This window comes from Capnocytophaga canimorsus (assembly GCF_002302565.1).
Classification (GTDB): Bacteria; Bacteroidota; Bacteroidia; order Flavobacteriales; family Flavobacteriaceae; genus Capnocytophaga; species Capnocytophaga canimorsus.
The window spans coordinates 195,001-656,373 of sequence record NZ_CP022382.1 but is presented as its reverse complement, the minus strand read 5'-3'; the positions used below and the strand labels follow the sequence as shown (position 1 = coordinate 656,373).

The following is a 461,373-nucleotide window of genomic DNA, read 5'->3' as shown; positions in this document are numbered from 1 at the left end:
ATCGGCATTTCCTCGAAAGCCGTGTTCAGGAGCAAATACTTTTACAATGTTGATTTTGTGTTGCAATAAGGTATCCACCAAATGTGTGTATGTTCCCAACTGAGTTTTTACCACTCCCGTTTGATTGGTAACAATGGCTATGTTTTTATTTTTGAGTTCCGATAGGTACAATTCCATACGGTTAGCGCCTAATATCAATTCCGAAGGTGTGGGTGGATTGGCTACTGAAGTATTTTTTTGTTGATTTTGTCCATTATTTTTGCACGAAACCATCAAAAGTAAGCAAAAAAATGTAATTTTGGGTTTTATTAAAAATCTTGAAACATTGAATTTTGAATATTTCATAGCGAAACGAATTATTTTCTTTAGAAAGGATAAAGATACAGTATCTTCTCCGATTATCAAAATGGCTGTGGCTGCCATTGCTTTAGGGATTGTGGTTATGCTCATTGCCATTGCTACAGGAGGAGGCTTACAACAAAAAATTCGTGAAAAAATAACCACCTTTAATGGTCATATCCAGATTTTTAAGTATGATGCTAACCATTCGGAAGTGTCGGTAAAACCTGTTTCGATACATCAAGATTTTTATCCTAATTTTTCAGATATTCCTCAGGTGAAACACATTCAAGCCGTAGCATCAAAAGGAGGGATTATTCGTACCGAAAATACGTTCGAGTCCATCATAGCTAAAGGGGTAGGAGCAGATTATAATTGGGATAATTTTCGCCAATATATCACCTCAGGTCAAATCCCTGATTTTAAATCCGATGAAATTAGTAATGAAATTATTATTTCCGAATATTTAGCCAACAGATTAGGATTACAATTAGGCGATTTTTGCAATACCTTATTTCTTAAAGATGAAAATTCACAAATGCCTAATCAGCGTAATTTTAAAATTTCAGCACTTTACAGTAGCGGATTTCAAGATTTTGATGCACTATATCTTTTTACCGATTTGAGGCAAATTCAGCGTATCAATCGTTGGCAAAATGATGAAGTGGGTGGTTTTGAGGTATTTATAGATGATTTTGACCAAATAGAAATCATAGGGCAACAAATTTATGAGCAAACCCTCTCCACGTTGGATACTCAAACCATCGTACAGAAATTTCCTTTTATTTTTGAATGGCTCGGAATGTTCGACTTTAATATATATCTGATTATCATTATTATGGTTATCGTTGGCGGATTTAATATGATAACAGCTATTCTCGTCTTAATTCTGGAAAAAACACCAATGATAGGGATTTTGAAAAGTTTGGGAGCTTCCAACAAAAGCATTCGGAAGATATTTTTATTCAACGCTGCTTACATCATTTCCTTAGGATTATTTTTTGGTAATGTTATAGGGCTAATATTGTTATATTTACAACATAAATATGGCTTTATAAAATTAGATCCTAACACCTATTATGTTTCACAAGTTCCCATAGATATCCATCCTTTAACTATTGTTATTTTGAATGTAGGAGTACTGATAATCTGCTTATTGATATTGTTACTACCCACTTATATTGTTGCTAAAATTTCTCCTGCCAAAACAATGAAATTTTCATAAATGTTTTATTTCCAGCAATTTTCAGCACTTTTTTCGCCCCATATAAGTGTTGCCAAATACGGATTGTCAATAAACGGATTACGATTGCCTTGTGCGGCTTCAATAACGTTATTTCTATTTTTTTCGATGTATGAAACAGGGTCTTCTGCGTTCCATTTTAGTAATAATTCTATACTTCCTGTTGAAATATCGCTTCCCATATTTTCGTTGTATCTGATATTCAAGTAGAGTACCATTCTGGCTACATCGCCTTTCCATTCATCACCAGGATACCAACCTCCCCCGATTTGTCTTGCTTGTCCTTGTCCTTGAGTGAAAGGTAAATTACCACGATTGCTATTGACCTTAGTATCACAAGCGCGTAGATGATGTAAGTCAGCCTGGGCGGTGCTTTCTATTTTTGATCTTGGATACACGTGTTCAGTATTGAAAGTTTGTGGGTGATAATTACTTCCTTCGTACTCCTTCCAATAACGTTTCTCTCCTGTATATAATAGTACTACCTGATTTTCATTGTCTTGTGAACGATCTGCTTTATAAAGATAAGCGTGTCTTTCAGGATATTTCAAAAAGGTAGCGTGTTTGCCGATGGTTAGTGTAGCGAGTGCATCGCGTAGTTCTTGGTTTCTTTTGGAAAAATCAACGTCTTTGTAATAAGATTTCAATTCAGAAGGAATATTAAAAGAGGTAGAGGTGTTCCCATTTGAAGAAGTAGTAAACGAAAAATCTACTTTGGTGTTGCCTCCTTTGCCATCGGTTGCTGTGACAAATCCTTGGTAGGTTTTGTTTTGAGTTAAATGAGTGAATGTATAGTTTAATCGGTTAATTGTCGCGATGTTTTTTCCTTCCAGCTCGATGATATATTGCACATTATCGCCGTCAGGGTCAACCGATTGGCTCCACGAAATGGTAGCCACTTCTTGGTTTACAATTGTATTTTCAACACGAAACGATTCAGGGGCTCGATTATTTTGTTGTTCATTGCTGTTACAAGCAATGGCAAAAATTACTATAAAGTAAAAAATATTTTTCATATCAATTTTATGGTTTGCATTGCAAAGATATGAAAAAGGATTTTAAGAAAAAGCCCCGCAGATAGGCGAGGCACTAGATGTTTTCACAACGGAATAATCCTTATTGTAAATTGCTTTCTGCCGCAAAGATAGAAAAAAATAATTGAATATCAAAAATAATTAACTTTTTATTTGTATTTTCATACCCGTTGATTTTTAAACTATTAACTATGAAACACATACTAGGTCTCGATTTGGGGACCAACTCTATCGGTTGGGCGTTGATTGAAAGAAATATCGAAGAAAAATACGGAAAAATCATTGGAATGGGAAGCAGAATTGTTCCCATGGGAGCGGAATTAAGCAAATTTGAGCAAGGTCAAGCACAAACCAAAAATGCTGACAGAAGGACTAATAGAGGAGCAAGGCGACTTAATAAAAGGTATAAGCAAAGAAGAAATAAACTGATTTATATCTTACAGAAGTTAGATATGTTGCCTAGTCAAATAAAGTTAAAAGAAGATTTTTCAGATCCTAATAAAATAGACAAAATCACAATTTTATCTATAAGCAAAAAACAGGAACAGCTTACAGTTTTTGATTTGGTAAGTCTTAGAGTTAAAGCTTTGACTGAAAAAGTAGGCTTAGAAGATTTAGGTAAAATTATTTATAAGTATAACCAACTTAGAGGCTATGCGGGAGGTAGTCTTGAACCTGAAAAGGAAGACATTTTTGATGAAGAACAAAGCAAGGATAAGAAAAATAAAAGTTTTATAGCTTTTTCTAAAATCGTTTTTTTAGGTGAACCTCAGGAAGAAATTTTTAAAAATAAAAAACTAAATAGGAGAGCAATAATAGTAGAAACAGAAGAAGAAAATTTTGAAGGGAGTACATTTTTAGAAAATATAAAAGTAGGAGATTCTTTAGAACTTCTGATTAATATTAGTGCAAGTAAATCAGGAGATACAATAACCATAAAACTTCCCAATAAAACAAATTGGAGAAAGAAAATGGAAAATATAGAAAACCAACTCAAAGAAAAATCTAAAGAGATGGGGAGAGAATTCTATATTTCGGAGTTTCTATTGGAACTTCTCAAAGAAAACCGATGGGCTAAAATTAGAAACAATACGATTCTTAGAGCTAGATATGAGTCTGAATTTGAAGCCATTTGGAATGAACAAGTGAAACATTATCCATTTTTGGAAAACCTTGACAAGAAGACATTGATAGAAATAGTATCATTTATCTTTCCAGGGGAAAAAGAAAGTCAAAAGAAATATCGTGAATTGGGACTTGAAAAAGGATTGAAATATATAATAAAAAATCAAGTTGTTTTTTATCAGAGAGAGCTGAAAGATCAGTCTCATTTGATTTCAGATTGTAGATATGAGCCTAATGAAAAAGCTATTGCCAAAAGCCATCCTGTTTTTCAAGAATATAAAGTTTGGGAACAAATTAACAAGTTGATTGTTAATACCAAGATAGAGGCAGGAACGAATAGAAAAGGAGAAAAAAAGTATAAGTATATTGATAGACCTATTCCGACAGCTTTGAAAGAATGGATTTTTGAAGAGTTACAAAATAAAAAAGAAATCACTTTTTCTGCGATTTTCAAGAAATTAAAAGCAGAGTTTGATTTGAGGGAGGGAATTGACTTTTTGAATGGAATGAATCCTAAAGATAAGCTAAAAGGAAATGAAACTAAATTACAACTTCAAAAAAGCTTGGGTAAATTGTGGGATGTACTAGGACTTGATTCTATAAATAGGCAAATAGAACTGTGGAATATTCTTTACAATGAAAAAGGAAATGAATATGATTTGACGAGTGACAGAACTTCCAAGGTCTTAGAATTTATTAATAAATATGGTAATAATATTGTGGATGATAATGCCGAGGAGATTGCTATTAAAATATCGAAAATAAAATTTGCGAGAGCTTATTCTAGTTTAAGTCTTAAAGCGATAGAGAGAATTTTACCTTTGGTAAGGGCAGGAAAGTATTTTAATAATGATTTTTCACAACAATTACAATCTAAAATTTTAAAACTTCTCAATGAAAATGTAGAAGATCCTTTTGCAAAAGCAGCTCAAACTTATTTAGACAATAATCAATCCGTTCTTTCGGAAGGGGGGGTAGGAAACTCTATTGCAACTATTCTTGTGTATGATAAACATACCGCTAAAGAATATTCACACGATGAGTTATATAAAAGTTACAAAGAGATTAACCTATTAAAACAAGGAGACTTAAGAAATCCTTTAGTAGAGCAAATAATCAATGAAGCACTTGTTCTTATAAGAGATATTTGGAAAAATTATGGTATAAAGCCTAATGAAATAAGAGTAGAACTAGCAAGAGATTTAAAAAATAGTGCAAAAGAACGAGCTACAATCCATAAAAGGAACAAAGATAATCAAACGATAAACAATAAAATAAAGGAAACACTTGTAAAAAACAAAAAAGAATTGTCTTTAGCTAATATAGAAAAAGTAAAACTTTGGGAGGCACAGAGACATTTATCTCCTTATACAGGGCAGCCGATTCCTCTTTCAGATTTGTTTGACAAAGAAAAATATGATGTAGACCATATTATCCCCATATCTAGATATTTTGATGATTCTTTTACAAATAAAGTTATTTCTGAAAAGTCTGTAAATCAAGAAAAAGCAAACAGAACAGCAATGGAGTATTTTGAAGTAGGTTCTTTGAAGTATTCTATTTTTACAAAAGAACAATTTATAGCTCATGTAAATGAATATTTTTCAGGGGTAAAGCGTAAAAATTTGTTGGCAACTTCTATCCCAGAAGATCCAGTGCAGCGACAAATAAAAGATACTCAGTATATTGCAATTAGAGTAAAAGAAGAATTAAACAAAATTGTAGGGAACGAAAATGTTAAGACAACCACAGGGAGTATAACAGATTACCTTAGAAATCATTGGGGACTAACAGATAAGTTTAAATTACTTTTAAAAGAAAGATATGAAGCTCTATTAGAGAGTGAAAAATTTTTGGAATCAGAATATGATAACTACAAAAAAGACTTTGATTCTCGTAAAAAAGAATACGAAGAAAAAGAGATTTTATTTGAAGACCAAGAGCTTACAAAAGAAGAGTTTATAAAAGAATACAAAGAAAACTACATAAGATATAAAAAAAATAAACTTATCATTAAAGGATGGAGCAAGAGAATAGACCATCGTCATCACGCCATTGATGCACTTATAGTGGCTTGTACGGAACCTGCTCATATAAAAAGATTGAATGACTTAAATAAAGTTTTGCAAGATTGGCTTGTTAAACATAAGTCTGAATTTATGCCTAATTTTGAGGGTTCTAATTCTGAATTGTTGGAAGAAATTTTAAGTTTACCAGAAAAGGATAGAAGGGAAATTTTTACGCAAATAGATAAATTTAGAGCTATTGAAATGCCTTGGAAAGGTTTTCCAGAACAAGTAGAACAAAAATTGAAGGAAATTATCATCTCACATAAACCTAAAGATAAACTTCTATTGCAATACAATAAGGCAGGGGATAGGCAAATAAAACTTCGTGGACAATTGCATGAAGGAACACTGTATGGAATTTCGCAAGGAAAAGAAGCCTACAGAATTCCTTTAACAAAATTTTCGGGAAAAAAATTTGCAACCGAAAAAAATATTCAAAAAATAGTTAGTCCTTTTTTAAGTGGATTTATAGCAAATCATCTGAAAGAGTATAATAATAAAAAAGAGGAAGCTTTTTCAGCAGAAGGAATTATGGATTTGAATAATAAATTGGCACAATACAGAAATGAAAAAGGAGAATTGAAACCTCATACCCCGATTTCTACTGTAAAAATCTATTATAAAGATCCTTCTAAAAATAAAAAGAAAAAAGATGAAGAGGATTTGTCTTTACAAAAATTAGATAGAGAAAAAGCATTTAATGAAAAATTGTATGTAAAAACGGGAGACAATTACCTTTTTGCTGTGATGGAGGGGGAAATAAAAACTAAGAAAACATCACAAATAAAAAGATTATATGATATCATATCATTTTTTGATGCTACAAATTTTTTAAAAGAAGAATTTAGAAATGCCCCTGACAAAAAAACTTTTGATAAAGATTTGTTATTTAGACAATATTTTGAAGAAAGGAATAAAGCAAAATTACTATTCACCTTAAAACAAGGGGACTTTGTGTATTTGCCTAATGAAAATGAAGAGGTAATTTTAGATAAAGAAAGCCCTTTATACAATCAGTATTGGGGAGATTTAAAAGAGAGAGGTAAAAATATTTATGTAGTGCAAAAGTTTAGTAAAAAACAAATATATTTTATTAAGCATACTATTGCGGATATTATTAAAAAAGATGTTGAATTTGGTTCTCAAAATTGCTATGAAACCGTAGAAGGTAGATCGATAAAAGAAAACTGTTTTAAACTCGAAATAGACCGTTTAGGAAATATTGTTAAAGTAATAAAAAGATAAAAATCAAAATAATGAGTGCAGAATTGAATATCACAGGAAAATGCTTTTTTTTGTGAAGAGTTGGTTGCTAAAAGTAACATCAATACCCACCTTAAAAAGCATTTAAAAGAATTGTCAAAAACGGAAAGTGATCAGGATAAAAAATCATATTTGTTAAAGATATTTACTTATCCTAATTACAAAAATTCCAATTATTTTCTTTATCTGTTGGTAGATGGAGAGACTACGATGAAGAAAGTAGATCGTTTTTTGAGGGATATTTGGTTGGATTGTTGCGGTCATTTGAGTGCTTTTGCGTATAAGGGGGGAGGAAAATTAGGAATGTCCAAAAAACTTAAAGACGCCTTAAATAAAGGTGATGTATTGGAATATGAGTATGATTTTGGTTCTACAACAGATCTCCAAATAAAGGTGGAAGAAGAATATCCTATGGGGGTAAAAAGTAAAGTTTTGCTTTTGAGCAGAAATGAACCTTTAGAAATTTATTGTCAAAAATGTAAAAAACTTCCAGCTGTTCATTTGTGCGTGGCTCATTTGTATGAAGACCAGTCTCATTTTTTCTGTGAATCTTGTGCTGAAATTCACGAAAAAGAATGTGAAGGTTTTTTAGATTATGCTTCTATGCCTGTTGTAAATTCACCAAGAATGGGGGAGTGTGGCTACGAAGGAGGTTTCATTGATTTAGAAAGAGATGGTGTTTTCGAGATTAAAAAATAGAAACCTATGCTCTACCGCTCCATTTACATTGGCAATCCAGCATATTTGAAGTTGAAAGACCAACAGATGAAAATCGTTTGTCCTGAAACCAAAGCAGAGAAAGGGAGCGTTCCGGTAGAAGATTTGGGTTTGTTGATGCTCGACCACTTTCAGATTACCATTTCCCATCAGCTGATACAGTGGCTGATGGGAAACAATGTGGTGATTATCAGTTGCGATACCCATCATCTCCCACACGGACAAATGCTACCGCTCCACGGAAATGCGATTCATACCCAACGCATAAAAGACCAGATAGAAGCCAGTGAACCGCTCAAAAAACAGCTGTGGAAACAAACCATAGAATGCAAAATAGCCAATCAAGTCGCTGTTTTGGAACGACTTGGAACTTACTCCAGTCCGATGTATGAGTATCTCAACCAAGTGAAATCGGGCGACACCAGTAATATGGAAGGCATCGCTGCACAGCACTATTGGAAATACCTCATTCACCCCGATTTTTTACGCGAACGCTACGGCGATTCGCCCAATCAGTTTTTCAATTTTGGTTATTCCGTATTGAGAAGTATCGTGGCAAGAGCCATTGTAGAAACAGGTTTATTGCCCGTTTTGGGGATTTTTCACAAAAACAAATACAATGCTTACTGCTTGGCAGATGACCTAATGGAACCTTACCGTCCTTTTGTGGATTTATTGGTCATCCGATGGTTGGAAAAGAATCCTGAAGCCGAAGAACTGACCAAAGAAGCGAAAGCCTATTTTTTACAAATCGCTACCAAAGATGTGAAAATAGACGAGCAGGTGCGTCCGCTATTAGTTGCGGTAAAATCTACCGTTTCCTCTCTTTACAAATGCTATACGGGCGAAAAAAGACAAATTTCTTATCCTAAAATGTTATGAATTCCGAACGATTTAACGCTTATAGAATTATGTGGGTAATGGTTTTATACGATTTGCCAACCGAGACCAAGGCAATGCAAAAAGCAGCCAATCTCTTCCGAAAACGCTTGGAAGATGATGGATTTTCTTTATTTCAGTTTTCTATCTATTTGAGGCACTGTCCGAGTAGAGAAAATGCAGAAGTGCATAAAAAACGAGTAAAAATGATGCTTCCCAAATACGGGAAAGTAGCCGTAATGACGATTACAGATAAGCAGTTTGGTGATATGGAAATATTCCATTCTAAAGTACGCGAAGATCCGCCACCTACTTACCAGCAGCTCGAGTTATTTTAGAAATAGAATGAAAAAAATGGATTTACTCAGCCCGATTTATTCTTTTTTTGCTCAATTTTTTATTTCTAAAAATAAAAATAATCCTCTGACAGACAGAGGATTATTTTTTGAGGTTGTAACTAATCACAAAGTTACGGAAAATTGAAAGCAATTTACAACGCCAACTTAAGTAGTTTTGATACCGAATTAGTTGTAACTAATCACAAAGTTACGGAAAATTGAAAGCAATTTACAACCAGAGGCGAAATCAATGCTTTATCTCTGTTGTTGTAACTAATCACAAAGTTACAAAATTTCAATTCCGATAGCACTCACTGAATATCATTGAAAAAACTAATGAAGTAAAGCAATTTACAACGTTCTTGGGGAAAAGCCCCATAAGGTACTCGTTGTCTTTATCCGCCTTGTAACCAAGTTCTAAAAATCTGATATAAATCAATGGTTTTACTTATAAAGATTTCGATGATTTTACTTTTTCATTGCAAAAAGAATTCCTAAATTTGCATACTTCTTTATTGAAAAGGAATTTTTTACTTATCTGTTTAATCATTTTTAATAAATTTTAATTATAAACAATGAATAAATCGGTTTATATAATCACTCCTGATGCTTATAGCGGCAAGTCGTTGGTAAGTTTAGGGGTGATGCAAATGGTTATGCGTAATACACCTAAGGTAGGTTACTTTAAACCCATTTTGGAGAGTAAAACCCAGAAAGATAATCATATTGCTACAATGCTCGCCCATTTTAATATCGAAATGGAATACGATGAAGCCTACGTATTTACCCGTGCGGAGGTAGCCGCAATGAAAAATAAGGGGAAGATAGGAGAGGTGTACGATACCATCATCAAGCGTTACAAGGCTTTGGAAAGTCGTTTTGACTTTGTCTTGGTAGAAGGTACCGATTTGGTAGAGGAAAGCAACGTATTTGATGTTAATTTCAACGCTCTTTTAGCACAGAGCTTAAACATTCCAGTTTTGGCGGTGCTTAAAGATAATTTTTCATCGGAGCAGGAACTCATCGAGCACGTTCAGATGGAAATCAATAGCCTTTTGGAAGCCGAAGTACAAGTCATTGGGGCTTTTATCAATAAAGCTAAAAATGCCGATGAGGATACTAAAGCCAAACTACAACAAACCTTTAAAGAGATTCTTTTTTCGGTAATTCCTAATGAAGAGGAGCTGGGCAGACCAACCCTAAAAGAAATTGCTGAAGCTCTTGAAGCCACTTTTCTTTATAAAGGCGAAAATATCAATGTAACCACACAAAAAACCATCGTTGGGGGAATGCAGTTGCACAATTTCTTGCAACATATTTCCGAGAATTGTTTGGCTGTAATTCCTGCTGACCGTTCTGATTTGATTGTAGGTACAGTAACGGCAAGTAATTCCACCAATTACCCACGTGTGGCTGGAATTGTACTTTATGGTGGTTTCTCTTTAGAAAAATCTATTGTTAAGATTTTAGACGGGACTCACAAAATAATGCCCATTATGCTGGCTAAAAGCGGAACTTTTGAAACTGCCAATCGTATCGGCAAAATAAAATCGAAAATCTATCCAGAAAACACCGAAAAGATACGTTTAAGCATTCAATTGTTTGAAAAATATGCTGAAGTGGACGGACTCAACGAGCGTATTTCAGCTTTCAAATCCGATACCATTACCCCACGAATGTTCCAATACAATATGGTGCAAACCGCACGTAAAGCTCAGAAACACATCGTGCTTCCTGAAGGAACGGACGACCGTATTCTGATTGCTGCTTCACAATTGGCAACCGATGAACTGGTGTATCTGACCATTTTGGGTAATAAAGAGAAAGTTATCGACCGTGTTAATGCACTTGGGCTGAAATGGGACGAACGTCGCATATCGATAACCAATCCTATCGAAAGTCCTAAATACAAGGCGTATGCCCAGAAATTGTATGACTTGCGTAAATCCAAAGGAATGGAACTCCCTCAAGCGGAAGACCTTATGCTTGATGTTTCTTATTTCGGAACGATGATGGTCTTTATGGGCGATGCCGACGGTATGGTATCGGGAGCGGTGCATACTACGGCACATACCATTCGTCCGTCTTTACAATTCGTTAAAACCAAACCTGGAGTAAATACGGTTTCTTCCGTATTCTTTATGTTGTTGCACGACAGAGTATTGGTCTATGGCGATTGTGCCATTGTGCCTAACCCTACTGCCGAGCAACTTGCCGAAATAGCTATAACTTCTGCCGATTCGGCAAAGGCTTTCGGTATAGAGCCTCGTGTGGCGTTGCTTTCGTACTCGTCAGGAAGTTCAGGCAGTGGTGCTGATGTAGATAAGGTACGTCAGGCTACAGAAATAGTCAAAACTCAACGTCCTGATTTGTTAGTAGAAGGTCCTATTCAGTATGATGCTGCCGTTGACCCCAAAGTGGGTAAAAGCAAAATGCCTGATTCAAAAGTAGCAGGACAAGCTAATGTGCTTATTTTCCCTGACTTGAATACTGGAAATAATACCTATAAAGCTGTACAACGTGAAACGGGCGCTCTTGCTATTGGTCCGATGCTACAAGGTTTGAAAAAGCCAGTAAATGACCTAAGTCGTGGGGCTACCATTCCTGATATTTACAATACGGTGCTTATTACCGCTATTCAATCGGTAATGAAAGAATAACATAGCGTTTTCATTTTATAATTTATTTTTATAGTTGAAATGACAAAGGCAACAGCGATGTTGCCTTTGTTGATTTTAATCATTAGCGTATCAGTTTTAAGGTAATAGGCAATAGGTGATAGGCATTAGGCAATAGTAGTTAGTGATGAATAGTAACCTTTTGCTTGAGGCTTTTTTCTTTTTCTTTTAAGTATTTCTTTCTCTTTTACACTTTTAGTAAATTACTTACTATCAAGCTGAGCGAAGTCGAAGTTTTAAAATAGTTTGAAGATAATAGGCATCAGTGACAAATAGTAGTAACTTTTTCTTTGAAGCTTGTTTCTTTCTCCTTATATCAAGCTTAAAGGTCGAAATATGAAGTAAAAAGCGAAGAACACCGAGCTTTTAGCTTGGAATATCAAGCCTAAAGCTTAAAATTTTTAACAAAAAGGTAGAATCATTAAGCTAAAAGCTCAAAGTTTTAAGCTTTTTGGTTAAAGCTTTGAGTTCAAAGGTTAAAATTTTAACGAAAAAGCTTAGTGTTTCAAGCTTTAAGCTTGAAACACTAAGCCAAAAGCTACGAATTATAACTAAATGACTTTTAAAAACATCCTCCGTATCTTTGGTACATACCCTATTTTTACAGATTTCCTCTTTTCAAAGAGGAATTTTAGAGTGCGACCAAACTATATAGATTCAGCTATATAAGTTTAGGCGAGGAAGTGACAGAAGTGAAGAGTATCATAGCTAATGGCTAACTGCCTTATTTTTAAGGTATATTTAACAATAAGATGTTTAAAAAAGACTTATTTTTGTTACAATTCTAAAAAAAAATAATATTATGAGAAAAACAAATTTCCGCAGTATGCTTGCTATCGGTATGATAGCCGTTGCACCGTTAATGAGTAGTTGTAATAAGAGTGATGAGTCAACCCCAGTGGTAGAAATTACCGAAGTACAAATCAGTAAGCCTGACTTTACGATGCTAATAGGCGAAACTACCACCATCGTCCCTACGATAACTCCTGAGAATGCCACCGACAAAAAACTTACTTGGGTAAGTTCTGCTCCTAATGTAGCTGAGGTAGATGTTAATGGTAAAATCTTTGCCAAATCCAGAGGGCGAGCCGAAATTACCGCTACTACGACAAATGGTAAAACCGCCACGTGTAAAGTTATTGTACTAAATGCCAGAATCAACTCTGTGGAAGCTGAAGACGGCTATATGATTTTAGAAACTGGAAAATCGGTAGGAGAGCAGATAGCACTTTATATCAAAGCAGACCCCAAATACCGATATGGTATATGGATAGACCTTAATAATGATGGAGAGAAACAACATAGTGAAACAAATATAACTTTTGATCAAGAAAAGAACTATACCTTAGGGGCAAGAACTATAACCATTTACGGAAAAATAACTACCTTGAATTGCTCTAATGGCAAACTATACAACTTGAGTGTAGAAAATAATAAGGCTTTGGAGGAGTTGAATTGTTTAAATAATTCGCTAACTATTTTAGATGTAAGCCAAAATACAGCTTTACAGAATTTGTGGTGTCAAATGAATTTCCTAACTATTATAGATGTTAGTCAGAATAAGGCTTTGAAAAAATTGGAATGTTACTATAACAGACTTACTACTTTGGATATTAGTCAAAATAAATCTTTAGGATGGCTAAGTTTTGATAACAATCAAATCAAAAAGGCGGCAATGAATGCCGTGTTGGGTGCTTTGCCTGAACGTAGTACCAGTGATGAAGCGAAGGTTTATATCCAAATGAAAGATAGTGCTGAGGAAGGTAATGAGCTTCCAGACGCTGCGAAAGTAATTGAGGCAAAAATGAAAAACTGGAAAGTATATCAGTTTGAAAACGGTAAAGATAAAGAATTGTAATAAGTTATGAGTGATTGACTTTTAGCAATTGGAGATTAGGGGATAGATAAGTTGGGAGTTAAGGAAGAATGAAGGATAGTATTTGAAGTTTAGGATTTTTAATTTTGTCTATGTATAAAGACCTCCTTATCCTTGGGGTAACTTCTCCAAAGAGGCAATAGGAAGGAACCTGAAACCTAAAACCTAAAACCTGAAACCTAAAACCTGAAACCTAAAACTTGCACTTTGAAACTTGAAACTTACCCCCCTTAAAATTTTATTTTTTAAATCTTTAAATAGCGATGAGTAGAAATTTAATCAGTGTAGTGTTGCCCGAGCAGGTAACCACACAAGTAAGTCAGAAACTACAAGAGATTAAGGAGTTATTGGCTCCGTATATGGGAAATCTTACTCTTGAAGAACGTGCCTCGTTGCCTAAAATGGGTGATAAAACATTGGCATTTGTAAGTAAAGTGTCAGAATACATCAATAGTAATCCTAAATTTGTACCTTCTATGCTTAATACGGAGGAATTTAAAAAAGATTTTAGTGCCCATCAAGGGTTATTGCCCATATTGGCAGTTACGCAGCAGGTGGTAGAGCAACTAAAAGATACTACTATACTTACCGGACACGAAGCCTATGTACAAGCCTTGTATTATTACGGAAATGTGAAACTTTTTGCCAAAACAGGCGATGCTGAAGCCAAAGCCATTTATGAGGATCTGGGTAAACGCTTCCCTAAGGGTAAAAAAGGCGCCAAACCCGAAGCTCCTACCTTGTAAATCATAATTATTTTTCAAATGGAGTTTAATTTTTAAATATTCACAGCCTTTGACGGTTTTTAGTTGAAGGCTGTTTTTTTAGTTTTTAGCAAATGGCTTACTCTTAAGCTGAGCGAAGTCGAAGTTTTAAGGCAGTAGGCAATAGTAGTTAGTGATGAATAGTAACCTTTTCCTTGTTTCTTATTTCTTTATTCTTTCTTAATTTTTTTAATCTTTTAATTTTTTAATGTTGTATCTTTACGCCCTTAAAAGGAAGCTAAAAATAGTTATATGGAAATACTTATTATAAATTCAGGAAGTTCATCGTTAAAGTATCAGTTTATCAATGCGCAAACGGGTGTTGCTCTTGCCAAAGGTTTGGTAGAACGCATCGGTATTGAAGGAAGTAAAATCAAATATGTAGCTCTGAAAAACGGGCAAGAAGTAGAGGTAAAGAAAGAATTGCCTATTGCTAATCACGAAGAAGCGATGCAATTAGTTTCTGATTTGCTTACTGACCCTGAGGTGGGGGTGATAAAAAATCCAGATGAAATTCAGGTTATAGGGCATCGGGTGGTACACGGAGGAGAAAAATTAGTAAAACCCACGCTCATTACCCAAGCGGTAAAACAAGAGATAGAAAAACTTGTTCCGCTTTCGCCTTTGCATAATCCAGGGCACTTGTCGGGTATCAATGTTGCCGAAAAGATATTTAAAAAAGCCAAGCACGTAGCGGTAATGGATACCGCTTTTCATCAAACAATGCCTCCAAAGGCATTTCGCTATGCCATACCTAATGAGTTTTATGAAAAATATGGCATTCGTGCTTATGGGTTTCACGGAACCAGCCATAAGTTTGTTGATGCTCAAGCACGTCAGCACCTTAATAATCCGAAGATAAAAAATATTACCATCCATTTGGGCAACGGCTCAAGTATGGCAGCGGTAAACGAGCAAGGACAATGTATGGATACCTCTATGGGGCTTACCCCTTTGGACGGACTGGTGATGGGCACGCGTTGCGGAAGCATTGACGCATCGGTGGTGTTCTTCATTGGTGAGCAACTTGGGCTTTCTTTCTCGCAAGTGAAGGATATTTTGAACAAACAAAGCGGAATGCTTGGGCTTACTGGAAGCTCCGATGCTCGTGATGTTTCGGATAAATATTTCCAAAACGACCCTAATGCCGTGCTTTGCTATCAAATGTATGCGTATCGTATTAAAAAGTTCATCGGAGCTTACGCTGCAATACTCAACGGATTGGATAGCATTACCTTTACCGCTGGATTAGGAGAAAATGATGATTTGTTACGCGAGTTGGTTTGCCAAGAGATGGATTTCTTAGGCATTGAGTTAGATAAGGATAAAAACAAGACGCTCAATCGCCCCAAAAATACAGTAGAGATACAATCCGATAGCAGTCGTGTAAAAATCTTGATTATTCCTACTAACGAAGAATTACAAATTGCTCACGAGGCAGTAGCTTTAATACAAGCAACAAAAAATTAAGTTTAATAACTAAAGAATGTAATATGAGTTCATTTCCTAAATTTTTATTGGGAGATAATACCGATTTTCCAGATGCGATATTTGTTATTCACACCGAATATCCTCGATTTGTGTTGAATTTGGAAACTGACGAGGTGGAATGGTTGGAAGAATTTGACGAAGAAGATACCAAAGAGCTTGAAACAGAGGCTGAAAATCTCATCGAACAAGCCAATGCCTTTTACGAAAGAGAGATAGACCGATACCAAGGATAATATGCTTGAGTTTATCATTGAGAAAGACAAGCAACTTTTTTTGTGGCTCAACGGATTAGGAACAAATTCGTGGGATAATTTTTGGCTGTTCGTCAGTCACAAATTTTCGGCACTGCCTTTGTATTTGTTGTTGTTGCTTTTCTGTTTTAGATATCTGAAATGGAAAGCAACGCTTCTTGTTTTGGTGGGGGTAGCCCTTATGGTGGTTGCTACCGACCAATTAGCCAACCTATTCAAATACGGTTTTGAACGATTACGTCCGTGTCACGACCCTTCGTTATCAGAACAGATACGTGTAGTAGTCTGTGGTGGAAAGTATGGTTATTTCTCAGCTCACGCAGCCAGTTCTATGGCGGTGGCGGTTTTCTTTGGTCTTATTTTCTCGCACAAAATACGTGGTATAACCACTATTTTATTGCTATGGGCGGCTTTAGTGGGCTATAGTCGTATCTATTTGGGGGTTCATTTTCCTACTGATGTAATTACAGGAATGCTTATTGGTGGTTTGGTAGGATTTTTGTTCTATCTTTTGAGCAAATGGGCTATACGAAAGATTGTAAATGTCCAAATTTAAAAACAAATAAGGTTTATGAAATATAGTTTTTTGTTTTTGGTATTGTTGTGTAGTATTGGGTATGCTCAATCTCCTGTTCAGGAGAAGGAACCGCCCTCGCATATCAAAACCATATTATTTTCGGGTAACGAAAAAACACATTTTCCGATTATTCGTTTAAACGAACCTTTTACACTTCGTTTTGATGACTTGAATGCCGATGAAGCCATATACCGATATCAAATTACCCACTACAATGCCGATTGGCAACCCTCATCTTTGCTAAAGAGTGAATACTTGCGCGGTATGGATGACCAATACATTTATCCGTCAAGCAATTCTAACACCACTTTACAACCATACTCACATTACAGCATAGATTTTCCTTCCGAACATCTGCGTATTTTGCTTACGGGTAATTACTTACTGTCGGTAACAGACCAAAGTGGTAACCTGATATTCTCACGCAAATTCGTAGTGTATTCGCCTTCGGTGGGGGTAGAAGTCAATATCAAACGCTCACGCGATATGCGTTTTTTTGATACCAAACAAGTGGTACAATTCACCATAAAAGGACAAGCCTTACAAATTCAAAATCCTAAAGAGAGTGTAAAGGTAACCGTTTTACAAAATTATCGTTGGGATACGGCAATCCATCATCTCAAACCTCAGTACACGATGGGAGGTGAATTCATTTATCGTTACGATGAACAAGCTGCTTTCGATGGGGGGAATGAATTTTTATACTTTGAAAATAAAGACATTCGTACCCCTTCCTCAGGGGTGTATCGCGTAGAACAAACGGAATCTTTTCACCATTATTTATTTACATCAATAAGCAGAGCAAATCGTGTATATACTTATAATCCAGACATCAATGGTAATTTTATAGTGGCTACCATTCACGGCGAAAATCCGCACGATAATGCCGACTATACTTGGGTACATTTTTCGTTGGAAGGCTTGCCTGAGTTTTGGTCAAAATCAGTGTATGTTTATGGGAAGTTCTCCAATTATCAACTTTCAGATGCTTATAAGTTATCGTATGACGAATCTGCCGGTGTTTTTAACGGAAAAGTTTTGTTAAAGCAAGGATTTTATAATTATAATTTTGCGGTTAAATCTGCCGATAGGGTTGATTTCAATGGTATTGGAGGTAATTTCCAACAAACCGAAAATGATTATACGGTGATTGTTTATTATAGAGCTCCAGGGACTTTGTATGACCAAGCCATTGGGGTAGGAGGGGCGAGTAGTGTAAACATTACCCGTTAGTATTTTTACTCAATAATAAATTTTAGTTACTATAAAATATGTCAGTTTTAGAAAATTTGAAACCTTTGGTAACACAGATTTGCCAAAATAAGCAACTGTCGAAAGATGAAAAATTACAACAAATATGTGATTTGCTTCGTGATAAGGTGAGTTATTACAATTGGGTAGGGTTTTATTTTGCCAATCACCAGGCTCAAACACTTCATTTAGGACCTTTTTCAGGAGCCGATACTGACCATAAGGTAATCCCTTTCGGTAAAGGAATTTGTGGACAAGTAGCGCTGTCCAATCAAAATTTTGTAGTGCCTGATGTTAAAGCTCAAGACAATTATATTGCTTGTAGCTTAACCGTAAAATCCGAAATTGTGGTGCCTCTTTTTGTCAATAACGTAAATATCGGTCAAATTGATATTGATTCGCACACGATCGACCCTTTCACAGCTCAAGACGAATCTTTTTTGGAATTTGTAAATAAACAAATCGCTGAAAATATATCCTTTTAAAACTTTTTAATGAAAAGGTAAAAGGACGGAAATTGTATAATTTCCGTCCTTTTTTATCTTAAAATGGAAATAATGAGCTCATTGAGTAGGTCTGATGGCGAAGCGTTTACAGCTCCCACCCCTTTACTTTTGGCATCAATAGTGCGTAATGAGGCGATGATTTGACTGACTTTTTTCATCGGATAGTTTCGAGCTGCCGTGTGATATTCTTTTACGAAAAACGGATTTATTTTTAACGTTGAAGCCACATTTCTATCCGATTGATCGCTTAGTCCGTGATATAGCATTAGCTGATGAAAAAAAGCATAAATAATTCCTAAGGTAACCACCAAAGGATTGTCTTTGGGGTTGTTAGCAAAATATTTGGCAATACGTACGGCTTTTACTTCGTCTTTTTCTCCGAGGGCTTTTCGCAGTTCAAAATTATTAAAATCTTTGCTAATACCAATGTTTCGCTCGATGATTTCAGGAGTAATCTCTGAGTTTTCAGTAACGATAATGCTTAATTTGTCTATTTCTTTTTGAATTCTACTCAAATCATTACCTAAAAATTCAATCAACATTTGCGTAGCTTTGGGCTGAATGCTGAGTTTTTTCTTTGCTAAAACCGAAGGAATCCATTCGGCGACTTGGTTTTCGTATAGTTTTTTACTTTCGTAGAGAACCCCATTATTTTTCGGGAGTGCTTTGTAAAGTTTTTTACGTTTGTCCAATGTTTCGTATTTATAGCAAATCACCAAAATGGTAGTGGGCATTGTGTTTTCTACATAAGCGGTCAAATCTTCAATAGATTTACCAAGTTTTTGAGCTTCTTTAATGATAATCACCTGATAAGGTGCCATCATTGGATAACGTTTGGCGTGATTGATGATGTCGGTAACCGAAACGTCTTGTCCGTAAAGAACCATTTGATTAAATCCTTTTTCGTCTTCCGAAAGAATTGTATCGGCGATATAATCCGAGATAATATCAATAAAATAAGGTTCTTCACCCATCAGAAAATATACCGGTGCAATATTTCCCTTTTTTATATCGGCAATGATTTTTTTTACTTCATTCATTTTTTAGAAGGTTATTTTTTGTTTTTATAAAGCTATAAAATTGGCAAATCGCAATATTATCTACATATTTGCAGTATGCAAAAATTGAATTTTTATCCTTACCAATTTCGCTTCAAAAATAGTGAAAATAAAACGCTAATCTTCGATGAAATCCGTAAAAAATTTGTCGTTTTACAACCCGAAGAGTGGGTTAGGCAACACGTAGTTCAGTTTTTAATTCAAGAAAAAGGTTTTCCTAAATCATTGATAAATGTTGAAAAAGAATTGGTGATAAACGGATTAAAGAAGCGATATGATATAGTTGTTTACAAAAATACAGGTGAAATATTGCTTGTGGTCGAGTGTAAAGCTCCTGATATTTTAATAAATCAAAAAGTATTTGATCAAGTTTTTAGATATAACTTATCACTTCAAGCTTCCGTTTTGATGGTTACTAACGGATTGCAACATTATTATGCTATGATTGATTATAATTCTAATGAATTGTTATTTATGGAGTCCTTACCTGATTACAAATCGTTTAATTTTTGATAAAGTGAAAATAAAGTTTATTGAAAAACGTTATGTTTTAATAAACTTAAAAGTTCGTAGAATAAAAATTTTATAAAATGTAATGTGTTTTAGTTTACATTGATTATAGCTGTAAGGTTTTTTAATATCCTACGTAGTAGTTTTATACAAAAAATAGTAAATAGAATAAAATCAGATGAAAATAGCAATAGTTATATTAAATTGGAATGGTGTATCTCTTTTGAAGCAATTTCTACCTAAGGTGATTCAATATTCGCAGGATGCGCAAGTGTACGTGGTGGATAATGCTTCAACTGATGGTTCTGTAGTATTTTTGAAAAAATATTTTCCTCAAATAAAAATTATTGAAAATAGTGAGAATGGAGGATATGCTAAAGGATATAATCAAGCTTTAAGTCAGATAGAAGCAGATGTGTATTGTTTGTTGAACTCCGATGTAGAGGTTACTGAAAATTGGTTAAATCCGATTGTTGAATGTTTTTCAAAAAATAATGAAATAGCAATTGTTCAGCCTAAAATATTAGACCATAAAAATAAAAGTAGATTTGAGTATGCTGGAGCAGCAGGAGGTTTTTTAGATAAGTATGGTTTTCCGTTTTGCAGAGGTCGTATTTTTGATACTATTGAAATGGATTTAGGTCAGTATGATAACAATATTGACTTATTTTGGGCAAGTGGAGCTTGTTTTTTTATTCGTTCTGAAGTTTTTAGAAAAATACAAGGTTTCGATGAAGACTTTTTTGCGCATCAGGAAGAAATTGACCTATGTTGGCGTGTACATCATCTTAAAAAACGTATAATATATTGCTCCGATGCTGTGGTTTATCACGTGGGGGGAGCTACCTTATCTGTGGGTAATCCTAAAAAGGTATATTTGAATTTTCGTAACGGATTGTTTATGCTTATCAAAAACTTGCCTAAAAGAAATTGCTTTGGAAGAATATTTATTCGTATGATTTTTGATGGTATTGCAGGAGTACGATTTTTACTTCAAGGAAAATTAGCTTTCACTTGGGCAATTGTAAAAGCACATTTTAGTTTTTATCAAAAAGCTAGATATTTTTATAAAAAACGAAAAACAATTTCTTATGAAAATTATTATGCACTCAATTCAATTGTATGGCAATATTTTTTCCGAAGTCGTAAATTGTTTTCAAGTTTAAAGTTTATAAATAAAAAATAGTTTCCTTAATTTAAGGAAACTATTCTTCAAAAATAACTTCAAAAACGGAACTCCAGTTTTTTCCAGTAATGAAAAAAGTTTTTCGTGTGGGATGATAAGCAATTCCGTTAAGTACATCTAAGGAAGGGATTTGTTTTACTTTTTCTTTTAATCCGCGTACATCAACAATGGCTTCAATGGCTCCATTATCAGGATTTATAACCATAATACCATCTTTTTGATAAGTGTTGGCGTAAATTTTACCAGATACCCATTCTAATTCATTAGCATTTTGGTATATGGATTGATTGCTGGTTAATTGTATAAAGGATTCTTCCTTGAGCGAATCTGCGTTTAACGTCCATATTTTCTCCGAACCATCACTCTTATATAATTTGTTTCCGTCATTGCACAATCCCCAACCTTCTTGACTTTTTCCGTAGTTGAAAGATTTAATTAAATTGAGGTTTGAATCATAGATAAATCCTGTTTTTGATAGCCAAGTAAGAAGGAAAATCTTGTTATTTAATGAGGTTATTCCTTCGCCAAAATACTTCTCATTGAGCCGAATTTCATTATAAATTTTTCCATTGAAAACATTCCATTTTCTTAAGACAGATTTTCCGTATTGTCCGGTGCTTTCAATTAAAGTATCACCTTTAAATTCTAAACCTTGTGTGTAAGCCGTAATGTCGTGCGGATATTCCTTAATAATTTTGTATTTTAATATTTTAGGAGGATTTTTAGAAAATATGGTGACTTCTTTCTCAAGTGTGTGGGTCGTTTCATCTTCAAGGGTTACAATAGCTTGAAGAATTTGTTTACCAAGTTTTACTTCAGATAGAATGACTCCATTTTCAGTTTTAGGTAATTCTTTTTGATTTATGTAATAAGCTACAGATTTTATAGGAGAAGTAAAATGATTATGCTTTACTGAAAGTTGTATGCTATCATTGAGTTTTAAGTTTTTGTTATTTGCAATAATTTGGATATCAAAGTTTTTGCTTGGTTTAACTCCGTTACAAGAGGTACATAATAGCATTGCAAAAATAAAATATACGACTAATTTCATAGATAATGTTTTTTACTTATAGAGATATTCAGATATATAATTTTAAAATGAATAAAGAAAAAACACCCGAATTCCATTTTACGGCATTCGGGCGTTTCAATAAATAATAAAGATATGATTTGAATTTTATTTGTTTATAGCGGGGTCTTTCATACCTTCTTCAATCATTGTATAAAACTGGTCTAACTTAGGAAGTACCACAATTCGTGTTCTTCTATTTTGAGCCTTACCAGCTGCTGTTGAGTTTGACGTTACAGGCACATATTCGCTTCTACCTGCTGCAGTCATTCTTGAAGGGCTTACCCCAAAGTCTTTTTGTAAAATACGCACAATAGCGGTAGCTCTAAGTACGCTCAAATCCCAATTGTCTTTTACTGAAGAGCCACTTTTCACAGGAACGTCATCTGTGTGACCTTCTACCATAAATTCGAAATCGGGTTTGTTTTTAACCACGGTTGCTACTTTACCCAAAACTACTTTTGCTTTTTCAGTAACGGCATAACTTCCGCTGTTGAACAATAATTTGTCAGAAATATTAACGTAAACTACGCCTTTTTCTACTTTTACTTCAATGTCTTGGTCTTCCAAATTGCCTAAAACTCCTTTAAGACTTTGAACTAAAGCTAAGTTTACAGAATCTCTTCGAGTAACTGCGTCTCTTAAATTTCTGATTGTTAAATCTTTTTCACGCAAACTTTCCAAAGATTTTTCCAAGTTCTCCGCACCTTTTTGGGTCAAGGTGGTCAAATTCCCCATATTGTTGATTAGCTGTTGGTTATTTTCTTTGAGCAAATCGTTTTGATTTTGCAATCCAGTAACTTTAGCGCGTAATCCAGCGGCATCTTCTAAACAGGTGTTCAGCCTAACTGTAGCACTATTAAGCAAATCTTGGGTTTCCTTGTGTTTTGCTTCCAATTCAGCATATTGCTTTTTAGAAACACACGATGTGGCTAATAAGCCCAATGTAAAAATAAAAACAAACGTTTTTTTCATAGTTATCCTATTTGATGTTATACTTGATTTATGTTTTGATACACACGTTTTTAAAGCAAAATCTGTGCCAATAATCTATTTTGCGATGTTTACTGAACGGGTTTCACGAATTACGGTTACTTTTACTTGTCCAGGATAGGTCATATCTGTTTGAATTTTTTGAGATAAGTTAAAAGAAAGCTCCGAAGCTTTTTCATCACTTACTTTTTCACTCTCTACAATTACGCGTAACTCTCGCCCTGCTTGAATAGCGTATGCTTTTTTCACACCATTAAATGTGAATGCAGCATCTTCTAAGTCTTTTAGTCGCTGAATATAAGAATCTAATACTTGTCGACGGGCACCAGGACGCGCACCACTGATGGCATCGCAAACCTGTACTATAGGTGAAAGCAAAGAAGTCATTTCAATTTCGTCGTGGTGAGCGCCAATAGCGTTGCAAACTTCTGGTTTCTCGCCATATTTTTCTGCCCATTCCATACCTAAAATGGCGTGAGGAACTTCGGTTTCTACCTGTGGCACTTTCCCTATATCGTGTAAAAGCCCAGCACGTTTGGCTAATTTCACATTTAATCCGAGCTCAGCTGCCATAAGTCCGCACAATTTAGCTACTTCGCGTGAGTGTTGCAGTAAATTTTGTCCATACGAAGAGCGGTATTTCATACGTCCAACACATTTTACCAATTCAGGATGAAGTCCGTGTATTCCAAGGTCAATGATTGTTCGTTTTCCAATTTCAACAATTTCATCTTCTATTTGTTTGGTTGTTTTTTCTACCACTTCTTCAATTCGAGCAGGATGAATGCGTCCGTCAGTTACTAATTTGTGTAGTGAAAGACGAGCAATTTCTCTTCGGACAGCATCAAAGCAAGATAAAATGATGGCTTCAGGAGTGTCATCAACAATGATTTCTACGCCAGTTGCTGCCTCTAAAGCACGGATGTTTCGCCCTTCCCGTCCGATGATACGCCCTTTAATATCATCTGATTCTAAATTGAAAACCGAAACGCAGTTATCAATTGCCTCTTCTGTTCCTATACGTTGTATAGTGTTGATTACTATTTTTTTAGCTTCTTGCCGTGCAGTGAGTTTAGCCTCCTCAATTGTGTTTTGAATATAGGCCATTGCATCGGCTTGTGCTTCATTTTTTAATGAATCAATTAGTTGAATTTTAGCTTCTTGTGCAGAAAGCCCAGAAATAATTTCCAACTGTTTGATTTGGTTTTTATGAAGACGCTCAATTTCCTCTTGTTTTTTATCTAAATTAGAGAGTTTTTGTTCAGCATCTTTATTTTTATTTTCTAAGTCCTCTTTGAGTTTTTTATTCTGAGCCAACTCGTTAGAAACTTGTGATTCTTTATCGCGGATACGTTTTTCCGCTTCTGCCATTTTTTTGTCTTTACTACTGATTACCTTTTCGTGTTCAGCTTTAAGTTCCAAAAACTTTTCTTTGGCTTGTAGAATTTTATCTTTTTTGATGTTTTCAGCTTCACTTTTAGCTTCTCTTAGAAGATTTTTGGCTTCATTTTGTGCATTGCTAATGATTTTTGACGCGTTTTTCTTCTCTAAGAATTTGGCAATTGCCACCCCGATGGCAATTCCTAAAATACAGGCAATTATAATTCCTAATATCAGTGTTGTATCCATTTTTGTTTTTTAAGTTGTTAATATAATAAAAAAAACCTGCATTGAGGAGCTTTTTGTATAAACTCCAAAAAGACAAGTTTAAGGCTACTAAGCTGGTCAAGTATCCGCTTTATAACGGCTCGCTTTTGCAACTTCACTCACCCAATTTTTATTTTACTGTTGAGTTTATCAAAAATACATTCAATGCAGGCAGTAATTTTTGCTTATGTTTAAAGAACATTTTTTTGTGCTATTTCATCAATAAGCGTGTGAATTTCTTCAAGTTTTTCCTTTGTTTCCACCACTTGAGAATCTTCATTTAGTTTTGATTGTTCAATTCTAGTGGCTAAAGAAATAGCACACATCGCTAAAGCATCCGTTTTATCTTTGAGTTCGTAGTTCATTTCAAACTGGTGAATCATATCATTGATGCTCTTTGCTGCCTTTCTAAAACCTTCTTCTTGATGGGGTAAAATCCGCATCGGATATACTCTATCTCCAATAGAAAGTTTGATTTTTAATGTGTTATCCATTTTAAATCATTATTCTGAAAGCTGAACAATACAAGCGTCAATCTCACGGATTAAAGCATTTATTTTTAATTTAGCCTCTGTTTTATTCTCATTACTGCCCAAAATACTATTGGCTACCTTAAGGGTATCATATCGCTCTCTCCATAGAATCAACTGCTTTTCAAGCTCTGATTTCTTTTGCTCAAGTGACTCAATGGAACTCCTCAAATTTTGGTTTTCCTCTCTAAGACTTTCAAACTGCTTTCCTAAAGAAACTACTTTTTGCTTGAGAGATTCCACCAACTGGTATGCATGTCCCATCTTTTAGCCAATGTTTAGGTATTCTGTAGGTACAAAGGTAATTCAGAAACACTAAAAAAACAATTTTTTGAGGTATTTATTTCTGAAAATACTTTTAAATGATTGGCAAGTAATGATTTGTGATTAGAAATGGTTTTTTACTTGAATTCTTTAAGGAATGTTAAGATACTTATGGGTTTGTAAAGATACTTTCCACTTAGGATTATTCATCACGAAATCAACAATCTCAGGGATAACTTTTTCGCGTCGGCTCCATTCGGGCTGTAAGTACAAAATACAATTTGATGCTACTTTTGCTGCCATTTCTTGAGCAAAAACAAAATCGTGTTTGTTATAAATGATGATTTTTAGTTCGTTTGCCTTTTGGAGGATTTCCACTGTGGGAGGTTTTAATTTTTTAGGTGAAAGACAAATCCAATCCCAATCTCCAGAAAGTGGATAAGCCCCAGAGGTTTCGATATGTGTGCTTAAACCAACTGCTTTTAATTTTTGTGTTAACGGATTCATATTCCAAGTCAGTGGTTCTCCTCCCGTAACTACAATGGTTTTAGAATGGTTATTTGCTTGTTTTACAATATCTTCGATATGTGTTGGAGGGTGTTTTTCAGCATCCCAACTTTCCTTTACATCGCACCAGTGGCAACCCACATCGCATCCACCGACTCTGATGAAATATGCTGCCGTCCCTTTATGGAAGCCTTCACCTTGAATGGTGTAGAAAGCTTCCATTAAGGGGAGCATTTCGCCCTTATCTACCGCAATTTGAATTTCTTTTTTTAACATTCGGGTTCATTTGGGCGGCAAATTTACAACAATAATCTTAAATTAGTTATTGTTTTTTATGACTAAAATCCAAGATTCTTTAATTTCAGGGTCTCGGCTCAAGGTGTCTCGATTTTTCAATGCTTCATCGAAAGATAAACTATGGTGGGTATAAACGTAATGATAATTAGTTTTATCATCGAATAAATAATTGGTTTCGTAACCTTTTTTATTGAGTGTTTCGATAAGTTTTAGTACACTTTTTGAATTGAAATATACACCAATTACATTATAAAAACCTTTGTCAGAGTTATTTATTTCGATATTTTTAATATCATCTTCACCAATTCCTGCTTTTGCCATTTCAGCAGAGACATCAAAGGCGTCAATTTCTTTAGTTTCAGCCGAATTACCAAACCTATTATAGGTTCCATTTTCATTCTTTTCGGTTTCAATGCAAATTGCATTGAAGAACAAGAAAGGTTTGTCGGCGCCTGTGATGAGTTTCAAATTCAGCTCTTGTTCATCGGTTAGAATTTGTTGATATTTAGAGAATTCAATGTCATATATATCAAAACCTAAGGTGTTTTTACTATTAGGATTTCTGCTTTTTACGTGTTGATTGTTTTTGGTAATAGAACTGTTGAAAAAATCATCTCGACTTCGTCCTTGTTCCAAGATAAAGAAAGAAATGTTGTTTTTAGGGAAATTACCTACTAATTTATCACCAACTACATTTAAGTCTCCCTCAATACTTGCTCCTAAAATACGCCCTTTTGCATTTTGTTTTGGGTTAATTTGGTAGTTTAAAACCGTATTTACAGAAGTAAATCCGTCGTGAGTGGTAATTTTCTTTGCAGAGGCTCCTTCTTCTTCGTAGATAAATACCATAGCCCATCCGCCACAACTTCCTCCTTTAATCTCTCCGTTGGCGGCGAGTATGTTAGCTACAAAATATTCTCCTTCAAAATTATGAGTGTCCTGAATTAAATGAGTGATATCGGCATAAGCTACATAAGGTTCACTTCCTTTGAAATCTAGGTTACTGAATGCATAAAACCCGTCAAAAACCATTTTGCCTTCAACGTGTAGATATTGGTCTTTGCTAGGAATTTTAAGCAGTACCGTATTAGGAATATTTCTGGTTTTATCTGTAATTTTGAATTCGTTTTCTTTCTTTTTTTCACTAAAAGTATGCGGATAAGTAGCACTCCAGTAGAGTCCCGCCCGAAGTAAATTGCGTTTTTTTCCGCTGTTTAAAGCCAAAGTAGCACTGCTTGAAGAGAAAGTATGGTCATTGGTATCAACATCAACATATTTCATTACAAAACGGTCGTTAAACCGAGCTTTTTCGGAAACTTCGTTGAAAGGTATATTGGGTTTTTCTTTGTTTTCTTCCCGATTGACGATTTGATTACCAATGATAGCGATATCCCCATTGATTTCAAAGTCATCTCTGACTTTAAAGGGTTGATTTCCGTTTTGAGAAAAGCTTACTTGAAATAACGGCAACAACAATGCAAGGAATAAGTAACTTTGTTTCATAGCTTCTATTTTTCATTTCGCCGCCGAAATTAAGAATAATTTAATATTTAAACAAGAAAATTTTAAGATAAAAAACAAAACGTCTATATGCCTTTAGAAATGAACGTTAGATAAACATTTTTATAATAATCTGATTTTTAATGATTATTTTATGCGAATCCAATTTTTGATTTTCTTTTGCTCATTAAGTATGTTTCGTTCTCTTTCGGCTTCTTGCTCGGATTGAGATTGTTGCGTGTAGATGTAATATAGGTTGTTTTGCTCATCGAGCCAGTATTTTGCTATAATTTTTTCTTTAGCTAAGTCATTTACAAAATTGATAGCATAATGCTTATTTTTAAAAACTCCTACGATGTTGTAAAAAAGTTGATTTGTATTTTGAAGTAGAGATTGTTCTATCGTAATATTATTGTTTGTTAGTTCATTTTCAGTGGCTTTAGTTTCCGTCAGTTCAACACAAACTGCATTGAAGAATTGAAAAGCTTTGTCGGCTACTGAAATGACTTTAAAGGTAATGAAACCAACGTCTTTTGCTATGATTTCTTTTGAAAGGTCAATATCATAAAGGTCGAATCCTAAAGTGTTTAGACTATTCGGAGTTCTTTCTTCAATATGTTGATTATTTTTAGTTATTGTACTATTAAAAAAATCATTTTCTTTTCGAATATCTGTTTTTAAAGGGAAAGAAATATTATTTTGAGGCAAATGTGCTATCATTTTATCGTTGGCAATGTTGCGGTCACCCTCTAAAGCAGCACCAAGCACACGAATGTCTTCATTTTCTTTACCCGAAAAATCATAACTGATACTTGTACTTCCATACACAAAACCATCTTGAGTAATGATTTTTTTGACAGAATGTGCCTCATTTTCGAAAACGACAACTAAAACCCATCCGCCACAAGTACCGCCGTAAACCTCGCCATTGGCAGCCAATACATTGGCTACAAAATAGGTTCCGCTGAGCTGTTTTTGCGATTTTATAATTTGAGTAACATCACTATAAGCCAAATATCCTCCTTTTTCTTTTAAAAGCTCATTTTTAGAATTGTAAGTGTCTGCAAGGATACTTCCTTGAATGGGAATGTATTCGTCTTTGGAAGGAATTTTTAACAGAATATTCTCAGGAGAGAGACGCTCTTTATCCAAAATTTTGAATTTGTTTCCCGATTTGTGTTCGCCTAAAGTGTAAGGATAGATTGCCGACCAATACAATCCAGCATAGGCAATCTGGCTATTTTTAGGTAGTATTAAGTTAGCACTACTTGAAGAAAATGTATCTTCATTTTCATCAATATCAACGTAATACATTTTTAGCTGGTCATTTATCTTGGCTTGTTCTGAAACATCATTATAGGGAGAAAATACAGTTGCTTTTTTGGATTTTTGGCTGAGTATCTGATTTCCGATAATGGTTATATCTCCTTGAATTTCAAATTCATTACGGATTTTAAACGCTTTATGGTCTTGCGAAAATACCGAAAATGATAATGTAAAGAAAAATAACGTGAGCCTTTGGTATGGTTCCATAACTAAAAATCTTAATTTTAACGCAAAATTAAGATAAAAAATCAGACAAACTATTTTTCATCTACAAAATTAAATAGTACACCTTGTGCAATGTTTATCCACGATTGCCAAAGATTTTACTACCAACTCGAATCATATTACTACCACAAGCAAGAGCGATTGGGTAATCGTCACTCATTCCCATAGATAAAAATTCGATACTCAAAAGCGGATGTTCTTTTGTTTTTAACTTGTCATAACAATGTTTAAGTAGTTGAAATTCTTTTTTAATTTGGGTTTCATCTGAGGTAAAACTTGCCATTCCCATAAGTCCTTTGATTTTTATGTTTTTTAAATTACTAAAGGAAGGATTGGTTATCAAGTCGAAAATTTCTTGTGGGTTAAAACCAAATTTGGTTTCTTCTTGAGCAATATGCACTTGCAAAAGACAATCAATAACTCGATTGTTTTTAAGGGCTTGTTTGTTAATTTCTTCTAAAAGGCGAAGGCTATCTACCCCGTGAATAAGGCTTACGTATGGTGCCATATATTTTACCTTATTGCGTTGTACGTGACCAATCATATGCCACTGAATGTCTTTGGGTAGTGCCTCTTGTTTTTGAGTCATTTCCTGAATTTTACTTTCCCCAAATACACGCTGTCCTGCCTGATAAGCAACTTGCAAATCAGCAATGGGTTTGAATTTGGAAACAGCGACCAAAATCACATCATTAGGTAGGGTATTTTTGAGTTGTTTCAGGTTTTCGGTAATGCTCATTGGATTATAATTTTTCAACAATTTGTTTAGCAATACGCAGAGCTTCAGTACCTTGTTGTAGTGTAACTATTGGGGTGGTATTATTATTGATGGCGTCGGCAAAGGTTTCTAATTCGTCTAAAATGGCATTGTTTGTACTAATTTGCGGATTTTCAAAGTAGATTTGCTTTTGCTTTCCTTCGGCATTTTGCAAAATCATATCGAAATCGCCGGGAACTTTTGGGGCATCTTTCATTTTTACCACTTCTACCTTTTTTTCCAAGAAATCTACTGAAATGTAAGCATCTTTTTGGAAAAAGCGTGATTTACGCATATTTTTAAGGGATATACGACTTGCGGTAAGATTAGCAACACAACCATTTTCGAACTCAATACGTGCATTGGCAATATCAGGCGATTGACTGATGACCATTGTTCCGCTAGCAGAAATGTGTTTTACTTTTGATTTTACAACGCTTAAAATCACATCAATATCGTGTATCATTAAGTCCAAAACCACAGGAACATCCGTTCCGCGAGGATTGAATTCTGCCAAACGATGGGCTTCAATAAACATCGGGTCGGTGATGGTTTCGCGTACGGCTATAAAAGCAGGATTAAAACGCTCTACGTGCCCTACTTGACCTTTGACACCGTGTTTTTCAGCTAATGCAATGATACTTTCAGCCTCCTGAACAGTGTTAGCAATAGGTTTTTCAATAAACAGATGTTTTCCGCTGGTAATTATTTGTTTGGCACACTCAAAATGATTTACGGTAGGGGTAACTACATCAACCACATCACAAGCGGCTATTAAAGCGTCAATGGTTTCAAAACGATGATAGCCAAAGGTTTGAGATACTTGTTTTGCATTTTCTTGGTCAGGGTCATAAAAACCTACCAACTCGTATTTTTCGGACTGATTTAACAAACGTAAATGTATCTTACCCAAATGTCCGGCACCTAAAACACCTGCTTTCAATTTCATTTTTTATGATTTTTGTCGAGCAAAGATATGAAAATGTACCGAAAAACCGATACATTTTTAGCTAATGAATGTCCAGATATTTTTATGCGTATGTAATTGATGTAAGGTGTAGGCAACAGTTCTGTTTTCAGGGGTTTTAAGCTCAGGGTCTGATTTTAATAATTGAATAGCTTCTGCTCGGGCTGCCCTTAAGAGGGTTTGGTCTTTAACCAAGTCGGCAATTTTTAGGGCAAGAACGCCACTTTGTTGCGTACCCATTAAATCACCTGGTCCGCGGAGTTTTAAATCTACTTCAGCAATTTGAAAGCCATCATTGGTTTGAGTCATTGTTTGCATACGGGTGAGTGAATCGCTCCCTAATTTATTTCCAGTGAGTAAGATACAATAACTTTGTTGGTTGCCTCTTCCTACTCGTCCGCGTAATTGATGAAGTTGTGAAAGCCCAAAGCGTTCTGCACTTTCGATAACCATAACTGAAGCATTAGGTACATTGACTCCTACTTCAATTACGGTGGTGGCTACCATAATTTGCGTAATGCCTTGCTTGAATTTTTCCATTTCGGCATCTTTCTCTGCAGGTTTCATTCGTCCGTGTACCATAGAAATCTGGTATTTGGGTCTTGGAAAGCTATTTTCAATGTACTCAAAGCCTTCGGTAAGGTTCTTAAAGTCTAACGATTCGGATTCTTCTATAAGCGGATATACCACGTAAGCTTGTCTGCCTTGATCAATCTCCTTTTTTATAAATTCATAGACTTTAGCACGATGATTTTCGTAACGATGTACGGTTTGTATAGGTTTTCTTCCAGGGGGAAGCTCATCAATGATAGAAATATCCAAATCACCATAAACACTCATAGCTAAGGTACGCGGTATGGGCGTTGCGGTCATTACTAAAATATGTGGTGGTCTGTGATTTTTCTTCCACAATTTAGAGCGTTGTTCTACCCCAAAACGATGTTGTTCGTCAATAATGGCAAAACCTAAGTTTTTGAACTTTACTTTATCTTCCAACAAAGCGTGAGTGCCTACCAAAATCTGTAATGAACCTTCTTGTAATTGCTCATCAATAATTTTGCGTTGGCTGTTTTTGGTGGAGCCTGTTAAAAGCGCAATGGTCACTGACGAACCCTCTAATAACTCAGAAATACTTTGAAAATGCTGTGAGGCAAGGATTTCGGTGGGCGCCATCAAACAAGCCTGAAAGCCGTTATCAATGGCAAGTAGCATTGCCATTAGTGCTACAATGGTTTTTCCTGAACCTACATCGCCTTGAAGCAGTCGGTTCATTTGAGCGTTAGACCCCACATCATTACGGATTTCTTTCAGTACGCGTTTCTGTGCTTGAGTAAGGTCAAAGGGCAATCGGTTGTTATAAAAATCGGAAAAAACCTCGCCTACCTTATCAAAAGTAAAGCCTTTAAAACGTTGTTTTTGTAAAATGTTTTTTCTGACCAATTGTAATTGGATGTAAAAGAGCTCTTCAAATTTCAAACGCATTTGAGCCTTACCTAAAAGTTCTTGACTTTTTGGGAAATGAATATTTACCAAAGCCTCTGATTTTGAAATCAGATTTAAACTTGAAAGTATGGAGTGGGGGAGTGTTTCATAAAATGCTTTACCTACATCTTGAAATAAGTTTTGCATCAGTTGCCGAATTACTCTATTGGTAACGCCTCTTTTAGATAATTTTTCGGTGGAAGGATATACGGGTTGAATAGTATTACCCATCGTTTGGTTAAAATCAGCTACCAAATCCATTTCAGGATGTGGCATAGAAAAAGCCCCATTAAACCAATTTATTTTTCCGTAAATCACGTAAGGTTCGTTGATTTTTAAAGTGTCGCGCAGCCATTTGATGCCCTTAAACCAAACCAATTCCATTGTACTTATATCATCAGTAAAAGTGGCAACCAATCGGTTATTGTTGCCCGAACTTACTGTTTTAAGATGTATGATTTTACCAACGATTTGTACCTCGGCAGAGTTGTTTTGCAGTTCGCTGATTTTATAAAATCGAGTACGATCAATATATCGATTGGGGAAGAGGTTAAGTAAATCTTGAAATTGGTGTATGCCTAGTTCGTTTTTGAGTAGTTCAGCACGTTGAGTACCAACACCACGCAGATATACAATAGGAGTATGTAAAACCTCAGGATTCACCTTTTAATCACTTATAAAAAAGTTTTAAGTTCTTCTTTTAGATAACCAATAGCGCTTGATGAAGGAGTTGCCTTGTCAATAAATTCTTTAAAAATACTTTCGGTCATTGCGTGAGCATCAGCCAAAGCCTCATCTTGCGCTGCCTTTCGTATGATTTGGATAGTAGCTAATTTGGCTGTTTTAATCACATTCCATAATCCTTCGCTCATATAGATTTGTTGCGACATATTATGCTCAAATTCCTCCTCAATACTTTTGATAAGTAGCAATTCATATTCTTTTTTGGTTAATGATGCCGCAGGAAGCCTTAATAATAGTTTTTGCGGATTGATGCGTTCCAAAAACAAAACCATACGTTCATAAGCTTGTAAGCGAAGTGGTAAAGAAAGTTTTTGATTTTCCTTTTGAAGTAAAAATCGGCGACGATTATCTTCATTTTTAGTATGCGTGTAGAAAAAATAATAAGCAACCACCCCAACAATAATTGCAGGAGCACAATAGGCAAAAAAAGCAATGACTTGATTTTCCATAAATTTTTATATTTCTTATTGATTTTCGGTGCTGGTTTAAAAGGTAAAGTATATCCAAAATAAGCTATTTTTATCAAGTTAAACCGATTCTAAGTTCCACTTAAAAACGTTTGAATACTTGTAATCCCTTTTTCAATACCACCTGATTTTTATATATTCCGTGAACAAAAATACAATATTTCATTTAAAAAACAACAAAGAAAGTTGGGAAGGATAAAGTGAAAAGGATAAAGTGAAAAGGATAAAGTGAAAAGGATAAAGTGAAAAGGATAAAGTGAAAAGGATAAAGTGAAAAGTTACAAGTTATAGATGACAAACAAGGATAGAGTTTAAATTGGGGAGATTCTTTTTTGTTTTTTAACACAATGTTAGTAGTTTGATTTTGGGTAAAAGGCTACCTTTACCATCGAAAACTTTAAAAAATATAATAAATATGAAAAAGATGAAATTATTGGTAGCGGCATTGCTATTGGTGGGCTGCTCCAAAGATAATGCTAACTCCGAAGGGGAGAACCATCAATCGTTTGTGTATCCTAAAAAAGTGGTACAAACTTATACGCAAAAAGATTATGAAGCAGGGAAAGAAGTGGTCAACAATTATAGAAAAGAAGAGGAAAACCAGATAGAAAACGATAAAATTTTAGCAACTACACAAACGATTTTCAAAAACGGAAAGAAACACGAAGCAACAAAAATCATATTCTTTTATGAAAATGATTTACTTAAAAACCTTGTAATAACTGACCTTGAAAGTGGTAAACAAACTTTCAAAGGGACGTTTAGCTATCAAGACGGCAAATTGATTGAGAAAACCGAAGAACGCTCAAATAAAGGTGAGACGAATATAATTACTTATACCTATACTTATGAAGGGGATAAACTGGTTAAAAAGGAAGAAAAAATAACAGAAACACGCAAAAGAGTAACGGATTTTACGTATCTGTCTGATAATGAAATAAAAGAAGTGGAAGGTATAGTGGCAACTGATGGAGGACCAGTACCACCTAGTGATGAGAAAACATATACTTTAGATGCTCAGAAAAGGGTAATTAAGTCAGTAGTAAATAATAATAGTGTTTATGAATACCAGTATGATGATAAAAAGAATATTTTACACGTTGCTTGGTCATTAAAAATCTTCCCCGATTATTTTATTGATGTAGAACGTATGAAAAATAATCTTGTGCATACGAAATTGATTGTTGATAACAAAGAAATGGAAACTACTCAATACAACTATCAGTACCATAGCAATGGATATCCAGTTCGAGTGGTGAAAGACCTTAAAAGACATAACGAATCCTCTCCTGAAACATCAATAACAGAATATACCTATTAGTAATATAAGTAATATAAGTAACGCAAAGGCTGTCCGAATAACGACAGCCTTTTTAGTTTATTATCCTTATTCTTTTAATCTACTAACTTTCTAATTGCTTTAATTTTAATTATTTCTCATCTGATATAAGGTTTTGACCCAGATGTACTTTTTAATTTCCTACCTTGTGTATTGTGTTTTCTATGTGGTGTAAGTTTTACACTAGATGTATTTTTTAATTTCTTATCTTGTGTATTGTGTTTTCTATGTGGTGTAAGTTTTACACCAGATGTACTTTTTAATTTCCTACCTTGTGTATTGTGTTTTCTATGTGGTGTAAGTTTTACACTAGATGTACTTTTTAATTTCCTATATTGTGTATTGTATTTTCTATGTAGTGTAAGTTTTACACCAGATGTAATTTTTAATTTTTAAGATGATTTATTGTATTTTCTTTAAAAAAACAAATAATAGGGTTAGAAAATAAAAAGGAGCTACCTCAGAGGCTGAAAAAAGCAATTCGATTTTAAAATCTTTAACTTTAAATGGTATGATTGTCAGCTTTGAGGTAGCTCTATAATTACATTAACGTTTGTCTTCAATACCGAACTCTCGCCAAAGTTTCTTGGGTACACCTAATTTTACATACTTTTTAACAAAAGCGTGTTTTTCTTCAAGAGATTTGATAATCGTATCGAGTTGAGCGGTCTTTTCTTTGAGTTTAGCTTTCAGTTTTTCTTGCTCTGCGTTCAAATCCATTGCTTGTTTGTTTAGTGCGTCCATTTCTGTAACAATTTCAGCGGTAACCCCTATTGGAAGATTTTCTGCTCTGCCTTGTAATCCTTTTACCAGCATTTGATTTCGGGTAATGTTTTCTGCGAAAGAATTTCGTGCCATAATGTTGTGATTTTTTAGTTAATACATATTTTCAAAAAGAAATTATTATTTTGTAATTCCCTTTGAGGTAAAGGTACATAAAAAACAATATGTTTTTTAATAAAAGTGAAAATTTATTAAAAAATTAAGTTTTTTAGCATTTCATTGGAATTGAAGTGTACTCAAAATAGATGTTATTTTTTGGGTTTTTATTTTGAAAGATTTGATGTTTTTGAACCTTATCCTTTCACTTTGTACCCTATTTCTCATAATTGGTGTCTTGTAATTTGTATCTTGTAACTTGTGCCTTGTATCTTGTAACTTTTATTTTTTAGTCTTTCTCTTTTCTCTTCGAGGGATAAAAAAAACACAGACAATGGTCTGTGTTTTTCTCAAGTTTTACAAAACTTTGTAAATGAATGAATTTTAAAAAAGAATAAATTAAATAATTATTAAATTAGGGAAAGTCCCCATTTTTTTTACACATTAAATCGGAAGTGCATTACATCGCCATCTTTCACGATGTATTCTTTGCCCTCTACGCGCATTTTCCCAGCTTCTTTTACTTTAGCTTCGCTCCCATAGGTAACAAAATCATCATAAGCAATAACTTCGGCACGGATAAATCCTTTTTCAAAATCGGAATGGATAACTCCTGCGGCTTTGGGGGCGGTATCGCCTTTGTGAATGGTCCAAGCACGAACCTCTTTTACTCCTGCCGTGAAGTAGGTTTGCAAATTTAATAGCTTATAAGCTGCACGAATTAGTTTGGAAGCTCCTGGTTCATCAAGCCCGATGTCTTCCAAAAACATTTGTCGTTCTTCATAGCTCTCTAATTCAGTGATATCCGCTTCGGTAGCAACAGCCAGTACGATAACTTCCGCATTTTCGTCCTTTACCGCTTCTTTCACTTGGTCAACATATTTATTTCCGTTTTTGGCAGAAGCCTCATCTACATTACAAACGTACAGAATAGGCTTGGCGGTAAGCAGTTGGAAAGAATCCATAAGTTCCTGTTCATCATCAGCTACTTGCACAGCTCTTGCAGAGTTTCCAGATTCCAGCGTAGTTTTAATTCGATTTAAAAGTTCTTGTTCTTTGGCAGCTTTTTTATCTCCTGCTTTGGCAGCACGATTTACCTTATCAAGACGCTTTTCAACGGTTTCCAAATCTTTGAGTTGAAGCTCCACATCAATAGTACCTTTGTCGCGAATAGGATTTACGCTTCCGTCCACGTGAACAATATTATCATTTTCAAAACATCTGAGCACGTGTATGATAGCATTACATTCACGGATATTTCCTAAAAACTGATTGCCCAAACCTTCACCTTTACTGGCTCCTTTTACCAGTCCGGCAATGTCCACGATTTCAACGGTAGCGGGTAAAACACGTTCAGGTTTTACCAACTCTTCTAATTTTTCCAATCGCGGGTCGGGAACGTTTACTACCCCTAAATTGGGTTCGATGGTACAAAACGGAAAGTTTGCACTCTGTGCTTTTGCATTTGATAAACAATTAAATAAGGTGGATTTCCCCACATTAGGAAGCCCTACAATTCCTGCTTTCATATTATGTTTGTCTGTTTTACAGCCTTTTGATGATTTAAAATACTCATTTTTAGCTGTTTTACTTTTTACTAAAATTCCTGCAAAAGTAAGAAAAAATATGATTTTTCAAAACAATGATAAGAGAGTATTTGCATAAGATGGTTTTTTAGAAGAAAAGGCTTGTTGTTTGATTTTCTTTAATGAGTTCTTTTAATTTGTTGATATTTTTTGTAATTTTGGTAAGATAAATCCTTTCTATAAGAAAAGAAATTTGACCAAAGATGAGAATTTGAATTTGTACCTCAAAAAAAAAAATAAAATGTTTTATGGAAGAAAAATTATTTTTATTGTTGTTGTATTTGCTACCTTTATTAGCTGTATTAGTACTGATAGGTATCACTTATTTTTTGTACGATTATCTTAGCAAAAAATATCCGAATAAGTATTATAAGTATTTTGCGTTCATTCCCATAGTATTATTAGGGTATTGGGTGTACTCTTCGATATTTCCTGATAGTGACTTTTATAAAGCAGATTATAAAGAGGTTACGCAACTTAATTTCCCGAAGGAAGCAAAATTCATTTATAAAGAGGCAACATTTCCAGATCATTTTGGCGACTATACTTCCGTTTTTTTATTTGAAACCACTCCCGAAGCATTTAAGGAATTGGAAAATCAACTAAGTGTTCTTGAATTTAATCAGGTGCAAGACTCTGTTTTTTTAGCCGCCAACACAATAGCACCTGCATTGAATAGAACGAATCGAAACCTTACAAAGCAATATGTTAGTGGAGAAACCGATAAGCGTTTTTATATCGGGCTATTCGATGATGCTAAAACAATACTCATTTGCAGAGAAAGTTGGTAATATTACTTTGCTTAAGCCAGATAAAATTAAAAAAAACGCTCCGAATAAGGAACGTTTTTTTGATTTGTTTATTGTTTTTTATAGATGAAAAATCAGACCTACATTTACCCCAACTGAAGAATAAGGAGCATCAGGTGCATTTTTATCTGACCAATCGTATTCCTCTTGTAATAAAGGGGTTAGTTGGTCTGCAATAGGTGCTAAAGCTGGATTACTTCCTGCGAAACCTTTTAAACTATTTGCAAATATTTCTTTAGAAATAGCTTTTCCGTTATAGGTAGCTGAAAAGCTGTCTAATTTAGAAGTTTTTCTACCTACGTTAATATTTAGGTACTCTCCCTCAATGAATGCAGAAACTTTGTCAGTCAACTTGAATTTATAGCCTAATCCACCAATAAATCCGAAAGGAATTTTGCCGTGTAAGTTATTTTTTATCTCTGCTTTTGCGTGATGTTTTGGCACAGGAAGGTCAAAACTAGTAAAAACTTCTGTTTTTCCACCAATTTTGGTAACTACTCCAGCACGAGCATAAATATTTTTAGTGACATTATATATTGCAGCTAAAGAAGCACCAAAGGCTCTTCCTTGAGCGGTTATATCTAAACCAACTCCGTTACTTACGCTATAAGTTTGTAGCTCTTTTCCGTGTAAGTATCCTACGGCAACTTCAGCTCCGATGCGTTTATTGAAAAAATATCCTCCACGTATTTGTGATTGAAAACCAGCTCCGTAAGAACCTTTCAATTCGTTTACCCCCGTTTTGTTTACTTCCTTTCCTAAAACTTTTGGGTTTGCTTCAAAACCATAACCACCACTAACGGCAACATAAAATTGGCTGTAAGCTGATGCGCTAAAAACCATAGCTAAAGCTACTAATAAATTTCTTTTCATTTATATTTTAATTTGAATTAAATACAAACGTAAATATTTTTTTAAAATGTACAATACATTATTCTTTTTTTAACAAAACGAACGCTACTTGTCTTGGGAAAATTATTGTTTTTTCACGCTTTTTAATTGTAGCAAGTTGATAGGATTATTTTTGAGTCCTTCAATGTTTTTTTGAGTAAATCGGATAGTTTCATCGTAATAAATAGGGATTATAGGTAATTCGTCCATAATTAAGCTATCCATTTTTTGATAAAGTTGTAAGCGTTCATCTTCAGGAACTTTGAAACTTTTTTCATACCATAAATCAAACTGCGAATTTGAAAAATGGGTGTAATTACTTCCTTTAGGCGGAATATTTTTGCTGTAAAAAAGGGAAAAATAGTTTTCAGCATCGGGGTAATCGGCAATCCAACTTGCTCTAAAAATAGGTAATTTTGCCGTAGCACGACTTTGTCTTAAAGTAGATGAAGGCATTAAATCAATTCTGCAATCAAAACCTACTTTTTGTAATTCTCGCTGAATATATTCACAAATATCTTGATAATTTCCGTCAGTTGCGATTTGTAAAAAGGGTTTATTTCCGTGTTTTTGAATATAATTTCGGACGATTTCCTTAGCTTTATCAGGAGCATACGGATTTTTATTTTCATCTAAAAAACCTTGTATTCCTTTTGGAAGAAATCCTCCGTGAGCGGGTATGCCTACACCATTTCGTAAAAAACGAATCAGTTGTTCCCGATTGATGCCTAAATGAATGGCTTTTCGTAGCATTTTATTGGATAAGATGTTGTCTTCGGAGATGACAATCCCTAAATATTCGGTATTCAAATACGGACTTTTCTGCATACGGATTTGTGTAGCATATTTTGGATTCAATTCTCCCGATGAGGTTAAAATTTCATCTTTGTATGAACCATCAATGCTGTTTAAAAAATCCAAATTGCCTTGAATGAAAGCCAAAAATTCGCTTTGTTTCTCTCGATAAAATGAAATGGCGATACCATCAAGGTACGGAAGTGATTTTCCCTGGGCATCTTTCTCGTGGTAATTGGGGTTTTTACGCAGAATGAGTTTGTTGTTTTCGTCCCATACGTGGAATGCAAAAGCGCCCGTCCCGATAGGATGTTTGCGGAAATCCTCACCGTAATATGCAACAACTTCTTTAGGTACTACACAAGCATATTGAGTTGCCATTAGTGCTAAAAAAGCAGGGAATTCTTTTTTTAATTCGATTTGAAATACACTATCGTTTAATGATTTATAATTTCTTACATTTTGAAGAATCCAACCTCCGGGTGCTGAAATTTCGGAGTTTTGTAGGCGAGAAAAACTATATTCAAAATCGTGAGCAGTTACCTTTCGGGTACTATCAGAATTTTGGAAAGAAAAATGCTTATGAAACTTAACATCAGTACGAAGAAAAAAATTGTAAGTCAGTTTATTAGGAGCTATTTCCCAAGCTTTGGCAATGTCGGGCAAAACATTTAAAGAATCATCTAATTGTACTAATCCATTAAATAGCTGATTTACAGCCCAAATATTGCTTTGTGTACGTGCAAAAGCAGGGTCAAGAGATGAAATACCAGAATGTTCATTATATCTGAAAATTTTCTTTTCAGAATATTCATTGTTTGATGTTGTGCAAGAACCTATTAAAATGATTTTAAAAGCTAATATTATCTTTTTCGTCATATGCAAGATGAGTTTTCGTTTTGCAAAGGTCTTAAATTTGATGATATAAAAAAACACCCTAAAAAATCAAACTTTTTAGGGTGTTATGTTCTTGAATTGTTTTTACTCTATCTATACAGAGTAAAATTACCTTTAAATTTACGTTTATCTAAATTATCATTTATCTCGATGATGTACCAGTAGTCACCTGAAGGCAGTTGTTTTTTGTTGTATGTACCGTCCCATTTTTGTTTTTGGTTTATTGTAGTTATTTTTCTACCGTATCGATCGAAGATATGGGTTTGTATGTATGGGTAGTTTTGGGTATTTTTAGGTGCCCAGTTATCGTTAAATCCGTCACCGTCAGGGGTAAAGAAGTTAGGGATTTGGATATCGATATATTCTAAGGTGATGGTCATTGTTTTAGTACAACCTACGGCATCTTGAACAATTACATTGACCTGTTTTAATTTTTTTCCGGTGTTAGGGTCTATTTGTTCTGGGTCGTCGATTCGTACTTGATAGATGGGGCTATCGCCTTGATTATTTCCGTTGAAGTAATACTGGTATGGGGTTACTCCTCCTGTAGCTTTTACCTCAATGGTGTTTAGGGCCTCGTTGTTTACCTGTGTTAAGGATAGGCTTTGCCTATTGACTACCTTGAATTGAGTGGTGTATGAACAGGTTTTGGTTTGACCTTTAACGGTATCCTGATAGAAAATGGTGATGTATTGACTAGGGATGGTGGCATCGAACAGGTCAATAAAAGCGACATTCTCATTGGTTCTGCTAAAAGGCACAGCTGTTGTTGGGTCATTGCTATTTAGGTTGTATTTGACCTTGGTAAAATCAATAGCTTTTGGGAAACGCACTTGGATATCGGTTTTGTAATTGTCGTTGAAACAATTTTCGCTTTGAGATGCGTTTGCTGTGATGTTCGGCATTTGGGTTAGGTTAAAGGTATGGGTTTGCGTCATTACACATCCGTTTTTATCGGTAACTAGTATTTCGTAGTTGATGTTAGGTACTAAGTTATCGATGGTGGTTGTTGACACTACTCCTGTAATGGAACGTAGTTGAGCTCCGGTATCTGCATTTTTAAGTATCAAATGATAATTTGGAGTTCCTCCGCTGATTGCAACCTGTACAAAACCGGTATCATTTGCACCATAACAAACGATAAGGTCGGAATGAGTGATTTCCATAGTAATGGGTTGTGGTTCTTGGAGGGTAATTCCAGAGATATTGACATCACAGTTCCAAGCATCGGTAATGGTTAGGGTGTACTCTCCTGGGGTAAGTTTTTCGAATAGGGGTTGGATTTGCGGTGGGGTACTTACAGACGTGGTTACATTTTTTAGGATGTAATGGTAAGTACCTTCTCCAGATCCTCCTTGTGTATTTTTGACTTGTATGCTACCGTTGTTGGCTCCTATACAGGTGATTGGACTTACCTCAATGGTAGCGGAAACGGTTTGGGGTTTAACAAGGGTGATTTGATTGTTTCCTGAGAAGGTTTCACAGCCTTGGCTATCCCTTACGGCAATGGTGTAGGTAAGGGTACCTGCTCCTGCACTAAGTCCTGTAAATAGGGTTTTGTGATCAACGTTGTTTTGGATTTGTGGGGTAACTCCTGGTGCGGATAGGGTCACGGTATAAGGTGCTTGTCCACCGGTTACACTTACCAGAATTTCTCCACGGTCGTTGTTACAAGTCACTCCAAAGGTTTCTTGGGCTGTTATAGCGATAGGAGTTTGGCTTTGTCGTATGCTAAACTGTGCCCAAGGGGTTTTGCATTGGTTATGGGTTGAGGTAGCTCTTACTTTGTAAGTACCTGCTTGTAGATTGTTATAGATTACGTGTGTGGTTCCTGCCGGTAGGGTTTGGCTATGAACAGGAGCATCGGTAATGGCATTGACAATCTGGTAAGAGAATCCGAGCAGCGCTTGGTCGCCATCGCCTAAGAAGGTATCTACGAAAGTAATTTTGATACTACCATTGTCACCTTCGTGACAGGTTACGGCTTGTGCATCGGAAGGGCTTACGATGAAGGTATCGGGTTTAAGCACGGTATGTGTAGTGGCTACTTCACACTGAGTGATTTGGTTTTGTGCTTTGATCACGTATTGTCCTACGGGTAGGGCAGGGAAGGTGTAGGTAGTAGTCGCCACGGATTGGGTATGGATCGTGCTACCGCTTAGGGCATCGCTTATGGTATATACGATGTTGGGTTGCGGGGTTATGGAAGCATACGCCGGTGTGGTGGTGATGGAAACGGAAATGATTTCGTTTTGTACACAGGTTATGGCAGTATTAACCCCAACATTTATCTTATCGATAAGCAGGGTAGGGGCAATAGTTACTGGAGGTGTAGATACATCACATCCGTTAGCATCGTATAGGGTAAGGTAGAAGCTACCTCCGTTTAGGTGAGCTAAGGTATATGTTGTGGCGTTACTATCTTGTAAAACGGCACCAGTGGTTTGATCAACGAACACGAATCGGGTGTATGGAGGGGTTCCGCCACTGATTTTTGATAGGTCTAAACTTAGTGTAGGCAGTTTAGGGGTTGCCTCACAGGAATATTCAGATTTTGTCAGGGCATCTGTAGCTATGGATAAGGCGGGTGGTGCCACGATGATTTGTTCGATTTCGTGGGTACACTCATTTGCCTGTGCGGTAGCTTTAATGGTATAAAGCATTCCGTTTTGGCTTCCTTTCAAACCGTTGAAGGTGGCGTTATAGCCTAGGATAGGTACTACTGAAAGGGGTGTGGTGATTCCTGTGGCTAAATCTTTAACTTGAGTAATTTCGATTTTGAAAGGTCCTTCCCCGTTGTTGGCTACTGCTACGGATATGCTTCCTGTACCAGGTAGGGTACCGGTGTGGCATTTTTCATCGGTTACGGCAGTGATGGTCATTTTAGGTTGTTTTTTAGCCTCGATGGTGATGCGTTTTTTCACCGGACAGGTAGCGGTTTGGCTGTCAAAAACGTGAACCACATAATCCCCTGCTTTATTTATGACCACCGTAATAGGGGTTACGGTAACTGAAGTTCTTGGGGTATGGGTGACATAGCTTTCAGCAGGGGCGGTTGGGTTGTCAGGGTCATCGACTAAAACCACTTGGTCAATACTATAGAAGTAGGTACCATTTCCACCGCTAATGTTTTCGATTTTTATAGTTGCATCAGGGGTAGCAGTACAATCCAAAGTTTTGTCGATTTTCACTTGGAATGCTATGGGGGCATTTACCGTTAGGTGAGTATCGGCACTACAATTATTACCATCGATAACTTGAATGGAGTAAGGGGTAGTGCTGGGTAACACTTCGGTAATTAGGAAGGTATCGGTGTTAATCCAATCCACGGCAGTGGGTACAGTTCCGTTTAATCGGTAGTAGTGCGTACCTGTTCCTTTTTGGGCAAGTTTTACCCTTAGGGTGTATTTTCCAGAGGCACTACACAGGTCGTCAACGCTAACGGAAGCGATTTGTGGTTCGGGGTCTTGAGCTACCTCCAATGTTACTTGTTTTACACAACCGGCTTGGTCTTTAACAAACACATACCAAGTGCCAGAGGTACTGACTTGTTTTACTGAACTGTCGGTAGTGGCTGCCCAATCGGTATGGGTAGGAGCTGTACCGGTAGTGTTATAGATGTACTGGTACGGTGCTACGCCACCACTTACGGTAGTTACGATACGTCCGGAATTGGTTTTACAATTCACTGCAATGGGGTTTTCAGCCGTTACGTTGAGCTGGGTGAGTGGTTGATTGATTTTAAAGGGGGCAGTGGCGTTGACACAATCTTCGTTGGCATTGTGCATTTCGGTAAATACGATGTAATATTCTCCTGCGGAAAGTCCACCTACGGTGATGTTGCTGTATGGAGCAGTTCGGTTTTGAACGGCACCCACAGGTGTATTATCCGGATAGGTAAATACTTGATAGTTGATGGAAGTGGTTGAAGTTTTTTGTCCGCTAAGGGAGAAGGTAGCCTTACCGTTACTCTCGCCTTGACATTTTACGTTTTCTGTTTTAAAATCATTTATTTTTAAAGTAGATTGTGTAGGCACGGCAAGGGTAGAAGGTTGGAAGTACATACACCTTGTATCTTGGTCATATACAGCAAATACGTAAGTTACCCCTGGTGTAAGGTTAGTAAACTCATAGGTAGCCCCTTGTGCGGTACCTCCTCCAGGCAAGTTGATGGTGGCGGTATTTCCTAAATGCCATTGAGGATCTCTAGGGGTGTAAGTAAGTCCTGGGGTATAAACGGCAAAGTAGAAGTTTCCTGTACCGATGGCATTACCCGCGGTGTTGTATGCTGAAACCTGAATAGCACCGCTACCGGCTGTACAACCAATAGGCTGGGTGGTAGGTGTAGCTGTGATTATGATATCGGTATAGGCACTGATGCTAAAATCTTCTACCTTTTGGCAGTGGGTTGCATCGGTAATTACCACGTGATAATCACCAAAATTCAAACCTTCTTTGGTAATGGTTTCATTGTTGTTTGCAGTAGCGTTGTGAACCATACCTGCGGTGCCTAACTTAAATATTTTCACTTCGAAAGGAGCCGTTCCTCCTGTACCTAAAGTAATATCCACTTTTCCTAATGAAATTCCTGCCCCACTTACACAAGTAATTTGCGTAGGAGTTATGTTAAGGTTTAGCGCTGGGGTTTGCCCAATTTCAATAGGGGTAGGGACAGATTCACATCCTTTGGCATCTTCAATAATAACCACATATTTTTTAGCTTGTAGGTTGAACAAGCCGTATTGAGTAGCTCTTATTGGGTTGCCTGTACCGTCATCTTCATAGACGTTGATGGTGTATGGAGCTTGTCCGGAATTGGGGTCGATATCATTTATAGAAGCTAGGATTTGCCCAGTAGCCTCACCAGCACAAGCGACATCTTTTTTACCGATGGTAAATTCGGGTTTCCAACGAGGAGGCTCATTGCTGACCTTATACGTTTTGCTTAAGGCTTGACAACGGGTAAATCCGTCGGGACGAATTTCGTCTTGTACTTTGAAGATAAAATTGCCCGAAGTATTTGTTGTGTATCGAGCCGTTGTAGCAGTAAGGGCAGGAATGATTGTAAATGTATTTCCGTTATCGGTGCTTACCGAGAAGGTTTTGGTTCCTTTTCCGCCTAGGGCACTTAGTTCAAAGATGGCATCATTTCCTCGACAATCCAAATCTTGGGTTTGACGTACTTCCATTTGCAATTGTGGAGCTATTACCACGGTGGTATTGGAGCTACAACCTAGCTGGTCTCTCACCCAAATATCATAAGTTCCAGCACTTAGGTGGGTAAACTCGTAAGTGGCTTGGGTAAAGTCAGTCCAACTTGTTCCGCCATCGCTGCTGTATTGGTACTGAGTACTATTTCCGTCTTGTACTTGTATGGCAATCTTAGCGGAGTTTCCGCCTTGGTAGCAGTACGTTTCTATGGCATCGAAAACGACCTGACGTTTGTCTTCAATGGTAAAGGTTGCACTTTGAGTACATCCGTTTTGATCGGTTACTAAAATGTGATAATCTCCTGCGGTCAAATGCGTTAAAAGGGCTTCATTTTGGGTAGGGACTACGGAGGTCCAACTGGTAGCCGAGCTGAGTTTGTACTGATAATTTAGGTATGGTTTAGTTCCTCCGCTGGCGGTAGCTTTTACCGTTGCACCATTATGGGGAGCGGCTTGGCAGTCGATTTTTTTAATGATTTGTGTGGTGATGCTCATGGTTTGTGGAGCGCTAATGCTATAGTTGAAAGCGCTGACACAAGCCGTGTCATTAGGGTCACGAACGTAGAGTAGGGCTCCGTTTACGGCTTGTAGTCCGCTCACGGAGAAGGTGCCATCGGGGGCTACGGCTATGGTTGTCCAAGTATTTTGGTTATCGATGGAATATTCAACGGAAGTAGGTAGGGTTCCTGCGGTGATTTTTCCTTGTAGTGAGCCATTGGCATCTCCTACGCAGCGTACCCCTAGGGTACTTAGCAGTTGTGTAGCCATTTCTTTTCCTGCTTCAATGATAACGGGTTTTGAAACCTGTGCTTTACAATACTTGGTATTTTGCCAAATGACGATATCGTCTAAGGCAAGGTCATTGCCTAGGGTAGCTCCTGGGCTAATGTTTCTTATTTGGAAAGAGGCTTGAGTTACCCCTGTCAAATCGGTAGCATTAAAGGTAGCTGATAGGGTTTGCCAATTTCCGTTGGCAGGCAAAACGCCCAAGTCTCTTCGTGCGATAAGGCTTCCGTCGGCAGCTACAAAATCCAGCACGATATGCGGATGAGTTCCTGCGGTGAGAGAGGTAGCCAGTAGGTTGTGAAGTTTTACCGATACATATAGGTTTTCATTGGCAACGATATTGCCTATGGTTTTGTGATATATGATGCCAGAATTTCCGTTAGTGGTTTGTTGCATTACTGCCAAGTACCTGCCATTGGCTACCCCAGAGGCATCGGTAGGGGTAGGATTTACCCATTGGGCATTGGGGGCTACTTGTTGGGTAATGGTGTAGAACCCGTCTTCCAAAGCCTCATTGGTTTTGCATCCTAAATAAAGGATAGTGCCATCGCAAAGGTCATCTCCCGAGCCAAAATCTTCCTTAAACAGATAATTAGGCGTAGTTCCTGTTCCTGGAGCAGGGGTATAGTGCACGGTGATGTTGTAAGGGGTGGCTCTTGGGGCTAAAGGTCCTATTACAGGGGCATCTTGTTTGGGTAGGTCATCTACCTGATACTGATACATCAAAGGGGTAGTTGCCGAAGTAGTTACCGTAAAAGTGCCATATCCGTTACAATTGTAAGATACTGGGGTAAAGCTAACGGCTGGGATTTCGGTAGGGATAATTACTACCTCCAAAGGCAACGTACAACCGGCGCTATCTTTTACATAAACGGTGGTTGAACCGCTGACATAACCTACGTTTGAGGTGGAATAGCCCTTACCAAAGTCATACTGATATCCTCCTGTACCGCCACTAACGTTATTGATAGATACCTTGTATCCTGCTGGGGTTTGGGTATCACAGGTGATATCTTCCACCACACCGGCAAAAGCCTTAAGGGTATTTTCAGCCTCATTGATGGTAAATGGTTTTTTGTAGATACAAGTTTCAGTACCGATAACGATAGAAATTTCCATTTCGTAGTTACCCGCAATCAATCCGGTGTAAATTCCAGTGCTGTTGGTATCGATATACACTCGATTGGCGTTGGTATCGATACGATAGAGCTTGGTGGTTCGGTTTTGTTGACGTTCAAAATGGGTTTGTACCGCTCCCGAATCAGGATTTGAACCACAAGCGACGTGTGTCAAATCAAATCGGAAACCATAAAGTCCTTCGGGTTCTATCAAAATGGTTTCATCTTGGGCTTGTAGTGCCGAGCGTTGGTCTTGGTCTTGTACTACAAAGAGGTAACGTCCTGGTTGGGTAATATTCGGAATAAGCGCCTCTACATAGCTTTCTCCTTCAGCAATAGTAGCGATGAAAGCCGAAGCTGGAATGTTAACAAAATCATTATACAGAGCCACTCCGTCAATGCTCCAGATGGCAAACTTATAAGGTTGTTTACCGCCTTGGGCTTCAAAACGGATTTTCACTTCATTACAGCCTGTCCAAGCAATGAAAGTAGCTTTCATTGTGAGTTTAGTAACTTTGTTGATGCGTACGTTTTGTGTAAAAATACAGCTGTTGGGCAGTTGTGGTGAGCTTACCTCTACCACATAATCGCCTTCTTGTAAATTGCCAAAGGTGTGTCTCCAACTCTCTGATACATTGGTTTTGGTAACGGGACCAGCAACGACTTGTCCTGCTGTGTTTTTAAGCACATAGGTGTATTCCAAGCCTACGGTTTCCATTTCGATGTTGATGTGTCCGGGTTGATAGTCGGTGTAATCCGATTGAGTGACTTGCCCTTCCAAGTTATTTTTATATACATTGAAATAGAAGAAAGCATCACATCCAGTAGCGGTGGATATTTTTAGGCGGTATTCTCCCGTTTGGTCGGCGATAAAGGAAGTACCGTTATGGAAAGTCGTCCAACAACCATTATCCGGATTAGGACAGTTAAATCCTAAGTTATTACAACCGGTATTGAGTTTTTGCCACTCGATATTAGGGGTATTGACATAGTTTAGGGTGATTTGGCGCTGTGGCTCATTACACAAGATGAAGTGACTGGTCCATTGCCCGTTGCTGGTACAAATGGCACCTCCGTCGGCAATAGGACGTAAAGGGTCGGTCACACCAGAGGTTGCCACATAGTTAATGGTTTCTGTGCTGACTACCGTAACTCCTTGACACTCGATTTGTTTTTCCACACGATATATTCCAGGGGTGTTTACCACTAAGGCGTTTGTCGTTGCCGAAGGAATCAAAACGCCATCTTTATACCAACGATAGGTGGTAAATCCTTCCGCAGCCGTTAGGGTCATTGTATCGCCAGGGCAGAAAAGCTCTGAGCGTATGCAACTCTCGGTGGCCACTTGTATGTCTTTTTCGCCACTTTGGGTTTGGGGCGGTGTGGCACAATCTTGATTTCCTCCTTCGTATTGGAATTGGTATTGTGATTTCAAATAATTAGCACAAGGTTTACCCAAATCCGTACAATTGCCTTTTAGTTGTAAGGCAATGCGTATGGCTCTTAGATTTCCTCCAGTAAGTAATGACCCCTGAGGAAGGGTAAACGTATATACGTTGCCTACTACCGTATAGGTAGGAGCTATCCCTCCAGGAGCGGCATCGCTCATATCGGGAGTACCACTTACCTCCACCAAAGGATGGTCGGGTAGGGTAACACTCAAAGTGGTGTTACGTATGTTTTCTTGCCCTACATTTTGGTAGGAGATTTCGTAGAAAAACTGTTGCCCGATGTTTAGTTGAGTGATGGTATTGCCAGCCCCATCAGTGTAGCGAGAGTGGGTCTGTAAGTCCACACTTCGGGCTTTGACCGTTACGTTAAAGGTACAAGTAGCGGTATTTCCAGCTACGTCCTTAAATACATAGTTAACCGTATGCGTACCTATATCGAAGACATCTCCGCTGTGGTGGGTTTGCGTCATCAAAGGCGGCTGAGTACAATCATCACTAGCCGTAGGCTCCGTCCAATATACCTGAGCCGTACACTTGCCAATCTCAGCAAAAACCTCAATGTCAGATGGACAATTTAATATCGTAGGTGGGGTACTTTTTTCCAAAATGACTTGATGCGGATTGCTCAAACAATTTCCTTTTCTATAACGATAAATGTATGTTTCGTCGTATCGAAGCTGGTAAGCTCTGGGGAGTTCTGTTTCGGTAGTGCCTTCAACCAAATACACAATGATATTGTGATGTTCTCCTCGCCAAACCGCCAAACCTACATCATTAGGAGTTATTGGATTACACGATTTTAGCGTAATATCTTTCAAATGAGCTGGATTGGCATCTACTTCCGAAATACTTACTCTTTGTAAGTTACTGGTACATCGATTGCTTTCTTTCGACCTAAAATAAACCGATGTGGGGACGCTAATGGGTTGTGACATATTAGTGATGGGGTTTACCTCATTTTGAGCGTCCGTAATAGTAGCATACCAAATGATTTGACGAGTAGCGAACTGGCTAACGGTAGGGTTGCTATCAATCAGAAGCTGTTGTAGTTGTGCATAATCAAAATGGGTATATTGACCTTTACATAATACCAAATTAGCATTGAATCTAATGTCTGGGGTATGTTCAACCACTTGTAATGAAGCTTCAATAGCTACCGACTCTCCGCATTTGTTGGTAAACGAATATACAAAAAATCGGGGAGATAAAAACTGTTGCCATTCATTTCTTAGAGCAATGATATGGTTTGAAGGTACGTGAAATACCCCGTCTTTGCTTTTGATAACTCCGCCATCAGGAGCCGTGGGGAATAGTTGTGTTTTTAAGTTGTAATTATTTATGGCATTTCCCAAACATATTTGTCTGCTTTGAGCCATATCAGGGGTTAGCGTAGGCAGAAAAATATCAGTTTCTTTAACTAACAAAAACTCATAATCTCTTTCTACACAATTTCGGACGGCAGTATCGTGATGTGATATGGAAACTTTAACTTTATATTTATGCACAAAATCGTCAGCAGTTACGCTAGGGATTTCAAGGATGCGGGTATTACTTAAAATGGTGGTGGGGGCATCTTCCCTAAACCATTGGTAAGTAACGTTATTTCCCATATCGGGTACGGAAAGTATTGCCGAATTTCCTTCACAATATTTATCCTTATCGGAAGCTATCGAAAACGGAATCAAATTGGATATTGTGAAGTTATAGGTACGTTGAGCTAAACAAGCATCGGTTACTTTTATAGTGTATTGTGTTGTTCCATTAGCTGTTATGTTGGTAAAGAAATTGCCATTCCCTAAAATGGAAGTAGCCACACCGTCTTTCTCGGTTATTTCAAAGGTGTAGGGCGGATTACCTCCACTGGCAACCACGCCAACTTGGTAGGTATTTCCTCCGCAGACAAATCCAGTAATGCCTTCAATAGTTAAATCCGAACCGAAATTAAATTCTTTCAATACCATTTGGCAAGTAGTATTTCCACCAATTCTTCTTATGATACGGTAACGTCCAAAACGAGGAAGTCTAATATTATCCAATAAAGCCTCTCTCTTTCTACCATCAAAATAATCTACATCTTTCCATACTCCGTCAGCCTCTTGAAAATGCTGTAATATATATGATAAATTTCCTTTATTTCTGTAATGATTGTTTTCTAACTTAATAATATTGTTACAACCGCTTTTAAAGGAAGTTGCTTGGGGTTGTTCTTCTTTGTTTAAGTTAAAATTTTGAGTGTATGTTTTACCACAACTATTTTTTAGTTCCAAAACATAATTTCCAAAGGGTAAATTCTGAATTTCAAATAAATCGTTCTTCACCGTAATTTCATTGAGATTAAAGGTATGAGGGAGTGTGATTCCGTTAGGTAAAAGAGAGTGGTTACCTGAGTAACTAAGCAGAGTTACCTCAGCAACTGGTACACGGCTATGACTAATAGACACGTTTGATTTATTCCATTGTGTACCGTCTGTAAGGCAAGATGCACCTTCTGTAATACCATAATGGGTATTACGCTCACGTTCGGTTTCTACTATGGTAATGCTACGGGTAATTTCATTACCACATAGGTTCACAAAACGGAATTCATATTCCCCAGCACAAGCCTTTCCTGCTGCAACAAGATGAGTATTAAATACTGCACCAGGACCTTTTACGTATTTGTTGCCAAACTGAGCCAATTTAAAAAATCCGGCAGCTAACGGATTAAAACAAGCAGGATATTTTTCTAATACGTAATAGGCTTGTTGATGATTCCAACTACTTACAGTTCTTATACCTACCTTTTCTTTACATTGGTCAGTAATCACTCCTTGGTTATCACGTTCTACATTAAAAAATGTAGTCAATCTTGAATCGGTTTCCAATTGTTCTTGTAATCCTCCATAATTAGCTGTACCTGTAGCGTTTATGGTTTGTCCACAATAGGTAACATTCGCGCTGAAGTTCCATCTGCCATATTCCACCGCTATAGAACTTCCTACGTTTGGGATTTCAAATTTACGAAGCCTCAACAAAAACAAACTATGTCTTTGGTCTATACCGATATGTTTGTTAAACTCATCTATTGTATTTATTTGTAAATCATCAGAATACGCTTTTCCCGAAGGGGAGGTTAAAGTATATTGAATACGCATTGGTAAAGGAATGCGGTCAGGTAGTTGAAGATGTAAATTTTCCCCTTTAAAACGATAATCAATATTCATTGAAGTAGGACAAGGATTTCTATTATAGTTGAATGTTTGGAGTAATAATCCACCTCCCCAATTACCTTCGGTGGGAACTCCCCAAATTTTGAATTGATTATCTACGGTGATGATATTTTTATTTTCGGCATTTCCACCTCCCACGGAACAGAAGTCTTTTACAAAAACTTTGTATTCCGTTTTTGGGTCTAATCCCTCAAAGACAGGAGAGAGCTGGTCAGGACGGATTAGTGTCGTACCCGTTTTGTCATACACCGAATACCATAGGGGATATGCCCCTTTTTTAACATTTACCTTTATAGAAGGGCGATTGTCGCAAATCCCTCCGAAAGTTTTTAGGTCAAACTCTATTTTTCTGTCAACTGGCAGAATATTACCCGCCTGTTCATACTGGGTATGTGGCGGATTTTTCAAAACGGCTTTTACGATGTATTTTTCTGAAATCAAGTTAGTTACTCCTTCTGATGGATTCAAAAGTGTAGGATTGTAATGGGTTTCATTTTCTTTTTTGATATAATAATTGTAGTCAGAAGCATTAACTCCCGTTCCAATCATCTCAAAGAAAATGGCACCACTACTGGCACACCATTCATTTTGCATTCTGATTGCCAGATAAGGGGCTGCGTGCGGACGTATGTAGGGTTTTTCACTATGCGTTACCGAGCAAGTGCCATTTTCCATTTTTAGCGTGAAAGTACGTGCCGAATTAACTACTCCCACGGGAATAACCATCGTATTGACCAGCGGTGAGTTTACTGCTGTATATTCTGTACCTGTGGCATCGTCAATGGCTTTGTAGGTAGTTCCTGCAAACGGATATGAGATGTAAATATTGGCATTTCCTCCCTCTGAAACATATTGAAAATAAGAAACTTTGGTCTGTTTTAAGGTTTCTAAAATATGGTCTTCACATTGAGCGTGAGCATATATTGTTGCAAAAACAAAAATGAATAGTGATAGTATTTTTTTCATAACAAGTATGGTTTTTTCTTAAAAGATGTTATTATGCACCAAGCAAAACTAATAAATCACATTAAACTGAACAAATTTTAAAAATAAATTTTTATAAAATTTGTTTTTTAGTTGGAAAAATATCATAAATTGTATGGTTTCGATTTGATATGAATAACAAAAAGCCGAAAGTATTACACTTTCGGCTTTTGTTACTTCTTTAAAAGAAATCTTAAAATTATTTAAACTCTTTTTCGTAGCGTTTGCGGTCGTTTTCGTTTAGGTAGATTTTACGCAAACGTAATGATTTTGGCGTAACTTCCACGTATTCATCTTTTTGGATATATTCCAGAGCTTCTTCCAAAGAGAATTTAATAGCAGGAGCAATTCGCATTTTGTCGTCCGCACCCGCCGAACGTATGTTGGTGAGTTTCTTGGTTTTAGTGACGTTTACCACCATATCATCACCACGTGAATTTTCACCTATTACTTGTCCTTCGTACACATCTTCGTTCGGGTCGATAAAGAATTTTCCCCTATCTTGCAGTTTATCAATAGAATACGGGATAGCCTTTCCGTTTTCCATAGAAATTAACGAGCCATTGATACGCCCTGGTATTTCGCCTTTGTAGGGTTGATATTCCAAGAAACGATGTGCCATAATAGCTTCTCCGGCAGTAGCGGTAAGTATTTGATTACGAAGACCTATAATTCCTCGTGATGGAATGATGAACTCAATAACCATTCGTTCGCCTTTCGGAGTCATTGACAACATTTCACCTTTACGAAGAGTTACGAACTCTACAGCTCTTCCTGACAGGTTTTCAGGTAGGTCGATAGTCAATTCCTCAACAGGTTCGCATTTTACGCCGTCAATTTCTTTAATAATTACCTGTGGCTGACCGATTTGTAATTCATAACCTTCACGACGCATCGTTTCGATAAGTACTGAAAGATGCAATACACCACGTCCGAAAACCATAAATTTGTCGGCACTATCCGTAGGCTCTACGCGAAGAGCAAGATTTTTCTCCAATTCTTTCTCTAAACGCTCCTTAATGTGGCGTGAAGTTACAAATTTTCCTTCTTTTCCGAAGAAAGGAGAGTCGTTGATAGTGAATAACATACTCATCGTAGGTTCATCGATGGCGATGGTAGGCAAGGCTTCCGGATTTTCAAAATCGGCAATGGTGTCACCGATGTCAAAACCTTCTAACCCTGCGATGGCACAGATGTCACCGGCTTGTACTTCATCGATTTTTTTACGTCCTAATCCGTCAAAAGTATGTAGCTCCTTAATTTTTGATTTTGTGATAGTTCCGTCGCGTTTTACCAACGAAACATTCATTCCGCTTTTTAGCACACCACGTTGCAAACGCCCGATAGCAATTCGACCTGTAAAAGAAGAATAGTCTAATGAAGTGATAAGCATTTGTGTGGTTCCTTCCTCTACTTTGGGCGATGGAATATGTTTGATAACCATATCCAAAAGCGGGTCGATAGAATCGGTTTGGTTCTTCCAATCTTCTGACATCCAATTGTTTTTAGCAGAGCCATACACGGTAGGGAAATCCAACTGCCATTCTTCGGCACCGAGTTCAAACATTAGGTCGAACACTTTTTCGTGAACTTCATCAGGGGTACAATTTTCCTTGTCCACTTTGTTTACAACCACAATAGGTTTGAGTTTCATTTCGATAGCTTTTTGAAGTACGAAACGCGTTTGTGGCATCGGACCTTCAAAAGCATCTACCAAAAGAAGCACTCCGTCCGCCATATTAAGCACACGCTCCACCTCACCACCGAAATCGGCGTGTCCTGGGGTGTCTATGATATTGATTTTCGTTCCTTTATAATTTACAGAAACGTTCTTGGAAAGAATGGTAATTCCACGTTCACGCTCAATGTCGTTATTGTCCAAAATCAATTCGCCTGATTCTTGGTTTTCTCTGAACAAAGCACAATGGTGCAAAATTTTGTCCACTAAAGTGGTTTTGCCGTGGTCAACGTGGGCAATAATAGCTATATTTTTGATAGCAGTCATATAATATATTTAAAATTTGAGGGGGCAAAAATACGATTAAATGTGAAAATACATTCCGCTAAGCCCAGTAATTTATCCGAAAAAGATATATTTTTTTGTTAAAGTTAATGTTTTATGAAAGAGAAAATCCATTGATAAACTTTTAGAATCCACCCTTTTAAAAAATAGAAAACAGTTTGTAAAAATCGGATAACTTCAGTTTTTGCTTCAGAAAACAAAGCAGAAATGATAGGTTTTAGAGCATTGTATCTGAAAGATAACCAAACATTTAATAAAATAAATAGCAAAGCTCCAATAACTGTAACATAGGGGTTTAGGCTGTATTTAAAAAATCGAATGAGCCCTATGCCTGTAATACTTCCGTATAATAAGATGCAGTGAATTACATATATGGATAGTGTATTTTGCCCTATTTTCCGTAAAATTTTCGAAGTGATTAGATTACGTGTAACTATAAAAAAGAGAAATACCAACAATACGTTCTTCAATCGAAGAAATAAGAATTCAGAGTGGAATAATTCTTTAAACAAATTGCTATCTGTGGTAAGATATATGTATTTGAAAATATCACTTTTAAACCATAAAATGGCAATTCCTACAGTCAGTAGTATGATTGTATTTCGATATAAATTTGTGGTATTTCTGTATTTGTAGAAAAAATAGCCTAATGACGCACCAAATGAAACATATCCGAACCAAGGAAAAATACTAAAAATAGTTCCATTGGCGCGTGTTAAGTAATTGGCTAAAGGCAAAGGTAAAAAATCAAATTTGAACGATTTATAAAGCGGTTCAAAAGTGAATAATGATAATGTTATTAGTATTAGTAAAGTGGGAAGCACATAGGTTTTCTTGTTATAAGTAAACAAGTATAAGCCAATTAGTAGCAGCAAAGAAATACCGATACAGTGCAGTATATCAACGTATTCAAAACTCAATCGGAGCAAGTATCCAATACCAATGAGTAGTAAAGCTCTATGAAATCCTTTTTTTACCCGAGGATTGTGCCACCCCACCGCTTTGGTATCGGATTCTTTAATCATTAAAAACATAAAAATGAAACCAGATACAGCAAAGAATACTGGAGCGGTAAATCCTGTACAATAGCGCCATACCGAAAAAAGTATATTTGAATCATCATAAAATGCTTCTCCCATCAAAGATCCTACAAAATGACCTTGAAGCATCATACAAATGGCAAAAGCGCGTATGATATCAATAAAATATAATCTGAAAGTATTTTCTTTCATCTTTCTGAATTAAAAAATCGGGCAAAAGTAGTAAAAATAAACGGGATACTCTCATTTTGAGAATAAAACTTTAGGCTAAAAAACGAAAATTATTTTTAAGGTCAATTTGTGCAATCAAGTGCGTCAAATTGTATCTAAAAAGAAAATTTTTTAACCTAAATTTTATTATAATGTATTGATTACAAATTGTATAATTACTTTTGAAAATTTACTCGAATTGAGATAAGAAACGGAAACTGTTACTTGATTTCGATGCTATTTCGGTTTAGTTTTATTTTTTGTTCATTTTCAAGAACTTTGAGTAGTCGGGAAATGACCACACGCGAACTATTTAGCTCGTAAGCAATCTCTTGGTGAGTTTTGTTTATAATGCTTGATTTTTCGAGTTTGCTACGTTCTTTCAGGTAGTTATAAAGTCTTTCATTCATATTCATAAAAGCGATGGAATCAATGGCTGAAAGTAATTCATTGAACCGATTGTTGTAACTTTCAAAAACAAAAGTTCGCCAACTTTTGTAGGTTTCCATCCACTGTTCCATTTTTTGAATGGGAATCATCGCTACAAGTCCGTCGGTTTCTGCTACGGCTCGAATCTCACTTTTTTTGTCTCCCATACAGCATCCTAAAGTCATTGCGCAAGTATCTCCTTTTTCAATAAAATAGAGTAAAAGCTCACCTGCATCAAAATCTTCACGCATAATTTTTATCGCACCGTGAATAAGCAAAGGCATCGCTCTGATGTATTTTCCAATATCAATGAGTACGTCACCTTCTTTGAATTCTATCCATTGAGCTACTGAGGCTATTTCCGTAATGAGTTCTTTTTCAAATATATTGCCATAAGCATCGGTTAAGAGAGCTTCCATTTGTGTTTTTTAGTTTTTTGATGTTGAGCAAATATAAGTAAATTTCAAATAATGCGAATGATTAAAAAACAAGCCCTTTCAATGATTTTATATTTTGAAAGGGCTCTGTTCAGATTTATAATTTCTTAGTGAGGTAATTTGTTTTTAAAAACACCATAAAGGTAGGTGCCTAAAAGAGCCCCGATAATGGCAATGAGTATGCTCCAAACACCAGCTCCGAAAAGTACAAACAAAGGTCCAGGACAAGCCCCTACCAAAGCCCAACCTAAGCCGAAAAGTATTCCTCCGATAAGGTAACGCATCACCGATTTTTCCTTAGGAGGAATCACAATGGTTTTGCCATCAATGTCTTTCTTTTGGCTACGTTTTATCCATTGTATGCCCAAAGCACCTACCACTAAGGCACCACCAATAAAACCATACATATGAAATGATTGAAAATGAAACATTTCATAAATACGAAACCACGAAGCCGTTTCACTTTTGTACATCACAATACCGAAGGCAATACCTAACAAAATGTATAATAAATTTCTCATTTTATCCAAAAATTAAAGGGAATAACACAAATGACATAATAAGTCCGCCGATAAAAAATCCGACAACAGCAATGAGCGAGGACCGCTGAAAATCACTTAATCCTGAAATGGCGTGACCTGAGGTACACCCCCCAGCATAGCGCGTTCCGAAACCAATAAGCATTCCGCCCAATAGCAAAATCATCACATTTTTTAAAGACATCTCTGAAAATAATTCGCTTGGTGAATAGGCTGCTCCAGCACTTTCTAACCCTAAGGCTTTCAGTTCAGAAATAGTCTGCTGTGAAATGGCAGGAACTTGATTATCTGACAGAAAATGAAACGCAATGGCGCCTCCTATAATAGTTCCCACTAAGAATAATAAGTTCCAACGTTGTGATTTCCAGTCAAAAGCAAAAAATTCGCAAGATTTTCCCGCTCCAAGTGCTGAACATATTGTTCGGAAATTAGATGAAAATCCGAAACTTTTGCCCAATAAAATCAGTAAAATCATAATTAACCCAATCAAAGGTCCGCCCACATACCAAGGCCAAGGTTGCATAATCCAATCCATCATATAAGTAAAAATATTTTGCATTTACAGTGTGCAAAAATAGATTTTTACTTGACAACTAATGGTAACCTAAGTTACAAAAAAACGAAAGTAATTCTTCTTTTTAAGTTTCTGTACTTAAAAACCTATTTTTAGGCGATCATAAAATTGGCTATTTTTCCCAGAGATGAAAAGCTTGATTCCGAAAATAATCCCTTTTAATTGGTTTTTATCCTCTTCAAAAGCAAAACTATATCCGCTGTAAAGGTGAAAACAATTCATAAAACTAAGTCCTACGATGGGGGCGAAGTTTTTTGTAGAAGTATGAACTGCGAAGAGCAATCCGTAATACCGATAGCTAATTTTGGCTTCAGGGACAAAAAGATGAGCGTTGTTTTCGCCTTTAAAATAGCGTATTCCGAGTCCTACATTGTATCCGTGCCAATTGTATTCGTTAATAGGTAAGTTGTAATTTAGACCCACGCTAAGGCTATTCCTACCCAAATAATCGTATCCGATATCAATGGCACTTCGTTCTGCTATATGTTTTAGAGTTTGTGAAGAGGCGTGAAGACAAATAATTGAAAGTGATATGGTTAAAAATATTTTCATCGTGTTTTGATTTTTAAATACGTTTTCCAAAGATAGGATTTTCAGTATAAAACACCAAAGTTTTTTGATGAGGATTGAAAAAATAGAGAATGTTTTTTGGCTTTAAAGTTTTGTTAAATAGGGATTCTTTTATGTATTTTTTATAATTTAGCCCCGCGAGTGGAGACCAGAAACCATCAGAAAAAACGGGGCGAAACCGAAAAGCCTTATGAGTAGGAAAAATAAAGTTTAATTAAAATGAATTGGTATTTAAAAGTTTTAAAGCAGTATGCTGATTTTAAAGGAAGAGCAAGAAGAAAAGAGTATTGGATGTTTACGTTATTCAATTGTATCATTTTTTTTGTATTAGGTTTTATTAGTGGTCTTATTGAAACTACGGTATTAGTGAATATTTGCTATCTTGCAATAATAGTACCTTCAATAGCGGTAGGAGTGAGAAGAATGCACGATGTAGGTAAATCAGGCTGGTTTATATTGGTACCCATATACAATTTAGTTCTTTGTTTAACGGAAGGAGAAAGAGGTCAGAACCAGTATGGTCCAGACCCCAAAGCTCAATAATTGTTCATAACAAAAAGACTTCTTTGCCTCCAAAACATATGTTTTGGGGGCATTTTTTATGAAATGATTTGGTTAAAATAAATACCTTTTCAGTACTGATCATAAACAAAGAAGAGATGCCAAAGACATCTCTTCTTTTGAAAAATCGTTGTTTTGTTTGGGGCATTAAAGCATCGTGCTTGGGCAAACGTATGGACTGATATTGAATTTTTCGGAAGATTTAATGGCTTTAAATCCACCTTTAATATCTATCAAATTTTCATACCCTCGTGCTTTTAGAATGGAAATAAATACCATAGAGCGATATCCACCAGCACAATGCACGTAATAGGTTTTGTTTTTATCCACTTGCCAAAGCATATGGTTAATGTAATCAAGAGGGACATTTTCAGCATCAATAATGTGTTCCGAGAAATGTTCACTTTTCTTACGAACGTCCAAAATGTTCAAATCTGCATCTTTTCCCAATCGATAGGCAAGTTCTTCGGCTGAAATGGATTCAATGCTGTCAGTTTCTTTACCAGCTTGTTGCCAAGCCTCAAAGCCACCTTCTAAAAAACCGATGGCGTGGTCGTATCCTACTCGAGCCAATCGGGTAACTACCTCTTCTTCACGTCCTTTTTCGGCAATGATAAGAATTTGTTGTTTGATATCGGGCACTAAAGTACCTACCCAAGGGGCAAATCCGCCATCAATACCAATATTTATGGAATTAGGAATAAATCCTTTGGCGAAAGTTTGCGCATCACGTGTATCTAACAAAAGTGCATCGGTTTGGTTGGCAACTTCTTCAAATTCATCAGGATTTAAGCTACGAAGTCCTTGTTGCAATACATTGTCAATACTTTCATAACCTTCGATGTTCATCATCACATTTTCGGGGAAGTACTGCGGTGGAGGCATCAGTCCGTCTAAAACTTTCTCAATGAATTCTTCTTTGCTCATCGGTTGTAATGCGTAGTTGGTTTTCTTTTGATTTCCGAGAGAATCGCTGGTTTCTTTACTCATATTTTTTCCACAGGCCGAACCTGCTCCGTGTGCGGGATAAACGATGATAGTATCGGGTAGGGGAAGTATTTTATGGTGAAGTGACTCGTACAAATGCCCAGCTAACTTTTCTTGTGTAAGGTCAGCAACCACTTTTTGTGCCAAATCAGGGCGACCAACATCACCAATGAAAAGGGTATCTCCAGTAAAGAGAGCGGTCTCCTTCCCGTTTGGGTCGATTAGCAGGTAACAGGTACTTTCCATAGTATGCCCAGGAGTGTGTATTACCTTGATTTTTAAGTTTCCTACACTTAAAATTTCGCCATCTTTAGCAATGTATGCATCAAATTTAGGATTGGCAGTAGGACCGAAAACAATGGTAGCCCCTGATTTTTTAGCCAAGTCCAAATGTCCGCTAACAAAATCGGCGTGGAAATGCGTTTCCAAAACGTATTTTATTTTAGCATTACTTTTTTGGGCTCTATCCAAATAGGGCTGTACCTCACGTAGTGGGTCGATAACTACGGCTTCACCATTGCTCTCAATATAATAGGCTCCTTGAGCCAAACATCCGGTATAAATTTGTTCTATGTTCATATTTTTCGTGTTTATGTTACTATTTTGTGCTTGTATTTTAATTCCTAAAAAGAAGATTAAAACTAAAAAAGTTCTTTTCATAAAGGATTTTTATCAAATTGCAATGCAAAGATAAGATAACAGCCATTTACACACAGTAACAAAGGTTACAGATTTGTTGGAGTGTTATTATCTCGATAGATTATTTTAATTTTTAGGTCAAATGTACGAATTCTGAAAATGAATAGGACTAAATAAGGGATATGTAAGGCTTTAACTTTGTTTGTTATGGTAAAAATGGTTTGTTTTTTGTATGGCAAACCTCAGACCTTATTTTTCTGTGCTTTGATTTCTTAAAAATGAAATATCAATTAAAGAAACATACTTAGGAAATAGATTAGCACACTTGCTAATCCATTTTACATACTTGCTGAACCATTTTCCGTACTTGCTAATCTATTTTCCGTACTTGCTAATCTATTTCCCATACTTGCTGAACCATTTTCTGTATTTGCTAATTCATTTTATATACTTGCTAATCCATTTTCCATACTTGCTGAACCATTTTTTGTATTTGATAATTCATTTTATATGCTTGCTAATCCATTTTCCATACTTGTTGAACCATTTTTTGTATTTGCTAATTCATTTTCTGTATTTGTTAATCCATTTTTTGTATTTGATAATTCATTTTCCATACTTGATAGCCTATTTTCTGTGTTTGTGGAATTCAAAAATGCCAATGTGATACGAATTTCTAAACCATACGGTAGATAAATATCGGTTGAGGCTACCGATATTTAAAAAAATGGTCGTGTTATATCATTTTTAATTTGAAATGACTAAAATAAAGATTTTCGACTTCGCTCAAATTGATACGGAATTTGTCTTGTTGAGCGTAGTTCAAGTATCAAATTAGGTTAAACGTACGAAGTAATTTTTATAATCTAAACCACATAGGAACATAATTTTTCTATGTGGTTTAAAAATGGATTTACCCAAAAATGGTTCAAATAAACCAATTAAAGTTTAATCATTTTCGTGGGTTTGACCTATTACATCATCAATTCTTTAATCAAAATGTAAGTTCCCATAATCAGAACAAACCACCCAAAGGCTGTTTTTAATCGGTTTCCTTTGATTTTTTTAGCCAATAACATCCCTATAAAAATACCTATTACTGAAAGTAGGGTAAAGTAAACAAGTAACCGCCAGTTAATTAATGTGTAGCTGGTTTGTAAATCTCCCAAAAATCCTAAAAGTGACTTTATAGCGATGATAAAAAGCGAAGTACCAACAGCCAACTTCATTGGCATTCGGGCAAGAAGCACCAAAGCTGGAATGATTAAAAATCCGCCACCAGCACCCACTAAGCCTGTAAGTATCCCTACGGTTAAGCCTTCGAGAAGAATCATTGGATAGTTGTATTTGAGAGTAGAATTTTCGCTTTCGTTACAATTTTTACAAGGTTTAATCATCGCCACCGATGCTAAAATCATTACAACGGCAAAAAGTATCATCAAAGCCATTGATTTTGAAAGAATAAAACCTCCCCAACTAAAAATAGTTTCGGGTATAATAGGTAATAAATAGGCTCGGGTGACATAAACTGCTACAATGGAAGGCAGTCCGAAAATCACAACACTTTTGAAATGAACTTGCCCTTGCAAGGCGTTGTTTATGCCTCCTACCAGTGCGGTAATTCCTACTACAAATAGCGAATATGCTGTGGCTAAAATGGGGTCAACTCCCATTAAATAGACCAAAATGGGCAAGGTAAGAATAGACCCTCCACTACCGATAAGTCCTAACGAAACACCTACGAGTAAGGCTAAAAAGTATCCTAAAAATTCCATCAGATTACATTTTTAAAATTCGAAGTAGGCAAAACTCGGTAATGTTTTTAGGCTAAGCAGTAACAAAGGTTACAATGGAGTGTTTTTTTTAACAGGATTAAAATCGGTTTCGGAAAGAGAATTAAGCACTTTGGCATACACAAAATTGCCAATATCCTTTACGGGCTGAAACAATACCGATTTTTTTACTTCTTCTTGAGAGAGCCACAAGTGAGCTGTTTTGTCAAAAAAAGAAAGACTTGCTCCTAAAATAACGATAACTTTCAGCATTCCGAAAATACCTCCCAGTGCCCGATTGACAAAACCTAAAGCTACCATTTTAGCTACTTTGGTCAGCAGTTTGGCAAGAAACATCACAGCAAACATTACCGCCATTAGGGTAAGCACGTAAGCAACTACTTTTGTAGTTTGTGCATTCCAAGAGACGTATTGTTTTAAGGCATCGGCAGCGTAAAAAGAAAAATACATAGCCCCATAAATCCCCAAAACGAAAGCTAATAATGTGCCTAATTCGATGATAAGTCCTCGCCAAATTCCCCGAATAAGCCCTAAGGCAAGTAAAATTGCTAAAATGATGTCAATCGTGTTCATTGTCTTTGAAAAATTTTTGGCAAAAGTAAGTTTTATTTTTTTGATAAGAAAAATTCAATTGAATTGGTGATGTTTCAGATGATTACAGAGAAACCACCAGCGACGAACCCATTACGTGGGTATTTCAAGATTTTGTACTTGTTCCCAAACGGTAAGGGGACTTATGTTTTACGAATCTTTATGAAAAACAGCTGATTTTCCGTATAATACCTTTTGAGTCACTTCCAAAAAATCAAAATAAATGAAATCGGTATAGTTTTATCTGTATCTTTGTCTAAAATAAAACGATATGCACTTTATTTCGCCAACATTAGAGCAGTATGTAGAAGCCCATTCCCAGTCCGAACCTCCTTTGTTGCAGGAACTGAGTCGGCGTACGCATCTGAATGTACTTCAGCCACGTATGTTGAGTGGTCATTTTCAAGGACGTGTGCTTAGTCTGATTTCTAAGCTCATTCGTCCCAAAACAATTTTAGAAATAGGTACCTATACCGGATACGCAACCCTCTGCCTTGCCGAAGGTTTATCTCCTGAGGGCATCATTCATACCATTGATGTTAATGAAGAATTACAAGATTTGCAACGTGAGTTTTTCGACCGAAGTGGTAAAGGCAGTCAAATTGTGCAACATTTGGGGGCAGCTGCCGATATTATTCCTACTCTCGATGCGAATTTTGATTTGGTTTTTATTGATGCCGATAAACAAAACTATGCGTTGTATTTTGATTTGATTATCAATAAAATGCGCTCTGGTGGAATTATTCTCTCGGACAATGTGCTTTGGAGTGGAAAAGTGGTATCCCCTATAAAATCTAATGATAAACAGACTCTTGCTATCGACCTTTATAACAAAAAGATAAATAATGACCCACGCGTAGAAACTGTACTTTTACCCATACGTGATGGACTTACTGTTTCTCGTGTGGTTTAGGTAATCAGACGACAGAAAAACAGCAATATGCAAAATTATTTTAGTATAATACTTGCCATTTTAATGTTTCAAGGCTATAATCCAAGCCAAAACCAAGAGGTGTCAGTTTCTTTGCGTAAGATAAATGATATGCAAGGCGATTTACATATTGTCAATCACTTGAAAGAGGATATTGTAGTGAACAAATTTATGCTATCGGTAAACGTTTTGATATTTGAATTACAGACAGATACTGGTTATATAAAGAAAATCTCTGGAACACCACCTCCAATACCTCCTTCAAATCTTGAAGTGTATGATGTGGTTTTGAAACAAAATCAAGCGATTACAATCTCATTGCGTTTTCCTTCTTCAAAAAATAAAGATAAAACAAAGGTAAAATTACGAGCTAAAATACCTTACAAAACAAAGATATGTCAAAATGAAAAGATAGCTTATTCCGATTGGATATTTTTATAAAAAGATTTTTAAAGCTTCGTTGTAACTGCTTTCAAAGGCTAGTAAATTCAGTCCTGTAGTGATTTGTTGCTGTTGAAAGTAGGAGATGAGTTTTTCGGTAGGCATATTCCCAACCAACTCATCTTTTGCCATTGGGCAACCGCCAAATCCGCGTATAGCGCCATCAAAACGCAAACATCCGGCACGGAAAGCACTATCTACTTTCTCAAACCAATTATGAGATTGAGTATGGAAGTGAGCTCCGAATTCTACCGAAGGATATTCTTGAGTTAAATGAGAAAATAGCTTAGAAATGGTTTCGGCATTGGCAGCTCCTACAGTATCAGAAAGTGAAATGATATGTATTCCTTTTTCATACAATTTCTCTACCCATTGAGCAACAATGGTTTCACTCCAAGGGTCGCCGTAAGGATTACCAAAGCCCATTGATAGATAAACTACTAGTTCTTTCCCTAATTTTTCAGAATGATTTTTAAGGTAGTCCAAAACTTGTAAACTTTCGTTTATCGTTTTTCGGGTATTTCGCATTTGAAAATTTTCGGAAATAGAGAAAGGATATCCCAAATAACGAATTTGTTCAAAAGCAAGGGCAGCATCACCTCCCTTTTCATTGGCAACGATGGCAAGTAGATTACTATGGGTATTGGTAAGGTCTAAACCTTCAAGTACTTTTGCGGTGTCAGCCATTTGAGGTATGGCTTTTGCGGAGACAAAACTTCCGAAATCAATAGTATCAAAACCAACATTTAAAAGGGATTGAATATAGTCTATTTTTTTTGAGGTAGGGATAAAGGCTTTGATACCCTGCATAGCATCTCGAGGGCATTCAATGATTTTTAATGGACGTTTTGTGGGCATAGTACAACGGATTAACGGTACATCTGTTCGATGAAAAAATCTGTAATTTCATCCATTTCACGGACAATCACATCAGCTTTGGAAAGGTCTTGATTACCAGAATTCGCATTGGCAAACCCAATACATTTCATACCAGCACTTTTGGCAGCCTCAACTCCGTGTTTACTATCTTCAATGACCCAAAAATGCTCTGGAGCCGCCCCATACCATTGAGCAACTTTCAAAAAAATATCAGGGTTTGGTTTGCTTTTTTCTACTTCATTACCACTGACCATTACATCGAAATATCTTTGAATGTCTAATTTTTGGGTGAAGATATTGATGAGCTCTTTGGAAGAGGAGGAAGCTACCGACAGACAAACATTTTGTTTTTTTAGGCGTGAAATGAGTTGCTTAACTCCTTTAACTTCAGGAATTTCAAATTGCTCAAATCTTTGGTAAAAATAATCACGATGAAAGGCAACCAATTGTTCGGGGGTTTCTTCTCGTTGCATATCCTCTTTAATTTTTGTCCAAGTAGGGATAGCTGCCATTCCTGTTAATGACTCTAAATATGAGGGAGTTATATGTATTCCTAAGGCTTTGAATACGCCATTGAGAATGTTTTTATGGACGGGTTCGCTATCGATAAGCACCCCGTCCATATCAAAAATTAAATGCTTCATTGCTCTTTTACAACGATTTTATTATTCCCGAATTTAAGTTGTAGCCATTTTTGTAATTTTTTGGTTTCGGCTTCGGATTGTTTGGCGTCTAACCCGTCTTTCCACGTAACACGGAAAACAGGCAGTGTGTCGATACTTTTTAAGTTGGATATCAGTTCGTTAGAGAAAGTAATTCGGCGTAAGTTTTCGTAATTTACTGCGGCTTCTTTGGTTACGTTTTCAAACAATAGAGCCTCGCGGTTGAATTTGCTCATTTTTTTAACTTCTGACTCTAAAATGGCAATTTTTGATTTGCTGTTTTTCAAATCCTCTTTGTTGGTTTCGTAGAGTTCCTTAACATAGATGCCTTGGTCGCCTCCTTTTGAATTGTCAATAATTCTTAGTTCACTGTTTTTAAGTATCTTGTATTTTTCTTTTTGCGAATTCCAAGTTTCGATAACATTTTCAGGAATAGCTTCATCACCAATAAAAACCAATTCGATAAACGAGTTTCCATCGTCATACTTAAAGTTAGAAAGTTCGTTTACAAATCGTCCATTATTGTTGGCAAACTTGTAAGGAACAATGTTTTCGGTAATGAATTGACGAGCGCTATTGTCAAACTGCGATTTTTTTAAGACTTGCCAGAAAGTGTATCCAGCAGGAATCATCACCAAGGTGGAAAGAATATAAGCTATATTTGAAATGCGCTTACGTTTGGAAGAGTTCGCATAATGCACCATAGGTACGCGTATTACTCTAAGTATCAAAAAGGTAGCTAAGGCAATAAAAATAGCGTTTATAATAAATAAGTACAGCGCTCCCATAGCGAAGCTCAAGTTACCGATGGCAAGCCCGAAACCTACGGTACAAAGCGGCGGCATCAAAGCCGTAGCAATGGCAACCCCGAAAATAACACTAGCTACAGTTCCTTTTTTAGTTCGTGCGATAATCAGTGCCAAACCTCCGAAGAAAGCAATCAATACATCGCGGATGTCAGGGGTGGTTCGTGCCAAAAGCTCAGAAGAGGCATCGCGTAACGGAAATAGCCAAAAGAACAAAAAGGCAGCGAAAATACTGAGCATTACCATTACCGAAAAGTTTTTTATAGCTCTTCGTAGTAAATCCACATCGTTCATTGCCAATGATAGCGCAATTCCTAAGATAGGTCCCATTAGTGGCGAGATTAACATCGCTCCGATAACCACAGCTGTAGAGTTCGCATTCAGACCGATAGAAGCCACAAAAATGGAACAAACCAAAATCCAAGCGGTATGTCCACGAAAGGCAATATCACTTTTAATGCTTTCGATAGTAGCTTGTTGGTCAGTTTCTTTTCGAATATCAACAAAATCGCGTATGTATTCTTTTATCCATTGGAAGAGGTTGATTTGATCTTCTTCAGGTTGTTTGTTTTCAGGAGTATTGTCCATAGTATTTTTAATTTTTTAGTGTTTAATTTCCTTTGAAGCAATGTAATTTAAAGCGAATTGCTCATCACTGCGAATTTGCGCTTTTAAGTCTGGTAAAGACTCAAATCGCTGTTCATCACGAATTCGTTTGAGCAAATATAGTTGAATTTTTTGATTGTAAAGGTCTTTATTAAAATCAAAAAAATACACTTCAATAGATTTTCCTTTATTGGGAATGGTGGGATTGTTGCCGATGCTCATCATTCCGTAAGTTTTCTGTTGATTGATAAGTGCATACACAATGTAAACACCTTCTTTTGGAATGAGTTTGTAGCTTTCTTCTATTTGAATGTTAGCCGTTGGATAGCCAAGAGTTCTGCCAATTTTCATACCGTGAACTACCGTGCCAGTGAGTAAATACGGACTACCGATGTAGGCTTTTGCTTTCTCAACATCGCCCATTTCCAGTGCCTTACGTATTTTTGTAGAGCTGATGGAAACCTGATCAATTTCGGCAGCAGAAATTTCTTCTACTTCAAAGTTATATTTTTCCCCGAAATCTTTCAAGTCCTCAATATTGGCAGTTCTTCCCTTACCGAAACGATGATCATAACCGATAATCACTTTTTGGGCACGAAGTTTATCCACAAGTATTGTTTTTACAAAAATTTCGGCATCAAGTTGTGCAAAATTGGTGTCAAAAGGATGTATGATAAGTTGCTCAATACCACAATTTTCAAGCATTTGTATCTTTTCTTCAAGGGTATGTATGAGTTTTAAGTTTTGGTCTTGCTGTAGTACAGTTCTTGGGTGTGGAAAAAACGTCAAAACCGTACTCAGCCATCCTTTTTCGGTAGCTGAAGTCGTTAATTTTTTTAAAATTTTTTGATGCCCCAAATGTACGCCATCAAACATTCCAATGGTAACCACAGTAGGTTTTGCAGAGGTAAAATGCTGTAAATCGGTAATCTTCTCCACAAGAAAAAAATTTGCGGTGCAAGGTATGAAAAATCATTGAAATAAAAGAAAAGTGTAAAGGATAAAGAGTAAAGTATAAAGTATGAAAACACAAGTTACAAGGCGCAAAGTTCAATCATTTAATTCCTTAGATGGTTCAGTCAATTAAAAATTTTAACTTTTTACATTACTCTTTCCAAATCTACAATTCTTTTACATTTACATTGTGTTTTTTAAACAGATTTCGAGAGTGGTTGATGAATATTTGCATTTGTTTTTTGGCAGTATCGTTTAAGTTTTTAAAATTAGCTTGTTCGTATTCTTTGCAGGGTAAAATTTCAAATAGTGAACGATTATTCACAGGTGTTTTATTTACCCAAATGAGGTGATAGCCGTGATTTTTTATCAAAACTTCATTGTCTTTACGTTCAAAAACAAGTTTGTACATAGCCCCTCCATCACGAGGAGAAGTACGCTGATTGGATACAAAATTTCCCAACGAATACACCACCAAACGTTCTTTTTGAGTATCCGTTTTTGGGGTGTAAACCATAGGTTGCAATACGTGTGGATGACTACCTATAATCACATCGGCTCCGTTTTTGAACAGAAATTCAGCAACTTGTTCTTGCGTTTTACTTTGTAAATTTTTGTATTCGTCTCCCCAATGTATAAAAATGATTAGTTTGTCAATGTCTTCACTTAAGGCTTTTTCAATGTCTAATTTCATCTTTTCAAAATCGATTTGATTGACCACAGTAGGCTGGGGGATAGGAAGCCCATTGGTGCCATAAGTATAGTTTAAAATACCTATGCTTATTCCGTTAGCAGAGAGTTTTAACAGATTTTTATGTTCAAATTCTTCTGTATCTCGAAACGTTCCAGTATGGGCAATGGTTAAAAAATCTAACACTTCTAAGGTACGAACAATTCCTTTTTTTCCTCCATCACAAGAGTGGTTGTTTGCTGTAACCAGTACGTTAATTCCCGCATTACGACAAGCTACGGCTAATTCATCGGGCGAAGAAAATTGCGGATAGCCTTTGTAAGGTTTACCAGCAAGGGTAACTTCCAAGTTTCCAATAGCGTAATCGTTCTGTAAGAAATGAGGCTTAATTTTATCGAACACAGGGCGGTAATCATACTTTTGCGTTTGCGGATTGAAACCTCCGTCAATTTGAGGTTGATGTCCCATAATATCCCCCATAAATAAAAGCGATAAAGTATTTTTAGGATATTGCGCCCTAACCCAAGTCGCTACCAAAATCATTATCCAAAAAAATGTTCTCTTCATAAGATGTTACCAAGTAAATTATATTCATACCGAAACCGCAAAGTTAGCATATAAAGTCAGATTTTTTGGGTAATGAATAAAAAAATTACTGCTCCCACACGGAACAGTAATTCAATAGGTATAAAATAATATTAACTAATCTTATTATTTCAATGAAAATGATATCCTTGTTCTGATATCAGTTGATGAACTTCCTATAATGGCTTCAAATTCACCTTTTTCGGCTACCCAGTCGTGTTTTTTCTCATCGAAGAAAGAAAGAGCTTCTTTGTCGATAGTAAATTTCACTATTTTACTTTCTCCTGCTTTCAAATACACTTTTTCAAAGCCTTTGAGTTCTTTGTACGGACGCATCACAGATGATTTTACATCGCGAATGTATAATTGAACTACTTCGGCTCCGTCTCTATTTCCTGTGTTTTTCACACTTACAGAGAAAGTTATTTTATCATTGGCTGACATTGTTTTTTTGTCGGCTGACACTTTTCCGTACTCAAATATGGTGTAGGAAAGTCCGTGTCCGAAAGCAAATAGTGGCTTGATTTTTTTGGTATCTGCCCAGCGGTAACCTACTAAAATCCCTTCGTGATATGTTTCATTCTCGCCTCCTGGATATTCGCCCATAGCGTGAGCTCCATTGTCTTGCAATTTCACAGGAAATGTAAAAGGAAGTTTGCCAGAAGGATTAACATCACCCACCAAAATATCTGCTAAGGCATTTCCTGCTTCTGAACCTAAGTACCAATTTTGCACAATTGCTGGAACTTCGTTTACCCAAGGCATTGCCACGGCATTTCCTGAAATCATCACTACAATCAGGTTTTTGTTGACTTTTGATAAAGCACTAATCACAGCATCTTGCCCGTAAGGCAATCCGTAAGATTTTCGGTCATTTCCTTCGCAATCTTGCCCATCGTGTTTGTTTAATCCACCGATGAAAATTACATAATCTGCACTTTTAGCTACATTTACAGCTTCGGCAATCATTTCAGAGGCAGGGCGTTTGTCTGCAATGTTTTGTCCTGCACTAAGTCCGTCTTGGTCTTTGTAATCGTCACTGGCATAGCCTCTTGCAAAAACGACTTCGGCTTCATTTCCGATACGCTTTTTAAGTCCATCAAAAGGTAAAATTTCGTGAACGGCTTTTAGAGAAGAACTTCCACCACCAACGGTCATCACTTTAATGGCATTTTCACCAATTACGGCTATTCGTTTTGCTTTTTTCAAATTTAAAGGCAATACATTTCCTTCGTTCTTTAATAGTACGATACCTTCCTGACCAATTTTTCGAGCTACAGCAAAATGCTCAGGAGAGGCAAACGAACCAAACGGACGATTTGGAGCCATATTGGTGCGGAACACCAAACGCAAAATATTTCTAACTTTTTCATTAACAACCTCTTCTTTGATTTCTCCTGATTTTAATTTCTGTAGAAAAGGTTGCGCCAGATAGTAATGGTCGTAGGCGTTAACTTTGTTTTCGGTAAGCCCGTCTGTCCAAGTACCAAATTCCATATCTAAGCCGTGATGTGCAGCGTGGTCGGTGTTGTTTACAGCTCCCCAATCGGATACTACCACTCCGTCAAATCCCCATTCATTTCGAAGAATATCAACAAGAAGATATTTATTCTGACTTGCCCATTGGTCTTTGTATTTGTTGTAAGCTCCCATAATTGACCACGTTTTTCCTTCCTGAACAGCAGCTTTGAAGGCAGGAAGATAAATTTCGTACAAAGCACGGTCGCTTAGCTTGACGTTCACCGTATGGCGATTGATTTCCTGATTATTAAGAGCGAAGTGTTTTACACAGGCAGCCACGCCGTTGGACTGAACTCCTTGAATATAAGGAACTACCATTTTTGAAGCGAGGTAAGGGTCTTCGCCCATATATTCAAAATTACGTCCGTTTAGTGGAGTACGATAGATGTTTACACCAGGACCTAAAAGCACATTTTTATTTCGGTAACGGGCTTCTTCCCCGATTGCTTTTCCGTAGAGCAAACTCATTTCAGGATTCCACGAAGCAGCAAGGCAGGTTAAGGCAGGGAAAGCTGTACAGGCATCGTTTGTCCAACCCGCTTGATTCCATTCGTCCCAAAGCACTTCAGGGCGAATGCCGTGTGGCCCGTCGGTCATCCAATTCTCAGGGATTCCCAATCGTGGTACCCCTGGGGAACTGAATTTGGATTGTGCGTGACACATCGCCACTTTTTCTTCCAACGTCATTCGTGAAAGAGCATCTTCCACTCGTTTTTCTATAGGTTGTGAATTATCTAAATAAATAGGTGATTTTTCTTGAGCAGAAAGAAATCCTATCGCACAAAAAAGAAAAATCGTTTTTATAGTTATCTTTTTCATTTTGAGAATATTTTAATACATTTTTTGCATACATTTTTTTGCCAGTTCTGCAAGAGAAGAACTTAAAGATAAGTCCTTACTCTTACATCACTGGGACTACTAACCCTAAATTTTACACTAATTATGAAAAAAATTCATTCTTTATTTTATTAAATAAGGCTTAATTACTTCTGTCCAAAGCCGATATCCTTCGGCGTTGAGATGTAATTTGTCTTCTACGAAAATATCTTGTCGTAAATTTCCTTCAGTATCGTACATCACTTTTGTAATATCAATGTAAGTGTAATTTTGCTCTTTAGCATTGGCTTCCAGAAAGCTATTTACTAAAAGTTGGTCTTTGATTTGGTCGGCTTTATGTTCAGATGGCTTCAATGAAACCACGTAAAGCGATGAAGCAGGATAATCTTTTTTGAGTTTTGCGATAAAAATTCGGAATAAGTCGAAACATTTTACTGCAGAAACTCCTTCTTTGTGAGATCCTAAGTCATTTTCAACATAAAGCAGAATTTTCTTAGGATTGTATCCTTTGGCAATCACTTTGTAATTGTAAATCATATCACGAAGCGTAGAACCTCCGTATGAACGACGAATAACTTTCAATGGAGCAAAATCCTCATAGATTGTTTTCCAGAGGTTTATGGACGAGCTTCCCAGAAAAAGTACATCACATTGTTTATTGGGTAAATTTTTGTTTTCCTTTTTGTATTTATCAATGTCGTGCTGATAACGTTTAATCCAAGCAGTTTCATCGGATTGCTTGAAAGGAATTTTTGTTTTGATAGTTGTGGTTTGACTCCAAGAAATGATTGAAATTAAAAACGTTACGATTAAAAATATTTTCTTCATTAGTTTAAATTTTACTTTAATTATTCCATAAAAAAGATGCCACACTACGTGCTGGAATACTATATTTAAAATGTTTTTTGCTATCATTTATTGTAATTTCTTCATCGGAAGAAGCTCTATTTAGAAGTACTAAAGCGTAACTTCCGTCAGGATTTTTGAAGCTTGTACATAAAATGTTTTTGTTATTGGTTTCCGATTGAATACGCACGGCATTGGGTTTTATCACTGATGACAAATGCCCAATAACGTAATAATGTGAGTTTTTAGTGATGGTTTTGTAATCGTTTGATGAAATATCGACCGCTCCGTAGCAAGTTTTACAACCTCCTTCCCGATTGGGAGTACCTTTTTCGTCGAGCATCAAATTCCAAACAATAACCGCTTTTCCCCAATTATTGAGAATTCCGATGCCAATATGCTCCATATCATCTAACAAACGGGCTGATAAATTTCGTCCGTCGTTCCATTCTCCGATAGAAGTTTCGGTAAAAATGAGTTCTTTATCGGGTTGTGCTAAATGTATTTTTTGAAGTTCATCGTAATGCCCTCCATAATTGTGATAGGCAGCTCCTGCAATGTAACTTGATGCTTCCTTGTCGTTATAAATGTGGAGTGGATAATCTTTCTGGTCTGCCATATTGTCGTAGTTGAAGTTATGGTCGAACAGGTAAATTTTGGTCGTGATTCCTTCTTGTTTGAAACATTTCCCTAACGATTTTTTTATGAAGTCCAACTGTTCTTGCCAACCCATAAATAGTGAAGCAGAATTTCCCCTGTTAAGTGGTTCATTCTGAATGGTAACTGCATCAACTTCAATGCCGTGACTTTTCATTGCTTGAAGCCATTTTACGAAATATAATGCGTAATCATCATAGTGTTTTGGGTTGAGGTGACCGCTAGTCCATTCATAATGGGGTTTTAAATCCTTCAGGTTGCTTACCTTCATCCAACGTGGTGGTGTCCAAGGCGAACCGATGATTTTCACGTCAGGATTTATGGTTAAAATTTCTTTCAGAATAGGGATTACGTATTCTTTTTCTTCGGATTGTAAAGCGAAATTTTCAATTCCTTCTTTGTCGCAAAGGCTATATTCACTCATCGAGAAGTCGGAGCAACCGATAGAAATTCGCACATAACTTTGTCCTAAACCTTCAGTGGTTGAGAATGTTTCTTTTAAGAAATTGGTTCTGTCGGAAGGATTCATTTTCAGTAGATTGTAACAAGTTGACCCTGTTATCGCTGACCCAAATCCGTAGATAGACTGATACTTTTCGGAAGGATTTAGCGTAATATCGGCCTTTGTTTGGGCGTCACTCATCACCAAATTGATTTCTTCCTTATGAAAACTTTTTTCGCCATTCGCTGTGGTGATTAAAGCCGCTACCTTTCTACCTTCTAACTTATTGTTAGAGCAAGAAATAATTATCCAAAAACTAATCAATATGGTTGTGATTTTTACATTCATCTTATTTTTACAGATTTGTTAATTGTATCACAATTGGTGAAAGTTGTTACTTAGTGGAAAGTATTCTTTTGTAACTTTCCACTAAGTAACTTTCTACTAAAAATCATTTAGTACCCTTGATTTTGTCCTAATCTCGGGTTTTTATCCTTTTCTTCGTTTGGTACAGGAGAAATCATAGTGTTTTGAGTAAGAGGTCTCATCTGTAAACGTCCACTATCACGGCTGTTAAGACCATTCATTATTTCAATTGCTTTATCACTACGGAGAAGGTCAAACCAGCGCTGTCCTTCAAAGGCAAGTTCCAAACGACGTTCTTTAAGTACAGCGACTTGCATATCTGTCTGTGATAAATTGTTGGGTATATTGGGTAAATTTACACGATTTCGCACCTGATTGACAAGAGAAGCGGCTGTAGTAACATCACCCAAAGCTGCAGCAGCTTCGGCTTTGATTAGTAAAATGTCAGCCAATCGGATTTTAATTACACTTGAAGAGCTGGATCTGATTTTATACAGGTGTGGATAGTTTGTTTTGTCAGGATAGTAGGTGGTGTGATTAGTTGGTGAATATACTATGGAATTTTCACGTCTTACAACATCTCCTTCGGCGTCAAAAGCTGCAATAAGGTCGCGAGAAGGAGCTACCCAACGTGCCCACGAAATGGCATCTTTTGGATTAGTATGATTTAGTCCGAATAATCCTGCTACCCAAGTACCTCCTCCTTCGTAAGTAATTTCGAAGATGGATTCTGACGAGTTGCGGAGTTTGATATCAGTTTTGGTGTCATTAAGCTGAAAAAGGTCAGCATAATTAGGCAATAAGCTATATCCTGAGGCTATCACAGCATCAGCGTATTGAATGGTTTTGGTATAATCACGCATAGGTTTTTCAGCATATACTTTTGCTAAAAGTGCATTAGCAACCCCTTTGGTAAATAGAAATTTGTTTGAAGAATTTACTTCAGGTGCATTTTGTGCAGCTGCTTCTAAATTAGCAATGATGTCAGTGTAAACTTCAATTACTGTATTTCGTCTTTCAGGGTACAAAATAGGGTATAATTTGTTGATATTTTCCGAAGTAATGGGCGGTAAATTAATGGCCGGCGATAGAGGTACCTCTCCCCAAAGACGTACCATATCAAAATACATCCACGCACGTAATATTTGTGCTTCAGCTTTCCATCGTTTGCGTTCGCTGTCATCTATGTCAGTGATAGCATCTATATTAGCTAAAACAATATTGGCTCGTGCCACACCATTTAGGTATCCTTTCCAATCACGCAAATTATTTTTGTTTATGGAGCTAAGTGTGTTTTTTTCATTTTCCAGAAGCTCCAGATTTGTACCCCCAGCGTAAGCATTGTCGGAACGTGTTTCGGTACATACCATAAAATCAAGAATCCAAAATTCTTGTCCGTTTCCTTTTATGAAAGTGTACATAGCATCGTAAGCTGGTTTGAGTTCTGCACGAGTTGTGTAGGAAACGGCTGATGAACTCTCTTGTCTTAATTCACTAAAATCAGATATTGGTTCCTTGTCTAAGCTACAGGAAACCATAGCTACTGATACAACAAAGGGTAATATATAATTTTTCATTGTTATTCGTTATTAAAATTCAACATTAAGACCAAAAATAAAGGTTTTTGTTTGTGGATATGTTCCCCAATCGATGCCAAGTACAGGTTCGTTATTTCCTGAGAATTGGTTTACTTCGGGGTCAAATCCTTTGTAGGTTGTCCAAGTAAATAGATTTTGAGCAGTGAAATAAGGTTGTATTTTCTTTATTCCTAATCTTTTAATTCCATCTAAAGGAACATCATACGAAAGGGTGATTTGTTTCACACGCAGATATGAACCATCTTCTACCCAGCGAGAGGAAGTCATAATATTTTGGGTTCCTGCCACTGCACGAGGGATGTCGGTTTGTTGCCCAGGAGTTGTCCAGCGACGAAGTACTTCAGTGGATTGGTTTCGGTAATTGTACATACCTTCGGTTTCTATACGAGAAGCGTTATAGATATCGTTTCCATAAGAGCCTTGTAGAAATATACTAAGAGCGAAGTTTTTAAAAGAAAAATCATTTGTTAAACCAAAAGTAAAATCAGGATTAGGGTCACCAATATGGGTTTTATCTTCGGGTGTAATGACACCGTCATTATTGATATCGGCATATACAATATCTCCAGTTTGTGGATTAACGCCTTGACTTATATATCCCCAGAACTGACCTAAGGGTTTTCCTTCTTCAAGACGAACTACTTTTTCGCTTGTGGCTTCCGAAGTAACAGCATAATAGTATATCTTTTGAAGTTCTAACTTGGTAAGTTTATTTTTATTAAACGAAATATTGAAATTTGTATTCCAAGAGAAGTTACCTGTAAAGTTTCGACTATTAAGACCTAATTCTATTCCTTTGTTTTCCATTTCTCCTTCATTTCTGTAAATGTGTTGGATAGGAGAAGTGGCAGGAAGATCTACATTCATAAGTAGGTCAGTGGTTTTTTTCAGATAGGCATCTACGGTAAATTGTAAACGATTATTGAACAGAGCCAAATCCAACCCAACGTTGCTTTGTGTTGTTTTTTCCCAAGTCAAATCAGGGTTTGAAAAGGTTGATGGTGCAAGGCTGACCATTGCATTGGCATTTCCTGTAGTCCACCAATTTTGACGTGTGATTCTGTAAAGTTGAAGATGTCCGTACGAACCAATACCTGCTTGATTACCTACTTGCCCCCAACCTCCGCGAAGTTTTAATTCGGAAAGCCAATCAACATCTTTTAAAAAGGCTTCATTAGAAACTCTCCACCCAACTGAAAAGGAAGGGAAGAATCCCCAACGTTTGGCAGGAGCTAATTTAGAGGAGCCATCAGCACGGAAATTGGCGGTTAAAAGATATTTGCTGTCATAGTTGTATGAAATACGCCCTAAGTATGACATCATTGCCCATTCGTGTTCGTTTGTGTTCGTTGCATTAGGGTCTATTTTATTGGCGGCATTAAGTGTTTTTATATCTGAACCCGAAAAATGAGTGGCTCGTATATAACTTTGGTTGTACCTAAATGTAGTTCCTGATGTACCTCCTAAAAGTGAGAGACTATGTCTGTCGAAAACTTTGTCAAAAGTTAAAAGATTATCAAAGGTTAGTTGAGTGGTATTCCAACGATTGTCAATAGCAATTCCGTGTTCTTTACGTCCGTAAGAAGTCAGTGAAGGGTCTGTCCATTCGTTGAGTTTGCTTGAAAGACGGTCTATGGCAAAGGTGGATTTAAATTTTAGAGCGTCTGTAAAATGTAATGTGGCTGTTGCGCTACCTGAAAATCGATTGTTTTTTAATTGATTATCTGCATTACGAGAAATATTTTCTACTGGGTGAACCATCTTTAATCCGTAAAAATCTTCAAAATATTGTCCCTCTTTTCCTGGTGTATCATTCCATATTTTTCCGTAAGTAGGCGTGTTAATTACCGAAAGTACCACTCCAGCACGATTGGAGCCCTGCCCTGTGATAATTCCGTTGGAAGAATAATCAGCATAAGATAAGTTTGTACTTAAAGTAAGCCATTTTTTAGTTTTATTCTCTAAATTCAAGCGAACATTGTAACGCTCAAAGAAAGAGGTTCGGATAACACCATCATCTCGTGTGTAACCTCCTGATAAATAATAGTATGTTTTTTCGGTTGCATCAGAAATTGAAGCTTGGTAGTTACGTGTGAAGCTGGTTCGATATGTTTCTTTGTACCAATCGGTTACATCAGTCAGTCCAGCAGGAACTGTATTCTTACTACCATATAGGTCATCTGTCAAGGCTTTGTACTGTGTGGCATTAAGCGAATTTATTTTATTGGCTACTTCTGAAGTTCCTATATACGAAGTAAAAGCTATTTTGGCATCTTCGTTTTTACGTCCTTGCTTTGTTGTGATAAGTACTACACCATTAGCTGCACGTGAACCATAGATAGCTGATGATGAGGCATCTTTCAAAATTTGCATATCCTGAATATCGGTAGGGGCAATATTATTGATATCCTGTACAGGAACGCCATCTACCACATAAAGTGGGTCGTTTGAAGCACTAATAGAGGTATTTCCGCGAATGCGAACCGATAATCCTGCACCTGGAGCCCCATTAGGCTGAACCACCTGAACCCCAGCGGCTCGTCCTTGAATAGCTTGTGCAGCCGATGTTACAGGACGCTGGTCGATGTCTTTTGTACTTACAGAGGTGATAGCTGTGGTTACGTCACCTTTTTTCTGAGTACCATAACCAATAACTACAATTTCATCTAATTCCTGAGTTTCTTGCTGCATTTTTACATTCAGTACCGAGGCGTTTACTCTGACCTCTAATGTCTTGTATCCGATGTAAGAAAATTGAACTATTGCTCCTTGAGGCACATCGCTTAAAGAGAATTTACCATCAAAATCGGTGGCTTCTCCTTTTAAAGTTCCTTTTTGAATTACCGAAACTCCGGGTAAGGGAATTCCTGATTCATCCGTTACTGTACCTGTTACCCTAGAAAAATTCTGTGCTTGTACAGAATACATTAAACTAAAGAACAGTACGTAAAATAAAAAATGTTCTTTTAAAATTCTCATATCGCTTCAAAATTTAAATAGTTTTTTATCTTTTGATTTGTTACGAATAGTTTCGTTTTGTTTCGTAATACAAAATTATAGCGTACTTTAAATGTTATCCTACAATATTAAAAAAAAGTACTAACTAATCAATTTAAATATCTGATAATGAGATTTTTTTGTTTGTTTTTTGTGTGAAAAAAGTACTGACTTATGTAGTGTATTTGGCTATTGTTTGTTATAAAAGCCTATTTTTTTTACGTAATCTTCAAACTCATCACGAGCTACAGCTGCTTTATTGCGTACCTTAGTTCGATAATTATACACTGTGCGCAAAGAATATCTTAAAAACTCAGCAATTTTATTACTATCAGTAATTCCTAAACGGATGAGAGCGAAAATTCGTAATTCAGTATTTAATAACTCTCCTTTTTTGGGTAAGATTTGTTCCTCAGGAAGCAATAGCGCATTGAATTCTTCCACAAAAGAGGGATAAATATTCAGAAATATAGTATCAAAATTTTCGTAAAGTAATTCTAATTCCTTTTCTAAAAAAGTATTTGAACGTAGCATTCTGGTGAGTTCTTGGAATTGGTTGGCGTTAGCTTTTTTATAAAAACTTTTCCGATAATGCTCCATTTTATCAATATAAGCCGAACACAGATTAAAAAAATGAGCGATGTATTCTTCCTTTATGTGATTGGATTCGTGTAGTCTATGATTAACTTTTGAGAGTTTTATGTTTAATTCGTTTAGTTTTATGTTACTATTTGATAGTTCTTTACGAACTTGTATTAAACGCTTAACTTGTTTGAATACGTAAATCAAAGTTATAAGTAAAGACAGCGACAAGAAACTTATCAAAATCAAATACAGCTTAAGTTCTTTCTTTCGGTTATATTCTTTTTCTTGATAAGCCTCATTGATTATGGTGTAAAAAGAAGTACCTTCATCGGTTCGATATCTGATTCCACAAAAAACAGCATCTTCAATGGCAGCTTGTATGAAAAGATAGGCTTTGTCAATATCTCCCATTTCGTAATAAGTTAGTGCTAAACTTTGCAGTGAGGCGTTGTCTTTTATGGTGTTTTGGATATCGGTGATGGCTGAAATGGAGTAAAATTTTTTTTGTAATTTGACGTTTTTTTCAGATTTGTATATTTCTCCTAACATATAAGCAATCCACGCTCGTTCAGGATTTTGGTCAGTAGTTTTTTGTAACAATTCCAAAAGTTTTTTCTCTGCCAAATCATCTTTTGAATTGTAATGATTACGTACGGCTTCTTCCAATTGATATTCAATATTTCTATCAGGAAGTACCATTAGTAATGAATCACGATAGAGGTCACTTTTTTTAAAGTACGTCAGATTATTGGTACTTTGACCGTAGTGGCTATTAAAAGAATGACAAGCACTATAGTATTCATAGAGAAGTCCTTGGGGTAATTTTGTGTTGTTTATCTGATCAAGTAATTCTTTTGATTCGATATAAAGTCCTTTAACGGCGTACATTTTTGCCAATTGAATACGAACTCGGTAAGTAAGCGAATCGTTTTGTAATTGTTGTGCTATTTTTTCATTTTTATGTAAATAACTGATCGATGAATCTACTTTATATTTTCGATATTCATCATATAATTTTTCATTCAGGTAGAAGGCTTGTTCTAGGGACACATTTTGCATCTTTAGCATTTGTTTAAATGAATTGATTTGATTTTCTTTTTTTAAACCATTTTCCCTACGATTTTCCATAACTTTAAATAAACGATAAGTAATGGAATCAGCTTCTTGTTGTGCAAATGAAACATTAGCTGAGAGTACTCCTATGATGAATAATTTTTTGAGCATAAAACAAATACACTTTGAAAAATAAAACAAAAGGCATATTTAGTTTTCTTTTTAAATATGCCTTTATTTCGTTACACAAAAGTCTGAAAACCTTTGTTATTGTGCAGAAGTTACCATAACTTCTTTATTTATTTTTTTTACCAAACCTTGTAATACTTTTCCAGGTCCTACTTCAATAAATTCGGAAGCTCCGTCTCGAATCATTTGCTGTATGCTTTGCGTCCATTTTACAGGTGCAGTTAATTGATTGATCAGGTTTTTTTTGATTTGAACCTCATCATAAACGGCAGTGGTAGTTACATTCTGATATACAGGACAAATGGGTTTTCCAAATCGGATGGTATCAATAGCAGCAGCGAGTTCCTCTTCGGCAGGTTTCATCAATACCGAATGAAAAGCTCCGCCTACAGGCAATAGTAAAGCCCGTTTTGCCCCTGCTTGTTTCATTGCCTCACAAGCTTTTTCCACGGCTGTTACTTCTCCAGAGATGACCAATTGTCCGGGACAGTTGTAGTTTGCAGCAGTTACTACACCTTCTGTTGATTGACAAATTTGCTCCACAACGCTGTCTTCTAATCCCAAAACGGCAGCCATTGTTCCAGGTTGTTTTTCACAGGCTTTTTGCATTGCAGAGGCTCTTTTTGAAACCAATGATAAGCCGTCTTCAAACGATAGTGTTTTGTTGGCTACTAAAGCCGAAAATTCTCCTAAGGAATGTCCTGCAACCATTTGGGGTTGAAAGTCTTCTCCTAAAACGATGCTTTGAATTACCGAATGTAAGAATATGGCAGGTTGGGTTACTTTGGTTTGCTTTAAATCTTCATCAGTACCACCAAACATTATATCGGTAATGGAAAATCCTAAGATTTGATTGGCTTGTTCAAAGAGGCTTTTGGCATCTGCTGATTTTTCGTACAAATCAAGTCCCATACCTACAAATTGGGCACCTTGCCCAGGAAAAATGTATGCTTTCATATTCAAAATTTTATCTTATTTCATTGTTATTTACAATTTTAGCAATATCAGGAGGGAAGTAATCTGGACCCTTCATCACTTTGCCATCTTCACGGTATATGGGTTTGCCTTCTGCTCCTAACTTGCTCATATTACTTCGTTGTATTTCCTGAAAAACGGCGTCTATTTTGTGTTGCATTCCGTGTTCGATGATGGTTCCGCACAAGATATACAGCATATCTCCTAAAGCATCAGCTACTTCAACCAAATCCTTATTTTGAGCTGCTTGTAAATACTCCTGATTTTCCTCCGCCATTAGGTTAAAACGCAACTTTATGGTTTCTTCGGTTAAATCGGTAGTGGGGGTGTGGCGAATGCCCAAACCAAAGGCTTGGTGAAATGCGGTAACAGCTTCTATTTTTTCTTTCATTAGTTAAGTTAATAAAATGAGTTTTACACAAAAGTACAATATTTTATGTGTTTTTTGGGACAAAATCTCTATTTTTTTGATTTCTTCCTTATAAAATGTATAGGCTTTACATAAAAATTAGTTTTTCGATGGCTTTTTCTCCCAAATTTTCATTGAGCATATTTATTATTTTTTCTTTTCCGTAACTGAGTTCCTCTCGAAGTGCAGCTGAGGTTAGTGTCACATAAAGTACCTCGCCTTTCAGTTCCACCGAGGAGGTATATTTGTTTATGGGAACCCCCATTAGTTCTTGCCAAGCCTCACGAACGCGCACCTTTCGGATGCCATAATCCAATTTATTTTCCTTAACGATGAGTTTTAGGATGTCGGCTAAGGATTTGCTATTTCCGTCCATAGTTCTATTGTTGTAAATCAAAGGATTGCCAACGTTTGTAGTGATAAGTAACCCCTGCTTGATTCAATACTTGGAAATGATTAGCACTTATTGAGGTTAAAATTTCTGTCCACGTATTTTCGTTGGTTTGATAAATGATTTCCCATTGTGTATCAGTATTCTTTTTTAGGGTGAAGAATTCGGCATTATCAGAGGTTTGGTAACGTCCGTTTAAATTGGGATAAACTTTTTTGCGAAATCCTTTTTCATTTTCTTCAAGCTGGATATAGTCCACTGTTGTATTTATCTTATATTCTTTGACTTGACCTTCAGCAGTAGTTACTTTTTCAATCTCCCAATATCCGTTTAATGCTGATAATTCCTGTTTTGTTATTTCTTGTTTGCAAGAAGTGGTTATACCCACAAAAACACTTATAAAAAACAAACTGATGTATTTCATTGTATTTATAATAAAATAATCTTTCCTTAAAAAACGAAAGGCTGCCTAATATGACAACCTTTCAGTTTCTTTATGATTTAATTTTTTTTAGAATTATAGTACAGAAGCTAAATCTTTATTAACCTCTCTAACCGCTGCAGCACTTTCTTGGAATTTTGCTTTTTCGGCGTCGTTTAGTTTAATTTCAACGATTTTTTCAACTCCATTTTTACCCACAAGAACAGGTACGCCTAAGCAAATATCTTTCTGACCATATTCTCCTTCCAAAACTACCGAGCAAGGGAACATTTTTTTCTGATCACAAGCGATAGCTTGTACAAGAGCAGATACAGCCGCTCCAGGAGCATACCAAGCCGAAGTTCCTAATAATTTGGTTAGGGTTGCTCCACCCACTTTGGTTTCTTGAGAAACATTTTGTAATTGGTCTTCTGATAAGAATTCCGAAACAGGCACACCATTTCGTGTAGCCAAACGAGTTAGTGGCAACATTCCTGTATCACTATGTGCAGCGATTACCATTCCGTCAACATCTGAAAGTGGGCAATCTAGAGCCTCTGCTAAACGGTATTTGAATCGGGCGCTATCCAAAGCTCCTCCCATACCTATAATACGATTTTTAGGCAGATTTGTAGCTTTGTATACCAAGTAAGTCATCGTATCCATAGGGTTACTAACCACAATAACAATCACGTTTGGTGAGTGTTTTACCAATTGTTCTACTACTGATTTTACGATGTTTGCGTTGGTTCCGATAAGCTCCTCACGAGTCATTCCTGGTTTGCGAGGAATTCCTGAAGTGATTACAGCCACATCACTCCCTGCTGTTTTTGAATAGTCGTTAGTTGCTCCTACTATTTTGGTATCAAATCCGTTTAAGGGAGCCGTTTGCATCAAATCCATAGCCTTTCCTTCGGCAAATCCTTCTTTGATGTCTACTAAAACTACTTCTGATGCAAAATTCTTGATTGCAATGTACTCGGCACAACTTGCTCCTACAGCTCCTGCACCTACAACTGTTACTTTCATACTATTTTCTTTATATTATTAAATAATTTATTACAGACTAAAAAACGTATCAAAGTTACAAATTTTAAATCAGTATTCAAACTTAATTGGGCAATAAAAAATTATTTTTTTCTTGATGTATTATTTCAACGAGCTTTTCAATCACATAATCTACTTGTTGTAATGTATTTAGATGTGAGAAGGAAAAACGTAGTGAGGCTTTGCGTAGGGCTTCGGTAGGAAGAAAAGCAGTCAAAACGTGTGAATCTTGTACACTTCCGCTCTGACAGGCACTTCCTTTAGAACAAGCAATACCCTGAATATCCAAATGAAATAGTAATGTATTGGCAGAAAATGGTAACCGTACGTTTAAAATAGTAGGTGAACTTTTTTGTAAGTCACCAGATTGCCCATTGAAAGTTATTGCTGAAAATTGCTCACTTAGACGTTTAATAAAATATTTCTTTATGGTTAAGATTTGTTCATTTCGAACATCTAATTCGTTGTAAGCTAATGTAAAAGCGGTTTCTAGACCTATAATATTGTGTAAAGCCTCTGTACCGGCACGTATGCCTCGTTCTTGTTCTCCGCCAAGGATAAACCCTTTCAAAGGTATATTTTTTCTTATAAAAGCAAAACCTACACCTTTGGGTCCGTGGAATTTATGTGCCGAAGCTGTTATAAAATCGGCTGAAATTTGTTGCATATCTAAAGGGAAATGCCCTACCGATTGTACCGTATCGGAGTGAAAAAGAGCTCCATAATTGTGGCAAATTTTACACACTTGCTGTAAATCAAGAATATTACCGATTTCATTATTTACGTGCATTAGGCTCACCAATACTTTTTCTTTTTGATGTGTTTCTAATAAAGATTGCAGATGTTGCAAATCGGCATCTCCTTCAGGAGTCAAATTCACATACCGAATAGTGATGCCGTATTCCTGCGATAAGCTATCAAGTGTATGTAAAACAGCGTGATGTTCGGTTTGTGCTGAAATAATGGTTTGAATTTTTAAATCGCGCGCACATCCTCTTAAAATCATATTGTTTGCCTCTGTTCCTCCTGAAGTAAAAATAATTTCAGAGGGTTGTGCATTGATGATTTTCGCTATGGTTCTACGAGCTTTTTCAATCAATGTTTTTGCACTTCTTCCGTAGCTATGAGTAGATGAAGGGTTTCCGTAGTATTTGTGTAATACTTCCGCCATTTGCTCCACCACTTGAGGCAGTAGAGGAGTGCTAGCAGCATTATCAAAATATACATTTTCTTGAGGACTTATCATAGCAAAAATGTTTAATTTAACCAGCACAAATGTATGATTTTTCTCAATAAACAGCACTTTCATTTTTATGTTTGTGTATCTGATACATAATCATATATTTGCAAAAAAAATGATATGAAAATAATACGAGTAATTATATTGTTGCTTTGTTCAAAAACATTAGCGCAAAGCATTGAAGATATTAGTACCGATCGTCCAGACCAAAGTGAAGGAGTATATACCTTAACGCCCAATGTTTTTCAGCTTGAAAATGGTTTGACTTTTCGTGAAAAATCGGTTACTGATAATTTAATGCTGCGTTACGGCGTTATTGATGGAACTGAAATTCGTATTGAAACTAATTTTGGAAATCATTCAGGCAAAAGTCGTTTTGATGATTTTGTTTTCAGTGCTAAGCAGAAATTAACAGAAGTAAAGGGTTGGATACCTGCCATAACTTTGGTCGGTTATTTGGCGTATGACCCCCATTTTTCTCAAGGAGTAGATGTTGATGCTGTTTTGGCTTTTGAGCGTGACCTTACCCAACGATTGTATTTGGTTTACAATATAGGAAGTGCTAACAAGTTCAAAAATGTAATCAGTACTTTACAATTAGGAACGCCCCTGTTGCCTCAACTGGCAATTTATGCTGAATATTTTGGTACCTATGCCCCCGAAAATCGTCCTGAACACGGTATAGATGTCGGATTATTATATGTAATTCGTTCTAATTTTCAGATAGATGCTTCCTTAGGTCGTGATATTTTTAGTTCAGAGTCAAATTTTTACGCAGTAATTGGTGCTTCCTACCGATTTACCAAATAGTTTTGTATTTAATGAAACTATATTATTAAAAATAAATCAGTTAAAGAAACTATTATTTATGAAACGTTTTTTGTTATTTTTGCTTTGCAGTTGTGTGGGGGCTTTTTCTTCGTACGTATATAGTCAGCAGAATATGAAACTTAGTATATTGAAAACAAAAAATATAAGTGGTTTTCCCAGTGGTTCGGGGATAGCTTATGTTGGTGGCAAATATTATGCAATAGGCGATGATAGTCCGTTTTTATACGTGATAGATGAAAATTTTAAAATTATCGAACAAATATCTCTTTTAGAAGTCAAAGCTGATGATTTCAAAGGAAATCGCATCAAAAAGAAACGAAAGACTGATTTTGAAACCTTGGAGGCGATTTCGTCCAGTGAGTTGGTTACTTTTGGTTCAGGTTCAAAGTCTCCACAACGCGATATTTTTGTTCAAATTCACTTAGGAGCGTCCCCTAAAATTACCTCGTTCAACTTAACTTCCTTTTATGAAGAAATCAAGAAACTTCCATTATTGACCCATTCCGAATTGAATATTGAAGCTACGGCTTATCTCAACGGGCAGTTGTATCTTTTTAATCGGGCTAATAATGTGATTATTCGCTTTAATTACCAGCAGTTTTTAAAATTTCTTTCAGGAGGAGTTTTCCCAACTTTGGAGGCAGTAAAGGTAACCTTGCCCATAATTGAGGGCTACGAAGCTGGTTTTTCTGGAGCTGCAAAATGGAATGATTCTCAGCTGATTTTTACCGCTTCGGTAGAGGAGACCGATGATGCTTATAATGATGGTGAAATTATAGGTAGTTTGGTGGGTGTTTTAAATATTGCTGATTTTTCCGCTGTAAAAGTTGAGCGTTATAGCATCATTCCCAATTCAAACCAAAAAACATTGAAAGTAGAGTCGGTTACTCTTCCTGCTACCTCTGCGATGCGATGCGATGATTCCGTTATTTTTATTACTGATGATGATAATGGCAATACTGAACTGATAAAAGCAAGATTACGTTTTTAACAATTTCTATTTGAATAAAAGTGAGGGATTTTTCAACTGAAAAATCCCTCATTTTTGTTAATATCTAAGCAAAAATATTAAAAACTGCTCGTAATATTAAGTGTCAGCCCAGCTGCTTCTGGTACGATACGACAAATTCCGCCCACGCACAAAATGCCACCACGTTGTCTTCCGTAGCTTAAAGCTACACGAGTGGTTTTGTAAGAGAACGAAGTACCAACATTGTAATAATGGATTCTCTTGTCCTTTTCGTCGTTACCATAATTGTACAAATCACTCACGAAAAACGACCATCGTACATTAGGGATATATTCTAATGTGTTGCCTATCCAATTTTTCAAATCTTCATTAGCCCATTGATGTTGCATTTCTAACCGAACGGATTGTGTGTCAGATAAAAAATACATTCCTTCCGCAGAAATGGTATGTGCTTTTACGATGTATGACTTTTGAACAATAGGTAAACTATTATAATATTGATTCAAATACGAAAAAACAGTCGTAAAGTTATCTGTAAATGATTTTCGATATTCTATGGCAATGTCGTGATAGTATTTCTCTCCCATACCAATAAGCGGAGTATTAAGTTCTATTTCTTCTATTTCGACACCATATTTGTCCTTACGAGTAGTTGTTTTTATGTCGTTTTTAATTCCCGCCCAATACGAACCATTTATAGCAAAACTTGCTCCCGTTGCTCCACCTAAGAAAGACCCTGCTTCGGCTTCATAAAATAGGTCGAATTGTCCTCCAATTTCTCCTTGTTTTTTAGGAAAACCATCGTAAACTATCTGTGGTTGAGCCTGATACACATATATGTTTTGTAAACTATGTTCGTACTGCTTAGTCAGGGCTGGTATGTAGTTGATTACACCATAATTGTAGATGTTATCAGCGATATTTCGTTGTGAGAAAAATCTGAAATTCTCCAAACGACGAAGGTTTATATTAAAAGCTATGTTATCATTATTGTTATATCCCATATTGATTAACAAGGCATTACCTGGTCGATTGACTTTAGAGAAGAATTGATTTTGCTCAAAATGAATGTCTTTGGTTTTGTACAAATATTCTCCACTGAAATTGAATTTTTCTCCGCTGTAATCGGTTCGAAAACCAAAAACAGAAGTGTTTTTTTCGGATTGAGGTTGTTCTTTGGTAATATCCTCATTTCGCATTGTGAATGAACCTCCAACTTTTAGTGTATAATCTTCTTTTTTAAGTAGTTGACTAATGTCTAATTCGGCATCGCTTCCTAAAACAAATCCTTTGGAAAAGTCAAATCCCATACCAATACGCTGTCTTCCCCCGAGAACTTTCAACTGAAAAATGTCCTGTAAATTCCATTTGATTCGTCCGCCGAAAAGAGCGTTATTGATGCCCAAAGCACGGTCTTCCCACAAACGAAGAGCCAAACCACTGCCAAATTGCTCATAAAAATGCCCAACTGTAATGTCGATACCTTTTTGCGTATTGTTATAACGGGCGAAAGCTGTACCGATATGATAATCTTTTAGTTGCGGATTGTATTGCAATAATGCTTTTGGTGCGTACGACTCGCCCTGTATTCCAAACTCAAAATTTTTGACGCGATAGTCAATTTTCAGATAATTATTAGAACGGAATCGATGTTTGGCTTCCTCAGTATCTAATTTTATTTTGTTGTCATCAATGTAATATTGTGAGTTCGATTCAAAACCGACACGAAGTTGCGAAAAACCTACTGCCGAAATCAAACAAACTCCTGAAGTTAGTAAAAATTTACGCATAGTTATTTGGATAAAGATTGTAATTTCTTGTAGATTTCAGTCTCAATACCAGGCGTATAACCCGAGTGTACATATACTACTTTGCCTTTGTGTAAGATAAGTGTGTAAGGAATGTTGGCAACATTCAAGGCTCTTTTTAGTTCGTGGTTATCGTCCATAAGAACGGTGTATTGCCAACCTGCTCCTTTTACTTGCGATTTTACTCGGTTTTTGGTTTTGGCATCGTCTGTGGAAACGGCGATTAGTTCCGTGCCGAACTCATCCTGCCATTGTTTGTAGTGTTTATTAAATGTTTTTAGTTCTTTGATACACGGAGCACACCACGTAGCCCAAAAGCTAACAATGATAGGATTTTCTTTAGAATTGTAATCAGAAAGGTTTACTGCTTTGCCTTGTAAATCTTTCAGTTGCACATTGGGTAATGACGCTTGTGCGAAACAAAAAGTGCTAAAAAGCACGACTGTGAGTGTAGTTAAAAATTTCATTATTTATAATTATTGTAAAAAAGGTTCGTTATTTTGAAAAAGTTGTGCAAAGATAAAAGTAAAAATTGAAAAAGGTTGCATTTTTCGTAATTTTTTAGCTACCTTTGCAACGCAATTAAATAAATATTACGATACAATGAAAAAGAGTTTTTTATGGGGATTAGTTGCCCTAATGTTATTTTCTTTCTTTGTGATTTCGTGTCAGAAGGAAGATAGTCCGTTAAAGGAGGAAAAAAACACTGAAATTAAAGAAGAAACCCCTGAAAAAGAAGAGGGAAATTCTTCATCTTCAGAAAATTCAAATGAAGAGAATAATGGTGGTAGTAACGATAATTCCAACGGAAGTAATCAGGGAGGAGATAGTGATAATTCTGACCAAAATAACAACCAAAGTGGTAATAACAACTCAACGGATAATAACCAAGCCGATAACAATGTTGCTTTTGTAAGTAAAGTTTTGGTAGAAGACGTTACAGGGACGTGGTGTGGATATTGTCCTATTGCAACACGATCTATTCAGACAGCTAAAAATGCACAAACACCTCTCAAAGAGAGATTTGTTGTAGTTGCTATTCATAATCGTGGAGGACGGCGTAATGAGCCTATGGAAATTCAAAAAAGCTACCCATTGTTAAGTCTTTTTAAAATATTACCTAATCTTGACTTTAAAGGATTTCCTTTTCTTGTAATGAACCGAGATCAACAGCTTCCCAGAGGCTATACTTGGGTACATATTTTTGAACGTTTGGAAAAAACAGCAACATCTCCTCTTGGAATAAAAATTTCTTCTCAGTTAAATGCTACTGGTGGAAATGTTTCAGTAAGTTTTAAAACTACTGAAAACCTTGAAGGACTAAAATATCATATTTTTGTTACGCAAGATCATCTTATTTATGGGCAATCAGATGTTATAGAAAAGTATGACCCTAATTTCAAACACGATGAAGTATTGAGAGATATCTATGGAGAAGTAACAGGAAATGCGTTAGGTACATTAAAGAAAGGTCAAGAAGTAACTAAGGAAAATCAGCAGGTTAGCTATAAATTGCTTCAACATACTGATTTAGATAAAGTAAAAGTAGTTGTTTTTGTTACCAATGCAGCAGGAGCGGTGGTAAACGTTCAAGAAGCTAAGGCAAACGAAACCAAGGATTATCAGTATGCAAAATAGATAGAAAAAAGTTAATATTTTTATTGTGATGAGCCGAAAGTTTTTGCTTTCGGCTTACTTTTTGATATGTATATTGTGTTGTCTTTTTTAAATTGAAAGTGTACTTTTGTACAAGGAATTCTTTATGTGTTAAAAACTAAATGTCATTGAAAAGTATGATGCAGGGCTTCAGCTTCATTCAATATGATACTAAAAATTATAACATAACCCCAAAGAGTTAAAAAATGAAGACTGTTATTTTATTTGTGATAGGGATTTTGTTGATTTCAGGGTGTAAAAACACTCAAAAATCGCCTAACCTTGATAACAAAGGTATCGGACCGATTAAAGAAGTAATTATTGCAGAACGTATTGACAAAACTTTAGTAAAGCAAGGCGAGGCAATATTCAAATCCAAATGTACGACTTGCCATCATACCGATAAAGATTTTGTTGGACCTAAAATGGCTCAAATTACTGAAAAACGTTCACCCGAATGGATTATGAATATGATTTTAAATCCAGAAGAAATGCTACAAAAAGATGCTATCGCACAAGAATTGCTTAGAGACTATAACGGTGTAACGATGTCAAATCAACATTTAACCCAAGAAGAAGCTCGAGCAATATTAGAATTTCTCAGAACATTGTAATTATTCTTTACAAAAAGATACATTTTTTTAGTAGATATACCAATATAAATGACGTATAATTGATTTTTTTATGTAAGTTTGCTATTCTTTTAACGAACTAGCTTACCATTTTGAGGGGAAGGTATCGAAATGTAGCTTTAGTTATCAAGTATGTTTGTATAATTTTTGAATTTATATCTGTATAAAAATGAAAAGCATATCAATATTTTTAACTTTATTGTTTATTTCTTTTGCTTCTTGTAGTTTTGTGAGCAAGAAATTCGAAAATCCTGATAAGGATAAACTTTTACTGGAAATTATTCAATATGTGATATATAACGGGCACTATAATCCTGGTCATATTGACGATGAATTTTCCAAAAAAGTGTATAAGAATTACATCGAAATTTTGGACGGACAGAAACGTTATTTTCTACAATCTGATATCAAGGAATTTGAGAAATATGAAACTCGTTTGGACGATGACTTGAAAAAAGGAGATATCACATTTTTTAATATTACTCATAATCGGCTTACGCAGCGAATGAACGAAGCCAAAGTGCTTTCCGAAGAAATTCTAAAAAAACGAGTAAATCTTTTTTCTAAAGAAACCATTAACGTGGATTATGAAAATTTGCCTTACGCAAAAAATAAGGCTGAATTACGTGAACGTTGGAATAAAATTATTGTGTTTTCAACCCTTTCTACTTATTTGGTAAAAGAGAAAGAGGAAACTGATAAAAAGGAAAAAAACGCACAATACAAATTAAAAACAGCTACCGAATTGCAACAAGAAGCTCAAGAATCTTCCCAAAAAAATCTTGTTGAGCTTTTTGGTTTTTATCAAGACCTTACGCGTGAGGATTGGTTTGGTTTTTTTGTCAATGCTATAACCGAATCGTTTGATCCTCATACCAACTACTTGGCACCAGAGGCAAAAGACCGCTTTGATAGGGATATTTCTGGCAAATTTGAAGGGATTGGGGCTCAATTACAGAAAAAAACAGATGGTATCCGAATTACTAGTATCATCTTAGGTGGACCCGTTTGGAAGGGTAAATTGTTAGAAGTAGGCGACCAAATACTTAAAGTAGCTCAAGGAGATGAAGAGCCTGTAGATGTGGTAGGTATGCGTTTGGACAATGCAGTAAACTTAATAAAAGGACCTAAAGGTACTGAAGTACGATTAACCGTTAAACGAGTAGATGGTACTATTGAGGTAGTTTCTATTATTCGTGATGTAGTAGAAATTGAAGAAACCTTTGCAAAATCGGCAATTGTTCAAGACCAAGGAAGAACCTACGGAATTATTGATTTGCCTAAATTCTATGTTGATTTTCAAGATTATAAGGAGAGAAATGCCGCTTCGGATATGGCTTTAGAGATTGAAAAACTCAAAAAACAAGGAATTGAAGGATTAGTCCTCGATTTGAGAAATAATGGAGGAGGGTCACTAAAAACAGTGGTAGATATTGGTGGAATGTTTATCGAAAAAGGCCCTATCGTGCAAGTTAAATCAACAGGAAGAAATAAGGAAGTGCTTTCTGATTCTGACCCACAAATACAATGGGACGGACCTTTGGTAATTTTGGTTAATGAACTTTCAGCATCTGCTTCTGAAATTTTAGCTGCTGCTATGCAAGACTACAAACGCGCTGTGGTTATCGGCGGAAAACAAACCTACGGAAAAGGAACGGTGCAAAGCGTAGTAGATTTGAATCGCTTTATGAGAAATAGTGATATGGGAGATTTGGGGGCTTTGAAAATTACCACTCAAAAGTTTTATCGCATCAGTGGAGGTTCTACCCAACTTGAAGGTGTAAAAAGTGATGTTTCTCTACCTGATAAATACACATATATTGATATAGGAGAACGTGACTTAGATAATGCGATGCATTGGGATAAAATCGAACCCGCCAATTACCAATTGTGGGAGAGACAATCTTTAAATACAGCCATTGAAAATAGTAAAAAGCGTATGGCAGGAAATGATTATCTTAAACTGATTGACGAGAATGCTCGTTGGGTAAAGCAACAACAAGATCAAAATATGTTTTCGCTAAATTATGATATTTACAAGAAAACCATAGAAAATAATGAGGAGCAATCCAAGCGCTTTAAGGCTCTTTCTGATTATAAAAATGGGCTTACCTTTAAGTCTGTTCCTTCACAAGAAATTGAAATACAGAAAAATGAAGATTTAAAGCTACGCCGTGATCGTTGGCACGAGGGTTTGTTGAAAGATATCTATATAAAAGAAGCGATAGATGTTCTTCACGATTTGAAGCAAAACTGAAAATAATCATTTGTTAAAACACTTAAATAATTGATACATTCTATGTCAAAACAAACAATATTCCGAAAGTTAGTTACCGATTTTTGGAGTATTGTTTGTCTTGTTTTTATAGGTGTTTGCGCTTTTGTAGCTTTGTTTGCCTACGCTATTGCTCCTGACAATAGCAAACAGGCCAACCAGATGCACTTGCCGATTCATTCTAAACCTCCTGGCTTTTCAGTGCAAATACTACATCTACCCAATAAGCAAGCGGAAGAAAGTTCCTTTTTCGAAACTTTTTTTTTCGGAAAAAATACGGCTTATGATGAGATTCCTATAACCAATTATAAGACTGACGATAAGGGAATTTATTATACACTATTTTTACCTGATGGCAGTTCAGGTAATACTTTTTTTGTGCCTTGGCAAATCTTTACAGAACCCTCAAAATCAGAAATTATTCATAAAAATATAAAAACCAAAACGTTTTGGTTAGGTACTGATAAATACGGACGAGATATGCTCAGCCGAATGCTTATCGGTACACGTATTTCGTTTACTATTGGTTTTGTTGCAGTTACTATCTCACTCATTGTAGGTATCTTATTGGGAAGTTTAGCTGGATATTACGGAGGAAGAGTCGATGCTTTAATAATGTGGCTTATCAATGTGGTTTGGGCAATACCTACTTTACTATTGGTCATTGCCTTTACCTTAGCTTTAGGAAAAGGATATTGGCAAGTGTTTGTAGCTGTGGGGCTTACTATGTGGGTCGAAGTAGCTCGCGTGGTTCGTGGGCAAATATTTACTTTGAAAAAGGCTCAGTTTGTTGAGGCTGCTAAAGTGTTAGGTTTTTCTGATATACGCATATTAATAAAACATATTTTACCTAATATTTATGCACCACTCATTGTGATTTCTGCGGCGAATTTTGCTTCTGCAATACTCATTGAGAGCGGATTGAGTTTCTTGGGGATTGGTTCACAACCGCCCAACCCAAGCTGGGGCAGTATGATAAAAGACCATTATAATTATATCATTTTAGGAAAACCATTTTTGGCAATAATTCCAGGTTTAGCTATTATGAGTCTGGTTATGGCATTTATGCTTCTGGGTAACAAACTTCGTGATGTACTTGATGTACGCCAATAAAAATTACATCAATTATTTCCGATAATGTCTGAAAATACCGAAATCGGTAGCAGACCAAAGTGCGTATTTTTGTCCTGCCGCTTTTAGTCCGTAGTTAGCCCAAGTATTGCAAGTATACATAAAGCTATAAGTGCCTTTTGCTTCATAGAAAGCGTCATTGTTACCATAAACGGCATCGGTGTCGATGAAAATATAGTTTCCATTTTTGTCTTTATCGAATTTATTATCAATGTATTGAATTAAATTTTTATATTGATTTTCGGTAATTTCTATTTTGATGCAATTTTGATTTTCATACATTTTTTCATAAAAAGTACAATGCATTGCTGATTCGCTCATCCAAAAAGTAGCTTTTATGGCAGTTGAGAATTTTAAATCTGCCCAAGTAGGGGTATTTAAATAAAAACCTTTATCGCCCCAACCAAATGCAATCCATTGATATGCTGTTGATTTTGATTGGGTATTTTCCAAGGGGATTTTACTTTTCCAATTAAAAAATTCGTTTTCAATAGGAAGTACTAAATCAGTATGTACACCATTGGTAATCATATATATAGTTAGACTTTTTGGGTCGGAACTTGCCTCTGCTTTTATGCTTATCAAAGGTAATAAAAGACCTAAGAGAACATAAAGCAATACAAAACCAACAACAAGTAATACAATCCTGAAAAATAATTTAAGCGTTTTTCTTACCATTTTTTGTTAAATATGTTAGGCAAATATAACTAAATTCTTCTGATATAATAACTTGAAAAAGTATTACCATTTAAATCTATTTGTTATTTACAAAAAATGGGTGAAAATAAAAAATTGAAGCGTAATCTAAAACTTAAAAGACTTATCATTGAAAATTGTAAATAAATTAAAGATATTTGCATTTCAAAATCATGAAAATTAGAAATGAAAAAGAAAGTAGCTGTTGTTATGGGCGGATATTCTGGGGAATGCGAGGTGTCCTTACGAAGTGGTCAGCTTATTTTGAATAGTTTAGATGAGAATAAGTATGAAATCTATGAAATTCATATTCTATCAGAAGGTTGGTTTTTCATTGAAAACGGAAAACGATTTTTGATAGATAAAGGCGATTTCTCTGCTCAAAAAGATGGAAATAAAATAACCTTTGACGTCATTGTAAATACCATACACGGCACCCCTGGAGAAGACGGACAACTGCAAGCCTATTGGAAATTGTTGCACATTCCTTATACGGGTTGTGATTTTTATCAATCGGCACTGACCTTTAACAAACGTGATACACTTTCCGTACTTGCCAAATTCGGTATTGCCAAAGCAGAGTCAATATATGCCTCAAAGAAAGATATTTTAGATAAAGATGAAATTATAAAAAAATTAGGACTGCCTTTATTCGTTAAAGCAAATCGTTCTGGAAGTAGTCTTGGAGTTTCCAAGGTTAAAAGTACAGAGGAATTTAGTCAAGCTTTGAAAAATGCTTTTGAGATAGATGATGAAATTCTAATAGAGTCATTTCTTGATGGTAGAGAAATTTCTGTAGGAGTACTTCGCTTAAACGGAAAAACAACGGTTATGGGACATACTGAAATTATTTCCGAGAACGATTTTTTTGATTACGAAGCCAAATACGAAGGAAAATCTCAAGAAATCACTCCTGCCCCCCTTTGCGATACACTTCGTGAGAAAATAGATGAGGTTACTGTAAAAATTTATGAATCTTTAAATATGAGTGGTTTTTCACGCATTGATTACATTATAGTGGGAGATATTCCTTATTTTATAGAAATCAATACTAATCCAGGGCTTTCTCCTCAAAGTATATTTCCACAGCAAGTGGCTCATAAAGGGTTGAAATTTTCGGATTTATTGGATTCCGAAATTGAACTTGCTTTTCAACGAAAATAGATAAAAATGAAAAGAGCTTTATTTCCAGGGTCATTTGACCCTATTACATTAGGTCATTACGACATTATTCATCGAGCATTGGATTTATTTGATGAAATTGTAGTTGCTATAGGGGTGAATAACGATAAAAATTATATGTTTTCTATCGAACAACGTAAGGCGTTCATTGAACAAGCATTTGCTGTTGAATCTAAAGTAAAGGTTGCTACTTATCAAGGGCTTACAGTCGATTATTGTAAAGAAATTCGCGCTCAATTTATCTTGAGAGGGCTTCGAAATCCTGCTGATTTTGAATTTGAGAAAGCTATAGCTCACACCAATCGTACACTTTCAAAAATAGAAACCGTATTTTTACTTACAGCGGCAAGTACCTCATTCATATCCTCTTCCATTGTGCGCGATGTACTCAGAAACGGAGGCGACTATACTGTTTTGGTTCCTGAAAGTGTTCGGATTACAAAATAATTTTACAAAATAAAAAAGCAGTAACTCACTTCAGTTACTGCTTTTATTTATTTTGTTTAACTTTTAAAACATTACTCTATATGTTTTTGAGCTTTGTAAGAAGAGCGAACTAATGCACCACTTTCTACGTGTCTGAAACCTAGTTCTAAACCAATAGTTTCGTACTTTTTGAAAATATCAGGAGTGATAAATTGTTTAACAGGAAGATGTTTTTTTGAAGGTTGCAAATATTGCCCTATGGTTACTACATCTACTTTTGCAGCTTTCAAGTCGTGGAGTGTTTCAATAACCTCTTGTTCTGTTTCCCCTAAGCCGAGCATAATGCCTGATTTTGTACGATTCGCTCCATTTTCCTTTAAGTATTTGAGCACAGCAAGGCTACGGTCGTATTTGGCTTGAATACGAACCTCACGAGTGAGTCGGCGAACCGTTTCCATATTGTGTGAAATAACCTCGGGAGCCACAGCCAAGATACGGTCCAAATGTTTTTCAATCCCTTGAAAATCTGGGATTAGCGTCTCCATAGTAGTCTCGGGTGACATTCTGCGTACGGCTTTTACCGTCTCTGCCCAAATGATGCTCCCCATATCTTTCAAATCATCTCTATCTACGGAGGTAATCACTGCGTGTTTGATGTTCATCAATTTAATGGAACGAGCCACTTTTTCAGGTTCTTCCCAGTCTAATGCCTCTGGGCGCCCCGTTTTTACGCCACAAAAACCACAAGAGCGTGTACAAATGTTTCCTAAAATCATAAATGTTGCCGTACCCTCACCCCAACACTCGCCCATATTAGGGCAACTGCCCGAAGTACATATTGTATTGAGTTTATACTTATCCACTAAACCACGCAGTTCGGTGTATTTTTTACCTGTGGGTAATTTCACACGAATCCATTTGGGTTTACCTTTAGGCGGTAAAACGCTTTTTTCATCATTTATGATATCGATGCTCATTGGTTTTGTTTGCTATTTTTTCAAATTAGTTTTCAAAGGTATGATATTTTATTGAATTCAGCAAAAAGGATGTTAATTCACCATTTTGAGGTTTTATTTTTTACCATATTGCGAAACCATCATACGTAAAGTGCTGAGTTCTTTATATTTTTTACGAGCCTCTTCGGCGGGGTAACCGAAGTAAGTCTGCCCACCTTCTAATGATTTAGAAATGCCTGATTGTGCAAGTATGATTGATTTACTTCCTATGGTGATGCTACTTGCTACACCTACTTGTCCCCAAATAGTAACTTCGTTTTCAATAACCACACAACCTGCAATTCCTGTTTGGGAAGCAATTAAACAACGTTCACCTATAACAGTATCGTGACCGATGTGTACTTGATTGTCAATCTTTGTTCCTTTTTTAATAGTTGTATCTCCGGTAACGCCACGATCTATGGTACATAAAGCTCCTAAATCAACGTCATCTTCAATAACTACACGTCCTCCAGATTTTAATTTATCGAAACCTTCGGGACGCTTCTTATAATAGAAAGCGTCAGCGCCTAATACCGTACCGGCGTGAATGGTTACATTATCACCAATGATACAATCATCATAGATGCTGACATTGGCGTGAATGAAACAATTTTTTCCTATAATAACGTGGTTGCCTATAAATGCCCCAGGCTGAATAACTGTATTGCTCCCTATTCTTGCAGTTTTAGAAATTAAGTTTTCACTTTTAGCAAAGGGTTTAAAGAATTCTGTTAGTTTATTAAAATCACGGAAAGGGTCATCAGAAATTAGTAAAGCTTTTCCTTGCGGACATACCACTCGTTTATTGATTAAAACAATTGTAGCTTTTGATTGTAGCGCTTTATCATAATATTTAGGGTGGTCAACAAAGACAATATCACCTTCTTCTACTACGTGAATTTCGTTCATTCCTAAAACAGGAAATTCAGGACTACCTACAAAATCAGCATCAATAATCGTTGCAATTTGTTGTAAAGTATATGTTTGCGGAAATTTCATTTCAATACATTTATTTAATTAACGGAATATTTAAAGCTTCACACTGCTGATACATTTGCTCTGGCCAGATACTAGCTTGTATTTCACCAATGTGTGCTTTGTGTAGTAAAAACATACAAAGACGCGATTGCCCTATTCCTCCACCGATAGACAGAGGTAAAGAATCATCCATTAGTCTTTTATGAAAATAGAGGTTAAGTCTATCCTCTTTGCCTTCTAACTTTAACTGATGTAACAAAGCTTCTTTATCTACTCGAATACCCATTGAAGAAATTTCAAAAGGTAATTCTAGTATAGGGTTCCAAAGGATAATATCTCCGTTGAGTCCTTTAAAATTTTCTTCGGAAGGGGTACTCCAATCGTCGTAATCGGGGGCACGTCCGTCGTGCTTTTCACCGTGGCTGAGTGTTCCACCTATTCCCATAATGAATACTGCTTTATATTCTTTTGCAATGGCTGCTTCGCGTTCCTTTGGAGATAAATTCGGATATTTCTGTAACAATTCTTCAGCGTGAATGAAATGAATTTCTTCAGGAAGTATGGGCTTTATTTGTGAGAAGCTTTCGCACACTAAGTACTCTGTGCGGAGTAAGGTTGCATAGATACGACGAACGATAGCCTTGAGAAAGGATACGTTTCTTTGTTCTTTATTGATGACAAGCTCCCAGTCCCATTGGTCAACATATAGTGAGTGTAAGTTGCCTAATTCTTCATCTGCGCGAATAGCGTTCATATCCGTATAAATACCGTAGCCTTGCTCAATTTGGTAATCTGCTAAGGTTACTCTTTTCCACTTTGCCAGAGAATGCACTACTTCGGCACGAGTTTCCTGCATATCTTTGATTGGGAAGTTAACGGCGCGTTCTATACCATTTAAATCGTCGTTAAGCCCTGTACCTTTCAAAACAAAAAGCGGAGCAGTTACGCGTCTTAGCCTTAACTCGGCAGATAAATTCGCTTGAAAAAAATCCTTTATTTTTTGGATTCCCAACTCTGTTTGCTGCAAATCTAAAATAGGTTTGTAGGCTTTGGGTTTTATCAGATAACTCATAAATATTTACTATAATAAATTTTTTAATATTATTTAATTAGGATTTTATTTTTTTTTAATCCCTTTATTTCTTTTTTAATTAAGGATATGATCTATTTTTTTGTTCTATAAAACTAAAAAACAATTTTTTACGATTTATATGATATTCTAATTTCCAATTGATTATAAAGATGAGTAAATGTTTTTGTTGTTTTATTCTTTTCTGCTGTTTGATATGATTTATAAATATTTTATTGTTCTGCTACCGAAGCAGTAGTATCATTTTTTGAGGAGTTTGTCTTTTTGGCTGCTTTTACATATTCATTAAGCTGATTGTAAAAAGGTTTCCATTGAGCAATGTCCATCATAAGGGTTACGTAATCCAAGAAACGTTTAAGATTTTTCTCTAAATCTTTCCGCAAAATAGAGGCATTTTTTTGCTTTCTAAGTTTTGCATTAGCAATTACTTGTTCATCAAAAAGAGTTTTAAAATTGTTTTGTGCTTCTTTTAAAGCATCGAAAAATAGTGTCGCTGAAATTTGGTTGAGCTTACTGATATTTTCAGATTTTTCAAAATTTTCGATGAGTTTATTAAGTTGAGCTGTCTGCTCGGAATAACTAAGTTTATTCAGATTAAGCCCGTAGTTTTTTATAATACTCAATAGTTCTTGAGCATCTTTAGCTTTCGGATTGTTTTCAAGCAAAGTATAAGCTTCTACAACCAATCGTAATGCTCTAAAAGCTACGTTACGCTGCTTATCAGAAAGAGCTACCGATTTTCCTTTTCCGCTATAGGTGCTCTTTGAGAGTACTGATACATATTCGGCATATACCTCTTCTAATTGTATCAGAAAAGGATGTGCTTTGACTTCTTCAAGATGGGATTGTTTAGCAGCATTGATAGCTTGTTCAGCAAGTGTTGCTAATTCTTTGGTTGATAGTTTTGCTAGTCCTGCTTTCATAAGTAATCATTTTTTTAGTTAAGGAATGTATTTTAAAATATCTAGTTACAAATATAATGATAAAAAAAATGATTAAAAAAACAAAATAAGCTAATTTTTGTGTGTTTATTATTAAATATAATTTAAAATACTTATCAAATAATAATTTTTAATTTATAAAAATAAATTTTTAATTTCATATAGATTAAATTTATTAAAAAGATTAAGTTTTATCATAAATCAAAACTGTGAGTGATTATATATTTTTGTTTTCTAATAAATCTACTTATTGGTTTATTAAAGTTTTTTGAGTTTTTAATCACTTATGATGAAAGTTGATTATAAAATTTATTTTTCGTAATTACTTTAAGTAATGATTGATTAAAATGACTTTATGTTTCAATAAATTTAATTTGATGTTGATTAAAATGTTTTTATTTTTTAAATACTGGTATTTTATTTTTATTACTAGTTAGTAATTGTATAAAAAATGAAATTTTAGTTTTATTTCAAATGATATTTCTTGTTATTTGATTTTTCTTACTTTGTTCTTGATATTTGATACTTTTTCTTTGATAAGGCTTCGACTTTATTAAGCTTGACAACAATATAAAAAAAATATTCTTATACTATTTTTCCGTTTTTTATTTATGATAAACAAAAACGTCTGTTAATTAGAGTACCTAACAACAGACGTTATCGAACCATTTAAATATATACAAATCTTATTATTCCTTAATACGCTCTACGTAGGTACCTTTCTCAGTTTCTATTTTTATCTTATCGCCTTCGTTGATAAATAAAGGAACGTTTACCATAGCACCTGTTTCTACTGTAGCTGGTTTGGTGGCATTGGTAGCTGTATTCCCTTTTACTCCGGGCTCTACGTGAGTAACTTCTAAGATAACGTGCGAAGGCATTTCAACAGAAAGAGGCGATTCATCTTCTGCGTTAAATAAAATCATTACCGTTTCTCCCTCTTTTAAAAGTTCAGGAGTTTCAAGCATATCCTTTCTGATAGCAACTTGATTGAAATCTTCATTGTCCATAAAGATAAATTGCTCGCCTTCTTCGTATAAGTATTGGAAAGAACGCGTCTCTACGCGAACGTCATCAATTTTATGTCCTGCTGAAAAGGTATTGTCAATGGTCTTTCCAGTGGTAACACTTTTTAATTTGGTTCTTACAAAAGCAGGACCTTTTCCAGGTTTTACGTGTAAGAATTCGATGATTTTATAAATATCGTGGTTGAAACGAATACACAATCCTTTTCTAATGTCTGAAGTTGATGCCATTTTAAATTACAATTTTATAAATTTTTAATTATTATACTACTTTTATATTTTGATTTCAATGATTAACCCCAAGCCTTTGCCTAATGGTTATTTGTCTTTTTTCTTTTATAAAATACCAACGCGCTAAGCTCAATCAGTAACTCAAAGGCATAGTACTTCCTTTGATTTGGGATTAAGTTTGGTAATCAATACGTTTTTTCTTAAAAGAAACTAGATATTAGCGCTGTATCCTTTCATAATTCCGCGTTGTGAATCACGTACAAATTGCAGAATTTCATCACGCTCAGGGGTGGCTTCCATTTCAGCTTCAATGATGCGTAATGCTTGAGAGTTGTTGTAGTTTTTCTGGTATAGGATACGATAAATGTCTTGTATTTCACGGATTTTATCGGTAGAAAATCCTCTTCTGCGAAGCCCTACGGAGTTTATCCCTACATAAGATAACGGTTCACGCGCCGCTTTTACAAAAGGTGGTACGTCTTTTCTCACCAGCGAACCTCCGGTTACAAAAGCATAATTCCCGATGGAACAAAACTGATGCACGGCAGTCATTCCCGCCATAATAACGTGATTACCCACAGTGATGTGCCCTGCTAGTGTAGTGCCGTTTGAAAAGATGCAATTATCCCCCACGATGCAATCGTGTGCGATGTGTGAGTATGCCATAATGAGGCAATTCGCCCCCACGACGGTTTTCATTCTGTCTGCCGTTCCTTTGTTTATGGTAACGCACTCTCTTATCGTGGTATTGTCGCCGATGTGGGTAGTGGTTTCCTCTCCTTGATATTTAAGGTCTTGCGGGTTAGCTGAAATGACTGCTCCTGGGTATATGCTGCAGTTCTTTCCGATTCGTGCCCCTTCCATAATGGTAACATTAGAGCCAATCCAACTTCCTTCACCGATAACCACATTATTATGAATTACAGCAAAAGGCTCAATGACTACATTTTTTGCTATCTTCGCTCCAGGGTGAACGTATGCTAAAGGCTGATTCATTTGCTTCTTTTATTTTACTTTTACAATTTGTGCCATCAGTTCGGCTTCGGTTGCCAGCTTTCCGTTAACGTACGCATACGCTTGCATATGGCAAATTCCACGACGGATAGGGGTAATGAGTTCCAACTTGAAGATAAGAGTATCACCAGGTTTTACCTGTACTTTAAACTTAACGTTATCTATTTTCATAAAATAGGTCAAGTAATTCTCGGGGTCAGGAACTGTACTCAAAATAAGGATACCTCCAGTTTGCGCCATTGCTTCAATTTGAAGAACACCGGGCATTACCGGAGCTCCTGGGAAGTGCCCTTCGAAGAATGGCTCATTCATCGTAACGTTCTTCAATCCCACTACGTGCTTGTCGGAAAGTTCGAAGATTTTATCTACTAACAAAAACGGCGGACGGTGAGGTAACAACCGCATAATTTCAACGGTATCGTACAACGGTTGTTGATTGATATCGATGAGAGGAACGTTATTTCGGCGTTCGTTTTTAATGATTTTCGAAAGTTTTTTAGCAAACTGGGTATTGGTAAAATGCCCAGGCTTGGTAGCAATGACCTTCCCACGGATGCGAGTACCCACAAGTGCCAAATCACCAATTACATCCAAAAGCTTATGACGGGCAGCTTCGTTAGGGTAGTGTAGCTCCAAATTGTCTAAAATTCCGTTTGCCTTAACTGAAATTTCTTCTTTATTGAATACTTTTTTGAGCTTTTGCATAGTCTCTTGCGAGAGTTCTTTATCTACATAAACGATAGCATTGTTCAAATCACCACCTTTAATTAAACCGTGGTCAATAAGCATTTCGAGTTCGTGTAAAAAGCTAAAGGTACGCGAGTTGGCAATTTCGTCTTTGAATTCGGATAATTTATTTAAGTATGCGTTTTGAGTACCCAACACTTTCGTTCCGAAATCAACCATAGTGGTTACTTGGTATTCTTCAGCTGGAATGATTGTGATTTCGCTTCCTGTTTCTTCATTGACGTATGAGATTACCTCTTTGACGATATATTCTTCACGTGGTGCGTCTTGTTCTTGCAATCCGGCTTGTGCGATGGCTTCTACAAAGTACTTTGCTGAACCGTCCATAATTGGAGGCTCGGAAGCGTTCAGTTCAATGATAACGTTGTCCAGATTCATTCCCACCAGCGATGCCAATACGTGCTCACAAGTTTGTATTTTGACCCCTTTCTTTTCAAGTACTGTGCCTCGTTGGGTGTTTACCACATAGTTAGCATCTGCTTCAATAACTGGTGCTCCTTCCAAGTCAACTCTGACAAAAGTATACCCGTTACCAATGGGGGCAGGTTTTAAAGTCATCTTTACGTGCTGCCCTGTATGAAGCCCCACGCCTTCTAAACTGATTTCCTTAGCTAAAGTGTTTTGTTTTACCATAAAGATTTTATTTACTTTCTAAATATTTCTTTTCAATATCTAAAAACCGCTTCATTAAAGAAGGTAATTTTTTGAAAATCACGTATGATTTATTATAATCGTTGTAACCAATGGCGGGAGCGCCTTGCAACATTTCATCGTCTTCTACATTTCGGATAACTCCAGATTGTGCTTGAATTTTCACTCGATTGCCTATGGTTAAGTGTCCAACGATGCCTACTTGCCCACCAATCATACAATTTTCTCCAATTTTAGTGGAACCTGCAATTCCTGTTTGAGCTGCAATTACCGTATTTTTACCAATTTCTACATTGTGTGCTATTTGAATTTGGTTATCGAGTTTCACACCTTTACGAATAATAGTAGAACCTAATGTGGCTCTATCAATGGTACTACCCGCACCAATATCCACGTAATCCTCTATGATAACATTTCCAATCTGAGGGACTTTATTGTAAAATCCTTCCTGAACTGGAGCAAAACCAAATCCATCAGCTCCCAATATTACCCCTGCGTGAAGTGTACAATGTTTGCCAATGACCGTTTCAGAATAAATTTTACATCCTGCGAACAAAATGGTATTATCACCTATGGTAACATTATCGCCTATGTAGGTGTTAGGATATATTTTAACATTATCGCCTATAACAACATTATCCCCGATATAAGTAAATGCCCCAACATACACATTTTCACCTAATTGAGCTGTCTGTGAGATAGAAACAGGCTGCTCTATTCCTGATTTATTAAGTTTTATTTGATTGTAATACTCAAGTAATTTGGAAAATGCAGAATAGGCATCTTCTACCTTAATCAAGGTTACTTGTACTTCATTCTCAGGCTCAAAACTTTTATTTACAATGGCTATAGACGCTTTAGTTGTGTAAATAAAGTTTTTATACTTTGGGTTTGCCAAAAACGTGATGCTACCTTCTTCGCCTTCTTCTATTTTAGACAACTTATGTACTTGTACATCAGGGTCTCCTACAATTTGACCATTGAGAATGTTTGATATTTGTAAAGCTGTAAATTTCACTATAACTTACTATTTTTCGATTATTTACCAAAGTAATTTTACTAATAAATAAGGTGTTTCTAAGTACAATTTTGCATCAAAATTACTTTTTTCGCAACAAAAATATAAAATTTATTTAAAATATGGCTCAAGCCATACGTTATTTTGCCTTAATAGATGTTGTTTAGTAAAATGCGTTTATCTATAGAAAATCAATCTAACTCTTTGGGGTAACAAAGATAATTTTTTACCACGCGTTCTGAGAGAGCTTCTAGATTAAGTTGGTCAGAAGCTTTGGCCACATCTAAAATTTTACCTGTTTTGGTTAGAATATAAATATTTTGTCTCTTTTCGTTATATGCAATGTTGCTTACCTCACCTGAAAAAACAAAATACTGAGCCTCTTGTTCTGAAATTCCATACAATTGTTGTACTTGTTGCAAACGTGAAGCTATTTTTTCTTTTTCAAAAGAAGTTTTACGAAGTTTAACCCTAGGCAAATCTCTATTTAACAGCATTTTACTTAGACTTGAAAGCACAAAATCAGAATGGAATTGCCATTCCTTCATCGCAGAAATAATATCATTATCATCTAACAAAGCGTATTTATCCAAAAGGACTTTATCGAATTGTTTTTCAGTGATTCGATGTTCCACAAAAAAGCGTAAAGCGGTTGACATTTCAAGCCGATAGCCTTTTTGTGCTAGCTCTTTAGCGCGTTTGAGTACTTTTATGAGCAATTGTTCCGCACAAACACTAGTTTTATGCAAATATACTTGCCAATACATCAATCGACGAGCAACTAGAAATTTTTCAACAGAATAAATAGCTTTATCTTCCACTACAAGTTGGTCATTTTTGACATTAAGCATCGCGATGATTCGCTCCGAGTTGATGTTTCCTTCAGCAACTCCAGTATAAAAGCTATCACGCTTTAAGTAATCGGAACGATCCATATCCAACTGACTAGAAATAAGTTCGTGTAAAAAATTACGAGGATAATTTCCAGTGAAAATCTGAATAGCTAAATCAAGTTTTCCCCCAAATTCGTTGTTGAGTTCTTGCATAAAGCGTAGTGAAATTTCTTCGTGTGAAATTCCTTCCACGATGCTGTGTTCCATAGCGTGAGAGAAAGGTCCGTGACCGATATCGTGCAGTAAAATGGCTACATAGAGTGCTTCCTCCTCTTCTTCTGAAATAGCAATCCCTTTATATTGAAGTACTTGAACAGCTTTTTGCATCAAATGCATACAGCCCAATGCGTGATGAAAACGAGTGTGTCTTGCTCCAGGATACACTAAATACGATAGCCCCATTTGTGTTATTCGTCTGAGCCTTTGGAAATAGGGGTGTTCTATTAAATCAAAAATGAGTACGCCAGGAATATGTATAAATCCATAAACAGGATCATTGATTATCTTTAATTTATTTCTTTTCAAGGATATGATTTAAAATTACCAAAGTACAAACGTATCATTTTTTTTTCATTTTTGAAAGTAGTATATTGGATAAAATTAAAAAATGAAACGGAAAAAGTTAATTTCTTCACTTTTATTAAAAAGTTTGGCTTGAAAGGTTCACGGATAATATATAAAAGCAAAGAATCAAAAAAAAATATGTACTTTTGCGTAATGAATTTAAGAATCTCATTGTCAATATATAGCAGTTAATACATATATGCTGAAAAATATTGAAAAAAGCAGATTTTAAAAATCAAACTTTCAAAAAATGCGTGTTGAAAAGAAATTTCAGATAGATTCTTTAAAAAATATAAAAAAGAAGGCTTTATTTTGGGCAAATTCTTTACGAACTAATGTAATTTGGTTGGATTCCAATCAATATCCAGACAAGTATCGGCAGTTTGAAGCCGTTTTAGCATTTTTTCCTCATAAAATTTTGGAAAAATACGAATCCAAAGGAGCATTTGAGGCTTTGAAATCCTTTATCGATACTACAAACGACTATATTTTTGGCTATTTGTCTTATGATTTAAAAAATGATGTCGAAAATTTACAATCTGAGAATTTTGACGGACTTAAATTTCCTGAATTATATTTTTTTCAACCTCAAAAAATAGTTTTTTTTCAGAGAGATTACCTTGTTTTCAGTTATTTAGAAAATGTTTCTGAAGAAATTGATAGTGATTTTGAGCAAATTTGTACATTTTCTGAAGAATCAATCCATAAGGATACGGTTTTTTCACAAAAAAAACAGGTTTCTGCACGAATTTCAAAAGAAAATTATGTACAACAGGTTGAGAAAATGCAAAAACATATAGCTCGGGGTAATATTTATGAGGCTAATTTCTGTCAGGAGTTCTATATAGAAGATGTTGATATTGAACCACTTTTTGTTTATGAGAAGCTCAATAATATTTCGGAGCCGCCTTTTGCAAGTTTTTTAAAATTCGATGGAAAATATGTGTTATCAGCATCTCCTGAACGTTATTTACAACGAAAAGGAAATGTGGTTATTTCTCAACCTATTAAAGGAACTGCAAGGCGTTCTGAAAATCAGGAAGAAGATAGAAAACTTTGCTCAGATTTAGAGCGAAATCCGAAGGAACGTTCTGAAAATGTGATGATTGTTGATTTGGTCCGAAATGATTTATCACTTTATGCCGAAAAAGCAAGTGTGAAAGTTACAGAATTATGTAAACCATACACTTTCAAGCAGGTACATCAACTTATTTCTACCATTGAAACGAGAGTAAAAGAAGGAACACACTCTGTTGATGTAATTTGCTCTACCTTTCCGATGGGAAGTATGACGGGAGCTCCCAAAATTTCGGCAATGCAAATCATTGAAAATTCTGAAGCTACTAAGCGTGGTGCATACAGCGGAGCCATAGGTTATTTCACTGCCAATAATGATTTTGATTTCAATGTGGTGATTCGTAGTATTTTGTATAATTCTGAAAATAAGTATCTTTCCTTTTCCGTGGGGAGTGCTATTACTGCCCAATCTGTTCCCCAAAAAGAATACGAAGAATGTTTGGTAAAAGCCAATGCAATGCGTAAAGTGATTGAGAATTAGATAAAAAATGGAAAAACGTTTTTCGCAACATATTCAAAAATTTTTGCAAGATGACGATGTCATTTTACTGGCTATAAGTGGTGGATTGGATAGTATTGTTCTTTTTCATTTGTTACATAAACTTGATTTTGAAGTGGTTTTGGCGCATTGTAATTTTCAATTGCGAGGTGCTGAGAGCGATGCCGATGCCAAATTTGTGCAAAATTTAGCCCAAAGCAAAGGAATTCGCTGTTTTGTTAAAACATTTGATACGCACAAGTATGCTGAAAGTAATGGACTGAATACACAATTAGCCGCTCGAAAATTGAGATATGATTGGTTTGAGCAACTTAGACAAGACCAAGATTGTCAATATATTGTAACGGCGCATCACGCTGATGATGATTTGGAAACTTTTTTGATTAATTTGTCCAGAGGCACAGGAATTAAGGGATTGTTAGGGATTCCTGAAAAAAACGGAAATATTATTCGTCCATTGCTTGTGTTTTCCAGAGATGAAATTTTGCAATATGCTAATAAGCATCAACTTAAATGGAGGGAGGATAGTAGTAATGCCACCGATAATTACTTAAGAAATAGAATTCGTCATCACGTACTTCCAAAGCTTAAAGAACTACATCCTCAGTTTTTGGAAAATTTCAAAAATACTCAAGATTTTATGAATCAATCGGTTATTTTTATCGAAGAACAAATAGTTACGCTAAAAGAACAAATTTTTTCTTTCAAAGATGAAATGATTTATATTGATTTAGAAAAAATGAGTTCGCTAAAAAATCTTGATTTTCTGCTGCATCAAATTTTCTATCCGTATGGATTTTCGAATGTTTCCGAACTTAAAAAAATGATGAAGGCAACTAGTGGTAAGCAACTTATATCGGATACACATCGACTTCTTAAAGATAGAAATATATGGATTTTAAAACACAGAGTAGTTAATCAGAGCTCTTCTTTCCTTTTAAAGAAAACCGATAAGATTGTAGAAAAACCCTTGTCGCTTGTGTTTGAAAATGTAATAGCATACACTTCAAATACAGCACAAACTATTTTCGTAGATGCTGATTTGCTTGAATATCCCTTGAAAATCAGACCTTGGCAAAGTGGTGATGTATTTTATCCTATTGGATTGAATCAGAAAAAGAAGGTTAGTAAATTTTTTAAAGACGAGAAACTTTCCATTTTCGAAAAGGAAGATCAATGGCTACTGGTTTCTGGTGAAAAAATAGTTTGGATAATTGGTAGGCGAGCAGATAATCGTTTTCGGGTGACTTCAAAAACAGTAAATATCCTAAAAATAACACTCAAATGAATTGAATGCTTTTAATAGGTAGTTTTGCGAATTCGTCGTATAAAAAAATATACTTGAGGGTTGAATGTGCCTTAGAAAAATTTGGTGAGTAATCAAAAAAAATATACCTTTGTGAAAATTTTAAAAGTGTTATGTTTGAATTCCAACAATATCTAGGTTTTTTGGCTTTTTTAGGAATAGCTACTATTGGTTTTTGGTTGATGATTCTGTTGCTTACTTTTATTGTACCTTATTGGGTAACAGGCTCAATTAAGGAAATGCTAAAAGAGAAGCGTGAAGCTAGAAGAGCAAAAGAGGAGGCTTAGGTAGTTTGTTATTGCTTTTTTATTAGCTTTTGATAATCAGATTTTTGTGAATTCATCAGATTTCACAAGGGTCTTTTTTTGTTTTAAATAATCGGAAAAATTGCATTTTAATGATACCCAAGTTAGAAAAAAAATTACAAAGCATACCCGTTTTGGGTCGATTGGTATCATTCTTAAAAAAAATTCGTTTAGGGAAACATCCTTTTTCTTTGTATGACTTGATAGAGTTGTATGTGGTTGGGATTGTTGAAGGTGCGGTAACGTATCGTGCGAGTGCTATTTCGTATAGTTTTTTTGTGGCTATCTTTCCTTTTTTACTATTCGTACTTAACTTGATTCCGTACGTGCCTATCGAAGACTTTCAGCAAGATTTTTGGATTTTTTTAGATGGGCTACTCCCTCCAGGAACCAATGAGTTTTTTGCAGATATTTTTTTTGATATTGCTAATAAGCGCCGTGCCGGATTACTCTCTTCCGTTTTTTTGCTTTCTATCTTTCTGATGACCAATGGAGTAGTAGCTATTTTTGGAGGCTTTGAGTATTCCTATCACGTCAAAAATCCTCGAAATATGTTTAGACAATATTTTGTAGCTTTGGGGGTTACTATTATTTTGGCTTTATTATTACTTTTTGTTGTAATATTGTTTCTTGCCTATGGGGTTTATGTTGTGCCGTATATGGAAAAAACAGGAATATTCAGAAGTAGCGAATCCTTACTTTGGTGGAGTAAAGTAGGCGCGGTGTTTTTGATTTCGTATTTTGCTACTTCTTTTTTGTATTATTTCGGAACGAAAGATGGTAAGAAAAATCGTTTTTTTTCAGTAGGGTCATTGTTTACCACCTTGCTTTTTGGACTTACAACTTATCTTTTTGGTTTGTATATTGAAAATTTTTCACAATACAATCAATTGTATGGTTCTATAGGAGCTTTGCTGATATTTTTGTTTTATACTTGGCTTAATTCCAATATTTTACTTTTAGGGTTCGAGCTAAATGCTACTCTTTTAAGGCTTAAAAAAACAAGTTAAATGTCTTTTTTTGTTGATGTTATACTACCCATATCACTTAGTAAATTGTTTACCTATTCGGTGAATGAGCACGAAGCTCATTTTTTGAAACCAGGGATGCGTGTAGCGGTATCTTTCGGAAAAACAAAAATTTATGCGGCATTGGTTTTTCGTGTTCACAATGAACAACCAACGTATCAAACTAAAGACATTGAATACATTCTTGATGAATTCCCTATTGTAACTTCCACTCAATTAGCTCATTGGCAATGGATTGCAGACTATTATATGTGCTCGTTAGAGGAAGTGTATAAAGCGGCACTACCCAATGCTTTCCTTTTGGAAAGTGAAACCGTTGTAGAAATAGCTCAAAAAGATTTATCTACAACGCAATTTTCAGATGAAGAATATCTTGTGTATGAGGCGCTTAATTTTAAAACTTCACTAAAAGGACAGGAAATTACTAAAATTTTAAATAAGAAAAAGGTACTCTACGTACTGAAAAGTTTACTCGAAAAAAAAGCTATTAAAATTTCCGAAAAAATTTTTGAAAAATATGTACCTAAACGTATTAAATATGTTCGTTTAGCTGAAAAATATCAAGAAGAAAACGGACTAAAACAAGCCTTAGACTTATTGAAGAATGCACCTAAGCAAAAACAACTTATCCTTGCTTATTTTAATCGAAATGGTAGAGAAAAAACACCTATAAAATCGGAAGAGTTACTGGAAATCAGTAAAGTAAGTGCTTCCGTATTGAAAAAGGCAGTTGAAAAAGGTATTTTTGAAGAATATTACTTACAAAAAGATCGATTTGAGTTTGAAGGTGAAATTATAAATCAAAAGAAACTTACTGAAATTCAAGGAAAGACTTTACTTGAAATTGAACAAAAATTTACTGAAAAACAAATTGTTTTACTTCACGGAGTAACAGCTTCTGGGAAAACAGAAATTTATGTAAAACTCATTGAGCAAGTAATCAATCAAGGCAAACAAGTACTTTATCTGCTTCCTGAAATAGCAATTAGTACTCAATTAGTGAGTAGATTACAAAGATATTTTGGTGATAAAATAGGGGTTTATCATTCTAAATATTCTGTTAATGAACGTGTTGAAGTGTGGAATAACGTTTTACACAATTCGCAAAAAATGAAAGTGATATTAGGGGTGCGTTCGGCAGTTTTTTTGCCTTTTTCAGATTTGGGGCTTATTATTGTTGACGAAGAACACGATGCATCTTTTCGGCAAATAGACCCTGCCCCTCGCTTTCAAGCCCGTGATACGGCCACCATTTTGGCAAAACTACATCAGTGTCAGTTGCTTTTAGGGTCTGCTACACCTTCTATAGAAAGTCTCCATAATGTAGCCAATCAAAAGTATGGCTATGTATCTTTAAATCAACGTTATGCTTCATTTCAGTCTCCAGAAATTGTTTTGATAGATATGAAAGATAAATTGCGAAGAAAACGAATCAAAGGGCATTTCTCAGATGATTTAATTCAGGAAATGGAGCAAACTTTAAGTAAAGGCAAACAAGTACTTTTATTTCAAAATCGACGAGGATATGCTCCTGTAATTCAATGCAAAAGTTGTGGAACGATACCCCAATGCCCTAATTGTGATGTGAGTTTAACTTATCATCAGGGACGAAATCAGTTGCGCTGTCATTACTGCGGATATGCTATTGCTAAAAGTGAAATTTGTATAGCTTGTTTTAGTACAGATTTGATTACCAAAGGAGTAGGTACAGAGCAAATTGCTCAAGAACTTCTTAGCTTATTTCCTAAGATAACTATTGATCGTATGGATCAGGATACCACTCAGGGTAAATATGGTTTTCAAAAAATTTTGTCGGATTTTGAACATCAACAAACTCAAATTTTGGTAGGTACACAAATGATAACCAAAGGCTTAGATTTTTCAAATGTAGGTTTGGTAGGTGTGATCAATGCCGATATGCTTATACACGCCCCTGATTTTAGGGCTCACGAACGTAGTTTTCAAATATTGATGCAAGTATCAGGTAGGGCAGGGCGTAGTGCCGAAAGAGGTAGAGTGCTTATTCAGACCTATAATCCCAATCATATAGTACTGCAGCAAGTTTTAAATCACGATTTTAAAGGAATGTATCAAACACAAACTGATGAACGTAATGAGTTTGCCTATCCACCATTTGTACGTTTGATAAAAATTACTTTTAAGCACACCGATTTTAATAAGGTAAACGAAGGAGCGGATTGGTTCGCAAAAGCATTGCGAAATGGATTTGCTAATCAAACGGATTTGCAGGTATTAGGTCCTGAATTTCCTTTGATTTCTCGTATTCGTAACGAATACATTAAAGATATTTTGGTAAAAATTCCTTTACATCTTTCCTTTTCCAAAATTAAAGCATTTATTATCAGAACAGAAAAAACTTTTTTAGCAATTGCTCAATTTCGGTCTGTTCGAGTCATTTTCCACGTCGATTAGCTGTCAAATCAAAAAAACAATAAACAAAAAACCCCTCCAAAACATATTTTTGGAGGGGTTTAATTATTTATTATGAAACAAAATTATTCTAATAATGCTTTTATTCTTTTGAAGTTAGCTGTATCTCCTAGCGCTCCGTAAACATTTTTTAACTGTTCTAATACTGATGTTTCATTGCCTTGTACTTTGATGTACTCTTCCATAAATTCAACGGCTTTTCTGTATAGCATATCCTTTTGTTGCCCTAATTCGTCGTACTTTTTAATATCTGCTTTTGAGTTTCCTAAAGCGTTCATTTGTTCAATAAGGGCATTTCCTTCATTGATGTATGTGGTTGAATAGTTAAGTACAGCATCAGTATAGTTCGGACGAAGTTTCAAGGCTTGTTTGAAAGCTTCACGAGCCGCTTCCAACTGCCCTTGCTCCATATTGATAACTCCTATATTGTATTGAATATCAGCGTTTTCAGGGGATAGTTTAGCGGCTTCCTCCATCAATTCTTTAAACTTATTGCGGTCGTTAAGTTGCAGATAAACACTGGCTTCTGCAATTACTAAAGTAGCATCTTTCGGAAAAGCTTTACGTGCTTCTTCGAAAGCGTTGATTGCTTGATCGTTTTTACCTTGCTCAACATATATCAAAGCGATATTTTTAACAATTTCACCTCTTTTTGAAGGTGTTTTTTCGGTTCTCGGATTGATATATGAACCTGATTTCACCATCAAATCGCGTTGATTTTTGCTGGTAAAAGTCTCTTCTTTTTGACTTTGTTTATTTTTAGCCAAGTAAAGAGTTTCCGCTCCGTCATATCTCAAATTCTTTAATTCAATGTAGTGTTTGAGCGCTGTATCATAATCTTTGTCTTGCACGGCTAACACTGCTGCATTGTACAAGAATACAGTATCTTGCGGACTAAGTCGGTACACTTGCTCAAATGCTTTTTTGGCATTTTTGTAATCTTTACGCTCATATGCACTAGTTCCTTGCTGAGTTGCCAAATCAACAGCCTCTTTAAGAGGGATTTGGGAGGTGAATTTCCCTTTTTGGCTATTTTCCAATTCGCGTACTTTAGTAAATGCTTGTGAAGCCTTTGATAAAGAATTCATTACATCTCTACCTTTTTTGGCACTTTCAAAACCTAACAGCCCTTCCAAGAAGTAATATTCGGTCTCGTAGTCTTGGTTAGCAGTAGCAATTTGCTTCACTTGATTAAGTGCAGATTGAGCAGCTTCTAAATCTCCTTTTTTGATATTCTTAGCCACTTCACGAAGTTCCTTTTTTTGCCCAAAAGCAACTGCTGTTACCAGTAAAGCAGATGCCATTAAAATTTGTTTTTTCATATCTCTTCAAATTTATTTTTAAAATTTTTATTCCTCATTTAAACTTTCAATTTCCGTGCCATTGTCAGTTTCTGTATCATTTTCTTCCTCTTTCATAACTTTAGCAACAGCGGCAATAGAGTCTTTACCCTTAATGTTGATTAGGCGAACCCCTTGTGTAGCACGCCCCATAATACGCAAATCATCAATTGGCAAACGAATGGCAATTCCTGATTTGTTGATAATCATTAGGTCTTCGCCCGCAAGTACGCTCTTGATAGCTACCAAATTACCCGTTTTTTCAGTTATCGAAATGGTTTTTACTCCTTTTCCGCCACGATTAGTAATTCGGTAAACGGCCTCTCCAGTTTCTGGCTCATCGATATAGGAACGTTTTCCGTATCCGTTTTCCGAAACTACAAGCACAGTTTCTTCTGATGGATTTTCGATGGCTATCATACCAATAACTTCATCATTTTCAATATCTAAGTCAATACCACGTACCCCTTGTGAGTTTCGCCCTACAGCACGTACTTTTTCTTCTCCAAAGCGAATGGCTCTACCTGATTTCACGGCTAACATCAACTGGCTTTTTCCAGAAGTAAGTTTTGCTTCAAGCAATTCATCACCTTCCTTGATGGTAATAGCATTGATTCCGTTTTGGCGCGGACGAGAGTATTGCTCCAACAATGTCTTTTTAACAATACCTTGTTTGGTAGCCATAATCAAGTAATTACTATTGATATAGGCTTCATCTTTAAGGTCTTGAACACTGATAAAGGCTTTTACCTTATCGTCTTGTTCAATATTGATTAGGTTTTGAATAGCACGTCCTTTTGATGTCTTGCTACCTTCAGGAATTTCGTAAACACGCATCCAGAAACATTTTCCTTTTTGGGTAAAGAAAAGCATATACTGATGATTTGAGCTAACGAAAAGGTGCTCTAGGAAGTCTTGGTCACGTGTGGTTGAAGCTTTTTGACCTACTCCACCTCGGTTTTGAGTTTTGTATTCGGTAAGTGAAGTACGTTTGATGTATCCGGCGTGCGAAATGGTAATCACCACAGACTCATCAGGAATCATATCTTCAATACTAAAATCGCCACCTGCATATTCAATTTTGGAACGACGCGCATCGCCATATTTTTCTTTAACTTCTAAAAGTTCTTCTTTAATAATCTGGAAACGTCTGGGTTCATTGGCTAAAATGTCTTCCAAATCCAATATTAACTTCATAATGGCTTCGTACTCTTCGCGGATTTTATCCAATTCCATACCCGTAAGTCGTGCCAAGCGGAGTTCCAAAATGGCTTGAGCTTGTCTTTCGGAAAGGTCAAATTCCTGTATCAGTCCTTCTTTGGCTTCTTGCGGATTTTGTGACTGACGGATAATAGCAATTGCACGGTCAAGCGTATCTTGCGTGGCTATGACCTTCATAAAACCTTCCAAAATGTGAGCGCGTTCTCTGGCTTTTTCCAACTCAAATTGGGTACGACGCACCACTACATCGTGGCGATGCTCTACAAAGTAATGAATTAAATCCTTTAAATTCAATAACTTCGGGCGACCATTGACCAAAGCAATATTATTAACACTGAATGAAGATTGCAATGCTGTGTGCTTGTACAAGTTATTCAATACGATATTGGGCACAGCGTCACGTTTAAGCACATATACAATACGCATTCCTTTACGGTCGGACTCATCACGTATGCTGGAAATTCCTTCAATCTTTTTGTCCTCAATCAAGTCCACCGTTTTTCTAATCATTTCGGCTTTATTGACTTGATAAGGAATTTCATTAACTATGATGCACTCTCTGCCATCAATTTCTTCAATATTGGCTTTGGCACGCATCACTACACGTCCTCGCCCAGTTTTAAAAGCTTCACGAACACCATCATAACCGTAAATAATCCCTCCTGTGGGGAAATCTGGTGCTTTGATGTGTGTCATCAATTCATCAATTTCAATGTCTCTGTTGTCAATAAAAGCAACAATACCATCAATAACTTCATTAAGGTTATGAGGTGCCATATTAGTTGCCATACCTACGGCAATACCCGAAGCTCCGTTAACCAACAAATTCGGAATACGTGTAGGAAGAACAGTAGGCTCTTTCAAAGTATCGTCAAAGTTTAACTGGTGGTCCACAGTATCTTTTTCGATATCGGCGAGCATATCTTCGGAAATTTTTCGCATACGTGCCTCGGTATAACGCATTGCTGCTGGGTTATCCCCATCGATAGAACCAAAGTTTCCCTGCCCATCAATCAGCATATACCGCAAACTCCACTCTTGTGCCATACGCACCATAGTGTCATAAACCGAAGAATCACCGTGAGGGTGGTATTTACCTAAGACTTCCCCAACAATTCTCGCTGATTTTTTATGAGGTCTGTTACTTAAAACGCCCAATTCGTGCATTCCGAACAGAACACGACGGTGTACCGGTTTAAGTCCGTCACGGACATCGGGCAACGCCCTTGAAACGATTACCGACATTGAATAATCAATGTAAGCGGATTTCATCTCATCTTCTATATTGATAGGTATGAGTTTTTCTCCTTCTGCCATAATTGGTTTTTATTTATCTCTTAACTTATTTTGTTTAATGCTATACTATATAAAACGCTACATATAAAGTATATAAGAAAATGTTCTATTTTGCACACTCTATATTCGTTTTCAATCGGCTAATATACAAAAAATGTACGTGTATGGAGTATTTTTCAAAACTTTTTTATCCTAAAAAAGTGAAATTATTAGAGTTATTATAATTTAAACTCAATAGACTGCACTTAATGGGGGGTATTGAATTATACCAATACTTTGAAAAAAAATAATTTCTTTTAGATGATTTTTAGTAGCTGTTTTTGTTTTAAATCAAGATAAATTTGCGCAAATCACAAGCAATTTTTTAAGGAAATGAGTCAATTGAGAATTTAAAAGGAATAATCTCCATTTTTTGTTATTTGAACATCAAGAGCTTTTAAATCTTTGACAAATGTATCATATCCTTTTTTTAGGTTATTCCAAAAAGAAATAAGTTCTTCATTATACTTGTATTTACCTTTATAAATTTGCATATTTTTATCTGTCATTTTAAACGGAAAAAGGTAAACGGGTATTTTGTTTTGTCCGTTATTTCGTGCATAAGTAGCAAGTAAATAGATTTCTTTGATATAGTTATCAGTCATGGGTAAGCAACCTATTGTTACACAATCTCCGTGAATAAAAATATCACCGCCTAAATCATGGGCTTTACTTTTTCTTTTGTCAGACAAATTTGGGTAATTAAGCCCCAAAGAAAGATAAAAATTACTCGATGGATTGAATCTGTCGATGTGATAAAACCCCTCAGGAACTTGCCCATCACCCTGTTTTCTTTTTGGTCCAAGCTTTCCCGAACGCGAACATATCGGATAGGAAATTATTTTTCGGTATGTATGTTCTTTTTTGGATTTTCCATAAATTTCAAGTAAATCATCATCTTTGTAAGCAACAAAAATCAGATTAAGATTATTCACAGACAAATTATGTTTATCAAGTTTTTGCCTTAATACTTCTTGTTTTTCCTTTAAAGCAATCCTTACTCTTTCATATTTTTTCTGAGTGGTAAGGAAATCTGTCTGTTGAGCAAACGGAAACACAGGGATTAAAGCAATTATTATTTTATTTAATAATTGGTACATAATGATTGATATTCAGGATAAGTTTGAGTTAAATACACTTCACTTTTTAAAGGAAGGTAGTACAAGGTAATGTATGTAACGATGTAAAAAAGCGTAGAGAAAGCTGAAATTCCTACTAAAACAAACAGGTTTTCAATGTGTTCTGTATTTTGTATAATTAACTGGGAGTTTATCTGAAAAGAGAAAATTAAAGATGTTGTCGCAATATTATTTCCAAAGATAATTTCTTTTAGTAGCCATTTTTTAGTGTCTGGACTTTTTTTGCGTAGTTTATAATTGAATCGTATTAGTATAATTGCACCAATAAGCCAAATACTCATGATTCCTGTTAAAACCCAATACGTTTGGGTAAAGAATGATAAGGCTTTGAAAATTAGAATAAACAAAAGTAAGGTTATCAGTAGCTTAGGAGGCGAGAAAAAAGTTTTTACGTGTTGCCATAGAATACGATTGTAGCGTTTTCTCATTTGTTTTGTTTTCTGTTCTACTACATCGCTAAATCCGCAAACACCAAATTTTCGAAATTCTTTTTGTAATGTGGTTTCAAAATCATCATTGGGGAATGTTTGCCAATGTGTTTCAATGGCATTAGCCAAATGGTCAACTAATTCTGTTTGAAGGTCATAATATTCAACATAGTGCTGACGGGTAAACTTATACAAATATTCAATTTGTTGGGAATTTACTTTTTTCATACTGTACTAGGAGTTAGTTGGGGTTGATGCTTTGGGTTAATGATGTTTTGTAAACTTGAAATAAAATTCTGAATTTCAGAGATTTGTTTTTCTGTTTCTTTGATGCCATTTTCCGTGATTTTATAATATTTACGAACACGGTTATCTACTTGTTCAATCTCGGGGGTAAGCAGCCCTTGGGCTTCCAATTTGTGCAAAGTTGGGTATAGAGCTCCTTCCGTTATGGAAATTTCACCTTGTGAGAGTTCCTTTACTTTTTGCGTGATTTCGTAACCATACATTCGTCCGTTATCTTGCAATAGCTTCATTACTATGGTGGTAAGACTTCCTTTATAGAGCGATGAATTTTGTTTCTTCATATCTTATATATTTAGGATACAAATATACATAATTTTCTTATGTATATGCTTTTTTCAATTTTTTTAAGATACAAATTCCAGAAGTTTATTTGTAAAGCTATTTTCAGAAATAAAAAAACTCATTACTTTCTAGTAATGAGTTTTTTAAAAGGATTATTTCTTTTTATTTCTGTTAAGTACTCGATATTCTTCGTAGCAATTGCTAATGGCTTCGAGTATTTGTAAATCGTTGGCTGTCATTATAAAATCATTGGAGTAATTGCACGAACGTATCATTTCTTCCAGTTCGTTTCGGTCAATTTGTAGTAACTCAATCAGCGTTTCTCTATCGTATCTTGAGGCAAGCATATCGCTCAGTTCATTATCTTTACGAATTTTTTCGAGCTTTCGCATTTCTCTTCCCTTTGCTCCAAAAGTTCGATATAAAAAATCTGCAGGATTGAAAATCGCGTTAAAAACCCGACCAATAGTGGTGGCTTTCGGGCGTCCTTCATAACCCAATTCCAATCCTGATACACTATAACGCACACTTTCGTCTACGGGAATATATTTTGCATCAATATCTAAATATCCTGTGAGCTTATGTGGCGAAATGATAACCTCTTCCAAGGCATAAGCCAATTCGGTCATTCCTATTTTCGTGCCTGGAAATTTTAACATATCATTAGTTACCTTAACTTTCAATGACTTATATCCTAAAAAGGATAAATACAACGTGTCATTGACTTGGGCTCGAATGGTAAAGTCACCTTTTTCGTCGGTTACCACCCCACTTACTTTATTTAGATTCAAAATGTGTACATTAGCCATAGGTTGTCCGCTTTGCATACTGAACACATTTCCTTGCATTTCAGTAGGTTGTTGTCCGTATAGAAAGCTACAGAATAGCCCGACTAGTAGAAATAGTATTTTTTTCATTGGTATAAAATAATCTTGTTAACCACAAGGTAAAAATAAGAAACAAAAATAAAAAAAATACGGATTGACCGTATTTTTATTTATCTTTAACAATTGATTATTTTCGTTTTTTTCGTTTTTTAAAAACATTTTCAAAGGTTTGCGAAGCTTTTTGTTTTCGGTTTTTTGTTTTTTCTTTTGACGATTGAGTACCATTTTTTTTGCCTTCGCTACGTTTTTTTCTTGACTTTTCCGATTTGGAACTTTCTCCTTTTTTAGAAATTTCCACGTTGATGAAACGTCCGTCCATTTTAAAATCAGAAAATATGCTTTGTACCAAATCTTGATGCTCAATTTCGGTATTAAAAAATGAAAAACTATTTTTAACATCTACTTTGAAAACATCGTCTTTCCCTAAATCAAGCGTAGCTTTTAAGAAGTCTTTTAGTGAACGCCAATCGTAACCATCTCTTTCCCCGATGTTTATAAAGTAACGAACTTCATTACCTGTACTTTGCGAATTTTCACCACTGGAAGAAACGTTCAAATCTTCTGCGTTTTTGTAATAGGTGTAAAAACGATTAAATTCAACAGCAACCATTTTTTTGATTAGTGTTTCACGGTCAATGCCTTGTAGTACATCGTGAATAGCAGGAAGATAATCATCAATAGCGCTATTTACCTCTACATTTTTGATGTTGTTTGCCAAGTGATAGAGCTGTATTTCACAGATTTCCATACCATCGGGTAGTTTTTTGGCTTCAAAAGGTTGTTGTATGATTTTTTCGATGGTTTTAATCTTACGGACTTCACTTTTTGGAATAATTACCATAGAAACCCCTGATTTACCGGCTCTTCCAGTTCTTCCACTGCGATGGGTATAGGTTTCTGCCTCGTCAGGGAGTTGGTAGTGTATTACGTGAGTAATATCGTCAACATCTATACCTCGTGCTGCAACGTCGGTGGCTACTAACATTTGTATTTGTTTGGCACGGAACGATTTCATTACCAAATCGCGCTGATTTTGACTTAAATCGCCGTGTAGAGCAGCAGCGTTGTATCCGTCTTCGATAAGTTTTTCAGCGATTGCTTGGGTGTCTTTTTTGGTGCGACAAAAAACTACTGAGAATATATCTGGATTGGCGTCAGCCAGACGTTTTAAAGCCTGATACCGATGTCTGCCATTGACCATATAGTATTCGTGTCGGATATTGTTAGAGGCTTGATTTCGAGAGCCTACTGTAATTTCAATAGGCTTGTTCATAAAACGGCGTGCAATTTTAGCTACTTCTTGAGGCATCGTTGCTGAAAACAACCAAGTATATTTATCTTGTGGGGTGTGTGACAATATTTCGGTAATATCCTCATAAAAGCCCATATTGAGCATTTCGTCGGCTTCGTCCAACACGCAAAAATCAATAGCTGAAATATCTACCAGTTCACGACGAATCATATCTTGCATACGCCCAGGAGTGGCTACAATAATTTGAGCGCCTTTTTTGATATTTTTTGCCTGTTCATCAATACTTGCACCACCATAAATGGCTACCACATTGATTTTGGACATATATTTGGCATATAGCTTCAGTTCGGAAGCAATTTGCAAACACAACTCTCGAGTCGGAGAGAGAATTAATCCTTGTGTTTTTTTGCTATCAGCATCAATTTTTTCCAACAAAGGAAACCCAAAAGCTGCTGTTTTTCCAGTACCTGTTTGTGCCAAAGCTACAATATCAGTATTGTCTGAAAGTAAAACGGGAATGGTTTTTTGCTGTACTTCGGAGGGAGTTTCAAAGCCCATATCATTGATGGCTTTGATGATGGGCTCGGAAAGCCCTAATTGTTCAAATAAATTCATATATTTTTTCTATAGGGGCAAAAGTATAAATTATAATCCAAAAATTAGGAAAATAAATGTAAAATCTACTGATACACTTGTTCTTTGTATTAATTTTTTACCTTTTCAACCAATTCGAGTTGATCAATATCTACAGTGGTGGTGAATAATCCGTAGTTGATAACGGCTTTTCCTTTTTCAATTTTATCAATGGAACCTACGCTACGACTGTCTTTTATGCGAACCCTGTCGTTAACTTTCAAAGCTCGTTGCATTTGTTGTTTTTCTTTTTCGACTTTGAGGGATTTTTCTTTTTTCTCAGCTTTACGTTGTTTACGAATTTCTTCTATTTTTTTGCTTAATTCTTTTTCAGTTTTCTTTTTTAGTTCTTTATGCCTAATTTTTTCAGCTTCGTCAACTTTCTTTCGTTTTGAGTTTTCCGTTTCTACAATGCGTAAAAATTCGGAAATTAGCGGACGTTTTTTTCCGTTTTCAAAATATTTTTCTGCCAAATCGTTAATTTTATTTCCTAAGGCAATCATACGCTGGTTGTAATCATAAAGTTCTTGATAATTTATTAACTTTGATTTTATTTTTTGATTGAGCTCTTCCAAACGTTTGGCTTCTTCACGGGCTTTTATCTCTTCGTCTTTCAACGCTTCGGAAGTTTTTTCCATTTTACTACGTTCTTTTTGCAGTTTGGCTATGGTAGCATCAAAACGTACTTTTCCGTGTTCTATTTTTTTCTTGGCTCTGTTAATCAATCCGAAAGGGATTCCGTTTTTTTGAGCCACTTCAAAAGTGAAGGAACTTCCTGCTTCGCCTACGATGAGTTTAAAGATAGGTTCTAAAGTTTTGTCATTGAATAACATATTGGCATTAGTGGCATAAGGCAGTTCGTTGGCAAGCATCTTTAAATTGGCATAATGTGTTGTGATTACCCCAAAAGCTTTTCGATGATAGAATTCCTCCAAAAAGGTTTCTGCCAAGGCGCCACCAAGCTCTGGGTCACTTCCCGTACCAAATTCGTCGATTAAGAAAAGCGAATTTTCATTGCATTTCTTTAAAAAATAATTCATATTTTTTAATCGATAGCTGTATGTACTTAAGTGATTTTCAATAGATTGATTGTCGCCAATATCTGTTAATATTCTTTCAAAAAGACAGGTTTTACTTCGATGGTGTACTGGAATAAGCATACCGCTTTGTAGCATCAGTTGGAGTAATCCTATGGTTTTCAGGGTGATACTTTTTCCTCCAGCGTTAGGTCCAGAAATGACAATAATCCGCGATTCGTTAGTTAATAATATAGTTTGCGGATAAGTTATAGCTCCTTTTTCCTGATTATTGAGAAAAAGCAAAGGATGATAGGCTTGTCGGAAATCTATCACACGCTCCTCGGTAATTTCAGGAAGCAACCCATTGATTTTTTCAGCGTACTTTGCTTTTCCGTAAATTATATCTATTGAGGTAATATATGCTTGATAATCTTTTAGAAGTACAACGAAATTACCTAAGAAAATGGTTAACTCTTTTAAAATTCTAAGAATTTCCTCTTTTTCATCATACAATAAATTATTTAATTCTCTTGAAGCTCTTTCGGTTTCTTGAGGTTCAATATAAACGATACTTCCAGTTTTTGAACTGCCCAAAACTGCACCTTGTACTTTTCGCCTGTACATTGCTTTTACCGCCAAAACTCTGCGGTTTTCAACAACAGTTTCACGAATATCATCTAGATAATCAGAAGCATTGTATATTGTCAATGCTCGATTAAAACTTTCGTTGATTTTCCCTTTTACTTGACTGATTTCCTTTCGGATATTGGCAAGGGTAGGAGAGGCTTCGTTTTTGATTTCTCCGAATTTATCAATTATTTTTTCGATAGCTTCGGTGATTTCGTTGGTAAAATGAATACTTTCAGTGTTTTGGTAAAGAGTTGGATATAATTCCTTGAATTTATGAAAAAATACAATATGATTGTTAACTGTTTGTGAGAGTCGATATATCTTCTGAATTCCAGTAATTTCGAGTGTAGTGCCCTCTATTTCAAGTAAATTTATTTCATTTTTGATTTTTTCGGCTGCGTGGGGCGGAATCGTATTATTGTTTTGAAAAGAGGACAAATATTCATTGGTTTGTTGCAAAGCCATTAGTAAGGCTTCCTTTTGAGTAAAGGGTTCAATACGTAGTGCATATTTTTTACCCAGTTCGGTTTGGCATAATTCTGAGATATGCTGTAAAACGGTGTTAAATTCTAAGTCTTGTAAGGTTTTGGTATGTATGCGTTTTATGAGTTTTCCCATAGATTCTATTTGTTGGTATAAAATAAAAATAACTCACTATAAATCAGTGAGTTATTTTTATTTTGTGATCACGGCAGGATTCGAACCTGCGACCGTCTGCTTAGAAGGCAGATGCTCTATCCAGCTGAGCTACGTGACCCCTCTTAACTAAAAAATATATTCCAAAAATGCAACTTGAAACATTTATGAAATATATTTTTGGATTTGTCGGGGCGGCAGGATTCGAACCTGCGACCTCCTGGTCCCAAACCAGGCGCGATGACCGGACTACGCTACGCCCCGAGAATATAACTGTAAATGATGCGGAGAGACTGGGACTCGAACCCAGGCATCGGTTACCCGATGACAGATTAGCAATCTGCTCCGTTACCACTCCGGCACCTCTCCTTTTATCAATTAAAGAACTTGCTTCAGTTTTGCGAGTGCAAATATACAGAAATATTTTTCATTCATACAAATTTTATACAATAAATTTTTATGTTTTTTTTGTATTTTATTTTAATAAAATTATTTTCAAATAGATATGAGTGAAAATATTTTTAAAACTCATCGGCTCTAAAGAGTCATCTGAACAAAAATTTCGTCTTTCCGTTGTAATCTGGAAAAATTTTGTAATGCTATTTTTCTAAAAAACTGGTTAAAGCTAAACGATACCCCTGCAACCCGAAGCCTAAAATAACCCCTTTTGCCACAGGAGAGATGTATGAAACGTGCCTAAAATCCTCTCTAGAAAAAGTATTTGAAATGTGTACTTCAATCACTGGTGTAATTATCGACTTAATAGCATCACCAATGGCAATAGAGGTGTGAGTATAAGCCCCTGCATTCAAAATAATTCCATCAAAATCAAATCCCAACTTATGAATAGTATTGATGATTTCACCCTCTACATTACTCTGAAAATAGAAAAGTTCTACTTCATTAAATTCTTGTTGTAGTTGCTTGAAGTAATCTTCAAAAGAGGTGCTTCCATAAATTTGGGGTTCTCGCTTGCCTAACAGATTGAGGTTCGGACCATTGATGATGGCTATTTTTTTTATCTTTTTTTGCATACCTATGTGTTAGTGTATAAAATTTGCGTTACCTTTTCAAAAATACTTTTTTCGGTTATGGTTTCTATGGCTTTTTCGTAGCCCTTCGGAAGTTTATTGCCGTAAACCGAAGTAGGAATCAAAGGGAAAGCTTCTCTATCGGCAAGTAGCATATTTTCAGCGGGTTGCCCATATGGATAAAAACCTGCATAAGGGTGAGTTACGCCCCAAAGAGTTAAGGTCGGCACGTTAAACATAGCCGAAAGATGAGCATTACCACTGTCCATCGCTACCATAACGTTTAATTGTGATATGAGTTGTAATTCCTCTGCAAAGGAAAGTTCGCCTACCATATTTTTGATGTTTTTACGTTTTGGTAGGGAATCTAAAATTTCTTTTTCGTGCTTTCCGCCTCCGAATAGAAAAAGTTGATGGTCTTGGTTGTTAGCCAGTTGCTCAATAACTGTTTTCATATTTAAGAAAGGATATTGTTTGCCCAAATGAGCTGCAAAAGGCGCTATGCCGATATTTTTCTTGCTCAAATCAACCAATGATTGTACTTTTTCAGAAAGAGTAGGAGTGGGGCAGAAGTAAAGTTTGTCGAATTCTATGGGAAGTCCTAATCTACTAAAAACATCGGCATATCTTAGATAGGAAGGACGTAATTGACGGAAAACTTTGTTTTTGCTTCGTGTTAAAGCACGCTTTTCCTTTCGCCCTTTATCAATTTGTTCAAAGGGAATTCCTGCTGATTTAAAGAATACTTTCAATACATTGGAACGTAATACATTGTGTAAGTCTGCCACGGCATCAACTCTTTCAATACGCAATTCTTTGAACAAGCGAAATAATCCGGAAAGCCCCTTATGACGTGCTTTTAAATCAGGAGTAAAAACTTTACAATTAGTAATATGCGAAAACATAGAAGCGTAGAGCGAACGCGTTAATACGGTTATACGCACATCGGGGTACTGCTTACGAAAAGCCGTCAGTACTGGAACACTTATGGCTACATCGCCCATAGCGGAAAGCCGAATAACTAAAATGTGTTTTATGCTCATAAATTTACGGATTTATGTTTAAAAGCATTATGTTTGTATTCTTAAAGAGAAAATCCTTTTCAGAGCCAAATATAACAAATAAATTTCACATTATGAAACCTTTTTATTGCTTTGTTATTGTATTATTATCACAAATTTCTTGGGCGCAATCCCCCTTTTTTAATTTTGATAAAAGCCTTAGATTTGATTTTTATCTTGCTGCTGATGCACATACATCGGCGGTGTATTTCTTGCAAATGAAAAAAGAACCTCATTGGGGAGGTTCCACCACAAAGTTGATACATCCGCAGTATGGAGATTTTTGCTTAAAATTGATTGATAGCCAATTGAATAAAGAAATTTTTTCAAAAGGATTTAATTCTTTGATGAAAGAATGGAAGTACGTAGAACAAGCTCAAAATGAGAAGAAACTATTCTATCACGCGATTCAAGTGCCTTTCCCAAAAAAAACGTGTTTGTTGCAGATCCAAATGCGAAACTTTGATGGGAAATTTGAAACTTTGTTCGAACGAGTTGTTAATCCGAATGACTACTTCATAAGCGATGAGCAAGTGTCCAATCATCCGATTAAGACATTATTGCATAATGGCTCCTCTTCAAATAAAGTAGATTTAGTTATTTTAGCCGAAGGATATACCGCCGACCAAATGGAAAAATTTTATGCCGATGCTCAACGTATGATTGACTATATGTTCACAATCTCTCCATTTGATGATTTGAAAGATAATTTCAATGTATATGCCATAGGTACAGCTTCGTATGAATCAGGAACAGATATTCCAGGAGAAAATATCTATAAAAAAACCGTTTTTGATGCTTCCTTCTATACCTTTGATATGCAGAGGTATTTAACAGCAAATAACTTTAAGCAAATAGCTGATGCTGCTTCTTTAGTTCCTTACGATCAAATATATGTGCTGGTTAATACCGAGATGTATGGAGGAGGAGCCTTTTATAATCACTTGAATTTGACTTCTGTAGATCATAATCTCTCTGAAAAGGTATTTGTACACGAATTCGGACACGGATTTGTCGGACTTGCCGATGAATATTACGACTCACAAACTGCTTTTGAATCTATGTACAATCCTAATATAGAGCCTTGGGAGGAAAACATTACCACTTTAGTTGATTTTCAAAACAAATGGAAGGATATGATAGTACCCAAAACGCCCATTCCTACGCCTCGTACTCCAAAATACGAGAAGTCGGTAAAAGTCGGTGCTTTTGAAGGAGGCGGATATGTATCTAAAGGAATTTATAGCCCAGCTGCTGATTGCCGAATGAAATCAAACATTCCTAGTGGGTTTTGCCCCGTTTGTGAACGTACCATTCGTAAGATGGTTGATTTTTATACAAAATAGCACAATCAAGGATAAAAGCCCGTTTTGCTAAGAGCAAAACGGGCTTTTCAACAATATAATAACCAAAATTTAAAATCAAAGTTCAACGCTTTGATTCGTCTATGAGCAGTACAAATATCGTAAAAAAAGAAAAAACGAAAACGATTTAGTTGAAAATATTTTTGTTTAATATATAACTTTTAGTTATTTTTGCAACAAAATAAGTTTAACGACCTTTTTTGTAGTATAAAAATATCTGAAAATTATTGTGTTATGAAAATTTTTAAATTTGGAGGAGCCTCTGTGAAAAATGCGGCAGGAGTGCGTAATATGGCAACTATTTTGGAAGAAATAGGTTATTCGAACACTTTGATTGTGGTTTCGGCTATGGGTAAAACCACCAACGCCTTGGAGGAGGTAATTCATCATTATTTTGAAAAGTCAGAACTGCTTTGGCAAAGTATTGATCAAGTCAAAGAATTTCATTATCAAATCATCAATGAATTATTTGAAAACGAAAATCATCCAGTTTATTGGAAGGTAGATGGATTATTTGCGGAATTGGTTTCTTTTTTGGAGCGAAACAAATCACCGAAACATAGTTTTGTTTACGATCAGGTAGTCGGATTCGGTGAATTGATTTCCACCACGATTATCAGTCATTATCTAAATGATTGCGGAGTCAAAAATACTTGGATTGATGTTCGTAATCTCATCAAAACCGATAATAATTATCGTGATGCAGGAATTCTGTGGGAAGAAACGGAGACAAACATAAAAAATAATATAAATAAGTCTTTACTTAACATTACGCAAGGTTTTTTAGGCAGCGATGCTAATTTTTTCACCACTACTTTGGGGCGAGAAGGTTCAGATTATACAGCTGCTATTTTTGCCTATTGCTTAAATGCTGAAAGCGTTACCATCTGGAAAGACGTTCCAGGGGTTTTGAATGCTGACCCTCGCTACTTTGAAAAAACCGAATTACTTGAAAAGATTCCATATCAAGAAGCCATAGAACTTGCTTTTTATGGTGCTTCGGTCATTCACCCCAAAACTTTACAGCCATTACAACGCAAAGAGATACCTTTGTATGTGAAATCGTTTATTGATCCGCAATCATCGGGGAGTGCTGTTTGTGGGGTTGCCCAATTAGAGCCTAAAATTCCTTGTTTCATACTTAAAAAAGACCAAGTGCTTATATCATTGTCATCGTTAGACTTTTCCTTCATTATGGAGGATAATATCAGTTTTATTTTTAAACTGTTACACGACTCAAAAATGAAAGTAAGTTTGATACAAAATTCTGCAATAAGTTTTTCGGTGTGTGTGGATAATAAATTCAATACGCTTCCTGATTTGGTAGAAAGTCTAAAGTCCAAATTTAAAGTTTCCGTTTTTGAAAAGGTGAATCTTTATACGATTCGACACGCTACTTCACAAGCAATTACTGAAGTAGAAACAGGCAAAAAAGTACTTGTAAAGCAAGTGTTGCAAAATACGGTGCAAATTGTAGCTCAATAGCGCTTTTTACTAATTTATAAGGACTTAGTAAACTCTTTTTGAGTGTAAAAATCTGATTTTAGGTAGATTTTTACACTCTTTGAGTTGATAAGTCTTTTTTATTTTTTCAAAAGGAAAATCTAAAAAGCAATAATTAAATAACTTTTTATTTTACTTTACTTTGTTTTTTAGCTAAATTGCTTATTTTTACCCATATTTAAAAATTTGTTTTATGTATATCAGACGCATACTTACTATTACAGCTCTAATAGGATTGGTTTTTATGGGTGTTTTTGCCTACTATGTCTATAGTGCGGTTTTTGCCCCTAATACAGCTTTTCAAAATAAAGAAGCTATTGTTTTGGTCAGAACAAATGCTACGTTTAAGGATGTGATTGAGCAGTTGGAACCTTTGCTGGAAAATACCGATTCGTTCATTAAAATAGCTCAAAAAAAAGGGTACATACAAAACATTAAGGCAGGTAGATTTATCATAAAAAAAGGAAGTAGCAATAATGAAATTGTTAATGTTCTGCGTAGTAAAAATACTCCTATAAAACTGGCTTTCAATAATCAAGAAACTTTGTCGGATTTAGCAAAACGCATCGCAGAACAAATTGAGGCAGATAGCCTTTCTCTAATACAAGCCTTTACCGATATTCACTTTCTTAAAGAAAATGACTTTACAATCAGTGATGCCATCGGAATGTATGTACCCAATACATACGAATTTTTTTGGAATACTTCCGCCGAAAAATTTCGAGACCGAATGCTTAAGGAATACCAGCGTTTTTGGAATGAAACACGTATTGAAAAAGCTAAAAAACAGAGTCTTACTCCAAAGCAAGCCACTGTTTTGGCCTCTATCGTTCAAAAGGAAACTGCACAAGTTTCTGAACGCAAACGTGTCGCTGGAGTTTATCTTAATCGACTCAAAATGAATATGCTATTGCAGGCAGACCCCACCGTAATTTTTGCTATAAAAGAGCATACGGGTAATTATGATACTATCATTAAAAGGGTTTTATATAAAGATTTGGAAATTAATTCTCCTTACAATACTTATAAGTATGCAGGATTGCCTCCTGCCCCTATTGCTATGCCTGATATCTCTTCAATTGAAGCCGTTTTAGACCCTGAAAAACACGACTTTTTGTTTTTTGTTGCAGACCCTGAAAATTTTGGATTTCATAAATTTGCCCGAACGCTTGCTCAACACAATAAAAACAAAGAAGTTTATGTGAAATGGATTCAATCACAAGGAATTAAAAGATAATTAAAATTTTAAAATAGAAAAATCGTAAAATAATGAAGAAAATTTTGTACCCAATGTTGGCATTATGTATTCAGTGGGGGACTGCCCAAGAGAGTGTAGAATACCAGAAGCCATCTGCCGAAATTTTAGAATTGGCTGACTTTGAACGAGCCCCATCAGTGATGATGAGTAGTAGTAGGGATTGGACGGCTTTCGTGTTTCGTCCGACCTACAAAACTTTGGAAGATTTAAATCAAGAAGAAATTCGCTTGGGAGGAACACGAATAAATCCGAAGTACAATACTCCCAGTACCATTACGTACTACAACAATTTAAAGTTGAAGAAAACCAGAGAAAAACAAATGAAACAAATACAAAATTTGCCAGTAAACCCGCAAATTGCGTACCTAAGCTTTTCTCCTGATGAAACTAAAATAGCGTTTACCCATACTTCGCCCAATGGGGTGGAGCTTTGGTTGGTTGACTTACAAACGGCAACAGCTAAAAGATTAGGACAATCTGTTTTGAACGCAAATTTGGGAATGCCTTACACTTGGAACCCTGATGGTACAGGTATGGTTATCAGAGTATTGCCTTCGGAGCGTCCAGCTTTGAAAAATCAGGAGAAAACATTGCCTCAAGGTCCAGTGATATCTACAGGAAAAGGCGAAGTTTCTCAAAATAGAACCTATCAAGATTTGCTTAAAAATCCGATAGATGAATTTAATTTTGAAGTGTTAATTACTTCACAATTAAAAAAGATAGATTTAAATGGTAATGAAACTCCTTTTAAATCAGCTGCGATGTATGTTGAAGAGAGTTTTTCTCCTGATGGTAAGTATATTTTACTAACCGAAGTTAAGAAACCTTTTTCATACATTGTTCCTTATCATCGTTTTCCTATGGAGAGTTATGTATGTGATGCACAAGGTAATTTTGTGGCTTCAGTGAATACTATTCCACTTAACGAAAATTTACCTAAAGGATTTTCTTCTACTCTGATGGGAAAACGAAATATGTTTTGGCGTGCCGACAAGCCACATACTTTGTTTTATGTTGAGGCTTTAGACGGAGGCGACCAAAACCAAAAAGCCGAGTTTCGTGATGAATTGTTTGAGTGGGAAGCTCCTTTTAACGCTCAGCCTAATTCGCTGATGAAACTCAAACAACGCTTCCAACGTATTATTTGGGGGGATGCCCAAAATGCATTGGTGTATGAGAGTTGGTACGATACTCGAAATCAAAAAGTTTTTTTGTTTAATCCAACAACTAAATCCGAAAAATGCATCATTGACAGAAATTATCAAGATGTGTACAATGACCCAGGTACCCCATTGTTTATCAAAAACCAATGGAATCGTAATGTATTGCAGATTGATGGAGGTAAAACCTTTTGGTTAGGAGCAGGTTATACGCCTAAGGGGCAGTTTCCTTTCTTTGAATCTCTTGATTTGAAATCCCTTGAAAAAAAGCGACTTTACACCTCTAATGTAAAAAATATGAAAGAAAACATTTTAGATGTAATTGACGTGAAAAAAGGGGAATTGCTTGTGAGTTTAGAATCTCAAACACAGTTTCCTAATTATTATATTAAAAACTATAAAAAGAAAACACAAAATCAAATTACTTTTATTGAAAATCCATTCCAAGCCTTAAACGGAATACACAAAGAAGTAATTCATTACACTCGAAAAGACGGAGTTGCACTCAGCGGTACATTGTATCTTCCTAAGGGATATAATTTTAAAAAGAAGGAAAAACTTCCGTTGCTTATTTGGGCATATCCACGCGAATATAATAGTAAAAATACTGCAGGGCAAAACACAGCAAATCCCAATCAGTTTACCTATCCGAGCTATGGTTCATTTATTTATTGGGTTACTAAAGGATATGCCGTTTTAGACGATGCAGCATTCCCTATCGTAGGAGAACAAGGGCAAGAACCTAATGATACCTTTATTGAACAACTAATAGCTAATGGTAAAGCCGCTATTGATGCGGTTGATGCATTGGGATATATTGACACCAAAAGAGTAGCCGTAGGTGGGCATTCATACGGAGCTTTTATGACGGCTAATTTGCTTACTCATTCCGATTTATTTGCTTGTGGAATTGCAAGAAGTGGGGCGTATAATCGTACTCTTACCCCTTTCGGATTTCAGCGCGAACAGCGTAATTATTGGGATGCTCCTGAAGTTTATAACACAATGTCTCCTTTTATGAATGCTCATAAAATGAAAAAACCACTTTTACTCATTCACGGAGCTGCTGATAACAATCCTGGTACGTTTACCCTTCAAACCGAACGTTATTTCCAAGCGCTGAAAAATTTGGGAGCGCCGGTGCGTATGGTATTATTGCCTTTTGAAAGTCACGGATATCAAGCTAAGGAAAGTATATTACACACCCTTTGGGAACAAGACCAATTTTTAGAAAAACATCTCAAATAGTGTAATTAGTTGTAATATTTTCAAAAATTACAAAATCCGTAGAATGTTTTATTTCTACGGATTTTTTTATTGTGCAATATGTTGAATCATTTTTGAAGATGATATTCAATATTTACATATCTCTTTCTACATCTTTGTCACCTCTTCCTGATAGGTTAACAATTACAGTTTGATTTGTGTCTTTCATCAGTTTTATGGCTAAAGCCACAGCGTGAGAGGACTCTATGGCAGGGGTAATCCCCTCTAAACGAGAAAGTAGTTGGTAAGCCTCAATGGCTTGCTTATCAGTAACAGAATGATATTCTACACGTTTAATGTCTTTTAAATGAGCGTGTTGCGGACTTATTCCAGGGTAATCCAACCCAGCAGCTACCGATTTTGAAGCTATCGGATTGCCATTTTCGTCCGTTAAACAATACGAATATGTTCCTTGAAAAACAATCGGAGTTCCGTAATTTAAAGTAGCTGCTGTGCTATTTAGAGTATCTTCACCGCCTCCTTCAGCCCCATATATCTTAACTTCTTGGTCTTCTAAGAAAGCTGAAAAAAGCCCGATAGCGTTTGACCCTCCGCCCAAACAAGCAATAATACTATCGGGGAGTTTTCCTTCCTTTTGTAAAAATTGTTGTTTGGCTTCATTACCTATAACACTTTGGAAAAAACCTACCATTTTCGGATACGGATGCGGACCTACGTGAGACCCTAATAAGTAGTAACTTTCTGGATTTTCAATATAGTAGCTCAATGCAGTATCTACGGCATCTTTTAGGGTTTGATTTCCTGAAGTACAAGCAATTACTTCAGCTCCTAGTAGTTGCATTCTTTTCACGTTTAAGGCTTGGCGTTGCATATCAACAGCTCCCATAAAGATTTTACAGGGCAGCCCTAAAAACGCACAAGCTGTAGCGGTAGCCACGCCGTGTTGCCCAGCCCCAGTTTCGGCAATAATTTCTTTAGCACCCATTTTTTGTGCTAAAAGTATCTGTCCTACAGCATTATTTATCTTATGTGAGCCTGTATGGTTTAAATCTTCGCGTTTGAGGTAGATTTTAGCCCCAACATAGGTACTTAAATTTTTAGCCAAATAAAGTGCTGAGGGTCTGCCGATAAAATCTTTTAAAATACTGATATATTCCTCCTGGAAACTTGTTGTAGGGGCGATAGTATCAAAAAAATCGCTTAATTTTTTAAGTTGTGTTTCCAATGCAGGAGGTACGTAGGCTCCACCATAAGCCCCATAATGTCCTTGATAATTAAGCATTTCATTTAAAGGGGCTACCTCAATGGTTGTTTCATTGTTTTTTGCGGTTATTGATTTCATTGTAAAAAGTATTTATGTACGATTAAACTTAGTTTTTAATAATAAAAAAAAGTCGTTAGGAGCAACCTAACGACTTTTGTATCTTATTTCAGATAAATACAAAACATCAACTACACTCCCTTTTTATGAGACTGTAACCCCACCACCAATTGTTATTTGTATTTACCAATGTCATTTTCTTCAAAAATTTCTCATCATTTGTTGGGGCAAATGTAAAAATAAAATCTAGTAATAAAAATTTTTATACAATTATTTTTCTTTCAAAATACAATTATCCTAAATATTTGAAGGTAATTTATTGATAATGTTTTTGGAAGAAAATACTTTTTGATGGTATTTGAAGTAATTATTTTCTCTTTTTTACGGCTTGTAGTAAATTTTCTGCTAAAGTATGTAAATAATTGATTTGTTCATTATAAAGATAAACATCGTGCAAGGGCATTTCGTTGGAAATAAGCATTGTATTTGTTTTGGAAATGGATTTTGAAGCTGATAGATTATTATTTTTAACAGTGTTTTGAAGCTGTGATTCTGATTCTCTCAAAAAGTGAGTTGATATTTCTAAAGTCATAATAATATCATCAATTGCCAAATTGATTGCAGATTTAGGAAGTGACAGGTTTTCATTATTTAAACGAATTCCTAAAGAGGCGATGGTCGCTAAAAAAGATTGTTGTATTACCGCTATTTTATATACTGAAGAATCTTTTTGTTTGGATTTGGGTTCCTGCATCATTCTTTGGAAGGAGGCGTTTAAATTAGAAAGTCGCAAAAAGGCTTCTTTTCTCGAATATTTATATGCATTAGTAATTCCGCTACCAGTATTCAAAGCATTTTTAAACGCTTTTAAATAGTTGATGTTAGCTTGTATTGATTTTTCAATAGTTTCATTAAAAGAATAATGCTCCCACCAAGGTAATATGAAGTAATTTGCCGTAGCGGCTAATGTTGCACCTATTAAAGTGTCCAAAATACGGTATTGTAGTACGTTGTACACATCAGGGGTATGTAAGGCATAAAGAAAAACTACACTAATGGTTACAAAAACGGAACCTGTTGTATAATTCTCTTGGATTAAACCAAAGGCAAAAGGCATAGCAAGTATCCCAATAACCGCATATAAATCAGGATAAGGAAGTGTATAAATGATAATGAAAGCGATTGCTCCTCCCACAAAGGTACCATAAATACGTTTCAAGGATCGCTGCTTGGTGAGCCCAAATCCAGGTCGCATAATGATAAAAACCGTAAAAATAATCCAATAAGCGTTTTGTAGTGAAAAAGTTTGTCCTATCAGATAAGCTACCAAAATAGTAACCGAAAGCCGTAAGGCGTGTCTGAAAAACGAGGATTTCCACGACAAGTGATCTTTCAGTCTTTTGAGTGAATAGTCCTGAATGCTAACAAATTTTCGATAGGCTTTTTCCTCGTTCTTGGTAAAGTCTTTTTGGTAATAATTCTCAAATATAACACGTATAGCTTTTATTGATTTGTATTGATTTTCGAGATAATCTTGAAAATTTTTAAGCGTCAATAATGTATCATTATTTTCGTGTTGAAGTTGTTTATTCTCAACCTCTTTTATGATTTCGGAAATGAGAGTTAACAGATTGCCAAGTTCGTTAGAAAGTTTTATTTTCTTTCGAGAACCGATATAAACTGACATTTGATTGAGTTGCCTTGAAAGTTCTTTCAAAAAATCAGAAAATGGTTTCAAAATGGCTTTATTTTTACCAAATTGATGATCTAATTTTTCGTATTGTACAGGATGAGCAAGTGCTAGTTCAAAAATGTCAACCAATTCGATGAACATCAAAAACTGACGATGTAAGTAATTGGTTCTTCCTGATTTACTCCGTGAGTCCAACAATTCTTCTCGTAGTTTTTCATAATTTTCATTGAGTTGTGTCTGTAGGTCAATCATTCTTTTAAACCCCGATTCTCGGTTTTCCGACATAAGTAAATAGGCTCGTACAGAAAAAAAATCAGCCGTTAATGAAAAACATTTTCCTAATAATTGTTCGCTGTATTGGCGTGGTTTGATGTTAACGTAAAGCAATACTAACGCAATGAACCAGCACCCGCCCAAAAAAACATATACCAAATGCAGATATATATCTGTCCCTGTGCGAATGTGAGCCAAAGTAGTGGCTATACTAAACAGCCCCGATATGGCAATCATTGAAGCCCGATACCCATATAACGAAATGTAAGCATTAAAAAAGGTGAGTCCGAAAATCGTTAAAAGTAAAATGTTTTGGTTCGGATAAGTGATGTTTACTAAAAAAGAGCTGAGCATCGCCAAAAGAGTTGCAATCATCAATCCGCTAATGTGGTGTTTTCGGTTTCCAGGAATATCACTCGGAGAAATTACCACTATGGTCATTCCTATAGCAATTCCTGCAGCGATATCTCCACAGTACCAGCCAAAGGCAATGGGCACAAGTAGTGCTATGGTTTTAAGAATTCCTTTAAAAAATGAAAAACTGGTAAGAAATTTCTTGATTTCGGTAAACATTTTAAAAGATGTAAAGTAAAAAAAGAGTAAATCATAAGCCGGATTCTGTTCTTTTCAACTGAAAAGTGTTTGTCATTTATCTTGACTTATAGTTACCTATGAGTTCAAACCGCCTACCCTCCAACATCGGGCGGGCACCCTCAAACGCTGGTTTACATGGCGTTGCACCGCATAGAGTTTACCTGATTTCACTACAGCCGAACTGTACTTGCTTTCTGTTGCACTTGTCCTCGTTTTACAACGGACGGGCATTACCCGCTATGCTTCCCTTTGGTGTCCGGACTTTCCTCCACAAGTGGCGACAAACCGATTTACTCTCTGTGGGCAAAGATACGATTCTATGTAGAAATTTTTACTCTCAACAGTGTATATTTCTCATAGCGAGATGAAAATTTTATTATAAATTGAAACTTTTTAAATGTAGTAATGCCTTAATTAAATCAAATATTTTATTAAATATTTGATTTTAAGTTGTTTAAATATTTATTGTTTTCGAATAAGATAAAAAAGAATTATGATAAGTTAAAAAATATGAAGTTATTTCAAAATTATTTTGTAAGTTAGCAACCACATAACAAAAATTTTTGTAAAAACACTATGGCAGAAACAGTAAAATTATTATTTGAAGGAAAAGAATATGAATTCCCAATCGTTGTGGGGACCGAAAATGAAAGAGGAATAGATATTGATAAACTACGAGCTTTAACAGGTCTAATCACTTTGGATTCAGGGTATAAAAATACAGGGGCTTGTAAAAGTGCGATCACTTACTTAGATGGAGAAAAAGGAATTTTAAGATACAGAGGTTACGATATTGAAGAATTAGCAGAAAAAGCTGACTTTTTGGAGGTAGCTTATTTATTAGTTTTCGGAGAGTTACCAACTAAAGCAGAATATGACAAGTTCATCAAAACCATTCATAAATATACCTTGGTTCACGAGGAAATGAAGGGTATTTTGGACGGATTCCCAAAAACGGCTCACCCAATGGGTATTTTGGCTTCGCTTACCAGTGCTTTAACAGCGTTCAATCCAAAATCGGTTGACGTTTCTTGTGAGAAAGATGTATATGAGGCTGTTTGTAAGGTGATTGCGAAAATTCCAGTGTTGTCTTCTTGGGTGTATCGTAAGCGTGAGGGGCTTCCGCTTAATTACTATAATAATGAATTAGGCTACATTGAGAATATTTTACAGATGACTTTCTCAATCCCTACCGAAAAATACAAAATGAATCCGCAAGTGGTGAGTGCCCTCAACAAATTGCTTATTTTACACGGCGACCACGAGCAAAACTGCTCTACATCAACGGTTCGTTTGGTGGGTTCATCACACGCGGGACTTTTTGCAACCATTTCATCAGGGGTTTCGGCACTTTGGGGTCCGTTACACGGAGGTGCAAATCAGGCAGTTGTTGAAATGTTAGAGGATATCAAAGCCGATGGAGGCGATGTGGAAAAATACATCAACAAAGCAAAAGATAAAGACGACCCATTCCGACTTATGGGCTTCGGACATCGTGTGTACAAGAATTTTGACCCACGTGCAAAAATCATTAAAAAAGCTGCGGACGAAGTTTTACATTCTTTAGGCATTGACGACCCAATTTTTGACATCGCTAAGCATTTAGAGAAAGTAGCTTTGGAAGATGAGTACTTCAAATCAAGAAATTTGTACCCGAATGTTGATTTCTATTCAGGAATTATTTATCGTGCGCTAGGAATGCACGTGGAAATGTTCACGGTACTATTTGCTATTGGGCGTTTACCAGGTTGGATTGCTCAATGGAAAGAAATGCGACAAGGTAATGAACCTATCGGGAGACCGAGACAGATTTATGTTGGGCAAACACAACGAAAATTTGTCGATATCAGTAAAAGATAACAACAAATTCCTATTAAAAAGCCTCGTTTTGTTCGGGGCTTTTTTCTTTTTGAATGAAAAAATAGGTCTATCAAACTAAAAAAGCAATCTATAACGACAAAAAATCTATCTATCAATTAAAATAAATAAAGTTTTTCGATATAAAAGTATAGTTTAAGTCAAAATATATGTCAAACTTCAAAAAATAAGATAAAAACTAAACAAAAAAATATAGTAAAACAAAAAATAAGTACAGGAATACGAAGAATAATATAAGTGTTGAGTAGAAAGTGTAAGGAAAACACAAAAAAAGTATCTTGTTAAAGAAAAATAAGAAAGGAAATTACAAAATAATATAAGAGCAAAAGAAAATAATATGCGAAAACTAAAAATAAGTATACTAATTAAGTAAATTAATTTATAAGGTGTTTGTTGTATGAAGAAGATAACTCAAAAATATATCAGTATTGTACTGTTGCTGTTATGTTTTATTCCTTTCTTGTCGTATGGTCAGTTTAATAAATATGATTATGTGTCACATCATTTAAGTAATAATCGAAAAATAGCCAAGCTTAACGGAAAATGGGGATATGTTAATAAAAGAATGAAAACAGTTATCCCATTTGAATTTGATGAAGTCAAAACTTTTACAGGAAAAGTAGCTTGGGTGAGAAAGAATAACAAATGGGGATTGATAAATAAAAGAGGTAAGATGAGAACTCCTTTTATTTATGATAGATTTGAAGACTTTACTGATGGGGTAGCTCTAATTAAACGTGATAATAAGTATGGTTATATCAATATTAAAGGAAAAGAGATTGTCATTCCTCAATATACTTCAGCAAAGAGCTTTAAAAATGGAGGTGGTAAAGTATCTATAGAGAAAAAAACGGGAATTATTGATAGAACAGGAAAAGAAATCATACCAATTGCTTATAATAGAGTAGGTGATTTCTATGAAGGAATGGTATGGGTTGAAAATGAAGAAGTAGGTGTTATGGATAAGTCAGGAAATATGATAGTTCCTTTACGATATGATATAATTAGTGACTTTTCTGAAGGGTTTGCACGAGTAACATCAAAAGGTAAAACAGGTTTTATTGATAAAAAGGGGCGTGAAGTTATTCCTTTGAAATTCAGATTTGCTTATTCGTTTAGTGATGGAATGGCTGTGATAAAAAGTGGAGATGAAGATGGAGCGATTGACACTTCTGGGAAGGTTATTGTTCCAACCATTTATGAGTTTGTAGATACTTTCAGCGAAGGGCTTTCCTACGTGAAGATGAATGGAAAATACGGATACGTAAATAAGCAAGGTAAATTAGTAATCCCGATGATTTATGACAGAGCTTATCCTTTCAATAATGGGACTGCAAGAGTGATGAAAGGTAATGTGACTTATTTGATTGATAGTGCAGGAAAGGAGTTACATATTATAGGAGATGAAAATACAAAAAGGCTAAATAAGAAATTAACAGCGATAAAAAAAGACGGAAAGTGGGGGATTTTTAAAAGAAAAAGATTGATTGTGCCATATAAATATGATGATATAGGAAGTTTAAGCTCTGATGGATTAGTAGCAGTCATTCAAAATGGTAAAAAAGGATTTATAAATAAAAGAGGAAAAGAAATAATTTCGTTAGTGTATGATAATATATCAGGAAACTTTCTTGGAGGTATCGCAAAGGTAGGTATAAATGGCAAACAAGGGTATATAAATACAAAAGGAGAGGAAATTATCCCAATACAATACGATTGGGTAGATGATTATTTTAATGATAAAACAGGGACTTTAACTGTAGAACGCGATGGAAAGCGATTTGAAGTTAATATGCGAAATGAATGTGAAGCAAACTGTCCTTAATCTATCCAACTATCCTAAATAAGTTAAGAGTATTAGAATCTAAAATTGCTATATAACAAAGAAAAATCATATTTATTATGTTAAAGGTAAATATTAAAAACGAAACGAACCGACTAAAAGCAGTTATCCTCGGTACTGCTCAAAGTAATGGAGCTACTCCGACAGCTGAGGAGGCGTATGACCCAAAATCGTTAGAGCATATCAAAGCTGGGACGTATCCTATCGAAAAAGATATGGTAGCTGAAATGGAAGCTTTCAGGAGTGTGCTGGAAAAGTATGGCGTTACGGTATATCGACCCGAAATCATCGAAAATTGTAACCAAATCTTCACTCGTGATATTGGTTTTGTGATAGATGATATCTTTATCAAAGCAAATATATTGCCTGATAGAGAAAATGAGTATCAGGCTATTGAGTATATTGTGAACAAAATCGAAAAATCGAAAGTAGTTATTCCTCCTGATGAAGTACATATCGAAGGTGGGGACGTGATGCCTTGGAATGAACACATCTTCATAGGAACGTATAAAGGTAGTGACTATAAAAATTACATCACTGCCCGAACTAATATGCAAGGTGTAGAATTTATTAAGGAATTATTCCCAAATAAAATCGTAAAAGAGTTTGATTTGGTGAAATCTAACTTAGAAGCGAGGGATAATGCGTTACATTTGGATTGTTGTTTTCAACCTGTGGGCAGAAATAAAGGAATTATCTACAAGAGTGGCTTCCGTGAAGAGGCAGATTATGTATATTTGTTAGAACTTTTCGGAAAAGAAAATTTATTTCACATTACAAGGGACGAAATGTACCATATGTATAGCAATATCTTCTCAATTGCTCCTGATGTGGTGGTTTCGGAACGGAAATTCACGCGTTTGAATAACTGGTTACGAGATAATGGCTTCGTGGTGGAGGAAATCCCATACTATGAAATCTCAAAACAAGAGGGACTGCTCCGATGTTCTACCTTACCGCTTATCAGAGAGTAGGGAGTTTATAAAATAAGAAGAGTAGTAGGGAAGAAACATAAAATTTTTATGTGCCATTGAGCGAAGTTCTTGTCAGGCTGAGCGAAGTCGAAGCCTTAAATACATCATTAAAAATAATAAACTGATTATCACGAATAAAAAATAAAAATCTATTATAAAAAATAATAAAAATATCCAATGAATAAACAAATAACAGATACTATATTGATGGTTCGTCCAGTAGCATTTCGGATGAACGAAGAAACAGCGGTAAATAACTATTTTCAAGAACAAATTGACTTGAAAAATGAAGAAATCAATAAAAAAGCACAGCAGGAGTTTGACGAATTTGCTCAGAAGTTGCGAAATATTGGTGTGAACGTCATCATAGTTGATGATATCAAAGAACAAGATACGCCAGACTCGATATTTCCGAATAATTGGATAAGTTTTCATCAAACGGGGAATATTGCATTATATCCGATGTTCGCTGAAAATAGGAGGAGAGAGCGTAGAGAAGACGTGTTGGACTTACTCGAAGAAAAGGGGTATGTTATTGAAAACGTGTATGATTACACCGAAGCTGAGAACGATGATGTTTTCTTAGAGGGAACGGGCTCAATGATATTAGACCGCGTAAACCGAAAGGCGTATTGTGCGTTATCGCCTCGTGCTGATGAGGAATTGTTTATCGAGTTCTGTGAAGATTTTGAGTACACTCCTGTAATTTTCAAGGCATATCAAAAAGTGGACGGAGTTTCAAAACTTATCTATCATACCAACGTGATGATGTCCGTTGCTGAAACGTTTGCTATCATTTGTTTGGATACTATTGAAGATAAGAAAGAACAAAAGAATGTGATTGCTCATTTAAAGGAAGATGGTAAAGAAATTATTGCCATCACCGAAGCACAAATGCATCAATTTGCAGGAAATATGTTACAGGTGCAAGGAAAAGACGGGGCGTACCTCGTGATGAGTGGTGCGGCATATCGAAGTTTAAATCCGGAGCAGATAAAAAAAATAGAGAAGCACTGCAAAATATTACATTCTGATTTAGAAACTATTGAGACTTGCGGCGGCGGAAGTGCACGTTGTATGATGGCGGAAGTTTTCTTGTCAAAAGAATAAAAGAAGATAAACGTTTATTATCAGGTTTGCATTAGCAATGTGTGAGTGTATTCTTTTGAAATAAGATAACAAGGAAAATAAAAAAGGAAAGGAGCAGATTTCAGTATTGAAATCGCTCCTGTTCCCCATCACTAACTAAAAAACTCAATCACTATGATTTTTAAACTAAACTGTCATACTAAAAATTTTCGTTTCAGGAATGTTGCGTTGAAGGCGTAAGTCAAAAGCCATACAAACATTCCGTACAAAAGGTTTTCCAAGCTCAGTTACGGTCATTTTTTGTCCGTCAATGCGGATAAGACCGTCGTTTACCATTTCGGCTAACTGCTCAGTCACTTGCTTTATCTCAGGGAAATATGTCTTTTGGTCTTCCCAAGAAGTTTCAAAGTGACACATTAGATTTAAAATATGCTTGCGAACAATTAAATCTTCCTCTGTCAATATATGTCCTCTAAATACAGGGATTTGGTCAGATTCAATGCGTTTGTAATAATCTTCCAAGTCTTTTTCATTCTGTGCAAAACCATACCAGCTATCACCTATGGAAGATACACCAAGCCCAATCATCACTTGAGTTTTGGAGGCTGTATATCCCATAAAATTCCGATGCAAATTATTATTCACGAATGATTCATATAAGGAATCGGAAGTTAGAGAAAAATGGTCCATCCCAATTTCGAGATATCCAGCTTCTATAAGGTGTTTTTTCCCTGTTTCGTAAAGCATCCGTTTTTGGTCTCCCGAAGGTAAGTTGCTTTCGTCAAAACCACGTTGTCCGTTGCCTTTTATCCAAGGCACGTGAGCGTAGCTGTAAAAAGCAATGCGATCAGGACGCAAGGAATTACTTTTGTCAATAGTATAAAGAACGTCGTTCAAGGTCTGAAAAGGCAAACCAAAAACCAAGTCGTGGCTGATGGATTTGTAACCAATCTCACGCGCCCAGTGGGTTACTCTCTGCACGTTTTCAAAAGGTTGCACACGATTAATCGCTTTTTGTACCTTTAAAGAATAATCCTGAACTCCAAAACTTACACGGTCAAAGCCCAAATCAAACAAGGTTTGTAAATGAACTTTTGTTGTGTTGTTAGGGTGCCCTTCAAAACTGAAAGTTTTATCTTGAGCTACTTGAGCTTTATCTAAAATCCCTTCAATAAGTCTTTTCAATTGATTAGGAGCAAAGAACGTTGGTGTGCCCCCTCCTAAATGAATTTCCTTAATAATAGGAACTTCTTTCAAAAAATCGGTATAAAGTTTCCATTCTTTTAGTACCGCATCAATGTAAGGGGCTTCCACTTCGTGGCGTTTGGTAATACGCTTGTGGCAGCCACAAAATGTACACAAACTTTCACAAAAAGGAAGATGAATGTACAAGCTAATCCCTTCAGATTGATTACTTTCCTTAAAAGACCTTTGTAAACTTTCTAGCCATTTTTCCTCCGTAAATGAATGGGTATCCCAGTAAGGGACTGTAGGATAACTCGTATAACGAGGTCCTGCAACATTATATTTCTGAACAAATGATTTCTTCATATTTCAAAACAGGGCAAAAATATCTTTTTTTTAATCAATAAAAAATGATATTAGTCATAAACTATATTCTACAATAAGTTGCAAATATACAGAAAAAGATGTGAAGCAATTTTTTGAAAGTATATTTAATTGTATGTTAAAATATGAAACTTCACTTGCTTTTTTTGTTGTTTTTAACGACTTTTGGCGCTTTGGAATACACAATTGAAGGATATGGAAGAGAATAATTTTTTAGAAAACGAAGATATTTTTTCAAAAGTTTTGCGTGCTGGGCGCAGAACTTATTTCTTCGATGTTAGAGCTACACGTGCTGGAGATTACTATTTGACGATAACGGAGAGTAAAAAATTCACTGAAGATAATGGCGCTTTTCATTACAAAAAGCACAAAATCTATCTGTATAAAGAGGATTTTGAATCGTTCAAAGAAATTTTGGCACAAATAACCTCGTATGTGTTTGAGGAAAAAGGTGAAGAAGTCATTTCCGAACGTCACCAAAAAGATTTCAAAAAAGAAGGAGGAACCGCCTTTTCGAATCATCAAAATATAGATGGGGGGGGGGGTAAATTACTTAAAATCAATAAGTTGACTAATTTTTTGTTTTTTTAGATTTCGGAGTGTATCCTAAATTTTTACTTATGTTCAAAGTACTTCAAGTAAAAGACTTTCAATAAATGCTAAAAGACATTATTGTAAATCTAAATTGATAAGATGAAAGTAAGTATTTGTTTATTTACTGTTTCATAAACTATGATATCTAAACAATAATGTAAATCTACAAAAAACCGAAGTTAAAAAAACGTGTGTTTAGCCTATTATTTTTGTGAAAAATCATCTCATTGTGGATTTTTCTTTAATTTTGTACGCTTAATAATTGGCTAAACTATGAATTTACTTTCGGTTGAGAATATTTCCAAAGCCTTTGGTGAGCGTATTTTGTTCGAAAATGTTTCCTTTGGTATCAATAAAGATCAAAAGATTGCCTTTATTGCTAAAAATGGCTCTGGAAAAACCACGTTGTTGAATATTATTGCAGGTAAGGATATGCCCGATAGCGGTCAGGTAGTATCGCGTAATGGCATCCATATTGCCTATCTTTCACAAACGGATCATTTTGATGAGCAACTAACTATTGAAGAAACCATTTTTTCAGCAGATAATCCGATTTTAAAAGTTATTCAAGAGTATGAAAATGCTTTAAAAAATCCGCAAAACGAAATGGCTTATCAGAAGGCTTTTGAAAATATGGAACGCCATAATGCGTGGGATTTTGAAACCCAATTCAAACAAATTCTTTCGCGTTTAAAGCTTGATAATATCAAATTACAAATAAAAAGTCTTTCTGGCGGACAAAAAAAGCGCTTGGCTTTGGCTCACGTACTCATTAGCAAACCCGATTTACTTATTTTAGACGAGCCTACTAACCATCTGGATTTGGAAATGATCGAGTGGTTGGAACAATTCTTTGCTAAAGAAAATATGACCCTTTTTATGGTAACCCACGATCGTTATTTTCTTGAGCGTGTTTGTAATGAAATTGTAGAATTAGATCAAGGCGAATTATACACTTATAAAGGAAATTATTCTTATTTTTTAGAAAAGAAAGAGGCTCGATTGGCTCAAGAACAAGCCAGTGTAGAGAAGGCTAAAAACCTATACATGAAGGAATTGGATTGGATGCGACGCCAACCTAAGGCACGTACTACAAAATCAAAGTCGCGTATTGATGATTTTTATCTGATTAAGGAACAAGCACACAAACGCAGGAAGGAGCACGTTATTCAGTTGGAAATCAATATGGAACGCTTAGGTAGTAAAACGGTTGAATTTTATAATGTAAGTAAAAGTTTTGGCTCTTTATCCATACTCAATAAGTTTAGTTATAATTTTTTACGCGGAGAACATATCGGGATTATCGGAAAGAATGGAACAGGAAAATCTACTTTTTTGAATTTACTTACGGGGCAAATCACACCCGATAGCGGAAAAATTGTAGTAGGAGAAACCGTAAAATTCGGATATTATACTCAAAAAGGCATTGAGGTAAAATCGGGTGAAAAAGTAATTGATGTCATCAAAAAATTCGGTGAATATATTCCATTGCTTAAAGGGCGTACGCTTTCAGCTGCACAACTCTTGGAGCGCTTTCTTTTCGATCGTAAAAAACAATACGATTACGTAGAAAAACTCAGCGGAGGTGAACTCAAACGGTTGTATTTGTGTACTGTACTGATTCAAAATCCGAATTTTTTAATTTTAGATGAACCTACAAATGATTTGGATATTGTTACCTTAAATGTGTTGGAATCCTTTTTATTGGATTATCCTGGGTGTTTGGTAGTGGTTTCCCACGATAGGTATTTTATGGATAAAATTGTTGATCATTTGTTTGTATTTCGAGGGGATGCTCAAATAGAAGACTTCCCTGGTAATTATACCGATTTCCGTGTGTATGAGGAAAGTCTTCCGCCCGAAGAAAATGCTATAGAGAAAAAATCTCAACAAAAAAATACGTGGCGCAAAGACGGACTTAGAGGACTTTCCTTCAACGAACAAAAAGAATTCAATCGTTTAGAAAAAGACATTGCCTCTTTGGAAGAAAGAAAGTCAGCACTTGAGAATGATTTTGCTTCTTCTTTAAGTTCGGAAGAAATTAGTGAAAAATCGGTAGCCTTACAAGAAATCATCACAGAATTGGAAAACAAAACCGAGCGCTGGTTCGAGTTGTCTGTAAAAATGGAAGACTATGAAAACTGATTTCCAACAGCTAAAGGTTTTGGCTAAAAAACAACAAGATGAAAACAAAAAGTTTTTTGCACGATTAAAAAAGAAACCTCCTAAGGATTTGGATTATCAAGTACAACAAATTCACGATGAAGTATTTGAAAATACGGATTGTTTGCAATGTGCCAATTGTTGTAAAACTACAGGACCTCTTTTTACAAATACTGATATTGAGCGTATTGCTAAACATTTACGTTTGAAACCGCAAGATTTCGTAAGTAGATATTTATATATTGATGAAGATAAGGATTATGTGTTTCAAACGTTGCCGTGTCCGTTTTTAGATGCTGAAAACTATTGTTTGATTTATGAGGTTCGCCCCAAGGCGTGTCGTGAATATCCGCATACTGACCGAAAGAAAATCTACCAAATAAGTGCATTAACTATGAAAAATACCGAAATCTGCCCAGCTGCTTTTGAAGTAGTTGAGCGAATGAAAGCAAAAATAAAGGGAAAGTAAAAGGATAAAATGTAAAGTAAAAAGGATAAAGTAAAAGGTGTAAATAATATTTTTTATCCTTTTGATTTTTTGAATCTTTAAATATAAACAAACGATGTCGGACTGGAAAGCTACTCTTACCGAGTATCAAAATTATTTGAGATTACAGCGAGGAATGTCAAACAATTCGGTAATTTCCTATGGGTTGGACTTGGAAAAACTCATCATTTATCTGGAAAAGTATCAGATAGAAGAGTCTGCTGAAAACATAACTTCAGATACACTTCGTCAGTTTGTTTATGAAACTTCAAAGAATATCAATTCCCGATCACAAGCTCGGCTTATTTCGGCATTGAAGAGTTTCTTTACTTTTATGATGACAGAAAAGCATCGGGAGGATTTTCCAATGGAACTCATAGAAGCTCCAAAAATAGGACTTAAGCTCCCCGATACGCTTTCTTTACAAGAAATCGACCAGCTTTTAAATGGAATTGATTTGAGTACTGCTGAAGGACATCGAAATCGAGCCATTATTGAAACCTTATACGGTTGCGGACTTCGTGTTTCTGAGCTAGTAGATTTAAAATTATCTAATTTATTCTTCAAGGAAAATTTCATTCGAGTTTTGGGTAAAGGTAACAAACAAAGGCTTATTCCTATCGGAACATTTACCCAGAAACAAATCGAAAATTATGTAAAATATCAGCGTAATGAACTAAAAATTGCCAAAGGTCACGAGGATATTCTTTTTCTTAACCGACGAGGCAAACAGCTCACTCGTGCGATGATTTTTACCATAATTCGGCAGACGGCAGACCATATAGGCTTAAAAAAAAGAATTAGTCCGCATACTTTTCGGCATTCTTTTGCTACTCATTTGTTAGAAAATGGCGCTAATTTAAGAGCAATTCAGCTTATGCTTGGACACGAAAGTATCACTACCACTGAAATTTATATGCACGTGGAGAAATCTTTTCTGCGTGAAATGATAAATACATATCACCCAAGACAGAAAATGAAAATTCAACAATAGAAAGTCATTCAATAACAGAGTTTTATGAATATTTAAAACGTTTTCCTTTATTGGCAAATACGGAGCTTAATATTGAAGCAAGTGCTTTTTCCGATGGATTTTTATATTTATTTAATAGAAGTAACAATGTTATTGTAAAGTTTGATTATCAAGATTTTTTATCATACCTAAAAACAGGAAATCTTCCCAAAATAGAAATAAGCCGAATTTCTCTTCCTGAGATAGAAAAATTTGAAGCAGGTTTTTCGGGAGCAACATTTAAGGAAAAGTCACAGATTATTTTCACGGCTTCGGTAGAAGCTACTGATGATGCTTACAACGATGGAGAAATCATTGGGAGTTTAATTGGGGTAATTAATATTTCTGATTTTCAAAAACCTAAAGTAATCCGTTATAATTTAATTCCGAATAATGGTGAAAATCCTATAAAAGTAGAGTCCGTTACGATATTATCTTCAAAATCAAATGATAATACTGAAGTTGTTTTTATAACAGATGATGATAACGGAAATACAAAGCTCATCAAAGCAAATTTGAAAATGTAACTTATTTTATTTCAAATTAAGCTCCAATTTTCCATAAAGTAAATCCAAATAATAGCGAGTTTCTTCCGTAAGATTGGATTCGGCAGAGGAAGGCTACTTCATTTCATTTTAGTTAGTAATGGTGTGTGCGTTTGTTTATGGTATTTTCTCCTGTTTTATTTATGGGGTAAGAAGCCGATATGGGTGTTCGTTTTCGAGAGCAAAGGTATTTCTGTGTTTGTAACGCTTCTACAAGGTCAAGCCTTTGGTTTTCAAAAAAATCTCCACACCCGTTTTCAACAGGAGTTGTATTTTTTTGAAAAACCTTGTAGCCGCTAAACACAGACCTTTTAGGCTCTCGAAACGACCACCGCATATTCCAGCTCTTTATACGAATAAAAAAAATGTCAAAAATGATAAAAATGAACGCACTACTTACTACTTGTTTTAATGAAACGACTTTGCTCTTCCTCTCATTGCCGAATTAAAAAATTTTAGTTAAGATGAGCAAGTATGCTTATGTTTTTTGTGCTTTCTTCTTTTATATTTGGAAACTTACCTATTTGTATGCTTACTTATACAAGCACGTACCTACATATTTACATACATATATACACAAACAAGTAAGTGTGTAAGTATTTACGTTTGCAGATAATCACATAGGTATTATCGTATTTGTTTACGTACGTATGTACATATGTAAGTACGTTGGTAAGTAGCTACATACATATGTATGTGCGTACAAAGAAACATACACAATTACACACGTATTTACATAAGGAAGTCTTTGGCATTATAAGGCATTCAATGGCAAGGAATGATATACCTGCTAAATGATTGAAATTCGGTTGTTTTGCACAAAAATAAAAGGCAATGAGTTTGGAAGGTTTTTCTTTCTTTTTTAAAACTGACTTTAATGCGACTGATAGGGAGCATTTTCTGTTCACCCGAACAGAGCAAGTTGTGTTTTGAGGCACTCTAAGGCGTATTAGTGCCTCAAAACCACTTGTCCTTGCAGGGAGCTGAAAATCCCTCCAAAGTCGTGATTTTTTAACTTAACAACCGATTTTATAAATAACACTATGGACACAAAAAATATTCAACATAAGCAATATAACGGACGACACAAAAAGCTCAATCCAATCACACATCGGTATGTGTTTCGACTAAATGATGAAGATAATGCTAAATTTCTATCTCTGTTTGAACAATCGGGAATGAAAATCAAAGCTCATTTTATTACTTCGGTATTATTTTCCAAAGAAATCAAAAGTGTAAAATTCGATAAATCAGTATTGGATTTTTATATCGAACTCACCGAACTCTATGGGCAATTTCGGGCGGTGGGCGTGAATTACAATCAGATAGTAAAGATTTTGTATCGCAATTTTTCCGAAAAGAAAGCCGCTGTCTATCTGTTCAAATTTGAAAAACAAACGGCTCAAATGGTAGCTATCTGTAAAGAAATTATGGCTATTTCACAACAATTAGAACAACATATCACTGAAAAAAACACGAAAAATGGTCGCTAAAATACATCGAGGAGGCAATCTTTTGGGAGTATGGACAACCAAAAGGTAAATGCCGAGATGAAAAATTATCAGAAAATCCCGCAAATTCTATCATTTGTAGATGAAGAGGGAACGGATAAGATGCAAAAACAAATACAAACCAATTACAAGCAAGTGAAGTTAGATATTGTCAAACTTATCAAAAACGAACTTGAACGCATCGAAAACGATTCCAATTTGACTCATTTAATGAGAAGGAAAGAGATTAAAAGAGAAGTGTGGATAAATTTCCAATATTTATCAACTCATTAAGTTCTACGTAAAGGGTTTTTAAACTTTCATTGAGTTTAAAATAATGAAAAAATCGGTTTATTCCTTTTATCAATCATTTGAAAATCCTCGGTGTTTTTGACAAACTCTGGTAGTTCATTCACTATATACCGGATTGAAAATAAGTTAAATACATAAAAAAATAAAGTGTCTTGAGCTGAAATACTTGAATTTAGCTTATTGATTTTGAGTGATTACAAGAATAAGTTACCGATTTCAATACGTTTGTCTTGAGAGAAATGTTAATTTTTTTTGTGAATGATATCTTTTCTTAATTTTGTGGTTGATATATAAAATATTGCTACGATGATTTTTAGCAGGATTAGATATTTTTGTGCCTGTTTTGTTGTGCTTTTGGGTTGTGCTGTAGAGCAAAATATTCCTATTGAAGGTAATTTTGATATTTTGGTTGTGGGGGAACGATATAACGTTCCTATGCGGGTTAGGATACTCAACAAAGTACAAGGAGCTGACACTTTTAAGTGGGAGTTTCCCGGGGGTAGTTATACTTCGTCGGACGTAATGCATCCTGAAGAAATTGTGTACAGACAGCCGGGTACCCACACGATAACCTTGCATACATCAAATGTTGATGGAGAACAAAAAACATTTCAAAAACATTTTACTGCATTTGCAGAGTTGGTAGCTTCTTTTGATTGGCAACAACAAGGGAGTTTGTACGCTCCTCTTACACTGGTAATGCAAAACAATAGCCAAGGAGCGGAGGCTTATCAATGGCATTTTCAGGGAGGTACTCCCGAGTATAGTTCTGAAAAAAATCCGACCGTAGTTTTTAATCAAGAAGGAGAATTTACGATAAGTTTGGAGGTGGTTAATCATTCTCAACGTGAAAGAGTGGAAAAAAACATTCGTGTCAATCCGCCTTTGGAGGTTGCTTTTGATTGGAAAAATGAATATTTTGAAAATTACCAAGCTCCCGTACGTATTTTTTTGAGCAATCAAACCAAGAATGCCACCTTGGGTTATCATTGGCAGGTTACCGACGGAATTTCTACACAGGAAAGTAACGAAGAAAATCCGAGTTTTTTACTTGCTCGTGAAGGAACGTATCAGATTACATTGACAGCTAAAAATGATAAACAAACCCTTTCTTTAAGCAGGGAAATCATCGTTGAAAAGGGAGATAATTTATTGACTTTTACAGATATAAAATTGGGTGTCAATATGGCTCAAAATACTATTGGTTGCTTTTTTTCTTCTTATCTGGGAAGAATATTAACTGCAGAAGAAATTACCTCTGAAACCGGAAAACTTATTGATTTTGTTTATTTTGGGCAGAATTCTTCTTTCTCCTATAATGTTTTTCTTTCTCCCGATAAAGTTCAAGAAACTGTCTTCGAAAAAATTCCTGGAGCCACACCAAGTCATTTTATCAACAAGCAAGAAAATGTAGGGCAAACTTTGTTGGATTCTGATGGTTTTGACCAATTAGGTTCAGGCAGTGTAGTAGCTCTCATAGATGTAATTTCTCATAAAAATCAAGCTCCTTTTAATAAAGATTTGATTCCCAGAATTGTACTTTTCCAAACTTTTGATGGAAGAAAAGGAGCTATCAAAATAAAGGAATACATAAGTGAAGGTGCACAATCTTACCTACTGGTAGATATAAAAATACAGAAGATACCATAATTTCATTTTAATTATGTAAGATTATGAAATTAAGGATTTTGTTTTTTGGATTATGGTTTTTGCTGAATGCTTTAGGATTCTCCCAGCAGATAGATTTAGAGAATATCGGCAGCCGTACCGAAGAAACGCTCAAAAAGAATCCATTTTCCATTTCAGGGAGTACCTCTGCCAATGGTGTTTACACACATTCCTCAGAAAATGGGCAAGTTCTACAAAATACCCCATTCTTATATTTTCTAAGTGGGAACATCAGTCTTGGTGTTTATAATTGGGCAATTCCTTTTAGCTATCGTTTTACCAATCAAGGCAGTAAGTTTGGTTATCAAATACCTTTTAAATTCAACAGACTAAGTTTACACCCCAAGTACAAGTGGATACAAGCCCACATAGGAGATGTAAGTATGAGTTTTTCTCCCTATACCTTCAATGGTTTGCAGTTTACGGGAGGTGGCTTGGAACTAAATCCGGAAAAATTCCCTGTTAAGGCATCCTTAATGGGTGGTCGATTACAAAAAGTGATAGAGTATGATGGAAATCCGCAGACTGTACCTACCTACGAGCGTTGGGGTTATGGAGCCAAGTTGATGTACAAGAACGACGACATAGAAGTAGGAGGGATACTCTTTTTTGCCAAAGATAAACCAAATTCGCTTGTAATGCCTATTCCTGACGAAAAGAAAATATATCCGTTGGAAAACCAAACCTATTCTTTGTTCGGAAAATACAGACCCTTACATTTTGTAGAGGTTTTTGGTGAATATGCTCTTAGTATGTTTTCATATGTAAACGAACCGCCTAAAAATTATGCGGCCTATAACACGGGTATCAACTTTTTGATAGGCAAAGCCAGTATTGGATTACGTTATGAATCGGTAGCTCCTGATTATAAAACTCTTGGAGCGTACTATTTTGTAAACGATATGGAAAACATTACCCTAAATGGCTCGATGCATCTTTTTCAAGGCAATGTAATGGTTTCGGGGAGTGTTGGAAAGCAACGAGATAATCTTAGTGGTCAGAAAGTTAAACAATCCAATCAATGGGTGGGTTCGATGAATGTATCGGCAAAAGTAAGTCAATCATTCACACTAACGGGTAGTTACAGTAATTTTACGATGTTTACCAATAGGCAGACAAATCCTTTTGAAAAGCTCAACAATCCGCAATTATATGAGCAACCTCAGGATTCGATTCGTTACAGACAGGTATCGCAAAATGTAGCTGTAAACCTTGCTTATACCCTTTCCGAAAATCAACAATTGACATTGAATTATACGCTGAATGATGTGGTAAATCGAGAGAATGAAATAGTTCGCAGGGGAGGTATTTCCCGATTTCATAACGCAGGAATAAATTATTCGCTATTGTTTCCCAACGAGAAACTTTCTATAACACCTTCACTAAACTATACGCATAATTGGGTAGCTCGTGAAAAATCACAAATTTTCGGTCCTTCGATTTTAGTGACTAAAAGCTTTTTTGAGGACAAACTTTCTACATCGTTGGGTGGTAATTATAGCCGTTCTGTAAGTGCTCATACCCATGCAAATACTGCAAATATTCAGTTAGGAGCAGGATATTCACCTTGGAAAAATCACCAGTTTACTCTCAGTGCTGTACAATCTTTCCGAAATAGCCATTCTTCAAATAATCAACAAAGAGGGCAGGAAAGTAACATCAGTATTGGTTACACCTATCATTTTGATAAAAAAGAAATACCTTTACCTAAGTTTAGATTTAAGAAAAAAGAAAAAAGGACAAGGAGCAAGGAAAAAGATACAAGGAGCAAGGAAAAAGATACAAGGAGCAAGGAAAAAGATACAAGGAGCAAGGAGAAAGATACAAGGAGCAAGGAGAAAGATACATGGAGCAAGGAGAAAGATACATGGAGCAAGGAAAAAGATACAAGGGACAAGAAGAAAGATAACATAAAAGAAAGAAAAATACTTTCTCCTGAGGAAAAATTAGAACAAGATTACCGAATGTTTGTTTTCCGATGCTTACAAAATCTGTATCGACAGGCACATCAAGCGGATGGTTATTTAAAAAGCAATTTATTTGCCAAAAAACGACAATGGGACAAGGAAAAAACACCTCAGTTGGAAGCCGAATTCCGCAAGGCAGAGCAAGGATATGTCAATCATCTGTGGATGATGCAACAACTTGAAGGGCTTACCCTGCAAGATGTTATGGAAGAAAAAGGTCTTTTGCAAAACTTTGGGCAACTTCATAAAGAAGATATCTACAGAACGTTACAAAAGAATATTACCATAAAAGAAAAAATGGATTATATTTCCGTATTGTTAGCCGATTTTTATCACAAAGCTTCTACACAAACAGAAGATTAAGAATGACGCGATATCAATATTCTGACAAACGAATTAAAAAATATAAAAAAAATCAATTGAATGATACCTTTTAGATACATACTTATTACGATTTTGATGCTTAGCACTGAAATTTTTTCACAAGAAAAAGCTTCATTGCAATTAGTTAAGGAAACCCAAAGTGATGCCATTTGTTTGCGGTGGGCAGTAGATGTTCCCTTGGCTTGGCAGAAATCCAATACGATAGGTTTCCGGCTGGAACGCTTTACCGTTTTACGTGACGGAAAGTTGCTGTCCGCTCCTGAGCGATTGGATTTGGGAACTTTTATGGTGCCCAAGTTGGAAGCGTGGCAATCGCTAGTGGAACAAAACGATAATGCAGCCATTGTGGCACAGGCTATCTATGGTGAAGATTTTCAGGTGGCAATGAGTTCTAACCAAAATGCCATCGAAGGGATTGTGAACAAAGCCAAAGAAATTGAACAGCGTTTTTCCTTTGCACTAATGGCTGCCGATTTGGATTTTGAGGTGGCTCGGTTTGCGGGTTGGGGCTACGTGGACAAGCAGGTCAAAAAAAACGAGAAATATTTTTATAAAATTCATCTGCTACCCAATGAAAAACTTTCACTTGAAGCAGGAAGTGTTATGGCAAGTCTGCAGGAGTACGAACCGCTTCCTACTCCGCTTGATTTTAATGCCTTCTTTCAAGACCAAAAAGTACTTCTTACGTGGGATTATAAAACGCTGAGCAGTTTATATAGCTATTATTTTCTGGAGAAGGCAGAAGGGAAAACGGATTTCAAGCCTATTAGCGAACTTCCGGTGGTAAATATGAATCAAGGTGCGAATGCCTCCACGATGGTTTATATTGATTCACTTTCACAAAATGATAAAGAATTTTCGTATCGTTTGCGAGGAAAAACCATTTTTGGGAGTTATAGTCCTTACACAGAAGTTGTAAGCGGAAAAGGTATCAAATCTCTCAGTATTGCAGCTCAACTTTCAAAAATACAAGCCATTACGGACAATCAATATCGTATTATGTGGAATTTCCCGAAGGAAAACGAAAATGAAATCACACATTTTGCTTTGCTTCATTCTGCCAATGACAAAGAATATCGTATTGTGAAAGATGAGATTCCTGTTTCAGAGCGAAGTGCAATGCATTCACTTCCAACGTCTTCTAATTATTACAAAATACGAACCTTTGGCAGAAACGGCTCACATCAAGATTCTTTTGCAATGCTGGTACAGCCTGAAGATGACACGCCACCGCTTGAAGTGCAACAACTTATCGGAACTATCGATTCTCTGGGAATTGTTCGTTTGCAATGGAAAGCCAATGCGGAAGCTGATTTGATGGGATATTACGTATTTCGAGCCAATCAAAAAGAAGAAGAAATGATGCGTATTACAGGGTCGCACATTACTCATACGTATTTTACGGATACGCTGTCGCTTAAAAATCTCAATAAAAAAATATTTTACGTTGTAACGGCGATTGATTTTCGCAAGAATGAATCCTCACGTTCTGAAATTTTGGAACTAACCAAACCTGATAAAATTCCGCCTTCAACACCGATTTTCACGGGGTATACGCAGGAGAAAAACCATTGGAAAATCACTTGGCAGCAAAGTTTTGATGATGATGTAACTCACTATCACCTTTACCGAAAGGAAAAAGAGGCAACACAATGGCACAAAATCCACTCCGAAAAGCATAGCCATCAGGAAAGCTATACGTATAAAGAACCTGCAACTCTTTCAGGAACATTTGTGTATTCGCTTAGGGCAGAGGACAGAAGTGGTAATTTTTCAGAGTATGCTCCTGTGATTCACATTCATCACAATCCGCTGACGGATACTCGGGTGCTTCGCGGGCTTAATAGCCGTGTTGGACAAGGAAAAATAGAGCTTCGGTGGGATAAACTAAAGGTCGCTATCAGTGAAATAGTGATTTACAAAGCTATCAAAGGCGAAAAACCGACCCTCTGGCGGAGTTTTTCCCAGCCTGTAACTTCGGCGGAAGATACTGACATAGCCCCCGACACAACCTACCAATATCTGATAAAAGTAATCCTGCAAGACCAAAGCCCCACACCTACTGAGAAAATTGAGGTTTTTGTAAAAGAATTTGGAGGAATATAACAAAAAAACCTCCCAATTACGGGAGGTTTTTGTATTTTAAAGTAAACAAAGTTATTGTTTTTTCAATGTTATTGTAAAAGGTTCTGCAATATCTCCTTCCGTTATACCAGAAAAGGTCAAAGTGTTATCTTTAATTAGGAATGTGTACTCAATGTTTTTTTCTCCTTTTCTCATAACTATCTTATTTTCTGAAATTGAATAAGATATCTCTTCTATTGTTGTTTCACACTCTGTTGAATTATTTTTTCTATTCAATGAAGTTACTTTTAGGTTTGTGTCAGTAAAAACATAAGTACTTTGTTTCTGACATTCGTCAAGATGTTCAACTTTTCCATTTACGATAAAAGTTTCTAATTTCCAAGTACCAATAAAAGGATTGGTAGGTACAGCAGGAGGCGTTTTACGAGCATTTTTTTTGTAGGTCTGAGTAACAGTACCTAGGGTAATTGTTAAAATATCATCTTTAACTGAAAAAGGAATACTTGCTTTTTGACCTCTTGCTTCAAAATGAATTTGGTTGTTTGAAATTGTATAAGAAACCTTACCCCCAAATTTGTCTTCACAAACGCTCCCCTCTTTTCTAAACTGATGATTTTCAATATCTTTTTCAGTAAAAAGAAAATAGGTGTACTCTTGGCATTCTTCCTTAAACTCTTTACCTCCTTCTACTTGTGATTGTAATGCCCACTCACCAATTAGCGGATTTGGTGCGTCATTTTTCTTATCATCTTTCCCACAAGAATACAGGGAAACTGCCAAAATAGCAACTACTGATGTTAAAACTTTTTTCATATGAAATTACCTTTAAAAATTACTATGACAAAAGTATAAAAAAAAGTAAATCAAGCAAATAAATTAAGATAATTTTTTTATTTTTGCGAAGAAAACAGCTTAAAACAAGTACGATGAGAAGGATTGTTTTTTTTATAGTATTACTCTCAAATTTATCTTTTTCGCAAGAACAAAAACCTTTTGCATACATAGATCTAATGAATATGTATATAAAATCTCATGCAGAAGACCGTTTATGTACTTCAATAACCGAAATCAAAGCTATTTATGAAGGAGGAGGACATGATGTCATTTTTTATTCCGATGATAATTCTGAAAGCGATATATATCCGCCTAACAGGCTTTCAATTGAATTGAAAAAAAAAGTAATAAAAATTGAAGTATATAGACGGGTTGTTGATGCCACTTATCAGTTTTTTGTTTTTAGTTCTTCGACTTGCTGTGTCAATTGTAGTGTTTCAGTGATGGAAAATCTTGAATCTTTCAATCCAAGTGCCTATTGTACAACAGCTTTTTTTGACTATCCTTGGAAATCATCAAGAGATGGACAAGCAGGAGGAAAAATTCGTTTTAACTACAAAATCAGACCTCACCACACCCTTTCTTCTGAAAAGCTAAGAGGCACAATTTCCAATACGTATTTGCCTATAGGGACAAAGGTTAAGTTGTTGGCTAAGGAGGGTTTTCCGTTGGAGTTATATAACTATCAATATTCAAAAACCCGTACTTGGAACAATGCTATTAATGATTATGAATACCAGTGGGAAAATTTATCCCAAACCTCAAAATCACATATTCTCTCAGTTTCAGCTGAAGATATTTTCGGCAGTAAATTGGAGGCGGAGAAACACATCGGTAAAGCGGTTTATTTTCGAGTGGTATCGTTTGATAAAGACAATTTCGGTCAGGTTTGCTCTCCTTCGAATGTTATTCCGTTGAAGGTGACTATTTCAACTCCTAAGGTTAAGGAATTTAAGCCTGTACAGCCCCGCTGCCCTAAAGAAAACGGAAGCGTTCAAGTGGTTTTAGATAGAGAGTTGTACGCAAATGAAAAAGCGAGGCTTTCCATTGTTCAGGGGACGATGGTTAATGGTACATTTAGCAGTACGGGAGATCCTGTTATTTCGTATGATAATGAGCAATTTAAAGCGAACTTTAAAAACAAAACTATCACCATACCCAATATTGCTTCGCTAAGGGATTCTCTCCATTGGTACCAATTGCAATTCATAGGCAAGTATTACTATGGGAGGGATTCTATCTCCAGTTTTTCCGATGGTGTGGAATTTAACAAAACCTTTCGTATTGTAGCTATTCCTGAACTAAAAGCGGAAATTACCTCCAAAAACAACGTCTGTTACGGTGAGAGCGAAGGTTCTATAGAAGTTTCTGTATCAGGAGGTACGCCTCCGTACAGATACATAAAAGATGGCGATACATTGAATATTACGGGTAATAAATTTACCCTTACCGGCCTCTCTGCAAGAGATTATACTATCGGAATTTTAGATAGCCATAATTGTCGAAGAGAAGACACAACGATAACCATTACTGAGCCTGTAGCTCCCATTACCATTGTCAATGAAAAGGAAGAAGAGGAAAAAAGTAACGAAGAACCCAATCCTTCGTTTTTTAAGAAAGATGTTTCAGGTTTTGGGCTTAAAAATGGAGAAATTCAGGCAATTCTAACTGGCGGTACACCTTTTGAGGCCCCCTCAGAGCCGTATCGATATACGTTAACGACCAAAAGCGGCGTTGTTGTTTCCACATTTTCAACCCAAACAAATGTGCAAGGATTTGCTGTTCATTATAGTCAGCTTGATAAAGGCGATTACATTCTTACTATTACCGACAAAAATAATTGTGTTCTTACGAAAACGATTTTCATTGATGAGCCAGATCCATTAGTAGTTAGCATCTCTGAAAAAACGGCAATTTCGTGTAACCCTGCTAATGATGACCCCAATAACGACCCCAAACTCAATAAAGACGGAGAGCTTTATGCATACGTAAAAGGAGGCAGACCTCCCTATGAATATCAATGGTATCGTGTTGAGGCAGGAAATTCTGAAAGGTTATTGGGTGAGACAGCATCCGTGCTAAAACAACTCACAGAAGGCGTATATCGTGTTGATATCAAGGATAAAAAAAACAATACAACCGGTGGTAGTTTTACGCTGAAATTTCCCGAGCGATTGACACTTACCACCGAAAGTACCGAAATCCGTTGTTCGGCTCCCACTTCAGGGACTGCCAAAGCCTTGCCTCAAGGAGGAACGCCTCCTTATATCTATCAGTGGAGCGACGGGCAAACCACCCAAACCGCTACGGGGCTTTCGGTAGGGAAATACTTTGTAGTGGTAAGCGATAGCAAAGGTTGTTCGGTACAGTCGCAAGTGGTACTTTCGTATCCTGAGGCAGCAAGGATTGATAGCGAAGAGATTACTCAACTTACCTGCTATGGAGATGATAACGGAAGTATTGTCTTAACCACTTCAGGAGGAAAAGGAACGGTAACCCATACGTGGTATGACGCTTCGGGGAAACTGCTAACCAAAGGCGTTTCCAAAGACGGAAAAAGTGTGAAAAATCTTGTTGCTGGAACTTACAAAATTGTACTTCGTGATGAGGGGGATTGTCCGCCTATTGAAAAAACTTTTGAAATTACCCAGCCTGAAAAATTGCAATTGCACTTACCGGCAGAAGTTACACTTTGTCAAGGAGATAGCCATACATTTGAATTGAGTGGACAGATAGCTGATGCTACTTATCGTTGGATGGATGCTTCAGGAAACTTGCTCGGTACGGAAGCCTCTTTGGTGGTGCACTTGGCGGGAGATTATTATGTGGAAGCCATTTCGCCTGAAGGATGTAAAGCCTTAGGGAAAACTACTGTAAAACAAAGTTCTCAGATATTGGAAGTTGATTTTTTAGTGGCTACTACTTCTTACTATGATTATACGTTAAAGTTGATAAATCTTTCCAAAAAAGCAGACGCTTTGCAATGGCAATTTTCGGATGATGTGATTGTTATAAATCAAAACAGACAAGAGGCGGAAGTACGTTTTCCTAAAGAGGGTATTTATCGTGTAGGACTTAAAGGTACATTGGGAGAATGCCAAAAAGTGATTGAAAAACAGCTTTTTGTTGAAAAAGACCGTGTGGGCATCTCGCAAGGAATACAGGTACAAAAAAATATCGAATCGTTTTTAATTGTGCCCAACCCCAATTCAGGTTCCTATCAGTTGCATATCAAACTAAATAAGGCATCAACTATTAGGGTACGGCTGATAGATATGTTAGGGAGAGAGCTTTTTGCCCCAGAGGAATTTTCAGAGCAAACCGATTTTATACTTCCTTTTAACAAACCAACCCTTTCTGCCGGGCAGTACATTATACTGATAGAAGCAGCAGGTGATGTACTCTCACAAAAAATGATAGTGAAATAGACATTAGGGATTAGTAAGTTAACAAGAAAGAAGAATAACTTTTTTCTTCCTTTCTTTTGCTTGATTTGAAAAATACAAACACACAAGAAAAACAATGCGTTATATTAAATATGTCATATTGGTATGGATTGTTATCCAAAGTAGTTTTTTAAAAGCCCAGCAGTATCCTGTGGACGTGCAGCTTTTTGTGACGCCCCCATACCAGCAGAGTTTACGAGACTATTGGGCTACTTTTGAGCCTAAAATGCAGGTCTATCTGCTTTTGAAAGATTTAAATAGTCCTATACGCAATGTGGCACTTGGGTTTTCGTTGGAAAACGTACAAGGGCAACCTCTGGCACAAACCCCGAACTTTCTACAGCCTTTTCAAACACAACTTACCTCTGGAGTGCGAAAAACCCTCTCCAATATAGAACTGAAACCCCTCTTTGCTTTTGAAAATTTACAAGGAGTTTCAGAGCATTTTTACAATGATTTATTGCCTGAAGGAGCTTATTTTATGTGTTTTACAGCCTATGATGTAGCTACACAAACGCCTCTTTCCGCCAAAGCTCGAACCTTAATACAAATACGTCGTTATACGCCACCACTGCCCACACTTCCTGCCAAAGGTGAAATTATCTCCAAAAAAAATCAGTTTCAACATTTGGTTTTTCAGTGGATGTTGCGAGACCCCGCTCCCTTTACCCAATACGAGTTTACCCTGAAAGAAGTCTGGGACAATAGCCTAAGCCCTGATGAGGCTTTTATTTCAGGGAGATTGGTATATCAAGGCAAAGTGCCTTCCAATACGATTTTGTATGGACCTGATAAACCCATACTTCTGGAAAACAAACGCTATGTATGGAAAGTACGTGCTTTTACCCAAAACCCGAACAATCCTAATCAGAGACAGTCTTTTTTTCATAACAATGGCGAGTCGGAAGCGTTTTATTTTGATTACGTAAGTCATTGCGAGGCTCCGAAGTTTTTGACAGCCATCACCAAAGATAATACCGCCAATATCCGCTGGAGCACCGAGCCGGTGCGGGCAAATACTCACTCAGGCGAAAACGGAGGCTTGTATAAAATTTTATATCGTGAGAAGGGCAAGAATTGGAAATCACAGATGTCCAACCACCCACAAGCGACCCTCATAGGCTTAAAACGAGGAAGAAACTACGTTTACAAAGTGGGCGTTGCCTGTGGATTGGGAGGGCAAACCCAAAGTGTTTTTAGTGAACAGACATACCTATACAGCAGTGAACAGGAGTTTGTTACTCCTCACAAACAAAACGATAGTACCAGCGTACAATGTGGGGTAAAACCTGAGATACGCATCAGAAATCGTGAGCCTTTGCAAGAGGTTTTGGGCGTGAATGAAACCTTTGTAGCGGGTGATTTTCCAGTAACTGTACTCAGAGCTACGGGCAGTAATGGGGTTTTCTCGGGGGAGGGCTACGTGCAAGTGCCGTATCTGCTCGACACAAAAATCAAAGTGAAATTTGACGGCATAAAAATCAACTCCGAACGCCAACTCTTTGAAGGAAAACTTGTTACAAGTTATGACAAAACTGAGAAAAACCTTCAATTTGTTCAAGAAGGTATTGGTGAGGTTTTCGGTGATGCAGGGGTAAAAACCAACAAAATTGATTTTGAAATTGCCGAAATCAAAAAAGACGAAAACGGACGTGTTGTTGTTATCGGTAAGCCTGACGAAAAAACAGGCATCGCTCCGCAGATTACCCTGCCTGTGGGGTCGGACTACCAGCTTTCCGATGCTTCTGGCAAAACGTGGACACTTGATGAAAAAGGCGAAGTAACCTCCGTAGGCGAAAAAGCAGATACCAAACTGGCTCAAAATCAAGGAAAAAACAACCTTCCGAAAGGGCAATCCAAACCTGAAAATTTTGAAGTACAATGGGATTTTTCGCAGAGTGCATTTGCTTTCGATGCTTCAGGGGAAATTCCTTACAAAGCTCTTGTAAAGGGCAAAAATGATGTTTTTCAGGTAGTTATAAAACAAAAGGATAGTTTACGATATAGTTTTCATTTTCAGACGGATAAAGGGCTAAAAGTCGAATCGAAAAAAGAAAAAGAAGGCGTTTTTGAAATCTCACGCAAAGGGCTTTTTGATTTTGGTGATGAAGAACTCTGGGTAGTTGCCCAAAATACAAAGACGGAAAAAGAAGAAGTTATCGGCAAATGTATGCTGGTGCATCTCTCTGAAAAAGAGGTAAATGTAACGCTCGTTCCCACTACGGAAAACTTACAAATCGGCATTGATGCCATACAGCGAATTTACGCCAAAGTGGGTGTAAAACTACACATTTCAACCGATGAGATATTTCCTGTTAAAGAAACCATCGACACGAAAAATGCCTTTGGCGACCTTTCAACATACAGCCCTGAACAACAAGCTATTATTGCTTGGTACAAATCGGAAAGAGCAACAAAACCGGATACGTATTACGTTTTTGTAGGCAAACAGGAAGGCTCACAGGTGGGTTATATGCGTTTGGGCGGTCAGTTTGGGTTTGCGTTGGACGGCAACTCAAGAACCATCGCTCACGAGTTGGGTCACGGGATTTTTAGGCTGGAACACCCCTTCAAAAAGGACGAAACCCAAAAGGGAACATTCAGAACCTTAATGGATTACGCCCAAGAAACTACTTTTGCTCACACCGATTGGAAACAAATTAACGACCCAAAACTTAAAATTTATGCCTTTCAAGGGCAAAGTCAGGGGGAGTTTGCAGGAAAAATTTGGCTTACACCCGATTGGAGACCCTTTTCATTTAATAAATCATACACAACGTCAATTGATAGAAAACAATTGAATAAAATTCCACAAGGTACATTACCCGCTATTTACCACGATGAAAAACCTTATTTTGCTAAATTTTCAGCACAAGGAAAATTTATTGGTTATCAAACAGTTCAAGGAGATATTTTAAATATTGAATATAAAACGGTTACAAATAAAACTGAAATTTATTTATACCAAACTGGCAGTAGTTGTGGTTCTGATAGATATTATGTAACTAATTGGGGATACATAAAAGATAAACAAGGCAAGGAGATAAATTTTGAAAATAACGAAGAAAATATAAAATACGTAGCTAATGTTGTTTGTAATGATCTGAAAAAAGGTAATTGTAGTGAATTTACACTTATCGCGGCAGAAGATATTTCAGAGATAGAAAAGTATCAAAAACAACTGGATAACGATTTAAAAAATGCCGTTACGAAAATAGCAAATTCTCGGCAAACAGAGGTACAACCACTTGGAAAATACAACCACATTGTTAATAGCCTCGTAAGTCGCGAACCAGCCAGCCAATTATATGAATTGGAAGAAAAATTACATCTTCTTTCTCATTATACCGATGTAGATGTTGTGGTTACATTTTTGGATTTGGGTAGCAACAAGTATGTAGAGGAACACATACTTTCTGATTTAGCACGAAATGCCGTACGAAAACTACCAACCGACAATCGTAAAGTAGTGTATGTGGCCATAGCTTCATCAAATTATGAATCTATTTTTAAAGAAGGAACGATAAATCAAAAGACTTGTTACAGCATAGCTTACGCACAAAGTCACAATGATATTGTTAACGTTAAACAACAGGGGAAATCTGTGTATGAAACCATTATTAATTGGTATGCAGACATTGAAAAACCTGTTATTTTCAATAAGTTTTATCAATATGCCGATGGTTCTTTGCAGAATTATATCTATAAATCGAAGACCAACCAAAGAGGATATCCGTTTATAAAACATTTGGAGTTTTATCAATCCAAGGTTTTAAGTAATAGAAAAGTATTTTATCCAACTTCCCCAAAAATTTCTGATGAAGGACAATTAGAAGAAATAATGGAACAAGTTCGGCAAGCCAGAGCAGATGCTGAGTTAGCTTTACAGAAAGAAACCGCTCCATACGGACTTGCTGATGAAGAATTATGGAACGTTCTAACGATTGATAATTTGGGTAAATTCCGAGAGGTTTTTATGGATTATGGGCAAAACGGAACGCCCGATTACCCGCGTTATTTGTGGCAAAACTCAGTAAACACTTGGCAATGGGGCAGTAAGGTAACCATAGCATTGGGGCAAAGCTCACTGCCATCAGAGGCATTGTATAACTTTGAAAAAATGACATTGTTGGACGATGCTGTTTACACAATGTTGGATATTTTTGGAACCATACCAGGTGTTGATACCTTTACTGACCCTATTGGGGCGGCTTATGCAGTGGCACGTAGTGATGTGGAAAATGCCACCATTTATTCGGTATCTGCGGTAACTCCTTTGGCTGGAGCAGCTTATGTGCGTGGTGGTGCCAAAGCTCTTTCAAAAACCGAACCGGCAGTGGTATTGGTTGCCAAAAAAGCCGATAATGCCGATGGTTTTGAGCTGATTTACAAAAGCGTAAACGACATACAAGCTAATGAATTTCACGTAGCTACCTCTATTGATGGCAGACAAAGCCAAGAATTTTTGGAGCAAACCCAAAAATATCTTGACAAAAATGCTATCAAAAAGCAGGTTGATGGATTGGCAAAAGCGAAAAGCCTCTCTCCAACGCTTAGTAAATGGGTAGATGAAATAAAAGATGTTTCTTTGCGGAGAAAAATAGAAAACTTAAATGCTGATGATTTAGCCAAGTTAGAAAAAGATTTCTTATCAAAAAGCAATGGAAATGAACTGAAAAAACTCATTACTACTGCTGATGATTTAGATAAATGGAAACTTTTAAAAGATGACCCACACTATGCTTTTGAACTTGCCCAAGAAAACCCCAATTGGGAAAAATGGGCAAAAAGTAATTTCTTTAAAGAAGTGACCAAAAAAGGAAAAGAGTTTGAGAAATTATGTTTGAATGAATTAAAAAATAAATCCTCACAAGTTTATAAAAGCTTAAAAAGTAGGATATCTGATTTAGACGAAAGAACCATCTTGACCAATGTAGAACTCTGTATATCAGGAAAATATCCTTGCAAAGAAGTAGGGGAATATTTTAAACCTGATTTTGTTGCAGTAAAAAAAGTCTTTGATGGAGATGTTGAATTTTTGGATATAATCATAATTGATTCTAAATTATCTAAAACCTCCCCTTGGACAGCTAACCAAAAAGAAGCACAAAAAATATTTGATTATGTTGTAAAAAGTTCTGGAAAAAAAATGCAGGGAAATTTGAATTTAGTAGAAAAAGAATTTGTACAAAGAAATAGTCAATTTATTAAGATTTATAAAGAAAACGAAATAATAAAAGTAAATTAATATGGAGGAAAAATTAAGTTTATTGTTTAATAGTTTCAGTCAAAAAGGTTTTGATTATGAAATGAATTTTGATGAAGATTTACTGTATTTTCTGAAAACAGAGAATGATACAAAAAAATATATTCAAATAGAAGTTTGCTTGATAAAGAATAAAATAAGAATGAGTCCTTCCGTTGCCAATTATATTGAAATTGTTAAAGTAGAAGAAATTTTAGAACAAGTAACTAATCAAAAAACGTATTTAAAAAATACTATTTCTGCAAGTATTGGTATAGATAAAAACAATGCTTTTTCAAATGATTACTTTTTCATAAAAACAAAAAAAGATTTAGAAAAATACGTACAATTGTTAGATGTTTATTATAATAATCATATTCAACCTTTTTTTGAAGCAATTCCTACACTTCAAAGTTTTAATGATAAAGTTTTAAGTGTTGTTCCTTTTGATGAATATCATAATTATTTAAGCGGGAAATTTGGTCTTAAAGCAATGATTATAATGTTTTTATGCAAAAACCCATTATATAAAGATTATGTGTTATATAGAGAAAAAGGATTTGAAAATTCACCCAATTTACAAGATGTAACATCTCGATATTACAAAACAGTTAAGCAAAGTTTTGAAGAGTTTAATAAGTTTAAAGAGATGGTAGAAAAAGGAGAGATATAATTTTTGGTAAGTTAACAAATAAGAAACATACCGCCGTTTAGCACTCTTTATAAGGACTATACACACTTAAAGCAAATATATTTAAAAGGGATAAAAGACAACATTATTGCTGATGATTTGTTTGTGAAAAAAGTATTTGATGAAATAGAAGAAGTTGATTATTTCAGAGCTGTGATAAGCGATAGCAAACTAAATGCAGACTCCCCTTGGACAGCCAACCAAAAAAGCGAATTAATAGATGTCTTTAAGAATAACCCTAATAAAAAATATATAGAGTTTCAAGTAAGAACAAATAATACCCTTTTGAAAGAAGCAAATGCTCCTGAAAAATTCAGACAAGGAACAACAATTAGAATATATAGAGAGGATGTATATAAAATCATTAGCGAAGGAGAAAATATAAAGATTCCACCAATAAAAATGAATAGTATTAATTTTAAGAACTAACATAATGAAAGAGTTTAGAAAAGTTTTAATCTATATTGATAGTATTCTACTACCAAAGGGATTCAAATTATTTGAGAGTCAAGAAAGTGGTTGTATAATTTGTGATTATAGAAAAAGTACAAATCAATCTATAAATAGTATAGCCTTTTTGAAAAGAGAAGATAAAATAAAAGGATTTTACTATGCTGTTAATTTTATAGAAATGGAACTCATAATAATACCTATTCTGACAAAAAACAAGTTATTTGGCGATGTAAAACCTGAAAATATTGATGAATCTTTTTGGGTTCAAAAAAATACAAGATACACACTTTCTGATGATGGAAAAGACATTTCAAAATATGAAGAGGTCGTGAATATATTTAATCTTTTTTATAAAGAAGAAGCCCTTCCCTTCTTTGAAAAATGGAAAGATTTAAATGTTTTATATGAATATATTAAAGATAAAACAGAAGAAGAGTTGTGGGATATTTTAGGGCAATTTGCACCAATGAAAAAAGCGGTTATTTTAAAACTTTGCAATGATAGTAGCTATCAGGAATTTATGGATAGCTATTTTCAAAAACAGAAGGAATATTTTGACGAAGACCCTGAAGATATTGATAATATAAGATACTACAATGCCTCTAAAGAACTAAAAGAAGTGCTGGACAAAACAAAGCCTATTTATAATCTGTAAATGCAATTTTGTTTGCCGGGCAAAACACCGCCTTGCTCTGCACAAGGTGAGTATTTTGTTGCCGACCAAGTTTGGCTAAAATACGATGCGAAAGGAAACATACAAGATATGATAATAGTAGATACCAAACTTAGCGAAAAAACCACTTTAAGTGCTGGGCAAGCTATGGCAAAACAACAAGCAGGAAAAGGAAGTTTGGCATTTAAACCGAAAGATACAAAAGTTTTTGATGAATTTAAAAACCGATTACCAAAAGAAATGAAGCAAGGACAACAAATTCCATTAAAAACATTTTATAAAATGTATGGCGATGGAAATAATCAATTTAAAGGGATAAAATAATTTTTTAACATTATGAAATTAACAAAAGAAAATTTAAAAAAAATATTTTTGGAAAAAGAAATTACCCAAAAATATACAATAAAATTAATGGAAAGTAATATTGATTTCTATCTAAATAAAGAACATTTAAGCATACAATTTGATTTTAGACTACAATTTGATAGCTTGCTAACTCTTCAAACATTTACAATTTCAATAAAAGAATTTGAAGAAAAATTTAAACCATTGGTAATAAATGAATTACATCATTACTACGATGACTACATTTTAGTAAATCCAAGAAAAGTTTATAAAACAGAATATTCTTTCTCTAAGGATATACAAAGTAAAGAAGAATTAGATGAATTTCTTTCAAATTTCTACTTATGTTTAAATTTTTATGAAACCGAAATTTTTCCTAAACTGACAGATATTCGTTTTTTAGCGGATTATGTGGGTAGTGTGCCTTTTGAACAAAGGTCAGAAATCGTTGTTGGCGGGTCTTTTCCTTTGCAATTATTTAAAAAAATAGCCATACTAAAATGGGGAAATCACCTAAGATATGAAGAGTACAAAGATGAAACACAAAAATTGATAGAATTATATGCCATAAAGAAACCTGAAAAAACAGAAGAAGTAAGACTCTTTCAAAAAGGCTTTGAAAAATTGATTTATCATTTAGAAAATGAGCCTAACCCGTTTTTGTAGCTGATTTTGAGCTGTTAGTAACTTCTAAAATAAGAAATATACCGCCTTTTAGCACTCTTTATAAGGAATATACACACTTAAAACAGATATATTTAAAAGGAGTAAAAGACAATATCATTGCTGATGATTTGTTTGTGAAAAAAGTTTTTGATGAAGTAGAAGAAGTTGATTATTTTAGAGCGGTGATAAGCCAGAGCAGATGCTGAGTTAGCTTTACAGAAAGAAACCGCTCCATACGGACTTGCTGATGAAGAATTATGGAACGTTCTAACGATTGATAATTTGGGTAAATTCCGAGAGGTTTTTATGGATTATGGGCAAAACGGAACGCCCGATTACCCGCGTTATTTGTGGCAAAACTCAGTAAACACTTGGCAATGGGGCAATAAGGTAACCATAGCATTGGGGCAAAGCTCACTGCCATCAGAGGCATTGTATGACTTTGAAAAAATGACATTGTTGGACGATGCTGTTTACACAATGTTGGATATTTTTGGAACCATACCAGGTGTTGATACCTTTACTGACCCTATTGGGGCGGCTTATGCAGTGGCACGTAGTGATGTGGAAAATGCCACCATTTATTCGGTATCTGCGGTAACTCCTTTGGCTGGAGCAGCTTATGTGCGTGGTGGTGCCAAAGCTCTTTCAAAAACCGAACCGGCAGTGGTATTGGTTGCCAAAAAAGCCGATAATGCCGATGGTTTTGAGCTGATTTACAAAAGCGTAAACGACATACAAGCCAACGAATTTCACGTAGCCACCTCTATTGATGGCAGACAAAGCCAAGAATTTTTGGAGCAAACCAAAAAACACCTTGATAAAAAGGCTGTTAAAAAGCAGGTGGACGAGTTGGCGAAGGCTACTACTGATAAAGTAGATGCTACGGTAAGCGAAGGAATAAAAATTGCAGGAAAAATATTCATTAAAAACCTTGACAATACCATAGCCAAACTAAAAAGCAAAGCCAAATATGTTTTAGATGGCACAGGGATTTATGACGATGTAAAAGGACACCACCCTTTGGCTAAAAAAGCCTTTGAAGATATTAAAGAATATGATTATAAAAAAGCGTTTAGTGTGAGTCCTAAAAAATTAGATGAAGTTTCAGGTGTAATTAATATTCACCACAAAATAACAGGACAACAAAATTCATTATATACCGCTTGGCGGGAAGCCAACCCTAATAAAACATTAGAAATAGATGATATGGCAGAAATAGAAATAAAAGCAATGGTAAACGTTGGAATACTTGAAGATATTGCTACTGGTTGGGTAGTCAAAGCCTTAGAAAATTTGAAAGAGCAAGGAGTAACTGCTATTAAAAATATACCTTGGAATGGAATTAATAATTAAAAACATATAAAAATGAAAAGTAATCAAGAAATTTTAGATGAGTTTGGTCGTGAATTAATAGAAAATACTTTTGACCCTGCAATAGGGAATTTATTAAGTTTAAGTGTAAAAGAAAATCCTCCTATAATTTTTGAAAATTATGTGAATTTTTTAAAAAAATTAAAACATCAAGATTTTATTACGCTTCAAAAATATCTCCAAGAAAGTGTAGGGGGGATTTTATTTAATATTTTAAAACTTTTTGAAGAAAATGAGCAATTTAAATTAATTTATGAAGAAAATGGTAAACAAATTAATTTAGTAGAAATCAGTGAGATGCTAAAAGCTGAACCTATTATAGAAAACGGTTGGATAAAGCGTTTTAGCAAATATGCTGATGAGTATGATGGGTAAATTCTTTGCAATATAATCGGAAAAGTAAGCGTAAAGAGATGTTTGTTTTGAGCTGATTTACAAAAGTGTAAACGACATACAAGCCAACGAATTTCACGTAGCTACCTCTATTGATGGCAAACAAAGCCAAGAATTTTTGGAGCAAACCAAAAAACACCTTGATAAAAAGGCGGTTAAAAATCAGGTGCACGAGTTGGCGAAAGTAAAAAGCCCTGCTCCAACGCTTAGTAAATGGGTAGATGAAATAAAAGATGTTTCTTTGCGGAGAAAAATAGAAAACTTAAATGCTGATGATTTAGCCAAGTTAGAAAAAGATTTCTTATCAAAAAGCAATGGAAATGAACTGAAAAAACTCATTACTACTGCTGATGATTTGGACAAATGGAAACTTTTAAAAGAGGACCCTCACTATGCTTTTGAACTTGCCCAAGAAAACCCCAATTGGGAAAAATGGGCAAAAAGTAATTTCTTTAAAGAAGTTACGAAAAAAGGAGATGAGTTTGAAAAAGCAATGCTTGCCGCAGTAAAAACAAGGACGGGCAAAGCCTACAATGAGCTTAAAAAATTAGTTCCCGACCTTGACCAGCGCAAACTCATTAGCCAAATGCAATTTTGTTTGCCGGGCAAAACACCGCCTTGCTCTGCACAGGGTGAGTATTTTGTTGCCGACCAAGTTTGGGTAAAATACGATGAATTTAATGAAATAGTAGATATGATAATAGTAGATACCAAACTTAGCGAAAAAACCACTTTAAGTGCTGGGCAAGCTATGGCAAAACAACAAGCAGGAAAAGGAAGTTTGGCGTATAAACCGCAAATACCAAAAGAATTTGATGAAGTAAACAATGTTAGATTACCAATAGATATCCAACAAGGACAGCAAATACAAGTGAGAGCATTTTATAAGATGTATGGCGATGGAGATAAAATATTTGTCGGAATAAAATAAATTTTGAAATTATGGATTTAACAAGAAAAGAATTAAAAAAAATATTTTTAGAAAATGAAATAACAAAAAAATATAGTATTAATTTAATAGAAGATTACATAAAATTTTATTTGGAAAATGAACATTTCAATTTAAAATTTTATTTCAGATTACAATTTGATAGCTTACTAACTCTTCAAACATTTACTATTTCACTAAAAAAATTGGAGAGTGAGTTCAAACATTTAGTAATAGATGATTTAAGAGGTTATTATAATAATTATATTGATTTAAACCCAAGAAAGTTTTATCCGACTGACCATTCTTTTTCTAAGGATATACAAAGTAAAGAAGAATTAGATGAGTTTCTTTCAGATTTCTATTTATGTTTGAATTTTTACGAAACCGAAATTTTTCCCAAACTCACAGACATTCATTTTTTAGCGGATTATGTGGGTAGTGTTCCTTTTGAACAAAGGTCAGAAATTGTTGTTGGTGGGTCTTTTCCTTTGCAATTATTTAAAAAAATAGCCATACTAAAATGGGGAAATCACCCAAGATATGAAGAGTACAAAGATGAAACACAAAAATTGATAGAATTATATGCCATAAAGAAACCTGAAAAAACAGAAGAAGTAAGACTCTTTCAAAAAGGCTTTGAAAAATTGATTTATCATTTAGAAAATGAGCCTAACCCGTTTTTGTAAAAACATTTTATAAAATGTATGGCGATGGAAATAATCAATTTAAAGGGATAAAATAGAAATTACAATATGTGTTTAGAAGTAAAAAAAGAAACTATCAAAAAATGGGCAAAAGTTACAATGCCTGATTATAAAATAAGAATGGGTGAAATGGGATATATCATTTTCAAAAAAGATAATGATAATTTCAGTATATCAACAGATATAAGGGTTCAATTTAGGGGAACGATGCTAAGTTTTGCAGGATTTTCTGTTGTTTTTAATTCTTTCGAACACATTTTCTCTGAAATGCTTAATAAAGTTGTAGATAAAGGTATTTCTGAAAAATATTATGATGGGCGAAATTTTGTATTTGTAATAAATGATTTTTACCAGTCAGAATATATTTTCCCAGAAAGTGTAAAGAATGAAGAAGAATTAGAAATTTACCTCTCTGAATTTTTGAAATGTGTCAAATTCTACGAAACCGAAATCTTTCCTAAACTGACAGATATTCGTTTTTTAGCAGAGTTTGTGGGAAGTGTGCCTTTTGAACAAAGGTCAGAAATTGTTGTTGGTGGGTCTTTTCCTTTGCAATTATTTAAAAAAATAGCCATACTAAAATGGGGAAATCACCCAAGATATGAAGAGTACAAAGATGAAACACAAAAATTGATAGAATTATATGCCATAAAGAAACCTGAAAAAGCAGAAGAAGTAAAACTCTTTCAAAAAGGCTTTGAAAAATTGATTTATCATTTAGAAAATGAGCCTAACCCGTTTTTGTAACTGATTTTGAGCTGTTAGTAAGTTCAAAAATAAGAAACATACCGCCGTTTAGCACTCTTTATAAGGACTATACACACTTAAAGCAAATATATTTAAAAGGGATAAAAGACAACATTATTGCTGATGATTTGTTTGTGAAACAGCTAAGAGATGAACGCGGGCGTACTTATTTCAGAGCGGTGATAAGCGATAGCAAACTAAATGCAGGCTCACCTTGGACAGCCAACCAAAAAAGCGAACTGATAGATGTTTTTAAAAACAACCCAGATAAAAAATATATAGAGTTTGAGGTGAGGAGCTCGAAAAGTGAGCTTCAAAAATTCAATTTGCCTGAGAATTTTTTAACAGGATCAATAGTTAGAATTTACCGTGAAGATGTTTATAAAATTATAAGCGAGGAAGATAACATAAAAATTCCTCCTATTAAAATGAATGATATTAACTTTAAGTAAAATATAAATGAATTTAGAAACTATAAAAAAAAGAATTTTTGAAAATATCGTTATAAAGGGTTTTGATATACATAAAAACGGATATTCATTTGTAAAACAAACACCAAAAATACGATGTGAAGTGGGTTTTAGTATAGAAGAAGAATATTCAGTTACGGAAAATGAAGTTATCGATTTTGTGAAAGCCTTTTGCTTTTGGGCGAGTATTGCTTATCCTGAAATGGAAAATATACTACATCCAATTTTAGCAAAAAATGAACTATTTGGCAAATATATTTCTACTGATGAAATTTCCTCCTCTTTTTTCAATAAAGATGAAAAGAAGATTTTTTTAGGAGAAATTGGAGAAGGAATTTTTATAAAAAATGATACAGATATAGAAAATTTAATCTCCGAATTACAATTGTTTTTCAGTAATGAAGCTCTCCCATTCTTTGAAAAATGGCACAACCTAAATGTTTTATATGAATACATAAAAGATAAAACAGAAGACGAACTTTGGGAAATTTTAGGGCAATTTGCACCAATGAAAAAAGCTGTTATTTTAAGACTTTGCAACGACTCTAATTATCAATCGTTTATGGATAATTATTTTCAAAAACAAAAAGAGTATTTTGAAGAAGACCCCGAAGATATTGATAATATTCGTTATTACAACGTCGCCAAAGAACTAAAAGAGATTTTGGATAAAACAGAGCCTATTTACAATTTGTAGGTGATGTTAAATATGTTTCGCAAAACAAATACATAACCATAAAAATAGCCCCACAAAGCAGGTGAATTGTGTAGGTTTTATTAAAAACAAAAACAACAAAATATGGGTAGTATATGCTCTGGAGTGAGTAACTAAAAAGCTAGCTAGTTTTGTTGGAAAACGAACTAACAAAACATTGTGTATTGTTATAAAAACCTTACTAAATTACAAGCAATTATTTATAAAGGTAGTTTAAAACAATATAAAATATTGATAGATAATGATATAAATAAAATGGTTCGTTATGGAACGAATCGTATTAAGCGTTGTAATTTGTCAATATGTACACATTTAAAACGATTTTCACGGTGAAGTATCTGTTTTTCTAAAAATATAAAATGATTGAAAGTTGTTTTTGAAAATCTACTTTTGGATATATTGTTTATGTATTTGATAAACAAATTATTACGACTATAAATTTATCAAAAGATTTAGAAATCTGTCGTAATTTATTTAGCAAAAGAGAAAAATTCTTTAATTTTCATACTTTTGTCATTATTTACATTTTGCTACAGGCCTAAGTTACATTGCTATGATACGAAATCTCATATTTTTGACATTAATGTTTGCTTTTTTCTTGAAAGGATTTGCTCAACAAGATGGACAGCACGTGTTCAAGCAGGTTGAAAATACTTTTGAGCAAACTCGCTGGGCAGAAACCTTAGAAGACATCACAGAGCTTCCTGTTGGTATACGGGAAACGAAGGATGGGATGGAATATGCTATTATCATCACTCAAGCTACTTTTTTACCTGAGCAGACGTTGGTCAATGCATATGCCCGTCTTACGGTTCCTGATAGTGAGAGTCCTACGGGTAAAAAACAGCTTTTTTTCGGAGCTACGGGGCTTTCGTTTTCGTATGAAGGACAAATAGTGGGCGATATGCGTCTTTCTCTTTTGGGAGATTTCACGGTGAGTTCCAACAAGAATTGGGAGTTTTTGCTTCGTGGTGGAGGCATTGATACACGCACGGGTGATACGGTTGGTGATTTGACGTATATTACCTTTGATTGTGATGGTTTGCGTGAGATAGCCTTAAATGGCGTGATTCGCGTATCTCCGCAGTTGATAGTGCCTGTTGATGAGCGTACATATACCCCGATACTTAACGGAAGAGTAGAAACTTCAGTGGCTTTAAAGGCTGAAAGCTGGAACAATCTGCTGTTAAGGGTTTCTTTACCTGCGTTTGCCATTACCAAACAAGTACAGAACAGTGACCGAGGTGCTTTTGTGTTTGAGTCAGAGGACATCATTCTGGATATGAGCGACACGCATAATGCAGAGGGGATGTTTTTGCCTCAAGGTTATGAGGAGTATTTAGTAGCTGAAGCGGAGTCGTGGCGTGGTTTTTATATGGGTAAATTAAAAATTACCTTACCGGAAGAATTTAAAAAGTCTGAATCGAGAGTAAGTTTTTCAGCAGAACGTTTTATTTTAGATTCGTATGGTGTTTCGGGTAGTTTTTCGGCGGAGAACTTAATTTCTCTTAATGAAGGTACTACGTCAGGCGGAGAAAATGCGTGGCGGTATTCATTGGATTTTATTAAAGCAGATTTTATGGCTTCTAAAATCAAGGGAGGAGCTCTTTCTGGGCGTATGTTGCTTCCTATTGAATCGGCTGATGATTCAGAAGATACGGCTGATGTTGCTGCTAATGACAAAGCGAAAAAATCAAGTGAAAAAGGCATTTTTTTTACGGGAACTTTTACCGATGATGACTATATGCTTAGGGCTTCCTCTTTGGAAAAACTCAATTTTGATTTATGGAGAGCCCAAGCCACTATTGAACCATCGTCGTACCTTGAGTTGAGAGTAAAGAATAAGAAATTCATTCCTAAAGCGGTTCTTAACGGACAAATGTCTCTGCGTGAAAATAGCACTGATAAGAACAGCTACGAATTTAACGGTATCACTTTTCGCAAATTTACACTTCAAACCGAAGAACCTTATATTTCTGCAGAACATTTTGGAGTTACGGGTGAGCAACGTTTAGCTAATTTTCCTGTAAGTGTGAAAGATGTGAATGTCAATTTCAAAGGCAATAGAGCGATGTTGAATTTTGGCATTCGTGTAGGTTTACAGAAAGATAAATTTTCTGCTGAAGGAGGATTTAGTATTTATGCTAAAAGAGAAAAGGCTTCTTGGCGATATGACACTTTTGATGTCAGTGAATTAGCCTTAAATAATGTAGATGTTGTGGTGGCTACCGTGTCAGGAAGGCTCAAACTGATGAAAGATGACCCACTTTATGGCAATGGTTTTAGAGCGATGTTAGCTGTAGAGATTGAAAATCCTGCCATTAAGGTAGATGCCAATGCCGTATTTGGGAATAAGGATTTTCGTTATTGGGGGTTTGATGCTGCTGTTGATGGTTTAAATATTCCAGCTTCGTTTGTGAATATCACGGGCTTTGTTGGTGGAGCTTACTACCGAATGCGTCCTGAAGATGGTACAATGACCAATAAAGACAAGGAAGGCAATATATCGGGAATAAAAAGAGCTTTTGATCTTATTCCGGATGCGTCAGTGGAATTGGAGTTAAAAGCCGGTGTTTTGGGAGCTTTTCAGAGTAAAAATGTAGCTTCTTTTATGGCTATTTTAAGTCTCCAGACCAATAAAAAAGGAGGACTTGCCCGTGTTGGCATTGATGGGGAGGCTACCATAATGTATGCTTTACAGGACAAATTGGATAATCCTTTTGAATCTCTGCAAGAGGGATTCTCTTCACGGGTTAATCAGTTAGTAGATATGAAAAAACTCAAAGAAGGTGACAAGCTGGAAAATTTCCTTTCGATGGATAGCAGTAATACCCCTTCACAACAGGATATTTCTTTGGATAAAAACGGAAAAACAAAACAAGCTCCTATTTATGCTACAATGGCAATGAGTTATGATTTTAGCCAAAAAGCATTTCACGCCAATATGGAAGCTTATGTAAATGTTGCTGGAGGCATTATCAAAGGTAGGGGTAACAACGGACTGGCGGGAAGAGCTGTGATTCATATCGACCCGAAAGATTGGTACATTCATATTGGTACTTCGCGTGAGATGATAGGCTTGCAAGTAGGTTTTGGTAACTTAAGTGTGAAAGCACAAAGTTACTTTATGATAGGAACGAAAATTTATGAAACTCCCGAGCCTCCTGCCAAAGTAGCTGAAATTTTAGGAATGAAAGCAAGTAACTTAGGGTATATGCAAAGTCTCAATCAGGTTAGGGAAGGAAGAGGATTTGCTTTTGGCTCTCATTTGAGTTTTGATACGGGCGATATCAATGCAGGATTTATTTATGCTCGATTTGCTGCGGGTTTAGGTTCGGATATAATGCTGAAAAACTATGGCAATACTCATTGTAAAAACCGCAGTGGAGAGCTTGGAATCAATGGTTGGTATGCCAGTGGGCAAACGTATGTTTATCTTCAAGGAGAGTTGGGAATACGAGTTCGATTGTTTTTTGTTCGTAAAAATATTCCAATCCTTAAAGCGGGAGTTGCTGCTATTTTGCAAGGGTCAGGACCCAATCCTTTTTGGGCGAGAGGTTATTTGGGCGGATACTACAACGTATTGGGAGGGCTTGTTAAGGGTCGCTTCCGGCTCAAAATGGAATTTGGCGAGCAATGCGAGCTGGCACAGGGACAAGTATTGGACGGAATGAAAATCATTTCCGATGTGTCTCCTTCGGATAAAAGCACTAATGTAGATGTGTTCATTGCTCCTCAGGTAAGTTTTAATCTTGAAGTGGAAAAACCCATTGTTATTCCTGAAGATGATGGTGACCATACGTATGTTGTAAAATTAGAAAAATTGGAAATGACCGATGAAAAAGGCAGTAAAATCAGTGGAAAGTTGGAATTTGGAAAATCTTCTGACGTAGTGAATTTTATCCCTATGGAGACGCTTTCTTCCAATACGAAATACAAAATTACCGCTCAGGTGAGTTTTCAGGAATTAAAGGGCAATTCCTATCAAACTGTGATGGTAGATGGCAAGAAGGCTTTGGAGGTGGAAGAGCGAATTTTTGTAACGGGAGTAGCTCCAGAATATATTCCTAATAAAAATATTCAATATGCGTATCCAGTACTTGACCAAAAAAACTATTTTGTTGATGAAACCAAAAATGCGTTTATCCAGCTCAAGCAAGGTCAGGCGTATTTGTTTGAGTCTGATAATTGGGAAACACAGTTGCATTTGATTTCAGAAAACGGAAATAAACTAACAGCTCAGCCCAGTTATAATGCTGCTAAGAATGCAATTACCTATACAATGCCAAAGCTTGATACAGAGGCAAAATACACCCTTTCCATAGTAAGTTATAGCAAAAATAGTACGAAAAAAGGCAAAATAGCCACATCTGAGAAAGAAACAAAACGAGTTGAAGGGGGGTACGATACCATAGAAAAAGAGACTTCTGCTGCTTTCAAAAGCAACAAAGCCCAAGCCTCTGTTAAAGAAGGAAGTTTCGAACGATTAACGTACAGTTTTAAAGCTAGTAAATACAAATCACTCAAACAGAAGATGAATGCTTTTAAAACGGAGCGAAAACTTTGGGATAAAATCTCTTCGGACGTAGTGACCTTATTTAACAATATGAATACAGACGAATCTTTTGAAGTTACTGAGCTTTTAGGAACATTATACACCGACGGAAAGCCTTTGTTTTATACAGAGGCGGTATTGGATGATGCTTACGATGCTGTATTTAAAAAATATTTATATACAAATCCGCAAGTTATCAGTATCTTAAGAAGAGGTTCATCGAATGAAAAAATAGGTTTTCCTCCTAAAGAGGCAATCTCTGTGGTGAGTTCGTATGCGGAAAATTTACAAAATAATTCACAGGGTTCCATACTTAAACGTCTTTTTCCGTATCGTTATGATGTGTTAGTATATTACAGAAATGACTGGACTGAACTTGGCAGACGTATTTCAGATAATTTAACAAAAGGCATATTAAATCCTACTTGGGAGGCTGAATTTATGGAACGAAACTTCCCTACGATTCCCGAGAAAAAATACAAGGCAATTTTAAAATATCGCCTACCTAATGGGGAAATTACATCGGAAGTGCCATACTATTATCAATTTTAATGTGTAAAGAAGCAAAGTCCATTACTTGATTAATATTGATTAATACAGTAATGGACTCTTTGTGTTTTAAAGCTTACATTGTAGTGCAATTCTTAAAGAAGAGCTCATTGGGTTATTTGTTTTTGCTGTTGAAAAAAGGTATGAAAAATCAATTTGCCACGATTGTATACGAAATCCTGTGCCTAATGTCAGATATTTTCTGTCACCTTTATTTTTGTGTTGATTGAAATAACCTGTTCGTAAAAATAAAGTTTCATTATAGGCATATTCAAAACCTAACGACCAAGAAATTTCTTGTAATTCCTCCGAAAAACCATTAGGGGCATCGCCAAATGATTGGAAAATACCTTGCAAGAAATCAACATTTGGGCTTTTTCCCGCTACAATTTCAGTAGGTTCAGTAGGCTCTTGAATGCCATTGCCATTAGTGTCATTAAAACCATACTTGGCTGGTGAAGGAACGAGTAATTTATTGATTTCTAAAAGAAACTGAAAATGATTGTAACTATTAGTTTGTAGGTTGTACCCTGCACCTAATTTAAGGTTAGCAGGTAAGAAAAAAGTCTGTCCTAATTTTTCATATTGCACTTTACTACCAATGTTTGAAATTTGAAATCCCCAAGTATATTTTCCGAAATAATCCCCTATTAGATGTTCTTTGGAAGAATAAAATCCGCAGATGTCAAAAGCAACCCCTCTGGCTACATTGCTTTCTTCTATAGGGAGCCTTAAATTTGAGTTCAAATAACGAGTGGTAATACCCATTGCGTAGTGAGAACTCAGCTGCAAACTATAGGAAACGTCAAATGTAAATTCAGAGGGACGAAAATCTCCCAGAATGTAAATGTCTTTATCAAAACCGCGAGTAAGAGTTACATTTCCTATATTGAAATAATTGAAGCTTCCAGCCCAAGCTCCTCGCTTTGTTTTTTTGTAGTATACAAGATTTCCTATGAAAATATCTTGTACTGCCCGATTTAGATAGGGAGCATACGCCATTGCAAAGGCAGATTTTTCCTTTGCAAAAATATATTTGGAAGCATTCCAATGTTGAGAAAAAACGTCTGGTGTTGAGGCTACTCCCAAGTCTCCCTTGCCACAAGCTATGGCATCAGTACCTAGTAATAAGAAAGGAAATGCAGTTGAAATAGGGCGTTTCTCTTGTGGAAAAACAAGTCCCATTCCCAAAACAAATACAAGAAACGAATATAAAAATTTCATAATAACCAATTATACTTAGAAAAGATTTTTCTCTTGAGAATCACTAAAAAGAGGCAAAGGTAATATTCTTTGAAATCCTTGGGACAAAGATAGCTATTTTTTAACGCAATGGTTTATTATGGTAAATAAATCATTTTCTTGGAGTTATGACTTTAATTTTTATTTTACAAGGAGCTGAAAAACAAATTATTTATTTTATTTTTGTCACAGATGTATTTTCTGATGTTTTTTGTAATTTTTCTTTACTTATCTGCTCATCTTGTGTTACAAATTTGGAATGGACTACTACCAAAAATGATTTGATTGAACTTGTTTATGCCTTACAACAAATCAAAGCCATTTATTATGGGAAGATGAGTATCAACAAAATCATTGCTGTCTTTGGTAAAATATTCAATATAGATTTAAAAAGATAGCCATCACGCTTTCCATCGAATGAAAACAAGTGCCAAATCAAGAGCCGCTTTCTTAGATGAATTAAAAAAGACATTGGAAGAATATATGGATAGGTAATCCGTTTTCATAAGTAGAGTAATTAACTTACAAACGTCCCGTTTGATTGTTTTGAACGGGACTGCCTTACTATTGATCTTTTGAACAAGCAGAGGTAAGATTTTTTTTTTTGCCAATTTGTAAATAGTTCGTACCTTCGTGGCATTGAGTTACAACGCAAAACAAGTAAAATCAATGAAATTGGCTCCGTTACTAAATCGTTACCTCATAGATTCGAAAAACAAATAACTATCTGATAATAAATATTATATAATATTATTTGGATTTTTATATAAAAAAAATGTAAATATTTGGGATTATAATTAAAAAATCAGGTTGAAAAACACTAATTCCAACCCGATTTTTTTCTCAAAATTTATATATTTCTTCTGATTTACTTCCTTTTGAGTACTTTTTCTACAGCTTTTAGTACGCCATCTTTGTCGAGTCCGTATTTTTTCATTAGCTGGGAAGGTGTTCCTGATTCTCCGAATGTGTCATTCACCGCTACGAATTCTTGTGGAATAGGGAACCTTTGTGTTAGTACACGCGATATACTTTCGCCCAATCCTCCGTAGTAATTGTGTTCCTCACAAGTAACGATACATTTGGTTTTCTTTACGGAATTTAAAATAATTTCCTCGTCCAAAGGCTTAATAGTATGAATGTTAATTACTTCAGCAGAAATACCTTGTTTTTCCAATTCATCGGCAGCAAGTAAGGCTTCCCAAACCAAATGTCCTGTGGCAACAATAGTTACATCTTTCCCTTCTGTGAGAAGAATACCTTTACCAATTTCCAACTTTTGGTCTTCCGGAGTAAAATTTGCCACTGTCGGACGTCCGAAACGTAAGTAAACCGGTCCTTGATAGTCGGCAATGGCAATGGTAGCCGCTTTGGTTTGATTATAGTCGCACGGATTGATAACTACCATTCCGGGGAGCATTTTCATCAGACCGATGTCTTCCAAAATTTGGTGCGTTGCTCCGTCTTCCCCTAAGGTAAGTCCTGCGTGTGAAGCACAAATCTTTACATTTTTTCCTGAATATGCAATCGACTGACGGATTTGGTCATACACCCTTCCCGTTGAAAATGCGGCAAATGTACCCGTAAACGGAATTTTTCCTCCTATGGTAAGTCCTGCTGCAATACCCATCATATTGGCTTCGGCAATACCAATTTGGAAGAAACGTTCAGGGTTTTCTTCAATAAATTTCTCCATTTTGAGCGACCCAATAAGGTCAGCACACAACGCCACTACGTTAGGATTGGTACGCCCAAGCTCAGCCAATCCTGCCCCGAAGCCGCTTCGAGTATCCTTTTTTCCTGTGTCTGTATATTTCATAATTATATTTATTCTTTTATTATTGATGATTTTATCTCCTTTTAATATATAAATGTTTTTGATAATAACTTTGTAAATAATCTTACTTTACTAACTTGCTTCGGCATAAATAAGTTGTTTTGTTTTATTTATTTCTTCTATAAAGTAAGGATTTTTTAGGGATTTTTCGGTAACTAAATCTACTTTCCGATTGAAAATTCCTTGCAAAACAAACAATAAATCGAAATAATTATCGGCATAATCAAGCAAATCAATAGGCTGAAATACCACTAATAAATCAATATCACTTGACTGCTTAGAAAAATACTCCCGAGTTACTGAACCAAAGGCATATAAAGAACTTACTTTGTATCTCTTACAAGCCGCTACAATATCCTCTTGATGTTTTTGTATTTCTTTCATTGTTTATTATTTAACCTTGTCTAAATTTTCTTTTACCCTCTATAAATTTTTGTTGAGCTGTATATATTTTAAATAGAAATACCCCTACCACTATACGTAAGATAACATATAAATAAGGTGATACTAAGTTTACTATTTTCGTTAAAGCTCCCCTTCGTGATTCTAATACATCAACGTTTATTGGTTGAATATATGGCATTGGTATTTTTAAAATAATGAGTTCAATCAAATATAAAACCGAATAAATAATAGCTATTTTTAGTGAGTATTTTACTACTTTTTCTCTATCAAGAGAAATCAAAAACAATAAAATCCCTATAAAACTTGTAATTATACCAAAGTACAAATTATTATTTATATGTAAAATTGCCGTGATTAAAGTAATCAATCCTATTATTAATAGTAAGTATGTAATTGACTTTAATGTTACAAAAGAGTGCAAATATTCACTGAATAATAATTGTACTTTTAGACTTTCTCTTCTTTTAACTTGTTCTTCTTTGCTTAAATCTTCAAAACGAATATCATTAGGAGTAAAAATTTCCTTAGCGATATCTTTTCGTAATCTCTCATCTCGAATATTTACTAATACTTCATCTGGAAATATTTTATTTGATAATAATTCTCTACCTTTATCTATAAGACGTTGTTTTTCTCTCAATAGTTGTGAAATGTCCATATATTTATATTTTTAGGTTATCCGAATATTATTGAAACTACGTATATATATTTTTATAAATTTATATACAAAACTTAGTCAACTTGTATATATATTTTTAGAAACTTATATATACTTTTTTGATAAGATATATACATGTAATTTCAACAATATATCTATCTGTACAACAACAAGCCTATACTTCTTTCCGAAAAGAAAATTATTTTTTATATTTTTCGTACTTGATAACGCGTTGCATTTCCTTTAAATCTATTCCAGGGGTAAACTGAATTTTATTGCTTTTAATTAAAGCAGGATTGAATTTCTCTGCGGTTTCTGCTCCCTCGCTCGAAATAGTAATTCTAAAACTCCCGAAATCACCCAAACGAACAATACGTCCTTCTGAAAGATGTTTTACTAATACTTTGGTTAAATCATTGAGAACCGCCAAAACATCTGTGTCCGATACGGTTGATGAACCTGTCGCAATTTCTTTAGCAAGAGCACGGAAAGATATTTCACCATCTGCCTTTGCACTTGCATAAAATTTAGGTTGAGCTTCTTTATCTAATAGGTTTTTTCGCTCTACGATGTTGTATTTTACTGCCATAATAAATAATTTTTTTAGTGATATAATATATATAAGGTGTAATATTTTTGTATTTGTAATAAAGCAAACAAACTGAGCAAAGCCTGATTGCTTCTGTTTTTCTTTTTAGACTTTGCTCTATTTGTTGCTTATCCTTTTATTTCAGTTCGCTCAAAGCCTTCTCTAATCTTGGGAGAACGTCCTTAATATCTTGCAAAGAACATCCACCTGCTGAAGCTCTAAACCAAGGCATTGTTCGGCTATTTCCAAAGGCAGAAAACGGAACTAATGCCATTCCTGCTTCCTTAATAAGGTAGAAAACCAAGTCAGTAGTATCGTTAAGTTTGTCGCCTTTCGGTGTAGTTTTCCCAACATAATCCAACTGAATGGTCAAATACAAAGCTCCCATCGGACGAATACTCTCCACCGCATATCCTTTTTGTTTCAATGCCTGAATGCCTTCGTGCAGGGTTTCTAAGCTATGTTTAATCTTTCCTTTGAAATCATTTACGAACGCGTCAACCGCTTTTGTGTTGGTAAGGAATTGAGCCATCGCCTGTTGTTCAGGTTTTGGAGCCCACGCCCCAACGTGCGTAAGTAGAGCCGCCATCTTTCCGATGATTTCCGAAGGACCAAAAGCCCAGCCCACGCGAACGCCCGTAGCCGCAAAACATTTGGAAGAACCGTCGATAAATATGGTATAAGGCTTCATCTCAGGGACTAAACTTACCGGATTAAAGTGTTTTTCTCCGAAGGTAAGCATCGCATAAATTTGGTCATACATTAAGTAAAGAGGCTTTTCGTCGGCTCCACGTTTGCGGTTTTCTTCCACAATAAGTTCGCAAATTTCTCTGAGTTGATGCTCGGAAAACATCGTCCCTGTCGGATTAAGTGGCGAACAAAGTGCTAACAGAACGGCATCTTTCAGGTGCGGACGTAGCTCTTCCGCCGTAGGTAAGAAGTTGTTTTCAGGCTTAACTTCCAATTCTACTTTCTGAGCAGAATTCAAGTACGAATAGTGATTGTTGTTCCACGAAGGTACGGGATAAATCACTTTATCTCCCTCATCTACAATGGTTTTAAAGGTTGCGTAAATCAACGGACGCGAACCTCCTGCGATAAGAATATCTTTCGCTGAGTACTCCAATGCGTAGCGTTGTTTGAGGTCTTTCGAAACATTTTCCCGAAGCGAAAGGATACCACTCGCAGGAGGATAGTTCGTAAGATTATCGGCATACGCTTGTTGAATTCCCTTTTTAAGCTCATTGGGAATGGGATAAATATTCGAATCCAAATCCCCAATGGTTAAATTTGTGATTTTTTCGCCTTTGGCTTTGAGGTCGTTTACTTCGTTTCCAATCTTTACAATCTCAGAACCGATTAAATTTTGTGCTAATTTTGATACTTTCATAATGTTTTGATATTTTATTTCCCAAAAGGAATTGTTTTACATTTTGTACGAATTTATAAAAAAACTCCTTACAGCGGTTGTATCCGTAAAGAGTTTTTTCAATAAAGATTAGTCTAAACTTTCCATAAATTCGAGCAAAAGTTGGGTGTCTTGTTTTGAAAGGGTCGGACGTAATTTCTCAATTTCCAGCCAACTTTTACGTAAACTATCAATGGTTCCTTTAAAATCAACCAGATAAGTATAAGGATACAGATACAAATCGCACAGTTGCCCCAAGTAATTGGTTATATGTAATTTGAGTTTTTCATTCTCGAATTTGGGTACTTTGTTCTTATAAGCCTTACAATAAGTTGGGGCATAAGCTAACATATCTTCCTCATCTGAAAATGAATCTAAAGCCAAAGTAATATTATCAGTAATCTCGAGGTTTTTGTATGCGGACGTATATTTTACCTTTCTAGTAACCCCTTCAGCTGCTTCCTTTACGGTATCGTAATTGTAGTCTTCATAGGTAGTTTGCTCACGCATCGGAATACTTTTAGGGTCAAAGGCTTCGGCTTTTTTGATTAAATCTTTAAACACGCCTTTTAGTTGTTTGCTTTCTTCTTTAGAAATGATTTTAGCTTTTAGCAGATTTTTTACCGAAGATTCATAATGTTTTTTCAAGAAGCGAATGATTTGTTTGCGATTAAGTCCGTCTCCTTCATATTCTTTTAAATTGCTGATTTGGTCATTTATTACACTATGAATACGTTCGGCATAAATAAGTAATTTATAACTCATATCCATATTTATACCTGAAAAGGTAGCGTAGTACAGTGGGTCGTAGGCATAGGCTTCGGAATAAAAAGCACTATCAATAGCATCTAAAGTGTCTGTAGAGGCTATACTATCGGTAGGTTGGTAATTATAATATTCTTCCCATTGTTTTTTGCGTGCCTCTCTTTGAGCATCAATAGCTTCTTTGTCAAATAAAAAGGATTTATTGATGGCTTCCTCTTTTACCAGTGTCCAATTATACGATTCGTTGATGAGGTGTATTTCTTTTATAAGCCCTCTGATATTGTGAGGAGGAAAAACCAAAGCATTGTCTTTTTGGTTTTTCGTGTCGATGCAGATTTCACAGACATCAATTTCTTCACCTTCTTCATTTTCTTTATTATTTTCGTATAGTTGTAATTTATACCAAGTACATTGGTTTGTGTTTGAGGTTTGTTCTGTTTGAGGGTTTAATTTGAAACCTAACAGATCAATTTCAAAGTAATCTTTGGGTGAAAAGTAAATTTGATTATCAAAAGCCCCCAATCTGACCCAAAATGCACTTCCATCTTTAAATAAAAGCGTACCACTATTGGTTTCCAGAATTATCGCTTTATGGGCAATATACATTGTAAGTTGCTTTGAGATAATTGTATTCGGAATTTCATTTTGCTCACTGCTTAATTCGTACACCAATTTGTGAGTAAAGGTTAGGCTTTCTGGTTTTTGTTGTGCGGTAAGTAAGGCAGTAAAACACATACCTACGATGAAGAATAGTTTTTTCATAGTTGAATAATTATAATTTAGTAATCTCCTAATGTTTCTGGATTTTGAGCGAGAGCTTTGGCAAGTTGTTCATCATTCGGAGCTTTTCCGTGCCAAGCGTGAGTTCCCATCATAAAATCAACACCATTACCCATTTCGGTATGCAAAAGCACACACACAGGTTTTCCTTTGCCTGTCAATGATTTGGCTTTTTTCATTCCTTCCAAAACAGAAGTGATATCGTTTCCTTTCTCAATATCAATTACTTGCCAACCAAAGGCTTCAAATTTAGCCCGTAAATCGCCCAAAGGTAAAACGTTATCGGTGCTTCCGTCGATTTGCTTTTTGTTATAATCAATGGTAGCAATCAGATTATCAACGCCTTTTCCTCCAGCATACATTGCAGCTTCCCAGATTTGTCCTTCTTGCAATTCGCCATCACCGTGAAGGGTGTACACCAAATGCGTATCACCATTGAGCTTTTTGGTCAGTGCTGCTCCAATCCCAACTGAAAGCCCTTGTCCTAAAGATCCTGAAGCAATACGAACACCTTCCAATCCTTCGTGTGGCGTTGGGTGTCCTTGCAAACGAGAATTTAGCAAACGGAATGTATTTAATTCACTGATAGAGAAATAACCTCTTCGAGCTAAAACGCTGTAAAATACAGGGGAAATATGTCCGTTTGAAAGGAAAAAGAGGTCTTCGTTTTTGCCGTCCATCGCAAAATTGGTGTTGATTTCCATCAATTCGTTATAGAGGCAAACAAAAAATTCAGCACACCCCAACGAACCGCCTGGGTGTCCTGAATTTACCTTGTGAACCATTCTTAAAATATCTCTACGTACTTGTATTGTTAAATCTTCTAATTGTTTTATTGATGCCATTATGAGTAAATTTTGATGTTTTTATTGGTGTTTAAGCTATTATTTTCCGTCTCTGTCCACTTTGATACGTTCTTGACGATTAGCAAGTTCCCAAGCTAAACCAAAAATCAGTTGGGTGCGTTTTTGAAGCGATTTAAAGTCGATTTTATCAACGGTATCAGTTTCTTTATGATAATCGGCGTGAAGCCCATTGAAAAAGAACACAGCTGGTATGCCGTGTTTGGCAAAGTTATAATGATCGGAACGATAGTAAATCATCATAGGGTCTTTGCGGTCGTTGTATTTATAATCTAGAAATAACTTGGTATGTTTGCTATTTACCTCTTCGTTGATGTTATGTAGGTCTGTGCTAAGTCTGTCTGAGCCAATAACATAAATATAATTTCCGTTGTTATGGAATTCTCCTATTCTGCCAATCATATCAATATTGATGTTAGCTATGGTATTTTTTAGCGGATATAACGGGTGGTCAGCATAGTAGGCTGAGCCATAAAGTCCTCGTTCTTCACCTGTTACGTGCAGAAATAAAATAGAGCGTTTGGGGCGATACCCTTCTTGGGCAGCTTTATTAAACACTCTTGCCAATTCCATTACGGCTACTGTTCCTGAACCATTGTCATCTGCGCCGTTAAATATGGTATTTCCTTCAAATCCAATATGGTCATAATGAGCCGAAATCACTAAAATTTCTTCTGGCTTTTCACTTCCTTCAATAAAAGCCCAAATGTTATCGGAATCATTAAAACGATTTCTCATATATGCTTTTGGAACGGTTTGAAACCAACCTTCTGCCTGTGGAGGATAACTAATGCCTTGTTTTTGATACTCTTCAACGATGTATTGAGCAGCCTTACGAATGCCTTCACTACCCGTATCTCGTCCTTGCATTTGGTCGCTGGCAATTACGCCTAATTGCTCTTTAAGTTTTTCTTCAGAGATTTGATTGATATAGTTTGATAACGTTTTATTTATATCATTATCAGTCACATTTTTTGGGGTGCTACAAGCCGATAGCATCACTACCGCTATAGCAAATACCCATTGGAACGAAAAGGATATTTTCATTTGATTCGGTTAAAGGTTAAAAATTATTTTTTGTATTTGGCAATGGTATCAGCGCGTTTTACTTTGTGATTGTCAGTCATTACGAATTTTTCTACAAAGTAAATTTCACGTGGTACTTCAAGTTTTAGTAATTCTTTATCTCGATGTAAATCAGCTGTTAGGTTCGGATAGTTTTCCGCTTTGGCTTCTACATAAAGTACAGCTTTTTGTCCGAGCTCATCATCCGGTTCGGAAGCAATAAAATGCGGATGCTTGATGTGCTTACTTAACTTACGTTCTACACTTTCGGGGAATACTTTAAATCCTCCAGAGTTAATCACGTTATCGTGACGCCCAAGCCATTCAAACTCGGTAGTAGAAATTAGTTGTACTACATCGTTGGTAATAATTTCGTGATCAGAAACATAAGGAGCATTGATAATCAAGCAATGATGCTCATCTTGTGAGAATGTAACTCCTGGTAAAGCTTTATAGGTTCGCTCAGGAATTGCGGTGTGATTTACCTTGCGCATAGCTATGTGTGATATGGTTTCGGTCATACCATAAGAGGCATAAATGCGCGTATTCAAAGGCTGTAATTTTTCTTCTAATTCGTTGTCAATAGAGGCACCTCCTAAAATCAGTTTTTTGATACGATTTAAGTCGTAAATAGATTTAGAGGCTTGTAAAGGAATCATTGCTGCAAAGTCAAAATCTTTATTGGTCAGAGCTAAAGGCATCGATGAAGGAGGAATGATTTCTAAGTGCAACCCCAAAACGATAGATCGGATAAGCATCATTTTTCCAGCAATAAAATCGGCAGGGAGGCAAAATAGCGCCGTATTTTTAGGTGCCAAATGTAAGTAATCGCCCGTTGCCAAAGCTGAATTGACCATATGCTGTTTTTTCAGGCGAATGACTTTCGGAATTCCTGTAGAACCCGAAGTTACAGCTTCTATATAGTCACGGTTATCCAACCAATCCAACAAAAATGCCCCTATTGATTTCATATAACCTTCACCATCTTTAAAATAGGTTCTTGCCAAAGTAAGCAAACGCTCACGGTCAATAGGAAAATCATTAATTCTGAAATCTTTATGTACGAAATTGAAATCTATTTCTCTCATTTTCTGATATTGTATTATTATTTTGTTTGTTTAAAAATTCATTTTCGGAAAGTACTTTGCCTGTGAGTTTCTGTTTCCAACTGTGCCAGTGGTACTTTTTGGCAAAGATAATCAGTAAAATAGGAAAAAATACCAACAGCGGTAAAAAAATATTCGCCCAAAGGGAAGGCTGAGCTACATCGCGAAGTAGGGAAGGGGTTTGGAAAGCTGTCCAATCGGAAGTTACCAAAAGTGCCGTAAATAAATTATTAGCAGCGTGAAAACCCAAAGCCAATTCCAGTCCCTCATCCATTAAAGTGATGATGCCTAAAAATAAGCCTGTGCCGATGTAATAAGCTAATAATCCGTATCCTAACTTACTAATTTCAGGATTAGCAATATGTGCCAAACCAAAGGTAACCGAAGTGAAAATTAGCGGAAACCATTTGTTTTTTACAGCAATACCTAATCCTTGCATTAGAAAACCTCTGAAAAAATATTCCTCAAAACTGGTTTGCATTGGAATCATAATGATAACCATAAGTGTTAACCAAAGAAAGGGTATAGGTTCAAAATTCCACATATAATCCTGAGGATTAAAAAATAAGTAATCAGCCAAAACCAGTACTGAAGTTATTCCGCCCCACAAAGCAAATGCAAAGCAAATGCGCTTCCAATCGGTTTTTGGGCGTGAAGTGGTGGCTTTTAATAAGGGTTGTTGGCTAACAAAACGAATCCAAAAAAGCATTCCTAAGAAGAGAAATACAAAAATGAGTAAATTTTCAAACAAAAAAGGAAGTTCGCCTTTACGAGCAATTTCAGCTTTCATAATGGTTTCGGTATCTATATCCATCAGAAAAACAGCCACAGCTCCTAAGAAAGACATTCCAAAAAACAACAAAGGCGGAATAATGTAAAGCCATTTGGGGGACTTGCCGAAATAAGCATTTTCGATATACATAAACGTTTTTTTTTACAATGAATTATGGTTTAATAGTGATATATAACAATTTTATTTTTAGAAAGATATATTATTGAACACGAATGATGTTCGCACCAATGGCTCTTAAACGTTCATCTATTTGCTCATAGCCTCTGTCTATTTGTTCTATATTATAAATGGTAGAAGTTCCCTTTGCCGATAATGCAGCAATGAGTAGGGCAATCCCTGCACGAATATCGGGTGAGGTCATCACTGTAGCCTTGAGCGGCGATTTAAAGGCGTGTCCGATTACCGTAGCCCGATGCGGGTCGCACAAAATAATTTTTGCTCCCATATCAATGAGTTTATCTACGAAAAAGAGGCGACTCTCAAACATTTTTTGATGGATGAGTACTTCACCTTGTGCTTGTGTGGCAACTACCAGTACGATACTAAGCAAATCGGGGGTAAAACCAGGCCAAGGTGCATCGGCAATGGTTAAAATAGAACCATCAATGTCTTTTTGTATTTTATAACCTTGTGTATGAGCTGGAATATATATATCATCGCCTTTTTTTTCAAGAGTGATTCCTAATTTTCGGAACACATTGGGGATTTGCCCCAAATATTCCCAAGCTACGTCTTTAATGGTTAATTCGCTTTGTGTCATTGCAGCCAATCCAATCCAACTGCCGATTTCCACCATATCTGGAAGTATGGTATGCGTACAACCCTGCAATTGCACCACACCTTCAATGGTAAGCAAATTAGAACCAATTCCCTCAATTTTAGCTCCCATACTGATAAGCATTTTACAAAGTTGCTGAATATAAGGCTCACACGCGGCATTGTAAATGGTTGTTACCCCTTGGGCAAGAACGGCAGCCATAATGATATTAGAAGTACCAGTAACGGAAGCTTCATCAAGCAACATATATGTACCTTTGAGTTTTTCAGCCTTTACACTATAAGCGTGTTGCTCCTTATCGTAGCGGAAATCTGCACCTAATTTGATAAAACCTTCAAAATGAGTATCCAATCGGCGACGTCCGATTTTATCTCCGCCAGGTTTAGGCATATATCCTATCCCGAAGCGTGTTAAAAGCGGTCCTATAATCATAATTGAACCTCTTAGGCTTTGTCCTTCAACTCGAAAAGAATCGGTTCTTAAGTAATCCAAATTGACTTCATCTGCTTGAAAACTATACGAACCTTTGCCCAGTTTTTGTATTTTTACCCCCAAATTACCCAGTAACACAATCAGTTTATTCACATCCAAAATGTCAGGAATGTTATGTATGGTTACTTTTTGGTCGGTTAGTAAAACGGCACAAAGAATTTGTAGAGCCTCATTTTTAGCGCCTTGTGGAGTAATTTCGCCTTTAAGCGTGTGCCCCCCTTCAATTTTAAAAACGCCCATAGTTAAGAGATTTTATGATGAATGATTTTGTTTTTTCTTCCAATTGTTATTTTTCGGCGAAAAATTTTTCTTTTTCTGAAAATAGGTCTTACGTTGGGTAAATTCCTTAGGAGTAGATAAATCTTCTTCAGTGATGGAGAGATTTATTTTTCCGTTACTAAGTTCGTGCAGATGTTGAAAAATGATTTCATCTTCCACTGTATCTTTATTCCAATTCAAATAGCTTTTTTTCATATGATTAGCGATAGCATAAGCCAGAGCTGTTCGCATTTCGCCCTCTTCCCAACTCACACAGACATCAATCATCTTTTTTATGTTATTGCCATAGAAACGATATTTGGGGAAATTCTGCGGATAGCTCAAGCGATCGGGGCGTTTTGAAAGCACCTCTGGGGTAGGTTTTTCAAAAGGGGAATCCACATCTAATTCAAAGTTAGACATTATGAACAACTGATCCCATAATTTATGTTGAAAATCAGGAACATCTCGCAAATGCGGATTCAAATTACCCATTACCCCAATAATGCCTCGTGCTGTATTGTTGCGTTCTTCACGATTTTCAATTTGTACCGCTTTTTCAATCATTTTTTGAATATGACGCCCGTATTCGGGAATGATTAGCGGACTTCTTTCTGTATTGTATTCCATTGTATTATAATACGATATGATGCTAAAAACTATGGTTTATAAAGAAACTATACCTTCTACTTTTCCTGCTTCTTGATAAAAATGAATGACCTCTTCGGCATTTTTTACCCAAAGGCGTACCGAAAAGCTAATATATTTCCCAGAGGAAGACTCCTTGGTGGTAATTTCAGCTTGAGTTTGTTCAAACACCCGATACAAAGCCTCTTTTTTATCTTCTTGTGACGGAATAATGAATTTATACAAATATTGCGAAGGGAAATCGGTATTGTCTTCCAATTGTTTTTTAAGTTTTTTGTAAAAGGCTTCCAGATTTTGTTTTTCTTCCATAGTGAATGTTTACAATTATTTTTCGCAAAGATACAAATTTTCGGTGTTAAATTTGTCTTGTTAAGCGAAACTCGTGTAGTCCGTTTTCGTAATGGTATGTGATATGCAAATGCGTATGATTGTCCACAATGGTCTTCACAATAGCAAGTCCTAAACCTGTGGAGGTGTGGTCTTGATTGGTTTTGTAAAAGCGGTTAAAAATTTGATTGGTATCAAGAGCCATATCGGCAGTTGAAGTATTTTTTACAGAGAACACATTTGCAATTATGGTTACCTCAATTTTGCCTTCTTTTTTATTGTGTTTTAAAGCGTTGCGTAATAGATTGGAAATCAAAATATAAGCTAAATCTGGATTCATTTCGGTTTCGAAAATCTGTTTTTCGACCAGAGAAAAATCAATAGCTTTGTATTCAAATAAATCCGTAAACTCCGAAGCTACTTTTTTTGATACTTCATTAAAGGAAATGAGTTGTTTTTGAGCAAATTGATTATTATCAATCCGTGATAGCATTAGTAGAGAACGATTTAGCTTTACCAATCGGTGTAAACTATCGCTCACATCACTAAGTTCTAAGCGCTTATCTTCTGTTAGACTTTCATCACCGATAAGCAATTCTAATTTATTGATGGCTATGGCAAGAGGAGTTTGTAACTCGTGCGAAGCATTTTCTATGAATTGTTTTTGCTGATTGAAACTGTATTCGTTACGATGTATCATTTTATCAATTTCGGAATTGAGCATATCAAATTCATCAATGTGGGTGATTTTTTGTGTTTTTTCCTCATTTTTGCCAAACTGATAATTTCCTAATCTTTCTAAAGTTCGATAGAAAGGTTTCCAAACTTTTCCTAAAACCAATGTATTGACTATCACGATACTTACTACCAAAAGCAGATACAAACAAATCAGAGCAAAAATCAAATTTTCTAAAAATTCATCTTCTTCCACCATTGAGGTACGGATTTCTAATTTTCGATATCGTCCTTCACGGTCAGTAAAATAGGTTTCAAGTACCCGATAAGGTTCAAATCCTTCTTCGTACTCCATAAAAAATTGTTCGGTACGGAAAGTGTTTCCTTCTATATATTGGCTTTCAGGAACTTCTGAGATTCGGAATTGGTTGAAATCGAACTGTTCGGTACGTACAATTTTTTCATCAATAAAGGCTTTGCGAATGATTTGTATTTTTTGATTTTTTAATCCGTCATCGATATTATCATAAAGTTCTTCGCGAATAAAAGTATAAAAAGCCCCTGCCCAAACCGCAATGACAAGCAAAAGCACTATAGCAAAATGCTTTAATGTATAATTTTTTAGAGAAACACTCATTCCTATACCAATTTATATCCGATGCCATAAACTGCTTGAAAATCAACTTCTGCTTTGCTTTCTTTGAGCTTTTTACGCAAATTTTTTATTTGAGAGTAAATAAAATCCAAACTATCTGCTTGGTCAATGTTATCTCCCCAAACGGCTTCGGCAAGTGTAGTTTTTTGAAGTGTTTTTTCTGGACGAATCATAAAATAATATAGTAAATCGTATTCTTTTCGGTTTAGTAACAGGGCTTTTCCGTCCACAAAAACGCTACGTTCTTCAGGAAATAGAGAAACATTTTTGAAATCAATGCTATTTTTTCCACCTTGATGCCTACTTCGGATGACCGACTTAATACGAGAATGTAACTCTAATAGATTGAAAGGTTTAGCCAAATAATCATCTGCTCCTAAATCCAACCCTAAAACTTTGTCTTCCACAGCATCTTTAGCAGAAAGAATAATTACCGCATCTTTTTTATTCATACGCCGAATTTCTTTGAGAATATCAATACCACTCCCATTAGGCAACATAATATCTAATAAAATGCAATCATAATCATAATCGCCAATTTTATGCATTCCTGATTTAAAGTCGGTTGCGGTTTCAACAATGTATTTTTCACTTTCCAAAAAGCGGAGTACCGTTTCAAGCAACGCGGGTTCGTCTTCTATAATAAGTATTTTCATACGATGGATATTATCTGTGCAATATAAATGGCGAATTTAGGAATAATTTAGGATTTTTCCTTATCCGTTCAAAATAAAATATTTAACGGTGAAATATGGATTTATTTCTAAATTTCAGAAAATCTTTGTTCATTTTTTATACCTCACAATGAGTTAATTTCAAGTTAATTATAGGATATATTTATAGAAAAAATCTATTTATAAGTTATTGAAATGCATTATTTTCATTTTGTGGATGTAGTAATATAAATAAAATTTATACTTTTATAAAAAATATCATCATAAAGCCTTATTTACAGAAGTCTTTTTGAATTACCTTTGCATTAGCATTTTAAAAAAAATCATAGTAATGAATAATAACAAATTAACAACATCAACAGGAGCTCCCGTAGCGAACAATCAAGACACAATGACTGCGGGTAAAAGAGGACCAGCTCTTTTGCAAGACATTTGGTTTTTAGAAAAATTGGCTCATTTTGACCGCCAAGTAATTCCTGAGCGTGTAATGCACGCCAAAGGTTCAGGAGCTTACGGAACTTTTAGGGTAACTCACGACATTACCAAGTACACAAAAGCATCTATTTTTGCTGAAATCGGGAAAGAAACACCAATGTTCGTACGTTTTTCTACCGTTGCTGGAGAGCGTGGAGCAGCTGATGCTGAACGTGATATCCGTGGTTTTGCAATGAAATTCTATACTGACCAAGGAAACTGGGATTTGGTAGGGAATAACACACCTGTATTCTTCTTCCGTGACCCTTTGAAATTCCCTGACCTGAATCACGCCGTAAAACGTGACCCACGTACCAATATGCGTTCTGCTGACAATAACTGGGATTTCTGGACGCTTCTTCCTGAGGCTCTTCACCAAGTAACTATCGTGATGAGTGACCGTGGTATTCCAAAATCGTACAGAACAATGCACGGATTTGGTAGCCACACGTTTTCTTTCATCAATAAAGAAGGTGTACGTCATTGGGTGAAATTCCACTTGATTTCACAACAAGGCATCGAAAATCTAACCGATGAAGAAGCTGCTAAATTAGTGGGAATGGACAGAGAGTCGCATCAAAAAGATTTGTACGAAGCCATCGAAAATGGAAACTTCCCGAAATGGAAAATGTTCGTACAAATTATGACCGAAGAACAAGCTCGTAATTTGGATTACAACCCATTCGATTTGACCAAAGTTTGGTACAAAAAAGATTTCCCTTTAATCCCTGTTGGAGAGTTTGAACTTAACAGAAACCCTGAAAATTACTTTGCCGAAGTAGAGCAATCTGCTTTCAGCCCTGCCAATGTGGTTCCTGGAATTGGTTTCTCTCCTGATAGAATGTTACAAGGTCGCTTGTTCTCTTACGGAGACTCACATCGCTATCGTTTGGGAGTAAATCATAACCAAATTCCAGTAAACGCTCCTAAATGTCCTGTACACGGATATCACAGAGATGGGGCAATGCGAGTAGACGGAAACTATGGTTCTACCAAACATTACGAGCCGAATAGCTTTGGTGTGTGGCAAGAGCAAAAAGAGTTCCAAGAACCTGCATTGAGAATTGATGGAGATGCGTACAATTACGATTTTCGTGAAGATGACGATGATTACTTCACACAACCACGCAAATTATTCCAATTGATGAATGATGAGCAGAAAAAAGCCTTGTTTGAAAATACGGCAAGAGCCATCGGTCCTGCTCAAAAATTCATTCAAATAAGACACATCCGCAATTGCTATCACGCTGACCCAGCTTACGCAAAAGGAGTAGCTGATGCACTTGGTCTTACAATGGAAGAAGTATTGAAATACGAACATCCAGCACTAAACTTAGGTCCCGTGGCTCATAAAAAAATGGAATGCCCTTTCGGACATAAATAATAACTACAAATTAAAGAAAGCCGTCTATATTTAGACGGCTTTTTTTGTGCGTTTTGCTTTTAATAAATATTTTATAGCTAATCCAAAATACTTTGTTTTACTGGCTCCTATTCGAATGTTTGAGCGAAAGTGAGGAAGTGGTAGGTAAGTATAAAATTTAAAAAACATCTTTCATTCTTCGCTATATATCCTGTTTTCACAGGTTTCTTCTGTTTAAAGGAAGATTTTAGAGCTTGATAAATTATATAAAGTTAGTATATTGCTTATTTTTAAGGTTTTATCAGATAAAATTAGAACAACGATAAGTAAAAAGGCTATCCAAAAAATTGGATAGCCTTTTTTGCTACTAATTTAAAGTTTACCTATACAGAGTAAAATTACCTTTAAATTTACGTTTATCTAAATTATCATTTATCTCGATGATGTACCAGTAGTCACCTGAAGGCAGTTGTTTTTTGTTGTATGTACCGTCCCATTTTTGTTTTTGGTTTATTGTAGTTATTTTTCTACCGTATCGATCGAAGATATGGGTTTGTATGTATGGGTAGTTTTGGGTATTTTTAGGTGCCCAGTTATCGTTAAATCCGTCACCGTCAGGGGTAAAGAAGTTAGGGATTTGGATATCGATATATTCTAAGGTGATGGTCATTGTTTTAGTACAACCTACGGCATCTTGAACAATTACATTGACCTGTTTTAATTTTTTTCCGGTGTTAGGGTCTATTTGTTCTGGGTCGTCGATTCGTACTTGATAGATGGGGCTATCGCCTTGATTATTTCCGTTGAAGTAATACTGGTATGGGGTTACTCCTCCTGTAGCTTTTACCTCAATGGTGTTTAGGGCCTCGTTGTTTACCTGTGTTAAGGATAGGCTTTGCCTATTGACTACCTTGAATTGAGTGGTGTATGAACAGGTTTTGGTTTGACCTTTAACGGTATCCTGATAGAAAATGGTGATGTATTGACTAGGGATGGTGGCATCGAACAGGTCAATAAAAGCGACATTCTCATTGGTTCTGCTAAAAGGCACAGCTGTTGTTGGGTCATTGCTATTTAGGTTGTATTTGACCTTGGTAAAATCAATAGCTTTTGGGAAACGCACTTGGATATCGGTTTTGTAATTGTCGTTGAAACAATTTTCGCTTTGAGATGCGTTTGCTGTGATGTTCGGCATTTGGGTTAGGTTAAAGGTATGGGTTTGCGTCATTACACATCCGTTTTTATCGGTAACTAGTATTTCGTAGTTGATGTTAGGTACTAAGTTATCGATGGTGGTTGTTGACACTACTCCTGTAATGGAACGTAGTTGAGCTCCGGTATCTGCATTTTTAAGTATCAAATGATAATTTGGAGTTCCTCCGCTGATTGCAACCTGTACAAAACCGGTATCATTTGCACCATAACAAACGATAAGGTCGGAATGAGTGATTTCCATAGTAATGGGTTGTGGTTCTTGGAGGGTAATTCCAGAGATATTGACATCACAGTTCCAAGCATCGGTAATGGTTAGGGTGTACTCTCCTGGGGTAAGTTTTTCGAATAGGGGTTGGATTTGCGGTGGGGTACTTACAGACGTGGTTACATTTTTTAGGATGTAATGGTAAGTACCTTCTCCAGATCCTCCTTGTGTATTTTTGACTTGTATGCTACCGTTGTTGGCTCCTATACAGGTGATTGGACTTACCTCAATGGTAGCGGAAACGGTTTGGGGTTTAACAAGGGTGATTTGATTGTTTCCTGAGAAGGTTTCACAGCCTTGGCTATCCCTTACGGCAATGGTGTAGGTAAGGGTACCTGCTCCTGCACTAAGTCCTGTAAATAGGGTTTTGTGATCAACGTTGTTTTGGATTTGTGGGGTAACTCCTGGTGCGGATAGGGTCACGGTATAAGGTGCTTGTCCACCGGTTACACTTACCAGAATTTCTCCACGGTCGTTGTTACAAGTCACTCCAAAGGTTTCTTGGGCTGTTATAGCGATAGGAGTTTGGCTTTGTCGTATGCTAAACTGTGCCCAAGGGGTTTTGCATTGGTTATGGGTTGAGGTAGCTCTTACTTTGTAAGTACCTGCTTGTAGATTGTTATAGATTACGTGTGTGGTTCCTGCCGGTAGGGTTTGGCTATGAACAGGAGCATCGGTAATGGCATTGACAATCTGGTAAGAGAATCCGAGCAGCGCTTGGTCGCCATCGCCTAAGAAGGTATCTACGAAAGTAATTTTGATACTACCATTGTCACCTTCGTGACAGGTTACGGCTTGTGCATCGGAAGGGCTTACGATGAAGGTATCGGGTTTAAGCACGGTATGTGTAGTGGCTACTTCACACTGAGTGATTTGGTTTTGTGCTTTGATCACGTATTGTCCTACGGGTAGGGCAGGGAAGGTGTAGGTAGTAGTCGCCACGGATTGGGTATGGATCGTGCTACCGCTTAGGGCATCGCTTATGGTATATACGATGTTGGGTTGCGGGGTTATGGAAGCATACGCCGGTGTGGTGGTGATGGAAACGGAAATGATTTCGTTTTGTACACAGGTTATGGCAGTATTAACCCCAACATTTATCTTATCGATAAGCAGGGTAGGGGCAATAGTTACTGGAGGTGTAGATACATCACATCCGTTAGCATCGTATAGGGTAAGGTAGAAGCTACCTCCGTTTAGGTGAGCTAAGGTATATGTTGTGGCGTTACTATCTTGTAAAACGGCACCAGTGGTTTGATCAACGAACACGAATCGGGTGTATGGAGGGGTTCCGCCACTGATTTTTGATAGGTCTAAACTTAGTGTAGGCAGTTTAGGGGTTGCCTCACAGGAATATTCAGATTTTGTCAGGGCATCTGTAGCTATGGATAAGGCGGGTGGTGCCACGATGATTTGTTCGATTTCGTGGGTACACTCATTTGCCTGTGCGGTAGCTTTAATGGTATAAAGCATTCCGTTTTGGCTTCCTTTCAAACCGTTGAAGGTGGCGTTATAGCCTAGGATAGGTACTACTGAAAGGGGTGTGGTGATTCCTGTGGCTAAATCTTTAACTTGAGTAATTTCGATTTTGAAAGGTCCTTCCCCGTTGTTGGCTACTGCTACGGATATGCTTCCTGTACCAGGTAGGGTACCGGTGTGGCATTTTTCATCGGTTACGGCAGTGATGGTCATTTTAGGTTGTTTTTTAGCCTCGATGGTGATGCGTTTTTTCACCGGACAGGTAGCGGTTTGGCTGTCAAAAACGTGAACCACATAATCCCCTGCTTTATTTATGACCACCGTAATAGGGGTTACGGTAACTGAAGTTCTTGGGGTATGGGTGACATAGCTTTCAGCAGGGGCGGTTGGGTTGTCAGGGTCATCGACTAAAACCACTTGGTCAATACTATAGAAGTAGGTACCATTTCCACCGCTAATGTTTTCGATTTTTATAGTTGCATCAGGGGTAGCAGTACAATCCAAAGTTTTGTCGATTTTCACTTGGAATGCTATGGGGGCATTTACCGTTAGGTGAGTATCGGCACTACAATTATTACCATCGATAACTTGAATGGAGTAAGGGGTAGTGCTGGGTAACACTTCGGTAATTAGGAAGGTATCGGTGTTAATCCAATCCACGGCAGTGGGTACAGTTCCGTTTAATCGGTAGTAGTGCGTACCTGTTCCTTTTTGGGCAAGTTTTACCCTTAGGGTGTATTTTCCAGAGGCACTACACAGGTCGTCAACGCTAACGGAAGCGATTTGTGGTTCGGGGTCTTGAGCTACCTCCAATGTTACTTGTTTTACACAACCGGCTTGGTCTTTAACAAACACATACCAAGTGCCAGAGGTACTGACTTGTTTTACTGAACTGTCGGTAGTGGCTGCCCAATCGGTATGGGTAGGAGCTGTACCGGTAGTGTTATAGATGTACTGGTACGGTGCTACGCCACCACTTACGGTAGTTACGATACGTCCGGAATTGGTTTTACAATTCACTGCAATGGGGTTTTCAGCCGTTACGTTGAGCTGGGTGAGTGGTTGATTGATTTTAAAGGGGGCAGTGGCGTTGACACAATCTTCGTTGGCATTGTGCATTTCGGTAAATACGATGTAATATTCTCCTGCGGAAAGTCCACCTACGGTGATGTTGCTGTATGGAGCAGTTCGGTTTTGAACGGCACCCACAGGTGTATTATCCGGATAGGTAAATACTTGATAGTTGATGGAAGTGGTTGAAGTTTTTTGTCCGCTAAGGGAGAAGGTAGCCTTACCGTTACTCTCGCCTTGACATTTTACGTTTTCTGTTTTAAAATCATTTATTTTTAAAGTAGATTGTGTAGGCACGGCAAGGGTAGAAGGTTGGAAGTACATACACCTTGTATCTTGGTCATATACAGCAAATACGTAAGTTACCCCTGGTGTAAGGTTAGTAAACTCATAGGTAGCCCCTTGTGCGGTACCTCCTCCAGGCAAGTTGATGGTGGCGGTATTTCCTAAATGCCATTGAGGATCTCTAGGGGTGTAAGTAAGTCCTGGGGTATAAACGGCAAAGTAGAAGTTTCCTGTACCGATGGCATTACCCGCGGTGTTGTATGCTGAAACCTGAATAGCACCGCTACCGGCTGTACAACCAATAGGCTGGGTGGTAGGTGTAGCTGTGATTATGATATCGGTATAGGCACTGATGCTAAAATCTTCTACCTTTTGGCAGTGGGTTGCATCGGTAATTACCACGTGATAATCACCAAAATTCAAACCTTCTTTGGTAATGGTTTCATTGTTGTTTGCAGTAGCGTTGTGAACCATACCTGCGGTGCCTAACTTAAATATTTTCACTTCGAAAGGAGCCGTTCCTCCTGTACCTAAAGTAATATCCACTTTTCCTAATGAAATTCCTGCCCCACTTACACAAGTAATTTGCGTAGGAGTTATGTTAAGGTTTAGCGCTGGGGTTTGCCCAATTTCAATAGGGGTAGGGACAGATTCACATCCTTTGGCATCTTCAATAATAACCACATATTTTTTAGCTTGTAGGTTGAACAAGCCGTATTGAGTAGCTCTTATTGGGTTGCCTGTACCGTCATCTTCATAGACGTTGATGGTGTATGGAGCTTGTCCGGAATTGGGGTCGATATCATTTATAGAAGCTAGGATTTGCCCAGTAGCCTCACCAGCACAAGCGACATCTTTTTTACCGATGGTAAATTCGGGTTTCCAACGAGGAGGCTCATTGCTGACCTTATACGTTTTGCTTAAGGCTTGACAACGGGTAAATCCGTCGGGACGAATTTCGTCTTGTACTTTGAAGATAAAATTGCCCGAAGTATTTGTTGTGTATCGAGCCGTTGTAGCAGTAAGGGCAGGAATGATTGTAAATGTATTTCCGTTATCGGTGCTTACCGAGAAGGTTTTGGTTCCTTTTCCGCCTAGGGCACTTAGTTCAAAGATGGCATCATTTCCTCGACAATCCAAATCTTGGGTTTGACGTACTTCCATTTGCAATTGTGGAGCTATTACCACGGTGGTATTGGAGCTACAACCTAGCTGGTCTCTCACCCAAATATCATAAGTTCCAGCACTTAGGTGGGTAAACTCGTAAGTGGCTTGGGTAAAGTCAGTCCAACTTGTTCCGCCATCGCTGCTGTATTGGTACTGAGTACTATTTCCGTCTTGTACTTGTATGGCAATCTTAGCGGAGTTTCCGCCTTGGTAGCAGTACGTTTCTATGGCATCGAAAACGACCTGACGTTTGTCTTCAATGGTAAAGGTTGCACTTTGAGTACATCCGTTTTGATCGGTTACTAAAATGTGATAATCTCCTGCGGTCAAATGCGTTAAAAGGGCTTCATTTTGGGTAGGGACTACGGAGGTCCAACTGGTAGCCGAGCTGAGTTTGTACTGATAATTTAGGTATGGTTTAGTTCCTCCGCTGGCGGTAGCTTTTACCGTTGCACCATTATGGGGAGCGGCTTGGCAGTCGATTTTTTTAATGATTTGTGTGGTGATGCTCATGGTTTGTGGAGCGCTAATGCTATAGTTGAAAGCGCTGACACAAGCCGTGTCATTAGGGTCACGAACGTAGAGTAGGGCTCCGTTTACGGCTTGTAGTCCGCTCACGGAGAAGGTGCCATCGGGGGCTACGGCTATGGTTGTCCAAGTATTTTGGTTATCGATGGAATATTCAACGGAAGTAGGTAGGGTTCCTGCGGTGATTTTTCCTTGTAGTGAGCCATTGGCATCTCCTACGCAGCGTACCCCTAGGGTACTTAGCAGTTGTGTAGCCATTTCTTTTCCTGCTTCAATGATAACGGGTTTTGAAACCTGTGCTTTACAATACTTGGTATTTTGCCAAATGACGATATCGTCTAAGGCAAGGTCATTGCCTAGGGTAGCTCCTGGGCTAATGTTTCTTATTTGGAAAGAGGCTTGAGTTACCCCTGTCAAATCGGTAGCATTAAAGGTAGCTGATAGGGTTTGCCAATTTCCGTTGGCAGGCAAAACGCCCAAGTCTCTTCGTGCGATAAGGCTTCCGTCGGCAGCTACAAAATCCAGCACGATATGCGGATGAGTTCCTGCGGTGAGAGAGGTAGCCAGTAGGTTGTGAAGTTTTACCGATACATATAGGTTTTCATTGGCAACGATATTGCCTATGGTTTTGTGATATATGATGCCAGAATTTCCGTTAGTGGTTTGTTGCATTACTGCCAAGTACCTGCCATTGGCTACCCCAGAGGCATCGGTAGGGGTAGGATTTACCCATTGGGCATTGGGGGCTACTTGTTGGGTAATGGTGTAGAACCCGTCTTCCAAAGCCTCATTGGTTTTGCATCCTAAATAAAGGATAGTGCCATCGCAAAGGTCATCTCCCGAGCCAAAATCTTCCTTAAACAGATAATTAGGCGTAGTTCCTGTTCCTGGAGCAGGGGTATAGTGCACGGTGATGTTGTAAGGGGTGGCTCTTGGGGCTAAAGGTCCTATTACAGGGGCATCTTGTTTGGGTAGGTCATCTACCTGATACTGATACATCAAAGGGGTAGTTGCCGAAGTAGTTACCGTAAAAGTGCCATATCCGTTACAATTGTAAGATACTGGGGTAAAGCTAACGGCTGGGATTTCGGTAGGGATAATTACTACCTCCAAAGGCAACGTACAACCGGCGCTATCTTTTACATAAACGGTGGTTGAACCGCTGACATAACCTACGTTTGAGGTGGAATAGCCCTTACCAAAGTCATACTGATATCCTCCTGTACCGCCACTAACGTTATTGATAGATACCTTGTATCCTGCTGGGGTTTGGGTATCACAGGTGATATCTTCCACCACACCGGCAAAAGCCTTAAGGGTATTTTCAGCCTCATTGATGGTAAATGGTTTTTTGTAGATACAAGTTTCAGTACCGATAACGATAGAAATTTCCATTTCGTAGTTACCCGCAATCAATCCGGTGTAAATTCCAGTGCTGTTGGTATCGATATACACTCGATTGGCGTTGGTATCAATACGATAGAGCTTGGTGGTTCGGTTTTGTTGACGTTCAAAATGGGTTTGTACTGCTCCCGAATCAGGATTTGAACCACAAGCGACGTGTGTCAAATCAAATCGGAAACCATAAAGTCCTTCGGGTTCTATCAAAATGGTTTCATCTTGGGCTTGTAGTGCCGAGCGTTGGTCTTGGTCTTGTACTACAAAGAGGTAACGTCCTGGTTGGGTAATATTCGGAATAAGCGCCTCTACATAGCTTTCTCCTTCAGCAATAGTAGCGATGAAAGCCGAAGCTGGAATGTTAACAAAATCATTATACAGAGCCACTCCGTCAATGCTCCAGATGGCAAACTTATAAGGTTGTTTACCGCCTTGGGCTTCAAAACGGATTTTCACTTCATTACAGCCTGTCCAAGCAATGAAAGTAGCTTTCATTGTGAGTTTAGTAACTTTGTTGATGCGTACGTTTTGTGTAAAAATACAGCTGTTGGGCAGTTGTGGTGAGCTTACCTCTACCACATAATCGCCTTCTTGTAAATTGCCAAAGGTGTGTCTCCAACTCTCTGATACATTGGTTTTGGTAACGGGACCAGCAACGACTTGTCCTGCTGTGTTTTTAAGCACATAGGTGTATTCCAAGCCTACGGTTTCCATTTCGATGTTGATGTGTCCGGGTTGATAGTCGGTGTAATCCGATTGAGTGACTTGCCCTTCCAAGTTATTTTTATATACATTGAAATAGAAGAAAGCATCACATCCAGTAGCGGTGGATATTTTTAGGCGGTATTCTCCCGTTTGGTCGGCGATAAAGGAAGTACCGTTATGGAAAGTCGTCCAACAACCATTATCCGGATTAGGACAGTTAAATCCTAAGTTATTACAACCGGTATTGAGTTTTTGCCACTCGATATTAGGGGTATTGACATAGTTTAGGGTGATTTGGCGCTGTGGCTCATTACACAAGATGAAGTGACTGGTCCATTGCCCGTTGCTGGTACAAATGGCACCTCCGTCGGCAATAGGACGTAAAGGGTCGGTCACACCAGAGGTTGCCACATAGTTAATGGTTTCTGTGCTGACTACCGTAACTCCTTGACACTCGATTTGTTTTTCCACACGATATATTCCAGGGGTGTTTACCACTAAGGCGTTTGTCGTTGCCGAAGGAATCAAAACGCCATCTTTATACCAACGATAGGTGGTAAATCCTTCCGCAGCCGTTAGGGTCATTGTATCGCCAGGGCAGAAAAGCTCTGAGCGTATGCAACTCTCGGTGGCCACTTGTATGTCTTTTTCGCCACTTTGGGTTTGGGGCGGTGTGGCACAATCTTGATTTCCTCCTTCGTATTGGAATTGGTATTGTGATTTCAAATAATTAGCACAAGGTTTACCCAAATCCGTACAATTGCCTTTTAGTTGTAAGGCAATGCGTATGGCTCTTAGATTTCCTCCAGTAAGTAATGACCCCTGAGGAAGGGTAAACGTATATACGTTGCCTACTACCGTATAGGTAGGAGCTATCCCTCCAGGAGCGGCATCGCTCATATCGGGAGTACCACTTACCTCCACCAAAGGATGGTCGGGTAGGGTAACACTCAAAGTGGTGTTACGTATGTTTTCTTGCCCTACATTTTGGTAGGAGATTTCGTAGAAAAACTGTTGCCCGATGTTTAGTTGAGTGATGGTATTGCCAGCCCCATCAGTGTAGCGAGAGTGGGTCTGTAAGTCCACACTTCGGGCTTTGACCGTTACGTTAAAGGTACAAGTAGCGGTATTTCCAGCTACGTCCTTAAATACATAGTTAACCGTATGCGTACCTATATCGAAGACATCTCCGCTGTGGTGGGTTTGCGTCATCAAAGGCGGCTGAGTACAATCATCACTAGCCGTAGGCTCCGTCCAATATACCTGAGCCGTACACTTGCCAATCTCAGCAAAAACCTCAATGTCAGATGGACAATTTAATATCGTAGGTGGGGTATTGTCATCTTTTACCCTGACGATTCGTTGAGCGGTAGCTGGAGCCGTTGAAGCACAGCCAATACCAGGCTTGAGAGCGTATTCCGCATAATAGGTGGTAGTGGTAGTAGGAGATTGTGTTATGGTGTTTCCATTGCCTAAAATGATACGATTTGCTCCTTCCAATCGATACCATTCAATATCGAATAAGGTTTCAGAGGCACTCAAGCGAAGTGTAACTGGCGTACCAGGACAATCGTTAGTTCTATTTAAAAATATACTGGGTTGCCTAAAGTTAGATAGTTTTACTTCGGTTTCAAATTCATTGCTTCCGCACTCGTGTTTTATGATAACTACATAAACACCTTCATCAACATTGGTAAAAGTATGCGAAGTTTCAGCATTTGTGCCATCGTAGGTGTGCGAAGCCACCAAAGAGGCATCCGCTTTTTTACGAAGCTCAAAAGTAAGCGGATATCGGATAATGTCTTGCGGACTTGTTATAGTGGCGTTGACTATTCCGGTATTGGTATTTGGGTCACAGAAGGTAGATTCTACCTCAGCTTGTAACTGAGAAACAGCAGGTTGTATAGATATTATTTTAGAGTAGGAGGACTGATGATGCATCCTGCTTTCCATAGATACCCAAACATAAACCCCTGGAGGCACCACTGCCGAAGTAAATCCATTCGATGCAAAACGATTATTGGTATTTGTATAATGAATGGCGTGATACAGTCCTCTGAGAAGTATTTTATAATCTCCTGGGGGCAGATTTGAAAACACTCCATTGGGAGTGGTATAAACAGGACGAGTTGCGTATTGGAAGTAATTCCAGCTGTCCAAATGATTCTTTTTCGTAATTCCCACACGGATTGATTCTGATATTTGACTAATAACCTCACCTGTTCGGTGGTCTTTCGCACCTACATCAAAAGTAACGGAACCATTACCACAACCTTGGTCAATAGTTATTTTATCATCATATTTTAAATATTTGTCGAAATCTTTAATTATAGAATGTGAATTTCCACAAGCATCGGTTATGGTTAATCGGTATTGCCCTGCTGGGAAATCACCATAGCCAAAGAAATTGTGCTCTGGAGTAATTCCTTCAAACTCAACTACAGGGTCAAACACTTTCATTTGTACATCTTCAGGGTTCATAAAAGGCAATCGCATTGGGAACGGAGCGTCCAGCGCTTTGCCATCGGCACGAGAAAGCATCTCTAACTTAATTTTGATAGGGTAAACGTAAGTATATTGCCCTGTAGCCAAATACATAGCCGAAGTTCCTTCGTAAGCACCATACCCATAACGAATAGCCCAATCATTGGTCATAATACCTTCTAAATAGTTACTAATGTTATTTTTATAATAAGCGTCAATTTCCATTACAGGAGGTGAGCTTGGAAAACAACCTTTAGGACCACTATTTATTATTTTTGTGTCTTGATAAGTAAAACGATACCGTATTGTACGATTTGTAGCGGTAGGGGCACCAGCATCAGTAAAATCTGCAATAAAATCATCGAAGGTTAATGGCATACTATGTTTCCCTCGAGACCATTTTACTAAATGTGAAACATCTGTCCAAGCTCCTGCTTCTAATTTTTCTACTTTATACCAATGTTTGTCTGGGTCAGGAGTAGTTTTTCCTGTAGTTGCCCGATTGGCATAATCTAAATCAAATTCGTACATACCCCAAGGATGATAACGGTATTTATATTCTTTACTATTATCGTTATCGTCTTTATAAATACGGTGTGAAACACCTTGCCCTAATCGGAAAGCATAAGCCTCACGGCAGGTATTTTCTTTATCCACGTAAGTGATTTGCCAACCTCTGACTGCTCCTTGTGCGTCGCTTCCTAACCAACCCAATCTTCTTTCTTGGAAAGGAGGCTTATTTGGGTCTAAATCTTTTAAAATAAAAGTTTCATCAATGGTATTTTGTGCCCCTTTAATAAGAATACGTACCTTGTGTCCTTCCTTAAACATAAAAGGAGTTGTATAGTGATTACGATAAATGTAAAGAGCATCTTCAAGAGTAGATGAAATATCAATAGGGCCTTCATTGGTAGTCAAATTCCACACTTGTGCAGTACCAGCTTGTTTGTAAAAATTTTGAGCTTCAGTTGATAACTGAACGTTTGTTCCAGGATGTTTTATTTGGATTTTTAGCCGGTGTTTGCAATCACCCGCGGCATCAAGACCGAGTTGAATATAAGAGAGTTCTCCTCTTTCAATAAGTTTACAAAGAGTATTTGAGTTGGTAGAAGGAGGGATAACTATGGGCAATTTGATGATAGCCCCACAGCCCAAGTTACCTCCAGCTAAATCGGTAATTTGTAAAGAATAATCTCCTGATTTTAAAGGATTACTATCGCTTCCTAAAAATTCTATATTAGCTGTATTACCAGTGGTAGGTTTCGGGATATTGTTTTGTGAAACTACCAAATTTCCTAATTTGTCAAAAACTTCAACTTTAAAACTGCCAATTCCTCCTGAAATGATTTTAAGCTGAATACGACCATTAACCCCATCGCTACAAGTAGGTGCAGCTATTGAGTTCAATTGCCAAACAATGTTTTGGTAAGAGGTGGTAATTTCTATAGATTTGGAAACTCCTCTTACACCAGTATTTTGATTAGACAGTGTTACGGTATAAGTACCAGCTCTTAGAGAAGAAAAAGTATAACTTCCGCCCGTGAGAGGTTCAATTTTAGGTGATGGATTTCCGGGCGAGATTAGCTCTGCTAGAATCTCTGTACTTGAAGTACACGAAGGATTAGAAACGGTTAATTCTGCGTTTCCATAACAAGTACCAGGTACTTGATTTAGAGTGAAATCACTCAAATCACATTGTGCTTTTACAGCGAATGTAACAAAAAAAACACAGATAGCAATAAAAAACTTTTTCATAAAATTATTTTTCAAATATATTTACAATTATCCCGCGGTAAAGGTAAAATATAACGACCTATAAAACAATAAATATTAGTTGATTAGCATTATATTTTGTTTTAAGTAGTTAAAAAGAATTAATAAGAAGGACTTTATTGTTATTGAATGTTAAAAAATATGATTTAGTAAGTAATTAGATTTTGTACTGCTAAAATATTAACCTTTTGTGATACTATATTTTTTTCCAATTAACTTGTATTCACATTTATATAATTTTGAAAATAATTTTTTAAGAGTTATAGAGTCTTAAATTTTTACTTTTAATTATGCTATAGAGGGTAATAATTTATGAAAATAGCAGTCGTCTAGGGGAGTTTTTGAGTATTCAAATCACTTTAAAATGTGGAATAATTTGAGACAACCCCCTCTTTTAAGGCAAGAAAATCGAACCTCTGTTTCTAAGAAGTAAATTTTGCTATGATGAGCAAAATGCAATTAAGTTTAAAGTTTGTATTAAATACGAATACCAACAGGTAAAAGGTCTTTGTATTCCTTATTTTTTCGGAAAAAACTAACGATAGGAGGACAAGTAGGAACCACTTTTAGTCTCCTATTATTAGCCTCTTCAAGTACCGATTTAATAAACGCCTCCTCAAATGTTTTTGCGGCTTTTTCAGGAATGTGCATTTTGGTTAGAAAAATTTTCTTTTCTTGTATAGCATATTCGATAAAAGCCACTTCTTCATTGATTTGCGCCTGAAATTGTCGCAAAAACTCATTGTTTTTTAATGTTATCATTGTCTTTTATTGAATTATATATTAAACAAAACCAAGAACGAAGTAACAAAAACAATTCTCAAATGAATTTTGTGTTGTTAAAAAAAAAGCAATAACTTTACCAAGTTAGGTGTTTTTGAGTAATTTTATTACTTTTGTTAGGCAAAGTTACAAAAAAAAATATGACAACGAATTCATATTACCAATAATTTATGAATCCTGAGCCCATACACATTTATATGATGCCTGGAATGGCGGCAAGTCCTAAAATATTTGAATTTTTGGAGTTTCCTAGTTATTGTCAAATTCATTTGTTGGACTGGATACTCCCTCTGAAAGAAGAGTCATTAGCGGATTATGCGCTTCGTCTTTCCAAAAATATCAAACACGAGAGCCCTGTTTTGATAGGGGTTTCTTTTGGGGGGATTATTGTGCAGGAGATAGCTAAAATACGTCCCTATCGGAAAATTATCATTATTTCGAGTGTAAAAACGCAACACGAATTGCCCAAAAAAATGTTGTTGGCACGTTACACCAAAATACATAAATTATTACCTTTGAGTTTGGTAGATACTATGGAGTATTGGAAGCGTTTTTCTTTTTCGGGTTCAATAACAAAGCGTATCGAATTGTATGAAAAATATATTGGTATGCGCTCTCCTTTCTATTTGGAATGGAGTATTGACAAAATAGTTAATTGGCAGCAAGAAAATCCACTGCCTAGAACTATTCACATTCACGGAAGTAAAGATGTGGTTTTTCCTATCAAATACATTTCCAATGCTATAACCATTGAAAAAGGAACACATATTATGATTATTAACAGGTATAAATGGTTCAATGAGCATTGGGAAAAATTGTTAAAATATGAGGAAATTGATTAAAAAATAGTTATAAAAGTTAATTTCTTTGTAAAAAAGGAAAAAGATACAGACATTTGCCTGATGCTCTGTGTTTTGTATCTATTCTAAAAAATTCTAAAATTCAATTCAAAAACAAAGGCTATGAAAAATACTACAAAAAATATTTTAAGCGGATTAGGTGTTTTCTTTTTAGGAGGATTACTAATTAACGCTTCTGCTTCGTATGATTCTGATAATGAAAAAGATAATGAGATTCGTCCTGTAAAAGGATATAACGTATATGCAGTGGATTTACCCACAGAGGTCGATTTTGCTGGAGAAAAAGCCCCCTTGCATATTCCTGATGTACGTGAACGTCTTGATAGAGAACTCTTGGTTAATACTTATTGGCAATCTAATGGTCTTCTGTTCATTAAGAGAGCAAATCGGTATTTTCCTGTTATTGAACGTATTTTAAAAGAAAATGGCGTTCCCGATGATTTTAAGTATTTAGCCTTGATTGAGAGTGGTTTACAAGATGTTGTTTCTCCTGCAGGAGCTAGTGGTTTTTGGCAGTTTATGAAAGCTGCCGCTAAAGAAAACGGATTGGAAATCACTGACCAAGTTGATGAACGTTATCATTTGGAAAAAGCCACTAAAGCAGCTTGTGATTATTTGAAAAAATCTAAAAAAAGTATGGGAAGTTGGACACTTGCAGCTGCGGCATACAACGCTGGTAATACAGGGGTGTACAATCAGCTCACGGCTCAAAAAGTAACGGATTATTATGATTTATGGTTAAATTCTGAAACTTCTCGATACGTTTTTAGAATATTAGCTATTAAGGAAATTATGAAAAATCCTACTCAATATGGTTTCAATTTTGAATCTAAAGATTTGTACTTAGAAATTCCTACTTATCAAGTAGAAGTTAAAGAAAGTATTGATGATTTAGCCCTTTTTGCTCAAAAGTATGGTGTTAATTTTAAAGAATTGAAATTACATAACTCTTGGCTCAGAAGCAATAAATTAACGGTGACTGCAGGAAAATCGTATGTAATTAAAATACCTAAGAAATAAATAATTAGGGGCATTACTTAGATATATATTAGGTAAAACGTGCGAAAGTTATCAACCTGAGACCTTTGCAAGAACCATCCACCCTCTATTTTTCCCATATTCGGATGATTTTTTTAGAAAAAGTGTTTCTGAAAATTCGAAATTGTATTCTTTTTCATCATTTTTTCTCACTTTTGGGGTCAATTTTAATCAAAATCCCCTTTTTTTGGACCTTTTTTTCATTAAAAGGCAGGAAGTATTTGCATCTTTGGACTTCGCTTCAGATTGTAGGCAATAGCTTCCAAAATATGTTGTGTGTGTACCTTGTCCAAGCCTTTTAAACGCGTCTGCCCCACACCAAACCATCGCTTCTGACTCCCAAAAGTACGCTCTACTACCCAACGCGTCTTAGAAATCAACTTGTTAAACACTCTCTCCCATTTACTTAGCGGCTTATTTCTCTGTGCTTTATGCTGTATCCTGTCCTTGGATTTTCTTTCCTTAAGGTATTCCCTATTCGCCTTGGAAGCATAGCCTTTATCAGTAAAAACGCCTTTTTTAATTCGTTCATTGTCAAGTTTTTCTAATAAAGGAATCAAGCCTTTGCTATCGTGCTTGTTGGCCGGTGTGGTATGAACCGCCAATACCAAACCATTGCTATCCACCGCAATTTGTTTCTTGTATCCGAAATAAGTTTTTGTGCCTTTTTTGAGCCATCTCGCTTCCTTATCTACCACATTTTCAGCCACTTCCTTGAAAAAATGCTCTTGTTTTTCAATTTCCTCCTCGGGTAACTCGTCTTCTTTTCGATTCCAATAGAATTGAAGCTTAAGCCTTCCAAATACATCATTAAACCTAGTCTTTGTTCTGACGGAAGTTTGGCAGTGGATTTATGGGGCAACAGTGTAATTTCTGCCACAATCTTTGCATTTATACCTCTGAACGCCTTTGATAATTCCATTTTTTATTTTGTTTTTGCTTTTACAAATTGGACAATCCATCTCTTATTTTTCTGTGAAATATACAAAACTATATTTAATTAGAGCCTGTTTAAAAAAGATATTACAAAAATTCGTATTGAGAATTTTTATAAAAACAAAAAAAATGATTGTCAGCTGTTGATATTAAATATTTTTTCGTAATTTTTTGGTGAATAAACAATTATGTTACGATGAAAAATTATCCAACAGATATCACTGACAATCAGTGGCAATTTATAAAAAAACTTTGAATTTCAATGAAAGAAAGCGAAAACACGATTTAAGAACTATTTGGAACGCCATAATGTATCTTGTAAAAACAGGATGCCAATGGCGGATGTTATCTGGTGATTTTCCAAAATGGCAATTGGTTTACTACTACTATAGCAAGTGGGCAAATGCAGAGGATTTTGATTTACTTCTTTCCAAATTACGCGAAGAAGTAAGGACTAAAAGAAACCAAAACAAAGTACCTAGTCTCGGAATGGTGGACAGCCAGAGTGTAAAATGGGGCAATAATCGTTCGTTGAAAGGATTTGAAGGAAACAAAAAAGTGAAAGGCATTAAACGACATATAGTAGTGGACAAAAACGGATTTTTATTAGCAGTAATAAGTAATAGCCACAGTAGCCAATATTCACGATGGTAAGGCGACAGATTTTCTGATGAGAACTTTGGCATATTTATTCATTCCTTTAAAGATTATCCTTGCCGATGGAGGTTATAGGGGAGAGATTATCGAACAAGTGAAGAATAAATTTGGTTATATCATTGAGGTAGTTATGAGAAATGATCAAAGGAAAAAGGATTTTCATCCCATTTCTAAAAGATGGGTGATAGAACGCACTTTTGCTTGGCTAGACAATGATCGAAGATTATGTAGAAATTATGAATTACTGCTAGAAAACTCAGAAAATATGGTCAAATTATCCGCTATAAAATTTTACTCAAAAAAATTTAAACAGGCTTTTATCAAATCTAAAATATTTAATATGAATAGCTGACAATCATTTTTTTGTTTTTATAAAAATTCTCAATACGAAATTTTCTCTTTTAGTTTTTTTATTTTAAATCATTGTATAATATGCTATTACAAAATATAAAAACAGAAAATGATTTTTTTATAATCCAAAAATTTGGTAGTTTCAAAAAAAGTCGTACATTTGCAACCGCATAAGTGAATTAATAAGTGCATTTGGAGAAATGGCAGAGCGGTCGAATGCGGCGGTCTTGAAAACCGTTGAGGGTAACACCTCCGGGGGTTCGAATCCCTCTTTCTCCGCGTGAGGTACTCTGAACAAGAGTTCAAAAAATACCAGCAAAGTTAGTAAGTATCGTAACTAATTGAGGTTACGATACTTTTCTTTTATACCTATACCTATACATCTTCTCAGAGTATGTAAAGAGGTCGCAAATACTCCCAAAATACTCTCAAATGGCTACAATCTGGCTACACTTTTTCGAGCCGATTGAAAATTGTAGTCCAGAGTTTGTTTAGAGTACGCATATATTACTGTTATTCAAAGTATTATGTAGAACTTTACAGCGTGGTTACAGAGGTTTGATTTTCACGTTTTTGGCTATAATTCATAGTCACTGTGGCTACAATTCTTCTCTTCCTGACTACAACTCTCAAAACAGATGTGTATGAAGTCTATTTTTAGAACAGCCTTCTATCTTAGAAGCAACTATGTCAACAAGGAGAGAAAACTTCTGTGATGTTGAGAATCTATCTCAACAACGATCGTCTATCCATTGGATCGACAGGTATCGCTGTGGTGCAAGCACGGTGGGATGGTTACTTTGAAAATTCTGTTTCAAGTACGAACGGTCGAAAATTGTTGGTGAACTATTTATTAACATTTTTTTAATCTTGAAAATAGATAATTTTAAATCTTGTTAACTTAATGCTGAAAGAAAAGTGTCAAACGCAGGATAGGTATGTTTATGTAATGTGGTAATAAAAAATTGCACTTGGGGGGTGAATGTGCCAATGAAATAATTATGAATCTTTGTCGAATTCGTTATTTGAAAATGGTTACCTTTGCAATTTAAATAAAGTTTTACAAAATGATAAAATGGTTTAAAAATGATTTTTGGATAACCATTGCACGGCTTATACTTCGCAATCGTACCGCCATACTCATTGGTTTGGGGGTAGTAACACTTTTTATGGTAGTTCAGTGGCAACACGTACGCTTTACTTTTACCGAAGCCAATATGTTGCCCGACAATCATCAGGTGAATATTGAATATCAAAAGTTTTTAGAAAAATTTGGCGAAGAAGGAAACTTAATGCTCCTTGCAGTTGCCGATGAAAGCATTTACACTCCCGAAAAACTCAACTTGTGGAATGATTTGAGCAAAAAGCTTAAACGATTTGAACAAGTACAAGCAGTTATATCATTGGAACAACTTCCTGTATTGGTCAAAGATACGCTTAATGAGCGATTTATAACACAGCCATTAGTTAATCAACCCTTTGAGAATCAAGTGCAGGTGGATAGCTTGAAAGGTAATTTGTTTGAAAAATTACCTTTCTATGAAGGATTTATCTTCAATAAACAAACTCAAACGCTTCAAACAGCGGTGTATTTGGATAAAAAAATCGTGAACACTAAAGCACGTAAAGATTTTATTATCAATGATTTTTTACCTTTAATTACGCAATTTGAATCGGAAACCGGTTTGGATGTTCATACCTCTGGAATGCCTTATATCCGTACGTTGAGTGCCAAAAGTATTACTGACGAAATGGGGCTTTTTATTGCATTGGCTTTATTTACTACTTCGTTCATATTCTTTTTGTTTTTCCGTTCGTTCCGAGCAATGTTTATTTCGATGACCGTAGTGGCTATAGGTGTGGTTTGGACTTTTGGGCTTTTAGGAATTTTCCGTTATGAAATTACTATACTCACTGGGTTGATTCCGCCTTTGGTGATTGTTATCGGTATCCCGAATTGTATCTTTCTCATAAATAAATATCAACAAGAAATACAAAATCACGGCAATCAGGCAAAATCACTACAAAGAGTAATCCGTAAGATTGGTAATGTAACAATGCTTACCAATTTAACTACAGCGGCAGGTTTTGCTACATTTATATTTACCAATAGTGAGTTGTTGAAGCAATTCGGTTTGATTGCTTCACTTAATATTTTGGCTATTTTTTTCATATCGTTATTGATAATCCCGATTTTTTATAGCTTTATGAAGGCTCCTAAAGAGAAGCATTTGAGGCATTTGGATCGGAAATTCATCAAGCGTTTGGTACGTTGGATGGAAAATGTGGTAAAACATCATCGTTTCGCTGTTTTTACCACAGCCGTAACGATGCTCGTACTCAGTATTATCGGGATTTATAAAATTCGAGTCTCTGGAAGTTTGATTGAAGATATGCCTCAATCGGCACCTTTTTTTGAAGACATTTTGTTTTTTGAAGAACAATTTGGCGGAATTATGCCTTTGGAAATTACCATTGATACCAAAAGAAAAAATGGAATTAGTCAGTTAGCAACGTTAAAGCGTATTGAGGAGCTTTCGGCATATATTGAAGAAATTCCTGAAATTTCCAAACCAATTTCCATTACCAATTTGGTAAAATACGCTAAACAAGCCTATTACAACGGAAATCCGGAATATTATGAACTTCCTTCTTCGCAGGAACAATATTTTATAATGCCTTTTATAAAGAATTCAAAAGCCGATGGGAATATGCTTTCTGCTTATGCCGATTCTTTGGGGCAAGTGGCACGTATTACCACTTTTATGAAAGATATAGGAACCGAAAGAATGGAAAAAATTGAACAAGATATTTATCAAAAAGCTCAAAAAATATTTCCAGATGAGCGCTATGAAGTAAAAATTACAGGTAAAGCGTTTCTCTTTACTAAAGGGACTAATTATTTGGCAACCAATTTAATATATTCGTTAGGTTTTGCTATATTGATGATTGCTTTAATGATTGCTATCATATTTCGTTCGTTTAGAATGATACTTATTTCTCTGGTTCCTAATATGTTGCCTCTATTAGTGACTGCTGGAATGATGGGCTTTTTAGGCATTCCGTTAAAGCCTTCAACGGTTTTGGTATTTAGTATCGCTTTTGGTATTTCGATGGACGATACCATACATTTTTTAGCAAAATATCGGCAAGAACTCATTAGTCGTAACTGGAAGATTCACAAGTCAGTATATGCTTCCATTCGTGAAACTGGTGTAAGTATGTTTTATACCTCTATCGTGCTATTTTTCGGTTTTTCAGTTTTCCTGATTTCCGACTTTGGTGGAACAAAAGCACTCGGTGGACTCATATCGGTAACCCTATTCTTTGCGATGCTTACCAATTTACTGTTGTTACCCTCTTTATTACTTTCCTTAGAGCGAAGTATCGCCAATAAAGAAACCTTAAAATCTCCTATCTTGGAAGAGGAAGTAAAGGATTAAATAAAATATAATGAAAAGTGATTAAAAAAAGAAGATATTTATGTCAGGCTGAGTGAAGTCGAAGCCTTATTATTACAAGGCTTCGACTTCGCTCAGCTTGACAGGTGAAACTACCATCATACTTTTATAACACGAAGATAATAATCTAAAAAAGTCGGTTTGTATGGGGCAAACCGACTTTTCTGATTACATTTTTGGCGGATATTTTTCTAAAATTTTCGATACAAATTCTTGTATTCGTTTTTCTTTTTGTTCTATCCGTTGCGGAATGTAACCAATGCCTTTACCTTGCCAAATTAATTCCTTATTTTTAGTTTCAATAATTTCGATGTATAGTGTGCCTTCAATATTAGTGGTTGTCCTATAGGAAGTTCCATTCCAAAAAGGTCCCCAATCCCAACCCCAATAAGACGTATAATCGTTGTAAACGACGTTGAGGTTTTCGCGCTCTTTAGTAAAGATATTAACCAATACATCTGGGTTTTCAGATTTTTGCATTCCTTTCCCATTCAAATTTTGCTCAATGGCTCTTAATATCCGTTTTTTATCCAAATCCGAAATCGGAACTTTGTCAATACCTTCTTTATGAAAAGCATACGTCTTGTAAGCCATAAAATTGGCTTGACGATCATAGTCCGAAGCAACCTGCACGGTGGCACAAGAAGAAAATAATAAGGCAAAAAACAGTAAAAAGGTGATAGATAAGTTTTTCATAGGCAATTATTTTTATGATTTTCAAGTAATATACTGCAAATTTCATACCGAATTATCATATTCTTGATTTTTATATCCTTTTTAAAAGCACCTCATACTTCATTTTTAGATAAGACAAATATTTTTTTAAAAGATTTTTATTTTATTTTGTTGATTTTCTAATTTTTATGTTTTATGCTTTTAGTTTTTCTAAAATATTTGAAAAATAATTTTTAAAGTTGTCTGAAATATTTTTAGCTTTGCCTAAAAATTAAGTTAAACAAATAATTAAAAATAAAATGAAATTTTACACTTTTTTGTTGCTATTTAGCTTATCCTTAGCTGGTTTTGCTCAAGGAGGAGTTGTGAAAGGAATGGTGAATTCTGAAAAAAAATCGTTGGAAGGAGCTTCCTTAGTATTAGAAAATAAAGATTATAAAACAGGGGTAGCCTCTGGAAAAAATGGTGCTTTCCAGCTTTTGGCTCCTGCGGGACGCTACACCTTAAAAGTATCAATGTTAGGTTATACTGCTCAAGAGATTAAAATTGAGATTCAACAGGGGCAAACCATCGAAAAAGATATTGAATTGAAAGAAGACGTTTTGGGCATTAACGAAGTAGTAGTTACAGCAACCAAAACCGAAATGAGCAGAAAAGAGGCTCCTGTTTTGGTAAGTATTACTAATGCTGAGACTTTGTCTTCGGTTCGTGCTAATACCTTAATGGAGGGGCTTGTTTTCCAACCTGGGTTACGCACGGAAGTAAACTGTCAAAACTGCGGATTTTCGCAAGTGAGAATCAACGGATTGGAAGGTGCTTATTCGCAAATACTAATCAATAGCCGTCCTGTATTTGGTTCTCTTAATAGTATCTACGGATTGGAGCAAATTCCAACCAGTATGATACAACAAATAGAGGTTACTCGTGGGGGAGGTTCTGCTTTATTTGGGTCGAATGCTATTGCAGGTACTATTAACATTATTACTAAAAATCCAACTAAAAACGAATTTCAAGGCGGAACCACCTATCATCTAATTGGAGGACAGGCAAAAGATTTCGTTTCTGTATTTAATGGTTCTTTAGTTAGCGACAACTTTAATAACGGAATGAGTTTTTATGCAATGCACAGAAAAAGAAATGCTTATGATGCTAACAATGATGGTTTTTCTGAACTCACACAATTACAAAACATCAATTTCGGAACAAAGTTGTTTAGCGAAATTACCAGCAGAAAGAAAATTGAGGCGGAGTTTAACGTATCAAATGAAAAACGTCGTGGAGGTAACGCCTTGGAGTTGCCCGAACACGAGGCAGATATTGCCGAGTCCATAAAAACAAATTTACTTGGCGGAAATCTTAATTATGAGTACTTAACACGTGATTACAAGCACAAATTCGTAACCTATGCTAATGTACAAGCTACTGATTCTGATAATTACTACGGAGCAGGAAAAGACCCTGAGGGTTACGGAATTACCAAACAGAAAATATTTGTACTTGGTGGGCAGCATACCGCTCATTTTGATACAAATAACGGGACCTTTTTGCTTACTTCGGGGGTAGAATTAAAAAAAGATGATATTTCTGAAAAAAGATTAAGAGCCAATGTTTTGTCAGTTAATCAAGATGTTAAAAGTTTAGGTGTTTTTTCTCAAGCAGATTGGAAGATAGTACCTCAGTTTAAAGTACTTGCAGGTTTGCGTATGGAACACTTAAATGCCAACTTGTTGGAAAAATCTATTACCGTAATTAACCCTCGTGCTAGTTTACTTTACAATATTTCTGAACGTTGGATTTCCAGAGCCTCTTATGCGCGTGGTTTTAGAGCACCTTTATTTTATTCGGAAGATGTTCATTCTGAAATGATTCCTGGAGAGGTACGTCGTGTTAAATTGGCTTCTAATTTGAAAAAAGAAACTTCTGATAGCTTTATGGCTTCTTTAGAGTATAACGTAACTTCCCAAAACCAACAATTGATATTGATGTTGGAAGGTTTTTACACGCTTTTGCATAATCCTTTTGTTTATGAAGATGCCGGTGAGGAAAACGGATTAGCAATTCGTGAAAAACAAAACAGAGATGGTGCTTTGGTCAAAGGAGTGAATTTGGAAGTTAAGTATGCGCCTAACAGTAAGTGGATTATGCAATTAGGGGCTACTTTCCAAAGTGGCAAATTTGAAAATAAATATGAGCCAGAGGAAGGTATTGAAACGGACAAAATTTTGCGTACCCCCGATATTTATGGAAATTTCACAGCAACTTACAAACCTTCTGAAAATTGGATGATAAATTTTTCAGGAGTTTACACAGGAGCAATGGATGTACCTCATTTAAAAGGATACATTACTGAAAATCGTTTGGAAAGAACCAAGCCAATGTTTGATTTTGGTATAAACACCAACTATGAAATAGCAATAAATGATTCGTATAAACTTGATTTGAGTTTAGGAATGAAAAACTTGTTTAATCAGTACCAAAAAGATTTTGATAAAGGGGCTGAACGTGATCCAGCTTACATCTACGGACCTTCTTTGCCAAGAACTTTCTTTGCTGGTGTAAAAATAAAAATGTAATTTTTGATCTCGTTTTTCTTAAAATGAAAATCCCGATGTTTGGTTCTGAACATCGGGATTTTTCTATTTCTGATGATTCATATTTTGATGAGATGAAGATGCTTTATTTTTGATTATGTTTCTTTTAATCAGTATTTTATGTTTTTATTTTTTAGAGTTTTCTAGATTTTGACGCATATTTTGGTATTTTAATGTGCCAAGTATTTGTATTTTACGTAAATAATTGTATTTTTGCACCCCAATTCTAGATACTATCGTGTTTAGGGTTGGAAAGGAATGTTTAATTTTTAAAAATAGGAATGTGGATACATTAAGCTACAAAACAATTTCGGTAAATAAAGCCACTGCAAACAAAAAGTGGGTTTTAGTAGATGCCGAAGGACAGTCGTTAGGGCGTCTTGCCTCTAAAGTAGCCAAATTGCTACGTGGTAAGTACAAGCCAGAGTTTACCCCACACGTTGATTGCGGTGACAACGTAATTGTTGTTAACGTAGAGAAAATCAACTTAACTGGAAACAAGTGGAACGATAAAGAGTATATCCGTTACACTGGGCATCCTGGGGGGCAAAGAGTGCAAACTGCTAAAGAACTTTTAGCAAAACACCCAGAAAGATTGGTAGAAAAAGCCGTAAAAGGTATGTTGCCAAAAAACAAATTGGGTGCAGCGATTTTACGTAATTTGAAAGTGTACGTAGGTACAGAGCACAAACACGAAGCTCAACAACCTACTACCATTAACTTAAACGAACTTAAATAATGGAAGTAATTCACAAAATTGGTAGAAGAAAAACGGCTGTAGCTCGTGTTTATGTTAAACCAGGAAACGGAGCTATTAGTGTTAATAAAAGAGACTTAAATGACTACTTCACCACTTCAACGCTTCAATATAAAGTAAAACAACCATTTGCTTTGTTAGGAGCTGAAGACGCTTACGACGTAAAAGTAAACGTGTATGGTGGAGGAATTACTGGACAAGCCGAAGCTATTCGTTTGGCTATTTCAAGAGCTCTTTGTGAGGTAGATGCTGAAAACAGAGCGGTATTAAAGCCTGAAGGACTACTCACTAGAGACCCACGTATGGTAGAGCGTAAAAAATTCGGTCAGAAAAAAGCACGTAAAAAATTCCAATTCTCAAAACGTTAATATCGTTTTGGTTTATTATTGGAGCAATTCAAATTATTAAGAAACATAGTGTCGTTGTTTTCCAAAGAAAACGGAAAATTAGTTTAGCATCCAAATGCGTAAAGGCGTGTCTCAAGGGCAACCACTTTTGCATTGCTAAATCAACGGAACGTAAACTATTACAAAAATGGCAAATAATATAGAAGTTAAAGATTTACTTGAAGCAGGTGTTCACTTTGGGCACTTGACAAGAAAGTGGAATCCGAATATGGCTCCTTACATTTATATGGAGCGTAACGGAATTCACGTTATCAATTTGTACAAAACAGCTGCTAAAATTGAAGAAGCTAACGAAGCTTTGAAAAAAATTGTAGCCTCAGGGCGTAGAGTCCTTTTTGTAGCTACAAAAAAACAAGCAAAAGATATCGTTGCTGAAAAAGCAACATCGGTAAAAATGCCTTACATCACTGAAAGATGGCCAGGTGGGATGTTAACTAACTTTGTTACCATCCGAAAAGCGGTTAAAAAGATGGCGTCTATCGACAAAATGAAAAAAGACGGTACTTTTGAAACCCTTTCAAAAAGAGAAAAATTACAAGTAGAGCGTTTAAGAGAGAAACTTGAGAAAAACTTGGGTTCAATCGCTGATATGACTCGTTTGCCAGGGGCATTGTTTGTAGTGGATACGATGCGTGAGCACATTGCCGTGAAAGAAGCAAGAAAATTAAACATTCCTATTTTTGCAATGGTGGATACCAATTCAGATCCTCGTGATGTGGATTATGTTATCCCAGCCAATGATGATGCTTCGAAATCCATCGAAAAAATCCTTACTTACGTTACGGAAGCCATTAACGAAGGGCTTTCACAACGTACACCCGATCAAAAAGAAAAAGACGCAGAAACTGCTGAATAATTAGTTACTAACCTTTTAATAAAGTAATTATGTTTTCAAAGTAGTTGTCTTTGAGGCATAGTTACTTTATTTTTTTAAATTTTAAACAAGATATGGCAAATATTACAGCCGCAGAAGTAAATAAATTAAGACAAGCTACCGGAGCTGGTATGATGGACTGTAAAGCAGCTTTGGTTGAGGCTGAAGGAGATTTTGAGAAAGCTATTGAAATCCTACGTAAAAAAGGACAAAAAGTAGCTGCAAAAAGAGCTGATCGTGATTCAAGCGAAGGAGCTGTTATTGCAAAAGTAAACCAAAATGCTACTAAAGGAGCAATCGTTTCTTTGAACTGTGAGACCGATTTCGTAGCTAAAAACGAATCTTTCGTAGCTTTAGCTAACGAATTGGCTACTATGGCACTACAAGTAAGTTCTAAAGAAGAATTACTTGCTGCTGACTACAAAGGAATTACAGTTGCTGATAAACTTACTGAGCAAACAGGAGTTATTGGTGAGAAAATTGAAATCGGTGCTTTTGAATTGTTAGAAGCTCCTTTTGTAGGTTCTTATATTCACGCTGGAAATAAAATTGCTGCCTTAACGGGACTTTCAGCCAATGTTAATGGAGCTGAAGAAGCAGCTAAAAATGTTTCTATGCAAATTGCAGCAATGAATCCTATCGCCTTGGATAAGGAAAGTGTAGATGCTTCTGTAATTGAGAAAGAAATCGAAATTGCAAAAGACCAATTACGTCAAGAAGGAAAACCTGAAGCGATGTTGGATAACATTGCAAAAGGTAAATTAGAGCGTTTCTTCAAAGATAATACTTTGGTGGCTCAAGAATATATCAAAGGAAACAAAGAAAGCGTTGCCGATTATGTAAAATCAGTAGATGCTGGACTTAAAGTAGTAGCTTACAAACGTGTTTCTTTGTAATGATTTACTTTTAATAAAATATAAAAAAGGATTGCTTTTAAGCAATCCTTTTTGTTTTAGTAAGAGGTATCAATAATATTACTAATTTTTTGTATTTTTGCACCTTATTTTAAAAATATAAAACAAATGCAAGAAGGAATTTATGTAAAGTTTATCACTGAAAAAGGAGATATTTTAATAAAATTAACTCACGATAAAACCCCTGCAACGGTGGGGAATTTCGTTGCTTTGGTAGAAGGGACACAAAAAAACAGTAGAAAACCTCTGGGAGAGCCTTACTATAACGGATTGAAATTTCATAGAGTAATTCCTGATTTTATGATTCAAGGAGGATGTCCTTTAGGAACGGGTACGGGAAGCCCTGGATATCAATTTGATGATGAGTTCCATCCCGAACTGAAACACGACAGACCTGGAGTGCTTTCAATGGCAAATGCTGGACCAGGCACTAACGGGAGCCAGTTTTTTATCACTCACGTTCCTACACCTTGGTTGGATAACAAGCACACTGTTTTTGGACACGTCATTGAAGGGCAAGATGTGGTAGATGCTATCAAACAAAATGATTTGATGCGTGAGCTTCAAATTATCCGTGTGGGTGAAGCTGCTCAAAAATGGGATGCGGTGACCGCTTTCGAAAAATTTAATGCTGAAAAAGCCCAACGTATTGAAGCTGAAAGACGAAAAGCTGAAGAAATACTAAAAAATGAAACTATTGGCTTTGACAAAACCGAGAGCGGACTTTTTTATAAAATAGAACAAAAAGGGAATGGCAAACAAGCACAAGCAGGAAAAACCGTTCGTGTGCATTATACGGGAATGTTGCTGGATAAAACCATCTTTGATTCGTCTTACAAACGCAATCAACCTCTTGAATTTGTAGTAGGGATAGGTCAAGTCATTTCAGGTTGGGACGAAGGTATATTATTGCTTCAAGAAGGAGATAAAGCCCGATTTGTAATTCCTTCAGAACTTGCTTATGGAAGTAGGGGGGCAGGAGGAGTCATTCCGCCTAACGCACCACTTATTTTTGATGTGGAATTGGTACAAGTAAAATAGATTTATAGTTTTTTATTGTTCTAAGAATTATATCTTTGAGTATGTTATAAAAAGTATGATTATAATTTTTAGTGTTAGGCTGAGCGAAGCTGAAACTTAACAGAAATGGCTTATTTTTTCTGTATCATCTTTTTTCAATTACGTCCTATATTTTTTAATAACATATTGCGGAATATAATATTTAATTTAAATAAAAATATAAAAGGAGTGGCTTGAAAATTTTCAAGCCACTCCTTTTTGCAATTATGATGGTTTTATTCTTTAGATAATACCTTCTTGTATTAAATTATGCAGATGAATAACTCCAGCGTAGTTGCCTTTTTCTGTAACTAATAATTGTGTTATTTTATTAGTTTCCATAAGTTCGAGAGCATCTACGGCAAGGGTTTCGCTATCAATAGTTTTTGGATTTTTAGTCATAATATCCTTGGCGGTGAGTCCGCTTATAGAATCATTCTTGTTGAGCATTCGCCGAATATCGCCATCGGTAACGATACCTGCAATGATTTGCCCATCCATAACAGCGGTAACCCCTAACATCTTTTCTGAAATTTCAACAATAACCTTACGAATATCCGCATCGGGGGTAACTTCTGGTTTTTGATTATTTGCTACAATATCAGCTACTTTTAAATATAAGCGTTTGCCTAAAGCGCCTCCAGGGTGATATTTAGCAAAATCGCTACTTCCAAAGTTTTTCATTTTTAGTAAACAAACTGCCAAAGCATCACCCAATACCAACTGAGCTGTGGTACTAGTGGTGGGTGCTAAATTATTCGGACAGGCTTCTTTCTCCACGTGTGCATACAAAATACAATCGGATTGCTGAGCCAAAACCGAATTTTTATTGGAAGTAATACCGATGAGTTTATTCTTTCCTCGTTTTAGTAAAGGAATTAATACTTTGATTTCAGGAGTATTACCGCTTTTTGAAATACAGATAACTACATCGTCTTCTTGAATGATTCCTAAGTCGCCGTGAATGGCATCAGCTGCGTGCATAAATATGGCAGGAGTACCCGTAGAGTTCATCGTAGCAACAATTTTACTGGCGATAATAGCACTCTTGCCTATGCCCGTAATAACTACCCTTCCGCTTGATTTCAAGATGTGATTTACCGCTTTTGCAAAATCTTCATCAACATAATCAATCAGTTTATTTATTGCAACCATTTCAGAATGAATGGTTTGTTTAGCAATATCAATAATATCTATAGTACCTTTCAAAATTTTAATGTGTTTTTTTATATGTTATATTGAAAAAATGTATTACTTTTATGCTTGCAAATTTAGAGAAAATAGCAACATTATAGATGAAAACTTCTAAAAATGATTTACAGAGTGCATTAAAGCACTATTTTGGGTTTGACACCTTTAAAGGGCAGCAGGAAGAGATTGTACGGAGTGTCATCAACCGGCAAAATACGTTTGTAATTATGCCTACTGGAGGAGGAAAATCGCTTTGTTATCAACTTCCAGCAATGGTTTCGGAAGGTACAGCCATTGTGATTTCACCATTGATCGCCTTGATGAAAAATCAAGTGGATGCGATGCGTGGAATTTCATCAACTGATAGTGTTGCTCACGTACTCAATTCATCATTGAACAAAGGAGAAATTCGTGAAGTGATGGAGGATATTCGCAGTAAAAAAACTAAATTATTATATGTAGCGCCTGAATCTTTGACCAAAGATGAATATGCTAACTTTCTTAAAACCATTGATATATCCTTTGTGGCGGTAGATGAAGCACATTGTATTTCGGAGTGGGGACACGATTTTCGTCCCGAGTACCGAAACATCAAAACGATCATCGACCGATTGGGCGAAGGTATTCCAGTAGTTGCACTTACCGCTACGGCAACCCCTAAAGTGCAAGACGATATCCTGAAAAACTTAGGAATGGCAGAGGCAAACGTATTTAAAGCCTCATTTAACCGACCTAATTTGTATTATGAGGTACGCCCTAAAACGAAAAATGTAGATGCTGATATTATTCGTTTTGTAAAACAGCATAGTAAAAAATCAGGAATTATTTATTGCTTGAGCCGTAAAAAAGTAGAAGAACTATCTCAAACTTTGCAAGTTAACGGAATTACAGCCGTACCTTATCACGCAGGATTAGATGCCAAAACCCGAGCCAAACATCAGGATATGTTTTTGATGGAGGAAGTAGATGTGGTAGTAGCAACCATCGCTTTTGGAATGGGAATTGACAAACCCGATGTACGCTTTGTAATTCACCACGATATTCCTAAGAGTATAGAAAGTTATTATCAGGAAACCGGACGTGCTGGGCGTGATGGAGGTGAAGGACATTGTTTGGCTTTTTACTCCTATAAAGATGTTGAAAAATTAGAAAAATTTATGGTAGGAAAGCCCATTGCCGAGCAAGAAATCGGTCAGGCACTCCTGCAAGACATCGTGGCTTATGCTGAAACATCAAGTTCGCGTCGTAAATTTATCTTGCATTACTTTGGGGAAGAATTTGATGAAATCAACGGTGAAGGAGCTGATATGGACGATAATGTTCGTTTCCCGAAAAAGAAAGTCGAAGCCAAGAAAGATGTAGTTAAACTATTAGAAATCATCAATAAAACCAAACAAAAATTCAAAGCTAAGGAAATCGTAAATACGCTTATTGGTAAGGTTTCTGCCTTGATAAAGGCTCACAAAATTGATGAGCAAGATTTTTTTGGGATTGGCAATGATAAAGATGATCGTTATTGGATGGCGCTTCTGCGTCAAGTGATGGTTAATGGGCTTATTCGTAAAGATATTGAAACCTACGGAATTATGTTTCTTACGGATAAGGGGAAAGACTTTATAAAACATCCAGTCTCTTTTATGATGACTGAAGACCACGTTTACGAAGAAGAGCCTGATGAAATCGGTCAATCGGGTGGCGGTGTTGCCGATGAAGTACTCTTGGCAATGCTTAAAGATTTACGTAAAAAAGTAGCTAAGGTTAAAGGAGTGCCACCTTTTGTGGTGTTTCAAGACCCTTCGTTGGAGGATATGGCGCTTAAATACCCAATAACCATTTCCGAAATGACTAACGTACACGGCGTTGGCGAAGGCAAAGCTAAAAAATATGGCAAAGATTTTGTGGAACTTATTGCCAAATATGTGGAAGAAAATGATATCATTCGTGCTGAAGACCTTATTGTAAGAACCACAGGTTCAAATTCTTCTCTAAAATTGTATATCATTCAGAATGTGGACAGAAAGTTACCATTGCCCGATATAGCTAAAGCCAAAGGTTTAGAAATGGACGAATTTTTAAAAGAATTGGAACAAATCGTCTATAGCGGTACTAAATTGGATATCAGCTATTATATCGATGAAATTTTAGACGAAGAACAACAAGAAGAACTTCACGAATACTTTTTGGAAGCGGAAACCGACAAAATTTCAGTAGCATCAAAAGAATTCGACGGAGATTACGAAGACGAAGAATTGCGATTATATCGTATAAAATTCATAAGCGATGTAGCCAATTAAATCAATAAAAAGAGATTAGTCATTCACTAGGCTAATCTCTTTTCTTGTTTACCTAAAGGTTTTAAAAACTATATTTTAAAGGTTTAATATAAATGACCGAATTAAAATTTTCAAAAAAGAAATACTCAATAAAAAACTGATTTTTAGTATATTTTGTGAAATTTGGTAAAAACGATTACAAATTATAAGAGGACATAAAGAAAATATTTTTTTGAATTTTAAAAAGTTTTATTACCTTTCGGATTTCAAACACGATTTCTATTATTTTTAGAACTTTAAGCTATCACAACAATGTCAGAACAAAAAAAGGATAACCTGCAAGAAGCAGACGGAAAAGAAAAACTTCAGAATAGCGTTTTAAATCAAGGAGAACCATCGGGAAGTGAAGTTCAAAAACAAGCCACCGATGCCATACTTAATGAAATCAACCAAGAAAATGCTGAAGAAGCTGAAGATTTAGATCATAAAAAGCGTCACGAAATACCTATGCGTGATTATGAGGCAATGGATTTAGATGGTTTGGTACGTGAGTTAAAACACTTGCTTCGAAACGAAAAAATACAGGCCATTAAAAAGCACGTAGAGGCTATCCGCTATGAGTTCGACAAAAAGTATAAAGAGGTATTAGAGGAGAAAAAAGAGGAATTTCTTGCAGAAGGAGGAAATGAACTTGACTTTAAGTATGTTTTGCCTATCCGTGGAGTATTCTATGAACTTTATGATGAGTACCGCCAGAAAAAGGATAAATATCAAAAAGAGTTAGAGCAGGTTTTACAAGCAAATTTGGCTCAAAGGCAAGATATCATTAGCGAAATAAAAGGATTGATTAACGTAGAGGAAGATATAAACACAACCTTTAAGCATTTCAAACAGTTGCAGGAGCAGTGGTTTAAAGCAGGTCCTGTACCTCGTGCTAATTATAATGACTTGTGGCAAAACTATCATCATCACGTGGAAAAATTCTATGATTTTGTTGACTTAAATCGTGACTTGCGTGATATGGATTTTAAGCATAATTTGGAAGAAAAGCTAAAAATCGTGCAGAAAGCCGAAGCTTTAGCCAAAGTTTCTTACCCTCAAAAAGCATTCCGTGAGTTACAAATTCTACATAAAATTTGGAAAGAAGATATCGGACCAGTGGCTCGTGAGTATCGTGAAGAGATTTGGCATCGTTTCAGTGAAGCCACTAAAACCATACACGAGAAAAGGCAACATTATTTCGAAAATCTCGACAAAATCCACGAAGAAAATGCAATAGCAAAAAATGAAATAATAGCTAAAATCAAAGAAATCTTAGCTCAAAGTACCGATTCACATAATCAATGGCAGAGAAATATTAAAAAGATAGATACTCTTCGTAAAGAATTTTTCGCCATTGGTAAAACACCTTCTCGAGTTTCAAATCAAATTTGGCTTGATTTTAAGCAGGTTACTAGAGAGTTTAATAGAAAGAAAAATGGCTTTTACAAGAATTTAAAGCAAGAACAACAAGAGAATTTAGATAAAAAACTAAAACTCATTGAAATCGCTAAAGCCAATATGGATAGTTCTGACTGGGAAGCCATTACTCCAGTGATGAAAAAAATTCAAGAAGAATGGCGAACCATAGGACACGTTCCGCAAAAGGTCTCTGATAAAATTTGGACTGAGTTTCTACAGGCGTGTAATCATTATTTTGATCGTATGCATCAAGCTCGTAAGGAACAAAATAAATTTGGAGAAGAAACATTGGAAAAGAAAAAGGCAATGCTTGATTCTTTAAAAGATTTTAAACTTTCTGGTGATAGAGATAAAGATGTTGAGGCTTTACAAGCGCTTACTGATCAGTGGAATAGCTTAGGGAAATCGCCTCACGGAAAGCGTAATCTCGACCTTAAATTTGGCAAGATTACCGATACGTTATATAAGAAATTGAACTTTGATAAGCAAGAAATTGAGCTTATAAAGTACAATAATAAATTAGAGCGTTTGGTTTGCCAAGATGATGAAGATTCATTAAATCACGAATTGATTTTTGTCAGAAGAAAAATAGAAGAAGCTAAGGCAGAGGTGCTTCAATTGGAAAATAATTTGCAGTTTTTCAGTAACGTTGATGAGAAAAATCCGCTGGTACGTGAGGTTATCAAAAACATCGAAAATCATAAAGAAACTCTAAAAACGTGGGAAGCTAAGTTGCGAGAATTAAGAAATTTACAAGCTCAACAAGTTTCCGATGTAGCGTCTTCCGAAGAAGAAAATACATAAAATTGATTGATATTTCGATAGGAGGTAGGGTTTGCTTTGAGGTAACCCTGCCTTTTGTTTTTTAGTTGATAATTTGACTTTTATGAAACTTGTTTTTGCTACACATAATCCTAATAAATTAAGAGAAATACAAGCCTTGATTCCCCAAGGAATTCAGTTATTGAGTTTGACCGATATAGGCTGTGATACCGAAATAGAAGAAAATGCCTCAACCATTGAGGGAAATGCTGTGCTTAAAGCAAAATACGTTTACGAAAAATACGGTTTTAATGTTTTTGCTGATGATACAGGGCTTGAGGTAACGGCATTAGATAATAAGCCAGGTGTCTTTTCGGCACGTTATGCTGGCGAAAATAAAAATGATACTGATAATATAGCCTTACTACTTAAAAATTTGGAAGGAAATCCGTATAGAGAGGCACGTTTTAGAACGGTTATTGCACTTTATTTGTCGGGCAAATTGCATACTTTCGAGGGAATTGTCAAAGGAACCATTACCGAAAAACCTATTGGAAATGAAGGTTTTGGGTATGATCCTATTTTCAAAGCTCATACAATGGAGAAAACTTTTGCTCAAATATCTGCTGAAGAGAAAAATAGAATCAGTCATAGAGGGAAGGCTTTTCAAAAATTGCTTGAATTTTTATCAAAATAAATTTTTAAATACATAACTATGAAAATTTTATCTTATTTACTTTTAATTGTAGTATCCTTTGTTTCTTGCACATCAGCTCAGAATACAACTCACATTCCTATAGAGGATTATGAGCATAAATCGGGCAATATACTGATAGATGTACGCACAGCTAAAGAGTTTTCTCAAGGGCATCTGTCTCAGGCAATAAATATAGATGTAAAAGATAATTATTTTGAGCAAAAAATGGAACAATTTGATAAAAATCAGCCTGTTTATTTGTATTGTCGTAGTGGCAAACGCAGTTTACAAGCGGCTCAAAAGTTGGAGAAATTAGGTTTTAAAAACATCTATAATTTGGAAGGAGGTTTTTTGCGTTGGGAACAAAAAAGAAACCTTCAGAATTCGGAAAAATAAATGATTCAATTACTTTATAAAGGTTATTTTATTATGAGAATGAGATATTTTTTTATCGTTGTAGGATTATTTTTCTATGGGTTTTATCCGATTTTGGCACAACCAAATTACAAACCATCGGCAGAGAATTTGAAAGCAAGAGAAGCGTTTCAAGATGATAAGTTCGGAATTTTTGTTCACTGGGGGATTTATAGTATGCTTGCCGATGGAGAATGGGTTATGCACAACAAAAACTTGCATTGGCAAGAGTATGAAAAGTTAGCTGCCGGATTTTATCCTTCAAAATTCAACGCAGCCGAATGGGTTGCAGCCATTAAGGCTTCAGGGGCGAAATATATTACGATAACTACACGCCATCACGATGGATTTTCGATGTTTGATACCAAACATTGTGATTATAACATTGTGAAAGCCACACCTTTCAAACGCGATATCATCAAGGAGATTGCTCAAGAGTGCCAAAAACAGGGAATACGTCTGCATTTGTATTATTCGCATTTGGATTGGCGTCGGGAGGACTATTATCCGCTTGGGCGTACTGGCAAAGGCACAGGAAGAACCAAACAAGGCAACTGGGAAGATTATCACGCCTTTATGAACAATCAACTTACTGAACTTCTGACGAATTATGGAAAGATAGGTGCCATTTGGTTTGACGGAATGTGGGACAAAGACATCTATCCAGACGGAATGACTGCCAAAACGTGGAACCTTGACGAGCAATATACGTTGATACATAAATTACAACCTGCTTGTCTCATCGGGAATAACCATCACATCACACCGTTTGCTGGAGAAGATATCCAGATATTTGAACGAGACCTTCCTGGTGAGAACAAAGCTGGATTATCAGGACAAGACATCAGTCGTTTGCCGTTAGAAACCTGTGAAACAATGAACGGAATGTGGGGATATAAAATCATCGACCAGAATTATAAGTCCACTAAAACTTTGATTCAGTATCTGGTTAAGGCGGCAGGAAAAAATGCGAATTTATTGATGAATGTAGGTCCAGAACCTAACGGAAACATACCTGCTGTTGCTGTTCAACGCTTAAAAGAAATGGGCGAATGGATGAAAACATACGCACCAACCATTCAAGGTACAAGAGGAGGTGTGGTAGCTCCCAGCCATTGGGGTGTAACTACTCAGAAAGGAAAAACACTTTACGTTCACGTGCTGGATTTGACTGACAAAGCCTTGTTTTTGCCTTATTCGGGTAATAAACTTATCAAAGCTGTTGAGTATAACGGCAAAAAATCGATTAAATTTACCCAAGATAATGATGGAATCTTGCTAAAATTCCCAAAAATACCTGAATCTCCCGATTATGTATTGGAACTCACCTTTGAAAAAGAGCTTCCAGCCAAATAAAAAGTGAAAAATCAGTAGGCACATAGGAGAAAAAAGATTGTAAGTACAATAATTAGTATATGAATATAGAGAAAGAAGCCCAAAACGAACATACATCGGTACAAGAAACTACTTTAGAAATCCGTTTGGATAATTTGCAGCACAATGTGAAGTTTCTGAAAAGTAAATTGAAAGAAAATACGCTGTTTATGGCGGTGGTGAAGGCTTTTTCGTACGGAAATAATCATTGTGAAATAGCCAAGTATTTAGAAAAAAAAGATTTAGCAGACTACTTTGCTGTAGCTTATGCCTCAGAAGGGGTTGAATTACGTAAATCTGGAGTGACAAAACCTATTTTGGTGCTTCATCCGCAAGTAGCACATTTTCAGGAAATTGTAACGTATGAGTTGGAACCTACTTTGTATTCATATCGAACTTTGGATATGTTTCTTAGCTTTGCTATGGATAACAATTTAGATAGTTATCCAGTTCATATTAAGTGTAATACAGGAATGAATCGTTTAGGATTTCTTCCTCAGCAAATTGAAAATGTCTGTCAAATTTTATCCAACAAAAAGCAAATTAGGGTAAGGACAGCATATTCGCACTTGTTTGCCTCAGAAGATAAAAATGCTGAAGATTGTATGCAAGAGCAAATTCGTCAATTTATAGATTGTCAGAAAGTTATCGAAAAATATTTTTCCTATAAAGTATTGTTTCATAATTGTAATACTTCTGGAATTTTGAACTATCCTCAAGCGCATTTTGATATGGTTCGTAGTGGAATTGGAATGTATGGTTTTGGGAATGATGCTGAATATCAGTCTAATTTTCGTCCGATAACGATTTTAAAGAGTTTGATTTCTCAGATTCACGATATTCCCAAAGGAGGATATGTGGGGTATAATTTTGGCTTTCAAGCAGATGCTCCTACTCGAACGGCGACTATTTCAGTGGGTCACGCTGATGGATTAAACAGAATTTACGGAAAAGGTATTGGTTTTGTGTATATTAATGGTAAAAAAGCATCCATTGTAGGGAATGTTTGTATGGATATGTTAATGGTTGATATTACAGAAATTGATTGTAAAGAGGGCGATGAAGTAATTATTTTTGATGAAAAACATACGGCTGAAATTCTTGCAGAAACAGCACAAACTATTTCTTATGAGCTAATTACATCGCTTTCAAGAAGGATAAAACGCGTGTATGTGGAATGATGCTTTTCCATTTTGCTCTTCTATAAAACCATCTTAAACTCCATTAGTAAGTGCAATTTTTGGGGATCGTTTTTCTCTCTTTTTCCTTTGGGGTAACCCAAAGGAAAAAGAGAGAAATTTATTTTCTAAAAAAATGCGTTATTTGTAGTCGCGAAATGTAACATTTTTATTTAGTAATCGTCAATAGTAATGGATATAAATCATTTATTATGCAAACAATTTTAGAAATAGATAAACTTACAAAAGATTTTGGAGCATTTAGGGCTGTCGATGGGGTTTCTTTTCGAATCGAAAAAGGAAAAGTTTACGGTTTGTTAGGTCCTAACGGAAGCGGAAAATCAACTACTTTGGGTATGGTACTCGGTGTGGTAAATAAAACTTCAGGAAATTACCATTGGTTTGGTGGTAGATATTCTAATCATCAGGCGCTCAAACATGTAGGTGCTATTATTGAGCGTCCGAATTTTTATCCGTATATGAGTGCTTATCAGAATTTAAAGTTGGTGTGTAAAATAAAGGAAGCTTCTACCGATAAAATTGAAGAGAAATTGGCTTTGGTAGGCTTGTCCGAATTTAAAAATCGAAAATTTAGAGCGTTTTCTTTAGGAATGAAACAACGTCTTGCTATTGCTTCGGCACTACTCAATGACCCTGAAATTTTGATTTTAGACGAACCCACTAACGGATTAGACCCTCAAGGAATACATCAAATTAGGGCTCTGATAAAACATATTGCCCAACAAGGTGTAACCGTTTTACTGGCATCACACCTACTTGATGAAGTGGAAAAAGTATGTTCGCACGTTATCGTACTGCGCAGTGGAAAAATGCTTTACAACGGGCCAACCGATGCCATTACCAATAATCACGGATTTTTTGAATTAGCCGCAACTGACAATCAACTTTTGATTGAAACCTTACAAAAAAATGCAAATTTTGAGAAAGTTTATCTTGAAAACGGAGTAGTTAAGGCCTTTGCTAAAAAAACGATTGAACCCACCCAGCTCAATCGATTGCTTTTTGAAGAAGGGATTGTCCTCTCAATGTTGATTCAGCGCAAAGAAAGTTTAGAAGAACAATTTTTACAACTCACTGAAAAAAAATAAATTATGTTACGTTTATTACAAATAGAACTCATAAAACTCTGGAATAGCAAAAGTAGCCGTATTTTGATTATTACTTATTTCATTTTGCTCACTTTTTTGTCGTTAATTTCAGCCATACGCATAAAAATAGGCAGTATTGATTTTTTACTTGCCGATCAAGGCATTTTTAATTTTCCATTCATTTGGCACTTTAATACTTACATCGCTATACATTTCAAACTATTTTTGGCTATCATTATTGTCTCGATGATTGCCAGTGAATATAGTAATAAAACGCTCAAACAGAACTTGATAGATGGATTAAGTAAGAGAGAATTTATTCTTTCTAAGTTTCTGACTATTTTGCTTTTTGCTACAATATCAACACTTGTTGTTTTTGTAATCTCGCTTATTTTAGGAGGAATTTATTCGGTTTATGATGAAATAGGTATTATTTTTTCCGATATGGAATATTTGATAGCTTACTTTTTGAACTTAGTCGGATTTTTCAGTATTTGTCTTTTCTTTGCTGTTTTGACTCGAAAATCAGCTTTTGCTTTGGGTTTTTTAGTGATTTGGTTTATTGGAGAATCTATATTTTCAGCAATACTAAACTACAAATTGGAATCTCTTAAGTTTTTGGTTGACTTTTTTCCATTACAAGCGATTAGTAACCTTTTAAAAGAGCCTTTTACCCGATTATCAGCTATTAAAACGGCAGTGGAGCAAGTCGCTCAAGGTTTTGATAAAGATTATACTTTGCAGTTACAAGATGCAGTTACAGTAATGGGCTGGACGGTAATTTTTGTAACCTTATCTTACTATCTGATAAAACGTCGCGATTTGTAAAAGATGATGTAAATAATGAAAAAAATGGCTGTCGTATGACAGCCATTTTTTTCATAAAGATTGAAAGGATTAGTATTCCATTATTTTGCTAAAAGTACTGCTTGGTTGCATTGCAGCATATGTTTTTTGTTCGTCAGGCGAATAGTAACCTTCTATGCTGATGCTTTTCCCTTGAACTTCGGCAAGTTCTGTAACGATGCGTTCTTTGTTGTCTTTCAGTTGTTTAGCAATTGGAGCGAATTCTTTTGCTAAGTCGGTATCTTTAACTTGTGAGGCTAAGGCTTCTGCCCAGTAAAGTGCTAAGTAAAAGTGACTTCCACGATTGTCCAATTGTCCTAATTTTCGTTGTGGAGATTTGTTGTTTTCCAAAACTTTTTCGGTAGCTTCTCCCAGCGTATTTGCTAAAATAAGTGCTTTCGGGTTATTGAATGTGTTTGCCAAATGTTCCAGCGAAACTTCTAAAGCCAAAAACTCTCCAAGTGAATCCCAACGCAAATAATTTTCTTCCAAGAATTGTTCCACGTGTTTTGGAGCAGAACCACCAGCACCTGTTTCAAACAATCCTCCTCCATTCATCAAAGGTACAATAGATAGCATTTTGGCACTTGTTCCGAGTTCCAGAATAGGGAACAAATCAGTCAAGTAGTCACGCAGAACATTTCCTGTAACTGAAATGGTGTCTTCGCCCTTAACCAAACGTTTTAGTGTAAAAAGAGTAGCTTCTTCTGGTGAAAGAATCTTGATTTCCAGTCCGTTTGTGTCGTGATTAGCTAAATATTTTGTTACTTTTTTAATGAGTTCGGCATCGTGGGCACGTTTTTCATCTAACCAAAAAATAGCAGGTGTTTGTGTGGCTTTTGCTCTTGAAACAGCTAATTTAACCCAATCTTGAACAGGAGCATCTTTTACTTGACACATACGCCAAATATCTCCAATTTCCACATTTTGTGATAGATATATAGTTCCGTCTTCGCCAATAACATTTACCACACCATTTTGTGAAATTTCGAAAGTTTTGTCGTGCGAACCATATTCTTCTGCTTTTTGAGCCATCAAACCAACGTTTGGAACCGTTCCCATTGTGGTAGGGTCAAAAGCTCCGTTTTCTTTACAAAAAGCGATGACTTCTTTGTAAATACCCGCATAACTACTATCGGGAATTACAGCCAAAGTGTCTTGTGTTTCTCCTTTTGCATTCCACATTTTTCCTGAATTGCGAATCATTGCAGGCATTGAAGCATCAATGATTACATCACTGGGAACGTGTAAGTTAGTAATTCCTTTGTCGGAATTTACCATTGCCAAATCAGGAGCATTTTCCAATGCAATTTGAATATCTTTTTCTATTTTTTCTTTTTCAGAAGCTTCTAAATTTGCAATTTTAGCAATCACATCACCAAATCCGTTATTGGCATCAACTCCTATTTTTTTGAATGTATCAGCGTGTTTTTCAAAAACATCGGTAAAGAAAGTACGTACTGCATGTCCGAAAATAATTGGGTCAGAAACTTTCATCATTGTGGCTTTCATATGCAGTGAAAACAAAATGCCTTCATTTTTAGCCAGTTGTACTTGTTCTTTCAAAAATGCAAGTAGTGCTTTTTTACGCATTACTGCAGCATCAATGATTTCGCCTTCTTGCAAAGTGGTTTTTTCTTTTAAAACGATTTTTTCGCCCGAAGTTGTCGTTAATTCAATTTTAACATTATCAGGCTTTTCCATCGTAACGGATTTTTCACTATGATAGAAATCGCCTTCGGACATTGTTGCTACTTTTGTCAGTGAATCTTTTGACCAAGCTCCCATACTATGCGGATGTTTTTTAGCATAATTTTTTACAGCTTTTGGGGCTCTTCGGTCTGAATTTCCCTCTCGAAGCACGGGGTTTACGGCACTTCCTTTAATTTTGTCGTAACGAGCTTTGATGAGCTTTTCGGCTTCTGTTTTGGGTTCTTCAGGATAGTTGGGAAGGTCATAACCTTTTGATTGTAATTCTTTTATAGCTGCAACCAATTGAGGAACAGAAGCACTAATATTAGGAAGTTTGATGATATTTGCTTCGGGTTCAGTTGCCAATTTTCCCAGCTCGGTTAAGGCATCTTCCACTTGTTGTTCTTTTTTCAGAAAATCAGGGAAGTTTGCTAAAATACGCCCTGCAAGTGAAATATCTTTCAACTGAAAATCAATGCCAGAAGATTTTGTAAAACGCTTAACGATAGGCAATAAAGAATGTGTTGCTAAAAAAGGAGCTTCGTCTGTTTTCGTATAAATAATAGTTGCTTTTTTTGACATATTTTGTATGTTATTTTATTTGATAAAGCACAAAAGTATGAAAATGATTTAATACTCTTGAAAAAATATCAAAAAATATGAAATCATTTTCTTGTATTGTTAAACTTGTTCGTTTTTATAAAATTACCATAAAAACGAGCATCGTTAGGGCACAAATTAAAATTGGACCTAATAACCCTACGATAAGTCCGGCATAGCGGAAATCCTTTTGTTGCAAAAATCCGGTACTGTATGCAATGGCATTCGGAGGTGTTGAAATAGGCAAAAATAAAGCCGTTGAGGCGCTTAACCCAATCACAATAGGGAGTACTACAGGATTTTGATAGGTTAAAATAATGGCAATAGGAATCAAAATAGTAGCCGTTGCCGTGTTACTCATTACGTTAGAGAGTAATACCGTTAATAGGGCAAAGAAAAACACCAAAACATAAAAATTTAGATGTATTTGTTGTAGCTTATCTACGTAATGTTGGGCTAATCCAGTTTCTTTGATTGCCATTCCTAAAGCTAAACCTCCTGCAACTAACATAAGGGTATCCCAGGGTAGGCGACGTACATCATTTCCTTTGACCACCCCTAACATAGTTAGTAACATAATCGGAATTAAAGATATGATGGAAGCAGGGATGTTGTGTAACTTTTCGGTAAGCCATAGTATTAAGGTTACACAAAGCACCGAAAGCACTACATTTTTCTTCATTTTCAAAATACGAGGGTCTTCCTTCTTTTCTTCTTCAGTTGGGGTTTCTTCTAACTGAACTTCAATAGGAGTGTTGGTTTTAACGTATTTCCTTTTCAAAAAATACCAAGTAACAAAGGTGAGAATGATAGAAACGGGCATTCCTACATACATCCATTCCAAAAATCCGATACCTTCGTCGGCAAGAGCATCTACGGCAATGGCATTTGGGGGCGAACCAATAAGCGTCCCCATACCACCAATAGAAGCTGCTGCAGCAATCCCGATTAAAATTCCTTTACTTAAATCGGATTCTTTGGGAAGCGTTTTTAAAAAGGGGGCTACAGAGGCTACCATCATTGCTGTGGTTGCCGTATTTGACATTATCATCGAAAAAACAGCGGTAGTAAGCATCAGCCCTAGTAAGATTTTTTCGGGAGCCGTACCGAATTTCGAGATAGACATTTTAAAAACGATACGATCTAAATGTGTTTTTTGCATAGCGTCAGCCATAAAAAAACCTCCTAACATTAGCCAAATTACACTATTTGACCACGTATTGACGTAATCTTGATAATACGTTTTGGCGTTTTCGGGGTCTAACTCCGAGTAGTAGCTGTTGGTAGCAAAAATCAGAAAACCAAAGACTAAGAGTCCCGTAGCAAAGGGAGGAATGGCTTCGGTCATCCATAAACCGATAGCTAAAAAAAGTAAAAACAAAACGTATATTTGCGCTCGATTTAATTCTGGTTCGTACAATAGATATGTCAGCCCAAAAGCGACAATCAAACTCAATAAAAAGTAAATGACTTTTTGTTGAATATCAACCATTTTTTGAATGTGCGATAAAATTTGCAACGAATAATGCCTTGAATCTGCCATATTTTTGTGTTTTTAAGGTTGGTAAAAAAATCGGAATGCAATTTACAAAATGTTTACGGATAAAAAAAGATTTTTATATCCTAATTAAATGATTAAATTATAAAATTTAGAGGGCTGTTGGTGAATTTGTTGAAAAATATTTTTAAAAAAAGTTACGTACTTAGCTAGGTTTTATTTACTTTGCTTTCACAAATTAAGTTTTTTCATAAAAGATGTCATTATTTTCAGGGGAAGAAGAAAATTATGCGGTATTGCGCTTTGAATCAATGCTTAAGAAAAATCACGTGTTTTTCTTTGAAGTTGAGGAGTTTGAAGAAATCATAGGGCATTACTTAGATTTAGGGAAGATGAATAAAGCCAAACACGCCTTAGGTATTGGTTTACAACAACATCCTATGGCTACTTCGCTGAAATTATTGCAAGTAGAAATATTGATTTTTGAAGATCAATTGAAAGAAGCGTCAGTTATTTTAGAACAATTATTTGTATTAGAGCCTTCTAATTCAGAAGTTTATGTACAACAAGCTAATTTATATTCCAAACTGAAAAATCATCAAAAAGCTATTGAGCTTCTTCAACAAGCGATGAAATATACTGATGATGTAGCTGATATTTGTTCGCTTATGGCTATGGAATATCTGTTTATGGAGGAATACAGCAAGGCAAAATCGTGTTTTATACGTTGTTTAAAAGAAGATTCTCAGGACTATATGTCGCTTCAGCAACTTATTTATTGTTATGACGTTTTGGAGCAAAGTCAAGAATGTATAGCATTTTTGAATCAGTTTTTGAATCAAAGTCCGTATTGTGAAATAGCTTGGTATTATTTGGGTAAGCAGTACATCCATCAAGAGAATTTGCAAGAGGCATTGCGTTGTTTTGACTTTGCTATCATTAGTGATGATACTTTTACGGGAGCTTATTTTGAAAAAGCAAAAGTGCTGGAAATGTTCGGAGAGTATCAAAAAGCTATTGAAAATTATAAAATTACGCTTACTTTGGATGATGCCTCGCCACTAGTTTTCTTACACATCGGGAAGTGTTACGAAAAGATGAATGATGATGAAAGTGCCGAGAAGTATTATTTCAAAGCCGTTCAAGAGGATCCTCAGCTTAGCAAGTCGTGGATGAATTTGTCCGAGTTTTATTATTTGAGAGGTGAGTTTGCCAAGTCGTTAAAATATCTTTACAAAGTATTGCAACTTGAAGAAGAAAATCCGTTTTATTGGAAGCGATATGCCGAAATCAATTTGGCAGTTAATGACCTTAAAAAAGCCGAACAAGCCTTTGGTAAGGCTGTTGCTTTCGGTGATTACTCGTTGGATACCATATCAAATTGGTTGGATTTGTTGTTGTTGCACAAGCAATATCGGCAAGTTATTGAAATTATTTCTGATGTGGAGTATCTTTTTCCTAACGAAATCACTTTCGAGTACCGTTTAGCAGTGGCATATTGGGGTATTAACAACTTTTTCCAAGCTCAAAAACACCTTTCCAAAGCCATAGAAAAAGGGTGGGAGTGGGTGCCATTTTTCAATAAAAAATTCCCCGATTTCTTCAAAACCAGATTTGTACGAGAGATGCTCCAATAATAGTACAATAAAATTTAAGTAGATCAAACACACAGAATTTTCAAAATTTTATTACTCTTTATAAAGGTATCTGGCTATATTTTTCGGTTCATTAAATCAGTACCAAACTTTTTGAGTAGTTCTTTTTTGCTTTGCGGAATGTCTAAATTTTCAAGTATAGTAAAAGCCTCAAAAGTGTATTTTTTGATTTCTTCACGCAGAAAAACATCACTTTGAGTGTCTTTAAAAAGTTTTGTAGCCAGGGCTATTTTGTGAGTTTCATCAGTATTTTTGGAGGTATATAATTGCATTATTTGTTGGCGCTGTTCGGCATTGGCATTTTCCAAAGCTTTTAGAACTAGCATTGTTTTTTTGTTTTCTAGAATATCTCCACCGATGCGTTTACCGAAGTCTTTATCCCCGAAAGTGTCTAAATAATCGTCTTGTAGCTGAAAAGCCATACCGAGCAACACACCAAAATCATAGATTCGTTTTTTGTTTTCTTCTGAAGTTTTCGCTACAATAGCTCCCATTTGTAGGGCAGCTCCTACTAAAACAGCGGTTTTGTATTTTATCATCAGTAGGTATTCTTGTGGTTTTACATCGTTACGGGTTTCAAAATCCATATCGTGTTGTTGTCCTTCACAAACCTCTAAGGCAGTTTTGCTAAAAATTTGAGCAAGCTCTCTAAAAATGGTAGGTTCGTAATTTTCAAACAATTGATAGGCGATAATAAGCATTGCATCACCAGACAGAATAGCCGTGTTTAAGTCCCATTTTTCGTGTATGGTTTGTTGTCCTCGCCTTAAGGAGGCTTTGTCCATAATATCATCGTGAACCAAAGAAAAATTATGAAAGACTTCTACTGCCAATGCCGCATACATTGCTTTTTGATAATCCGTTCCGAAAATATCAGCTCCCATAAGGGTAAGTATTGGACGAATACGTTTCCCACCCAACTGCAGGATATAGTGCATAGGAGCATACAAATTGGCAGGTTCTTGTTTTTCTGGGAAATTTTCTAAACGTTTAAGGAAAGCTTCCCGATAACTTTCAATGATTGACATATTTTGTATAGGTTTTGGGGCTAAAGTACAAAAAAATATGATATTATAAAATTGTTGTAAATGTGCTGTTTTTTAGAGATATAGGTAGATGAGTTTTAGTTTAGCCTATAAAAATCTTTTCATTTAACGCTTCATTAAGGTTTACCAATCAAAATTTTTAATATCTTGCAGGGGTTTATGTAACAAAATTTGTTGAAGTTATTTACAATTAAAATTATTTGAATAATGGAAATTAATACTACTAATGGTCAAGGAGCTGTAAATATTAGCCAAATTAATGAAAAGATAGAACGTGAGAGTGTTTTTGTTGATATTCTTTCTCGGGAGATGAACAAAGTCATTGTAGGGCAGAAGCATATGGTAGATGCTTTACTTATAGGACTTTTAGGTCAAGGACATATTCTTTTAGAAGGGGTTCCTGGACTTGCAAAAACGCTTTCAATCAATACCTTATCCAAAGCTGTGAGTGGAAGTTTTAGTCGTATTCAGTTTACACCCGATTTGCTTCCTGCTGATGTTATCGGTACAATGACCTACAATATCAAACAAAATGAATTTTCTATCAAGAAAGGACCCATTTTTGCCAATTTCGTACTGGCAGACGAGATAAACCGAGCCCCAGCCAAGGTGCAATCTGCCTTACTAGAGGCGATGCAGGAAAAACAAGTAACCATAGGGGATAGTACCTTTGCTCTTGATAAGCCTTTTATGGTAATGGCTACTCAAAATCCTGTTGAACAAGAAGGTACATATCCGCTTCCAGAGGCTCAGGTTGACCGTTTTATGTTAAAAACGGTTATTGATTATCCGAAACTTGATGAAGAACAGTTTATTATGCGTAATAATCTTTCGGGTAACCAACCCCAAATAAATCAAGTGGTTAGCTTGCAGCAAATTCAAAACGCGCAACAAGTGGTTCGTGAGGTGTATATGGATGAAAAAATCGAAAAATACATTTTGGATATTATATTTGCTACGCGTTATCCTGAAAAATATAATCTTTCTGACCTCAAACCTCTTATCAATTTCGGAGCATCGCCTCGTGGTAGTATTAACTTAGCTACGGCCTCCAAGTGTCACGCCTTTATTAAACGTCGTGGTTATGTAATTCCCGAAGATGTAAGAGCGGTAATTTATGATGTGTTACGCCATCGAATTGGGATAACCTACGAAGCTGAAGCTGAAAACATTACTTCTGTTGAAATCATTAACAAAATTGTCAATACCGTTGAAGTTCCGTAGTTAAACAAATTGTTTTCCACATAATTTACTAGTAAACAAAGTCAATATTTAAGGTATAAAAAATAGTTGGCTTTGTTTATAACATCTTACGAATATTATACCTAACTTTAAGGTTTAAAGATTTATTTTGGCAATGGACACCAAAGAGATATTAAAAAAAGTACGAAAAATAGAAATAAAAACGCGTCGGCTTAGCGATAATATATTTGGGGGAGAGTATCATTCTACTTTTAAAGGACGTGGAATGACTTTTTCAGAAGTACGACCCTATCAGTATGGTGATGATATTCGCAATATCGATTGGAATGTAACTGCTCGTTATAATGAAACTTTCGTGAAAGTGTTTGAAGAAGAACGTGAACTTACCCTAATGTTAATGGTTGATGTTAGTGGAAGTGAGCTTTTTGGAACTTCTCAGCAATTTAAAAGCGAAATAATTACCGAAATTGCTGCAACATTGGCTTTCTCTGCACTTCAGAATAATGACAAAACGGGAGTTTTACTTTTTTCTGACCAAACAGAACTCTACATTCCGCCCAAAAAAGGAAAATCACATATTCTACGTATTATTCGTGAGCTTATTGAGTTCAAACCCAAGAGCCAAAAAACCAACATTGGTATGGCTTTTGAGTTTCTCAATCAGGTGATAAAAAAGAAAGCAATTGTGTTTATGCTTTCTGATTTTATGGATAAAAACTATCAGAAATCATTGCAAATTGCCGCTAGAAAACACGATGTTACAGGCATTCGGGTATATGACTATCACGAAATGACCTTGCCTGATTTGGGGTATGTAATGCTACAAGATGCCGAATCTGGAAAATTAGCTTATATAAATACGGCGTCAAGATCAAATCGTAGCCTTTATGAGAAATTTTATATTGAAAACGTCAGATATTTTGAAAATAGTATGCGTAAATCGGGTGGAGGTATTATTCATTGCCGTACCGATGAGAGTTATACTCAGAAATTATTAGCATATTTCAAACGAAGAGGGTAGTTTTTCGATGGATAAAAAACGAACAGAGTTTTATGACAACAAGTAAAAAAATAAATATACTTTTGTTTTTGCTTCTTTGGATTCAGTTGGGGTATACTCAAAATCCTCAAATAAAGGTAGAGGTAAATCCTACAGAAATTAAAATAGGGGAGCAAATTGAGTTTAAAATATCGGTAGAGGCAAACCAAACCGAAGGTAATGTGGTGTTTCCTCAGGGGCAGACCTTTATTCCGCTGGAAATGGTACGAGCCTCGGCGGTGGATACCTTGCTTCAGCAAGAAAAAATACGACTGACGAAAACGTATTTCCTTACCCAATTCGATTCAGGAAGTTATACGATTCCTCGTCAAAAAATTGAGGTGAATTCCAAATCGTACTACACGGATTCGCTTTGGGTTCAAGTCAGAAATATCCCTGTAGACACGTTAAAACAACCCTTATACGACATCAAGCCCATTATGGGAGTTGAAAAATCGAGCAGCTTCCCTTATCAGTTCCTTTTTTTTGTATTTGGCTGGTTAGCTGTACTTTTAATTTCGATATTGTTGGTACTACTTCGGAAGAAAAAAAGAGGATTTTGGTTTAAAAAGACACCTTTACCACCTTTTGAAAAAGCCATTTTAGGACTCAAAAATCTACAAAATTCCAAATATCTTATAGAATCTAAACATAAAGAATATTATTCGGAATTGACCGATATTGTTCGTGAATATTTGGAAGATGAGGTGCGTATTTTGGCAAAAGAAAGTACCACTGATGAGCTTTTAGGTAAAATAGAATTATTGCAAGAGAGCGGAAAACTATCCCTTTCTTCCGAAACAATAACCAATTTACGTAGCGTTTTACAAACTGCTGATTTGGTGAAATTTGCTAAAAATAAACCTGATGACAGTACGGCTGAAGATCATCGTGTGGTCATTGAAGATGTCGTTAAAAAGACCAAAGCCGCTATACCTGAGCCTACTTTGGAAGAAAAACTGCAAAATCAGGAATTTTTGAAAGAAATGGAATTGCAGAAAAGACAACGCCAAAAACGTATGTTACGTTGGGCTATTGGGCTTTTTTCTTTGCTTGTTTTGGGTGGAACTGCAACTTACTTGGGCTATAATTCATTCAAAGACACACTTTTATCTGACCAAACTACCCAATTGCTCAAAGGTAGATGGGTAACTAGCGCTTATGGGTATCCGCAAACGCAAATCACTACCCCTGAGGTGCTTAAACGTCAGAAAATGTACCAAATTAGTGGTTTTGAGCAAATGATATCACAACAACACGTCTTCGATTTTGGGGCAATCAATAGCAATTTATATATAATGACTTCGGTGATTGTTTTTCGCTCTGATGCACAAGGTCAGGAGCAAACCACATTAAACCCCGAAAAGGTCAATAATATAGTACTTTCACAACTTGAAAGGGCAGGTGGACAAAATATAACTACTCTTTCTGAAGAATATACTACGACACAGGGCGTAAAGGGCTTAAAATTATTTGGCAAAATGACCATTAAAGATCGTCGAGGTAATCCCTTTACAGCTTCGTATGAGTTGTATAGCTTTACAGAAAACGGAGCGCTTCAACAATTACTCATTACCTATAAAGAAAGTGATAAAAGTGCACGTGAAATTGCTCAAAAAGTAGTATATTCTATTGATTTTAAAAGAGATTGATTATGTTTAAAGAGGTCGTTTTTGCAAATCCGATATTTTTTTGGTTCTTACTACTGGTTCCTTTAGCAGTGGTTTGGTATGGCTTTTGGAATAAGAAATCAAAACCTACGCTTGTTATCTCTTCAATGGTTTGGTTTTCTGAGAGAAAAAGATTTACTACCTACTTGCAACATTTCCCTTTTTTACTTAAAATGTTGGCACTGGTGGCGTTTATCGTGGCTTTGGCTCGTCCGCAAACCCGTTCCGATTCGGCAAAAGTAAAAATAACCGATGGTATTGATATTGTTATGGCGATGGACGTTTCTTCTAGTATGTTAGCAAAAGATTTGAAGCCCAATCGATTAGAGTCACTCAAAAAGGTAGCAGCTACCTTTATTAAAAATCGAACGTCTGACCGTATTGGTTTGGTGGTATATTCAGGGGAAAGCTATACTAAAATTCCAGTTACTACTGATAAATCAATTATCTTAAAAGCACTAAATGAAATCACTTATGGTCAAGTAGAAGACGGAACTGCCATAGGAATGGGACTTGCTACGGCAGTAAATCGGCTCAAAGAAAGCAAAGCCAAAAGCCGTGTAATTATTTTACTTACCGACGGAGTAAACAATAGCGGTTTTATTGACCCACAAACCGCTGCTGAACTCGCCGCTGAATACGGTATTAAGGTTTATACTATTGGTATCGGGACTAATGGTATGGCATTGTCGCCCGTAGCTATAAACGCTGATGGTACTTTCGTTTATCAGAACACTCCCGTACAAATTGATGAAAAATTGATGCGTAAAATTGCCCAAATTACTGGCGGAACGTATTTTAGGGCTACCGACGAAAAAAAATTAGAACAGATTTATGAGGAAATCAATAAATTGGAAACCACTGAAATAGAAGAATTCAAATACACCCACGTGGAAGAGAAATTCCGATTTTGGGCTTTGCTCGGTGCTGTGTTGCTTCTTGCTGATTTTTTACTGCGTCATACCGTATTTAGAAGTTATATGTAATTGTTTTTTAAAAAATTATGAAGACGACTTTGGAATTTTTAAAACAATTAGCGAAAAATAATAATCGCGATTGGTTTTTACAGCATAAAGCTCAATATGAGTCTGTTGCTAAAAGTAATAAACGTTTTTTTGAGGCGTTATATCAGCAAATGCAACATCACGATAGCTTGGAGCGTATTCATATTTTCAGAATTTATAAAGACGTTCGTTTTTCAAAAGACAAAACGCCCTATAAAAATAATTTTGGTGTAGCATTTTCCAGAACGAAACCTTTACTTAGGGGCGGATATTACCTACATCTTGAGCCCGAAAAATCGTTTGTTGGTGGCGGATTTTGGGCGCCTGAACCTGCTGATTTACATCGTATTCGTAAAGAATTTGAAATTGATGAAACCTCCATTAAAGCAATTACAGAAGATTCTACTTTTAAAAAGTATTTTGGAGAACTACAAGGGGAAGATGGCGTAAAAACAGCTCCAAAGGGATTTGATAAAAATCATCCTGCTATAGCTTTGATTAAAAAGAAGCAATATGTAGTAAAACGCTCATTTACTGATGATGAGGTATGCTCAATGGATTTTCAGAAAGAAGTAATAGCCACCTTTTTGGCAATGCGCCCATTTTTTGATTATATGAGCGAGGTATTGACCACGGATTTGAATGGAACACCTATTATTTACTGATGCGAATTAACTTTAAAAGAAGATGATACATATAGAAGAAAAAATATATTTGTTGTTTTGCCTAACCATTTTACCTTTGGCACTGTTTTTTGTCATTTTCCGAATTATTAAAAACAAAAAGCAACGTCAGTTTACCAATGAGAGGCTTTTTAAAAGACTGGCACCAAATTGTTCTACCTTTAAACCTTGGCTTAAATTTGGATTACTTTCGCTGATTTTATTTCTTTTAGGTATTGCACTTTCCAATCCTAAAATAGGTACAAAAATGGAAACTGTAAAACGTGAAGGAGTGGATGTTGTTTTCGCTATAGATGTTTCCAAAAGTATGTTAGCGCAAGATGTATCGCCTAATCGGTTAGAAAAAGCTAAGCGACTGGTTTCTGAAACGTTAAATCAGTTAAAAGGCGATCGTGTTGGCATTGTAGCTTACGCTGCGAGTGCTTATCCGCAATTGCCTTTAACTACTGATTATTCAGCGGCACGTATGTTTTTACAAAGCCTCAATACAGATATGTTATCATCACAAGGTACCGCTATACAAGAAGCTATACAAATGGCAAGTAGTTATTTTTCAGATGCTAACCCTACGGCACGTATTTTGATACTTATTTCCGATGGGGAAGACCACGAAATGGGAGCTTCTGAAATCGCCTATGAAGCTGCCAATCAAGGCATACGTATTTACAGCATAGGCGTAGGCACTGAAAAAGGAAGTACTATTCCAATTGATAATGGTGGGAATATTTCGTATAAACGAGATAAGAACGGAGAGGTAGTCATCACCAAGCTCAATTCAGGTTTACTTTCCGAAATAGCACGTAATGCTAACGGAAGCTATATTGATGGTGATAATACCAGTAAGGCTGTTGAAGAAATTGTCAGTTTGCTTGACGGTATTGAAAAATCAGAATTTGAAACTCAGCAGTATGTGGACTATGCCGACCAATTTCAGTGGTTTTTATTTGCCGTTATCGTTATATTACTCATTGATTTACTTCTTTTTGAAAGAAAAACGGCTTGGGTGAAAAAGATAAATTTGTTTAATGAGAAAAGTGAGTAGTTTTCACCAAAAAGATATAAAAAATGAAAAAAATACTATTTATTTTGATGTGTATCGTTCCGCTATGGACACAGGCACAAACTCCAAAAGAAATTGAAAAAGCAGAATCGCTTTCAAAAAAATACACGCATCAGGGCAATGAAGCTTTTGAAAAAAATCAGCCGATAGAAGCTGAAACTGCGTATCGTAAGGCAATTTCCGAAAATAAAGACAATGCTACGGCTCAATTCAATTTAGGCAATACCCATTATCACGAAAAAAGTTACGCAGAGGCTTTTTCTCGATATAAACAAGCCAGTACTTCGCCACAGGCTAGCTATACTGAAAAGCAAAGTGCTTTTCATAATTTAGGAAATCTTTTTATGCAACAAAAAGCTTACGATCAGGCTGTTGAGGCGTATAAAGAAGCTTTGCGAAATAACCCCAATGACGAACAAACCCGATATAATTTAGCCGTTGCTAAAGAAATGCTCAAAAAAAATCCTCCACAAAATCAAGATAAAAAAGAGGATAAAAAGGAAGATAACAAAGAAAATAATAAAGAAAATAATAAAGAAAATAATAAAGATAACCAAGATAAAGATAATCAAAATAAAGATAACCAAGATAAAGATAATCAAAATAAAGATAATCAAAATAAAGATAATCAAAATAAAGATAATCAAAATAAAGATAATCAAAATAAAGATAATCAACAAGATAAAAACAATCCTGAATCTGATAAAAATAAAGACCAAAAGGATAAAGATAAAAGAGATTCTGAAAATCAGCAGGGAGATAACGATAAACAACAAGGAGAACAAGGAAAAGACCCTAAACAAGATGGGGAAGAAAACCAAGAAGACTATCAGGAGCAAGACGGAAGAAAACGTTCTTCTACGCTTTCCCCCAAGCAAATAGAACGAATTCTTGAAGCAATGAATCAAGAAGAACGAAAAGTACAAGAAAAGGTAAATGCTAAAAAAGTTAAGGGACGACCTATCAAATCAGATAAAGACTGGTAAAAGAAATAAATTATTATTTTTTTAACGTTAAAAGGATTAACTTTGCAATTGTTTTAAAATCAAATTATAATGTTCAAAACGTTTATAAATACATATCTACTATCTTTCTTTTTTTTATTTCTGTCGTTGCCAGCTCTTCAAGCACAAGTGGAGTTCACGGCAAGAGTAAGTAAAGACCGTTTAGGAATCAATGAGCGTTTGCGTATTGAATTTTCAGCAAATGAAGATGGAGATCATTTTACGCCTCCTGGTTTTGAAGGTTTTAAAGTAGTGATGCGCGAAAAAATTTCGGTGAGTAATGTTTGGATAAATGGCAAACGTACTTTCTCTAAAACTTTCGAATATGTGTTGGAGCCTACTGCCAAAGGAAAGTTTACTATTGGTTCAGCTTCCATTGAAATAAAAGGTAAAATATACAAATCCAATACAGTAGCAATTACAGTAACCGATGCGGTTAAAAATCCATCAATAAACAAAACTCCTGAAGATGTGGTAGATGATAATCTGTTTCTGACCACAGAAGTTTCTAAAACGAATCCTTATCTGAATGAAGCTCTCACAGTTACCTATAAATTATATGTTGGAAATCAGATAGGTATTTCGGGGCTTAACCCTATTGAAAGTCCTAAATTCCCTGATTTTTGGAGTCAAGAAATTTCACAACAACAGCGATATGAATATGAAGAATGTGAATATCAAGGGAAAAAATACAAATGTGTTGTTGTAAAAAAGGTAGTTCTATACCCTCAAAAAGCAGGAACTCTAACTTTAGAGCCTATAGTCTTGGATTTGGGAGTGGTTGTACCCACAGGTCAGCGTGATTTTTGGGGAGATGCCATAGTTACTCAAGTACAAAAACGAGTAACCTCAGGCAAGAAAAACATACAAGTAAAACCATTGCCTGAAAATGGTAAACCTGCTGATTTTACGGGAGCAGTAGGTAATTTTTCCTTCGCCGTAAATGCTTCTAAAACAACTCTTAAAGCAACCGAAGCACTACAAGTAAAAGTAGAAATAGCGGGAAGCGGAAATTTTAAACTATTTGATATTCCGAAAGTTAGTTTTCCTTCTGCTTTGGAGGTATATGACCCTGAGAAAAGTGACAATATCAATGTTTTAACCTCTGGAATGAGGGGACATATTCATCAGAATTATACCGTAGTTCCGCAGTATAAAGGGAAATACCCTATTCCTGCCGTTTCTTTTTCTTATTTTAATCCGCAAACACAAACATATGAGACTATAAAGTCAGAAGAGCTGTTAATAGATGTTGTTGAGGGAGCTAACTATAACGGAAATACTACTGAAAGCACTGTAAACAAACAAGCGGTTGCCACACAAGGAAACGAATTCCGATTTATACAATTAAATTCTGGGTTACATCCTAAAAATCAATCGTATTTCTTTGGTTCTCGCAATTATTATTTGTGGTTATTTTTACCGCTTTTAATAATTCCGATAGTTTTATTATTTTGGAAAATAAAACAGTCTAAAGATGCTGATTTAGAAGGAAACAAAGTTAAATTGGCCAACCGTTTAGCTAAAAAGTATTTAGGAGAAGCCAAACGAAAACTGGGTGAAAAGAATGCTTTTTATGAAGCACTAGAACGTGCTTTACACAATTATTTAAAAGCCAAGCTAAAATTAGAAACTTCTGAACTTAGCAAAGAAAAAATTTCGGAATTGCTATCCTTACGAGGGGTAAGTCAAGCAACTATAACCGAATTTTTACAATTACTGAAAAATTGTGAAATGGCTCGATATTCTCCTTTTGATGCCGTTTCTATGGAAAACGATTACCAAAAATCAGTTCAGACTTTATCTACCTTGGATAAACAGATTAAAAAGTAATAGTTATGAGGACAAATCGATATATTATCATAGTGTTTTTAATGGTTTTATGGGGGCAATGGGTATTGGCTCAGACCCCTGAGGAATTGTTTAAACAAGCCACTGAAAGCTACAATGCAGCCCAATATCAAAAAGCGATAGACCAATATCAAGGTATTTTGGATTTGGGACAAGAGTCGTCAGCTTTGTATTATAATTTAGCCAATGCACATTATAAGTTGAATAACGTGGCTGAAAGTATTTATTATTACGAAAAAGCATTGAAGTTAAATCCTGATAATGAGGATGCTCAAAATAATATCGTTTTTGCCCAACAAATGACGGTTGATGCTATAACACCTCTACCCAAAACTTGGCTCAGAGGCGTATCAGATCGTTTTATTTCTATATTTTCGCTTCAAGTTTGGTCGATTTTACCTATTTTAGGTGTTTTTGTGTTTGTAATGAGCTTTTTGTTGTATTATTTTTCACAGAAAACTATATTTAAACGTATTTTTTTCACCTTGATGCTTTTGGCTTTGATAGGAAGCATAGGTACGTATTTTATTGCTGATTTTCATAAAAAAAGTATTGAAAGTCAGCGATATGCTATTATGTTTGATAAGGCTACTCCAGTTTTTGCAGAGCCCAATGCTTACGGAGCTGAGATGTTTTCATTACACGAAGGCACAAAGGTCGAAGTAATTGATTATTTGAATGATTGGGTAAAAATACGCCTTGCTGATGGAAAAATAGGGTGGGCAAGGCAGACTACTTTACGGGTTTTATAACATCAAAAAAAAAAACAGTACTTGATTTGAAAATATAATATTCAAAAAAGTGTTATCGTTCAGATTAACACTAAAAATACTCATCTGTATTTTAACAACACTATCTAAAACTTTCTGTAATTCTTTTGAATTTAAAACAAGGCATTAGATTTTTTGGGTTCGTAAAAGGTAATGGCTATTCCTATAAGAATTAAAATTCCACCGATACTATTTTGTAAACTTATTGATTGATTTAAAAAAAGCCACTCAAAAAAAGTAGCAAATACAGCTTGACTTAGCAATGTTAACGAAACTCTTGTTGCTTTCATAAATTGAGTGGCGTAACTAATTAGTAACCAGGCAAAAATTTGACAAACAAGACCTTGTACCAGTAACGAAGCCCATCCTTGTGCAGAAAATCCCCAGAATGATTCTCCGGCAATTAGGTTTATAAAAAATAAAAAGATGGCACTACTGAGCGAACTGGTAGTAATGAAAGGAATAACCTGAACTTCTTGTAAGGTTTTCTTACTCAAGAGAATATATAAAGCATAAAAAAATCCTGAAAGTATCCCCAATAGAAAAGCAGTATCCAAAGAAAAGGTTCTGAAAACATCAATTCCTACAAAAACAACAACCCCAACTAAAGCTACTAAAACACCCCACCAAAACGTTCTTTTAGGTTTATTTTTTAAAAATAGAAAAGAAATTATCCCTACCCAAACGGGCGATAAATTGGTTAAAAGTGTAGCTTGTGTAGCAGAGGAATTTTGTATGGAAATATTCCAAACAGTAATATCCAACGCAAAAATAACTCCGCAAAGTAAAGTAGGATAGATAAAACGGGTGTGTATAAATTTTAAATTTCCTGAAAAATAGGCGTAAGGTACCAAAACCACCGATGCAATTGCCATTCGGTAAAAGGCAGAAATGAGCCCTGAACTCAGTTGCATACGTATTAAAATGGGAAAAATAGAAATACACAAAACACCTAAAAAAAGTGCCCAACGGGGTTTATTCATCATCTTTTTACTGATTTTCTTTCCACTTTATGTTACATCCTAAACTCGGTTTTTGAACGGGATTTATGTCTGTTCCTTCCAAAATAGCATCAAGGACAGCACGAATATCTTTTCCACTGACAGGGATTTGATTTTGAGGGCGAGAATCGTCCAATTGTCCTCTGTAAACCAAAAGCAAACTATGGTCAAAAACGTAAAAATCAGGTGTGCAAGCTGCATCATAAGCTTTAGCAACCTCTTGGGTTTCATCGTACAGATAAACAAACGGATAAGCCAATTCTTGAGCTGTTTTTTGCATCAATTCAGGGCTGTCTTCAGGATAATTCACTACATCATTACTACTTATGGCAATGAAAGCAATTCCTTTGGATTGATAGTCATTTGCCAAAGCCACCAATGCCGAATTGACGTGCTTTACGTAAGGGCAATGATTACATAAAAACATAATTACCGTTGCCTTTTCTCCTTTCAGTTCCGAAAGCGTTTTTTCATCATTACTGATGGTATCTAGTAACTTAAAGTCAGGAGCTAAGGTATTTAAAGGGAGCATGTTACTTGGGGTACGTGCCATACTTTAAAGTTATTTTTTCTTTTGAAAGCGAAGTTATAAAAAGGAATAAAAACGGGCTTTTTCTGAAAGAATAAGCCCGTTAAAAATTATTTATTAGTATTAAGCATCAATTTTAGCGTATTTGGCGTTTTTTTCAATGAATTCGCGACGTGGCGGAACATCATCACCCATTAACATTGAAAAGATGCGATCAGCCTCACTTCCGTTTTCAATGGTTACCTGACGAAGTGTTCTAAATTGCGGGTTCATAGTGGTTTCCCACAGCTGTTCGGCATTCATCTCTCCCAAACCTTTATATCGCTGTATATTAGTTCCCTGTCCGTATTCTTCGCTAAGAGCATCTCGTTCTTTGTCGTTCCAAGCGTATGCTTTTTTGTTTCCTTTTTTTACCAAATAGAGTGGAGGAGTGGCAATATAAACGTAGCCTTTTTCAATCAAATCACGCATATATCGGAAGAAAAACGTTAGGATAAGCGTAGTAATGTGTGAACCATCAACGTCAGCGTCACACATAATAACCACTTTATGGTAACGTAATTTTTCTAAGTTTAGTGCCTTAGCATCATCTTCAGTACCAATAGTTACCCCCAAGGCGGTAAATATATTTTTGATTTCTTCACTATCAAAAACCTTATGATGCATAGCTTTTTCTACGTTCAAGATTTTTCCTTTTAGGGGAAGAATAGCTTGAAAGTTTCGGTCGCGTCCTTGTTTGGCAGTTCCTCCCGCCGAGTCTCCCTCCACAAGGAATATTTCACACAATTCAGGATTTTGTTCCGAGCAGTCGGATAGTTTTCCTGGAAGTCCGCCACCGCTCATTACAGTTTTTCGTTGTACCAATTCACGGGCTTTTCTTGCGGCGTGACGCGCTTGTGCTGCGATGATTACCTTTTCAACAATGACTTTTGCATCGTTAGGGTGTTCCTCCAAGTATGCCTCAAGCATTTCTGATACGGCTTGTGAAACTACTGCCAAAACCTCACTATTTCCCAGTTTTGTTTTAGTTTGTCCTTCAAATTGGGGTTCAGCAACCTTAACTGAAACAATTGCCGTTAAGCCCTCGCGAAAATCTTCTCCCGAAATTTGAACCGGATTTTTCTTATCCTTACTCATTTTTTCAAGAAGTCCTGAACTATCAGCGTATTTTTTCAGTGTTCGGGTAAGTCCTCTACGGAAACCTTCTAAGTGCGTACCTCCTTCGTGAGTATTGATATTGTTTACGTACGAGTGTAGATTTTCCGAATAGGAATCGTTATAAACCATAGCTACCTCTACGGGAATTTCGTTTTTTTCTCCCTCCATAGCAATTACGTTGGAAATAATGGCAGGGCGATTTCCATCTAAATAACGAATAAACTCTTTAAGTCCGTTTTCAGAATAGAAAGTTTCACTTTTGAATTCGCCATTTTCTTCCCTCTCGCGTTTATCGGTAAGAGTAATAGTAATACCACGATTTAAAAATGCCAATTCACGCATACGTGTAGCTAGGGTATCATATTTGTATTCCAAGGTTTGTTGGAAAATAAGGTCATCGGGTTGAAAGGTAACTGTAGTTCCACGTTTTTGGGTATCACCCACCTGTTTTACAGGGTATAATACCTTGCCACGCTCATATTCTTGCTGCCATATTTTTCCGTCACGATACACAACTGCTGTTAGATGTGAGGAAAGCGCATTAACACACGAAACTCCTACACCGTGTAATCCTCCAGATACCTTATACGAGCCTTTGTCAAATTTACCTCCTGCACCAATTTTGGTCATAACCACTTGTAAAGCAGATACTCCTTCTTTTTTATGAATATCTACTGGAATACCTCGTCCGTTATCTTCTACAGTAATGGAATTATTTTCGTTAATGGTTACCGAAATGGTATCACAATATCCAGCTAAAGCCTCATCAATGGAGTTATCTACCACCTCGTAAACCAAGTGATGTAGTCCTCTTACGCCTACATCGCCAATATACATTGACGGACGCATACGAACGTGCTCCATTCCTTCTAAAGCCTGAATATTATCTGCTGAATACTGATTTGTATTTGTAATTTCGCTCATAATTCTTCAAAAAGTTCTTAATTAAAATCAATTTACAAAAATACGATTTTTTTTGTTATATCTGATGATATTTTTCTATCATCTGAAAAAAAACAGCACGGATTAGCTCAAAATATTAGCGTTTTGCTGTGCGTAATAGGTATATGGCTAAGGTTAGAAAGATTAAATTAGGGATAATAACCGCCATTAGTGGTGTAATTCCTGATTTTTCAGCTAGAATACCAAAAACACGGTCGAAAAACACGAAAGAAAAACCAATTAAAATACCGAAAGCTAAGTTTACCCCCATACCACCACGGCGCTTTACCGAAGAAACTGCCACTCCAATAATGGTCAAAATAAAAGCAGTTGCTACTAAGCCCCATCTTCGGTATTTTACTAATAAATAGCGATTTATGTTTGGAGAACCTTTCATTTTTTCGCGTTCTATGAATTTGTCTAACTCAAAAATATTTTTGGTCTCGGCAGCATATTTCACAGGCATCAAATCTTCTACTTTGAAAGTGAATAGCGTATCCAATTCTCTTTTTGTTTCAATGCTATCGTTGTCTTTTCCGATAGTTCTTTTTACATAATTCGTTAATCGGTAGGTGTTTACGCTATCATTTTCAATCCACTTGATTGAACTTGCCGTAATTTTAGTTTTTAAGTGTACACCATCGAACTGTTCTACTGAAAAGTCATTTCCTTGTACTCTTTCGTAATCAAAAGAACTTACGTAAAGATATTCATTTTCTGAAAATTGGTTGAATAATGATTCTGTGCTTTGTTTTTTTGATAAATATTTGTCATAAAACGAATTGTAAATCTTACTGGCTTCGGGTACAATAAACATTCCCATAAAAAATACAATAATCGAGATGATACAAGCCCCAATAAAATAAGGTCGTAAAAACCGAGTAAACGAAATACCTGAGCTTAAAATAGCTATGATTTCGGTATTATTTGCTAACTTTGAGGTAAACCAAATGATAGACAAAAACAAAAAAATCGGAAACAAAATATTCGCAAAATATATGGTAAAAGCAGAATAGTAGGTTAAAATTTCAGCTAAAGGGGCTTTATTATCAAGCATTTTGTCCACTTTTTCTGACAAATCCACCATAATGCCAATTGGAATAAAAAGAAGCATCATAACGAAAAACGTCATCAGATATCTTTTTAATATGTACCAATCTAATATTTTCATTTTCAGCAGATGATTATAGTCGTTGCCCCAATTGTTTTACCATTTTTTCTTTCCAGAAAGCAAAATCCCCAGCTAAGATGTGTTTCCGAGCCTCGCGAACTAACCACAAATAAAAACCTAAATTATGAATAGACGCGATTTGTTTGCCTAAAAATTCATTCGCCGCAAATAAATGACGTAAGTAAGCTTTTGTGTAATAGGTATCTACGTATGTATGTCCGTCAGGGTCAATGGGCGAAAAATCGTCTTCCCATTTTTTATTTTTGATATTGATAATCCCTTGGGAAGTAAAAAGCATTCCGTTACGTGCGTTGCGTGTAGGCATCACACAATCAAACATATCTACTCCTAAGGCTATGTTTTCCAATATATTAATAGGTGTTCCGACTCCCATTAAATAACGAGGTTTGTCTTTAGGCAAGATATCGCAAACTAAGTCAGTCATTTCGTACATATCTTCAGCAGGTTCTCCTACCGAAAGTCCTCCAATGGCATTTCCGTCAGCTCCTTTCGAGGCAATGTATTCTGCTGATTGCTCACGTAAATCTTTATACACCGAACCTTGAACGATAGGGAAAAGCGATTGCGAATATCCGTATTTTGGTGGTACTTTTTCCAAATGCGAGATACATCGGTCAAGCCAACGATGCGTCATTTGCATTGATTTTTTAGCATATTGATAATCACAAGGATATGGAGTACATTCGTCAAAAGCCATTATAATATCCGCTCCAATACTTCGTTGTGTTTCCATCACATTTTCAGGCGAAAAGAAATGATACGAACCATCAATATGACTTTTAAATTTCACACCTTCTTCCTTAATTTTTCGAGTATCGGAAAGTGAATATACTTGATAACCACCACTATCGGTAAGGATATTTCTATCCCAGTTCATAAACTTGTGAAGCCCACCTGCTTTTTCTAAAATAGAAGTAGTTGGGCGTAAATACAAATGATAGGTGTTTCCTAAAATAATATCTGGATTGATATCTTCTTTGAGTTCGCGTTGGTGTACTCCTTTAACCGATGCGACCGTTCCGACAGGCATAAATATCGGAGTTTCAATGATTCCGTGGTCGGTTGTGATTTTTCCGGCACGTGCTTTCGTATGTGGGTCTGTTTTTAATAATTCAAATTGCATTGATATTCTTCGTATAATTTATATTTTGCGAAAAGCAATAATCTGCAAAGTTACAAATATTGTACCCAAACACCAAATCAAATTTAAATAGAAGAAAGAGGGACATTCAACCCTAAAGTACAAATTTTTATGCCACGAATTTATAAAATAAATTTTTAGGTTTGTCAAAATCTGAGACCTTTGCAAGGCAAATTTTTCTAAAATAAATCGTTAATTGTTTGATTATTATATGTTTATTTGTATATTTATTTTATGAAACGCACCAAAACCCTATCCGCTATGTCCTTTGCTACTTACGATGTAGAAAGACGCACCCGAAAAGGCTCTTTCTACGCACAAGTCGATACCATTATCGATTGGAAACCTATTTCCGCTATCATCGACAAACACTATCAAAAAGGACTTTCCGCATCGGGTGAAAAACCTTACGATGGACTCCTGCTGTTCAAAATGTTACTCATCGGGATGTGCCACTGAATGTGCCGTAGCAAAAAAAAACTTATTTTGCAAAAAAGTTGTATCTTTGCTACCATTATGCAAAAAAACATCAACATACTTAACAAACGTGCCAAGTTTGAATACGAGATATTGGACAAATATCTTGCAGGTATCGTATTGGCAGGTACAGAAATTAAATCAATTAGGTTAGGAAAAGCTTCCATTGCTGAAAGTTTTTGCGAATTTAACGAAAAAGGCGAACTTTTTGTCATCAATATGAATATTGAGGAATATGCCTACGGAACGCATTACAATCACAAACCCAAAAGTGAACGTAAACTTCTACTTCAAAAACGAGAATTAAAAAAACTCCACAAAGAAGTGCGAAATTCTGGATTGACCATCGTGCCTTTACGTTTGTTTATCAATGAAAAAGGATTGGCAAAAATGGATATTGCTTTGGTGAGAGGTAAAAAAATGTACGACAAACGCGAAACCATTAAAGACCGAGATAACAAACGTAACTTAGACAGAATCAAAAAAATACGGTAATATTTTATGTCTTCTTTACAAACTATTGAATTTTATAAATATCAAGGAACAGGAAATGATTTTGTAATGATTGACAATCGGCAAAAAACATTTCCAAAAGAGACCTCGCTAATTGCACACCTTTGTAATCGACGCTTTGGTATCGGAGCCGATGGACTTATCTTATTAGAAAATGCTGATAATTATGATTTTAAGATGATTTATTACAATGCCGATGGTAATGAAAGTTCAATGTGTGGCAATGGTGGAAGATGTATTGTAGCCTTCGCCAAACAACTTAAAATCATTGATAATCAAGCTACATTTATTGCTATTGACGGAGAGCATCAAGCCTACATCAGCTCAGAAAATGAGGTTAAACTTAAAATGAAAGATGTTGATAGCGTTGAGGTTAACGACGCATACCTTTTTCTCAATACGGGGTCTCCACATCACGTTGAAATTCGTGAAAATCTATCTTTTTTAGATGTGAAAGATGAGGGGGCTAAAATTCGTTATAGCCATTTATATGCTGAAAAAGGCGGAAGTAATATCAATTTTGTATCTCAAAATAACGAAAATACCTTTACTGTGCGCACTTACGAAAGAGGGGTAGAAGACGAAACACTATCTTGTGGTACTGGAGTTACGGCTGTTGCAATAGCGATGCATTATCTGCAAAAAACCTTTGAAAAGAAAATTTATTTGCAAACTATGGGCGGAAATTTATCCGTTTTGTTTGATAATAAGGAGGATACTTATACTAATGTTTACCTTTGTGGCAAGGCAACGTTCGTTTTTAAAGGATCTATTTTATGCAAACATTGAAAGGAAAACGTATCTTTCTAAGAGCTTTAGAACCTGAAGATTTGGACTGGCTTTTTGAAATAGAAAATAACCAAGAACTTTGGGAAGTCAGTGAAACACAGACTCCTTTTTCTAAATATGTACTTTACCAATACCTTGAAAATGCCCATAAAGATATTTATGAAGCCAAGCAATTGCGGTTGGTGATATCCACCTACAGCAAAGAAAATGTAGGATGTGTCGATTTATTTGACTTTAATGCGAAAAACAAACGAGCGGGTGTAGGCATCCTCATTTTAAAACCGTTTCAAAACCAAGGAATCGGTAGCGAGGTGTTGCAATTATTGGAAGAATATACTCGCCATTATTTGCAATTGCATCAAATTTATGCTCACATCAACGAAAGCAATACAGCAAGCACCCACCTTTTTGAAAAAGCGGGATTTACTGCTTGTGGTATTTTAAAAGATTGGATTTCTATAGGAAATCAATTCAAAGATGTAATTATTTACCAAAAAATACTATAATTCGCCTTTAATTCCGGTATAATTTTGCGGAGTAATTGCTTTCAGTTCTTGTTTTATGGCATCGGAAACAGATAGTGTTTCAATAAAGGCAGAGATTGTTTCTTTATTTATTTTATCATTGGTTCGGGTAAGTCCTTTAAGTGCTTCATAAGGATTCGGATACCCTTCCCTGCGCAAAATGGTTTGGATAGCCTCAGCCACCACTGCCCAATTTTCTTCCAAATCAGCATCAATTTTTAACGGATTGAGCAACAATTTCCCTAAACCTTTTAAAGTGGCTTGTAATCCTATGAGGGTATGCCCAAAAGGAACACCCACATTACGCAAAACGGTACTATCAGTCAAATCGCGTTGCAGTCTTGAAATAGGAAGTTTTGCCGATAAGTGTTCAAAAATGGCATTGGCTAAGCCTAAATTTCCTTCCGAGTTTTCAAAATCAATAGGATTTACTTTATGTGGCATTGCTGAAGAACCCACCTCACCAGCTTTAATTTTTTGTTTGAAATAATCCATTGAAATGTAGGTCCAAACATCACGATTAAAATCAATCAAAATGGTATTTATGCGTTTTAGAGCATCAAAAAGAGCTGCTAAATGATCGTAATGTTCAATCTGTGTAGTTGGAAATGAGTGATGTAGCCCTAATTTTTCTTCAACAAATTGCGTACCAAATTTTTTCCAATCCATTTGCGGATAAGCTACATAATGAGCATTATAATTTCCGGTAGCACCTCCAAATTTTGCTGCAAAAGGGATTGATTTTAGTAATTGCAATTGTTGTTCAATACGAACTATAAATACTTCAATTTCTTTACCCAAACACGTGGGAGAAGCTGGCTGTCCGTGTGTACGAGCAAGCATAGGTATGGTTTCCCATTCGGAGGATTTTAGTTTTAGTTCGTTAATCACTTGTAAAAGTTGCGGATAATATACTTGTTGCATCGCATCTTTTATAGAGAGTGGAACTGCCGTATTGTTAATATCTTGTGAGGTCAGTCCAAAATGGATAAACTCTTTATATTCTGATATATTAAGCTGATCGAAACGCCTTTTGATGAAGTATTCAACGGCTTTTACATCGTGATTGGTAGTCTGTTCAATTTGCTTAACTTCCATAGCTGAGGATTGGTCGAAGTCCAAATACATTTTTCGTAATTGGTCAAACAAAGCGGTGTCAAAATCCTTCAATTGAGGCAAAGGCAATTGACATAGAGCAATGAAATATTCTACCTCTACTAAAATACGATATTTTATCAGGGCTTCTTCGGAAAAAAAAGGAATCAATGATTGGGTTTTATCGGCATAGCGTCCGTCAATAGGGGTTATAGCTTGTAATGACATCTTGTTTTACTTTTTGATGAGCGACAAAGATAACGTTTTATTAGCAAATAGTAAAAAATTAACACTTTGCCTCATATTTGACACGTTCAACCCCCAAGCGCAATTTTTTACGCCACGAATCTATAAAATAAATTTTTAGGTTCTTCAAAATCTAATGTTATTACTCACTTTTTATAGTTTTAAAGCTAAGGTGTTCGTGATGTGCTTCGCAGTTCTCGGTTTTCCGTTCCCACGAGCTGAAACAATTTTTTTTTCATAAAATAATTTACATATGCAGTGATTTAGGATAACACAAATGTAATTTTGCCCTTGAAAAAAGAAACAATATGATTACAAACGTATTACAAAATAACAAAACCTTATACATTTATGATGAAGACGACCAGCTATCGGCAAAAATAATGCTTCACGAAAATGATTTTTTGGGTGCAGGTACGGATTTTTTTGTGTTAAAAAAGACATACACTATGCTTACGGAAGACGGGACAATATTTCCTTTGGGAAAATTTCAAATTAAAAATAGACGGCGAAGAAATTTCAGAGCTAGATAAACTCGCTTGGTATGCAGGTAACAAAACCGAAGAATTTGATAATCAACTTCTTGAAAAAATCCAAAAATTACAAACTGTTGAAATAACAGAATTATTTGAAGAAATCAATAAAGAATGTAAAGCACAATAAATCAAACAAAAACCTACTTCAAAATTAGAGTAGGTTTTTTGTTTTTTTATTCTATGCTATAATTTCGCACAGGTTTTTCATACCTTTGTCAAAAAAAGAAATATGAAACGAACAACAGCAAAAGAGAGTACCTCTCGTCTATTCAAGCGTTATATTTGGCTAATCGACTTAATCTCTCGAAAACAGGGAATTACCTACGAAGAAATCAATAATCGTTGGTTGCATTCTTCTCTTAACGAAGACGAAAAAGAATTTCCGTTGCGTACCTTTCACAATCACCGCGAAGCCATTGCTCAAATGTTTGATATTGATATTGAGTGTGATACCAGAAACGGCTACAAGTATTACATTTCCAACATTACTGATATTAAGCAAAATACGCTTCAAAATTGGTTGTTAAATTCCTTTACGGTCGGAAATTTATTGCAAGAGCAAAAAAACCTACATCATCGTATCTTGCTCGAAAATGTGCCTTTAGGACGAGAATTTTTGGGGCAAATCGTTGAAGCAATCAAAGAAAATCTAAAATTGATTATCCATTATCAAGGATTTTTTCACGATTTTGCCATCGAAGCTCAAATACATCCATATTGCCTTAAAATTTTCAAACAACGCTGGTATCTTATTGCTTTTAAAGAAGATAGCCACGCAATGCGGATTTACGCCCTCGACCGTATTAAAGATTTGAAAATCACAGATGAATCTTTTTCATTAGATAACGATTTTGATGCCAAAGACTATTTTGAAAACAGTTTTGGTATTATCGTTGATGAATCTATTTCAGCCGAAAAGGTAACAATTAAGGTTGAAAAATCAAAATCTAATTTTTTGAAATCCCTCCCCTTACATCATTCTCAAAAAGAAATCAAAACGGAAGATAATCATACCATTTTTGAATATTTTTTGCGTCCGACCTACGATTTCCGTCAAGAAATTCTCTCTTACGGAGCTGAAATTGAAGTGATTTCACCCAATTGGTTTCGCGAGGAAATCAAAGAAATCGTAAACCAAATGCAGGAGGGGTATAAATAGTTTTTGGGTGTGTTGTAGTTTGGCACAGCGTAGGTTTAATTTTGCCCTTGAAAATAATTAGGGTAAAAATATGACACAAGAATTTAAAGATCCCTATTTTGTAAGCATATCGGACATTGGGTTCCACATCCCGATGAGTAGCATTTTGAATAGCAGGAGTCCATCGTAAGGTTTTTCACCTGAGGCGGAAAACCCTTTTTGATAATGTTGGTCAATGATAGCGGAAATGGGGTTCCAATCGATAATGGTATCGACCTGTGAGTAAAAAGAACCTTTTCGGGTGAGTCTTTCTACATCGTAAGCAGCAAAGGACATATCGGATAGGGTTTTAGTGCGTTTCATAAAGTAAATACACAAAATAATCAACTAACAATCAATTGTTTAAATTATTTTTCCGTTTTTTTACCGTGCAAAGGTCTTAATAAAGTAATTCCTGAATTTATCTAACAATTTCACTTATCTAAGAATTAGAAAATATAAAAATAAACATTCCGTAAACTAAGATTATAGGAAGAAGAAAAATAGTGAGTAATTTTATCCAAACTTTTTGTTTAGAAAGAAGCACCAAAACGATACCTAATATGGCTAAAATAAAGCCCAAAGTATCAAGAATAATTCCTGACAAACATCCTAAAATGATTAGGAAGATACCTATGATATAATTGTATTTTTTCATTTATTTTTAGAAAAAAATGCAGTCAGAAACCTTTCTAACTGCATTTTACTTTTTTATTTACGTTTTTTCTTTGATTTTTTAGAAGAGGTACTTTTCTTCGGATGAACGAGCTTCATCTCGTCAACGAGGTGTTTTGCTCCTGCATATTTATCGATGATGAATAGAACATAACGAATATCCACCATAATATTACGACAAATTTCGGGGTCGTAATGAATATCGCTCATTGTACCTTCCCAAACGCGGTCGAAATTAAGTCCGATGAGATTTCCGTGTGCATCAATAGCAGGACTTCCCGAATTTCCACCTGTGGTATGATTGGTAGCGATGAAGCAAACAGGCATTTTTCCGTTCTTGTCTGCGTAAGCTCCGAAATCTTTCTTCTCATACAAGTCACGTAATTTCTGCGGAACATCAAATTCGTAATCGTTCGGAACGTATTTTTCCATCACACCTTCCAAATAAGTTACAGGACTATAATGTACCGCATCGGCGGGGGCATATCCTTTTACTTTTCCGTAAGTAACACGCAATGTACTATTTGCATCAGGGAAAATTCTATCCTCAGGCTTTGAAAACTCCAAAATAGCTTTCATATACGTACGTTGCAAAGCCTCAATATCCGCATTCAAACGCCCATAAGTTGGGGCAACCTCTTTCGCAAAACTATTTATCAGCTCGGAAACGAATTGCATTCCCACATCATTTTTTACCAATTCCTCAAAGGTTTCAGGCGAAGCAGTAAGCAATTTTTCTACTCCTGCTTCGGTGGCTAACAATGACTTTTCGTAAAGGCTTTCCGCCAATGTTTTTGCATCAAAATTTTGTAACTTTTCGGCTAAAAATTGTTTCGGCATATGCTGTGCATAGAAAACTACCGCTTTTTCAAAAACATCTCTGTCTACCGACTTTTCATAATCCTTAAACACACTTTTGAAAGTAGATTGTAAATTCTTTTTTCTATCTTCAAACGATTGTACACCACGATTTTGCAAAACGTTTTGCAATTGCCAAATGCGATAACCATTGGTAAGAAAATCAATATTTCTCAATGCAAATTCACTAAATAAATCATTAGCTAAGGCATACGGCTCAATTTCTTGATATTTTTTAGCAAAATCAGAAAGTAAATGCCCATACGCTGCCGATTTTCCTGCCTTTTCAACATTCTTTTGGAAGATGCTTTCTTGCTTTTGCTTTAAAGCTACCGCCCCTGATTTCTTCAAACCTTGACTCTCGCCAATCCATTTTTTCCAATAGTTTGCTACTCGTGCGTATTTAGAAGCATATTTAATCTTAATGGCTTGGTCTTTACGCATATACCCGTCTTGTACTTTAAGCACCACATCACGAATTCCGATTTTTGCAGGGTTCAACACATCAACAATTTGCTGAACAGCAACTGCTGGAAGGTACTCTTGCGTACGCCCTGGGTAACCGAAAACCATCGTAAAGTCATCTTCGGAAATGCCGTCCAACGAAATTGGAAAATAATGCTTGGGCGTGTAAGGTACGTTATCTTTGGAATACTCGGCAGGACGATTATTCTTATCGGCATAGATGCGGAAAAGAGCAAAGTCTCCCGTATGTCGTGGCCACACCCAATTATCTGTATCTGAGCCAAATTTTCCGATAGAAGACGGCGGAGCTCCCACCAAACGCACATCTTTAAAGTTTTCTACCACGAACAAAATATATTGATTTCCGTTATAGAAAGCTCGTACGCGATTTTCCTGCCACACCTCTTTGGGTGATGTTTTAACCAATTCAGCAATGTTTTTTTCGATGATTTTGGCTTTTTCGCTCTCAACAGAAAGACTTTCCGTGCCTTTGACAATAGTAGCCGTAACATCTTCAATACGAACGATAAACGTAACGCTCACACCAGGGTTAGGCAATTCTTCGGAAAGAGTTTTCGCCCAGAAGCCATTTGCCAAATAATCGTTTTCAACCGTGGAGTGCGACTGAATTTCGCCATATCCGCAATGATGATTGGTAAGTAACAACCCCTTTGGAGAAATTACCTCGGAAGTACAACCGCCATCAAAGTGCGGCACCGCATCTTTAAGTGAAGAATGGTTCACGCTGTAAATATCTGCTGCTGACATCTTCATTCCCAGCGATTTCATTTCTTTTTCATTCATTCCCTCCAAAAGCGAAGGAATCCACATTCCGCCCTGTTGTGCATAGAGCGAAACCGAGCAAAATAGTAATAAAAGTTTTACGTATTTCATCATTTGTATCGTCATTGATTTATTTTTTATATTTTTCAGTATGAATAGGTTAGCTACACCTACAATCAAGTACAAAAAAGCTACTTTTTCCCTCGGCGATTGATGGTTGTATTGGCATCATCAATTACTTGTGAAACCACTTTCGAGAAGTTAGTGTAAGTACTTTCTTCCTGTAAAGCAGCCAGATAACTAATCAATTTTGTATTGATAAGCCCCAATAAAGGTTTTTTCAGAGCTGTTGCCGACTCGTCGAATTCTTGTTCGGAAACGGACTTTTCATACGCCATTCGCTCGGTATGGAAAGCCGTCTGACGGGTGCGAAGCTCTTCTATCGTATCGGATACTCCCAAAAGTTTTCCGATAGCTTCTTGCAACTCAATGGCGGAAAAATCTCGTAAAAGCGATTCGATATGTGCCGATTCGCTTGAGTAGTTTTCACGTGTGATTTTCGTTCCATAACGGTCAAAAACAGCATATAGTTTTTCGGCACTTTCACGGATTTCAGGCGAACGCATCGAGCGATAACCCAGCAATATGTTGCTTAAATTCATAATCGTTTCGTCACGCAGATTGTCCGCTTCTTCCAATTTGGAAACAGCAACTTCTTTTTTGATAGCCACCGAAAGTGCCGTAGCCTGTGTGTCAATTTTCTCAAACAGATTTTTCAAAAAAGCATCTGTTTGTAATTCATTTTCCTGATGAAAAAGCCCCACCAAACGATGAGCTATATCAGCCAATTCGGAAACACGTACTATTGTTAATAATCGTTTCATTGTATATAAATTTTGAGTAATTCAGTGTATGATTTTTTAGTCATTAGTAGCTTCATCTTGCGGAAGCCTCCGACTAAAAAGTGATTTATATCTTCTTTTGGAAGAAACCTTTAACTAAATGATTGCACTTTTCTGCAATCCTTAGGTAATCATCACTAAATAGTTATCCACCTAAACAACGCAAACAGAGGTTTAACTATTTAGTCACGGCATTGTTTTGCCTGATTGATGCCTTATTCTGTTTTGTTTTTAGAAACGTCCATCACGGGAACTAATCCTTCGGAAGGCATATAAATAATCTGTGGAAGATTGCCTTTGTCTGCCAATTTTTCGAGCGTTCGGATAAATAAATACTGATTATAGACCGAATTGAGCGTTCCGTTTTCGATTTTCATAGCTTCAGCCATTCCTCTTGCTCGTTCTATCTCGGCTTGAGCATTTAATTTCTCGGCTTCGAGTCGGGCTTTGGCTTCTTCAATAAGGATTTTTCGGTTTTGTTCGGCTTTTGCCATTTCAGCCTTACCAGCCATTTCTTGTTGCCACACGTTGTAAATAGGCAATCCAAACATCATCACCACAATGATGATAACCACCACAGAGACCGTGCCTACAATTGCGGAAATAGGTAATTTTGACTTCATAGGTTTTACTAAAAATTAGGTCGAAGATTATATTTCAGATAGAATTTTTCGATAATATCGACAACTTCATCTGCTGTATCGACAACTTTGAAAAGGAACATATCTTCGGGAGAAATGTTTTGAAATTCGTCCAAAAGTGTTTTTTGAAACCAATCCACAAGTCCTTTCCAAAATTCGCTTCCGACCAAAATAATCGGAAATTTATCAATTTTTTGAGTTTGAATAAGCGTGATAGCTTCAAAAAGTTCGTCCATTGTCCCAAATCCTCCTGGCATCACAACGAATGCTTGTGAATACTTAACAAACATTACTTTACGAGCAAAAAAGTAATCGAAATTCAAATTTTTATCTCTGTCAATATACGGATTATCGTGTTGTTCAAAAGGTAGGTCGATATTTAGCCCAACAGACGAGCCATTTCCTTTACGCGCTCCTTTATTTCCGGCTTCCATAATACCGGGTCCACCGCCTGTAATCACTCCAAAGCCCGACTCCACGATTTTTTCAGCGATTTCCACCGCTAAATTGTAGTATTTGCTATCGGATTTGGTACGAGCCGAACCAAAAATGGACACACACGGACCTATTTCACTGAGTTTTTCGTATCCGTTTACGAATTCCCCCATTATTTTAAAAATTGACCAAGAATCATTGGTTTTAATCTCATTCCAAACTTTAGAATGTTGTTTTTTATTCATAGAAAGTATATTTAAGTGTTTATTTATCGTTTAAAAAAATCATATCCTATTTTAAAACTCAACGAAAAAGCCCCTCCTTTGCTATTCGGATTTTTACCTAGTGTTTGCGAATAACCATATCCCACGTTGAATTCATAATTGAAATTTCTGCCAAAACTACGACGAATACCGAAAGTAGGCATTATGCTAATAGAGTTATCATCATTGGTTATATCATTATAATTGGAGATGATAAACCAATTAGGGAAATATTCAGCCCGAAGTGAAAAATAGTTTCCGCTATTATTTTTGGTGTTTTTTCCTTTATTCACACGACGATTTAATCCGTAGTACCATTTACCTTCGAGCGAAGCAGCAGGAATTAGCAAAAAGCCTGTCTTTTCATACATTGTTCCTGTCCAGAAACCTCCGTGTAAGCTCAATTGTGAACGCAGTGCCACAGCATCAGAGAGTTTATGTTCGTTGTAAGCATTTGCTCCGAACAACCCAATTTGAACGCCAATAATATCTTTTTCAACACTTGCGTTTTGTGCTTCAGCCACCGTGAATCCCAATAGCGCAAAAACGCTAATAAAAAATTTTTTCATAAAAAATTAAAATTGATTTTGAAATTATATCGGACAAACATATAAAAAAACAGCTTGAGATACAAATTTCAAGCTGTTGAACTCCTTATTAGGTAAAGGATTATAAGGGTTTGCTTAAGAATTATTTGAGTTTAAATTCGGATTCGCCTATTAAATTAAGTTTATCATTGAAAACCTTTACTTGATAGTTTCCTTTTTCAAAACGGCCTCCTCCGTTGCCAATAAATTCACAAACATCTACCAATTTGTTTTCATACAGAAAATCGGATACGGTGCTGTAATTTATGGTAATGGCTTCGGTGGAAGTGGTATTATTTTCGCCCATAGTTACTCCGTTGGGTGAGATGAGTTGCACATAGAAATGTCTGTTCCCTGACTCGGCAAGTTTGTTTGCCGCTACGGTAAAACAAACACGAATTTTATCGGTAGGACGAGCGCGATTGGTATTTGCATATCTGCCACCGCTACGCTCTTTCACGGCTTCAACTTGTAGTCTGGTAATTTGAAGTTCAGCACCGCTTTCAAGTACTTGAGCCAGTTTGCTGTTTTGCTCTACCAACGAATCTGCCATTGAGGAAACGTCTTGTAGTGCTAATGAAATACTATCGCGTTGTTGGGTAATAAAAGCATTGGAACGACGCAAAGAGTCATTTATAGCCAATAATTTGTTTCTTTCTTTGGTTAAAACTTGTACTTGATTGCGGTATTTCCAAAGTGCAGCAACATCAGCTTTAGTTTTTTTCAAAGAGTCGATGTAGAGTGTGATTTTTTCGCGAGCATCACGCAATTCTTGGTTTACCGACACATTATCGTCCACAGCCCTATCATAATCGGATTTTAGAGCGTTGAGTTCGGTAATCATTTGTTCTTTTTGTTTGTTGAGCTCCTCTGAATTCTTTTTCTTCTCATTGTACAAGTTAAATGAGAAAATGCCTAATCCTGCAGTAGCCAAAGCCAATAGTACCATTAGTGCTTTACTTCCTGAACCTTTTGATTTGTTGTCATTAAGTGGAGGTGTAGTTTGTTTTACCACTTCATTTTCATTTGAACTTTGCATAGTTTTTTTCTTTTTGTGTTTCTAACTCCACAAATGTAAATAAAAATAAGGGATATACATTCAACTTTGTGTTTTTTTTAAGCAAATAATGATTGAAAATGCAATTACTTTAACATTTGTTTACAAAGCGAGGTTCAAAATTTTTTGCCTAATAATTCGTAAATAGCCTTTGTAAGGGTTCAAAATTTGGTAAAAAGAAGAATGAATTCACCAGATATTGGTATTTTTGCCCATCGAAATTAAAAAGGAATTATTTTTTAGCTATGTTAATTCGTTATTGTGCCATTATTTTCGGATGTTTGGCTTTAGGGGAGTTGGTGGTTTATGTAACAACTTTACCGCTCTCGTCGAGCATTTTAGGAATGTTGTTTCTTACTTTTTTTCTGCATAAAGGTTGGGTAAAACTGCAATGGGTAAAGGCGATGTCTGACCTTTTGGTTGCCAATTTGGGGCTTTTTTTTGTTCCTCCAAGTGTTGCTATGATGCTTTATTTTGATTTGATTTCAGCTAATTTTTGGTCGATAACAATTGCAGTAGTGGTTAGCACTTTCGTAGTAATATTGATTACAGGACATACTTACCAATTTTTTCGAAAAAAAATGAAACCCTAATGAGAGCATTTTTAGAAAACCCAATGTGGCTTTTGGCACTTACCTTTATGGTTTACTATGCAGGGCAGTGGCTCCAAAAAAAATATAAATCGCCTGTACTGAGTCCTATACTTATTTCAATGCTCGTTTTGATAGGATATTTGTTGGTTTTCAATATTTCATATGAAAAATATGACAAGGCGGGTATGTTTATTGCTTTTTGGTTAAAACCTTCGGTGGTAGCCTTAGGGGTTCCGCTTTATTTGCAACTTTCAAAGATTCAAAAACAGCTTGTACCTTTACTTGTTTCACAATTTGCAGGAAGTTTAAGCGGATTATTATCCGTTTGTTTAATTGCCAAAGGATTGGGCGCAGACAAAGATATTGTACTTTCACTTGCTCCAAAATCGGTAACTACGCCTATCGCTATTGAAATTTCCAATGCCATTGGGGGAATTCCTTCTCTTACGGCGGCTTCAGTAATCATAACTGGAATTTTAGGTAGCGTTTTGGGGTGGCGATTCTTAGTTCTTTTTCGTATTAAGAGTCCAATGGGCAAAGGCATTGCATTAGGTACTGCTTCACACGGAATGGGTGTGATGGCAGCCTTAGGCGTTAGTGAAAAACACGCGGTTTATGCCAGTTTAGGGCTTATTTTTAACGGTATCTTCACGGCACTTTTAGCTCCCCCCGTGCTCTATTGGCTCACTCCTTTGTTGTGGAGTTGATTTTATTCGGCATTAAGTAAAAATGGGGGATAAGTTCGTTCTTTATTCGGATATCGGCTAATATGTTGAAGACTAAATATTTTTATTATTTTTAACAAAATTGTTTGATTTTGATAAGTATTTTTTAACTACTTAATCGTAGAAATCATCACCCCTTGAAAATATTGCAATTAGATAGTTTATCAACAAGCTGTGAATTTCTTTTATTATGAAGTCGCATTTTCTTGTTTTAAATTCGCAGTCGTAAATAACAAATAAGCTATGGGAATTTTTGATAAACGTGAAAATTATAAGCCTTTCGAATATCCGGAAGTGATGGAGTTTGTAGATGCGATGAATAAATCGTTTTGGGTACATTCCGAAGTAGAATTTACTGCCGATATCCAAGATTTTAAAGCCAATCTTTCGCATTTTGAAAAAGAAGCTGTAAAACGTGCTTTACTGGGTATTGCTCAAGTGGAAGTTTCGGTAAAAACTTTCTGGGGAGATTTATATGACCTTTTTCCTAAACCCGAATTCAATGGTTTAGGAGCTACTTTTGCCGAATGCGAATTCCGCCATAGCGAAGCCTACTCGCGTCTTTTAGAAGTATTAGGATATAACGATGAGTTCGAAAAATTACTTGAAGTGCCTATTTTCAAAGAGCGTAATGCCGTTTTGAAAGAATATTTAAGTAAAAATCGTGAAAATGCGATGGAGCGCATTTTGTTCTTTACACTAATTATTGAAAATGCGTCATTGTTTAGCCAATTTGCAACTATTCTTTCTTTTACCCGATTTAAAGGCTATATGAAGAATGTAGCCAACATCATTGCTTGGACTTCGGTAGATGAACAACAACACGCCAATGCTGGTATTTTTATCATCAAGAAGATTTTTGAAGAAAATCCGCAAATGAAAGAAAAAGCCAAAGCCGAAGCATCTACTTTTGTACATAGCTATATGGAGTTGGAAGATAAAATGTTAGATTGGATTTTCGAGGAAGGAGAAATTGCCTTCTTCACCAAAAAGGATTTGGCAAATTATATGCGTTATCGTTTAGACGATTCTTTGGCGCAACTCGGATTAGGCAGACCTTTTGCCGTTACTGCCGAACAAGCCAAACCAATGATGTGGTTTGAAGAAGAGGTTTTTTCAAATTCGTTGGACGATTTCTTTGCCAAACGCCCAGTGGATTATACCAAGCACGACAAATCCATCACTGCTAACGACCTTTTTTAAACAAAATCACTATTAAACGTAAAATCACTAACTAAATAATAATTTTTTAAGGTACGTACATCAAATTATGAATGAAGAAACACAAATATGGTGGCTAAATGAAGAATCGGAACAGATTCTCAACAGAGGATATTTACTTAAAGGAGAAACTGTAGAGGGAGCTATTGACCGCATTACCCACGCGGCGGCAAAAAGGTTATACAAGCCTGAGCTTCAACCTGCATTCAAAGAAATGATTGTTAAGGGCTGGATTAGCTTTTCTTCTCCCATTTGGGCAAATATGGGTACTGAACGAGGCTTACCGATTTCGTGCTTCAATGTACACGTTCCTGATAGTATTGAAGGCATAACCCATAAACTGGGCGAGGTTATTATGCAAACTAAAATAGGAGGGGGGACTTCGGGGTATTTCGGCGAATTACGTTCGCGTGGTTCTGCCGTTACGGACAATGGTAAATCCAGCGGAGCGGTAAGTTTTATGAAATTGTTTGATTCGGCAATGGATGTGGTGTCGCAAGGAGGGGTACGACGTGGAGCTTTCGCCGCTTATTTGGATATTGACCACGCCGATATTTTGGAATTTCTCCAGATAAAAGATATTGGAAATCCGATTCAAAACCTATTTTTAGGCGTTTGCGTTCCCGATTATTGGATGCAAGATATGATTGAGGGTGATGTTGAAAAACGTAAAATTTGGGCAAAAGTTCTCGAAAGTCGTCAGCAAAAAGGATTGCCCTATATTTTCTATACGGATAACGTAAACCGAAATCGTCCGCAGGTGTATAAAGATAATAACTTATTGGTAAATTCCAGTAATTTATGTTCGGAAATTATGTTACCCTCTAGTCAAGAAGAATCGTTTATTTGCTGTTTGTCTTCAATGAATTTGGAGCTGTTTGATGAGTGGAAAGATACTCGTGCAGTGCGTTTAGCGGTTTACTTTTTAGATGCTGTACTTTCCGAATTTATTGAAAAGACCGAAGGAAATTACTATTTGCAATCGGCACGTAAGTTTGCGATGCGTCATCGTGCTTTAGGATTAGGAGTTTTGGGTTATCATTCTTACTTACAAAGAAATATGATTCCTTTTGAAAGTTTTGAAGCCACCCAATTCAACGCAAGAGCTCACCGATTTATCCGAGAAGAAGCCGAAAAAGCTACACAAGAATTGGCACATATTTACGGAGAACCCGAACTTTTGAAAGGTTATGGCAGACGAAATACTACCCTAATGGCAATTGCTCCCACAACGTCAAGCTCAGCTATTTTAGGGCAAACCTCTCCAGGAATAGAACCTTACGCGAGTAATTACTACAAAGCAGGTTTAGCAAAAGGGAATTTTATGCGTCAAAATAAGTATTTAAAGAAACTTTTGCAAGAAAAAGGACTTGATACAGAGGAAATTTGGCGTAGCATTATGCTTAATCACGGTTCGGTTCAGCATTTGAGTGGGTTAAGTAAAGAGGAGAAAGACGTATTCAAAACTTTTAAGGAAATCTCACCTATGGAAATCGTAACTCAAGCAGCTCAGCGTCAGCAATATATTGATCAGGCGCAGAGTTTGAATTTGAACATTCCGTCTGCTATGCCTATAAAAGATGTAAATAAGGTGATGATTGAGGCTTGGAAATTAGGGGTTAAAACTCTTTATTATCAACGAAGTCAATCTGTTTCTAAAGAAATGATGGTTAATTTTGTAAGTTGTAACAGTTGTGAGGCTTAGGAAAGTATAGTTCCATTTTTTTATATTTCTTATTGATTACCGACTTAAATTTTCATTTAAGTCGGTTTTTTATAAACAATAAAACCAAAATTTTCACATTTTTAGCCTAAAAGCTTTGTAAATACTACTTTTCATTTTAAATAATAATCGTATTTTTGCCAGATATAAATCACTTTTTAAGAAATCGTCGTATGGCTAATACCAAGTATATTTTTGTAACGGGAGGAGTAACCTCTTCTTTAGGAAAAGGAATCATTGCCGCTTCATTAGCAAAATTGTTACAAGCGCGTGGTTATAAGGTAACTATTCAGAAATTTGATCCTTACATCAATGTTGATCCTGGAACGCTTAACCCTTACGAACACGGAGAGTGTTATGTAACTGAAGATGGTGCCGAAACCGATTTGGATTTAGGACATTACGAACGCTTTTTGAATGTATATACCTCACAGGCAAACAATGTAACCACTGGAAGGGTGTATCAAAGTGTCATTGAAAAGGAACGTAGAGGCGAGTTTTTAGGCAAAACCGTACAAGTGGTGCCGCATATTACCAATGAAATTAAGCATCGTATGCAAATATTGGGGCAATCGGGGGATTATGACATCGTTATTACCGAGATAGGTGGAACTGTTGGAGATATTGAGTCTTTGCCTTATATTGAGTCCGTACGACAGCTATTGTGGGATTTGGGCGACAATAACGCTATAGTAGTACATCTAACTTTAGTACCTTATCTTTCGGCAGCAGCTGAACTTAAAACAAAACCCACTCAACATAGTGTTAAAACCTTGATGGAGAGTGGAATTAAAGCAGATATTTTGGTTTGTCGTACCGAGCGCGAAATTTCTGACGATATTCGTAACAAATTGGCTTTATTCTGCAATGTAAAACGTGAAGCTGTGATTCAGTCTATTGATGCTTCTACCATTTATGATGTTCCGAATTTGATGCTTTTAGAAGGACTTGACCGTGTGGCACTCAAGAAATTAAATCTTTCAGACAAAAAAGAACCTGATTTAACTCAGTGGAATGCTTTTTTACAACGACATAAAAATCCGAAAAATCGTGTTAAAATAGGGCTAGTAGGAAAGTATGTAGAGTTGCAAGATTCGTATAAATCAATATTAGAGGCTTTTATACACGCTGGGGCTGCCAATGAGGTAAAAGTAGAGGTAGAAAGTATTCATTCTGAATATCTTAATGAAGAAAATATTCAAGATAAACTAGCCCATTTGGATGGTGTTTTAGTAGCTCCCGGATTTGGAGATAGAGGAATTGAAGGTAAAATTAAAGCCATAGAATTTGTTCGCAAAAATAATATTCCTTTTTTAGGAATATGCTTAGGAATGCAAATGGCAGTTATCGAATTTGCTCGAAATGTGGCAGGTATGCACAATGCCAATTCTACCGAAATGAATGCTCAAACGGAGTATCCTGTAATTAGTTTGATGGAAGACCAAAAAGAAGTTACCCAAAAAGGAGGGACGATGCGTTTAGGGGCTTGGGATTGCAAACTTGAAAAGAATAGCAAGATATTTGATGCCTATGGCAAAGAGCATATTTCAGAAAGACATCGTCATCGTTATGAGTTTAACAATCAGTACAAAGAGGTTTTGGAAAAGGCAGGTTTGCGTTGTACGGGAACAAACCCCGATACAGGTTTGGTAGAGGTTATTGAAAATGATAAACATCCGTGGTTTGTGGGGGTACAATATCACCCCGAGTATAAAAGTACGGTAGCCAATTCGCACCCACTCTTTATTGCTTTTGTAAAGGCAGCATTACAACATAAACTAACTAAAAAATAGTTTATGTTCATATAATTTTAGTCGATTTTTACTAAGTAAAAATCGACTAAAATTTCACTTATTCTAATAATAATCAAACTTAAAAACCGATTTTTATAATGGCAAGGGTGTTATTATCTGTTTTTTTATCTCTTTTCTTATTGTCAGCTTGTGATGATGGCGATTTGGAAATAGAAACCATATCTTTTGATAATTTGAATGTTTCTTCGTGTACCAATGATGTTACGGCGACTTTTTTATTTAAAAGTACAGGAAAACAAGCATTGATTTTAGATTTACCACAAGATGTCATCAAAAACGAAGCTGGAATTTACACAGGAGAAATTCCTACCAATTTTAAACTGTTTTATCGTAATTTTAATGAAGCGGTAAATACGGCTTATTTTTGCTCAAATTATCCACCTGCCTCACCTTGGGTAATTTCACAATTAAGTGCTACTGGTGGAAAGGTAAAAATAGTAACCAAAGCAATTCGCAATGAGTCTGATAATCAAATTATTAGATACGACCATTTGATTACCATTTCTGAATTAGTTATTAAAAATAATGATGGTAGTAAACTCATTGACTCTGAATTTATTTTTGGCACTTACCAAACTAATCCGAACTAAAGGATGTAGAACATTAGTCCCATTTGTAAAATATTGGTATCCAAAGAAATATTATCCGAAGTTTTTACTCCTTTAAATAAGGGAATGAAATTGTACTGAACGAAAAAATTAAGGGCATTATATCCAAAAGCGGTAAAAACTTTAAAATGCCATTTTCTGTTTAAATCTGGATTTTGAAATGAAATGTTAAGGTCATCTTTTTTGAAAAGATTTTCTGAACTCACAACGTAACCAATGCGCATACCTGTGTAAACTCGCCAAAATTTATGTGATTTTTCGGTAGAGGTTCTCCAACGAAATTCTATAGGAACTTCAATGCATTGATATTCAAAGTAGTTTTTGGATAAATTTGTTTCCTTCAAAGATGAAACTATGGAGTATTGTGTAGCCTCAGGAGTTCTTATTCCTACAATATTGCTATAAATTAGGTCATAACTATACCCCAATCCTGCGGCTACTCCTATGGTACGACTCTTATTCAGTGGAATATCTTTAATGAAACCAAAGAGAATCCCTCTCGATAAACTGTGTTGTACTACATCATCAGGAGCAATCGCCATCAAGTCATAGGTTAATCCTAAATAAAATTGATCTTCCAAATATTTTTTGTTTGTTTGTTGAGGAAGTTCCTCTTTTGGAGCAATTTGCACAAGTCCGTCATCGTCATCGTTTTGGGCAGAAACAACAATAGGTAAACTCCATAAAAACAAAATAAAAAAAGACAGTTTAATGATTTGATTCATCGTAAATATTTTTGGTATGTGGCTCCAAAGATACAATTTTTTATGATTTGATAAAATATTGTACTTTTTGATTCATACCAAAAACTCAAGACTATTTACACATACTCTATTCCAAGTATTGGCAGACTATTTTAAAAATCAATTTTTGGTAGAGTTACACAAAGTATGATACTCAAATCCACCCAAAATTGATGTAGAAAAACACAATTTCAAAGGCTTTTATATGGTTTTTAAACTTTTTTGAAAAACAACAAGTTTTCCTCACCGATCGGCGTATCCGATGTCTCAAAAGTGTGTTGTTTCCTTCAATATCAGTAGTGTCTTTTTTACCTGCTTTATGTGTATATTCTTGAAAAACAGACGCAAAAGCTTCCCAATTATCTGTACAAATCTCATCAAAACTAACACCCAATTTCTTCAATTTCTCACGAAGTTTTTGGGCTGTTTTATGTTTCGTTTGCTTCCTACCCACGCTACAACTTCCTTTTTTTCAGCAGAATAAGCATAAATCAACCACTTTTTATTCTTCTTTTTTTTACAAAAGTCGAAAGTTCATCAACTTGTAACGATTTGTATTTGTTTTGTTTAGGTTTGATTTCTCGATTGAAATTTACCAAAACCGAAAGCACTTTTTTGATGCTAACCTTTTCAATTTCAGCAATATCACGAATACCTACATTTCTTGCCAAAAGCAAGAGAATTTTCGCAGTGATATGCGAAGCCCAACCTTTGTAGGTCAGATTATGATCGCCGATAAATTGGCGTTTACAGGTTTTGCAAAGATAGTTTTGTTTTTTGTTCTTTTTATTCCCATTTTTGACTACCTTCGTGCATTGACAATTGGGGCAGTGGAGTTTAATTGTTATTAGCATTCAACAAAAATACAACTTTATTCCGTGATTGTCAAATTTTTATACCATCATACTTCTTAAAACACGACCAGAAAATGAAATTTTTCAAGCTAAAAAATCTACCTATAATTGTTTTTGTATTGATAGTTATAGGATTATTTGTGAATACTTTTATTAAATCTAAACAGTGTTTTCAAAATGCTTATTATTTGGTAATAGATCAAGTAGAAGACGGAGGAAGAGGAACGGAAATGTTATATTCAAAAGGAAAGCAAATAATTCTTACTCCTTATGATCCCGTGAATATAAAAATGGGCGATTCTATTTCAAAAGATTCTTGTGCAACGTACGTCTATTTTTACAGAAAAGATTCCTTAGGAAATTATTATGAATTTACTAAATTAGAGCCAACGTACATTTACCCAAGAAGTTGGTTTTGTAACGAATAAAAACAGTAGAAAGATGAAATTTTTTAGCTTAAAAAATTTACCCATAATTCTTTTTGTATTGATAACTATAAGATTATTTGTGAATATTTTTACAAAAGTTAAAAATTCTATTCAAAGCACTTATTTATTTGGTAATAGATGAAGTAAAATACATCTCCAAAGGCAAAATTCACATAGATAATAATCTCCAACAATCTTTCTTAAAAGGTAAATTATGTGTGAGTAATTTTATAAAAATGGCAAAGATCAAAACATTCGCGATTAATGTTCCCAAACGAAAAGACAGACGCAAGCATATTGCATCTGTCTTTTCTGAACATAACACTTTTGGGTAGAGTTACACAAGGTATGATACTCAAATCCATCCAAAATTGATGTAGAAAAACACAATTTCAAAAGCTTTTATATGGTTTTCAAACTTTTTTGAAAAACAACAAGTTTTCCTCACCGCTCGGCGCATCCGATGTCTCAAAAGTGTGTTGTTTCCTTCAATATCGGTAGTGTGTTTTTTACCTATTTTATGTGTATATTCTTGAAAAACAGACGCAAAAGCTTCCCAATTATCTGTACAAATCTCATCAAAACTAACACCCAATTTCTTCAATTTCTCACGAAGTTTTTGGGCTGTTTTATGTTTCGTTTGCTTCCTACCCACGCTACAACTTCCTTTTTTTCAGCAGAATAAGCATAAATCAACCACTTTTTATTCTTCTTTTTTTTACAAAAGTCGAAAGTTCATCAACTTGTAACGATTTGTATTTGTTTTGTTTAGGTTTGATTTCTCGATTGAAATTTACCAAAACCGAAAGTACTTTTTTGATGCTAAATTTCTCAATTTCAGTAATGTCACGAATACCTACATTTCTTGCCAAAAGCAAGAGAATTTTCGCAGTGATATGCGAAGCCCAACCTTTGTAGGTCAGATTATGGTGACCAATAAATTGGCGTTTACAGGTTTTGCAAAGATAGTTTTGTTTTTTGTTCTTTTTATTCCCATTTTTGACTACCTTTGTGCATTGACAATTGGGGCAATGGAGTGTAATTGTTATTAGCATTCAACAAAAATACAACTTTACTCCCTGATTGTCAAATTTTTATACCATCATACTTTTTAAAACACGACCCAATTTTTATATTCCGTAACGAAGTCTTTGTCTTGAAAGCTAACACAAAAATATATATCATATTGAAAATCAAGATTTAATATCTGAGTATAGATATATTTTTAAGTCAAACGCGAGTGGATTTTTATATTTTCTCGCGAATTTTATAGCGTTTTTCTTTTTTACGTGTACCAAGAATAATTTCACCTAAGAAACCAGCAATAAAAAATTGTACGCCTATAATCATCGTTACCAAAGCCACATAGAATTCTGGACGACTGGTAATGAGCCTGTTGTGCGGATGAATAAAAAGTTTATCTATTCCGAGGTAAAACGCAAAACAAAATCCGATAAAAAACATCAATACCCCCAAAGCACCAAAAAAATGCATAGGTCGTTTGCCGAAATTTGATATAAAACTGATAGTGATTAAATCTAAAAAACCATTGATAAATCGGCTTGCTCCAAATTTGGTATGTCCATATTTACGAGCCTGATGCTTAACTATTTTTTCGGTAATTTTTTGATATCCTGCATTTTTGGCTAGTAAAGGAATGTATCGATGCATTTCCCCCGAAACATCTATATTTTTTACCACTTCGTTACGATAGGCTTTCAGTCCGCAATTAAAATCGTGTAGTGGCAACCCAGAAGTTTTACGTGCAGCCCAATTGAACAATTTTGAAGGAATATTTTTGGAAATAACAGAATCATAACGTTTCTTTTTCCAACCCGAAACCAAATCGTTTTGTTGTTGAGTAATCATCTTGTATAGTTCGGGGATTTCTTCAGGATTGTCCTGCAAATCAGCATCCATAGTGATAACTACTTCACCTTTTGCTTTTTTGAATCCAATATTCAAGGCTTGAGATTTTCCGTAATTTTTTAAAAAACGAATTCCCTTAACTTGATTATCTTCAGCGGCTATTCTTTTTATTTCATTCCAAGAACCATCTGTACTTCCATCGTCTATAAAAATAATTTCATAAGAAAAGGCATTTTTACGCATCACCTCTGCAATCCAACGATGAAGTTCGTTAAGTGATTCTCTTTCATTCAATAAAGGGATAATTACTGATATTTGCATCATTAAAAATAGCTTAAAAATTGGATTTAAAATCCTCTATAATTAGCGCAAATATACAATATTTTTAAAAGGGAAATTTCAGTAAATTCCGAAAATTTCCCTTTTTAAGGTTTATTGATCAGAAGCTTCCCATTCGTTAAGAGCCTCAATGATGATTTCGCACCCCTTTTTGATTTCCGTTTCGGTCAAAGTTAGTGGAGGGGATAGTCGTACCGCACGAGTTTCAAAAAGTAACCAATAGACAATGAGCCCTTTGTCTTGGCAACGGAGTACCACGTGATTGGCGATTTCAGCAGATTTTACAATGATGGCAAGCATCAGTCCTTTTCCATTGATAGCTTCAATAAGCGGATGTTTCAAATATTTTCTGAAAAGTTTTTCTTTTTCCAAGGTTTGAGCCATTAAATCGGTGGAGATAAGCTCTTTTAAAGTTGCCAGTGAAGCTGCTGCAATAACAGGATGTCCACCAAAGGTAGTAATGTGCCCTAATTTCGGATGGTTTGATAGTAACCTCATTAAATCTGCCGATGCGACGAAAGCTCCCACAGGCATTCCACTTGCCATACCTTTCCCGATGGCAATAATGTCGGGTACAATATCGTAATTTTGAAATCCAAAAAGTTTTCCAGTACGCCCAAATCCAGGTTGTATTTCATCGATAATAAGCAGTGCACCAACAGCTTCACATCGTTGTTTGACCTTTTTGAGATAGTCGTTTTTGGGTTCTATAAATCCAGCACCTCCTTGAATACTCTCCAAAACTACTCCAGCAGTGCGCTGGGTAATTTTATTGAGATCTTCTTCATTATTAAATTCAATAAAATCAACATCGGGTAGTAGTGGGCGAAAAGGTTGTTTACGTTCTTCATATCCCATCAAGCTCATAGATCCCTGTGTATTACCGTGATAAGCATTTTTGGCGGCAATAAGTTGCGAACGCCCTGTAGCTCGTTTTGCCAGTTTTACAGCTCCTTCGATGGCTTCGGTTCCTGAATTTACTAAATAGGTGGTATTGAGGCTTTCAGGTAACTGCTCGGCAAGTAGCTTACAGAAATCAACCGCTGGTTTTTGAACATATTCTCCATAAACCATCACGTGCATATATCGTGAAACTTGTCTTTGAATAGCATCAACTACCTTAGGGTGGCAATGCCCTAAAGTACAAGCTGAAACTCCGGCCACGAAATCCAGATATTTTTTGCCGTCAGTGGTATAAATGTAGCTTCCTTGAGCGTGAGAAACCTCTAATAGCATTGGAGTAGGTGAGGTCTGTGCCTGATATTTTAAAAATTCTTCTTTTTGACTCATATTTCTGTTTGATTTTATTTTTCGTTGCGTATTCTGGGGTCTAACCAAGAATAGGTAATATCTACCAATATATTTATGATAATAAAACAGGTTGAAATGACCAAAACACTTCCCATAATTACAGGCAAGTCTAAGGTGTTTATAGCATCAACAATTTGTTTGCCCAATCCGTTCCAACCAAAAACATACTCTACAAAAACGGCACCCGCCAACATACCCGCAAACCATCCTGATAATGCGGTAATTACTGGATTTAGAGCATTTCGTAAGGCGTGCCTCAAAATCACTTGTTGGGTGGAAAGCCCTTTGGCGTAGGCAGTACGGATATAATCAGAACTAAGCACCTCCAATAAGGAATTACGCATTAATTGCACCACAACGGCTAAGGGGCGTATGCCTAAAGCCAAAGCTGGAAGTATCATATTTTTGATTTTCAATTGGTAAGCTATACCATAATCGTCCCATTCGAACAAATTTCCTGTCATAGAAAGCCCTGTGAAGTTATGCCATAAAAAACCAAAAAGCCAAGCCAAAATAATGGCACTAAAAAAAGAAGGCAAACTCATTGCAAAGGTACTTACCAATTGAATTGTTTTATCAATAAAAGTATCTTTATTTAAAGCAGAAATGATACCCAGCAAAATTCCTAAAAAAGTAGCCAAAAGGATGGAAACCAAAGCCAAAATAAAGGTGTTAGGAAGCGTTTCTGCAATAATATCAGTTACTTTTTTACCATTTTTTTGGAAAGATTCTCTCAAGTAAGGTAATTTCAAAGCAACCTCATATTTTCCTGCTGAAAATAGAGGGTATCCAGTATATTTATTTTCAAAATAAGTATAGTCTGAACCTTGTTTACTATGTAATGATATAGGCGATAAGTCGTTCAGGTAAAGCCAATATTGCACAGGCAGGGATTGGTCAAAACCGTATTTCTTTTTGATTTGTAATAGTTGCTGACTATTTTCATTCTGATCAAGCATCATCCGTGCGGGGTCGCCTGGCATTATGTTGAAAAGAAAAAAAACAACGGAAACTACCCCGAAGAGGGTCAATAACATTTGAAAGCTCTTTTTTAAAGCGTATTGTACCATTACTTTTCGAATTGCTTTAAAATGGTTTTTCTTCCTACGGTTTTGGTAATGATGTCTTTATCAATATTCCAGCCTCGTGCTGGGCTGAATTGGCGTCCGTACCAAATCAGTTGTAGGTGCAGTTTATTCCAATTTTTTTCAGGGAAAAGTTTTTTAGCGTCCTTTTCAGTTTGTGTAACATTTTTTCCGCTGGAAAGCCCCCATCGGTACATTAGCCGATGAATATGTGTATCCACGGGGAAGGCAGGAACTCCAAAGGCTTGACTCATAACCACACTTGCTGTTTTATGCCCTACGGCAGGTAAGGCTTCCAAATCTTCAAAGCTTTGCGGAACTTGCCCTTGGTGTTTTTCAATCAAAATATGAGAAAGCTCATAAATTCCTTTTGATTTCATAGGCGAAAGCCCTACGGGTTTAATAATCTCACGGATTTCCTCTATCGAGAGTTTTATCATATCGTACGGATTGTCGGCTTTAGCAAAAAGCAAAGGTGTGATTTGATTTACACGAACGTCAGTGCTTTGAGCCGATAAAAGTACGGCAATCAGTAGCGTATAAGGGTCTTTATGATCCAGTGGAATAGGAATTTGCGGATAAAGCTCATCTAATGTTTGCTGAATGAATTTGACTTTTTCCGATTTTGTCATTTCTTTTGTAATTTTGTCTGCAAAATAAATCAAAAAAAATGAAATCACTGCAAATAGGAGAGGTAATTCCTGACTTTTCAGGGATTGATCAAAACGGAAATCCGATAAAACTATCGGATTACAAACAACGTAAAGGAATTATTTTCTTTTATCCCAAGGCGAGTACTCCAGGGTGCACTGCTGAGGTTTGTAACCTTAGAGACGGACACGAAATACTAAAAAAACAAGGTTTTTTCTTACTCGGAATAAGTGCCGATTCGGTAAAAAGACAGCTCAATTTTGCTGAAAAAAATCAATTGCCTTTTCCTCTTATAGCCGATGAAAACCGTGAAATTATTGAACTTTTTGGAGTGTGGGGACAAAAAAAATTTATGGGAAAAGTCTTTGATGGCATACATCGTAAAACTTTCATCATAGATGAAAATCATCAAATAACTCACATCATTGATAAAGTACAAACTAAAAATCATACCCAACAAATACTTTCTCTCGTTAGCTGAATATCGGTTAATACAAAATAATGGGGCATTACTATTACTCCTTTAAAGGGAATATGAAAATGTAAATTATAAGAAAACATTTTTCGATTATATGTTAATCAATTAAAAAACTCCCTGATTTTGAAGTGTTGTGAAATTGAATGTTTAATTTTTTACAAGTTCTTTCCCAATTTGAAGCTAACCAAGGAAAATTACTACCATCAGCAATTACCCAAGTGGGGTTTGTAGCTCTTAGCATACGTTCTAAATTGATTTTGGGTGAATTAGATAACAGAACAAAATCAACTTTATCACTTTTAGGATAAACCCCTAAACTGTCGATAATTAGCAATCGGTGTTTTTGAATTTCTAAAAGGGAAGGAATGCTTTTAGAATTCACACGATTGACTCCTGAATTTTTTATGTATGCGGATATGGACTTTTCAGAGTTTTTATGTTTTTGATATACCGTTAGTTGTTTTCCATTTCTTACGCCTATGAGGGTGTTTTTAGGGGTGTGAAATACGTACGTTTTTTGGTCGGTTTGCGCTTGATACTTCGCGTAGAATAAGGTAAATTGAAAAACCAAAACAAAACATAATAGAATTTTCAGATATTTAGCTTTTCGGACTTCTAACCAAATTAAAAAGATGAAAATAATAGCTACCGAACAAAACAACATATAATGGTCAAAATAAATATCTCTAAAGATGAATTTTTCTTGTGAGGCAACTGTTTTCGCGGTAAAAAGCATTGCCTCTAACAATAATTCTAAGCTAAAAACCACAAAATTGGGGAGTAAATTAAATACTGCTAAAAATAGCGATAGAAATCCTAATACCAAAATAGGGAATAGTAAAGGTACCATAAATAGGTTACCTACGAAAAACAAAATCGGGAATTGATGAAAATAATATAAACTGAAAGGAAGGACCCCAAGTTGTGCTGTAGCTCCTAAAGCAAAAAGTTTCCAAAAGTAAGCTAGCAATTTGTTTTTGAATTCAATACAATTTAATATTGGAAAGAAAGCCAATATGGAGAAAACAGCAGCATAACTGAGTTGAAAGCCTACATCAAATAGAAAATTCGGGCGAATCATCAATAAAAATAGCATTGAGAGCATTAGCGCATCGAAGCGGCCTTGTTGTTTTTGTAGTAAAAGCCCAACTCCCACAAAGCTAAACATTGTAACGGCGCGCATCACTGAAGCTGACAGCCCTGTTAAAAAAGCAAAGCTCCATAGTCCGCTCAAGAGTAATAAAAAGCGAATGATTTTCCAACCATTACGGTTAGGAAGTTTTCCGATAAAGAAAAGCAAAATGGCTACGATAACCCCTACGTGAAGCCCTGAAATTGCCAATAAATGAACCGTTCCAGAATCAATAAATGACTGGTAAAGAAAGTCATCTAATGTTGAACGATTACCTAAAAGCAATGCCTTTAATAGCGCTTTACTTTGATTTGAAAATTGAGTTTTATCCAATTTATTTGACAAAAATCGTCTTGATTTTTCAGCTAAATTTTTAATGGTATGTACTGATGATGTTTCAAGAAATTTGAAATTTATGGGTTCTACTCGCCAAAAAATTCCCCTTTGCTGCATATATTGCTTATAATCAAACTGATTCGGATTTTTTATTGTCGCAAATTTTGAAGTTTTTCCTATGAAAGCAATAGTTTTACCCTGAGTTACTTCCTTTTCTAAAGAATTCTCTTTACGAAAAATACAGAGTACATCTCCTGATATTTTTTGGTCATCTGCTCTAAAAAGATGTACGCGATATGTTGTTCCATACTCCGAAACAGAGACCTGCTCTGCAATGTTTCCCAAAAAAGTATAGTATTCATTTTCTTTCAAATGATGAATATAATGCGTACTTTTTTGAGAGGGATTATGTAAAAACGATGTCAAAAATCCCACAAAAATCGATGCAAAAAATACGTGTAGGGAATATCCTTGGCGAAAAAAAAGTTTTCGTGAAGCTAAATATAAATGAAATGCAATGGTTATGAGTAAGATACCTCCTATAATAAGCAGTTGTTGCCACGAGAGAAATATCCATTCAGAGCTTAAAATTCCAATAATAAACCCTATGAGAATCAGTAATATGGCATTATTTACAAATCTCACATAAGTACTCTTTTAGCTTTTCGGTAGGCTTTACTCCAATATCCTTCATTTAATGAAGATATAATTACTCCACGTGAAGTGGAGGCGTGTATAAATTTGATTTCTGTAATATGCTCAACCACAATACCTACGTGTGATATACGTTTGGATTTTCCAGTAACAAAAAACAGTAAATCCCCAACGATGACTTGGTCTAAATCTACGTCTTCGCCTTGTTTTGCCATTTCGTGCGAAGAACGATTTAAACTGATATTTACCGCTTCAAATGAAGTGCCTACCAAAGCAGAACAGTCCATTCCCTTACGAGTAGTTCCACCGTAACGATAAGGCGTTCCTAAAAAAGAAAGGGCAGTATCAATAACTACTTGTTGCTTTTCGTTAGTATATTTATTGGAATTGACGGTATTTGAAACACTTTTATTACTAAAATCAGTATTCGGATCAGAGGGTAAGGTTACTGATTTTTTTTCGGGTTCTTGAGGCTTCTTTCTGTTTTCGATGACTACATTTTCAGTAGAATTACTCCTTTTGGCAATACGCTTTCGTGTTGTGTAACGTTCTGCACAAGAGGTAAATAAAATTACCATTAACAAAAATATGCCTAATAACGTATTTCGCATAGAAGATAGTTTACAATTTTGAGAAATGCTGACATAAACTTGATTTTAAATCAATTGCTTTATGTCAGCATTTTATAAAGATGATTAAAAAATTAGCTCAGTGAGTCCAATTTAGAGTTTAAAATATTGATAATTAAAGATTCATTATTAGAATCAACGTCAAAATAAATACCATCACCCTCTTTGATTTTACTCGCTACAATTTCTTCCGCCAAAAGGTCTTCTACATATTTTTGAATTGCTCTTTTCAAAGGACGTGCCCCGTACTGACGGTCGTATCCTTTCTCGGCTATAAATTCTCGAGCTTTCTGGCTCAATTTAATTTGGTAGCCCAATTCCTTGATACGAATATATAGTTTATTTAACTCAATATCAATGATTCGGAAAATATCTTCTTTATCCAATGGATTGAAGATAATTACATCATCAATACGATTTAAGAACTCGGGAGCGAAAGCTTTTTTCAAAGCATTTTCAATGACCGATTTTTCGTGCGCTTCGGCTTGATTTGTTTTTGCAGCAGTTCCAAAACCGATGCCTTGCCCAAAGTCTTTGAGCTGACGCGCACCAATGTTGGAAGTCATAATAATGATGCAGTTTCTAAAATCAATTTTTCTCCCTAAACTGTCGGTCAAGAAGCCATCGTCAAGCACTTGTAAAAGCATATTAAATACATCAGGATGTGCCTTTTCAATTTCGTCCAAAAGCACTACCGAGTAAGGTTTTCGGCGTACTTTTTCGGTAAGTTGACCACCTTCTTCGTAACCTACATATCCTGGAGGTGCACCGATTAGCCTTGTGGTTGAAAATTTTTCCATATATTCGCTCATATCAATGCGTATCATAGCCTCTTCGGAGTCAAATAATTCCTTAGCTAATACTTTCGCTAGTTGGGTTTTCCCCACGCCAGTTTGTCCCAAAAAAATAAATGAACCAATAGGTTTGTTCGGGTCTTTCAGACCAGTACGATTACGCTTGATGGCTTTTATCACTTTTTCAACAGCTGCATCTTGCCCAATAATTTTTCCTTTAATGGTTTCGCCTAAAGTGGCTAATTTATTCATTTCGGTTTGAGCAATACGATTCACTGGAATGCCACTCATCATTGAAACCACATCGGCAATATGGTCTTCTGTTACTTCATCACGATGCTCCTTAACATACTCTTCCCATTTTTTATGGGCGTCACCTAACGATTTTTCTAAGTTTTTTTCAGAATCACGTAATCTGGCAGCTTCTTCAAATTGTTGCTTGGAAACGGCAAGATTTTTTTCTTTGGTAATGTTTTCTAATTGAGATTCAAGCTCTAAAATCTCCTTAGGAACTTTCATTTCAGTAATGTGGATTCGCGAACCTGCTTCATCTAAAGCATCTAAAGCTTTGTCGGGCAGAAAGCGATCGGTTAAGTATCGATTCGTTAGCTTAACACAAGCCTCAATAGCAGCATCGGTATAGGTAACGCTATGGTGATCCTCATATTTCTTTTTGATATTATGAAGAATTTCAATAGTTTCTTCTACGGAAGTAGGTTCTACAATTACCTTTTGGAAACGACGCTCTAAAGCACCATCTTTTTCGATAGATTGTCGATATTCATCCAAGGTGGTTGCTCCAATACACTGAATTTCACCACGTGCCAATGCGGGTTTGAACATATTTGAAGCATCTAAGCTACCTGCAGCTCCACCTGCTCCTACAATGGTATGAATTTCGTCGATGAATAAAATGATATCATCATTTTTTTCCAATTCATTCATTATGGCTTTCATACGTTCTTCGAACTGCCCTCGGTATTTGGTTCCGGCAACCAATGAAGCTAAATCTAACGAAACCACACGTTTATTGTACAGGATACGTGAAACTTTCTTTTGAAAAATACGCAATGCAAGTCCTTCAGCGATGGCACTTTTTCCCACTCCGGGTTCTCCAATTAGCAAAGGATTGTTTTTTTTGCGACGACTTAAAATTTGTGAAACTCGTTCAATTTCCTTATCTCTACCAATAACGGGGTCTAACTTGCCTTGTTCAGCCAAATAAGTCAAATCTCTACCGAAATTATCAAGGACGGTCATTTTTCGTTGCCCTCCCTTATTGGAGCCAGAAGGTGGAATATTTTCCCCTTTTGGGCGCTCTAAAAAATCGTCTTGAGGTTCATCTTCAAAATCTTTTGACATATCAACATTAAAGGCATCTGAATCAAGATTTTTATGTGAACTCAACACTTCTTTTGCATTTTCGTAATCTACGTTCAGTTTTTTGAATATTTTTGTTGTTGGGTCGTTTTCATTACGTAAAATACTCAGTAACAGATGTCCAGAATTTACGATACTATCTTGTGAACGCTTGGTTTCCAAAAATGTAGTTTGTATAGCTCGTTGTGCTTGCATCGTAAGGGCAGGGGTGGGGGAGCTGAAAGCTGCTCCTTCGGCAACGGAAATAAGGGTATCAATGCGTTGTTTTAACAGAATAAAATCAATATTTAACGCTTTCAAAATTTCGAACGCCTTCCCTGATCCTTCGTGAAGGATAGCTACCACAAAGTGTTCTGTACCAATAAATGGGCTACCTAATCGTTTAGCTTCTTCGTGACTGAATGTGATAATTCTTTTAACTCTTGGTGAAAAATTTTCGCTCATAGTAGTGATCTTACAAATCTTTTGGATAATATGTAATCAAAAATCATACCTAAGTTTTCCTTAAAGAAAACTTGTCAGTAGTTTCATTCCTAAAATAAAAAGAGCAAAGTAATAAAAAAGACAGAAATAAACTAATTTTTTTAAATATTTTTAAGTCAGATTTTATAAGTTCAATTTTTTAATCTATTTCTCATAATATATCTTTGTCTATTTAAGTGATAAATACTATGAGTCAGTTATTTATCATTTTTAAAGTAATTTTATGAAAGCGCCATAATAACCAAATGGCAGCAATGGTAAGCCCCAATAGAAGTCCTATCCAAATTCCCATTCCTCCTAAAGGGGTGTGCAATCCTAAAATATAGGAAATTGGAAAACTGATTACCCAGTAGGCGACAAAAGTAATATACATCGGTTTTTTAACGTCTTGTAATCCTCGTAACGCTCCTAAAGCCGCTACTTGCAATCCGTCGGAAATTTGAAAAATGGCAGCTATGAGTAGAAGTTTAGCCGCTTCAGAAATCACTTCAAGGTTATCCGATTGATTTACAATATCATTCATATCTAAATACAGCGTAGGAAGCCAATGTCTAAACAAAGCAAAAAACGAAGCAAAACAAGTTTGAGTGAAAAAAACTAACAAAAAAACTGAAAGTGCAATGCGTCGTAAATTAGCAAAATCACGTAATCCACGCTGATTTCCCACACGAATCATTGCTGCTACACTCAACCCTGAAGCCACCATAAAAGTCATACTTGATAAATTCAAAGCAACTTGATTTGCTGCTTGAGGATTTTTACCCAAAACACCGCTAATCCAAATAGCAGCAGTAAAAATACCTACTTCGAAAACCATTTGCATTCCTGAGGGAACTCCTAAATTTGTTATTTTTCGTATTTTAAACCGCTCAATATTTTTCCAATTCAAATTGCGTATTAAATCTTTTGTTTTTTTAAGTCTTAAGAGAATGAACCAAAGCAGAATGGGCATCATCAAACGAGAGACCAAGGTACCAATTCCCGCTCCGATAATTCCTAAGGCAGGAAAACCAAAATTGCCATAAATAAAGATATAATTCAGTAAAATATTTACCAAATTTCCTACCAATGTTACATACATAGGATATCGAGTAAGCGATAATCCGTCAGTAAATTGTTTTAAGGAAGAAAAAAACACTAAAGGAATTAGCGAGAAAGCTACCAAATTAGTGTAAGGCACTGCCAAAGCAACTACTTCTTGTGGTTGTTTGAGCCAATGCATTAACGGACCAGAAAGAAATAATAATCCGAAAAGAAACAAAGCAAGGACACTACTAATGAGAATACTATGTTTTAAAATCGATTTTACTTCAGAATGATTTTTTACGCTATCTGCCTCCGCTACCAAAGGTGTAAAAGCAGTTGAGAAACCAATACCAAAAGACATTGCAACAAAAACAATGCTATTCCCCAAGGCTACGGCTGCCAGTTCGGCAGTTCCTAATTTGCCTACCATAACATTATCCACAAAACCTACGAAAGTATGTCCGAGCATTCCTAAAATTACAGGGAAAGCCAGTTTGAAATTATGTTTAAACTCTCGGGTATAATTCGAAATATTATGATAAAAAAGCATTTTTCTTGTTTTGTTGTTATATTATGGTTGTTTTATTCATCAAATAAAAATCCAGAATGACCATTGCAGCCATTGCCTCCACAATGGGAACTGCACGTGGTACTACACAAGGGTCGTGACGTCCTTTTCCTTGCATTTGCACGATGTTTCCTTCTGAATCTAAAGCAGGTTGCATTTGCATAAGAGTTGCCACAGGTTTGAAAGCCACTTTAAAATAAATATCCATTCCGTTACTAATACCTCCTTGAATTCCGCCAGAACGATTGGTTTGTGTACTTCCGTTAGGATTGAAAAGATCATTATGTTGGCTTCCACGTTGTTTAGTCCCTTCAAAACCACTGCCGTATTCAAAACCTTTCACAGCGTTGATAGAAAGCATTGCTTTACCTAACTGTGCGTGAAGTCGGTCAAAAACAGGTTCACCCAGCCCCACAGGAACATTCTGGATAACACAACTTATCGTTCCGCCTATTGTATCCCCTGCCTTTCGGATTTCTTTTATATAATTTTCCATTTTTGAAGCCATTTGCAAATCAGGACAACGAACAGGATTGGTTTCTGTTAGAGACAAATCCAATTCTGTATAATCTTTATTTACAGAAAGTTCCCCTACAGAAGAAACATAAGCCGAAAACCGAATGTCTTTCAAAACTTGTTTGGCGATAGCTCCTGCCACCACACGACAAGCCGTTTCACGAGCTGAACTTCGTCCGCCTCCACGATAATCGCGATGTCCGTACTTTTGCTGATAAACATAATCGGCGTGACTTGGTCGATACACTTCTTTTATATGACTATAATCGTACGACTTTTGATTTGTATTTTCAATAATAAAACCTATGGAAGTTCCTGTTGTTTTTCCCTCAAAAATCCCTGAAAGGAAACGTACTTCGTCAGGTTCTTTCCGTTGAGTAACGATAGCCGATTGACCAGGTTTTCGTCGGTATAATTCTTTTTGAATTGCTTCAAAATCAATGTTTATCCCTGCTGGACAGCCATCAATAATTCCGCCAAGAGCCTCCCCGTGCGACTCGCCAAAAGTAGTGAGCCTAAATATCGTTCCGAATGTATTTCCTGCCATAGTTTTATTTTTGAAAATGAAAGATTAAGAATTATTTTGAAAGATTGGTTTGTAGCTCTAGCCAATCATTTGCCAACAATTGTTGCAATTTTGTATTATTTTTAGAAGTAACCGCACTATGATATTCTGTTTTTTCCATAGCCAAATAGGCTATTGTTTCAATTTCTTCTGCATTTAATCCTAATTGTTTTGATAGGAAATCGCTCATTTGGTTTCTGATGTAATCGGCAACTTTTTTATTTTTTTCGTATTTGACCTCTTTTTTATACATTTTCCGTTTTCCGGTAATGGCATTAATAAGTCCTATTATGTTGATAGACAGCAGTGAATTGCCTCGTATTTTAGTGTTAGCATATTCTCGTTTTTCAGCAAAAGTTCGTTTTATGGGTGTATGCTGTATAATGCCGATTTCTTTGGCGTCAATCTTCTGATATTTAGAAACTTCTACGCCTTTAATTTCTTCAATTTCATCGACTAAACGAATTGTTATGGGCTCTTTAATACTTTTTAAATCGTATTTTGTAATGGTTCTGAAGACTGTCTTTTTCCCGATATGAGTTGCTTTTAAGGTATTGCCCTCACGAACAGGAATAGAAAAATTTCCGTCGGCATCGGTATAGACTATTTTTTTATTTTCCAAATTTTCAATGTGAACTCCTTGAAGCGCAATAGTATCCGAAAGTACTTGTCCGTGAATGATTTCCGCAGTTTGAGCCACCGATTTTAGGACAGAAAAAAGCAAAAATAAAGCTATAAAAATGTTTTTCATAGGCTTATAAATCTTCCTCAACATCAATTAGTTTGTTGTATTCCAGCCAAGCGTCAATAAGCATAAAACGGAGATTTTCGTTCTGTTTATTACGAACTGCTTGGTGAAAAGCGGGTTTTTCCATCACGAAATAAGCCAAAAGATCAATTTGTTCTTCATTGATTTTGAGTTCCTTTTTTAGAAAATCACTCATATTGAGCTTTATATAATCAGCAATTGCTAAATTAGTTTCATTAAGAGCTATTTTTTTGAGCATTTTGGTTCTTCCTGTAACAGCGTTGATTAAACCAATGATTAAACCACCCCCAGATGATGATGCACTATATACGCGTTTTTCCGCAAAAGATTTCTTTTTAACCTCGTGCTGAATAATCCCTAATTCTTTAGCATCAATTTTTTGATATTTAGAGACCTCTACTTCACTTAGTTCAGTAATTTGCGGTTTCATTTCTATCACGAATCCTGCAAAGGAGTCCATATCTTGGGCAGTAATGGTTTTAAAAACTGTTTGTAGCCCCACGTGGGTCAGTTGTAACACTTGACTTTCAGCTACAAGTAAAGAAAAGTATCCGCTAGTATCGGTAACTGTAAATTTTTGAGTATGTAAATTCTGAATATGAACGTTCTCTATCGGATTTCCTGCTACCACTACTTTACCAATGACAGTGCGCAGTTTTTGAGCAGTAAGTAGCTGTGTAGCAAAAAAAAGAAGTCCTATGGATAGAAAAATTTTCATATTTATTGAATTATCCGTTGATAGCCTCCACTTTTAATTGCGGATTTTGCAACATATCGCGCAACATTGTTTCAATCCCATTTTTTAAAGTAAAGGTAGAAGAAGGACAGCCGCTACACGCTCCTTGAAGCATCACTTGTACCAAATGAGTTTGTGCATCGTATGATAAGAAATGAATATTTCCTCCATCAGAAGCTACGGCAGGTTTTACGTATTCTTCAATAATATCCATAATTTGCTGAGAAACTGCATCAGTGGTTTTTGCTTCTTGCTTTTCATTTGTTCTTTTTTCAACCTCTGAAGCAGCAATAACATCCTTTCCTTGAGCAATATGATTCCGAATAAACTCGCGCAATTCCATTGTTATATCATTCCAATCAGCAATATCGTACTTAGTAACCGAAATGTAATTTTCATCTATAAAGACTTCTTTTACAAACGGAAAATGAAATAAAGCTAAGGCTAAAGGCGATGCTTTAGCTTCATCTATTGATTTAAATTCATATACATTGTTTACTAATTTCTTATTAGCGACAAACTTCATTACTGTTGGATTGGGCGTACTTTCAGCATAGACCGTAATGGGTAGATTTTTTTGTTGGGCATCATTGATAACAATTTCTTTACCTGAACGGATATAAGCCAATATTTGTTGGGCGACCTCCTGCTCAACGTCTTCCCATTGTACAATAGAAAAGCGCTCTAAGGCGATGAAATTTCCAGAGATATAAACTGTTTTTATAAATGGTAGATAAAAAAGTTGTTGTGCTAGAGGCGAATCTTTTGCCTGGTCAATATTCTTATATTCGTAGCTTCCTTTTACCAACAAATTTGAAGCTTCTAATTTTATAATGGTTGGATTATTAGTGTGCTGTATATTTAATTCGATGTTTTCCATATTTTATAGTGTGAGATTTTTTAGATTATTATTTTTTTAGATTATTATTTTTTTAGATTATTATTTTTTTAGATTTGCTATGGTTTGCATCGGGCTTTGAGAGTTAAATACAAAACTTCCAGCCACCAAAGCATCAGCACCTGCTTCCATAAGCGCTTGAGCATTTTTATCGGTAACTCCTCCATCTACTTCAATGAGTGCTTTCGAGCCTGATTTTTGAATGAGTTGTTTGGCTTGATGGATTTTTTTAAACGTATTTTCAATGAATGATTGTCCGCCAAAACCAGGATTTACACTCATAATAAGCAATAAATCAATGTCTTGTATAATATCTTCTAGTACAGCCACTGGCGTATGCGGATTTAGTGCCACTCCTGCTTTCATACCTTCGTTTTTGATGGCTTGAATGGTTCTGTGTAAATGAGTACAAGCCTCATAATGAACGGTTAAAATTTCACTTCCTAGTTTTTTAAAGGTAGATATATACCGATCAGGATTAACAATCATCAGGTGGACATCTAGTGGTTTTTGAGCGTGTTTACCGATAGCCTCAAGTACAGGCATACCATAGGAGATATTCGGAACAAAAACGCCATCCATAATATCAATATGAAACCAGTCTGCTTGACTTTTATTAACCATTTCAACATCTCGTTGTAAATTTGCGAAATCTGCGGCAAGCATTGAAGGAGCTAAAATCATTGTTGTTTGTTTTTGTGAATTATATGTTTTAGATTAGTGATAAATAAAAAAGTTACCTTCTTTGCGCAAAGATAAGTAACTTTTTGAATTGTTAAAGACAACCAATTAAGGTTTATCCTAAATATGTTTTTAATATTTTACTTCGTGAGGTATGTTTTAATCTGCGTATGGCTTTTTCTTTGATTTGACGGACACGCTCTCGGGTAAGTTCAAAAGTTTCTCCAATTTCTTCAAGGGTCATTGCGTGTTGGTCGCCCAATCCGAAATAAAGGCGAATTACATCGGCTTCGCGGGGGGTGAGTGTTTCCAAAGCACGTTCAATTTCGGTACGCAGCGATTCGTGCAAAAGTTCCCTATCAGGATTTGGCGACTCATTGCTTCGTAAAACGTCATAAAGGTTTGAGTCTTCACCTTCCACCAAAGGAGCGTCCATAGAAATGTGTCTGCCAGAGTTTTTCATCGACTCTTTTACATCATTCACTGACATATCCAACTCTTTGGCAATTTCTTCAGCAGAAGGAACTCGCTCGTGTGCCTGTTCCAAATAGGCGTACATTTTATTGATTTTGTTAATCGAACCGATTTTATTAAGCGGAAGCCTTACAATGCGTGACTGCTCTGCCAACGCTTGTAAGATAGATTGACGAATCCACCAAACGGCATACGAGATAAACTTAAAGCCTCGCGTTTCATCAAAACGTTGCGCCGCTTTGATAAGTCCTAAATTTCCTTCATTGATAAGGTCAGGAAGAGTAAGTCCTTGATTTTGATATTGTTTTGCAACGGATACCACAAACCTCAAATTGGCTTTGGTCAGTTTCTCTAATGCAATGTTATCTCCTGCTTTGATGCGTTGTGCCAATTCTACTTCTTCATCGGCACTAATTAAATCTACTTTACCAATTTCTTGTAAATATTTGTCTAATGAAGCCGTTTCGCGATTGGTAACCTGTTTGGTGATTTTTAGCTGTCTCATCTATATTTCCTCCCTAAAAATTATTTTAATTCTGAACATTGTACGTAATGCCACAACAAAAAGTTACAAAGTAGCTTTAAATTTAACTTTTAATTAACAAAAAGAAATAAGGAAAATTGAAAAATATTTCAAATGTGTTGTTAAAAAGTTCTTTGAAATACTGAAAAAACAAAACAACAACTTATTAGGTTTGGCGTAGTACAATTTCCAAAATCTACATTTAAAAAATAAGTTTCTGTGCCGTAGGAAAGTATATTTGAAGAAAAATGGCTTTAGATTATCGGATAAAGTTATCTTAAAAAAATTATTTTTTTCGGTAATAAATGCGTACTTTTGACGTGTTTTTGAACAGAATAATAAATCAACCATTATAATATGAGTAATATTGATAAAAACAAATTGCAATCCATTGACTATCAAAGAGCAGGGTTGTTTGAAGAAACTCGTTACGAGAAAATACACAATGTCATTTTTTCTGATTCACAATCGGCTTCCGAGGCAGTAGCTCGTGAAATAGCCGATTTGATAAAAAGCAAGCAAGCGCAAGGTAAACATTGTGTTTTGGGGTTGGCTACGGGGTCTTCGCCAGTTAAAGTTTACAAAGAGTTGATCCGTTTGCACAAAGAAGAAGGATTAAGTTTTAAAAACGTGATTACTTTCAACTTAGACGAGTATTATCCGATGGAAAAACAAGACAAGCAAAGTTATTGGCAATTTATGCACAAAAATTTGTTTGATCACGTTGATATCGACCCTAAAAACATTCATATTCCCAGCGGAACGGTTCAAGCCGAAGAGGTACGTGAATACTGTACCGAGTATGAAAAAGCTATTGAACAAGCAGGGGGGATTGATTTCCAACTTTTAGGTATTGGGCGTACGGGACATATAGGTTTTAACGAACCTGGGTCGCACATCAATTCGGCTACTCGTATGGTTACTCTTAATAAAGTAACTAAAACAGATGCTGCAGAAACTTTTGGCGGATATAAAAACGTTCCGAGCAAAGCCATAACAATGGGGGTAGGTACGGTAATGGCAGCTCGCCGGATAGTATTATTGGCTTGGGGCGAACCTAAAGCCTCCATTATTGCTAAAACTATTGAAGGAGAGATTTCTTCTCAAATTCCAGCTACTTTTTTACAAGAACACCCTAATACCACTTTCGTTATTGATCAAACAGCAGCCAGTGAGCTTACTCGCAATAAAACCCCTTGGTTAGTGGGCGAATATGATTTTAAAAATAATCAAGAAGAAATTGCTCGTGCGGTGATTTGGTTGTGCGAAAAACTAGGCAAAACCATTTTGGGGCTTCGTGAAGAAGATTATTTGGAAAACGGACTTGGGAATTTATTGCAAGAAAAGTCTGCTTATGATTTGAATATCGATATTTTCAATCGTATTCAACGAGCCATTACAGGGTGGCCTGGCGGAAAGCCTAACGCTGACGATAAGTATCGGCCAGAGCGAGAGGTACCTCATAAAAAACGTGTAATCATATTCAGTCCTCACCCTGATGATGATGTGATTTCAATGGGAGGAACTTTCGACCGTTTAGTAGAGCAAGGACACGAAGTACATATTGCATACCAGACCTCTGGAAGTACAGCCGTAGCAGATACCGAAGCTCTTCGATTTGTAGAAGTAGCTCACGATATGCTTTTAGGGAAAACCGATGTTTCACATCTGGAAGAAGTTATAAAAGTGCTTCGAAATAAAAAAGCAGGAGATAAAGAAACCCTTGATGTGTGGAAACTTAAAGGAAACATTCGTCGTCACGAATGCTATGGGGCAACTCGTTATTATAATGTTCCCGATGAAAACTTACATTTTTTGAACTTGCCTTTTTATGAGACACAAGCCGTTGAAAAACAACCTATAGGCGAAGCTGATATCAAAATTATAGAAGATTTAATTCGTGAAGTAAAACCACATCAAATATACGCAGCTGGAGATTTGGCAGACCCTCACGGAACACACAAGGTGTGCTTAGATGGAATTTTTGCTGCTTTAGAACGCTTAAAAGGTGAAGATTATATGAAAGATTGTTGGGTATGGCTTTACCGAGGCGCTTGGCACGAGTGGGATGTACACGAAATGGAAATGATTGTACCAATGACTAGAGACCAAGTACTTCGCAAACGTCAAGCCATTTTCTTCCATCAATCTCAAAAAGATGGAGCAATGTATATGGGTAGTGATATGCGCGAGTTCTGGCAACGTGCCGAAGAGCGTAACTCCGATACTGCTAAAAGGCTTCACAAATTAGGATTAGCTAAATATGAAGCTATGGAGGCTTTCAGACGTTATTTTTTCTAATAGAAAATTTTTAAGGATTTATATTAAAGAAGCCCCTAAAAGGGGCTTCTTTAGTACTATGTGTAAAATACTGACTGTCGCATTAAGTGAAATTTCCAAAGTGAGTTTGGGAACTCTTAATTTAAGGTTTTGTTTTTTTAGTTTTCAATTTTTAAAATTGGTATTATTTTTTAATACCCTTCTTGGGCTTGAGCCCCAGTAACAATAGCAATTCCATTTGAAGTTCCAATGCGCTGTACTCCTAAGTTAATGTATTCCATAGCTGTTTGAAAATCACGTACTCCTCCTGAGGCTTTAATTTTTGCTTTTCCCTTTACGGAATCTTTAATTAGTTGAACGTCTGCTAAGGTTGCTCCTCCCGAGCCAAAACCAGTTGATGTTTTCACAAAATCGGCACCAGCTTGTACAGAAAGCTCACACGCCAAACGTTTTTGATCATCAGTCAGATAACAAGTCTCTAAAATGACTTTTAGTACTTTGTCTCCACAAGCCTTTTTTATCAAAGAGATTTCTTGTTTTACTTCATCTATTTTACCAGACAGTAACCAACCTACATTGATTACCATATCAATTTCATCTGCACCATCGGCAAGGGCTTGTTCGGTTTCATACACTTTAGAACGAGTACTCATTGCCCCAAGAGGGAAACCCACTACGCTACATACTTTTATGTCCGTTTCTTTTAAAAAATCTTTAGCGTAAGAAACGTATCCGCTATTTACACAAACAGAAAAGAAATCGTGAGTAATGGCTTCTTTACAAAGGGTTTCTATTTCTGAAACGGTAGCAGTTGCTTTTAAAAGGGTGTGGTCGATATATTTACTTAGTTCCATATATTAAAAATAAATTATGATTACATTTGATTTGGTCGGGAAAAAACCAACTATGCAAAGGTACGATTTATTCTTCTTTTTAAAACCATTTCGAAAAATTAAATTAGAATGCTATACTCAATCTCCAAGTACTTTTTTTATGTCACAAATTTATAAAACAAATGTTCGGATTCTTCAAAAATCTCACCTCAGATACAACAGCCCCCCCTTTTTGAGCAGTTAAATTGCCGTGGTTTTATTTTTTATATACCTTTTATTTGATGATGAAACCTACAAAAAATGTACATTTCATTCTACGGATTATAAAGAAATAAATTTTTGAAGAAAGAAAATAAAAAAACTTTCCTCAAAAATGGCACCTACTAATCGAATTTAAGCTATCTTTGGAGAAAACTTTATTTCATTATGACAACAGACAGACAAAACGGCTCTTTATATACTAAAATCGAAAATAAAGTTGCCACCATTGAGTTTGGGCATCCCAATGCGAATTCTTTTCCGTTGGAACTTTTGGAGCGACTTGCTCAAGAGTTAAACGTACTTTCCAACAATCCTGAAGTTGCTATCATCTTGCTCAAAAGCGAAGGCGACAGAGCTTTCTGTGCAGGAGCTTCGTTCGATGAATTGTTAGCAATAGAAACTGAAGCTGAGGGAAATCGGTTTTTTAATGGCTTCGCTAATCTTTTTTTAGCGATGCGTGAATGTAAAAAACTCATCATTGGGCGTGTACAAGGCAAAGCTGTTGGCGGAGGTGTGGGGCTTATCGCAGCGTGTGACTATGTGTTCGCGGTTGAGGCAGCCACCATTCGTTTATCAGAACTTTCGCTGGGTATAGGTCCTTTCGTGATTGCTCCCGTAATCTTCAGAAAGGCTGGACAAGCCGCACTTAATGAGCTTTTTATGGCTCCAGACCAATGGAAGAACGCCTATTGGGCTCAACAAAAAGGACTTTACGCAAGGGTGTTTGAAAATAGTAAAGAAATGGACGAAGCTATCGGACATTTCTTAGAAAAACTGTTACAATCCAATCCAGTAGCACTTTCCGAGATGAAACGCATCACTTGGCAACACACCGAACACTGGATACAAGAGCTTCCAAAGAATGCCGAAATCTCAGGAAAACTCGTACTTTCTCAACAAACCAAACAAATGTTAGCAAAATTCAAAAATCGATGATACTTTTATTACAAAACCCAAAGCAAGAACAGCATTTGGAGGAAATTAAAAAGCAAATTGCCGAAGCTCCAGATAGTTCTTATGAAATCGGACTTTTTATAGGTAACCTGCTTCCTTTTGTAGTACTTGCTCTACTTGCGTATCTCTTGTATTCCTATATGAAGAACCGAGCTGGAAAGGATAACGAAATGCTCGATTGATGTTGTAAGGGGATATGAAAAATGAAACTCATTTTTAAAGATTAAGTCAAGTTCAAGGATAATGTTTTTTCAAAAAAGATGAAAAAATGAATCAATATTTAAAAGTGATTCAAACGGTTTTTCTGTCAGGTTGAGCAAAGTCGAAGCCTAACCTAAGAATTATCATCATACTTTTTATAGTTAAACCATAACAATAGCAACTAATGAAAAATTTAGACAAGAGCATTCCTTTGCGACCGCGTTTTCGCAGAGAAAGTTCAAAAACGCCCGAAGAACTTCTTGAAAGGGTAAAATTTTTAAAATCAGAATTGAAAAATGATTACGAGTTTACCATTTCCGATAAACATCTTTGGATTTACCTGCACAAACAACGGCGTAAATTTTATTCTCCACATCTTCACTTGGAGTTTGAGCCTCACGAGAATGGAGGTACACTTATCCGTGCTTTATTTGGTCCTGACCCTACACTATGGACATTATTTATGTTCCTGCATTTTGTTGTCGCAGGTATTTTTCTTTTCTTTTGTGTTACAGCCTATTCACATTACATTCTGAAAGAAAGCTATTATTTAGATTTGATGATAATGGGAATTATGGTAATTATTTGGTTCATTTTGTATTTCTTTGGAAGATTTAATCGCAGTAAAGGTACACCACAGATGTACGAATTGTTAGCTGTTTTAGACAGAATTTGCTTCGGATAAAACAGATTTTTGTAAATGCAAAAAACTAAAAAACGCCTTTAAAAGGCGTTTTTTAGTTTTATAATTTTTTATTGGACAATATCCACAATTTCGATATCGAAAATAAGATCGCTATTGGGTGGTATCACATCTCCTGCTCCTCTTTCCCCATAAGCCAAAGCCGACGGAATAAATACGCGAGCTTTATCACCCACTTTCAAAGTAAGTAATCCTTCTTTAAACCCAGGAATAAGGTTTGCCGATGTATGATAAGGCATCGGAAAAGGTTTATACCCTTCCATTTCCTCTCGTTTTATATCGTATTTTCCGTAAAGTTCATTCACTAGTTTAATATTCGAATCAAACAAAGTACCATTGGTGAGATATCCCGCATAGTTTACCAACACTTCTTGGGTGTTATTAGGTTTTTCTCCGTTACCCTCATTAAGCATAAAAATTTTAACTCCTGAAGGCAATACTTTGGCTTGACTCTCTTGAACTTTTATCTCTGATAAGAATTTTTCAGACTGAGCTTTTGTTTTAATTTCCATTTCTTGCTCTTTTCTGTTTCTTTCCGCTACATAATTATCGAAAACTTTTACAGCATCAAATTCTATTGCCTCATTTCCGTTACGAATAATATCAATTTTCTTAATCGTTACGGCTTGTTCTGGACGGTCATTAGCCCCTGTTTTAACATTTGCAATAGAATCAATCACGGCATCACCTAATACGGTTTCTCCAAAAACGGTGTGTCTGCCATCTAAAAAAGGCGTTGGTACGTGAGTGATAAAAAACTGACTTCCGTTAGTGGCGGGACCTGCATTTGCCATAGAAAGAATTCCTTTTTTGTTGTGTTTTAAACTTTCTACAATTTCATCATCAAAACGATAACCAGGGCTTCCCATTCCAGTTCCTGTGGGGTCTCCACCTTGAATCATAAATCCGCTAATTACACGATGAAATATAGTTCCGTCATAATAAGGTTTTCCTTTATATTCCTCAGTAACGTGTTTGTTTTTACCCTCTGCTAAAGTTACAAAGTTAGCAACAGTAACGGGGGTTTCTTTGTAGTGTAATTTCACTACAATATCTCCTTTAGAAGTCTGAATGTCAGCAAATAAACCTTCTCCCAGTTCAGGATATTTGGCAGTTTTGCAACTTAAAAACGATACCGATGCCAATAGAAGCATCATAAAGTTCATTTTTTTCATATAATACAAATTAAAATTACTCTTTTTATTATTGTTGATTTTCAGATGTTGATTTTTCTTCCTTTTCGATTTTTAGAACAGTAACTTCCACAATTATAGGCTGATTGCTACCTATTTTGTTTTTATCTCCGTGATACCCAAAGGCTATTTCTGAGGGAAAGAAAAATCGTGCTGTTTCATTTTCTTTTAAAATTTTAAGTGCTGTACGTAGTCCGTAAAAAAGTTCTTCTTTATCCACATAATATACTAAAGGTGTTGGGGTTATCTCATATATGGTTTTCCCTTCAAGATTCGTTATTCCATAAGTGTAGGTGACTATATCGCCAAACTTTGCCGTATAGGTCGCTTCAGGGTTTTGCCTAATATAATGATATTTAAATCCGTGCTCGGAATCTACGTAAGTATTCAATGTATCTTGTGCGATAATACTATTGATTACTTTTTCTTCTTCCTTGAGTAATTCTTTGTTTTTTTTCGCCGATTCTTTCAAAAAAGTATTAGTTTTAACCGTTACAGGGCGACGTGCTGGACGGTCAGTACATCCAAGCAACAAAAAACAAACACCAAAAGCCCAATAAAATATTTTTTTTTTCATTTTTTACTGATTTTTTAAAAATTGGGGGAGTACTTGCAAAAAATGTGTTATAGCATCAGTAATTGTTCCATCGAAGCGCCCACCTGCAGCATTGATATGCCCACCTCCGTTGAAGTAAGCTCTGGCAAAGGCATTGACATCGGTATTTTCTTTGGAACGAAATGAAATTTTAACATAGCCTTGTTCTTTTTCTTCAATAAAAAAAGCTGCCATTTTGGTATCTTTTATGCTCAAACCATAATTAACAAAACCTTCAGTGTCTCCTTTTTGAAACTGATATTCAACGAGTTGATTATAAGTTAAATAGGTGTAAGCTACATCAATATCGTTTAAATAGACCATATTCTTGAGTGCAACGCTAAGCAGTTGTAGTCGTGAAAAAGAATTGGTATCGTATATGAGGGTATTTATTTTAGCATTTTGAGCCCCAAGTTCCACCAAATCAGCTGCTATACGGAAGGTATCAGGCTTTGTGGTTTGAAACTTAAAATTGCCCGTATCGGTCATCAATCCAGTATATAAACAAGTAGCTATATCAGTATTGAGTTGCTCTCTTGACCCCAAAGCAATAATAAACTCATATACCAAGGAACAGGTAGAACTAGCATCAGGCTGGGAAAAAGTAACTTTTGCATAGTTTTCGGGTTGTTGATGATGGTCAATCATCACAAAATCAGCTTTGGAATGCTGTAATAGTTCCGTAAGTCCATCGGCTCTTGATAAAGCATTAAAGTCTAAAGTAAAAATCAGTTCCGAATTAGCTATTTGTTGGGTAACTTCACTGGCATTCAAATCAAAAATCATTACTTTTTCAGAGGCAGGTAACCATTTAAGATTCTCAGGATAATCGTTAGGTGAAACCACAGTAACATCGTGCCCTTGCTCTTTTAAAAACAGATAAAGCCCCAAACAACTTCCCATAGCATCGCCATCAGGATTTTTATGAGGGATAATACTGATTCTCGGGCGCTTATTTAACAACAAACGTACTGTATTTATATCATTTGTATTCATAGGGGCGAATATACAAAAAAATCGTTAAGGTAGTAGGTCTTAATTATTTTAAGACAAATAAATTTTAGTTTAATTTTATCTTTTTACTATATGTCGTTGAAATCAACCGTAATTTCGTCACTGGTGGCAAACGCTTGACAAGTAAGTATGAGCCCTGCAGCGACTTCTTTTTCAGTAAGTGTTTCGTTTTTAATCATTTGCGCAGTTCCTCCAGAAATACGAGCTATACAACTGCTACACACCCCACCTTGACAGGAATACGGAGCATTTCCACCATTATTTATAATAGCATCTAACAAAGATTGATTTTTATCAGATTCAAAATCAAGAATATGCTGACCAATAACGGCGTGAATTTTTACTTTCCCTTCAAGAGAAATCGGCTCAGCTTGCTGTTGCGAAACGGTAAAAAGTTCCGTAAATATTTTGTAGGGAGAAATACCTATTTGCAAAAGATATTCTTTGATATCATTAACCATTTGTTCTGGACCGCAAGTGTAATAGCGCCCCAAGTTTAAATACGCATACTTTTTAAGTACAAAATCCACCATTTGCACATCGATACGTCGGAACATCGTATTGCTCCACGAATGTCTGCTAAATAGATATTCGACGAACAGACGTCCTGAAAATTCTTTCTTAAGGCTTTCTATTTCGTCGAAAAACATCGTTTCTTCTATAGAACGATTGCCATATACTAAAACAACCTTGATTTTGGTTTTTCGCAAAGCACTTTTTATGATGCTCATCATTGGGGTTACACCACTTCCAGCAGCAAAAAGCACCAAATCTTGATTACCAAAGATATCGTGAAAGAAAATAAAACTTCCTCGTGGCGACATCACTTCCAGCTGATCACCCACTTTTAATTGAGTAGTGGCATACGTAGAAAAAATACCATTAGGAACACGTTTTATCGCTACACTAATTTGTTCGTCATCAATTGCTGAACAAATGGAGTAGGCTCTACGCACTAACTGATTATCAATAGTGGTTTGTAAAGTAATGTAATTACCAGCCTCAAATTCAAACACTTTTCGAAGATTTTCAGGAATTTGAAAACTGATTTTTACGGCACTTGGTGTAAGTTTTTCTATTTGAGTAACTGTCAAGCGATGAAATCTGTTCATTCTCTACTATGTGACCTTTTAAAACGATTTTAATTTTCAATATTGATTTTAAAAGAGTATGATTATGTCAAAAAGACACAACTTCCGTTAGCTTGAGCAAAATGAAAACTCATAATCATAAAGCTTCAACTTCGTTTAGCCTGACGTTAAAAATGGTTATCATACTTTTTTATAAAACTACCTAATTCTCTTGTATTTGAGGCAGATGATAAGCTGTTTCTTGTTTCACTTCGGAAAGAATAATGCTCGAATGATAATGCCACACATTAGGAAGGCTCGAAATCACATCCATAACAAATTCGTTGTATTTTTTTATATCCGTAGAAACAATGCGTAACATATAATCATATTGACCTGAAACACATATAATTTCAATAATTTCAGGAACTAAACAAGCTGCTTTTTCAAAAGCTAAAAGCGCTTTTTTGGATTGTTCTTTGAGTTGTACATTGCAAATAGCAACAATGCCAAGCCCTACTTTTTCACGATCCACCAAAGCTACATATTTTTTAATGACTCCTGCTTCTTCCAAAGCCTTTATTCGTTCGTATGTAGGGGTAAATGACAAACCAATTTTAGCCGCTATATCTTTCACTGATAGGGAAGAATCTTGTTGTAAGACACCTAAAATTTGTCGGTTTTTATCGTCCAAGTTTATTTTCATAACCGAATTTTTCAGCAAAAATATCATTAAAAAATAAACAGACAAAATTATAATAGATAGTTAATCTATTTTTTATAAATCAACTATAAACATATGCCTTAGAAAACAAAGTTAGAGTAGAGAAGGGGGGGATTTGCTCGAACAAACTAAGAGTAAAACATTTCCAAATGTTTTTTGCTTTTATAGAAATATTTTTGATAAAAAATATAAAAAAATTGCATTGTTTAATATTTTTTTCTATCTTCCTAAAAATTATAAAATTTTTAGTATGAAGAAAATTATTGCAATTGTATTATTAGTAGCTGGAATTTACGGAGGATACAAAGGATATCAAATTATTGATGGAAGCTCTAAAGGTCTGGAAATAGCGGACTTGGAACTTAAAGCTGAAGATAAAGATGCTAAAACACAAGGTTATTTATTTTTAGGCTTGGGCGTTATTGGAGTGGTTGCTGGAGCAGTTTTGTTAGCTAGAAAGCAATAAACACACCTTTGAGATTCAGTTCAAATTGGGTAAAGTAATGGTACTTTATCCAATTTTTGTTTTTTGCCATATCAAAAATTTTATTTTCTGACACAGAATACTTACTTTTGACACTTAATTTTAATTATCTAATTTGATATGCAACGTGACCAGCAAATTTTTGAACTCATTGAAGACGAAAAAGAAAGACAAATACACGGTATTGAGCTAATTGCATCGGAGAATTTTGTTAGTGACCAAGTTATGGAAGCGGCAGGTTCTATATTAACTAACAAATATGCAGAAGGTTATCCTGGTAGAAGATATTATGGAGGCTGCGAGGTAGTTGATGAAATTGAACAAATAGCCATTGACAGAGCTAAGGCACTTTTCGGTGCTGAGTATGCTAACGTACAGCCACATTCAGGGTCACAAGCCAACACAGCGGTTTATGCAGCTTGTTTAAAACCTGGTGATAAAATTTTAGGTTTTGACCTTTCGCACGGTGGACACCTGACACACGGTTCACCAGTTAATTTTTCTGGAAAGTTATATCAACCTGTTTTTTATGGTGTAGAACAAGAAACTGGACGATTGAATTATGACAAGATACAAGAAATAGCCGAAAGAGAAAAGCCACAACTGATCATTGCTGGAGCTTCAGCTTATTCTCGCGATATTGATTTCAAAAGATTTCGTGAAATTGCCGATAAGGTAGGCGCTATTCTTTTTGCTGATATTTCACATCCAGCTGGGTTGATTGCCAAAGGGTTACTCAATGATCCTATTCCGCATTGTCATATTGTGGCTACCACTACGCACAAAACACTACGTGGACCTCGTGGCGGACTTATTTTGATGGGTAAAGATTTTGAAAATCCATTCGGATTAAAAACCCTAAAGGGAGAAGTTCGTATGATGTCGTCTTTATTAGATAGCGCTGTTTTTCCAGGAAATCAAGGAGGTCCGTTAGAACACATTATCGCAGCTAAAGCCATTGCTTTCGGTGAGTGTTTATCTGACGACTTTTTACATTACGCCATTCAAATTCAAAAAAATGCAAAAAAATTAGCCGAAATTTTGGTAAGCAAAGGCTATGATATTATCTCTAAAGGAACAGATAATCATATGATGCTTATTGATTTACGTAATAAAAATATCACTGGAAAAGAAGCCGAAGAAGCTTTAGGTAAAGCAGATATCACGGTAAATAAAAATATGGTTCCGTTTGACACTCGTTCTCCTTTTGTTACCAGTGGTATTCGTATAGGGGTTTCAGCAATCACCACACGCGGTTTAAAGCAGCAAGATATGTTGCAAATCGCTGAATTTATTGATAGTGCCATTGTCAACCATAAAGATGACGAGGCTTTAGAGGCTATCGCTGAAAAAGTTAATGAATTTATGGAAAATCGTCCGCTTTTTGCGTACTAATATCCTAATTATAAGCTAAATATCAAGCAATATTTTATTTATTGCTTGATATTTTTTGTAAAGTTTGTATGAAGTCCAAACAAAAAGTACTCATAATCACTTATTATTGGTCTCCAGCAGGTGGACCAGGAGTGCAACGTTGGCTTAAATTTGTAAAATACCTTCGTGATTTTGGTATTGAACCCATAGTATTTATTCCTGAAAAAGCGAATTATCCACTAATAGACCAAGAAATAGGACAGGATATTCCAAAAGATATTGAAATTATCAGATACCCGATTTGGGAACCTTATCGTTTAGCAGCTCTTTTTTCAAAAAAGAAAACAGAAAAAATCAGTTCTGGGATTATTCCTCGAAAAAAAGTAGGATTTTTAGATAAGACAATGCTTTGGATTCGAGGCAATTTATTCATTCCTGATGCAAGAAAGTTTTGGGTAAAACCTTCTGTAAATTACCTTACTCAGTATATCAAAAATAATGATATTCAAACCATTATAACTACTTCACCTCCTCATAGTGTTCAGCTCATAGGGTATTATTTAAAAAAACAAATCCCTAACATACAGTGGATTAGTGATTTTCGCGACCCTTGGACGAGCATTGGTTATCATAAAGATTTACGTTTAACGTCTTGGGCAGCAAAACGTCACAAACAATGGGAAAAACAAGTTTTAAATATGGCAGACCAAATTGTGGTTACCAGTTTTAAAACGCAAGAAGAATTTAAACGCTTGACTAATCGTCCGATAACAGTCATTACCAACGGATATGATGTTCAAAATCAACCTAAAGCTAAGGTTTCCGACCGATTTTTAATTTCACATATTGGCTCATTACTATCGGATAGAAATCCGAAGTTACTTTGGAAAGTGTTATCCGATTTAATTCAAGAAAATACAGATTTCGCCCGTCATTTCCAATTTTGCTTAGCTGGAAAAATAAGTGATGATGTTATTGCTGACATCAAAAAATATCATTTAAGTAATTATTTAATAAATTTAGGATATATATCTCATAATGATTCAATTGAGTTACAACAAAAATCACAAATCCTTTTGTTATTGGAAATTGATTCTGAAGAAACTCAAGGAATTATTCCTGGAAAATTGTTTGAATATATGGCAGCCCAACGCCCTATATTTGCCGTAGGCCCTGAGCATTGGGATGCAGCAAAAATCATACAACAAACCAATACAGGAATATTTATCGCCTATCAAGACGAGTTCAAAATGAAAAACACCCTTCTTCAGTGGTTTTCTCAATATCAAAACCAAGGGTTAAAAACTTATCCCATAGGGTTAGCTCCTTACAGCCGAAAGCAACTTACCGAAAAACTAGCAGAAATTATTAAAGAAAAATAATATTTAAAGGATTTGATGACTTTGAGGCATCAATTTAACTGAATAAATGAAGCCAAAATAATATCCAAAGCAACCCTAAAATTAAAACAACAAACAAAAGGAGACTATCGCTGAATTTACGAACAAATGTTAGTAGTGCAGGTATAATCAGTAAATTTATCGAAAATAAAATCGGAACTATAATAATCCCCAAACCCATAGCACCACCTCCGTCTTGAATTGTAGTGTAGCTTGCTGGAACAAAATAGAAATTTGCCAGAATAATTAGTATCGCTATGATTTTGTTGATTGTTTTTAACTCCATAACTTTCTTATAACTATTTGTAGTCGGTTGGAGGAGTAGCTATCACTTTAGCATACCCACGTTGTTTTTGTTTCGCATTGCCAAGTACAGAAAATTCAAAAGTATATCCATTGGCATCAGTGGTTAATATTTTTATATGAATGGGCTTTTTTTCTTGATTGTTTTTAGGATTCAATTTAGTTAAAATATATTCACAATCGTTTACCCATCGAATTGTAGCAGTATCAGCTTTTCCTTTGTAAAAATCAATTTCAATAGAATCTTTCCGAACAAAAAAAGTTTCCTCTGTTTTTCCATTGATTTCAGTTTCAAAATGGAATTGCCCAGTTTTAAAATCGCTACATTTTCTTTCAGGAGTAAAACATCCCACAAAAAAAACGATGACAAATGTAAATAATACGCTTTTTACAAATGTGAATTTTATTTTTAAATCTCTCATAAGGCGAATTTACAAAAAATCAATGATTTTCATAGACTTCAAATGTATTATTTTCATAGAAAAAAACAATCTTTTTTATTTGCTTTTTGGTACAACCTATTATTTTTTCTGGGATGTTTTCTTCCAAAGCATTTATAACTTGATTAGGAGTACCTTCCTTATCTTTGGAAAAGGTGTCAAATAGACTTCCTTGATACTGATTTGTAGTGCTTTTTGGTCTTTCTTTTGAGGAATTTTCTATCTTTTCCAACGGAGCAGGAGGGAAGCTTCCTTTTCCTTGTGTTATCCAAAAAATATCTACTTCTGGGTAGGTTTCCACTAATTTTAAGATGAAATCTAGGCTAGGTTTGTTGCGTTCAGAAAGTAAATGAGAAATACTAGAACGCTGTATTTGTAATGAATCAGCAAAAGCCGAAGCTGTTAACTCATAATAATCCATAATGAGTTGTAATCGTTTTGAGAAATCGGAAGTGTTTACCATTGTAAAATTAGTGAAATAAAATCAATAATATACAAATGTAAAACAATAAATTCTAATAAACAATAGTTTTGAAATAGATTTTTCACATTAAATAAAAACTTTACATAAATACTATATAATATTGATTTATAGATATATTATATTTCAAAAATAACTAAAATCTATTAACTTATTTTAATAAGGCTTGGATTGAACCTCTAATTTAATTGGTTACAAAAGTTAATCTATAGTAATTTACTTTTGTAAAATATTTTTTGTTTACTTTTGTAAAAACATTTTTATGAGTTATTCTGAATATAAAGAACACACTTTGTTTGGAAGATATATTACTTTTGAAATGATAGCTTCTTTTCTAGAAAAATATCATTTTAATAATATTATCCTATTGGGGCATTCAGTAAACGGGATTCCGATTCAGCTTTATCAGATAGGGCAGGGTAAAAAGAAAATCTTGATGTGGAGTCAAATGCACGGAAATGAATCTACAACTACCAAAGCTTTATTTGATTTATTGAATTACCTCAAGCATCAGCCTGAAATTTTACACCATTTGAGTATTTATTTTATTCCGATGCTTAATCCCGACGGAGCTAAAGTTTACACCCGTGTAAATGCTAATGAAATAGATTTGAACAGAGATGCGTTTGATTGTGCACAGCCCGAAAGCAAATGCTTAAAAAAAGCATATGAGCTTTCAAGGCCGGATTTTTGTTTTAATTTGCACGATCAGCGTACCATATTTAGTGTGGGTAAAAGCAAATTTCCAGCTACTATTTCCTTTTTAGCACCTTCCTATAATGAAAAGCGAGAAATCAATGCAGTAAGACAAAAAAGTATGGAAGTCATAGGTTTTATCAATGATGCTTTACAGAAGGAAATTCCAAATCAAATCGGTAGATTTGATGATAGTTTCAATATCAATTGCACGGGAGATATGTTTACTTCTTTACAAGTTCCGACCATTTTGTTTGAAGCAGGACATTTTCAAAATGATTACAATCGTGAACAAACAAGATATTATGTATTCAAAGCCTTATGTTTAGCTTTGAATTATATTTGTAAACAAGAAGTAACAGGCAAATTTTATCACTCCTATTTTTCCATTCCTGAAAATGATAAGTGTTTTTTTGATATTTTACTTTACGATGATTTATCAGAAATCCCTTCGGATATAGGGATTCTTTTTGAAGAAAAATTACAAAATCAGACTATCGTTCTTGTGCCTTACGTGGCTGAAAAGGGCAATTTGCGTGATAAATTCGGACATATTGAAGGAACTCTTTCTAAAGGAATTGAAAAACAAAATTTACCCGATGCCCAAAAAATAGCCGATTTTCTGGCGAATTATGTTAAAATTTAATTTATCAAATCAAAAAAAACAGATTTAATTCAAAAAATTAAAAAAAAAGTTGTTTTTTTGCCTAATCATAAAAATTAATAAACAAGTCAAAATGGGAAGATTCAGATTGGATGAAATTGATCATCAGATTTTAGACATGCTAATCGACAATACACGTACCCCGTTTACCGATATCGCTAAAAAACTTGATATTTCGGCAGGTACAGTGCACGTCCGTGTACGTAAAATGGAAGATACAGGCATCATTAAAGGTTCTACACTCACTGTCGATTACGAAAAATTAGGATATACTTTCGTGGCTTATGTTGGGGTTTTTCTTGAAAAAAATCATCAAACACAATTCGTTCTAGAGCGTTTGTTCAACATTCCTTATGTTACTGTAGCTCATATTACCACAGGAAAATACAATATTTTCTGTAAAATCAGAGCACGTGATACCAAACACGCCAAAGAAATCATTTATATGATTGACGATATTGAAGGAGTGGCTCGCACGGAAAGTATGATTTCTTTAGAGGAAACCATCAACGATAAAAAACGTTTGATGCATACCGTTTTTAAAGAATTGTAATCTCAAGAAAAAATGCAAAAAATCCTCTTGAATATCAATTCAGAGGATTTTTTTATAACCTGCAAAATATAAATTTTCTGATATAAATAAAGAGTTTGTTTATGGTAAGAAAGACCAAATTAGAACGATTTCAAGAAGAGGTGTTAAATAAGTATCAGATTTACAATAGTATATTTATGACTTTGCCGTTTGATGAAGTTTCCAATACAGGTACATTATTACCTCTTTTCAGTGAAGCTTGCAAAAATGGCTATGATGAAGGCTTGACTCCCTTTCAAATTGTTAATAATTTCATAGCTCGATATGTAGAGCATCCCACAGAAAAAGAGAAAAACGATTTGCTCTTTAGATTTATTCAATATATTGAGCGTCAAGTTGTTCTATTTGATGCTATTGAAGATGCTGCTTTTTCACAGGTTAACAATATGGAAGGCTTAGGAACGCTACGTAACGTTAAGGAACAAGCTGAAAATCAGGAAAAAGAAGCTGCTTTACGAAACTATTTACAACATACCAAAATACGACCTGTTCTCACGGCTCATCCCACACAATTCTATCCCGGAGCCGTTTTAGGCATCATTACAGATTTATCTCAAGCGATACAAAAAAATGATTTAGGTTTGATAAAGAAGCTGTTAGCTCAACTGGGAAAAACGGCATTCTTTAAAAAGGAAAAACCTTCACCATATGACGAGGCTGTTAGTCTGATTTGGTACTTAGAAAATGTTTTTTATCATTCGGTAAGCAACATTTACAATTATATTTTTCATAATATATTTAAAAACAATCCATTAGAAAACGAAATTATACAACTTGGCTTTTGGCCTGGTGGTGATCGTGATGGCAATCCGTTTGTAACTGCCGAGATTACACTAAAGGTCGCTGAAAGATTAAAACGTACAGTATTAAAAAATTATTACAGAGATATAAGAAATATCAAAAGACGTATCACTTTTCAAGGAATTCAACCTTTAGTTGAGGATTTGGAAATTAAGTTATATGAAATCAGTCATTTGAATAAAGATGAATCCATAAGTCTTTCCGAACTAAAACAGATCCTACAACAAATCAAACAACTTTTAGTTGAGAAACATCAATCGTTATTTGTTGAACTCATTGATGACCTATTACACAAGGTAAATATTTTCGGTTTTCATTTTGCAACCCTTGATATTCGCCAAGACTCGCGTGTGCATCATTGTGTAATGAACGATATTGCTGAAAGTCTTGCAGGAAAAATTTTGCCTCAAAACTATGATAGCTTGTCAATATCAGAACGACTAAACGCATTAAAGACAGCTCAAGGGATTTTAAATCCGAACGATTTTTCTGACGAAATTACAAAACAAACGATAGAATCTGTTTACGCTGTAAAGCGCATTCAATTACACAATGGTGAAAAAGGAGCTAATCGATATATTATCAGTAATAATCAGACAGCGTTGAACGTTTTGGAACTACTTACACTCATTCGTTTATGTGATTGGGAATTTCCTGATATTGATATAATTCCGCTATTTGAAACCATCAATGACCTTAACGTTGCTGCTCAAGTAATGGAAGAGCTTTACACCAATCCGTACTATAAAGCACACTTAGAAAGACGTAATAATATACAAACCATTATGTTAGGTTTTTCTGATGGCACGAAAGACGGAGGGTATTTAAAGGCGAATTGGAGCATCTATCAAGCTAAGGAGCAGCTTACTACGGTAGCTCGTAACAACGGTATCAAAGTTATATTTTTCGATGGGAGGGGAGGACCACCTGCACGAGGAGGAGGAAAATCCCATCAATTTTATGCCTCTTTGGGCGATGCTATTGAGGCTGAACAAATACAGTTAACTATTCAAGGACAAACCATTAGCTCTAATTTCGGAACTATTGAATCATCACAATATAATTTAGAACAATTACTCAGTGCAGGTATTGATAATCAAGTTTTTGACGATAAGAGCACTTTATTAACTTTAGCTGATAAAGCTTTGATTTCTCAATTGGCTGAGGAGAGTTATAAGGCTTATACAGACTTTAAGAATCATCCGTTATTTGTACCTTATTTGGAAAAAATGAGTACTTTGAAGTATTACGCTAAAGCAAACATAGGGAGTCGTCCAAGCAAAAGAGGGAAATCAGAGCAATTGAATTTCAGTGATTTAAGAGCAATCCCTTTTGTAGGCAGTTGGAGCCAGATGAAGCAAAATGTTCCTGGTTTCTATGGTGTTGGGACGGCTTTGAAACACTTAGAAGAAATAGGAAAATTTGAAGAGGCTAAACAACTTTATAAAAGTTCTTTATTTTTCCGTACTTTATTAGAAAACAGTATGATGAGTATGACTAAGTCGTTTTTCAAACTTACAGAATATATCCGTAAAGATGCTGAATTTGGTGAATTTTGGCAGATTATTTTTGATGAATACGAACTTTCAAAACAAATGCTTTTAAAAATAACTGGCTATAAAGAGCTTATGGAAAATCAATCGTGTGGAAAAGCATCTATTGAAATTCGTGAAACGATTGTTTTACCATTGCTAACCATACAGCAATATGCTTTAAAAATGATTCGTGATAACGCAAATACACAAGAAAATGTTGAAGTTTATGAAAAAATGGTAACTCGCTCATTATTCGGTAATATCAATGCTAGTCGTAATTCAGCTTAAGAAATACAGCAAAACGTGATAAATCATTTAATATTATCACGTTTTATTTTTGACAAATAAAAAGACTATAATTTATAGTATGTAAAATCGAAAATGTTAACTTAACATATCAACGAAACCAGTAAAGAAAAGAAGAGAGCATTTAAAAAAGTGCGTTTAGGTGCGTACAAGTTAAAAAAAGTTCAAATGTTAAGGTTTTTAACTCATTTAACACATCAAACACAGGACAAAAATAGAAAACATTTTTGAATAAAAAACAGGAATTATCAAAAAATAATGAAAATAACGAAAATAAAAAAGTACACCAATCGGTGTACTCGTACTAAAAATTTTCTAAATCACGGCTATTGTCCCAAAAATGAACAATATATAAATAATCATCGTCAAAATAATAATACAGAGAAAAACGCTTCATTATCGTAAAACGCCTAACTCCAGCATATCTAAAAGGAGAACCTAAATAAGGATTTTTTATTAAAAGCTTTAAATTAGCTTGTACCGATGAAAAAACTTTATTAGAATAAACAGATGATTTATTATGCTTCATCCAATAATCCAAAGAATTGTATAACTCATTTTCAGCTATACGAGTCCAAACAACTAATCTCGGCATAACAAATCTGAAATATTTTTCATTACTTCATCATTGGATACTAATAACCCTTCTTTTACTTCATTCATCCCTTGCTTTACCCTTTCATAATGAAAATCAAAATCATCATCAAAAGAAACAATTTTCAAATCAAAACGTTTAGCAAAATCTTCTAATTTATCAAAACTAAAATTATCAGGTATTTGTAAAGTAATCGTTCTCATAGCTAAATATCTTACCGTTAATAATGCACAAAGATAATAAAAAAAAGACAGATAGTAATTTAGTCTGATTTTTTTGCTGTGAGATGAAGAAATAAAAAAAAGACAGATAGTAATTTAGTGTTTTTCATTGATAAATAGGGCAGGGAATAGCAAAAAAAAAGCTTGACATTTAATATCCAGAAGCAAAATAAACACAAAAATTACTTTTCTAAACATAAACACGCTCTATAAACTCCCTGGTTATATAATCGTAAACATTGAAGTAATCAAACATAATCCCTTTATTTATCGCCCATTCGACAGCTTGATTAACATCATAAACAGAAGATAAATGCAGACTTCTAATGCCGTTGTTTACAAATGTAACGGAATATCTCGGAGTTGCATAATTATTTGTAACCGTTTCAAGTTTACGTTCCGTTCTTCTTTCATAAATGATGTAATAATCCCAAGGAATGCCTTTTGCGTTTACCCATTGAACAGCCCGATTAGTGTTATGAACGTATTTCAAAAATAAACGCAATTGTCCATTATAGTAAAAACTCATCGAAAAATCATTGTTTTTGCCTTTCATAACCTATACTTGTATTTTACCAACCTCCAAGTTAACCAGAATGACAATGTTAATAATAATATACAACCCAAACCAAAGAGCAATGGATAAAAAAAAATCAACAATACAAAAATAGACACTTTTTTTAACTTCAATTTCCTTAAAATAGTAGCAAATAATTTCATAACCTAAAACTTTAAAAAACCCCCTCAAATCCTTTTAAAATGAGGGGGCAAAAATCAACAAAACAACTAAAATACTATATGGGTAAATTCGGATTTAAAAGCCGTAATTCGTTCATTTCTGAAGCGGATAACTCGTGCATTAACCATTGGGTTAAATCTAAATCCACACCGAGAAAACTAAATAGAGCAGATTCACCCAAAATACGATTATAAGAACGCAAACCAAAGGCTTCGTATATCATATTGTAATCCGACTTGCTAATACCACGCAAAACGCGTTGTATTTCGTCCTCATCAGTTCCTGCAGGTGAATTCATCGCTAATAAAAGCCGTTCAGATTTTGCCCTTGCTTCAACGATAGTCATCTTACTTCCTTTCGTATCCACCGGTGGAGCATCTTTAACATCTGTATTTGGCTTATCTTTTTTGCCAAAAAACAAAGATTTTACTATCAGATACACAAACAAAATAAAAGCCGAAGCCATAAAATAATGCTGGTACTTCTTTAAGAATTCCAAAACCTTACTAAAATCAAACTTCTTTTTTTTCATCTTTTTTCAAATCTTTAATTTGTTCAACCAAAACAGAAACCAAAAACAAAAAACCTAACATCCGTAAGATAAACGACATAACTTAACCTTTAAATGTTACCTTAGAACCTCTAATATCGTAATGTACAAATGTGGCATACAAACCAACGCCCCCTGCTTTGATTTTGCCCTCATCCATTAAGCGGATAATCGTATCATACAATTCTTTAGAAGTCATACCCTTAACCGAAATATCAGCAGCTTTACCCTGTAAATGGTAGGAATTCATCCGACCGCCAACTTCAGCATTATGTTTAAAACTTCTAAAACCAGAATGCACCTTAATAGGTTTATTACCCACTTCCTTACGGATAATTTCCAAATTCTTACAAACCTCAATAACATTAGGTTTCAAACTCTCAGGAATAGCCACGCCATCCTTTGAAATAAATTCACCCCATTTGAAATTAGGCGTGATGTTTTTCGAGAAAACTTTAATCAATCCAAGTTTTAAATACTTAAATAACAACATAATAACAGCGAATAATGTAGTTAACCAAAATAATAATTTAAAATTCATAACGTTTTTTATTTGCCCAAATGTAAATGCAAAAAAAAAGGCTCGTAACAAATACGAACCTTTACAAACTTTTTTATACTTTTTTGTAGTTATGGAAAGTAAACCTTTAAACCCTGCGATGCTATAAAAGTACCAGATTTCTTTGTCGGATAAAGCAAATAACCGAGTTCCTGTTCAACGTTCCAAGAATAAGACTTACCTTTTAAAACTTTTACACTCTTAACCTGGTCGCCTAAAATATTATAAACCTTATTGTCAAGATACAATGAATAAGGGTTATTACTTTGATTATAGAAGAAAACATCTACATATGTCAATTTAGGAGCTGGTACATAAGATTGTTTTTTAAAAATAGTGCCGTCCTCAAACCTTATAGTATTTTCATCTAAAACTTCAAAAATAACATTATTCAAATCAAAAAAAGGTTCAAAAAACTCAAGAGCTCCAGCAAAACGATTAACCGCTTGAGGATTGTCCTTAATCTTTAAAACATCGCCATCACTATTATGCAAAATCATATCCAACGCTGAAGCCTTACCATACAAAGTAACCTTGTTTGTTTCCTGCTTATAAGCAAAAGAATAATCCACTTCTATACGACTAATTGAAGCATCATCAGAGTTAATAAGATAAGAAACCCTGTCAACTCCAAAAACAAAAATAGCTTGACCAGAAATATTATCATTTTTTAAATCCTGAGAAACCCAAATCGTGCCTGAAAGGTTTTTTATATGCGGTTGCTCCTCATCCTTTTTGCAACCTAATAACAAAAACAAAAAAACGAAAAATAAAGATAAATGTTTCATAATTTAATTTTTACGATTGATTTGATACAAAACTAAACAAAAAGCCAAGAAAAACAAAAAATACTGAAAAAAAACACTGAAAAAAGCACCTGAAACATCCTCAGCCATTTCATTATAATACATTGTCTTAGCCTTTAAATATATCGTTTTTTCATTATTTTTCAAATGATTAGACAAAGAAGAATCATATTGTTTATAGTAATCATCGTGCATTTGCCTTAATGCTTGTCTTTTTTTGCGGTCTTTTTCATTCTCAACAATACCATTAACAAACGAAAGCCCTATACTTATACCTAAACTTAATAAACTCATAACTAATCAATTTAATAACCTCTTTTACCTTTAATATAAGCTACTCGCTTACCATTCTTATAAATCTTAGGCGCAGCTTTCTCAAACTTATTTTTAAAATCCCAGATGAAATCATTAAGCACTTTATAATAAACTTTTTTGAAAAATTCAGCATTATATTTATCCTTAAATCTGAAATAACAAATTAAAAAAACAATCAAAAAGTAAATCAATAAAGCCACGAAATAGATAAAATTATCTGTATAAAACTTTTTCATAATTAACGCATTACATTAGTATAAATCCTACCGCCGTTTGATGTTTGCCTACTATTTTGATTATTGTCCTTGATGCCTTTCTTTGCTTGAAAGAAAAGCACCAAAAACAATACAAAACAAAAGCAAACTAAAACAAAAATATGTTTGCCTATCATATTATAAGAATTGAGATAAAAACCTTGTTAAATTCTGTGCTTGAGCCTTAGTTTCAAATTCAATTTCAAAAATTCTTTTTGTTTTATAAGGACTTTCTCTATTTGTAGTATAAGAAACAAAAACTTTATTTTCTGATAAACGAACAAAAGTACGATTCAAATTCAAACAATAATAAACAGGCAAACCTGATTTATCATAAGAATCAATTAAAATTCCCAAACACACCAATTTTGAAGTAAAAAAAGGAACTTCAGTAATGATAATTGGAGTACCTAATTCCAAATTAAGAGATTCCGAAGAACGAACTCCCATTTCTGATAAATAAAATTTATAATTTCCTGACAAATATTCATTAAAATACTTAACTTTTTGTCCCTCGTCATAAGAAAATCTATAAGAAGAATTACCTAACATCTTAGCCAATTCAACATTATAATAATTTAAATCGTGCTCTAATTGTAAATCAGAAAATTGTTTCAATTCCCTTTTAATAGAATAAACAGTTTCAAAAATACCTAATGTGTCAAGTCTCAATGTATCGGATAAAAGACTTGAAGAAATTAAAGACTTAGAACCAGAAGAACCAACCACTCCAGAATTTGAACTTCCAGAGCTTGAACCAGAACCATTAGGAACATTCAAATCTGGCTTATCCTCCTTTATTTTCTTTTCTCTGTTAAAAATAAAAAACAATAAAGCCAAAACAACCAAAAGCAGGATAACGATTTTATTACCCTTTTTCTTATTCTTTTTCTTTTTTTTCGTAGGTGTATTATTATTCGTATTCATAAAAAATTTAAATAAATGTTATAAAATTACATACCCATTGTTGCGTAACCTTGTGGGTCTTCCGTATGCCCTGAATAACCCTCATCTGATGATGAAGCAGTTTCATATTCGCTGGCTTCTTTGGTGAAATTAGCCATTATTTCAACAAATTTTATGGCTTCCTGCTCATCGGTGAAACCTATAAGTGATAAGAAATAAGCAGAACCAGAACTTGTTACTTTTGGTTCAAAAACCAAACCATCTGAAGGAGCACCAGAAAATGGTGTATGAAAGCCCATAATAGCAACATATCTACCTTGACGAAGTAAATCTAATTCATAAAAATTTTGTGAATAAGAAGAAGTCAAAAATAAAGGGGTAGATTGAGGGTTCATATGCAAAGCAAAACCAGAAGAATTGTTTTGAATAATCTTCAAAAGTGGAACACTGGAATAATCTGCAGTAAATTCTTCAACAGAACTATCATCTATATTATACTGAAACATACGCAAAGAAGTACGCAACAAAGTAGCCAATTGCTGGTTATAATATTCCAAATTATGAGGCAATTTAAAGCCCTCAAAATTAGTAATATGCTTTACCATTTTACGCTTTAAAACATTAAAATAATTAAAACTAATGTAACTACGTGTAACAACAAAAGGCGAATTTCCGAAACGCTCTAAATTCATAGAATTAAAGAAATTACTAACAGAACTATCTGCACTATCATCAGATTCTGAACCTTGGGAAGTTCCTCCAGATGAACCGCTATCATCAGAACCTTGCGAAGCTCCTCCAGATGAACCACTATCAGAACCGCCACTATCAGCATCAGGAACATCGGGCGTATCGGTAGGACCGCCCGATGTATCCCCATTAGGCACATGTGAAGGGCGAACGTAATCCTTAGTTACACAACAAGGAAAATCATAATAAGGCTCTTTTTGCTCATCGGAAGCAACAAAACCCTCATCTATCTTTTTCGACTGATTTACTAAATAAACAATCGCAGAAAACAATAAAAACAATATCAAAAACATAATATTTCAAATTAAAAAATTAAAAATTATTCAAAAAAAGGAAGCACAGAATTTCCATACTTCCTTTTAAAAACTAAACCAACCAAAAACCTTAACCGATTTTGCCGTCGCCGTTCATATCTCTTTTAACCAAGAGCTCCAACGCTGGAGTAATCACAGCCAAAACATCCTGAATGGTCTTTACAATGCCAAGCAATTTTACTAAAAACATAATATTACGTATTAAAAATTAAACAATCTATTTTTTAGGTTTAAAGAAACCTGCATAACCGCCATTAGAGGCTTTAGTAGATACAATGATGCCTAAATCCTTTAAAAAAGCCTTACCAGTATCAAAGAAATACGTAGCAACCTCTAAACGCTTAATTCCTGAATCTCTATAAACAACCTCAAACATCAAAGAAACCCCTTCACGTCCACGCTGAGTAGTAAAATGGGTAGATTTTGAATTTTCAAAAGCATTTATTTTTACTAACCCCGCATTTTTGGAAACAAACCAAGCCGAAATACCAAAGTATTCTTTACCTTCACGAGTTACACCTTGAACTTCCTTTGCTCCACTTTTCTTTTTATAAGGTTGCTGGGATTGTCCTTGCGAATATTGTGGTTGCGGATATTGTGGTTGTCGTTGCGGATAAGCATAATTAGGATGCGAATATCCAGCAGAATAATAAACAGGCTCAGGCTGTACAAAAGGTACAGGAGCATAATTTCTATTATAATTATTTCTTGACATAACTATCTTTTATTATTGTTACTACTACTTTTAAACATTGAAAAAATCAAAACTAAAACTACTATAAAAGAAAGTCCAAAGACTGAGTATAGTATCATATTGTTACTATCTGAACTCTTTTGTTCAGTAGGAGGTACAACGTGATAATGATTAGCAGGTTGCCCCCAAAGAGAGCTTATAGTGTCTAAACCCTTAGGTATTAAAACATTCCAATCAAATCGCATAACTAAGAAATTAAATTATTAGGTTCAACATATTCTGGTATTTCGTAGAAATCCTCGTGTCCGAAGTTTCTATCATTCAAATTCAACTGAGAATAAAGCTCAATAGCACTATTTAGCTTATCCAAAGTAGGCATCTTTCCATACAACTGCTTAAATATGGTATTTGCATAATCGGTTTTACTTTTTTCCATTAGCACATTTTTAGCACGTTTTACGTACTCCTGCATCAAATAGAACGTATCAGCATTGTGTACTTGTTTTTTAGCAACAAAAAAAGTAGGTGATTCATCAGAAACTCCCTCAAAAACAAAATTTTCATTACCGCAAGAAAGGTAAACATCCGAGTTTAAAACTTGTCCAAAAGAACTAGATGAAGAAAAAGAAGGAAGAACAACATCAAAATCATTTACTTTTAAAGTATTAGTACGAGACTCTGATATAATAATGTCAAAATCCTTACGTTTCAAAGTATGTTTTTCACCTTTCGACAAAAAATAAAAACGATGCAAATCATAATGCGGTACTAAAGAAGTATCACAAGAACTGATAAAAGAAAAAACTTTATTTTCAGTAAGATTAGCATTTAAAACATCAATTTCAATAAAAATACGGTCGCCTCGCTTAATCCTGAAAAAACCTAAGTTAATCCCTTTTTTAGGATAATTAGTAAAATTACCAGACCTTGCATAAACACTTAAATCATCAAAAATAGAAAACTCATTTTCTGCAAGATTTAAAACATCAATCAAAACAACCGATTTACCCATTGAATTTACGTGTACCAGTTTAAAACCTTTAAACTTAAAATTCATAGATGATTCCTTAGGAAGAAAAAACCTATCTACATCAATGTAATTTACACCCTCTGGAAGCGAAAACTCAAAAATGTTTTTACCAACAGCAAAATCACTATTGGGGATAACCATATCGTTAAGCGTTCCGTGTTGCCCTTTACCCTTAACATCAATAATTAAACGCCTATGATTAACTTGATTTGTATTACTCGGAATTGCAGTCATAATCAATCATTTTAAGATTAAAGACTGCGGACATTGTCCGCAAGTCCTATTTCTTTTCTTCCTCTTTTTTGCTGTTAAACTTACCTAACAACATACCTACAGGGTTCATATTATCTGGAATAATTAAACCCACAACAAGCGCAGCTACCACATACCACCAATTAGGCTCTAAACCGCCTTGATTCTGATTTCGATTTCTCATACAATAAATATTTAATTTTTAAACAAACTATTTAACACAGCAAACGTAAGAATTACAAAAACAGCCTTTTTAAAATACCGACTTAAACAAACTTTTTTATACTTTTTTTTACGCAAAATTGTAGTCGTTAGCCGATACATATAAATCTATAAGTTTAGGAGCATAAATATTATTGCGGTTCATTTGGTCAATGTAAATAGTCAAAGCCTCAGGCGTAGTCAAATGCTCCAGAGGATTATTTTTTGCGACCAAATACGTAACCAACGGAGCAAACAAGAAAACAATATTATTACTTGAGGCAACTATACGCTGAGCACTTTCAGCGTATAGTTTTTTTATCTTATTGAAAGAACAAGAAATCTCTTTAGCTCTATTAAAATACAAAAGCTGCGTAAGTTGGTTATTATCCACATTCACTACTTCAGCAAATGGTGCAATAACATCTGTAAGCTGATTGTCCGATGCAAATAAACCTAGAGCATCATAAGCAACAATCTTAGTGAATTGGTTAAACTGACAATGAATGTATAAACAATTCGTATGTAATTCGCCTTGATAATTCATAAAAGGAATGCGTAAAACCCCAGTATCATCTACATTCAAAATATGAGTGTCAGTACCATTAACAACGTGAGCGTAATACATTCGTTAATTGTTTTAGTTTATAAATTCAAATACTTTCTTAAATGTCTATAAGTTACGTGATTGCTTTTTTCCAAACTAAAATGCTGGGCAATCTCAATACGTAAACGCATAGCCGTATGTTTAGTACAATCCAGAATTTCCTGAATGTCCTTGATTTGTAATAATTTCGTGTCTTTTATTGTCGCTTCCATAATCAAAATAAACTTAATTGTACATCTTTATCATTTGTATTTTTCTCTTTAGGTCTGTCTGTTTTTTTAGGTTGATAATCACCGCAATACGAATGCGTAAAAACCAACATTTTACGTAATTTACAATCCATAGACAAATGAAAAGGGTCAACATCCGTAAACTGAGAGTATCGGCAATTTTCACAGATTTTCATTGGTTTTCGTTTCATAGTAATAACTTTTGATATAATAATTTTCTACGTTTACAATACAATAACTGATGATTTTTTTTGTTATTCACTTTCAGTAAATTAAGCAAGTCAATAACGCCATTTAAACCCTCATTTTCATAAGCAACCAATAGGAGGGAAGTAGCCCCCTTAAAAACAATTTTATTAAACAAATTCGAGCTAATTTTAAACTCTACCTTGTCAATTTTTTCGTCCTCTAAAATTTCTGCATCACTCTTAATTTCAATATTTAAAAGCTCCTCATACAATTTCATTTCACGCTTTAAATTCTTAGAAATATTTATCAAATGTTTGCCCTTGGTATATCTGGAATACTCGTAAAATAGCCCCTCCAAATTCCTTTTAAAATTTCGGTCAGCATCCGTATTTTTGAAATTATTTTCAGTAAGCAAACGAAGCATTAAAAAAGGGGTAAAACGCTTATTCTCATTTGGGTTAATCTTATGATGACCTTGTGTCATCTCTTTAGACATATCCCATTTGGTTACATAATCAACGATACCTTTTTCCGTATAAACATCTTTAGCACATTGTGCATTTAGTGATGCACTGATTTTTTTACGCTTACACCAAGCCTTTACAAATTCTTTATGAAATTTGTGTGTTTCCTCCTGCGTATGGAAATACAATAAATGTAAATGAGGATGCCAACCATTTTCAAACGAATACTTGATTTCTAATGTTTTGACAAATCCACGGATATTATTTTCTTCCTCAATACGCTTGTAAACCGATGTTTTTTGAAATTTCCTAAATTCCTCAGATAAACGTTTAAGCAAAACATCTAATAAATCTGATTTTGAGTGCCTTAAAGTCAATGTGATAAACGAGAGGCGACCTTTTTTACCCGTTGTTTTTTCGTGAAGATTTAACCATTTATTAGAAAGTTCAAAAACCTCAAGTTGACGGCGTTGCGTTATTTTAAACGAACAAACAGGGCAGCGCCAGACAGAACCGCACTTCATTAGTCCAGAATAATAAACCTTTTGAGATTCTTTACCACGAACCACAGGCACTGAAGAATCCGATAAATCGGAATCAACGCGTTTACGACCACATAAACAAGTCGAAGTATAACCGCGCTCATAATCCTTGTCAGAAGCAATAACGCGACCAGAATACGTACGCATATTGTCCATTAAAACGGAAAATTCTTGACTCTGGGTGCGTACAAATTTCTTACTAATATCAAGAGGGACGCAAAGCGCTGTTTTTAAGTAATCTTTCTTACTAAGATTATCGTTTAAAATGCCAGATTCTTTTCCTTTTTTGGTAAGAAAAAAATCAAAGCCTAATGCTAAAAAATTATCTAATCGTGACATATTAAGTAAATATTAAATTCCTTAATCTTTACTTAATTTCGTCTATAATTTTGAACTATAATTTGAACTATAATTTATATTATGTAAAATAGAGATTTCAACTTGTAAGATATTAAACTATCTACAAGTATTTTATGAAACAGATAAAACTATGAAATCACTCCACTTCCTATAAGTTCATCTTCGTTGTACCAAACAGCAAACTGCCCTTCGGTGATAGCGCTTTGTGATTTTTCGAAGCAGATGTACAAACCTTCAGAAGTTTTATATAGGTTGGCTTTTTGTAATGGTTGTCGGTAACGGATACGCACCCAATAAGTTGCCGATTCACCATTTTGTAAAACTTTAAAAGGATTAGTCCAATGAATTTCATTGTCTTTGATTAGTAATGCTTTTCTGAAAAGTCCAGGATGTGTATTGCCCTGTCCTACATAGATAATATTCTGATTAACATCAGTTTGAATAACAAATAAAGGTTCAGGAGTTCCACCAACTTGTAATCCTTTTCGTTGCCCAATAGTAAAAAAATGAGCTCCTTGGTGTTTTCCAACTACTTTACCATCAGAGGTTTGGTATTTCTTTTTCTCAGAAAAATATTTGAGTTGCTGCTGTTGATTTTCAAAAAAAGGCTCTGTAGTTTCGTATCCTTTCCAATCTCGGGGAATTTCAATGATTTGCCCTTCTTTGGGCTGTAATTTTTGTTGTAAAAATTCGGGTAGTCTTACTTTTCCTATAAAGCAAAGCCCTTGCGAATCCTTTTTCTCTGCTGTAACCAATCCTTGTTCTGCTGCAATGGCTCTAACCTCTGATTTCTGTAATTCACCTATCGGAAACAAAGACTTACCTAGTTGATGTTGAGTAAGTTGGCACAAAAAATAGGATTGATCTTTATTAGTATCTTTTCCCGAGAGTAATCGATAGAAGGTTTCTCCGCCTTTCTGATAGGTTTCCTTACGACAATAATGCCCTGTTGCTACGTAATCGGCTCCTAAACTGAGAGCAATTTTCAAAAAAACATCAAACTTAATCTCACGATTGCAAAGCACGTCGGGGTTTGGGGTTCTGCCCTGTTCATATTCATTAAACATATAATCAACAATACGCTCCTTGTATTGTTTACTTAAGTCAATGGTTTGGAATGGAATACCTAATTTTTCAGCCACTAACAATGCATCGTTACTGTCTTCAAGCCAAGGACATTCATTGGATATGGTTACAGAATCATCGTGCCAATTTTTCATAAATAGCCCGATAACTTCATACCCTTGATTTTTAAGCAGATAAGCAGCTACACTGCTATCCACTCCCCCACTTAGTCCCACCACTACTCTTTTCATTTTTCTAAAATTTCTTTGAAAACGCAAAATTACGTATATTTGCCTTTCCGCACAACACAGAATAGTCCCTATTTTTCAGCATTTTGCTTATAAAATTCTTAACCTTGTAATTTTAAAATGTAAATATATACTTAACATTTTGCTCTCTTTTGAAGTAGAAATTCAGTAATTTAGTTTATTTTTGTGCTTTAAAGGAAATAAATATGTTACCACTTAGTTACATTCGCGAAAATAGACAAAAGGTCATTGAAGGACTTAAAAAACGGAATTTCAAAGAATTAGATATTATTGATCAAGTAATCACTCTTGATGAGAAACGACGAGCCACTCAAGCTGAATTGGATAATATCCTTGCCGAATCAAATGCCATTTCTAAAGAAATCGGAAATTTGTTCAAATCTGGAAATGCTGCTCAAGCAAATGTGCTCAAAGAAAAAACGGGAGATTTGAAAGAAAAATCAAAAGAACTTTCGGAATTACTAGCACAGACTACCGCATCACTTAATGAATTCTTGTATCGTATCCCTAACGTACCCAATGACATTGTGCCTAATGGAACTTCTGAAACCGACAATGAAGAGGTTTTCAAAGCAGGAGCTGTTCCTCAACTGCATTCCGAAGCCCTTCCGCATTGGGAATTGGCTAAAAAATATGATATTATAGACTTTGAATTGGGTGTTAAAATTACTGGAGCTGGTTTTCCTGTTTACAAAGGCAAGGGAGCAAAATTACAAAGAGCTTTGATTGCTTATTTTTTAGATAAAAACACCCAAGCAGGGTATCAAGAAGTACAAGTGCCTCACGTGGTAAACGAAGCCTCAGGTTACGGAACAGGGCAACTTCCTGATAAAGAAGGACAAATGTATCACGTAACTGCTGATGATTTGTACTTAATCCCTACCGCCGAAGTGCCTGTGACCAACTTTTTTAGAGATGTTTTACTCTCTGAAAAAGATTTTCCGATATGCTATACCGCATACACGCCTTGTTTTAGAAGAGAAGCAGGGAGCTATGGTGCACACGTTCGCGGCCTAAACCGACTCCACCAATTTGATAAGGTTGAAATTGTGCGAGTGGAGCATCCTGAAAATTCTTACCAAGCTTTGGAGGGTATGGTTGAACACGTCAAATCAATTTTGAACGAGCTGAAATTGCCTTACAGAATTTTGCGTCTGTGTGGTGGCGATTTAGGGTTTACCTCTGCCCTAACCTATGACTTTGAAGTTTATTCCACAGCTCAAGAAAAATGGTTGGAAATTAGCTCTGTGTCTAACTTTGAAACTTTTCAAGCCAATCGTTTGAAATTGAGATATAAAGACACTGAAGGAAAAAGTCAGTTGGCTCATACCCTTAACGGAAGCTCTTTGGCTCTACCCCGAGTATTAGCTGGTATTTTGGAAAATTACCAAACTCCTGAAGGGATTGTTATTCCAGAAGTTTTACGTCCTTATACTGGATTTGATATTATTGATTAACAGTATATTATATTATTTTTAAACAGACTTGTCTTTTTTGAAGAAGACAAGTCTGTTTTTTATGAGGATTATATTGAGTATTTTTTAATTTATCAAAATATTTGTACATTTGTGACCTTTAATGAGTAAAATAACTAATTTTTTAACATATTTAACGAGCGTTGTAAACTATGAGCTTTATTAAAGCAATAAGTACTTATTTTCCTGATAACATCATTACTAATGACAATATTGTTTTACGATTTCCTGAATGGAGTAGCCAAAAAATTCTAAATAAAATTGGCGTAAAACAACGTTACGTAACTCACGAAAATCAATTTACTTCGGATATTGCTACAAAAGCTGTTGAAAAATTACTTACCGAACATAATATTGAAAAATCAAAAATAGATTTTTTAATATTATGTACTCAAACTCCTGATTACCTGTTACCTACAACAGCTTGTATCGTTCAACATTTGGTAGGATTACCCACTACTTGTGCCTCTATTGACCTCAATCAAGGTTGCTCGGGCTATGTTTATGGGCTTTCAGTAGCTGATGGGCTTATTGCCAGCGGAAATTTTAAAAATGTGGTTTTGGTAACTGCCGATGTCTATTCCAAACGTATTCATTCCTCCGATAAGGGGAATATTAGTATTTTTGGCGATGCCGCTACCGCTACCCTCATTTCAAACGAAGGTATATACAAGGTAGGTAAATTTACCCTCGGAACCGACGGAAGCGGAGCTGAAAACATCATCATTAAAAACAGTGGCGTTCGTCATAAACAGACCCAAAACGATAATGATTTAGATAATTTCTTGCAAATGAAAGGCAATAAAGTGTTTCAATTTATTATGAAATACATTCCACCTGTAATTCATAAGAATTTGGAAGAAAATAATCTGAATTTAGAAAATGTAGATTTATTTGTATTTCATCAGGCAAATACCCACATTTTAAGCAAGTTACATCAAGAAATGGAAATCCCTTCTGACAAATTTGTTTTGGAAATGGAAAATTATGGAAATACGGTTTCTTCCACTATTCCCATTGCCTTAAAAGCACATCTACAAAAACACCCCGAAAAGCCTAATGAAGTCATACAATTAGCAGGATTTGGCGTAGGTTATTCTTGGGGAGCCACTTGTATTTTTAAACAATAAGTTTATACATTTATGTATAAACACCTTTAAAACAATACATTCTTATGCTTTGTTAACTTGAAGGTTTTCTTATTTTGTAATTTGTTTTTTATCCTTTGCGCTTTATTTTACAAAAATAGCTTCATCATATTGTACTTCGGTTAGGAATAGCCCACAAGCAGGAACGGAAGCCCCTGCCCTACTTCTGTTTTTACTTCTGATGATTTGTTCAAAATCTTCCAAAGTAATTTTGTGTAGCCCAACATCTAAAAGTGTACCTACAATAGCACGTACCATATTGCGCAAAAAACGGTCTGCCGAAATGGTAAAAATCAGCATATTACCTCGCTGTTGCCAATAGGCTTGTTCTATATGACAAAGATATGTTTTAACATCGGTGTTTGATTTTGAAAAACATTGAAAATCATTGTGATTAAACAATATCTTTGCGGCATCGTTCATTTGTTCAATATCCAATGGTAAATTCAGATACATACTATACGGATAATCAAAAACAGATTTTTGAGTACTGACTTGATACTGATAGGTACGCTTTAAGGCATCGAAACGAGCGTGAGCTTCATCTTTCACTCGGTGAATGTGAAGTATGGCAATATCTTTAGGTAAAAAAGAGTTTAGCTTGTACACCCATTGGTTATCCAATTCTTGTATAGTATCAAAATGAGCGAACATTTGTTTGGCGTGTACTCCACTATCTGTGCGACCAGCACCTACAATTTCTATTTTTTCTCGCAAAAGCGTAGTAAGTGCATTTTCCAACACTTGTTGAACGGAAATGGCATTGGGTTGGTTTTGCCAACCGTGGTAATTTTTGCCATTGTACGAAAATTCAATAAAATAACGCATTTAATCCAATCCGTATTGGTCAATCAAATAAATCATACTTGCCATAGTTGCTGCCCCAAGTTCTAACTCTCGCTTGTTAACCGCCTCAAAAACATCGGTTTGACAATGATGATGATCAAAATACCTTTGAGAATCAGGGGTGAGCCCTGCTAAGAGAGTTCTGTCGTTTTTTAAAGGATTGATATCCGTTCCTGGATATCCTTTTTCAAAAAGATGAATGTAATAGGGTTCAAAAAGTTTGCTCCACGATTTTACCTTAGCAATCTTTTTTGCCTCTCCGCTAAAAGCAAAACCTCGAGGTGCGAATCCGCCAGCGTCACTTTCCAAAGCAAAAATATGATTCTCATTTCGTTTTTTGCTTTCTTCGGCATATTTCAAACCACCACGTGCTCCGTTTTCCTCATTGGCAAACAAAACAATGCGTATAGTCCGTTTAGGTTTGTAATTCAGATGATTAAATATTCGGATAACTTCCATACTTTGTGCCACTCCTGCTCCATCATCGTGAGCCCCGTGCCCCACGTCCCACGAGTCCAGATGCGCTCCGAAGGCGATGATTTCATCAGGATAGGTACTACCTTTGATTTCTGCAATTACGTTTGAAGAAGGTACATTGGCAAGGGTACGGCAATTTTGCTTAAAATAAAATTGTAAATTCGGATTTAAACTCAGCAAGCTACTCAGCAAATCAGCTCCTTGGGTACTGATAGCAGCCGCAGGAATTTGTCGGCTTTTAGGTAAGTTTTCATAAGACATTACTCCCGTGTGCGGATGATTGTCAACTTTATGTGAAAGCGAACGTACAATTACAGCAACAGCTCCTTTATCTACAGCAATACGTGCTCCTGAATAACGTTGCGAACCACAAGCTCCATACGCATCAAAAGTGTTAATCATCGCATTAGGGAGCGCTCCGTTTAAAAACACGATTTTCCCAACCACTTGGTTAATATTCGCATTTTCTAAATCTTGAAGGCTTTTAAATTCCACCACCGAAGCTTTGATGCCTGTCGCTGGAGTAGCTACCGAACCGCCTAAAGCCAATATCGGTACATTTATTGTTTTGTCTTTTGCTGTTTCAATATAAGCATATTCAGGCAATCCTCTGACCCAATGAGGTACCATAACCGACTGTAAATTAACCCTAAGTCCTAATTTTTCGAGTTCTTCTTGGGTATAGGTAATCATTTTTTTCTCTCCGTAAGACCCTGAAAGCCTCGCTCCTACATTATAGCAAATATGGTGTAACCAATTGTAGGCCTTACCCTCAGTGAGCGCTTGTGTATAAATATTTCGCAACATCACGGAATCTCTATGAAAATCAACAAATTGAGCCTTTATAGTAAATACAGTTAAAATGAAAAATAGGGTTAGTTTTAGTTTCATCTCATTTAATTTTTTATGGTTTTTCATTTTCTAATTGCGTTTTATAGATTTGTAATTGAGCTTTTGTTTCTTGGTTTAACTCAGGATAACGAATATCTTTATATTTTTTTAAACTTTCCCATAATATTTTGGCAACCAACAAACGAGCGGCTTTTTTATTATCAGAGGGGATGATGTACCACGGAGCTATTTTAGTAGAAGTATGCTTAATAATTTCTTGATAACAAAACTGATATTCTTCCCAATATTGTCGTTCTTCCATATCTGCCTTTGAAAATTTCCAGTTTTTGGAGGGTTTTTCCAACCGATTTAATAGGCGTAAACGTTGCTCTTCTTTTGAAATATGTAACAAAAATTTAAAAATAATAATTCCATTTTGAGTAATATGTTTCTCAAAATCATTGATTTGATTGAATCTTTTCTTCCAAAAATTATGAGGAATATCCTCAATCTCATTTATTCTTGGAATATCTTCATTAAGAATATACTGCGGATGTACTCGTGTAACCAGCACATTTTCATAGTGCGTACGATTGAAAATGGAAAATTTTCCGCGTTCAGGCAATGCCATATAGTGTCGCCAAAGATAATCGTGCGCTAATTCTTTGGTAGTTGGCGTTTTAAAGCTGTGTGTTACAATGCCTCTGCTATTAAAGCCTTTAAAAATTTCGCGTATCATACTATCCTTTCCAGAGGTATCCATTCCTTGTAAACAAATAAGTACGCCATATTTTCCGTGAGCGTACATCATATTCTGAAAATCAGCAATTTTTTGGCTAACCAAAGCTAATTCCTCTTCCAATGTATTACTATTGAGAAAGGTAATTTCGTTGGTAGGACACTCTTTGAGTTTTGTATTTTTAGTTACCCGATACTTCTTTAAATCATCATTCATAAAAATCAACTTCGAAATCAAAACGATTTATAAAATTACTATTCCTGACTGATTTGCGCAAATCTTTCTTCAAGTTTAACATAGGTATTTTGGGTAGCTTCTTCTACGGCTTGGCTTCCTGCCCAAGGGTCAATACTTTTTAAAAGCATCGAATTTTCTAATAAAATAGATTCATTTTCAATAAAAAAATATTGATTTTCAGAAAAATAAAATATCTGATGAATCCCTGCCATAGCTGCAAAGTATTTTTGCATTGGGGTGTGTACTCCTGCGGCAATAGGTAATTTTTTAGCAATATTAAAATTAAGCATCATTTTTGCCCAAAACATACGTATTGCTCGTATTTGGGCAATATTTAAAAGATAATCATTAGTAAAAATATACAAAAACCCTATATTTTCTGATTTTTTTTCATTAGTCTTAAATATTTCTTTCGCTTGAAGTAATTTTATAGCTATAACTTTTTCAAAATCTGTTGTTCTATCATCTTTTAACAGGAAGAACGTTCTTTCACCTAAAACCACTTCTTGAGTATTAGCTTCTATTTTGATATTAATATCTTTAAAACAAATCGGTTGCAATAGATTTTCAGAAGCGGTATATCCCCTAATATAAGGAGGAAACCCTGCAGCAAAATTAAGATGTTCATAAATCTTATCTTGCGACGGATTTATCGGTATTGTAAGGTTTTCGAAACGATTTTTCATTGTCTTGAATGTTTTTTTTCCAACTTTTCCCATAACCTATTGGCTACTAACGGAATTACGAATGTTTTTTCTCGATTTTTTTTACTGAAAGGTACAATTTCCCAATCTTCTTTAGAAACAAAATTTGAAAAATCAGGTGAATTTTTACGTAGTAAATCGTCAAATAATTGTTGTTGTTGAGTAGCTTTTTCTTTTACTTTACGTTGCAGTGTATGTTGAGTGATTTGTTTTAACAATCCACCCGATGCCACAATATTTTTAAACAAAAGTAAGGCTTTTTCAGCCATTTCTGCACTAAGAGTATCTATCAGTAAATTACCATTGCATTGTTCAGCAGATTGATTTTGAACTGCATTTTGTAATCTTTGCATCACCTCTATTTTGATTTCTGGGGTACTTTTTTTGAAAAATAACGCATTTTTTCCTTTGATAAAATCAGCACCTCCAAAAATAGCACTTTGGTAAGCTAAATCTGTAATTATTTGATTATAATTAGTATGCGTAATTTTAAATTCACGTTGTGAAGGTTCGGCAATCACAAAACATTTTATTGGAAAGGAAAATACAGAAAAAACGACTTCGATGAGTTGCCTTAATGCTCTTAATTTTGCGATTTCAAAAAAACATTGGCTCGATAAAGCTACTTCAAAATAGAGTTTTATATCGGATTTATCACTCTGATTTTCAATAATTTCAAGATATGTTACCGCTTGAGATAATCCGTATGCCAATTGTTGTATTACACTGGCTCCTGACTGTTGGTAAATAGCCGTATTTACGTATAAAATATCTGAATGATAGTCTTTTATCAGTTGTAAATCATCAGATTGATTGGAAAACCAATGTCCTACTGAAAGTAGCCTACCGATATAATCGCAACAAAGATTGATATTAGCCTCACTTTTAAAAATTCCTTCTGAAAGTTTGCTGAAATGAGCAACATCAGCATATTGCGGATGAATGAAATAAGTACCATTTTTAGGCAAAGCAGCAAAAAAAGCTGCCCAATTTTCGTTTTTAAAATGTAAGGTTATCGAAAAACAATCAATTCCCATAGCATTTAAAAGCTGTATTTCTTTTAAGGCTTTCTGGGGTTTTATACAATAAATAGTAGCAGTGGGGCTTGATTTTGTATGAACTTTGAAATGAGTTCTTTTATTTTCAGTCGTATAAAATGGAAGTAATGTTACTTCATCGTGAGTTTGAGCTACCAGAGTTTGATTATAATCTTGTCCGTTAAGTTCAAAATGAAGTTTTTGCTTCCATTCTTTGGTGCCAATTTTAGTAAAAGGCAATAATAAATCGGTCATCGTTATTTTTTCACACAAATTGGAGACAAAAATATGCTTTTTATTTGTTATGCAAAAAGGAACTCGAACACAAAAAAGGTTGTTAATTCACTTAACAACCTTTTCAATAAAAACCTTAAAACTATGGAGAACCCTAATTAACTGCGTCATTCAATTCTGAGCCTGGTTTGAATTTAACCACATTTTTGGCTTCAATTTTTATGGTTTTTCCTGTTTGCGGATTTCTTCCCTCTCTTGCTTCTCTTTTAGAAACTGACCAAGAGCCAAATCCTACCAAAGATACCTTTCCACCTTTTTTTAAGGTGTTTTCAACATTACCTAAAAAAGAATCTAAGACTTTTTTAGCATCTGATTTTGAAACTCCTGTTTGCGCTGCAATAGCATCAATAAGTTCTGTTTTGTTCATAAGTATATTATTTTGTGTGTAAATTGTCTTACAAAGATATAAATATATTCAAATGATGCTATTTTTTTATAATGAAAAAAGTTTATTTTTTGAAATTATTAACATTTAATCATAAAAAAAGGGGGATTATGTTAAAATAAAATGCGACTCAAAGGCAAAACCATTGAGTAATTCTTTTGTTTTCATTCGTTTTTTTCCAGGTAGTTGAAGTTCGTTAATGGTCAAAATCCCTTGTGGAACGAACACTTGCAATGCTTTTTCATTGACTTGAAGCGTTCCAAATTTTTCCTGGTGGTGTTCAGGGGAGAAATCAGCATCATATATTTTAACAGCTATTTGTTCTTGATTATTGGTCTGCAAATTAGCCCAAGCTGCAGGATACGGACTCATCCCTCGAATTAAACGCTCAATGTCTTCTCCATTTTGCTGCCAATCAATTTTACACGTTTCCTTAAAGATTTTGGGAGCTTCGGCAAATGTTTCGTTTTTAGGCTGTGGTTTAGGTAGAACTTCATCGTCCTCAATGATTTTTACCGTTTTTAAAACCAAATCAGCTCCTATTACCATTAGTTTATCGTGAAGCGTACCTGCTGTTTCCTTATTGGCAATTTTAATTTCTTGTTGCATAATGATAGCGCCAGTATCAATTTTTTCATCAATGAAAAAGGTGGTTACTCCCGTAACTTCTTCTCCTTTAATGATTGCCCAATTGATAGGAGCAGCACCACGATAATTAGGTAATAATGAGGCGTGTAAATTAAATGTACCCTTAGGGGGAATTTGCCAAACGACTTTAGGTAACATTCGAAAAGCAACTACGATTTGCAAGTCGGGTTGTAAGGCCTTTAAATCAGTTATAAATTTTTCATCTTTTAAATTTTCAGGCTGAAGAACAGGAATATTCTTACTTTGAGCATATATTTTCACGGGGGAAGATTGTAATTTTCGTCCTCTTCCTGCTGGTTTATCGGGCATTGTAACTACCCCTACAACTTGTTTTCCGTTTTCAACCAATACTTTTAGGGTTTCCAGTGCAAACTCTGGCGTTCCCATAAAAACAATTCTAAGATTTTCTTTCATCTAACAAATATTCATTAAATTCGTTTAAACGTATTTCATTCATTGATAGTAATATCTTTAAGGCTTCTAAAACGATGGTTTGTTGATATTCAAGAGCAAATATCAAATCCTGCGAACTCATTGCCTTTTGTTGTAAAAGTGCCAAAATATCATTTTTTACCAAATTGATATTGGTTTTTGCCTGTTTGTTTGCTACACAAACCGAACAAATTCCGCAGGGCTGGGTGTTTTCCTCACCAAAATATGCTAAAAGTTGCTGACTTTTACACTTTTTATCATCGTCTAAAAAGCGAAGCATCTGCTTAAAAAGCGTTTCTTTCATTTGGTTGTAAGCCTTTACGTTTTTGGCTATGGAATAAATTAAAGCATCGTCCCTTCGTGGAAAATGAAAAGTGATTTCCGCATCGTTGTTTTCTCCTCTGTAAGCGATAATTTCCTCTTTTTGTAGTTGAATCAAATCGTTTTCTATTTTATCTGCAGACAAATTCATCTTAACGGCAACTTTTTCTAGATTTACCACCATAGGATGATCGTGTATGCCTGGATAATTTCGTAAAAAGAAGAAGACCAAATCTTTATATTTTGGATTATTTTTCAAATAATCAATAACCTGATTCCCTGAAACCAAAAAATGTACGGTAGCTTTACTAAAATAGCTTTGGTTAAAGGTAAGTACCGATTGAGCTTCAAGCAAAGCTAGTCCGTTAGCGACTTGTTGCGGATTGAGTTTGTAACGCATACAAAAATCAGAAAACTGAAAATGATGCAGAATTTCCTCTCCCTCACCGTAAGCAATTTGAAAATAAGCATTTAGTTTAGCATACAAAAGTTTTAAAAAAGGAACATCTGTTTGATGTAACAAAAATTTTTTTTGAGTGCTTTGATACTGATAATCATTATAAAGCATTACGGCAAATGCTTTTTCACCATCACGCCCTGCCCTACCTGCCTCTTGAAAATAATCTTCCAGAGTGGGCGGAATGTCCCAATGTATGACAGTTCGTACATCGGGCTTATCAATTCCCATTCCGAAGGCATTAGTAGCCACCATAACTTGTACATCGCCAAGCATCCACATTTGCATTTTTAAACTTTTCTGTTCGGTGGTCAATCCTCCGTGAAAGTAGGTGGCTGTTAATCCTTTAGTATTGAGGTATTCAGCCATTTCAACGGTTGATTTTCGGCTTCGTACGTAAACTATGGAACTTCCAGTGTTTTTATGTAAAATTTGCTCTAAATATCGCCATTTGTCTTCCGTCTTGTACACCATATAGGCGATATTTGAACGTTTTAAAGAAGATTTAATCACCTGAGCATCATTTATCTGCATTAGTTGAACGATGTCATTTTGTACCCTCTGTGTAGCCGATGCCGTTAGTGCTAGTATCGGAATTTTAGGAAATTCTTCCTTAAGCCAAACACATTCCAAATAGGCAGGACGAAAATCTTTTCCCCAATGTGAAATACAATGTGCCTCATCAATAACTATCAAGTTTACAGGCATTGACTTGATAAAATCACGAACGATCTCTTGTTGTAGCCGTTCTGGAGAGAGGTATAAAAATTTATAATTACCTAAAACAGCATTGTTTAGTATTCGTTCTAAATCGGTATAAGAAAGTGCCCCAGCTAAGGAAAGGGCTCGAATTCCTCGTTTTTTAAGCCCCTCTACTTGGTCGTTAATCAAAGCAATTAAAGGCGATACCACAATGCAGATACCACTTTTGAGGAGCGCAGGTACTTGAAAAGCGATAGACTTTCCGCCGCCTGTGGGCATTAAAGCAAGTATGTTTTTTCCTTCCAAAACCGCTTGTACGATGTCCGCTTGTGGTGAACGGAAAGCATCGTATCCCCAATATTTTTTTAATATTTCAAGTGGTGTTTCGGTCAAAACAGGAAAATAATTCTAAAGTTAAACTAAAACTCTTTAAAACTGGTAATAAATGTTTTATTGGGACAATCTTCAATAATTACTTCCACTTTATTTTCAGATATTTTTCCTTCAATAACATAGCTTTTACAAGGATTTGCCTTAACATTGCTTTTTGAAAATAACACTTCTCCTTGTGAAAGAAGGTGGTTTAATTGAGTAGAGGTAATTTTAAATTCAGGAGCAATTTCGATATTTTTAGAGCGTAATTCCTTCAATACCCGACAATTGGGTAGATAACAAAACTCAGCTCGTTTTTCCTTAAAGAAAAAAGCTAAAAATACAACTCCGATGGAAAAGCCCAACAAATAAAAACCAATTCGTTTGATTAAAGGCATATTTTTAAATAAATAACAGATTTACAGGTTTATATGGTATATCAAACCATTGCGAAACTGTAGCATTAGTCAATACACCGTGATAAAAATATAGCCCATTTCTTAAGCCATAGTCGGTTTGTAGGCTGTTTTCAATACCGCCTTCCTCGCCGATTTTAAGCAAGTAAGGCATCAAAATATTACTGAGGGAGAAAGAAGCCGTACGTGCATAACGCGATGCAATATTAGGCACACAATAATGTATAACGTGGTGTTTTACAAAAGTGGGAGCAACCAAAGTGGTGAGTTGGCTTGTTTCGATACATCCTCCAGTGTCTATGCTAACATCTACAATAACAGCTCCTTTTTTCATCAATTGTACCATATCTTCAGAAACTACAACGGGAGAACGATTTTCACCCCGCATCACTCCGATAACTACGTGACAACGCATCAATGCTTTCTTCAAAATTTTAGGTTGAAGCGTTGAGGTGAATACCGAATGATTTAACTTTTGATTTAAGTTACGAAGGTCAGTAAGCGAATTATCAAATACTTTCACATTAGCACCGAGCCCCATTGCTGCTTTAACGGCAGCTACAGCAATGTCATCGGAACCCAATACCACTACTTCAATAGGAGGTACTCCAGTAATGTTCCCAAATAAAACACCAGCACCGTGGTTGGCGTCGGCAATCAATTCAGAAGCTATTAAAACAGAGCCAATACCTACAATTTCGCTAACCGACTGAAATACTGGAAAATTCCCTTTTTGATCTTGAATAAATTCAAAAGCCAAAGCCGTAATTTGCTTTTTAGCTAATAATTCAAAATAAGCCTTATGCATTGTTTTAATTTGCAAAGCCGAAATCAAAACAGTTTTAGGTTGTAAATAATTGATTTCCTCTAAAGTAGGAGGTTCAATTTTTAATACAATAGCGCAAGAAAATACTTTTTTGGTATCGGTTGTGATTTCAGCTCCAGCTTCACTATAATCCTTATCCGAGAAATTAGCGTGTAAACCCGCTCCTGATTCTATCAAGATACGATGCCCGTGTGCCACCAGTACAGCAACATCATCAGGAGCTAACCCAATACGTCTTTCCTGCCAAGCACTCTCCTTAGGTACTCCAATTTGTAATGCCATCCGGTTTTTAGTAACGGCTAAACACTCTTCTTTAGGCAAAATATCTGAAAATAAGGCAAATGACATATTCTAAATTTAAAAATCTAAATTAGATTTCTTCCAATAAATATTCTTAAAACGGATTAAAAAAGATGTTTTTTAATATCCGTCTTTAAACTCGGCGAGGCTTCTACCAAAGGCAAACGTACATAAGGGTTACAAAGCCCTTTTTCGGCTAAAATAGCTTTTATTCCTACTGGATTTCCTTCACGAAAAGCTAAGGAAATTTGAGACATCAACTTATAGTGTAACACATTGGCTTTCTGTATTTCACCTTGTAAACCCAAATGAATCATTTGTGAAAATTCTTTAGGGAAAGCCCCTCCTACTACCGAAATACCCCCACTTCCGCCCATATAAACCGAAGCTAATGCAAACATATCATCTCCAGAAATATACAAAAAATCTTGAGGCTTATCTTTTATAATTTCCATAGCCAATTGCGAATTTCCGCCTCCCTCCTTTACCGCTACGATATTATCAAAATCACGAGCTAATCTATTTACGGTGTCGGCAGTCATAGAAATCCCAGTACGCCCTGGAACATTATAGGTAATTATTGGTAATTTTGAATTTTTAGCAATTTGAGCGTAATGCGCATAAATTCCATCTTGTGTAGGCTTGTTATAGTAAGGCACTACCGAAAGTATAGCACAAAAACTGGAAGTATCAGTTTGCTGAATTTCATTAACAACGGCTTCAGTGTTATTTCCGCCTATGCCTAACACTAAGGGCAATCTTCCTTGATTGGCTTTTACTACAGTTTCACGTACTAGTTGTTTTTCTGAGGCTGATAATGTAGGAGTTTCGGCGGTAGTGCCTAAAACAACCAAATAATCAATTCCTCCTTCAATAAGGTGGTTTACAATTCGGATTAAAGCAACAGTATCTACCTGATTATCTTTTGTAAAGGGAGTTACCAAAGCAACTCCAATGCCTTGTAGTTGTTTTTGTATCATAGGTTGGTTTTATTTAAGGTTTTCAAAATTTTCTTTACTTCTTGAGCAAAAAGAGCTTCTTCTTTTAACGGACATTGCACAATGATATCATTAAAATCTGGGGCTATCCCTTGAACTCCTATTCGGAGTTTTGCTTGAATGGTGGAAGAAAGTAAAAGCAATGGCAACTTGGGCTGATCAAAATAATTGATAAGGATATCATATTCTTGCTCAGCAAGCCTGTCAGCGTGATAATTACGTATTTTACCTTGCCAATTGATTTCTCTATCGGTTAAAAACGGAATACCACCAATATGTGTTTCTTCCGATTTTTTTTGATACCCTAAAAAAATATAATTCTCTGGACGTAAATTAAAACTATTTACTAACTGAAGTAAAGGTTGAACATCTTTTATGGTATCCATATCAATGATACAACCTACCTTTGAAATTTTGTCGAACATTTGGTTTGCCGAGCTCTTTTTCAAAGTCTGTAAATTTTTCTGAATTATTTTTTTTATGTAATAATCTTTTATCACGCTATTTTTTTGCTATCTTTACAATCTGTTTTGCAAATGTAATATATTATTTAATATCAGAGTACTATTTTTACAATTTAACTTATAGGATATGAGTAAATATTTTCTGAAAGTTTTTTTGGTGTCTCTTTTTGTTTTTTCTTGTAAATCAAATACGTATCATTTAGAAAAGACAGAATACAAACTTTTTAACATTAATGATTCTGTACCTGCTTCTCAAGATGTAGAAGCTGTGGTGGCGCCGCTTCGTAAGCACTTGGAGCAGCAAATGGGGGCTGTTTTGGCTTACAATCCAGAGGCATTAACCAAAGAAAAAGACGTTTTAAATGCAGGAATAGGTAATTTTATGGCAGATGCTTGTTTTGAGCAAATTGCTCCCCTATTCGAACAAAGAACAGGTAAAAAGCTTGATTTTGTACTACTTAATTGGGGAGGAATTCGCTCCGATTTAAAAAAAGGAGATATTACCATAGGTTCTGTTTTTAGGCTGATGCCTTTTGAGAATATGCTGGTTGTTTTGGAAATAACTGGAGAAAAAGTTAATGAAATGGCAGATTATTTGGCGCGTCGAGGCACGGCGCACCCACTATCCAAACAAGTAGGATTACAAATCACTACTGATGGTAAAATCAGACAGTTTACTATCCACGGAAAACCGATAGACCCCAAAGCTACGTATCAAGTTTGTACTTCCGACTTTTTAATGTACGGAGGTGATGGTATGACTTTCTTTGCCAATCCTATAAACGTACACGAAACAGATTATTTAATTCGTAACACGCTAATTGATTATTTCAAAAAAATAGATACCCTACAAGCTCAAAAAGATGAAAGGTTCATTTTTGTAGATTGATTTTTTTTATAACGATTTTTTCTAAGAAACATAAAATAACGATGAAACGAAGAGTTTTTACTAAAAATATAGGGGCTTCTGCTTTGTTTTTAGGTTTAGGAGGAGCAAATTTGTCATTTTCTTCGCCAAAAGTAAAGCATTTGACCATTTTACATACTAACGATACACATAGTCATATTGACCCTATTGCTGCTGATGCACCACGAAATCCTAACCAAGGCGGAGTGGCAAGACGCGCCTACCTCGTGGAACAAATACGAAAAGAAAATCCAAACACCTTACTTTTTGATGCAGGAGACATTTTTCAAGGAACACCCTACTTCAATTTTTACGGTGGAGAGTTGGAATTCAAACTTATGAGTATGCTCAAATATGATGCTGCCACTTTAGGTAATCACGATTTTGACAACGGAGTGGACGGCTTATATGCACAGCTACCACACGCTAAGTTTGATTTCATTACCTCAAATTATGATTTTAAAAATACCATTATGAATGGGCAAACCCTTACTCATAAAATTTATACCGTTGACGGAATCCGTGTGGGGGTTTTTGGCTTAGGAGTATTGTTAGAAGGTTTGGTTAATAAGAAAATGTATAAAGAAACGCTTTACCTCAATCCTTTGGAAATTGCCCAAGATATGGAGCGAAAGTTAAAGATAGAGGAAAATTGCGATTTAGTCATTTGTCTATCGCACTTAGGATATGATTACAAGGAAAAAAATATCGTCTCAGACCTAATAATTGCTCAAAATACCTCCTATATTGATTTAATTATCGGTGGGCACACGCATACTTTTTTGGACGAACCTACCTCGGTAATCAACAAACAAGGAAACATCACTTTAGTAAACCAAGTGGGATGTTTCGGAATAAATTTGGGAAGAGTTGACTTCTATTTTACAGACAATAAAGTTACTGAAAATAAGCATAAAACCATACAAATTTAAAAGTATTGCTTTAATTTCTATTTTTTAGTAAAGGAACAAACTGGAATTCACCATATTCACTTTTATGAAATTCTTTTTCGGAAATACGCTCAAACAGCGTCATTGTTTGCGTGTTTTTCCCTATGGGGATTACCATTCGTCCTCCCACAGCAAGTTGAGCAAGTAAGGCTTGAGGCACCTGCGGGGCACCTGCCGTAACCAAAATTCTATCGAAAGGAGCTTCTTGAGGAAGCCCTGCATACCCATCACCAAAGTACATCTTTAAAGGACGATTGATAAGTTTAGGAATAAGTAGCTTTGCTTGTTTGAAAAGCTCAAATTGTCTTTCAATGGTAAATAATTTCACTCCTAAAAATAATAAAACACTTGATTGATAACCACTTCCAGTGCCTATTTCGAGTACCTTTTGCCCAGATTTGACTTGCAAAAGTTGGGTTTGAAAAGCTACCGTTGACGGATGCGAAATGGTTTGCTCTGCCCCAATGGGGAAAGCTTTATCCTCATAGGCGTGAGTTTCAAAACTACTATCAATAAACAAATGTCTTGGCACTGCCTTTATGGCTTCCAAAACTAAAGTATCAGTTATGCCTTTTTTTGCCAAATTTTCGGCAAGTTGATTGCGCATTCCCTTGTGTTTGAGAGTATCTTTTAATGGTAACAATTCTTATGGCTCTTTTTTAAGATTTGTGCAAAAATAATCTTAAAATTTGACAGAAACAAGCCTTAATTACCAACGTCCACCGGCGCCACCTCCGCCTGAAGAGCCACCTCCGAAGCTTCCGCCTCCGCCCCCACCTCTGCTGCTAAAGCTTCCTCCTGAACCAGAGGAACTTTGTACTTTTTTAGCGATGGTATAAAATCCGTGAGAAAAACGATAATAACACAAATTACATTTATCGTATTTTTCTCCTTCTCCTGTACTGGTATATGTGGGCTCAACAATGGTTTGTCGAATATTTTTTTGAAGCGTTTTGTAGCCACAACTAGGGCATTGCGTGTATTTTTTGGATAAATTCCAAGGTTTCAATACAACTTCTCCTGTTTGTGTATTGGTCCAGATTTCATACTTAACGCTACCAAGTGTTTCCTCACGACGTTGACCTTTATCTAAATAAGCAGATAATGTTTTTGAGTTTATCCATTCCCGATTTTGGCGAATCCATTGATTAGAATCATCTGGAGGTGCAAAACGAGCTTTAGCTTCTAAAAAACGTTTGATAATTTGCAATGCAGTTATGTAAGCCAATGGAGAAAATAGCATCGGAATAAAAGATAAGGTAAAAAACTTTTTAAAGGCTTTATTTTTCTCTTTTTCATCGGCATAAGATTGCATAATAACCTGATAACTACGTTCATACTTAAAGGCTAAAGCCAGCGAACCCGAAATCAAAATTAAGTACAACGAATCCACAAAAACCTCTAAAATCATATAAATAACAAATAGTAATATCAAGTAAATAACCAACGAACAACCACATCCTTCTGCAAGTGAACGAAAAAAACTACTCTTATCCACCTGAATTGTGCCTTTGGTCATTTTTTGTACAAAATGTATCCAAACGTAAGCTAGTAAGAAAAAACCTATCCATATAATGTATGGCGAATAATCAATTGGAGGTTCTGCTGGAAACAATCGCTGTAATTCAGTTTGAGCATCAGGCGCCAATAATATTTGCCGAATGATTTGAGAGGTTTCTAAAATTCCAGCATCGTAATTGCCATTTTTGAAATTAGGTACAAGATATTGTTCCCCTATTCGTTTTAGATAAGCATCAGTAAGGATACCCTCCAAACCATATCCCGTAATAAACCGCCACTCACGTGTATCTTTGGAAATAAAGAGCAGCAAACCTGTATCTTTTCCCTTTTTACCTATCCCCCAATGCGTGAATAAATCAAAGGCGAAATTAAAAGCAGTGTCGCCATCATAATTATCAACCAAAACCACGGCATACTCCACTTCGTTTTTTTCATCAAGCTCTTGGGAGAGCATATTGATTTGATTTATGGTCTGTTGGGAAAGCAAGTGAGTCATATCAGTGACAAAATGAGCCTGTCCTGAATTTTTAGGATTGGGCACATCAGTAACCGAAACACCATTTTGTGTGAAATAAAATTCTTGTGCAACAATTGTTAATGAAACAAAACAAGATATCAGCAACAAAAAATATTTTTTCAGTTTCATTGTTATTTTTTTAGATATTCAAGTTAAATTCCTTCCTAAATTGTTCAAGAATAGGATTAGTTTCTAAAAGTCTGTTGTATTTATCTTGTGGAGTAAAGGCTGTTTTAGGTCTGAAATCACGTTCGTTAACCACAATTTCCAAAGCAATAGTATGATTTTTTAGCCGATTTTTTAAAAATTGCATCAAATTATATTCGTTAGCTGCTATTTCGGATTTTATATTTTGGCTGGGAACATCTAAAAATATAACATTTCCTTCTTTCAAAATGGGGTCCTGTATGCGTAAACTAGATGCTTGGAGCTTTTTACCCGATTTTTCCACTTGCTCAATATAATCTTTCCAAGCTTTTAGTAAATCTTGTTGGGTAAAGGATTCTTTGGGAAGTGTGTCAGAATCAACTTCTTCTGATTTCTGATTATTTTTAGCATCAATTCTAAATTGTACGCTTTTGAGCGAAAAACTGGAAACAGAAGTTCCGCTACTTAAAGCAGTAAAATTATCAAATGATTGTATTTGAGAGGACTCGGCAGATGAAAAACCTGTATCTTGCTCTTTTAAGCCCTGATTTTGAGAAATCTTTGAAGTTGAAATAGTGGTCTCAGCCCTTTGAGGGTGAAACATTTCGGGAGAAGCTATGAAGCGTCCATCATTTTTTTTTTATCGCCAACAAAGGTTAAGGAAGCCAATTGCATCAGTGCTATTTCAACCAGCAATCGTTGGTTACGACTACTTCTGTATTTAAGCTCACAATCGTTTGCAATTTCAATAGCTTCCATTAAAAAAGCTGTATTGGCTTTTTGACTTTGCAAGGCATATTTCTTTTGAGTTTCTTGCCCAACTTCCATTAGCGTGATGGTAAGCGGATTTTTACAAACCATCAAATCCCTAAAATGACTCGCCAATCCTGATATAAAATGATGACCATCAAAGCCTTGTCCGATAATTTCATTAAAGTTAACCAACAACTCAGGAAGTTTATTTTCCAGAATCAAATCGGTGATTTTAAAGTAAGTTTCGTAATCAAGTACATTTAAAATTTCAGAAGTAGCTTTTCGAGTAATAGTTTCTCCGGAAAAACTAACCACCCTATCAAAAATGGATAAAGCATCACGCATTGCTCCATCTGCCTTTTGAGCGATGATTTGCAGGGCTTCATCTTCTGCTTCAATACCTTGTTGTTGAGCAATATATTTCAGATATTCCCGAATATCATTTATGGTAATTCGCTTAAAATCAAAAATTTGACATCTTGAAAGAATCGTAGGGATAATTTTATGTTTTTCAGTAGTCGCTAAAATAAAAATAGCGTGTTTTGGAGGTTCTTCCAATGTTTTTAAAAAAGCATTGAAAGCCGCTGTGGAAAGCATATGTACCTCATCAATAATATACACCTTATATTGCCCCACTTGTGGTGGAATACGCACCTGATCAATCAGATTACGAATGCCATCGACACTATTGTTTGAGGCAGCATCTAACTCAAAAACATTAAAGGCAAAGTCGTTTTGGTCTGTAATACCCGATGTTTTTTCGTTAATTTTTTTTGCTAAAATACGGGCACAAGTAGTTTTGCCTACTCCTCTTGGTCCTGTAAAAAGCAGTGCCTGAGCTAAATGGTTGTTCTCAATGGCGTTTAAAAGGGTATCGGTAATTGCCTTTTGCCCTACCACATCACGAAAAGATTGTGGTCTGTATTTTCTTGCGGATACTACAAAATGTTTCATAAGGCAAATGTAGTTTTTTATTCTGAAAAAGAAAATATAAAAAATGATATTTCTTATTTTGGATGTATCCTCTAATCTAACAGAAATATTTTTAACAATAAAAAGGGAAGTTTTTAGACTTCCCTTGTATCAAAAGATTAGATGTTAGGGAGTAAAAAACTCATTGGGTAACACGATTGTTTTATCCCTAACAACTAAATTCTAATCACTCTTGCCTATTTCTTAATACTTCTTTTAAGAAAGCCCAGTGATTACGCCGTTGTCATCAATATCCATTCCTTCGGCTGCGGGAACACTCGGAAGACCTGGCATACGCATTGTATCTCCTAAAATAGGAATGACAAAACCTGCTCCAGAAGCAAATTCGAATTCGCGTACAGTAACTTCAAAACCAGTAGGACGAGCTAATTTCTTATCATCATCACTCAACGATTTTGGTGTTTTTACCATACAAACAGGCATCTTATCAAAGCCAAGTGTGTTGATGTTTTTCAATTGAGTACGTGCTTTTGAAGTATAGTTCACGCTACTTGCTCCGTAAATTTCTTTGGCAATTGTTTCGATTTTCTCTTCAATGGAAATAGCGTGGTCGTACAGAGGTTTGAATTTGCTTTCTCCACTTTCGGCAATCTCCACCACTGCTTGGGCAAGTTCTTTGGTTCCCTCACCACCTTGTGCAAATCCTTTGGAAACGATAGCTTTAACGCCTTTTTGCTGACATACTTCCTGAATGTACTTGATTTCTTCTTCGCTATCATTCGGGAAATTATTAATCGCTACAACGGCTTTCAAGCCAAACTTCTGCACATTCTCGATGTGTTTTTCCAAGTTTCCGATACCTTTTTTTACTTTTTCGAGGCTTGGTGTATTGTATTCTTCCTTCAAAGCTCCTCCGTGATGACGCAATGCACGAACTGTAGCAACAATCACCGCAGCATTGGGAGCAATTCCCGCCGAAACGCATTTGATGTCCAAGAATTTTTCAGCTCCTAAATCGGCTCCGAAACCAGCTTCCGTAACGGTGTACTCACTGAGCGACATTCCCATCTTCGTTGCCAAAACAGTGTTCGTTCCTTGTGCGATACTGGCGAAAGGTCCTCCGTGCAAAATCGCAGGATTATTCTCCAAAGTTTGCACCAAATTAGGCTTGACAGCATCTTTTAAAAGCAAAGCCATCGCTCCCACAACGTTCAAATCACGTGCAAAAACAGCAGAACCATCGAATTTCTTTCCGACGTAAATATTTCCGATACGGCGTTTCAAATCCGAAAAGTTTTCTGACAAACAGAGGATTGCCATAATCTCGGAAGCGGGTGTAATGTTGAATCCGTCCTCTCGGGGAATACCGTTAGCACTTCCGCCCAGCCCGATAACAATTTGGCGAAGAGCTCGGTCGTTCATATCCATCACACGTTTCCAAACAACAGTACGAGGGTCAATTCCGATGGAATGAGTTTTGCTTTGGATATTGTTATCGATAACTGCGGCAAGTAAATTATTGGCTTTTTCGATAGCAGAAAAATCCCCAGTGAAGTGCAAATTGATGTCCTCCATCGGTACCACTTGCGAGTAACCTCCACCAGCGGCTCCACCCTTAATTCCAAAAACAGGACCTAAGCTAGGCTCTCTTAAAACAGCCACAGCTTGTTTGCCGATTTTGTTAAGACCTTCAGTAAGCCCAATACTGACGGTCGTTTTGCCCTCTCCAGCAGGTGTAGGTGTGATAGCAGTAACTAAAATCAGTTTGTTTTTCTTGATTTTCTCCTTGTCGATGAGCGTGAGTGGCAATTTGGCTTTGTATTTACCATATTGCTCCAAATCGTCTTCGTTAATGTTCAGTTTTTTAGCAATCTCTTTAATGTTTTGCATCTTCGCATTTTGTGCGATTTCTAAATCGGTTGGAAAACTCATATGTTTTATGTTTTTGTAATGGTTAATAATTATTATAGCGTAAATATTCTCCCAAAGGTAACAAATATTTTAAAAAAACAAGATGTAAATTACAATTTCTTAAAGCAGGGCACATTCAACCCCCAAGTGCAATTTTTTATACCACGAATTTATAAAATAAATTTTTAGGTTCTTCAAAATCTAATATTATTATTCTACACTTACTAATGGAATTTAAAACATAAACTAAGTCTAAAAATAAATATTTTTAGTAATAAAACACAAAATAATTTAATTAAAAAGTTAAATAGATATAAAAAATATAATTTGCAAAATTATTTTGGTACTTTTGTAAAATAAATTTAAAATCATTTTATGAAAAGAATCTTTTTTTTAGGTTTAGCATTGGTTATGCTAACAGCTTGTGGAAGTACAAAATCACCAGAATTGAAACGTTTGGAAGCTAAAGAAGAAATTTTATCGTTGAATACCAAACTTAATAATTTAAAAATCGAATTGGAAAAAGAACGTATCTCAACAGCAGGATTTCGTGACGAAGTAGCAAAAATAAATGCTGACGCTGATGAGAGAACTTCTTCTTTTTCAAATTCCGATGACGCTTCAGATGCAGCACAAAAAGCACGAAGAGCACGAAGAGCTTTGAAAAAGGCACAAAAAGCCAATAGAGATTTGGCAAAAAGTGAGAAAAGAATGCAAAAAATACAACGAAACATCAGTAAGGTTGAAACCAAATTAGAAAAACTCAATAAAAGCATCGAGTTTGTATCCAATTCTGAAACAAACCCTACTAACCAATAAAACAAAAAACGGCTCAAAAAAAGCCGTTTTTTCATTTATTAAAATATTGAATTATAGATTCAGCACTCCGCAAGGATGCTCATAGGGAGCTTGATTTTTACTGAAAATACGAGCAGTTAAACCGCCTTTAAGGAGTATTTCTTCGCCAATAACACGTAGCCAACTTCCTTCACGCAATCCCACTACAGAAAGGTCGGACTGTTGTAAAAATTCTTTGATGCGGGTTTCGCGCGTCTCACCCATATGTTTTAACTCAGGCTGAGGGTCCAAATAATGCGGGTTTAAGTTAAAAGGTAAAACACCTAAGGTTTTAAAACTAGGTGGATATACGATAGGCATATCATTGGTGGTTTGCATCGTTTGCCCCACAATGTTACTTCCTGCACTGGAGCCCATATAAGGTGTGCCTAAATCAATTGCTTGGCGTAATGCTTTCATAACATCAAATTCATAAAGTTGTTTTACCAATAAAAAAGTATTGCCTCCGCCTACGAAAATAGCCTCTGCCTGTTCAATGGCCGCTATAGGATTAGCAAAGGTATGCAACCCTATCACCTTTTTACCAATAGCTTTAAATCCGTTTTCAGCAATTTCGGTATAAGCATCGTGCGATATACCAGAAGGACGCGCAAAGGGCACAAACAAAACGGTATTTATGCCCTGAAAGAAGTCTCCCATTTCCTGATGAAGATATTCCAAATATTTTCCCCCGTAAATGGTAGAAGTACTGGCTATGAGTAACTTTCTTTTGCTATGTTCCATAAATAACTATTTATTTTGAGGATAGTGATTATTTTCAGTATGTATATCGGCAGTGATTTGCTCTGGATCAATCTGAAAATGAGTTATGGGTTGGGTCGTTGCCAAAACGTGTACGAATTCAAGGTTATTTTTACGCCATACTTGTACCGGATAAGTAATCACCTCGGAAGTACCATCAGCGTAGGTTACTTGAAGAATGATAGGCATAGGTACGCCTCCTTTTTTTTCAAAAGTAATTTCATAAAAATAACTAGCTTGTGAGAGCTGTGCTTGTTGCTGTAAAGGAAGATTATCTGCAATATAGTCCGAAAGGGCATCAGAAATTTCAATCACACTTTTTTGATGGCGTTTGACATCGTAAGCCTTATCTGACTCTGAAACTAAGTGTACTAACGGACGTAAATCAGTAAGTTTTACTCCTCTGTCTTCTAGTATTTTAGTTACCTCATCACTGGGAAGCTCAGAAACTTGATGTATTTTAACCGATTTGATACCCAAATCAACATAATCTGTGGTATAAAACCAAGTACGCCAAAACCAATCCAATGCCACTCCTGAGGCATCTTCCATTGTACGGAAAAAATCCTCTGGGGTAGGATGTTTAAACTTCCAACGATTTACATACGTTTTAAAAGCGTGATCAAAAAGTTTATGCCCCATAATGGTTTCACGTAAGATATTGAGCCCTGTGGCGGGTTTGCTATAAGCATTCTCTCCTAAATATTGTACGGTTTCTGGATTGGACATAATAGGGGCTATTTCAGAGGAATTAGCAGACATATAAGGAATAATTTGATGTGGAAAACCACGCTCAGAAGGAAATTTCTCATAAGGATAAATATCTTTCGGATAGGTTTTGCCATAAGACTGCTCGGTAAGGAATTGCAAAAAGGTGTTGATTCCTTCGTCCATCCAAGCCCACTGACGTTCATCGGAGTTGACAATCATCGGAAAGAAATTATGTCCCACTTCGTGAATAATGACACTCATCATTCCGAATTTAACCTCATCAGAAAAAGTACCATTGGGGCTACGTCCGTGATTCCAACTAATCATTGGGTATTCCATTCCTTGATCTTCGGCATTAACTGCAACTGCTTTAGGATAAGGATAATCCAACGTATATTGAGAATACGTTTTTAGCGTGTGTGCTATCACCTTAGTAGCAAATTTTCCCCAAAGTGCACTTCCTTCCTTAGGGTAGAGTGACACTGCCATAACTAGGCGACTATTTATTTTAACAGGCATCATCTCATAAATAAATTTGCGAGAGGAAGAAAAAGCAAAATCACGTACGTTTTGCGCCTTAAATTGCCAAGTTTTTTTATCTTTTGATTTTGTTTTTTCATTGATTCGGGCTTCTTGTTCGGTAACAATAAAGGTAGGCTTGTCAAAATCTTTTTGAGCCTGATTGTACCGCTGAAGCATCAATGGGCTGAATACGGCTTTACGATTTTGCAATTCTCCTGTAGCCTCAACAATGTGGTCGGCAGGTACGGTAATGGCAACTTCGTAATTTCCAAAAGGAAGCGCAAATTCACCATCTCCCCAGAATTGTTCATTTTGCCAACCTTCGGTATCGTTATATACTGCCATACGGGGGAAAAATTGGGCAATTACGTATAATCTATTATCTTCCTCTGGGAAATATTCATAGCCCGAGCGTCCTCCGTTTTTCTGATAATCGTTAATTAAATACGACCATTTTATAGAAAAAACTAACTTTTCATTGGGAAGCATCGGTTTGGGCAAATCAATACGCATCATCGTTTGGTTGATGGTATAATCCATCTCTTTTCCGTGTGCATCTTTCACATAATCAATTTGAAAACCTCCCTCAAAATGTGGCTCTAAATGTTTTTTAACAAATTCTTCAGGGGTGTATGCAGGGCTTATCCATTTGTCTTTACGTAGATTGGCAGGAAAGTGCGGCGCTCTTACATTTTGGTCTAATTGCACCCACAAATATTCCAATTTATCCGGAGAGTTATTGGTATAGGTAATGGTTTGGTTGCCGTATATTTTTTGGTGGTCATCATCGAGTTCAATTTGCATCACATAATCAGCTTGTTGCTGATAATATGCAGCGCCAGGTGCTCCTGCTGCAGTACGATAACTATTAGGAGTGGCAAACTCTTGAGTCATTTTCCGAAACGGATTCAGAGTAGAGGTTTTCTGCTGTTGTAGTGTATCTTGTCCCCAAACGGTTTGCAATGCTACAACTGCCAAAAGTGTTATTTTTCTCATCTTTTTTATAAAGTTAAAGTTAAATACAGTATTGAAACGCTCAAAGGTATCTATTTTTTCGGTAAAACATATCAGTCTTTCTGAAAAATATCACCAATTAAAGCTTGAAAATATAACTATGAATTTTCAATACATACAAAATATGTAAAATACAACTTTATTGAAAAAGTAGGAAAACTTAAGCTCTGAGTATTATCACCTTTCAGTTAATCGATTTTAGGTAGATGGAAAGCATATTTTATAGCCACCAAGCGAATCACAATAACCACAGCGATAGCTATCAGATAAATATAATCACTAAAATAGCCAAATTCCTGCAGCCCCAAATAAGTTATGGCTCCTATAACACAGGCTGTGGCATAGACCTCCTTGTGAAAAATAGCTGGGATTTCATTACACAATATATCACGAATCACTCCACCAAAACAAGCTGTTACGGTAGCTACCGAAATCACTCCAATGGGGTGTAAACCAAACGATTGTGCAATTTGTGCACCCAAAACGGTATAAAAACCAATCCCAATAGTATCGAAAAGCATTAACGATTTTCGTAAATAATGTATTTTGTTTCTTAAAAATATGGCAAAGAAAGCTCCCGCAAAAATCATTGTGATGTACATAGGGTGTATCATCCAAAAAACGGGGGTTCTTCCAATCATCACATCACGGAGCGTACCTCCTCCAAGGCTAGTGACAAAGGCAATAATGAAAATACCAAACAAATCCATCTTTTTCTCACGAGCTGCCAATGCCCCAGAAATGGCAAACACAAAAACGCCGATATAATCGACAATAGTAAAAAAATTCATTCTTCAAAAAATAAAGTGCAAATTTAAGAAAGAAAAACATTACACTTAAAAGAAGTACGATATAAAATTCATAGGCTAAAAAACAAAAAGAGCCATCTAACGATAGCTCCTTAGTTGAAATAACCTCAAAATTAAGGCAATTTATACTTGTTGTCCTAACCAAGCCTTCATCATCCAAACGGTCTTTTCTTGCTCTTTTATAAAGTCACTCATCATTGAACCAGTTCCTTCATCATCAACATCTGAAGCATTTTCAAGAATAGCTCTTTCTATCTTCAAAAGCACGGTTAATGAATCTACAACAAGTGCTATTGCTTTTTCATCTTCATACACATCTTTTCCCACAGGAACTTGTGCATTCTGAATATAGTCTGCCAAAGTGTGTATCGGAGTTACTCCTAAGGTAAGAATACGCTCGGCAATCATATCTACTTTTTCGTTAGCATCGGTGTAAAGCTCTTCAAATTTAGTATGCAAATCGAAGAAACGTTTTCCTTTGATATTCCAATGAATTCCTCTTAAATTCTGATAATACACCTGAAAGTTAGCTAATAATTTATTCAATTCCGCGGCTAATACTTTTGATTTTTTGGCATCTAAACCAATACTATTATAACTCATAATTTAACGCTTTTAAATTTACGACACAAATATAAGCACTAATATGAGTAAATTCAATATTTATTCATTGAATTATTTGATAATTATATCAGTATTTTTTATAGCTTTGTGAAAACCCCACACAAAATAATTAAATTATGACTATCACACAATTAGAATATGTACTTGCCGTAGCCCAATATCAAAATTTTACTTCAGCTTCCGAGAAATGCCACGTTACACAGCCCACCCTTAGTATGCAAATTCAAAAATTAGAAGAAGAATTGGGCGCTTTAATTTTTGACCGAAGTAAAAAACCCATACAAATAACAAAAATTGGAGAGCAAATCGTTAAACAAGCACAAATCATTGTCAATGAATCCGAACGTATGCAAGACATTGTTGCTCAAGAAAAAGGATTTATCGGTGGCGAATTTCGTTTGGGCATCATTCCTACGGTTTCACCAACGCTTTTACCTCTTTTTCTAAAGAATTTCATCAAAAAATACTCAAAAGTAGATTTAAAAATTGAAGAACAGCACACACAACAAGCACTGACTAACATTGAAAATGGCTCCCTTGATGCCGCCATATTGGCTACCCCTCTTGAAAATGCTAACTTCATCGAAAAGCCTCTTTTTTACGAACCATTCGTAGCATATATCCCTGAAAATCATTGGCTATGCAAATCCAATAAAATAAATAGTGAAGACTTACAAATCGATGAAATATTGATGCTAGAAGACGGACACTGCTTTAAAAATACGGTGTTAAACCTCTGCGGACAAAAACAAGCCACCCAAAAAAGAGGATTCCAAATTAAAAGTGGAAGTTTTGAAACCCTCATTCGTCTTTCTAATGAAGGACTCGGAATGACACTCCTCCCCTACTTACATTCGCTGGAATTAAGCGAAAAACAATTACAACACATTCGCCATTTCAATGAACCGCAACCCGCCCGTGAAATCAGTTTGGTATATCATAAAAACGAACTCAAAGCACAAATGATCAATGCTTTACACGAAGTTATTTCGGGAGTAATTCGCGGAGCAATTGCCTTTCACGATGTTAAGATAATAAGCCCAGTGGTTAAGCCTAAATAATATCAATACTTCCTTTACCCTCACGAAGCACAACGGGCTGACTACCCGATAAATCTATCACTGTTGAAGCCACATTATCGCCATAACCCGCATCAATTACGGCATCAACTCGGTTTTGCCATTTTTCAAAAATAAGTTCGGGGTCTGTGGTGTATTCTATAACATCGTCATCATCGTGAATGGAAGTAGAAACTATCGGATTACCCAAACGTTCAACAATTATACGAGCAATATTATTATCGGGTACACGAATTCCTACAGTTTTTTTCTTTTTAAAAGCTGATGGAAGGTCATTGTTGCCTGGTAATATGAAAGTATAAGGTCCTGGAAGGGCGCGTTTAAGGATTTTGAATGTTGCGGAATCAATCTGTTTGACATAATGAGACAAATTACTTAAATCGGCACAAACAAATGAAAAATTTGCTTTTTCAAGTTTAACCCCCTTTATTTTAGCAATACGCTCCAAAGCTTTGGTGTGGGTTATATCACAACCTAAACCGTAAACAGTGTCAGTAGGATAAATTACCACCCCACCGCTTTTGAGGATATTTACCACACGATTGATTTCCCTTTCATTAGGATTTTCATTGTATATCCGGATATATTCAGCCATAATTTTTAGCTTTTTAAATTAAATTTACTTTTGCTTCTCCAAAAGTATAAAATATTTTCAATTAAACCGAATTTCGTGTGTTTATAGTTGAATGTGCCAGGTATATTTTTGTACAAATAGTTTTGAAAATACAATTTTTTTGTTTTATCTTTGCCCCACCTTGGGGATGTAGCTCAGCTGGCTAGAGCGCTTGCATGGCATGCAAGAGGTCGTGGGTTCGACTCCCATCTTCTCCACAATATTTATTGAAGACCAATAAGATATGAAAGGTGTACACAATTTTGTACACTTTTTTTGTTTTAAAATTATTCCAATTGGCTAATAAGCTTAATCAATTGCTCCTTACGAGTTTTCGGTTGTGTTGGCTTATTATGCAGTATGAACCGCCAAAATGAAACCGTTTTCATCCTGTAAAGATCAATAAAATATCCGTACTTTATTTTTTTTAAAATGTTTGGATAGATTTAGGTTTAATTTCTGATATTTTTATACCTTTGGGTGCATTAACTTTTCAATTAAAAAATATGGAAAAATTGACCCAACGTTTTATTGATTACATCAAAATAGATACACAATCAGACCCTGAAAGTGCTACTACTCCCAGCACCGAAAAACAATGGAATTTAGCTAGAAAATTAGTAGAAGAATTAAAACAAATTGGATTGGAAGACGTTAACATTGACGAAAATGCTTACGTTATGGCTACATTACCTTCCAATGTTACGCATCACGTACCAACTATTGGTTTTATTGCTCATTTTGACACTTCCCCTGACTTTTCGGGAGAAAATGTAAATCCGCAATTCGTTGAAAATTACGACGGAAACGATATCGTACTCAATAAAGAACAAAACATTGTACTTTCGCCATCTTACTTCGAAGACCTTTTACTTTATAAAGGGCAGACCTTAATCACCACTGACGGAACGACCCTTTTAGGAGCCGATGATAAGGCTGGAGTTGCCGAGATTGTAACCGCTATGGAATATTTAGTGAAACATCCAGAAATAAAACACGGAAAAATACGAGTAGGTTTCACGCCCGATGAAGAAATCGGTAGAGGAGCTCATAAGTTCGACGTAGCCAAATTTGGCGCCGAATGGGCATATACTATGGACGGTAGCCAAGTTGGAGAGCTTGAGTATGAAAATTTTAACGCAGCAGGAGCTAAAGTTCTATTCAAAGGCAAAAGTGTGCACCCAGGCTATGCCAAAAATAAAATGGTGAATTCGTTGCTTATTGCCAATGAATTTGTTGGAGCACTTCCTGAGAGTCAAGTCCCTGAGCGAACCAGTGGTAGAGAAGGTTTCTTTCACGTGACAAGCATTTCTGGAGACATTGAAAATACAGTGGTTCAGCTTATTGTAAGAAATCACGACCGTGAGCTTTTCGAAAAACAAAAGCAATTGCTACATCAAATTGTTGATGACTTAAATCAAAAGCACAACAATGCAGTAAGTATTGAAATTAAAGACCAATACTATAATATGCGTGAAAAAGTAGAGCCTGTATTCCACATTGTTGAAATTGCCGAACAAGCAATGAAAGACTTAGGTATCACGCCAATAATTAAACCAATACGTGGTGGAACCGATGGCTCACAGCTTAGCTTTATGGGGCTTCCTTGTCCGAATATTTTTGCAGGAGGGCACAATTTTCACGGGAAATTTGAATATGTTCCTGTAGAAAGTATGCAAAAAGCTACCCAAGTTATTGTAAAAATTGCTGAAATTACCGCAAATCGTTATCAAAATCAATAAACATAGGAATAAAACTACTTGAAAACAAGTAAATAACTTTATTTATTCCGTAAAATCAATATTTAACACATAATGCAATAGGTTTATTTTACTAATTTAAACCTATTGCATTTAATGAATTGCATATAAAACTATAAAATAAACTTATTGCATCAGATGAGTTAAGTTTAACATCATCTATTGTATTGATTACACTCAATGAATTAAGTTTAATTTATTTAATTAAATAAATTACATTGAGTGAATTGATTTAAAAATGATTTATTCTAATAATAGCATCAAATGAATTAAATTTAATTTGGTTTGATAAATACATTTCATTAGTTGAATTAACTTTTTAACATCAAAATAAATAAAACTCATTATATGATGTAATTATAAAATAGCCTAATAGAAAAAACATTGTTATCTTTTCTTTTAAAATAACTTATCATTATAATAAAAGTAATTACAAATCAATTTATTTTAATCATAATATAATAAAAAAAGTATGAAAATTAGGTGTTTTTTATTTATAATAATAGGTTTACTATTGATTTCTTGTAAGTCTATTCCTTATGACAATGTAAAAATTTCAATTCCTATAGATAAAAATCTTTATCCTAACAGAAAACTAAAATCAACAAGTACTTTTTACTATAATGCAATTGAAAAAGACGGAAATATTATTATGTCAAGAGGTCTTTCAATAACACCTTTTGATGATGACCATTATAATAATACTTATACTTATGACCTTAAAGGAAATATCATTGAACGTATCAAATGGGATACTCTTGGTAATCCAGAATTGAAAGAAATAACCTTTTATAATACTCAAAATAAAAAATACTATAAAGAAACCTATGAATATTATGGTGAAAATTCTACAAAAACACAAATAGATACAATTATTTATAACAATAACGGACAAATAGTTAGCCATATTATACAAGGAAAATACGAAAAACAACAAACAGATTATATCTATAATCAAAATAATAATAAAATTCAAGAGAAGAATTATATGGATAATGCTTTATTCTATTCCAAAGTTTTTGAATATGATAAAAATAATAACCTGATACATCAAAAAACAGAACATCATCAGGAAAAAGAATTAGAAGAAGACCAATATTTCTTTTATGATAATAAAAATAGATTAGTAAAATTTGAAAAAAGAAATGATGAAGGTGTTATTTATGAAAAAACTACATACAAATACAATGCAAAAGGTAGAGTTATTAAAGAATTAACATACAATTCTGATAATAAAATTATAAAATCAATTATAAAAGAATATCATTTTAATAATCAACTTAAAAAGCAAGAATATGCATTAGAAAATAATCGGAAATGGATATATACATATGATAATGGCGGAAAAGTAATGGAAGTTTTTGAACAAAATGATAATAAGATATCTAAAAAACTTTATTCTTATAATGATTTTGGGAAAGAATTAAAAATAGAAAAATTTGATCAAAATAAAAAAAGAATTGAACTAGAAACTTTTGAATACGATTCGAAAGGAAATATGATAAAGAACACGTCTGTTTATAATGATAATTATAATAAAGTTAAAACGTATCAATATGATGAAAGCGGCAATTGCTTACAAACAAAAATATATGTAAATGGGCAATTAACTCATATTATTGAAATTGAAATAACTTATTATTAGTAAATAATCATTACTAAATATCAAAAATAATTCAGATGACAAAAAATATTAAGTAGTTTTTTACTAAAAGCAAATCAGTAATTTGTAGGAACTAATTATCATATAGATTTTAATGATTGAAAACTAAAAAGAAATGAATGAAACTATCATAGCGTTAGCAACAGCTTCAGGGAGTGGAGCTATTGCTATCATCAGAATATCAGGAAAAGATGCCATTTCAATTGCTGATAGCGTATTTAAAGCACATCACGGAAGAAGTTTAGCTAATTCTGATTCGCATACCGTACATTTGGGATATTTTTTTGATAATAAGACGATAATAGATGAATGTCTTGCAACGATTTTTAAAGGAAATAAGTCATATACGGGTGAACCTACTGTAGAATTTTCTTGTCACGGAAGTAGTTATATCATTCAGCAAGTGATAAAAGTTTGTCTTGCCAAAGGATGTCGATTAGCAAAGGCGGGGGAATTTACTTTAAGGGCATTTCTAAATGGAAAAATGGATTTGTCACAAGCTGAAGCTGTTGCTGACCTTATTGCCTCCGACAGCGAAGCTGCTCACACTATCGCTATGAAACAAATGCGAGGCGGTTTTACTTCTGAAATTGAGGAACTACGTACTGAATTACTGAATTTTGCATCTTTAATTGAATTAGAACTTGATTTTTCGGAAGAAGATGTAGAATTTGCCGACAGAAACCAATTTCGTTCACTACTTTCAAGGATTCAGACTACAATTAAACGATTGATGGACTCATTTGCAACGGGAAATGTTATCAAAAATGGGGTTCCAGTGGCGATTGTAGGCAAACCCAATGCTGGGAAATCAACGCTTTTGAATGTTCTTTTGAATGAAGAACGAGCTATCGTTTCGGACATTGCGGGAACAACACGTGATACCATCGAGGAAGTGTTACACATCGGCGGAACAGCTTTCCGATTCATCGATACAGCAGGAATTCGTGAAACTTCTGATAAAATAGAAGAGATTGGTGTTAAAAAAGCGAAAGAAAAGATTACACAAGCCAATGTTTTATTATACCTCTATGATGAATTGGATAATCAACCTGAGGAAGTTATTGATTTTGTGAAAGAAGTATATCGAGACGACTTAAAGATAATTCTTTTGCATAACAAAGTAGATGTATCTGGTGGTGAATTTGGTGATTTCGACCGAAAATTGAAGTCGGAACTTGTCCCTAAATATACAGATATCATTTTAGGAATTTCCGCTAAGGAGAATATAAATATAGACATATTGAAGTCAGAACTTGCAACGTACGCTGAAAGTTTTACGTCCTCTGCGAATAATATAATTATTAGTAATTCACGTCATTACGAAGCACTTTCTAATGCCCTTGCCGAGATTATAAAAGTTCAGGAAGGTTTGGAAATGAATATTTCAGGAGACCTTCTTGCTATCGACATTCGTGAGGCTCTCTACCATCTTGGTACTATCTCCGGCGAAGTGACTAATGACGAAGTACTCGGGAATATCTTTGCGAATTTTTGTATTGGCAAATAAATTTGTTTTCTTTAGTTTCTTATGTTTTCTTTTATTTGATTTACAGAAAATTATGTTGGATTTATTTTCTAGTGTAATCTTTTATTAATACATTTGTACTACTCCAAACCAGAGAGTAGTACAAACGTACTACTTATGAAAATATCATTATTTCAACGAAAATTAAAAGACGGAAAAGTTAGCCTTTTCATCGAATACTATCGTGGTTCGGAAGTCGGTAAAGATGGTAAACGCAGACACTTGAGGGAATATGAAAATCTTAAACTTTATCTTCATTCAAATCCTAATTCAAAAGAAGAAAAAAAACAAAATAAAGAAACTCTTGAGCTTGCTGAAAACATCTTAGCAATTCGAAAAACCGAGTATATTCAAGGGAATGTCTCGTCCTGAAAAAATGATACAGGATTAAACAACTAAAAAATTATTAATCAAGTGGTACAGTCTTACCAACTGTATCACTTTTTCTTTTATACAATTTAGGAACTAATTCCTGTTGGGTATGCATCTGTTTTGGGGTTAAAAAATGATTCGAAAAATGAGGTCTCTTTTCGTTGTATATTTTAACCACATCAGCTACCAACTTCTTTCTACATTGCAAATTTACATTAAATTTGTCAATATCATACTCTTGTTTCAAAATTCCATTGATTCTTTCCGCAATTGCATTCTGGTAAGGATCAGACTCTTGAGTCATACTACATCGGATATTATACTGATTTAAAACCTTTTGATAATCATCTGAACAATATTGCAACCCTCTATCTGAATGATGAATTAATTCCTCTATTTTTTCCTTTTTCAAAGCGGATTTTAAAGCTTTTAAACTGGAAGTACTAGCCAAAGAGTCCGACACATCATAGCCTACAATTTTCTTCGAATAAGCATCTGTAATCAAACTCAAATAAGCAGGATTTTCTCTGTTACCCAAGTAAGTAATGTCTGCTACCCAAAGTCGGTTAGGAGCTTTTACTTGATAATCTTTTATCAAATTAGTGTGTTTCATAAAACGATGTAACGAGTTGGTTGTTTTATGATAACTTCTTTTAGGAATAATAAGTAAATGATTAGCTCTTAGTATATTAAAAAATTTATCTCTACCTATTTTTAACATTTTCAATTCCTCTTTTAAAAGAGAATAAAGTTTTCTTCCGCCCATTTTGGGACTGTGTTTTCTTATTTCTGCTACCATTGCCACTACTTGTTTTGCGTTGTTTTTACGCGTATCTCTACGCTTTAAATTGCGATAATAAACCTGTCTATCCACCCCGAACAGCTGACAGGCAAAACTTACTGTTTCTTGTTCTTTTTCTCGGAAAGTTTCGATAGTTCGGGGGTGAGTTTTTTAGTTCGTGTATTTTATTTTTTTCAATAGGACTCACTGAATGTTTCACATTTCGTATATCAATTTGATATTCTTGTTGGGCAAGGTCAATCATCATATCGAAAATAATTGATTTCTTATCCGATACATAGGCTTGTCTTTCGAGCAGTGCTTTTTGTTTTTTTAGGAGTTTTACTTCTGCTTCAAGCTCCATTATCCTTTGTTCTGGTGATTTAGGCATATTTGATGGGGTTTGATTTTCCCAGTCAAAGTTACCAAATTTTCTCAACCAATTCATAACTGTACTTCGTGACTGAATGCCATATTTTTTACAGGCACCACAGGTCGATAAGCTGCCTGATTCAATCTCTTTTACAATATTGAGTTTAAAACTCATACTGTAATCTCGTTGAGTGCGTTTTACATATTTATCCATAATAACGATTTTTTTTGTATCGATATTTCAGGATAAGACAACAATGGAAAACGAAATCATCATTAACAAACTAAACCGAATAGAGAAATATATATTCGGACTGAAAGAAATTCTTACAGTAGAGGAACTCGCAGAATATACTGGATTCAGACAGTCGTACATTTATAAGTTAGTACATACTGGAAGTATTCCGTATTCTAAACCTAATGGCAAAAAATTATTTTTCTCAAGGAAAGAAATAGATGAGTGGCTACTTAGAAATAGGCATAAATCATTAGAAGATATAGAGACAGAGGCGATTGAATATGTGTTTAATAAAAATCAAAAATCAGCCTTATGAAAACCTCATATCTCCGCGTAGGCACGATCTATTACAAACTCATAGAACGCCCTCAAATTTCTGGTGATAAAATCACATCTTTGGTAAAATGGTCAAGAGAAACGATTATCCAAGACCACGGCAGGTCATATACTAGAATCTACTCCGAAAACCTTTGAGATTAAAGCATCAAAAGAAGAACTCGAAGCTCGAGAGCAATTTATAAATTCTATTCCCAAATGTATTGAGGCTCACATTCCTGAAAAGCTGGAAAAAGACTTGATATTGTTAAATAGAAACTTATCAAAAGTAAATATGAAATCTAGTATTTTCAAATATTCTATTTTGGGAGGAATAGGGAGTTTAATTTTATCTATAATATTACTATGGGTTAGTGGATATTTTGCTCAAAAATGGTATGCTGAAAGTGTAAAAACAAAGGAGGAAATCAGAAATCAAATTTTTCAAGAAATGAGAAGCAAAGGTAAGGATTTTTACGAAAATGAATATGTTAATCAATTGAAGTTAAACACGGAAATCATCAACAAATGGATGGAGAAAAATCCGAAAGAAGATGATAAATTATTGATTTTCAAAGAGGGGTATGAGGCAAAATAAAAAAAATCGTCATATATCACTTGTGAAAAATCCCCTTATCGGAAGTACACCGAACACTTCGCTGATGGCACTGCCAAAAACATCTCCGAAGAAATTCCTTTTGAAATCCCCGAAAATTGGGCTTGGTGTAGATTGGGGGAGGTTGGTAGAACTGTCCAATATGGAGTTAGCAAGTCAGCAAAATCGGAAGGGTTATACAAATTATTGAGAATTACGGATATTCAAGAGAATAAGGTTATTTGGGAAAATGTTCCATTTACAGATATAGAAGAAGAGGAAGCAGAAAGTTTTGTTTTGGAAAATGGAGATTTTCTATTTGCAAGAACGGGAGCAACGGTTGGAAAATCTTATTTGGTTGAAAATTTAATGCAAAAATCAGTTTTTGCATCCTATCTTATTCGTATATCTTTACTACCAAACAATAATATCAACTATATAAAGTATTTTTTTAATTCTGAATATTATTGGCAACAAATCTCGGAAAAATCGGTTGGTATAGGACAGCCAAATGTTAATGGTACTTCACTAAAAGAACTATTCCTCCCCCTCCCACCTCTTTCCGAACAGCAACACATTGTTTCCAAAGTAGAAGAATTGTTAGCCTTGGTAGAGGATTTGGAAACCAACAAAACCGACCTAAAAAGCACCATTCAACAAACCAAAGCCAAAGTATTGGATATGGCAATTCGTGGAGAGCTTGTACCACAAAATCCTGACGATGAGCCCGCTTCGGTGCTTTTAGAACGCATCAAAAATGAACAACAATCTGCAAAATCTAAAAAGAAAAATACGGTACATAATACACACTATGACAATGATAAATTGTTAATGGTTAATGATGAATTTCCGTTCGAAATCCCTGAAAATTGGACGTGGTGTAGGTTGGGGGAGATATTTAAAATTGGATCAAGTAAAAGAGTTTTACAATCAGATTGGAAACAAGAAGGTATTCCTTTTTATAGAGCAAGAGAAATTGTAAAGTTATCTGAAAATAATATTGTTAATAATGACTTATTCATTTCGGAAGAACTTTATGAACAATTAAAAAAGACTTATGGTGTTCCACAAGAAGGCGATATATTGATATCTGCAGTTGGTACTATTGGAAAGCCTTATGTTGTTAAAAAAGAAGATTTATTTTATTATAAAGATGCAAGTGTCTTGTGTTTTCAAAATATACATAATACAAACTCAAACTATATTAACTCAATTATGAAATCAGAATTTATACAAGCTCAAATCTATGAAAATTCAAAAGGAACAACAGTAGATACTATTACTATTGAAAAAGCAAAAGGGTATATTTTACCTCTCCCCCCTCTTGCAGAGCAACAGCGAATTGTGGAAAAAATCGAGCATATATTTTCGGTTTTAGATGAATTGGAAGAAAATTTAGGTTAATTGTAAATGATTACTTATAATTGATAATCAAGAATTGTTTATGTTTTCTATTCATTTTAAAATAATAGAAATATGCAAAAACAATTTGAAGCCTTTTTGGCAAAGCAGGAGCTATCGCCTAATACGATGAGTTCGTATGTTTGGACAGTGGAGTATTTCCAAAGGAATTATCAAACGCTGAATAAGGAAAATTTACAAGCGTACAAAGGCTATCTCATAGAGCATTTTAAACCACAAACCGTTAATCTTCGTCTGCAAGCTATCAACAAATTTTTAGAGTTTCAGAAGAAAGACCGCCTGAAAATGAAATTTGTAAAGGTTCAGCAGAAGAATTTTTTGGAAAATGTCATCAGCAATGCCGATTATCTTTTCTTGAAAGAACAATTGAAAAAAGATGGCTACCAAGATTGGTATTTCGTGGTGTGGTTCTTGGGAGCTACGGGGGCAAGGGTGAGCGAACTCACACAAATCAAAGCCGAACATATTGCACTGGGATACTTGGATTTATACACCAAAGGGGGCAAAATCAGAAGGCTTTATATTCCAAAAAAACTCAGAAACGAAGCTCAAAAATGGCTCAAAGAAAAAGGCATCTCTTCGGGGTATATTTTTCTGAATAAATTCGGAAACAAAATTACTACCCGAGGTATTGCAGGGCAACTGAAATATTTTGCCGAAAAATATGAGCTGAATCCCAAAGTGGTTTATCCGCATTCATTTCGGCATCGTTTTGCTAAGAATTTCTTGGACAAGTTTAACGATATTGCCTTTCTTGCCGACCTTATGGGGCACGAAAGCATAGAAACTACCCGAATTTATCTCCGCAGAACTTCCACAGAACAGCAACAAATTGTAGATAAAATCGTAACTTGGTAGAAATCAATGGTTAATTATTGATGATGAATTGATAATTAACCATTCATCATTAAGTTAGATTTTCCTCAATAGTATCTAATTCCGTGAAAATTTCCTCTATTTTCTGAACAATTCTTTTCTGCTCGGAAAGGGGCGGGAGAGGAACGATTTCATTTTTTATCACATCCATTGATATAGAGGAAAATGTAGAACCTGTAGCTTTTTGAATAAACTTTCGTTTTAGTGTTTTAGTCCAATAATATATAAATTTTTCACTCATTCTCTGTAATGGAACTATACAGCATAGACCTCTACCTATACATAACCTTCTATTAGTAATATTTACTTCGCCTACCGGAGCTCTCACACAAATTAAAACACTATTTGCAGGTGCAACTTTTGTTATTTCATTTGTATAAAAGTTTGAAGGTTTAATATACTTGGAAGTAAAAAATATTTTTCCTTGATGAAACTCTAAATTTCCTTTTCCTGAAATATTTTCACTTTTAGGTGATTGTCCCATAATAACTTCCCCAATTTCCCCCAACCTACACCACGCCCAATTTTCAGGAATTTCGAACGGAAATTCATCATTAACCATTAACAATTTATCATTGTCATAGTGTGTATTATGTGCCGTGTTTCTTTTTTTAGATTTTGCAGATTGTTGTTCATTTTTGATGCGTTCTAAAAGCACCGAAGCGGGCTCATCGTCAGGATTTTGTGGTACAAGCTCTCCACGAATTGCCATATCCAATACTTTGGTTTTGGTCTGTTGAATGGTGCTTCTTAGGTCGGTTTTGTTGGTTTCCAACTCCTCTACCAAAACTAGCAATTCTTCTACTTTGGCAACGATTCTTTTTTGTTCAGCAAGGGGTGGGAGGGGGAAGAATAATCCTTTTAGTGAAGCTAAATATATTCCTTTTTGAGCAGTTCCTTTACTATTATTAATCATTGTGTTATATAAAAAATCTGTCTGCAACATATAATGAATATATTCAGAATTTACCATAACTGGTTTAATTACAGCAACACTTCTCTGTAAAGCAAATTTTTTATCGGATTTAACAACGGCTGTTCTTCCTATCGTTCCTACAATAGTTAATAAAACATCATCTATTTCAATTTCTGTTCTTTTGTTTTCAAATTCCCATTCTTCTTCTAAAACCCAACGAGAACTTGTATCATAATTAATTTTATCATCAAAAATATTGGTTGCACTTAGCATAGGAATTCCACTATATCGATTTGGAGGAGGATTATGAGAACCATCTGTTATTTTAGAAGAAATTTCCCCCAATCTACACCACGCCCAATTTTCAGGGATACTGAAAGGTATCTCTTCGGTAATGTCTTTGGTAGTGCCATCAGCGAAGTGTTCGGTGTACTTCCGATAAGGGGATATTTCACAAGTGATATATGACGATTTTTTATCTTTTTTTATCTTTTTTTGTTCAATCAATATCTGTTTTTCTGCACGGATTTTTTCCAATAATACTGATGCTGGTTCGTCTTTGCCGTCTTGCGGTACAAGTTGCCCACGAATGGCAAGGTCGAGTATTTTTTGTCTGAGCTGCTGGGTGTTCACTTTTTTAATTGTTAATGTTTTTTCTATATTGAGGTTACGCAATGGTTACGCAATTTTAATTCATCAAACATCTTAAAATCATAAAGTTATAAAATTGAATTGTTATCAAAATCCTGTTTTGGTTACGCAACGGTTACGCAATTTTATTATGCTAAATGGTTTATAATAAAATGTTTATAATAATAAAGCAATCTGAAAGTATCCTTTTGGTTACGCAATTTTATGCCCAAATAGGAATATATTTCATAGCTCTTGTTCCTGCCTCTTCATCAAATACTTTGATAAGCTTTTTCTCTTGAGCTTCTTTTATGATTTTACTAATCATTTGGCTGGTAACCGTATTGCCAAAGCGTTCCCGCAAAGAGGTATTGCTCATCTGTTCACGCATAATGTATTTGGATACACAGTGCCAATAACAAGCTCTCAATCTTTCTTCTTTAGTCATATTCGAAAATTCTTTATAAGTAAAAATAGTGGCTTTGGTGTAGCCTCCTATATCTTCGAATAAAGGAGCAGGCATTTGATTGATTTCTAATTGCAAAATTACTTTATCTATTCCTGAACCTCGTTGTTCACAAATATCCATTCTACGCATTAGTGAGGCTAAGAGTTCATTTCTACTTCGTGGAGGTTTGTCCATAAAACGGTTTACTTCTACTAATGGCGAACCTGTATTGGTTATTTCTATGCGATGTGAAAAAATTTCTACCATCGGCGAAGTTCCTGTTTGAGCAAAATCCTGATGTATCAGAGTATTGGCAACTAATTCACGCAAGGCAATATCAGGATAATTGCCTATTTCTTTACGAAATGACAAACCTATTTCTTCATAAGAAGGTAATAAAGCTTTTATACTACTCATTATAAATTCGAAATCTACGGCATAGCCTGCTTGGTTTTCTATTTCTTTTACAGTAGACAATTTGTTATTGTCCTTATAACGAATGATTCGAAGTGATTTTCTTGCTAAATGTTCAAAATCAGATAGTTTTTTAGCAAATAAAACAGCTCCAAGGTTTGTAATATCCCATAGATTAGCGTTCTCTATTATGAGTTTTTCATCTTTTAGTTTTTGCAAAATACTTTGTTGATTTTGAGGCAAAGGTTGTTTTGTCAAATCAAAATATTTACTAAAATCCAATAATCGTAGAACCTTTTCTCCTTCTACGGATTTCATCGCTGATTGTTTTTCAAACGGAATGTACTCTAAGGCTCTCCACAATTGCCTTTCTTTCTCGGGAAATTCTTGCAATTTTTTGGTATAGGAACCAATGCGAAGATATTCTGTCCCATCAAAGCGAACAGGTTTATGAGTTGCAGGCTGAATCTCTAAAATAACTAACGATTTACCTTGATAATCAAATTCAAAAAAGGTAAAATCAATCTTGGGTTCAAGCTTTTGTAGAAGCCAACTCTCCAATTCTTGTTGTTTGTATTTTATAACAGAAGGTTTAAATTTGGTGCCTATTAGTTGATGTGTATCGTCTTCTACTCCCCAAACTATATAGGCCTGAGGTTTATTGATTAGTAAAGAGCTATTTGCCAAAGCAGATATTCTTTGCCCGATCATTTCAGGGTCTGAATTACTGTCTTTGAACTCTACCCATTCATTCTCTTTGGGTAATTTCAACAGTTCTTCTAATAAAATATGCAGTTGAGTTATATCTTTTTTACTCATTGACTCTCTATTTTTTAATTACAAAGTTATAATTTAATCAATTTGGTTACGCAATGGTTACGCAATTTTAATTCATCAAACATCTTAAAATCATAAAGTTATAAAATTGAATTGTTATCAAAATCCTGTTTTGGTTACACAACGGTTACGCAAATAAAAGAAGAATGTTTTCCTCTTGTTTATTTACAATTTATAATCAGCTTCAATTTTTCTACTGCCGACATAATATTGGTAGCTTTTTCTTCGATGTTTTCAAGTAGTTCATCAAGGGGAATGTCTTCGGTTTCTTCGCCTTGTTTGAGCCACGCGATATCCAAACTAGTTTTATCGCGTGCCATAATTTCTTCTATGGTGTATTTTCGCCATCTACCTTTCGGATTTTCAGCAGAATAGGTTTCTTTTCGTTGGCTGAAATCGTCTTCGCAATAGCATTCGATAAACTCCTGAAAATGTTCGTATTTCAAAGGATTGGTTTTCCCAAAATTCGGCATATTGCTTCGCAGGTCATAAATCCAAACTTCTTTGGTATTGTTTTTTTCGGTTTTACCTTTGGTAAAAAACAGTACATTGGTTTTCACGCCTTGGGCATAGAAAATCCCTGTAGGCAGACGCAAAATAGTGTGCAAATTGCACTTATCCATCAGGTCTTTACGGATTTTTTCGCCGTCGTTGTCTACAAACAAAACATTATCGGGCAATACGACACCTGCACGACCATTCACATTCAAACTTCGGTAGATATGTTGCAAGAAGTTGAGCTGTTTATTAGAAGTCGGAAAGGTTAAATCGTCGCGAGTAGCTCTTTCGCCACCTTTCTTTGTACCAAAGGGCGGATTGGTCAGTACCACATCAAAACCTGTCATTTTTTTACCTTCGGAAGAAAGCGTATCCCCCAATTTTATATCGCCCTTGATGTCGTGGAGCATCGCATTCATCAGTGCCAAGCGGTGCGTTTCGTATACGAGTTCGCCCCCTGTAAAGGCTTCATTGATTTGAAAATTTTGCTCTTCTTCGGACAAATCGAAAAGGTTATCAGTCTGATTTTTAATATGTCGGTCGGCGGCAATCATAAATCCGAAAGTTCCGCAGGCAGGGTCGTTGCAGCGTTCGCCCGCTTTTGGGTTAATTAGCTCGGTAATGACATCAATCAGCACACGCGGGGTGAAATATTGCCCCGCTCCCGATTTCTTTTCGTTGGCGTTTTTCTCTAAAAGTCCTTCGTACAAGTTGCCCAAGCCCTCTTCCTTGGCAGAATACCAATCGAGTTCGTCAATGGTTTTGATAATTTTTTCAAGGTTTTTAGGTTCTTCAATATTTGATTTTGCACCGCCATAAATTTCGCGTATGCGTCCCGTACATTCTTCGCCCAAATGCTCCAAGAGTTCCTTGTAAAACTTTTTCAGGAGGATGCCGTCTTGTTTTACGAGTTTGTCCCAACGATACTGCTCAGGAATTTCCTTTTCGGTATCGGTTTCCTTTGCCATTTTTAGGAACAGAATATAAGTCAGTTCCGTTACATACTGATGATAGGTGATGCCATCATCTCTTAATACATTACATAAAGCCCACAGCTTTGATACGATTTCTTGGTTATTCACGGGGGTAATTGTTAATTATTAATGGTTAATTGTAAATTGTTAGTTGTATTCATCTACGAAATTGAGTTTTAGTATATTTTTCTCTGATTCCTTGGGTATAAAATTATGTCAAATGTGATAATTGAACTTGATTCCAAAAATCAATTTTATCAAAATTATCATTGATTGTTTTTATGATAACTTTATCTGATAAATTATCATTATATATTTGATCTCTAAAAATCGTATCCCTTAGAATTATTGCCACTTCTCTAGGAATATTTAAATTAATAAGTTGGATTGTTATCGGCTTGTAAGCTCCCATTTCTATATAACTAACGAATTTTGAATCAGAGTCTTTTATAGAATAAAAAGGTCTTAATAAAGTAGAAAGGTTAAAGCATATATCTTTTTGTATAATATTTATTGCATTATCAATTTTTTCTGATGTATCAAAATGTGAGTGACTCAATATTTTTTTTAGACTTTTCTCTTTAATCCAATTATTAACTGTATAGAAAAAATAAATTGATAAATTTTGTTTACTAAAAGCTTTTTCATATAATTTTGGAAATCTTTCTTTTATTTTATTTACTGTATTAAATAACTTATCAGCTAATAGACTATCATTAATTGACATAGGTAATTCAAAATAGTCTATTTCTTTGTAAATATCATTTAAAACAAATGGATCTATATACCTATTTCTAAAACAAACTTCTAATGGAACAGATAAGTTATTAATTAATTCATTATAAATTTTTGAAATTTGCTCTTTAGATAATTTTACACCTACAGAATCTAATCTTTTAAAACTTTTTTCTTTATATCGTAATATAGTTCCTCGTATATAAGTAACTAAGAAACTAAAGTTATCACCTATGTTTTTATCAACTTTTTCGCTACTAATATTTTCAAATAAAGAAGAATTTATTTGCTTGTTATATTTTTCAAAAATATTAGAATAACCTGTTTTCAATGATTTTTCTTCATCTTGAAATAAAGTTATTGTCTCAGCTTTGTTTTCAAAAGCATTTTGATCTAACACAAATGTCCTTCCTATAAAATCTTTTAATAATCTACCTGCTCTTCCTCGTAAATTAGAGATTTCGTAGTTTGTCAATTTTGGCATAATTCCATTTTCTTTTTTAAGCCTAATATTTCCATTTCTCATAATTACATTTTGAGCTGGTATATTTACTCCTTGCATAAGAGTTGTTGTGCAAACAATATTATTAATCATTTTTTCTCGTACGGCATATTCCAAAACATTTCTTATATGAATAGGCATTTTTCCGTGATGATAAATTATACTTTTTCGAAGTACTTGGTTAAGATCATAATTTTTATGAATAGTGTTGGAAATATATTTTATCAAACTATGAATTTTAGCACTATCATTTTTTAATACTATTTTTTCACTTAGCTTTAGAGCAATTTTTCTAGCAGTATTTGAAGTTGGTGCAAAAATTATATTTTTTGTTTCATTGCCTAAATATTGTACAACGTTGTTTAAGTATTTAAAATAAGTATCATCATATTGACTTCCTCCTATTTTAATATATTCTGTGTTTTTAATCTCAATTGTCTGATAGTTTTTCTTGATTTGTGAGTATTGATTAAAAAAATATTTCTTTCCTTTTTTAGAAATGCTATATGTGAAATTTGCAACAGGCGAAGAATCAGTCTTTACTTCCACAGAATCTTTTTCTTCAAATATCTCAAATCCCATTTTTTTTAATCCATTAACCCTTGGTCCACTAAAAATAATATTTTTAGGATTGTAGCTAAAACTCAATTCAATAAGGCTATCAAAAAGTATCTTTGCTCTCTCATCATCTTCGTTTTCAATTCTTTCTATGTTTTGAATTTCGTCCACAATAAATGTACTTATATTTCCAAATGGCTTTTCATTTTCTCTATATGCCGAAATCATTCTTTCGGGAGTCAATATATATATGATATTGATAGTTTCACTGTCATTACAACTTGTTAAAATACTATAATTATCTAATCCAAACTCTTTTAATATTTTATGATAATCATTAACAACTTGTGTAATTAGGCTTAGTGTAGGAACAATGTAGACAATATTTCCTCCCTCCCTCAATATATTTTCTATTGATTTTAATAATATAATAAATGATTTTCCAGCAGAGGTAGGAGCAGAAATCCCTATAAATTTAGCTTCATTGCATTTATCCCAAATATTTTTTTGAAAATCAGTAAGTAGAAATATTTTATCTTTTACAAATATCTCATATTTCAACTGATTTATTATTGTACTTAACTGATTGATAAAACTATCCATAGGACTAAATCGATTTTGTTCAAAATCAAAATCCTTATCAACCATAATTGCAGAAGGAGCAAATCCAATACGAGATAAGACAATAACTAAAAATTGGTTTAAACCTCCCCAATGTTCCCTTTTATAAGTATATAATATAGAAGATAGAACAATAACTATTTGTTTTGCATAGTCTTCTTGTATTCTTGAATAATAATCGATTACTCCAACCGCTTTATATAATAATTCATCTGAGATAATATCGGAACCACTAATAAAATTTAGTTTCTGAGCAATCGATCTATGTTCAATACTCAAAAGTTTATCAATTATTATCTTATGTTCTTCTTGTATCATTTTTTTGAACCTACTTTATTTTGAAAATCATTTAAAAGTGTGTCTAAATTCCAAATGGGAAAGATGATATAATTAACTCTAGCTAATATAGCTTTTTCGATATTAGAAAAGCTATCTTCACTTATTGAGTTACATCTATCTTGAATAACTTTTTTAATTTTACTTTTGATAATTTCCTCTCCTCTATTGTCTAACACTTCTTTATTTTCGCTATAAATAATTAAACAAACAAGTTCATATCGAATGTTTTCTAGTTTGCCTTGTTTGTATTTTTTTACAAGTTCCTCTAATTCAGGTTCAATAAAATCATCGTATAGATATAAATCTAATTCTTTGTCTAAATCGTTAAATGTTTTTATAATACTTTGTATAGATTCTTTAAAAGCTTTATTAAACTGATAATCACTCTTATAGCATTTAGATTCCCCTAGTATAAATACATTTATATTTTCTTCATTTTTATAATGAATCGCGTCTGCTCCAAATCTTTCGTGTCCAAGAGATGTTGTAATTCGTTGTTTTCTAAGAATTGGGATTGCTTTATAGTAATTCTGAATAAGATTAAACAGTAATAACTCTCCAAATTGTCCTTGAGGATGTCCTGGTCTAAACTTACTATACGCTTGATTAACTATAAAACTCATAGCATTACCAAAATCCGTATCTTTTAATCTATCATTGAATAATTTCTCTTGTTTACTTTTATGGTAAACCCAATTCACAATAGTATTAAGTAACTCTGCCAAGAAATCATCTCTTCTTTCTTTTATATCAGAATAATTTATCGAAAGACCATAATGTTCTTTTCTAGGTTCTATATTTAAATCTTCATAGAACCAATATATATGCTTTAGTAGCAAATCAGTATTAGTAAGATGATTAAGCATATTCTTTATATTTCCCACAAATTTATAAATCTTTTTTTCTATATAATATTTATGAACCCATTAATCATTAACAATTAACCTTTAAAAAACTCACCCCACAAAAAGATACTCCTTCAACTCATCTACAATTTCATCTAATTGATTTTTAAAGGCTTTGTTTATTTTTTCGTAGCCACCTTCGTTTTTGAATGCTCCCGTGTTAAAACTTTCGTGGTCGATGAATTGTTCTTTGACGAGGTGTTTTTCGATGCGGTCGAGCCATTTTTCTTCAATTTTTGTGAATTGACGATGGTTTTTGAGTTTCTTAAACGCATTTTCTAAGCGAACGGAATAATCCACCAAAGCACTGCCCAACGCCAAAGTACGAACGATGCCGATGATATCAGTGGTGATGTCCACATTTTTGGCTTTGTTCCAAGCATGGTTGATTTCCCTGATGGAATAGCCCGCCTGTTCCATTTCCAATCGGAGGCTTTTGAGTTCGTTGCGTGTCAGCTCCTTTGGTCGGGTGCAGAGGATGTTGAGAGCGGCTATTCGGTTTTGATTTTCCGTGATAAAAGTTCTGAATGCTTCGATGTAATCCTCGGGGCGTTGTTCCGCTCCGCCGTAGCCTTGGTAGCGTTCGGCAACTTGGTCGGTTTTATCACTGATGATTTTGTATTGATTTGATTTTGATTTGGAATGAAACAAAAATTCAATCGCTTTTTTATGGTTTTGGATAAAGATTTTTACCTCATCAATGGGTTGTTCTTTCAGTTCTCGGATAAACTCTTGTGGTGTTGTTTTCTGTAAATTAAGGAAATAATCTTCGTCTTGTTTTACAATATTTTTTACTCGTCTTTGCAATCTTCCAATGAGCTGATTTACATATTTTTTCACCGAAGAAGTCTCGCCGTTGTGGTTAATTCCATCGATAATATCCTCAAAAGAGGCAGACGGATTGGTAGCTACGGGCGTCATTTTTGTAAAATCTACAATGCTTTCAAAAACGCCCACAGGGTCGTAAATTTCAAAATTTTCTTTATTAATTTTCGGACAAAGACGCGTGGCTCTCCCTAACATTTGTTCAAACAAAATCCTTGATTTCACACGGCGTAAAAACACCAACGAGGTGATTTCAGGCACATCAATTCCTGTGGTGAGCAAATCCACCGTAACGGCAATGTTCGGATATTTTTCGTTCTTGAATTGCTTGATGGCTTCCAAAACGCGTTTTTTTCCACCCATCGAGTCATTTGCTGTGATTTTTTTAATTGCATCATTATCAATACCTTGCTCGGCATAAATTTCTTTGAGAATTTTTACGATGAGGTCGGCGTGTTGGTCATCTACGGCAAAAATCAGCGTTTTTCCTTGTCCTTCAGGGTCAAGGTCTTGGGCGATTTCGGTGAGTACCACTCGGTTAAAATCTTCTACAATGATTTCTTTATTAAATTGTTCGATGTCAAAATCGAGTTCGTCTTCAATTTCTGAAAAATCGGTAATTTCATTTTTTTCAGGGTCAAAAAGTTGAATGGTATCTCCTTTTTGGTAATGAATGCCTTCTTTTCGCAATTGCGTAATGATTTGATGCGGAAGATTATAATCCACTAAAAATCCGTCTAATACCGCCTCACGGTACGAGTATTCAAAGACTGGTTTTCCGAAAATTTCGGTGGTATGGAGGGCAGGAGTGGCAGTAACAGCAATTTTCACGGCATCGAAATAATCAATCACGCTTCGGTATTTGCTGACAAAATCGTCCTGATTTCGGAACTCCAATTCATCGTCAGCCATCTCTTTATCAAGGGTATAGCCTCGGTGGGCTTCGTCGATGATAATCAAATCATAATCGGAAACCGACGGGGTATATTCGCCTTCGTTGTACAAAATCCGTTTGACCATCGCCTGTACCGTACTCAAGTGAATTTTGGTTTCTCGCTCGATGGTTTTCTCTTCCAAACCTTTGATATTGTAAATGTTAGCTAAAGTTTGCAAATCTTCCAATCGCACTTCTCTGAATACATCGTGTGCTTGTTCGCCGAGCGAGGTTCTATCCACCAAAAACAAAATGCGTTTGAAGCGTTGGGTTTTCAAAAAACGATATATCATCGCCAAAAGGGTACGCGTTTTTCCTGTGCCTGTTGCCATTGAAAGTAAAATTGACGATTTGCCTTTAAGTAATTCTCTTTCAGTGGTTTCTACGGCTTTTATTTGGTATTCACGCAAGTTGAGTCCGTCCTTGTCTCTTAACAAATTGTAAGGCGTTTCGGCGAGTTTTTGGTTGGCTTTTTCGATGTCTTTTTCCAAGTCTTCCAATAAGCCTTGCGGACTTTTCCAACTTTGTAACGCCTTGGGAATGTTATCATTTCGGCGTGTGTCCAAAAACCAAATACCCGATTTGGTCTCCAACTGCTTTAAATATTTTCTGCCATTGGTAGCAAAGACAAAAGGTACTTGATAAGCTCCCCATTGGGAAATAATGTATTCAGAATGTTCTGATTTGATGTGTGTTGCATAGTCCTTGCACTGATTGGCGATGATGGCGGAAATGTCTTTGTGTTCGGGTTTGGCTTCTACAATTCCGACCAATTTCAAACCTGCAAATAGGGCGTAATCGGCATTACCTTTATCGGTGGGAAATTCGGCAATGGCTATATTTTTTCCTTTTTCGGGGCGAGTGCCTTGCGAATATTTTAGGAGGATAGAATCGGCTTGCCAACCCGCTTCTTGCAGTTGAGCGTCAATGATTTTTCGCGTTTCCTCTTCAGAAAGATTGAGCTGACTCGCGTATTTTTGCGATTGTTTCACGCGTTCTTTTTGTGCCGATAAAAATTCTTTGGATTGGCTTTCCTCTAAATATTCTTTCTGTTTTTGGAGTTCAAATAATTGCTTTTGAAGGGTCTCAATCTGTTTTTCTTGGGATTCTTTTTCCGCTTTTAAATCCTCTATGGAAAAAGTATGTTTTTCAGGCAACACAAATTCCGAATGCCCTTTGGTGCCCTCACCATAAGACAACGCAAACCAGCGGGCCAATTGGTAAGCGATTCTGAGTAAAGTTTCGGCGGCTTCTTGCGAGGCGTACACTGAATGCACAGCATCATTTCCTTTGAGTCGAAGTTGATGAAAAAGATCGGCGATGATAGGCTCTATAATGCCTTCTTTTTTAAGTGTATTGATTTTAGAAGCCTGATTTCCCTCATACGGTAACTGAATATGCTCAATCTGATAAATTTCATTAATCATCACTTCGCTAAACTGCCGAAGTTTAAACATACAAGTGTTGGGGTCAGAATAGAGATTTTTTTCAGATAAATAGGCGATATTGTATAACAAATTATAGTCTTCTTGTAGAAATATAAAGTTAGAGGTCATAGTTTTATTTTTGAGCGATTAATTCAGAAGAACTTCCCATAATGTAAATTTATCGGAAGTAAAGCCACAAAAGTACAAATTATTTTAACTAAACTATTAGAAAAATGGCTTTAACCCCTGATAACCTTTCAATAATTACTGCTATATATTATGCTGGTTTTTAATGGATATAGTAACGATAAAAAAACTAGTAATTTTTATAATTTGTTATTTAATTTTTATTTTGATAAAGAATATTTATAACTCTTTTTTGGTAAAGGTATATTTTTACTTACCCCCCCTTATATATATCAATAGATGAAAGTGATTTTAGCCACTGTTCTTAACAATATATATGAATTTTTAGTAAAAGCAACTAAACAGATTTTGGAAAAATTAACATATTGGTCATTCTAACTCTGAAGGAACTTAATAAATAAAATACTTTTAACTCCCCTGTCAATAAACAGCTATTCGTATAAAAATATATGATTGTAGCTACTTTAAAAAGTAAAACAAAAGATTAATACTTTGGAGGTATACATTTAATTGTACTACTTTTGTACATCTTTAAATGTTTAGTTTGTTGAAAATCAGCTTGCTTTTACTTTCTGTATCGGAAAATAAATTTGTTTTTCTTTTGTTTCTTGTGTTTTCTTTTATTTGATTTACAGAAAATTATGTTGAATTTATTTTCTAGTGTAATCTTTTATTAATACATTTGTACTACTCCAAACCAAAAAGTAGTACAAATGTACTACTTATGAAAATATCATTATTTCAACGAAAATTAAAAGACGGAAAAGTTAGCCTTTTCATCGATTGGAAAACACATGTAAGTTAACGGATAAATTCGTAAAGAGGAAAGGAAGCTTATTAGAAACTAAAATTATCCGCCTATTCAAACAATTTTTTAAAGGTGAGGAAATAATTTTCTCCAGTTATTTTATTAATAATTGTGAACAGGACATTCTTATTTTATGGAAAGAATTTGCTTTCATTATTGAGTCAAAAGATTTTCAAATGAAAGAACCATTTAGAAATCCAGAAAAAGATTTTATAAGAATAAAAAAGGATTTCGACGATTCAATTGGTTATGTTTATACATAAACAAGGAGAGTTGAAATTATCTTTGAAAATAAAGAAATCTTGGAAATAATAGATAATAAAGGAGATGTTATTGAAACAATATACTTCATTTAGTATCATTGTAAATAAAAACTCATTTGGACAAGTGCAATATGACTTGTCATTGTTGCTGGATATAGATGATGATTCAGTATTTCCGTGGGCAATCAAATTTGATGACCTTGAAATATTTCTATTAACCTTAATCGCACAAAAGAAAGACCTTGTTATTTTAGTTGATTTTCTACTAATGAGAGAAAATTTACATGGAAAGCTTATATGCAGTGATGAACTGGAAGTTTGTTGTGCTTTTATTTCGAAAGAAATCAATTCCAAAAAAATAAAACATTTGAAATTGTTAGAAACAACTCCGGAAATGGGTGATTTGTTTGATGTTCAGTATCGTAAAGGGATGGAGATTGAAAACGACAAATATCTTTATGAAAAACGAAGTGGAAAATTTATGTTTTGGTAATTTAAGTTTCCTGAAATTTAACATCGATTATTACTCGTTCGTTGGTTTTCTTGAAACTGCGATTCATTAAGAATTTTCATTTTTATATTGCCAGCAAAAACTAGCCGAGATTTGAAATTCTTCAATTTCCATCAAATTAATCTAAAATTCCTTGTCCATTTCAAAAATGTTCAATATATTTGAATGTTCATTGTCACTGAACATATTATTTTATTGAACAAAATGTATAAAGATACCGACTTTATTTACGAAGCAATTGCCAATCTAGAAGAATATACTGGATTGAAAATCAGCGTGGAAACTTCAAGAAAGGAATATGACGCAGTCTTGGATATTAATGGTGAAATTTTCTACGTGGAGGCAAAGCCCAGTGCAAGAAATTCTAATATTGGAATTATCCTCGACCAGATAAGTCAATATGATAAAAGCAAAAGCTGGATTCTTATTGCTGATTATTTGGCTAAGGACGTTGCAGATAGATTGCAGCAGCAACACAGCAATTATCTGGATTCTGCCGGCAATGCTTTTATTAAAAGCAATAATCTTTTTATAATAGTTGAAGGTAAGAAAAAGGAAACTACTGAAAAGAAAAATCAAAGCCGTGCATTTCAGGAGGTGGGACTGAAACTTTTGTTACTACTCATTTCCGACCAAGAAAGTCTGCAATTATCTTATCGTGCTTTGGCAGAAAAAACTAAAATTTCTTTAGGTTCAGTAAGCAATATTTTTCAGGAACTTGAAGACGGCGGTTTTATTCTGAAAATCAAAAGAAAAAGAGTCCTCAAAAATATCGATACGCTCTTGGAGCGTTGGGTAATTGCCTATAATGAAATCCTTAAACCCCGTGTTTTGCGTAAGAAATACAGATTGGCAAACAAAAATTTTGATTTGAATTCTTCCGATATTGAAAGGCTTGGCTTTTTCTGGGGTGGGGAATCTGCTGCTGGTAGCATTACCAACTATCTTAAATCTTCCAATCACACCATTTATTACGATGGCGAACTTTCAACATTGGTAAAGGAACTTAAAATGATTCCCGATGCCAACGGTAACATAGAAGTTTACAACACTTTCTGGACCGAAGACCTTCAACTGAAATATCCCAATACTGCACCGCCTTTAGTTGTTTATGCGGATTTAATGGGAACCAACAGTAGCAGAAATATCGAAGCCGCAAAAATGATTTTGGAGAATGGATTATAAGATTGAAAGTAAAAATATCGAGCATCCGTTACTGAAACCGGTGCTCGAGGACTTGATTCCTGTTTTTGAAAAACGTGGGATTAAATTCTATATTATTGGTGCGGTTGCAAGAGATATTATTCTCGATCTTCATAATGAAAAATCAAGCCGGGTTACGATGGATTTGGATTTGGCGATTGCCATCAGTCATTGGGATGATTTTAAGAATATTTCTGTAGATATTTTGTCTCTGTCGAATTTCACAAAAGATCCAAATCAACAGCAACGGTTTCTGTTTCGGGAGAAATTTCAGGTAGATATTGTGCCTTATGGCAGCATTAAAGACCAAGACGATAAAATCTACTGGCCACCTGATGAATCATTTGCAATGTCTGTAATTGGTTTTGAAGAAGCTGAGCAAAACCTGATTTCCATCAATCTCGACAATGAACTACATTTTGATATCGTATCATTGGAAGGTGTTTTTCTGCTGAAATTATTTGCCTGGAAAGACCGTTTTCGTAAAACCTCAAAAGATGCGGAAGATTTAGGGTTTATTTTAAATAATTATTTGCACATCAACCGAGACATATCCTATACTGAGCCTTATAACAAAGTTTACGACTTAGAAGATTTTACCGAACTGAGAGCGGGTGCAATCATTCTCGGAATTAAGTTGAATGAAATGCTCAGCAATAGCCCCCCGGTAAAAGCTAAAGTTAAATCACTTTTAGAAGAAGACTTGAAAATAGAAGAGTCCAGTAAACTCTTCAACCAAATTATAGAAACAAATAACAACCTGAAGTTTGATGACGTGGCAGAAGCCATTGCACTCATCGACGAAGAACTAAGCTAATTATGAGCAACAAACCTGAAAATACAGAAGAAATCGCTCTGGAAGAGAATCAGATTCTGTGCGTATTAACCGGTGTAGCGAAAAAAACAAGCGCCAAGGAGGAAAACCTGCAGTCCACTATTCTAATGCTGAATGAGGAATATGGTTTCGACCTTTCGGATATGGAACGGGATTTCATTATTACGTTCATAGATCCGGACAGTGGAAAATCGAAAAAGCAAAAGGTAGAACTGGTGATTTTCGATAAAGACACAAAACACGAACAGGGCAATATCATCCGCATTGCAGCAGTGCAGGACGATAAAACCAAAGAAAACGACAAAAAGAAAGGTGTTCGAATGACTTTGGAAAATGCAATGGCAGCAGTAGATAATTGCGAATTCGGTTTGTGGACTAACGGAATCGATATCAAATACCTGCAACGTGAAGATGATGTAGTCGGGTTCGATTATATTTTCAGTGATCTTTCCGATATTCCTGGTTTTGGTGAAAACATTAATGACTTGGAAAGACCGGAACGCTCACACAGCCGTAAACCTGCCAACGATTCGTTAATAAAAGTGTTCAAGCGTTCTCACGATTATATTTATGGCAACGAAGGCCGCAAAAAAGATGCATTCTGGCAATTGCTCTATCTAATCTTCTGTAAATTGTATGATGAAAAACGCAGATTTACCGACCATGAAAAAGGAATTTCTTACCGCAAGAAATTTTGGGTGGGCGTAAAGGAACAGAACTCAAATGAAGGTAGAAAAGCAGTTGCTGATAGAATAAAATCGCTGTTTGCCGAACTGAAAGAAGACGATGTCTTTTCCGGGGTTTTTGATGGACACGAAACCATTGATCTTACCGACAAAGGTTTGGCATTTATTGCAGGAGAACTGGCAAAATATTCGTTTCTTGATGCCACGGTAGATGTAAAAGGTCTGGCGTATGAAACTATTGTAAGCAACACTTTGAAGCAGGAAGCAGGGCAGTTTTTTACGCCGAGAAATATTGTTCGTGCAATGGTGGAAATGCTGAACCCTGATGAAAATACCCGAGTTCTAGATCCGGCTTGCGGATCCGGAGGATTTTTGGTGATGGTTTTAGACCATGTGCGTAGAAAAATTGCGGCAGGAATGTATCCCGAACTGGATGAAGTGCTGATTACCGAGAAATACAACTCTTATGAAGTAAACGAGCGTGTACGCAAATATGCCGAACGCAGCATTTTCGGATTCGATTTTGACCCCGATTTGAAGAAGGCGGCACGTATGAATATGGTAATGGCAGGTGACGGACACGCCAATATTTTCCATGTAAATTCGCTGGCTTATCCGAACTGGGAACATCCGCAGGAAATTGAAAAAATAAAAAAGGCGATAGAGAAAAGCCTGAAAGAAATGAAGGACATCACCAGCAATTACACGCCCGATGCTTGCGGAAAGTTCGATATGGTGTTTACCAATCCACCGTTTGGTGCAAAAGTAAAGGTGGACAGGGAAATTGCCCAGCGCTACCAACTGTCCCAATATTCGGATGCTCCGGAGGTTTTGTTTATAGAGGCTTGTTACGATTTTCTGAAAGAAGGCGGCAAAATGGCGATTGTATTGCCCGACGGAATTTTAGGAAATCCCAATACTTTGCCGGTGCGCGAATGGATTTTGGACAAGTTTAAAATTTTGGCATCTATAGATTTAGCAGTTGAAGCATTTCTGCCGCAGGTTGGTGTGCAGGCATCGTTGCTGTTTTTGGAAAAGAAAACCGAAACCCAAAGAAACCTGGTGCACGATGGCGGCGAAGATTACGATGTATTTATGGCCATTGCCGAAAAACTGGGCAAAGACCGCCGTGGCGTTCCCATTTATGTAAGGGATGAGGATGGTGCGGAAATACTTTTTGAAGGCGAGAAAAAATATTTGGCTTATAATGAACAAGGGAAATCTTATGTGAAATCTCGAAAAGAAAAGGTGAAATTATTGGATGATGATTTGCCCAAAATTACAGAAGCGTATTTAGAATTCTTAAAATAAAAAATGAAAACGCTGAAAATAAATAATAAAGATATTTTCTCTGCAATGAGATTTATAATCCGCAAAACCAAATGTACCGAAATTCAAAATGAAATGTACATTTTTTGAGGATTTCATCATCAAGCACAAAGGTATTACAAAAACACAAAACCACGGCGTTTTAACCGTGGTTTTTTGATGTTAGCGGCATCAATGTCGCCGACATATTACGTGCTTTCCCCTGCAAACTGCTCCAACATCAAAAGGTCGGGTTTGTAAATATCTTTGACGTTGGTATCGGGTTCAAAAGTAGAGAAACGTTTGTCCTGAGGTGTTCGCTTGATCACTCCATTTAAAATATCTTTAAATGCTGTTTCAAAGAGTTTTAAACCCATAGGCAATAATTCATCTCTCCATAAATCCGTTGCTCTTTCCTTTGGGTTGAGGTAATACTCAGGCGGTATAAAACACCAATCCTGATACGCTATATCGCCCCTATCAATCCCTGCATTGAGCCAAAATACGGTACCGCCCGTAATGGCGTCGTGCATCTTTATCGCCCACTCAATCGCCGAACGCCCACGATGACGAGGCAACAAACTTGGGTGATAGCCGAGCCAACCCAAACGAGGTATATAACGCGTTCTTTTGCCGATATAATCAAACGAATGGGCGATGAGATGTATAGTCATTTGGATTTTACTGAAGATTCGTTTTTAGTTCCTTCGGTCAATCCTGAACGAACATTTTTAGAGAAAATATTTTTGCTTCACGAAGAGTTTCAAAAGCCGAAGGAAAAAATGAGAGTGAACAGATTGAGCAGGCATTTAGTAGTAGTTTTTAGTATCTTTGTACCTCATAAAGGTAGTTGCAGTAAATTATATGGTAATTTCGGGCTTTTTAAATGGTAATTAAATAGTAGTTAATAGTAATTATTGCACATTTGGTTTTGGTTGCATTTGCGGGATTTTTTGGTTGTAACTGCTTTATTTTTAATATTTTTCGGGATTTTTTATATTATATCTTTTTGTACATTACATTTTAACCCCCATAGGTGGTAGTTCTTGCAAAGGTCTCTAACTATATCGAAATTTTAAACCTAAATATTTCATAAAAAATTGGTTACAATATAAAAACGCTGTACCTTTATGGTGTGTTTATAAATTTTTTCAAAATGGATCGGGTTCAAAAGGGGAATATACTCATTGCAGAGCCATCAATGATTGGCGATGTCATTTTTAGTCGTTCTGTGGTCTTTTTAACAGACCACGGTATTGAAGGTACAGTTGGCTTTGTGCTGAATAAGCCTTCGGAGTTTTACTTAGATGCCTTTTTTGATGTAATTCCAGATAATTTCAGAATTTATCACGGAGGTCCAGTACAACAAGACAGTCTGTATTTTATCCATTCTCGTCCTGATATTATTGAGCATAGCTTTCATATCGGTAATGGAATCTATTGGGGAGGTAATTTCAAACAAATTATTGAGCAAATCAATTTAGGAAATTTGAAAACTAATGAAATCAAATTTTTCTTAGGGTATTCCGGTTGGGCAGAAGGGCAACTCGAAGCAGAGCTTGATATGAATGCTTGGGTAATTTCTGATGATATTGTTCCCTCACAGTTGTTTCTCAGTGGCAGTGCCTCATTATGGAGAGAACGTATCAAAACCTTAGGAGATGAATACTTACTATGGATAAACACGCCTGAAAATCCACAATTAAACTAATCGTTAATGTTATTTTTTGTTTTTCAACGAATTAAAAATTAAGCTATTTTTTCTGTTTATATATTCTTTGAATACAAAAAAATGTTATTACCTTTGTGTGTTTATACATCAAAATTTTTGTAAATGAAAGTACTTCTAAAATCGGTAACAGTTATTGACTCTTCTAGTCCTTTTCACAATACGATACAACATATTCTGATTGATAACGGATTGATAACAAACATATCAAAGGATTCTATAGCTGAAAAAACAGATGTGGTTTTTGAAGGAGGATATGTCTCACAAGGATGGACGGATAGTAGCGTTTGTTTTGCAGAGCCTGGCTTTGAAGAACGTGAAACCTTAGCCAACGGATTGCAAGTAGCTGCTCGAAGTGGTTTTACTCACGTTTGTGTAAATCCGTTAACAAATCCGGTCATTGACAATCAGCTTGGTGTTCAGTATATTACTGATAAAGGCAAAGAAAGTGTTTGTACCCCTCATCCTATTGGGGCATTGACCAGAAAATCTGAAGGAGAAGATCTTGCAGAGCTATACGATATGAAAAATGCTGGAGCAGTGGCTTTTGGCGATTATAAAAAATCTATCAATAATAGTAATTTACTTAAAATAGCACTGCAATACACACAAAATTTTGATGGATTGGTTATTTCGTTTCCTAACGACCCTAAAGTAGCAGGAAAAGGCGTAGTTAATGAACATATCTCGGCTACCAAATTAGGACTTAAGGGTATACCTGCTTTAGCGGAAGAGCTTTGTGTCGCTCGTGATTTGGCTATTTTGGAGTATGCTGGTGGAAAGTTGCATATCCCTACCATTTCAACAGCAAAATCTGTGGAGATGATTCGCAAGGCAAAACAGAAAGGGCTTGATGTGAGTTGTAGCGTAGCCATTCATAACTTTCATTTTACAGATGAAGTACTTGAACAGTTTGACACCAATTTTAAAGTACTCCCTCCTTTACGTGATTTGGAAAATGTAAAAGTTCTGCGTGAAGCACTACGTGATGGTACTATTGATTTTGTTACTTCTGACCATAATCCATTAGATATTGAGTTGAAATTCAAAGAATTTGATTACGCTCATTACGGAACTATTGGTCTTGAAACGGCTTTTGGAATTCTCTCACAATACGTTTCGGTACAAAAAGCGGTGGAGTTACTTACTGCTGCCCGAAAACGCTTTGGCATTACCGAACATCCTATAGCGGTGAATTCAGTTGCCGATATAACGTTATTTACCACAGAACCTATGTACGTCTTTGAGAAAGAACACATTTTATCAGCTTCACACAACTCAGCATTTTTATCTCAAAAAATGAAAGGAAAAGTCGTAGGCTGTATAGCTAATAATAAAACCACTTTTTAATTTTTATTAAAATGGAAACACAATTGCCTTTGGAGTACATCATTAAAGAGTCAACCAAAAAAAGTAAAAATACACCCGTAATTTTTATGTTACACGGCTATGGAAGTAACGAACAGGATTTGTTTTCATTTGCTAATGAACTTTCTGAGCAATACACGATAATATCTCTTCGGGCTCCTTATAAACTATCCGATTTTGGATATGCTTGGTATGCTATTGATTTTGATGCTGATAAAGGAAAATGGAGCGATAATAAACAGGCAATCGAATCACGTGATTTGATAGTTAATTTTATTGAAGAAGCTTGTAAAACACATAAATTAGACGCCAAAAATGTAACCTTATTAGGTTTTAGTCAAGGATGTATCTTAAGTTTAGCTGTTGCACTTTCTTATCCACAGAAAATTAAAAATGTAATAGGATTGAGTGGTTACTTAAATAAAGATATTTTAAAACAAGACTTTGAAAAACAGAATTTTACCGGATTGAATATATATGTTTCTCACGGAGCTAGTGACCAAATCATTCCCGTGGAGTGGGCTCGGGCAACTGCTCCCGAATTGCAAAGATTACACATAAATTTTGTTTATGAAGAATTTCCAGTAGGACACGGGGTATCCCCTCAAAATTTTTATTCATTTCGAGATTGGCTCAAATCAAAATCTTGATTTAAGTGATTTATTTTGAGTATATTTGAATATAGAAAATGAAAAATGTTTTAAAATCAAAATATGATATTTTAAGGCAACAAGCCTACGTAATTATTTACGGAACCAATACACCTTTGGGAAGGCTTTTTGATATTGTTTTACTCCTACTGATTTTCGTCAGTGTGGTTATGGTAATGCTTGAAACAGTAAAAGATGTAGATGTCAGATATCACGGTTTTTTAGTGTTTTTAGAGTGGGTAATTACCATTTTTTTTACCTTAGAATACATTCTTCGGATTATCTCCAATAAAAAACCTTTTCAATACATATTTAGTTTTTACGGAATTATCGATTTGATTGCCATATTACCAATGTATTTATCTTTCTTCATTCCTGGTTCAAAGGTACTTACGGTGGTTAGAGCTTTGCGTTTATTGCGAGTATTCCGTATTTTAGATTTGGTGAATTTTACTAATCAAGCCAATGAACTTAAACTAGCTTTAAGGATGAGTCGAACTAAAATTACTGTATTTATCTATTTTGTTTTGGTAATTTGTATTTTGTTGGGCTCTTTTATGTATGTTATTGAAAATGAAGAAAGTGGTTTTACCAGTATCCCTCGAAGTATCTATTGGTGTATTGTAACTTTAACTACGGTAGGTTATGGCGATATTTATCCAGCAACTCCTATGGGACAGGTAATTGCTTCATTTGTAATGATTTTGGGTTACGGAATTATTGCTGTACCTACAGGAATTGTAACGGCAGAGTATTCCCGAGTGAAGTCTAAAATAAAATCTGGAGCGTGTCAGATTTCAAACTCTACATCTACTCGAAAAGTTTGCATTCATTGTAATGAAAAGCATCACATATCTGCAGCGAAATATTGTTATCAATGTGGCGGAATGCTTACTGAAACACTTGTAGAAGACGATGAGTAAAAATTTGGAGAAAAAGCTCATAAGCATCGTAGGACCTACCGCTATTGGTAAGACACGTATGGCTATTGCTTTAGCAAATTATTTTCAAACTGAAATCATTTCGTGTGATTCTCGTCAGTTTTTTAAAGAAATGAATATCGGTACGGCAGTACCTTCTGAAGAAGAGTTACAAGCAGCTCGACATCATTTTATTCAACACAAGAGTATTTTTAAGCCTTATTCGGTAGGAGATTTTGAGCGTGAGGTCATAGCTTTGCTCTCTAAACTTTTCAAAAAGTACGATGTAGTTATAATGGTAGGAGGTAGCGGACTTTATGTCGATGCCGTTACTAATGGCTTAGACGATTTCCCTGAGGTGCCCTCGGAAGTTCGGGAAATGGTAAAACAAAATTACGCTAATCAAGGCATTGAATATCTGCAAAATACATTAAAAGAGAGAGATCCAATTCAGTTTCTAAAAATGGATACACAAAATCCACAGCGTATGATACGCGCGATAGAGGTTTGTTTATCAAGTGGTCAGCCATATTCTTCTTTTCTAAAAAAAAATGAAACGATAAGAAATTTCGATACCATAACCATAGGGCTTACTGCCGATAGAGAGGTTGTTTACCATCGTATCAACCAACGTGTGGAACAAATGCTGGAACTGGGGTTACTATGCGAAGTACAACGTTTGCTTCCGTATAAGAACTTAAATGCTTTACAAACAGTAGGATATAAAGAATTATTTGGTTTTTTTGAAGGCAAATTTTCATTGGATTTTGCCATAGCGGAAATGAAAAAAAATACAAGACGTTTTGCTAAAAGACAATACACTTGGTTTCAAAAAAATGATAAAATACATTGGATTGATTATCAATCTTCTGCTGAAGAAGTTGTAGCAATAATGGAAAATAAATTAAATAGATAACTTAAATTAAGATAAAATACAATATGATTCGAAATACATACATTGTTCTATGCTTATGTTGCTTTTTTAAAGCATTTTCACAACAAGATTCTATATATCATCGTCATAAAATATGGAAATCGACTATTGAGCAATTTGAGGCGGAAGATAAAATCACCCCTCCTCAGTCTGGAGCTATTTTGTTCGTAGGAAGTTCTTCTTTTACCAATTGGAAGAATTTGGACACTTATTTTCCGAATAAGAAAATCATAAACAGAGGTTTTGGAGGCTCGGAGCTCAAAGATGTTATCTTTTATTTCGATAGAATTGTAACTCCGTATAAACCTAAGCAAATTGTTCTTTATGAGGGAGATAATGATATTGTTTTTGGACAAACAGCAGAAGAATATTTTGATGATGTAAAAACTTTTGTTCGTTTAGTACAATTGCATTTACCTGGCACGCCGATTTTATTACTTTCCATAAAAAAATCACCCGCTCGTAGCCACTATACAATAGAATTTGACCGAGCCAATGCCCTAATGTATCAATATGCACAAACACAAAAAACAGTACAGTTTGTGGATGTTACCTCTGTACTTTTTGACACGAAAGGAGAAATGCGTAAAGATTGTTTTTTATCCGACAACTTGCATATCAATGAGAAAGGATATCAGCTTTGGGCAGATTTGATTCGAGGTTTTCTGCTCGAATGACAGGATTCACAAGAATCCATTCCGAGAATACGAAATCACAATGCAGGAAAAAGACCAAGGCTTTTTGTTAAAAGAAGAAATTGGGCCGTTGTTAAACTGTACTTTTAAGAGTAAAACCCGTGAATTGGAAAAGTAGCCCATAAGTTTGATGGTTTAGGGCAAAGATTTGCAGTTTCATTATATCGTAATTTACTGTAATTCATATGATAATGTAAAATATCAATCTTAAAGATTAACTGATACAAGGATGGTTTAGAATAAACTTCTAAATGTTTCATAACGTTTCGGTTTTTAGCAACGTTGTTACGTTTACTCGAATGTCCTTAATAAAAAACGACTGATTTTTTCAGTCGTTTTTTAATATCTTTCTAATTCTGTATTTTCACTTCTGTTTCAGGCATTAAATTGACTTTTATATCCTCAACGGTTAATGGTCTTCCAAAATCATTCTGCTGTAGAGTTACCCCTTTAGCCCTTTCAAGAAAGAACGGATATTGATTCCAATGAAAAGGTTTAAAATCATTATTATAGATAATTTTATTGTTCTTAAATAAAATATTTTCAGTAGATTTTGCATATAAAATGGGTTTATCGAACGTTTCAAAAACATTATCTTCAATAGTTATTCCAGAATGAAAAAACTGTTTTTGTTTTGCCAATTGAGGAATTTCAGGATAAATGGAAATTACAGCATTAGTGAACTGATAATTAGCCGTAAGGGCATTTATAAATTTATTTTTACGGATAATCACCTCTCGGCAAGCTCCAGTTTCAAACCAACCATTACAATCGCCACAAAGTAAAATTGCCGTACCATGAGTATGATCAAAGGTATTTTCTTCACAAATTACTTTTTTAGGCGTACTGAATAACGCTCCACGCGCTCGGTTATTACGAACAATGTTGTTTTTGAAAATAACCTCAGGAGTCCAAGTTAAATTTTCTATACCAACCGAATTTTCAATTTTAATATCTTCGTGTAAATCAGCATCAAATTCTATTTCAAATTCTTTGGCTCCAAACTCGGAAGGTTTATCAATTGCTTTAATGCTTTTTATAGTATTGGTTTTACCAATAATTTCCATAGTTTCAGAGGAAACAAATTGTATGGTATCCCCTACTTTACCCCAAAGAAATCCCCAAGCTTGATGATGCATATACTTTGCTTTTAATGTTTGATTATTAACACGTTCAAACACTTTTAAATAAGTGCCGTGTACATTGATGGCATCGTCTGCCATACCCTCATACAATCCATTTTCACTTCGGATAATTCCTTTACAGCCCGAAAAATGGGTAGCATCGGCTTGTGTGGTAAAATAACGAGGGTCTTTATCATCACGTAAACAAACTGAAAATCCGTTAAGATGTATATTTTCACTTAGTTGAGCCAAAAGCCCCATTCCGTTAGCATAGTGCACTTTAACTTGCTCTACAACCGTATTTTTACAATGGTCAATTACGATACCTGGTGTGGGTCGAGCATAGGTTCGTAAAGCAAAACGCTCACCTTGGGTAGTTTTGCTTATTTGCTCCCAACCTTCAATTTTTAAAATATTACTTTTCAGTTCAGTAACCTTTAAAGGATTAAACGCCACATCTGGACGATTATATGCCAATCGTTTATCTTCACTAAAAGCCATTGCTACATTCGGAATTTTTTGATAATCTTCTCCGAAAATAACCAATTTTCCATCTTCAATGCGATACTTCCCGTTTGGCTGAATTTCAGCTATACAAGTATTTTTAGCTACATCAATTTGATCAATACGTAACTGACGTAAATGTGGCTCATCAGAGTCTATCACAAAATTTTTAAGGGTTACATTTTTACAATTCTTCAAAACAAACGGAATCATAGTCCCCCTAAATATAAGGGTGCTCCCTCCCCCATCAATGGTTACATTTTCGATATTTTCTAAGAAAAACGCCACTTTTTTTGGGTTATCTTGGTCGTGATTGGAAATGTATAATTCTTCAACAAAAGCTCCTTCTGGATGAAAATAATAGTCTTGTTTGTTTAAAAGCAAAGTTACCGATTGGTCATTTTTAGCTTTTGCTAGACCAATCATTTTCTGAATAATAGGAGAAAAATTTTTAACCGTGTCCGATTTTTGAGTAACATCAGCCACTGTAATTTGATTCTCTACTTTGCTTTTTTGACAACCTATTACCAATAGAATAAGTACTAAAAAAGAACCTCTAATTTTGTTTTTTAACTTCATAATATAAGTTTTCATATAATGGAATAATTTTATTTTCATCAAAACGTAATGCAGAGATACGAGCTTGTTCTTTAAATTTTTTCAAAGTCGTATCGTCTTGCAAAATATGTATTGCGCTGTTTGCCATTGTATTTACATCAGCAAGCGGACTTAAAAATCCCGAAAATCCATTCTCAATCACTTCGGGCAATCCGCCCACATTGGTAGCTATTACAGGAACCCCAGCTGCCATTGCTTCTAAAGCAGCCAAACCAAAACTCTCTGATTCAGAAGGCAATAAAAACAAATCGCTCAAACATAAAATACGATCAACATCTAAACTATTTCCTAAAAAACGAACTTTATGTTTGATGCCCAAATCTTTACATTGTTGTTCGGCAGCTTCCTTTTCAGGTCCCTCGCCTACCAAAATCAATTTGGCTGGTATTTTCATCTGTATGCGATAAAACACTTCAATTACATCACTGATTCGCTTTACTTTACGGAAATTACTAATGTGAGTAACTATGCGTTCGCCTGTTTCTGCCATTAAATCACGCGGACAAGGATTAGTGCGAATTTCCTTAGCTATATTTATAAAATTAGGAATTACAACTACTTCTTTTTCAATATCAAAAAGACGAAGTGTATCTTGTTTTAAACTTTCAGAAACCGAAGTCACTACCTCCGATTGGTTGATACTAAAAGTAACCGATGGTTTATAATTTGGGTGATTTCCCACCAGAGTAATATCCGTACCGTGAAGGGTAGTAATCATTGGAATGGTAATCCATTCTTTTTCAAGCATTTGTTTCGCCATATATCCTGCATAAGCGTGTGGAATAGCATAATGCACGTGCAATACATCTATATCGTAATTTTTTATCACTGAATACATTTTGCTGGATAGCGCCAACTCATAAGGTTGATAATGGAACAAAGGATATTCTTCAACGTGTACCTCGTGAAAGTGGATATTTTTTTGTAAATAGTCCAACCGTACAGGATGGCTATATGTAATGAAATGTACCTGATGTCCCTTACGTGCCAAAGCTAATCCTAACTCGGTGGCTACCACACCACTTCCGCCAAAGGTTGGGTAACAAACTATTGCTATATTCATAAAAGAGATAATATATCTTGTTAGTTAAAAAATTTAGTTCATCATTTATTTTCATATTTATACTTTTGTCTTCAAACATAGTAAGCGAGAGCTTAGTATGTGAAACCAAAAATTCAAGGCTGTGGATACTCCGCTAAAAGTCAAATCTCACATACTCCGCTTTCGCGGACTTTGCTGAAAATCTCCAAACTCGCTAACGCTCAAACAATTGATATTTTCTGCGTTCCATTCATTGATTTTATTAACGGTACATACTCCGCTTTCGCGGACTTTGCTGAAAATCTCCAAACTCGCTAACGCTCAAACAATTGATATTTTCTGCGCTCCATTCATTGATTTTATTAACGGCACATACTCCGCAGTGCGGACTTTGTCTCCAATACCAATAAAATTACAACAAAAACACTCAAAAATCAACACTTAACTATAAAATAAAAATATGTATTTAAGTAATGACCTTTATAAAAATAGTAAATTATATCTAAAATCATCTTTAGCTCCAATCAATTTCCGATTTACCGATGGATTTTAAATATTGATTCGACTGACTAAAATGCTTATTACCAAACCAGTACCCCCGATTAGCACTCAAAGGTGAAGGATGTCCCGAAGTAAGTATGCAATGCTTAGTAACATCAACCAAACTCATTTTTTTCTTGGCATACCCACCCCAAAGTAAAAATACAACTCCTTGTTTTTCAGAAGATATTTTATGAATCACGGCATCGGTAAAAGTCTCCCACCCCTTATTCTGATGGCTTCCCGCTTGGTGTGCTCTAACCGTTAAGGTGGCATTAAGCAGTAAAACTCCTTGTAACGCCCATCGTTCCAAATTACCGCTTTGCGGATAAGGCAAATTCAAATCTGTTTGTATTTCCTTAAAAATATTTACCAGCGAAGGCGGATGTTCAATACCGTCGTGTACTGAAAAGCATAATCCATTTGCTTGATTAACACCGTGATAAGGGTCTTGCCCTATAATAACTACTTTTATTTGATCCAAAGGGCAATGGTCAAAAGCCGAAAAAATCTGACTTCCTTTCGGATAACAAACTCCTGTTGCGTATTCTTGTTTTACGAAATTAACAAGTTGTTGAAAATAAGGCTGTTCAAATTCTGGCTGTAATAAAGGTTTCCAGCTTGGATGAATATTCACATTCATTTTTATTCTATTTATAAGACAGAAATATTCCTATTTTAAAATTCCAAAAGTAAAAAATTTGAAGAAGTATTCCAATATCTTTGTATTTTTAAATAATCGGCACATTCATTCCTTGCTCCTTAAAGGAGATTTGTAAGTAGAGTAAGTTAATCTTTGAATTTTTGAATCTTTTTAATTTCCTTATCATCTTTACTTTTATATATTTGCAAAAAATAGAAGGTGTACAAATATGTCGGTAACGGTCAATCAATTAACAAAAAAGTACGATACACAAATTGCTGTAAACGGACTTAGTTTTTCACTCAATAAAGGAGAAATTACTGGATTTTTAGGTCCGAATGGAGCGGGAAAATCCACCACGATGAAAATCATTACTGGCGCCTTGTTGCCCGACTCGGGTGAGGTAACCATAAGTGGTTTTGATATGCTTAAAAATCCGATTCCAGCACAGAAAAAAATAGGATACTTACCCGAGCATAATCCGTTGTATTTAGAGATGTACATTCGTGAGTATCTTTCGTTTATGGGGGATTTATACGGTGGCGTTTCCGCTCAAAGAGTAGAAGAAATTATCACCCTTACAGGGCTTAGTACTGAAAGCCATAAAAAAATAGAACAACTCTCAAAAGGTTATCGGCAACGTGTAGGACTTGCCGCAGCCCTCATTCACGACCCTGAAATCCTAATCCTTGATGAACCTACCACAGGGCTCGACCCCAACCAACTTATAGAAATCCGTCAAATCATCAAAAATTTGGGTAAAGACAAAATCGTGTTGCTATCCTCGCATATTATGCAGGAAATTCAAGCCGTTTGCGACCGCGTTATTGTTATTCACCAAGGTAATTTGGTATTAGATAAAAAAATGGAAGCACTCAAAAATGAAAAACAAATCATTGAAGTTGCTTTTGATTATCGCATAGAGGAAAAACTCCTACGGCAAATCCCTAATGTGGTTTCGGTAGAAAACATTTTTGAATTTTTATATCATTTACACTTTGATACGCAGGAGGATATGCGCTCAAAAGTTTTTGATTTTGCCAATGAAAACGGACTTAAAATACTTCAAATCAATCACAAACACCAAGATTTAGAGCAGCTTTTTTCACAGCTTACCGCATCACGATAAAAAATGCCTTTAATTGATTTCTACTTGAAACTGCAAAACGAGCATTCCCTTTCGGGAAATGACTTCGGTAGTTTCTTTAGAAAAAATAGGACGATTTTGGTATGATAGTGTCAGCTTTCGGTCGTGTCCTTTAAAAAATACATTTAGCCCCAAATCGTAAACGGTCATTGCTTGTTTCAGTCCGTCAAAATTAGAGTGTTGAATACTCATATGAGGTTGTATTCGTGCTTTAAATTTATCCGATTTAGGCAGTAAATATCCGGTTTGTAAAAAGAGTGTACTTCCTGTTCCCATCATCGGAAAATCATTGCCGCTACCATTGAAAGAAGTCCCTCCTGAAGCATCAGCAACATCATTTGCCCCCAAATTTCGGACATAATTCCTCCCGAAATCAGTATAAAAATAGCCTAAATAAGCCGTAATCGCTGTATTTCGCTCGGAAATTGGCGTATCAATAAACAATTCGGAAGAAAAATTACGATAATCATAATATTTGGGTTTTCCGCCTACCAATTCTGACATCATTTCAGATTGATAAACTCCGCCTATTGCCAGATTACATATTTTTTTAGCTCCTATATAAGTCCCAGCCCCTCCGCTATAAGATGTTTTATTACTTTCGGTTTGCCAAAAGTCATATTTCAAATATCCTGAATATTGCTTGTTTGAAACTAAGGCATAATCTACAACATTTTCTTTAGGAAGTGCACTCATTTTTATCGGATTTTTTACCGTAAATACATAATTCCACTTACCTACATTTCCTTTGGCAAACATTCCTAAACTTCGGGCAGCATCATCATTTTTATTGACAGTAAATAAAGTAAACAACGGTGTGTCAAGTCCCATCATCGATTTGCTACTACGCATTGTACCACGACTTGCTCCCCAACCAATTTCTCCCATTCCTAAGGCAAATTTGGGTGAAAAGGCATACTGCACATACATATCCATAATATCAAAACGGATACTTTTTTGGGTAACCATATTGATATTATTACAACCAAAATTACTATAAAAGAATAATTTAGGTGTGATTTGAGATTCGAAATTCATCCGAAGCCTACGGATTGAAAAATCGGTAATTTGATTGGTTGCCTCTCGTCCCATCAACGTACCTGGATTGGTTGCATAATGCCTTGCCCAGAAATTGGCTCGAACAGCAGCTTTCACATAAGTAGTTCCGCTTTCATCAAAATTCCGACGCAAGTATTGTGCACAAAGCGAAGAAGAAAAAGCTGAAAACAAAACAAAAGCAAACAAATACCGAATCTTCATCATTTTAAGATTTTTCGCCAAAGGTATCAAATACTCTTGCTTTTGCCTATGATATATATCATAAATTGAGGCATAGCCACTAGGAAATAGAATAAGTAACTTTACTTTTCACTTTATCTATCGTCCTTGTAACTTGTCTCTCTATTCTGGCTGAGAAAGATGTAACCTTGCCTTAGCAGTTACTGCATTATTGGTGAACTGATTTTGCAGAAATTTGTAATGCCCTACAATACCAATCATTGCAGCGTTATCAGTACAATATTCAAATTTGGGAATATAGGTTTGCCAACCATATTTCTGACCGTAATTTTGCAATGCCGATCGAATACCCGAATTGGCAGAAACTCCTCCACCGATAGCTACTTGTTTTATTCCCGTTTGTTTAACCGCTTTGAAAAGTTTGTCCATCAGAATTTTAACAATGGTATGTTGTATGCTGGCACATATATCAGGTAAATTTTCTTCTATAAAATTCGGATTTTCAGAAACTTGCTTTTGAATAAAATAAAGTACCGCCGTTTTCAGACCCGAAAAACTAAAATCAAGCCCTGAGGTTTGAGGTTTAGTAAAAGTAAAAGCCTTAGGATTTCCGTTTTGTGCATATCGGTCAATTAAAGGACCTCCTGGATAAGGCAATCCTAAAATTTTTGCTGTTTTGTCAAAAGCCTCACCCACAGCATCATCTAAAGTTTCACCAATAACTTCCATTTTAAAAAAATGCTCTACGCGAACAATTTGAGTATGCCCTCCGCTGATGGTCATCGCCAAAAAAGGAAATTGAGGTTGCGGAGTGCCTTGTTCAATAAAATGAGCCAAAATGTGTGCTTGCATATGATTGACTTCAATGAGAGGAACATCAAGCCCCATTGCCAATGACTTTGCAAAAGAAGTTCCTACCAGCAAAGAACCCATAAGCCCTGGTCCTTGTGTAAAGGCAATTGCCGAAACATCACCTAACGAAACACCTGATTGCTCAACGGCTTGATGCACCACTGGAACAATATGTTGCAAGTGTGCTCTCGAAGCCAATTCAGGAACCACCCCTCCGTATTGTTGGTGAACCTTTTGACTGGCAATCACGTTGGATAGCACAGTATTTCCCTTCAAAACCGCAGCTGAAGTATCGTCACAAGATGATTCTATGGCTAAAATCAACACCTCTGAACTTTCCATAAGTTATTCAAATAAATTTCCGGACAAAGATAGTGTAAAAAAAGATATTATTATGTATTTTTGTACCTTTGGTATATGCCCTAAAAGATAATGAACGAACAAAATACAAATAATACAAAACGATTTTCTTTAAAACGATTTTTATTACGAACCCTCCTTACCATTGGTATTATTTTAGGAGTGATGGCTCTATTTCTAGCTATGCCATTTACTCAAAATTATTTAGCTAAAGGCGTGGTTAGTTGGTTAAATAAGGAATATAATATTGATATTGAGATAGAAAAAGTGCATCTTCAAATCAATGGAAGTGTACGTGTAAAAAATATTTTAGTTCGAGACCATAAGCAAGATACCCTTTTAGCATCAAAACGGATAAAGACGTCACTAACCCGCGTAGGTCAGCTTATTAAAGGAAACTTATTGTTTGGCAACTTAGATATTGATAATCTGATTTTTAACTTAAAAACACATCGTGGCGATAGCTTATCAAACCTTGATGTTTTTATCGAAAAATTCGCTTCCGAAAGCCCCAGTAGTGGCGATTTTTTGATGAAATCTCCAAAAATCACCCTTAATGACACCTATTTCAGAATTATCGACCAAAACCAAACTGAACCAACAGTTTTTCAAATTGATAGGCTTCAGGCTAAAATTCTAGATTTTAATATTTTGAATTCAGATATTTCATTCCGTTTGGATTCTGGAAATTTATTACTTAACAAAAATATAAATATCAATCAATTACAAACTGATTTTGTGTTTTCCCAGCAATTTGTGAGTGCTTGTAATAGTACTATTAAAACTAATTTTTCGGAAATTCGCGGAGATTTTGATTTATATTTGACTCAAAAGGGTTTCTCTGATTTTGGCAATAGTGTTGATTTACACGTTTATCTTTCCGAGGCTTTAATTGCTACAGAAGACATCAACTTATTTTACGATGGTTTTGGCAAAGGCAAAACTATTTACAGTAACAATTTGGAACTGAGAGGTCCGTTAAACGATTTTAGCATTACACAAGGAAGTATTCAGTATCAGAATACTACTTTTGACGGATTTTTGAGATTCAAAAATCTGTTGGATAGTGAAAAAAATATCGAAATCATAGGAAACATTCAAGAATTTAGTAGTATCTACAATGATTTAGCTACACTAATGCCCAATCTAATCGGAAGTAATTTACCTGAAATCATTAAAGAATTGGGCTTTTTCTCTGCAAAAGGCTTTTTTAACTACACCACAACGGCTCTCGAAACCAATCTGCAACTGACCTCCAGCAAAGGTAAAGCTCACGCTATGATGATTTTAGACGGATTAGAAGATTTAGACAAAACGGTTTATAATGGTAAAGTTTCGGTAAATAACCTTAATGTTGGAGCGCTACTTAAAGACCCTACCATAGGAACTTTAACCACAGATATTGAAATACAAGGTAGCGGATTTACCCCAAAATCGTTATTTGCTCGGGCTAAAGGCGATGTACATTCCTTTGTGTACAACAATTACCGATACAATAATATCTACTTTACTGGAGACTTTAAAAATCAACTATTTAACGGAATTGTAAAAGCCAAAGACTCCAATTTAGATTTCGAATTTAAAGGCTTGGCAGACCTTTCTAAGAAAGAGTCAAAATTTGATTTCGGAGTGAAAGTAAAACACGCTGATTTACACGCACTCAATTTTGTTCAAAACGATTCTATTTCAAAATTCAAAGGAAATATCATCATTGATGGTCAAGGCAATAGCATTGATAACGTTATTGGAGAAATACAATTCCGAGATTTACAATACACAAATTCAAGAGGAAACTATACTTTAGAAAACTTTGAAGTGAAATCCTCAATGGATAATGAAGGAATAAAAAAAATACAAATCAATTCTCCCGACATTATCAATGGTTACGTTACAGGAACGTATAAAGTTGCCGAAATAAAAAAAATCTTCCAAAATGCCTTTGGAAGTATTTATGCACATTTCAAACCATACAAAATTGCTGAAAATCAGTTTATCAATTTTGATTTTACAGTCAATAACAAAATTATCGAAATTTTTGCTCCAGAGGTACAAATCGGAAAAAATACTTCACTACAAGGAAAAATCGTCGCCGATGATGGTAGCTTTAAAATGCAATTCAAATCATCGGATATTAAGGCTTATGATTATAAAATCAAAAATATCAATCTTAAAATTGACAATAAGAACCCATTGTACAACACCTATTTAGAGGTAGGTGATGTTGATTTAGGCGTTTACAAAATCAATGATTTTAACCTAATTAACACCACCATTAAAGACACACTATTTTTTAGAACCGAGTTCAAAGGTGGGGTTACCAATAATGACTCTTATGCTCTGAGTTTCTACCACACCTTAACGCAGAAACAGGAATCGGTTATTGGTATAAAAAAATCGGAAATCAATTTTAGAGGAAACAATTGGTTTATCAATCGTGAAAATGATGACCAGCGCAATAAAATCATTATTAATCGCACTGCCGATTCCATAAAAATCAACAACTTTAAAATGGCTCACCGCAATCAATATTTAAGTGTAAGCGGACTAATTGCCTCTCCCGAATACAAAAATTTACACATCGTTGCCAATAATATTTCTTTGGATAAAGTAACCCCAGAAATGGAAGGAATTGACTTGAAAGGTACTCTGAACGGACATATGTCTCTGATTCAGAAAGAGAAGCTCTTTTTCCCTTCCTCTGATTTATTTATCAAACGATTACGACTAAACGGATACGATTATGGCGATCTTGAAGCCAGCGTGTTTGGGAATAATGACCTCTCAGCATTTAAAGTACAAGCCCATCTCATTAACGGAAAAACAGCAGGTTTCCAACTCGGTGGAAACATCTTTTTGGACAACCAAAAAGGTACTTCTTTGGACCTAAAAACGCGATTTATTGATTTCAACTTAGCACCTTTCAGTCCTTTGGCTAAAGATATTTTATATGACCTACGTGGCTGGGTATCTGGTGGTATAGACATTGAAGGCTATATTGAAAATCCAGTGATGGAAGGCGAATTAAGCATCAATAAAGGAGGGTTTGGAATCAGCTATTTGAATGTAAACACAGCGGCACAAGACAATGCCAAAATCATCGTTAAAAAACAAACCTTTGAGCTTGATAATTGGTTACTTACCGATACTGTACACAGCACTCAAGCCCTAGTTAGCGGAAGTGTACGCCACAATAACCTATCCGATTGGTTCTTTGACTTATCGTTAGATACTCAAAACAAGCGATTTCTGGTGCTCAATACCCCATATACCGATGATGCCTTATTCTACGGAACAGGTTTTATCAACGGAAAGGCAAGTATTCGTGGTGCTTTAGACGAACTGGTAATCAGTGTAAATGCTATAACTTCCGAAGGAACAAGTTTTAAAATACCGCTAAGTGACAATCAAAGCATAGGTGATGAATCCTTTATCAATTTTGTAGAAAAAAATAAAACACAGGTACAGACCGAGCGTGTGTTACAATCCATCAAAGGGTTGGAATTACAGTTTGATTTAGGCATACGCCCCACCGCCGAAGTGGAAATCATCCTTGATAAAAAAACAGGGAGTAACTTGGTGGGCAGAGGAGAAGGAACCGTACTTATAGAAATCAACACCAATGGAAAATTCAACCTATGGGGAGACTTTATCACCTACTCTGGGTATTACAATTTCAAATATGAAAACATTATTGACAAGCGCTTTGAAGTACTTCCTGGAGGTTCTATTTCGTGGGATGGCGACCCATTGAAGGCTACCTTGCGCAACCTACGTGCTGCCTATATGCTTAATGCGAACCCAGCGGCACTTCTGGAATCATCACAATACAACCGAAAGATACCTACTCAGGTGGTCATTAAGTTAGAAGGCGAACTAATGAAACCCGAAACCCTTTTCGATATCAACTTTCCGGAAAGTAATGCAGGGCTAGTCTCAGAGCTCAACTACCGTTTGGAAGACCAAGACCGTAAGCAACTACAAGCCTTTTCACTACTTGCTCAAGGTTCATTTATGAGCGAACGAAATACAGATAACAGACTACTGGCTTATAACCTATTTGAGACCGCCGCAGGGCTGTTTAACCAGATTCTTTCAGATGAAGATAATAAACTCAATTTAGGGGTGTCTTACGAAGCTGGAGCTACTGATAGTTCTGCCGAATATGAAAATAGCGACCGATTGGGTTTTTCTGTCTCCACACAAATTGACGACTGGATTAGTATAAACGCCAAAGTGGGTATCCCTGTAGGTGGAGTTACCCGAACTGCTGTGGCTGGAGATGTTGAAGTTTTATTACGACTTACAGAAGACGGAAGCCTTACCGCCAAAGTTTTCAATCGGGAAAATGAATGGCAACAATACGTGGTGGACGATGTGGTTTACACCCAAGGGGTGGGTATCAGCTATAATGTGGACTTCAACACCTTCAAAGAGCTAATCCATAAAATCTTCGGAAAAGGCGGGAAGATTATTGAGAAGCAATAAAGCTCTAATAATGCTTCTCGTTGGCTAACCGCCACAAGTTTAAATAGGAAGCCTTAGTGATTTCTACCATTTTATCCCAATTCAGAAGGTGCGGATGGTCAGAAGGTTTATGATAGTCCGGATGCCCATCGGTATGCCACCAAATGATAGGTATTTTAAATCGGGCAAAGGAACCATTATCACTTCCGCCTATTGGGTTATCCCACGCCCGATAATCGGGTTGTAAACGAAAGCCATATTGAGCTATATCTTTCTTGAGCCACGCTCCGAAAGCAGGGTGTGCCGCCGTATAAAAATAAACCACATATTCAGGCTGGTCTTCCCGATGATTTCTACCAATCATATCATAGTTCAGATATCCTTTTATCTGAGATAAAAATTCACAATGGTTGGTAAAATACTGTGACCCTAATAACCCACGCTCCTCACCGTCCCAGAAAGCAAAAATGATTGTTCTTTCAGGTTGTTTGCCCGAAACTTTAAAGGCTTTGGCAAGTTGCAATACTGCCGAAACCCCCGAAGCATTGTCATCTGCACCATTGTAAATTTGGTCGCCGTGTAGATATACATCAGTACCTAAGTGGTCAAAATGTGCTCCTACGATGACGTATTCATCTGTTTTTTTACCCCAAATTACGCCTAATACGTTTGCCATTTCAAGTTTGTAGTGTGTTTTTTCTTTCAAGTCTGTAATCAGACTATCCACTACCGTATATCGTTTGTTTTCTTTAGACTGACTATCCACCCGATAAGCACTAAAAGGCTGATAATATCCCTCAGATAATAAAGGTGATATCCCATACTGACGCAATTGTGAGACTATATAAGCTGCTGCCACACGACTACCTAAGAACCCTGATTCCCGTCCTTGCAGCTCATCACTGGCTAAAAACTCAACGTGAGCCATTGCAGCTTCCTTATTTATTGAAGCTAATCCTTTCAAAAGTGGCTGATTTTGAGCCATACTCCAAACACATACTTGTAAAAGCATCACTAAGGCTACTACTTTTTGATACATATTTCTTCTTTTACATTAAACAATACTACTAGTAACTAACTCGATATAAGCTATGAACAATATTTTAACTAAAATACTTTTTATTGATGATTAAGTACTCTATATTACAGGATATCTTCTTAGAGCTACTACAGAATTAGATTATCCTTATATAATTTTTCTTTTTATTTCTGATTTAAAAAAGTTCTATACAAACGAAATAGATACATTACTTTTTAAACTTGACTTGATATGATTATTAGTAGTTCCTTTACTTCAATAGAAATTAACTAAAATACTCATATTACTATCAGACTTAAAAAGCAATGTATTCAATACTTAAAATTTTATTTTATATCTTTATAGACATAGAAAATATAAATACTAACTTTGGGTTTACCATTAGTATATCAACAAATGACTATACTTTTTCTTCAGAAGATAGATTCTTTTCTTCTTTGCTAATAGTTGATTTTTTATTGATAGTACTTTGTGATAACCGCTGTTTATTAGCATTCATTGTATCAGCAATTAGCTTATTTAAAAGATTTATAAAATTAGCACTTTCGGAAGATTGCGTAACTATGTGTTGCCCTTCCACACATTTTATCAGATACCGATATAGCTTAGTAGCCTCTTTACGTACTTTCCTTGAATTGATAAGTACATTCGTAAGCTGACTCTCAGCCCTACCAGATACTAATTTTTGATACTCTTTATTTGCTTCAGTTAGTGAGTTAATCACGTGGCTAATCCCTAAGGCTTCTACATAAGTATTTAATTCAGGTTTTTTAATATCTACTAAAAAGCCTTCAATAGTTTGTGTCTTTTGTCCTGAGGGTAAGGACTGAATACCTGCATAATTTTTTAGTGTTTTATGAAGTATTTTAGCTGCTTCTTTTCTGCTTTCTAATGAATTTTTTTGTTCAAAACGAAAAGCAGAAAGCAAGAACACCACATAATCACCCCTTTGTTTATCTAAATTATTTATTTTTTGTGTTTCACTACTAAAACGAACTTGACGAGTGCCTTCAGTAAGGTCTTCGTGGCATTTCAGAAGTTGGTCATATACTTCTTGCTCCAAGTTTAAATGCTCTAAATCTGTATGCTTAACCAAATCAAGCATACTTTTGATAAAATGGGCATACTCTATACTATTGAGTAGCTCGAAATTTGCTTTCTTAATCTCTAAAACAGTCTTCATAATTATTTATTTTATATAAGTGATTTATAATGCAGTAAATATAGGAATGTATTTTTAATAAAACAAATTTATATACTACTATTTATGTTAATAAATCATTTATATGAACTCCTATTACAATATGTATCAATAACTTTATTTTATATTTAGTAAATACACTATAAAAATAAGTATTGGATTGCCTAATTTATAATATATATCTTAATAATAATATATACTATACCTTAAAGGAGTAAAACCTATGATAAGAAACCTTAGTATCCTATATTCATTATATAAAAAATACCCTCCTAATGGTTAGGAGGGTATTTTTTATAGCATTGAACTGCAATACTAACGTATAAAACACTATTTTTTATACCCTAAATCTACGATACTAACGTATAGAAATCCATTTTCTATATACTGAAAGTATGATACCAACCTATAAAAACCTATTTTCTATATCTTAAACCTACGATACTAATGTATGTGAGCCTACTTTTCATTTGTTTTAGGTAGGATTATAATACTACTTTAAAAGACTATCAAAAGTTTTAGTTATTTATCATATCAATCCTATGTCAATATCTATTACTAATAGGTATGTATCTAAAAATTTACAAAATTGCTTATTACACTTGATGGTACTTTACCTTTGTTTTTATTTCACTTTACCCTTTACGAATAAGCTCAATTGCGTGATTTCGGGCAGAGTTAGCACTATCTTTTCCTCCAAGCATTTGAGAAATTTCATCAATGCGTTCCTCTTGGGTTAATCGTTTTAATTGAGTGGTGGTCTTCCCGTCAATATCTTCCTTAAATACCTTAAAGTGAGTACTTCCCTTAGCCGCAACTTGAGGCAAATGGGTAATGGCAAATACCTGTCGGTTACCACTCATTTGCTTCATAATCGCTCCCATTTTTTGTGAAATTTCCCCTGAAACTCCCGTATCAATCTCATCAAACATAATGGTAGGCAGTGCTGTATGTGCTGCCAAAATGGCTTTGACAGCCAACATTATGCGCGAAAGCTCACCACCAGAGGCTACCTTTTTGAGTTGCCCAAAGCTTCCGCCCTTATTGGCAGAGAATAAAAAGGACAATTCATCTGTTCCATTAGCATAGAAACTCTCTGTGGGGGTCAATGTTATTGAAAAACGAGCATTAGGCATTCCTAATTCACTCATAAATGAGGTCAGACGAGCATCTAACTCAGGTAAAACATCTTGGCGTAGTTGATGTATTTGTGAAGCCGTTGCAAGAGTTTGTGTACGCTGCAAGGCTACTTGCTGCTCTTGTTGAGTAATTGAATCGGCACTATTCTCTACTTGGCTTACCAACGTTTCCAATTTATCTTGTATCAGCATCAATTCCTCCACCGTACTTACTTGATGTTTCTTCTGTAAATCGTATATGAGCTGTAGCTTCCGAGAGGTTTCAGCTAACACCTCGGGGTCTGTTTCTATATTTTCTTCAACATCAAAGACCTCTGATTGTAAATCTTCCATCTCAATCAATACCGATTCGGTACGCTCGAACCACTGCTTGTACTGCTGGGAATAGTTTTCTAGCCTACCGAAGATACCTTTAAGCTCACGCAACTGACTTATCACACCGATATTTTCATCTGAAAGCCGTTGAAGGGCTTCAGAGATGCGCTCCTTTATCTCCTCAACATTGGCAGCCTGTTCGTATATTTCTTCCAATTCGCTTTGAATACCGGCTTGTAAAGGTGCTGATTTTAATTCTTTGAGCAGGTGGAGGTTATAGTCATATTCCTTATTAGCATTCTTTTGAAACTCAATAAGCTCTGAAAGTTTCTTTTCGCTTTGTTTTAGAGCTTTGAGTTGCTGGGCATATACTGATTTTAAATGCTGATTATTCGCTATGGCATCAATGATTTGAAACTGGTATTCCAAGCTACCCAAAGCTAAGGTTTGGTGCTGAGAATGTATGTCCACCAAGAGTTGCCCCAATTGCTGCAGAACGTCCAGCGTTACGGGGGTATCATTGATGAAAGCACGTGACTTCCCAGAGGGCAGTATCTCCCTACGTAGAAATGTATCTGGGGCATAATCGATATCCAATTCGGTAAAAACAGACTCAAAGTCATATTTTTCTAAGGCGAACTCAGCCTCAATGATACATTTTTCATCGGTATTTCGTAAAGCGGACAAGTCGGCTCGTTTGCCCAACACCAACGATAAGGCATCTAATAGAATGGATTTTCCAGCGCCGGTCTCCCCAGTGATGATGATGAACCCTTCGGGGAAATCAATCTGCAAGTCGTCAATAAGAGCATAGTTTTTTATAGAAAGTGAAGTTAGCATCGGGTATATAACGTTATGATTTTAATGAATTACTTGATTTCGTTCCATTTTGAGGTATGTAGCGGCGCCATCTTTTGGAGTTTCTCCTTCAAGACTTGTGTATTGATAAGCGCCCCTGCAGCAAATATTGCCTTTATTTCATCGGCTTTGGCATCAAAAAATAGGTTTGTGGTGTATGAGTTGAGCCGTACATTAGCGATTTCGGAAAGCGAAATTAAGGCTTTTTGAATCTCTTCTTTAGCTTTTTTGGTATCAGAACTCATCAAGTCCATACCAAAACGATGGTACTGATACAATACTTGATGAAATTGGCTATAACTTTCGGAAAGAAGTTCATCAAGTAATCGCCAACGGTTGTTGGTGCCATCATCTGTCCACCCGCCAAACCCACTACTTTGAGCATTGATAAGTACTGATTGGGCTTGTAAAAACATCGGATGCCCAGCAGATGGAGCAAAAGTATCCCTATCAAAACCTAAAATGACGTAAGCATAGAAAGCCAACACGGAGGTCAAATTAGAGCTAAACGTATTGTTATTAAACGACAAGGGTTCGTGCTCTTGATACGTAAAGGCAACTTGCTTGTCTTGTAGGTTTAATACAGGAGATTGATATACTGCATTATACACTGGGCGCATTGCCTGAACCAGCAAATTACCTTCAAATTGATTGCCTTCAAACTTTGTCAGTACCAAAGTCATATTACATTGTATTCTTTCTTTGGAGGTGTTTTTAATATTGCTCCAAGAGGTTTGATTGATAAAGTCTTGTACCGACTTTTCAAGTGTTTTAAACACGCGTTTGTCGGTTATGTTTATCTGACGGGCATCCACCGAAAAGGTGCAATTGAGCTCTTGCGAATGCAACTGCCCCAAAAAACAGCTCATTAAAACGAATATAATTTTCTTCATAGTGATAATTTTATGCCAAATATAACCTTTTTACAGCAATTGAGTTTAATCCTTGTAAAGTTTGAAAGGATATTCATTGATAAACATCTCATTACTTCGGATATGGGATACGCAAATGATAAATGTTAGTAAGTTTATCTTTAAATACGGCTTTTATACGTTCTATTTCTTTGAGGGTAATGTCGGAATTCATAAATTGATGGTCGTCAAATTGTTTTTTGATTATACTCTCAACGAACTCATCAATCATTGGGTAAGTTGGGTTTTTAAGGCTTCGGGAAGCTGCCTCCACCGAGTCTGCCATCATCAAAATAGCTGTTTCTTTGGAGGAAGGTATAGGACCTGCATAACGGAAATCACTCTCTATAACCTGCTCATTTTGTTCCATCTCCTTTCGGTAGAAGTAATATACCAAGCTATTGCCGTGATGTGTTTTAATAAATTCGATAATTCGCTCGGGAAGCTTGTGCTTTCGGGCAATTTCAACTCCTTCAGCTACGTGATTGATGATAATACGGGCACTTTCAGTTGGGGTTAAGCAGTCGTGCGGATTTATATTTGTTTTCTGATTTTCAATAAAGTAAACAGGGTTTTTCATTTTCCCGATATCGTGATACAAGGCTCCTACCCTTACCAATAATGCATTAGCTTTAATTTCAACGGCTGCGGCTTCCGCCAAATTAGCCACCTGCATAGAATGTTGGAAGGTACCCGGAGCTTTTTCGGAAAGTTCACGTAAAAGTTTGGAGTTAGTGTCTGTCAATTCTAAAAGGGAAGCATCACAAACCAAACCAAAAACTCTTTCATAAATATAAGTAAGTGGTTGAGAAAAAAGCATTCCCATTCCGTTTAAAAGAAACATAATCAAAAATGAAACGTGTAAATTATGGAGCTGACCTTCTGTAATTAAATGGAAAGCCATATAGGTAAACAGATAAGCAATTGTAGTATATGCTGCTGATATAAAATTATTTAAACGATATTGCGTATCTTTGGTATTTAAGATGATGAATGCCCCAGCAATTATCTGAATAAAAATAAATTGAAAACTATTAGGGGTTATAAATCCGGTTAACAAAATCGTGATGACAAACACAAAAATTGCTGTGCGTAAATCAAAAAATGATTTCAGAATCATCAGCATTAAACAAACGGGAGCTACATAGATATAATCGGGGAATGTTTTTATAAAAAAACTCACCAAATAAATGATTAACAGAACATTGAAGAAAATAAAACTGAGCTTGATGTTATCGTTATAAATGTCAATAGCATAGCGTTGCAAATATACCAAAACGATAAAAATACAGATGCTTACTAAAGTGTAATACCCTAATAAAGACCAATAGTAATTGCTCTGATTCCACGTTTCGGATTCGTATTCCGATTGAAGTGATTCGAGCATCGCCAAGCGTTCTCCCTCCACCATTTCGCCCTTAGCGATGATAAGTTGCCCTTGATTGACTATCCCGTAGGTATAAACCAAATCTTTAAGATTCTCATCAAGAGCCTTTTGTGTAAACTTCTGTTCCACACGAAGGTCAGGTTGCATAATCTCGAAAAGCAATGCTTGGTAATTTTTACGATACTGAGGTTCAAAGGCAAGTTCTTTGGTTACATAATCATTGAGCTGTTCCAAAAAAAACACCTCTGATGTAAGTAACTCACTCACTTGATTTTGCTTACCTATAATCATAACTGTACCTGAGGTAAATCCCTGCGAATTGATAAATACCCCTACCCGATAAGATTTTTTCAAGAATTCAGTTACTTTATCAATGATTTCCTGTCTTCTGTTTTCTGAAATTTTATCTCCGAAATAGGTGGTAATCTTGTCGGGTAAGCGTTGAAGTACGTGCTGATAGACCAACGTATCTTTAGTATAATAAACCACTGATTTACTGACTATTTGTTCAGTTTCTTTAGCTATTTGCTCTTCGCTTTTTTTTAGAGGAAATTCAAAAGGAGCATAAAAAGTTTCGTGCTGCCAAAGTTTTCCTTTCTGAAATTCATACTTAAATTTGGCCTTTTTAGGGAATACCTGCACCACCAAAACTACTGTAATGACAGCAATCAAAATCTTTAAAAATAGAGGATTTATATTTAATTTTTGCCAATATTTTCTCATAAAATGTCTGATTTAAAAATCACAATCTTTAGCAAAAAAGTATATTTACTTGAGATTTTCTTCAATCTTACAAAGGTAATTATTTTTTGAAATGAAATGAACAATTCATACCGATGATTTAAATAAAGTATTGTGTTTTTTCATTTTTAAGAGTGATTTTATACACTTTTCCATACTTTTGCAAACTTAAAAATGAATATTATGCTAAATGTACACGATTTGTCAGTTTCTTTTCAAGGAGAATTTTTATTTGAAGAAGTGGCTTTTATGCTCAATGCTGGTGACCGAGTAGGACTTATTGGGAAAAATGGCGCTGGAAAATCGACGCTTCTAAAATTACTTGCTAAAGAAATGAAGCCCGATTCGGGTACTATTGCAGCTGATAAATCTGTTAAAATCGGATTTTTAAAGCAGGATATTGATTTTGAGAACGGAAGAACAATTTTGCAAGAGGCTTATCAAGCATTTACCGAAATCAAAATCATTGAAAGTCAAATGCAAGAAATACAACGACAACTCGAAGCTCGATCGGATTATGAAAGCCTTCATTATCACAACCTTATCGATTCGCTTACTGACATTACACATCGTTATGAAATTCTTGGAGGATATCATTATCAAGGAGATACCGAAAAAGTTTTATTCGGATTAGGCTTTAAACGTAACGATTTCGATAGACAAACCGACGCCTTTTCAGGAGGATGGCGTATGCGTATTGAATTGGCAAAACTTCTATTACAAAAAAATGACATTCTTTTGTTAGACGAGCCTACCAATCACTTGGATATCGAATCCATCATTTGGTTAGAACAGTTTTTAACCACCTATAGCGGAGCAGTAGTTATTGTCTCACACGATAAAATGTTTTTGGATAATGTTACCAATAGAACCATTGAAATTTCAGTTGGAAAAATTTACGATTACCCCAAAGCCTATTCACAATTTTTGCAACTTCGTGAAGAAATTAAACAGCAACAACTTGCTGCACAAAAAAATCAAGAAAAAAAGATACAACAAACCGAAAAGCTTATTGAAAAATTTCGCGCAAAAGCCTCAAAAGCCTCTATGGCTCAATCGCTTATCAAAAAATTAGACAAAATTGAACGTATTGAAGTGGACGAACAAGATAACAGCGTGATGCACTTACGCTTCCCTGTATCGGTCACACCAGGAAAAGTAGTGCTTGAAATCGCTTCAGCTTCAAAAAATTATGGTGAAAAACAAGTATTACAAAACATTGATTTACTGATAGAAAGAGGTAGTAAAATTGCTTTTGTAGGGCAAAACGGACAAGGCAAAACCACTTTAGCTAAAATGATTGTTGGAGAAATTCCATTTGAAGGAAATATCAAATTGGGGCATAACGTACAATTGGGGTATTTTGCTCAAAATCAAGCAAATTATTTAGATGGTGATATGAGTATCTTAGATACTATGTTTTATGCGGCTAACGATTCTAACAGAATGAAAATCAGAGATATTTTAGGCTCTTTTTTATTTCGCGGTGACGATGTTGAGAAAAAAGTAAAAGTACTTTCTGGAGGTGAGCGGAATCGGTTGGCTTTAGCCAAAATGTTACTTTCCGATTTTAATGTTTTAGTGATGGACGAACCTACTAACCATTTGGATATCAAATCGAAAAATGTATTGAAACAAGCCTTACAAAATTTTGAAGGAACGTTAATTATCGTTTCACACGACCGTGACTTTTTGCAAGGATTAACCGATAAGGTGTATGAGTTCAAAGACAAACAAATTAAGGAATTTTTAGGAGATATTGATTTCTATTTAGAGTATCGTAACGCTACTGATTTTCGGGAAGTTGAAAAAAGCAATAACGAAACCAAAACGACTTCAACTTCTGAAAAAAAATCAGAAGAAAAGATTTCTTACGAACAACAAAAACAACAGAAAACACTACAAAACAAACTCAATAAAGTAGAAAAATCAATCGATGAAATTGAAAAAGAAATTGAAAAAATGAATGAACAAATGTCAACTCAGAACATTGATGATGCGTTTTTTATTCGATATGAAAACAAGAAAAAGGAATTGGAATCACTGATGCAAACGTGGGAGCAATTGCAAGAAGAGCTTGATTTTTAATCACAATTTTTAACAATTCTGTACAAAAGAGAATCTTTTTGAAATTTTTATTGTATTTTTTGACTACTAAAAATTGGCAAATATCTAAAAATACGTATTTTCGCACACAAAATTCAATTCAACAGGAAACAAAATTGTAGATTGACACCTCAGATTTAACAAAAACGAAAATGAATCCTAAAAAAATATCTTTTTTCATTGTATCGGTTCTTTTAGTTTTGTTTGGAATCACGTTTTTGAGTGGTCTGCACCAAACAGAAAAAGGAACCGTTAATGAAGGGTTTAACATAAAAGTAGCCCTTATTAAATACCCTACCACGAGCTTGTTACTAAGTAAAAAAGCGGATAAAAATGACAAAGTTGCCAGTATTATCAATGAAACCCACATCATCAGTAACGATACCGAAGAAAAAAATGATGAAAGCCAAGAAAAACGAGATTCTTTAATATTTGCAAAAACAGATAAAAAAGAAGCTCTAAAAACAAATACCGAAGGGCGAATATACTACCCCGATAGTATCATCGGTTTTATTACTAAACTCAAACAAAAGCTCAAGGCCTCACGATGCCAAATTATTCATTACGGTGATTCTCAGATTGAAGGAGATAGAATTACTTCCTATACCCGAAACCGATTACAAGGGCTTTTTGGGGGTGGTGGACCAGGATTTTTCCCTATAAAAGTAGCTTACGAACAAAATAGCATTGATATTACAAGTAGCCCTAACTGGCTTCGGTATGCTGCCTTTGACCGAAAACAAAAGTATTTAAACCACGCCAAATATGGTATTTATGGTAGCCTTTCAAGATTTACTCCTCACCTAAATACGATTACTGACTCGGCAAAAGTTGCACTAATGCCTACCGAAAAAGCAACATTTACCATAAAACCCTCTAAAAAGGCATTTCAGCGACTACAGAAATTTCATAAGATGGGAATACATTATGGTAACAATCACACACCAACTTTTATTACCGTTTATGAAAACGGAAATATCTTAATGCGTGATTCTTTAAAAACTGACGGCAGACATCATTTGTTTCAGATTGACTTTCAAAGTACGCCACAAGAAATTAAAGTAGAATTAGAAGGCAAGATAAGTCCTGATTTTTACGGAATTACTTTAGATGACATTACAGGAATACGTATGGATAACGTGGCTATGCGCGGAGAATCAGGGCGTTTTTTCATAAAAATGAATCAGGAAAATTTCCGACAAATGGCAAACCAACGAAAAGCCGATATTATCATCTTCCAATATGGTGGAAATACTATTCCATACATCAATGAAGAAAAACAAGTTGGAGGCTATGTTAGAACCCTAATGCGAAACATCATGTGGGTAAAAGACAGTAATCCAGAGGCTTTGTGTCTTTTAATTGGTCCAGGGGATATGGCAACTTCAGTAAATGGTGAAATGGTGACCTATCCGTTTTTACCTTTACTTAACGATGAAATGAAAAAACAGAGTTTACAAAACGGTATGGCGTATTGGAGCCTTTTTGAGGCTATGGGTGGTGAAAATTCAATGGTTTCTTGGGTAGAAAAAGGGTACGCTTCACCCGATTACATTCATTTTCGCCCTGAAGGAACTCGCCTAATGGCAGAACTTTTGGTACAATGTCTTCAAGAAGACCTTTTAACTATTGATTGATTATGGAATTGTTACAAGATATTTTTGCTTTTTCTGATAAAAATCCGCTGATTTTCACTCGAATTAACTTCTGGATATTTTTTGCTGTAGTTTATTTTGTTTTTTCCTTAATTTATAAAAGAAATCACATTCGGAATGCCTTTTTGCTATTAGCGAGTTTATTCTTTTACTACAAAACCAGTGGTTTATTCGTGTTATTACTGATATTCAGTACAGTTACTGATTTTTTCTTAGGAAAATACATCTATAATCAAACTCGTCAGTATTTGCGAAAAAGTGCTGTAACTATCAGTATCATTATCAATCTGTTAGTACTTTGTTATTTTAAGTACGCCTACTTTTTTACCGATAGTTTTAATTTCTTTTTTCATACTAATAATGAAGTATTTAACTATTTGGCTTATTGGGCAAATGGTTTTAATTCAGAAGGATACTTTAAAGTAGATACTATCATTTTACCTGTAGGGATTTCTTTCTTCACTTTCCAAACCATCAGCTATACGGTAGATATTTATCGTAAAAAGGTAGCCCCCTTAAATTCGATTCTTGACTTTGGTTTTTATGTGAGTTTTTTCCCTCAATTAGTAGCAGGACCTATCGTTCGTGCAGAAAGTTTCGTACCTCAAATAACGGCAAACACCCAAATTGATGCCTCACATTTTAACAAGGGAATTTATATGATTCTCAAAGGTTTAATCAAAAAAATGATTTTTGCAGACTTCATCGCAATGCATTTTTTGGATAAAGTCTTCGATTCCCCTACTCTATTTACAGGATTTTCCAATATGATGGCTTTAATAGGATATTCTTTACAAATTTATGGCGATTTTTCAGGATATACCGACATAGCCATTGGTTTGGCTCTTTTAATGGGCTTCCAACTCCCTACCAATTTTAATTCTCCTTATAAAGCTATAAATTGTGGCGATTTCTGGAAACGTTGGCACATTTCATTATCTACTTGGTTACGTGATTATTTGTATATTCCTTTAGGAGGAAATCGTGGTAGTTCTTGGGCTTCAATTATTATTTCTTGTTTATTGATAATAGGTGTTGTTATCGCTTTTAATAATATGTATTTCACTATTTCTGTAGGAGTTATATTGGTTATCGGAACTATTTTGGCTTTTATAAACAAAAATTTTGAACGACATATTTCCACCAATATAAATATTATGCTCACGATGCTCATTGGAGGATTGTGGCACGGAGCTTCTTGGAAGTTTGTGATTTGGGGCGGACTTAACGGCTTGGGTATTTTGGTGTACAAATTTTGGCGAAAAATAAGTCCTTATGAGAAATCAATCTCTTGGTTAGCTACTACTTGGAAAATAGCTATTACTTTTATTTTCATCACTTTAGTTCGAATTTTTTTCCGAGGTGAGGATATGCAGCGTATCTCCTTATGGTTCAATCAAGTACTGTACAATATGGATTGGGGATCTGCTTGGGAGGTAGTTTGGCATCACCGCTGGGTTTTTCTGGTGATGTTCATTGGCTATGTAACCCATTGGTTACCCCAAAATTTCAAAGACCATATTGAACGAAAATTCTCTGAAAGTCATATCATTGTTAAAGGAGCTATTGCTGTGATTACAGTTATTATCTGTTATCAGGCGTATTCTTCGGATTTTCAGCCTTTTATATATTTCCAATTTTAATCTATGCTTGACATAACCTGCGTTGAAAATCAACCTATTGAGCTTTGTTTCCCTCACGGAATAACACTTGATATCAAACGAGAAGACAAAATTCATCGTTTTATATCAGGTAATAAATACCGAAAGCTGAAATATAATCTGTTAGAAGCTCAGCGACAAAATAAAAAAACATTGCTCACTTTCGGAGGTGCTTTTTCAAATCATATCTCGGCAACAGCCTATGCGGGACAAATTTCAGGTTATAAAACCATAGGCATCATTAGAGGTGACGAGCTCAAAGATAAAATACAAGAAAATCCGACCCTAAGTTTCGCCCAAAAATGCGGTATGCAACTACATTTTATAAGCAGAGCTGAATATCGTTTAAAAAACACTTCTTCCTTTATCAAACAGATTTACAATCAGTTCGGAGAAGATATTTATTTGGTTCCCGAAGGAGGCACCAATGCTTGGGCTGTAAAAGGCTGCCAAGAAATCATTACCTTAGAAGACGCAAAATACGATGTTATTGCTTGTGCTGTGGGTACGGGAGGTACACTGTCGGGAATTATTAACGCCAGTTTTCCGCACCAAACCATAATTGGTTTTCCGGCTTTGCAGGGAGATTTTCTGCATTCGGAAATAGAAAAATACGTTTCAAAAACCAATTGGAAACTCATTCACGACTATAATTTTGGCGGATATGCTAAAGTTTCCGATGAATTAGTACACTTTTTAAACGATTTTTATCAAAAAACAAAAATCCCTTTAGACCCTATTTATACTGGAAAAATGATTTTTGCTATTTTTGCACTCATAAACAAAGGTTTTTTTAAAGCCAATTCAAAAATATTAGCCATACATACTGGCGGATTGCAAGGCATTGCCGGACTGAATCAGAAGCGAGAAAAACAACACCGAAAGACACTTATTTATGATGAAGAAATTTAGCTTTTTACTATTAGGATTATTGGCACTTTCGTGCTCTCCCAGATATTATAAGAAATCTAAAAATCCAAAAAAAATCACCCAAAGAAATACGCAATCAAAACACATTCTAAAAAGCACTTCAAAAATCGAAAAAAATCACAAAAACGATGATGAAGATGAATATTTAGTAGCCACCTCGGCAGTCGAAGTAACACCCGCTGTAATTAGACAATATATTGAAACCTACAAAGATATCTCAATGGTTGAAATGCAACGATACAAAATTCCTGCAAGTATCACTTTGGCACAGGCAATTTTGGAAAGTGGTAGTGGACAAGGTCGTTTGGCTCGCTACGGAAATAATCATTTTGGTATCAAGTGTCATTTGGGCTGGGAAGGAAAAACCATCTCACACGATGATGATGAAAAAGGAGAGTGTTTTCGAAGATACAAACACCCCAATGAATCTTTTGAAGACCATTCTATTTTCATTGCCAATAGAAGTCGATATGCTTTTTTATTTGAGTTAGCCCCTGACGACTACAAAGGTTGGGCATACGGACTCAAAAAAGCAGGATATGCCACCGACCCCAAATACCCGCAAAAACTCATTTCTCTTATCCACAAATATCAGCTCCATCAGTACGATGAGCAAGTTTTAGGAATTAAAAAGGATAAGAAACAATCACCTAACTCAAAAGCAAAATATTACATTGTGAAATCGGGCGATACGTTGTATAAAATTTCAAGAGAACAAAACGTTTCGATTGAACGAATTATACAACTTAACAATCTAATAAACAATAACATACAAGCTGGTCAGCAATTACGATTGGAATAATTATTTATATCAAATAATATTTTTAGTTCGCTATAATTCTTAAATTCCGTTAGTAAGTGCATTTTTTTGGGATAGTTTTTCTCTCTTATGAATGGAGGCGTAGCTGAAATGAAAAAGAGAGAAAGTAAAAAACTTTCTCTCTTCAAAAAAATGTTATTCCTTTGTCAAATAACCACATAAGACAATGAAATATGAACATTTGACTTTGGGGCAAAGATACGGAAATAAAAGCATATCTTAAATGCAATAAATCCCAAAAATTTATTGCCAAACAATTAGATGTATCAGGGGTAATGACAGGTGATGATTTTTCATTGGATATTAACAATCCCAAAGAACCTAAAATCCTTTGTGTAAGTAATAATCCCGACAGGCAAAACATCTATTCGGCAGATTTGGGACTCTACAATTCCTGAATCGTAAAACTCATCAATAAAAAAGGACAACTCTAATCTTCCGTGATTATCGATGAGCTTCCCTCCATTTATTTTCGTGGATTGGACAATCTTATCGCCACCGCACGAAGCAATAAAGTAGCCGTATGTTTGGGATTTCAGGATTTTTCATTGTGTAGAAATTATGAATTACTGCTAGAAAACTCAGAAAATATGGTCAAATTATCCGCTATAAAAATTTTACTCAATAAAAATTTAAATAGGCTTTTAATGTGCCCCTTCAAAAAAAATCGCAAATAAATTTGGTAATATAAAATATTGTTGTACATTTGCACTCAGAAAATCGCGGGATAGAGCAGTAGGTAGCTCGTCGGGCTCATAACCCGAAGGTCACAGGTTCGAGTCCTGTTCCCGCTACAAAGTTATAACTATTTGAAAAATACGCTTTTAGGCGTATTTTTTTATGTTGAATATTACCCATTTAATCCGTACTGAGTATAAAAGGGAGTATAACGGGGGAAGCCTAATAAATCAACTCCTATCTGAAAGGAAACTTTTCAACGTTTGTGATAAAAACTTTTGACATATTCTTAATAAATTTTATTATACGTTTGATTTTCAGTTGTTTGCTCTTCGGTTTCAATAGGTAACAGCCTTTGCTGAAAAATATTGTATTTCAGTTGGTCGGCGGGGATATGGTTGTATCGGTTTTTGTCTGGATACACATAATTTTCCTGATAATTCGGGAATTTTTCTGTGAAAAGAATAATATCGCCATCAAATTGGGATTTGCTGTCGCCTCGCATTTTGCCGTCTGTGGTTTGTTGGAAAATGACTAAAAACAATTTGCCGTTGTATTTTTTACGCAAATCTTTATCCACTTCAAATTTGCTGTCAATCTCTTTGATTTTCTGAAAACTATCTATCACAATAACCTCATTTTCACGAATGATTTTATCAATTTCGGAAAGTGAGCGTACATCGTGAGCTTCGATATTGTTCAGAGCCGTGGGGTTCAAATACTGATAGGCTTTTTCCTTGTACAAACGGCTTTCAGGATTCTCCTCGATAGAAATATGCCCTACTTTGTAACACTGTGCTAGGTCATTCATAAACTGAAAGGCAAAGCGAGTTTTTCAGTTTCCTTGACCTCCTGTGAGCGTAATTACCAAGCTGTCGGTACTCAAAGACGTTTACATCATTCTCAAAAAGAAATCGAAACGGAAGATAATTACACCTTTTTTGAATATTTTTTACGACCAACGTATGATTTTCGACAAGAAATTCTCTCTCACGGAGCTGAAATTGAGGTGATTTCACCCAATTAGTTTCGCAAGGAAATTCAGCAAATTGTAGCTGAAATGCACAAGTTTTACAAATTTAATAGCATAAAAATGTTAGAGAAAAATAATTTTTATAACTAGGAATAGCATTCTTCAATAGATAATGCTTTCGTTATCTTCGTTAAATAGTTTTCTATTTTTAATTACGGCATCGCGAGATGCATTGGCATAACAATACACACAGAAATAGCTACACGTATTGTACATACCTATATCTTTGCTAATCATACAGCCACATACTTTTCGCTGTCCTTTATCTTTCATTTTTTCGGGAGACAATTGCTTTAAATTCTCTAATGGGAAAAGAGTGTTTTTCTCGGGGAATTTTCCGTAGTTAAGATAGTACACAAAATCGGTATCGTGAGAAAAAATACGTTTCATTAATTCACTATCAACACAACGATTGTGATAAATTCCGTAGAAACTCAAATCTATGTCTTCACAGCAAGTCGCTAATTCAAGATACCAATTTTGATTTTTCCAATATTCGCGTAATTTCAAAAGTCCTTCCGCAATTTCTATTTTTTGTTCATTTGTAAATTCTGATTTTTCAATATTTTCTTTATTAAACTGATTGGTTGTTTTTATCAAATTATTTTGAACTTTTCGATAACCATTAATATCGATATAACTAAACACTAATTTTTCGGTATATCCTTTCAATTGTTTTCCGATATTCCAAACGCGACGAAGAATTTCCCTTGGAGGAATATCGTCTGTTACTATCATTGGGTCAAAACGCCATATTACTTTCTCTTTTCCAATCATTTCTGACAGTTTTTTGAAGATTTCAATGCGTTTTTCTACGGTTGGCACATTAATTTCAAAATTTTCTTTATCGTAGTCATTTAAGGTAAACTGAAAGTAATAATGTATGCCCTGCTCATCCAATTCTTTTAAATAAGAAAACAAAGGTTTAGGGTTTTTAGTCCAAAAAACAACCGCTTTACAATTCTTAAAAGAAACGTACATCGGCTTTTGATTAAATGGATTATACCAAACCACATATCCTGCTTTCAGCCTATTAGAAAACCATTTGGCAAAAAAAGCAGGAATATCCGTAGCACGAGAAGCAGAAATAACCACAGGAGCTACGGCTTCTACTTGCTCTCCTTTATCTGTTGTAATAATAATTTTTTCGTGCATTATGATATGATATTATTTTTTTTACACTTTTCAAAAAAAGGATCATATTTATCATTCCCTAAATTTAAAATAAATAAATTCCTTTTGGCTCTGGTTAATGGCTGTATATATCAGTTGGGGAGAATCAAAAAATTTCTCACCCTTTTCCGTTTCCATATCCGAAGGAGACTCTATAATCAAAAAGATATTTTCAGCTTCCCAGCCTTTGAAACTATAAATGGAAGATAATTTTAATCCTTCAAAATTATCAGTAAAGTTTATCTTCTTATTACGCCTAACTTTTTTTATTTCATTCCAAAAATATGAGGTGTCTCCGCCATATCTTTTTTTCAATTCATCGTATACTTCTTGAGTTTCAAATGTTGTGAAAACATCTTTGTTTAACTTTCTCCTATAATGATAATCAATCATTCTCAAATATCTGTGAGTAGGAGCTAATATAACAAACTTATTTTCTTCTAAATTGTATTTTTTCAATATTTGGTCTATCCAAACTATTGGGTGAATAGCTACATTGCATATATATTCAACTAAATTTTTATCGAAATTCATTTTGTCTATAGCTATTGCTTCATCTATTGGGTAGTTTATAAAAAATTCTTTTTGAAAAGCAACAGCTAAGTCTTTTAGTTTTATATTACTGAAACGAAAACCTTTATTTAAACTTCTATTCCATTTTCCACTTACTGTTGGTATAATAATTTGTTTTTGTTCATCTAATTCTTTATTGTAAACATTTTGCTTCTCATCTCCAAAAACTATTAGCTCTCCATTTTCTTCCAAAAAATATTTTTCTATTATTCTAAGCCAAGGTTGTGAATAATCTTGTACTTCGTCAATAAGAATAGTCGGAAATTTTGGTAATCGATCTTTTACTTCTTCAAAATAATTCTCATCATCAAATGGCTCTATTGATTTAACTTTTATCATTAAATTATTGGCTTGTGTTTTGAAAAATTGATGATAGCTCGTTATATAAAACTTATTCCAATAAAAATCAGCTCTAACATCTGCTAATCTGTTTTTTATATAGTTGACTAATGTCAAATTAAATAATAGTATTAAAACGTCTTTACCTGACCTAATTTGTGCATTAACCGCTCGTAACGCTAAAACTTGTGTTTTTCCACAACCTGCTATCCCTGCTATTTTTTGAGAATAGTTATTTTTAGACAATAATTTTTGTTCTTTGGTTAAATTGATTTCAACACCTTCTTTGTAAGAATGCCAATTTAATCCCAACAGTTTTATAAAATTATCATATATATCTTGGATGAATAACTGATTTTGGGGTAATATATTATCTAAGAAATTCTTATCATAATCATAGCCATATATGATATTATAATTTCTATTTTTTTCAGTTCCCTTAAATATTTCGTTTATTTCTTTGGTTGTGTAGTTACAAAAATACAATACTTTTTTTATTACTTTTTGGAAATTTTTATTTAGGATCATTTTTTCCTTAAATCCTTCAAGATACATATCAACTAAATTATCACGGATATTATCTACTTTTCTTAAAATGTCACTTTTGTCATCTTCTTTAAAAAAATCTTTTATACAGCCTATTAGTAAAATTCCCGCATTAGGTCTAATAATTATCATATCAACAATATCACCGTTGATATTGGGTTTTACAAAAAGAGTATCATTTTCTGTTAGCCAACCTCGAATTTTCGCATAGAAAGAATACCATTCATCATCAACTCCATAATTTACAATTTTTTCATCATAATCAGTATAGGTATCTTCAATAGCATATTTTTGTTTACGTATTTTCTCAATGATATTATTGTTTGTGTTTAGCCCTTGCTTATTAAACTCAAATCCCTTTGTGTAACATGTAAAAGGATGCTTCGTGTCCGAAGTATAGCCATAATTTGGATTATCTATATTCGAAAAGAAAGAGATAGGGCTAAATAATTCACAAAAATGATCAATACGAATTCTATTATTATTTCTGGGTCCTATACAAAGAACAAAATGTTTTTCTCTTTTACTTGCTTTTTGTATCAATTCAAACAAACGCACTAAATCAATAGAAATAATATCTAAAATATTTGAAAATAAATGAATTGTAATCGGACTATTAAACGATAATTGATTAAAATTTTCTGATACGTTGTTATTAGAGGGTAAATATTCATTAAACACTTCAATATTAATTTTCCCTTCCGTATATAAACTTAGATTAAAAACAGCTCTTTGTAAAGCTGATTTAGAAGGCTCTATAAGTGTTATTTTTCGTATAAATTGTTCATAATAGCCTTTGTCTCGCTCCTTTAAAACTTGTAAGAAACATAAAGAAGCTATTCCTTGTCCACATCCCCAATCTACAATTTCAATAACTTCGTTTAACTGATCGAAAGGGAAGTTTTGAAAGGCTGCATAACATTTTATTTTATGCATTTCGCCATAAGCAGCGATATAGCAAGCTAATTCGTCTTCTGCTTCTAATAAATCTTCTCCGTGTTTTAATTCCTGCCAAGGTTTACTTTTTCTATCATTAGGAACTAAATCCTTTGAAATTTGTATAATATGGTTTATATCAAATAATTTTCTTCTATAAAGAATGTTTTCATAGGTTTCCATAATTAATCTTAATTTATTAGAGTTAGTTAATAAATAAAAAATAGAATCTTATCTTAAAACTAAAAAAATACACTATGATTTTTTCTGAAAACAAAGTTACATTTTTTTATTATTAACAAAAATTTGATATAAAATTATTTATTGTTTAGAATATAAAATATTTTTCATTCTATTTATCATTGTAAAAACAAAAAATGAAACTAACACTAAAACATCTAAAAAAGTAGTGAAAATTTTAAATTATTTCTCAAAAAAGATGTAGATGTATTAAAAAAATTCAGCAAATTGTAGCTGAAATGCACAAGTTTTACTCATAGTTTATTTCTTAAAAAAATCGTATTTTTGTAGTTCAGATTTTTACAATTATGTACTTAATTTTCGATACCGAAACCACAGGTTTACCAAAACGTTGGGACGCACCTATCACAGATTCAGATAATTGGCCTCGTGCCGTACAGATTGCTTGGCAGTTGCACGACCGACACGGAAAACTCATCGAGCATAAAGATTTTCTCATCACACCTGATGATTTTAACATTCCGTACGATGCTGAAAAAGTACACGGAATATCTACCGAATTAGCTCAACAACAAGGAGTTTCAATTCAAAAAGTATTCGAAGAGTTTAATGAAGCTCTAAAAAAATCAACTTATGTGGTGGGGCAAAATATTGGGTTTGATATCAATATTATGGGTGCCGAATTTCATCGCTATGGTGTTGATAGTCCGCTTGTTAATATGCCCGTTTTGGATACTTGTACCGAAATCACAGCAGAACTCTGCAAGATCCCTGGGGGACGTGGTGGTCGTTATAAATTACCTACACTCACCGAGTTACACGAATTTCTGTTCAATGTTCCTTTTGCAGAAGCACATAATGCCACTGCCGACGTGGAAGCAACTACCCGTTGTTTCTTTGAATTGATACGCATCGGACAAGGATTTGAAACAAAAGATATTTCGGCTGAATACATTACTGAATTTCAACAATATAACCCAACCGAAATTCAACCCATTGGGCTAAAACACATCAACCTGAAAAAAGCTTCGGAAGAAATTCGTAAAGAAATTCAAAAGCAATCAGGAAGCGGATTAAGTGAGCAAGAGCTTAATGCAAATATCGCCTTGTTGGAAAAAGCTCCATTCGCTCATTTGCATAATCACACACAATTCTCTGTATTACAAGCTACTACATCTATACAAAGTCTGGTTAAGAAAACCATTCAAGAGAAAATGTCTGCCGTGGCAATGACCGATAGCGGAAATATGATGGGGGCTTTTCATTTCATCAAGGAAGTTTTGGGGTACAACAAATCCGCCAAAGCCAAAAATGATGAAGCTATAGAAAAGGGCGAAACTCCTTCCGAAATCGAAATTAAACCCATTGTCGGGTGCGAATTTAATGTCTGTGAAAATCATTTAGACAAAAGCCATCAAGACAATGGTTACCAAGTTGTTATGTTAGCTAAAAATAAAAATGGCTATCACAATTTGGCAAAAATGGCTTCCATTGCTTATACCGACGGCTATTATTACGTACCGAGAATTGACAAAAATATCGTTGAGAAATATAAAGAAAACCTCATCGTATTAACAGGTGGAATGAATGGCGAAGTTCCGTCCAAAGTGCTGAATATCGGAGAGAAACAAGCCGAAACAGCGTTACTTTGGTGGAAAAATCTTTTCGGTGAAGACCTTTACATTGAACTAATGCGACACAATCAAGAAGATGAAAATCGTGTCAATCAAGTACTTATAGAGCTATCTAAAAAACATCAAGTAAAGCTTGTAGCTACCAATAACACATTCTATATCAACCAAAAAGATGCCAACGCACACGATATTTTGCTGTGTGTAAAGGACGGAGAAAAACAGGCAACTCCCATCGGAAGAGGTCGCGGATATCGTTTTGGGATGCCCAATCAGGAATATTATTACAAGTCCGCCGAGCAAATGAAAACTTTGTTTAAGGACGTTCCTGAAGCCATTCTAAATATTCAAGAAATCATCGATAAAATTGAGATTTATAACTTAGCTCGAGAGGTTTTGTTGCCGAAATTTCAAATTCCTGACGAATTTCTGGTAGAAGATGACCCTGACGGAAAAAAAGGAGAAAACAAATATCTCCGACATCTGACTTATCTCGGAGCAGAAAAACGTTACGAACTTCCTCTTTCTGAAGAAGTTATTGAGCGATTGGATTTTGAATTGATGATTATTGAAAAAACAGGATATCCTGGGTATTTCCTTATCGTTCAGGACTTTATCGCAGCAGCTCGTGAAATGGGTGTTTCCGTAGGTCCAGGAAGGGGGTCAGCGGCAGGTTCGGCAGTAGCTTATTGCCTCGGAATTACGAACATAGACCCAATCAAATACGACTTACTTTTTGAGCGTTTCCTCAACCCTGACCGCGTAAGTATGCCCGATATCGATATTGACTTTGATGACGAAGGACGCTCATTAGTAATGGATTACGTTATCAACAAGTACGGAAAAAATCAGGTGGCTCAAATCATCACTTACGGAACGATGGCGGCGAAATCTTCCATTCGGGATACCGCTCGTGTACTGGATTTACCTTTGCACGAGTCCGACAGAATTGCCAAGCTCGTGCCAAATATGAAATTGGCAAAGATTTTCAGTATGGACGACAAACAGCTGAAAGAAAAACTACGTTCCGATGAACTTCCAAAAGTAAACGAACTCAAACAAATAGCCGAAGGTACGGATTTGGCTGCCGAAACGCTGCAACAAGCTCAAGTTCTGGAAGGTTCTGTTCGCAATACGGGAATTCACGCCTGTGGCGTTATTATCACTCCTGATGATATTACCAATTTTGTGCCTGTTTCAGTCGCTAAAGATTCGGATTTATTTGTTACTCAGTTTGATAACTCCGTTGTGGAAAGTGCTGGACTGCTAAAAATGGACTTTTTAGGGCTTAAGACACTCACCTTGATTAAAGATTCTGTCGAACTTATAAAAAGGCGGAATGGCATAGAAATCAATCCTGATGAAATTCCGATTGATGACAAAAAAACGTACGAGCTTTTCCAACGTGGTGAAACTGTGGGGATTTTCCAATACGAGTCGCCTGGAATGCAAAAATATATGCGAGAGCTGAAACCTACTGTTTTTGCTGATTTAATTGCGATGAACGCCCTATACCGACCAGGACCCTTGGAGTACATTCCGAGTTTTATCAAACGCAAACACGGGACGGAACCCATTGTGTATGACCTTGATGCAATGGAAGAATACCTCAAAGAAACTTACGGAATTACGGTATATCAGGAGCAAGTAATGTTACTTTCTCAGAAGTTGGCTGGTTTTTCCAAAGGTGATGCTGATATGCTTCGTAAAGCAATGGGGAAAAAGATTTTCGCCTTGCTTGAAAAACTAAAACCTAAGTTTGTGGAAGGAGGTATCAAAAACGGGCATCCTGCGGATATTTTAGAAAAAATTTGGAAGGACTGGGAAGCCTTTGCAAGTTATGCTTTTAACAAATCGCATTCCACTTGTTATGCTTGGATTGCATACCAAACTGCATATTTGAAAGCCAACTATCCTGCTGAATTTATGGCGGCGGTACTCTCCAATAATATGAACGATATTAAGCAAGTTTCGTTCTTTTTGGAAGAATGTCAACGTATGGGAATCAAAGTGTTAAGCCCTGATGTAAATGAATCGTTTTATAAATTTACTGTAAATAAAGACGGAAACATTCGCTTTGGAATGGGAGCCATCAAAGGGGTTGGAAAAAATGCAGTAGAAACCATTGTTGATAGCCGAAAAGATGGAAATTATACTTCTATTTTTGATGTAACCAGACGTGTAGATTTCAGAAATATTAACAAAAAAGCCTTTGAAAACATTGCTCTGGCAGGTGGATTTGATTCTTTTACCAAAGTGCATCGAGCTCAATATTTTCACGATGAAGGCGATGGGATTGTCTTTTTAGAAAAAGCTATCCGATATGGCAATAAATATCAGGAAAACAAAAACTCCCCTCAAATGAGTTTATTCGGAGAGAGTTCGGGAGTTGAAATTCCTGAACCTACCATTCCGAATTGTGAAAGTTGGGGAAATTTGGAACAATTACGTCGTGAAAAAGAAGTTGTGGGAATTTACATTTCAGGACATCCGTTAGATGATTTTAAACATTCATTGGACAATTTCTGTAATTTATCACTTACACAATTACAAGACCTTTCTCCCTTGATTAACAGAGAAATAAGTATTGCTGGAATGATTACCGATGTCCAGCATCGTACCTCTAAAAACGGAAAAGGTTGGGCGTCATTTATTTTGGAAGATTACGAAGGGTCGCACGAATTCAGATTATTTAATGATGATTATTTAAAATTTCGTAACTACCTCATTTTAGGTACTTTTCTGTATTGTAAATTTCTAGTCAAAGAAGGTTGGCAGAAGAAAGATAGCAACGAAAAGGCAGAACCTCGCATTCAGTTTACAATGATGATACAATTACAAGATGTACTTGCTAGTTTAGCAAAAAAAATCGCTTTACATCTAAATATCAAAGATATTTCAACAGATTTAATTGAAAATTATAAAAATATCATTGAAAAACATCAAGGAAATTATCCAATTACGTTCATTGTGCATAATATGGAAGAAAATATACATCTAAATATGGACAATGGACAACTGAAAGTCGATATTTCAAAAGAATTTCTTGAAGAACTAGACCAAAAATCAGTTTCATACGTCTTGAATGACCGAAAAATGGAGAAATTGATTACCAAAAAGAAAGAGGAAGTCGAAGAAGAAGAGCAATTAGAAGTTGAATTAATCGAAGAAAATTAAATACTTTCAATCAAAAAAATTGATGAACGCTTTTTACGAAAAATATATTTTAAATTTCAAACGTCCGTCGGGAACATCAAGAGGAATACTGACCCAGAAAGAAACCTATTTTTTAGTAATTACCGATGGAGAAAAAAAAGGAATTGGCGAATGTGGTTTGCTAAAATCATTAAGCTTTGATGACCGCCCCGACTATGAAAACAAACTGCAGTGGGTCTGCGATAATATAGCATTAGGAGAAACATCTTTACTTAATGAACTTACCGAGTTTCCTTCTATTCAATTTGGTGTAGAACAAGCTTTTAGGTCATTAAAATCTGATAATCAATATATTTTATTCCCTTCTGATTTTACGCAAGGAAAGTCTAACATTCCTATTAACGGACTGATTTGGATGGGTACTCCCGAGTTTATGAAATCGCAAATACGAGAGAAACTCGTACAGGGTTTTCATTGTATCAAAATGAAAATTGGGGCAATTGCCTTTGAACAGGAATATGAAATTTTGAAAAATCTACGGAAAGAATTTTTGACACAAGATATTGAAATTCGTGTAGATGCTAATGGAGCATTTGCACCAGAAGAAGCTTTGGAAAAATTAAAACGTCTGAGTGAATTAGAGTTACATTCCATTGAACAGCCAATTAAGGCAAACCAGATTGAACAAATGGCAACTCTTTGTCAAAATACACCTATTCCGATTGCATTAGATGAAGAACTTATTGGAGTGATTCACTTCTCTGACAGAAAAAAGCTTTTGGAAGAAATAAAACCGCAATATATCATCATAAAACCTTCTCTTTTAGGAGGATATAAAAATTCAGAAGAATGGATTTCCCTTGCCGAGAAACAGAAAATAGGTTGGTGGATAACCAGTGCCTTAGAAAGTAATATCGGACTGAATGCCATTGCCCAATGGACTTTTACACTTAATAATCCAATGCCTCAAGGATTAGGGACAGGAGCTTTATATACCAATAACATTGCCTCCCCTTTGTTAGTAGAAAAGGGTACTTTAGGCTATAAAGCAAGTATTCCGTGGGAAGTAATGCCATTACCAACAAACCACAGCCAAAGCACGACTTTCTCTTGAAAGTTAATCACTTATAAGAAAACAGGGCAATTTTCAAGAAGTTGAAAATTGCCCTGTTTTTAGGTTTTACGTTAATCTACCGTTTGTTTGTGCCATCTACCTCTACTATGAAATCGAATCTCTTTTCGTTTGCTATCTTCTTTTAGATTGGTGGCAGTATTTACTAAGCTATCGTTGTATATGCGATAGTGATTGCCCTTTTTAAGCCAATAATAGTTTTGTTCAAAAAAAGTATCAATATCTGAATCGACTGTAAAGACTACATTATCAGGAACATTTAACAATAGGGTTACTTTCTGCATTCGGAATTTGTTATTTTTATCTAAGATGTAATATTCAGGAATGGTGATTGTATTTCCGCTGATTTCCAGTGGATAATCTACTTTTTTAGCATTTTGTTCAGCATCTCTGCCATTGGCTCCTTGAGAAGAGGTCCAAATTTCCAAAAATGGAGTTCTTTCTGTTCGCTTTATTTCTACCCAATTATTATCTTCAATAACTGCTTTCCCGTCATCTTCTATATAAAGATTCCAAGAATCTCCATAATTATCCCATCTTTTGACTTTGATTTTCAGCGTATCTGCAATATTTTCTAACGGAATATTTTTAGATACTGACCTGTGATAACGAAAATCTCGAGCTGTATTTCCCGCAACTACCAACATCACTATTATTCCAATAAAAAATAGCAATACATTGGCAATCACCCAGTTTTTGGAAATCTTTTTGCTTTTCGATGAAAACAATCGGATAAGCACCATTGTTGGAACGCAAATCGCTACAAATAGTAACATCGTTAAGGCGATATAAACCGCTGATAACTGCCAAGAACCTGCAAATAAAAATGGTAGATAATCGTACATCGTTGCAAGAGCTCCTGTTACCCCTAAAAAAGCAACATTTACCCCCAAAAATACCAAAAAAAGTGAAAAGAAGACAAATAATAATATCAATATCACAAAACCAATAATAACATACAAAACGCCTTTGAAAAATCCGCGTATGATGCTCCAGATGCTAAAATCTGATTTTTTATACACAAATTCCATTTTCTGTTTTGGAGTGTTTTCCTGCGAAAAGTCACTTTCTACATTAAAATCATCTTCAGTTAGATAATCATCTTCTTTTTCAAAAATAGTTTTTCTTTTGTTCATTGACAATACCAAAAATACATAACATAAAATGAATACAAAAGTGAAAAAACCTTCAAATAAAGGGATAGTTGCCAATGTCAGTATCACATAAGCAATACGTACGCCCGTTACATTCCAGCCATAATGTTTGCTAAGTCCTCCAAAAACTCCAAAGAGTTTTCGACTTTCAAGGCTTCGAGTGAGTTGCAAACCATTTTGCATTTTTATTTCCTTAATGGAAGAAATAGTGTCAATATTTACTGCTTTTCCGTGCATTGCTAGTTTCTCTGCAGTGGTTTTCGCTGACGGAATTATCAGTGCCAGAAGCACATAAATTGCTAACCACGGAAAAAACACGACAATAGAATCTACCTTTGAAAAATAGAATATATGTCTGAAAATAAGTGCAGAAAGTGCAAACAACCAAAGATAAGCAAAACGCAACCACGTTTTTTCAATTGCCAAAAAATGCCCGAATCCTGCAAAAACACCCGCTAACAATTTGTTCTCCAAATCTCTGTATAGCTTCTTATGTCGGAAGAATTCAACTATTCGGTTTTGTTTTTCATTAGTAGTAAATTTCGCTTCTTTTTGAGTTTCTTCTTCTAAATCAACGTATTGTTCTGGTCGCCCTAGAACACTGATTAAATAATCAACATCTTGGTTTACAATCACTTCCCTACCCTTCATTTGAGCTTTGAGCAGTTCAGCCATTCGTTGTTCCACATCATAAATGATTTCGTTGGTATCAGAAGTATTTCCGAGTGATTTACGTACTTCGTTTAAATATTTTGAAAGTTCTTGATAGGCTTTATCTTCAATCAAAAATGAAAATCCGCCCAAACTGATATTGTGTGTTTTGTCCATAACTAAATAATTTTATTAACCATTGTTTGTAGTTCTTGCCACGATTTCACGATTTCTTGCAGAAAAGTTGTGCCATTATCGGTCAGCACATAGTATTTTCGGGGTGGTCCCGAATTGGATTCTTTCCAATTATAGTCGAGTAATTTTTCATTCTTTAACCGTGTTAAAAGCGGGTAAAGTGTTCCCTCAACTACAATCATATCAGCAGATTTCAGAGCCTCAATAATATCCGAAACATATGCCTCTTTGTTTTTGCTGATTATGGAAAGAATACACATCTCCAAGATGCCTTTTCGCATCTGTGTTTTGGTTTTTTCTGTGTTAATTGTCTCCATATTATATAAGGTATTTTGTTAGGGCAAATATATAACAATAAAAAATACTATGCAATACATAGTACTAAAATATATTTAAAAAAGTTTCAGGTTTAAAGTTCCGAGAATCAAGGTTCAAGTTCCAAGGTTAAAAGTTAAGAAAGAATACAAAACTGGTCACTTAAATTTTTCACCTTTTCAACTTTTTCCTTGTAACTTAATTTTTCCTTTATGCTTTGAAATAAAAACGTATATTCGCACGACAAAACCAATACTTGATTACTATATGGCTTCAAAAAATAAATATTATGTGGTTTGGGAAGGGTATGAAATCGGGATATTCGATTCGTGGAATGCTTGTAAGCGTGTAGTTCACGGATATCCTACCGCTAAATACAAAGGATTCCCAACGCTACAAGAAGCCCAAAAAGCACTAAAAGGAAGATATGATGACTATAAGGGAAAGAAAATCAGTTCCATTACACTCTCCCCTACCGAATTACAACGCATCGGCAAACCTATAACTCCTTCCATTTCGGTAGATGCCGCCTGTAGCGGAAACCCAGGTATTATGGAGTATCGAGGCGTAAATACCAAAGATGGCAACGAAATATTCCGTATCGGTCCGTTTGCACAAGGCACAAACAATATTGGAGAATTTTTAGCCTTAGTACACGCCTTAGCACTGCTGAAAAAAAAGCAACTCAATATACCCATATATAGTGATAGCCAAATAGCCATCAATTGGATACGATTAAAAAAATGTAAAACCAAAAACAAGCCTACCGCAGCTAACGAAAAAATCTTTGAACTTATTGATCGTGCTGAAACTTGGCTAAATGAAAACACCTTTAGCAACCGCATCTTAAAATGGGAAACCAAAGCTTGGGGAGAAATCCCCGCCGATTTTGGTAGAAAAAGTTAAAAAAATGAGTACTCAGATTACATAAAAACAATCGTTTTTAAGTACAATTTAATTTTTATTAAACATTTTTTTGGACATTAGTAAAATAATTGTAATTTTATCGGTATGAATTACAAAATCGACATAGAGGAGGAAAACAAAGCAATTGCTCGTGAATACAAGGAATTGCTCAGCATCAGCTATCAAACACTAACCGATGAAGACAAAAAGCTCATCCGTTTGGCTTTTGATACGGCTGTTGATGCTCATAAGGAGCAACGCAGAAAAAGTGGAGAACCGTACATTCTTCACCCTATTGCAGTTGCTAAAATTGTTGCAGCCCAAATTGGCTTAGATGCCGTTTCTATTGCTGCTGCACTATTACACGATGTAGTCGAAGATACCGACTACACCGTAGAAGATATGCGTAGGCTTTTCGGCGATACTGTAGCTCTCATTGTTGAAGGACTTACCAAAATTTCACACCTAAGCAAAGAGAAAGACGTTTCTCTTCAGGCGGAAAACTTCCGAAAGTTGCTACTCACTATGAATGATGATGTACGGGTTATCATCATCAAAATTGCTGACCGTCTGCACAATATGCAAACTATGGACGCTATGGCAGAACACAAACAAGCCAAAATAGCCTCCGAAACCCTTTACATATATGCACCTCTCGCCCATCGCATCGGGTTGTATAATATCAAAACCGAATTGGAAGATTTAGGCTTAAAATACACTGATTCTGAACGATATTACAGCATATTAGGTAAAATGGAAGAATCTAAAGAGGAACAGAAAGCCTATATTGAATCTTTCTCAGAAGTAATTAAAACCTCATTAGATAATCAAAAGATAGAATATTACATCAAAGGAAGACCCAAATCCATATATTCCATTCACCGGAAAATGGAAGCACAAAACGTAACCTTTGAGGAAATTTACGACAAATTCGCCATACGGATTATTTACAAATGTGAGCCTTCCGAAGAAAAGTTTTTGGCTTGGAAGATATATTCTATCGTCACTGATCATTTCCGCCCCAACCCTACCCGTTTACGCGACTGGATATCTGCACCAAAATCAACAGGTTATGAAGCACTTCATATTACCGTTATGGGTCCGAAAGGGCGTTGGGTCGAAGTACAGATACGTAGCGAACGTATGCACGAAATCGCTGAAAAAGGATATGCCGCTCACTTCAAATACAAACACGGCAACCACGAAGAAGCAGGTATTGAGGTATGGCTCAACCGATTACAAGAAATGCTTGAAAATAGCGATGGAAATGCAGTGGACTTCGTGGAAGACTTTAAGCTCAATCTGTACGCAAAAGAAATTTTTGTATTTACCCCCAATGGCGAAATCAAATCTTTACCCAAAGGAGCCACGCCTATTGACTTTGCGTTTTATATTCACACAGCCGTAGGAATGAAAACACGCGGTGCCAAGGTAAATAACAAACTCGTGCCCTTAAACCATCGGTTACATAGTGGAGATCAGGTAGAAATTATCACCTCGGAAAATGCAAAACCGAACAAAAACTGGCTAGAATATGCCACCACAGCCAAAGCACGAAGCAAAATTAAATCTTCGCTAAAAGAAGAAGTAAAACAAGTAGCTGCCGAAGGAAAAGAATTATTGGTTCGCAAGTTGAAACAATTAAAAATCAACCTCAATGAAGATGTAGTAAATGAACTAGTTAATCATTTTAAAACGCGTTCAAGTTTAGATGTTTTCTACCAAGTAGGTACAGGGGAAATCAGTAACCAAATGTTACGTGAGTTTGCCTCCAAGCGTTCGTCTATCTTTAATTTTCTTAAAAGTAAAATCACACGTAAGGCCTCTTCCACACCACAAGAAGTAACACAAGAGGCTAACGAACATTATGACCATATCGTATTTGGTAAAGAAGGAGAGTCGCTGGACTACTCATTTGCGAAATGTTGCAACCCCATTGCTGGTGATCCTATCTTTGGTTTTATCACCATAAATGAAGGAGTAAAAGTTCACAAAAAGAACTGCCCCAATGCCATCTCAATGCAGTCCAACTACGCCTACCGGATTATGACGGCAAAATGGGTAAAATCAGAAGAGCAAGAGTTCAAGGTAGCTCTGCGTATCAGCGGTTTGGATAGAGCTGGACTCATTGCTGATATTTCAAAAGCCATTTCCGATTGCAAATTCGTTAAGCTTACCAATATCAACGTAGATGCCGAAGGAAATATGTTCAAAGGAAAGGTATCCGTAACCATTAACAACAATACCACATTAAAACAACTGATGCAAAGCATCAAAGCCATATCAGGGATTGATAAAGTTACCCGATTGTGAGTTGAGGGATTGAAAGATTAAATGATTAAAAGATTAAAAGATTAAATGAGATTGAATGACTAAAAAAATAGAAAAAAGACCGTTGATATTAGTCACCAATGACGACGGAATTACCGCCCCTGGTATTCGTTGCCTGATTAGAATAATGAACGAAATCGGTGATGTTGTAGTAGTTGCTCCTGACTCACCACAAAGCGGTATGGGACACGCCGTTACCCTAAACGCAACCCTATACTGCGACCCTATTCGTGTTGATGATGGCAAACAAAAAGAATACAGTTGTAGTGGCACCCCCGCCGATTGTGTTAAAATGGCAAACCACGAAATTTTAGACCGAAAACCCGACTTATGTGTAAGCGGTATCAATCACGGTTCAAATTCATCGGTAAACGTAATTTATTCCGGCACAATGAGCGCCGCTGTGGAAGCTGGTATTGAGGGCATTCCTGCTATTGGCTTTTCTCTGTTGGATTATAGTTGGGATGCCAACTTTCAACACGCCCAACAATTCATCAAACAAATTGCACTAAACGTATTGCAAAACGGACTGCCCAAAGGAGTGGTGCTCAACGTTAATATTCCTAAAGTTGAAAAAGAAAACATCAAAGGCATCAAAATTTGCCGACAAGCCAACGCACGATGGTCGGAAGAGTTTGATAAACGCGTTAGCCCTCAAGGTAGAACCTACTATTGGATGACAGGAAAATTCAACAATGAAGACAAAGGTGAAGATACCGATGAGTGGGCTTTGGCAAACGGATATATTTCCGTGGTACCCGTACAGTACGACCTAACTGCCTACCACGCCATACAAGAATTACACACTTGGCAGTTTAACCCCTGAATAATCCATAAATAAAATGAATTCAGTCAGAAAAGAAATTTTAATAGGCTTTTTGGCAGGACTTATTGCCAATGCCTTCGGGATTTTGCTTTATGTTTTAATCTTTTCCAAATACGGCATAGAAACTACTTTGAAATTAGCTTACCAGCAAGGCATTTTAGGGGCTTTAATTGGTCTGGGAGGAATTCTGAATCTATTAACATTTTTCGGTTTTCTACGAATAAAACGCGATGAAAGAGCCAAAGGCGTACTTTTAGCTTCCTTTATGTTGGCTTTGTTTATTCTGTATTTGCAGTTTTAAACGCATTTAAGTAGCTTCACTTTTATTTTTTTTGATTATATTTGCACGCTTGTTATCTATTAGAGCGTTTAGTAAAATCCGTTTGAAAACAGAAAGATTTAAAATATTAGTAAATATTTGGGTGTTGTGTTGCTACTTTTTGGCACTAACCCCCGTTCATAGTCTCTGGCATTGGGCAACGGAAGAATCGCATCATTGCTCTGAGGTTTCACACGCTCATCCTTCTGATGATGAGTCGTCAACTTGTAACTATTGTGATTTTATTCTATCTGAACAAACAAAACATCTTGAGGCAGTTATTGCTAGTTTTGATTTTTCAATAGAATGGATTACCTCCCCTACTACCCTGCCTAATTATTATCAAGAATTACCTCACAAACTCATATTAGGGTGTAGCTCACTTCGCGCACCTCCTATTTGCTAAACAAAACCAAAATATTCAAGAGTATTTCCTCTTAAAAAAGATTTTAAAATTTGATTTTTTAAACGAAAATCAACATTGGTTTTATTTGCAAATAGCTTGAAAAACAATAAAAAACATATTCAACTTATCAATTTAGTTGTACTGATTGGTATGCTTAAAGTAGGCTTCCCTATTGGAGAATACTTTCATCATCATCAATCGGATGCGGAAGTCTGTACCCAAAATTCAAAGCAAAAATGTACTCATAAAACCCACTTTTCTGCCATAAAGTATCATTCAGATTGTATTTTTCATCAGTTACATCCTTTTTTTGATGGTATTTTTGATGGCTATTACATACATACGATATATCCGTCATCTGATATTGCTTATTTTACAAAAGATTATACTTTTATAAAATCCATTTTTACTCCTTCAAGGGCTCCCCCTACCCGAATTGGCTAGAATAAAAGCTTTTTTACTTGTTCATACAACACGACAATAAAACAAATCATCAAAAGAAAAACGATTTTATGCAAAAAACATACGCATTTGTATTGTATTTTTTAGGATTTTTTTCAGGATATGCGCAACACCCTCTCCAATTACAGATAAATGACCAACATAATGCTCCTCTCAATGGTGCAGTGGTTCATTTTTTGGGCAAGCACTATGTTTCTGACCCTTCGGGGAAGGTAATCATTTCAGCAGCAAAGTCGGGGCAACATACTCTGAAAATCACTTATTTGGGATTTGAAGAATATCTCTTGAAAATCACTCTTCCCCAGCAGCGTCCTGTGATTATCCAGATGCAGGAGAGTATCAACGAACTGTCAGAAATGGTGGTGGTTCAAGAGCAAAGCCGAATGACATCTCGCAATAATGTTGCTTCTGTTTTGGGTAAAGATGACCTACAAAAGAAATCAGGGGAATCATTAGCCGAATTACTTGCTTCAGTTCGGGGAGTGTCGATGATACAAACCGGAGCCACTATCGCAAAACCCGTAATTCACGGGCTACATAGCAACCGAATTCTCATACTTAATAATGAAGTTCGGCAAGAAGGGCAACAATGGGGAGCAGACCACGCACCTGAAATCGACCCTGCGATGGCAAATCGCATTGCTGTGGTGAAAGGTGCCGATGCTGTCCGATATGGTTCCGATGCTTTGGGAGGTGTTGTCGTTATTTCACCTGAAAAACTTCCGTATGGCGATGCTCTTCACGGAGAAGTTTCTCCTTCGTGGGCATCTAACGGACGAAAAATGGCAACTTCCTTGAAGCTCGAAACAGCTGTGCCAACTCTTCCGCAATGGGCGTGGCGAGTTCAGGCAAGTGCGAAACGTTCTGGAGATGTTCAGACGGCAGATTATCATCTGAATAATACTGCTCAGCAAGAAAAAAACTTTTCTGTAGCAACTGGCGTGGAAAAGGAGCAATGGGGTGTGGAGGCTTTCTATAGTAGGTATTACAATGAAACGGGTGTTTTTTATGGTTCGCATATTGGGAATTTAGATGACCTACTTGCCCGATTTGAAATCGGACGTCCGCTAACGACTTATCCGTTTTCCTATCAGATAGAAGCACCTAAGCAAGAAGTTACGCATCATTTGCTGAAAGTAAAAGGATTTGTGCGACTTCCTTTCGGAGGAAAGTTCACAGCTCAGTATGCTTTCCAAGATGATATCCGAAAAGAATTTAACGTTCGCCGATTGGAGCGAACACGTATCCCAGCGTTGAATATGGAACTTTCAACACATTTATTTGATGCTTCGTGGGAGAATCATTATGGCAAATGGAAGTCTCATCTTGGAGTAAGTGCCTCACAACAGGTCAATTATAATTCACCTGGTACGGGAGTTGTTCCAGTGATTCCGAATTTTGCCTCTTTCGGATACGGAGGTTTCGCCATTCAAAAGTATGATGGCGGAGCTTGGGAAATAGAAGGCGGACTTCGGTACGATTATAAATCATTCAATGCCGATGGTTACAACGCTTTTTCGCAACGTTACGGAGGAAATCATTCATTTCACAATATAACGTACTCTGTTGGAGGAAGCTATGCTCCAAGTGAGCAATGGTCGTTCACATCTAATGTAGGAGTGGCGTGGCGTTCGCCTCACGTGAGCGAATTGTATAGCAATGGGCTTCATCACGGGGCAGGAACGTACGATATTGGCGATGAAAATTTACAATCAGAGCGAGGCGTAAAATGGATTACTTCGGTAAAGTTCGAGCAGGAAAAATGGTCGCTTAATGTGGATTTCTTTGCACAACTTATCAGAAACTATATTTACGATGCTCCGACAGGTGAAACCAAAACGCTTTTTTCAGGAGTATATCCGATTTTTCGTTACGCACAAGCCGATGCTTTCTTTCGCGGTATGGATTTAGAGATGAGTTATCAGTTTTTACCTCAATGGAAGTATGGTCTGCAAGGTTCGGTGGTGTATGCTAATGAACTCAAAACGAAGCGGTATTTTCCTTTCATTCCTTCGGAGAGAATCCAACAGGAGTTGCATTGGGAATTACCGAAGATGGGAAGGCTTCATAATGTGTACATTTCGGCAAAGCATACGTTTGTTGCAAAACAACTGCGTTTCGACCCGAAACAAGAGTTGGTAAGCACAACCCCTGATGCGTATCATTTGCTCGATGTGGGGGGAGGTTTTCGCTTTCCGTTTGGACAGACGCAATCACTTGCGGTGCATCTTTCCGTTGAGAATCTTTTTGATAGATTGTATAAGGAATACACCAACCGCTTCCGATATTATGCTCACGACTTAGGGCGAAACGTGCAACTTCGATTGACTTATAAGTTCTAAATGAAGAATGAAATAAACAATGTGGAGTGAACAATGAACGATGTCGGTCAGAATGTTTTTTATATCAGGAAGGAAGTTTTTTATCTTGCGGAAAAGATTTCTTAACTGCGGAAAGTGATTTCCGAAGTGAAGCAAACAATTTCCGAAGTGAAGCAAGGAGTTTCTGATATGAAGTAGGTAATTCCCGATGTGAAGCAAATGGTTTTCTGTATGAAGCAAGTTGTTTCTTTTAAAAGAAAAGATGATTTTAATGTAAAAAGGAATGTTTTTTTAACTGAAGAATACTATTTCGGTAATAGAAACTTTCAAAACAAATTTAATAACAAATAAAAATAAAATTAAATGATGAAAAACATAGTTAGATTTGGTTTTTTAATAACCATTTTAGTGGCTTTGATAGGTTGCTCTAAAGAACCTCCAGCACCTACCGATGAATCAATAGATAAGGGACACGAAAATCCAGATAGAGTAGAGTTTATCTTTACTAAAGTAATAAAGAATGGAGATGATTTTTCATTTACAGATGTTGTTCAAAAACGTATCTATCAGATGAATGGAGTCGCTGGAGTTCAACCACAAGGTGATGATATTGTATGGGAAGCTGGTACACATTACCATCTTGAAATTATATATTATAATAAGGCTGGTACACGTATGAATGGAGAGTTTGTAACTGCAGAAATGGCTCCGATACATCAGCATTTCTTTCTTTTGAAAGGGAAAAAGACTGAGCAGATGAATGCTATTGTAACTTACACTTACCGCGATACCAATCCTGAAAGCGGAATATTAGGTCAAAATGGAGTAACACTTCGCAAACGTAGTTGGGATAAAAACAATCCTGAAGCAATCGACCCGATAGGTCTGAAAGGTATTTTTTCAGTAAAGCAAGAAATTGGTAAAGTTGATTTGCAAGTTACCTTAGCTCACTTTTTGGGTGCAGAACGTGGCTTCAACAAATTGAAAGACGGAGCAATTCAAAACTATAATGAACTGCCTTCAAGTAATTTTTTCTCGTCAGATGCTACAGTAATCATTCCAATAAGTATCAATAAATAAAAATAATTAACAAAATAGAATAAAATATGAAACGTATAGTAAATAAAATAGTAGTTGCAGTAGGTTTAATTACCACTTTAGTAAGTTGTTCAAAAGATAATAATGAGGTGGTTACTCCTGATTTGAATCATCAAGAGCCCGAATTTCATAAGGTGGATTTCATTTTCACGGAAGGACACACCCACGGACTTTCATTTCACGGTGACCCCAAATATGAAGGAGTCAAATACTTGGTTAATCAGCAAAAAGTAACTTTTGAGTTTAAAGATAAAAAATGGGAGGCTTCAGGTGCAGATGTCATTCGTTGGAGACAGAGCTCTTATTATGGTTTAGAAATCGTTTATTATAATGAAAAAGGAGAGCGTATCAATAGCGAATATATTGAACACGCTAACTCACATCAGCATTTCTTTCAGTTTCAGGATGTAAAAACAATTAAAACAGGAGAGCTACCAGCTGATAATAACACAATAGCTTCTTATCTATACAGAGATACAAATCCTGAAAATAAGTATTATACCAAAGGTTCTGATGCACGTTTGTTAGATAATCCAGTAGGTTTGAAAGGATATTTTCACGTTAAACAGAATTATTTAACATTTAACTTAAAAGTTACATTAGCTCACTTCCTTTCAGGGAATAAGAAACAAGGTGAAAAGTATCTTGCTTATAATGAATTACCTTCACCAAATATTGCAGCAAGAGAGTTTGAAGTACAAATTCCAATTCGTATCTACAATGATCGTTTAGAAAAGGAGAGTGTTACATTACAAGATATGGCAGATGAGTTTAAAATAACTATTCAAGAAGCTGAAAAAGAGTTGGAAACAATAATTGAGGCAGATATAGACCCTGAGTCAAGTCAAGTTTGGATGTGATTTTTCAATTCGATTGGCTATAATAAAAAATCTATTCTAAGAATTTCCTTAGAATAGATTTTTTTTACTTTATATAATATTTCACTTCACATAACCAAAGCCAATATCGAAGCAGATGAAGATATTATATTGGAAGTTGACCCACACGGTGAAGGAGCAAGTCCTGTTTATATTTAATATTACTACAGATAAACGATTTTGAATTTAAAATTACTGAAATAAAAATCTTCGACTTCGCTCAAATTAACACGGAATTTGTCTTGCTGAGCCAAGTGAAAGCATCCAATGATGATTACAGTAAATTCAAAAGTTGTTTGGTATTTAGCTAAAAAATTCCCCAAAGAAGGTATTTTCTTTGGGGAATTTTTTATTATGATTTTTTTCAAATCAAATACTATTGCTTCTTGCCTACTTTGTGTCCTGCCATACCGTAATATAAAATAAATAGGAAACAAGGGAAACAAATCCAATAAGCGTTTTGCATTCCGTAACTATCTTTTAACCATCCGAAAATAAGCGGAAGTACAGCCCCTCCGGCAATCGCCATCGTTAAAAGAGAAGCTCCCGTTTTGGTGAATTTTCCTAATCCTTCCATAGCCAAAGGCCAGATGGCAGGCCACATTAACGAGCACCCCAAAGCCATAAATGAAATGAAGTAGATTGAATACTCAGCCGGAGCAAGTCCAACTGCAATGGTTCCAAAAATAGCAATTAAAGAGCAAATTTTAAGAGCCGTAGATTGTGAAATGTATTTCGGAATGAACAAAGCTCCACAGATATAACCAATAATCAACCCAATAGAAGGAATGAAAGCTGCTAGTCTGCCAAAACTTACTTCAAAACCAAAAATCGAAATTATATGATTATCAACCCCCAAAACTTTGGCATAATCTACAATAGTTGCCAACGAAATGGTTTCAACTCCCACATAGAAGAATAAAGCTAAAACTCCTAAAAGCAAATATGGAAAATCAAATGCAGATTGTTTTTGGATATAAAGCACTTCAGGTGTATCTACTTGCTCTTCTTCACCTTCGGCTTTTACCTCAGGAAGCGGAGCCATAAGCGAAATCACTCCTAAAAGTAAAAATACCCCAACAATGATGTAAAAAGGCATTTGCAAGTCGGCAGGAGCTACATTGTCAAGCTCTTTACCGATAACAAAGGCTAAAAACAAAGGAGCCACAGGCCAAGCCAATTTGTTACAAATCCCCATTATACTGATACGTTTTGCAGCACTTTCAATCGGACCTAAAATCGTAGTATAAGGGTTTACCGAAGCTTGTAAAAATGTATTAGCCGTCCCACTTACAAAAGATGCCAATAAAAAAGTATAAAAGTTCGATGCATTAGCAAAAATTCCAAAAGCAATGGCAAAGAGTAAAAATGAAAAAGCCATTGTTTTTTTATACCCAATTTTTTTTATCAACATCGAAGCTGGGTATCCAAAAATTAAAAATGGAATAAAAGCAGCTGCTAAAAGCATATAACTCCCTGCTGATGAAATATCCAAAGTTCCTTTCAAAACAGGAATCAGATACGAGTTAATCCCAAAAGCAAACCCAATGGAGAAAAACATCAACCCAATAAATGCCAACGCAGTGGCGAAATTTTGTTTTTTTGTACTCATTATGTTTATTTTTTAATAGTTAAAAATATTTATTGATTAGTTAATTTTTTAAATATAAAAGTCCTTCATTGTAAGATTATAATGTCTTTGTGGGGCGCTAAATTACAATTTTTTCCTTGTATTGAGAAGTATAATTACAATTTTATAACCAACCGAAAACGTTAAAGTTAATTTTTGATCAAAAAAAGGCAATTAAGTCTTATTATTCAAAAAAAAAGCCGTAATTTTACAAACGAAAAAATAATGTATATATTAAATGTCAGAAAAAAAGATTAAGAAAATAGCAGTTTTAACCTCTGGTGGTGATGCTCCAGGAATGAACGCTGCCATCCGTGCGGTGGTTCGTACGTGTGCGTATCACGATGTTGCCGTTTTGGGGGTGTATCGTGGTTATCAAGGAATGATTGAAGAAGATTTTGTAGAATTGAATGCTCGTAGCGTTCGTGATACCATCAATAAAGGAGGAACTTTCTTGAAATCAGCACGTTCTAAGGATTTCCGAACTAAAGAAGGTCGCCAAAAAGCTTACGAAAATCTTAAAAAACACAATGTAGATGCCTTAGTTGTTATCGGTGGAGATGGTTCATTTACAGGGGCTTTGCTTTTCAATGAAGAGCATAATTTTCCAGTGATGGGAATTCCTGGAACTATTGATAATGATATTTATGGAACAAGCCATACCTTGGGTTACGATACTGCACTTAATACAGCGGTAGAAGCTATTGACAAAATCCGCGACACAGCAAGCTCTCACAACCGAATGTTTTTCATTGAGGTTATGGGGCGTGACGCTGGGTTTATCGCACTAAATACGGGTATTGGTGGCGGAGCAGAGCGTATCCTTATTCCAGAGGAAGACACGCCTATCGAAGAACTTTTGCAAGATATTGAGGAAGGTCACGCCAAAGGAAAAACTTCTAACATCATCGTGGTTGCTGAAGGAGATAAAACGGGTAAAAATATTTTTGAATTAAAAGAATATGTTGAGAAAAAACACCCAGAGTACGACATTCGTGTAGCCATTTTAGGGCATATGCAACGTGGTGGAGCTCCTTCTTGTTATGACCGTGTTCTTGCCAGTCGTATGGGAGTGAAAGCGGTAGAAACGCTTTTGGAAGGAAAATCGAACTATATGGTAGGAATCAACAATGATGTAATTGATTTAACTCCACTTGAAAAAGCTATCAAGGGCGGAAGTAAGTTGGATATGGAACTTGTTCGTGTAGCAGAGATTATGAGTATTTAATTTCTCGTAATTCGGGAAATTGTTTTTATGCAGAAATATCACACATTTAACGTAGATAATTAGGCAATAATTTTATTAGGATGTAAAAATGGTGGAGTTAGTTACAAAACAAGAATGGTTAGACAATTGGCAAATAAATCGCCGATTAACTCGCAAAGTGATTGAGGCTTTTCCCGAGAGGGAATTGTTTGAATTTTCCGTTGGTGGAATGCGTCCGTTTTCAAAAATAGTTGATGAATTGATCTATCTTGGTGTTATTGCTCTTAGACAATTTTCTGAAAATGAAATAATTACTTTTGAAAATCACGATAATTATGCTGGAAAAACCAAAGCCGAGATTTTGTCAAATTGGGATAAACTTACCGAACAAATTAATACATTTTTTACCAATACTTCTTTGGAGCGTTTTCGTGAAGAGTTTAACGTGTTTGGAATGTTTAACTATCCAATTATTCATAATTTAGATTACCTTTTGCAAAACGAAATTCATCACAGAGGGCAAGGATATGTTTACTTGCGAGCATTGGGTATTGAACCGCCAGCGTTTTATAGTGAATTTTAATAAAAACAATAGAATTTAATAAGGATTTTCAAAATTGAAAAAAAATATAAAGATTGTAACATAAAAAGCTAATTGCTAAAAATAATTTAATAACAAATAAAAGAGATAATTATGTCAACATTAAAAATTGGAATCAACGGATTCGGACGTATTGGGCGTCTTGTGTTTAGAGCGGTTTACGAAAGACCAAATGTAGAAATCGTAGGGATTAACGACCTTCAAGACGTAGAATACATCGCTTATCTTTTAAAATATGATTCAGTTCACGGAACTTTCAAAGGAAACGTAGAAGTAAAAGACGGAAACTTGGTAGTTGACGGAAAAGTGGTTCGTATCACTGCTGAAAAAGACCCAGCAAACTTAAAATGGAATGAAGTTGGAGCTACTGTAGTTGCTGAATGTACAGGTATCTTCACTACATTGGAAAAAGCTCAAGCTCACATCAATGCAGGTGCTAAAAAAGTAGTTATTTCTGCTCCTTCTGCTGATGCTCCAATGTTCGTAATGGGAGTTAACCACAAATCAGTAAAACCAACTGACAACATCGTTTCTAACGCTTCTTGTACAACAAACTGTTTAGCTCCTATCGCTAAAGTTATCAACGATGCTTTCGGAATTGAAGAGGCTTTGATGACAACGGTTCACGCTACAACAGCTACGCAATTAACTGTTGATGGTCCTTCTAAAAAAGACTGGAGAGGTGGTCGTTCGGCACTTATTAACATCATTCCTTCATCAACAGGAGCTGCTAAAGCGGTAGGAAAAGTTATTCCTGAATTGAACGGAAAATTAACAGGTATGGCGTTCCGCGTTCCAACAGCTGACGTTTCAGTAGTGGATTTAACAGTTCGTACTAAAAAACCAACTTCATTAGCTGAAATTAATGCTGCTATGAAAAAAGCTTCAGAAGGTGAATTAAAAGGAATTTTAGGATATACTGACGAATTAGTTGTTTCTCAAGACTTTGTAGGCTGCAAAAAAACATCTATTTATGATGAAAAAGCAGGTATTGCATTGAGCGACACTTTCTTCAAAGTAGTTTCTTGGTACGATAACGAAGCAGGATACTCTAACAAATTGGTTGATTTGGCAGAGCACGTAGCTTCTTTATAATAGCATACTTTCAAGGCTGTTTGGCAAAGTCAAACAGCCTTAATTTTAACCTCAATACTTTCGTTTTATTATGTTTGTTTTCGTATATCTTCGAGAGTATTAAAATGGTTCTTTAACAAAATATTATTAACCGAACTTACAAAGAATTTTTATTGTTTATAAAATTCAACAAAATTACAAGAAGAAAAAAAGTATAATAGATACAATTTTTGTCTAGCTAAGCGAAGTCGGAGCCTAAAATTCTTGTCTTACTTCTAAAAGTTCTTGTAATTTTATTCAAATGAAAAGTTCATAAAAAATTTGATATGATACTTATTGTAGATAGTGGTGCCACAAAAGCCGACTGGACAGCCTTAAACCCCGATGGTGAAAAAGTATTTTTCACCCAAACTCTTGGTTTAAATCCGGAAGTGTTAACCGAAGAGATTATGATTGAGCGTATTACTAATAACTATCAATTATTTGAAAATCGGAAAGTGGTTACCCACGTGTATTTTTATGGTGCTGGGTGTGGTACGCAACGTATGGTTGCCTTTACCGAGCGCGTACTTAAATCGTTCTTTACTGAAGCTGTAATCGACGTAAAAGAAGACACTTTCGCAGCGGTTTATGCCACTACAAACCCTGCTGACAAAGCCATCGTTTGTATTTTAGGAACTGGTGCCAATTGCTCATATTGGAATGGTGAAAAATTGGTTCAAGCAGTGGATTCATTAGGCTATATTTTGATGGACGAATTCAGTGGAAATTTCTACGGAAAACGACTCATTATTGATTATTTCTTTAATAAAATGCCAAAAGATTTGGCACAAAATTTTGAGAAACAATATGATTTGAATTCTGACGTTATTAAAAATCATTTGTACAAGTTGCCTAATCCGAACAGCTATTTAGCCACATTTGCTAAATTTATTGTCGAAAATAAAAATCACGAATATTGCAGAAATATCATTAGAAATGGAATGCAGTTATTTGTAGATCATTGGATTTCTCAATACGAAGCCCGATATGAAGTGCCTATCAATTTTGTAGGAAGTATTGCATTTTACTTGCAAGACATTCTAAAAGAAGTACTTACTGAAAACAACCTAAAAATCGGAAACGTACTTCGCAAACCTATTGACGGGCTAGTGGCTTTTCACGTAAATAAACAAAAATAAAATACGCTTTAAATACCATTTTAAAATAAGGATTATATTGATTTATAGTCCTTATTTTTTTACTTTTGCAACTGATGGAAAGAAAGATTTTTATAACTCCTTACGGAATTTGCAACCAAAGTGTAGTGCCAGTACGCTCCGAGCCTTCACACACGGCTGAAATGTGCACCCAGTTGCTTTTTGGAGAATTACTTCAAGTAATTGAAAAACAAGAAAGCTGGAGTCTAATTCGCATTTTATTTGACGGGTATGAAGGTTGGGTAAGTAATAAACAATTTTTAGAAATTTCAGACAAAGAATATCGGAAAGCCCTAAAAAAGAGGATACGCTACGCTCATAATTTGGTCACGAAATTACCTGTAAAACAGCTCTCTGGCAGTTTTTTACAAATTCCTAAGGGGGCTGACTTTACCCATAACTCGCTTTTAAAGGTGGGTATGCGTAATCAAAAACCAAAAAATATAGGAATTATCGCCACCGCTATGGAATACCTGGAAGTACCTTACCTATGGGGAGGAAGAACGCCTTTCGGGATAGACTGTTCAGGCTTTGTGCAAATGGTGTATAAACTCAACGGAATCGCTCTTTTAAGAGATGCTTGGCAACAAGCCTCACAGGGAGAACTCATTAGCTTCATTGAGGAAAGCGCCCCTGGTGATTTGGCTTTTTTTGACAATGAAGAAGGAAAAATCATTCACGTAGGAATTCTCTTGGGCGACAACCGAATTATCCACGCTCACGGCAAGGTGCGTATTGATCGTATTGACCACGTGGGCATATTTAATACTGAAATACGTAATTATTCACATCAATTACGAATGATGAAACGCATCATACAAACCAATTAATACCTAAAAAATAGTTATTCAATTTTCAAAAGTATTATATAAAATTTGAACCAAATATGACAACACAAGACAAATTCAAACAAACCATAACCACAGGATACGCTTGTAAAGGCGATTTCATCTCTCTTGGCGGAGCAATGCTCAATGGCGAAGTCGTAAACGATACCTTGGTTAACCTTCCTTTAAAAACACTTAACAGACACGGACTTATCGCAGGAGCAACCGGAACAGGAAAAACCAAAACCTTACAAGTAATTGCCGAAAATCTTTCTGAAAAAGGAGTCCCTGTGCTCTTGATGGACTTGAAAGGCGATCTTAGCGGACTTGCCCAAGCCGGAGAAGAGAAATCCTTCATTACCGAACGACATCAAAAAATAGGCATCCCTTACAAGGCACAACATTTTCCTGTAGAATTACTTACCATTTCCGAACAAAAAGGAGTACGTCTGCGCGCTACCGTTTCTGAGTTTGGTGCTGTGTTGCTTTCTCGTATTCTGAACCTTTCAGATGTACAAGAAGGAGTTTTGGCTGTAATTTTCAAATATTGTGATGACCACAACTACCCCCTACTCGACTTAAAAGACTTAAAAAAAATACTGCAATACGCCACCGAAGAAGGAAAATCAGATTTTGAAAAAGAATACGGAAGCATCGCCAAGACTTCCACCAGCGCCATTCTTCGGAAAATCGTTGAATTGGAACATCAAGGAGCCGAGTTATTCTTCGGAGAGAAAAGTTTCGACCCTCAAGATTTGTTACGTACCGATAACCAAGGAAAAGGATATGTGAATATCATTCGTCTTACCGATATTCAAGACCGCCCCAAAATGTTTTCTACATTTATGCTAAGTCTTTTGGCGGAAATTTATATGACTTTCCCTGAGGAAGGCGACCTGCAAAAGCCTAAATTGGTTATTTTTATTGATGAAGCCCACTTGATTTTTAGCGAAGCCACCAAAACGCTTTTAAATCAGCTTGAAAATATCGTAAAATTGATTCGTTCTAAAGGAGTGGGGCTTATTTTCTGTACCCAAAACCCCACCGACGTACCCGATGCGGTACTTGCTCAATTGGGTATGAAAGTACAACACGCACTTCGTGCTTTTACCGCTAAAGACCGAAAAGCCATCAAGTTAACCGCCGAAAACTATCCCATTTCGGAATTTTATAATACTGCCGAGACCCTCACCGCATTAGGAACTGGAGAAGCTTTCGTCACGGTACTGAATGAAAAAGGAATTCCTACCCCACTGGCTGCTACAATGTTAAGAGCGCCTATGAGTCGTATGGATATTCTTTCCGAAGGGGAAATAGATAAACTAATAAACCATTCAGAATTGGTGGATAAATACAATAAGGTTATTGATCGTGAAAGTGCTTACGAAATACTGAATCAAAAAATAGAAAATGCTCAAAAACAAGATTCACCTATAAAAGAAACCACTACAAGAAAAACTTCTACTTCCGCTTCTGGACGAAAAAGTACGGCACAAAACCCTATACTGAAAATGGTTACCAGCGCTACCTTTATCCGTGGTGTTTTTGGTGTACTCAATAAAATGATGAAATAAAAACAACTCATAATTCAATAAAAATCAAATTATTAACATTTAAAATCATATAACATATTATGAATAAAATATTGTTTGGTTTACTAACAGGGCTATGTTTGACCGCCTGTAAAAAAACAGATACCAAATTTGAAATCACCAATGACAAAGTAGGCTTACTACATAAAAATACCAAGATTGAGCAATTGGACTCTATTTTTGTTAAGGATTCCATTGCAAGTTCTGCTTTTGAGGGAGAACTACGCTATGCAAGTAACGAGCGTATCATTTTGTTCGAAAAAGGAGGAAAACAATTATTAGAAATTACCCCTGGAATCAACAGTGAAAATACAAAAGTAGTGGAGAGCGTTTTAGTACTTGATAATCGCTATACTACCGATAAAGGTATTTCGCTACAAAGCACTTATAAAGACATTAAAAACAATCATCCTGAATTCAATATTCAGCAAACATTGAATAGTGTACTTATCATTTTACCTAACGAAAATTATTTTTTCACTTTTGATAAATCGGCTTTGAAGACCTCAAAATTCGGAATTTCTTCTCAAATCGGGAAAGAAGATATCTCTGATGAGGCAAAACCTTCTCGTATTACCATCAATTGGGACTTGTAAAAAAACCTCTTTTTGAAAACAACAAAACAAATAACAATCAGTGTCATTGGTGGTGGCAATGTAGCTTTCCACCTTCTCAATGCGTTATACAAAAAAAGTGAAATCATTGTAAAACAGATATATAACCGAAGTGATTTTTCTTCGGATTTTGATATTTTTCCGATAGAAAAAATACATAATCTTACTGATTTAAAACCTGTTGATGTGTGTTTTATTGCGGTAAAAGACGAAGCTATTGCGCAAATAGCTCAAAATATTCCCTTTTCTGATAATTTAATAGTTCATACCTCTGGAAATACGGAAATGGAAATACTAAAAGGCAAAAACAACATAGGAGTCTTTTATCCACTACAATCATTTTCAAAATCGAAATCGGTTGATTTTAAGAATATTCCCATTTGTTTGGAAGCCGAAAATAAAACAGACCTTCAATTGCTGGAAAAAATAGCAAGATTGCTATCGGAAAAGGTGTACTTTATGGATAGTAAACAACGTAAATATTTACACATTTCGGCGGTGTTTGCTAATAATTTCACCAATTATATGCTAGCTGTTAGCCAACAAATCTGTCAGCAACAGCATATTCCGTTTGAAATTTTGTCACCACTGATTGAAGAAACTTTTCAGAAAATAAAACATATCGCTCCTGCTCAGGCACAAACAGGTCCTGCACGACGCGACGATAAAAAAACCATACACGAACATTTACAATTATTAAATGCCTCGCAAGGCGAATTATATAAACAGATAACCAATGCTATTTTAGATGATTATGGAAAAGAAAAGCTATAAAGAATATCTTAAAAACATTACCACTTTTGTTTTTGATGTCGATGGTGTACTTACTAACGCTCAAGTTTTGGTAACCAACGAAGGCGAATTGTTACGAAGTATGAATGTAAAAGACGGATTCGCTATGAAATTAGCATTAGAAAAAGGCTATAACATTTGTATCATTACTGGTGGAAATAACTTAGGCGCAAAAAAACGATTGGAAGATTTAGGAATTACAGATATTTATATGCAACGTCATCGTAAATTGGATACTTTTTTAGAATATCAAAGCCTTAAAAATCTTAAAAAAGAAGAAATTTTATATATGGGCGATGATTTACCTGATATTGCTCCGATGCAGGTTTCAGGAATGGCTACTTGTCCGCAAGATGCTGCTGCTGAGGTAAAAGCTGTAGCTCATTATATTTCACATCTGCACGGCGGACAAGGTTGTGTACGCGATGTTATTACTCAAGTGCTTAAGCTACAAGGGAATTGGGAGTTTTAGTACAGCAAATATCAACACACAAAAACCAAATAAAACACTAAAAATCAATAACTTATCGTTTTAAAGTTCTTTTTTAACAATCACAAAAAAGTTAAAATTATTGTATTTATGAAACTTTTATGTATTTTTGAACTCCCAACATAGTTTTTTATGAAAAGTTTACAAAATACATTTGTTGTTTTGTTCATATTAACGGCAATTCCGCTGGTTATGGCTTTTTTCACAAAAAAAGATTATGCGGTTAAACGTGAAATTGTCATCAATAAGCCACAAAAGGAAGTTTTTGATTATGTCAAATACATCCGAAATATGGACAATTACGGAATATGGACGGATTTAGACCCCAATATGAAGCGTTCTTATTTAGGATTTGATGGCACAGAGGGGTATATCGCCGCTTGGGAAAGCGATAATGAAAGAATAGGTAAAGGCGAACATAAAATCACGAAAATTACCGAAAATGAAAGTATTCTCTACGAGATGCGCTTTTTCAGACCTTATAAAACTGTAAAACCTGTTTACATAAAAACTCAAGCCATTTCAGAGAATCAAACTCAGGTGCAATGGGGTTTTAGCGGGAAACTTGATTTTCCTGAAAATTTACGGCTACTTTTTGAAGATTTTGAAGAAGACATTGGCGATGATATTGCACTAAGTTTGCAAAACCTTAAAAACATTATGGAAAGTAATAAAACTTCTGATGTAAAATAAAAAAATGGCTTCTATAGCCATTTTTTACTTTTAAAATACAAAAACATCATCGCGCCAATCAAAAACATTGTTATCAAAACTACAGGATATGCCCATTGATACTCCAACTCGGGCATATACTTGAAGTTCATCCCATAAACTCCAGCTATGAAAGTCAGCGGAATGAAAATGGTAGATATGAGCGTAAGCAAACGCATCACATTATTCATTTTATTGCTCATTGCCCCCATAAAAGTATCGGTAAGCCCCCAAAGCATATCACGATAGCTTTCCAAAGTTTCAGAAATATGAATGCTATGCTCGTACAAATCTTTTAGAAAAAGATGAGTTTCCGAACTAATTAGCGGATGTTCCAGTTTTTCAAGTTTACTCACCAACTCACGAGTAGGATGTATGGTTTTGCGCAAAGCAATGGCTTCTTTTTTCAGATTTTGAATTTGAAAAATCATTTCTTCTTGCGGATTAGCAAGAATTTGGTGTTCAATCTGCTGAATTTGCTCACTAATTTTATCCAAAACTAAAAAGTAATTATCTACAATGGCATCAAGTAATCCGTAAAGCAGATAGTCTGATTTACGTTTACGAATGGTATTATTTTCGTTTTGTATGCGCTTTCTAAGCACCGAAAAAACGTCCTCCCCTTCCACTTCTTGAAGGCTAATTACATAGTTTTGCCCTAAGAGCAAAGCCAAATGCTCGACAACCAATTGACCGTCTTTGCCCTCGTAAAGCATTTTTATGATTATTAGCAGATTATCATCAAGTATTTCGAGCTTAGGACGGTGTTCAGTATCCAAAATATCTTCTAACAAAAGGGAATGAAGTTGAGTAAAATTACCCATTTCATTTATTTGCCCAATATCTGTTAAACCATTAACATTTATCCAAGTTACACTTTCTTCACTCACAAAAGAAAAAGCCTCCGAAATGCTATTTATTTGCTGTAACTTTACTAAATTATCGTTAAAAGAAAGCACATCAATAGTAATGGGTTTTTCTTGTTTATCCCCCATATACATCAACGTTCCAGGAGGCATTCCTACTTTTTTAATCTTGTTAGATTTTCGTTTTTTACCCGCACGTAAGTTCATCTTTTTCGTCATAACCCTTGTTTTATTACGATAGAACAAAAGTAAAAATTGTTTTTGAAACTGAAAAATATCGCATTTATAAAAACAATTCACTACACAATCAAAGAAAAACACATCACAATCAAAAATAAATAATAAAAACACTGAAAATTAGATTTTAATAACTATAAAATTAAATCATTTATTCAATAAAGATAACATTTTGATAACAACTGACAAACTGTCATACTCCAAATGAACTTCCCCTTATAAAATGTACAAATTCTCTTAAAATAAAAGGATTTAGCTTACAAAAAACATTTTTAGAACACCTTCATTGATAACAGGATAAAACACTAAAACAAATAAAATTAAATGATTTCTTTAAAAATTAAATATAAAACAATTATAATCAGTAGTATAAATAAAAAATAAACCCTATTTTTTACTTTTACTTCTAACGAGTGAAAAATCCGATTTAAGGTGATTGATTTTTGATACAAAAAAAATGGTTGTTGTACCTACCCGATATTAAATAGATAAAGTAGTAGCATTAACAGATAAAAAACATTGCTTCCCTCCTACACTTTATTACTTTTTAAAACTGATAGAAAAACAAATTTTGTTTTAAAAATTCTCTTTCTAATTATTAACAATCTATTAACTAAAAAACAAAAAAATCTGCATAAAAAACAGAAATAAGTCGAATCATTTTTTTAACAATTTTATTGCATTTTCATCAATCGAAAAATAAAAATACAACAAGACAAAATTTTCACAGAAAGGTGAATCGATAAAAGGGTTTTAGATATATCATTATTTTTGATTACTTTTGCACCCGATTTAATTTTTAAAGACAATGCTAACAGTTTCAAATTTATCGGTTCAGTTTGGGAAAAGAGTTTTGTTCGATGAGGTAAATGTAACCTTTACACAGGGCAATTGCTACGGGATTATCGGAGCAAACGGAGCAGGAAAATCCACTTTTTTAAAAATCCTTTCTGGAAAAATAGAGCCTACCAGTGGGCGTGTTATCCTTGAACCTGGCAAACGAATGTCCGTTTTGGAGCAAGACCACTATGCTTATGATGAATTTACGGTTTTGGAAACCGTTATTATGGGAAACAAAGTGCTTTCTGCCATAAAAAAAGAAATGGACGAGCTTTATGCCGATTATTCCGATGAAAATGCCGACCGAATTGGCGAACTACAACTACAATTCGATGAAATGAACGGCTGGAATGCTGAAAGCGATGCTGCTGCCTTGCTTTCCAACTTAGGAATTTCTGAAGATATGCACTATACTTTGATGGGCGAAATGGACGGAAAGTTAAAGGTTCGTGTACTTTTGGCTCAGGCTCTTTTCGGAAATCCTGACGTGCTTATTATGGACGAGCCTACCAACGACCTCGATTTTGAAACTATCGGTTGGCTGGAAAACTTCTTGGCAAATTACGATAACACGGTAATTGTCGTTTCGCACGACCGTCACTTTTTAGATGCTGTGTGTACCCACATTTCTGACATTGATTTCGGAAAGATTAACCACTATTCCGGAAACTATACTTTCTGGTACGAAAGTAGCCAATTAGCTGCTCGTCAACGTGCACAACAAAACAAAAAGGCAGAGGAAAAAGCCAAAGAGTTGCAAGAATTTATTGCTCGTTTTAGTGCCAATGTGGCAAAATCAAAACAGGCAACTTCTCGTAAAAAGATGTTGGAAAAATTGAATATTGAAGAAATCCGACCTTCATCACGTCGTTATCCTGCTATTATTTTTGACAAAGAACGAGAAGCAGGTGACCAAATTTTGCACGTGGAAAACCTTTCAGCTTCTATCGATGGCGAAATTTTGTTTCAAAATGTGGATATTAACTTGGCAAAAGACGATAAAGTGGCTGTCATTTCAAAAGATTCACGAGCTACAACGGCTTTTTATCAAATTCTGAATGAAAAACAACAACCCGATAGCGGAAAATTCCAATGGGGAGTAACCACATCGCAATCGTATCTTCCTGTGGACAATTCGGAATATTTCAATAACGATTACTCGCTGGTAGATTGGCTTCGTCAGTGGGCAAAAACGGAAGAGGAACGCGAGGAAGTGTACATACGTGGATTTTTGGGCAAAATGTTGTTCAGCGGTGAGGAAGCCTTGAAAAAATCATCGGTGTTATCGGGAGGAGAAAAGGTACGTTGTATGCTTAGCCGTATGATGATGCTTCGTGCTAACGTACTGATGCTTAATGAACCAACGAACCATTTGGATTTGGAGAGTATCACGGCTTTCAACAATTCGTTGAAGAATTTTAAAGGGAATGTTTTGTTTACCACACACGACCACGAATTTGCTCAAACCGTTGCAAACCGAATTATTGAGCTTACTCCCAACGGAGTTATCGACCGTTATATGACTTTTGACGAGTATATGGACGATAAAAACATTCAAGAGCTTCGCAAAACGATGTACGAAAGAAAATAAACGCTTTCAGAAACTAAAAAGAATTACAATAAACAACTCCGAATGCATATTTTGTGTTCGGAGTTTTTTTTATACACTGGAAGAAAGTCGAAAAAAGCAAAAAAAGAATTTAAAGAAGCTAAAAAATAGGTTCTGGAACCTAAAATTTAGTCATCAGAAGCTAAAAAATAGTCATCAGAAGCTAAAATTTAGTCATCATAACCTAAATTATTGATTATAGAAGCTAAAATATTGTCATCAGAACCTAAAATATTGCTTTTGGAATCAAAAATATTGCTTTTGGAATCAAAAATATTGCTTCTGGAATCAAAAATATTGTCTTCGGAAACTAAAAAATAGTCATCGGAAGCTAAAATATAGTCATCAGAATCTAAAATATTGCTTCTGGAATCAAAAATATTGTTTTCGGAATCTAAATTATTGCTTTCTGAATCTAAAAAATAGTCATCAGAATTTAAAATATTGATTATGGAATCTAAATTTTAGTCATTGGAATCTAAAATATTGTTTTAAAAACAATTTTATTTTAAAAAAAGCTAAAAGAAAAAAGGTTATCATTCTTTCTGAATTGATAACCTTTTCTCTATTTTGATATTTTATTTAGTAATTGATTTCGATTGTAGTTACGTATTTTTCTTTATTCCGAGTATTTTCGTAATTTTCAGTGATTTTGGTAACATAGCCTTCCTTATCGAATTCGTATTCATAAGTGTAAGTGTATGCATCTGAAGAAACTTTAGTAGGAAGCATTTTTGAGTTTTTTCCTACAGGAAAAGGTAAATAAATTAAAAACATTTTATAATAATGAGAACGACTTAAAATTAATGAAAAATTGTTTTTATTGACATTTTTTCCATATTCAATTCTTACAGCAGGATTATTTTTGTCCCCTAAAGCTACAAAATTACCATTTTCCCAATGATAATTATATATTTCATCTTTATCGATGGTTCCTTCGGCTGCTTTTTTGGTTTCTTGAATTAATTGATTGTCAGCATTGTATTTATATTCATATTTTTTATCGTAAGTTTCTTTTTTTATTAAAGAAACGACATTTCCTTTTTCGTTAATTGTAGCTGATATCTTAAATGTTTCAACCTCAATCTTATTTTTTGAGTAAGATATATCAATTACATCACCTATTTTAGTAATTTTATTTTCATTATTGTATGTATAATGAATTATAGCTTCTTTTAAATTCTCTTCTCCGCCGTTGATTTTTATTGACTTAATAAGTTTTACGGGAGTTGAATCATTTTCATTAGGTTTTGGACTATCGGTATCCTTTCCACAAGAAATAGTAGCTAATGACACTACTAAAAAAATCATTTTTAAAACACTTTTTTTCATTTTACTCAATTTTTATCTGTTGAAAGCACAAATGTATAGAATCTTTTTTAATTTTTCCCTTCTACTTTTAAGAATCGAATCGAAACGAAAAAAATAGTATGATAAAGCAATCAAATTAATTTATTAGACTTCAATTGATATGGAATATCTTTATTAAAGAATAAAAATACTAATCAAAATCTAAATTATTGCTTTCTGAATCTAAAAAATAGTCATTGGAAGCTAAAATATTGTTTCTTGAACCTAAAAAATACTCATCATAACCTAAAATATTGTCATTAGTATATTTTTGTATTGTTTTGAATGAAATAGGAATTAGTGAATATCTGGGAAATCTGTGGGAAATAACAAAAACATTGCTTTGAAAATCAAAAAAATAATTTACATTAGCACTTTAAATCTTAAGGAAATCATTATGAAAGGAAAAAGTATTTTAATTATGGGGTTGGCAGTTGCTTTTGTAGCTTGTAATCAACAAAATAAACAGACGACAAACATAAATTCACTTACCAAACAAGAAAATGTTGAAAATCAGCCTTTTTTAAAGCAAATGGAATATTCTAATTTGGTGGATAAAGCCAGTCAGGAAGAAGTAAAACAGGCATTTGCCAATGCTGGAATTGCTCAAGCTAATATTGAAGCTTTCTTTGAAAATGTAAACTATTTTAATAATTTGGTGGGCGATGTAGGATTGGTTCAGCAAGGGTTTTCTACTTCAGATAACTTAACTCCTAAGTATGACCAAGTTAGTGTTATAGAACGTTGGGATAAAAAACACCCTAATTTTCCTGGTTATAATTGCAGAATTACTTCTTTGGATTTATTACGTGATTTTGTCGAGGTTAAAGAGCCTAAAACTGATGTTGGTTTAAATCTATTTGTGGATAATGACGCATTGGAGAACAATCCTAAAAGGGTATTTTCTGAGAGGGAAAAGGAAGTTTTTATGAATTTATACACCAATTTCCCAACTCCGTACGTTTCTGATACTCAAAAACATATTGAAAATGCACGAAAAACTTGGAAAGAGAAAGGCATCACGTTTCCTCATAAAAATGATAGAGCCAAAGCGTCGCTCATTTCAGTTTTTTTCCATTCGGCAATTACTCCTGAGGAAAGTGAGTTATTTGTAGGTCACGTGGGGGTTTTAGTTCCAACAACGGATAATAAACTTATTTTTATCGAAAAATTATCTTTCCAAGAGCCTTACCAAGCGGTGAAATTTAACAATCGTACTGAGCTAAACGATTTTTTGATGCATCGTTACGATGTAGAATGGAATCAACCTACGTCAATTCCATTTATATTTGAAAACGATGATTTACTAGAAGGCTATCGCCCAAATGAAAATAAGGTAAAACAATGATTTTTTTAAAAGTTTTTATTTGCTTTCATAGGTTGTCCAAAAAGGTCAACCTATTTTATTACTGATAGTTTTCTCTTTTATTGCAATAGAATTTAAAAAGGTAATGTACTGAAAAATAGTTGGTGATTTTTTACAAATTAATCATCATATTACGCTTATTAGTGCAAAAAGGAAAAAAGCTTTGATGGATACCAACTTTTCAGCAATTAGGATTAGAGCCTATTTAAAAATTAAATTATAGAAATTTGTAAAATAAAATTTATACGAAACATATTAAAAATGTACTTTTTCTTGGATAGACAATGCTCTAAAATCGTATAAAAATTACAAACTACTTTATAGGAAAAACTTAAGGAGTATGGTCAAATTATCCACTATAAAAATTTTACTCGAAATTTAAAAAAGGCTTTAAAAACAAAAAAAGCCTGATTCGTTTTGAATCAGCCTTTTCTTTAAAGAAAGCTGTCTTATCCTGAAATATCGATACAAAAAAAATCGTTATTATGGATAAATATGTAAAACGCACTCAACGAGATTACAGTATGAGTTTTAAACTCAATATTGTAAAAGAGATTGAATCAGGCAGCTTATCGACCTGTGGTGCCTGTAAAAAATATGGCATTCAGTCACGAAGTACAGTTATGAATTGGTTGAGAAAATTTGGTAACTTTGACTGGGAAAATCAAACCCCATCAAATATGCCTAAATCACCAGAACAAAGGATAATGGAGCTTGAAGCAGAAGTAAAACTCCTAAAAAAACAAAAAGCACTGCTCGAAAGACAAGCCTATGTATCGGATAAGAAATCAATTATTTTCGATATGATGATTGACCTTGCCCAACAAGAATATCAAATTGATATACGAAATGTGAAACATTCAGTGAGTCCTATTGAAAAAAATAAAATACACGAACTAAAAAACTCACCCCCGAACTATCGAAACTTTCCGAGAAAAAGAACAAGAAACAGTAAGTTTTGCCTGTCAGCTGTTCGGGGTGGATAGACAGGTTTATTATCGCAATTTAAAGCGTAGAGATACGCGTAAAAACAACGCAAAACAAGTAGTGGCAATGGTAGCAGAAATAAGAAAACACAGTCCCAAAATGGGCGGAAGAAAACTTTATTCTCTTTTAAAAGAGGAATTGAAAATGTTAAAAATAGGTAGAGATAAATTTTTTAATATACTAAGAGCTAATCATTTACTTATTATTCCTAAAAG

Annotated in this window: 382 protein-coding genes, 6 tRNA genes, 1 other RNA gene and 4 pseudogenes (2 of these 393 cut by a window edge); 183 read left to right on the top strand and 210 right to left on the bottom strand. The window is 35.4% G+C overall.

Annotated elements, in window-relative coordinates:
• Positions 1 to 345: the 5' portion of an exo-beta-N-acetylmuramidase NamZ family protein gene (locus CGC47_RS02850; protein ID WP_232779683.1), read on the bottom strand. 906 nt of this gene lie to the left of the window's left edge; the window shows 345 of its 1,251 coding nt (coding positions 1-345); its start codon is at positions 343 to 345; its stop codon lies beyond the left edge, outside the window.
• 61 nt (positions 346 to 406) lie between these two features.
• Between CGC47_RS02850 and CGC47_RS02845 the strand changes: the two genes are divergently transcribed.
• Entirely contained in the window at positions 407 to 1,564 is a 1,158-nt protein-coding gene (locus CGC47_RS02845) for an ABC transporter permease (protein ID WP_041998506.1), read from the top strand.
• Between the two features lie 5 nt (positions 1,565 to 1,569).
• On the opposite strand, the gene CGC47_RS02840 is transcribed toward CGC47_RS02845, so the two are convergent.
• On the bottom strand, positions 1,570 to 2,598 hold the full coding sequence (locus CGC47_RS02840; RefSeq protein WP_041998496.1) for an endonuclease: 1,029 nt from the start codon (positions 2,596 to 2,598) through the stop codon (positions 1,570 to 1,572).
• 209 nt (positions 2,599 to 2,807) lie between these two features.
• Between CGC47_RS02840 and cas9 the strand changes: the two genes are divergently transcribed.
• The 12 genes from cas9 (at position 2,808) to CGC47_RS02780 (ending at position 18,380) form a co-directional block, all read left to right on the top strand.
• Entirely contained in the window at positions 2,808 to 7,055 is a 4,248-nt protein-coding gene (gene cas9 / locus CGC47_RS02835; protein WP_095899957.1) for a type II CRISPR RNA-guided endonuclease Cas9, read from the top strand.
• 150 nt (positions 7,056 to 7,205) lie between these two features.
• On the top strand, positions 7,206 to 7,772 hold the full coding sequence (locus CGC47_RS02830; protein WP_232779682.1) for a hypothetical protein: 567 nt from the start codon (positions 7,206 to 7,208) through the stop codon (positions 7,770 to 7,772).
• 6 nt (positions 7,773 to 7,778) lie between these two features.
• Positions 7,779 to 8,672, top strand: coding sequence for a type II CRISPR-associated endonuclease Cas1 (cas1, locus tag CGC47_RS02825; RefSeq protein ID WP_041998500.1), 894 nt, complete (start codon positions 7,779 to 7,781; stop codon positions 8,670 to 8,672).
• Positions 8,669 to 9,007 carry a CRISPR-associated endonuclease Cas2 gene (gene cas2 / locus CGC47_RS02820; RefSeq protein WP_002663340.1) on the top strand — a complete coding sequence of 113 codons (339 nt, stop codon included), beginning with the start codon at positions 8,669 to 8,671 and terminating at the stop codon, positions 9,005 to 9,007. Before cas1 ends, cas2 begins: the two co-directional genes overlap by 4 nt.
• Positions 9,008 to 9,582: 575 nt before the next feature.
• Complete coding sequence (pta, locus tag CGC47_RS02815; RefSeq protein ID WP_041998503.1) at positions 9,583 to 11,667, top strand: phosphate acetyltransferase; 2,085 nt, start codon at positions 9,583 to 9,585, stop codon at positions 11,665 to 11,667.
• Positions 11,668 to 12,487: 820 nt separating this feature from the next.
• Entirely contained in the window at positions 12,488 to 13,543 is a 1,056-nt protein-coding gene (locus CGC47_RS02810) for an Ig-like domain-containing protein (protein WP_095899956.1), read from the top strand.
• 281 nt (positions 13,544 to 13,824) lie between these two features.
• Positions 13,825 to 14,307 (top strand): hypothetical protein, encoded by a 483-nt coding sequence (locus tag CGC47_RS02805; RefSeq protein ID WP_013997560.1) that lies wholly within the window; start codon positions 13,825 to 13,827, stop codon positions 14,305 to 14,307.
• Between the two features lie 270 nt (positions 14,308 to 14,577).
• On the top strand, positions 14,578 to 15,795 hold the full coding sequence (locus CGC47_RS02800; protein ID WP_013997559.1) for an acetate/propionate family kinase: 1,218 nt from the start codon (positions 14,578 to 14,580) through the stop codon (positions 15,793 to 15,795).
• Positions 15,796 to 15,818: 23 nt separating this feature from the next.
• Complete coding sequence (locus CGC47_RS02795) at positions 15,819 to 16,049, top strand: hypothetical protein (protein WP_013997558.1); 231 nt, start codon at positions 15,819 to 15,821, stop codon at positions 16,047 to 16,049.
• A 1-nt stretch (position 16,050) separates the two neighbouring features.
• Positions 16,051 to 16,623: a phosphatase PAP2 family protein gene (locus CGC47_RS02790; protein ID WP_041999691.1), complete on the top strand. Its 573-nt coding sequence runs from the start codon at positions 16,051 to 16,053 to the stop codon at positions 16,621 to 16,623.
• Between the two features lie 15 nt (positions 16,624 to 16,638).
• The gene (locus tag CGC47_RS02785; protein WP_041999688.1) at positions 16,639 to 17,877 is read left to right on the top strand and encodes a type IX secretion system plug protein; all 1,239 of its coding nucleotides are present in this window, start codon (positions 16,639 to 16,641) and stop codon (positions 17,875 to 17,877) included.
• A 38-nt stretch (positions 17,878 to 17,915) separates the two neighbouring features.
• Entirely contained in the window at positions 17,916 to 18,380 is a 465-nt protein-coding gene (locus CGC47_RS02780; RefSeq protein ID WP_013997555.1) for a GAF domain-containing protein, read from the top strand.
• A gap of 53 nt (positions 18,381 to 18,433) precedes the next feature.
• Here CGC47_RS02780 and holA read toward each other — a convergent pair whose 3' ends face one another.
• Entirely contained in the window at positions 18,434 to 19,441 is a 1,008-nt protein-coding gene (gene holA, locus CGC47_RS02775) for a DNA polymerase III subunit delta (protein WP_041999685.1), read from the bottom strand.
• 75 nt (positions 19,442 to 19,516) lie between these two features.
• On the opposite strand from holA, the gene CGC47_RS02770 reads away from it, so the two are divergent.
• Positions 19,517 to 19,972 carry a type I restriction enzyme HsdR N-terminal domain-containing protein gene (locus tag CGC47_RS02770; RefSeq protein ID WP_013997553.1) on the top strand — a complete coding sequence of 152 codons (456 nt, stop codon included), beginning with the start codon at positions 19,517 to 19,519 and terminating at the stop codon, positions 19,970 to 19,972.
• A gap of 175 nt (positions 19,973 to 20,147) precedes the next feature.
• Positions 20,148 to 21,155 carry a glycosyltransferase family 2 protein gene (locus CGC47_RS02765; protein WP_095899955.1) on the top strand — a complete coding sequence of 336 codons (1,008 nt, stop codon included), beginning with the start codon at positions 20,148 to 20,150 and terminating at the stop codon, positions 21,153 to 21,155.
• A 19-nt stretch (positions 21,156 to 21,174) separates the two neighbouring features.
• Here CGC47_RS02765 and CGC47_RS02760 read toward each other — a convergent pair whose 3' ends face one another.
• From CGC47_RS02760 to CGC47_RS02705, 12 genes are all read right to left on the bottom strand, one after another.
• Entirely contained in the window at positions 21,175 to 22,206 is a 1,032-nt protein-coding gene (locus CGC47_RS02760) for a glutaminyl-peptide cyclotransferase (RefSeq protein WP_041999682.1), read from the bottom strand.
• A 126-nt stretch (positions 22,207 to 22,332) separates the two neighbouring features.
• Entirely contained in the window at positions 22,333 to 23,199 is an 867-nt protein-coding gene (locus tag CGC47_RS02755) for an OmpA/MotB family protein (RefSeq protein WP_013997550.1), read from the bottom strand.
• Positions 23,200 to 23,274: 75 nt separating this feature from the next.
• Positions 23,275 to 24,846 carry a ribonuclease Y gene (gene rny / locus CGC47_RS02750; protein WP_013997549.1) on the bottom strand — a complete coding sequence of 524 codons (1,572 nt, stop codon included), beginning with the start codon at positions 24,844 to 24,846 and terminating at the stop codon, positions 23,275 to 23,277.
• Positions 24,847 to 25,055: 209 nt separating this feature from the next.
• Positions 25,056 to 25,358 (bottom strand): cell division protein ZapA, encoded by a 303-nt coding sequence (locus tag CGC47_RS02745; protein ID WP_013997548.1) that lies wholly within the window; start codon positions 25,356 to 25,358, stop codon positions 25,056 to 25,058.
• 9 nt (positions 25,359 to 25,367) lie between these two features.
• A complete protein-coding gene (locus tag CGC47_RS02740) occupies positions 25,368 to 25,658 on the bottom strand; it encodes a hypothetical protein (protein ID WP_041999679.1) in 291 nt (96 codons plus the stop codon).
• Between the two features lie 150 nt (positions 25,659 to 25,808).
• The gene (locus tag CGC47_RS02735; RefSeq protein ID WP_041999676.1) at positions 25,809 to 26,441 is read right to left on the bottom strand and encodes a 7-carboxy-7-deazaguanine synthase QueE; all 633 of its coding nucleotides are present in this window, start codon (positions 26,439 to 26,441) and stop codon (positions 25,809 to 25,811) included.
• 42 nt (positions 26,442 to 26,483) lie between these two features.
• The gene (locus tag CGC47_RS02730; RefSeq protein ID WP_052456105.1) at positions 26,484 to 27,965 is read right to left on the bottom strand and encodes a hypothetical protein; all 1,482 of its coding nucleotides are present in this window, start codon (positions 27,963 to 27,965) and stop codon (positions 26,484 to 26,486) included.
• 144 nt (positions 27,966 to 28,109) lie between these two features.
• Entirely contained in the window at positions 28,110 to 29,495 is a 1,386-nt protein-coding gene (locus CGC47_RS02725) for a hypothetical protein (protein ID WP_095899954.1), read from the bottom strand.
• Between the two features lie 94 nt (positions 29,496 to 29,589).
• Complete coding sequence (locus CGC47_RS02720) at positions 29,590 to 30,252, bottom strand: YggS family pyridoxal phosphate-dependent enzyme (RefSeq protein WP_095899953.1); 663 nt, start codon at positions 30,250 to 30,252, stop codon at positions 29,590 to 29,592.
• A gap of 4 nt (positions 30,253 to 30,256) precedes the next feature.
• Positions 30,257 to 31,219: a Gfo/Idh/MocA family protein gene (locus CGC47_RS02715; RefSeq protein ID WP_013997542.1), complete on the bottom strand. Its 963-nt coding sequence runs from the start codon at positions 31,217 to 31,219 to the stop codon at positions 30,257 to 30,259.
• A gap of 57 nt (positions 31,220 to 31,276) precedes the next feature.
• The gene (recG, locus tag CGC47_RS02710; RefSeq protein ID WP_041999667.1) at positions 31,277 to 33,382 is read right to left on the bottom strand and encodes an ATP-dependent DNA helicase RecG; all 2,106 of its coding nucleotides are present in this window, start codon (positions 33,380 to 33,382) and stop codon (positions 31,277 to 31,279) included.
• 11 nt (positions 33,383 to 33,393) lie between these two features.
• The gene (locus tag CGC47_RS02705) at positions 33,394 to 33,912 is read right to left on the bottom strand and encodes a DUF7935 family protein (RefSeq protein ID WP_013997540.1); all 519 of its coding nucleotides are present in this window, start codon (positions 33,910 to 33,912) and stop codon (positions 33,394 to 33,396) included.
• 433 nt (positions 33,913 to 34,345) lie between these two features.
• Between CGC47_RS02705 and CGC47_RS02700 the strand changes: the two genes are divergently transcribed.
• Positions 34,346 to 35,251 carry a hypothetical protein gene (locus tag CGC47_RS02700; RefSeq protein WP_095899952.1) on the top strand — a complete coding sequence of 302 codons (906 nt, stop codon included), beginning with the start codon at positions 34,346 to 34,348 and terminating at the stop codon, positions 35,249 to 35,251.
• A 564-nt stretch (positions 35,252 to 35,815) separates the two neighbouring features.
• Here the strand turns inward: CGC47_RS02700 and CGC47_RS02695 are convergent.
• Positions 35,816 to 36,127 carry a hypothetical protein gene (locus tag CGC47_RS02695; protein ID WP_041999661.1) on the bottom strand — a complete coding sequence of 104 codons (312 nt, stop codon included), beginning with the start codon at positions 36,125 to 36,127 and terminating at the stop codon, positions 35,816 to 35,818.
• A 458-nt stretch (positions 36,128 to 36,585) separates the two neighbouring features.
• A complete protein-coding gene (ychF, locus tag CGC47_RS02690) occupies positions 36,586 to 37,677 on the bottom strand; it encodes a redox-regulated ATPase YchF (RefSeq protein WP_041999700.1) in 1,092 nt (363 codons plus the stop codon).
• Positions 37,678 to 37,982: 305 nt separating this feature from the next.
• Here ychF and CGC47_RS02685 point away from each other — a divergent pair, with 305 nt between their 5' ends.
• Positions 37,983 to 38,525 carry a hypothetical protein gene (locus CGC47_RS02685; RefSeq protein WP_095899951.1) on the top strand — a complete coding sequence of 181 codons (543 nt, stop codon included), beginning with the start codon at positions 37,983 to 37,985 and terminating at the stop codon, positions 38,523 to 38,525.
• Between the two features lie 78 nt (positions 38,526 to 38,603).
• Here the strand turns inward: CGC47_RS02685 and CGC47_RS02680 are convergent, their stop codons facing one another.
• The 9 genes from CGC47_RS02680 to CGC47_RS02640 all read right to left on the bottom strand — a co-directional run bounded on the left by CGC47_RS02680 (position 38,604) and on the right by CGC47_RS02640 (position 59,688).
• A complete protein-coding gene (locus CGC47_RS02680) occupies positions 38,604 to 39,416 on the bottom strand; it encodes an outer membrane beta-barrel protein (protein WP_041999651.1) in 813 nt (270 codons plus the stop codon).
• Positions 39,417 to 39,518: 102 nt separating this feature from the next.
• On the bottom strand, positions 39,519 to 41,108 hold the full coding sequence (locus tag CGC47_RS02675) for an ABC transporter substrate-binding protein (protein WP_041999649.1): 1,590 nt from the start codon (positions 41,106 to 41,108) through the stop codon (positions 39,519 to 39,521).
• Positions 41,109 to 41,215: 107 nt separating this feature from the next.
• Positions 41,216 to 53,866, bottom strand: a complete 12,651-nt coding sequence (locus CGC47_RS02670; RefSeq protein ID WP_095899950.1) for a T9SS type B sorting domain-containing protein — start codon at positions 53,864 to 53,866, stop codon at positions 41,216 to 41,218.
• 217 nt (positions 53,867 to 54,083) lie between these two features.
• On the bottom strand, positions 54,084 to 55,889 hold the full coding sequence (gene typA, locus CGC47_RS02665) for a translational GTPase TypA (RefSeq protein ID WP_018279078.1): 1,806 nt from the start codon (positions 55,887 to 55,889) through the stop codon (positions 54,084 to 54,086).
• A gap of 104 nt (positions 55,890 to 55,993) precedes the next feature.
• A complete protein-coding gene (locus CGC47_RS02660) occupies positions 55,994 to 57,139 on the bottom strand; it encodes a heparan-alpha-glucosaminide N-acetyltransferase domain-containing protein (protein ID WP_041999626.1) in 1,146 nt (381 codons plus the stop codon).
• 239 nt (positions 57,140 to 57,378) lie between these two features.
• Positions 57,379 to 58,005 carry a Crp/Fnr family transcriptional regulator gene (locus CGC47_RS02655; RefSeq protein ID WP_013997528.1) on the bottom strand — a complete coding sequence of 209 codons (627 nt, stop codon included), beginning with the start codon at positions 58,003 to 58,005 and terminating at the stop codon, positions 57,379 to 57,381.
• Positions 58,006 to 58,130: 125 nt separating this feature from the next.
• Positions 58,131 to 58,544, bottom strand: a complete 414-nt coding sequence (locus CGC47_RS02650; RefSeq protein ID WP_041986886.1) for a YeeE/YedE family protein — start codon at positions 58,542 to 58,544, stop codon at positions 58,131 to 58,133.
• A gap of 1 nt (position 58,545) precedes the next feature.
• Entirely contained in the window at positions 58,546 to 59,097 is a 552-nt protein-coding gene (locus tag CGC47_RS02645) for a YeeE/YedE family protein (RefSeq protein ID WP_041999630.1), read from the bottom strand.
• A 117-nt stretch (positions 59,098 to 59,214) separates the two neighbouring features.
• A complete protein-coding gene (locus CGC47_RS02640; protein ID WP_041986893.1) occupies positions 59,215 to 59,688 on the bottom strand; it encodes a hypothetical protein in 474 nt (157 codons plus the stop codon).
• 237 nt (positions 59,689 to 59,925) lie between these two features.
• Between CGC47_RS02640 and CGC47_RS02635 the strand changes: the two genes are divergently transcribed.
• Entirely contained in the window at positions 59,926 to 60,249 is a 324-nt protein-coding gene (locus tag CGC47_RS02635; protein WP_041999623.1) for a DUF805 domain-containing protein, read from the top strand.
• A 165-nt stretch (positions 60,250 to 60,414) separates the two neighbouring features.
• Here the strand turns inward: CGC47_RS02635 and CGC47_RS02630 are convergent, their stop codons facing one another.
• The 3 genes from CGC47_RS02630 to CGC47_RS02620 all read right to left on the bottom strand — a co-directional run bounded on the left by CGC47_RS02630 (position 60,415) and on the right by CGC47_RS02620 (position 64,259).
• Complete coding sequence (locus CGC47_RS02630; RefSeq protein ID WP_095900359.1) at positions 60,415 to 61,833, bottom strand: MBL fold metallo-hydrolase; 1,419 nt, start codon at positions 61,831 to 61,833, stop codon at positions 60,415 to 60,417.
• Between the two features lie 1,034 nt (positions 61,834 to 62,867).
• The gene (locus CGC47_RS02625; protein WP_041998438.1) at positions 62,868 to 63,668 is read right to left on the bottom strand and encodes a sulfite exporter TauE/SafE family protein; all 801 of its coding nucleotides are present in this window, start codon (positions 63,666 to 63,668) and stop codon (positions 62,868 to 62,870) included.
• 69 nt (positions 63,669 to 63,737) lie between these two features.
• Positions 63,738 to 64,259, bottom strand: coding sequence for a CvpA family protein (locus tag CGC47_RS02620; protein WP_041987167.1), 522 nt, complete (start codon positions 64,257 to 64,259; stop codon positions 63,738 to 63,740).
• A gap of 289 nt (positions 64,260 to 64,548) precedes the next feature.
• Between CGC47_RS02620 and CGC47_RS02615 the strand changes: the two genes are divergently transcribed.
• On the top strand, positions 64,549 to 65,190 hold the full coding sequence (locus CGC47_RS02615) for an O-methyltransferase (RefSeq protein WP_041998441.1): 642 nt from the start codon (positions 64,549 to 64,551) through the stop codon (positions 65,188 to 65,190).
• 27 nt (positions 65,191 to 65,217) lie between these two features.
• Positions 65,218 to 65,649: a hypothetical protein gene (locus tag CGC47_RS02610; protein WP_041998444.1), complete on the top strand. Its 432-nt coding sequence runs from the start codon at positions 65,218 to 65,220 to the stop codon at positions 65,647 to 65,649.
• Here the strand turns inward: CGC47_RS02610 and CGC47_RS02605 are convergent.
• The 17 genes from CGC47_RS02605 to CGC47_RS02525 all read right to left on the bottom strand — a co-directional run bounded on the left by CGC47_RS02605 (position 65,644) and on the right by CGC47_RS02525 (position 86,412).
• Positions 65,644 to 66,507: a hydroxymethylglutaryl-CoA lyase gene (locus CGC47_RS02605; protein WP_041998446.1), complete on the bottom strand. Its 864-nt coding sequence runs from the start codon at positions 66,505 to 66,507 to the stop codon at positions 65,644 to 65,646. The two genes, CGC47_RS02610 and CGC47_RS02605, sit on opposite strands and share 6 nt — an antisense overlap.
• A gap of 11 nt (positions 66,508 to 66,518) precedes the next feature.
• The gene (locus tag CGC47_RS02600) at positions 66,519 to 67,172 is read right to left on the bottom strand and encodes an HAD family hydrolase (protein ID WP_095899949.1); all 654 of its coding nucleotides are present in this window, start codon (positions 67,170 to 67,172) and stop codon (positions 66,519 to 66,521) included.
• Positions 67,169 to 68,584 (bottom strand): DUF389 domain-containing protein, encoded by a 1,416-nt coding sequence (locus tag CGC47_RS02595; RefSeq protein WP_095899948.1) that lies wholly within the window; start codon positions 68,582 to 68,584, stop codon positions 67,169 to 67,171. The genes CGC47_RS02600 and CGC47_RS02595 overlap by 4 nt, the downstream gene beginning before the upstream one ends.
• Before the next feature lie 15 nt (positions 68,585 to 68,599).
• Complete coding sequence (locus CGC47_RS02590) at positions 68,600 to 69,541, bottom strand: bifunctional riboflavin kinase/FAD synthetase (RefSeq protein ID WP_041999932.1); 942 nt, start codon at positions 69,539 to 69,541, stop codon at positions 68,600 to 68,602.
• Between the two features lie 181 nt (positions 69,542 to 69,722).
• Positions 69,723 to 70,814 carry a CapA family protein gene (locus CGC47_RS02585; RefSeq protein ID WP_211285300.1) on the bottom strand — a complete coding sequence of 364 codons (1,092 nt, stop codon included), beginning with the start codon at positions 70,812 to 70,814 and terminating at the stop codon, positions 69,723 to 69,725.
• A gap of 144 nt (positions 70,815 to 70,958) precedes the next feature.
• The gene (locus tag CGC47_RS02580) at positions 70,959 to 73,172 is read right to left on the bottom strand and encodes a glycoside hydrolase family 3 C-terminal domain-containing protein (RefSeq protein WP_041999925.1); all 2,214 of its coding nucleotides are present in this window, start codon (positions 73,170 to 73,172) and stop codon (positions 70,959 to 70,961) included.
• A gap of 141 nt (positions 73,173 to 73,313) precedes the next feature.
• Positions 73,314 to 74,018, bottom strand: a complete 705-nt coding sequence (locus tag CGC47_RS02575) for an SGNH/GDSL hydrolase family protein (RefSeq protein WP_041993934.1) — start codon at positions 74,016 to 74,018, stop codon at positions 73,314 to 73,316.
• 16 nt (positions 74,019 to 74,034) lie between these two features.
• Entirely contained in the window at positions 74,035 to 75,483 is a 1,449-nt protein-coding gene (locus CGC47_RS02570; RefSeq protein WP_041999922.1) for a glycoside hydrolase family 30 protein, read from the bottom strand.
• 107 nt (positions 75,484 to 75,590) lie between these two features.
• The gene (locus tag CGC47_RS02565; RefSeq protein WP_041999919.1) at positions 75,591 to 77,078 is read right to left on the bottom strand and encodes a RagB/SusD family nutrient uptake outer membrane protein; all 1,488 of its coding nucleotides are present in this window, start codon (positions 77,076 to 77,078) and stop codon (positions 75,591 to 75,593) included.
• A 12-nt stretch (positions 77,079 to 77,090) separates the two neighbouring features.
• Positions 77,091 to 80,078 carry a SusC/RagA family TonB-linked outer membrane protein gene (locus CGC47_RS02560; protein WP_095899946.1) on the bottom strand — a complete coding sequence of 996 codons (2,988 nt, stop codon included), beginning with the start codon at positions 80,076 to 80,078 and terminating at the stop codon, positions 77,091 to 77,093.
• Between the two features lie 207 nt (positions 80,079 to 80,285).
• Positions 80,286 to 81,905: a DUF6377 domain-containing protein gene (locus CGC47_RS02555; RefSeq protein WP_041999917.1), complete on the bottom strand. Its 1,620-nt coding sequence runs from the start codon at positions 81,903 to 81,905 to the stop codon at positions 80,286 to 80,288.
• Positions 81,906 to 82,001: 96 nt separating this feature from the next.
• The gene (gene fabD, locus CGC47_RS02550) at positions 82,002 to 82,880 is read right to left on the bottom strand and encodes an ACP S-malonyltransferase (protein WP_041999914.1); all 879 of its coding nucleotides are present in this window, start codon (positions 82,878 to 82,880) and stop codon (positions 82,002 to 82,004) included.
• A gap of 10 nt (positions 82,881 to 82,890) precedes the next feature.
• Positions 82,891 to 83,289, bottom strand: coding sequence for a pyrophosphohydrolase domain-containing protein (locus CGC47_RS02545; protein WP_013997504.1), 399 nt, complete (start codon positions 83,287 to 83,289; stop codon positions 82,891 to 82,893).
• Positions 83,290 to 83,395: 106 nt separating this feature from the next.
• Positions 83,396 to 83,683 (bottom strand): DUF721 domain-containing protein, encoded by a 288-nt coding sequence (locus CGC47_RS02540; protein WP_013997503.1) that lies wholly within the window; start codon positions 83,681 to 83,683, stop codon positions 83,396 to 83,398.
• Between the two features lie 4 nt (positions 83,684 to 83,687).
• The gene (locus tag CGC47_RS02535) at positions 83,688 to 84,122 is read right to left on the bottom strand and encodes a hypothetical protein (protein WP_041999911.1); all 435 of its coding nucleotides are present in this window, start codon (positions 84,120 to 84,122) and stop codon (positions 83,688 to 83,690) included.
• Between the two features lie 93 nt (positions 84,123 to 84,215).
• Positions 84,216 to 85,148, bottom strand: a complete 933-nt coding sequence (mdh, locus tag CGC47_RS02530) for a malate dehydrogenase (RefSeq protein WP_041999909.1) — start codon at positions 85,146 to 85,148, stop codon at positions 84,216 to 84,218.
• Between the two features lie 82 nt (positions 85,149 to 85,230).
• Positions 85,231 to 86,412: a cysteine desulfurase family protein gene (locus tag CGC47_RS02525; protein ID WP_095900358.1), complete on the bottom strand. Its 1,182-nt coding sequence runs from the start codon at positions 86,410 to 86,412 to the stop codon at positions 85,231 to 85,233.
• A gap of 114 nt (positions 86,413 to 86,526) precedes the next feature.
• On the opposite strand from CGC47_RS02525, the gene CGC47_RS02520 reads away from it, so the two are divergent.
• Both CGC47_RS02520 and CGC47_RS02515 read left to right on the top strand, forming a co-directional pair.
• Positions 86,527 to 87,216 carry a transporter gene (locus CGC47_RS02520; RefSeq protein WP_013997499.1) on the top strand — a complete coding sequence of 230 codons (690 nt, stop codon included), beginning with the start codon at positions 86,527 to 86,529 and terminating at the stop codon, positions 87,214 to 87,216.
• 58 nt (positions 87,217 to 87,274) lie between these two features.
• On the top strand, positions 87,275 to 88,228 hold the full coding sequence (locus CGC47_RS02515) for a DUF6929 family protein (RefSeq protein WP_041999959.1): 954 nt from the start codon (positions 87,275 to 87,277) through the stop codon (positions 88,226 to 88,228).
• 77 nt (positions 88,229 to 88,305) lie between these two features.
• Here the strand turns inward: CGC47_RS02515 and CGC47_RS02510 are convergent, their stop codons facing one another.
• Both CGC47_RS02510 and CGC47_RS02505 read right to left on the bottom strand, forming a co-directional pair.
• Positions 88,306 to 89,997 carry a DUF6029 family protein gene (locus tag CGC47_RS02510; protein ID WP_041999906.1) on the bottom strand — a complete coding sequence of 564 codons (1,692 nt, stop codon included), beginning with the start codon at positions 89,995 to 89,997 and terminating at the stop codon, positions 88,306 to 88,308.
• 2 nt (positions 89,998 to 89,999) lie between these two features.
• Complete coding sequence (locus CGC47_RS02505; protein ID WP_041999903.1) at positions 90,000 to 90,482, bottom strand: TlpA family protein disulfide reductase; 483 nt, start codon at positions 90,480 to 90,482, stop codon at positions 90,000 to 90,002.
• Between the two features lie 136 nt (positions 90,483 to 90,618).
• On the opposite strand from CGC47_RS02505, the gene CGC47_RS02500 reads away from it, so the two are divergent.
• The 4 genes from CGC47_RS02500 (at position 90,619) to CGC47_RS02485 (ending at position 95,691) form a co-directional block, all read left to right on the top strand.
• Positions 90,619 to 91,653 (top strand): Omp28-related outer membrane protein, encoded by a 1,035-nt coding sequence (locus CGC47_RS02500; RefSeq protein ID WP_052456116.1) that lies wholly within the window; start codon positions 90,619 to 90,621, stop codon positions 91,651 to 91,653.
• A gap of 224 nt (positions 91,654 to 91,877) precedes the next feature.
• Positions 91,878 to 92,285: a c-type cytochrome gene (locus tag CGC47_RS02495; RefSeq protein ID WP_095899945.1), complete on the top strand. Its 408-nt coding sequence runs from the start codon at positions 91,878 to 91,880 to the stop codon at positions 92,283 to 92,285.
• Between the two features lie 187 nt (positions 92,286 to 92,472).
• The gene (locus tag CGC47_RS02490) at positions 92,473 to 94,560 is read left to right on the top strand and encodes a carboxy terminal-processing peptidase (RefSeq protein WP_095899944.1); all 2,088 of its coding nucleotides are present in this window, start codon (positions 92,473 to 92,475) and stop codon (positions 94,558 to 94,560) included.
• 42 nt (positions 94,561 to 94,602) lie between these two features.
• Positions 94,603 to 95,691 (top strand): ABC transporter permease, encoded by a 1,089-nt coding sequence (locus CGC47_RS02485; RefSeq protein WP_041999900.1) that lies wholly within the window; start codon positions 94,603 to 94,605, stop codon positions 95,689 to 95,691.
• A 12-nt stretch (positions 95,692 to 95,703) separates the two neighbouring features.
• Here CGC47_RS02485 and CGC47_RS02480 read toward each other — a convergent pair whose 3' ends face one another.
• The gene (locus tag CGC47_RS02480) at positions 95,704 to 96,387 is read right to left on the bottom strand and encodes a TIGR02117 family protein (protein ID WP_041999897.1); all 684 of its coding nucleotides are present in this window, start codon (positions 96,385 to 96,387) and stop codon (positions 95,704 to 95,706) included.
• A gap of 204 nt (positions 96,388 to 96,591) precedes the next feature.
• Between CGC47_RS02480 and CGC47_RS02475 the strand changes: the two genes are divergently transcribed.
• Positions 96,592 to 97,569, top strand: a complete 978-nt coding sequence (locus CGC47_RS02475) for a D-alanine--D-alanine ligase (protein ID WP_041999895.1) — start codon at positions 96,592 to 96,594, stop codon at positions 97,567 to 97,569.
• A 6-nt stretch (positions 97,570 to 97,575) separates the two neighbouring features.
• Complete coding sequence (coaD, locus tag CGC47_RS02470; protein ID WP_041999892.1) at positions 97,576 to 98,034, top strand: pantetheine-phosphate adenylyltransferase; 459 nt, start codon at positions 97,576 to 97,578, stop codon at positions 98,032 to 98,034.
• A gap of 71 nt (positions 98,035 to 98,105) precedes the next feature.
• Here coaD and lipA read toward each other — a convergent pair whose 3' ends face one another.
• The 9 genes from lipA to CGC47_RS02425 all read right to left on the bottom strand — a co-directional run bounded on the left by lipA (position 98,106) and on the right by CGC47_RS02425 (position 108,124).
• Positions 98,106 to 98,990 (bottom strand): lipoyl synthase, encoded by an 885-nt coding sequence (lipA, locus tag CGC47_RS02465; RefSeq protein ID WP_013997488.1) that lies wholly within the window; start codon positions 98,988 to 98,990, stop codon positions 98,106 to 98,108.
• A gap of 93 nt (positions 98,991 to 99,083) precedes the next feature.
• Positions 99,084 to 100,010, bottom strand: a complete 927-nt coding sequence (gene lpxD / locus CGC47_RS02460) for a UDP-3-O-(3-hydroxymyristoyl)glucosamine N-acyltransferase (RefSeq protein ID WP_041984949.1) — start codon at positions 100,008 to 100,010, stop codon at positions 99,084 to 99,086.
• Between the two features lie 10 nt (positions 100,011 to 100,020).
• The gene (asnA, locus tag CGC47_RS02455; RefSeq protein ID WP_013997486.1) at positions 100,021 to 101,061 is read right to left on the bottom strand and encodes an aspartate--ammonia ligase; all 1,041 of its coding nucleotides are present in this window, start codon (positions 101,059 to 101,061) and stop codon (positions 100,021 to 100,023) included.
• Between the two features lie 230 nt (positions 101,062 to 101,291).
• Entirely contained in the window at positions 101,292 to 102,002 is a 711-nt protein-coding gene (locus CGC47_RS02450; protein ID WP_041999889.1) for a DUF6261 family protein, read from the bottom strand.
• 707 nt (positions 102,003 to 102,709) lie between these two features.
• Positions 102,710 to 103,276 (bottom strand): elongation factor P, encoded by a 567-nt coding sequence (gene efp, locus CGC47_RS02445; RefSeq protein ID WP_013997484.1) that lies wholly within the window; start codon positions 103,274 to 103,276, stop codon positions 102,710 to 102,712.
• 210 nt (positions 103,277 to 103,486) lie between these two features.
• A complete protein-coding gene (gene lpxA / locus CGC47_RS02440; protein ID WP_013997483.1) occupies positions 103,487 to 104,272 on the bottom strand; it encodes an acyl-ACP--UDP-N-acetylglucosamine O-acyltransferase in 786 nt (261 codons plus the stop codon).
• A 9-nt stretch (positions 104,273 to 104,281) separates the two neighbouring features.
• Positions 104,282 to 105,670: a bifunctional UDP-3-O-[3-hydroxymyristoyl] N-acetylglucosamine deacetylase/3-hydroxyacyl-ACP dehydratase gene (locus CGC47_RS02435; RefSeq protein ID WP_013997482.1), complete on the bottom strand. Its 1,389-nt coding sequence runs from the start codon at positions 105,668 to 105,670 to the stop codon at positions 104,282 to 104,284.
• Positions 105,671 to 105,677: 7 nt separating this feature from the next.
• Entirely contained in the window at positions 105,678 to 106,706 is a 1,029-nt protein-coding gene (gene lpxD / locus CGC47_RS02430) for a UDP-3-O-(3-hydroxymyristoyl)glucosamine N-acyltransferase (RefSeq protein WP_041998957.1), read from the bottom strand.
• 191 nt (positions 106,707 to 106,897) lie between these two features.
• Complete coding sequence (locus CGC47_RS02425) at positions 106,898 to 108,124, bottom strand: HD domain-containing protein (RefSeq protein WP_095899943.1); 1,227 nt, start codon at positions 108,122 to 108,124, stop codon at positions 106,898 to 106,900.
• Positions 108,125 to 108,413: 289 nt separating this feature from the next.
• Between CGC47_RS02425 and CGC47_RS02420 the strand changes: the two genes are divergently transcribed.
• The 5 genes from CGC47_RS02420 (at position 108,414) to priA (ending at position 114,811) form a co-directional block, all read left to right on the top strand.
• A complete protein-coding gene (locus tag CGC47_RS02420) occupies positions 108,414 to 109,721 on the top strand; it encodes an anthranilate synthase component I family protein (RefSeq protein WP_041998959.1) in 1,308 nt (435 codons plus the stop codon).
• Positions 109,722 to 109,728: 7 nt separating this feature from the next.
• Positions 109,729 to 111,027, top strand: coding sequence for a tRNA lysidine(34) synthetase TilS (gene tilS, locus CGC47_RS02415; RefSeq protein WP_095899942.1), 1,299 nt, complete (start codon positions 109,729 to 109,731; stop codon positions 111,025 to 111,027).
• Between the two features lie 131 nt (positions 111,028 to 111,158).
• Positions 111,159 to 111,332: a hypothetical protein gene (locus CGC47_RS10820; protein ID WP_013997476.1), complete on the top strand. Its 174-nt coding sequence runs from the start codon at positions 111,159 to 111,161 to the stop codon at positions 111,330 to 111,332.
• A gap of 110 nt (positions 111,333 to 111,442) precedes the next feature.
• A complete protein-coding gene (locus tag CGC47_RS02405) occupies positions 111,443 to 112,360 on the top strand; it encodes a YihY/virulence factor BrkB family protein (protein WP_013997475.1) in 918 nt (305 codons plus the stop codon).
• The gene (gene priA, locus CGC47_RS02400) at positions 112,361 to 114,811 is read left to right on the top strand and encodes a replication restart helicase PriA (RefSeq protein WP_095899941.1); all 2,451 of its coding nucleotides are present in this window, start codon (positions 112,361 to 112,363) and stop codon (positions 114,809 to 114,811) included. It begins immediately after the preceding gene.
• 83 nt (positions 114,812 to 114,894) lie between these two features.
• Here priA and CGC47_RS02395 read toward each other — a convergent pair whose 3' ends face one another.
• The 13 genes from CGC47_RS02395 to CGC47_RS02335 form a co-directional block, all read right to left on the bottom strand.
• Positions 114,895 to 116,151, bottom strand: coding sequence for a tetratricopeptide repeat protein (locus CGC47_RS02395; protein WP_041985302.1), 1,257 nt, complete (start codon positions 116,149 to 116,151; stop codon positions 114,895 to 114,897).
• 27 nt (positions 116,152 to 116,178) lie between these two features.
• Positions 116,179 to 118,707 (bottom strand): DNA gyrase subunit A, encoded by a 2,529-nt coding sequence (gene gyrA, locus CGC47_RS02390; RefSeq protein WP_013997472.1) that lies wholly within the window; start codon positions 118,705 to 118,707, stop codon positions 116,179 to 116,181.
• A 368-nt stretch (positions 118,708 to 119,075) separates the two neighbouring features.
• Positions 119,076 to 119,825, bottom strand: a complete 750-nt coding sequence (locus tag CGC47_RS02385) for a L,D-transpeptidase family protein (RefSeq protein WP_172458709.1) — start codon at positions 119,823 to 119,825, stop codon at positions 119,076 to 119,078.
• The gene (locus tag CGC47_RS02380; protein WP_041998463.1) at positions 119,810 to 120,520 is read right to left on the bottom strand and encodes a hypothetical protein; all 711 of its coding nucleotides are present in this window, start codon (positions 120,518 to 120,520) and stop codon (positions 119,810 to 119,812) included. Before CGC47_RS02380 ends, CGC47_RS02385 begins: the two co-directional genes overlap by 16 nt.
• Positions 120,517 to 120,879, bottom strand: coding sequence for a PadR family transcriptional regulator (locus tag CGC47_RS02375; RefSeq protein WP_041998466.1), 363 nt, complete (start codon positions 120,877 to 120,879; stop codon positions 120,517 to 120,519). The genes CGC47_RS02380 and CGC47_RS02375 overlap by 4 nt, the downstream gene beginning before the upstream one ends.
• A gap of 153 nt (positions 120,880 to 121,032) precedes the next feature.
• Entirely contained in the window at positions 121,033 to 121,797 is a 765-nt protein-coding gene (locus CGC47_RS02370) for a carboxypeptidase-like regulatory domain-containing protein (RefSeq protein WP_041998469.1), read from the bottom strand.
• Between the two features lie 97 nt (positions 121,798 to 121,894).
• The gene (locus CGC47_RS02365; RefSeq protein WP_041998472.1) at positions 121,895 to 123,634 is read right to left on the bottom strand and encodes a DEAD/DEAH box helicase; all 1,740 of its coding nucleotides are present in this window, start codon (positions 123,632 to 123,634) and stop codon (positions 121,895 to 121,897) included.
• A gap of 89 nt (positions 123,635 to 123,723) precedes the next feature.
• Positions 123,724 to 125,919 carry an endonuclease MutS2 gene (locus CGC47_RS02360; protein ID WP_440588176.1) on the bottom strand — a complete coding sequence of 732 codons (2,196 nt, stop codon included), beginning with the start codon at positions 125,917 to 125,919 and terminating at the stop codon, positions 123,724 to 123,726.
• A 65-nt stretch (positions 125,920 to 125,984) separates the two neighbouring features.
• A tRNA-Arg gene (locus CGC47_RS02355) sits at positions 125,985 to 126,058 on the bottom strand.
• Positions 126,059 to 126,126: 68 nt separating this feature from the next.
• Positions 126,127 to 126,201 (bottom strand) — tRNA-Pro (locus CGC47_RS02350).
• 21 nt (positions 126,202 to 126,222) lie between these two features.
• Positions 126,223 to 126,306 (bottom strand) — tRNA-Ser (locus CGC47_RS02345).
• A 230-nt stretch (positions 126,307 to 126,536) separates the two neighbouring features.
• On the bottom strand, positions 126,537 to 126,971 hold the full coding sequence (gene aroQ, locus CGC47_RS02340) for a type II 3-dehydroquinate dehydratase (RefSeq protein WP_013997464.1): 435 nt from the start codon (positions 126,969 to 126,971) through the stop codon (positions 126,537 to 126,539).
• 2 nt (positions 126,972 to 126,973) lie between these two features.
• Positions 126,974 to 128,005, bottom strand: a complete 1,032-nt coding sequence (locus CGC47_RS02335; RefSeq protein ID WP_095900355.1) for a glycosyltransferase family 9 protein — start codon at positions 128,003 to 128,005, stop codon at positions 126,974 to 126,976.
• Positions 128,006 to 128,103: 98 nt separating this feature from the next.
• On the opposite strand from CGC47_RS02335, the gene CGC47_RS02330 reads away from it, so the two are divergent.
• The 4 genes from CGC47_RS02330 (at position 128,104) to CGC47_RS02315 (ending at position 134,562) form a co-directional block, all read left to right on the top strand.
• Positions 128,104 to 129,375, top strand: coding sequence for a M64 family metallopeptidase (locus CGC47_RS02330; RefSeq protein WP_095900354.1), 1,272 nt, complete (start codon positions 128,104 to 128,106; stop codon positions 129,373 to 129,375).
• Positions 129,376 to 129,627: 252 nt separating this feature from the next.
• Entirely contained in the window at positions 129,628 to 130,878 is a 1,251-nt protein-coding gene (locus CGC47_RS02325; protein ID WP_041998847.1) for an aspartate kinase, read from the top strand.
• Between the two features lie 211 nt (positions 130,879 to 131,089).
• The gene (mltG, locus tag CGC47_RS02320) at positions 131,090 to 132,133 is read left to right on the top strand and encodes an endolytic transglycosylase MltG (protein WP_041998844.1); all 1,044 of its coding nucleotides are present in this window, start codon (positions 131,090 to 131,092) and stop codon (positions 132,131 to 132,133) included.
• Positions 132,134 to 132,165: 32 nt separating this feature from the next.
• Complete coding sequence (locus CGC47_RS02315; RefSeq protein ID WP_095899940.1) at positions 132,166 to 134,562, top strand: S9 family peptidase; 2,397 nt, start codon at positions 132,166 to 132,168, stop codon at positions 134,560 to 134,562.
• Positions 134,563 to 134,674: 112 nt separating this feature from the next.
• Here CGC47_RS02315 and trpB read toward each other — a convergent pair whose 3' ends face one another.
• The 3 genes from trpB to rnpB all read right to left on the bottom strand — a co-directional run bounded on the left by trpB (position 134,675) and on the right by rnpB (position 138,719).
• A complete protein-coding gene (trpB, locus tag CGC47_RS02310) occupies positions 134,675 to 135,883 on the bottom strand; it encodes a tryptophan synthase subunit beta (RefSeq protein ID WP_082025274.1) in 1,209 nt (402 codons plus the stop codon).
• Positions 135,884 to 136,229: 346 nt separating this feature from the next.
• The gene (locus CGC47_RS02305; protein WP_095899939.1) at positions 136,230 to 138,401 is read right to left on the bottom strand and encodes an FUSC family protein; all 2,172 of its coding nucleotides are present in this window, start codon (positions 138,399 to 138,401) and stop codon (positions 136,230 to 136,232) included.
• A gap of 19 nt (positions 138,402 to 138,420) precedes the next feature.
• Positions 138,421 to 138,719, bottom strand: an RNA gene (gene rnpB, locus CGC47_RS02300) — RNase P RNA component class A.
• Between the two features lie 279 nt (positions 138,720 to 138,998).
• On the opposite strand from rnpB, the gene CGC47_RS02295 reads away from it, so the two are divergent.
• The 4 genes from CGC47_RS02295 (at position 138,999) to ctlX (ending at position 144,227) form a co-directional block, all read left to right on the top strand.
• Entirely contained in the window at positions 138,999 to 140,282 is a 1,284-nt protein-coding gene (locus CGC47_RS02295) for a citrate synthase (RefSeq protein WP_041998841.1), read from the top strand.
• Positions 140,283 to 140,697: 415 nt separating this feature from the next.
• The gene (locus CGC47_RS02290; RefSeq protein WP_095899938.1) at positions 140,698 to 142,125 is read left to right on the top strand and encodes a WG repeat-containing protein; all 1,428 of its coding nucleotides are present in this window, start codon (positions 140,698 to 140,700) and stop codon (positions 142,123 to 142,125) included.
• Between the two features lie 77 nt (positions 142,126 to 142,202).
• A complete protein-coding gene (locus CGC47_RS02285) occupies positions 142,203 to 143,117 on the top strand; it encodes a dimethylarginine dimethylaminohydrolase family protein (protein WP_041998838.1) in 915 nt (304 codons plus the stop codon).
• Between the two features lie 177 nt (positions 143,118 to 143,294).
• Entirely contained in the window at positions 143,295 to 144,227 is a 933-nt protein-coding gene (gene ctlX / locus CGC47_RS02280) for a citrulline utilization hydrolase CtlX (protein ID WP_041998835.1), read from the top strand.
• Between the two features lie 165 nt (positions 144,228 to 144,392).
• Here the strand turns inward: ctlX and hemN are convergent, their stop codons facing one another.
• Entirely contained in the window at positions 144,393 to 145,757 is a 1,365-nt protein-coding gene (hemN, locus tag CGC47_RS02275; RefSeq protein ID WP_041998831.1) for an oxygen-independent coproporphyrinogen III oxidase, read from the bottom strand.
• A gap of 213 nt (positions 145,758 to 145,970) precedes the next feature.
• Here hemN and CGC47_RS02270 point away from each other — a divergent pair, with 213 nt between their 5' ends.
• The 5 genes from CGC47_RS02270 to CGC47_RS02250 all read left to right on the top strand — a co-directional run bounded on the left by CGC47_RS02270 (position 145,971) and on the right by CGC47_RS02250 (position 150,558).
• A complete protein-coding gene (locus CGC47_RS02270; protein WP_095899937.1) occupies positions 145,971 to 146,366 on the top strand; it encodes a PUR family DNA/RNA-binding protein in 396 nt (131 codons plus the stop codon).
• A gap of 276 nt (positions 146,367 to 146,642) precedes the next feature.
• Positions 146,643 to 148,514 carry an ABC-F family ATP-binding cassette domain-containing protein gene (locus CGC47_RS02265; RefSeq protein WP_095899936.1) on the top strand — a complete coding sequence of 624 codons (1,872 nt, stop codon included), beginning with the start codon at positions 146,643 to 146,645 and terminating at the stop codon, positions 148,512 to 148,514.
• The gene (locus CGC47_RS02260; protein ID WP_042002389.1) at positions 148,504 to 149,001 is read left to right on the top strand and encodes a YkgJ family cysteine cluster protein; all 498 of its coding nucleotides are present in this window, start codon (positions 148,504 to 148,506) and stop codon (positions 148,999 to 149,001) included. Before CGC47_RS02265 ends, CGC47_RS02260 begins: the two co-directional genes overlap by 11 nt.
• A 94-nt stretch (positions 149,002 to 149,095) precedes the next feature.
• The gene (gene xerD, locus CGC47_RS02255) at positions 149,096 to 150,013 is read left to right on the top strand and encodes a site-specific tyrosine recombinase XerD (protein WP_095899935.1); all 918 of its coding nucleotides are present in this window, start codon (positions 149,096 to 149,098) and stop codon (positions 150,011 to 150,013) included.
• Positions 149,977 to 150,558 (top strand): DUF6929 family protein, encoded by a 582-nt coding sequence (locus CGC47_RS02250; protein WP_394336580.1) that lies wholly within the window; start codon positions 149,977 to 149,979, stop codon positions 150,556 to 150,558. Before xerD ends, CGC47_RS02250 begins: the two co-directional genes overlap by 37 nt.
• 112 nt (positions 150,559 to 150,670) lie before the next feature.
• On the opposite strand, the gene CGC47_RS02245 is transcribed toward CGC47_RS02250, so the two are convergent.
• Positions 150,671 to 150,913, bottom strand: a complete 243-nt coding sequence (locus tag CGC47_RS02245) for a hypothetical protein (RefSeq protein WP_100342918.1) — start codon at positions 150,911 to 150,913, stop codon at positions 150,671 to 150,673.
• 706 nt (positions 150,914 to 151,619) lie between these two features.
• Here CGC47_RS02245 and mobA point away from each other — a divergent pair.
• From mobA to CGC47_RS02220, 5 genes are all read left to right on the top strand, one after another.
• On the top strand, positions 151,620 to 152,069 hold the full coding sequence (gene mobA / locus CGC47_RS02240; RefSeq protein WP_041998432.1) for a conjugal transfer protein MobA: 450 nt from the start codon (positions 151,620 to 151,622) through the stop codon (positions 152,067 to 152,069).
• 30 nt (positions 152,070 to 152,099) lie between these two features.
• On the top strand, positions 152,100 to 152,360 hold the full coding sequence (locus tag CGC47_RS02235) for a hypothetical protein (protein WP_041998429.1): 261 nt from the start codon (positions 152,100 to 152,102) through the stop codon (positions 152,358 to 152,360).
• 324 nt (positions 152,361 to 152,684) lie between these two features.
• Complete coding sequence (locus tag CGC47_RS02230; protein WP_095899933.1) at positions 152,685 to 154,028, top strand: PKD domain-containing protein; 1,344 nt, start codon at positions 152,685 to 152,687, stop codon at positions 154,026 to 154,028.
• A gap of 23 nt (positions 154,029 to 154,051) precedes the next feature.
• Complete coding sequence (locus tag CGC47_RS02225; protein WP_095899932.1) at positions 154,052 to 156,376, top strand: primosomal protein; 2,325 nt, start codon at positions 154,052 to 154,054, stop codon at positions 156,374 to 156,376.
• Positions 156,377 to 156,436: 60 nt separating this feature from the next.
• Positions 156,437 to 158,503, top strand: a complete 2,067-nt coding sequence (locus CGC47_RS02220) for a fibronectin type III domain-containing protein (RefSeq protein WP_232779681.1) — start codon at positions 156,437 to 156,439, stop codon at positions 158,501 to 158,503.
• Between the two features lie 51 nt (positions 158,504 to 158,554).
• On the opposite strand, the gene CGC47_RS02215 is transcribed toward CGC47_RS02220, so the two are convergent.
• Positions 158,555 to 159,295 carry a lipocalin-like domain-containing protein gene (locus tag CGC47_RS02215; RefSeq protein ID WP_041998513.1) on the bottom strand — a complete coding sequence of 247 codons (741 nt, stop codon included), beginning with the start codon at positions 159,293 to 159,295 and terminating at the stop codon, positions 158,555 to 158,557.
• 203 nt (positions 159,296 to 159,498) lie between these two features.
• On the opposite strand from CGC47_RS02215, the gene CGC47_RS02210 reads away from it, so the two are divergent.
• From CGC47_RS02210 to CGC47_RS02140, 15 genes are all read left to right on the top strand, one after another.
• Positions 159,499 to 162,744, top strand: coding sequence for an Ig-like domain-containing protein (locus CGC47_RS02210; protein ID WP_169922927.1), 3,246 nt, complete (start codon positions 159,499 to 159,501; stop codon positions 162,742 to 162,744).
• A gap of 94 nt (positions 162,745 to 162,838) precedes the next feature.
• Positions 162,839 to 168,010: a fibronectin type III domain-containing protein gene (locus tag CGC47_RS02205; protein ID WP_095899931.1), complete on the top strand. Its 5,172-nt coding sequence runs from the start codon at positions 162,839 to 162,841 to the stop codon at positions 168,008 to 168,010.
• 1 nt (position 168,011) lies between these two features.
• On the top strand, positions 168,012 to 168,680 hold the full coding sequence (locus tag CGC47_RS02200; RefSeq protein WP_095899930.1) for a hypothetical protein: 669 nt from the start codon (positions 168,012 to 168,014) through the stop codon (positions 168,678 to 168,680).
• A gap of 123 nt (positions 168,681 to 168,803) precedes the next feature.
• Entirely contained in the window at positions 168,804 to 169,127 is a 324-nt protein-coding gene (locus CGC47_RS02195) for a UDP-N-acetylenolpyruvoylglucosamine reductase (RefSeq protein WP_172458722.1), read from the top strand.
• 4 nt (positions 169,128 to 169,131) lie between these two features.
• A complete protein-coding gene (locus tag CGC47_RS02190) occupies positions 169,132 to 169,806 on the top strand; it encodes a hypothetical protein (RefSeq protein ID WP_232779680.1) in 675 nt (224 codons plus the stop codon).
• A gap of 12 nt (positions 169,807 to 169,818) precedes the next feature.
• A complete protein-coding gene (locus CGC47_RS02185) occupies positions 169,819 to 170,148 on the top strand; it encodes a hypothetical protein (RefSeq protein WP_231552231.1) in 330 nt (109 codons plus the stop codon).
• Positions 170,149 to 170,160: 12 nt separating this feature from the next.
• Entirely contained in the window at positions 170,161 to 170,835 is a 675-nt protein-coding gene (locus CGC47_RS02180; RefSeq protein WP_095899929.1) for a hypothetical protein, read from the top strand.
• 282 nt (positions 170,836 to 171,117) lie between these two features.
• Positions 171,118 to 172,191, top strand: a complete 1,074-nt coding sequence (locus tag CGC47_RS02175) for a hypothetical protein (protein WP_147269745.1) — start codon at positions 171,118 to 171,120, stop codon at positions 172,189 to 172,191.
• 12 nt (positions 172,192 to 172,203) lie between these two features.
• Positions 172,204 to 172,584 carry a hypothetical protein gene (locus CGC47_RS02170; RefSeq protein WP_041999157.1) on the top strand — a complete coding sequence of 127 codons (381 nt, stop codon included), beginning with the start codon at positions 172,204 to 172,206 and terminating at the stop codon, positions 172,582 to 172,584.
• 136 nt (positions 172,585 to 172,720) lie between these two features.
• A complete protein-coding gene (locus CGC47_RS10880) occupies positions 172,721 to 173,533 on the top strand; it encodes a hypothetical protein (protein WP_041999154.1) in 813 nt (270 codons plus the stop codon).
• Positions 173,534 to 173,544: 11 nt separating this feature from the next.
• Positions 173,545 to 174,219 (top strand): hypothetical protein, encoded by a 675-nt coding sequence (locus CGC47_RS02160; RefSeq protein WP_095899928.1) that lies wholly within the window; start codon positions 173,545 to 173,547, stop codon positions 174,217 to 174,219.
• Between the two features lie 66 nt (positions 174,220 to 174,285).
• Positions 174,286 to 174,984, top strand: a complete 699-nt coding sequence (locus tag CGC47_RS02155; RefSeq protein WP_095899927.1) for a hypothetical protein — start codon at positions 174,286 to 174,288, stop codon at positions 174,982 to 174,984.
• 134 nt (positions 174,985 to 175,118) lie between these two features.
• A complete protein-coding gene (locus tag CGC47_RS02150) occupies positions 175,119 to 175,436 on the top strand; it encodes a UDP-N-acetylenolpyruvoylglucosamine reductase (RefSeq protein WP_172458721.1) in 318 nt (105 codons plus the stop codon).
• Positions 175,437 to 175,443: 7 nt separating this feature from the next.
• Positions 175,444 to 176,151 (top strand): hypothetical protein, encoded by a 708-nt coding sequence (locus CGC47_RS02145; RefSeq protein WP_232779679.1) that lies wholly within the window; start codon positions 175,444 to 175,446, stop codon positions 176,149 to 176,151.
• A 571-nt stretch (positions 176,152 to 176,722) separates the two neighbouring features.
• Positions 176,723 to 181,276 (top strand): Ig-like domain-containing protein, encoded by a 4,554-nt coding sequence (locus CGC47_RS02140; protein ID WP_095899925.1) that lies wholly within the window; start codon positions 176,723 to 176,725, stop codon positions 181,274 to 181,276.
• 66 nt (positions 181,277 to 181,342) lie between these two features.
• On the opposite strand, the gene porV is transcribed toward CGC47_RS02140, so the two are convergent.
• On the bottom strand, positions 181,343 to 182,497 hold the full coding sequence (gene porV, locus CGC47_RS02135; RefSeq protein ID WP_041999010.1) for a type IX secretion system outer membrane channel protein PorV: 1,155 nt from the start codon (positions 182,495 to 182,497) through the stop codon (positions 181,343 to 181,345).
• Between the two features lie 146 nt (positions 182,498 to 182,643).
• Here porV and CGC47_RS02130 point away from each other — a divergent pair, with 146 nt between their 5' ends.
• On the top strand, positions 182,644 to 182,913 hold the full coding sequence (locus CGC47_RS02130) for an RteC domain-containing protein (protein ID WP_041999006.1): 270 nt from the start codon (positions 182,644 to 182,646) through the stop codon (positions 182,911 to 182,913).
• Between the two features lie 19 nt (positions 182,914 to 182,932).
• A complete protein-coding gene (locus CGC47_RS10970; protein ID WP_111938327.1) occupies positions 182,933 to 183,010 on the top strand; it encodes a hypothetical protein in 78 nt (25 codons plus the stop codon).
• Between the two features lie 373 nt (positions 183,011 to 183,383).
• Here the strand turns inward: CGC47_RS10970 and CGC47_RS02120 are convergent, their stop codons facing one another.
• The 15 genes from CGC47_RS02120 to CGC47_RS02050 all read right to left on the bottom strand — a co-directional run bounded on the left by CGC47_RS02120 (position 183,384) and on the right by CGC47_RS02050 (position 197,273).
• Positions 183,384 to 184,337, bottom strand: a complete 954-nt coding sequence (locus tag CGC47_RS02120; RefSeq protein ID WP_041999000.1) for a transketolase family protein — start codon at positions 184,335 to 184,337, stop codon at positions 183,384 to 183,386.
• A gap of 87 nt (positions 184,338 to 184,424) precedes the next feature.
• Positions 184,425 to 184,736, bottom strand: a complete 312-nt coding sequence (locus CGC47_RS02115; RefSeq protein ID WP_041998997.1) for a nucleotidyltransferase family protein — start codon at positions 184,734 to 184,736, stop codon at positions 184,425 to 184,427.
• 10 nt (positions 184,737 to 184,746) lie between these two features.
• Positions 184,747 to 185,415 carry a hypothetical protein gene (locus tag CGC47_RS02110; RefSeq protein ID WP_041998994.1) on the bottom strand — a complete coding sequence of 223 codons (669 nt, stop codon included), beginning with the start codon at positions 185,413 to 185,415 and terminating at the stop codon, positions 184,747 to 184,749.
• Positions 185,416 to 185,614: 199 nt separating this feature from the next.
• Positions 185,615 to 186,004: an HU family DNA-binding protein gene (locus tag CGC47_RS02105; protein WP_013997442.1), complete on the bottom strand. Its 390-nt coding sequence runs from the start codon at positions 186,002 to 186,004 to the stop codon at positions 185,615 to 185,617.
• Positions 186,005 to 186,140: 136 nt separating this feature from the next.
• Entirely contained in the window at positions 186,141 to 187,394 is a 1,254-nt protein-coding gene (locus CGC47_RS02100) for a pyridoxal phosphate-dependent aminotransferase (RefSeq protein WP_018278925.1), read from the bottom strand.
• 108 nt (positions 187,395 to 187,502) lie between these two features.
• Positions 187,503 to 188,939, bottom strand: a complete 1,437-nt coding sequence (locus CGC47_RS02095) for a hypothetical protein (protein WP_041998991.1) — start codon at positions 188,937 to 188,939, stop codon at positions 187,503 to 187,505.
• 17 nt (positions 188,940 to 188,956) lie between these two features.
• Positions 188,957 to 189,802, bottom strand: a complete 846-nt coding sequence (locus CGC47_RS02090) for a transketolase (RefSeq protein ID WP_041998988.1) — start codon at positions 189,800 to 189,802, stop codon at positions 188,957 to 188,959.
• A gap of 39 nt (positions 189,803 to 189,841) precedes the next feature.
• Positions 189,842 to 190,867: a M28 family metallopeptidase gene (locus tag CGC47_RS02085; protein WP_095899923.1), complete on the bottom strand. Its 1,026-nt coding sequence runs from the start codon at positions 190,865 to 190,867 to the stop codon at positions 189,842 to 189,844.
• A gap of 23 nt (positions 190,868 to 190,890) precedes the next feature.
• The gene (locus tag CGC47_RS02080; RefSeq protein ID WP_041998985.1) at positions 190,891 to 191,973 is read right to left on the bottom strand and encodes an AMP-binding protein; all 1,083 of its coding nucleotides are present in this window, start codon (positions 191,971 to 191,973) and stop codon (positions 190,891 to 190,893) included.
• Entirely contained in the window at positions 191,942 to 192,913 is a 972-nt protein-coding gene (locus CGC47_RS02075) for a CPBP family intramembrane glutamic endopeptidase (protein WP_095899922.1), read from the bottom strand. Before CGC47_RS02075 ends, CGC47_RS02080 begins: the two co-directional genes overlap by 32 nt.
• A 70-nt stretch (positions 192,914 to 192,983) precedes the next feature.
• On the bottom strand, positions 192,984 to 194,294 hold the full coding sequence (gene murA / locus CGC47_RS02070; protein WP_041998981.1) for a UDP-N-acetylglucosamine 1-carboxyvinyltransferase: 1,311 nt from the start codon (positions 194,292 to 194,294) through the stop codon (positions 192,984 to 192,986).
• A 12-nt stretch (positions 194,295 to 194,306) separates the two neighbouring features.
• Positions 194,307 to 194,942: a DUF4290 domain-containing protein gene (locus CGC47_RS02065; protein ID WP_013997434.1), complete on the bottom strand. Its 636-nt coding sequence runs from the start codon at positions 194,940 to 194,942 to the stop codon at positions 194,307 to 194,309.
• A 36-nt stretch (positions 194,943 to 194,978) separates the two neighbouring features.
• Positions 194,979 to 195,269 (bottom strand): DUF493 domain-containing protein, encoded by a 291-nt coding sequence (locus CGC47_RS02060; RefSeq protein WP_013997433.1) that lies wholly within the window; start codon positions 195,267 to 195,269, stop codon positions 194,979 to 194,981.
• 46 nt (positions 195,270 to 195,315) lie between these two features.
• Positions 195,316 to 196,599, bottom strand: coding sequence for a sensor histidine kinase (locus tag CGC47_RS02055; RefSeq protein ID WP_041998978.1), 1,284 nt, complete (start codon positions 196,597 to 196,599; stop codon positions 195,316 to 195,318).
• A gap of 2 nt (positions 196,600 to 196,601) precedes the next feature.
• Positions 196,602 to 197,273, bottom strand: coding sequence for a response regulator transcription factor (locus tag CGC47_RS02050; RefSeq protein WP_041998975.1), 672 nt, complete (start codon positions 197,271 to 197,273; stop codon positions 196,602 to 196,604).
• Between the two features lie 349 nt (positions 197,274 to 197,622).
• Here CGC47_RS02050 and CGC47_RS02045 point away from each other — a divergent pair, with 349 nt between their 5' ends.
• The gene (locus tag CGC47_RS02045) at positions 197,623 to 199,149 is read left to right on the top strand and encodes a catalase (RefSeq protein ID WP_041998972.1); all 1,527 of its coding nucleotides are present in this window, start codon (positions 197,623 to 197,625) and stop codon (positions 199,147 to 199,149) included.
• 358 nt (positions 199,150 to 199,507) lie between these two features.
• Here CGC47_RS02045 and CGC47_RS02040 read toward each other — a convergent pair whose 3' ends face one another.
• Both CGC47_RS02040 and CGC47_RS02035 read right to left on the bottom strand, forming a co-directional pair.
• A complete protein-coding gene (locus tag CGC47_RS02040) occupies positions 199,508 to 211,480 on the bottom strand; it encodes a T9SS type B sorting domain-containing protein (protein ID WP_095899921.1) in 11,973 nt (3,990 codons plus the stop codon).
• Positions 211,481 to 211,975: 495 nt separating this feature from the next.
• Complete coding sequence (locus CGC47_RS02035) at positions 211,976 to 212,260, bottom strand: GNAT family N-acetyltransferase (protein ID WP_095899920.1); 285 nt, start codon at positions 212,258 to 212,260, stop codon at positions 211,976 to 211,978.
• 191 nt (positions 212,261 to 212,451) lie between these two features.
• Between CGC47_RS02035 and CGC47_RS02030 the strand changes: the two genes are divergently transcribed.
• Both CGC47_RS02030 and CGC47_RS02025 read left to right on the top strand, forming a co-directional pair.
• Positions 212,452 to 213,123 (top strand): alpha/beta fold hydrolase, encoded by a 672-nt coding sequence (locus tag CGC47_RS02030; RefSeq protein WP_095899919.1) that lies wholly within the window; start codon positions 212,452 to 212,454, stop codon positions 213,121 to 213,123.
• A gap of 120 nt (positions 213,124 to 213,243) precedes the next feature.
• Positions 213,244 to 214,161: a lytic transglycosylase domain-containing protein gene (locus tag CGC47_RS02025; protein ID WP_041998392.1), complete on the top strand. Its 918-nt coding sequence runs from the start codon at positions 213,244 to 213,246 to the stop codon at positions 214,159 to 214,161.
• A gap of 221 nt (positions 214,162 to 214,382) precedes the next feature.
• Here the strand turns inward: CGC47_RS02025 and CGC47_RS02015 are convergent, their stop codons facing one another.
• Together CGC47_RS02015 and CGC47_RS10990 are read right to left on the bottom strand one after the other, a co-directional pair.
• Positions 214,383 to 214,889, bottom strand: coding sequence for an IS5 family transposase (locus tag CGC47_RS02015; protein ID WP_052456068.1), 507 nt, complete (start codon positions 214,887 to 214,889; stop codon positions 214,383 to 214,385).
• 141 nt (positions 214,890 to 215,030) lie between these two features.
• A complete protein-coding gene (locus CGC47_RS10990) occupies positions 215,031 to 215,141 on the bottom strand; it encodes an IS1/IS1595 family N-terminal zinc-binding domain-containing protein (RefSeq protein WP_440588175.1) in 111 nt (36 codons plus the stop codon).
• Between the two features lie 226 nt (positions 215,142 to 215,367).
• Between CGC47_RS10990 and CGC47_RS10870 the strand changes: the two genes are divergently transcribed.
• The 4 genes from CGC47_RS10870 (at position 215,368) to CGC47_RS01995 (ending at position 219,566) form a co-directional block, all read left to right on the top strand.
• Positions 215,368 to 215,769 carry a transposase gene (locus tag CGC47_RS10870; RefSeq protein WP_232779658.1) on the top strand — a complete coding sequence of 134 codons (402 nt, stop codon included), beginning with the start codon at positions 215,368 to 215,370 and terminating at the stop codon, positions 215,767 to 215,769.
• A 16-nt stretch (positions 215,770 to 215,785) separates the two neighbouring features.
• The gene (locus tag CGC47_RS10865) at positions 215,786 to 216,124 is read left to right on the top strand and encodes a transposase (RefSeq protein WP_232779678.1); all 339 of its coding nucleotides are present in this window, start codon (positions 215,786 to 215,788) and stop codon (positions 216,122 to 216,124) included.
• A gap of 193 nt (positions 216,125 to 216,317) precedes the next feature.
• Positions 216,318 to 216,402: transfer RNA gene (locus CGC47_RS02005), tRNA-Ser, on the top strand.
• A gap of 788 nt (positions 216,403 to 217,190) precedes the next feature.
• Entirely contained in the window at positions 217,191 to 219,566 is a 2,376-nt protein-coding gene (locus CGC47_RS01995; RefSeq protein WP_041998403.1) for an efflux RND transporter permease subunit, read from the top strand.
• Between the two features lie 186 nt (positions 219,567 to 219,752).
• On the opposite strand, the gene CGC47_RS01990 is transcribed toward CGC47_RS01995, so the two are convergent.
• Positions 219,753 to 220,280 carry a DUF4136 domain-containing protein gene (locus tag CGC47_RS01990; RefSeq protein ID WP_041998406.1) on the bottom strand — a complete coding sequence of 176 codons (528 nt, stop codon included), beginning with the start codon at positions 220,278 to 220,280 and terminating at the stop codon, positions 219,753 to 219,755.
• Between the two features lie 278 nt (positions 220,281 to 220,558).
• Between CGC47_RS01990 and CGC47_RS01985 the strand changes: the two genes are divergently transcribed.
• From CGC47_RS01985 to CGC47_RS01960, 6 genes are all read left to right on the top strand, one after another.
• The gene (locus CGC47_RS01985; protein ID WP_041998908.1) at positions 220,559 to 222,832 is read left to right on the top strand and encodes a TonB-dependent receptor; all 2,274 of its coding nucleotides are present in this window, start codon (positions 220,559 to 220,561) and stop codon (positions 222,830 to 222,832) included.
• Between the two features lie 301 nt (positions 222,833 to 223,133).
• Positions 223,134 to 223,589 carry a 50S ribosomal protein L13 gene (rplM, locus tag CGC47_RS01980; RefSeq protein ID WP_013997328.1) on the top strand — a complete coding sequence of 152 codons (456 nt, stop codon included), beginning with the start codon at positions 223,134 to 223,136 and terminating at the stop codon, positions 223,587 to 223,589.
• On the top strand, positions 223,589 to 223,975 hold the full coding sequence (gene rpsI / locus CGC47_RS01975; protein ID WP_013997327.1) for a 30S ribosomal protein S9: 387 nt from the start codon (positions 223,589 to 223,591) through the stop codon (positions 223,973 to 223,975). The genes rplM and rpsI overlap by 1 nt, the downstream gene beginning before the upstream one ends.
• 166 nt (positions 223,976 to 224,141) lie before the next feature.
• Complete coding sequence (gene rpsB, locus CGC47_RS01970; RefSeq protein ID WP_013997326.1) at positions 224,142 to 224,870, top strand: 30S ribosomal protein S2; 729 nt, start codon at positions 224,142 to 224,144, stop codon at positions 224,868 to 224,870.
• A 92-nt stretch (positions 224,871 to 224,962) separates the two neighbouring features.
• Positions 224,963 to 225,784: a translation elongation factor Ts gene (tsf, locus tag CGC47_RS01965; RefSeq protein WP_013997325.1), complete on the top strand. Its 822-nt coding sequence runs from the start codon at positions 224,963 to 224,965 to the stop codon at positions 225,782 to 225,784.
• A 126-nt stretch (positions 225,785 to 225,910) separates the two neighbouring features.
• Positions 225,911 to 226,843, top strand: coding sequence for a peptidylprolyl isomerase (locus CGC47_RS01960; RefSeq protein WP_013997324.1), 933 nt, complete (start codon positions 225,911 to 225,913; stop codon positions 226,841 to 226,843).
• Between the two features lie 261 nt (positions 226,844 to 227,104).
• Here the strand turns inward: CGC47_RS01960 and CGC47_RS01955 are convergent, their stop codons facing one another.
• A complete protein-coding gene (locus CGC47_RS01955) occupies positions 227,105 to 228,016 on the bottom strand; it encodes a KpsF/GutQ family sugar-phosphate isomerase (protein ID WP_082025275.1) in 912 nt (303 codons plus the stop codon).
• Positions 228,017 to 228,156: 140 nt separating this feature from the next.
• Here CGC47_RS01955 and recQ point away from each other — a divergent pair, with 140 nt between their 5' ends.
• The 8 genes from recQ to CGC47_RS01915 all read left to right on the top strand — a co-directional run bounded on the left by recQ (position 228,157) and on the right by CGC47_RS01915 (position 238,148).
• Entirely contained in the window at positions 228,157 to 230,346 is a 2,190-nt protein-coding gene (gene recQ, locus CGC47_RS01950) for a DNA helicase RecQ (protein ID WP_095899917.1), read from the top strand.
• Between the two features lie 291 nt (positions 230,347 to 230,637).
• Entirely contained in the window at positions 230,638 to 232,590 is a 1,953-nt protein-coding gene (locus CGC47_RS01945) for a DUF349 domain-containing protein (RefSeq protein WP_041998913.1), read from the top strand.
• 82 nt (positions 232,591 to 232,672) lie between these two features.
• Entirely contained in the window at positions 232,673 to 233,245 is a 573-nt protein-coding gene (locus tag CGC47_RS01940; protein WP_095899916.1) for a non-canonical purine NTP diphosphatase, read from the top strand.
• A gap of 18 nt (positions 233,246 to 233,263) precedes the next feature.
• Complete coding sequence (locus tag CGC47_RS01935) at positions 233,264 to 233,641, top strand: rhodanese-like domain-containing protein (protein ID WP_041984436.1); 378 nt, start codon at positions 233,264 to 233,266, stop codon at positions 233,639 to 233,641.
• Positions 233,642 to 233,674: 33 nt separating this feature from the next.
• On the top strand, positions 233,675 to 235,015 hold the full coding sequence (locus tag CGC47_RS01930) for an alpha-L-fucosidase (protein ID WP_232779677.1): 1,341 nt from the start codon (positions 233,675 to 233,677) through the stop codon (positions 235,013 to 235,015).
• Between the two features lie 59 nt (positions 235,016 to 235,074).
• Complete coding sequence (gene alr, locus CGC47_RS01925) at positions 235,075 to 236,214, top strand: alanine racemase (RefSeq protein ID WP_041998916.1); 1,140 nt, start codon at positions 235,075 to 235,077, stop codon at positions 236,212 to 236,214.
• A 209-nt stretch (positions 236,215 to 236,423) separates the two neighbouring features.
• On the top strand, positions 236,424 to 237,320 hold the full coding sequence (locus tag CGC47_RS01920; protein ID WP_095899914.1) for an ABC transporter ATP-binding protein: 897 nt from the start codon (positions 236,424 to 236,426) through the stop codon (positions 237,318 to 237,320).
• A 3-nt stretch (positions 237,321 to 237,323) separates the two neighbouring features.
• A complete protein-coding gene (locus CGC47_RS01915; protein ID WP_041998701.1) occupies positions 237,324 to 238,148 on the top strand; it encodes an ABC transporter permease in 825 nt (274 codons plus the stop codon).
• Between the two features lie 69 nt (positions 238,149 to 238,217).
• Here the strand turns inward: CGC47_RS01915 and CGC47_RS01910 are convergent, their stop codons facing one another.
• Positions 238,218 to 240,440 carry an NADP-dependent isocitrate dehydrogenase gene (locus tag CGC47_RS01910; RefSeq protein ID WP_041998698.1) on the bottom strand — a complete coding sequence of 741 codons (2,223 nt, stop codon included), beginning with the start codon at positions 240,438 to 240,440 and terminating at the stop codon, positions 238,218 to 238,220.
• Between the two features lie 115 nt (positions 240,441 to 240,555).
• Positions 240,556 to 242,001, bottom strand: a complete 1,446-nt coding sequence (locus CGC47_RS01905; protein ID WP_041998696.1) for an SLC13 family permease — start codon at positions 241,999 to 242,001, stop codon at positions 240,556 to 240,558.
• A 212-nt stretch (positions 242,002 to 242,213) separates the two neighbouring features.
• Here CGC47_RS01905 and CGC47_RS01900 point away from each other — a divergent pair, with 212 nt between their 5' ends.
• A complete protein-coding gene (locus CGC47_RS01900; RefSeq protein ID WP_013997312.1) occupies positions 242,214 to 243,593 on the top strand; it encodes a tetratricopeptide repeat protein in 1,380 nt (459 codons plus the stop codon).
• A 74-nt stretch (positions 243,594 to 243,667) separates the two neighbouring features.
• On the opposite strand, the gene CGC47_RS01895 is transcribed toward CGC47_RS01900, so the two are convergent.
• A complete protein-coding gene (locus tag CGC47_RS01895; RefSeq protein WP_095899913.1) occupies positions 243,668 to 244,639 on the bottom strand; it encodes a polyprenyl synthetase family protein in 972 nt (323 codons plus the stop codon).
• Positions 244,640 to 244,864: 225 nt separating this feature from the next.
• On the opposite strand from CGC47_RS01895, the gene CGC47_RS01890 reads away from it, so the two are divergent.
• The 9 genes from CGC47_RS01890 to CGC47_RS01850 all read left to right on the top strand — a co-directional run bounded on the left by CGC47_RS01890 (position 244,865) and on the right by CGC47_RS01850 (position 254,923).
• A complete protein-coding gene (locus CGC47_RS01890; RefSeq protein ID WP_041998693.1) occupies positions 244,865 to 245,881 on the top strand; it encodes an AAA family ATPase in 1,017 nt (338 codons plus the stop codon).
• A 133-nt stretch (positions 245,882 to 246,014) separates the two neighbouring features.
• The gene (locus tag CGC47_RS01885) at positions 246,015 to 246,881 is read left to right on the top strand and encodes a DUF58 domain-containing protein (RefSeq protein ID WP_095899912.1); all 867 of its coding nucleotides are present in this window, start codon (positions 246,015 to 246,017) and stop codon (positions 246,879 to 246,881) included.
• Positions 246,882 to 246,913: 32 nt separating this feature from the next.
• On the top strand, positions 246,914 to 248,551 hold the full coding sequence (locus tag CGC47_RS01880) for a BatD family protein (protein ID WP_232779676.1): 1,638 nt from the start codon (positions 246,914 to 246,916) through the stop codon (positions 248,549 to 248,551).
• A 2-nt stretch (positions 248,552 to 248,553) separates the two neighbouring features.
• Positions 248,554 to 249,555, top strand: a complete 1,002-nt coding sequence (locus CGC47_RS01875; protein ID WP_041998685.1) for a vWA domain-containing protein — start codon at positions 248,554 to 248,556, stop codon at positions 249,553 to 249,555.
• Between the two features lie 17 nt (positions 249,556 to 249,572).
• On the top strand, positions 249,573 to 250,238 hold the full coding sequence (locus CGC47_RS01870) for a DUF2461 domain-containing protein (RefSeq protein WP_041998682.1): 666 nt from the start codon (positions 249,573 to 249,575) through the stop codon (positions 250,236 to 250,238).
• A 22-nt stretch (positions 250,239 to 250,260) separates the two neighbouring features.
• Positions 250,261 to 251,298, top strand: a complete 1,038-nt coding sequence (locus tag CGC47_RS01865; protein WP_041998679.1) for a VWA domain-containing protein — start codon at positions 250,261 to 250,263, stop codon at positions 251,296 to 251,298.
• Between the two features lie 23 nt (positions 251,299 to 251,321).
• Positions 251,322 to 252,302 (top strand): tetratricopeptide repeat protein, encoded by a 981-nt coding sequence (locus tag CGC47_RS01860; protein WP_041998676.1) that lies wholly within the window; start codon positions 251,322 to 251,324, stop codon positions 252,300 to 252,302.
• A gap of 69 nt (positions 252,303 to 252,371) precedes the next feature.
• Positions 252,372 to 254,153, top strand: a complete 1,782-nt coding sequence (locus CGC47_RS01855) for a BatD family protein (protein ID WP_232779675.1) — start codon at positions 252,372 to 252,374, stop codon at positions 254,151 to 254,153.
• A gap of 5 nt (positions 254,154 to 254,158) precedes the next feature.
• Positions 254,159 to 254,923 (top strand): tetratricopeptide repeat protein, encoded by a 765-nt coding sequence (locus tag CGC47_RS01850; RefSeq protein WP_041985562.1) that lies wholly within the window; start codon positions 254,159 to 254,161, stop codon positions 254,921 to 254,923.
• A 131-nt stretch (positions 254,924 to 255,054) separates the two neighbouring features.
• Here CGC47_RS01850 and CGC47_RS01845 read toward each other — a convergent pair whose 3' ends face one another.
• The 5 genes from CGC47_RS01845 to tgt all read right to left on the bottom strand — a co-directional run bounded on the left by CGC47_RS01845 (position 255,055) and on the right by tgt (position 260,886).
• Positions 255,055 to 255,927, bottom strand: a complete 873-nt coding sequence (locus tag CGC47_RS01845; protein WP_095899911.1) for a DMT family transporter — start codon at positions 255,925 to 255,927, stop codon at positions 255,055 to 255,057.
• 4 nt (positions 255,928 to 255,931) lie between these two features.
• Positions 255,932 to 256,495, bottom strand: coding sequence for a thioredoxin family protein (locus CGC47_RS01840; protein ID WP_041999231.1), 564 nt, complete (start codon positions 256,493 to 256,495; stop codon positions 255,932 to 255,934).
• Between the two features lie 99 nt (positions 256,496 to 256,594).
• Positions 256,595 to 258,553 carry a DNA topoisomerase (ATP-hydrolyzing) subunit B gene (gene gyrB, locus CGC47_RS01835; RefSeq protein WP_013997297.1) on the bottom strand — a complete coding sequence of 653 codons (1,959 nt, stop codon included), beginning with the start codon at positions 258,551 to 258,553 and terminating at the stop codon, positions 256,595 to 256,597.
• Positions 258,554 to 258,668: 115 nt separating this feature from the next.
• The gene (locus tag CGC47_RS01830; RefSeq protein WP_041999234.1) at positions 258,669 to 259,742 is read right to left on the bottom strand and encodes an LptF/LptG family permease; all 1,074 of its coding nucleotides are present in this window, start codon (positions 259,740 to 259,742) and stop codon (positions 258,669 to 258,671) included.
• Between the two features lie 13 nt (positions 259,743 to 259,755).
• Positions 259,756 to 260,886: a tRNA guanosine(34) transglycosylase Tgt gene (tgt, locus tag CGC47_RS01825; RefSeq protein ID WP_041999236.1), complete on the bottom strand. Its 1,131-nt coding sequence runs from the start codon at positions 260,884 to 260,886 to the stop codon at positions 259,756 to 259,758.
• A 252-nt stretch (positions 260,887 to 261,138) separates the two neighbouring features.
• Here tgt and CGC47_RS01820 point away from each other — a divergent pair, with 252 nt between their 5' ends.
• Genes CGC47_RS01820 through CGC47_RS01805 form a run of 4 tightly spaced genes read left to right on the top strand, consistent with a single transcriptional unit; the run spans position 261,139 to position 263,189 of the window.
• Positions 261,139 to 261,363, top strand: a complete 225-nt coding sequence (locus tag CGC47_RS01820) for a hypothetical protein (protein WP_082025282.1) — start codon at positions 261,139 to 261,141, stop codon at positions 261,361 to 261,363.
• 57 nt (positions 261,364 to 261,420) lie between these two features.
• On the top strand, positions 261,421 to 261,876 hold the full coding sequence (gene smpB, locus CGC47_RS01815) for an SsrA-binding protein SmpB (protein ID WP_095900349.1): 456 nt from the start codon (positions 261,421 to 261,423) through the stop codon (positions 261,874 to 261,876).
• A gap of 6 nt (positions 261,877 to 261,882) precedes the next feature.
• Complete coding sequence (gene dapF / locus CGC47_RS01810; protein WP_095899910.1) at positions 261,883 to 262,683, top strand: diaminopimelate epimerase; 801 nt, start codon at positions 261,883 to 261,885, stop codon at positions 262,681 to 262,683.
• Positions 262,671 to 263,189, top strand: coding sequence for a GNAT family N-acetyltransferase (locus CGC47_RS01805; RefSeq protein WP_041999238.1), 519 nt, complete (start codon positions 262,671 to 262,673; stop codon positions 263,187 to 263,189). The genes dapF and CGC47_RS01805 overlap by 13 nt, the downstream gene beginning before the upstream one ends.
• Here CGC47_RS01805 and purB read toward each other — a convergent pair.
• Complete coding sequence (purB, locus tag CGC47_RS01800; RefSeq protein WP_041999240.1) at positions 263,184 to 264,530, bottom strand: adenylosuccinate lyase; 1,347 nt, start codon at positions 264,528 to 264,530, stop codon at positions 263,184 to 263,186. The two genes, CGC47_RS01805 and purB, sit on opposite strands and share 6 nt — an antisense overlap.
• Before the next feature lie 326 nt (positions 264,531 to 264,856).
• On the opposite strand from purB, the gene CGC47_RS01795 reads away from it, so the two are divergent.
• Positions 264,857 to 265,081, top strand: a complete 225-nt coding sequence (locus CGC47_RS01795; RefSeq protein WP_041999243.1) for a hypothetical protein — start codon at positions 264,857 to 264,859, stop codon at positions 265,079 to 265,081.
• A 232-nt stretch (positions 265,082 to 265,313) separates the two neighbouring features.
• Positions 265,314 to 266,243, top strand: a complete 930-nt coding sequence (locus CGC47_RS01790; RefSeq protein ID WP_041999245.1) for a helix-turn-helix transcriptional regulator — start codon at positions 265,314 to 265,316, stop codon at positions 266,241 to 266,243.
• Positions 266,244 to 266,336: 93 nt separating this feature from the next.
• Here the strand turns inward: CGC47_RS01790 and CGC47_RS01785 are convergent, their stop codons facing one another.
• The 8 genes from CGC47_RS01785 to CGC47_RS01750 form a co-directional block, all read right to left on the bottom strand.
• Positions 266,337 to 266,585, bottom strand: coding sequence for a hypothetical protein (locus tag CGC47_RS01785; RefSeq protein WP_082025283.1), 249 nt, complete (start codon positions 266,583 to 266,585; stop codon positions 266,337 to 266,339).
• A gap of 118 nt (positions 266,586 to 266,703) precedes the next feature.
• The gene (locus tag CGC47_RS01780) at positions 266,704 to 266,919 is read right to left on the bottom strand and encodes a hypothetical protein (RefSeq protein ID WP_013997265.1); all 216 of its coding nucleotides are present in this window, start codon (positions 266,917 to 266,919) and stop codon (positions 266,704 to 266,706) included.
• A 53-nt stretch (positions 266,920 to 266,972) separates the two neighbouring features.
• Positions 266,973 to 269,153, bottom strand: coding sequence for a S46 family peptidase (locus tag CGC47_RS01775; RefSeq protein ID WP_370444592.1), 2,181 nt, complete (start codon positions 269,151 to 269,153; stop codon positions 266,973 to 266,975).
• An 80-nt stretch (positions 269,154 to 269,233) separates the two neighbouring features.
• Entirely contained in the window at positions 269,234 to 269,926 is a 693-nt protein-coding gene (locus CGC47_RS01770; RefSeq protein WP_041999247.1) for a DUF6261 family protein, read from the bottom strand.
• Between the two features lie 233 nt (positions 269,927 to 270,159).
• On the bottom strand, positions 270,160 to 270,567 hold the full coding sequence (locus tag CGC47_RS01765) for a hypothetical protein (protein WP_013997262.1): 408 nt from the start codon (positions 270,565 to 270,567) through the stop codon (positions 270,160 to 270,162).
• Between the two features lie 8 nt (positions 270,568 to 270,575).
• On the bottom strand, positions 270,576 to 271,265 hold the full coding sequence (locus CGC47_RS01760; protein WP_018279259.1) for an LOG family protein: 690 nt from the start codon (positions 271,263 to 271,265) through the stop codon (positions 270,576 to 270,578).
• Positions 271,266 to 271,288: 23 nt separating this feature from the next.
• The gene (locus tag CGC47_RS01755) at positions 271,289 to 271,852 is read right to left on the bottom strand and encodes a hypothetical protein (protein WP_041999250.1); all 564 of its coding nucleotides are present in this window, start codon (positions 271,850 to 271,852) and stop codon (positions 271,289 to 271,291) included.
• Positions 271,853 to 271,973: 121 nt separating this feature from the next.
• Positions 271,974 to 272,909 (bottom strand): hypothetical protein, encoded by a 936-nt coding sequence (locus tag CGC47_RS01750; RefSeq protein ID WP_041999253.1) that lies wholly within the window; start codon positions 272,907 to 272,909, stop codon positions 271,974 to 271,976.
• 263 nt (positions 272,910 to 273,172) lie between these two features.
• Here CGC47_RS01750 and CGC47_RS01745 point away from each other — a divergent pair, with 263 nt between their 5' ends.
• The 6 genes from CGC47_RS01745 to CGC47_RS01720 all read left to right on the top strand — a co-directional run bounded on the left by CGC47_RS01745 (position 273,173) and on the right by CGC47_RS01720 (position 279,593).
• The gene (locus CGC47_RS01745; RefSeq protein ID WP_095899909.1) at positions 273,173 to 273,520 is read left to right on the top strand and encodes a CidA/LrgA family protein; all 348 of its coding nucleotides are present in this window, start codon (positions 273,173 to 273,175) and stop codon (positions 273,518 to 273,520) included.
• Positions 273,520 to 274,227 (top strand): LrgB family protein, encoded by a 708-nt coding sequence (locus CGC47_RS01740; RefSeq protein ID WP_095899908.1) that lies wholly within the window; start codon positions 273,520 to 273,522, stop codon positions 274,225 to 274,227. The genes CGC47_RS01745 and CGC47_RS01740 overlap by 1 nt, the downstream gene beginning before the upstream one ends.
• A 261-nt stretch (positions 274,228 to 274,488) precedes the next feature.
• On the top strand, positions 274,489 to 275,448 hold the full coding sequence (locus CGC47_RS01735; protein ID WP_013997256.1) for a ribonucleotide-diphosphate reductase subunit beta: 960 nt from the start codon (positions 274,489 to 274,491) through the stop codon (positions 275,446 to 275,448).
• A gap of 67 nt (positions 275,449 to 275,515) precedes the next feature.
• On the top strand, positions 275,516 to 277,171 hold the full coding sequence (locus tag CGC47_RS01730; RefSeq protein ID WP_013997255.1) for a ribonucleoside-diphosphate reductase subunit alpha: 1,656 nt from the start codon (positions 275,516 to 275,518) through the stop codon (positions 277,169 to 277,171).
• Positions 277,172 to 277,362: 191 nt separating this feature from the next.
• On the top strand, positions 277,363 to 278,982 hold the full coding sequence (locus tag CGC47_RS01725) for a CTP synthase (RefSeq protein WP_013997254.1): 1,620 nt from the start codon (positions 277,363 to 277,365) through the stop codon (positions 278,980 to 278,982).
• A gap of 98 nt (positions 278,983 to 279,080) precedes the next feature.
• Complete coding sequence (locus CGC47_RS01720) at positions 279,081 to 279,593, top strand: hypothetical protein (RefSeq protein WP_041999259.1); 513 nt, start codon at positions 279,081 to 279,083, stop codon at positions 279,591 to 279,593.
• Here CGC47_RS01720 and CGC47_RS01715 read toward each other — a convergent pair.
• Both CGC47_RS01715 and CGC47_RS01710 read right to left on the bottom strand, forming a co-directional pair.
• Positions 279,590 to 280,336 carry a porin family protein gene (locus CGC47_RS01715; protein WP_041999262.1) on the bottom strand — a complete coding sequence of 249 codons (747 nt, stop codon included), beginning with the start codon at positions 280,334 to 280,336 and terminating at the stop codon, positions 279,590 to 279,592. The genes CGC47_RS01720 and CGC47_RS01715 overlap by 4 nt on opposite strands.
• 172 nt (positions 280,337 to 280,508) lie before the next feature.
• Positions 280,509 to 281,208, bottom strand: a pseudogene (locus CGC47_RS01710) (IS1 family transposase).
• Positions 281,209 to 281,396: 188 nt separating this feature from the next.
• On the opposite strand from CGC47_RS01710, the gene CGC47_RS01705 reads away from it, so the two are divergent.
• A complete protein-coding gene (locus tag CGC47_RS01705) occupies positions 281,397 to 281,636 on the top strand; it encodes a hypothetical protein (RefSeq protein WP_123873908.1) in 240 nt (79 codons plus the stop codon).
• 355 nt (positions 281,637 to 281,991) lie between these two features.
• Here the strand turns inward: CGC47_RS01705 and CGC47_RS01695 are convergent.
• The 5 genes and pseudogenes from CGC47_RS01695 to CGC47_RS01675 all read right to left on the bottom strand — a co-directional run bounded on the left by CGC47_RS01695 (position 281,992) and on the right by CGC47_RS01675 (position 286,872).
• Positions 281,992 to 282,691, bottom strand: a pseudogene (locus CGC47_RS01695) (IS1 family transposase).
• A gap of 193 nt (positions 282,692 to 282,884) precedes the next feature.
• A complete protein-coding gene (locus CGC47_RS01690) occupies positions 282,885 to 283,826 on the bottom strand; it encodes a glycosyltransferase family 2 protein (RefSeq protein WP_041913838.1) in 942 nt (313 codons plus the stop codon).
• Positions 283,827 to 283,937: 111 nt separating this feature from the next.
• A complete protein-coding gene (locus tag CGC47_RS01685; protein WP_041999268.1) occupies positions 283,938 to 285,134 on the bottom strand; it encodes an aspartate aminotransferase family protein in 1,197 nt (398 codons plus the stop codon).
• Positions 285,135 to 285,148: 14 nt separating this feature from the next.
• Positions 285,149 to 286,225: an ABC transporter permease gene (locus CGC47_RS01680; RefSeq protein ID WP_041999271.1), complete on the bottom strand. Its 1,077-nt coding sequence runs from the start codon at positions 286,223 to 286,225 to the stop codon at positions 285,149 to 285,151.
• The gene (locus CGC47_RS01675; RefSeq protein ID WP_041999293.1) at positions 286,225 to 286,872 is read right to left on the bottom strand and encodes an endonuclease III domain-containing protein; all 648 of its coding nucleotides are present in this window, start codon (positions 286,870 to 286,872) and stop codon (positions 286,225 to 286,227) included. The genes CGC47_RS01680 and CGC47_RS01675 overlap by 1 nt, the downstream gene beginning before the upstream one ends.
• A gap of 38 nt (positions 286,873 to 286,910) precedes the next feature.
• On the opposite strand from CGC47_RS01675, the gene bcp reads away from it, so the two are divergent.
• Positions 286,911 to 287,372 carry a thioredoxin-dependent thiol peroxidase gene (bcp, locus tag CGC47_RS01670; protein WP_095899907.1) on the top strand — a complete coding sequence of 154 codons (462 nt, stop codon included), beginning with the start codon at positions 286,911 to 286,913 and terminating at the stop codon, positions 287,370 to 287,372.
• A 94-nt stretch (positions 287,373 to 287,466) separates the two neighbouring features.
• Here the strand turns inward: bcp and CGC47_RS01665 are convergent, their stop codons facing one another.
• The 10 genes from CGC47_RS01665 to CGC47_RS01620 form a co-directional block, all read right to left on the bottom strand.
• Positions 287,467 to 289,482, bottom strand: a complete 2,016-nt coding sequence (locus CGC47_RS01665; RefSeq protein WP_041999274.1) for a ComEC/Rec2 family competence protein — start codon at positions 289,480 to 289,482, stop codon at positions 287,467 to 287,469.
• Complete coding sequence (locus tag CGC47_RS01660; protein WP_041999277.1) at positions 289,479 to 290,102, bottom strand: C40 family peptidase; 624 nt, start codon at positions 290,100 to 290,102, stop codon at positions 289,479 to 289,481. Before CGC47_RS01660 ends, CGC47_RS01665 begins: the two co-directional genes overlap by 4 nt.
• Positions 290,103 to 290,194: 92 nt before the next feature.
• Complete coding sequence (locus tag CGC47_RS01655) at positions 290,195 to 292,738, bottom strand: ATP-dependent Clp protease ATP-binding subunit (RefSeq protein WP_095899906.1); 2,544 nt, start codon at positions 292,736 to 292,738, stop codon at positions 290,195 to 290,197.
• 232 nt (positions 292,739 to 292,970) lie between these two features.
• Complete coding sequence (locus CGC47_RS01650) at positions 292,971 to 294,353, bottom strand: MATE family efflux transporter (protein WP_013997237.1); 1,383 nt, start codon at positions 294,351 to 294,353, stop codon at positions 292,971 to 292,973.
• A 16-nt stretch (positions 294,354 to 294,369) separates the two neighbouring features.
• Complete coding sequence (aroC, locus tag CGC47_RS01645; RefSeq protein ID WP_041999280.1) at positions 294,370 to 295,434, bottom strand: chorismate synthase; 1,065 nt, start codon at positions 295,432 to 295,434, stop codon at positions 294,370 to 294,372.
• Between the two features lie 31 nt (positions 295,435 to 295,465).
• Positions 295,466 to 296,203, bottom strand: a complete 738-nt coding sequence (locus CGC47_RS01640) for a hypothetical protein (protein ID WP_100342917.1) — start codon at positions 296,201 to 296,203, stop codon at positions 295,466 to 295,468.
• A gap of 4 nt (positions 296,204 to 296,207) precedes the next feature.
• Complete coding sequence (locus tag CGC47_RS01635) at positions 296,208 to 296,939, bottom strand: carboxypeptidase-like regulatory domain-containing protein (RefSeq protein WP_095899904.1); 732 nt, start codon at positions 296,937 to 296,939, stop codon at positions 296,208 to 296,210.
• 10 nt (positions 296,940 to 296,949) lie between these two features.
• Complete coding sequence (locus CGC47_RS01630) at positions 296,950 to 297,837, bottom strand: NifU family protein (protein ID WP_013997232.1); 888 nt, start codon at positions 297,835 to 297,837, stop codon at positions 296,950 to 296,952.
• A gap of 60 nt (positions 297,838 to 297,897) precedes the next feature.
• A complete protein-coding gene (gene rpe, locus CGC47_RS01625) occupies positions 297,898 to 298,539 on the bottom strand; it encodes a ribulose-phosphate 3-epimerase (protein ID WP_013997231.1) in 642 nt (213 codons plus the stop codon).
• Between the two features lie 112 nt (positions 298,540 to 298,651).
• The gene (locus CGC47_RS01620; RefSeq protein WP_013997227.1) at positions 298,652 to 299,515 is read right to left on the bottom strand and encodes a sigma-70 family RNA polymerase sigma factor; all 864 of its coding nucleotides are present in this window, start codon (positions 299,513 to 299,515) and stop codon (positions 298,652 to 298,654) included.
• A 375-nt stretch (positions 299,516 to 299,890) separates the two neighbouring features.
• Between CGC47_RS01620 and nagB the strand changes: the two genes are divergently transcribed.
• A complete protein-coding gene (nagB, locus tag CGC47_RS01615; protein ID WP_095899903.1) occupies positions 299,891 to 301,834 on the top strand; it encodes a glucosamine-6-phosphate deaminase in 1,944 nt (647 codons plus the stop codon).
• A gap of 170 nt (positions 301,835 to 302,004) precedes the next feature.
• Here nagB and deoC read toward each other — a convergent pair whose 3' ends face one another.
• Complete coding sequence (deoC, locus tag CGC47_RS01610) at positions 302,005 to 302,667, bottom strand: deoxyribose-phosphate aldolase (protein WP_041998798.1); 663 nt, start codon at positions 302,665 to 302,667, stop codon at positions 302,005 to 302,007.
• Positions 302,668 to 303,072: 405 nt separating this feature from the next.
• Between deoC and CGC47_RS01605 the strand changes: the two genes are divergently transcribed.
• From CGC47_RS01605 to CGC47_RS01595, 3 genes are all read left to right on the top strand, one after another.
• On the top strand, positions 303,073 to 303,843 hold the full coding sequence (locus tag CGC47_RS01605) for an enoyl-CoA hydratase/isomerase family protein (RefSeq protein WP_041998800.1): 771 nt from the start codon (positions 303,073 to 303,075) through the stop codon (positions 303,841 to 303,843).
• A complete protein-coding gene (locus tag CGC47_RS01600; RefSeq protein ID WP_013997218.1) occupies positions 303,840 to 304,043 on the top strand; it encodes a hypothetical protein in 204 nt (67 codons plus the stop codon). Before CGC47_RS01605 ends, CGC47_RS01600 begins: the two co-directional genes overlap by 4 nt.
• Before the next feature lie 203 nt (positions 304,044 to 304,246).
• A complete protein-coding gene (locus tag CGC47_RS01595) occupies positions 304,247 to 304,747 on the top strand; it encodes a hypothetical protein (RefSeq protein ID WP_041998803.1) in 501 nt (166 codons plus the stop codon).
• Positions 304,748 to 304,815: 68 nt separating this feature from the next.
• Here the strand turns inward: CGC47_RS01595 and CGC47_RS01590 are convergent, their stop codons facing one another.
• The 5 genes from CGC47_RS01590 to CGC47_RS01570 form a co-directional block, all read right to left on the bottom strand.
• The gene (locus CGC47_RS01590) at positions 304,816 to 305,940 is read right to left on the bottom strand and encodes a peptidylprolyl isomerase (RefSeq protein ID WP_095899902.1); all 1,125 of its coding nucleotides are present in this window, start codon (positions 305,938 to 305,940) and stop codon (positions 304,816 to 304,818) included.
• 28 nt (positions 305,941 to 305,968) lie between these two features.
• Complete coding sequence (gene gldI / locus CGC47_RS01585; RefSeq protein ID WP_013997215.1) at positions 305,969 to 306,535, bottom strand: gliding motility-associated peptidyl-prolyl isomerase GldI; 567 nt, start codon at positions 306,533 to 306,535, stop codon at positions 305,969 to 305,971.
• Between the two features lie 3 nt (positions 306,536 to 306,538).
• Positions 306,539 to 307,549: a DHH family phosphoesterase gene (locus tag CGC47_RS01580; protein ID WP_041998805.1), complete on the bottom strand. Its 1,011-nt coding sequence runs from the start codon at positions 307,547 to 307,549 to the stop codon at positions 306,539 to 306,541.
• Positions 307,550 to 307,635: 86 nt separating this feature from the next.
• On the bottom strand, positions 307,636 to 308,679 hold the full coding sequence (locus CGC47_RS01575) for a ferredoxin--NADP reductase (protein WP_041998808.1): 1,044 nt from the start codon (positions 308,677 to 308,679) through the stop codon (positions 307,636 to 307,638).
• A gap of 181 nt (positions 308,680 to 308,860) precedes the next feature.
• Entirely contained in the window at positions 308,861 to 309,343 is a 483-nt protein-coding gene (locus CGC47_RS01570) for an Lrp/AsnC family transcriptional regulator (protein WP_041998823.1), read from the bottom strand.
• A gap of 268 nt (positions 309,344 to 309,611) precedes the next feature.
• Here CGC47_RS01570 and CGC47_RS10765 point away from each other — a divergent pair, with 268 nt between their 5' ends.
• From CGC47_RS10765 to CGC47_RS01555, 3 genes are all read left to right on the top strand, one after another.
• Positions 309,612 to 309,827, top strand: a complete 216-nt coding sequence (locus CGC47_RS10765; RefSeq protein WP_126321241.1) for a hypothetical protein — start codon at positions 309,612 to 309,614, stop codon at positions 309,825 to 309,827.
• A 138-nt stretch (positions 309,828 to 309,965) separates the two neighbouring features.
• Positions 309,966 to 311,240 (top strand): serine hydroxymethyltransferase, encoded by a 1,275-nt coding sequence (gene glyA, locus CGC47_RS01560; RefSeq protein ID WP_095899900.1) that lies wholly within the window; start codon positions 309,966 to 309,968, stop codon positions 311,238 to 311,240.
• A gap of 68 nt (positions 311,241 to 311,308) precedes the next feature.
• The gene (locus CGC47_RS01555) at positions 311,309 to 312,601 is read left to right on the top strand and encodes a glycosyltransferase family 4 protein (RefSeq protein WP_095899899.1); all 1,293 of its coding nucleotides are present in this window, start codon (positions 311,309 to 311,311) and stop codon (positions 312,599 to 312,601) included.
• Positions 312,602 to 312,635: 34 nt separating this feature from the next.
• Here CGC47_RS01555 and CGC47_RS01550 read toward each other — a convergent pair whose 3' ends face one another.
• The 3 genes from CGC47_RS01550 to CGC47_RS01540 are packed head-to-tail and all read right to left on the bottom strand — an operon-like array spanning position 312,636 to position 313,825.
• Positions 312,636 to 312,905: a hypothetical protein gene (locus CGC47_RS01550; protein ID WP_041998820.1), complete on the bottom strand. Its 270-nt coding sequence runs from the start codon at positions 312,903 to 312,905 to the stop codon at positions 312,636 to 312,638.
• A gap of 13 nt (positions 312,906 to 312,918) precedes the next feature.
• The gene (locus CGC47_RS01545) at positions 312,919 to 313,344 is read right to left on the bottom strand and encodes a hypothetical protein (protein ID WP_041984377.1); all 426 of its coding nucleotides are present in this window, start codon (positions 313,342 to 313,344) and stop codon (positions 312,919 to 312,921) included.
• Positions 313,345 to 313,363: 19 nt separating this feature from the next.
• A complete protein-coding gene (locus CGC47_RS01540; RefSeq protein ID WP_095899898.1) occupies positions 313,364 to 313,825 on the bottom strand; it encodes a helix-turn-helix domain-containing protein in 462 nt (153 codons plus the stop codon).
• A gap of 280 nt (positions 313,826 to 314,105) precedes the next feature.
• On the opposite strand from CGC47_RS01540, the gene CGC47_RS01535 reads away from it, so the two are divergent.
• From CGC47_RS01535 to CGC47_RS01525, 3 genes are all read left to right on the top strand, one after another.
• On the top strand, positions 314,106 to 315,185 hold the full coding sequence (locus CGC47_RS01535) for a M14 family metallopeptidase (protein WP_041999302.1): 1,080 nt from the start codon (positions 314,106 to 314,108) through the stop codon (positions 315,183 to 315,185).
• A 91-nt stretch (positions 315,186 to 315,276) separates the two neighbouring features.
• Positions 315,277 to 315,756 carry an Lrp/AsnC family transcriptional regulator gene (locus CGC47_RS01530; protein ID WP_041913584.1) on the top strand — a complete coding sequence of 160 codons (480 nt, stop codon included), beginning with the start codon at positions 315,277 to 315,279 and terminating at the stop codon, positions 315,754 to 315,756.
• 101 nt (positions 315,757 to 315,857) lie between these two features.
• A complete protein-coding gene (locus tag CGC47_RS01525) occupies positions 315,858 to 318,419 on the top strand; it encodes a phosphoenolpyruvate carboxylase (protein ID WP_041999306.1) in 2,562 nt (853 codons plus the stop codon).
• A gap of 322 nt (positions 318,420 to 318,741) precedes the next feature.
• Here CGC47_RS01525 and CGC47_RS01520 read toward each other — a convergent pair whose 3' ends face one another.
• From CGC47_RS01520 to mnmA, 17 genes are all read right to left on the bottom strand, one after another.
• The gene (locus CGC47_RS01520; RefSeq protein ID WP_041999309.1) at positions 318,742 to 319,032 is read right to left on the bottom strand and encodes a type II toxin-antitoxin system RelE/ParE family toxin; all 291 of its coding nucleotides are present in this window, start codon (positions 319,030 to 319,032) and stop codon (positions 318,742 to 318,744) included.
• Positions 319,020 to 319,235: a hypothetical protein gene (locus tag CGC47_RS01515; protein ID WP_041999312.1), complete on the bottom strand. Its 216-nt coding sequence runs from the start codon at positions 319,233 to 319,235 to the stop codon at positions 319,020 to 319,022. The genes CGC47_RS01520 and CGC47_RS01515 overlap by 13 nt, the downstream gene beginning before the upstream one ends.
• A gap of 208 nt (positions 319,236 to 319,443) precedes the next feature.
• Entirely contained in the window at positions 319,444 to 319,809 is a 366-nt protein-coding gene (locus tag CGC47_RS01510) for a hypothetical protein (RefSeq protein WP_041999315.1), read from the bottom strand.
• A 238-nt stretch (positions 319,810 to 320,047) separates the two neighbouring features.
• On the bottom strand, positions 320,048 to 320,524 hold the full coding sequence (locus CGC47_RS01505) for a hypothetical protein (protein WP_041999321.1): 477 nt from the start codon (positions 320,522 to 320,524) through the stop codon (positions 320,048 to 320,050).
• Between the two features lie 82 nt (positions 320,525 to 320,606).
• The gene (locus CGC47_RS01500) at positions 320,607 to 321,005 is read right to left on the bottom strand and encodes a YcbK family protein (RefSeq protein WP_157799878.1); all 399 of its coding nucleotides are present in this window, start codon (positions 321,003 to 321,005) and stop codon (positions 320,607 to 320,609) included.
• A 167-nt stretch (positions 321,006 to 321,172) separates the two neighbouring features.
• Positions 321,173 to 321,889, bottom strand: a complete 717-nt coding sequence (locus tag CGC47_RS01495; RefSeq protein WP_095899896.1) for a hypothetical protein — start codon at positions 321,887 to 321,889, stop codon at positions 321,173 to 321,175.
• A gap of 3 nt (positions 321,890 to 321,892) precedes the next feature.
• Positions 321,893 to 322,201 carry a hypothetical protein gene (locus CGC47_RS01490; protein ID WP_041999327.1) on the bottom strand — a complete coding sequence of 103 codons (309 nt, stop codon included), beginning with the start codon at positions 322,199 to 322,201 and terminating at the stop codon, positions 321,893 to 321,895.
• Positions 322,202 to 322,614: 413 nt separating this feature from the next.
• Positions 322,615 to 323,403 (bottom strand): hypothetical protein, encoded by a 789-nt coding sequence (locus CGC47_RS01480; protein WP_041999333.1) that lies wholly within the window; start codon positions 323,401 to 323,403, stop codon positions 322,615 to 322,617.
• Between the two features lie 26 nt (positions 323,404 to 323,429).
• Complete coding sequence (locus CGC47_RS01475; protein WP_095899894.1) at positions 323,430 to 324,425, bottom strand: hypothetical protein; 996 nt, start codon at positions 324,423 to 324,425, stop codon at positions 323,430 to 323,432.
• 238 nt (positions 324,426 to 324,663) lie between these two features.
• Positions 324,664 to 325,161, bottom strand: coding sequence for a hypothetical protein (locus CGC47_RS01470; protein WP_041999339.1), 498 nt, complete (start codon positions 325,159 to 325,161; stop codon positions 324,664 to 324,666).
• A 226-nt stretch (positions 325,162 to 325,387) separates the two neighbouring features.
• A complete protein-coding gene (locus CGC47_RS01460) occupies positions 325,388 to 326,404 on the bottom strand; it encodes a hypothetical protein (RefSeq protein WP_041999345.1) in 1,017 nt (338 codons plus the stop codon).
• Positions 326,405 to 326,450: 46 nt separating this feature from the next.
• Complete coding sequence (locus tag CGC47_RS10760; protein WP_156124808.1) at positions 326,451 to 326,606, bottom strand: hypothetical protein; 156 nt, start codon at positions 326,604 to 326,606, stop codon at positions 326,451 to 326,453.
• A 108-nt stretch (positions 326,607 to 326,714) separates the two neighbouring features.
• A complete protein-coding gene (locus tag CGC47_RS01455) occupies positions 326,715 to 327,251 on the bottom strand; it encodes a hypothetical protein (protein WP_041999348.1) in 537 nt (178 codons plus the stop codon).
• Positions 327,252 to 327,268: 17 nt separating this feature from the next.
• Positions 327,269 to 327,442 carry a hypothetical protein gene (locus CGC47_RS10755; RefSeq protein WP_156124809.1) on the bottom strand — a complete coding sequence of 58 codons (174 nt, stop codon included), beginning with the start codon at positions 327,440 to 327,442 and terminating at the stop codon, positions 327,269 to 327,271.
• Between the two features lie 2 nt (positions 327,443 to 327,444).
• A complete protein-coding gene (locus tag CGC47_RS01450) occupies positions 327,445 to 327,651 on the bottom strand; it encodes a hypothetical protein (protein ID WP_041999351.1) in 207 nt (68 codons plus the stop codon).
• Positions 327,648 to 328,994 carry a protein rep gene (locus CGC47_RS01445; RefSeq protein ID WP_041999354.1) on the bottom strand — a complete coding sequence of 449 codons (1,347 nt, stop codon included), beginning with the start codon at positions 328,992 to 328,994 and terminating at the stop codon, positions 327,648 to 327,650. Before CGC47_RS01445 ends, CGC47_RS01450 begins: the two co-directional genes overlap by 4 nt.
• A 149-nt stretch (positions 328,995 to 329,143) precedes the next feature.
• The gene (mnmA, locus tag CGC47_RS01440) at positions 329,144 to 330,331 is read right to left on the bottom strand and encodes a tRNA 2-thiouridine(34) synthase MnmA (protein WP_041999356.1); all 1,188 of its coding nucleotides are present in this window, start codon (positions 330,329 to 330,331) and stop codon (positions 329,144 to 329,146) included.
• Positions 330,332 to 330,534: 203 nt separating this feature from the next.
• On the opposite strand from mnmA, the gene serS reads away from it, so the two are divergent.
• Both serS and CGC47_RS01430 read left to right on the top strand, forming a co-directional pair.
• Positions 330,535 to 331,806 carry a serine--tRNA ligase gene (gene serS / locus CGC47_RS01435; protein ID WP_041999358.1) on the top strand — a complete coding sequence of 424 codons (1,272 nt, stop codon included), beginning with the start codon at positions 330,535 to 330,537 and terminating at the stop codon, positions 331,804 to 331,806.
• Between the two features lie 170 nt (positions 331,807 to 331,976).
• Positions 331,977 to 332,954, top strand: a complete 978-nt coding sequence (locus CGC47_RS01430; RefSeq protein ID WP_095899893.1) for a ketoacyl-ACP synthase III — start codon at positions 331,977 to 331,979, stop codon at positions 332,952 to 332,954.
• A 102-nt stretch (positions 332,955 to 333,056) separates the two neighbouring features.
• On the opposite strand, the gene truA is transcribed toward CGC47_RS01430, so the two are convergent.
• The 12 genes from truA to CGC47_RS01370 all read right to left on the bottom strand — a co-directional run bounded on the left by truA (position 333,057) and on the right by CGC47_RS01370 (position 344,494).
• Entirely contained in the window at positions 333,057 to 333,800 is a 744-nt protein-coding gene (gene truA, locus CGC47_RS01425; RefSeq protein WP_041999361.1) for a tRNA pseudouridine(38-40) synthase TruA, read from the bottom strand.
• Complete coding sequence (locus CGC47_RS01420; RefSeq protein ID WP_041999382.1) at positions 333,801 to 335,186, bottom strand: M20/M25/M40 family metallo-hydrolase; 1,386 nt, start codon at positions 335,184 to 335,186, stop codon at positions 333,801 to 333,803.
• A 13-nt stretch (positions 335,187 to 335,199) separates the two neighbouring features.
• Positions 335,200 to 336,081: a PPK2 family polyphosphate kinase gene (locus CGC47_RS01415; protein WP_041999364.1), complete on the bottom strand. Its 882-nt coding sequence runs from the start codon at positions 336,079 to 336,081 to the stop codon at positions 335,200 to 335,202.
• Positions 336,082 to 336,119: 38 nt separating this feature from the next.
• On the bottom strand, positions 336,120 to 336,788 hold the full coding sequence (locus CGC47_RS01410) for a hypothetical protein (protein WP_147269742.1): 669 nt from the start codon (positions 336,786 to 336,788) through the stop codon (positions 336,120 to 336,122).
• Positions 336,785 to 338,098: a methylmalonyl-CoA mutase family protein gene (locus CGC47_RS01405; protein ID WP_095899892.1), complete on the bottom strand. Its 1,314-nt coding sequence runs from the start codon at positions 338,096 to 338,098 to the stop codon at positions 336,785 to 336,787. The genes CGC47_RS01410 and CGC47_RS01405 overlap by 4 nt, the downstream gene beginning before the upstream one ends.
• Before the next feature lie 133 nt (positions 338,099 to 338,231).
• Positions 338,232 to 338,504, bottom strand: a complete 273-nt coding sequence (locus tag CGC47_RS01400) for an HU family DNA-binding protein (RefSeq protein WP_013997193.1) — start codon at positions 338,502 to 338,504, stop codon at positions 338,232 to 338,234.
• 126 nt (positions 338,505 to 338,630) lie between these two features.
• Positions 338,631 to 339,584, bottom strand: coding sequence for a methionyl-tRNA formyltransferase (gene fmt, locus CGC47_RS01395; protein WP_095899891.1), 954 nt, complete (start codon positions 339,582 to 339,584; stop codon positions 338,631 to 338,633).
• Positions 339,568 to 341,475, bottom strand: a complete 1,908-nt coding sequence (locus tag CGC47_RS01390) for a RecQ family ATP-dependent DNA helicase (RefSeq protein WP_041998891.1) — start codon at positions 341,473 to 341,475, stop codon at positions 339,568 to 339,570. Before CGC47_RS01390 ends, fmt begins: the two co-directional genes overlap by 17 nt.
• 26 nt (positions 341,476 to 341,501) lie before the next feature.
• Positions 341,502 to 341,852, bottom strand: coding sequence for a DUF4258 domain-containing protein (locus CGC47_RS01385; protein WP_013997190.1), 351 nt, complete (start codon positions 341,850 to 341,852; stop codon positions 341,502 to 341,504).
• Positions 341,853 to 341,856: 4 nt separating this feature from the next.
• On the bottom strand, positions 341,857 to 343,044 hold the full coding sequence (locus CGC47_RS01380; RefSeq protein ID WP_041998885.1) for an alanine dehydrogenase: 1,188 nt from the start codon (positions 343,042 to 343,044) through the stop codon (positions 341,857 to 341,859).
• 56 nt (positions 343,045 to 343,100) lie between these two features.
• Positions 343,101 to 343,973 (bottom strand): 4-hydroxy-tetrahydrodipicolinate synthase, encoded by an 873-nt coding sequence (gene dapA, locus CGC47_RS01375; RefSeq protein ID WP_169922925.1) that lies wholly within the window; start codon positions 343,971 to 343,973, stop codon positions 343,101 to 343,103.
• Complete coding sequence (locus CGC47_RS01370) at positions 343,973 to 344,494, bottom strand: DUF6913 domain-containing protein (protein ID WP_013997187.1); 522 nt, start codon at positions 344,492 to 344,494, stop codon at positions 343,973 to 343,975. Before CGC47_RS01370 ends, dapA begins: the two co-directional genes overlap by 1 nt.
• A gap of 91 nt (positions 344,495 to 344,585) precedes the next feature.
• Here CGC47_RS01370 and CGC47_RS01365 point away from each other — a divergent pair, with 91 nt between their 5' ends.
• The gene (locus CGC47_RS01365; protein WP_041998879.1) at positions 344,586 to 345,347 is read left to right on the top strand and encodes a 5'-nucleotidase C-terminal domain-containing protein; all 762 of its coding nucleotides are present in this window, start codon (positions 344,586 to 344,588) and stop codon (positions 345,345 to 345,347) included.
• 41 nt (positions 345,348 to 345,388) lie between these two features.
• Positions 345,389 to 346,297, top strand: a complete 909-nt coding sequence (locus CGC47_RS01360) for a bifunctional metallophosphatase/5'-nucleotidase (RefSeq protein WP_095899890.1) — start codon at positions 345,389 to 345,391, stop codon at positions 346,295 to 346,297.
• A 10-nt stretch (positions 346,298 to 346,307) separates the two neighbouring features.
• Here CGC47_RS01360 and CGC47_RS01355 read toward each other — a convergent pair whose 3' ends face one another.
• From CGC47_RS01355 to CGC47_RS01335, 5 genes are all read right to left on the bottom strand, one after another.
• Positions 346,308 to 346,958 (bottom strand): protein-L-isoaspartate(D-aspartate) O-methyltransferase, encoded by a 651-nt coding sequence (locus tag CGC47_RS01355; protein WP_041913581.1) that lies wholly within the window; start codon positions 346,956 to 346,958, stop codon positions 346,308 to 346,310.
• 66 nt (positions 346,959 to 347,024) lie between these two features.
• Positions 347,025 to 348,482, bottom strand: coding sequence for a TPM domain-containing protein (locus tag CGC47_RS10750; RefSeq protein WP_052456088.1), 1,458 nt, complete (start codon positions 348,480 to 348,482; stop codon positions 347,025 to 347,027).
• A gap of 10 nt (positions 348,483 to 348,492) precedes the next feature.
• Positions 348,493 to 349,104, bottom strand: a complete 612-nt coding sequence (locus CGC47_RS01345) for a DNA polymerase III subunit gamma/tau (protein WP_095899889.1) — start codon at positions 349,102 to 349,104, stop codon at positions 348,493 to 348,495.
• Positions 349,105 to 349,115: 11 nt separating this feature from the next.
• The gene (gene dnaX, locus CGC47_RS01340) at positions 349,116 to 350,207 is read right to left on the bottom strand and encodes a DNA polymerase III subunit gamma/tau (RefSeq protein WP_041998870.1); all 1,092 of its coding nucleotides are present in this window, start codon (positions 350,205 to 350,207) and stop codon (positions 349,116 to 349,118) included.
• Positions 350,208 to 350,441: 234 nt separating this feature from the next.
• Positions 350,442 to 352,118 (bottom strand): formate--tetrahydrofolate ligase, encoded by a 1,677-nt coding sequence (locus tag CGC47_RS01335; RefSeq protein ID WP_041998868.1) that lies wholly within the window; start codon positions 352,116 to 352,118, stop codon positions 350,442 to 350,444.
• Positions 352,119 to 352,472: 354 nt separating this feature from the next.
• Between CGC47_RS01335 and CGC47_RS01330 the strand changes: the two genes are divergently transcribed.
• Positions 352,473 to 352,916, top strand: a complete 444-nt coding sequence (locus CGC47_RS01330) for a putative periplasmic lipoprotein (protein WP_041998867.1) — start codon at positions 352,473 to 352,475, stop codon at positions 352,914 to 352,916.
• 51 nt (positions 352,917 to 352,967) lie between these two features.
• Here CGC47_RS01330 and pepE read toward each other — a convergent pair whose 3' ends face one another.
• From pepE to CGC47_RS01310, 4 genes are all read right to left on the bottom strand, one after another.
• A complete protein-coding gene (gene pepE, locus CGC47_RS01325; protein WP_095899888.1) occupies positions 352,968 to 353,678 on the bottom strand; it encodes a dipeptidase PepE in 711 nt (236 codons plus the stop codon).
• Positions 353,679 to 353,684: 6 nt separating this feature from the next.
• Entirely contained in the window at positions 353,685 to 355,925 is a 2,241-nt protein-coding gene (locus CGC47_RS01320) for a M1 family metallopeptidase (RefSeq protein WP_041998864.1), read from the bottom strand.
• Between the two features lie 206 nt (positions 355,926 to 356,131).
• Positions 356,132 to 356,734, bottom strand: coding sequence for a trimeric intracellular cation channel family protein (locus CGC47_RS01315; RefSeq protein ID WP_013997173.1), 603 nt, complete (start codon positions 356,732 to 356,734; stop codon positions 356,132 to 356,134).
• A gap of 141 nt (positions 356,735 to 356,875) precedes the next feature.
• Positions 356,876 to 357,355, bottom strand: coding sequence for a Dps family protein (locus CGC47_RS01310; protein ID WP_013997172.1), 480 nt, complete (start codon positions 357,353 to 357,355; stop codon positions 356,876 to 356,878).
• A 137-nt stretch (positions 357,356 to 357,492) separates the two neighbouring features.
• Here CGC47_RS01310 and CGC47_RS01305 point away from each other — a divergent pair, with 137 nt between their 5' ends.
• Positions 357,493 to 358,437 (top strand): LysR substrate-binding domain-containing protein, encoded by a 945-nt coding sequence (locus tag CGC47_RS01305; RefSeq protein WP_041998861.1) that lies wholly within the window; start codon positions 357,493 to 357,495, stop codon positions 358,435 to 358,437.
• Here the strand turns inward: CGC47_RS01305 and CGC47_RS01300 are convergent.
• The gene (locus CGC47_RS01300) at positions 358,430 to 359,050 is read right to left on the bottom strand and encodes an L-threonylcarbamoyladenylate synthase (protein WP_013997170.1); all 621 of its coding nucleotides are present in this window, start codon (positions 359,048 to 359,050) and stop codon (positions 358,430 to 358,432) included. The genes CGC47_RS01305 and CGC47_RS01300 overlap by 8 nt on opposite strands.
• A gap of 162 nt (positions 359,051 to 359,212) precedes the next feature.
• On the opposite strand from CGC47_RS01300, the gene CGC47_RS01295 reads away from it, so the two are divergent.
• From CGC47_RS01295 to CGC47_RS01275, 5 genes are all read left to right on the top strand, one after another.
• A tRNA-Ala gene (locus CGC47_RS01295) sits at positions 359,213 to 359,286 on the top strand.
• A gap of 288 nt (positions 359,287 to 359,574) precedes the next feature.
• Positions 359,575 to 360,810, top strand: coding sequence for a peptidase T (gene pepT, locus CGC47_RS01290; protein WP_095899887.1), 1,236 nt, complete (start codon positions 359,575 to 359,577; stop codon positions 360,808 to 360,810).
• Between the two features lie 490 nt (positions 360,811 to 361,300).
• Positions 361,301 to 362,473, top strand: coding sequence for a hypothetical protein (locus CGC47_RS01285; RefSeq protein WP_095899886.1), 1,173 nt, complete (start codon positions 361,301 to 361,303; stop codon positions 362,471 to 362,473).
• A gap of 133 nt (positions 362,474 to 362,606) precedes the next feature.
• Complete coding sequence (gene mnmE / locus CGC47_RS01280; protein ID WP_095899885.1) at positions 362,607 to 364,001, top strand: tRNA uridine-5-carboxymethylaminomethyl(34) synthesis GTPase MnmE; 1,395 nt, start codon at positions 362,607 to 362,609, stop codon at positions 363,999 to 364,001.
• A gap of 135 nt (positions 364,002 to 364,136) precedes the next feature.
• Positions 364,137 to 364,391: a hypothetical protein gene (locus CGC47_RS01275; RefSeq protein ID WP_232779673.1), complete on the top strand. Its 255-nt coding sequence runs from the start codon at positions 364,137 to 364,139 to the stop codon at positions 364,389 to 364,391.
• Positions 364,392 to 364,425: 34 nt separating this feature from the next.
• Here CGC47_RS01275 and CGC47_RS01270 read toward each other — a convergent pair whose 3' ends face one another.
• Together CGC47_RS01270 and CGC47_RS10815 are read right to left on the bottom strand one after the other, a co-directional pair.
• Positions 364,426 to 365,265 carry an IS3 family transposase gene (locus tag CGC47_RS01270; protein ID WP_232779672.1) on the bottom strand — a complete coding sequence of 280 codons (840 nt, stop codon included), beginning with the start codon at positions 365,263 to 365,265 and terminating at the stop codon, positions 364,426 to 364,428.
• Positions 365,258 to 365,758, bottom strand: coding sequence for a transposase (locus CGC47_RS10815; RefSeq protein WP_197063688.1), 501 nt, complete (start codon positions 365,756 to 365,758; stop codon positions 365,258 to 365,260). Before CGC47_RS10815 ends, CGC47_RS01270 begins: the two co-directional genes overlap by 8 nt.
• A 43-nt stretch (positions 365,759 to 365,801) precedes the next feature.
• On the opposite strand from CGC47_RS10815, the gene CGC47_RS01265 reads away from it, so the two are divergent.
• The 3 genes and pseudogenes from CGC47_RS01265 to CGC47_RS01260 all read left to right on the top strand — a co-directional run bounded on the left by CGC47_RS01265 (position 365,802) and on the right by CGC47_RS01260 (position 366,695).
• On the top strand, positions 365,802 to 366,098 hold the full coding sequence (locus tag CGC47_RS01265; RefSeq protein ID WP_041998532.1) for a helix-turn-helix transcriptional regulator: 297 nt from the start codon (positions 365,802 to 365,804) through the stop codon (positions 366,096 to 366,098).
• A pseudogene (locus CGC47_RS10745) lies at positions 366,095 to 366,229 on the top strand (primase-helicase family protein); the annotation flags it as partial. The gene CGC47_RS01265 and the pseudogene CGC47_RS10745, both read left to right, overlap by 4 nt.
• 163 nt (positions 366,230 to 366,392) lie before the next feature.
• Positions 366,393 to 366,695 carry a hypothetical protein gene (locus CGC47_RS01260; protein ID WP_095899884.1) on the top strand — a complete coding sequence of 101 codons (303 nt, stop codon included), beginning with the start codon at positions 366,393 to 366,395 and terminating at the stop codon, positions 366,693 to 366,695.
• 35 nt (positions 366,696 to 366,730) lie between these two features.
• Here CGC47_RS01260 and CGC47_RS10740 read toward each other — a convergent pair whose 3' ends face one another.
• A complete protein-coding gene (locus CGC47_RS10740) occupies positions 366,731 to 366,895 on the bottom strand; it encodes a hypothetical protein (RefSeq protein WP_157908814.1) in 165 nt (54 codons plus the stop codon).
• Here CGC47_RS10740 and CGC47_RS01255 point away from each other — a divergent pair.
• Both CGC47_RS01255 and CGC47_RS01250 read left to right on the top strand, forming a co-directional pair.
• A complete protein-coding gene (locus tag CGC47_RS01255) occupies positions 366,828 to 368,096 on the top strand; it encodes a restriction endonuclease subunit S (protein WP_095899883.1) in 1,269 nt (422 codons plus the stop codon). The two genes, CGC47_RS10740 and CGC47_RS01255, sit on opposite strands and share 68 nt — an antisense overlap.
• A 72-nt stretch (positions 368,097 to 368,168) precedes the next feature.
• Positions 368,169 to 368,972, top strand: coding sequence for a tyrosine-type recombinase/integrase (locus CGC47_RS01250; protein ID WP_041998529.1), 804 nt, complete (start codon positions 368,169 to 368,171; stop codon positions 368,970 to 368,972).
• A gap of 49 nt (positions 368,973 to 369,021) precedes the next feature.
• Here CGC47_RS01250 and CGC47_RS01245 read toward each other — a convergent pair whose 3' ends face one another.
• From CGC47_RS01245 to hsdR, 6 genes are all read right to left on the bottom strand, one after another.
• The gene (locus tag CGC47_RS01245; protein ID WP_172458727.1) at positions 369,022 to 370,539 is read right to left on the bottom strand and encodes a restriction endonuclease subunit S; all 1,518 of its coding nucleotides are present in this window, start codon (positions 370,537 to 370,539) and stop codon (positions 369,022 to 369,024) included.
• A 220-nt stretch (positions 370,540 to 370,759) separates the two neighbouring features.
• Entirely contained in the window at positions 370,760 to 372,217 is a 1,458-nt protein-coding gene (locus CGC47_RS01240; RefSeq protein ID WP_041998523.1) for an RNA-binding domain-containing protein, read from the bottom strand.
• 179 nt (positions 372,218 to 372,396) lie between these two features.
• A complete protein-coding gene (locus CGC47_RS01235; RefSeq protein WP_095899881.1) occupies positions 372,397 to 373,815 on the bottom strand; it encodes a class I SAM-dependent DNA methyltransferase in 1,419 nt (472 codons plus the stop codon).
• 103 nt (positions 373,816 to 373,918) lie between these two features.
• The gene (locus CGC47_RS01230) at positions 373,919 to 376,441 is read right to left on the bottom strand and encodes a DEAD/DEAH box helicase (protein WP_095899880.1); all 2,523 of its coding nucleotides are present in this window, start codon (positions 376,439 to 376,441) and stop codon (positions 373,919 to 373,921) included.
• Positions 376,438 to 377,346, bottom strand: coding sequence for a HamA C-terminal domain-containing protein (locus tag CGC47_RS01225; RefSeq protein WP_147269741.1), 909 nt, complete (start codon positions 377,344 to 377,346; stop codon positions 376,438 to 376,440). Before CGC47_RS01225 ends, CGC47_RS01230 begins: the two co-directional genes overlap by 4 nt.
• A gap of 72 nt (positions 377,347 to 377,418) precedes the next feature.
• A complete protein-coding gene (gene hsdR, locus CGC47_RS01220) occupies positions 377,419 to 380,682 on the bottom strand; it encodes a type I restriction-modification system endonuclease (RefSeq protein ID WP_041998556.1) in 3,264 nt (1,087 codons plus the stop codon).
• A 1,159-nt stretch (positions 380,683 to 381,841) separates the two neighbouring features.
• On the opposite strand from hsdR, the gene CGC47_RS01210 reads away from it, so the two are divergent.
• The 4 genes from CGC47_RS01210 to mads2 all read left to right on the top strand — a co-directional run bounded on the left by CGC47_RS01210 (position 381,842) and on the right by mads2 (position 386,317).
• A complete protein-coding gene (locus CGC47_RS01210) occupies positions 381,842 to 382,264 on the top strand; it encodes a hypothetical protein (protein ID WP_147269740.1) in 423 nt (140 codons plus the stop codon).
• 222 nt (positions 382,265 to 382,486) lie between these two features.
• Positions 382,487 to 383,467: a type IV toxin-antitoxin system AbiEi family antitoxin gene (locus CGC47_RS01205; RefSeq protein ID WP_041998649.1), complete on the top strand. Its 981-nt coding sequence runs from the start codon at positions 382,487 to 382,489 to the stop codon at positions 383,465 to 383,467.
• Positions 383,457 to 384,302, top strand: coding sequence for a nucleotidyl transferase AbiEii/AbiGii toxin family protein (locus CGC47_RS01200; protein WP_041998631.1), 846 nt, complete (start codon positions 383,457 to 383,459; stop codon positions 384,300 to 384,302). The genes CGC47_RS01205 and CGC47_RS01200 overlap by 11 nt, the downstream gene beginning before the upstream one ends.
• A 2-nt stretch (positions 384,303 to 384,304) precedes the next feature.
• Entirely contained in the window at positions 384,305 to 386,317 is a 2,013-nt protein-coding gene (mads2, locus tag CGC47_RS01195) for a methylation-associated defense system DNA methyltransferase MAD2 (protein WP_041998634.1), read from the top strand.
• Positions 386,318 to 386,523: 206 nt separating this feature from the next.
• Here mads2 and CGC47_RS01190 read toward each other — a convergent pair whose 3' ends face one another.
• Positions 386,524 to 386,988: a formyltransferase family protein gene (locus CGC47_RS01190; protein ID WP_052456081.1), complete on the bottom strand. Its 465-nt coding sequence runs from the start codon at positions 386,986 to 386,988 to the stop codon at positions 386,524 to 386,526.
• A gap of 482 nt (positions 386,989 to 387,470) precedes the next feature.
• Here CGC47_RS01190 and CGC47_RS01180 point away from each other — a divergent pair, with 482 nt between their 5' ends.
• From CGC47_RS01180 to CGC47_RS01155, 6 genes are all read left to right on the top strand, one after another.
• Complete coding sequence (locus CGC47_RS01180) at positions 387,471 to 388,025, top strand: YqgE/AlgH family protein (RefSeq protein WP_041913573.1); 555 nt, start codon at positions 387,471 to 387,473, stop codon at positions 388,023 to 388,025.
• A gap of 123 nt (positions 388,026 to 388,148) precedes the next feature.
• Positions 388,149 to 389,393: a dihydroorotase gene (locus tag CGC47_RS01175; protein ID WP_041998641.1), complete on the top strand. Its 1,245-nt coding sequence runs from the start codon at positions 388,149 to 388,151 to the stop codon at positions 389,391 to 389,393.
• Positions 389,394 to 389,404: 11 nt separating this feature from the next.
• Complete coding sequence (locus CGC47_RS01170; protein WP_095899877.1) at positions 389,405 to 390,061, top strand: alpha/beta hydrolase; 657 nt, start codon at positions 389,405 to 389,407, stop codon at positions 390,059 to 390,061.
• Between the two features lie 38 nt (positions 390,062 to 390,099).
• Positions 390,100 to 390,984: an ion transporter gene (locus tag CGC47_RS01165; RefSeq protein WP_041998644.1), complete on the top strand. Its 885-nt coding sequence runs from the start codon at positions 390,100 to 390,102 to the stop codon at positions 390,982 to 390,984.
• On the top strand, positions 390,977 to 391,897 hold the full coding sequence (gene miaA / locus CGC47_RS01160) for a tRNA (adenosine(37)-N6)-dimethylallyltransferase MiaA (RefSeq protein ID WP_041986195.1): 921 nt from the start codon (positions 390,977 to 390,979) through the stop codon (positions 391,895 to 391,897). The genes CGC47_RS01165 and miaA overlap by 8 nt, the downstream gene beginning before the upstream one ends.
• A 23-nt stretch (positions 391,898 to 391,920) precedes the next feature.
• Entirely contained in the window at positions 391,921 to 392,592 is a 672-nt protein-coding gene (locus CGC47_RS01155; protein WP_052456082.1) for a GDSL-type esterase/lipase family protein, read from the top strand.
• A gap of 368 nt (positions 392,593 to 392,960) precedes the next feature.
• Here the strand turns inward: CGC47_RS01155 and CGC47_RS01145 are convergent, their stop codons facing one another.
• From CGC47_RS01145 to ung, 3 genes are all read right to left on the bottom strand, one after another.
• Complete coding sequence (locus tag CGC47_RS01145; RefSeq protein WP_095899876.1) at positions 392,961 to 394,832, bottom strand: alpha-1,3-galactosidase-related protein; 1,872 nt, start codon at positions 394,830 to 394,832, stop codon at positions 392,961 to 392,963.
• Positions 394,795 to 395,919: an N-acetyl-alpha-D-glucosaminyl L-malate synthase BshA gene (gene bshA, locus CGC47_RS01140; RefSeq protein ID WP_095899875.1), complete on the bottom strand. Its 1,125-nt coding sequence runs from the start codon at positions 395,917 to 395,919 to the stop codon at positions 394,795 to 394,797. The genes CGC47_RS01145 and bshA overlap by 38 nt, the downstream gene beginning before the upstream one ends.
• Positions 395,920 to 396,412: 493 nt before the next feature.
• A complete protein-coding gene (gene ung, locus CGC47_RS01130; RefSeq protein WP_041998646.1) occupies positions 396,413 to 397,081 on the bottom strand; it encodes a uracil-DNA glycosylase in 669 nt (222 codons plus the stop codon).
• Positions 397,082 to 397,310: 229 nt separating this feature from the next.
• On the opposite strand from ung, the gene gldA reads away from it, so the two are divergent.
• The gene (gene gldA, locus CGC47_RS01125; RefSeq protein WP_095899874.1) at positions 397,311 to 398,210 is read left to right on the top strand and encodes a gliding motility-associated ABC transporter ATP-binding subunit GldA; all 900 of its coding nucleotides are present in this window, start codon (positions 397,311 to 397,313) and stop codon (positions 398,208 to 398,210) included.
• A gap of 9 nt (positions 398,211 to 398,219) precedes the next feature.
• Here gldA and CGC47_RS01120 read toward each other — a convergent pair whose 3' ends face one another.
• Entirely contained in the window at positions 398,220 to 399,491 is a 1,272-nt protein-coding gene (locus CGC47_RS01120) for a porin (protein ID WP_082025269.1), read from the bottom strand.
• Between the two features lie 138 nt (positions 399,492 to 399,629).
• The gene (gene tsaD / locus CGC47_RS01115) at positions 399,630 to 400,661 is read right to left on the bottom strand and encodes a tRNA (adenosine(37)-N6)-threonylcarbamoyltransferase complex transferase subunit TsaD (RefSeq protein ID WP_041998610.1); all 1,032 of its coding nucleotides are present in this window, start codon (positions 400,659 to 400,661) and stop codon (positions 399,630 to 399,632) included.
• Between the two features lie 90 nt (positions 400,662 to 400,751).
• Between tsaD and CGC47_RS01110 the strand changes: the two genes are divergently transcribed.
• Positions 400,752 to 405,164, top strand: a complete 4,413-nt coding sequence (locus CGC47_RS01110; protein WP_440588174.1) for a translocation/assembly module TamB domain-containing protein — start codon at positions 400,752 to 400,754, stop codon at positions 405,162 to 405,164.
• Between the two features lie 4 nt (positions 405,165 to 405,168).
• Here the strand turns inward: CGC47_RS01110 and CGC47_RS01105 are convergent, their stop codons facing one another.
• From CGC47_RS01105 to CGC47_RS01085, 5 genes are all read right to left on the bottom strand, one after another.
• Positions 405,169 to 406,182 (bottom strand): M28 family metallopeptidase, encoded by a 1,014-nt coding sequence (locus CGC47_RS01105; RefSeq protein WP_095899873.1) that lies wholly within the window; start codon positions 406,180 to 406,182, stop codon positions 405,169 to 405,171.
• A gap of 400 nt (positions 406,183 to 406,582) precedes the next feature.
• Positions 406,583 to 407,365, bottom strand: coding sequence for a DUF6261 family protein (locus tag CGC47_RS01100; protein ID WP_041998607.1), 783 nt, complete (start codon positions 407,363 to 407,365; stop codon positions 406,583 to 406,585).
• Positions 407,366 to 408,018: 653 nt separating this feature from the next.
• Positions 408,019 to 409,677, bottom strand: a complete 1,659-nt coding sequence (gene recN / locus CGC47_RS01095) for a DNA repair protein RecN (RefSeq protein WP_095899872.1) — start codon at positions 409,675 to 409,677, stop codon at positions 408,019 to 408,021.
• Between the two features lie 29 nt (positions 409,678 to 409,706).
• On the bottom strand, positions 409,707 to 410,588 hold the full coding sequence (gene porD / locus CGC47_RS01090; protein ID WP_232779671.1) for a type IX secretion system protein PorD: 882 nt from the start codon (positions 410,586 to 410,588) through the stop codon (positions 409,707 to 409,709).
• 91 nt (positions 410,589 to 410,679) lie between these two features.
• Positions 410,680 to 412,716, bottom strand: coding sequence for an HD family phosphohydrolase (locus tag CGC47_RS01085; protein ID WP_095899871.1), 2,037 nt, complete (start codon positions 412,714 to 412,716; stop codon positions 410,680 to 410,682).
• A 201-nt stretch (positions 412,717 to 412,917) separates the two neighbouring features.
• Here CGC47_RS01085 and CGC47_RS01080 point away from each other — a divergent pair, with 201 nt between their 5' ends.
• From CGC47_RS01080 to CGC47_RS01050, 7 genes and pseudogenes are all read left to right on the top strand, one after another.
• Positions 412,918 to 414,822, top strand: a complete 1,905-nt coding sequence (locus CGC47_RS01080) for an ABC-F family ATP-binding cassette domain-containing protein (protein WP_041998751.1) — start codon at positions 412,918 to 412,920, stop codon at positions 414,820 to 414,822.
• A gap of 170 nt (positions 414,823 to 414,992) precedes the next feature.
• Complete coding sequence (locus CGC47_RS01075; RefSeq protein WP_095899870.1) at positions 414,993 to 416,477, top strand: SGNH/GDSL hydrolase family protein; 1,485 nt, start codon at positions 414,993 to 414,995, stop codon at positions 416,475 to 416,477.
• Positions 416,477 to 418,138, top strand: coding sequence for an MBOAT family O-acyltransferase (locus CGC47_RS01070; protein ID WP_370444591.1), 1,662 nt, complete (start codon positions 416,477 to 416,479; stop codon positions 418,136 to 418,138). The genes CGC47_RS01075 and CGC47_RS01070 overlap by 1 nt, the downstream gene beginning before the upstream one ends.
• A 3-nt stretch (positions 418,139 to 418,141) precedes the next feature.
• Entirely contained in the window at positions 418,142 to 419,068 is a 927-nt protein-coding gene (locus CGC47_RS01065; RefSeq protein WP_041998742.1) for a 1-aminocyclopropane-1-carboxylate deaminase/D-cysteine desulfhydrase, read from the top strand.
• Positions 419,052 to 419,888: a glucosaminidase domain-containing protein gene (locus CGC47_RS01060; RefSeq protein WP_095899869.1), complete on the top strand. Its 837-nt coding sequence runs from the start codon at positions 419,052 to 419,054 to the stop codon at positions 419,886 to 419,888. Before CGC47_RS01065 ends, CGC47_RS01060 begins: the two co-directional genes overlap by 17 nt.
• Before the next feature lie 290 nt (positions 419,889 to 420,178).
• Positions 420,179 to 420,583 (top strand): annotated as a pseudogene (locus CGC47_RS01055) (hypothetical protein); the annotation flags it as partial.
• A 44-nt stretch (positions 420,584 to 420,627) separates the two neighbouring features.
• Positions 420,628 to 420,700 (top strand) — tRNA-Met (locus CGC47_RS01050).
• 173 nt (positions 420,701 to 420,873) lie between these two features.
• On the opposite strand, the gene CGC47_RS01045 is transcribed toward CGC47_RS01050, so the two are convergent.
• Positions 420,874 to 421,395 (bottom strand): hypothetical protein, encoded by a 522-nt coding sequence (locus tag CGC47_RS01045; RefSeq protein ID WP_041998733.1) that lies wholly within the window; start codon positions 421,393 to 421,395, stop codon positions 420,874 to 420,876.
• A 33-nt stretch (positions 421,396 to 421,428) separates the two neighbouring features.
• Here CGC47_RS01045 and CGC47_RS01040 point away from each other — a divergent pair, with 33 nt between their 5' ends.
• Positions 421,429 to 421,611, top strand: a complete 183-nt coding sequence (locus CGC47_RS01040) for a WYL domain-containing protein (protein WP_232779670.1) — start codon at positions 421,429 to 421,431, stop codon at positions 421,609 to 421,611.
• A gap of 108 nt (positions 421,612 to 421,719) precedes the next feature.
• Here the strand turns inward: CGC47_RS01040 and CGC47_RS01035 are convergent, their stop codons facing one another.
• Entirely contained in the window at positions 421,720 to 422,772 is a 1,053-nt protein-coding gene (locus CGC47_RS01035) for a DUF1848 domain-containing protein (RefSeq protein WP_172458708.1), read from the bottom strand.
• Positions 422,773 to 422,823: 51 nt separating this feature from the next.
• Positions 422,824 to 425,367 (bottom strand): AAA family ATPase, encoded by a 2,544-nt coding sequence (locus CGC47_RS01030; protein WP_041998727.1) that lies wholly within the window; start codon positions 425,365 to 425,367, stop codon positions 422,824 to 422,826.
• A gap of 365 nt (positions 425,368 to 425,732) precedes the next feature.
• On the opposite strand from CGC47_RS01030, the gene dnaE reads away from it, so the two are divergent.
• Together dnaE and CGC47_RS01020 are read left to right on the top strand one after the other, a co-directional pair.
• Entirely contained in the window at positions 425,733 to 430,193 is a 4,461-nt protein-coding gene (gene dnaE, locus CGC47_RS01025) for a DNA polymerase III subunit alpha (protein WP_095899867.1), read from the top strand.
• Between the two features lie 22 nt (positions 430,194 to 430,215).
• On the top strand, positions 430,216 to 431,286 hold the full coding sequence (locus CGC47_RS01020; RefSeq protein ID WP_042001005.1) for an o-succinylbenzoate synthase: 1,071 nt from the start codon (positions 430,216 to 430,218) through the stop codon (positions 431,284 to 431,286).
• Positions 431,287 to 431,357: 71 nt separating this feature from the next.
• Here CGC47_RS01020 and CGC47_RS01015 read toward each other — a convergent pair whose 3' ends face one another.
• Both CGC47_RS01015 and CGC47_RS01010 read right to left on the bottom strand, forming a co-directional pair.
• The gene (locus tag CGC47_RS01015) at positions 431,358 to 433,286 is read right to left on the bottom strand and encodes a PspC domain-containing protein (protein ID WP_042001003.1); all 1,929 of its coding nucleotides are present in this window, start codon (positions 433,284 to 433,286) and stop codon (positions 431,358 to 431,360) included.
• Between the two features lie 2 nt (positions 433,287 to 433,288).
• Entirely contained in the window at positions 433,289 to 433,621 is a 333-nt protein-coding gene (locus tag CGC47_RS01010; RefSeq protein WP_018278810.1) for a PadR family transcriptional regulator, read from the bottom strand.
• A 265-nt stretch (positions 433,622 to 433,886) separates the two neighbouring features.
• On the opposite strand from CGC47_RS01010, the gene CGC47_RS01005 reads away from it, so the two are divergent.
• From CGC47_RS01005 to CGC47_RS10735, 5 genes are all read left to right on the top strand, one after another.
• The gene (locus CGC47_RS01005) at positions 433,887 to 434,525 is read left to right on the top strand and encodes a ribonuclease H1 domain-containing protein (protein WP_013997285.1); all 639 of its coding nucleotides are present in this window, start codon (positions 433,887 to 433,889) and stop codon (positions 434,523 to 434,525) included.
• A gap of 105 nt (positions 434,526 to 434,630) precedes the next feature.
• Positions 434,631 to 436,838 carry a RelA/SpoT family protein gene (locus CGC47_RS01000; protein WP_013997286.1) on the top strand — a complete coding sequence of 736 codons (2,208 nt, stop codon included), beginning with the start codon at positions 434,631 to 434,633 and terminating at the stop codon, positions 436,836 to 436,838.
• Between the two features lie 55 nt (positions 436,839 to 436,893).
• Complete coding sequence (gene surE / locus CGC47_RS00995) at positions 436,894 to 437,682, top strand: 5'/3'-nucleotidase SurE (protein WP_013997287.1); 789 nt, start codon at positions 436,894 to 436,896, stop codon at positions 437,680 to 437,682.
• A gap of 16 nt (positions 437,683 to 437,698) precedes the next feature.
• Positions 437,699 to 437,983, top strand: coding sequence for a hypothetical protein (locus CGC47_RS00990; RefSeq protein WP_042000999.1), 285 nt, complete (start codon positions 437,699 to 437,701; stop codon positions 437,981 to 437,983).
• An 82-nt stretch (positions 437,984 to 438,065) separates the two neighbouring features.
• Complete coding sequence (locus CGC47_RS10735) at positions 438,066 to 438,407, top strand: hypothetical protein (RefSeq protein WP_147269739.1); 342 nt, start codon at positions 438,066 to 438,068, stop codon at positions 438,405 to 438,407.
• 169 nt (positions 438,408 to 438,576) lie between these two features.
• Here the strand turns inward: CGC47_RS10735 and CGC47_RS10730 are convergent, their stop codons facing one another.
• Complete coding sequence (locus CGC47_RS10730; protein WP_147269738.1) at positions 438,577 to 438,765, bottom strand: hypothetical protein; 189 nt, start codon at positions 438,763 to 438,765, stop codon at positions 438,577 to 438,579.
• A gap of 154 nt (positions 438,766 to 438,919) precedes the next feature.
• Here CGC47_RS10730 and CGC47_RS00980 point away from each other — a divergent pair, with 154 nt between their 5' ends.
• The 3 genes from CGC47_RS00980 (at position 438,920) to CGC47_RS00965 (ending at position 443,148) form a co-directional block, all read left to right on the top strand.
• Positions 438,920 to 441,211, top strand: a complete 2,292-nt coding sequence (locus CGC47_RS00980; RefSeq protein WP_095899866.1) for a TonB-dependent receptor — start codon at positions 438,920 to 438,922, stop codon at positions 441,209 to 441,211.
• Positions 441,212 to 441,553: 342 nt separating this feature from the next.
• On the top strand, positions 441,554 to 442,270 hold the full coding sequence (locus tag CGC47_RS00970) for a hypothetical protein (RefSeq protein WP_095899865.1): 717 nt from the start codon (positions 441,554 to 441,556) through the stop codon (positions 442,268 to 442,270).
• Between the two features lie 26 nt (positions 442,271 to 442,296).
• Positions 442,297 to 443,148 carry a hypothetical protein gene (locus CGC47_RS00965; protein WP_042000994.1) on the top strand — a complete coding sequence of 284 codons (852 nt, stop codon included), beginning with the start codon at positions 442,297 to 442,299 and terminating at the stop codon, positions 443,146 to 443,148.
• Between the two features lie 394 nt (positions 443,149 to 443,542).
• Here the strand turns inward: CGC47_RS00965 and CGC47_RS00955 are convergent, their stop codons facing one another.
• Positions 443,543 to 444,778 carry an MFS transporter gene (locus tag CGC47_RS00955; protein WP_095899864.1) on the bottom strand — a complete coding sequence of 412 codons (1,236 nt, stop codon included), beginning with the start codon at positions 444,776 to 444,778 and terminating at the stop codon, positions 443,543 to 443,545.
• A 256-nt stretch (positions 444,779 to 445,034) separates the two neighbouring features.
• Here CGC47_RS00955 and pfkA point away from each other — a divergent pair, with 256 nt between their 5' ends.
• From pfkA to CGC47_RS00905, 10 genes are all read left to right on the top strand, one after another.
• Complete coding sequence (gene pfkA, locus CGC47_RS00950) at positions 445,035 to 446,024, top strand: 6-phosphofructokinase (protein WP_095899863.1); 990 nt, start codon at positions 445,035 to 445,037, stop codon at positions 446,022 to 446,024.
• Between the two features lie 88 nt (positions 446,025 to 446,112).
• Positions 446,113 to 446,586 carry a DinB family protein gene (locus CGC47_RS00945; RefSeq protein ID WP_042000987.1) on the top strand — a complete coding sequence of 158 codons (474 nt, stop codon included), beginning with the start codon at positions 446,113 to 446,115 and terminating at the stop codon, positions 446,584 to 446,586.
• 111 nt (positions 446,587 to 446,697) lie between these two features.
• Entirely contained in the window at positions 446,698 to 447,699 is a 1,002-nt protein-coding gene (gene gap, locus CGC47_RS00940; RefSeq protein ID WP_013997127.1) for a type I glyceraldehyde-3-phosphate dehydrogenase, read from the top strand.
• Positions 447,700 to 448,004: 305 nt separating this feature from the next.
• Entirely contained in the window at positions 448,005 to 448,859 is an 855-nt protein-coding gene (locus CGC47_RS00935) for an N-acetylglucosamine kinase (RefSeq protein WP_042000984.1), read from the top strand.
• Between the two features lie 74 nt (positions 448,860 to 448,933).
• Positions 448,934 to 449,707 carry a C40 family peptidase gene (locus CGC47_RS00930; RefSeq protein ID WP_042000981.1) on the top strand — a complete coding sequence of 258 codons (774 nt, stop codon included), beginning with the start codon at positions 448,934 to 448,936 and terminating at the stop codon, positions 449,705 to 449,707.
• A gap of 56 nt (positions 449,708 to 449,763) precedes the next feature.
• A complete protein-coding gene (locus CGC47_RS00925; RefSeq protein WP_013997124.1) occupies positions 449,764 to 451,278 on the top strand; it encodes a helicase HerA-like domain-containing protein in 1,515 nt (504 codons plus the stop codon).
• A 59-nt stretch (positions 451,279 to 451,337) separates the two neighbouring features.
• Positions 451,338 to 451,892, top strand: coding sequence for a hypothetical protein (locus CGC47_RS00920; protein ID WP_044729116.1), 555 nt, complete (start codon positions 451,338 to 451,340; stop codon positions 451,890 to 451,892).
• 12 nt (positions 451,893 to 451,904) lie between these two features.
• Complete coding sequence (locus CGC47_RS00915; RefSeq protein ID WP_095899862.1) at positions 451,905 to 452,684, top strand: Rossmann-like and DUF2520 domain-containing protein; 780 nt, start codon at positions 451,905 to 451,907, stop codon at positions 452,682 to 452,684.
• Positions 452,665 to 453,174, top strand: a complete 510-nt coding sequence (locus tag CGC47_RS00910; RefSeq protein WP_042001012.1) for a KdsC family phosphatase — start codon at positions 452,665 to 452,667, stop codon at positions 453,172 to 453,174. The genes CGC47_RS00915 and CGC47_RS00910 overlap by 20 nt, the downstream gene beginning before the upstream one ends.
• A gap of 150 nt (positions 453,175 to 453,324) precedes the next feature.
• A complete protein-coding gene (locus CGC47_RS00905) occupies positions 453,325 to 453,885 on the top strand; it encodes an SRPBCC family protein (RefSeq protein ID WP_042000979.1) in 561 nt (186 codons plus the stop codon).
• 11 nt (positions 453,886 to 453,896) lie between these two features.
• Here CGC47_RS00905 and corA read toward each other — a convergent pair whose 3' ends face one another.
• Positions 453,897 to 454,988, bottom strand: a complete 1,092-nt coding sequence (gene corA / locus CGC47_RS00900) for a magnesium/cobalt transporter CorA (protein WP_041985054.1) — start codon at positions 454,986 to 454,988, stop codon at positions 453,897 to 453,899.
• An 826-nt stretch (positions 454,989 to 455,814) separates the two neighbouring features.
• On the opposite strand from corA, the gene CGC47_RS00895 reads away from it, so the two are divergent.
• Positions 455,815 to 457,437 (top strand): ABC-F family ATP-binding cassette domain-containing protein, encoded by a 1,623-nt coding sequence (locus tag CGC47_RS00895; RefSeq protein WP_095899861.1) that lies wholly within the window; start codon positions 455,815 to 455,817, stop codon positions 457,435 to 457,437.
• A 600-nt stretch (positions 457,438 to 458,037) separates the two neighbouring features.
• Here CGC47_RS00895 and CGC47_RS00890 read toward each other — a convergent pair.
• Positions 458,038 to 458,787 (bottom strand): DUF4595 domain-containing protein, encoded by a 750-nt coding sequence (locus CGC47_RS00890; RefSeq protein ID WP_095899860.1) that lies wholly within the window; start codon positions 458,785 to 458,787, stop codon positions 458,038 to 458,040.
• Positions 458,788 to 459,202: 415 nt separating this feature from the next.
• Here CGC47_RS00890 and CGC47_RS00885 point away from each other — a divergent pair, with 415 nt between their 5' ends.
• The 3 genes from CGC47_RS00885 to CGC47_RS00880 form a co-directional block, all read left to right on the top strand.
• Positions 459,203 to 460,153 (top strand): DUF4300 family protein, encoded by a 951-nt coding sequence (locus tag CGC47_RS00885; protein ID WP_042001010.1) that lies wholly within the window; start codon positions 459,203 to 459,205, stop codon positions 460,151 to 460,153.
• Between the two features lie 503 nt (positions 460,154 to 460,656).
• Entirely contained in the window at positions 460,657 to 461,157 is a 501-nt protein-coding gene (locus CGC47_RS10810; RefSeq protein WP_197063688.1) for a transposase, read from the top strand.
• Positions 461,150 to 461,373, top strand: the 5' end (the start) of a protein-coding gene (locus CGC47_RS00880) for an IS3 family transposase (protein ID WP_232779669.1). The gene runs 616 nt beyond the window's last position; 224 of the gene's 840 nt are visible here — the first part of the coding sequence; it begins with the start codon at positions 461,150 to 461,152; its stop codon lies off the right edge, out of view. The genes CGC47_RS10810 and CGC47_RS00880 overlap by 8 nt, the downstream gene beginning before the upstream one ends.

Excerpts from the sequence above, each read along its gene's own strand:
- CGC47_RS02845 (WP_041998506.1), top strand. The coding sequence starts at position 407 with ATGGCTGTGGCTGCCATTGCTTTAGGGATTGTGGTTATGCTCATTGCC.
- CGC47_RS02840 (WP_041998496.1), bottom strand. The coding sequence starts at position 2,598 with ATGAAAAATATTTTTTACTTTATAGTAATTTTTGCCATTGCTTGTAAC.
- cas9 (WP_095899957.1), top strand. The coding sequence starts at position 2,808 with ATGAAACACATACTAGGTCTCGATTTGGGGACCAACTCTATCGGTTGG.
- cas1 (WP_041998500.1), top strand. The coding sequence starts at position 7,779 with ATGCTCTACCGCTCCATTTACATTGGCAATCCAGCATATTTGAAGTTG.
- cas2 (WP_002663340.1), top strand. The coding sequence starts at position 8,669 with ATGAATTCCGAACGATTTAACGCTTATAGAATTATGTGGGTAATGGTT.
- pta (WP_041998503.1), top strand. The coding sequence starts at position 9,583 with ATGAATAAATCGGTTTATATAATCACTCCTGATGCTTATAGCGGCAAG.
- CGC47_RS02810 (WP_095899956.1), top strand. The coding sequence starts at position 12,488 with ATGAGAAAAACAAATTTCCGCAGTATGCTTGCTATCGGTATGATAGCC.
- CGC47_RS02805 (WP_013997560.1), top strand. The coding sequence starts at position 13,825 with ATGAGTAGAAATTTAATCAGTGTAGTGTTGCCCGAGCAGGTAACCACA.
- CGC47_RS02800 (WP_013997559.1), top strand. The coding sequence starts at position 14,578 with ATGGAAATACTTATTATAAATTCAGGAAGTTCATCGTTAAAGTATCAG.
- CGC47_RS02795 (WP_013997558.1), top strand. The coding sequence starts at position 15,819 with ATGAGTTCATTTCCTAAATTTTTATTGGGAGATAATACCGATTTTCCA.
- CGC47_RS02790 (WP_041999691.1), top strand. The coding sequence starts at position 16,051 with ATGCTTGAGTTTATCATTGAGAAAGACAAGCAACTTTTTTTGTGGCTC.
- CGC47_RS02785 (WP_041999688.1), top strand. The coding sequence starts at position 16,639 with ATGAAATATAGTTTTTTGTTTTTGGTATTGTTGTGTAGTATTGGGTAT.
- CGC47_RS02780 (WP_013997555.1), top strand. The coding sequence starts at position 17,916 with ATGTCAGTTTTAGAAAATTTGAAACCTTTGGTAACACAGATTTGCCAA.
- holA (WP_041999685.1), bottom strand. The coding sequence starts at position 19,441 with ATGAATGAAGTAAAAAAAATCATTGCCGATATAAAAAAGGGAAATATT.
- CGC47_RS02770 (WP_013997553.1), top strand. The coding sequence starts at position 19,517 with ATGCAAAAATTGAATTTTTATCCTTACCAATTTCGCTTCAAAAATAGT.
- CGC47_RS02765 (WP_095899955.1), top strand. The coding sequence starts at position 20,148 with ATGAAAATAGCAATAGTTATATTAAATTGGAATGGTGTATCTCTTTTG.
- CGC47_RS02760 (WP_041999682.1), bottom strand. The coding sequence starts at position 22,206 with ATGAAATTAGTCGTATATTTTATTTTTGCAATGCTATTATGTACCTCT.
- CGC47_RS02755 (WP_013997550.1), bottom strand. The coding sequence starts at position 23,199 with ATGAAAAAAACGTTTGTTTTTATTTTTACATTGGGCTTATTAGCCACA.
- rny (WP_013997549.1), bottom strand. The coding sequence starts at position 24,846 with ATGGATACAACACTGATATTAGGAATTATAATTGCCTGTATTTTAGGA.
- CGC47_RS02745 (WP_013997548.1), bottom strand. The coding sequence starts at position 25,358 with ATGGATAACACATTAAAAATCAAACTTTCTATTGGAGATAGAGTATAT.
- CGC47_RS02740 (WP_041999679.1), bottom strand. The coding sequence starts at position 25,658 with ATGGGACATGCATACCAGTTGGTGGAATCTCTCAAGCAAAAAGTAGTT.
- CGC47_RS02735 (WP_041999676.1), bottom strand. The coding sequence starts at position 26,441 with ATGTTAAAAAAAGAAATTCAAATTGCGGTAGATAAGGGCGAAATGCTC.
- CGC47_RS02730 (WP_052456105.1), bottom strand. The coding sequence starts at position 27,965 with ATGAAACAAAGTTACTTATTCCTTGCATTGTTGTTGCCGTTATTTCAA.
- CGC47_RS02725 (WP_095899954.1), bottom strand. The coding sequence starts at position 29,495 with ATGGAACCATACCAAAGGCTCACGTTATTTTTCTTTACATTATCATTT.
- CGC47_RS02720 (WP_095899953.1), bottom strand. The coding sequence starts at position 30,252 with ATGAGCATTACCGAAAACCTGAAACAACTCAAAAATACCCTACCTAAT.
- CGC47_RS02715 (WP_013997542.1), bottom strand. The coding sequence starts at position 31,219 with ATGAAATTGAAAGCAGGTGTTTTAGGTGCCGGACATTTGGGTAAGATA.
- CGC47_RS02705 (WP_013997540.1), bottom strand. The coding sequence starts at position 33,912 with ATGGAAAATCAAGTCATTGCTTTTTTTGCCTATTGTGCTCCTGCAATT.
- CGC47_RS02700 (WP_095899952.1), top strand. The coding sequence starts at position 34,346 with ATGAAAAAGATGAAATTATTGGTAGCGGCATTGCTATTGGTGGGCTGC.
- CGC47_RS02695 (WP_041999661.1), bottom strand. The coding sequence starts at position 36,127 with ATGGCACGAAATTCTTTCGCAGAAAACATTACCCGAAATCAAATGCTG.
- ychF (WP_041999700.1), bottom strand. The coding sequence starts at position 37,677 with ATGAAAGCAGGAATTGTAGGGCTTCCTAATGTGGGGAAATCCACCTTA.
- CGC47_RS02685 (WP_095899951.1), top strand. The coding sequence starts at position 37,983 with ATGGAAGAAAAATTATTTTTATTGTTGTTGTATTTGCTACCTTTATTA.
- CGC47_RS02680 (WP_041999651.1), bottom strand. The coding sequence starts at position 39,416 with ATGAAAAGAAATTTATTAGTAGCTTTAGCTATGGTTTTTAGCGCATCA.
- CGC47_RS02675 (WP_041999649.1), bottom strand. The coding sequence starts at position 41,108 with ATGACGAAAAAGATAATATTAGCTTTTAAAATCATTTTAATAGGTTCT.
- CGC47_RS02670 (WP_095899950.1), bottom strand. The coding sequence starts at position 53,866 with ATGAAAAAAATACTATCACTATTCATTTTTGTTTTTGCAACAATATAT.
- typA (WP_018279078.1), bottom strand. The coding sequence starts at position 55,889 with ATGACTGCTATCAAAAATATAGCTATTATTGCCCACGTTGACCACGGC.
- CGC47_RS02660 (WP_041999626.1), bottom strand. The coding sequence starts at position 57,139 with ATGAAAGAAAATACTTTCAGATTATATTTTATTGATATCATACGCGCT.
- CGC47_RS02655 (WP_013997528.1), bottom strand. The coding sequence starts at position 58,005 with ATGGAAGCTCTCTTAACCGATGCTTATGGCAATATATTTGAAAAAGAA.
- CGC47_RS02650 (WP_041986886.1), bottom strand. The coding sequence starts at position 58,544 with ATGAGAAATTTATTATACATTTTGTTAGGTATTGCCTTCGGTATTGTG.
- CGC47_RS02645 (WP_041999630.1), bottom strand. The coding sequence starts at position 59,097 with ATGGATTGGATTATGCAACCTTGGCCTTGGTATGTGGGCGGACCTTTG.
- CGC47_RS02640 (WP_041986893.1), bottom strand. The coding sequence starts at position 59,688 with ATGAAAATATTTTTAACCATATCACTTTCAATTATTTGTCTTCACGCC.
- CGC47_RS02635 (WP_041999623.1), top strand. The coding sequence starts at position 59,926 with ATGAATTGGTATTTAAAAGTTTTAAAGCAGTATGCTGATTTTAAAGGA.
- CGC47_RS02630 (WP_095900359.1), bottom strand. The coding sequence starts at position 61,833 with ATGAACATAGAACAAATTTATACCGGATGTTTGGCTCAAGGAGCCTAT.
- CGC47_RS02625 (WP_041998438.1), bottom strand. The coding sequence starts at position 63,668 with ATGGAATTTTTAGGATACTTTTTAGCCTTACTCGTAGGTGTTTCGTTA.
- CGC47_RS02620 (WP_041987167.1), bottom strand. The coding sequence starts at position 64,259 with ATGAACACGATTGACATCATTTTAGCAATTTTACTTGCCTTAGGGCTT.
- CGC47_RS02615 (WP_041998441.1), top strand. The coding sequence starts at position 64,549 with ATGCACTTTATTTCGCCAACATTAGAGCAGTATGTAGAAGCCCATTCC.
- CGC47_RS02610 (WP_041998444.1), top strand. The coding sequence starts at position 65,218 with ATGCAAAATTATTTTAGTATAATACTTGCCATTTTAATGTTTCAAGGC.
- CGC47_RS02605 (WP_041998446.1), bottom strand. The coding sequence starts at position 66,507 with ATGCCCACAAAACGTCCATTAAAAATCATTGAATGCCCTCGAGATGCT.
- CGC47_RS02600 (WP_095899949.1), bottom strand. The coding sequence starts at position 67,172 with ATGAAGCATTTAATTTTTGATATGGACGGGGTGCTTATCGATAGCGAA.
- CGC47_RS02595 (WP_095899948.1), bottom strand. The coding sequence starts at position 68,584 with ATGGACAATACTCCTGAAAACAAACAACCTGAAGAAGATCAAATCAAC.
- CGC47_RS02585 (WP_211285300.1), bottom strand. The coding sequence starts at position 70,814 with ATGAAGAGAACATTTTTTTGGATAATGATTTTGGTAGCGACTTGGGTT.
- CGC47_RS02580 (WP_041999925.1), bottom strand. The coding sequence starts at position 73,172 with ATGAAAAAGATAACTATAAAAACGATTTTTCTTTTTTGTGCGATAGGA.
- CGC47_RS02575 (WP_041993934.1), bottom strand. The coding sequence starts at position 74,018 with ATGAAGAAAATATTTTTAATCGTAACGTTTTTAATTTCAATCATTTCT.
- CGC47_RS02570 (WP_041999922.1), bottom strand. The coding sequence starts at position 75,483 with ATGAATGTAAAAATCACAACCATATTGATTAGTTTTTGGATAATTATT.
- CGC47_RS02565 (WP_041999919.1), bottom strand. The coding sequence starts at position 77,078 with ATGAAAAATTATATATTACCCTTTGTTGTATCAGTAGCTATGGTTTCC.
- CGC47_RS02560 (WP_095899946.1), bottom strand. The coding sequence starts at position 80,078 with ATGAGAATTTTAAAAGAACATTTTTTATTTTACGTACTGTTCTTTAGT.
- CGC47_RS02555 (WP_041999917.1), bottom strand. The coding sequence starts at position 81,905 with ATGCTCAAAAAATTATTCATCATAGGAGTACTCTCAGCTAATGTTTCA.
- fabD (WP_041999914.1), bottom strand. The coding sequence starts at position 82,880 with ATGAAAGCATACATTTTTCCTGGGCAAGGTGCCCAATTTGTAGGTATG.
- CGC47_RS02545 (WP_013997504.1), bottom strand. The coding sequence starts at position 83,289 with ATGAAAGAAAAAATAGAAGCTGTTACCGCATTTCACCAAGCCTTTGGT.
- CGC47_RS02540 (WP_013997503.1), bottom strand. The coding sequence starts at position 83,683 with ATGGACGGAAATAGCAAATCCTTAGCCGACATCCTAAAACTCATCGTT.
- CGC47_RS02535 (WP_041999911.1), bottom strand. The coding sequence starts at position 84,122 with ATGAAATACATCAGTTTGTTTTTTATAAGTGTTTTTGTGGGTATAACC.
- mdh (WP_041999909.1), bottom strand. The coding sequence starts at position 85,148 with ATGAAAGTAACAGTTGTAGGTGCAGGAGCTGTAGGAGCAAGTTGTGCC.
- CGC47_RS02525 (WP_095900358.1), bottom strand. The coding sequence starts at position 86,412 with ATGATAAGTCCTCAAGAAAATGTATATTTTGATAATGCTGCTAGCACT.
- CGC47_RS02520 (WP_013997499.1), top strand. The coding sequence starts at position 86,527 with ATGAAAATAATACGAGTAATTATATTGTTGCTTTGTTCAAAAACATTA.
- CGC47_RS02515 (WP_041999959.1), top strand. The coding sequence starts at position 87,275 with ATGAAACGTTTTTTGTTATTTTTGCTTTGCAGTTGTGTGGGGGCTTTT.
- CGC47_RS02510 (WP_041999906.1), bottom strand. The coding sequence starts at position 89,997 with ATGCGTAAATTTTTACTAACTTCAGGAGTTTGTTTGATTTCGGCAGTA.
- CGC47_RS02505 (WP_041999903.1), bottom strand. The coding sequence starts at position 90,482 with ATGAAATTTTTAACTACACTCACAGTCGTGCTTTTTAGCACTTTTTGT.
- CGC47_RS02500 (WP_052456116.1), top strand. The coding sequence starts at position 90,619 with ATGAAAAAGAGTTTTTTATGGGGATTAGTTGCCCTAATGTTATTTTCT.
- CGC47_RS02495 (WP_095899945.1), top strand. The coding sequence starts at position 91,878 with ATGAAGACTGTTATTTTATTTGTGATAGGGATTTTGTTGATTTCAGGG.
- CGC47_RS02490 (WP_095899944.1), top strand. The coding sequence starts at position 92,473 with ATGAAAAGCATATCAATATTTTTAACTTTATTGTTTATTTCTTTTGCT.
- CGC47_RS02485 (WP_041999900.1), top strand. The coding sequence starts at position 94,603 with ATGTCAAAACAAACAATATTCCGAAAGTTAGTTACCGATTTTTGGAGT.
- CGC47_RS02480 (WP_041999897.1), bottom strand. The coding sequence starts at position 96,387 with ATGGTAAGAAAAACGCTTAAATTATTTTTCAGGATTGTATTACTTGTT.
- CGC47_RS02475 (WP_041999895.1), top strand. The coding sequence starts at position 96,592 with ATGAAAAAGAAAGTAGCTGTTGTTATGGGCGGATATTCTGGGGAATGC.
- coaD (WP_041999892.1), top strand. The coding sequence starts at position 97,576 with ATGAAAAGAGCTTTATTTCCAGGGTCATTTGACCCTATTACATTAGGT.
- lipA (WP_013997488.1), bottom strand. The coding sequence starts at position 98,990 with ATGAGCATCGATATCATAAATGATGAAAAAAGCGTTTTACCGCCTAAA.
- lpxD (WP_041984949.1), bottom strand. The coding sequence starts at position 100,010 with ATGAAATTTCCGCAAACATATACTTTACAACAAATTGCAACGATTATT.
- asnA (WP_013997486.1), bottom strand. The coding sequence starts at position 101,061 with ATGAGTTATCTGATAAAACCCAAAGCCTACAAACCTATTTTAGATTTG.
- CGC47_RS02450 (WP_041999889.1), bottom strand. The coding sequence starts at position 102,002 with ATGAAAGCAGGACTAGCAAAACTATCAACCAAAGAATTAGCAACACTT.
- efp (WP_013997484.1), bottom strand. The coding sequence starts at position 103,276 with ATGGCATCAACTTCAGACATTAGAAAAGGATTGTGTATTCGTTTCAAC.
- lpxA (WP_013997483.1), bottom strand. The coding sequence starts at position 104,272 with ATGAATCAGCCTTTAGCATACGTTCACCCTGGAGCGAAGATAGCAAAA.
- CGC47_RS02435 (WP_013997482.1), bottom strand. The coding sequence starts at position 105,670 with ATGGTAAAACAAAACACTTTAGCTAAGGAAATCAGTTTAGAAGGCGTG.
- CGC47_RS02420 (WP_041998959.1), top strand. The coding sequence starts at position 108,414 with ATGCGTGTTGAAAAGAAATTTCAGATAGATTCTTTAAAAAATATAAAA.
- tilS (WP_095899942.1), top strand. The coding sequence starts at position 109,729 with ATGGAAAAACGTTTTTCGCAACATATTCAAAAATTTTTGCAAGATGAC.
- CGC47_RS10820 (WP_013997476.1), top strand. The coding sequence starts at position 111,159 with ATGTTTGAATTCCAACAATATCTAGGTTTTTTGGCTTTTTTAGGAATA.
- CGC47_RS02405 (WP_013997475.1), top strand. The coding sequence starts at position 111,443 with ATGATACCCAAGTTAGAAAAAAAATTACAAAGCATACCCGTTTTGGGT.
- priA (WP_095899941.1), top strand. The coding sequence starts at position 112,361 with ATGTCTTTTTTTGTTGATGTTATACTACCCATATCACTTAGTAAATTG.
- CGC47_RS02395 (WP_041985302.1), bottom strand. The coding sequence starts at position 116,151 with ATGAAAAAACAAATTTTAATGGCATCTGCTTTACTGGTAACAGCAGTT.
- gyrA (WP_013997472.1), bottom strand. The coding sequence starts at position 118,707 with ATGGCAGAAGGAGAAAAACTCATACCTATCAATATAGAAGATGAGATG.
- CGC47_RS02385 (WP_172458709.1), bottom strand. The coding sequence starts at position 119,825 with ATGTACCAATTATTAAATAAAATAATAATTGCTTTAATCCCTGTGTTT.
- CGC47_RS02380 (WP_041998463.1), bottom strand. The coding sequence starts at position 120,520 with ATGAAAAAAGTAAATTCCCAACAAATTGAATATTTGTATAAGTTTACC.
- CGC47_RS02375 (WP_041998466.1), bottom strand. The coding sequence starts at position 120,879 with ATGAAGAAACAAAATTCATCGCTCTATAAAGGAAGTCTTACCACCATA.
- CGC47_RS02370 (WP_041998469.1), bottom strand. The coding sequence starts at position 121,797 with ATGAAAAAAATACTATTTCTACTAGTCGGGCTATTCTGTAGCTTTCTA.
- CGC47_RS02365 (WP_041998472.1), bottom strand. The coding sequence starts at position 123,634 with ATGAATTTATTTGAACAATTAGGGCTTTCCGAGCCCATCATCAAAGCC.
- CGC47_RS02360 (WP_440588176.1), bottom strand. The coding sequence starts at position 125,919 with ATGGGAAAACTCATAAAACGCATACATACCAAAACCTTACAAGACTTA.
- aroQ (WP_013997464.1), bottom strand. The coding sequence starts at position 126,971 with ATGCAAAAAAAGATAAAAAAAATAGCCATCATCAATGGTCCGAACCTC.
- CGC47_RS02330 (WP_095900354.1), top strand. The coding sequence starts at position 128,104 with ATGAAACCTTTTTATTGCTTTGTTATTGTATTATTATCACAAATTTCT.
- CGC47_RS02325 (WP_041998847.1), top strand. The coding sequence starts at position 129,628 with ATGAAAATTTTTAAATTTGGAGGAGCCTCTGTGAAAAATGCGGCAGGA.
- mltG (WP_041998844.1), top strand. The coding sequence starts at position 131,090 with ATGTATATCAGACGCATACTTACTATTACAGCTCTAATAGGATTGGTT.
- CGC47_RS02315 (WP_095899940.1), top strand. The coding sequence starts at position 132,166 with ATGAAGAAAATTTTGTACCCAATGTTGGCATTATGTATTCAGTGGGGG.
- trpB (WP_082025274.1), bottom strand. The coding sequence starts at position 135,883 with ATGAAATCAATAACCGCAAAAAACAATGAAACAACCATTGAGGTAGCC.
- CGC47_RS02305 (WP_095899939.1), bottom strand. The coding sequence starts at position 138,401 with ATGTTTACCGAAATCAAGAAATTTCTTACCAGTTTTTCATTTTTTAAA.
- CGC47_RS02295 (WP_041998841.1), top strand. The coding sequence starts at position 138,999 with ATGGCAGAAACAGTAAAATTATTATTTGAAGGAAAAGAATATGAATTC.
- CGC47_RS02290 (WP_095899938.1), top strand. The coding sequence starts at position 140,698 with ATGAAGAAGATAACTCAAAAATATATCAGTATTGTACTGTTGCTGTTA.
- CGC47_RS02285 (WP_041998838.1), top strand. The coding sequence starts at position 142,203 with ATGTTAAAGGTAAATATTAAAAACGAAACGAACCGACTAAAAGCAGTT.
- ctlX (WP_041998835.1), top strand. The coding sequence starts at position 143,295 with ATGAATAAACAAATAACAGATACTATATTGATGGTTCGTCCAGTAGCA.
- hemN (WP_041998831.1), bottom strand. The coding sequence starts at position 145,757 with ATGAAGAAATCATTTGTTCAGAAATATAATGTTGCAGGACCTCGTTAT.
- CGC47_RS02270 (WP_095899937.1), top strand. The coding sequence starts at position 145,971 with ATGGAAGAGAATAATTTTTTAGAAAACGAAGATATTTTTTCAAAAGTT.
- CGC47_RS02265 (WP_095899936.1), top strand. The coding sequence starts at position 146,643 with ATGAATTTACTTTCGGTTGAGAATATTTCCAAAGCCTTTGGTGAGCGT.
- CGC47_RS02260 (WP_042002389.1), top strand. The coding sequence starts at position 148,504 with ATGAAAACTGATTTCCAACAGCTAAAGGTTTTGGCTAAAAAACAACAA.
- xerD (WP_095899935.1), top strand. The coding sequence starts at position 149,096 with ATGTCGGACTGGAAAGCTACTCTTACCGAGTATCAAAATTATTTGAGA.
- CGC47_RS02245 (WP_100342918.1), bottom strand. The coding sequence starts at position 150,913 with ATGCGGTGGTCGTTTCGAGAGCCTAAAAGGTCTGTGTTTAGCGGCTAC.
- mobA (WP_041998432.1), top strand. The coding sequence starts at position 151,620 with ATGGACACAAAAAATATTCAACATAAGCAATATAACGGACGACACAAA.
- CGC47_RS02235 (WP_041998429.1), top strand. The coding sequence starts at position 152,100 with ATGGACAACCAAAAGGTAAATGCCGAGATGAAAAATTATCAGAAAATC.
- CGC47_RS02230 (WP_095899933.1), top strand. The coding sequence starts at position 152,685 with ATGATTTTTAGCAGGATTAGATATTTTTGTGCCTGTTTTGTTGTGCTT.
- CGC47_RS02225 (WP_095899932.1), top strand. The coding sequence starts at position 154,052 with ATGAAATTAAGGATTTTGTTTTTTGGATTATGGTTTTTGCTGAATGCT.
- CGC47_RS02220 (WP_232779681.1), top strand. The coding sequence starts at position 156,437 with ATGATACCTTTTAGATACATACTTATTACGATTTTGATGCTTAGCACT.
- CGC47_RS02215 (WP_041998513.1), bottom strand. The coding sequence starts at position 159,295 with ATGAAAAAAGTTTTAACATCAGTAGTTGCTATTTTGGCAGTTTCCCTG.
- CGC47_RS02210 (WP_169922927.1), top strand. The coding sequence starts at position 159,499 with ATGTATATAAAATCTCATGCAGAAGACCGTTTATGTACTTCAATAACC.
- CGC47_RS02205 (WP_095899931.1), top strand. The coding sequence starts at position 162,839 with ATGCGTTATATTAAATATGTCATATTGGTATGGATTGTTATCCAAAGT.
- CGC47_RS02200 (WP_095899930.1), top strand. The coding sequence starts at position 168,012 with ATGGAGGAAAAATTAAGTTTATTGTTTAATAGTTTCAGTCAAAAAGGT.
- CGC47_RS02190 (WP_232779680.1), top strand. The coding sequence starts at position 169,132 with ATGAAAGAGTTTAGAAAAGTTTTAATCTATATTGATAGTATTCTACTA.
- CGC47_RS02180 (WP_095899929.1), top strand. The coding sequence starts at position 170,161 with ATGAAATTAACAAAAGAAAATTTAAAAAAAATATTTTTGGAAAAAGAA.
- CGC47_RS02170 (WP_041999157.1), top strand. The coding sequence starts at position 172,204 with ATGAAAAGTAATCAAGAAATTTTAGATGAGTTTGGTCGTGAATTAATA.
- CGC47_RS02160 (WP_095899928.1), top strand. The coding sequence starts at position 173,545 with ATGGATTTAACAAGAAAAGAATTAAAAAAAATATTTTTAGAAAATGAA.
- CGC47_RS02155 (WP_095899927.1), top strand. The coding sequence starts at position 174,286 with ATGTGTTTAGAAGTAAAAAAAGAAACTATCAAAAAATGGGCAAAAGTT.
- CGC47_RS02145 (WP_232779679.1), top strand. The coding sequence starts at position 175,444 with ATGAATTTAGAAACTATAAAAAAAAGAATTTTTGAAAATATCGTTATA.
- CGC47_RS02140 (WP_095899925.1), top strand. The coding sequence starts at position 176,723 with ATGATACGAAATCTCATATTTTTGACATTAATGTTTGCTTTTTTCTTG.
- porV (WP_041999010.1), bottom strand. The coding sequence starts at position 182,497 with ATGAAATTTTTATATTCGTTTCTTGTATTTGTTTTGGGAATGGGACTT.
- CGC47_RS02130 (WP_041999006.1), top strand. The coding sequence starts at position 182,644 with ATGACTTTAATTTTTATTTTACAAGGAGCTGAAAAACAAATTATTTAT.
- CGC47_RS10970 (WP_111938327.1), top strand. The coding sequence starts at position 182,933 with ATGAAAACAAGTGCCAAATCAAGAGCCGCTTTCTTAGATGAATTAAAA.
- CGC47_RS02115 (WP_041998997.1), bottom strand. The coding sequence starts at position 184,736 with ATGAAAGAAATACAAAAACATCAAGAGGATATTGTAGCGGCTTGTAAG.
- CGC47_RS02110 (WP_041998994.1), bottom strand. The coding sequence starts at position 185,415 with ATGGACATTTCACAACTATTGAGAGAAAAACAACGTCTTATAGATAAA.
- CGC47_RS02105 (WP_013997442.1), bottom strand. The coding sequence starts at position 186,004 with ATGGCAGTAAAATACAACATCGTAGAGCGAAAAAACCTATTAGATAAA.
- CGC47_RS02100 (WP_018278925.1), bottom strand. The coding sequence starts at position 187,394 with ATGAAAGTATCAAAATTAGCACAAAATTTAATCGGTTCTGAGATTGTA.
- CGC47_RS02095 (WP_041998991.1), bottom strand. The coding sequence starts at position 188,939 with ATGAAAAAACTATTCTTCATCGTAGGTATGTGTTTTACTGCCTTACTT.
- CGC47_RS02090 (WP_041998988.1), bottom strand. The coding sequence starts at position 189,802 with ATGGCATCAATAAAACAATTAGAAGATTTAACAATACAAGTACGTAGA.
- CGC47_RS02085 (WP_095899923.1), bottom strand. The coding sequence starts at position 190,867 with ATGAAAATATCCTTTTCGTTCCAATGGGTATTTGCTATAGCGGTAGTG.
- CGC47_RS02080 (WP_041998985.1), bottom strand. The coding sequence starts at position 191,973 with ATGAGAGAAATAGATTTCAATTTCGTACATAAAGATTTCAGAATTAAT.
- CGC47_RS02075 (WP_095899922.1), bottom strand. The coding sequence starts at position 192,913 with ATGTATATCGAAAATGCTTATTTCGGCAAGTCCCCCAAATGGCTTTAC.
- murA (WP_041998981.1), bottom strand. The coding sequence starts at position 194,294 with ATGGGCGTTTTTAAAATTGAAGGGGGGCACACGCTTAAAGGCGAAATT.
- CGC47_RS02065 (WP_013997434.1), bottom strand. The coding sequence starts at position 194,942 with ATGGAATACAATACAGAAAGAAGTCCGCTAATCATTCCCGAATACGGG.
- CGC47_RS02060 (WP_013997433.1), bottom strand. The coding sequence starts at position 195,269 with ATGGAAGAAAAACAAAATCTGGAAGCCTTTTACAAAAAACTTAAAAAA.
- CGC47_RS02055 (WP_041998978.1), bottom strand. The coding sequence starts at position 196,599 with ATGAGTGTTTCTCTAAAAAATTATACATTAAAGCATTTTGCTATAGTG.
- CGC47_RS02050 (WP_041998975.1), bottom strand. The coding sequence starts at position 197,273 with ATGAAAATACTTATTATAGAAGACGAACCCGCGTTGCTTGAAACGGTA.
- CGC47_RS02045 (WP_041998972.1), top strand. The coding sequence starts at position 197,623 with ATGAATAATAACAAATTAACAACATCAACAGGAGCTCCCGTAGCGAAC.
- CGC47_RS02040 (WP_095899921.1), bottom strand. The coding sequence starts at position 211,480 with ATGAAAAAGTTTTTTATTGCTATCTGTGTTTTTTTTGTTACATTCGCT.
- CGC47_RS02035 (WP_095899920.1), bottom strand. The coding sequence starts at position 212,260 with ATGATAACATTAAAAAACAATGAGTTTTTGCGACAATTTCAGGCGCAA.
- CGC47_RS02030 (WP_095899919.1), top strand. The coding sequence starts at position 212,452 with ATGAATCCTGAGCCCATACACATTTATATGATGCCTGGAATGGCGGCA.
- CGC47_RS02025 (WP_041998392.1), top strand. The coding sequence starts at position 213,244 with ATGAAAAATACTACAAAAAATATTTTAAGCGGATTAGGTGTTTTCTTT.
- CGC47_RS10990 (WP_440588175.1), bottom strand. The coding sequence starts at position 215,141 with ATGGATTGTCCAATTTGTAAAAGCAAAAACAAAATAAAAAATGGAATT.
- CGC47_RS10865 (WP_232779678.1), top strand. The coding sequence starts at position 215,786 with ATGAGAACTTTGGCATATTTATTCATTCCTTTAAAGATTATCCTTGCC.
- CGC47_RS01995 (WP_041998403.1), top strand. The coding sequence starts at position 217,191 with ATGATAAAATGGTTTAAAAATGATTTTTGGATAACCATTGCACGGCTT.
- CGC47_RS01990 (WP_041998406.1), bottom strand. The coding sequence starts at position 220,280 with ATGAAAAACTTATCTATCACCTTTTTACTGTTTTTTGCCTTATTATTT.
- CGC47_RS01985 (WP_041998908.1), top strand. The coding sequence starts at position 220,559 with ATGAAATTTTACACTTTTTTGTTGCTATTTAGCTTATCCTTAGCTGGT.
- rpsI (WP_013997327.1), top strand. The coding sequence starts at position 223,589 with ATGGAAGTAATTCACAAAATTGGTAGAAGAAAAACGGCTGTAGCTCGT.
- rpsB (WP_013997326.1), top strand. The coding sequence starts at position 224,142 with ATGGCAAATAATATAGAAGTTAAAGATTTACTTGAAGCAGGTGTTCAC.
- tsf (WP_013997325.1), top strand. The coding sequence starts at position 224,963 with ATGGCAAATATTACAGCCGCAGAAGTAAATAAATTAAGACAAGCTACC.
- CGC47_RS01960 (WP_013997324.1), top strand. The coding sequence starts at position 225,911 with ATGCAAGAAGGAATTTATGTAAAGTTTATCACTGAAAAAGGAGATATT.
- CGC47_RS01955 (WP_082025275.1), bottom strand. The coding sequence starts at position 228,016 with ATGGTTGCAATAAATAAACTGATTGATTATGTTGATGAAGATTTTGCA.
- recQ (WP_095899917.1), top strand. The coding sequence starts at position 228,157 with ATGAAAACTTCTAAAAATGATTTACAGAGTGCATTAAAGCACTATTTT.
- CGC47_RS01945 (WP_041998913.1), top strand. The coding sequence starts at position 230,638 with ATGTCAGAACAAAAAAAGGATAACCTGCAAGAAGCAGACGGAAAAGAA.
- CGC47_RS01940 (WP_095899916.1), top strand. The coding sequence starts at position 232,673 with ATGAAACTTGTTTTTGCTACACATAATCCTAATAAATTAAGAGAAATA.
- CGC47_RS01935 (WP_041984436.1), top strand. The coding sequence starts at position 233,264 with ATGAAAATTTTATCTTATTTACTTTTAATTGTAGTATCCTTTGTTTCT.
- CGC47_RS01930 (WP_232779677.1), top strand. The coding sequence starts at position 233,675 with ATGAGAATGAGATATTTTTTTATCGTTGTAGGATTATTTTTCTATGGG.
- alr (WP_041998916.1), top strand. The coding sequence starts at position 235,075 with ATGAATATAGAGAAAGAAGCCCAAAACGAACATACATCGGTACAAGAA.
- CGC47_RS01920 (WP_095899914.1), top strand. The coding sequence starts at position 236,424 with ATGCAAACAATTTTAGAAATAGATAAACTTACAAAAGATTTTGGAGCA.
- CGC47_RS01915 (WP_041998701.1), top strand. The coding sequence starts at position 237,324 with ATGTTACGTTTATTACAAATAGAACTCATAAAACTCTGGAATAGCAAA.
- CGC47_RS01910 (WP_041998698.1), bottom strand. The coding sequence starts at position 240,440 with ATGTCAAAAAAAGCAACTATTATTTATACGAAAACAGACGAAGCTCCT.
- CGC47_RS01905 (WP_041998696.1), bottom strand. The coding sequence starts at position 242,001 with ATGGCAGATTCAAGGCATTATTCGTTGCAAATTTTATCGCACATTCAA.
- CGC47_RS01900 (WP_013997312.1), top strand. The coding sequence starts at position 242,214 with ATGTCATTATTTTCAGGGGAAGAAGAAAATTATGCGGTATTGCGCTTT.
- CGC47_RS01895 (WP_095899913.1), bottom strand. The coding sequence starts at position 244,639 with ATGTCAATCATTGAAAGTTATCGGGAAGCTTTCCTTAAACGTTTAGAA.
- CGC47_RS01890 (WP_041998693.1), top strand. The coding sequence starts at position 244,865 with ATGGAAATTAATACTACTAATGGTCAAGGAGCTGTAAATATTAGCCAA.
- CGC47_RS01885 (WP_095899912.1), top strand. The coding sequence starts at position 246,015 with ATGGACACCAAAGAGATATTAAAAAAAGTACGAAAAATAGAAATAAAA.
- CGC47_RS01880 (WP_232779676.1), top strand. The coding sequence starts at position 246,914 with ATGACAACAAGTAAAAAAATAAATATACTTTTGTTTTTGCTTCTTTGG.
- CGC47_RS01875 (WP_041998685.1), top strand. The coding sequence starts at position 248,554 with ATGTTTAAAGAGGTCGTTTTTGCAAATCCGATATTTTTTTGGTTCTTA.
- CGC47_RS01870 (WP_041998682.1), top strand. The coding sequence starts at position 249,573 with ATGAAGACGACTTTGGAATTTTTAAAACAATTAGCGAAAAATAATAAT.
- CGC47_RS01865 (WP_041998679.1), top strand. The coding sequence starts at position 250,261 with ATGATACATATAGAAGAAAAAATATATTTGTTGTTTTGCCTAACCATT.
- CGC47_RS01860 (WP_041998676.1), top strand. The coding sequence starts at position 251,322 with ATGAAAAAAATACTATTTATTTTGATGTGTATCGTTCCGCTATGGACA.
- CGC47_RS01855 (WP_232779675.1), top strand. The coding sequence starts at position 252,372 with ATGTTCAAAACGTTTATAAATACATATCTACTATCTTTCTTTTTTTTA.
- CGC47_RS01850 (WP_041985562.1), top strand. The coding sequence starts at position 254,159 with ATGAGGACAAATCGATATATTATCATAGTGTTTTTAATGGTTTTATGG.
- CGC47_RS01845 (WP_095899911.1), bottom strand. The coding sequence starts at position 255,927 with ATGATGAATAAACCCCGTTGGGCACTTTTTTTAGGTGTTTTGTGTATT.
- CGC47_RS01840 (WP_041999231.1), bottom strand. The coding sequence starts at position 256,495 with ATGGCACGTACCCCAAGTAACATGCTCCCTTTAAATACCTTAGCTCCT.
- gyrB (WP_013997297.1), bottom strand. The coding sequence starts at position 258,553 with ATGAGCGAAATTACAAATACAAATCAGTATTCAGCAGATAATATTCAG.
- CGC47_RS01830 (WP_041999234.1), bottom strand. The coding sequence starts at position 259,742 with ATGAAAATATTAGATTGGTACATATTAAAAAGATATCTGATGACGTTT.
- tgt (WP_041999236.1), bottom strand. The coding sequence starts at position 260,886 with ATGCAATTTGAATTATTAAAAACAGACCCACATACGAAAGCACGTGCC.
- CGC47_RS01820 (WP_082025282.1), top strand. The coding sequence starts at position 261,139 with ATGAAACGCACCAAAACCCTATCCGCTATGTCCTTTGCTACTTACGAT.
- smpB (WP_095900349.1), top strand. The coding sequence starts at position 261,421 with ATGCAAAAAAACATCAACATACTTAACAAACGTGCCAAGTTTGAATAC.
- dapF (WP_095899910.1), top strand. The coding sequence starts at position 261,883 with ATGTCTTCTTTACAAACTATTGAATTTTATAAATATCAAGGAACAGGA.
- CGC47_RS01805 (WP_041999238.1), top strand. The coding sequence starts at position 262,671 with ATGCAAACATTGAAAGGAAAACGTATCTTTCTAAGAGCTTTAGAACCT.
- purB (WP_041999240.1), bottom strand. The coding sequence starts at position 264,530 with ATGTCATTACAAGCTATAACCCCTATTGACGGACGCTATGCCGATAAA.
- CGC47_RS01795 (WP_041999243.1), top strand. The coding sequence starts at position 264,857 with ATGATTACAAACGTATTACAAAATAACAAAACCTTATACATTTATGAT.
- CGC47_RS01790 (WP_041999245.1), top strand. The coding sequence starts at position 265,314 with ATGAAACGAACAACAGCAAAAGAGAGTACCTCTCGTCTATTCAAGCGT.
- CGC47_RS01785 (WP_082025283.1), bottom strand. The coding sequence starts at position 266,585 with ATGAAACGCACTAAAACCCTATCCGATATGTCCTTTGCTGCTTACGAT.
- CGC47_RS01780 (WP_013997265.1), bottom strand. The coding sequence starts at position 266,919 with ATGAAAAAATACAATTATATCATAGGTATCTTCCTAATCATTTTAGGA.
- CGC47_RS01775 (WP_370444592.1), bottom strand. The coding sequence starts at position 269,153 with ATGAAATACGTAAAACTTTTATTACTATTTTGCTCGGTTTCGCTCTAT.
- CGC47_RS01770 (WP_041999247.1), bottom strand. The coding sequence starts at position 269,926 with ATGAAACGATTATTAACAATAGTACGTGTTTCCGAATTGGCTGATATA.
- CGC47_RS01765 (WP_013997262.1), bottom strand. The coding sequence starts at position 270,567 with ATGAAGTCAAAATTACCTATTTCCGCAATTGTAGGCACGGTCTCTGTG.
- CGC47_RS01760 (WP_018279259.1), bottom strand. The coding sequence starts at position 271,265 with ATGAATAAAAAACAACATTCTAAAGTTTGGAATGAGATTAAAACCAAT.
- CGC47_RS01755 (WP_041999250.1), bottom strand. The coding sequence starts at position 271,852 with ATGAAAAAATTTTTTATTAGCGTTTTTGCGCTATTGGGATTCACGGTG.
- CGC47_RS01750 (WP_041999253.1), bottom strand. The coding sequence starts at position 272,909 with ATGCAAAGTTCAAATGAAAATGAAGTGGTAAAACAAACTACACCTCCA.
- CGC47_RS01745 (WP_095899909.1), top strand. The coding sequence starts at position 273,173 with ATGTTAATTCGTTATTGTGCCATTATTTTCGGATGTTTGGCTTTAGGG.
- CGC47_RS01740 (WP_095899908.1), top strand. The coding sequence starts at position 273,520 with ATGAGAGCATTTTTAGAAAACCCAATGTGGCTTTTGGCACTTACCTTT.
- CGC47_RS01735 (WP_013997256.1), top strand. The coding sequence starts at position 274,489 with ATGGGAATTTTTGATAAACGTGAAAATTATAAGCCTTTCGAATATCCG.
- CGC47_RS01730 (WP_013997255.1), top strand. The coding sequence starts at position 275,516 with ATGAATGAAGAAACACAAATATGGTGGCTAAATGAAGAATCGGAACAG.
- CGC47_RS01725 (WP_013997254.1), top strand. The coding sequence starts at position 277,363 with ATGGCTAATACCAAGTATATTTTTGTAACGGGAGGAGTAACCTCTTCT.
- CGC47_RS01720 (WP_041999259.1), top strand. The coding sequence starts at position 279,081 with ATGGCAAGGGTGTTATTATCTGTTTTTTTATCTCTTTTCTTATTGTCA.
- CGC47_RS01715 (WP_041999262.1), bottom strand. The coding sequence starts at position 280,336 with ATGAATCAAATCATTAAACTGTCTTTTTTTATTTTGTTTTTATGGAGT.
- CGC47_RS01690 (WP_041913838.1), bottom strand. The coding sequence starts at position 283,826 with ATGCAAATATCAGTAATTATCCCTTTATTGAATGAAAGAGAATCACTT.
- CGC47_RS01685 (WP_041999268.1), bottom strand. The coding sequence starts at position 285,134 with ATGAGTCAAAAAGAAGAATTTTTAAAATATCAGGCACAGACCTCACCT.
- CGC47_RS01680 (WP_041999271.1), bottom strand. The coding sequence starts at position 286,225 with ATGGTACAATACGCTTTAAAAAAGAGCTTTCAAATGTTATTGACCCTC.
- CGC47_RS01675 (WP_041999293.1), bottom strand. The coding sequence starts at position 286,872 with ATGACAAAATCGGAAAAAGTCAAATTCATTCAGCAAACATTAGATGAG.
- bcp (WP_095899907.1), top strand. The coding sequence starts at position 286,911 with ATGAAATCACTGCAAATAGGAGAGGTAATTCCTGACTTTTCAGGGATT.
- CGC47_RS01660 (WP_041999277.1), bottom strand. The coding sequence starts at position 290,102 with ATGCGAAATACGTTATTAGGCATATTTTTGTTAATGGTAATTTTATTT.
- CGC47_RS01655 (WP_095899906.1), bottom strand. The coding sequence starts at position 292,738 with ATGAGCGAAAATTTTTCACCAAGAGTTAAAAGAATTATCACATTCAGT.
- CGC47_RS01650 (WP_013997237.1), bottom strand. The coding sequence starts at position 294,353 with ATGCTTTTTTATCATAATATTTCGAATTATACCCGAGAGTTTAAACAT.
- aroC (WP_041999280.1), bottom strand. The coding sequence starts at position 295,434 with ATGGCAGGAAATACATTCGGAACGATATTTAGGCTCACTACTTTTGGC.
- CGC47_RS01640 (WP_100342917.1), bottom strand. The coding sequence starts at position 296,203 with ATGAAAAACATTTTTATAGCTTTATTTTTGCTTTTTTCTGTCCTAAAA.
- CGC47_RS01635 (WP_095899904.1), bottom strand. The coding sequence starts at position 296,939 with ATGAAAATTTTTCTATCCATAGGACTTCTTTTTTTTGCTACACAGCTA.
- CGC47_RS01630 (WP_013997232.1), bottom strand. The coding sequence starts at position 297,837 with ATGGAAAACATCGAATTAAATATACAGCACACTAATAATCCAACCATT.
- rpe (WP_013997231.1), bottom strand. The coding sequence starts at position 298,539 with ATGATTTTAGCTCCTTCAATGCTTGCCGCAGATTTCGCAAATTTACAA.
- CGC47_RS01620 (WP_013997227.1), bottom strand. The coding sequence starts at position 299,515 with ATGAGACAGCTAAAAATCACCAAACAGGTTACCAATCGCGAAACGGCT.
- nagB (WP_095899903.1), top strand. The coding sequence starts at position 299,891 with ATGAGTAATATTGATAAAAACAAATTGCAATCCATTGACTATCAAAGA.
- deoC (WP_041998798.1), bottom strand. The coding sequence starts at position 302,667 with ATGGAACTAAGTAAATATATCGACCACACCCTTTTAAAAGCAACTGCT.
- CGC47_RS01605 (WP_041998800.1), top strand. The coding sequence starts at position 303,073 with ATGACAACAGACAGACAAAACGGCTCTTTATATACTAAAATCGAAAAT.
- CGC47_RS01600 (WP_013997218.1), top strand. The coding sequence starts at position 303,840 with ATGATACTTTTATTACAAAACCCAAAGCAAGAACAGCATTTGGAGGAA.
- CGC47_RS01595 (WP_041998803.1), top strand. The coding sequence starts at position 304,247 with ATGAAAAATTTAGACAAGAGCATTCCTTTGCGACCGCGTTTTCGCAGA.
- CGC47_RS01590 (WP_095899902.1), bottom strand. The coding sequence starts at position 305,940 with ATGAAAAAAATGAACTTTATGATGCTTCTATTGGCATCGGTATCGTTT.
- gldI (WP_013997215.1), bottom strand. The coding sequence starts at position 306,535 with ATGAAAAAAAAAATATTTTATTGGGCTTTTGGTGTTTGTTTTTTGTTG.
- CGC47_RS01580 (WP_041998805.1), bottom strand. The coding sequence starts at position 307,549 with ATGAATACAAATGATATAAATACAGTACGTTTGTTGTTAAATAAGCGC.
- CGC47_RS01575 (WP_041998808.1), bottom strand. The coding sequence starts at position 308,679 with ATGAACAGATTTCATCGCTTGACAGTTACTCAAATAGAAAAACTTACA.
- CGC47_RS01570 (WP_041998823.1), bottom strand. The coding sequence starts at position 309,343 with ATGAAAATAAACTTGGACGATAAAAACCGACAAATTTTAGGTGTCTTA.
- CGC47_RS10765 (WP_126321241.1), top strand. The coding sequence starts at position 309,612 with ATGAAGAAAATTATTGCAATTGTATTATTAGTAGCTGGAATTTACGGA.
- glyA (WP_095899900.1), top strand. The coding sequence starts at position 309,966 with ATGCAACGTGACCAGCAAATTTTTGAACTCATTGAAGACGAAAAAGAA.
- CGC47_RS01555 (WP_095899899.1), top strand. The coding sequence starts at position 311,309 with ATGAAGTCCAAACAAAAAGTACTCATAATCACTTATTATTGGTCTCCA.
- CGC47_RS01550 (WP_041998820.1), bottom strand. The coding sequence starts at position 312,905 with ATGGAGTTAAAAACAATCAACAAAATCATAGCGATACTAATTATTCTG.
- CGC47_RS01545 (WP_041984377.1), bottom strand. The coding sequence starts at position 313,344 with ATGAGAGATTTAAAAATAAAATTCACATTTGTAAAAAGCGTATTATTT.
- CGC47_RS01540 (WP_095899898.1), bottom strand. The coding sequence starts at position 313,825 with ATGGTAAACACTTCCGATTTCTCAAAACGATTACAACTCATTATGGAT.
- CGC47_RS01535 (WP_041999302.1), top strand. The coding sequence starts at position 314,106 with ATGAGTTATTCTGAATATAAAGAACACACTTTGTTTGGAAGATATATT.
- CGC47_RS01530 (WP_041913584.1), top strand. The coding sequence starts at position 315,277 with ATGGGAAGATTCAGATTGGATGAAATTGATCATCAGATTTTAGACATG.
- CGC47_RS01525 (WP_041999306.1), top strand. The coding sequence starts at position 315,858 with ATGGTAAGAAAGACCAAATTAGAACGATTTCAAGAAGAGGTGTTAAAT.
- CGC47_RS01520 (WP_041999309.1), bottom strand. The coding sequence starts at position 319,032 with ATGCCGAGATTAGTTGTTTGGACTCGTATAGCTGAAAATGAGTTATAC.
- CGC47_RS01515 (WP_041999312.1), bottom strand. The coding sequence starts at position 319,235 with ATGAGAACGATTACTTTACAAATACCTGATAATTTTAGTTTTGATAAA.
- CGC47_RS01510 (WP_041999315.1), bottom strand. The coding sequence starts at position 319,809 with ATGAAAGGCAAAAACAATGATTTTTCGATGAGTTTTTACTATAATGGA.
- CGC47_RS01505 (WP_041999321.1), bottom strand. The coding sequence starts at position 320,524 with ATGAAAAAAAAGAAGTTTGATTTTAGTAAGGTTTTGGAATTCTTAAAG.
- CGC47_RS01495 (WP_095899896.1), bottom strand. The coding sequence starts at position 321,889 with ATGAAACATTTATCTTTATTTTTCGTTTTTTTGTTTTTGTTATTAGGT.
- CGC47_RS01490 (WP_041999327.1), bottom strand. The coding sequence starts at position 322,201 with ATGAGTTTATTAAGTTTAGGTATAAGTATAGGGCTTTCGTTTGTTAAT.
- CGC47_RS01480 (WP_041999333.1), bottom strand. The coding sequence starts at position 323,403 with ATGAATACGAATAATAATACACCTACGAAAAAAAAGAAAAAGAATAAG.
- CGC47_RS01475 (WP_095899894.1), bottom strand. The coding sequence starts at position 324,425 with ATGTTTTTGATATTGTTTTTATTGTTTTCTGCGATTGTTTATTTAGTA.
- CGC47_RS01470 (WP_041999339.1), bottom strand. The coding sequence starts at position 325,161 with ATGTCAAGAAATAATTATAATAGAAATTATGCTCCTGTACCTTTTGTA.
- CGC47_RS01460 (WP_041999345.1), bottom strand. The coding sequence starts at position 326,404 with ATGACTGCAATTCCGAGTAATACAAATCAAGTTAATCATAGGCGTTTA.
- CGC47_RS10760 (WP_156124808.1), bottom strand. The coding sequence starts at position 326,606 with ATGAGAAATCGAAATCAGAATCAAGGCGGTTTAGAGCCTAATTGGTGG.
- CGC47_RS01455 (WP_041999348.1), bottom strand. The coding sequence starts at position 327,251 with ATGTATTACGCTCACGTTGTTAATGGTACTGACACTCATATTTTGAAT.
- CGC47_RS10755 (WP_156124809.1), bottom strand. The coding sequence starts at position 327,442 with ATGGAAGCGACAATAAAAGACACGAAATTATTACAAATCAAGGACATT.
- CGC47_RS01450 (WP_041999351.1), bottom strand. The coding sequence starts at position 327,651 with ATGAAACGAAAACCAATGAAAATCTGTGAAAATTGCCGATACTCTCAG.
- CGC47_RS01445 (WP_041999354.1), bottom strand. The coding sequence starts at position 328,994 with ATGTCACGATTAGATAATTTTTTAGCATTAGGCTTTGATTTTTTTCTT.
- mnmA (WP_041999356.1), bottom strand. The coding sequence starts at position 330,331 with ATGAAAAGAGTAGTGGTGGGACTAAGTGGGGGAGTGGATAGCAGTGTA.
- serS (WP_041999358.1), top strand. The coding sequence starts at position 330,535 with ATGTTACCACTTAGTTACATTCGCGAAAATAGACAAAAGGTCATTGAA.
- CGC47_RS01430 (WP_095899893.1), top strand. The coding sequence starts at position 331,977 with ATGAGCTTTATTAAAGCAATAAGTACTTATTTTCCTGATAACATCATT.
- truA (WP_041999361.1), bottom strand. The coding sequence starts at position 333,800 with ATGCGTTATTTTATTGAATTTTCGTACAATGGCAAAAATTACCACGGT.
- CGC47_RS01420 (WP_041999382.1), bottom strand. The coding sequence starts at position 335,186 with ATGAAACTAAAACTAACCCTATTTTTCATTTTAACTGTATTTACTATA.
- CGC47_RS01415 (WP_041999364.1), bottom strand. The coding sequence starts at position 336,081 with ATGAATGATGATTTAAAGAAGTATCGGGTAACTAAAAATACAAAACTC.
- CGC47_RS01410 (WP_147269742.1), bottom strand. The coding sequence starts at position 336,788 with ATGAAAAATCGTTTCGAAAACCTTACAATACCGATAAATCCGTCGCAA.
- CGC47_RS01405 (WP_095899892.1), bottom strand. The coding sequence starts at position 338,098 with ATGACCGATTTATTATTGCCTTTTACTAAAATTGGCACCAAAGAATGG.
- CGC47_RS01400 (WP_013997193.1), bottom strand. The coding sequence starts at position 338,504 with ATGAACAAAACAGAACTTATTGATGCTATTGCAGCGCAAACAGGAGTT.
- fmt (WP_095899891.1), bottom strand. The coding sequence starts at position 339,584 with ATGAAAGAAAATCTTAGAATTGTTTTTATGGGAACGCCAGAGTTTGCA.
- CGC47_RS01385 (WP_013997190.1), bottom strand. The coding sequence starts at position 341,852 with ATGCCTTTAATCAAACGAATTGGTTTTTATTTGTTGGGCTTTTCCATC.
- CGC47_RS01380 (WP_041998885.1), bottom strand. The coding sequence starts at position 343,044 with ATGTCATTTGCCTTATTTTCAGATATTTTGCCTAAAGAAGAGTGTTTA.
- CGC47_RS01365 (WP_041998879.1), top strand. The coding sequence starts at position 344,586 with ATGAGTAAATATTTTCTGAAAGTTTTTTTGGTGTCTCTTTTTGTTTTT.
- CGC47_RS01360 (WP_095899890.1), top strand. The coding sequence starts at position 345,389 with ATGAAACGAAGAGTTTTTACTAAAAATATAGGGGCTTCTGCTTTGTTT.
- CGC47_RS10750 (WP_052456088.1), bottom strand. The coding sequence starts at position 348,482 with ATGAAACTGAAAAAATATTTTTTGTTGCTGATATCTTGTTTTGTTTCA.
- CGC47_RS01345 (WP_095899889.1), bottom strand. The coding sequence starts at position 349,104 with ATGTTTCACCCTCAAAGGGCTGAGACCACTATTTCAACTTCAAAGATT.
- dnaX (WP_041998870.1), bottom strand. The coding sequence starts at position 350,207 with ATGAAACATTTTGTAGTATCCGCAAGAAAATACAGACCACAATCTTTT.
- CGC47_RS01335 (WP_041998868.1), bottom strand. The coding sequence starts at position 352,118 with ATGAGTTTTCCAACCGATTTAGAAATCGCACAAAATGCGAAGATGCAA.
- CGC47_RS01330 (WP_041998867.1), top strand. The coding sequence starts at position 352,473 with ATGAAAAGAATCTTTTTTTTAGGTTTAGCATTGGTTATGCTAACAGCT.
- pepE (WP_095899888.1), bottom strand. The coding sequence starts at position 353,678 with ATGGAACATAGCAAAAGAAAGTTACTCATAGCCAGTACTTCTACCATT.
- CGC47_RS01320 (WP_041998864.1), bottom strand. The coding sequence starts at position 355,925 with ATGAGAAAAATAACACTTTTGGCAGTTGTAGCATTGCAAACCGTTTGG.
- CGC47_RS01315 (WP_013997173.1), bottom strand. The coding sequence starts at position 356,734 with ATGAATTTTTTTACTATTGTCGATTATATCGGCGTTTTTGTGTTTGCC.
- CGC47_RS01310 (WP_013997172.1), bottom strand. The coding sequence starts at position 357,355 with ATGAGTTATAATAGTATTGGTTTAGATGCCAAAAAATCAAAAGTATTA.
- CGC47_RS01305 (WP_041998861.1), top strand. The coding sequence starts at position 357,493 with ATGACTATCACACAATTAGAATATGTACTTGCCGTAGCCCAATATCAA.
- CGC47_RS01300 (WP_013997170.1), bottom strand. The coding sequence starts at position 359,050 with ATGGCTGAATATATCCGGATATACAATGAAAATCCTAATGAAAGGGAA.
- pepT (WP_095899887.1), top strand. The coding sequence starts at position 359,575 with ATGGAAAAATTGACCCAACGTTTTATTGATTACATCAAAATAGATACA.
- CGC47_RS01285 (WP_095899886.1), top strand. The coding sequence starts at position 361,301 with ATGAAAATTAGGTGTTTTTTATTTATAATAATAGGTTTACTATTGATT.
- mnmE (WP_095899885.1), top strand. The coding sequence starts at position 362,607 with ATGAATGAAACTATCATAGCGTTAGCAACAGCTTCAGGGAGTGGAGCT.
- CGC47_RS01275 (WP_232779673.1), top strand. The coding sequence starts at position 364,137 with ATGAAAATATCATTATTTCAACGAAAATTAAAAGACGGAAAAGTTAGC.
- CGC47_RS10815 (WP_197063688.1), bottom strand. The coding sequence starts at position 365,758 with ATGGATAAATATGTAAAACGCACTCAACGAGATTACAGTATGAGTTTT.
- CGC47_RS01265 (WP_041998532.1), top strand. The coding sequence starts at position 365,802 with ATGGAAAACGAAATCATCATTAACAAACTAAACCGAATAGAGAAATAT.
- CGC47_RS01260 (WP_095899884.1), top strand. The coding sequence starts at position 366,393 with ATGAAATCTAGTATTTTCAAATATTCTATTTTGGGAGGAATAGGGAGT.
- CGC47_RS01250 (WP_041998529.1), top strand. The coding sequence starts at position 368,169 with ATGCAAAAACAATTTGAAGCCTTTTTGGCAAAGCAGGAGCTATCGCCT.
- CGC47_RS01240 (WP_041998523.1), bottom strand. The coding sequence starts at position 372,217 with ATGAGTAAAAAAGATATAACTCAACTGCATATTTTATTAGAAGAACTG.
- CGC47_RS01230 (WP_095899880.1), bottom strand. The coding sequence starts at position 376,441 with ATGATACAAGAAGAACATAAGATAATAATTGATAAACTTTTGAGTATT.
- hsdR (WP_041998556.1), bottom strand. The coding sequence starts at position 380,682 with ATGACCTCTAACTTTATATTTCTACAAGAAGACTATAATTTGTTATAC.
- CGC47_RS01205 (WP_041998649.1), top strand. The coding sequence starts at position 382,487 with ATGTATAAAGATACCGACTTTATTTACGAAGCAATTGCCAATCTAGAA.
- CGC47_RS01200 (WP_041998631.1), top strand. The coding sequence starts at position 383,457 with ATGGATTATAAGATTGAAAGTAAAAATATCGAGCATCCGTTACTGAAA.
- mads2 (WP_041998634.1), top strand. The coding sequence starts at position 384,305 with ATGAGCAACAAACCTGAAAATACAGAAGAAATCGCTCTGGAAGAGAAT.
- CGC47_RS01190 (WP_052456081.1), bottom strand. The coding sequence starts at position 386,988 with ATGACTATACATCTCATCGCCCATTCGTTTGATTATATCGGCAAAAGA.
- CGC47_RS01180 (WP_041913573.1), top strand. The coding sequence starts at position 387,471 with ATGGATCGGGTTCAAAAGGGGAATATACTCATTGCAGAGCCATCAATG.
- CGC47_RS01175 (WP_041998641.1), top strand. The coding sequence starts at position 388,149 with ATGAAAGTACTTCTAAAATCGGTAACAGTTATTGACTCTTCTAGTCCT.
- CGC47_RS01170 (WP_095899877.1), top strand. The coding sequence starts at position 389,405 with ATGGAAACACAATTGCCTTTGGAGTACATCATTAAAGAGTCAACCAAA.
- CGC47_RS01165 (WP_041998644.1), top strand. The coding sequence starts at position 390,100 with ATGAAAAATGTTTTAAAATCAAAATATGATATTTTAAGGCAACAAGCC.
- miaA (WP_041986195.1), top strand. The coding sequence starts at position 390,977 with ATGAGTAAAAATTTGGAGAAAAAGCTCATAAGCATCGTAGGACCTACC.
- CGC47_RS01155 (WP_052456082.1), top strand. The coding sequence starts at position 391,921 with ATGATTCGAAATACATACATTGTTCTATGCTTATGTTGCTTTTTTAAA.
- CGC47_RS01145 (WP_095899876.1), bottom strand. The coding sequence starts at position 394,832 with ATGAAAACTTATATTATGAAGTTAAAAAACAAAATTAGAGGTTCTTTT.
- bshA (WP_095899875.1), bottom strand. The coding sequence starts at position 395,919 with ATGAATATAGCAATAGTTTGTTACCCAACCTTTGGCGGAAGTGGTGTG.
- ung (WP_041998646.1), bottom strand. The coding sequence starts at position 397,081 with ATGAATGTGAATATTCATCCAAGCTGGAAACCTTTATTACAGCCAGAA.
- gldA (WP_095899874.1), top strand. The coding sequence starts at position 397,311 with ATGTCGGTAACGGTCAATCAATTAACAAAAAAGTACGATACACAAATT.
- CGC47_RS01120 (WP_082025269.1), bottom strand. The coding sequence starts at position 399,491 with ATGATGAAGATTCGGTATTTGTTTGCTTTTGTTTTGTTTTCAGCTTTT.
- tsaD (WP_041998610.1), bottom strand. The coding sequence starts at position 400,661 with ATGGAAAGTTCAGAGGTGTTGATTTTAGCCATAGAATCATCTTGTGAC.
- CGC47_RS01110 (WP_440588174.1), top strand. The coding sequence starts at position 400,752 with ATGAACGAACAAAATACAAATAATACAAAACGATTTTCTTTAAAACGA.
- CGC47_RS01105 (WP_095899873.1), bottom strand. The coding sequence starts at position 406,182 with ATGTATCAAAAAGTAGTAGCCTTAGTGATGCTTTTACAAGTATGTGTT.
- CGC47_RS01100 (WP_041998607.1), bottom strand. The coding sequence starts at position 407,365 with ATGAAGACTGTTTTAGAGATTAAGAAAGCAAATTTCGAGCTACTCAAT.
- recN (WP_095899872.1), bottom strand. The coding sequence starts at position 409,677 with ATGCTAACTTCACTTTCTATAAAAAACTATGCTCTTATTGACGACTTG.
- porD (WP_232779671.1), bottom strand. The coding sequence starts at position 410,588 with ATGAAGAAAATTATATTCGTTTTAATGAGCTGTTTTTTGGGGCAGTTG.
- CGC47_RS01085 (WP_095899871.1), bottom strand. The coding sequence starts at position 412,716 with ATGAGAAAATATTGGCAAAAATTAAATATAAATCCTCTATTTTTAAAG.
- CGC47_RS01080 (WP_041998751.1), top strand. The coding sequence starts at position 412,918 with ATGCTAAATGTACACGATTTGTCAGTTTCTTTTCAAGGAGAATTTTTA.
- CGC47_RS01075 (WP_095899870.1), top strand. The coding sequence starts at position 414,993 with ATGAATCCTAAAAAAATATCTTTTTTCATTGTATCGGTTCTTTTAGTT.
- CGC47_RS01065 (WP_041998742.1), top strand. The coding sequence starts at position 418,142 with ATGCTTGACATAACCTGCGTTGAAAATCAACCTATTGAGCTTTGTTTC.
- CGC47_RS01060 (WP_095899869.1), top strand. The coding sequence starts at position 419,052 with ATGATGAAGAAATTTAGCTTTTTACTATTAGGATTATTGGCACTTTCG.
- CGC47_RS01045 (WP_041998733.1), bottom strand. The coding sequence starts at position 421,395 with ATGAATGACCTAGCACAGTGTTACAAAGTAGGGCATATTTCTATCGAG.
- CGC47_RS01035 (WP_172458708.1), bottom strand. The coding sequence starts at position 422,772 with ATGCACGAAAAAATTATTATTACAACAGATAAAGGAGAGCAAGTAGAA.
- CGC47_RS01030 (WP_041998727.1), bottom strand. The coding sequence starts at position 425,367 with ATGGAAACCTATGAAAACATTCTTTATAGAAGAAAATTATTTGATATA.
- dnaE (WP_095899867.1), top strand. The coding sequence starts at position 425,733 with ATGTACTTAATTTTCGATACCGAAACCACAGGTTTACCAAAACGTTGG.
- CGC47_RS01020 (WP_042001005.1), top strand. The coding sequence starts at position 430,216 with ATGAACGCTTTTTACGAAAAATATATTTTAAATTTCAAACGTCCGTCG.
- CGC47_RS01015 (WP_042001003.1), bottom strand. The coding sequence starts at position 433,286 with ATGGACAAAACACACAATATCAGTTTGGGCGGATTTTCATTTTTGATT.
- CGC47_RS01010 (WP_018278810.1), bottom strand. The coding sequence starts at position 433,621 with ATGGAGACAATTAACACAGAAAAAACCAAAACACAGATGCGAAAAGGC.
- CGC47_RS01005 (WP_013997285.1), top strand. The coding sequence starts at position 433,887 with ATGGCTTCAAAAAATAAATATTATGTGGTTTGGGAAGGGTATGAAATC.
- CGC47_RS01000 (WP_013997286.1), top strand. The coding sequence starts at position 434,631 with ATGAATTACAAAATCGACATAGAGGAGGAAAACAAAGCAATTGCTCGT.
- surE (WP_013997287.1), top strand. The coding sequence starts at position 436,894 with ATGACTAAAAAAATAGAAAAAAGACCGTTGATATTAGTCACCAATGAC.
- CGC47_RS00990 (WP_042000999.1), top strand. The coding sequence starts at position 437,699 with ATGAATTCAGTCAGAAAAGAAATTTTAATAGGCTTTTTGGCAGGACTT.
- CGC47_RS10730 (WP_147269738.1), bottom strand. The coding sequence starts at position 438,765 with ATGACGGATATATCGTATGTATGTAATAGCCATCAAAAATACCATCAA.
- CGC47_RS00980 (WP_095899866.1), top strand. The coding sequence starts at position 438,920 with ATGCAAAAAACATACGCATTTGTATTGTATTTTTTAGGATTTTTTTCA.
- CGC47_RS00970 (WP_095899865.1), top strand. The coding sequence starts at position 441,554 with ATGATGAAAAACATAGTTAGATTTGGTTTTTTAATAACCATTTTAGTG.
- CGC47_RS00965 (WP_042000994.1), top strand. The coding sequence starts at position 442,297 with ATGAAACGTATAGTAAATAAAATAGTAGTTGCAGTAGGTTTAATTACC.
- CGC47_RS00955 (WP_095899864.1), bottom strand. The coding sequence starts at position 444,778 with ATGAGTACAAAAAAACAAAATTTCGCCACTGCGTTGGCATTTATTGGG.
- pfkA (WP_095899863.1), top strand. The coding sequence starts at position 445,035 with ATGTCAGAAAAAAAGATTAAGAAAATAGCAGTTTTAACCTCTGGTGGT.
- CGC47_RS00945 (WP_042000987.1), top strand. The coding sequence starts at position 446,113 with ATGGTGGAGTTAGTTACAAAACAAGAATGGTTAGACAATTGGCAAATA.
- gap (WP_013997127.1), top strand. The coding sequence starts at position 446,698 with ATGTCAACATTAAAAATTGGAATCAACGGATTCGGACGTATTGGGCGT.
- CGC47_RS00935 (WP_042000984.1), top strand. The coding sequence starts at position 448,005 with ATGATACTTATTGTAGATAGTGGTGCCACAAAAGCCGACTGGACAGCC.
- CGC47_RS00930 (WP_042000981.1), top strand. The coding sequence starts at position 448,934 with ATGGAAAGAAAGATTTTTATAACTCCTTACGGAATTTGCAACCAAAGT.
- CGC47_RS00925 (WP_013997124.1), top strand. The coding sequence starts at position 449,764 with ATGACAACACAAGACAAATTCAAACAAACCATAACCACAGGATACGCT.
- CGC47_RS00920 (WP_044729116.1), top strand. The coding sequence starts at position 451,338 with ATGAATAAAATATTGTTTGGTTTACTAACAGGGCTATGTTTGACCGCC.
- CGC47_RS00910 (WP_042001012.1), top strand. The coding sequence starts at position 452,665 with ATGGAAAAGAAAAGCTATAAAGAATATCTTAAAAACATTACCACTTTT.
- CGC47_RS00905 (WP_042000979.1), top strand. The coding sequence starts at position 453,325 with ATGAAAAGTTTACAAAATACATTTGTTGTTTTGTTCATATTAACGGCA.
- corA (WP_041985054.1), bottom strand. The coding sequence starts at position 454,988 with ATGACGAAAAAGATGAACTTACGTGCGGGTAAAAAACGAAAATCTAAC.
- CGC47_RS00895 (WP_095899861.1), top strand. The coding sequence starts at position 455,815 with ATGCTAACAGTTTCAAATTTATCGGTTCAGTTTGGGAAAAGAGTTTTG.
- CGC47_RS00890 (WP_095899860.1), bottom strand. The coding sequence starts at position 458,787 with ATGAAAAAAAGTGTTTTAAAAATGATTTTTTTAGTAGTGTCATTAGCT.
- CGC47_RS00885 (WP_042001010.1), top strand. The coding sequence starts at position 459,203 with ATGAAAGGAAAAAGTATTTTAATTATGGGGTTGGCAGTTGCTTTTGTA.
- CGC47_RS10810 (WP_197063688.1), top strand. The coding sequence starts at position 460,657 with ATGGATAAATATGTAAAACGCACTCAACGAGATTACAGTATGAGTTTT.